The sequence below is a fragment of the Stieleria sp. JC731 genome, assembly GCF_020966635.1.
Lineage (GTDB): Bacteria > Planctomycetota > Planctomycetia > Pirellulales > Pirellulaceae > Stieleria.
The window spans coordinates 1-461,373 of record NZ_JAJKFQ010000029.1; the positions used below are offsets into that span (position 1 = coordinate 1).

At 53.9% G+C, this 461,373-nt stretch carries 324 protein-coding genes and 1 tRNA gene (1 of these 325 only partly in view); 189 read left to right on the forward strand and 136 right to left on the reverse strand.

The window, feature by feature from the left end:
* Window positions 1-637 precede the first annotated feature (637 nt).
* Window positions 638-2,506, forward strand: a complete 1,869-nt coding sequence (locus LOC67_RS24860) for an ATPase with chaperone activity (protein ID WP_230265552.1) — start codon at window positions 638-640, stop codon at window positions 2,504-2,506.
* A 182-nt stretch (window positions 2,507-2,688) separates the two neighbouring features.
* Here the strand turns inward: LOC67_RS24860 and LOC67_RS24865 are convergent, their stop codons facing one another.
* Together LOC67_RS24865 and LOC67_RS24870 are read right to left on the reverse strand one after the other, a co-directional pair.
* On the reverse strand, window positions 2,689-2,877 hold the full coding sequence (locus tag LOC67_RS24865) for a hypothetical protein (RefSeq protein ID WP_230265553.1): 189 nt from the start codon (window positions 2,875-2,877) through the stop codon (window positions 2,689-2,691).
* A 31-nt stretch (window positions 2,878-2,908) separates the two neighbouring features.
* A complete protein-coding gene (locus tag LOC67_RS24870; protein ID WP_230265554.1) occupies window positions 2,909-4,174 on the reverse strand; it encodes a DUF1559 domain-containing protein in 1,266 nt (421 codons plus the stop codon).
* A gap of 149 nt (window positions 4,175-4,323) precedes the next feature.
* Here LOC67_RS24870 and LOC67_RS24875 point away from each other — a divergent pair, with 149 nt between their 5' ends.
* Window positions 4,324-4,473 (forward strand): hypothetical protein, encoded by a 150-nt coding sequence (locus LOC67_RS24875; protein ID WP_230265555.1) that lies wholly within the window; start codon window positions 4,324-4,326, stop codon window positions 4,471-4,473.
* Window positions 4,474-4,780: 307 nt separating this feature from the next.
* Here LOC67_RS24875 and LOC67_RS24880 read toward each other — a convergent pair whose 3' ends face one another.
* Together LOC67_RS24880 and LOC67_RS24885 are read right to left on the reverse strand one after the other, a co-directional pair.
* A complete protein-coding gene (locus LOC67_RS24880; protein ID WP_230265556.1) occupies window positions 4,781-5,131 on the reverse strand; it encodes a PEGA domain-containing protein in 351 nt (116 codons plus the stop codon).
* A gap of 204 nt (window positions 5,132-5,335) precedes the next feature.
* On the reverse strand, window positions 5,336-6,322 hold the full coding sequence (locus tag LOC67_RS24885; RefSeq protein ID WP_230265557.1) for a hypothetical protein: 987 nt from the start codon (window positions 6,320-6,322) through the stop codon (window positions 5,336-5,338).
* A 553-nt stretch (window positions 6,323-6,875) separates the two neighbouring features.
* On the opposite strand from LOC67_RS24885, the gene LOC67_RS24890 reads away from it, so the two are divergent.
* Window positions 6,876-7,856, forward strand: coding sequence for a DUF6666 family protein (locus LOC67_RS24890; RefSeq protein WP_230265558.1), 981 nt, complete (start codon window positions 6,876-6,878; stop codon window positions 7,854-7,856).
* Between the two features lie 296 nt (window positions 7,857-8,152).
* Here LOC67_RS24890 and LOC67_RS24895 read toward each other — a convergent pair whose 3' ends face one another.
* From LOC67_RS24895 to LOC67_RS24920, 6 genes are read right to left on the reverse strand one after another with little or no spacing between them, the layout of a single operon-like run.
* Entirely contained in the window at window positions 8,153-9,223 is a 1,071-nt protein-coding gene (locus LOC67_RS24895; protein WP_261367107.1) for an AAA family ATPase, read from the reverse strand.
* 23 nt (window positions 9,224-9,246) lie between these two features.
* A complete protein-coding gene (locus LOC67_RS24900; protein ID WP_230265559.1) occupies window positions 9,247-10,785 on the reverse strand; it encodes a hypothetical protein in 1,539 nt (512 codons plus the stop codon).
* Window positions 10,782-11,624 (reverse strand): hypothetical protein, encoded by an 843-nt coding sequence (locus LOC67_RS24905; RefSeq protein ID WP_230265560.1) that lies wholly within the window; start codon window positions 11,622-11,624, stop codon window positions 10,782-10,784. The genes LOC67_RS24900 and LOC67_RS24905 overlap by 4 nt, the downstream gene beginning before the upstream one ends.
* The gene (locus LOC67_RS24910; protein WP_230265561.1) at window positions 11,621-12,607 is read right to left on the reverse strand and encodes a hypothetical protein; all 987 of its coding nucleotides are present in this window, start codon (window positions 12,605-12,607) and stop codon (window positions 11,621-11,623) included. Before LOC67_RS24910 ends, LOC67_RS24905 begins: the two co-directional genes overlap by 4 nt.
* The gene (locus tag LOC67_RS24915) at window positions 12,597-13,697 is read right to left on the reverse strand and encodes a stage II sporulation protein M (RefSeq protein WP_230265562.1); all 1,101 of its coding nucleotides are present in this window, start codon (window positions 13,695-13,697) and stop codon (window positions 12,597-12,599) included. Before LOC67_RS24915 ends, LOC67_RS24910 begins: the two co-directional genes overlap by 11 nt.
* Window positions 13,694-14,704: an RDD family protein gene (locus LOC67_RS24920; RefSeq protein ID WP_230265563.1), complete on the reverse strand. Its 1,011-nt coding sequence runs from the start codon at window positions 14,702-14,704 to the stop codon at window positions 13,694-13,696. The genes LOC67_RS24915 and LOC67_RS24920 overlap by 4 nt, the downstream gene beginning before the upstream one ends.
* A gap of 142 nt (window positions 14,705-14,846) precedes the next feature.
* On the opposite strand from LOC67_RS24920, the gene LOC67_RS24925 reads away from it, so the two are divergent.
* The 7 genes from LOC67_RS24925 (at window position 14,847) to LOC67_RS24955 (ending at window position 23,862) form a co-directional block, all read left to right on the forward strand.
* On the forward strand, window positions 14,847-16,379 hold the full coding sequence (locus LOC67_RS24925; protein WP_230265564.1) for an Nramp family divalent metal transporter: 1,533 nt from the start codon (window positions 14,847-14,849) through the stop codon (window positions 16,377-16,379).
* Window positions 16,380-16,632: 253 nt separating this feature from the next.
* On the forward strand, window positions 16,633-17,496 hold the full coding sequence (locus LOC67_RS24930; protein ID WP_230265565.1) for a hypothetical protein: 864 nt from the start codon (window positions 16,633-16,635) through the stop codon (window positions 17,494-17,496).
* A 202-nt stretch (window positions 17,497-17,698) separates the two neighbouring features.
* Window positions 17,699-18,394, forward strand: a complete 696-nt coding sequence (locus LOC67_RS24935) for a hypothetical protein (RefSeq protein WP_230265566.1) — start codon at window positions 17,699-17,701, stop codon at window positions 18,392-18,394.
* Window positions 18,395-18,669: 275 nt separating this feature from the next.
* Window positions 18,670-20,664 carry a serine/threonine-protein kinase gene (locus LOC67_RS24940; RefSeq protein ID WP_230265567.1) on the forward strand — a complete coding sequence of 665 codons (1,995 nt, stop codon included), beginning with the start codon at window positions 18,670-18,672 and terminating at the stop codon, window positions 20,662-20,664.
* Window positions 20,661-21,302 (forward strand): hypothetical protein, encoded by a 642-nt coding sequence (locus LOC67_RS24945; RefSeq protein ID WP_230265568.1) that lies wholly within the window; start codon window positions 20,661-20,663, stop codon window positions 21,300-21,302. The genes LOC67_RS24940 and LOC67_RS24945 overlap by 4 nt, the downstream gene beginning before the upstream one ends.
* A gap of 372 nt (window positions 21,303-21,674) precedes the next feature.
* Window positions 21,675-22,289, forward strand: a complete 615-nt coding sequence (locus tag LOC67_RS24950) for a response regulator transcription factor (RefSeq protein WP_230265569.1) — start codon at window positions 21,675-21,677, stop codon at window positions 22,287-22,289.
* A gap of 175 nt (window positions 22,290-22,464) precedes the next feature.
* The gene (locus LOC67_RS24955) at window positions 22,465-23,862 is read left to right on the forward strand and encodes a sulfatase (RefSeq protein WP_230265570.1); all 1,398 of its coding nucleotides are present in this window, start codon (window positions 22,465-22,467) and stop codon (window positions 23,860-23,862) included.
* A 13-nt stretch (window positions 23,863-23,875) separates the two neighbouring features.
* On the opposite strand, the gene LOC67_RS24960 is transcribed toward LOC67_RS24955, so the two are convergent.
* From LOC67_RS24960 to LOC67_RS24980, 5 genes are all read right to left on the reverse strand, one after another.
* Entirely contained in the window at window positions 23,876-25,087 is a 1,212-nt protein-coding gene (locus tag LOC67_RS24960) for a DUF1501 domain-containing protein (protein ID WP_230265571.1), read from the reverse strand.
* A gap of 23 nt (window positions 25,088-25,110) precedes the next feature.
* Window positions 25,111-26,484, reverse strand: a complete 1,374-nt coding sequence (locus LOC67_RS24965; protein WP_230265572.1) for a DUF1800 family protein — start codon at window positions 26,482-26,484, stop codon at window positions 25,111-25,113.
* 48 nt (window positions 26,485-26,532) lie between these two features.
* Window positions 26,533-28,332, reverse strand: a complete 1,800-nt coding sequence (locus LOC67_RS24970) for a DUF3352 domain-containing protein (protein ID WP_230265573.1) — start codon at window positions 28,330-28,332, stop codon at window positions 26,533-26,535.
* A gap of 108 nt (window positions 28,333-28,440) precedes the next feature.
* Window positions 28,441-30,216: a homoserine O-acetyltransferase gene (locus tag LOC67_RS27670; RefSeq protein ID WP_230265574.1), complete on the reverse strand. Its 1,776-nt coding sequence runs from the start codon at window positions 30,214-30,216 to the stop codon at window positions 28,441-28,443.
* Entirely contained in the window at window positions 30,213-31,523 is a 1,311-nt protein-coding gene (locus LOC67_RS24980; protein ID WP_230265575.1) for an O-acetylhomoserine aminocarboxypropyltransferase/cysteine synthase family protein, read from the reverse strand. The genes LOC67_RS27670 and LOC67_RS24980 overlap by 4 nt, the downstream gene beginning before the upstream one ends.
* 533 nt (window positions 31,524-32,056) lie before the next feature.
* Between LOC67_RS24980 and LOC67_RS24985 the strand changes: the two genes are divergently transcribed.
* The 6 genes from LOC67_RS24985 (at window position 32,057) to cheB (ending at window position 41,036) form a co-directional block, all read left to right on the forward strand.
* Window positions 32,057-33,097 carry a TIGR00266 family protein gene (locus LOC67_RS24985; RefSeq protein WP_230265576.1) on the forward strand — a complete coding sequence of 347 codons (1,041 nt, stop codon included), beginning with the start codon at window positions 32,057-32,059 and terminating at the stop codon, window positions 33,095-33,097.
* Between the two features lie 477 nt (window positions 33,098-33,574).
* On the forward strand, window positions 33,575-35,926 hold the full coding sequence (locus tag LOC67_RS24990) for a chemotaxis protein CheA (protein ID WP_230265577.1): 2,352 nt from the start codon (window positions 33,575-33,577) through the stop codon (window positions 35,924-35,926).
* Between the two features lie 52 nt (window positions 35,927-35,978).
* Window positions 35,979-37,331 carry a methyl-accepting chemotaxis protein gene (locus tag LOC67_RS27675; protein ID WP_315861088.1) on the forward strand — a complete coding sequence of 451 codons (1,353 nt, stop codon included), beginning with the start codon at window positions 35,979-35,981 and terminating at the stop codon, window positions 37,329-37,331.
* A gap of 96 nt (window positions 37,332-37,427) precedes the next feature.
* Window positions 37,428-38,732: a methyl-accepting chemotaxis protein gene (locus tag LOC67_RS25005; protein ID WP_230265578.1), complete on the forward strand. Its 1,305-nt coding sequence runs from the start codon at window positions 37,428-37,430 to the stop codon at window positions 38,730-38,732.
* Between the two features lie 280 nt (window positions 38,733-39,012).
* The gene (locus tag LOC67_RS25010; RefSeq protein WP_230265579.1) at window positions 39,013-39,939 is read left to right on the forward strand and encodes an HDOD domain-containing protein; all 927 of its coding nucleotides are present in this window, start codon (window positions 39,013-39,015) and stop codon (window positions 39,937-39,939) included.
* Window positions 39,936-41,036 carry a chemotaxis-specific protein-glutamate methyltransferase CheB gene (gene cheB / locus LOC67_RS25015; RefSeq protein WP_230265580.1) on the forward strand — a complete coding sequence of 367 codons (1,101 nt, stop codon included), beginning with the start codon at window positions 39,936-39,938 and terminating at the stop codon, window positions 41,034-41,036. Before LOC67_RS25010 ends, cheB begins: the two co-directional genes overlap by 4 nt.
* Window positions 41,037-41,464: 428 nt before the next feature.
* Here the strand turns inward: cheB and LOC67_RS25020 are convergent, their stop codons facing one another.
* The 5 genes from LOC67_RS25020 to LOC67_RS25040 form a co-directional block, all read right to left on the reverse strand.
* On the reverse strand, window positions 41,465-43,198 hold the full coding sequence (locus LOC67_RS25020) for an alpha-keto acid decarboxylase family protein (RefSeq protein ID WP_230265581.1): 1,734 nt from the start codon (window positions 43,196-43,198) through the stop codon (window positions 41,465-41,467).
* Window positions 43,199-43,365: 167 nt separating this feature from the next.
* Window positions 43,366-47,340, reverse strand: coding sequence for a protein kinase domain-containing protein (locus tag LOC67_RS25025; protein ID WP_230265582.1), 3,975 nt, complete (start codon window positions 47,338-47,340; stop codon window positions 43,366-43,368).
* A gap of 193 nt (window positions 47,341-47,533) precedes the next feature.
* Window positions 47,534-48,301 (reverse strand): methyl-accepting chemotaxis protein, encoded by a 768-nt coding sequence (locus LOC67_RS25030; RefSeq protein ID WP_230265583.1) that lies wholly within the window; start codon window positions 48,299-48,301, stop codon window positions 47,534-47,536.
* Between the two features lie 446 nt (window positions 48,302-48,747).
* On the reverse strand, window positions 48,748-50,190 hold the full coding sequence (locus tag LOC67_RS25035) for a hypothetical protein (RefSeq protein ID WP_230265584.1): 1,443 nt from the start codon (window positions 50,188-50,190) through the stop codon (window positions 48,748-48,750).
* A gap of 194 nt (window positions 50,191-50,384) precedes the next feature.
* Window positions 50,385-50,765 (reverse strand): DUF6384 family protein, encoded by a 381-nt coding sequence (locus tag LOC67_RS25040; RefSeq protein WP_230265585.1) that lies wholly within the window; start codon window positions 50,763-50,765, stop codon window positions 50,385-50,387.
* Between the two features lie 625 nt (window positions 50,766-51,390).
* On the opposite strand from LOC67_RS25040, the gene LOC67_RS25045 reads away from it, so the two are divergent.
* On the forward strand, window positions 51,391-52,608 hold the full coding sequence (locus tag LOC67_RS25045) for a cell surface protein (protein ID WP_230265586.1): 1,218 nt from the start codon (window positions 51,391-51,393) through the stop codon (window positions 52,606-52,608).
* Between the two features lie 526 nt (window positions 52,609-53,134).
* On the opposite strand, the gene LOC67_RS27680 is transcribed toward LOC67_RS25045, so the two are convergent.
* Window positions 53,135-53,494, reverse strand: a complete 360-nt coding sequence (locus LOC67_RS27680; protein WP_230265587.1) for a PEP-CTERM sorting domain-containing protein — start codon at window positions 53,492-53,494, stop codon at window positions 53,135-53,137.
* 1,663 nt (window positions 53,495-55,157) lie between these two features.
* On the opposite strand from LOC67_RS27680, the gene LOC67_RS25055 reads away from it, so the two are divergent.
* The 3 genes from LOC67_RS25055 to LOC67_RS25065 all read left to right on the forward strand — a co-directional run bounded on the left by LOC67_RS25055 (window position 55,158) and on the right by LOC67_RS25065 (window position 59,774).
* Window positions 55,158-55,421, forward strand: a complete 264-nt coding sequence (locus LOC67_RS25055; RefSeq protein WP_230265588.1) for a hypothetical protein — start codon at window positions 55,158-55,160, stop codon at window positions 55,419-55,421.
* A 124-nt stretch (window positions 55,422-55,545) separates the two neighbouring features.
* On the forward strand, window positions 55,546-59,451 hold the full coding sequence (locus tag LOC67_RS25060; protein ID WP_230265589.1) for an FtsK/SpoIIIE domain-containing protein: 3,906 nt from the start codon (window positions 55,546-55,548) through the stop codon (window positions 59,449-59,451).
* On the forward strand, window positions 59,448-59,774 hold the full coding sequence (locus LOC67_RS25065; protein ID WP_230265590.1) for a histidine triad nucleotide-binding protein: 327 nt from the start codon (window positions 59,448-59,450) through the stop codon (window positions 59,772-59,774). Before LOC67_RS25060 ends, LOC67_RS25065 begins: the two co-directional genes overlap by 4 nt.
* A gap of 94 nt (window positions 59,775-59,868) precedes the next feature.
* Here LOC67_RS25065 and LOC67_RS25070 read toward each other — a convergent pair whose 3' ends face one another.
* Both LOC67_RS25070 and radC read right to left on the reverse strand, forming a co-directional pair.
* The gene (locus LOC67_RS25070) at window positions 59,869-61,593 is read right to left on the reverse strand and encodes an alkaline phosphatase (protein ID WP_230265591.1); all 1,725 of its coding nucleotides are present in this window, start codon (window positions 61,591-61,593) and stop codon (window positions 59,869-59,871) included.
* Between the two features lie 190 nt (window positions 61,594-61,783).
* On the reverse strand, window positions 61,784-62,737 hold the full coding sequence (gene radC, locus LOC67_RS25075; protein WP_230265592.1) for a RadC family protein: 954 nt from the start codon (window positions 62,735-62,737) through the stop codon (window positions 61,784-61,786).
* A 424-nt stretch (window positions 62,738-63,161) separates the two neighbouring features.
* Here radC and LOC67_RS25080 point away from each other — a divergent pair, with 424 nt between their 5' ends.
* A complete protein-coding gene (locus LOC67_RS25080; protein ID WP_230265593.1) occupies window positions 63,162-63,527 on the forward strand; it encodes a hypothetical protein in 366 nt (121 codons plus the stop codon).
* Between the two features lie 271 nt (window positions 63,528-63,798).
* On the opposite strand, the gene LOC67_RS25085 is transcribed toward LOC67_RS25080, so the two are convergent.
* From LOC67_RS25085 to LOC67_RS25095, 3 genes are all read right to left on the reverse strand, one after another.
* A complete protein-coding gene (locus LOC67_RS25085; RefSeq protein WP_230265594.1) occupies window positions 63,799-64,743 on the reverse strand; it encodes a hypothetical protein in 945 nt (314 codons plus the stop codon).
* 180 nt (window positions 64,744-64,923) lie between these two features.
* On the reverse strand, window positions 64,924-66,825 hold the full coding sequence (locus LOC67_RS25090; protein WP_230265595.1) for a type IIA DNA topoisomerase subunit B: 1,902 nt from the start codon (window positions 66,823-66,825) through the stop codon (window positions 64,924-64,926).
* A 93-nt stretch (window positions 66,826-66,918) separates the two neighbouring features.
* Window positions 66,919-69,354, reverse strand: coding sequence for a DNA topoisomerase (ATP-hydrolyzing) subunit A (locus LOC67_RS25095; protein WP_230265596.1), 2,436 nt, complete (start codon window positions 69,352-69,354; stop codon window positions 66,919-66,921).
* Between the two features lie 559 nt (window positions 69,355-69,913).
* On the opposite strand from LOC67_RS25095, the gene LOC67_RS25100 reads away from it, so the two are divergent.
* From LOC67_RS25100 to LOC67_RS25115, 4 genes are all read left to right on the forward strand, one after another.
* On the forward strand, window positions 69,914-70,450 hold the full coding sequence (locus LOC67_RS25100; RefSeq protein WP_230265597.1) for a hypothetical protein: 537 nt from the start codon (window positions 69,914-69,916) through the stop codon (window positions 70,448-70,450).
* Window positions 70,451-70,500: 50 nt separating this feature from the next.
* Window positions 70,501-70,878, forward strand: coding sequence for a hypothetical protein (locus LOC67_RS25105; protein WP_230265598.1), 378 nt, complete (start codon window positions 70,501-70,503; stop codon window positions 70,876-70,878).
* 136 nt (window positions 70,879-71,014) lie between these two features.
* Window positions 71,015-71,917 carry a tetratricopeptide repeat protein gene (locus tag LOC67_RS25110; RefSeq protein WP_230265599.1) on the forward strand — a complete coding sequence of 301 codons (903 nt, stop codon included), beginning with the start codon at window positions 71,015-71,017 and terminating at the stop codon, window positions 71,915-71,917.
* Window positions 71,917-72,186 carry a WXG100 family type VII secretion target gene (locus LOC67_RS25115; RefSeq protein ID WP_230265600.1) on the forward strand — a complete coding sequence of 90 codons (270 nt, stop codon included), beginning with the start codon at window positions 71,917-71,919 and terminating at the stop codon, window positions 72,184-72,186. The genes LOC67_RS25110 and LOC67_RS25115 overlap by 1 nt, the downstream gene beginning before the upstream one ends.
* A 78-nt stretch (window positions 72,187-72,264) precedes the next feature.
* Here LOC67_RS25115 and LOC67_RS25120 read toward each other — a convergent pair whose 3' ends face one another.
* The gene (locus LOC67_RS25120) at window positions 72,265-73,737 is read right to left on the reverse strand and encodes a sulfatase family protein (RefSeq protein WP_230265601.1); all 1,473 of its coding nucleotides are present in this window, start codon (window positions 73,735-73,737) and stop codon (window positions 72,265-72,267) included.
* A 638-nt stretch (window positions 73,738-74,375) separates the two neighbouring features.
* On the opposite strand from LOC67_RS25120, the gene LOC67_RS25125 reads away from it, so the two are divergent.
* A complete protein-coding gene (locus LOC67_RS25125; RefSeq protein ID WP_230265602.1) occupies window positions 74,376-76,514 on the forward strand; it encodes a PSD1 and planctomycete cytochrome C domain-containing protein in 2,139 nt (712 codons plus the stop codon).
* A gap of 15 nt (window positions 76,515-76,529) precedes the next feature.
* Window positions 76,530-77,960 carry a DUF1501 domain-containing protein gene (locus LOC67_RS25130; protein WP_230265603.1) on the forward strand — a complete coding sequence of 477 codons (1,431 nt, stop codon included), beginning with the start codon at window positions 76,530-76,532 and terminating at the stop codon, window positions 77,958-77,960.
* Window positions 77,961-77,972: 12 nt separating this feature from the next.
* Here the strand turns inward: LOC67_RS25130 and LOC67_RS25135 are convergent, their stop codons facing one another.
* Complete coding sequence (locus LOC67_RS25135) at window positions 77,973-78,962, reverse strand: universal stress protein (protein WP_230265604.1); 990 nt, start codon at window positions 78,960-78,962, stop codon at window positions 77,973-77,975.
* Window positions 78,963-79,550: 588 nt separating this feature from the next.
* Here LOC67_RS25135 and LOC67_RS25140 point away from each other — a divergent pair.
* The 6 genes from LOC67_RS25140 (at window position 79,551) to LOC67_RS25165 (ending at window position 89,704) form a co-directional block, all read left to right on the forward strand.
* Complete coding sequence (locus LOC67_RS25140; RefSeq protein ID WP_230265605.1) at window positions 79,551-79,934, forward strand: group I truncated hemoglobin; 384 nt, start codon at window positions 79,551-79,553, stop codon at window positions 79,932-79,934.
* A 179-nt stretch (window positions 79,935-80,113) separates the two neighbouring features.
* Complete coding sequence (locus LOC67_RS25145) at window positions 80,114-82,255, forward strand: sodium:solute symporter (RefSeq protein ID WP_230265606.1); 2,142 nt, start codon at window positions 80,114-80,116, stop codon at window positions 82,253-82,255.
* Window positions 82,256-82,561: 306 nt separating this feature from the next.
* Complete coding sequence (locus tag LOC67_RS25150; RefSeq protein ID WP_230265607.1) at window positions 82,562-83,059, forward strand: cell division protein FtsH; 498 nt, start codon at window positions 82,562-82,564, stop codon at window positions 83,057-83,059.
* A 269-nt stretch (window positions 83,060-83,328) separates the two neighbouring features.
* Window positions 83,329-84,294: a DUF1559 domain-containing protein gene (locus LOC67_RS25155; RefSeq protein WP_230265608.1), complete on the forward strand. Its 966-nt coding sequence runs from the start codon at window positions 83,329-83,331 to the stop codon at window positions 84,292-84,294.
* Between the two features lie 317 nt (window positions 84,295-84,611).
* Complete coding sequence (locus LOC67_RS25160; protein ID WP_230265609.1) at window positions 84,612-88,166, forward strand: family 16 glycoside hydrolase; 3,555 nt, start codon at window positions 84,612-84,614, stop codon at window positions 88,164-88,166.
* Window positions 88,167-88,207: 41 nt separating this feature from the next.
* Entirely contained in the window at window positions 88,208-89,704 is a 1,497-nt protein-coding gene (locus LOC67_RS25165) for a hypothetical protein (RefSeq protein ID WP_410001177.1), read from the forward strand.
* Between the two features lie 271 nt (window positions 89,705-89,975).
* On the opposite strand, the gene LOC67_RS25170 is transcribed toward LOC67_RS25165, so the two are convergent.
* Together LOC67_RS25170 and LOC67_RS25175 are read right to left on the reverse strand one after the other, a co-directional pair.
* Window positions 89,976-91,361: a DUF1501 domain-containing protein gene (locus LOC67_RS25170; protein ID WP_230265611.1), complete on the reverse strand. Its 1,386-nt coding sequence runs from the start codon at window positions 91,359-91,361 to the stop codon at window positions 89,976-89,978.
* Window positions 91,362-91,483: 122 nt separating this feature from the next.
* On the reverse strand, window positions 91,484-94,531 hold the full coding sequence (locus LOC67_RS25175; RefSeq protein WP_230265612.1) for a PSD1 and planctomycete cytochrome C domain-containing protein: 3,048 nt from the start codon (window positions 94,529-94,531) through the stop codon (window positions 91,484-91,486).
* 673 nt (window positions 94,532-95,204) lie between these two features.
* Here LOC67_RS25175 and LOC67_RS25180 point away from each other — a divergent pair.
* The 4 genes from LOC67_RS25180 (at window position 95,205) to LOC67_RS25195 (ending at window position 102,174) form a co-directional block, all read left to right on the forward strand.
* Window positions 95,205-95,387, forward strand: coding sequence for a hypothetical protein (locus tag LOC67_RS25180; RefSeq protein ID WP_230265613.1), 183 nt, complete (start codon window positions 95,205-95,207; stop codon window positions 95,385-95,387).
* A 284-nt stretch (window positions 95,388-95,671) separates the two neighbouring features.
* A complete protein-coding gene (locus tag LOC67_RS25185) occupies window positions 95,672-96,913 on the forward strand; it encodes a DUF1559 domain-containing protein (RefSeq protein ID WP_230265614.1) in 1,242 nt (413 codons plus the stop codon).
* An 82-nt stretch (window positions 96,914-96,995) separates the two neighbouring features.
* Complete coding sequence (locus LOC67_RS25190; protein WP_230265615.1) at window positions 96,996-100,049, forward strand: FG-GAP-like repeat-containing protein; 3,054 nt, start codon at window positions 96,996-96,998, stop codon at window positions 100,047-100,049.
* Window positions 100,050-100,098: 49 nt separating this feature from the next.
* Window positions 100,099-102,174 carry a multiheme c-type cytochrome gene (locus LOC67_RS25195; RefSeq protein WP_230265616.1) on the forward strand — a complete coding sequence of 692 codons (2,076 nt, stop codon included), beginning with the start codon at window positions 100,099-100,101 and terminating at the stop codon, window positions 102,172-102,174.
* A 102-nt stretch (window positions 102,175-102,276) separates the two neighbouring features.
* Here LOC67_RS25195 and LOC67_RS25200 read toward each other — a convergent pair whose 3' ends face one another.
* Window positions 102,277-102,477 carry a hypothetical protein gene (locus LOC67_RS25200; RefSeq protein WP_230265617.1) on the reverse strand — a complete coding sequence of 67 codons (201 nt, stop codon included), beginning with the start codon at window positions 102,475-102,477 and terminating at the stop codon, window positions 102,277-102,279.
* A 390-nt stretch (window positions 102,478-102,867) separates the two neighbouring features.
* On the reverse strand, window positions 102,868-107,577 hold the full coding sequence (locus LOC67_RS25205) for a PVC-type heme-binding CxxCH protein (RefSeq protein WP_230265618.1): 4,710 nt from the start codon (window positions 107,575-107,577) through the stop codon (window positions 102,868-102,870).
* 485 nt (window positions 107,578-108,062) lie between these two features.
* On the opposite strand from LOC67_RS25205, the gene LOC67_RS25210 reads away from it, so the two are divergent.
* The 3 genes from LOC67_RS25210 (at window position 108,063) to LOC67_RS25220 (ending at window position 110,527) form a co-directional block, all read left to right on the forward strand.
* On the forward strand, window positions 108,063-108,458 hold the full coding sequence (locus LOC67_RS25210; RefSeq protein ID WP_230265619.1) for an SseB family protein: 396 nt from the start codon (window positions 108,063-108,065) through the stop codon (window positions 108,456-108,458).
* 36 nt (window positions 108,459-108,494) lie between these two features.
* The gene (locus tag LOC67_RS25215) at window positions 108,495-109,688 is read left to right on the forward strand and encodes a hypothetical protein (protein ID WP_230265620.1); all 1,194 of its coding nucleotides are present in this window, start codon (window positions 108,495-108,497) and stop codon (window positions 109,686-109,688) included.
* Window positions 109,689-109,993: 305 nt separating this feature from the next.
* Window positions 109,994-110,527 (forward strand): REP-associated tyrosine transposase, encoded by a 534-nt coding sequence (locus LOC67_RS25220; RefSeq protein WP_230265621.1) that lies wholly within the window; start codon window positions 109,994-109,996, stop codon window positions 110,525-110,527.
* A 720-nt stretch (window positions 110,528-111,247) separates the two neighbouring features.
* On the opposite strand, the gene treZ is transcribed toward LOC67_RS25220, so the two are convergent.
* The 4 genes from treZ to LOC67_RS25240 form a co-directional block, all read right to left on the reverse strand.
* Window positions 111,248-113,029 (reverse strand): malto-oligosyltrehalose trehalohydrolase, encoded by a 1,782-nt coding sequence (gene treZ / locus LOC67_RS25225; RefSeq protein ID WP_230265622.1) that lies wholly within the window; start codon window positions 113,027-113,029, stop codon window positions 111,248-111,250.
* Window positions 113,030-113,102: 73 nt separating this feature from the next.
* Window positions 113,103-114,170, reverse strand: a complete 1,068-nt coding sequence (locus tag LOC67_RS25230) for a hypothetical protein (protein WP_230265623.1) — start codon at window positions 114,168-114,170, stop codon at window positions 113,103-113,105.
* 134 nt (window positions 114,171-114,304) lie between these two features.
* Window positions 114,305-115,786 (reverse strand): BNR-4 repeat-containing protein, encoded by a 1,482-nt coding sequence (locus tag LOC67_RS25235; RefSeq protein ID WP_230265624.1) that lies wholly within the window; start codon window positions 115,784-115,786, stop codon window positions 114,305-114,307.
* A 255-nt stretch (window positions 115,787-116,041) separates the two neighbouring features.
* Window positions 116,042-116,854, reverse strand: coding sequence for an SDR family NAD(P)-dependent oxidoreductase (locus LOC67_RS25240; protein WP_230265625.1), 813 nt, complete (start codon window positions 116,852-116,854; stop codon window positions 116,042-116,044).
* Window positions 116,855-117,490: 636 nt separating this feature from the next.
* On the opposite strand from LOC67_RS25240, the gene LOC67_RS25245 reads away from it, so the two are divergent.
* The 24 genes from LOC67_RS25245 (at window position 117,491) to LOC67_RS25360 (ending at window position 137,820) form a co-directional block, all read left to right on the forward strand.
* Window positions 117,491-118,264, forward strand: coding sequence for a DeoR/GlpR family DNA-binding transcription regulator (locus tag LOC67_RS25245; RefSeq protein WP_230265626.1), 774 nt, complete (start codon window positions 117,491-117,493; stop codon window positions 118,262-118,264).
* Between the two features lie 26 nt (window positions 118,265-118,290).
* Window positions 118,291-118,998 (forward strand): phosphate propanoyltransferase, encoded by a 708-nt coding sequence (gene pduL, locus LOC67_RS25250; protein WP_230265627.1) that lies wholly within the window; start codon window positions 118,291-118,293, stop codon window positions 118,996-118,998.
* 153 nt (window positions 118,999-119,151) lie between these two features.
* On the forward strand, window positions 119,152-119,451 hold the full coding sequence (locus tag LOC67_RS25255; RefSeq protein ID WP_230265628.1) for a BMC domain-containing protein: 300 nt from the start codon (window positions 119,152-119,154) through the stop codon (window positions 119,449-119,451).
* 89 nt (window positions 119,452-119,540) lie between these two features.
* Window positions 119,541-119,810, forward strand: a complete 270-nt coding sequence (locus LOC67_RS25260) for a BMC domain-containing protein (protein ID WP_230265629.1) — start codon at window positions 119,541-119,543, stop codon at window positions 119,808-119,810.
* A 143-nt stretch (window positions 119,811-119,953) separates the two neighbouring features.
* Window positions 119,954-121,186, forward strand: coding sequence for an acetate/propionate family kinase (locus LOC67_RS25265; RefSeq protein ID WP_230265630.1), 1,233 nt, complete (start codon window positions 119,954-119,956; stop codon window positions 121,184-121,186).
* 51 nt (window positions 121,187-121,237) lie between these two features.
* Complete coding sequence (locus LOC67_RS25270; RefSeq protein WP_094412423.1) at window positions 121,238-121,546, forward strand: EutN/CcmL family microcompartment protein; 309 nt, start codon at window positions 121,238-121,240, stop codon at window positions 121,544-121,546.
* 32 nt (window positions 121,547-121,578) lie between these two features.
* Window positions 121,579-122,997: an aldehyde dehydrogenase family protein gene (locus LOC67_RS25275; RefSeq protein ID WP_230265631.1), complete on the forward strand. Its 1,419-nt coding sequence runs from the start codon at window positions 121,579-121,581 to the stop codon at window positions 122,995-122,997.
* A 31-nt stretch (window positions 122,998-123,028) separates the two neighbouring features.
* Window positions 123,029-123,283, forward strand: a complete 255-nt coding sequence (locus LOC67_RS25280) for a EutN/CcmL family microcompartment protein (RefSeq protein WP_230265632.1) — start codon at window positions 123,029-123,031, stop codon at window positions 123,281-123,283.
* Window positions 123,284-123,291: 8 nt separating this feature from the next.
* A complete protein-coding gene (locus LOC67_RS25285) occupies window positions 123,292-123,882 on the forward strand; it encodes a hypothetical protein (protein ID WP_230265633.1) in 591 nt (196 codons plus the stop codon).
* Window positions 123,879-124,160, forward strand: a complete 282-nt coding sequence (locus tag LOC67_RS25290) for a EutN/CcmL family microcompartment protein (protein WP_230265634.1) — start codon at window positions 123,879-123,881, stop codon at window positions 124,158-124,160. Before LOC67_RS25285 ends, LOC67_RS25290 begins: the two co-directional genes overlap by 4 nt.
* 60 nt (window positions 124,161-124,220) lie before the next feature.
* Window positions 124,221-125,114, forward strand: a complete 894-nt coding sequence (locus LOC67_RS25295) for a class II aldolase/adducin family protein (protein WP_230265635.1) — start codon at window positions 124,221-124,223, stop codon at window positions 125,112-125,114.
* A gap of 69 nt (window positions 125,115-125,183) precedes the next feature.
* Window positions 125,184-126,119: a lactate/malate dehydrogenase family protein gene (locus LOC67_RS25300; RefSeq protein WP_230265636.1), complete on the forward strand. Its 936-nt coding sequence runs from the start codon at window positions 125,184-125,186 to the stop codon at window positions 126,117-126,119.
* A gap of 612 nt (window positions 126,120-126,731) precedes the next feature.
* Window positions 126,732-127,724, forward strand: coding sequence for an adenosine kinase (locus LOC67_RS25305; RefSeq protein WP_230265637.1), 993 nt, complete (start codon window positions 126,732-126,734; stop codon window positions 127,722-127,724).
* A gap of 95 nt (window positions 127,725-127,819) precedes the next feature.
* Entirely contained in the window at window positions 127,820-129,331 is a 1,512-nt protein-coding gene (gene proS / locus LOC67_RS25310; protein ID WP_230265638.1) for a proline--tRNA ligase, read from the forward strand.
* 490 nt (window positions 129,332-129,821) lie between these two features.
* Window positions 129,822-130,364: a shikimate kinase gene (locus tag LOC67_RS25315; protein WP_230265639.1), complete on the forward strand. Its 543-nt coding sequence runs from the start codon at window positions 129,822-129,824 to the stop codon at window positions 130,362-130,364.
* Window positions 130,365-130,709: 345 nt separating this feature from the next.
* Entirely contained in the window at window positions 130,710-131,456 is a 747-nt protein-coding gene (locus LOC67_RS25320) for a sugar phosphate isomerase/epimerase family protein (protein WP_230265640.1), read from the forward strand.
* 20 nt (window positions 131,457-131,476) lie between these two features.
* Window positions 131,477-132,340 carry an NUDIX hydrolase gene (locus tag LOC67_RS25325; protein WP_230265641.1) on the forward strand — a complete coding sequence of 288 codons (864 nt, stop codon included), beginning with the start codon at window positions 131,477-131,479 and terminating at the stop codon, window positions 132,338-132,340.
* Between the two features lie 279 nt (window positions 132,341-132,619).
* Window positions 132,620-132,949 (forward strand): thioredoxin, encoded by a 330-nt coding sequence (gene trxA, locus LOC67_RS25330; protein ID WP_230265642.1) that lies wholly within the window; start codon window positions 132,620-132,622, stop codon window positions 132,947-132,949.
* 596 nt (window positions 132,950-133,545) lie between these two features.
* Window positions 133,546-134,340: a thymidylate synthase gene (locus LOC67_RS25335; protein WP_230265643.1), complete on the forward strand. Its 795-nt coding sequence runs from the start codon at window positions 133,546-133,548 to the stop codon at window positions 134,338-134,340.
* 101 nt (window positions 134,341-134,441) lie between these two features.
* A complete protein-coding gene (locus LOC67_RS25340; RefSeq protein ID WP_230265644.1) occupies window positions 134,442-134,933 on the forward strand; it encodes a dihydrofolate reductase in 492 nt (163 codons plus the stop codon).
* Window positions 134,934-135,214: 281 nt separating this feature from the next.
* Entirely contained in the window at window positions 135,215-135,598 is a 384-nt protein-coding gene (rpsM, locus tag LOC67_RS25345; protein ID WP_230265645.1) for a 30S ribosomal protein S13, read from the forward strand.
* A gap of 51 nt (window positions 135,599-135,649) precedes the next feature.
* Window positions 135,650-136,033 carry a 30S ribosomal protein S11 gene (gene rpsK / locus LOC67_RS25350; RefSeq protein ID WP_149498459.1) on the forward strand — a complete coding sequence of 128 codons (384 nt, stop codon included), beginning with the start codon at window positions 135,650-135,652 and terminating at the stop codon, window positions 136,031-136,033.
* Window positions 136,034-136,142: 109 nt separating this feature from the next.
* Window positions 136,143-137,132, forward strand: a complete 990-nt coding sequence (locus LOC67_RS25355) for a DNA-directed RNA polymerase subunit alpha (RefSeq protein WP_230265646.1) — start codon at window positions 136,143-136,145, stop codon at window positions 137,130-137,132.
* Window positions 137,133-137,211: 79 nt separating this feature from the next.
* Window positions 137,212-137,820: a bL17 family ribosomal protein gene (locus LOC67_RS25360; RefSeq protein ID WP_230265647.1), complete on the forward strand. Its 609-nt coding sequence runs from the start codon at window positions 137,212-137,214 to the stop codon at window positions 137,818-137,820.
* 94 nt (window positions 137,821-137,914) lie between these two features.
* Here LOC67_RS25360 and pgl read toward each other — a convergent pair whose 3' ends face one another.
* A complete protein-coding gene (gene pgl / locus LOC67_RS25365; protein ID WP_230265648.1) occupies window positions 137,915-138,664 on the reverse strand; it encodes a 6-phosphogluconolactonase in 750 nt (249 codons plus the stop codon).
* Between the two features lie 130 nt (window positions 138,665-138,794).
* Here pgl and LOC67_RS25370 point away from each other — a divergent pair, with 130 nt between their 5' ends.
* The 5 genes from LOC67_RS25370 to LOC67_RS25390 all read left to right on the forward strand — a co-directional run bounded on the left by LOC67_RS25370 (window position 138,795) and on the right by LOC67_RS25390 (window position 143,634).
* Entirely contained in the window at window positions 138,795-139,289 is a 495-nt protein-coding gene (locus LOC67_RS25370; RefSeq protein WP_230265649.1) for a GNAT family N-acetyltransferase, read from the forward strand.
* A 77-nt stretch (window positions 139,290-139,366) separates the two neighbouring features.
* The gene (locus tag LOC67_RS25375; RefSeq protein ID WP_230265650.1) at window positions 139,367-139,873 is read left to right on the forward strand and encodes an RNA polymerase sigma factor; all 507 of its coding nucleotides are present in this window, start codon (window positions 139,367-139,369) and stop codon (window positions 139,871-139,873) included.
* Window positions 139,863-140,468, forward strand: coding sequence for a hypothetical protein (locus LOC67_RS25380; protein WP_230265651.1), 606 nt, complete (start codon window positions 139,863-139,865; stop codon window positions 140,466-140,468). The genes LOC67_RS25375 and LOC67_RS25380 overlap by 11 nt, the downstream gene beginning before the upstream one ends.
* A 142-nt stretch (window positions 140,469-140,610) precedes the next feature.
* Complete coding sequence (locus tag LOC67_RS25385) at window positions 140,611-142,143, forward strand: arylsulfatase B (RefSeq protein ID WP_230265652.1); 1,533 nt, start codon at window positions 140,611-140,613, stop codon at window positions 142,141-142,143.
* An 84-nt stretch (window positions 142,144-142,227) separates the two neighbouring features.
* Window positions 142,228-143,634: a DUF4832 domain-containing protein gene (locus tag LOC67_RS25390; protein ID WP_230265653.1), complete on the forward strand. Its 1,407-nt coding sequence runs from the start codon at window positions 142,228-142,230 to the stop codon at window positions 143,632-143,634.
* Window positions 143,635-143,706: 72 nt separating this feature from the next.
* On the opposite strand, the gene LOC67_RS25395 is transcribed toward LOC67_RS25390, so the two are convergent.
* The 3 genes from LOC67_RS25395 to murQ all read right to left on the reverse strand — a co-directional run bounded on the left by LOC67_RS25395 (window position 143,707) and on the right by murQ (window position 148,553).
* Window positions 143,707-146,286, reverse strand: a complete 2,580-nt coding sequence (locus tag LOC67_RS25395; RefSeq protein ID WP_230265654.1) for a hypothetical protein — start codon at window positions 146,284-146,286, stop codon at window positions 143,707-143,709.
* A gap of 381 nt (window positions 146,287-146,667) precedes the next feature.
* Window positions 146,668-147,624 carry an N-acetylglucosamine kinase gene (locus LOC67_RS25400; protein WP_230265655.1) on the reverse strand — a complete coding sequence of 319 codons (957 nt, stop codon included), beginning with the start codon at window positions 147,622-147,624 and terminating at the stop codon, window positions 146,668-146,670.
* A complete protein-coding gene (gene murQ, locus LOC67_RS25405) occupies window positions 147,621-148,553 on the reverse strand; it encodes an N-acetylmuramic acid 6-phosphate etherase (protein WP_230265656.1) in 933 nt (310 codons plus the stop codon). The genes LOC67_RS25400 and murQ overlap by 4 nt, the downstream gene beginning before the upstream one ends.
* A gap of 327 nt (window positions 148,554-148,880) precedes the next feature.
* Here murQ and LOC67_RS25410 point away from each other — a divergent pair, with 327 nt between their 5' ends.
* From LOC67_RS25410 to LOC67_RS25420, 3 genes are all read left to right on the forward strand, one after another.
* Complete coding sequence (locus tag LOC67_RS25410) at window positions 148,881-150,122, forward strand: exo-beta-N-acetylmuramidase NamZ domain-containing protein (RefSeq protein WP_230265657.1); 1,242 nt, start codon at window positions 148,881-148,883, stop codon at window positions 150,120-150,122.
* Between the two features lie 207 nt (window positions 150,123-150,329).
* The gene (locus LOC67_RS25415; RefSeq protein WP_230265658.1) at window positions 150,330-151,715 is read left to right on the forward strand and encodes a TMEM43 family protein; all 1,386 of its coding nucleotides are present in this window, start codon (window positions 150,330-150,332) and stop codon (window positions 151,713-151,715) included.
* 247 nt (window positions 151,716-151,962) lie between these two features.
* Window positions 151,963-154,014 carry a M3 family metallopeptidase gene (locus tag LOC67_RS25420; RefSeq protein ID WP_230265659.1) on the forward strand — a complete coding sequence of 684 codons (2,052 nt, stop codon included), beginning with the start codon at window positions 151,963-151,965 and terminating at the stop codon, window positions 154,012-154,014.
* 128 nt (window positions 154,015-154,142) lie between these two features.
* Here the strand turns inward: LOC67_RS25420 and LOC67_RS25425 are convergent, their stop codons facing one another.
* Window positions 154,143-157,622 carry a HEAT repeat domain-containing protein gene (locus tag LOC67_RS25425; protein ID WP_230265660.1) on the reverse strand — a complete coding sequence of 1,160 codons (3,480 nt, stop codon included), beginning with the start codon at window positions 157,620-157,622 and terminating at the stop codon, window positions 154,143-154,145.
* Window positions 157,623-158,264: 642 nt separating this feature from the next.
* Between LOC67_RS25425 and LOC67_RS25430 the strand changes: the two genes are divergently transcribed.
* Window positions 158,265-162,314, forward strand: coding sequence for a serine/threonine-protein kinase (locus LOC67_RS25430; protein WP_230265661.1), 4,050 nt, complete (start codon window positions 158,265-158,267; stop codon window positions 162,312-162,314).
* Window positions 162,315-163,155: 841 nt separating this feature from the next.
* Window positions 163,156-166,281 (forward strand): error-prone DNA polymerase, encoded by a 3,126-nt coding sequence (locus LOC67_RS25435; protein ID WP_230265662.1) that lies wholly within the window; start codon window positions 163,156-163,158, stop codon window positions 166,279-166,281.
* A 645-nt stretch (window positions 166,282-166,926) separates the two neighbouring features.
* Here LOC67_RS25435 and LOC67_RS25440 read toward each other — a convergent pair.
* From LOC67_RS25440 to LOC67_RS25465, 6 genes are all read right to left on the reverse strand, one after another.
* Window positions 166,927-169,914, reverse strand: a complete 2,988-nt coding sequence (locus tag LOC67_RS25440) for an exo-alpha-sialidase (RefSeq protein WP_410001178.1) — start codon at window positions 169,912-169,914, stop codon at window positions 166,927-166,929.
* A gap of 77 nt (window positions 169,915-169,991) precedes the next feature.
* Window positions 169,992-171,467 (reverse strand): sulfatase, encoded by a 1,476-nt coding sequence (locus LOC67_RS25445; RefSeq protein WP_230265664.1) that lies wholly within the window; start codon window positions 171,465-171,467, stop codon window positions 169,992-169,994.
* Window positions 171,467-173,122, reverse strand: a complete 1,656-nt coding sequence (locus tag LOC67_RS25450; protein WP_230265665.1) for a sodium:solute symporter — start codon at window positions 173,120-173,122, stop codon at window positions 171,467-171,469. Before LOC67_RS25450 ends, LOC67_RS25445 begins: the two co-directional genes overlap by 1 nt.
* Complete coding sequence (locus tag LOC67_RS25455) at window positions 173,119-174,600, reverse strand: sulfatase (protein ID WP_230265666.1); 1,482 nt, start codon at window positions 174,598-174,600, stop codon at window positions 173,119-173,121. The genes LOC67_RS25450 and LOC67_RS25455 overlap by 4 nt, the downstream gene beginning before the upstream one ends.
* On the reverse strand, window positions 174,597-175,547 hold the full coding sequence (locus tag LOC67_RS25460; protein WP_230265667.1) for a dihydrodipicolinate synthase family protein: 951 nt from the start codon (window positions 175,545-175,547) through the stop codon (window positions 174,597-174,599). Before LOC67_RS25460 ends, LOC67_RS25455 begins: the two co-directional genes overlap by 4 nt.
* Window positions 175,544-176,245, reverse strand: coding sequence for a GntR family transcriptional regulator (locus tag LOC67_RS25465; protein WP_230265668.1), 702 nt, complete (start codon window positions 176,243-176,245; stop codon window positions 175,544-175,546). The genes LOC67_RS25460 and LOC67_RS25465 overlap by 4 nt, the downstream gene beginning before the upstream one ends.
* 569 nt (window positions 176,246-176,814) lie before the next feature.
* On the opposite strand from LOC67_RS25465, the gene LOC67_RS25470 reads away from it, so the two are divergent.
* The gene (locus LOC67_RS25470; RefSeq protein ID WP_230265669.1) at window positions 176,815-177,936 is read left to right on the forward strand and encodes a hypothetical protein; all 1,122 of its coding nucleotides are present in this window, start codon (window positions 176,815-176,817) and stop codon (window positions 177,934-177,936) included.
* A gap of 187 nt (window positions 177,937-178,123) precedes the next feature.
* Here LOC67_RS25470 and LOC67_RS25475 read toward each other — a convergent pair whose 3' ends face one another.
* The gene (locus LOC67_RS25475; RefSeq protein WP_230265670.1) at window positions 178,124-179,356 is read right to left on the reverse strand and encodes a DUF1559 domain-containing protein; all 1,233 of its coding nucleotides are present in this window, start codon (window positions 179,354-179,356) and stop codon (window positions 178,124-178,126) included.
* 295 nt (window positions 179,357-179,651) lie between these two features.
* Between LOC67_RS25475 and LOC67_RS25480 the strand changes: the two genes are divergently transcribed.
* A complete protein-coding gene (locus tag LOC67_RS25480; RefSeq protein WP_230265671.1) occupies window positions 179,652-180,689 on the forward strand; it encodes a helix-turn-helix transcriptional regulator in 1,038 nt (345 codons plus the stop codon).
* Between the two features lie 406 nt (window positions 180,690-181,095).
* Here LOC67_RS25480 and LOC67_RS25485 read toward each other — a convergent pair whose 3' ends face one another.
* Together LOC67_RS25485 and LOC67_RS25490 are read right to left on the reverse strand one after the other, a co-directional pair.
* Window positions 181,096-182,988 (reverse strand): di-heme oxidoredictase family protein, encoded by a 1,893-nt coding sequence (locus LOC67_RS25485; protein WP_230265672.1) that lies wholly within the window; start codon window positions 182,986-182,988, stop codon window positions 181,096-181,098.
* Between the two features lie 614 nt (window positions 182,989-183,602).
* A complete protein-coding gene (locus LOC67_RS25490) occupies window positions 183,603-185,486 on the reverse strand; it encodes a di-heme oxidoredictase family protein (protein ID WP_230265673.1) in 1,884 nt (627 codons plus the stop codon).
* 477 nt (window positions 185,487-185,963) lie between these two features.
* Between LOC67_RS25490 and LOC67_RS25495 the strand changes: the two genes are divergently transcribed.
* The gene (locus LOC67_RS25495) at window positions 185,964-186,380 is read left to right on the forward strand and encodes a CBS domain-containing protein (RefSeq protein WP_230265674.1); all 417 of its coding nucleotides are present in this window, start codon (window positions 185,964-185,966) and stop codon (window positions 186,378-186,380) included.
* 159 nt (window positions 186,381-186,539) lie between these two features.
* Here LOC67_RS25495 and LOC67_RS25500 read toward each other — a convergent pair whose 3' ends face one another.
* A complete protein-coding gene (locus LOC67_RS25500) occupies window positions 186,540-187,571 on the reverse strand; it encodes a type II secretion system F family protein (protein WP_230265675.1) in 1,032 nt (343 codons plus the stop codon).
* A 502-nt stretch (window positions 187,572-188,073) separates the two neighbouring features.
* Here LOC67_RS25500 and LOC67_RS25505 point away from each other — a divergent pair.
* The 3 genes from LOC67_RS25505 to LOC67_RS25515 all read left to right on the forward strand — a co-directional run bounded on the left by LOC67_RS25505 (window position 188,074) and on the right by LOC67_RS25515 (window position 191,093).
* Window positions 188,074-188,883 carry a sugar phosphate nucleotidyltransferase gene (locus LOC67_RS25505; RefSeq protein ID WP_261367108.1) on the forward strand — a complete coding sequence of 270 codons (810 nt, stop codon included), beginning with the start codon at window positions 188,074-188,076 and terminating at the stop codon, window positions 188,881-188,883.
* On the forward strand, window positions 188,876-189,826 hold the full coding sequence (locus tag LOC67_RS25510) for a ribose-phosphate diphosphokinase (protein ID WP_230265676.1): 951 nt from the start codon (window positions 188,876-188,878) through the stop codon (window positions 189,824-189,826). Before LOC67_RS25505 ends, LOC67_RS25510 begins: the two co-directional genes overlap by 8 nt.
* 163 nt (window positions 189,827-189,989) lie before the next feature.
* Window positions 189,990-191,093 (forward strand): acyltransferase family protein, encoded by a 1,104-nt coding sequence (locus tag LOC67_RS25515; RefSeq protein WP_230265677.1) that lies wholly within the window; start codon window positions 189,990-189,992, stop codon window positions 191,091-191,093.
* 56 nt (window positions 191,094-191,149) lie between these two features.
* Here LOC67_RS25515 and LOC67_RS25520 read toward each other — a convergent pair whose 3' ends face one another.
* Complete coding sequence (locus LOC67_RS25520) at window positions 191,150-193,222, reverse strand: hypothetical protein (protein ID WP_230265678.1); 2,073 nt, start codon at window positions 193,220-193,222, stop codon at window positions 191,150-191,152.
* A 388-nt stretch (window positions 193,223-193,610) separates the two neighbouring features.
* Between LOC67_RS25520 and LOC67_RS25525 the strand changes: the two genes are divergently transcribed.
* Window positions 193,611-194,594 (forward strand): ABC transporter substrate-binding protein, encoded by a 984-nt coding sequence (locus tag LOC67_RS25525; RefSeq protein WP_230265679.1) that lies wholly within the window; start codon window positions 193,611-193,613, stop codon window positions 194,592-194,594.
* Window positions 194,595-194,676: 82 nt separating this feature from the next.
* Here the strand turns inward: LOC67_RS25525 and LOC67_RS25530 are convergent, their stop codons facing one another.
* Window positions 194,677-197,181, reverse strand: coding sequence for a sulfatase-like hydrolase/transferase (locus LOC67_RS25530; RefSeq protein WP_230265680.1), 2,505 nt, complete (start codon window positions 197,179-197,181; stop codon window positions 194,677-194,679).
* A 282-nt stretch (window positions 197,182-197,463) separates the two neighbouring features.
* Entirely contained in the window at window positions 197,464-198,624 is a 1,161-nt protein-coding gene (locus LOC67_RS25535; RefSeq protein ID WP_230265681.1) for a hypothetical protein, read from the reverse strand.
* Window positions 198,625-198,815: 191 nt separating this feature from the next.
* Between LOC67_RS25535 and LOC67_RS25540 the strand changes: the two genes are divergently transcribed.
* Window positions 198,816-202,553: a family 16 glycoside hydrolase gene (locus LOC67_RS25540; RefSeq protein WP_230265682.1), complete on the forward strand. Its 3,738-nt coding sequence runs from the start codon at window positions 198,816-198,818 to the stop codon at window positions 202,551-202,553.
* 67 nt (window positions 202,554-202,620) lie between these two features.
* Here LOC67_RS25540 and LOC67_RS25545 read toward each other — a convergent pair whose 3' ends face one another.
* A complete protein-coding gene (locus tag LOC67_RS25545; protein ID WP_230265683.1) occupies window positions 202,621-203,676 on the reverse strand; it encodes a hypothetical protein in 1,056 nt (351 codons plus the stop codon).
* 362 nt (window positions 203,677-204,038) lie between these two features.
* Between LOC67_RS25545 and LOC67_RS25550 the strand changes: the two genes are divergently transcribed.
* From LOC67_RS25550 to LOC67_RS25560, 3 genes are all read left to right on the forward strand, one after another.
* Window positions 204,039-205,319: a hypothetical protein gene (locus LOC67_RS25550; protein ID WP_230265684.1), complete on the forward strand. Its 1,281-nt coding sequence runs from the start codon at window positions 204,039-204,041 to the stop codon at window positions 205,317-205,319.
* Window positions 205,320-205,450: 131 nt separating this feature from the next.
* Window positions 205,451-206,221, forward strand: coding sequence for a hypothetical protein (locus tag LOC67_RS25555; protein ID WP_230265685.1), 771 nt, complete (start codon window positions 205,451-205,453; stop codon window positions 206,219-206,221).
* 119 nt (window positions 206,222-206,340) lie between these two features.
* Complete coding sequence (locus tag LOC67_RS25560; protein ID WP_230265686.1) at window positions 206,341-207,612, forward strand: DUF11 domain-containing protein; 1,272 nt, start codon at window positions 206,341-206,343, stop codon at window positions 207,610-207,612.
* 140 nt (window positions 207,613-207,752) lie between these two features.
* Here LOC67_RS25560 and LOC67_RS25565 read toward each other — a convergent pair whose 3' ends face one another.
* Window positions 207,753-209,255, reverse strand: coding sequence for an RtcB family protein (locus LOC67_RS25565; protein WP_230265687.1), 1,503 nt, complete (start codon window positions 209,253-209,255; stop codon window positions 207,753-207,755).
* Window positions 209,256-209,491: 236 nt separating this feature from the next.
* Here LOC67_RS25565 and LOC67_RS25570 point away from each other — a divergent pair, with 236 nt between their 5' ends.
* Window positions 209,492-212,899, forward strand: a complete 3,408-nt coding sequence (locus tag LOC67_RS25570) for an LPS assembly protein LptD (protein WP_230265688.1) — start codon at window positions 209,492-209,494, stop codon at window positions 212,897-212,899.
* Between the two features lie 169 nt (window positions 212,900-213,068).
* Here LOC67_RS25570 and cutA read toward each other — a convergent pair whose 3' ends face one another.
* Window positions 213,069-213,395: a divalent-cation tolerance protein CutA gene (cutA, locus tag LOC67_RS25575; RefSeq protein WP_230265689.1), complete on the reverse strand. Its 327-nt coding sequence runs from the start codon at window positions 213,393-213,395 to the stop codon at window positions 213,069-213,071.
* A gap of 212 nt (window positions 213,396-213,607) precedes the next feature.
* Here cutA and LOC67_RS25580 point away from each other — a divergent pair, with 212 nt between their 5' ends.
* Together LOC67_RS25580 and LOC67_RS25585 are read left to right on the forward strand one after the other, a co-directional pair.
* Window positions 213,608-214,060, forward strand: coding sequence for a bacterioferritin (locus tag LOC67_RS25580; RefSeq protein WP_230265690.1), 453 nt, complete (start codon window positions 213,608-213,610; stop codon window positions 214,058-214,060).
* 678 nt (window positions 214,061-214,738) lie between these two features.
* Window positions 214,739-220,981, forward strand: coding sequence for a hypothetical protein (locus tag LOC67_RS25585; RefSeq protein ID WP_230265691.1), 6,243 nt, complete (start codon window positions 214,739-214,741; stop codon window positions 220,979-220,981).
* A 173-nt stretch (window positions 220,982-221,154) separates the two neighbouring features.
* Here the strand turns inward: LOC67_RS25585 and LOC67_RS27480 are convergent, their stop codons facing one another.
* Window positions 221,155-221,487 carry an RNA recognition motif domain-containing protein gene (locus tag LOC67_RS27480; RefSeq protein WP_261367109.1) on the reverse strand — a complete coding sequence of 111 codons (333 nt, stop codon included), beginning with the start codon at window positions 221,485-221,487 and terminating at the stop codon, window positions 221,155-221,157.
* A 573-nt stretch (window positions 221,488-222,060) separates the two neighbouring features.
* Here LOC67_RS27480 and LOC67_RS25595 point away from each other — a divergent pair.
* The 9 genes from LOC67_RS25595 to LOC67_RS25635 all read left to right on the forward strand — a co-directional run bounded on the left by LOC67_RS25595 (window position 222,061) and on the right by LOC67_RS25635 (window position 237,637).
* Window positions 222,061-223,086: a metal ABC transporter solute-binding protein, Zn/Mn family gene (locus LOC67_RS25595; protein ID WP_230265692.1), complete on the forward strand. Its 1,026-nt coding sequence runs from the start codon at window positions 222,061-222,063 to the stop codon at window positions 223,084-223,086.
* Window positions 223,087-223,115: 29 nt separating this feature from the next.
* The gene (locus tag LOC67_RS25600; protein ID WP_410001179.1) at window positions 223,116-223,979 is read left to right on the forward strand and encodes a metal ABC transporter ATP-binding protein; all 864 of its coding nucleotides are present in this window, start codon (window positions 223,116-223,118) and stop codon (window positions 223,977-223,979) included.
* On the forward strand, window positions 223,976-225,511 hold the full coding sequence (locus LOC67_RS25605) for a metal ABC transporter permease (protein ID WP_230265694.1): 1,536 nt from the start codon (window positions 223,976-223,978) through the stop codon (window positions 225,509-225,511). Before LOC67_RS25600 ends, LOC67_RS25605 begins: the two co-directional genes overlap by 4 nt.
* Window positions 225,508-226,845, forward strand: a complete 1,338-nt coding sequence (locus LOC67_RS25610; RefSeq protein WP_230265695.1) for a metal ABC transporter permease — start codon at window positions 225,508-225,510, stop codon at window positions 226,843-226,845. The genes LOC67_RS25605 and LOC67_RS25610 overlap by 4 nt, the downstream gene beginning before the upstream one ends.
* Before the next feature lie 385 nt (window positions 226,846-227,230).
* Window positions 227,231-227,740, forward strand: a complete 510-nt coding sequence (locus LOC67_RS25615) for a hypothetical protein (protein WP_230265696.1) — start codon at window positions 227,231-227,233, stop codon at window positions 227,738-227,740.
* Window positions 227,733-228,209 carry a TadE/TadG family type IV pilus assembly protein gene (locus LOC67_RS25620; RefSeq protein ID WP_230265697.1) on the forward strand — a complete coding sequence of 159 codons (477 nt, stop codon included), beginning with the start codon at window positions 227,733-227,735 and terminating at the stop codon, window positions 228,207-228,209. The genes LOC67_RS25615 and LOC67_RS25620 overlap by 8 nt, the downstream gene beginning before the upstream one ends.
* Before the next feature lies 1 nt (window position 228,210).
* Complete coding sequence (locus LOC67_RS25625; protein ID WP_230265698.1) at window positions 228,211-229,275, forward strand: vWA domain-containing protein; 1,065 nt, start codon at window positions 228,211-228,213, stop codon at window positions 229,273-229,275.
* 45 nt (window positions 229,276-229,320) lie between these two features.
* A complete protein-coding gene (locus LOC67_RS25630) occupies window positions 229,321-229,737 on the forward strand; it encodes a TadE/TadG family type IV pilus assembly protein (protein WP_230265699.1) in 417 nt (138 codons plus the stop codon).
* Between the two features lie 211 nt (window positions 229,738-229,948).
* Window positions 229,949-237,637: a tetratricopeptide repeat protein gene (locus LOC67_RS25635; protein WP_230265700.1), complete on the forward strand. Its 7,689-nt coding sequence runs from the start codon at window positions 229,949-229,951 to the stop codon at window positions 237,635-237,637.
* A 75-nt stretch (window positions 237,638-237,712) separates the two neighbouring features.
* On the opposite strand, the gene LOC67_RS25640 is transcribed toward LOC67_RS25635, so the two are convergent.
* The 9 genes from LOC67_RS25640 to msrA all read right to left on the reverse strand — a co-directional run bounded on the left by LOC67_RS25640 (window position 237,713) and on the right by msrA (window position 250,794).
* Entirely contained in the window at window positions 237,713-238,717 is a 1,005-nt protein-coding gene (locus tag LOC67_RS25640) for a PfkB family carbohydrate kinase (RefSeq protein ID WP_230265701.1), read from the reverse strand.
* 205 nt (window positions 238,718-238,922) lie between these two features.
* The gene (locus LOC67_RS25645) at window positions 238,923-240,914 is read right to left on the reverse strand and encodes an alpha-amylase family glycosyl hydrolase (protein ID WP_230265702.1); all 1,992 of its coding nucleotides are present in this window, start codon (window positions 240,912-240,914) and stop codon (window positions 238,923-238,925) included.
* A complete protein-coding gene (locus LOC67_RS25650; protein ID WP_230265703.1) occupies window positions 240,898-243,126 on the reverse strand; it encodes an HAD-IIB family hydrolase in 2,229 nt (742 codons plus the stop codon). Before LOC67_RS25650 ends, LOC67_RS25645 begins: the two co-directional genes overlap by 17 nt.
* Before the next feature lie 688 nt (window positions 243,127-243,814).
* The gene (locus LOC67_RS25655) at window positions 243,815-245,659 is read right to left on the reverse strand and encodes a cation:proton antiporter (protein ID WP_230265704.1); all 1,845 of its coding nucleotides are present in this window, start codon (window positions 245,657-245,659) and stop codon (window positions 243,815-243,817) included.
* Between the two features lie 189 nt (window positions 245,660-245,848).
* Window positions 245,849-247,282, reverse strand: a complete 1,434-nt coding sequence (locus LOC67_RS25660) for a phytoene desaturase family protein (protein ID WP_230265705.1) — start codon at window positions 247,280-247,282, stop codon at window positions 245,849-245,851.
* 139 nt (window positions 247,283-247,421) lie between these two features.
* Complete coding sequence (locus LOC67_RS25665) at window positions 247,422-248,150, reverse strand: hypothetical protein (RefSeq protein ID WP_230265706.1); 729 nt, start codon at window positions 248,148-248,150, stop codon at window positions 247,422-247,424.
* 8 nt (window positions 248,151-248,158) lie between these two features.
* Window positions 248,159-249,112, reverse strand: coding sequence for a sugar phosphate isomerase/epimerase family protein (locus tag LOC67_RS25670; RefSeq protein WP_230265707.1), 954 nt, complete (start codon window positions 249,110-249,112; stop codon window positions 248,159-248,161).
* Between the two features lie 262 nt (window positions 249,113-249,374).
* Window positions 249,375-249,950 (reverse strand): hypothetical protein, encoded by a 576-nt coding sequence (locus tag LOC67_RS25675; RefSeq protein ID WP_230265708.1) that lies wholly within the window; start codon window positions 249,948-249,950, stop codon window positions 249,375-249,377.
* A 127-nt stretch (window positions 249,951-250,077) separates the two neighbouring features.
* Window positions 250,078-250,794 (reverse strand): peptide-methionine (S)-S-oxide reductase MsrA, encoded by a 717-nt coding sequence (gene msrA / locus LOC67_RS25680; protein WP_230265709.1) that lies wholly within the window; start codon window positions 250,792-250,794, stop codon window positions 250,078-250,080.
* A gap of 200 nt (window positions 250,795-250,994) precedes the next feature.
* Between msrA and LOC67_RS25685 the strand changes: the two genes are divergently transcribed.
* Complete coding sequence (locus LOC67_RS25685) at window positions 250,995-251,462, forward strand: acyl-CoA thioesterase (RefSeq protein ID WP_410001176.1); 468 nt, start codon at window positions 250,995-250,997, stop codon at window positions 251,460-251,462.
* Window positions 251,463-251,546: 84 nt separating this feature from the next.
* Here the strand turns inward: LOC67_RS25685 and LOC67_RS25690 are convergent, their stop codons facing one another.
* The 5 genes from LOC67_RS25690 to LOC67_RS25710 all read right to left on the reverse strand — a co-directional run bounded on the left by LOC67_RS25690 (window position 251,547) and on the right by LOC67_RS25710 (window position 257,752).
* Window positions 251,547-252,806: a DUF1559 domain-containing protein gene (locus tag LOC67_RS25690; protein WP_230265711.1), complete on the reverse strand. Its 1,260-nt coding sequence runs from the start codon at window positions 252,804-252,806 to the stop codon at window positions 251,547-251,549.
* Between the two features lie 251 nt (window positions 252,807-253,057).
* Window positions 253,058-253,231, reverse strand: coding sequence for a hypothetical protein (locus LOC67_RS25695; protein WP_230265712.1), 174 nt, complete (start codon window positions 253,229-253,231; stop codon window positions 253,058-253,060).
* 486 nt (window positions 253,232-253,717) lie between these two features.
* Window positions 253,718-256,270 carry an excinuclease ABC subunit UvrA gene (gene uvrA / locus LOC67_RS25700; RefSeq protein ID WP_230265713.1) on the reverse strand — a complete coding sequence of 851 codons (2,553 nt, stop codon included), beginning with the start codon at window positions 256,268-256,270 and terminating at the stop codon, window positions 253,718-253,720.
* Window positions 256,271-256,493: 223 nt separating this feature from the next.
* Entirely contained in the window at window positions 256,494-257,450 is a 957-nt protein-coding gene (locus tag LOC67_RS25705; RefSeq protein ID WP_230265714.1) for a lysophospholipid acyltransferase family protein, read from the reverse strand.
* Window positions 257,451-257,509: 59 nt separating this feature from the next.
* Entirely contained in the window at window positions 257,510-257,752 is a 243-nt protein-coding gene (locus LOC67_RS25710; protein WP_230265715.1) for a hypothetical protein, read from the reverse strand.
* A 584-nt stretch (window positions 257,753-258,336) separates the two neighbouring features.
* Between LOC67_RS25710 and LOC67_RS25715 the strand changes: the two genes are divergently transcribed.
* Entirely contained in the window at window positions 258,337-259,149 is an 813-nt protein-coding gene (locus tag LOC67_RS25715; protein WP_230265716.1) for a sensor histidine kinase, read from the forward strand.
* Between the two features lie 52 nt (window positions 259,150-259,201).
* On the opposite strand, the gene rnpA is transcribed toward LOC67_RS25715, so the two are convergent.
* Both rnpA and LOC67_RS25725 read right to left on the reverse strand, forming a co-directional pair.
* Window positions 259,202-259,621 carry a ribonuclease P protein component gene (gene rnpA, locus LOC67_RS25720; RefSeq protein WP_230265717.1) on the reverse strand — a complete coding sequence of 140 codons (420 nt, stop codon included), beginning with the start codon at window positions 259,619-259,621 and terminating at the stop codon, window positions 259,202-259,204.
* A 443-nt stretch (window positions 259,622-260,064) separates the two neighbouring features.
* Window positions 260,065-261,048 (reverse strand): DnaJ C-terminal domain-containing protein, encoded by a 984-nt coding sequence (locus tag LOC67_RS25725; protein WP_230265718.1) that lies wholly within the window; start codon window positions 261,046-261,048, stop codon window positions 260,065-260,067.
* Between the two features lie 106 nt (window positions 261,049-261,154).
* Here LOC67_RS25725 and LOC67_RS25730 point away from each other — a divergent pair, with 106 nt between their 5' ends.
* The gene (locus LOC67_RS25730; RefSeq protein WP_230265719.1) at window positions 261,155-262,798 is read left to right on the forward strand and encodes a hypothetical protein; all 1,644 of its coding nucleotides are present in this window, start codon (window positions 261,155-261,157) and stop codon (window positions 262,796-262,798) included.
* A 183-nt stretch (window positions 262,799-262,981) separates the two neighbouring features.
* Here LOC67_RS25730 and LOC67_RS25735 read toward each other — a convergent pair whose 3' ends face one another.
* The gene (locus LOC67_RS25735; protein ID WP_230265720.1) at window positions 262,982-264,025 is read right to left on the reverse strand and encodes a Gfo/Idh/MocA family protein; all 1,044 of its coding nucleotides are present in this window, start codon (window positions 264,023-264,025) and stop codon (window positions 262,982-262,984) included.
* 374 nt (window positions 264,026-264,399) lie between these two features.
* Between LOC67_RS25735 and mfd the strand changes: the two genes are divergently transcribed.
* The gene (mfd, locus tag LOC67_RS25740; RefSeq protein WP_230265721.1) at window positions 264,400-267,729 is read left to right on the forward strand and encodes a transcription-repair coupling factor; all 3,330 of its coding nucleotides are present in this window, start codon (window positions 264,400-264,402) and stop codon (window positions 267,727-267,729) included.
* A 282-nt stretch (window positions 267,730-268,011) separates the two neighbouring features.
* On the opposite strand, the gene LOC67_RS25745 is transcribed toward mfd, so the two are convergent.
* Entirely contained in the window at window positions 268,012-268,491 is a 480-nt protein-coding gene (locus LOC67_RS25745; protein WP_230265722.1) for a hypothetical protein, read from the reverse strand.
* 306 nt (window positions 268,492-268,797) lie between these two features.
* Between LOC67_RS25745 and LOC67_RS25750 the strand changes: the two genes are divergently transcribed.
* Window positions 268,798-269,286, forward strand: coding sequence for a CBS domain-containing protein (locus LOC67_RS25750; RefSeq protein WP_230265723.1), 489 nt, complete (start codon window positions 268,798-268,800; stop codon window positions 269,284-269,286).
* A 56-nt stretch (window positions 269,287-269,342) separates the two neighbouring features.
* On the opposite strand, the gene LOC67_RS25755 is transcribed toward LOC67_RS25750, so the two are convergent.
* Entirely contained in the window at window positions 269,343-270,782 is a 1,440-nt protein-coding gene (locus LOC67_RS25755) for a hypothetical protein (protein WP_230265724.1), read from the reverse strand.
* A gap of 597 nt (window positions 270,783-271,379) precedes the next feature.
* Between LOC67_RS25755 and LOC67_RS25760 the strand changes: the two genes are divergently transcribed.
* On the forward strand, window positions 271,380-274,259 hold the full coding sequence (locus LOC67_RS25760; RefSeq protein ID WP_230265725.1) for a TolC family protein: 2,880 nt from the start codon (window positions 271,380-271,382) through the stop codon (window positions 274,257-274,259).
* 73 nt (window positions 274,260-274,332) lie between these two features.
* Here LOC67_RS25760 and LOC67_RS25765 read toward each other — a convergent pair whose 3' ends face one another.
* Window positions 274,333-275,454, reverse strand: a complete 1,122-nt coding sequence (locus LOC67_RS25765; RefSeq protein WP_230265726.1) for a cysteine desulfurase family protein — start codon at window positions 275,452-275,454, stop codon at window positions 274,333-274,335.
* Window positions 275,455-275,822: 368 nt separating this feature from the next.
* Here LOC67_RS25765 and LOC67_RS25770 point away from each other — a divergent pair, with 368 nt between their 5' ends.
* Complete coding sequence (locus tag LOC67_RS25770) at window positions 275,823-277,043, forward strand: DUF1559 domain-containing protein (protein WP_230265727.1); 1,221 nt, start codon at window positions 275,823-275,825, stop codon at window positions 277,041-277,043.
* Window positions 277,044-277,136: 93 nt separating this feature from the next.
* On the opposite strand, the gene LOC67_RS25775 is transcribed toward LOC67_RS25770, so the two are convergent.
* On the reverse strand, window positions 277,137-278,114 hold the full coding sequence (locus tag LOC67_RS25775) for a type I phosphomannose isomerase catalytic subunit (RefSeq protein ID WP_230265728.1): 978 nt from the start codon (window positions 278,112-278,114) through the stop codon (window positions 277,137-277,139).
* A 441-nt stretch (window positions 278,115-278,555) separates the two neighbouring features.
* Here LOC67_RS25775 and tatC point away from each other — a divergent pair, with 441 nt between their 5' ends.
* Window positions 278,556-279,680: a twin-arginine translocase subunit TatC gene (gene tatC, locus LOC67_RS25780; protein WP_230265729.1), complete on the forward strand. Its 1,125-nt coding sequence runs from the start codon at window positions 278,556-278,558 to the stop codon at window positions 279,678-279,680.
* Window positions 279,681-279,717: 37 nt separating this feature from the next.
* On the opposite strand, the gene LOC67_RS25785 is transcribed toward tatC, so the two are convergent.
* Window positions 279,718-281,457, reverse strand: coding sequence for a hypothetical protein (locus LOC67_RS25785; protein WP_230265730.1), 1,740 nt, complete (start codon window positions 281,455-281,457; stop codon window positions 279,718-279,720).
* Window positions 281,458-281,799: 342 nt separating this feature from the next.
* Here LOC67_RS25785 and LOC67_RS25790 point away from each other — a divergent pair, with 342 nt between their 5' ends.
* Complete coding sequence (locus tag LOC67_RS25790; protein WP_230265731.1) at window positions 281,800-282,504, forward strand: DNA alkylation repair protein; 705 nt, start codon at window positions 281,800-281,802, stop codon at window positions 282,502-282,504.
* Window positions 282,505-282,892: 388 nt separating this feature from the next.
* Here the strand turns inward: LOC67_RS25790 and LOC67_RS25795 are convergent, their stop codons facing one another.
* The gene (locus LOC67_RS25795) at window positions 282,893-283,846 is read right to left on the reverse strand and encodes an SDR family NAD(P)-dependent oxidoreductase (protein WP_230265732.1); all 954 of its coding nucleotides are present in this window, start codon (window positions 283,844-283,846) and stop codon (window positions 282,893-282,895) included.
* Between the two features lie 174 nt (window positions 283,847-284,020).
* Between LOC67_RS25795 and LOC67_RS25800 the strand changes: the two genes are divergently transcribed.
* The 3 genes from LOC67_RS25800 (at window position 284,021) to LOC67_RS25810 (ending at window position 285,872) form a co-directional block, all read left to right on the forward strand.
* Entirely contained in the window at window positions 284,021-284,485 is a 465-nt protein-coding gene (locus LOC67_RS25800) for a RidA family protein (protein WP_230265733.1), read from the forward strand.
* Between the two features lie 422 nt (window positions 284,486-284,907).
* Window positions 284,908-285,378, forward strand: a complete 471-nt coding sequence (locus LOC67_RS25805) for a CBS domain-containing protein (protein WP_230265734.1) — start codon at window positions 284,908-284,910, stop codon at window positions 285,376-285,378.
* Window positions 285,379-285,380: 2 nt separating this feature from the next.
* The gene (locus tag LOC67_RS25810) at window positions 285,381-285,872 is read left to right on the forward strand and encodes a CBS domain-containing protein (protein WP_230265735.1); all 492 of its coding nucleotides are present in this window, start codon (window positions 285,381-285,383) and stop codon (window positions 285,870-285,872) included.
* Window positions 285,873-285,936: 64 nt separating this feature from the next.
* Here LOC67_RS25810 and mntR read toward each other — a convergent pair whose 3' ends face one another.
* A complete protein-coding gene (mntR, locus tag LOC67_RS25815) occupies window positions 285,937-286,344 on the reverse strand; it encodes a manganese-binding transcriptional regulator MntR (protein ID WP_230265736.1) in 408 nt (135 codons plus the stop codon).
* A 282-nt stretch (window positions 286,345-286,626) separates the two neighbouring features.
* Between mntR and LOC67_RS25820 the strand changes: the two genes are divergently transcribed.
* A complete protein-coding gene (locus tag LOC67_RS25820; RefSeq protein ID WP_230265737.1) occupies window positions 286,627-287,715 on the forward strand; it encodes a DUF1559 domain-containing protein in 1,089 nt (362 codons plus the stop codon).
* A complete protein-coding gene (locus LOC67_RS25825) occupies window positions 287,715-288,044 on the forward strand; it encodes a hypothetical protein (protein WP_230265738.1) in 330 nt (109 codons plus the stop codon). Before LOC67_RS25820 ends, LOC67_RS25825 begins: the two co-directional genes overlap by 1 nt.
* 177 nt (window positions 288,045-288,221) lie before the next feature.
* On the opposite strand, the gene LOC67_RS25830 is transcribed toward LOC67_RS25825, so the two are convergent.
* The 3 genes from LOC67_RS25830 to LOC67_RS25840 form a co-directional block, all read right to left on the reverse strand.
* A complete protein-coding gene (locus tag LOC67_RS25830; protein WP_230265739.1) occupies window positions 288,222-289,352 on the reverse strand; it encodes a Gfo/Idh/MocA family protein in 1,131 nt (376 codons plus the stop codon).
* 166 nt (window positions 289,353-289,518) lie between these two features.
* On the reverse strand, window positions 289,519-290,526 hold the full coding sequence (locus tag LOC67_RS25835; RefSeq protein ID WP_230265740.1) for a sugar phosphate isomerase/epimerase family protein: 1,008 nt from the start codon (window positions 290,524-290,526) through the stop codon (window positions 289,519-289,521).
* A gap of 65 nt (window positions 290,527-290,591) precedes the next feature.
* Window positions 290,592-291,842, reverse strand: a complete 1,251-nt coding sequence (locus LOC67_RS25840) for a hypothetical protein (protein ID WP_230265741.1) — start codon at window positions 291,840-291,842, stop codon at window positions 290,592-290,594.
* A gap of 32 nt (window positions 291,843-291,874) precedes the next feature.
* On the opposite strand from LOC67_RS25840, the gene LOC67_RS25845 reads away from it, so the two are divergent.
* Both LOC67_RS25845 and LOC67_RS25850 read left to right on the forward strand, forming a co-directional pair.
* Window positions 291,875-292,069, forward strand: a complete 195-nt coding sequence (locus tag LOC67_RS25845) for a hypothetical protein (RefSeq protein WP_230265742.1) — start codon at window positions 291,875-291,877, stop codon at window positions 292,067-292,069.
* Window positions 292,070-292,400: 331 nt separating this feature from the next.
* Window positions 292,401-293,576 carry an aldose 1-epimerase family protein gene (locus LOC67_RS25850; RefSeq protein WP_230265743.1) on the forward strand — a complete coding sequence of 392 codons (1,176 nt, stop codon included), beginning with the start codon at window positions 292,401-292,403 and terminating at the stop codon, window positions 293,574-293,576.
* A gap of 35 nt (window positions 293,577-293,611) precedes the next feature.
* Here the strand turns inward: LOC67_RS25850 and LOC67_RS25855 are convergent, their stop codons facing one another.
* Entirely contained in the window at window positions 293,612-295,399 is a 1,788-nt protein-coding gene (locus LOC67_RS25855; RefSeq protein WP_230265744.1) for a TolC family protein, read from the reverse strand.
* Between the two features lie 272 nt (window positions 295,400-295,671).
* On the opposite strand from LOC67_RS25855, the gene LOC67_RS25860 reads away from it, so the two are divergent.
* From LOC67_RS25860 to LOC67_RS25910, 11 genes are all read left to right on the forward strand, one after another.
* Complete coding sequence (locus LOC67_RS25860) at window positions 295,672-296,991, forward strand: efflux RND transporter periplasmic adaptor subunit (RefSeq protein ID WP_230265745.1); 1,320 nt, start codon at window positions 295,672-295,674, stop codon at window positions 296,989-296,991.
* Between the two features lie 66 nt (window positions 296,992-297,057).
* Window positions 297,058-300,207: an efflux RND transporter permease subunit gene (locus LOC67_RS25865; RefSeq protein ID WP_230265746.1), complete on the forward strand. Its 3,150-nt coding sequence runs from the start codon at window positions 297,058-297,060 to the stop codon at window positions 300,205-300,207.
* A 151-nt stretch (window positions 300,208-300,358) separates the two neighbouring features.
* A complete protein-coding gene (locus LOC67_RS25870; RefSeq protein ID WP_230265747.1) occupies window positions 300,359-301,117 on the forward strand; it encodes a GDSL-type esterase/lipase family protein in 759 nt (252 codons plus the stop codon).
* A 265-nt stretch (window positions 301,118-301,382) separates the two neighbouring features.
* Complete coding sequence (locus tag LOC67_RS25875; protein ID WP_230265748.1) at window positions 301,383-302,786, forward strand: O-antigen ligase family protein; 1,404 nt, start codon at window positions 301,383-301,385, stop codon at window positions 302,784-302,786.
* Between the two features lie 140 nt (window positions 302,787-302,926).
* The gene (gene pyk, locus LOC67_RS25880; RefSeq protein WP_230265749.1) at window positions 302,927-304,480 is read left to right on the forward strand and encodes a pyruvate kinase; all 1,554 of its coding nucleotides are present in this window, start codon (window positions 302,927-302,929) and stop codon (window positions 304,478-304,480) included.
* A 326-nt stretch (window positions 304,481-304,806) separates the two neighbouring features.
* Window positions 304,807-305,013 carry a 50S ribosomal protein L35 gene (gene rpmI / locus LOC67_RS25885; RefSeq protein WP_230265750.1) on the forward strand — a complete coding sequence of 69 codons (207 nt, stop codon included), beginning with the start codon at window positions 304,807-304,809 and terminating at the stop codon, window positions 305,011-305,013.
* Window positions 305,014-305,149: 136 nt separating this feature from the next.
* Window positions 305,150-305,506, forward strand: a complete 357-nt coding sequence (gene rplT / locus LOC67_RS25890) for a 50S ribosomal protein L20 (RefSeq protein WP_230265751.1) — start codon at window positions 305,150-305,152, stop codon at window positions 305,504-305,506.
* Between the two features lie 169 nt (window positions 305,507-305,675).
* On the forward strand, window positions 305,676-306,707 hold the full coding sequence (pheS, locus tag LOC67_RS25895; RefSeq protein ID WP_230265752.1) for a phenylalanine--tRNA ligase subunit alpha: 1,032 nt from the start codon (window positions 305,676-305,678) through the stop codon (window positions 306,705-306,707).
* Between the two features lie 110 nt (window positions 306,708-306,817).
* Entirely contained in the window at window positions 306,818-308,851 is a 2,034-nt protein-coding gene (gene pheT / locus LOC67_RS25900; RefSeq protein ID WP_230265753.1) for a phenylalanine--tRNA ligase subunit beta, read from the forward strand.
* A 1-nt stretch (window position 308,852) separates the two neighbouring features.
* On the forward strand, window positions 308,853-309,881 hold the full coding sequence (locus tag LOC67_RS25905; RefSeq protein ID WP_230265754.1) for a DUF4272 domain-containing protein: 1,029 nt from the start codon (window positions 308,853-308,855) through the stop codon (window positions 309,879-309,881).
* A 243-nt stretch (window positions 309,882-310,124) separates the two neighbouring features.
* Window positions 310,125-311,054, forward strand: a complete 930-nt coding sequence (locus LOC67_RS25910; RefSeq protein ID WP_230265755.1) for a CDP-alcohol phosphatidyltransferase family protein — start codon at window positions 310,125-310,127, stop codon at window positions 311,052-311,054.
* A gap of 33 nt (window positions 311,055-311,087) precedes the next feature.
* On the opposite strand, the gene LOC67_RS25915 is transcribed toward LOC67_RS25910, so the two are convergent.
* The 4 genes from LOC67_RS25915 to LOC67_RS25930 form a co-directional block, all read right to left on the reverse strand.
* The gene (locus tag LOC67_RS25915; protein WP_230265756.1) at window positions 311,088-312,860 is read right to left on the reverse strand and encodes a GspE/PulE family protein; all 1,773 of its coding nucleotides are present in this window, start codon (window positions 312,858-312,860) and stop codon (window positions 311,088-311,090) included.
* The gene (locus tag LOC67_RS25920) at window positions 312,857-313,033 is read right to left on the reverse strand and encodes a hypothetical protein (protein ID WP_230265757.1); all 177 of its coding nucleotides are present in this window, start codon (window positions 313,031-313,033) and stop codon (window positions 312,857-312,859) included. Before LOC67_RS25920 ends, LOC67_RS25915 begins: the two co-directional genes overlap by 4 nt.
* A 218-nt stretch (window positions 313,034-313,251) precedes the next feature.
* The gene (locus LOC67_RS25925; RefSeq protein WP_230265758.1) at window positions 313,252-314,481 is read right to left on the reverse strand and encodes an Nramp family divalent metal transporter; all 1,230 of its coding nucleotides are present in this window, start codon (window positions 314,479-314,481) and stop codon (window positions 313,252-313,254) included.
* Window positions 314,481-315,833 (reverse strand): enolase C-terminal domain-like protein, encoded by a 1,353-nt coding sequence (locus tag LOC67_RS25930; RefSeq protein ID WP_230265759.1) that lies wholly within the window; start codon window positions 315,831-315,833, stop codon window positions 314,481-314,483. Before LOC67_RS25930 ends, LOC67_RS25925 begins: the two co-directional genes overlap by 1 nt.
* 278 nt (window positions 315,834-316,111) lie before the next feature.
* Between LOC67_RS25930 and LOC67_RS25935 the strand changes: the two genes are divergently transcribed.
* Window positions 316,112-316,783 carry an ABC transporter ATP-binding protein gene (locus LOC67_RS25935; protein WP_230265760.1) on the forward strand — a complete coding sequence of 224 codons (672 nt, stop codon included), beginning with the start codon at window positions 316,112-316,114 and terminating at the stop codon, window positions 316,781-316,783.
* A gap of 134 nt (window positions 316,784-316,917) precedes the next feature.
* Here LOC67_RS25935 and LOC67_RS25940 read toward each other — a convergent pair whose 3' ends face one another.
* The 5 genes from LOC67_RS25940 to LOC67_RS25960 form a co-directional block, all read right to left on the reverse strand.
* Window positions 316,918-317,784 (reverse strand): methyl-accepting chemotaxis protein, encoded by an 867-nt coding sequence (locus LOC67_RS25940; RefSeq protein WP_230265761.1) that lies wholly within the window; start codon window positions 317,782-317,784, stop codon window positions 316,918-316,920.
* 183 nt (window positions 317,785-317,967) lie between these two features.
* A complete protein-coding gene (locus tag LOC67_RS25945) occupies window positions 317,968-318,339 on the reverse strand; it encodes a response regulator (RefSeq protein WP_230265762.1) in 372 nt (123 codons plus the stop codon).
* A 69-nt stretch (window positions 318,340-318,408) separates the two neighbouring features.
* Window positions 318,409-318,957: a chemotaxis protein CheX gene (locus LOC67_RS25950; RefSeq protein ID WP_230265763.1), complete on the reverse strand. Its 549-nt coding sequence runs from the start codon at window positions 318,955-318,957 to the stop codon at window positions 318,409-318,411.
* Between the two features lie 42 nt (window positions 318,958-318,999).
* A complete protein-coding gene (locus tag LOC67_RS25955; protein WP_230265764.1) occupies window positions 319,000-321,018 on the reverse strand; it encodes an ATP-binding protein in 2,019 nt (672 codons plus the stop codon).
* 7 nt (window positions 321,019-321,025) lie between these two features.
* Window positions 321,026-321,667 (reverse strand): thioredoxin family protein, encoded by a 642-nt coding sequence (locus tag LOC67_RS25960; RefSeq protein WP_230265765.1) that lies wholly within the window; start codon window positions 321,665-321,667, stop codon window positions 321,026-321,028.
* Window positions 321,668-322,104: 437 nt separating this feature from the next.
* On the opposite strand from LOC67_RS25960, the gene LOC67_RS25965 reads away from it, so the two are divergent.
* On the forward strand, window positions 322,105-322,935 hold the full coding sequence (locus LOC67_RS25965; protein WP_230265766.1) for a phosphoenolpyruvate hydrolase family protein: 831 nt from the start codon (window positions 322,105-322,107) through the stop codon (window positions 322,933-322,935).
* A gap of 59 nt (window positions 322,936-322,994) precedes the next feature.
* Here the strand turns inward: LOC67_RS25965 and LOC67_RS25970 are convergent, their stop codons facing one another.
* Window positions 322,995-324,692 carry a cation:proton antiporter gene (locus tag LOC67_RS25970; RefSeq protein WP_230265767.1) on the reverse strand — a complete coding sequence of 566 codons (1,698 nt, stop codon included), beginning with the start codon at window positions 324,690-324,692 and terminating at the stop codon, window positions 322,995-322,997.
* 452 nt (window positions 324,693-325,144) lie between these two features.
* Between LOC67_RS25970 and LOC67_RS25975 the strand changes: the two genes are divergently transcribed.
* The 11 genes from LOC67_RS25975 to LOC67_RS26025 all read left to right on the forward strand — a co-directional run bounded on the left by LOC67_RS25975 (window position 325,145) and on the right by LOC67_RS26025 (window position 343,726).
* Window positions 325,145-326,773 (forward strand): DUF1549 domain-containing protein, encoded by a 1,629-nt coding sequence (locus tag LOC67_RS25975; protein ID WP_230265768.1) that lies wholly within the window; start codon window positions 325,145-325,147, stop codon window positions 326,771-326,773.
* Window positions 326,764-328,074: a DUF1501 domain-containing protein gene (locus tag LOC67_RS25980; RefSeq protein ID WP_230265769.1), complete on the forward strand. Its 1,311-nt coding sequence runs from the start codon at window positions 326,764-326,766 to the stop codon at window positions 328,072-328,074. Before LOC67_RS25975 ends, LOC67_RS25980 begins: the two co-directional genes overlap by 10 nt.
* A complete protein-coding gene (locus LOC67_RS25985) occupies window positions 328,071-329,876 on the forward strand; it encodes a hypothetical protein (protein WP_230265770.1) in 1,806 nt (601 codons plus the stop codon). Before LOC67_RS25980 ends, LOC67_RS25985 begins: the two co-directional genes overlap by 4 nt.
* The gene (locus tag LOC67_RS25990) at window positions 329,873-330,955 is read left to right on the forward strand and encodes an AAA family ATPase (protein ID WP_230265771.1); all 1,083 of its coding nucleotides are present in this window, start codon (window positions 329,873-329,875) and stop codon (window positions 330,953-330,955) included. Before LOC67_RS25985 ends, LOC67_RS25990 begins: the two co-directional genes overlap by 4 nt.
* A complete protein-coding gene (locus tag LOC67_RS25995; protein WP_230265772.1) occupies window positions 330,952-331,896 on the forward strand; it encodes a DUF58 domain-containing protein in 945 nt (314 codons plus the stop codon). Before LOC67_RS25990 ends, LOC67_RS25995 begins: the two co-directional genes overlap by 4 nt.
* The gene (locus LOC67_RS26000) at window positions 331,896-333,986 is read left to right on the forward strand and encodes a BatA domain-containing protein (RefSeq protein ID WP_230265773.1); all 2,091 of its coding nucleotides are present in this window, start codon (window positions 331,896-331,898) and stop codon (window positions 333,984-333,986) included. The genes LOC67_RS25995 and LOC67_RS26000 overlap by 1 nt, the downstream gene beginning before the upstream one ends.
* A complete protein-coding gene (locus LOC67_RS26005; protein WP_230265774.1) occupies window positions 333,983-337,633 on the forward strand; it encodes a DUF4175 family protein in 3,651 nt (1,216 codons plus the stop codon). Before LOC67_RS26000 ends, LOC67_RS26005 begins: the two co-directional genes overlap by 4 nt.
* On the forward strand, window positions 337,630-340,158 hold the full coding sequence (locus tag LOC67_RS26010; protein WP_230265775.1) for a glutamine amidotransferase: 2,529 nt from the start codon (window positions 337,630-337,632) through the stop codon (window positions 340,156-340,158). The genes LOC67_RS26005 and LOC67_RS26010 overlap by 4 nt, the downstream gene beginning before the upstream one ends.
* A 102-nt stretch (window positions 340,159-340,260) precedes the next feature.
* Window positions 340,261-340,644 (forward strand): BlaI/MecI/CopY family transcriptional regulator, encoded by a 384-nt coding sequence (locus tag LOC67_RS26015; protein WP_230265776.1) that lies wholly within the window; start codon window positions 340,261-340,263, stop codon window positions 340,642-340,644.
* Between the two features lie 5 nt (window positions 340,645-340,649).
* Window positions 340,650-342,608, forward strand: coding sequence for a M56 family metallopeptidase (locus tag LOC67_RS26020; protein WP_230265777.1), 1,959 nt, complete (start codon window positions 340,650-340,652; stop codon window positions 342,606-342,608).
* A 98-nt stretch (window positions 342,609-342,706) separates the two neighbouring features.
* Window positions 342,707-343,726: a hypothetical protein gene (locus LOC67_RS26025; protein WP_230265778.1), complete on the forward strand. Its 1,020-nt coding sequence runs from the start codon at window positions 342,707-342,709 to the stop codon at window positions 343,724-343,726.
* 478 nt (window positions 343,727-344,204) lie between these two features.
* Here the strand turns inward: LOC67_RS26025 and LOC67_RS26030 are convergent, their stop codons facing one another.
* The 3 genes from LOC67_RS26030 to LOC67_RS26040 form a co-directional block, all read right to left on the reverse strand.
* Entirely contained in the window at window positions 344,205-344,726 is a 522-nt protein-coding gene (locus LOC67_RS26030) for a DUF4919 domain-containing protein (RefSeq protein WP_230265779.1), read from the reverse strand.
* A 748-nt stretch (window positions 344,727-345,474) separates the two neighbouring features.
* Window positions 345,475-346,632 (reverse strand): DegT/DnrJ/EryC1/StrS family aminotransferase, encoded by a 1,158-nt coding sequence (locus tag LOC67_RS26035; protein ID WP_230265780.1) that lies wholly within the window; start codon window positions 346,630-346,632, stop codon window positions 345,475-345,477.
* 366 nt (window positions 346,633-346,998) lie between these two features.
* Window positions 346,999-348,354, reverse strand: a complete 1,356-nt coding sequence (locus LOC67_RS26040) for an anti-sigma factor family protein (RefSeq protein ID WP_230265781.1) — start codon at window positions 348,352-348,354, stop codon at window positions 346,999-347,001.
* 393 nt (window positions 348,355-348,747) lie between these two features.
* Between LOC67_RS26040 and LOC67_RS26045 the strand changes: the two genes are divergently transcribed.
* On the forward strand, window positions 348,748-349,746 hold the full coding sequence (locus tag LOC67_RS26045) for a class I SAM-dependent methyltransferase (RefSeq protein ID WP_230265782.1): 999 nt from the start codon (window positions 348,748-348,750) through the stop codon (window positions 349,744-349,746).
* 21 nt (window positions 349,747-349,767) lie between these two features.
* Here LOC67_RS26045 and LOC67_RS26050 read toward each other — a convergent pair whose 3' ends face one another.
* Complete coding sequence (locus LOC67_RS26050) at window positions 349,768-351,030, reverse strand: hypothetical protein (protein WP_230265783.1); 1,263 nt, start codon at window positions 351,028-351,030, stop codon at window positions 349,768-349,770.
* A 345-nt stretch (window positions 351,031-351,375) separates the two neighbouring features.
* Here LOC67_RS26050 and xylB point away from each other — a divergent pair, with 345 nt between their 5' ends.
* Together xylB and LOC67_RS26060 are read left to right on the forward strand one after the other, a co-directional pair.
* The gene (gene xylB, locus LOC67_RS26055; protein WP_230265784.1) at window positions 351,376-352,896 is read left to right on the forward strand and encodes a xylulokinase; all 1,521 of its coding nucleotides are present in this window, start codon (window positions 351,376-351,378) and stop codon (window positions 352,894-352,896) included.
* Window positions 352,897-352,996: 100 nt separating this feature from the next.
* Window positions 352,997-353,785 carry an enoyl-CoA hydratase/isomerase family protein gene (locus LOC67_RS26060; RefSeq protein ID WP_230265785.1) on the forward strand — a complete coding sequence of 263 codons (789 nt, stop codon included), beginning with the start codon at window positions 352,997-352,999 and terminating at the stop codon, window positions 353,783-353,785.
* 119 nt (window positions 353,786-353,904) lie between these two features.
* Here LOC67_RS26060 and LOC67_RS26065 read toward each other — a convergent pair whose 3' ends face one another.
* Window positions 353,905-354,915 (reverse strand): beta-ketoacyl-ACP synthase III, encoded by a 1,011-nt coding sequence (locus tag LOC67_RS26065; protein WP_410001180.1) that lies wholly within the window; start codon window positions 354,913-354,915, stop codon window positions 353,905-353,907.
* 483 nt (window positions 354,916-355,398) lie between these two features.
* Here LOC67_RS26065 and LOC67_RS26070 point away from each other — a divergent pair, with 483 nt between their 5' ends.
* Both LOC67_RS26070 and LOC67_RS26075 read left to right on the forward strand, forming a co-directional pair.
* A complete protein-coding gene (locus LOC67_RS26070) occupies window positions 355,399-356,388 on the forward strand; it encodes a S26 family signal peptidase (protein ID WP_230265787.1) in 990 nt (329 codons plus the stop codon).
* A gap of 483 nt (window positions 356,389-356,871) precedes the next feature.
* Complete coding sequence (locus LOC67_RS26075) at window positions 356,872-357,861, forward strand: tetratricopeptide repeat protein (RefSeq protein WP_230265788.1); 990 nt, start codon at window positions 356,872-356,874, stop codon at window positions 357,859-357,861.
* A gap of 119 nt (window positions 357,862-357,980) precedes the next feature.
* Here the strand turns inward: LOC67_RS26075 and LOC67_RS26080 are convergent, their stop codons facing one another.
* Window positions 357,981-359,822, reverse strand: coding sequence for a response regulator (locus LOC67_RS26080; protein WP_230265789.1), 1,842 nt, complete (start codon window positions 359,820-359,822; stop codon window positions 357,981-357,983).
* A gap of 1,234 nt (window positions 359,823-361,056) precedes the next feature.
* Window positions 361,057-361,350 (reverse strand): hypothetical protein, encoded by a 294-nt coding sequence (locus LOC67_RS26085; RefSeq protein WP_230265790.1) that lies wholly within the window; start codon window positions 361,348-361,350, stop codon window positions 361,057-361,059.
* A gap of 83 nt (window positions 361,351-361,433) precedes the next feature.
* Between LOC67_RS26085 and LOC67_RS26090 the strand changes: the two genes are divergently transcribed.
* From LOC67_RS26090 to LOC67_RS26105, 4 genes are all read left to right on the forward strand, one after another.
* Window positions 361,434-363,620, forward strand: coding sequence for a hypothetical protein (locus LOC67_RS26090; RefSeq protein WP_230265791.1), 2,187 nt, complete (start codon window positions 361,434-361,436; stop codon window positions 363,618-363,620).
* Window positions 363,621-364,131: 511 nt separating this feature from the next.
* Complete coding sequence (locus tag LOC67_RS26095) at window positions 364,132-365,781, forward strand: putative transporter (protein WP_230265792.1); 1,650 nt, start codon at window positions 364,132-364,134, stop codon at window positions 365,779-365,781.
* 164 nt (window positions 365,782-365,945) lie between these two features.
* On the forward strand, window positions 365,946-368,915 hold the full coding sequence (gene purL, locus LOC67_RS26100) for a phosphoribosylformylglycinamidine synthase subunit PurL (RefSeq protein WP_230265793.1): 2,970 nt from the start codon (window positions 365,946-365,948) through the stop codon (window positions 368,913-368,915).
* Window positions 368,912-369,913, forward strand: coding sequence for a ferredoxin family protein (locus tag LOC67_RS26105; protein ID WP_230265794.1), 1,002 nt, complete (start codon window positions 368,912-368,914; stop codon window positions 369,911-369,913). Before purL ends, LOC67_RS26105 begins: the two co-directional genes overlap by 4 nt.
* Window positions 369,914-370,033: 120 nt before the next feature.
* On the opposite strand, the gene LOC67_RS26110 is transcribed toward LOC67_RS26105, so the two are convergent.
* The 4 genes from LOC67_RS26110 to LOC67_RS26125 all read right to left on the reverse strand — a co-directional run bounded on the left by LOC67_RS26110 (window position 370,034) and on the right by LOC67_RS26125 (window position 373,362).
* On the reverse strand, window positions 370,034-370,708 hold the full coding sequence (locus LOC67_RS26110; protein ID WP_230265795.1) for a YceH family protein: 675 nt from the start codon (window positions 370,706-370,708) through the stop codon (window positions 370,034-370,036).
* Between the two features lie 377 nt (window positions 370,709-371,085).
* On the reverse strand, window positions 371,086-371,475 hold the full coding sequence (locus tag LOC67_RS26115) for a hypothetical protein (protein WP_230265796.1): 390 nt from the start codon (window positions 371,473-371,475) through the stop codon (window positions 371,086-371,088).
* The gene (locus tag LOC67_RS26120) at window positions 371,472-371,858 is read right to left on the reverse strand and encodes a hypothetical protein (protein WP_230265797.1); all 387 of its coding nucleotides are present in this window, start codon (window positions 371,856-371,858) and stop codon (window positions 371,472-371,474) included. The genes LOC67_RS26115 and LOC67_RS26120 overlap by 4 nt, the downstream gene beginning before the upstream one ends.
* A 79-nt stretch (window positions 371,859-371,937) precedes the next feature.
* Window positions 371,938-373,362: a RecQ family ATP-dependent DNA helicase gene (locus tag LOC67_RS26125; protein ID WP_230265798.1), complete on the reverse strand. Its 1,425-nt coding sequence runs from the start codon at window positions 373,360-373,362 to the stop codon at window positions 371,938-371,940.
* A 225-nt stretch (window positions 373,363-373,587) separates the two neighbouring features.
* On the opposite strand from LOC67_RS26125, the gene LOC67_RS26130 reads away from it, so the two are divergent.
* Window positions 373,588-374,880, forward strand: a complete 1,293-nt coding sequence (locus tag LOC67_RS26130; RefSeq protein ID WP_230265799.1) for a GspE/PulE family protein — start codon at window positions 373,588-373,590, stop codon at window positions 374,878-374,880.
* Between the two features lie 47 nt (window positions 374,881-374,927).
* Here LOC67_RS26130 and LOC67_RS26135 read toward each other — a convergent pair whose 3' ends face one another.
* Window positions 374,928-375,992 carry a ThiF family adenylyltransferase gene (locus tag LOC67_RS26135; RefSeq protein ID WP_230265800.1) on the reverse strand — a complete coding sequence of 355 codons (1,065 nt, stop codon included), beginning with the start codon at window positions 375,990-375,992 and terminating at the stop codon, window positions 374,928-374,930.
* A gap of 116 nt (window positions 375,993-376,108) precedes the next feature.
* On the opposite strand from LOC67_RS26135, the gene epmA reads away from it, so the two are divergent.
* The 3 genes from epmA to LOC67_RS26150 all read left to right on the forward strand — a co-directional run bounded on the left by epmA (window position 376,109) and on the right by LOC67_RS26150 (window position 380,616).
* Complete coding sequence (gene epmA / locus LOC67_RS26140; protein ID WP_230265801.1) at window positions 376,109-377,068, forward strand: EF-P lysine aminoacylase EpmA; 960 nt, start codon at window positions 376,109-376,111, stop codon at window positions 377,066-377,068.
* Between the two features lie 126 nt (window positions 377,069-377,194).
* Window positions 377,195-377,752: a hemerythrin domain-containing protein gene (locus LOC67_RS26145; protein ID WP_230265802.1), complete on the forward strand. Its 558-nt coding sequence runs from the start codon at window positions 377,195-377,197 to the stop codon at window positions 377,750-377,752.
* 395 nt (window positions 377,753-378,147) lie between these two features.
* On the forward strand, window positions 378,148-380,616 hold the full coding sequence (locus LOC67_RS26150) for a DNA gyrase subunit B (RefSeq protein WP_410001181.1): 2,469 nt from the start codon (window positions 378,148-378,150) through the stop codon (window positions 380,614-380,616).
* A 746-nt stretch (window positions 380,617-381,362) separates the two neighbouring features.
* Here the strand turns inward: LOC67_RS26150 and LOC67_RS26155 are convergent.
* Together LOC67_RS26155 and LOC67_RS26160 are read right to left on the reverse strand one after the other, a co-directional pair.
* Window positions 381,363-382,418, reverse strand: coding sequence for a PDZ domain-containing protein (locus LOC67_RS26155; protein WP_230265804.1), 1,056 nt, complete (start codon window positions 382,416-382,418; stop codon window positions 381,363-381,365).
* Window positions 382,419-382,595: 177 nt separating this feature from the next.
* Entirely contained in the window at window positions 382,596-383,738 is a 1,143-nt protein-coding gene (locus LOC67_RS26160) for a S1C family serine protease (protein ID WP_230265805.1), read from the reverse strand.
* Between the two features lie 440 nt (window positions 383,739-384,178).
* Here LOC67_RS26160 and LOC67_RS26165 point away from each other — a divergent pair, with 440 nt between their 5' ends.
* Entirely contained in the window at window positions 384,179-385,114 is a 936-nt protein-coding gene (locus LOC67_RS26165; protein ID WP_230265806.1) for an NAD-dependent epimerase/dehydratase family protein, read from the forward strand.
* 382 nt (window positions 385,115-385,496) lie between these two features.
* Complete coding sequence (locus tag LOC67_RS26170; RefSeq protein WP_230265807.1) at window positions 385,497-386,291, forward strand: MBL fold metallo-hydrolase; 795 nt, start codon at window positions 385,497-385,499, stop codon at window positions 386,289-386,291.
* Between the two features lie 65 nt (window positions 386,292-386,356).
* On the opposite strand, the gene LOC67_RS26175 is transcribed toward LOC67_RS26170, so the two are convergent.
* From LOC67_RS26175 to LOC67_RS26185, 3 genes are read right to left on the reverse strand one after another with little or no spacing between them, the layout of a single operon-like run.
* The gene (locus tag LOC67_RS26175) at window positions 386,357-387,127 is read right to left on the reverse strand and encodes a 2-phosphosulfolactate phosphatase (RefSeq protein ID WP_230265808.1); all 771 of its coding nucleotides are present in this window, start codon (window positions 387,125-387,127) and stop codon (window positions 386,357-386,359) included.
* Window positions 387,127-388,575 (reverse strand): MATE family efflux transporter, encoded by a 1,449-nt coding sequence (locus LOC67_RS26180; protein WP_230265809.1) that lies wholly within the window; start codon window positions 388,573-388,575, stop codon window positions 387,127-387,129. Before LOC67_RS26180 ends, LOC67_RS26175 begins: the two co-directional genes overlap by 1 nt.
* Entirely contained in the window at window positions 388,572-389,606 is a 1,035-nt protein-coding gene (locus tag LOC67_RS26185; RefSeq protein WP_230265810.1) for a rhomboid family intramembrane serine protease, read from the reverse strand. Before LOC67_RS26185 ends, LOC67_RS26180 begins: the two co-directional genes overlap by 4 nt.
* Before the next feature lie 306 nt (window positions 389,607-389,912).
* On the opposite strand from LOC67_RS26185, the gene LOC67_RS26190 reads away from it, so the two are divergent.
* From LOC67_RS26190 to LOC67_RS26205, 4 genes are all read left to right on the forward strand, one after another.
* Window positions 389,913-390,245, forward strand: a complete 333-nt coding sequence (locus tag LOC67_RS26190) for a HesB/IscA family protein (protein WP_230265811.1) — start codon at window positions 389,913-389,915, stop codon at window positions 390,243-390,245.
* 221 nt (window positions 390,246-390,466) lie between these two features.
* Window positions 390,467-390,712 carry a membrane protein insertion efficiency factor YidD gene (gene yidD / locus LOC67_RS26195; RefSeq protein WP_230265812.1) on the forward strand — a complete coding sequence of 82 codons (246 nt, stop codon included), beginning with the start codon at window positions 390,467-390,469 and terminating at the stop codon, window positions 390,710-390,712.
* Window positions 390,713-391,331: 619 nt separating this feature from the next.
* Window positions 391,332-396,242, forward strand: a complete 4,911-nt coding sequence (locus LOC67_RS26200; protein ID WP_230265813.1) for an Ig-like domain-containing protein — start codon at window positions 391,332-391,334, stop codon at window positions 396,240-396,242.
* A gap of 375 nt (window positions 396,243-396,617) precedes the next feature.
* Window positions 396,618-396,935: an HU family DNA-binding protein gene (locus LOC67_RS26205; RefSeq protein WP_230265814.1), complete on the forward strand. Its 318-nt coding sequence runs from the start codon at window positions 396,618-396,620 to the stop codon at window positions 396,933-396,935.
* Window positions 396,936-397,038: 103 nt separating this feature from the next.
* On the opposite strand, the gene LOC67_RS26210 is transcribed toward LOC67_RS26205, so the two are convergent.
* Together LOC67_RS26210 and LOC67_RS26215 are read right to left on the reverse strand one after the other, a co-directional pair.
* The gene (locus LOC67_RS26210) at window positions 397,039-399,552 is read right to left on the reverse strand and encodes a DUF3488 and DUF4129 domain-containing transglutaminase family protein (RefSeq protein ID WP_230265815.1); all 2,514 of its coding nucleotides are present in this window, start codon (window positions 399,550-399,552) and stop codon (window positions 397,039-397,041) included.
* Window positions 399,549-401,063 carry a DUF58 domain-containing protein gene (locus LOC67_RS26215; protein WP_230265816.1) on the reverse strand — a complete coding sequence of 505 codons (1,515 nt, stop codon included), beginning with the start codon at window positions 401,061-401,063 and terminating at the stop codon, window positions 399,549-399,551. Before LOC67_RS26215 ends, LOC67_RS26210 begins: the two co-directional genes overlap by 4 nt.
* 87 nt (window positions 401,064-401,150) lie before the next feature.
* Between LOC67_RS26215 and lhgO the strand changes: the two genes are divergently transcribed.
* The 5 genes from lhgO (at window position 401,151) to LOC67_RS26240 (ending at window position 406,254) form a co-directional block, all read left to right on the forward strand.
* Entirely contained in the window at window positions 401,151-402,359 is a 1,209-nt protein-coding gene (gene lhgO, locus LOC67_RS26220; RefSeq protein ID WP_230265817.1) for an L-2-hydroxyglutarate oxidase, read from the forward strand.
* Window positions 402,360-402,521: 162 nt separating this feature from the next.
* Window positions 402,522-403,301, forward strand: coding sequence for an ABC transporter ATP-binding protein (locus tag LOC67_RS26225; protein WP_230265818.1), 780 nt, complete (start codon window positions 402,522-402,524; stop codon window positions 403,299-403,301).
* A gap of 123 nt (window positions 403,302-403,424) precedes the next feature.
* Window positions 403,425-404,192, forward strand: a complete 768-nt coding sequence (locus LOC67_RS26230; RefSeq protein ID WP_230265819.1) for an ABC transporter permease — start codon at window positions 403,425-403,427, stop codon at window positions 404,190-404,192.
* A gap of 290 nt (window positions 404,193-404,482) precedes the next feature.
* A complete protein-coding gene (locus LOC67_RS26235) occupies window positions 404,483-405,376 on the forward strand; it encodes a serine/threonine-protein kinase (protein ID WP_410001182.1) in 894 nt (297 codons plus the stop codon).
* Between the two features lie 98 nt (window positions 405,377-405,474).
* Complete coding sequence (locus LOC67_RS26240; RefSeq protein ID WP_230265821.1) at window positions 405,475-406,254, forward strand: SDR family NAD(P)-dependent oxidoreductase; 780 nt, start codon at window positions 405,475-405,477, stop codon at window positions 406,252-406,254.
* Between the two features lie 23 nt (window positions 406,255-406,277).
* On the opposite strand, the gene LOC67_RS26245 is transcribed toward LOC67_RS26240, so the two are convergent.
* Window positions 406,278-407,300, reverse strand: a complete 1,023-nt coding sequence (locus tag LOC67_RS26245; protein WP_230265822.1) for a hypothetical protein — start codon at window positions 407,298-407,300, stop codon at window positions 406,278-406,280.
* 581 nt (window positions 407,301-407,881) lie between these two features.
* Here LOC67_RS26245 and LOC67_RS26250 point away from each other — a divergent pair.
* Window positions 407,882-409,288, forward strand: coding sequence for a sulfatase-like hydrolase/transferase (locus tag LOC67_RS26250; RefSeq protein WP_230265823.1), 1,407 nt, complete (start codon window positions 407,882-407,884; stop codon window positions 409,286-409,288).
* Window positions 409,289-409,558: 270 nt separating this feature from the next.
* Window positions 409,559-410,035: a 6-pyruvoyl trahydropterin synthase family protein gene (locus tag LOC67_RS26255; RefSeq protein ID WP_230265824.1), complete on the forward strand. Its 477-nt coding sequence runs from the start codon at window positions 409,559-409,561 to the stop codon at window positions 410,033-410,035.
* 71 nt (window positions 410,036-410,106) lie between these two features.
* Here the strand turns inward: LOC67_RS26255 and LOC67_RS26260 are convergent, their stop codons facing one another.
* Both LOC67_RS26260 and LOC67_RS26265 read right to left on the reverse strand, forming a co-directional pair.
* Window positions 410,107-411,105, reverse strand: a complete 999-nt coding sequence (locus LOC67_RS26260) for an ROK family protein (protein ID WP_230265825.1) — start codon at window positions 411,103-411,105, stop codon at window positions 410,107-410,109.
* Window positions 411,098-412,246 carry a Gfo/Idh/MocA family protein gene (locus LOC67_RS26265; RefSeq protein ID WP_230265826.1) on the reverse strand — a complete coding sequence of 383 codons (1,149 nt, stop codon included), beginning with the start codon at window positions 412,244-412,246 and terminating at the stop codon, window positions 411,098-411,100. Before LOC67_RS26265 ends, LOC67_RS26260 begins: the two co-directional genes overlap by 8 nt.
* A 432-nt stretch (window positions 412,247-412,678) precedes the next feature.
* On the opposite strand from LOC67_RS26265, the gene LOC67_RS26270 reads away from it, so the two are divergent.
* Both LOC67_RS26270 and LOC67_RS26275 read left to right on the forward strand, forming a co-directional pair.
* Complete coding sequence (locus LOC67_RS26270; protein ID WP_230265827.1) at window positions 412,679-413,500, forward strand: LuxR C-terminal-related transcriptional regulator; 822 nt, start codon at window positions 412,679-412,681, stop codon at window positions 413,498-413,500.
* A gap of 648 nt (window positions 413,501-414,148) precedes the next feature.
* Window positions 414,149-414,823, forward strand: a complete 675-nt coding sequence (locus LOC67_RS26275) for a DUF1080 domain-containing protein (RefSeq protein WP_230265828.1) — start codon at window positions 414,149-414,151, stop codon at window positions 414,821-414,823.
* Between the two features lie 149 nt (window positions 414,824-414,972).
* On the opposite strand, the gene LOC67_RS26280 is transcribed toward LOC67_RS26275, so the two are convergent.
* From LOC67_RS26280 to LOC67_RS26290, 3 genes are all read right to left on the reverse strand, one after another.
* A complete protein-coding gene (locus LOC67_RS26280; RefSeq protein WP_230265829.1) occupies window positions 414,973-416,058 on the reverse strand; it encodes a redoxin domain-containing protein in 1,086 nt (361 codons plus the stop codon).
* 234 nt (window positions 416,059-416,292) lie between these two features.
* Window positions 416,293-417,303: a PepSY domain-containing protein gene (locus tag LOC67_RS26285; protein WP_230265830.1), complete on the reverse strand. Its 1,011-nt coding sequence runs from the start codon at window positions 417,301-417,303 to the stop codon at window positions 416,293-416,295.
* A 93-nt stretch (window positions 417,304-417,396) separates the two neighbouring features.
* Window positions 417,397-418,041, reverse strand: a complete 645-nt coding sequence (locus LOC67_RS26290; protein ID WP_230265831.1) for a class I SAM-dependent methyltransferase — start codon at window positions 418,039-418,041, stop codon at window positions 417,397-417,399.
* Between the two features lie 371 nt (window positions 418,042-418,412).
* Here LOC67_RS26290 and LOC67_RS26295 point away from each other — a divergent pair, with 371 nt between their 5' ends.
* The 7 genes from LOC67_RS26295 to LOC67_RS26325 all read left to right on the forward strand — a co-directional run bounded on the left by LOC67_RS26295 (window position 418,413) and on the right by LOC67_RS26325 (window position 427,738).
* Complete coding sequence (locus LOC67_RS26295; protein ID WP_230265832.1) at window positions 418,413-420,092, forward strand: GumC family protein; 1,680 nt, start codon at window positions 418,413-418,415, stop codon at window positions 420,090-420,092.
* 152 nt (window positions 420,093-420,244) lie between these two features.
* The gene (locus LOC67_RS26300) at window positions 420,245-421,501 is read left to right on the forward strand and encodes a sugar transferase (RefSeq protein ID WP_230265833.1); all 1,257 of its coding nucleotides are present in this window, start codon (window positions 420,245-420,247) and stop codon (window positions 421,499-421,501) included.
* Window positions 421,501-422,832, forward strand: coding sequence for a glycosyltransferase family 4 protein (locus LOC67_RS26305; RefSeq protein WP_230265834.1), 1,332 nt, complete (start codon window positions 421,501-421,503; stop codon window positions 422,830-422,832). Before LOC67_RS26300 ends, LOC67_RS26305 begins: the two co-directional genes overlap by 1 nt.
* Before the next feature lie 3 nt (window positions 422,833-422,835).
* Window positions 422,836-423,870, forward strand: coding sequence for a polysaccharide deacetylase family protein (locus tag LOC67_RS26310; protein WP_230265835.1), 1,035 nt, complete (start codon window positions 422,836-422,838; stop codon window positions 423,868-423,870).
* Complete coding sequence (locus tag LOC67_RS26315) at window positions 423,858-424,664, forward strand: WecB/TagA/CpsF family glycosyltransferase (protein WP_230265836.1); 807 nt, start codon at window positions 423,858-423,860, stop codon at window positions 424,662-424,664. The genes LOC67_RS26310 and LOC67_RS26315 overlap by 13 nt, the downstream gene beginning before the upstream one ends.
* A 474-nt stretch (window positions 424,665-425,138) precedes the next feature.
* A complete protein-coding gene (locus LOC67_RS26320; RefSeq protein ID WP_230265837.1) occupies window positions 425,139-426,035 on the forward strand; it encodes an Rpn family recombination-promoting nuclease/putative transposase in 897 nt (298 codons plus the stop codon).
* A gap of 806 nt (window positions 426,036-426,841) precedes the next feature.
* Entirely contained in the window at window positions 426,842-427,738 is an 897-nt protein-coding gene (locus LOC67_RS26325) for a diguanylate cyclase (protein ID WP_230265838.1), read from the forward strand.
* 50 nt (window positions 427,739-427,788) lie between these two features.
* Here LOC67_RS26325 and LOC67_RS26330 read toward each other — a convergent pair whose 3' ends face one another.
* From LOC67_RS26330 to LOC67_RS26345, 4 genes are all read right to left on the reverse strand, one after another.
* Window positions 427,789-428,700 carry a lactate/malate dehydrogenase family protein gene (locus tag LOC67_RS26330; protein ID WP_230265839.1) on the reverse strand — a complete coding sequence of 304 codons (912 nt, stop codon included), beginning with the start codon at window positions 428,698-428,700 and terminating at the stop codon, window positions 427,789-427,791.
* Between the two features lie 59 nt (window positions 428,701-428,759).
* Window positions 428,760-430,088 carry an amidohydrolase family protein gene (locus LOC67_RS26335; RefSeq protein ID WP_230265840.1) on the reverse strand — a complete coding sequence of 443 codons (1,329 nt, stop codon included), beginning with the start codon at window positions 430,086-430,088 and terminating at the stop codon, window positions 428,760-428,762.
* Entirely contained in the window at window positions 430,085-433,312 is a 3,228-nt protein-coding gene (locus tag LOC67_RS26340) for an amidohydrolase family protein (RefSeq protein WP_230265841.1), read from the reverse strand. The genes LOC67_RS26335 and LOC67_RS26340 overlap by 4 nt, the downstream gene beginning before the upstream one ends.
* A gap of 221 nt (window positions 433,313-433,533) precedes the next feature.
* Entirely contained in the window at window positions 433,534-434,079 is a 546-nt protein-coding gene (locus LOC67_RS26345; RefSeq protein ID WP_230265842.1) for a rhodanese-like domain-containing protein, read from the reverse strand.
* Between the two features lie 391 nt (window positions 434,080-434,470).
* Between LOC67_RS26345 and LOC67_RS26350 the strand changes: the two genes are divergently transcribed.
* Both LOC67_RS26350 and LOC67_RS26355 read left to right on the forward strand, forming a co-directional pair.
* Complete coding sequence (locus LOC67_RS26350; protein ID WP_230265843.1) at window positions 434,471-434,830, forward strand: hypothetical protein; 360 nt, start codon at window positions 434,471-434,473, stop codon at window positions 434,828-434,830.
* 364 nt (window positions 434,831-435,194) lie between these two features.
* Window positions 435,195-436,565, forward strand: coding sequence for a dihydroorotase (locus LOC67_RS26355; protein ID WP_230265844.1), 1,371 nt, complete (start codon window positions 435,195-435,197; stop codon window positions 436,563-436,565).
* Between the two features lie 28 nt (window positions 436,566-436,593).
* Here LOC67_RS26355 and trxA (LOC67_RS26360) read toward each other — a convergent pair whose 3' ends face one another.
* The 3 genes from trxA (LOC67_RS26360) to rho form a co-directional block, all read right to left on the reverse strand.
* Window positions 436,594-437,010 carry a thioredoxin gene (gene trxA / locus LOC67_RS26360; protein WP_230265845.1) on the reverse strand — a complete coding sequence of 139 codons (417 nt, stop codon included), beginning with the start codon at window positions 437,008-437,010 and terminating at the stop codon, window positions 436,594-436,596.
* Window positions 437,011-437,042: 32 nt separating this feature from the next.
* Window positions 437,043-437,125: transfer RNA gene (locus tag LOC67_RS26365), tRNA-Ser, on the reverse strand.
* A gap of 199 nt (window positions 437,126-437,324) precedes the next feature.
* On the reverse strand, window positions 437,325-438,608 hold the full coding sequence (gene rho / locus LOC67_RS26370) for a transcription termination factor Rho (protein WP_230265846.1): 1,284 nt from the start codon (window positions 438,606-438,608) through the stop codon (window positions 437,325-437,327).
* Window positions 438,609-439,785: 1,177 nt separating this feature from the next.
* Here rho and LOC67_RS26375 point away from each other — a divergent pair.
* The gene (locus LOC67_RS26375) at window positions 439,786-441,108 is read left to right on the forward strand and encodes a thioredoxin family protein (RefSeq protein ID WP_230265847.1); all 1,323 of its coding nucleotides are present in this window, start codon (window positions 439,786-439,788) and stop codon (window positions 441,106-441,108) included.
* Window positions 441,109-441,517: 409 nt separating this feature from the next.
* On the opposite strand, the gene LOC67_RS26380 is transcribed toward LOC67_RS26375, so the two are convergent.
* Both LOC67_RS26380 and LOC67_RS26385 read right to left on the reverse strand, forming a co-directional pair.
* A complete protein-coding gene (locus LOC67_RS26380; RefSeq protein WP_230265848.1) occupies window positions 441,518-441,802 on the reverse strand; it encodes a hypothetical protein in 285 nt (94 codons plus the stop codon).
* A gap of 58 nt (window positions 441,803-441,860) precedes the next feature.
* Window positions 441,861-442,529, reverse strand: coding sequence for a HEAT repeat domain-containing protein (locus LOC67_RS26385; protein WP_230265849.1), 669 nt, complete (start codon window positions 442,527-442,529; stop codon window positions 441,861-441,863).
* Between the two features lie 499 nt (window positions 442,530-443,028).
* Between LOC67_RS26385 and LOC67_RS26390 the strand changes: the two genes are divergently transcribed.
* Both LOC67_RS26390 and LOC67_RS26395 read left to right on the forward strand, forming a co-directional pair.
* Window positions 443,029-444,210, forward strand: a complete 1,182-nt coding sequence (locus LOC67_RS26390; RefSeq protein ID WP_230265850.1) for a hypothetical protein — start codon at window positions 443,029-443,031, stop codon at window positions 444,208-444,210.
* 299 nt (window positions 444,211-444,509) lie between these two features.
* Window positions 444,510-445,349, forward strand: a complete 840-nt coding sequence (locus LOC67_RS26395) for an MBL fold metallo-hydrolase (protein ID WP_230265851.1) — start codon at window positions 444,510-444,512, stop codon at window positions 445,347-445,349.
* Here the strand turns inward: LOC67_RS26395 and LOC67_RS26400 are convergent.
* From LOC67_RS26400 to LOC67_RS26410, 3 genes are all read right to left on the reverse strand, one after another.
* Window positions 445,338-446,102, reverse strand: a complete 765-nt coding sequence (locus LOC67_RS26400) for a prolipoprotein diacylglyceryl transferase (protein WP_230265852.1) — start codon at window positions 446,100-446,102, stop codon at window positions 445,338-445,340. The two genes, LOC67_RS26395 and LOC67_RS26400, sit on opposite strands and share 12 nt — an antisense overlap.
* Entirely contained in the window at window positions 446,099-447,697 is a 1,599-nt protein-coding gene (locus LOC67_RS26405) for a radical SAM protein (RefSeq protein WP_230265853.1), read from the reverse strand. The genes LOC67_RS26400 and LOC67_RS26405 overlap by 4 nt, the downstream gene beginning before the upstream one ends.
* Before the next feature lie 86 nt (window positions 447,698-447,783).
* Window positions 447,784-448,368, reverse strand: a complete 585-nt coding sequence (locus LOC67_RS26410; RefSeq protein WP_230265854.1) for a hypothetical protein — start codon at window positions 448,366-448,368, stop codon at window positions 447,784-447,786.
* A gap of 267 nt (window positions 448,369-448,635) precedes the next feature.
* Here LOC67_RS26410 and LOC67_RS26415 point away from each other — a divergent pair, with 267 nt between their 5' ends.
* Window positions 448,636-449,496 (forward strand): hypothetical protein, encoded by an 861-nt coding sequence (locus LOC67_RS26415; RefSeq protein ID WP_230265953.1) that lies wholly within the window; start codon window positions 448,636-448,638, stop codon window positions 449,494-449,496.
* A gap of 37 nt (window positions 449,497-449,533) precedes the next feature.
* Here LOC67_RS26415 and LOC67_RS26420 read toward each other — a convergent pair whose 3' ends face one another.
* Window positions 449,534-450,376, reverse strand: a complete 843-nt coding sequence (locus tag LOC67_RS26420) for a hypothetical protein (RefSeq protein WP_230265855.1) — start codon at window positions 450,374-450,376, stop codon at window positions 449,534-449,536.
* A 190-nt stretch (window positions 450,377-450,566) separates the two neighbouring features.
* On the opposite strand from LOC67_RS26420, the gene LOC67_RS26425 reads away from it, so the two are divergent.
* The 4 genes from LOC67_RS26425 to rplL all read left to right on the forward strand — a co-directional run bounded on the left by LOC67_RS26425 (window position 450,567) and on the right by rplL (window position 453,049).
* Window positions 450,567-451,040, forward strand: a complete 474-nt coding sequence (locus tag LOC67_RS26425; RefSeq protein WP_230265856.1) for a CinA family protein — start codon at window positions 450,567-450,569, stop codon at window positions 451,038-451,040.
* Window positions 451,041-451,320: 280 nt separating this feature from the next.
* Entirely contained in the window at window positions 451,321-451,998 is a 678-nt protein-coding gene (gene rplA, locus LOC67_RS26430; RefSeq protein ID WP_230265857.1) for a 50S ribosomal protein L1, read from the forward strand.
* A gap of 41 nt (window positions 451,999-452,039) precedes the next feature.
* A complete protein-coding gene (gene rplJ / locus LOC67_RS26435) occupies window positions 452,040-452,570 on the forward strand; it encodes a 50S ribosomal protein L10 (RefSeq protein WP_230265858.1) in 531 nt (176 codons plus the stop codon).
* 65 nt (window positions 452,571-452,635) lie between these two features.
* Window positions 452,636-453,049 carry a 50S ribosomal protein L7/L12 gene (gene rplL / locus LOC67_RS26440; protein WP_230265859.1) on the forward strand — a complete coding sequence of 138 codons (414 nt, stop codon included), beginning with the start codon at window positions 452,636-452,638 and terminating at the stop codon, window positions 453,047-453,049.
* A 194-nt stretch (window positions 453,050-453,243) separates the two neighbouring features.
* On the opposite strand, the gene LOC67_RS26445 is transcribed toward rplL, so the two are convergent.
* Window positions 453,244-454,101, reverse strand: coding sequence for a metallophosphoesterase family protein (locus LOC67_RS26445; protein ID WP_230265860.1), 858 nt, complete (start codon window positions 454,099-454,101; stop codon window positions 453,244-453,246).
* 255 nt (window positions 454,102-454,356) lie between these two features.
* The gene (metK, locus tag LOC67_RS26450) at window positions 454,357-455,481 is read right to left on the reverse strand and encodes a methionine adenosyltransferase (RefSeq protein ID WP_410001183.1); all 1,125 of its coding nucleotides are present in this window, start codon (window positions 455,479-455,481) and stop codon (window positions 454,357-454,359) included.
* 551 nt (window positions 455,482-456,032) lie between these two features.
* Here metK and LOC67_RS26455 point away from each other — a divergent pair.
* The 7 genes from LOC67_RS26455 to LOC67_RS26485 form a co-directional block, all read left to right on the forward strand.
* Window positions 456,033-457,079, forward strand: a complete 1,047-nt coding sequence (locus LOC67_RS26455; protein ID WP_230265862.1) for a VWA domain-containing protein — start codon at window positions 456,033-456,035, stop codon at window positions 457,077-457,079.
* Between the two features lie 40 nt (window positions 457,080-457,119).
* Complete coding sequence (locus LOC67_RS26460; RefSeq protein WP_230265863.1) at window positions 457,120-458,043, forward strand: hypothetical protein; 924 nt, start codon at window positions 457,120-457,122, stop codon at window positions 458,041-458,043.
* 141 nt (window positions 458,044-458,184) lie between these two features.
* A complete protein-coding gene (locus LOC67_RS26465) occupies window positions 458,185-458,727 on the forward strand; it encodes a hypothetical protein (RefSeq protein ID WP_230265864.1) in 543 nt (180 codons plus the stop codon).
* Window positions 458,728-458,987: 260 nt separating this feature from the next.
* Window positions 458,988-459,590, forward strand: a complete 603-nt coding sequence (locus tag LOC67_RS26470; RefSeq protein ID WP_230265865.1) for a hypothetical protein — start codon at window positions 458,988-458,990, stop codon at window positions 459,588-459,590.
* 86 nt (window positions 459,591-459,676) lie between these two features.
* Window positions 459,677-460,291: a hypothetical protein gene (locus LOC67_RS26475; protein WP_230265866.1), complete on the forward strand. Its 615-nt coding sequence runs from the start codon at window positions 459,677-459,679 to the stop codon at window positions 460,289-460,291.
* A 45-nt stretch (window positions 460,292-460,336) separates the two neighbouring features.
* Window positions 460,337-461,200, forward strand: a complete 864-nt coding sequence (locus tag LOC67_RS26480) for a RimK family alpha-L-glutamate ligase (RefSeq protein WP_230265867.1) — start codon at window positions 460,337-460,339, stop codon at window positions 461,198-461,200.
* 134 nt (window positions 461,201-461,334) lie between these two features.
* A protein-coding gene (locus tag LOC67_RS26485) for a sigma-70 family RNA polymerase sigma factor (RefSeq protein ID WP_230265868.1) crosses the window boundary here: on the forward strand, window positions 461,335-461,373 show its start. It continues 531 nt past the right edge of the window; the window shows 39 of its 570 coding nt (coding positions 1-39); it begins with the start codon at window positions 461,335-461,337; the stop codon falls past the right edge of the window.

The window sequence follows — 461,373 nt, forward strand, 5'->3', positions numbered from 1 at the left end:
CGTGTTCAATGCAAGCAAAAAACACTTCTCGCACGACTTGCATGCCTAATCCACGCCGCCAACGTTCATTCTGAGCCAGGATCAAACCCTTCAATTTTGTATCGATTCACAACTAAAACCCGAAGGCTTCAGCTGGAGAAATCAAGTTTAAAACCGAGAGCTTTCGCTGGCGGGCCGGTCGGTTAGCCGGCCCACAATTCGCCATTGTTTTGATCAACCAGAGACGAGCTCTGATCGCTCAAAAGCGATCTCAATATCTGAACTCAACAGAAGTTTCACCACCAAATTGTCAATGATCGGTTAGAAAGCCTTTCGCGTTTGCGGCTGGCGTTTCCAAGGAGGCGGAAAGATAGGGGCGGACTCGCTGTCTCGCAAGAGGCATCGAAGAGTTTTTTGTAAATAAGTTTCTAACGCCACCTGAACGCTGTAATCACAAACCGCTCCCCAGATTTTCGAGGATCGAAAATCCCCGTGTTTGAGACACATCATGCTTCAAGATGGGCAAACAACGTGGTCGTTTCCGTTTCTGACTTTCCTTCAAATATGAGTCCTCGTCGGAGGCCGATATCGATTGAACGACCACTTGGTCGCCCGATTCCACTTTCGCATCGCAACCTTTCACAAGGATCCCGAACGGATGTCAACTTCCAGTGACAACCCTGATGCTCAACTCGATGCCCTGATCTCGCGGATCCACTCCCTCACCGGCGGTGCCAAGAAAAGCGAAACGCCTCATCCGACCGACAAGCAACAGCCGCGGCCGGTGATCCCACAAAACAACCCGGCATCCTCACAGCCTCAAGCGATGCCTCCCCAGGCAACGATGCCCAATCAGCCCGCTCCGGCGCAACCAATGCCGCCGCAAAGAGCACCGCAGGCAGCGCCACAGGCAGCGGGACCAACACCAGGACAACCGCTCACCAGTCCTCGGCCACGCCAGCCCATCGCGACCGGACCTCAACCGGCCCAGCCCGTCGTTCCCAACGGCCCGGGATTCACCGCCCCAGCAGAAGCCCACCCCAGTTCGGCCAACGGACCGCAGTCGCCCCGTCCAAGCGCACCAAGCCCTGGGGCGACCGGTCCGGCGAAGCCAGCGGCTAACGCTGCACCGACAAAATCTGCTGCAGAGCCTGAAACGCAGCAGAACGAAACGAGCTCTGACACGCCGGTCGGTGGCCCAAAACAGTCGTTGGGCGCATCGATCGAAATCCCACCTGGACCGCTGGGATTTAAAGGGTCTCGTGATGAAGCTTGGCGCCCCGTCGAACCAGAGTCTTTTCACAAAGGTGGCATCAACGAATCAATCCTGGAAGCGATCATCTATCGGTTCTTGCTTACCGCCGGTGAAAGCGAAGGACGACGCGTTGCAGACCAAGTCAAGCTTCCGTTTCGGTTGGTCGAGCCCATTCTGACTCGGCTAAAAATGGAGCAAAACATCGCGTACAAAAGTGCGACCGCGACCAATGACTACGTCTACATCCTGACAGAAACGGGGCGACAAATCGCGCGAAACCACAGCGTGGACTGCACCTACTTTGGCGCATGCCCGGTCCGCCTTTCTGACTACATCAACAGTGTCAAATACCAGACGATCGAAGGCCAATACCCCAAAAAGGCTGACCTCGTTCGCGCCTTTAGCGACCTGTTGATCAATCCAAAAATGCTCAACCGGCTCGGTCCAGCGGTCGCTAGCGGTCGAGGTATGTTCTTGTTCGGATTTCCCGGAAACGGCAAAACATCGATCGCAGAACGCGTGACCGGAGCGTTCGGGAAATACATCTGGATTCCACGAAGCGTCGATATTGACGGCGACATCATGCGAGTCTTTGACCCGATGAACCATGAACTCGCGATGCCCGAGGAGTCGACCGGACTGCTGGACATCGGCGGATTTGACAAGCGCTGGGTGCGCATCAAACGACCAACAATCGTGGCCGGTGGTGAGCTTACGATGGAAATGCTGGAAGTCTTGCACAACCCCGAAAGCAAGATCAGCGAATCTCCATTGCAGATGAAAAGCAATTGCGGAACGCTGGTGATCGATGACTTTGGACGCCAAAAAATGCGCGTCGACGAACTGCTAAACCGGTGGATTATCCCACTCGAAAAACGCTATGACTTCTTGAATATGGCGAGTGGTAAAAAGATCCAAGTCCCCTTCGATCAGCTTGTGATCTTTAGCACGAACCTTGAACCGAAAGACTTGGTTGACGACGCGTTCCTACGCCGGATTCCGTACAAAATCGAAGTCGAAAACCCACCCGAGCAAGACTTCCGCAAGCTGCTGGAAATCATGTGCCGGGTCGTCAAGGTGCCTTACAATCCCGACGCGATCGACTACCTGATCGAAACCCATTACAAGCCGGTCAACCGACCATTCCGTAACTGCCAGCCGCGCGACTTGTTGCTTCAAGTACGCAACTATTGCTTGTACAACGACCTGGAAATCGAGCTTAAGAACGAATACCTGGACTTCGCGTGTGACAACTACTTCTCGGTGATGTAGGCACATGCGAACTCGATTCGCATCACTACTTGCATCCGATTCGCATCGCGATCGCCATGCAAAATTCAAAAAGCCCAGCGACAGGAATGCCGCTGGGCTTTTAGTGTTTGGGCTGTGTAGTCCAGCCGCATTTCTTCGAAGACCGCTTCAACAGCGATCTCACGTTCAGGTCATTGAACGAACTACTTAGGACGGTTGGCGTCTGATTCGTCGGTCGCCTTCGCTTCGGCTTCAACCATCTGACGCATCATCTCAAGCTGATCTTCGTTCTCCGGTTCCACCACGGTCACTTCCGAGCTGCTGCAACCGACAAAACTGAAGGTGCCGCAGATGCACGCTACGGCCAAGGTTAATCGCGCGAATGATTTCATATCTGTTCCTATTCGATTCCTTTAGATTGGATCACTGAAAGCTTTCTTGGATAACTTCACGATTGGCACGTGTTCCCAATGCACCCCACAACCCGTAGGGGCTTGGACTACCAACAGGAGTGTAAGCGGCGCCAGCGCGAACCATTGGAGCGTGTGAATTACCTGCCTCGATCGAATCGGAAATAAAGACCACCGCACCGTCACCCATCAAAATATGCACACCACCTTGGTGACGGCTACTCGGTGGGAAGACGCCTGGAACGCTACCGGGCGCGTTGGCTCCACCCTGCTGACAAACTTCCTTGTTGGGAGGCAGGATCGTTGTCATACCGCTCCACAACGCACGACCGTCCGACCAACGGAAACCACGGAAACGGCTTCCGCCCGCTCCTTGTAAGGATGGCTGAGTGCAGTTGGCTGAGTTCTGACACCAAAATCCTGGGCGTTCCGGATCGATTTCGTTGTTGTCACGGCACAAGCTTGGGTTCGCGTGCAGCGCTGTGTTGGTATGCCCAACGGCCCCTTCGCCGATGATCGATCGGTCACCGATTCCGGTAACGATTTCGCCACCCATGATGGTGTTGGAAAGTCCGTCCAGAACGTCACGAAAGCGGGTCGCTTCGCGAATCACAAACATCCCACGCTGTTCGGTCTTGATGATGATCGCCCAGTTGGTTTCTTGGCTGCCAGTGAAAGCGAGGTCACCATCCCAGCGACCGACATCCTGGCGTCGGATCGAATCACCGATGCACGCGGCATAGTTGGTACGCCCCTGACCTGGCAACCCAATCCCAGGGTCACTCGGGCAACGCAGGGTTGGGATCTCAGACATCCAAGGCGGATAGAACAACTGCCATGGCACTGGCCCCATCGGGCTCCAGCTATTCGGAGGGGTCATGTCGGGAGAGGCAACAACCTTGATGCTTGGGTTGCTGATTTGATCCCAGATGCCTTGCTGTTCCATGAACGGCATCAGGCCGACGAGGTAGCTGATGAACGCGTGGTTGGTTCCGCCACCGGTGGTTGCCGAACCAACGCTATTCGCCGATGGGTTCCCTGCAGGTGGTCGTGTACCACCGCACTGAGTTGGCAACTGTTTATAGGCCGAATGATAGTTGTGTGCAGCCAAGCCAATTTGCTTGAAGTTGTTGCTGCACGACATGCGACGCGCGGCTTCGCGTGCTGCCTGAACGGCTGGCAATAACAAGCCAACCAAGATTCCAATAATTGCAATGACAACAAGAAGTTCGACGAGCGTGAATCCAGCTCGACGATGTCGGAGAACAATGCGATTCATTTGACACCGTTTAAATGAGAATGGAAGGGTGTCTTCAAGGACACCATACAAGACCAGAGGCAGAGTATATCCGCAGCAATGGGTCATTGAACAATCTCAATCGCGTTTAAAGCGGCCCATTCGGCATTTAGAGAACGAACCTCAGAGCGATGGAAAAGAACATCATCGAACTCAAAAGATTTGGACGTGAAAGCTTGCTCAATTCACCGATGCTTGAACGGTTTTCAACCGCCCCCGATGGACCAACACCACTAGTGCTTCGTTACAACTCGATTTTGGGATTAGCCGTATGGCGTTAGCCACGGTTTCAGTTCAATAACCGGGGCTAACGCCCGTCGGCTGATGCCCCGAACCCGTATTTCCATATGGAACGAAGCACTAGTTCTCTTTTGCCACTAGTGACAACGAGACACCGATTGCAAGTTGCCACGAACCACACAAGGCAGCGAAGCAGCGATGGTTTACGAAACGATGCCCCATCCGTTTTGAGCTTATGCGCCGATGAATCAGGTGCGCCTAAGAATCAGGCCGATAGAGATCGTATGCAAGCCTGAACGCTCAACCGCTTGCTGCGGTTCAACATGCCTTCATCCCCTACCAAAGAATCTACTGCAGGCGACCGCTGACGATCCCATTTCGAGATTGTTGTCGTAAGTTATCTGCACGAGAAATAACCTCTTGGTCCGGCGGTTGTACCTGTGGCGTTAGCGTCACGTCGATGATTCGCTCATCGCGAAGTTCACCTGGCCAAAGCGTTTCGGCAACGAAGTCAATCCCAGGCCATTGATACCAAGGCGGATTGAACCGACGACGGATCGTTTCGGTCCGGTAACCATCCGCCTCAATCCGAATGTCACGCGTCGCATAGTACGTAAAGGGTGTCGCAGCAGGCGAAGAACCAATCACTTGGTTATCCACCGAAACCATTGCCCCCGGTGGATTGGTACGCACTGTCATCCGCCGGCGAACACATCCGCTGCAGAGGATTAGCAACGTGAAACAGCAGAGGATGTGAAACTGAAATCGCAAAGCTCTGCCCGAATTGGAATTGAATTGAAAGCAACGGATTAACTCGCCCGCTTCCTTTCGATGCCATTAGCACCAAAGATCTCGGGCTGCGTTTGGTTACTAACAATTCAAAGCAGACTTTTTCCAGGGCAATTACAGAATTGGCTCAACCGACTTGTCTTTCCGGTCGAAGCGGTAGACCTGCTTGCTTCGCGGATCGGCGACATAAAGGTAGTTTTCGTCGACCGAAATCCCGACGGGACTTTGCAACGGCTCGCCCTCAAACCACTTTTCCGTTTTGCCGTCAGCAGTGAAGCGCCAAATCGCTTTTCCATAACCGTCGGTGACAAAGCCTTCTTCTCCGGCCCACACCAATCCGTTTGGAAACTGGTACGGCCGATCGCCGACGACCGTTTCGGCACTGTTTTTGGAAACGTCGATTTTCACAACGGCATCGGCATCGGGAGTGATCGCCCACAGGTTGCCTTCGGAATCGAACGACAAGCCACGCGCGTTGACACGAGCAACCAACTCCGGCTTGCCGCCGCCAATCGGCAAACGGAATACGGCGCGACGCTCGGCATCACCAACGTAAACCTGATTGCCTTCTGAATCGACAGCGAGGGCCATTGGAATTCCCAGATAGCCTCCGTTGAGTGCGATCAATTTGGTGCCGGATTCTTTCGCGTGATAGATCTCTCGCGTTGCGGAGTCACCAATGAGCAAACCTCCGGCCGGGTGGACCGCAACACACCAAGGACGATTCATCGCCTTTCGAAGCAGTTTGGTTCCTGGCGTGAAAACCTTTGAAGACTCATCGGTTTGAACCCAGATTCCCGGCAGATCCAGATCGACGATGTATTTCTTGTCGCCATCAACCGTTACCGCGCGTGGATAGGTAACGGCAGCATTTTCCAGATCAATAGGCGATGGGACTTCCGTTTCTTTTGCAGCAAATCTCGATTCTGCGGACGGACTTGAAGCGTCAGATTCCGCCGCTGAACTATCCGCAGCCGCCTCCTGTGCTGATGCGGAGTTGCTATGGATTGCGTCAAAACCAACCGTTCCAAAGACTGTCGCCAGCGCGATCGTAACGGTCGGAAAAGCGGTGACGGTTGCGCAAAGTTTTCTAATGATCACGATTCTGAATGCCGAAGGTAACACCGTAAGTGTAAATCAATTGCCGTCCCTCCCTGCGGAAAGATTTCAGAACATGATAACGTCCAAGACCACCATTTCGCCGGGACTGGTGAATCAAAATTTCGCTTCGGCACAGAAAATCACGGGTTCCAGGGCGGTTGTACTGCTGCTTAGCTTTGTAATTTGGCAAGCCTTTGGCCCCACAACCGAGGCTCAGCGCCCCGTCGCAGCAGCTGCGGAAGACGTGTTCGATCAAGATAGGATCGATGTTTCACACGCTTCTCCAGTGCGAACCCGACAACGCACCTCCACTCGATCAGCCACCCCGATCCCCTCTAGCAAGAGGGCGAGACTGCAACCTGTCGTTCGAGCGGTCGATCACCATGCCACAATCGTTGAGTCTGGCGAGTTCGCTCCCGGACAAATCATTTCATCGAGTCCCATCTTCGAATCGACCTGCGGTTGCGAATCGGTTTGTGACTGTGCCGTCGGAGATGTTCGCGGTCCATCATGCGGGCTTGAACCTGTTTGCGGGTTTGAAGCGAGCTGTGGCATGGAGGCATCTTGCGGATTGGAAACTTGGGCCGAGCCAGGGTGCGGCGCAGAAGGCTGCTTTGATATGGGTTGCGACGGATGCTGCGACAGCTACACCCCAGGCTGCGACTGTAGCGGCTGCGGCAACGGCGTTCGGGGATTCCTAGACGGAATGTTTCCTCGCCTGTCTGTTCCATGGAACCGAATGGAATTCTTCGCAGGTGCAGCCGGTTTTACCGGACCAATGAACTACGCCGATGTGACATCAGGTGATCAACGCGGCAGCGGAAGCTTTGGTTTCTACGAAGGCTTCAACAAAGGCGTCTCGCTCGGTTTCTTTGGAACCGACCTGTCATACCAATCAGGTGTTCGTTTCCTACAAGCCAACCTGTCGGGTGCTGACTTTACCGACGAATCGCGCAAGCAGATCTTTTTGACCAACGGACTGTTCCGACGTGTGGACTGGGGTCTGCAGTACGGCCTCGTTGTTGACTACCTGTATGAAGACTGGTACTTCCGCAGCAATTTGGTTCAGCTGCGTGGCGAACTGTCCTGGAAGACACAGCACTGTGATGTGTTGGGATTCAAATTTGCCACCGGAATCAAAGACGACGACGATCTGACCAGCGTTGTTGATGCGTCTGGCAATACGATCAGCAACAACATTGCGTTTGATTCGGTAAACCAATACCGATTCTTTTACCGACAAATGCTTTCCGAGTTCGGCAGTTTGGAAGCCGCACTGGGATGGACCGATGATTCGGACATGATTCTCAACTTGGATCTGGGCTTGCCAGTCCATCGCAATGTGACTTGGGATACTTCGGCAACGTATTACATTCCCGACGAACAGGCATCATCAGCCGATTTCATGCAAGAGGGCTGGAATCTGGCGTTTGGATTTACGTTCCGACCAGGGGCCTGCAAAGGCGGCCGTTGGTATTCCCGCCCGTTATTGGGCGTCGCGGACAACGGCACGATGATTGTCGATCGCCAATAGCGTTGGGCTGATGACGGGAAGGATCAAGCAACCGTCGCTAGCGAGTGCGAGGCTCCCGCCTCGCATGCAATGTCTTGCGGGCTCTGCCCGCCAAGGAAGCTAGAAGATCACGCAACCGCGGCTAGCGCCAATGCGGCTCAGTACAACACCACCTGAGCCGCAAAGGCGCTAGCCGCGGTTAAATGAACAACGCGACCGACCCAACCACAAAACCGTCGCTAGCGCGATCACGGTTCAGTTCAAGACACCACCTGAGCCGCAACGGCGTTAGCCGCGGTTAAAAAAATGTTCGGCGATCAATCCCGAGGGACTTCGATCCCGCGAATCATCGCTTGCAATTCTTCGTCGACGTCTCGGCCTTCGATTTCTGCTTCAGCTGTCAATTGCACTCGGTGCCGAAGCGCGGGGATCGCGACTTCGACGACATCATCTGGGATCGCATAATCGCGTCCACCAAAGCCCGCTAACGTGCGTGCACACTGCATCAGCGCCAGCCCAGCTCGTGGCGATGCCCCAAGGTGGAACGAAGGCCACGATCGCGTCGCTCGAACAATCTTGTTGATATAGTCGACCAATGCATCTTCGACGTTGACGGTGCCGCAAAGTTGAATGCAGTCCATCACGGTCTTCGGATCCGTAATCTTTTTGATTTCGTTTTCGAGACGTTCATTGAGGCTCAATTGCCTGCTGTGCAGCTTCAGAATCTCTGCTTCCTGGGATTCGTTGGGATAATCAACTTTCAGCTTGAACATGAATCGGTCCAGCTGCGCTTCGGGCAAGTTGTATGTCCCTTCGCTCTCCAACGGGTTTTGGGTCGCCATGACCAGGAACGGCTGTGGAACCACATGACTGGTCCCGTCAATTGTCACGCGATATTCCTGCATGATCTCCAGCAGCGCCGCATGAGTCTTCGCGGGAGAGCGGTTGATTTCGTCGGCCAACAGCAATTGGGTGAATACCGGTCCTGGGCGGAATCGAAATTCACTTTTCTGCATATCGAAAACGGGCGCCCCGGTAATGTCCGAAGGCATCAAATCCGCCGTGAATTGAATGCGTCCAAAATCACAGCCGAGGACACGCCCAAGCGTTCGGACAAAAAGCGTCTTTCCCAAACCCGGTACGGACTCAATCAGAACATGACCGCCAGAGAACAATGCGGTGAGAGTCCCCAAAACCAGTTCATCTTGACCGACATAGAGCTTGGCCACCTCTTTGGAAATCGCATCGAAGAGCTGCTCAACAGGCGCGAATCGATCACTCTTTTGACGAATACCGACTCCAGGATTCGACTGCGACGAAGGGACTTGTGGCGATGGAGTGGGATTACCGTTCCCAATTTCCTGATTGCCTTGCGATGCGTCTGTCAACTTTATTCCTCGACTGGATGGCTTTACTTCGTAGATTGATCAGATTCGTTCGGACGATCAGAACTGGCCTGGGGTGCCATTGTCGCTGCTGGCTGCGACGCGGCAACCGGTGCAGACTCCTGTGCTGGAAGCCCCTGAACTGGCAAATGCTGTGCTGGGGAATTCTGATGCTTTGGTTCTTCAATGACCCACGGACCGTGTGTTTCACCTCGCACTTGCTTCATGTACTCGCTGATTCGCTTTCGAGCGAACGGTTCGCCGCCACGCCGCCACAACAGAGTCGCGACCGCATCGAGGTGGTCGCCAAAGTGCGTTAGCGTTCCGCGTTCGACTTTGCGTGGTCGCCCAAAGATCGGGAACAGAATCAAGCAGATGACGAATCCGATGATTGCGGCATGGATGGTCACCATGCTGAGCGGAAACTCGGTCAACATCTCCGCTCCCGTCGCTCGCGGAATTTCTCCAACACGGGTACTGACCGGCAAACCTTCCGAGGCAACGACAAAACCAACCTGTGGCTGTTCACCATCGGCCGTCAACTCAAGTTCTTGGTCGACCAGGCTACCGCCGAACGAAGCGTGTTTGACTTCATCAATGACGGCAGAGGCAAGCCTTTGGTTTTCTGGTTGAGTCAATCCAAAGTTTGTCAGCCGAGATGACCCGACGAGCACGATCACCTGTGAATCCTTCCAGACCTTGGAAGTTAACTTGACGACCAACGAATCGCCGGTTTCCGTTTTCACCAAAGTCTTGAACTGCATCTCATCCGCGTTCATCGCACCGAAAGCATTGCTTCCATCAGCAACACCTACTGCGACATTCACGTTTGCGTCACTACCGTTTGGCAAGACTTGAACAATCGCGTTATTCCCTGCCGCAGTCGCCGGTACTGCACCACGCTGATCGATCGACTCAATGACCCATTCATATTCGCGATTGCGTTTTGACAGCCCAGATTCAACTTGCTTTTCAGTCTCGCCGTTGTCGGTGGATTCGACATAGCCTCCCCAATCGCTTGATCGCAAATCATCCGTGGCAAGCAATGTCTTTGCCGTTTGAACTTTGGGCGCGATGACGAACCAATTCCCAAATCGAACGGGGTTCCGCATCATTTGCATTTGATGCTCTTTGATCAGGCTTTCGCCGTACAGACGACGATATTCCATCCGCTGATCGGGAGCGGCTAAATGTGTCGCTTGACGGTAATAGTCCGTCGCCGATCCACTATCGGGGATGACGTAGACCAGTGTTCTACCGCCTTGTCGCAACCATCGATCGATCCATGACATCGTCTTGCTCTCTGGAGCCACCACATATGCCGGGGTCCAAACGAGCGATACGACTTTACGAGTCCGTTCGGTCAAACGCGTCATGTCGCGGGTGTAAAATCCCTCGCGATCAAACGCGTTTCGAAACGTCGTCAAACCGTTGATGCTGCGCTGCGAAAAATAGCCCGTGTTGCCGCCGTACTGAGTTTCCAACCCGCCGGTACATCCGGCGATCAAAACAAACGTCGCGGCCCAAAGGGTTACAGACCTAAAGCTTGCACCAACGCGAATCATGAATGATCTCCATGCGCGAGTGCGGCTTGTTCCAGTGAAGCGTTCTGATTCCAGAGCTGCACAAAGACATCATCCTGAATTTCGTGGCGTCCAAAGTAGGAATGCTCAAACGCGTCCGCGGTTTGACGCAACCACTGCGCACAATCCGCATGGTTCGAACGTGTCTCGCGGACATACTTTCCGTTGGTTTTTCCGCGAGCCAACCGCAACAAGCCGTACTTGTCAAGCAACAACAACTGGTGACCGAGCAACAGGATAATCGCCTGATCGTATTCGCCTTGATTCATCAACCGTTCGCATTCGCTGCGTAGATTGACATCGGTTCGGCGCAGTTCAGGTGGCAAATGCTTGATCCGTTCCAAAGTTTGCTGATCAGGCAGCTTGCCATCCAATTTGCCGTCTTCCTTTTCGTTTCCAGAGAGCTTCGTTTCGGCACGTCCGATGGCGTAGACCACAACGCCGACGATCATCAATACGATCGAGATCAACAAAACCCAACCGAACAGATTCCCCAGCGTGAACCCTGATCCGAACACACCGGTGTTATTCGGATTCAGTGGCGTGGTTTTTGTAGTCGAGTCTTTTTTGACTGAGACACTTTTGGGCTTTGGCAGCCATCGGCTAGCGCGATTGATCGAATCATCCGCACGTGGCGTTACCTGAACCGGAATCAGATGTTCTTGCTGGCCGTCGTACCATGGTGTCGTGGGTAACTTGCCTTTGAATTCAGTCGTCGTGGAAGCTGAGTCAGCCCCCTCCTGGGCCCATGCTTCTTGAGCAGACGATTGCCACAGTGATGCCGCAGCAACAATAAGTACCATGCATATGCGTTGTGTCATCGGGTCCCTCCGGCTGCCGGACGAATCCTAGACGACGATGAACGCGGTTGACTGCCAGCCTGCTCGATAACGGAGTCTCCTTCATCGCCGAATTGCCGGATCGCTTCGGCGCGAACAGCCAGTTCGACGTCCCAGCCTTCGAGGCGTATCCGAGTATCTAGATACGCGATCATTCGCACCACAACGCTCAATCCACCCACCATCCACAACGCAATTGGATACAACACCAGCAATGTGAACAGGCCAATGTTCCAATAGCCGGTCGCGATCCCTCGAACCCAAACCAAGCTATAGAACAAACCTGCGAAGATGATCGTTAGCATAAACGCAGACACGACCCAACGGCTTCCGACATCGCTTCCCGAAGGACGGTGCAGTGCGCGAGCCCGCTTAGACAGCGTGATTTCGTTGGGATTTTTACTTCGAACCGGACAACGTTCCAGCAGAATCATCTCCGGCAGGAACGGTCGGCTGGCACGGACGACCACCGCGACAAAGAAAAACATCAGTGGAAACGTGACGTCAAACAACGAATCCCAGGGGCGGAACATCCGCATCCCGACAATGATCATCGCGGGTAGGACCATTCGCCGAACCGCTAAAAAACGAAACCACCGTCCGAACAACTTTTTCGCCGTCGCGGTCGCACTTTTCCAACTGGGACTGGATTCAAAAACCGCTTGGCCAAGATAGATCGTTGTGATCACCCCAGCGGCCGGCGTTTGTAGGAACACCAACAATGCCATCCACGTGATGTATCGGCTGATTTGCCAACGTGCTTCTGGATCATCTAACCCATACTGCGCTTCGGTAATCGGAATCCAATACAACAACAATGCGTTGGCGACCATCCATGGGAATGCCCCCATGAAGAAGCCAACCAATAATAAGGTTGGGTATCGATGCAGTAACACCAGGGCGAGATCACCGATTTCTGACAGCGTTCTCACCCGGATCGCAACATGGGTTTGGTCAAGTTGCATGGCGAACGCCCCCTTGCTGCCCACTTGGTGGACTGGAGGTTTCGGCCGAACTGCGGTCGACAAGGTCTGCGTAGCGAGCAGTTCGAATGAGCGATCGTTCGGATGTTTTCTGGCGTGGAAAGCCCAGAATCACGAAATACAACGTGATCAATCCGCTCGAGAAAATCGACCATGCGACCTTCACCAGATAAGGTGCTCCGCTGGGCGAAAGAAAGCCTTCGGTAAATGCAGCCAAAATAAACATCGCTGCGCTAGCCGCCATGATGGGCACGGCGTCTCGACCGGCCAACCGTACCGAATCGACTCGTGACAATCCCTTTGTATAGAACAGCCCCAGCCCCAGCCGCATTCCACCGGCTGCTGACAAGGCGATCGCAGTCAACTCGAAGGGCCCGTGAGCGGTCACAAATTCAAAAAAGTGATCGGCCCCTTCGATGCCATCGCGTGACATATAGCCGAACGTCGCGCCCAGTACGATCGCGTTGTACGCAAGGGTATAGAGGCAGGGGATCAACAGGATGCCCCAAGCAAAACACTGCAGCCCGATGCCGGTGTTATGCCGGATATAGAACGCCGCTCGCGCAGAGTACTCTTCCGGCGCGACGTTTAGCGGTTCGCGAAATGAGTCCTCGGTGGCTTCGAGCATCTTGCTACCGCATACACGCTCGGAGAACTCTGGAAACTGGTTTTCGGCAGCTCCCATGATCATCGCCATCGCAAACAATCCGAAGAAAACGATCGTTGCAACCTTAACGCAGCCATCAGCAAAGATGCGCTGCGGTGCTTCTTCCAAAAGCACTCGAAACCATCCGCCTGGCGAAGCCGATTGGGTGCGATAGAGCTGGTTGTGCGCTCGAGCCACCAAGCGATGAAGATAGGTCACCGTGTTGGGCGGCAATTGATACGCATCGGCCAAAGCCAAGTCGGCGCAAGCCGCACGATAAAGCGATGCGAAACGTGTAATGCCGGCGGCGCCACGATGCTTGACTCCCGCTCCATCGGTTCGCCCACGAAGCTCCATCGCTTCGCAAAGCTGTTCCAGTTCAGACCAGTCGGTCCGGCGTTTCTCCAACAGTTTGGCAACATTCATTGTGTCGCCTCGATGTTGGTGTTGGCTTGTGCAAGGGTAACCGAATCGGATTGATTGGCGCTGACACCCGTCGTTGTATTGGGAACTCCGGCCGTGGTTCCGCCGGTCACAAGTCCTCCCGGCTTGGCAATATCTTTGGCAAGTGGACTGTACCCGGCGAGCGGTCCCAGATCGGGCGGTTCACTTGCCGCATCAGCCAAAAAGGTTTTGTAATAAAGTGCGTAAAGCAGCAGATCCGGGTCGATGTCTTTGCGAAATTCAAATCGCTCGATCAATGGGTCGGACAATTTCCTTGCCACTTCGCGACGACGCGGTGGTGTCATGAAATGTCGTCGTTCGGCGTAGGTCGCCAAGGTTCTCGCCATCTTTCGCGTGATCAAATAGTCGCCTGGAATATACGACGCGAGTGCCGGAACCCTTGCGTCGTCCACTTTTGCGACCGGCAGCTGCCATTTTCGCTCGTCGACAACCACCATCGTCCCGGCTGCCAAGTCACCCAATCGCTGCATTCGCTGGGTCATCATCATTGTGGTAAGGCCGACGATCCCGGTAGGTATCACGAACATCAGTGGCACATCGGGATCAAACGTATTGATCGCCGCGACGGGTGCCAAATCGGCAACTCGTAACAAATTGCGAAGCAGCGCACTACGCGGCGAAACCGGGCGACCGTCGATTTCGATCACGCGAATCCCGCACATCCATTTCCCGATCGTTCGCCCGTTGAAATAGGCTTCCAGCAGCGTGCCATAAAACCAATGGATGATAAAAATACCGATCACAAAGATGGCTTGGCTCAGCGGCCCCGAAAACGCAGAAAAGAACGACATCATGCCGCCTGCGATCACGAGCGCAAACCAAACAAGAACGACGACTAACCAGCGAACCGCAAAGTCAATCAGATAGGCTGGCAAACGGCGAAACGGCCCCGCCAATTGATATTCAAAGGCAATGTTCTCCGGCGTGACGACACCGATGGTTGTATCGAGCGGAGCTGCGGCGGCCATGCAATCCTAGTAAATGAGTCTCGAAGGTGCTCCCCGATTATCGCCCGATTCCCCCTGAAGACGCAAGCGTCGTCAAATCACCTGCTGCGAGGCATATGAAGACCACCATTGACGTGGTGTAAACCTGCTAAACTCTTCCGCCATGAACGAACCGATCGAACCACCACGTCAATTCACACGCATCTTATCCGCCGTCGGCCCCGGTCTGATTGTTGCCGGATCAATCGTCGGCAGCGGCGAATTGATCGCGACTACAAAAACAGGCGCCGAAGCCGGCTTCAGTTTGTTGTGGCTGATCATGCTGGGATGCGTGATCAAGGTCTTCGCCCAAATCGAATTTGGACGCTATGCCATTATTAGTGGCAAGACAACACTGATGGCCTTGGACGAAGTCCCCGGACCAAGAATTCAAGGACGCGGCAATTGGCTGGTGTGGTATTGGCTGGTGATGTGGCTGGCCAGCATTTCACAACTCGGCGGAATCGTCGGCGGTGTCGGGCAGGCGCTCGCGATTACGGCACCGTTAACCGAACAAGGCAAAGCATTCAATCAAGCCGCCGATGCAGAGCAACTGGCAAAGTTCGAAGAGTTTCGTGCCTTGCGACAAGCCACCGAAAACGGAGAGCTGCCTGAGGCCGGAACGGTAGCAGAGTATTGGAATGAATACGACGCCGAGTATCCCCCAGGCGAAGAAGGCAGATCTGAAACCAATGACGCGGCGATCTGGGCCGTGATCATCGCGGTCCTTACCAGCCTGATCCTCGTTGTCGGACGCTACGGACTGATTCAATCCTTCAGTACAGCGCTGGTTGCCTCGTTCACACTCTTGGTGGTCGTCAACGTCTACTTTTTGCAGAGCGAAGCCGAGTTTGCCTTTAGCGCCAAGGAATTTATCTCGGGGCTGACTTTTGACCTGCCCAGCAAGTCTGAGGGGATTAACCCCATTGCCACCGCCTTGGCGACTTTCGGAATCATTGGTGTCGGTGCAGCAGAACTGATCACCTACCCATATTGGTGCTTAGAAAAAGGCTATGGCCGGTTCACCGGTGACAACGACGGTTCTCCCGAATGGAAACGCCGCGCCGCCGGATGGATGCGAGTGATGAAGTTCGATGCCTGGGGCGCGATGATCATCTATACCTTTGCAACGATGGCTTTCTTCTTACTCGGTGCATCGGTCCTTCACCGTATCGGGCTGAATCCTGAAAAAGGTGCCATGGTCCGCACTCTCGCCGTGATGTTCCAACCGGTGTTTTCCGAGTGGGCTGCGGCGATCTTCTTGTTTGGTGCGATTGCCGTTTTGTATTCGACATTCTTCGTCGCCAACGCGTCTCACGCCCGCACCTTTGCCGACTGCTTGCGCGTGATTGGGATCGTCGATCACAGTGAAGCGACTTACCAACGCTGGGTCAAAATCCTAAGCGGCGTTTTCCCATTGCTTTGCGTGGTGATCTTCCTGAAGTTCCAGTCGCCGGCAAAGCTGGTGCTGATCAGCGGGATCACTCAGGGGGTCATGCTGCCGATGCTCGCCGGGGCGGCGCTATACTTCCGGTACAACCGCTGCATCGAAGAATTACGCCCCAGCAAGATTTGGGATATCTGCCTTTGGCTATCGGCGGTTGCGATGCTGGTCACGGGCACCTGGACGGTTGTCAGCGTTTTGGGTCTGAACTGATTTAGCAGCTCAAACGTCCCCTCGTCCAACCACCAACCGCCGCCCCCCTGATTGGCGACAACCTGGAGATTTGGGCAGGGCTAGACGCATGCCAGCATTCAATTGGTCCCAAAAATGGATCGGAATGCGTCTTTTGGGGACTCAGGCCCTGCTGTAGCCCCGGTCGCCGCCTGTCCAACTCCGATTCTGCCTGCCGCGAAGGAAAAAAATTCTGCACCGCCCCAAGAAAGACTAATTCGAGCCGAACAGGAGGATGAAACGAGCCATGACTCCCTCGGCTCCGGACCTACGACATTTTTGGGGAACAAATCTGATGTTGAAAAAAGCCATCGTCGCCGGCGGCGCACTCGCACTGTTGTCCAGTTTGGCTGTTGGTGTACCGCTGGCCAGCTACACCAAATGTGGTGTGAATTACTTGAAGGAATCTGCCAGCGATTCAGTGCCATTGGAATGGAAGATCAAACAGGCACGCCAAATGATTTCGGATCTGAAACCTGAAATCACGAAAAACGCGAAACGAATCGCGACGGAAAAAATCGAAGTTGTTCGATTGCAAAAAGAATTCGAATCCACACAAACCCAGCTCGCAAAGTCGCAGTCGGATATCGAGCGTTTGACGGATGACCTCAAAGGCGGCGACGAACATTTTGTCTATGCCGGACGGAACTACTCCTCACAACAGGTCAAAGAAGATCTTAAAAACCGCTTCAAACGTTTCAAGACGCGTCGAGCCACCGCTGACAAGCTTCAGCAGATGCTCACCGCTCGCGAATCCTCGCTGGCTTCTGCAGAAGCACGCATGGAAGAAATGCTGAACGCGAAGCGTCAATTGGAAGTCGAGATCGAAAACTTGCAAGCCCGTTTGGGTGCCCTAAGGGTTGCCGAAACCGCCAGCGATTTGAACTTGGATGACAGTCATCTATCTCAGACGCGACGCCTGCTAGACGAAATTGCGACCGACATTGACGTAAAAGAAGAAACCATGCGGGTCGATGTGGAGTACTTCAGTGGGATCGACCTTGATGAACCGAGTGACGAAAACCTGCTCGATGACATTGCCAACTACTTTGAAGGCGATGCACAAGGATCTGAATTGGTTTCGATCCAAGTTGACTAGTCCTCAACGGAACCCATCCGCCTAATCAGCAACCGGTGGCAATCTGATTTCAGATTCCACCGGTACAGCATGCTCGCTTCAGTGAATCGGTCAGCCAAGCGTTGTTGGCCAGCCATTGCTGAAGCGTTGTCATCGCTGGGAACGTGACCCAATTGCCTTTTCAACCATCGCATCTTTGAAACGTCATTTGACGATGAATTCAATGATCCGCCCAACTGAATCATCCCCCCAAACCGACGCTTGGCGATTGTGGATCGATCGCTGCGGTGGGTACGCGTTGTTCGCGGGAGACCAGTTGACCGTGGGTGGCGTGCGTCAGGACGATCGCCGAGCTGATATTGCGGTGCAATCGGATTGGCGACGAATCGAAGGCACCTTGCATCGACACGGCGGGGACTATTTCTGGACGACGGTCCCGGAGAAGGCTGCAAACTTCGGGCCTTCCACAGGCGTCAGTGTTGCCGCAGGACAGACGCGGCAGCCTGGACAATCATCCGCGATCGGCCGTGATGCCCCAAAACGACAGTTACTCGTTGACGGAAGTCGCTTCCCGATTGCGGGATCGGCCTCGATGCGAATCCGCAAACCGTCCGTCCTTTCCGCTTCTGCCGTTCTGGAACTTGACGCGCCGCATCGCTTCGATGCACACGTCGACAAAGTGCTGATCGCCGCACAGACGCTTCTGATTGGGCCGACAGTAGCAAACCATATCTGCTGCCCCGGGTTGGAGATTTCAGCCGTTCTGGTAATCCGAGACGGAAAGTGGAAAGCCAAACTCAATCGAACTAGCGAAGCATCGCGATTTCTCGCGTCGGATACGCCGCGTGAATTTGTGGACTTGATTCCCGGCCAGCGAACTTCGCTGGGGCCCTTGGACATGATGTTGGAAGAAGTATGAACTCGCTCGCACCAGAATCTCGTACCGATTCCTGCCAGCCGATGCCAAACGGGGCAAAAAAGCAGGGTAAATGTTGTTTTCGGAAAATGAACTTGGTGGAAGCGGTTTTTGGGACGTTAAAACCGCGCAAAGACCGCCTGGTTCAGATCGGATCGGGAAAGTCTTCGGCGAAGCGGCGTGACGAGAGCCCGATCAAGGATAAAATGGAACTCGCTGAAACTTCACTCGGCGTCGCACCATCGGTGCCCCCGAGTTCGTCAACGAACCCTCGTCCAATGTCGTTTACGTACCCCCCCGGATCAACACCGCTACCGCCGTACACGATTCGGCGCGGGGTCGGTGTCGGCGGATTCGGTGAGGTTTACTTTGCAGTCAGCGAAGCGGGAAAGGAAGTTGCCTTAAAACGCATTCAGCGCAATCTAGAAGTCGAACTGCGCGGCGTGTCGCAGTGCCTGAACCTCAAACACCCAAATCTTGTTTCGCTGTTTGACATCTGTCGGGATGCCGACGGCGGTTCCTGGGTGATCATGGAATATGTTTCCGGAGCCAACCTGCGTGATGTTCTCGATTTGAACCCGGCAGGGCTTCCTGATGTCGACGCACGCCGTTGGTTCGCAGGGATCGCCGCTGGTGTTTCGCACCTTCATGGCGCGGGCCTGGTGCATCGCGATCTGAAACCGGGCAACGTGTTTGACGATTTGGGGATCGTCAAAGTTGGTGACTACGGGCTTAGCAAATACATCAGCGCATCGCAGCGCGGTGGACACACCGAAAGCGTCGGCACGTTTCATTACATGGCCCCCGAAATCGGTCGCGGACAATATGGTCGCGAAATCGATATCTACGCATTGGGAATCATCCTGTACGAACTGCTGACCGGACGAGTTCCCTTTGACGGCGAAAGCTGTCACGAAATCATCGTCAAGCACATGACCGCGCTACCTGATCTTTCCGTGATCCCGTCACCGTATCGCGAAGTGATCGCAGCGGCACTCGACAAAGATCCGACCAAACGCCCTTCCACGGTTGCAGATTTAATCGCGCCGCTGAACTTGGCAACCTCCGAGGCCGTCGCGTTAACCGCATTGCATGGCAGCGGCCAGCCCCTGCCAGGCCAGCCACAACCAAATCAATCACAGCCTGCATCCCATAAGACCGCAAAACAATTTCGCGAGCCTGTCGCCCGAGCCCCGATCGCTCCGACACTGGCTGCCAATCCCTATGGCTCATCGACCGAAGAACCATTGCTTCGTGCGGTCCGCAAAACCACCACTGACTTGGGCCTTTGGTGGCAATCGCTTGAACAAAGCCCCCGAGCTCGTGTCGGGATCGGACTCCTGGTCGGATTCATTCTGTTTGTGAACACAGGTTGGCTCTTGCCTGCACTGTCCGTGTTGGCCGCGATCTATGTTCCGTATTACATCGTCCGGCAAATGGTGCTGCATACCAATGAACAGCCTAGCTATGCTCGCGCCAACCAATTGGCATCGCGTGTCGCGACGCCAAAGAAGATCAAAACGAAGAACGATTGGAAAGTCGAAGTGCGTAATACGTTGCGTGCAAAGCATAACTTCGTTCGACTGGCAGAACTCAACACGTCTTGGCTGGCAGCGTCATTGACGGTGCTAGCGATGGCCGTCATCGCGGGAGTCATCGGACTTCGCAGTGGTGACGTGACGGCTATCGAACTTGCTCCGTTTTTTTGGATGGCATTGGTTGTCCTGATCGGATCCCAAGGCATCTTGGGGCTCGGCAAGTTATGGGAACGCGACGAAGGCGAAGGACTTCCGCGCCGACTGGTTCTTGCCGGTGTCGGATCCCTCGTCGGCCTTTGGGCCTATTCATTGTCGCAGTTCTTTTTGCTTTCCAACGAACCGGCATCAAGCGAATGGCTTCAAGGCAACCTGCCGCAAGCACTTTACTTTGATGACGGTACCATCCGAGCTTCTGGCATGATGGCCCACTTCGCACTGCTGTTCGGTGGGATCCGCTGGTGGAAGCCAGTTGACCCGCTACGCAGGACTCGGCTTAGCCTTTGGAGCGTCGCGGTTGTCTGCGTCGCAGCTTGGGGTGCGCATCAATTGTTGCCGGTTCCGCAACCGATCGGATTCTTGGTCGCAGGTGGACTGGCAATCGCAACGCAAATGTCCGCCCCTTGGATCAATCCTCGATCCTATGAAGACGAAGTTGAACGGTTCGCTCAACAACGCATCCAGCGAAATCGGGACAACGCTAAACAAGACCCAATGGCGATGGAGGTCCACTCATGAAACACTTGATCCCTTCATTCACAGCATTTGCAGTCGTCGCGATGGTCGCGACTGTTGGCTATGCCGAATCGATCAGCGGCAAAGAGGCTGAGCTTCGCGTTCGTGAAATCAGTGTCAGTGAAACAGGCGGCAGTCTTTCGACAAAGAGCGGTTCGTCTTCGCTTTCGGTTGCCCCGATGAACCATGTTACCTATCCGGAAGACTGGCCGAAGTGGGCGAACGCTACTCCAGACCTTGAGGGCGAACTTCAAACGTGGCCCGTCACGACCGGCGGTTGCAAAACGATCGAAGCGTGCCAAGACAAACTCGCCGCGTTGCAGCGTGCGAACGTCGCGCTCTATCTAAAAGAACACTTCAATTGGATCTCCGACGGATCGTTCCTGACCGATCAATGGATTGATGACAATCTTGTCGAACATCGATATGTCGGCATGATTACCAAAGGAGACGAGGAGCTTCACGAAATCGCAGTCGAGCTGCGTTACGACGCTGAAGATCGCCAATTCATTCAACGATCAATCGACAATGCTCGGCTGGTCGATCGATTGCGAGCCAGTGGCGGTTTGTTCGCAATCGCGATCATCGGACTTTGCTGCAGCGGCGGTTTACTCGGTGTAATCAGTCGTCGTTTTGCCTAACACCGGTTTGCCTAGCCTTGCGCTCAGACATTTGTCTACCGCCACTTTTTACTGCATAGAAGCATCGTTCTTTCCAGCTTGTTGTGCGGAATAGAAGGCGGTTTCGCAATAGATCAAACCCGATAATCAACGGGTCGCTAGGATCTGTAGGCTTGTTCGATTGACATCAATCCTCTGTCGTGTCCGCTAGGAAAGGGTGCGGCATTTCGGCAAATCAAGGCCTCCTAGCCTTCGGTGGGATAGGCGTCGACCGTCTGTGACCTACAATGAAGGTGTGGAGCCCGCTAGCTGGTTCAGCCGAAGCAGTTGGCTCAGTGGTAGCTGATGCGGCCCCATAGGCGAACAACGCTTGGCTTTACCAAAAACAGAACCATGACAGACGATTCCGCGCCGGTTTACTCCGCTGCCGACCTTGGTGCCGACAGCATTCTTTTGGTTGACGATACCGTAATCTTGCGGGATCGCTTGGCGATGGCACTGCGGCAACGCGGTTTCTTGGTTCAAACCGCAGGCACTTATGACGAAGCCGTCGAAGTGTTTCATCACTCCCCCACCGACCTCGCCGTGCTCGATTTGCGGATGCCTGGTCGATCAGGATTGGACCTTTTGCGAAAGCTTTTGCAGATGAATCCCAACACGCGGATCATCATGCTTAGCGGTTTCGGCAGCATCCCCGCTTCGATCGATGCGGTTCGCGCCGGCGCGGTAAACTTCCTCAGCAAACCCGCCGATGCCGATGACATCTTGGCAGCATTCGCTCGCGGTGATGACCCATCTGTCCCAACCGGAGAAGTCAGCTTCCCCGCGCCATCGCTGGCACGCAACGAATGGGAACATATTCATCGCGTTCTATCGGACTGCGGCGGCAATATCAGTGAAGCGGCACGCCGTCTAGGAATCCACCGTCGCTCGCTTCAGCGTAAACTTCGCAAGCGGGCACCAGAGGATCCGGCGAGTCCAGAAGTGATTGAAAACGAGCAATCCTAACAACCTATTGGTTTTCAAGTTTGCTCTTTCGCAAAGTTGAATTGCGCTCGGCGAAACCAGCGGGAATCAACGCTGCCTTCACGGAGTGAAGGGCGACGATAGAAGATCAACGAGCTGCAAACGCTATGGTTATAATCGGTGCTGAATCCAATTCAGCCACCTAGAACCAATCGCCATGCGTTATTTTCTCTCCGCAGCGTTGCTGCTTCTGTCCGTCTGCACCGAATCCGTCTGTACTGCTGAGGCAAACCAACGGCCGGACATCATCGTCTATCTAGCCGATGACCTTTCGCAGCTCGACATTTCGGTCTACTCAGATCGTGGAGTGAAAACGCCTGCGTTGGAAGCACTCGCCGCCGAAGGCATGACTTTTGATCAAGCCTTTGTTGCCAGCCCTTCCTGTGCCCCCAGTCGCGCGGCGCTACTGACCGGATTGATGCCGGCACGCAACGGTGCTGAAGAAAATCACAGCTTTCCTGGCAAAGACATTTATCGTCTTCCCAATACGTTGAAAGACCTGGGATACCAGGTTGCCGCGTTCGGCAAAGTCGCCCATGCGACCAGCGCACCCAGATTCGGTTTTGAAGTTGTCGAAGGTGCCAAGGAAATGCCCCGCCTGCTTCAAAACGTGACGAAGTTCTTGGGCGAACGCACCGACTCGCGTCCTTTGGCACTGTTCGTCGGAATTGCCAATCCGCATGTTCCATGGCCTAGCCGTTCGAGCATCTCGCCAGAGAAAGTTCATCTGCCACCCACCTTTGTTGATACGCCGCGCACTCGCGTTCAACGTTCCCGCTATCTACAAGAAGTCAAAGATCTCGACAAACTTCTTGCCAGCCTTCGCACGCTGACCCGAAAGCATCTCGAGGGAGAACCGATCTATCTATTCTCCAGCGACCACGGTGCTCAGTTCCCTCTCGGCAAGTGGACGCTTTACGAGGAAGGCATTCGCGTACCGTTGATCGTGTCGTGGCCTGGTCACATCGAACCAAAGTCGCGGACCGATGCGATGGTCAGCTGGATCGACTTGCTTCCGACACTGATTGAATTGAGCGGAGGGCAACCACCATCTGACATCGACGGGAAGAGCTTTTCAGATGTCCTGCTTGGGAAGGCAAACTCGCATCGCGATCTGATATTCACCACGCATAGTGGGGATCGTCAGATGAATGTCTATCCGATCCGATCGGTTCGCAGCGAAGACTTCAAATACATCCGTAACCCACATCCTGAATTCGCATTCACCACGCACATCGATCTGCTACTCCGCGAGAATTCGGGTGACTACTTCATCGAATGGAAAGAGCTAGCCAAGTCAGACCCGAAAGCAGCCGCTGCCATCGCTCGGCATCATGGCCGCCCAGCGGAAGAGCTTTACGATCTTCGAAGCGACCCTTACGAGCAGAACAATTTGATTGGCAACCCAGAATACCAGTCTCAGCATCAAGACCTTTCAGCGACATTGGATCAATGGCTGAAAGATCAAGGTGACCAATTGACGGTCTTCCACGAACCGTTGCTGCTCAATGCGCCCGAAACTTGGGTTCCTCGCGGCATCAAACTGAAAAAATAGTGAATAGGCTTCGTCAGCCGATGAAATCGATTTGCGGGTATGCTTTGCCGAGGATTGGCTGGCTTGGACATTCAAGCCACCGTTCCAATACCGTCGCGTAGACGGATCGAAAATCGGTGTGATACTTCAAGTCACCTTCATCTAGGTCAGTAAGACTTGGTCGTTCCCCGACTTGACCTGGTTTCACCTTCCCACCGGCAAAGAAAACGGGAGCGGCCGTTCCATGGTCGGTTCCGTCACTGGCGTTTTCAGCGACACGTCGGCCAAATTCACTAAAACACATTACCAGCACTCGATCGGAATCGCCGCTTTGGTTCATTCGATCGACGAATGACGTAACCGCATCACCGACTTCTCGTAATAGCGCGGCGTGGGCGTCCGGCTGGTTCGCATGCGTATCGAATCCATCGAGGCGGACATAATAAACCCTCGTCTGTAGATCGGATGCGATCAGATCCGCAACCGTTTGCAGCTTTTTGCCCAGACCAGTTTTTGGGAAACTGGAATCGGATGACATTCCCGTTTTTGCCTCCTTCATCCGTTCGTTAGTCGCGATTGCTGCTGTCGTGCTGCTTTGAATAAAACTTAGCAGCTCGTTGCCCTGCATCAGTCCATCCGTTGATGAGGCGATCGAACCGATCGCTTGCGGTAAATCAACACTTCCGTTTTTTCGCAATCGAAACTGCTGAAGACTTTCAATCGATGGGACTCGAACGTCTCGAGACATCAGCGCAAAGGGCTGCTGTTCATGCCCGAGATGAATCGCTAGCGGATCGTGCCCGATCGAACTGTCCAAGGTTTGCAAATACCGACCGATCCAACCGTCAGGCCGGTTCTCCTCTTTGCGTCTGCATGAATGCCAAATGTCCATCGATTCAAAGTGCGAACGGTTCGGATTGGGATACCCGATCCCGTGGACAATCGAAAACTGACCTTGTTCCAGTAGCGATGCGAACCCTTTGAGCGACGGATGAAAACCAACGTCTTCGGTGATCGACAGACAGTCGTCTTTTCTGATCCGAAGATTCGGGCGTGCTTCGACATAGGCTTCATGCGAGTGCGGTACGACCGTATTCAAACCGTCGTTCCCGCCCGCCAACTCGACGACCACCAGAATGTTCTGGTCAGTCCTAGCTTGCTCTGCCGCCTGACAAAGTAACGCGGGACAGAATCCGTTTTGCTGGACCGCCAGGGCTGACGACGCAACCAAACCGCGTTTGATCATTTGCCGTCGATTTAGTTTCGAAATCATGACAACTGATACTCCGGTAGCGAGCATAGAAGATGGACAACATCTGCGAAGGCAGCGGAGTTCGATGATCCGTTTGAATTCCCAATCGAGTGAACACGCTGCCGTGCCGCAGTCGAAAGCGGAGTGGCGAACAACATCGGTTCCAATAGATCAATTAACCCATCGACATCCGAAACCGATTGATCGGCTAGATACTCGCTGAGGGATTTTTTTCCGAAGCGAGTCTTTTCGTGATCAAGGATTCTCCGAATCAAATTTGAACGTCCGACCAGTGTCGAAGAATTGATCCACGCCCGTCCCCCATCCCATCCCTTCACACTCGGTGGGTAATAGAGTCCCTGACCAAGATCTGAAATCGCGTCGGCAATCAGATATGTATCTGTCGTACATTCAAGCGATCTCAAAAAATCGAGTGCGAACTCGACTGGCGAACGAATCTTTCTCGCGATTGCATATTCCGAATAGAACACATTGCTCTGCAAAATCCGACGGACCGTCGGCCCTATTTGCATCTCTTCGGCACGAAGCTGATCGGCAAGCGGACGAAGCAAAACGCTATCGACTGGAAAGTCATCGGCGACAAAGTACCGAACAAGTTTTTCGCAAATAAACAGGGGGGCGTTTTCTTGATCGCAAACGATTTTCACACCTTCTTCACCACCGAATCGCCCGGTCTGCCCCAAGATTGATTTTTCCCCGTTGTCATGCTGGTAGCGATTGAAACGAAACTTTTCACGCTTGATCTCCCAGCCGGTAAAACAACGTGCCAATTCCCGGATGTCGTTCTCGCTGTAGTTGCCTTCTCCGAGACAGAAAAGCTCCATGATCTCGCGAGCGTAGTTCTCGTTGGGATGAGACTTTCGGTTGCTTGCCGAATCCAAGTAGATCAGCATTGCAGGATCGCGTGAAATCTCTTGCACCAGCTTTTGAAAATCCCCCAGTGCGTGTTCACGCAGCAGATCATTCTGTTGCTGCATCAATTTGACGTCGTCTACTTTTGCAGCACTGGTGGCAAAATGACCATGCCAGAACAACGTTGTCTTTTCTAACAACGGATCCGGAGTCATCAACATTCGATAAACCCAACCGGCTGCCAACTGCTTCATGCTTCCGCTTGCCACAGCAGCCCGAGCCAGCACGTTGATCTCGGATCGGAATCCGGCGTCGTTTCGATCGGTCTGAGTTAAACGCCGAATCGTTGAATCGCAACCATCATCAACTGCCCGTCGAAGCTCACTGGCTGTCGGCGCAAATCCACTGCGACGGAACAGGTGGGCCGCAAGCTTTTGGTTCCACGGCTGCGATTCCGCTGGCGAATAGGGCTCCCAAGCCCAATCAGGATCAGGCATCACGCTTGTCGCAGCATCCATGACATCTCCTTTGGTTCAGTGATTTAACTACAGAACAACAACAGGTTCTTACTTTGATTCGACGTTGATTTGAAGGGAAATTTTTAGCGACTCACTTTCGTTAGCTAGCGAAAGTTCGGCCCCCTGAAAAAAGCCAACTGCCTCAAGCACCAGATCGATCACAGCTTCGGCTTCTTCGTGTGAATGGCCTTCCTCCAGCATATTCTGTGCAACCAGCTGAGCACGATTATCAGCCAACGTCTGCCGAAGGACATTCGCATGGACCTGCAATTCGACATTGTCAGCTTGATCTTGGGCATCGTCTTCGCGAATTGGTGCAAGCGTCAACTCGCGGGCGAAACCCGTGGTACTTGCCAGAACGAGTCGATCCCCTGAAAAGCCAAGGGTCGGTGAGAAGTTAAACACGATTTCGGCTTCGGTAGATTCTGCGTCGTCGGGCTCGGGGACGTATCGACTGATAACGAGCTGCGCACCATCGTCGAATTTTTCCATGTCCAGTTCCAACTGATTCAATCCGTTCTGGGCACCGACCACATTGAAAAAGCCCACCAAAGTCTGGAACGTCCGTCGGAAGTCTCGCGAAACAACCTCGGGGTCTTTCATCTTCATCATCAATGCGAACGCCGGGATTTTGATTGTCGGCCGAGGTAACTGGTCCGAAAAATCCTGGCGTGCCGAAACGATCGCTACCTCTGGTTCGATCGCACCCAAGATGTCTTCGCCAAAGTCTCGACCGGCAAAGATCGTCGTCAACGTCGCGTCGGCCTTCGCAAACTCGTCATTGATGCGTTCATTGAACAAATCTCCCGAACGCATCCACAGCTGAGCAAAATCCCGATAGGTGCGAATGGTTAGCAGCTCGTTTTCCACAACCGGCAATTCCGGACCAATGCCTTTCGCATCAGGACCAAAATAGTATTGCCGGTGTTCGGGTATCCAATCGGTGTCGAATGGGATTGCGGCATTCAGCGCAATCTTTGATTGGTCAATTTCCAAGCTTGCGGTCCCGTACGGAGTCTTTGCCAAGCTGCTTTGGATACCGCCAAACAATATTTCAGCTGGAGGATTGTCTTCGAAGCTCGTCAAAAACTTCGAGACATCAATCTGTTTTCGCAATGCATCAAAGGATAAAAATCCCCAACCGTTTGCCTGCTCTGATTTATGCGACAGTGCCGCCTGGAACTCAGGTACATCCACAAGCGATTTTCCTGATCGATCGATCATGTTGTCCAAGATGACTTTTCCAAGATCGCCGTTATTGGTTACCAAGATGGAATCGTCGTGCCTCGCAACACGAAGGTCATTGCGTCGATAGGCTTTGACACCGCGGTATTCGACCTCCTGCATTTTTCCCCCCTGGCCGACCATCGCAAGCTGCATTGCCTTTTCGAAAATGGTCTCCGCTGATTCGCCGTCCCGCGACCGCACGATTAATGCGATTCCCATGGTGGCTTCGTCGAAAGCGATCGCAATCCCGTTGTGACTGGCTTGCTCGATCGTCGTTCGCCACGGCATCCCGAAGAGACCTTCTAGAAAGGCAACTCCCATCTGCATTTTTTGAATGTCGTCGGTTTGCAACAGTTGGTCGTAGACCGGCAGTTGCTCAAGCCTGGCTCGCAAAGGGTGGTCGAGAACTGTTGCCATGATCGCGGGCGGATCAGCGATTTCACCGTAGACCACAATCGTTGGCGGCAGAACATTTGCCGCAACGGTTTTCGACTTGAGCGTTTCGCTGGCGTCAGTGGACGTAACCCGTTCGCCGGCGTGCGAGAAAACTGGGACCGCCAAAACAGCAAGCGGAACGAAACAGATCGCCAACCGCCGACACAGGGTGATCGAAAAAGCCATACCTTGATCCCGTAGGAAACCCAATGGTTTAGAAAAGTCTTCCTACTGTTTTACCAAGGTCCCCACGGCGAAGTTTCAAATCTGCCGGGACAATCCTGGGAAATTCGATCAGCTGCTGGAAATCACCAGGACCGCGGTGTCTGCATTCAAGTTCGGATCGTCGTCGGCATCGATTTCTTTACCAGTCGCCGCCTCGTAGTAAAACTCGTTGATCAGACGCAGCTGTTTCTGCTTGCACAAATCATGGACATCCGCAATCGAAGGGAACCGGCGATTGGGAGTGTTGTACCATTCGTGATTGAATTCTCCGGGCGCCTTCGGTGACCTTCCGCGGACGACATAGTCTTCACGCAGTTTGCGATATGCAAAGTTTGGAAAACTGACGATGACTCGTTTTCCTACCCGAAGCATCTCCTCGAATAGTTTTTCGACATTGGCAACCGCCTGCAATGTAGCGCTAAGTACGACGACATCAAACTGGTCGTCGATGAATGCAGGCAAGCCTTCGTTTAAGTCGTAGTCAATGATGTTCAACCCGCGCCGCCCCGCATTCAAGATGCACTGCTGCGCAACCTCGACACCAACAAGCTTGTCGTGTCCACGCTGTTTCAGGGCTGCCAGAAGATGCCCATCACCACACCCCAAATCCAAAACGGAAGCCCCTGTGGGGATCTCATCGATGATCAACGATTCCACTTTCGAGATATTCGGTGGCACCCGATCAATGTCTCCTAAACGGGATTGAACCAGAGGGGCGTATTGGCGAATGTCTTCGTTGATCAGAAACGAATCGTGTCCCCGAGGTGACGTGATCTCTGCATAGGTGACGGGTTTATCGAGTGCAGTCAAAGCGTTGACGATGTCGCGTGATTGACGCGGAGTGAACAACCAATCGCTGCTAAAACTGACAACCAAAAATTCACAATCCGCATCGCCGAACGTTTCCATCAATTGCAGTCGACTTGCACCTAAGTCGAACAAATCCATGGCCATCGTGATCGTGACGTAGCTATTGGCATCAAACCGGGTCGTAAACTTCTGACCTTGATAGGCAAGGTACGATCCGATGCTGAATCGTTGTTCGAATGTTGTCGCGACTTCGCGTGGATCATGGCGATCCGATTCAAACTTTTTCTCCATCACCTCGGTCGAAAGATAGGTGATGTGTCCTAGCATCCGAGCGATCGCCAACCCGGTGTCGGGTCGATAAGGATGATCGTAATACTGGCCGCCAAAGAAATTGGGATCGGTCTGAATCGCATTGCGGCCGATCACATCAAACCCCAGTGCTTGACTGGTCAGACGAGCACTTGAGGCGATGATCACGCAAAGATCAGTGCAGTCAGGGAAACGAGACACCCAGCTCATCGCTTGGTGTCCTCCCAACGACCCTCCAACGATCGCTCGCAAACGTCGTATCCCAAGTGATTCGACCAAGCATTTCTGCACCGTGACCATGTCACCGATGGTGATCTGTGGAAAGTCAGCGCCAAATGGCTTTCCGGTTTCCGGATTGGTATCGCCTGGTCCGGTCGAACCGCGGCAACCGCCCAGGACGTTGGGACAGATCACAAAAAAACGATTGGTATCGATCGCCTTACCTGGACCGATCAGATCATCCCACCAGCCAGGATCGTCTTGTTCATCATGCTGGGCGGCGTGAGAATCTCCTGAAAGCGCATGACAGACCAGGACGGCATTTGACGCGTCCGCGTTCAATTCACCCCAGGTTTCATACGCGCAGCGAACGCCTGCGAGCTGTCCGCCCAATTCCAAGTCGATCTCGCCTTCGAGTTCGAGATGGCGAACATAGCGGAGCGGTCCGACGACTCGATTGTCGTCGGTGCTCTCAAACGGACCGCTATCGACAGCCTTTTCGGTCACGACGCTGTCGCAACAGCCAAGGCTTGCTTCAGGTCATCAATGATGTCATCCGCATCTTCGATTCCGACTGACATGCGAATGTACTCGGGCACGACACCGGCTTGTCGCTGCTCGTCTGCGGACAGCTGCTGGTGAGTCGTGCTTGCGGGGTGGATGACCAATGTCTTGGCGTCACCAATGTTGGCAAGGTGCGAACAAAGTTTACAAGCGTTGATGAACTTCTTGCCAGCTTCCATTCCGCCCTTGATACCGAAACCAAGGATTGCGCCCTGTCCATCAGGCAATGTCTTTTGGGCCCGATCGTAGTCTTTGTGTGACTTCAGACCTGGATAGTTAACCCATTCGACCGCATCGCTTGACTCCAAGAACTCAGCAACCTTCTTGGCATTCTCGCAGTGCCGTGGCATCCGCAGGTGCAACGTTTCCAATCCTTGCAAGAACAGAAACGCGGCGAACGGGCTCATCGCGGCACCGGTGTCACGCAACCAGTGAGTGCGCATGTGGATGAGGTAAGCAATGTTCCCCATCGGTCGCAGGTGTTCTTCAAAAACCGCACCGTGGTACGAAGGCGAAGGCCCGCAGAACTCCGGCCATTTTTCTGGGTTGTCTGCCCATTTAAAGTTTCCGCTGTCAACGATGGCGCCACCGATATGGACACCGTGACCGCCCAGGAATTTCGTCGTGCTGTAAATCACGATATCGATCCCATGTTCGATCGGCCGCAACAACATCGGAGTCATCACCGTATTGTCACAGAGGACCGGCAAAGGACCGTGTGGAGCCGAATGGGCCGCATCAGCGATCGCTTTGAAATCCGGAACGTCGTTTTTGGGGTTACCGATCGACTCCATGTAAACCAGTCGAGTGTTCTCGTCGACCAGTTCGTGAATTTTTTCTGGTTCGTTGGGATCAAAGAAGCGGACTTCGATTCCCAAGTTCTTCAACGTCTGCGTAAACAGGGTCCACGTTCCGCCATACAACGACGTGCTACTGACAATGTTCTGCCCGCTGTGCGCGATCGTCAAAATGGCGGCCGAAATTGCAGCTTGCCCCGATGCAAAGCACAGGCCTGTGACGCCACCATCAAGCGCCGCCAAACGTTTTTCCAGTACATCGACAGTCGGGTTCATCAGGCGGCTATAGATGTTGCCAAACTCCGCCAACCCAAACAACGCCGCCGCGTGATCGGTATCGTTGAACACATAGCTGGTCGTTGCGTAAATCGGGACCGCACGACTGTTGGTTGTCGGATCAGGTTCCTGTCCGGCATGCAGTGTTAACGTTCCGCGTCGATGGTTGGCGCTCATGTATTTACTTTCAGGAAGGAGAGGTGGCTTTTAAGTCTCTGGCCAGTCCTAGCGAAAACCGCGTCAACGGATCAGTTTTCCGAAGACGACGACCAAGTGGGAAACGTCGTGACATTTCGCACAGAACCGCCCTTGTGGGGCTTGAGTTTAAGACACCTCGTGATCGGCGACGAGTGGGGGCACGGATTCAGACTGCCGAGAAAGACTGATCCCCCAACGCCCGATGGCTCACCAGTATCTGGCACATTATTTCCAGGGATGAAGATTCCCCACTCACGGACGGTTCCCTGGATGTCAGTTCAGGAAAACTTCATCCATTGAGACCAGCGCGCGATCGTCGGCTCCTACTTTCTGCGTTCACCCGAATGGTCCAAAATGGATTCGGTCACATCGGAATCCCCATGATTCCGGCGCCTCATTCATCGCCAAAAGCTGCCCAACAGTTTTAGCGGCGTCGTACGAATTCGGCTGCAAATCATCACGCACACTGTCACTTGTCCAGAAGGTAATTGAACGTGGAATTTAACTGTCCCATGTGTGGAAAGCACTACAAGGCCAACGACGACATGGCTGGCAAAATGGTCAATTGCCGAACCTGCGGACACGCCTTTCCCGTTCCAAACGCGACTCCCGTTTCGGCAGCCGACCCGTTTGATGACGCGGGGTTTTCTTCTGGTAACAACTCAACAGCCGATCATGACGATCAATTCTCCGCTGGCGTTGTTCAAATCAGCTCAGCACCGGTGACAATGCGAGGTGGGCAGTCATCCGACGGTGTGTATCGCACCAGCGACGAAATCGACTACGAGATCTTTGGACACGAAACCCAGTACGTCGAGATCACATTGGATCCGGGTGAACAGACGATCGCCGAAGCAGGCGCGTTGATGTACATGACCGATGGGATCAAGATGGCTACCGTCTTTGGTGATCCCTCGCGGCAAGACACCAGCTTGTTCGGAAAAGTGCTCTCCGCTGGCAAACGTGTCCTCACCGGTGAAGCACTTTTCATGACCACGTTTACAAACGAGTCCTCAAGCCAAGCCCAAGTCGCCTTCGGTGCACCATACCCTGGCCGCTGTATCCCATTGCACCTGGATCAACTCGGCGGGGAAATCATCTGCCAAAAAGACGCATTCCTTTGTGGTGCTCGGGGCATCACTGTCGACATCGCTTTTCAAAAGAAGATCGGCGCCGGACTCTTTGGCGGTGAAGGCTTCATCATGCAGCGTTTGCGCGGCGACGGTATCGGCATCATCCATGCGGGCGGAACGATGATGTATCGCGAGCTGGAGGCCGGCGAAACCATTCGGCTCGATACCGGGTGCTTGGTCGCGATGGGGCCAACGGTCAACTACGACGTCGAGTTCGTCGGTGGATTGAAAAACGCATTCTTCGGAGGCGAAGGGTTATTCCTGGCAACCGTTCGTGGCCCAGGTCCCGTCTGGCTACAGTCCCTACCGTTCTCCAGATTCGCCGGAAGGATCGCTGCCGCCATCCCCAGTGGTGGCAACACCCGCAAAGGCGAAGGCTCTTTGCTGGGCGACTTTGGCGAGATGTTCATGGGCGATTGAATACAGTGCTGATTGAATACAGTGCCGTCAGATCACTCTGCTGACAGATTTCATTGGCCGCCAACTCGGCAATCGTTCATGCTTGGTCCCGCTACCGCATTCGGTAGCGGGTTTCGCTAAATCAGCTCAGAGATACTGTTGATCGCTTCACCGATCGACAGCCAACATCGTGACGGTTTTCCCTCGTCGCGACATCGTTTCGTTTTTTCCGAATCACTAGGTTAGGCATCAGTATTTCGCTTCCGCATGGCCACAAACCCTAATGATTTTAGGCTCCATGTGTCAGAAATGCTCTCTTTGTTCTAAGTGATCCGCCCGCTGCCTCTGACGAAGCCGTTAGGTGTGCGGAAGGGGACTTCCCCTAATCCAGCCACTTCCAAATTGCGAAACCAATCGCGCGTTTAGTGGCGTTCTATCGTTCTCTGTAATCGCAGACGGCGCACGCCCGAGTAGTCGAAAGTGTGCGCCCATAAAGTCATGAGTACGGGGAAACGAGTTGTGGAAGGACTTGACGAGATCATCAAAGAGTTTTTGGTCGAAAGCTATGAAAGCCTCGACCAACTAGATAGCGATCTACTGGCTCTGGAAGACGAACCAGACAATCGTGATCGCTTGGCGAGTATCTTTCGCACGATCCATACGATCAAAGGAACGTCAGGCTTCCTTGCCCTACCGAAATTGGAACGCGTCGCACACGTCGGTGAAAACCTTCTGGTACCGCTGCGCGATGGTGCGTTTCAGCTTAACAATCACATCGCTGATGGCTTGTTGGGAATGGTTGACGCGATTCGCGCGATCCTTGCCAACCTCGAAGACGCCGGAATCGAAGGCGATGCCGAGTACAGCGAACTGATCGAACAGCTGCAAACGCTTTTGCAAACCAAAGGCGATATTGCTGGCGATGCGGACTTGCCAGCTGACGTGGCTGCAGACGATGCTTCCGCCGATGCTTCAGATGCAACCGACGCCGAAGCCACCGCATCTGCTGAAGAATCTCAAGCTGACGAAACCCCAAAAGCAGAAGCTGCCACGCCTCCGCCAGCTGCTGAGCAACCAGCCCCTACGGCAAAACCGGCTGCAGCACCGGCAGCCAAATCTCAACCGGCCGAAAAGCCCGCCGCTAGCGCACAAACTAAGTCAGGTGACGGAGAGAAATCCAAGTCCGTTGCTGATTCCACGGTCCGCATCGATGTCGACTTGCTGGACAAGTTGATGAACTTGGTTGGCGAGCTTGTGCTGGCACGCAACCAAATCCTTCGAATCTGTGAAAAGTCGAAAGATGCGAACATCCTAGCCGCTTCACAGCGACTGAACCTCATCACGACAGAACTGCAAGAAGGCGTGATGAAAACGCGGATGCAGCCAATCCGCAATGCGTGGAGCAAACTGCCGCGCGTTGTGCGTGACTTGGCGACCGCGTGTAAGAAGAAAGTTGCCGTGGAGATGGAAGGTGCCGACACGGAACTTGACAAAACCATCCTCGAAGCGATCAAAGACCCGCTCACCCACATCGTCCGAAACTCCGTCGACCACGGTATCGAATCACCGGACGTTCGCGTCGAAAACGGCAAGCCCGCCGAAGGCATCCTGCTGTTGCGAGCGTTCCACGAAGGCGGCCAGGTCATCATCGAAATTTGTGACGACGGTGGCGGTATCCGCGCCGATCGCGTTCGTGACAAAGCGATCGAGAAAGGCTTGATCACTCCCGAACAAGCCGAAATGATGGGCGAACGAGAGCTGATCAACTTGATCTTGCTGCCCGGGTTCTCGACCGCCGCAACGGTGACCAACGTCTCCGGTCGCGGTGTCGGAATGGACGTGGTGAAAACGAATATCGAACGGATTGGCGGGACGCTGGAAATTAAGAGCACCGCCGGAAAAGGGACAACGCTGCGCATCAAAATTCCATTGACGCTTGCGATCGTTCCCGCATTGATCACCGAAACGGCAGGTGAAGCCTATGCGATCCCGCAGGTCAGCTTACTAGAACTGGTACGCTTGGACTGTGACCTCGATAAGTGTGAGATCGAGTTCATCCACGACGTGCCCGTTTACCGTCTACGCGGAAACCTGTTGCCGCTGGTCTTTCTAGACGAACTGCTAGGGCTTCGCCCACACCGGACTCGCAACGACTATACCGATAGTGTCAACATCATCGTGCTTCAAGCCGAAGATAGGCACTTCGGATTAGTCGTCGATGCGGTGATCGACAGTCAAGAAATCGTCGTTAAACCCTTAGGCGGTCACCTAGAAGATATCGCTTGCTATGCCGGTGCTACCATCATGGGGGACGGAATGGTAGCACTGATCCTTGATGTCCTGGGTGTTGCCCAGCGCAGCAAGGTTCTGTCCGAACATCGTGACCGAGTTCCCCGCAATACCGAACTTTCGCACTTGGACGGCAATTCGGAAACCGAATTGATGCTGCTGGTCGAATCGGAAAGCGGGAACCGTTCAGCGATTCGGCTTTCGACGGTCGCACGTCTGGAAAAATTCCAAGCGAGCAAGATTGAGCAATCAGGCAACGACCAGGTCATTCAGTATCGTGGTGAAATCATGCCGTTGGTCCAGATGGGCAATGGCTATGGCGGCGGCGTGATGGGCGATGAAAGCGGCTTGATCAATGCGGTCGTTTACTCGGCAGGTGAAAGCCATGTTGGCGTCGTCGTGCAAAACATCGTCGACATCGTCAACGTTCCGGTTTCGATGTTGAATGATCCCGCGAAAGGCCAGTGCATCATTCGAGATCGAGTCACCGAGATCGCCGACCTCGATCAGATGGTCGCCCATGTCGCCCCTCAAGGATTTAACAGCGCCGTATTCGCGTAGTTATCAAATGGATCGCAAGTTTGCTTTTTGATTTTCGTTCCGAGTTCAGTCGATGAACCTTTTTAGTCACCTTTCCCAACGAAACCGAGTGCTCCTCAACGGAGTTCTGCTACCCGCATTGCTTGCGATCGGTCTTGCTTGGTTGTACTACGTCGATTCCAAACAGAAGGCAATCGACAGCTGCGTTCAAACGGGACTTGCCTTGTGCGACTCGGCCGACGCGACTCGTGACCACCTGCGGCAACAGTGGAAAGATGAACTGTTCACCACCGAGATGCTGAAAGATCTTCACAGTCAAGGTGAACAGGAGAAGCTGCTATCAACGATTCCGATCATCGCAGCATTCAATTCGATGGAACATGTCGCCGAAACGCGTGACTTCGAATTCTACGTCCCCTCCTTTAATGCCCGAAATCCGGATCACGAGCCGAATGACTTTCAACAAGCGGCTCTTACAGAATTAAAAGAAACCGGGGCCTCACAAGTCGTCAAAATCAATCCGGCTGACAATACAGCACACCTCTTTCGTCCCGTTCACTTGGATCAAAGCTGTTTGATCTGCCATGGTGATCCCGCAAACTCCGAACAGCTTTGGGGAAATACGAACGGAAACGATATCCTGGGCTACCCGATGGAAAACATGTCCGCAGGCGACATGTACGGTGCTTTTGAAATCGTCCAGTCGATGCAGCCTGCCGAAAAAGCAGCCGCATCGGCTTTGGCCAAAGCATCGATCGCTGTCGTCTTGATGCTAGTGATCAGCTCTGCATTCTCACTGTTCACGCTAAAAACGATTCGTCAGGACCAAGCGAAGAAGGCAGCCGAAATCGGCGCCGTCGTCGGAGACGAAGTCGCTAACGATACCGCTCGAATCGCATCCTCCATCGACGAATTCTCAGCAAACGTGCGCAATATCGCCGAATATGCGACGCACGCATCAGCCAATGCCAAGCAAGTCGTCTCGCTTGTCGAATCGACCCACTCGCAAAGCCTCGCTTTAGACGCCAGCACACGCGAAATTGGCAGTGTTATCCAATTGATCGAATCGATCGCCGAACAAACCAACCTCCTTGCGTTGAATGCCACAATCGAAGCAGCTCGCGCGGGTGAAGTCGGTAAAGGTTTTGCAGTTGTCGCGGGTGAAGTCAAAGGCCTCGCGCAACAAACCGCCGATGCGACCGGTGCGATCACCGAACGGATCGATTCGGTCCAATGCACCGCAACCAAACTGGTCGAAGACATCAAGAATGTTTTGGAATCGATTAACAGCATCGACTCCAACCAAGACGCGATCACCGGTGCCGTCACACAACAGCAAGGTGCCACCGACGAGATTACTCAAAGCGTCTACAGCCTTCTCAACTCAAGCCGCACACTAGCAGACAAACTAAAAATGAACACATAAGGACAAGCTGTCTCTATCCTCGATTCTTTCATTGTTACGACAGCATTCCGATTGTGTTAATTGCGAGTCACTCCCCAATTTCGTTTATGAATAAACATGCCTAAATCTTCGAAGAAGCTTGGTCATATTCGCTGGTATATCGCTGCCATTCCGCTGGTTTGCCTCCTCGGAATGACGCTTCAGGTCTTCATGATTTCGTCGCAAAGTTCCGACCTCGCATCGAGCAATGCGGCGACGAACCTGAGCGGTCGACAGCGTATGTTGAATCAACGGCATACCCGTGAACTGCTGCAGATCGCGGACGGAGATGCGGCTACACCCGACAAAACCTATGACTTGCTGATCGAATCAATTTCGTTGCTACGTCATGGGGGCGAGCATGAGTTTGGTCAACTCGATCCCGCTGATGCAAAGACATCCGAAGCGCTAAACCTATCACTGGCAGCACTCGAGCATAAAAAGAAAATTGCTGACGAATACATCGCCAGCCTCCGATCCGGCGATGAAAGCCGCGTTGCAAACTTGCGTACGATGCTGATCGCACAGACCGATGATGCTCACAAAGCGGCGCATTCCGTTGTCACCACCATTGGCGATCAAACCGCCGAAGCATCCCAATCGAGTTTCTACAGTGTGGTCGGTGGCGCTATCGCGATCACATTGGTCTGCTTTGCCGTTTCGATGTTTTGCTCTCGCAAATCGGTCGGTGTCCTTGCGAAAGCATCCGATTCGATCGGATCGACAGGGGACGTGGCGCAAAACGTCAGCACCAGTGCGGAATCACTTCGTGGGGCTATCGAACAGTTCGAAGCCAGTATCCAGGAAATCGCTCGCAATGCTACCGGTGCGGCCAGCGTTGCCCGCAATGCCGTTGATGCGGCACGCTCGACCACCGAAACGATCTCTCGACTGGGAAAAAGCAGCACCGAAATTGGCGAAATGATTCGCGTGATCAACTCGATCGCCGAGCAAACGAACCTGCTTGCACTTAACGCGACGATCGAAGCGGCTCGCGCCGGTGAGGCCGGTAAAGGATTCGCGGTCGTCGCAAACGAAGTCAAAGAACTCGCTGCCCAGACCGGGACCGCGACAGAGGACATCGTTCGCCGGATTGAGGCAATTCAAGCAGACACGATGGAAGCGACCGACGCGATCGATTTAGTCAGCGACATCATTTCGCAGATCAATGAAAGCCAAAACGCGATCGCGGGCGCCGTCGAAGAACAAACAGCGATGACGGCAGAAATTTCCCACAACGTCGCCGACTTGGCTGACGGAAACAACGTCATTGCGAACACCGTGTTGTCATTGACACAGCTGCTTCGCGATGAGGTTGCCAGCGCTGCCGGAACCAGTCCAGGCGGATCGGGTTCATCCAGCAAAGCAAAATACCAATTGTAAAACGTATCAAGAAGACGATCGATCCTTGAATCGATTGTCTCAATCGTCAGTCCAGTACACCGCATCACTTAACAAACATTGTTGTCATCTCTTCGTTGGAAGATGCTTTAGATCAGAATTCATCAAGCCAGATTGCCAGAACGTTCGTTGTCTCGACTTCAACGCACCTTCTTTTGCAAAACAGAACGTCCACTGGTTGGTTGAGTTGAGTTCGCTTTAGCACTTACTGAGGGAAGCCTTCTGTCTTGCACTCGTCAATTTTCATGCACAGGTCGACACCATGGACTCCCACGTTATCTCAATCGAACCGCCGCCCAAGCGGCTTAAACTGCTGTTGGAAGGTCGACGTGGTGAAACACTAAAGCTTCCTGCGGCGGCACTGGAAGCGCTCGAAATTGCGCAAGACCCTGAATGCCGCGTCGATCATCTCGCTTGCGTAATTTCGCGAGACCCGATGTTGGCCGCAGATACGTTGGCCATCGCGAACTCCGCCGCGTTTTCCGGCGGAAAAACGCTCGTCTCACTTCGCCAGGCCATCGTCCGAGTCGGGATACGGCAATGCCGAAATCTGATCATCGCTTCCAGTACCGCCGGGATGATGAAACGATTGCCACTGGAACAAATTTGGGTCCGCGACTTGTTGCTGCGTCACAGTTACGCCACCGCGACGGCGGCATCCTACATCAATCAATACTTGGAACTTGGTTTTGAAGGCGAGGAGTTTACTGCGGGCTTGCTACACGATTTAGGCCGTCTGATGTTTGCGCTTGTTGACCCGGAAGGGTTTATTCAAGCTGATGTTTTGGAGTTTATTGATGACGAAGAAATCATACGACGTGAGCGTCAACAATTCCGAACCGATCACTGCCAATTCGGTGCTTGGTTTCTACATCAACAACATCTGCCTCACGCTTTAATCGAAGCTATCCTTTTCCATCACGACCCCTCCGTGGAGTGCAACCATCAAAGGCTGGTCACCGTCACCTCTGCAGCAGACCATCTTGCGAACCACATTCAGCGACACAACGAATCGGTGAGCTATGAACCAAGTGACAATGTTGCAATCGAAAAACTTGAACAACTTTTTGAACGCTCGCTGGTCGAATCGTTTGCCGACGTCTCGCACAAACTAATTGAAAGTACCCAGGCTGATTTGGAAGTGAGCTGTAAGAACCAATGCGAAACGGAGTCAAGGTGTAGCCAATGAACGAAGTCATACGAGTAATGGTCTGCGATGACTCGTCCATGATGAGGCGTCTGCTTGTATCGACACTCAATAGCGCCGGCGATATCACGGTGGTCTCCGAAGCCGTTCACGGCAAAGACGCTATCGAAAAACTGCCCAAAAGCCGTCCCGATATCGTGATTATGGATGTCGGAATGCCAGTCATGGACGGTATCGAAACGGTTCGCGAAATTCGCAAGGTCGACCGCAAACTGCCTGTGATCATGTTTAGCGCACTGACACAGGACGGTGCCGAGGCGACGATGGATGCGATCACCGCAGGCGCGGATGATTTCGCGACCAAGCCTGTCGATGCCGGACACATCACAAAAGCCGTCGCACAACTAAAAGAAGAGCTTCTTCCAAAGATCTATCGCCTAGTCCCGACAAAAGCGAAGGTCACGTGTGCCTCCACACCAATGGGAGGCGGCAACCCGATGCGACGCGGTCCGGCGGTCAAGCCGGCACCTGCGAAATCCAACCTCCCACGTGTGACCAATCCGGCTCGCGTCGACGCGATTGGCATCGGCGTTTCAACTGGCGGTCCCAAAGCGCTCGCCGCGGTGGTTAGCAAACTGCCATTGGATCTACGCGTTCCAATCTTCATCGTGCAGCACATGCCGGCTTCCTTTACCGCGTTGCTTGCCGAACGTCTTTCATCCGAACGCGGACATTCCGTCGTCGAAGGCTCCAACGATTTGGTTGTCAAACCAGGGCAAATTGTGATCGCCCCCGGTGGATATCACATGACCGTGACACGTCGCGGCAGTGACTCGATAACCAAACTCAACCAAGATCCTCCGATTCATTCCTGCCGACCGGCCGTCGACCCGCTGTTTCGATCTATGGCTGCGGCCTATGGAGACGGGTGCTTGGGAGTCATCCTAACCGGGATGGGAGTTGACGGAACCGAAGGGGTTCGAGCGTTGAAAGAAAAGGGCTGTATGGTGATCGCCCAAGACAAGGAAACCAGTGTCGTCTGGGGAATGCCAGGCAATGTGGTTCAACAAGGCCTCGCCGACGTCGTCCTTCCCATCAACAAAGTCGCAATGGAAATCGAACGGGTACTTTCAAAGTAATCCTTCGGTATCACCCCGGTGCACCAGAGTACCCGGCACGCTCCGACGTGCCGACAAGCCACCATCCCGCTGCACCAATCCAGCACGCTGCATCACGGGGACCGTGATGGGTACTATTTAGCTAACCAGAGTACCCGGCACGCTCCGATGTGCCGACAAGCCACCACCCCGCCACACCAATCCAGCACGCTGCATCACGGGGACCGTGATGGGTACTATTTAGCTAACCAAAGTACCCGGCACGCTCCGACGTGCCGACAAGTCACCATCCCGCTGCACCAATCCCGCACGCTGCATCACGGGGACCGTGATGGGTACTATCTAACAAACCAAAGTACCCGGCACGCTCCGACGTGTTGACAAGCCACCACCCCGCTGTACCAATCCAGCCCGCCGTATCACCGGGGGGAAAATGATGGGGACTGTTACTAACTGACATTCTTACTCATCCGTGATGCCAAGTTCTTCAGCGTGATACTGGCATCGTTCTCAGCGAGTTTCGCTTGGATCAAATGCATCTCACTTGGATCGTTCCAAGCTTCATCCAATGCCGCGACGAACTCGGTTTCGTCGGTGACTAGATGGCTCTTTCCGCGGCCATACACATCAACTAACTTGCAATAGTTCCACGGATGGATCTCATTGTAAACCCAGTCACCGGCATGCAAATAGCGTTCGGTTCCGTAGCCATGATTGTCAAGAATGATGACAATCGGGTTGTGCCCGTGACGAACCAGCGTGCTTAGCTCTTGCCCCGTCATTTGAAACGCACCGTCACCGACCAAGGCGACGATTCGATGATCCGGCCTTGCCGTTGCCGCTCCCAATGCGGCCGGAATGGCAAATCCCATCGAAGTGTAATATGCCGGACTGAGAAACTCACCGCGATCATGGATGGTCAACTCAGTCGCTGCGAACAACGAGTCGCCAACATCGGCAACTACGATGGTCGTTCCGTCGAGGCGTTGGTTGATCTGCTGAATCATCCAACTTGTTTTTAGACTCGGCGGTTCCGACGTCGGATCTTCTAAATCTTTCGGACTGGTGATACTGCCGGGTCGGACGTCTGGCTTTCGTAGCGAACGCTGTTGGTATTCGATCTTGCCAAGCCCAAGCAAAAATTCTTTTAATCCAACGTTGTGGTAGTGATGGTGAGAGACGCGTAACTCTTCGCTTGTCGCATAGACACAGGCGGCGGGATTCAGATTGGCCGAAAAAATGCCCAGGTTGATATCGCTCAGAAAAGCGCCCAACAGCAGTACGAGATCGCTTTCTTCGACGAACTTGGTCACCGCTTGATCTCCCAAAGCGCCTTCGTACAAACCGATAAAGCTCGGATGCTGTTCGCTGATCACGCTTTTTCCCAACATCGTCGTCGCGATCGGAATCTTTGCCGCGTCAGCGAGTTGCAGTAGCTCGTCATGCAATCCGAATCGGTGCAGCTCGACACCCGCAACGATCACGGGCTGTTTAGCCCGACCGATTAGCTCCGCCGTTTCTTTGATCGCTTCGGCTGTGGCGTGATCATCCAAGTGCTGGTAGGCACCACGATAGCTGTGCGTGATCGGTGGCACCACGTGAACCATGTCACGTGGGATTTCCAGGTAGACGGGGCGTTTGAATCGATCACACGCATCCAGAACGCGATCGATTTCAGAGAACGCAGTCAGCGGATCAGACAGCTCCGCACCTGCAATGGTGAACTTTTCGAAGACTTCGTATTGAGTTCGAAAATCACGGACCATGTGATGCAATAACGCCCCGCGTGATCGCTCCTTCAGTCCCGGTGAACCGGTCACGACAACGACAGGCGATTTCTCTGCATAGGCGCCTGCGATCGAGTTGCAAACGCTTAATCCTCCGACGCAATAAGTTACACACAATGCCCCCATCCCATTCAATCTTGCGTAGGCATCCGCCGCAAAACCGGCGCAGTCTTCACGAGTACAGCCAATCATCTGGATCGGACTTTTTTCCAGTTCGCTGTACAGCGACAAGACATAGTCACCGGGAATGCCGAACATCTGTCCGATGCCATAATCTTGCAACCGGGCGATCAGATACTGGGCAATCGACAGATTTGCCGTGGTGCGACGCGGCGGCCTAGCTGAAGTGGACGTAGACAACTTGGAAGCAGACGGGTTGGCTCCGGAAACATTCATCACGTTGCCTCATTCCATTCGGGAAAACGATTGTTCCAATCTAATATTGCCGACACTGCAATTGTGCTGGCTGTGCAACTGTATTGGGCATTGCAACTGTACTGCGCATTGCAACTGTACTGGGCATACCGACCAGTGCAGTGAACTCAATCGCTTGATGTCCCTGATCAGTCAGCTGCCAAAGTAGTCGACGTTGGTTGCCGATCGCAACGAATCCAGTCGATCTCGATTGATGGCGAAGTGCCAGTCGGGATCACCAAAGCCACATCGATCGTTTCAATTAAATCGGATTGCTCAGGGATGCGAAATGCCCCGCTGACGTTACTCCACTGCACCCCGATACCAGTAATCGATTGCCGCAACAATTCGGACTTTTGATGCCGCACTAGGAGCTGATAAGGCGGCTGATCAGGATCATTAAATCCGTCCGCATTTCGGATCCGAATACTCACCTGATATTCCAACCCCGCTGTCGCAGGAATTGATTGAAAGAGTTCCCACTGGCTCGACGGTTCGGCAATCGCTGAATTCGCAGATCCGGCGACTTCGTCCGATTCGGGCATCGGGTCGATACGAAGCAGTGTACCGGCTCGTGAGTGGTCGCCGATCTGTGTCTGACTTAAAACCGGACGCACGCTAACCTGTTCCTGTTCAGGACGGGTATTCATTCCGTTTCGCAAATTCCAGTACTGACCGATGGGTAAGTCAAAGGCTGCGTTCAACAACGGAAGCGAACGAGGCATCTGGCCGGTCGACGCATGGATGATTTCGTTGACAGATGCGTTGGGCAGTTCGGCAACTTGGTCGGCAATTTTCCTGAGCGACTGAATCTTCTCTACGTACGCGTCTTTCTGCTGAACGTCACTGCTCTGACGAGACTGCTTCAACCAGACAATCGCCTGCTGACGCGCGATATCAGCAAACCGAGAAACATCGCAGGCGGGATCCAGCTTTCTGGCTTGTTCGATCGCTTTCACCGCCTGATCGAAAGCTTCGTCTCGGACCGCTTGCTTCGCGATTCCGAACCACGCGTTGGATTGATGACGTGTGGTCACCGCGATTTCAGTCGCTTTGCGATATAGCGACAATGCTTCTTGGTTGAATTCGTCACTGCGACGATCCAGAACGAGTGCCAATCCCATCATCGAGACAACGCTTGACGGCGTCTGTGCAAGTGCCAAACGGAAGTGCTGTTCGGCCTCACCAGGCTGACCGGTCTGCAATGAACACCATCCGAGTATCTCGTTCGCACGCCACTGGTCGACATTTAGCTCAATCGACTTTTCTGCCCACTGAGCAGCGGACTCGATTTGATCCCGAGAGTATTCCAGCGACGCCAATAGGCTGGCAAGTTCGGCAGCTTCCAAATTTGTATCGCGATCTTGTTCGAAGACGGAGAAGCGTCGCTTGGCATATTCAATCGCACGGCGACGGCCGCGCAAATCTTTGAGCTTTAAAATCGCACCGTCTAAACTGTCCGCGACGTCAAAACCGAGATCTGTCGCGTAGAAGAACGAATCGATCGCCAATCGATGCTGCCCGACATGGGCGGCCGTCGCGCCGAGGTGCCAGTATGGCCAATCTTGGTCTGAGACGAGACGTGTTGCTTGGCTTGCATCACGTAAGCTGCGTTTTAGAAGTTGATCAATGCGTTCCTGCTTTCCTTGCCATTGATTCGGTTGATCTCGAATCTCCAACGCCAGTTCAAGCCCAATGGTGGCTCGATCCGCATAGGCAAACGCGGTTTCTGGTCGAATCGCGATACATCGGCCGTACTGCGTCTTCGCCTGATTGAAAGCTTCGATTGCCGCTTGGTGATCTTCAGACTGTTGCGCGGACTGGGCCGTCAAAAAATAGGCCTGCCCCATCGTCATACATATCCAATAGTCATCTGGCGCAAGGTCCAGCGACCTTCGCAGCGTTTCCAAAGCAACTTCGACAGGGTAGCTCTGCTCAGTCGACTGCTCCGAACGCGGAACAAAAGTGACTCCGTAATCCTTGAACCAAGTTCGATACGCCGGATCGATACTGGCAATCAAGCTGGCAATCGCAAGTTCCAAGCCGTCTGCCGCATTTTCTGGCGGGGCCAAGGTTTCCGGTTCGACACGAGTCCCCTGATGCAGGCGATATCGAGCAATGCTACCGAGCCATTTGGCCGATTGGCTGGGACGAAACGTTTCGATTCGCCGCGTTAGCTCGACGGTGGCTTCGGCTTCCGCGGTTCCAACCTTTGACGTCAAAAACGATCGCAATAGGCGCAGCAGGCTAGGCGTTTGTCCATCCTTGTCACCACCCATGACGATCACCATGCGTTTTAGGTAAATCGAATTGAGCGCCGTGAGAACCCGGTACACACGCCACCGCATGGCATCAGCCTGCTGAGGTGACAGATCATCGACGGGCAATTCATCCCACCACCGATCGCTGTCGAGAACATTCATGATGCCCAGTGACGACTGCAGCAAAATTGCCGCTTCAGTATCACGAGCCAAATAGTCGAGATCTTCACCCCTGCGTACCAAGGATTCGAATTCACCTAGCCGATGAAGTCGGTCGCGTTTTTCGATCCAAATCCGTCGAACCGAATCGAAGCTTCGCAATTCGCCCATCCGCTCGATCGCTAAATTTGCCAACATCGCGGCATCCGCATAGCGACCACTGGCAATTGCTGCTTCGCTGCGTTCCATCGCGGCATCGACCATCGCCCGGGCTTCATTCTGCCTAGTTTCTGTCTGGTACTCGATCTCTCTGTCGGCTAGCGACTGTCGTCGCGCGGATTCCAGTTTGCGACGTACCATCTCGTCTTGCACCGCCAAGCCAATGACGGCGCCGATAATCAACAAAAACGAAGCAACAAAGATGGCGGCCGAACGGGCAGGATTTTTGCGTGCCAAACGTATCAAGCGTTCTGTAGGCGGCGTCTTGTAAACGCTAACCGGTTGATCGGCTAGGTAATGTTCGATGTCGATCGCGATCTCTCCGGCACTCCCATAGCGTTTCGTCGGAGCCTTTTGCATGGCTTTCATCGCGATCGCTGATAGTGCTCGCGGGATATGGGGATTCATCGAGTTTGGCCATTCAATCCGTCCCTCAAAGATCTTCTTCAGTGTTGACTCTAAGTCGGCTTCGCCTTCATGCGGAGCTCGACCGGTCAAGATGTAATAGAGAGTCCCACCAAGACAATAAACGTCCGACAGTTCACCGATACGATCAACATCACCACGCGCCTGTTCCGGACTCATAAATCGTGGTGTGCCCATGGTCGTGCCGTGCTGTGTCTCGGCGACGGACGAACCCGGATTTCCGTGGCTTTGGAATTCTGGAATCCCCATGGTGCCCGTTTCAAAAATGTCAGGCGAACCGTTCGCTTTGCCCAATTCATCGGTTCGCTTGGCCAGCCCCCAGTCGACGACCAACGTCTGACCATAGGCACCCAACATGATGTTCGATGGCTTCAGGTCGCGATGGATGACATGTCGACTGTGGGCATAATCGATCGTCAGGCAAACGTCTCGAAAACGGTTTAGCAGATCACGCAGGACCTCCAAATCGTACCAACGATGCAATGAACGTTTTGATTCTGTCGTTGAAGCAGAATTCAATCCTAGATGACGCTGCACAACGTCTTTTAAGGTCTCCCCCTGAATCAGCTGCATCGCATAGAAAGGACGACCAGCGAAGTCATTGCCCATCGAATAGATCGGGACAATCCCCGGGTGCTCAAGGTATCCGGTGATTTCCGCCTCACGACGAAATCGGCCCGCCGCATCCGGGTTATCCGACCATTGGGGTTTGATTTGTTTGAGGGCGACCGAGCGGGCGAGTTGATTGTCCCAAGCGATGAAGACTTCGCCCAATCCACCTTCAGCATGACGGCATCGAATTTCAAATCGCTGTGACGGACCCGAGTCACTGGCTGTCGGATTGCCTACCGAAGCGCTCGCCGCGTTGCTGGGTTTCGAATCGGCGAACAAGCCTCCGCCGAGAAACTGATCGTCTTCGCATTGCTGCAACGCGTCGACAAGAGCCCGTACTTTCGCCAGTTTTACATCATCGCCTTCACAGGCTTGGCGTAAGAATGCCTCACGTTGTTCCGAAGAATCAATTTCGAGAGCAGCGGTAGCGAGATCGTCGACGTTCATGCCTTGCATGATAGCGTGCCGACGGGAACATTGTCGCCCCGCGACTTTCTGCCTGATTCAGACAGTCAGCGACATAGGTTCCGTGGAAAATGCGCCGCTAGAAATGACAAAAATTCGTCGATCACATCAGTGTGTCAGTCGATGACAGTTCCGTCATGGGTGATCTGCAAAATCACCTGACGATCCCAAACTGTTACTGAACGCCTGCGATACTTTGGAAGACCCGTTTGTTTGTCTGCATCTGACGTTGTGCGGCATCGGCAACAAGTGTCTGGCATTCGTTGATCTGGTTGATGATGTCCGTCACGTTGTGGATCATCTTGACCGCCGAATCGGTATCGCGATTGATTTGATCGACTTGTAACAACACTGCTTCGGTAGCGTCATTGGTTTCTTTGGCCAAGTTTTTGACTTCACCCGCGACGACTGCAAAACCTTTCCCTGACTCACCCGCACGGGCCGCTTCGATGGTCGCGTTCAAAGCCAACAAGTTTGTCTGTTCGGCGACTGCCGCGATCGCTTTGACAACGTCACCGATCTGATCGCTACTAGCGTTCAGTCGCTGAATCGACTCGTGAGCCTGAACAGTCGCATGCACAGCCTCTCGCGAAACCGCCAAAGCGCGGTCGGTGTTCTGTGAAATGTGGTGAATGCTCTCTTCAAACTGATGCACCGCTTCGGAGACATTCTTGGCGTTGGTTTTGACCGACTGTGCATCTTCACTGGCACTTTCGGCTCGGCGTGATTCCAATGCCGCCACGTCGGCAACGCCACGGCCAAAGACGACCGATGCGGTGAGAATAAGACCGCCTGCGGCCGTGATCGCGATCCCGATTTGGGACTGCAATCCGGTGACGTTCTCCGATTCGATTGCCTGACCGACAACCCAATAGAGATAGCCATACAGACCGGCCAGCAAAACGACAACGGTGACACAGAAAGAGATGATCTTTGCGTTCATCAAACAACGGCCCTTTGCAGTTCTCAAGCGATTTCAATCCGCTCGAGTCTTTCATTCGCACATAGAGAAACTAGATCCAACAACAATGGTTATGCTGAGGGTCGTGCGGCAATCTCTTAGACAGTCAGCCCACGGATTTGACCAGGACGATTGCTTGTAGGCCGGAACTTCCCCTCGCTGGGATTAAACGTAAGACGCAGTTACGTATGCCCAAAGAGTTTTCCAAATCGCGACGGGAAACAGTCAGCCACTAGACCGACCGTTGGGGCTTTTGTCGTACTCTTTCAAGCAATACGACACATGCATCGAATTAGCTACCCGGTGCTTCGTTCCGTATGAAAAGTACGGGGTCGGGTCATCAGCCGACGGGCGTTCGCCCCGGTTATTGCACTCAAACCGTAGTTAATACCATACGGCTAATCCTAAAATCGAGTTGGAACGAAACACTAATACCGCCGATTGTTACGGCCACGGCCGTAGTCTCGATTGCGTCGGCGTGCGGCGCGCATCGCTTGCTGATTGAGCGCCCCGGCGGCTTCGGCCATCGCACCAACCAATAGCGATGTCATGGGGTGCGTCGCGACGCTTTCGACTTGCTGCCCAAAGGTTGGCCCCCATTTTTGGCTTGCGCGCAAAGCTTTCCAAAGCTCATCGATGTCGGACTCGCAACTCGCACGATCGATCATTCCGAATACATCGACGTCGTCAGAAAAATGCGATCGAGCAGCATCGTATTTTGCAGCTCGAAATCGTTGCATCATGCGGCCATACGAATCCAAACAACGCTGAAGTTCGCGAACGTCCGTTTGCGACTGACGATGCTCATCACTCAGTTTTTCCAGATCCGTATCGATGCCTTGGATTCGTGCGACAATATGGTCATCTGTCAGCTCAACAGTTTGTTTGGCTCGTCGATCAAGGTCATCGGAGTCCAATGCCGCCAATGTGCTTCGGAAAACGTCGATGGCTTCTTGGTAATAGGGGCCGCGTGGGTCTTCCAATTCATTCAGCTGATCTAGCAACTGGGTTAAGTCAGCTGAGATTTGATCCAGGGTTGTCAGTTGTTTTTCGCGTTGGTCGTTCAATTGCTGCGTTCTATCGATCGCATCGGGAAGGCCGCTTCGACGAACGACCTCATCACGCTGACCTTCCAGCGCCTCCATCACCGTTTCCATCGCATCACGATCGTTGGCAATGATTTTGCGCATCTGTTCCGGTGTATTGACTAGAAAGTCATAGCCCTTCTTTGCTTTTGGGTAGTCAATATACTTGGCCAACCAACGGTCCATCCGCCGGGTAAATCCCCGACTACCGTATTGCTCGGTTCCAAAGCCTCGTTCATTCAGATAGTTGAATAAAGTGCTTTCCTGATAGGAAGGCAGCTTGCGCGCGGCATCTTGTTCGATTTCGTTCAAGTTGGCTTCGGCCCGTTCCAATGCGGCTTCCGCGGCAGCAGCCTGAGCCGATAGTTGCGCAAAAGTTGCATCCGACGCCAATTCATGCTGCACGTTTGCCGAAAGCCGATCTCGACGCTCGGTTTCCTGATCGAGTTCTTCATTGATCTTCAGCAAACGATCTTCTTCGATCGCCTGACGATCCTTCAAACCGTCGATGGCAGCTCGACAGCGTCGCAATTCATCTTCGCGTCGCATCAGAACTTGGTTGAGGCTTTCACGCACCTCCGACCAAGTCGCGTCGATTGCTCCGGCGTTCAACTCGGGCAAGTAGTGCTTCGCCAGATCCAGCAATGCATCCTGGCGACTTTCGCCCAAGTCACCCCGTTCATCGTCGAAATGATCAATACTGCGACGGACGTTTTCCATCCGCTGCTGAATCAACTTGAAACCTTCGATCAGTTGCCGGTGCATGCCCGGTCCAGTCACTGCCATCTTGTTTTTCCCAAATGAACGATCTGGTCAGCGCCAGGTGTAGAACGATGTCTCGACAAAGTTGATTGATTGAATGTTGGTTCAAAAAGTGGTCTCGTGACTCCCACTGATGCAATGCCCTTGGGCCATGCATGGTAAGGGTGAACGAATCCAGCCGTATGTATCGATCACAGCATCGCTTGCAGTATCAATTGCTATGCAAACAGGTACCAAATTCCTGCTGCCGATGCCAAACCGGCCATCGACCAAACAATCCGTTGCCGCCAAACCCAGCAATGGGCCAGAAACGAAGACAAACCGGCTTCCGGATCTTCATAGGTGTGGAGGGTTTCCAGATACTGATCGATCGCCGCGTCGATCTCCGCTTCGGTGACGTCATCCCCCGAGACATTCGCGGTCCGCAGTAACTTTTGCCGCAAAGCGTCTCGCATATCGTCACGACGAAACATCACCTCGGCTTGCTCGCGTTGGTCGCGCATTTCCCGAGCTACGTCCATCACACGAAGCGTTTCGGCAATGGTCAGTTCGTGCTCAGGCAGATCAAGTTTCGATTGTGTCGCTTGGGCTTGGCTCATCTCTTTTCAACTAGCGCATCGCAGCTGGGATCAATTTGGGAAATCGTCATTCGAGCGTCACCGCCAGAATCCTTTTGGCCCTACGGATTGATTGTCGCAGACGCATCACTTTTGCCCAACAGAGTCAACTGTATTTTCTGAGCAATAACCGCGTCAACTGCCTCGAGGAAGCCGACGAAGACCTTCGATATTGCCTAAACACACGGCTTCGCTAGCCGTCAGAACGACTAAGTTCCGTTTTCGCTTTTTGCCTTGTTCAGAAAAAATGAAATTGGTCCCAGTGGCCCTTTTTTGGCCAAATTGCGGAATCTTGCGCCGCACCGATGACCAATCCGTTGCCATATGTTTGCCGCCTGGAAACTTCAACTCCATTGCTTCGTATAGGAACGGGATACGATTCCTGCCCGAACAACCATGGATCACCCTGTCCGGTTGGGCAGCCAATTGCCCGGCCGATCGCCTGGCCAGAACGATCCAAAGCAGAGCCAAATGGACAACTGACCAAATTGATGGTCGATTGCATCCGCTCAGCGAAGGCGCTAATTTACTAGGGAACCGAAACACGCGTTTGAGGGCGCGCCGAGTCGGTGCCCATCAACTTTCCGATCTATCTGTTCAACCGACCATGTCAAATCAAGCGTCCGCATCAGCATCACAACAACAGCCGGCCCCACAACAGAGTGGAAGTCGGATGCGTGAGTACTTGGACAGCGCCGTCTCCGTATTGCGAGAGTTCGGCGTCGACAGCAAGAACTCGGCCCCACAAGAACTGATCACGCTGCTAGAGAGTGTGAAACATCTCGATGAAGCCAAGGTCTTGGCAATCGCGGATGTGATTCAGCACATGGGATCATTTAATGCGCTCGTGCGTGAAAACGTCGAAAGCATTCAGGTGGGAAATCGCTATCTGCAAATCACACAAGAATTCGATTCGATTCGTGAAGACAGCAAACGCCTGATCGCTCAGCTAGATGACGGAAAAATCAGCGGCACCGAAAAGCTGTCGAACTGGTGGATGAAAATCCGACGCGGCACTCCAAGCGACCGTTTCGAAAAGATCGTCGAGACTTACGCGGAAGTCGCCAAGGACACAAAGAACGCGTTGAAGAGCGAAGACCGCATCATGGATGCCTACATCGACTTTCGCTTTGCATTGAAAGAGGCCGAAGTACTCGCGCGAGAATTGTTTGACGATCACCTACCCGTGCTCGAAGCCGCCAAAGCGAAGCTGGCTGACGCTCAGGATGCTCTGGACCAATACTCCGGAACCGATCAGGCCGGCAGAAGCCAACTCGAATTGGCTCGTGATGAAGCACGCCAACAATACGAAGAAGAAGACGAAACCTATCAATTGCTGAAAGACATCGCCGAAAACTTGCAGATCGGATATGACGTCGGCGAAACGCTCGTTTCAAAGCTGAAACAAACCCATGACGTGAAGGAGCGTGTTTATCGTCGCGCGGTCACGTTCTTCACGACCAACGAACACGTCTTTACGATTCTGGGCACCGTCTACCAAAGCCAACACGGACTGCACGAGGTAACTCAAGCGACCGAAGCGATGAAGGAAGGCGTCAACAAAGGCTTGGAAGACATCGCGACGCTCGGCCGAGAACTGGAACGTGCGGCACTGAAAGCGGGATACGGAAGCACAATTGATCCCGAATCGGTTCAGAAGTTGGTCGATGCGATCAGTGATTTTCAAGTCGAATCGCTCGAAATGATCGCCGAGCTTCGCAAAGAGAGCGAGCAGAGCACCAAAGCGATCCGCAAAAGCGTCGAAGAAGGTAAAAAGAAATATCAGGAAACCCTCGCCAAGCATGCTCGTGCCGGATTGGCCTAGCGGTTGATGATTTCCAGGATTGGTACTTCACGTAGTCGCGTAGGACGATGCAGCACCGGCGGCGAAGAACGCTACCTTCACCGAGTGAAAGGCGACAGTAAAAGGTAGCTTGCTGCTAGGAGCGCGAACGCACCAAAGCATTCACTCCAAATTTAGTGAAAGAAAATTGGGCAGTTTCGATTTGGCGTTTGTTTTCCCGTACCTTAAAGCCTGCGATTCAGAGTTTCAGCCATTTAGCTACCTGAAGTTTGTCCTGCGGTTACTTCACGAGCAGAGCGTCCTGCTGCTCAGCCGATACAATACTGAGTACTGTGGAGCACAGAGCGGTTTAACAGATCTTTCGACATTCGATTCTGCAACAGCTTTGCAATTGCGGTAGCGAATTCTATGTCGGTCCCGGACTGCCACATCGCTTGAAACTTGCGTCTCTTTACAGATTGCTTGATTTCAAGTCTCTCGATACAAGAACGGGCGTCCCGAAGGACGCCCGCGGAGAGTGTTGATCGTTAGGTGATTGTTGAGAAGCCTACTGCCGCCGTCGTCGGCGGCGGCCCCCGGCCAGTCCAAGTGCACCGATACCGAAGATGGCGAAGGATGTCGGTTCAGGAACTGACTGCGTTGTCATCGTTCCGAAACTGAAGTTGTCCCAAACAACTCCATCTCCGGCAACAGAAAACGGCTGATAGAATTCAACGCGAAGAATGTTGGCAGATGACAATGAAAGCGTTGCATTCGTTCCGACCCCAAGGCTGGTGCCAATAAACGTGTCAGTTGCGATAATCGCGCCTCCAACCATAGAGTCATATGCGTCAATCCGAATTCCGTTAGCTCCGACATCCAAACCGAGGACGCTGACAAAAGAGGTGGGAGCGTCAAACGTTGCCACGATCGGTGTGGCGACCTTCGGTTGAACACTGCTCGTCGTCGCGATAATAGTCCTTGGCGATGAGGCTGCGGGATCTGATCCCAAGATATTCGTTATCGTAGTGTTTGAGAAAGTCACACCGAACGTGGAATACGCAGCGCTAGACAACACTCCAGTCGGTTGATCATCAAAGTCTATTGTGACAATTCCAGCACTAGCAGGGCAAGCAACGACTAGTGCAAGCAGAAATCCCATCGCATGCACGATTTGTATTTTGAAATATGAATTCACTGTTTTATCAATGTATTTTGAAAGTAATATGCTGAGTTAATTGTTCCATTGAAAGCGAGCCAAGTAATTTCAATCGGAACCTTCAATAGGCTGATCGGCCTTGAACTCGCGACCACTGTTTGGCAATGGCGAACGAACCATTTAGATGGTTGATCTGCGGGAAGGTCACTGCAACGCATGCAACCAAAGTCGTTTGAGCCAAGTCCAATGCTAGAGCTGGACTGACAGCTCATGCCGAAGGCCCTCAGTGACCCTTGAACGAGATCCCAATAGCTGGGGGTACTTGTTTTAAAATCGCCACTCGAATCTGAAATCTTGCTGACGATTGGCTCCATTGAAGCTGTCATTATCCCAGCTTCAGTCGCCGCAGGCGATGCGAGTATGCACAGCGATACCAGCGTTAAAAGCTGAAGCCTGCGAGTCGGCGATGACGTTCGAGAAGTCACCAAACTGCTAATCCCCCATCAAAAGGAGCCCCACACCCACCGCCCCACCCGGAGATACTATCACCCCCCTGCGCTAGCGGCAACCCTCGAGACGTTTTTTTTGGAAGATGGAAAGAAGATGGAAACCTGTAGACGGAGCAACATCCCACAAAATTTAGATGGATGATCTACGTTTTCCGTGCGTAGCTAGACTGACCATGTCTCGATCTACGCTTCGTTTTGCGACAGGAAGGCCATATGGCGAATGCGGAACGACACAAATTTTATTGAAAGAAGTATTCAATCGAATTTGGGAAGCTGTTTTTTGGCAGGCCTGATTAATCAGGCGAGAAGCATATCCTTGAATTCCTTTGTTCTCCGGGGAAACAAATTAACAATCGGATCGACCTTGAGGAGTTCGTCGACATGAAACTTCTGCCGAACAACGAGTAGGTGCCAGACCGTCGATCGCCGAGCTTCGCAAAGAGAGCGAGCAGAGCACCAAAGCGATCCGCAAAAGCGTCGAAGAAGGTAAAAAGAAGTATCAGGAAACCCTCGCCAAGCATGCTCGTGCCGGATTGGCCTAACGGTTGTTGCTTTTCAGGACTGGTACTTCACGTAGTCGCGTAGCACTGTGCAGCACCGGCGGCGAAGAACGCTACCTTCACTGAGTGAAGGGCGACAATAAGTTGTAATCAAGCAAGCTCGGGCGGAATGCATCCGTCCGAGTTTTTTTATTGGAACAACGCGAGGTCGTCGGCCTAGAACCATCAAGCGACAAGTTGTTTCTTTGTCGCCTGCCATTGAATTGGACACCGACCATCGAATATGCCCAATGTGAACCGAGATTTCGGGTCATACTTTAGTGACATGCGTTGCTGGAAAACGCCCTAGCACTACATGCGTCCGGGACAACTCCCGCCACCCCCCTCCCGATAAGCCATCCACTTACCGTCCACACACATGCCATGTTGGAACCGCTCAATATCGCGCCGTTGACCGATGCACAGACACGATTCCGACGCGACTTCAATGATTTCGCGCGACTCTGGCAAGAAACGAAGGAGGATTGGAAGGATGACCGAGCACGTCAATTTGAACAGGAAGAGCTAGGATCGATCGGTCCTAGCTTGAGTCGATTTACGGCAGGATTGAACGAATTCACAGAAATCCTCCGCAAGGCTCAGGTGGCGATCAATGACACCGAGACAGGGTCCCACGAGGTATACTGACTGTAGCGGCAATGGGCCCTCGAGGCCTTAAAAATGCGGACGTAGCGACACGTCCGAGCATCCGGTGTGATCGTCATCGGGTACCTTTTCTAGTCGCGTCTCTTCTCTTGATTCGGTTTGCATTATGAAAGATTCATCCGTTTCGCCGGCAGGATTGCTTTCCTCATCTCGCCAACGCGTTCTACTCGATGCACTGATTGCCCGGTTCCAGTCCTGCAATACGCAACGCCAAGAACTGGTCCATCAGCATGCACAACAGCGGGACGACGAAGAGCGACAATTGCTCGCCGAACGAAACGGCGTCACCGCGGATTGCCGCCGAGCACGCTACGCAACGTTCTCACAATGGGATGCGGCCGAAGAAAAAGTCTTTGCCGCCTATGAGAATGACACACTTCGATTGCGTCAGGACATCCACCGCCTAGCATCGCAGTTTCGCAAAAAGAAAAGCGAAGGGATCGAAACGATCGAGCACAAAGTTGAAGCTCGACGCGTTGCCGTCCACCATCAATATGAATCTCGCAAACATGAACCCGGTGAACAGAGCAAACGTGAAATCGAAAAGATCAACCAAGCATTGATCGCGATCGGCAAGGACATGGACTGGACTTGCGAACTGACCGTCCGCAGACTCGATGGCCTTCCCAACGTTCCGCCTGCCGAATCACCCGAGGAAGAGGTTCAGATTGATGAACCGGTTTCGATTCGACACACGGTCGAACTGATCGGCGAACTGACACGCCGCTGTCATGAATATGTCACCGATTTACAAACCGGTGCGTCGGTCAGAATTGTTGATTCGTTCTATCTGCCTGCCGGTGTGGCAACCGTTGTCGTGCTTTGGATCGCGGGGATTGTTTACCTTCGCCCTGAAAACTTTTGGACGGTAATGCTGTCCGGAGTGGCAGTCGCCGGAATTATCGGTATCAGCCTTTTCGCTGCGTTGTTGATCCCATTGAGACGCAAAACGAGACGAACCTATCCGATCATCTACCGCACAGTCAAAGCCGCCGAACAGGTTGCCGAACAAGGCCGCAAGATCTCAATCGATCAAGCAAAACAATCCAGCGAAGAACTGATTGCTCGACGCGACCAACATTTGCGTCAAGCGGAAGCGTGGCGTGAAGAACAGCTCAAACAGCTGCAGGAAACGCTTGCCGCGGAAGAAAAAACGGCGAGAGACGAATTGCAGTCTCGCCTCAACGGCTTATCAGCAGACTTCCAAAACGGATTTAGCACCCTGACGTCGGAGATGCATCAGAAGGCGGAATCCGTCGCCGCCTCGATTACCAACCGACTAGGTGATACCGATCAGCAATTGCACCAACGACGAGAATCAAATGCACAGCGTCGGCACACCGAGCTACAAAGGGTGACCGACCGGATGCGTGAAGGCGTTCGTGTCGGACTGAACCGTATTAGCGAACTACAGCAGGCGACGAGCGATCGATTTCCCAACTGGGATGATATTGCCAAGTCCAACCAAACGACCACGGCGAATATCAACTACGTTCCCGTGGGAGAACTGGCGATCGGTGACCTGCTATACCAAACCATTGCCAGTGAACAGCGTTCGGAATCGGCAAATGGCTCGCTGCAAGATTCGATGTTCCATCCAAACGAAATTCCTGATGCGATGTGCATCGGACTGCATCGTCGCCTGCACAGCGGACTTTTGATCCGAGCCGCCAGCGGACAAATGAATCAAGCAATCGAACTGATTCATGCGGTACTCTGGCGTATGCTGACCGGAACTGCCGGCGGGCGCACACGAATGACATTGGTCGATCCGGTCGGTCGCGGCCAGAGCTTTACTTCGTTTATGTCGCTAACGGATCACGACCCCGCCTTGGTAGGACACCGTGTCTGGACAACCGAAAATCAAATCGAAGCCCGCTTGGGTGAGGTCGCCCAGCACGCCGAAGACGTCCTTCAAAGCAGTCTGCGTGATCGATTCGAACGCGTAGAAGATTACAACGTCTTAGCAGGTTCGATGGCAGAGCCCTATCATACGGTCGCCGCCGTGGGGCTTCCCGAAGGCTTAACCCGTGGTGCCTATAAACATCTCAAAGCGTTGATCGAAAGCGGGTTACGCTGTGGCGTCTTTGTATTGATGGCTTGCGACGAATCGATGCCATGGCCCAGTGATCTGCCCCGTCCGTCGGACTCTCGCCTGATCGAACTTTCCATCGATCAAAATGGGAATTGGAGCTTAAACCGAGAGGGGCTTCAGGATCTGAAATTTACTCCGACGCCAAACCTGCCGACCGAGTACCGGCAACAGGTTGTCGAAACCGTCGGCACGGCTGCAACAATGGCTGCGAAGGTTGAAGTCCCGCTGGAAAGCATGTTGCCAACCACGGGTGGCAACTTGAATTCAGACCATGGGATCGACATCACGATCGGTAGCCAAGGTGGGCACCGCACGCTTGCTCTCGAATTGGGTGAAGGCGTCAAACAGCATGTTTTGATCGCTGGTAAAACCGGTTCCGGTAAAAGTACCCTGCTGCACGCATTGATCACCAGTGGTGCGTATCACTACGGCCCTGATCAACTGCAGTTCTATCTGTTGGACTTCAAGAAAGGTGTCGAGTTCAAACCCTATGCCGATAGCCAACTTCCGCATGCACGTGTGATTGGGATCGAAAGTGAGCGTGAATTTGGCCGCAGCGTTCTTCAGCGGCTGGACGAAGAACTGCAACAGCGAGGTGAATTGTTTCGCGCCGAGTCGGCCCAAGAGCTATCGGAGTACCGGCGTCTGAGTGGCCAATCGATGCCTCGAATCATGTTGGTCATCGACGAATTCCAAGAACTCTTCGTCCGCGATGACAAGGTCGCCGCGGAATGTTCGATGTTGCTCGATCGCCTAGTCAGACAAGGTCGGTCGTTCGGCATTCATATCGTGCTTAGCAGCCAGTCCCTGGCCGGTGCATACTCTCTGCCACGAGCGACACTGGGACAAATGGCAGTCCGAATCGCGATGCAGTGTAGTGAATCGGATGCGGCTTTGATCCTATCGGACGAAAACACAGCCGCTCGGTTGATCTCACGTCCCGGTGAAGCGATCTACAATGACGCTGGTGGTCTGATCGAAGGCAACCAGCCATTCCAAGTCGCGTGGTTGGGATCGGACAAACACCACGAGCTATTGAATACGATCACCGCCCGCGACGAATCGCTAACGAAGGATCTGCCACCGCCGGTCATCTTCGAAGGCAACCGGCCGGGACGCTGGAATCGATCGCTTGCCAATGCTGCGATCGCGTCCGAAGCAAAAACCCGCGAAGAACTGCACGGACTGTTGGGCGAAGCGGTCGAAATCGGCCCGCCGGTTTCGTTGCAACTGAGTCGAAATGCGGGTCGCAACGTCATGTTGATCCCTCCGGCAGACGCCAGAACGGGACTGCTGGCATCCATCGTCTCCGGCTTCGCAAAATCGAACCCCAATCTGGAAGTTTTATACTTCAACGGCAACCGGCCCAATGAATCCGACTCCATGCACGAATGGTTGCAAGAGGCCGGTTTAAAAGTCAAAGAGATCAAGCCGCGTGACGCGACCGAGGAGATGAACTTGCTGGTCAAGATCATCAAGGAACGCGGCGATGAAGCCGTCGGCGTACCACCCATCCTTGTCGTGATCGATCCGCTCGATCGGTTTCGAGATTTCAGGCACGAAGACACCTTCAGCTTTTCTTTGGATGCGGACTCTGGCCCGATGTCCGGAGGCCAAGCCTTTCGCGAAATGCTTAAAGACGGACCGCCAGCAAACGTGTTTGCGCTCTTGGTCTGTGGCAGCACCGAAATTGTCAGTCGTTGGTTGCCAAGACAATCGCAACATGATGTCGAATTGCGTGTGCTCGGTCGGTTGAACGCTTCGGACTCTTCGCTGTTGATCGATTCGCCGATCGCTAGTGAACTGTCAACAGCAACGATGCTGCTGTACGATGAACCGGCCGGAAAGATCAGTAAGTTCCGGCAATTGGATGTGCCTGGATTTACCGAAGTCAAAGACTGGATTGAAGAAGCATGACATCGATTTTCAAAAAGATTATCGACAAAGAAATCCCCGCCGACATCGTTTTTGAAGACGATCAGTGCCTCGCGTTTCGTGACATTAACCCCAAAGCACCGGTGCATGTGCTAGTGATTCCCAAGCGGGAAATCGTTTCGCTGGCTCACCTTAGCGCAGACGACGCACCGCTTGTCGGACACTGCATGGTGGTACTAAGTCAAATTGCAGCTGCTGAGGGATTGGCTGACGGTTACAAAGTCGCCATCAACTGCGGCGAAGCGGGCGGACAAGAAGTTCCGCACCTGCACTACCATTTACTGGGCACCCCGGCGACGAAATAGTCGACTTTCGATTGATCGCCGTTTTCGCGGCTTCGCAACCAGAAAGTCGCCAAGTGACATCTTGCGGTTTTAACTCAAAGGCAGACGGCTGGATTTACTTGCCCGCTTGAGCCTGCTTACCTGCTTCAGCGATTGATTCTGGTTTATCGATCACCAAATAATGCCCGTGATCGGCAGTCACGATGACAACCGTGTTTCCCCAAGCATCGTTCTCATCGACCCAGTTCATCACCTTTTCGAACGCGGCGTCACCACTGAGCACCGCACCGATACTGCTATCAAGGTTGTTGGCATGGTTGGCCCAATCTACATCCCCCGCTTCGATCAGCAACCAGAATCCGTTCACCGATTTTTCAAGCACCGTTAGGGCGGCTTCGGTCATATCGGCTAGGTTTGGGTTTTCTGTGATGTCGCCTTCGTCATAGCGTTCGGTTGCCTTCACATCCAGCGCCGGATCAAAACCACCATCTGCGGTCGCGAACGGTAAGTGCCCACCGCCGACACCATAAAAGCCAAGCAGGCGTTCGTCCGCATCGGCCGCTTTCGCAGCCGCGGCGAGCAACGCTTCGCGACCATTCTTGCCTTCTTCACGTTGGACGACACGATACTTTCCGCCGTTGTTCATATCGGACGAGCGGATGTCTTCTTGATGAAAGTACGGGTTTCCCTGAGCAAAGTTTTGCCCCTGCACCGCATCCTTACCTTTGCCTTCGCCCCAACCACCACCGATCAAAACGTCGACGCCGGGCAGCGGCTCGGCACGGTGGGAAGCAGAAGGCAACCCGACCATGTCGCGAGAGATGTCTTGGTAGTCCTTGCGTGAAACGTTATTCGCGTAAGCCGCAGCGGGTGTCGCGTGACTGACAGGCACACTGGTCACGACACCGATTTTGAATCCCAGTTCAGACTGCAGTTGACGTGCGATCGGTGTTACCTGAGAACCGTCAACACCGACATTGATCGAACCGTTGTAAGTTTTGATGCCGCTGAACAGGCTTGTCGCTGACGAAGCCGAATCGGTAACGACATGGGGCAAGGCCCGATCTTTGCCCAACAGGTATTCGCTGTTTTCACGTTCGTTCCATGGGGTGCGTCCGGCAAGTTGGACGTTGTAGCCACGCTGCGAGCCTTCATTCACCGATTGGACAACTTGTGCGTCCACGTCCGTTTTCGCCCCACCTGCCGCAGCACTGGTCACGACCAAACCGAAATCGGTTTTCGTTCGGCGGTCGTCTTGAAAGTGCAAACCGGTTCCGCGCCCAGACTCGTAGGCAACCGCTCCGGTCTTGTAGATCGATGCGGCACGTGTCGTTTGCCAATCCATCCCATCAAATACCATCATGATGATGTTGGTATAGCCGGCATCGACGGCGGCTTGCTGCAACCGATAGACATCGGTCTGGTCGTAGTAGAGCGCTTGCGGATTGACGACCCCATCACCCAATTCGCCGCCCATCGATTTCAGACGTTGTTCGTCGTGGTACGCGCTTCCTTCTTCACGAAGCTGGTTCAGCGTCATCCCAAAGGTATAGACAGGAATCAATCGGTTGCTGTGATTGGTCCAAGTCGAAAACTTGTCCGGATCGGCTCCCCAGTGGCCATAGACAGGCTTGCCAGTCTTAATCGAATCCGACTGCATCTCTCGCATCGGGTCTTCAACGGCAACGTTGGCTGACTCTACAGAGGACTCAGAAGACGGTTCATCAGCCACCGCTAGCGCACCGAAGCAGCTCAACATTCCGGCAGCCCCCGAGAAAAGCTTCAACGCGAGATTTCGACGTTTCCTTTTTACATTCGAAATCTGCTGACGTTCTATCATCGAAAAATCGCAAGTTGAATGATTCATGGAGGGGACGCAGGAAGGAATGGCTGGCGTGTTGGCTGGTGGCCGCACAAGGACGGCCCTAGTCGCGTTCGAGCTTGTTAAAGCACAATCTTTTCTGGGCTGCTTTGCTCGACCGCTGAAGGCAATAAACATAGTCACCTAAACCGATCCAGCCGAGTGGGTTTTACCCGGTTTCTCGGATACTGATCGAACCGCCCGCAGCCACCACAATATGATCTAGGACTGTAATTCCCAGCAATTTGCCAGCTTCGGTCAACCGATTGGTGACCTGGTGATCCTCTCGGCTTGGGGTTGCGTCACCCGAAGGATGGTTGTGAACAAGTATCACCGCTGAGGCTGAATCACGAATCGCGGGGCGGAAGACCTCGCGTGGATGAACCAGGCTGGCGTCCAGTGTGCCGCGGGTAATCAAATGGGTATTGATCGGCAGGTGCTTGGTGCTGAGCGTGACGATGTGGAACTCTTCTTGGACAGCACTTAACGCAAGATTGCTGAAAACATCGTCACAGAACTGCACCGCTGCTTTGGTGCTGGTAATCGGCGTGTGTTCGCGGCGACGGCGGGTTTCGTGATCGGACACACGCCGGCCCAATTCGATTCCCGCCATGATCGCGGCATAGCTGGTGACCGTCACCGCCGGACTGATTTGGCGTAGATCGTCCTTGCTGGTAACACGGAGTTCCGCCAGGTTTTCAGAAAACTGCCGTGATAACCGGCGTCCCGCCTCGATGGCAGATTCACCTTTGACACCGACACGAATCAGGATCGCAAGCAATTCTGCATCCGCCAGTTGTTCTGCACCGGCCGCCAACAACCGTTCTCGAGGCCGTTCATGTTCCGGCTGAGCGGTGACTTGGTTTCCGTTGACCTGACGCTCGATCCAATGCGAGGGATCAACGCGAACTTGAACGTTCCGCCATGCATAGGTCTCACGATCATCGCTCTTATAGCGATCCAAAATGCCCTCGCGGACGAGATCTTTCAGCGTCGAACTGACAAACCCAGCAGTCAGTTCGGGGCACGAGTCACGCGCTTGCTGCTTTGAAAATGCACTGATCGGAGAAAGCGTTTTGAACAGTTTTTGCAACTTCTGACGACGCTTTTCGGCTGCGCCCATGGATTCATTTCCAATGCGAATTCACTAACCACATCCATGCAATCAATCGCAGCCTCATCCCCCGGCGAGCCAAATCGTACTCGATCCACCCGAACCCATGGGCTATTGACACCCCCCAAGCAATCAAGCGGTTTGGCAGTGGGAGAAAAGCCGACGTCGATGTCACGCTTTTCTCCCAGAAAAGTCGCAAATTGATCACCAGCGACATCACTTCGACGACACATTAATTGATAGCGATTGAATCTAAAGAGGGGTTTTTCTCGTGTTTCACACGGGTTTCCGGAGATAGCCAAGCTTTGGCCCGCTGGATGCGTTCTTTCTTAACCGCGAGCGGTCGCACGGAGAGCTGATCTCTTTACTGACCGCATCTCCGACCCAGCATTGCTGAAAAAAAGTTCACACCCTCTTATTCATGGATCGAAAGATGTTCCGACGTTTGACCTTGCTAGTTGCCCCTGTCATTGCTGTGGGCGCCCTCATGTTTGCCGATACGCCGACCGCCAGTGCTCAAGGCTTTTCCATTCGCATCGGCAACTACGGCAGTTCATTTGGTGCTCACCGAAATAGCTTTTCGCCCTACAGCTACGGATATGGTACTCCCAGCTACAGAAGCTATCGCAGCTACCGAAGCTACTCACCGTCTTATGGACGAAGCAGTTACGGACATGGCAGCTACCACCCAAGTCGTCCACATTACGATTACTACCCACCGCAAGTCATTCGGCACGGAAATCACTATGACGTGATCCCAGGTCATTCGCACCTGCATCATGGTAACCATCATCATTAAGGCGTTGGTCGCCCAGACATCGGCGGCCCAGACTTCGGCCGCCCAGAATGTTGATCAGCGACATCGATTCGGCGAGGCATGGTATCTGGTCAGCATCGTCTGCAATGCTCGCAATCGTCCCAGTTGGACATGAATATTCTCTCCGGTGAGCCTACCACTCGGTGTCACCGGAGAGAGACCAATGGTCGACTACTAGGATGCTTGTTCCGTGTTCCGCACAGATAGATCTGATGCCACAGTTGTATATCGAATCGACTACTTTGCAGGAGCGTTACTGCGCGGGGGCGTCTTCCAATTCGTCACGATAGCCAGCGGGCATCTCAGGAATCTTCACTGGCGTACGCCGGTCGGTGTTGAGTAACCATTCGCTCGGCTCAACAGACTCCTCAACTAGCCAATAGGTCATTTCGGTCGGGCTGGCCGAGTTAACAATCAGCAAGTTGCTGTAGTCCGGGTCTGCGCTGGATGTTTCAACGATCAGTCGACCTTTCACTGACCAGATTCCTTCATCGTCAAACTTCGCATACGTCTTGTCTGTCGGACTGATTGAGCAACCGGCCATCTTCCAAGTCCCATCGGCCTTCCGCTCCATCCAACCGATGTATTTGCTTCCGTCTTCTTCAACGTCGTTTGCATACCAAGGATCGATTAGGAGTTCTTCCTTGAAAGGCTCCGCATTCATCGCATCCATCGCTTTCTTCTTTGCCGCCGGTTTTAGCCCAGCAAGCATGGTCGCCAGATTCTGTTCTGCTTTGGCATGCATCCGAAGTTGCTTCGACTCCTTGACCAAACGAGCCATGACGGCGTCTTTAATCGGTCCGGCATAGACAATCGCTTTCTGACCAGCCGTTGTTTTTATGAACGCTTCAAGCTGTTGCAGTTCTTCCGCGGTGAAACGCGTCTCTAGCTCGCTCGCAATGAGATCCTTGGAAAGCTTCAGCATGAGCTTTACCTCAGGTGTATGCATCACCTTGAGCTCCTCGGTTTCACCTGGCTGGTTTCCTTGCAGCCCAGCCTGGGAGCTTGAGATTCCGTTTTCCAACGTGTCGACGAATAGCTTTGCGACAACATCAGCAGCCGAGTCAGCTTGCGCAGCTTCGCCGGATTCAGCGTCGCCATCTGCAGCATCCTGGGCAGCGAGATCGGGTGAAAAGGCGAGCGAATGAACGCTCAACACAATGATCAGAAGGAGAGCATTTCGGATCGATCGAGACATTGTCGGATTCGGTGTTGCAAGTTCATGATTGGCCGCCTCAATTCACTGGTGATCATGATAACCTGCTAACACCGGAAGCGACCACACTACCTGCTGGAAAGAACGCTACCTTCACGGCGTGAAAAGCGGCAACTAAAACCAACAGGCTATTTTGGCTTGGCCGATATTTAGACGATCGCGCTAGACGTCAACTTCAGCATCGCCGGCGCGATCCATGATGAATCGGAAGCGGGCCGAGGCATCGCGTCCCATCAAGTCGCTGATCACCCGATCCGTTTCCAGCTGATCGTCAACTTCGACGCGCAGCAATTGACGGTTCGACGGATCCAGAGTCGTATCCCAAAGCACCTTGGGGTTCATCTCACCAAGACCTTTAAAACGCGTGATCTCTGGCTTCGCCCGCCCGTTTGCCGCGCCGAGGATCTTGTCGCGATGCGCATCGTCTTTGGCCCAGTGAGTTTCCTTGCCGATATCGATTCGATAAAGCGGCGGCACCGCGATGAACAGTCGACCGTCGGAAATCAGTTGTGGCATGTGCCGATAGAAGAACGTCAACAGCAGCGTCGTGATGTGGTGACCGTCGGAGTCCGCATCGGCGAGCAGAATGATTCGCCCGTAACGCAACTGTGATAGATCAAGCTTCGGACCGATACCGCAGCCAAGCGATGCGACGACGTCCTGAATTTCACGGTTCTCGACAACCTTTTTCAGCGTCGCGCTCTCGGTGTTCAGCACCTTACCACGGAGCGGCAGAATGGCTTGGTAATTTCGATCGCGGCATTGCTTCGCGGTACCACCCGCCGAGTCACCTTCCACGATGATCAATTCCGATTGCATCTTGCCCCCGGATACACAGTCGCTCAGTTTTCCTGGCAACATCGTGCGTTTCGATCCGCCTTTGCGTGAGACGGCTTCGGACGCGGCTCGTGATGCCGCACGTGCGCGTGCGGCGGCAATGATCCGCGCGATGATTGAATCGGCGATAGAACGGTTGCTGTTCATCCACTGTTCGATTTCGCTTCGAACACCGGATTCGACTTGGCTTTGAACTTCTGAGTTGTTCAAACGGTCCTTGGTCTGACCTTGGAACTGTGGATCACTGACGAAGACCGACACGATGGCGACCATACCTTCGCGGATGTCTTCGTGCGTAATCTTGACTCCGCGCGGTGTCAGATTGTGCGTATCGATGTAATTGCGAACCGCTTTGTTCAGACCGCCGCGATAGCCATTTTCATGCGTACCGCCACTGCCGGTCGGAATTCCGTTTACATAGCTACGAACGTGCTCGTCGGTCGATTCGGTCCACTGCATCGCGACTTCCATTCGGATGTCGTCGTCGACGGCATGGGTGAAGGGTGATTCGTGGATCGGGCGAGCTTTGCGTTCTTTCAAAACCGCAGCTAGGTAGTCAACGATCCCGTTTTCGTGAAGGAAGGTTTCCTTCTTTCCGTCAACTTCGTTGTGAAAGACAACTTTCAATCCGCGATGCAAGAAACTGGCGGTTTCCAAACGATGACGAATGGTCTCGGCATCGAAAGTCGTTTTGGGAAAGATCTTCGGATCGGGCGAGAAGGTAATCGACGTTCCGGTGCCGCGAACCGAGCCCTTCAGCTTTTGCAGTTTGCCGATGAGCACACCGCGTTCGAATTCCATTTTGTATTGTGCGCCATCACGTCGAACGATCGCCGTCAGAGATTTACTGAGCGCGTTGACGACCGATGCACCGACACCGTGTAGACCACCGGCGGTTTTATAGTTCTGGCCTTCGAATTTGCCGCCCGCGTGCAGCACCGTCAAAACCATTTCCAATGCTGGTTTCTTGGTTTTTGGATGTTTGTCGACGGGAATGCCGCGACCGTTGTCACTGACCGTGACCGATTGCCCATCTTTATGAAGCGTCACGACAATTTCACTGGCGTGACCGTTCATCGCCTCATCGACCGAGTTGTCGACGATTTCCCAAATCAAGTGGTGCAATCCAGCGCTGCTGACACCACCGATATACATACCAGGGCGTTTGCGAACAGGCTCCAGTCCTTCCAGAGCAACGATTGCGTCGGCGTTGTATTGCTTGGCCATTGATGAATTGGTTACGAAAACGGTCGATTGGATGATGGATGTTGCCTTTGGATTGACGAGGCAACTTTTTGGAAGGCGATGAACGAACTTCGTTTAGGAATCTTCGAACGGCTCGGGAGCGGCCGGCGGCGGTGCCAGGATCTTGGCGATCTTTCCGTTCTTTTGAATTTCTACACCGCGACCGCCGCGACTTGTTTTCCGGTACTTGGCGGTGCTGATGGTTTTCTTCGCACCACGGTTGGTTTCGACCGTCAACAGATCACGATCGCCTTGGCTGGCTTTGAAACCGAGCAACTGGTCGTCTTTTGCCAATCGCAGCAACATCACGCCTTTGCCGGGGCCAGACAAGTAGTTCACCTCTTCGCTGTCACAAACAATCGCTCGGCAGTTGGTCGAAACCGCCAAGACGACTTCGCTGCCCGCGATCGGGATCACATCGATCATGAATGCGTCACCGCTGACACGTGAATAACGACGGCCGCTTCGCGTGGACGGTTCCGCATAGGGTGCCAGCCCGAACCGCAGTGCATAACCGCTGCTGGATGCGGCCAAAGCGTGGACTTCGGGACAGTAGTCCGGGTGCTTCGGATCTTCGTGAATGCTGCCGCTTAAAACACGTGGATCGAACGACATGACGGAGATAATTCGCTCGCCGTCTTTCAGTTTGAAAAGCTTTTGAATCGGTTCACCGAAACCGGTAGAGGCCGGAATGTCGATGAATCGCGTGGTGTAGCAAACACCCAATGACGAAAAGAATCCGATCGTCGCTCGGGTATCACCGGCGACAACGGCGAGGACTTCGTCACCCTGACGCACACGACTCTTCGAAGGGTCGGCGATCTGTTTTTGACGCTTGACCCAGCCATCGCGAGTCACCATGACGTGACAGTTTTCAGCGACGATAAAGTCCTCTTCGCTGTATTCCAGTTCGCTTTCGGTCGAGTCGATAGCGGTCAGTCGTCGGCCCCATCGATCTGTGACGTAGGTGGTCACTAACGATTCAATTTCTTCGCGAACGATGGCCCATCGCCCCGATGCGTTTGTGTCCTTGGTGTCTTCACGTAGCAATTTTCGAATTTGGCGTGCACGTTTGTTTTTGTCTTTCAACTCGTCCATGATCAAGTTGATTTCCAAACGAGCCAAGCGATACAGCTTCAGCTCCAAAATCGCGTCGGTTTGATCTTCGTCCAAGCCACCATCTTCGGCCGGGAACCGCTTCATGATCTTTGCGGCGGCGTCCGCTTTGCCATCCGAGTTACGGATGATCTTGATGATTTCATCGAGGGCATCGAAGATCAACGCGAAACCTTCGAGGATATGCAGCCTTCGCTCAAGTGCCGCAAGCTCGTTTTCCAGACGCCGCGTTACGACCTCCAAACGGAACTTCAGGAAGTACCAAAGCATTTCCTTTAGCGACAAGCGTTCGGGCGTTCCCAATTCGGGATTTTCCGTCGGGATCAGACACGTCATGTTGACGTTGAAGTTCTTTTGCAGATCGGTGTGCTTGTATAGAAACGCAAGCACTTTGGATTCATCGGCGTCCTTTTTGAGGAATAGATCGATGCGAATTTCGTCCGTCGATAGGTCGCGCACCTCGGTAACCAGCGGCAACTTCCCGTCGAACACCAGCTCGCTCATCCGTTCGACAAGCAAGGCTTTGTTAACACCGTAGGGGATCGAGTCGATCTGCAAGATCTTCTGAGCCTTGGTGGATGCATCGCCTTCCTTTGCCGTTCCACGAAGCTTGATCGTTCCCTGACCGTTTTGGTAAATCTCACGAAGTTCTTCTTTCGTGTTGATGATCTGACCGCCGGTTGGGAAGTCCGGTGCCTGAATCGCATCATTGGCCACCAGCTGGTAATCCTTGATCTCGGGATCACGCAGCAGCTTTAAGAGCGCGGCGACGATTTCTTTCAGGTTGTGCGGTGGGATGTTCGTCGCCATCCCCACAGCAATGCCGGTCGTCCCGTTGAGCAACAGATTGGGCAGCCGACTGGGAAGCACCACGGGCTCTTCACGGGTGCCGTCATAGTTGGCTTTGAAGGGGACTGTCCGGGTTGCCAAGTCGGCCAGGACTTCGCTGGCGATCGGCATCATGCGACATTCGGTGTAACGCATCGCAGCGGCGTTGTCGCCGTCGACGCTACCAAAGTTGCCGCTACCATCGATCAAAGGCATGCGCATCGCGAACGGCTGCGCCATCCGAACCAGCGCTTCGTAAATCGAACTGTCGCCGTGTGGGTGATAGTTACCCATCACATCGCCGACGACCTTGGCACACTTGCGATGCTTCGCGGTGGACGACAAACCTTGTTGGTGCATCGTGTACAAGGTTCGGCGTTGAACTGGCTTTAGCCCGTCGCGGACATCCGGCAACGCGCGACTGGTGATCACCGACAGCGAGTAGTTCAGGTAACGCTCTTGGGCAGCCTGTCGCAACGGGATCGCTTGCAACATCGAATCATCGACGGCATCGAAAAGCGATTTATCGTTTTTGCCAGACTGCTTCCGGGGACGTTTTTTTGCCACGAGGTTGGGATCCTTATCACACTCGAAGAGTCATCCATCGGTCGGTCCGATGGTGGGGCCGGGTGGTCGGCGATTGCGGGTTGACGAAAAGTTGCATGCGGGGGGGCGGCCGCCCGTTGGTCGCGTTCATTGGTGGCGGAAATCACGGGAAAAACGCGATACCAAACTCCACCAGCCTCCCGTGATCGACCAAGTTACGGTAGCGGCATTAGTTTTTCTAGATAGGCGACGGTGGCAAAGTTTAACGATTGGGCGGATTTGGTCGAACGAAACACGTCTGGCGATCGCTAGGGTGGTACTCGATGAACCGGTCGAACCACTTCACGATCGACAACTGTGGACCACCCCGCAATTCGTCCGAAAATACCAACCGTGTGATGTGCCCAATGCCTTCGTCTGTGTTGCTTGCGGTCCCCCAACCGACGAGCGAGTCGCAAGCAACGCCACACACTTTTCGCTAGCGTCAACGAAGTGGCGCCGGAGTCAGGCTTGAGGTCCCATTCCTCATTGCCATCGAACGGAATCTTTGGCTGAAACAACGGTTCGGAGGAACCACCGGATGAAACTGCAAATCAGAAAATACATCGTCGCTTCGGTCGCGTTGGCCGCCGGAATGTTGGTGACGGCTACCGCAACGAAAGCAAACGCAGATGAAAGCTTTATCGTGAAAGCGGAAATCGTCAGCGACACCGTTGCTGCTCCAGTGGCACCAACTGGCTACGTCGGCGACATCGAATACGAAGGCGAAATCTCGTACGAAGGCGATATCATCGACGGCTCCAGCATCGCCGGTTGCCAACCTCGCAAATACGACCGCCCAGACCTGTTTTACAATTTTTACACGCAAGGTCAGTGCAACAACGCGAACGCACAAATGTATGTTTCGCCGTTGCCAACGCCACAATTCGTCGGGCACACGTACTTCACGTACCAACCGTTCTACCCGCACGAAATGCTGTACACACATAAGGACCGCTACCACAACCACTACGACAACGGCCGTGGCTTGAATCGTACGCGTGTGAAATACAGCACTCCCCCGGTCCGTACTGCTATCGAAAACGTTTACTGGAACAAGCTGCGTTTGCCACGCTGATCCAGATCGCAATTGATCGACAACAACTTTCAACCCAAAGAAACAGAAAGATGCGAAAACTATTGCTAATTCTGGCATGCGTGGCGACAGTTTCCGTCGCCACGAATGACAGTGCATCGGCTGCGGGCCCAGGCGGTTTGATCACCCAAGCTTGGGCACATAACTTTGCCATGGACCGTCCTTGGCACGGCGGATATTACAACCAAACCTATGGACAACCCGTCGCATTGGTTGTTCCGCCAACTGCGCACATGCGCACGAATTTTTCGTGGGGCGTCAGCCAAAACCACATGTATCCGATCCACCACCAGTTCGGACGCAGTGCACCAGGTCAAGGTGCGGCAGCGGCAGGAGCTTTCCGCCCTACGCCACATTGGCCAAGCCACACCGATCAATTTGGGTACTATTACGTGCGTGCCCCCTGGTGATTTGCCGACATTAATTTGCATCGCAGGGCAATAATGTTCAAACTAGGTTGTAGCGGTTTTTTCCGCTGCAACCTTTTCTTTTTTTACAGCGGCGGTCATGAACGAGTCCGAATCTCAAATCCGCTCAGTCGAACCTGTGGCAAGCCACACAGGTAGCGGTCCCGCGATGGGTAATAGTCCGGCGCCGACCTCATCCGATGCAGTGTCGACCGATGCAGGCAATCCACAATTGAGTCCTCTCGAAGGCGGACGTTGGCGACCGGTGTCACCGGACGAGCTGCTGCGACGCAATGTCGGCAACGATGACGACGACAGCGACCAAGAACCACAACAACAGAAGGTTCAACTTCAGCGTCGCCAAGAGCTTGAACACAAGCTGAAAGCCAACCCGACGGACCTGGAAGGCTTTTTGGAACTGGCGAGCATCTACCGCGAAGAACAGCGACCTCTAGAAGCGAAACGTTTGCTTCAACAGGCCAAGCAAATCTTCCCGGATGACGAGCAGGTCACGTGGCAACTGGAAGAGGCCGTCTTAGCACGTTCCCTGCAACAACTTCGCGAAGTCACCGACCTTGCCAAACGCGTCAATTCCGTCGACGCCGATCGCGAACTGGAACGTAGCCGAAGCGACTGGGCACACCGTCGAATGGATGTTTGCCGCGCTCGCTTGGAACGCGATCCCTCGCAAGTCAGCTATCGCTTGGTCCTGGCCGAGGCAATGTTTGACGGCGAACTGTTCGAAGAGGCTTTCGAGAACGCGGGGCGTTTGATCGAACTTGACGAATTCTCACCCGCAGCCCATTTCCTGCGTGCACGTTGCTTGTTGGCTCTTGGCAAAGAACTGCCAGCAATGAAAGAACTGCGTGCCGTGGCAATGCGTCGCGCGGTCGTTGCCCCGGCGGCTCTTCGGAGAACAAGCCTAAACCTTCTGATCGAATTGTCGGAAAAGCTGGCTCTACCGGATACCTGTCAACAATACCGCGATCAACTTCAAAGACTTGAGCAAACCATTGCCGCAGAAAGCAAGAAGGAAAACTGATGAGCCAAGCTGTCGCCGATCCTGAACAACTTCGCCAATTCGCATCTCATCTTCACCGATTCGTTGAGGAGTTAAAAGAGCGTTCGACCGCTCTTGGCACCCAGATGAACCAATTGGAGCAAACCTGGCGTGACGAACAACAACGCAAATTTGCTGGCGAATTCAGCGAACAAATGCGACAACTTTCACGGCTGGTCAAAACCACAGAAGAACACATCCCTTACCTGCTCCGCAAAGCGGAACAGATCGATGCATATCTGGGTCGATAATTGATGGGCGGTGCTTGGGCCGTCTGCTTGCGACCAAGTGATATCGCCCGCTTTCGCGGGCGATATCGATTCCGCAGGCTAATTCGTTAGCTTGCGTTTTCCGCTGCGGATGGGTTTCACCATCACGATCTCAACATCGTTGGCAAGCTTTTCTCCGGGCGTGGTTCTTCCCTGATCGATCGCTGCACGCATCATCGATTTCATCTTGGCAACTCGTTCGGGCTGCTCTTCGAACAGGTTGTTCGTCTCACCCGGGTCATTGGACAGGTCATAAAGCTGCATCGGTGGCAGTTCGCTCATATCGTCACGGCCAGGCTTTGGGCTGCTCCAGCCGCCAGACCCTGGGCATAGACATAGTTTCCAGTCCCCGTCGCGAATCGCGAAGTAACCGCCGATGGACTGTGAAACGATCGATTCGCGAGGTGGCTGCTGTGCTTGACCGAGTAGCGTCGGCAGAAACGAAACGCTGTCTTCGGCCGCGGTGCCTGGAATCTCGGCTCCCGTGATTTCGGCTGCGGTTGCGAAGAAATCCAATTGCCCGACCAAGTGCTCCGTCCTCGTACCCGGTTTAACTTTGCCAGGCCAACGAACGATGAACGGGACGCGATGTCCGCCGTCAAAGATGTCAGCCTTGTGACCGCGAAAGATAAAGTTCTGGTCGTGCCCTGCCGCTTCCAGTTCTGGGATATTGGCTGCCGGTGAGCATCCGTTGTCCGTTGTGAAAACGATCAATGTTTCATCTTTAATGCCGTTTCGATCCAGGGCTTCGAGTACGGTTCCGACTGTCGCATCAACCTGCATGGTGAAATCACCATAGTCATTGATCCCACTTTTCCCCAGCCATTCTTTCGAGGGCACGATCGGGGTATGGGGAGCATTTAGCGGCATGTACAAGAAGAACGGCTTCTCTTGTTTGGCGTTGGCGTCAATGAACTTCACCGCTTCCCGTGTGAAAGAAGGCAGCACGTCGACCGCTTCAAAGCTTGCACCGGCGGGGCCTTTGCGATGGAAAGCTTTCTCCACCGTCGCTTTCTCGGTGGGGATGCGATTGCGAACAAAGACATACGGGGGCATATCAAGTGAAGCACTGATGCCGAAGAATTCATCAAAGCCAACGTCAACGGGGCCATTTTTGATTTCGGCTTCGTAGTCAACTTCCCAGCCTTTGTCATAGGCTTTAGAAAAATCGCCATTGTCGTTTGCATCACCGCCATCACGTAGCGGCCAATTCCATCCGAGATGCCACTTGCCGACCGCGCTGGTCGTGTAACCCTGTTGTTTCAACATCCCCGCGATCGTCAAACGATCCTCTGCGATTAACGGTGGACTAAACCCACCCAAGACACCTTTTTGCAATCGCGTCCGCCAATGATATCGCCCGGTGAGGATGCTATACCGAGTTGGCGTACATACCGACGATGACGTATGAGCATCGCCAAAGATCATGCCTTCCGAAGCGATTCGATCGATGTTCGGAGTCGCAATCTTTGATTCTGGATTTAAGGCACCGACGTCCCCAAACCCTTGGTCATCAGCCAAGATGAAAATCATGTTCGGGCGATCGGGTGTCGCCGCAATGGCATTCGATCCGATATGCACCACGGAAATTAAAAGAGCAATGACCGGTGCAACGGAACAAAACCGGGCCTTCAAAAACTTGGACATAAGAACTGCTAAAACGGTGGGGTAGGGGAAAGGGCGGGACAATTCTTTATGCAGGCAGCCATCAAACACAGCACGCTTTCGGTTGCGACTTCAGAAAAGGGAATCACGAGAACCGGAAGGGAGATTGCTAAGTTGCCACGGCGTCTTTCTCCTGAAAGTCCATCGAAATCGATCGACCGTGTCTTTGCGATAGCAACCTGCGAAAGTCGTGCTCTGATTGTAGCGTCAAGAGATTCAATTTGCTCTCGACCGCGAAGAACATAAACCGAGTGAGCGAAGGCCGTTTTCTGTCGTTTCAAGGCTGCGCGCAAAATGTCTGACACTCGCTCGCGACAAACCGCTACACTGGACCCGATCCAGTAACGCGGCCATTGCCGTCGAAGACACGCCATTTTGATTCTGTTTCATCGACAGACAGATCCAGAATGATGCGGCGTAATTCAGTGTCTTTGTCCACCACGTTATTGGCTCCCCGCCTTTCCGATCGTTTGTCAAACCAATTTGCCAGCGATCCATCCCACCTCATGCTCCCACCTTCGCCGATGAACATGACCGGATGTTTAGCCGGACTGTGTTGGCTATTGGCTGCCTTCGTCGTCTGCAGCGCGGCGCATGCAGATTCACAAGATGCGGATTTCTTTGAAAGCCGCATTCGGCCGGTGCTGATCGAACATTGCTACGAATGTCACTCTGACCAGTCTGATATCGTTCAAGGCGGGCTGCGTTTGGATTTTTCCGATACGACTCGCCAAGGCGGTGACTCGGGAGTTGCCGTCGTCCCCGGCGATCCCGATGCGAGCTTGTTGCTTCGCGCGATGAAGTATGAAGAATCAGAAATGCCTCCCGCTGGAAAGCTGGATGATCGCATTCTGCATGATTTCGAGACTTGGATTCGCAATGGCGCAGCGGACCCCAGGAATGCTGCAACAACTGTTGATGCTCCAGAACACTCAGACAGCTCAGCAATCGATTGGAACGAAGAACGTGATTTCTGGTCTTTCAAGCCACCCGTCGGCACTCCGAAATCGATCGACGAACTGATCAAACAGAAACTTGAACCTGCAGGATTGCGACGAAATCCGAAAGCCTCGCGGCGTGCCCTGATCCGCCGACTTTCGTTTGACCTTCGCGGCTTGCCGCCTTCGGACTCGGAGGTTCAGCAATTCGTCAGTAACAAGCATCCCGCAGCGATCGAGCGGATGATCGATAAGTACCTGGCAGACCCTTCGTTCGGAGAACACTGGGCGCGACTTTGGTTGGATGTCGCTCGATACGCAGAAGATCAGGCGCATAAAGTTGGTGACAACGATTCACTGACATACCCCAATGCGTATCTGTATCGCAACTGGGTGATCGATGCGTTTGCCCAAGATATTCCTTACGACGAATTTATACGACTTCAACTGGCCGCCGATCACTACCAACCGGAGTCGAAAGAACAGCATCTGGCATTGGGATTCCTGGGACTTGGTCCGAAATACTATGCCCGCAACAGTCCTGAGGTGATGGCGGACGAATGGGAAGATCGTGTCGACACCGTCACACGCGGCTTGTTGGGATTGACGGTTGCTTGTGCCCGTTGCCATGACCACAAGTACGATCCGATTCCGACATCAGATTACTATGCGTTGGCAGGCGTGTTCGCGAGCACCGAAATGTTCAATCGGCCAATCGACGATCAGGTCAAGACAAAGAACGGCCAAAGCGAGAAACCGCAGGACGGAGTTCACATCGTTCGAGATGGCAAGCCACAGGATCTTCATGTGATGATTCGTGGAGATGCGAAGCGAAAGGGTGACCTCGCACCGCGTCATTTCTTGACCGTTCTTAGCCCCGCTCAGCCAGAACCACTCACCGATAACAGCGGTCGAGCCAATTTGGCTGAAGCGATCGTAGCCCCAGAAAACCCGCTAACGGCCAGAGTGATCGTCAACCGAATTTGGCGACAACTGATGGGACGGGGGCTCGTCGAAACGCCTAGCAATTTCGGAAAACTGGGACAACGGCCCAGCCACCCCGAATTGCTCGATACGCTTGCCCATCGGCTGGTTCAAAATCAATGGTCGCTGAAACGATTGATACGTGAAATCGTCGTGTCAGAAACGTATCAGCAAAGCAGCCAATCAAATGACGACGCGATGCGATTGGATGCAGACAATCGTTTGTATTGGCGAATGAGCCCAAAAAGGCTTCGCATTGAGGCCTATCGCGATGCCGTGCTCTACGTCAGTGGCACACTGGATCAGACCGTTGGCGGCCGATCGATTGATCCGGAATCCGCGGACGAAAGTCGCAAGACGGTGTATAGCGAAATCAGCCGAATGGATTTGAATTCATTGTTGGCTCGGTTTGGATTTCCCGACCCCAATGCACACTGTGCGAAGCGGGCGGAAGTCACAACGCCTCTGCAAAAACTCTTCTTGCTCAATAGTCCCTTCATCGTGAAGCAAGCTGAGAAGCTTGCCGAACATGCCGCCTCATCAGACCATTCCACTGAAGATCAGATTGTTGCGCTCTATCGGCAACTGTTGTCGCGGCCACCAACAAGCGAGGAAATCGAACTGTCATCGGAGTTCCTTTGTGGAGACGCGGCGTCTAAAGCGGCCTGGGTCCAATTTGCCCAAATGCTGTTGATCAGCAACGAAATGCAATTCATCGAATAGGGGATCAAGATCGCTATGAGTGACTTATCAATCGTTTCTCGCCGACAATGGCTGCGTCGATCAGGTGCCGGCTTTGGGACTGTCGGAATGCTTGGTGCGATGCAAGCGAGCGGCTTGCTTGGATCCACCAGTGCAGCGAACGAAACGATGCCCCAAGGCTTTGAAGGATTACATTTTCCGGCAAAAGCCAAACGCGTCATCTTTCTATTTATGAATGGCGCACCTTCACATGTCGACACATTCGATCCCAAACCCGAATTGAAACGACGCGAAGGCGAGGCTCCGCCGGACAGCATCTCCGGAAAAAAACGAGCGGGAGGCATGATGCCTTCGCCGTTCAAGTTTGCCAAATACGGCGAAAGTGGTGTCGAGATGAGCGAACTGTTTCCATGCTTGGCCAAGCATGCAGACGACCTATGCGTTATCAGGTCGATGCATACAGACGTTCCGAACCACGAACCGGGTTTGCTGTTGATGCAATCGGGGCATCAGCAACCCACGCGTCCCAGCCTGGGTTCTTGGCTTTCCTATGGCCTGGGCAATCAGAACGAAAACTTGCCAGCCTTTGTCGCGATCAGTCCGGGGCTGCCGGTCGTCGGACCTCAGTTGTGGTCCAACGCATTTTTGCCAGGTCAGCATCAAGGCATGGAAGTCGATACCAACAAGACATCAGTCGAAGAGCTGATCGCGAACATTCGCAATCCGAATTTGGACCGGCAATCACAGCGAAGATCGTTGGATTTCCTTGAAAAGCTCAATACCATTCATCGTGAAAAGCACGCTGGTAATCCGTCTTTGGAAACGCATGTCCGAGCAATGGAATTGGCCTTTCAAATGCAGTCGGTCGCTTCGGAAGCGTTCGATCTAAACCATGAAACGGAAGCGACTCGCAGTGCCTACGGTGATACTGCGTATGGACGCAGTTGCTTGCTGGGTCGACGTTTGCTTGAACGTGGCGTTCGTGTGGTCCAAGTGTTCTACGTTCACAAAGGAAATAAGCAGCCTTGGGACACCCACAGCAACAACAACACTGGTCATGAAAAGCTGTGTGCCGACAGCGACCGAGCGTCCGCCGCACTGCTTTCGGATTTAAAGCAACGGGGCATGCTGGAAGACACGCTGGTCATTTGGGGCGGTGAATTTGGGCGCACGCCGTATTCACAAGTCGACCAAGCCAAAGACATCAAGAAAGCTGGTCGCGACCACCACCACACAGGATTTTCGATGTGGTTGGCCGGAGGTGGCGTTCGTGGCGGGACCATGTACGGCGCGACAGACGACCTAGGAATGCACGCGATCGAAAACCGCGTGCACGTTCATGATCTGCATGCGACGGTGCTTCATCTGATGGGAATCGACCATACCCGACTTACGTATCGGTACTCCGGTCGAGATTACCGACTGACCGATATCCACGGCCGTATCGTCAACGACTTGATCGCCTAGCCGAAAAAACGACTAGACCATCGGCAACACGTCAGCCTCAGACTCGTCCTCACCCTCAAGCGTCACCGGAGTATGGAACCCGGCCGGTTTGATCGCCAAGATCGAACAAGTCACGTTCGACAGCAGGTTTTCCGCAGTGTTGCCAATCAAGAATCCCGCGACACCGGTTCGGCAAACCGTTCCCATGACAATCAAATCAGCTTCGACCTGCTCGGCTACGGCGAACATTTCGCTCGAAGCGTTTCCACGCCGTACATGGGTCTGAACGTCGATCCCCTCGGTATCCACATGTTCGATCAGCTGTTGCAGATTCTTTTGCACCAACTGTTCCTGCTTCTCGATCGCCTGATCGATCTCCGCATCCCCGGCACGCCGACGAAGCGATTGCTCCATCCACATCTGCCAAGCACTGGCGACGTGCAGGGTCGCGTTGTCCATTCTTGCGATCGTCGACGCAAGTTGCATGAGTTGTTGATTCAGGTCACGATGCGTCTCATCTGTCGCATCGATATCGACGGCAGTCAAAACTTGATCAAATTCACCGTGAACCTGAGGCTTCAACAGCCAAACCGGACAGGGACACAGTCGCAGCAGTGAACGAGAGATACTGCCGAAAAGCTTTCCGCTGACCGAGGTTCCGTCAGCGGTTTTGATCACCAAATCATGTTTTCCACGCAGGACCTGCCGTGTGATCTTTTGGGCGGGATCACCGAACTGAACCAAGACGCTGACTTGGCTTTGCGAGGCACTGTCGTCTGATGAGTTTGCGAATTGCGAAGCTAGATCACGCAGTTTCTGTTCATGGTCCTGGCGCAACAGACGCTCAACTTCTGCCGGATCAATGGCCGAAGACAACAGTCCCACGGCTGGCGGAACCGGCTTGAGAACTTCCATCAATGTGACATTTGCGCCGTTACTTTTTGCGATTTCGAATGCGCGAATCAATGCCGCCTGCGGATCAGTGGCGCCCACATAAACGAGAATATTGCTGAAGCAGTTCATGGATGATTGACGGGAACAAAGGGGAAAGGGAAGCCAAGTTCGTTTCGCTGTCAGGAACGGATTAACGCCCGAATTGTCGAGACGATCAAGCCAATGAAATACGCAGGCTCGCACCATACGGGCCACGCAAAACGACTCGTGCAGATCGAGTTTCCTCAATCAACGTCATTGTGTGCAATTTGAGCGCCAAATGGTTGATTGACATACCAAGGTCCGCTTCAAATTGTCGCGAAACGGTCCATTCATCAAACCCTGCTCGCCTGATAAAACTGGGTTCGGATCAGCAGGTCGAACACTTCTTGACCGGCTATTACAAACGTCTTGACCAAGTCCTGATCCGTTACCCGTGTGCGATATGGCTCGATTGAGGGAAATAGGTGGGCGGAACCGTTCCTGACAAATCAGCCGATACATATTAAAACACAGGCGATGGACCAGTGAAGCAATCGCTTGCTGACAAACAATGGACCGTGATTATTGCTGACAGCTGGGATTATTGTTGCCAGCTGGGTCAATCCGACCAACAATCGATCGCACCTAGTTCTGGTCCAAGCAATCCGTCTACTTGAATTGTAGTGAAGCATCACGATGAGCGATTCGACGCAAGCGTTATTTGACCGCCTCGGCGGGACATCCGCAGTCGCAGAAATAGTCCAGCAGATGTACGCCCGGGTCTTGGCCGACCCAGAACTTGCACCATTCTTTGCAGGTGTTTCGATGGATCGGCTTCGAACGATGCAATATCACTTTCTTGCCTCGGCGTTTGACGGGCCGGTTGAATATAGCGGCGCAGAATTGACTAAAATCCACGCCGGTCGCGGAATCAAGGCAAACCACTTTGCCAAATTTTGCGGCCACTTTGCGGATGTGCTCGAGGACCGAGGTGTTGCCTCCAAAGACATCAATGATGCCCTAGGGCGTTTGTCGATGTTTCGAGACAAGATTACCGGTGACGCCAATATTGATGGCTGATTTTCGCCAACGAATTCAGTTGCTCAGACGCTCCGTTCACGCGTTCGTACGAAACCCGCTTTCCAAATAGAGAGCGTTTCGCGAATACTGCGTCAACGTTCGTCTGAGGGTTTGAAAAGATCGAGTTGCTACCCGCCAAGCTTCCCCGTTTGGCCCTCCTCCCTTAGCAATCGATCAACATGACCCAGATTGACTATCTCGTTGTCTTCACCTATTTCGTCGTCATGATCGCCATCGGTATTTGGGCGATGCGACGGGTCAAAGACCAAGAAGACTACTTCATGGGAGGTCGGGGATTTGGCAAGCTGCTGCAGACCTTCGCCGCTTTCGGGGCTGGAACCGGCGCTCATGAACCGATCCAAGTCGGTCGCACCAGTTGGACAAGTGGTTTAAGCGGTGTTTGGTCAGCACTGATGTGGCTGTTCGTGACGCCTGTCTATTGGATCACCGCCGTTTGGTATCGGCGGATGCGTCACTTGACCCTCGGCGATTGGTTTGTCGAACGCTACCAATCGAAATCACTGGGGGCAGCGTATTCCGTCTTTGCGATCGTGTTTTACATGTTCTACCTATCGACGATGTTGTCGGCGATCGCGAAGTTTGCGGCGCCGTTGATGGGCGTCGAAACGGTTTTCGGGATGGATCTGAAATATGTATTGGTCCCTGGTTTAGCCGCAGTCGTCATCCTGTACGGAGTCTTAGGCGGACTGACAGCTGCCTATTGGACCGATCTGATCCAAGGCCTATTCATCATCTTGCTGAGCGTGATGCTGATCCCCTACGGACTTTGGGAATTGGTCAAGAAGTATGGCGATAGCGAAACACAAGGCATCATGGACGGGTTTGCCATTTTGCATCAACGTGTGTCTGCCGATTACTTCAACCTTTTCAATGGCCCCAGTGCAGGTGAGTTTCCGCTTCAATACATCCTGGCGTTGTCCGTGCTGGGCATGGTCGGCATCGTTGTGCAGCCTCACTTCATTGCCACCGGTGGTGGCTCGGCGAAAAGTGAAAATGAAGCTCGGATTGGCCTGGTTGTCGGAAACTTTTTAAAGCGGCTTTGCACGGTCGGATGGGCAATCACGGCGTTGATCGCTTTGGCATTGCTGGCCGGCAATCCAGAACTGGTTCGAGACCCCGACTACGTTTGGGGCATTGGTGCAAAAGAGATCCTAGGGCCACTAAACCTGGGATTGGTCGGCCTGATGTTGGCATGCTTGATGGCCGCCATGATGAGCTCTGCCGATACCTACATGATCGTCAGCTCGGCTCTGATCACCCGAAACATCTACGTCGCCTACATCAATCCGAACGGGACCGAACGCGAAAATGTTCGTGTCGCAAGGCTGACGGGCTTGGGAATCATCATTGGTGCGTCGTTTGTCGCCCTCACCATGGCGGACGTCTTTGCCCAATACTTGCTGGCACTTCAATTGCCGATCATTTTCGCCGCTCCCTTCTGGGTCGGAATGTACTGGCGCCGAGCCAACGCGACTGCGGTATGGATTACGGCTGCGTTCTCTTCGCTGTTTTTCTTTGTTCTCCCGATCGTGATTCCAATCGCGATGCCTTCGCTGAAGACGGATGCAAAGTGGACAATTACAACCGATCGAATCACCAAAACAATCACGCGAGTCGCAACCGCAGCCGATGTCGCCAGACACGAGGCGTGGCAACAAGCTGTCGAGCAGACAAACGGTGATGAAGACGAAATTAAGAAACTCGGCCCCGAACCTCCAAAGGGAAATCTAGGCGAAGAGATCGAAGTCGTTTTGAAGTCGGGAGACAAATCGATCTTCTGGAGCGGTGGCGTTGCGCCACTCGACGGCAGCCCGACGTACGAAGAAGTCTCGGACATGACTCAAGGCGATATGCGGATCGTTTCCGAACGCCGCATAGGAGCACAACAAGGTTCGGGACAGTTTAACTTGGACCTTGTAGTTTATCGCTTGGTCGGGTTCGACTTTTCCAACGTGACCCAGGCGACGCTGGAAACGTTGCGCTTACCCACGCGAGTATTGCTACCGTTCCTGGTTCTGATCATTGCCAGTTACTTAACGCCCAAAGGTGACCCTCGGTTGCTCGATCGATACTTTGCGAAGATGAAGACTCAGGTGCATCCTGATCCTGAAACCGATCAAGCGAATCTGGAAGCGGCTTACCAGGATCCGTCGAAACTGGAATCGCTGAAGCTGTTCCCCAACACGAATCTTGAAATCCAGAAACCACGTCCGTCTGACTTGATCGGATTCACCATTTCTGTGATCGTCTGTTTTGTGATTATTGGGCTGCTGGTTTGGCTGGCGCAGATCGGGGCCTAGCGGAACGGTGGAAGCCCACCGCACGTGTGTGGTTTTGATTGGGGGAATCAGCACGGCGGAGCGTGCTGGGTACTATGCAAAGTACCCGTCACAGTCCCTGTGACGCCGGGCGTTGGTTCTTTTCGGTTGCTGGTTGAGTGGTGATTCGGCACGGCGGAGCGTGCCGGGTACTTTGTTGTGCTTAAAAGTACCCGTCACAGTCTTTGTGACGACAGGCTTGGTTTCCTCTCCGGGTCGGCACGGCGGAGCTTGCCGGATACTTTGGTGTGCTTTGAAGTAATAGCGAACGAGAAAGATACGGTTTCGATGGTTGACGACGAAGAAACGATAACGGCCTATCACGAAGCGGGGCATGCGGTCATCGGATTTCTATTGGGTGGGCAGATCGAATCGGTCGGACTCTATGCCGAAGCGGATGAGTGGCTGCCAGAACGATTCGGAGACTGCCATGTGAATTGGGGACGAGTCGACGCGAATGCCAATGAACAGATCGAACGAGAAGTACTGACCGTCTTGGCAGGTCCCGTCGCAGAAATGATTTACACACAAGAAGAGATGCACCCCGCGGACAATCCGACTTGGGCCCACGATTGGAATCTGGCCGATCAACTGTGCCGCCGAATGCTTCCGGATCCCTACTCTAGACAGACTTTCTTGACCGCAGCCTTGATGGTTCTACGCGACCAAATCTGGCGTGATCAATGCTGGGCCGCAATCGCGGCAGTCGCGGATGAACTTCTTGCGCATGAATCGCTTGACGCGGATCAACTCTCCGAAACACTGCGTTTTTGGACCACCCGATAGAACCTTGCCCAATTTTCCTCGTCATCAGCTCTCTGCGATTGGTAGGGAGCCCGAGTGGTTAATTCACCACAAAAAACGCGACAGTGGGCGCTCGCAAAGCCAGTTTCGCGTATAACGAAGTCACTCCACGATAGACACCTTTGACCACAAGGCTATTCGGACACCCTGTTCGTTAGTCACGTCGATTCGCCTGACTAAAGTAAGCTGGCGATGATATCGACGAGTATTGCTTTTCAAGACGTCTCATCGAATGCTTCGGAGAACAGACCATGGTTTGTCCTCATAAACGCGGCGGCTTTACTCTCGTCGAGTTGTTGGTTGTCATCGCGATCATTGGGATCCTGATCGCATTGCTTTTGCCCGCTGTCCAGGCGGCACGAGAAGCCGCTCGCATCATGCAATGTCAGAATCGAGTTAAACAGATCGCGCTGGCCTGTCACAACTATGAATCGACCTTCAAAGAACTTCCTGGATACGGTGGGGAACGGGCCGGTTTCCTAATCACGCAACGTGACGGTCGCAGACGCAGCAATCTTGGAGGCGGAACTTGGATCACACAAAGCTTGCTCTATCTGGAACAAGACAGCCTGGGGAAATCGATCCAAAGCTTCGCGAGGTCACTACAAGTAACGCCGACCGATCGAGTGCGTGAACTGGTCCGGGCAACGGTCAAGACATTTCATTGCCCGACACGTCGAGACGCAACGCCGTATCCATTGCTAGAACCGTATAGCAATCGCTACGGAGAGTATGGGGCGCGGACCGACTACGCGATGAACGGTGGCCCGGCGATCATTGATACCGAAGCGGCCCCCAATTCGAACGAAGCCCCCGCGATTAAAATCACCAAAGACGGTGTCTGGGTACTGGGTAAACGCACTCGAATGAACCGAATCCTAGACGGACTGTCGAACACTTATCTGGTCGGCGAAAAGGCAATGGATTTGGGGAAACTTGTGACCGGTGACGGGTTCGGCGATCGATCACCGATCGCCGGATACCATGAAGTCCCCATTTCGTCTCACTCCTACGTTCGCTATGCCGCTCGATCGCCGAGAATGGATTCCTATGAGAACTGCCTGGAGTGTCATGACTTTGGTTCAACCCATGCGGCGGGTTGGAATGTCGCGTTTGCGGACGGGCATGTCGCATTGATGAACTACAGCTTGGACTTGGAAGTTCACCGCGCCCAAGCATCGGTCGACGGCAAAGAAATCATTCCGTACGAACACTAGTGCTTCGTTCCAACTCGATTTTAGGATGAGCCGTATGGCGTTAGCCATGGTTTCAGAGAAATAACCGGGGCTAACGCCCGTCGGCTGATGACCCGAACCCGTATTTTCATAGGGAACGAAGCACTAGCATCACCAGCGAATACAGAGCTGGACAGATGATTCATGTTCGATCCAGACCATTCGGCTACCGACTTTCCCCTCCGCAGTGAAGAGTTCCAGACGCGTTGAGATTCTTGTTCACCGTCATCAATCTGATGGTGTATGCTGTGCCGTTTTCAGCGGAATATGGCAACTCAATCGACTGGGTTTAGAACTTCATGCGTTCGTTTTATCGCCGAGAGCACGCAAGGTTGGCCGCGTGCTTGTCGTTCATTCTTTGTTTGACAAATTCATCGTTGGTGCAAAGCCAGACGATTGATGATCCAGACTTTCTGGTTCAAGGGGAGTACAGCGGCGAACGACGCAGCATGCAGGTCGTCGCAATCGGTGATGGCGAATTCGACATTACAGTTTTCGAGGCTCCCATCGCCGAGCGCTTTTCGGCACTCGAAGCACCGCGAAAACTTGATGGCGATGAAGACGTTGTCGCCGAGCTTGCCGAGTCACTTGAACTGAAGCGTGTCGAAAGAAAGCCGGCAACATTGGGAGCCCCACCACCACGCGGTGCGATCGTACTTTTTGACGGAACCAAAGAATCACTAAGTCGCTGGAAGAACGGCCAGTTGGACGACGACGGCCTTCTGAAACAGGGGACCGAGTCAATTGAAACCTTTGGCGACTATCGATTGCATCTTGAGTTCCGGACCCCATGGATGCCGGACAAATCCGGTCAGGCTCGGGGGAATAGTGGTGTTTATCACCAAGGCCGCTACGAGAACCAAATCCTCGACTCGTTTGGACTGGAAGGCGACAAAAACGAAACCGGTTCGATTTACGATATCAAGGCTCCGGATTTCAATGCCTGCCTTCCGCCAATGGCTTGGCAAACCTATGACGTCGATTTTACGGCCGCGCGATTCGATGGCGATAAAAAAGTCGCCGATGCTCGGATGACAGTGCGTCTGAATGGTGTGACCGTCCAGAATGATGTCGCGGTTGGGAAAGCTACCCGTGCCGCACCACTCGCCGAAGGTGCCGGTCCCGGGCCAATCTATTTGCAGGATCACGGCAACGAAGTTCGCTTCAAGAACATCTGGTTGGTACCACGCGATCCAGAGCGTGAAGCCAACCGCCCGATCGTTCCTGGATTCGAACGATTCTTCACCGGTGGATCGCCCGACCCAAACGCCCTTGGCGGAGAGATGCTGATCAGCTCGCTGGCTTGTGCCGCTTGCCACCAAAACGAATCACATTCATTGCCAACCAAACGTGGTCCGAACCTAACTGACGTCGCTAGCCGACTTCGTCCCGACGCGTTGGTCTCGATGACCGCCAACCCACATCAAAGCAAAACGGGCACCAGTATGCCCGACCCATGGCCAAACGCGGACGCGGGTCAGCGAAATGCGAATGCCGCAGCGATCGCGAGTTTCCTACTGATCGAAAGCAATGACGATACCTGGATAGACCGTCCGTCCCGGCGATCGCAAATTCGCATCGGCGAATCGTTGTATCACTCCGTTGGTTGCGTCGCCTGCCATCAAGCATTCGACGATCGCAAGACCGCAACGAACACAACTATCCCACTTGGAGATGTCGCTTCGAAATATACCGTCGATGCCTTGGCGAGTTTTTTAAACGATCCCCACAAGGTCCGAAGCGGTGGTCGAATGCCTTCTCTGGTAGGTTCCAAGGCCGACGCCTATTGCATCGCTTCGTATCTGACGCGTGAAGTTACCCAGCGTCGTCCTAAAGTCGAAATGCAACGCAGCTTTTATCGGGGGAAGTGGGAAAAACTGCCTGACTTCAAAACGCTGACACCCGAGTCCGTTGAAACCGTCACCCGCTGGGACGACAACAAATATTTCAGCCAAAACAACATCGGCTTGGTCTATGAAGCGAAGATTCAAATCCTTTCGGACAATACGTACGAGTTCTCCGTAACCAGCGATGATGGTGCTCGCCTGGTCATTGGTGAAAACGAAGTGGTCAATGATGGTGTCCATCCTGCGACGACCAAACGCGGCCGCTTCAACCTGAAAGCGGGAATTCACCCGGTTCGTGTCGAGTATTTCAATGCCGGAGGTGGTGGCGAGTTGGAAGTCCATGTCAGCGATCCGACGATTGGACGTGTTCGCTTGGAAGAAATGCTCGCCAGTAGCGATGAAGCTCCTCGCAGCTTGGTCAAAGATCGATTTACCGTCGATGAGTCTCTGGTCGAAACCGGCCGAACCTTGTTCCAGTCATCCGGCTGTGCGAACTGCCACCAGCTTAATTCGATTCCTTCGACGATGCTCGCGCCGACGTCGTTGGCCCAAGCAAATTTGGACGCCGGATGTTTGGCCGATGAGGTGCAATCTCCCGCTGTGAATTATTCGCTTAGCGATCGACAGCGTGCCGCAATTGTTGCGACGATCAAGCGGCAGCGTGACGATCAAGAATCCGAATCGAAGTTGGCGGATGCCGATCTGGTTCATCTCAATATGGCGACGATGAACTGCTACGCATGCCATGTACGCGATGGCAAGGGCGGGCCGGAACCCTCACGCGATACCGCATTCCAGACCACGACGGTGGAAATGGGATGGGAAAGCCGGATGCCTCCACCGCTCGACGGCGTCGGCGACAAGTTGCAATCCGAATACCTGCACAAGACGATCGCCAATGGAGCCAACGAGCGTCCCTACATGATGACACGAATGCCGGGGTTTGGAAAAGAAACGCTCAACCACTTGGCCGATGCCTTGGTCAAATTGGATGTCCAGCCCGAAGGCGAATTAACCGCGAGCGACATCGAAGAAACCATTCACGATGGTCGAAGCTTGGTCGGCGCCAGTGGCTTGGCCTGTATCAAATGCCATGCGTATGGTGGAGTCAAAGGCGGAGGGATCGGCGTCATCGACTTGGTTTCAATGCCGAAGCGATTGCGTTCGGAATGGTTTCACCGCTATTTGATGGATCCAATCAAGTACCGTCCTGGAACCCGGATGCCCAACAGCTTTCCTGAAGGCCGCAGTACTTACACGAAACTGTACCACGGCGATGCCGATCAACAGATCACCGCGATTTGGTCGTATTTGAAGGCAGGAAAATCGGCGCAGGAGCCACTGGGACTGCGGGCCGGATCGATCCTGCTAACCGCAGGTCAACGACCGCTGATCTATCGCAACTTTTTCGAAGGCGTCTCCGGACGGGGCATTGCGGTCGGATATCCAGAAGGAATCAATCTAATTTGGGATGCAGAGCGTTTCGGATTAAACACCGTTTGGCGAGGCGCGTATATCGACGCGGCACGACACTGGACCGGGCGTGGCCAAGGACGAACAAGTCCCGTCGGTTCGGGAATCACCTCCTTGGAAACCGATACCCCGATCGCGATCGGAGATGACATTTCGATGAGTTGGCCGTCAGAAGATCCCCGTCAGTCAGGCTATCGGTTCAAAGGCTATCGATTGGACCAGGATGGGCGTCCTGTATTCCGCTATCAGATCGGTGAAGCAACCCTCGAAGATCATTTGCAGCCGATGACAGAATCTTCGGCCGTCCGCACACTAACGATTCGCTGGAACGCTGACGCTACGCCGCAGCAACTCATTTGGCGACCGGCAACCTCCGGCGATATTTCCACCGAAGGCGAGCAATTCAAAGTCGGATCGTTGACGATCGGGTTTGATTCACCGGCGCAGGTCGTCAATGCCGAAGGACGCCGTCAATTGCGACTGCTGCTGCCGGCACAACCGACCGTCACGGTAACGGAGGTTATTTCCTGGTGAGACACTTCATTCAATTCCATTCATCAATGTCTACGCTATCCATGCCCGCTTCTGCATTGTTGTCTGCTTCTGCATTGTTTTGGTTCCGCGTCAGCTTGGTGTTGACCCTTATCGTCGCTGCCAATCTGGCGAATGCCCAATCGAAGGAATCGGAATACTACAAGATCACCACGTTCGAAACGCCGCTAGGTGAAGTCATCGAGGCAAGCGGATTCCAACTGATGCCAGATGGCAAAATGGCTGTCTGCAGCCGACGCGGTGATATTTTCTTGATCGACCGGCCGTTTGCCGATGAGGTAACGGCGGATCAGTTTTCGGTCTACACGCGTGGGCTTCACGAACCGCTCAGCCTTGGCCTTCGCGACGGTTGGCTCTATGCCACGCAGCGCTGCGAAGTCACTCGCATGAACGACCACGACGGCGACGGTTCCGCGGATGAGTTTGAAACCGTCGGCGATGGCTGGGGCGTCTCGGCGGACTACCACGAGTACGCGTTTGGATCAAAGCCAGATGCCGACGGAAACATCATCGTCACGCTTTGCCTGACCGGTTCATTCAATAGCGATGTGCTGTATCGCGGCTGGGCCGTGAAAGTCACCGCCGATGGCCAAACCATTCCGTTTGCCAGTGGTGTGCGATCTCCCGGCGGAATCGGAGCGGACTCGAAAGGGCGTCTTTACTACACCGACAACCAAGGCCCATGGAACGGCACCTGTGGGATGAAACCTTTGATTGAGAATACCTTTGTCGGTCACCCTGGCGGTTTTCGCTGGTACGAACAAGCCGAATCGGTGATGGGACCCAAACCTGTTGAACCTGAAAGCGGTTCACGAATTGTGACCGAGATGGAACGTGTCGAACAACTGGTCCCACCTACGGTGATGTTCCCTTACGGAAAGATGGGAAAGAGTGCTTCAGGAATCGCTTGTGATACCACCGACGGAAAGTTTGGACCGTTTACGAACCAGCTGTTCGTTGCCGATCAATCCGCGAGCACGATCATGCGTGTCTATCTCGATGAATTCGAAGGCCACGTCCAAGGTGTTTGCTTTCCGTTTCGATCGGGTTTCGCATCCGGAAATGTCGGCGTCGAAATGACTCCGCAAGGATCGCTCTTCGTCGGCGGAACCAATCGTGGCTGGGGAAGCGTCGGCAGCCGAGATTTTGCAGTCGAACGTTTGGATTGGACTGGCAAAACACCGTTCGAGATACTGGCGATGCGATTACAAAGCGATGGCTTCGAACTGGAGTTTACCGAGCCCATTGATGTCCAAACCGCCGAAGACATTGAAAGCTACGATCTTAAAACGTACACGTACGAATATCGTTCGCAATACGGCAGTCCCGAAGTCGACCACACCACCCCGACCATCAAATCGGCATCCGTCTCAGAAGATGGCATGCGAGTTCGCCTGGTTGTTGACGGGCTGCAGCGAGGGCATGTCCATGAGCTGATCAGCTCTGGCGTTCGCAATAAGTCAGGAAACGGATTGCTACACGAGCAAGCGTATTACACGCTGAACTACCTACGCGATTGAACAGATCAATCCTTGTGACAAGGCTCCCGCCTTGTCACACAGTGTCTCGCCGGCTCCGCCGGCCCTCTCCCCAAAAGACACCAGGAAGCGAACGCCGATCTGCGCATCAACAAAACCGAATCTCACAGAACTTGTGACAAGGCTCCCGCCTTGTCACACAGTGTCTCGCCGGCTCCGCCGGCCCTCTCCCACAACAAGACCAAGAATCGACACTAATCTGTGCAGCAACGATACTGGATGCCGCACAAAGTCTCACCCGCTCCTCCGACTCTCACGCCAGCACATCTCTAACAACGTGTGCTTCCTCAACTCCGGTAAGCCGAAAATCCAATCCCTGGAATTTGTAGGTCAACCGATTGTGGTCGATCCCCAGTAAATGCAGCATCGTCGCGTGAAAGTCTCGGACATGGACTTTATTCTCGACCGCGTTGTATCCAAACTCGTCGGTCGCTCCGTACGAAACGCCACCTCGAACTCCTCCGCCCAGCATCCACGTCGAGAACCCTTTGATGTGATGATCACGGCCGCTCCCCTGCGCCATTGGGGTTCTTCCGAATTCGCCGCCCCAAATGATCAACGTGTCTTCCAGCATGCCTCGTTGCTTTAGATCATTGACCAACGCCGCGGTGGCTTGATCGACCAGACCGGCAGTCGTCTGGACACCTTTCTTGACACCACCATGATGATCCCAGCCGCGATGGTAAAGCTGAATGAATCGGACACCTCGCTCGGCAAGACGTCTGGCAAGCAAACAGTTACTTGCGAAAGAACCGTCTCCTGGCGTGCAACCGTAGCGATCAATGGTCGCCTGGGTCTCGTCCGACATGTCCGTTAGCTCAGGGACAGACGCTTGCATACGGAACGCCATTTCATAGGCTGCCAACCGTGTCGCGATTTCGGGATCCTTGCGTTGTCGGTTGCGCTGCGAATTGATCATCGCGACCGCATCGATGATCTCTCGTTGCTGTAGCCGGTTGATTCCGCCTGGATTTTCGACGTAGTGCACCGGGCTGCCGCTGGCGTGCATCTGGACGCCTTGAAAACGACTGGGCAAAAAACCGGAATGCCATTGTCGCGAACTGATCGGCTGGCTCTGTCCACCGCCTTCACTGGTCAGCACAATGAACCCGGGCAGGTTTTCCGTCTCAGCTCCCAAACCGTACAGCACCCACGCCCCCATCGAAGGCCGACCGCTGATTGCGGTCCCCGTGTTGAAAAATGTATGCGCCGGATCGTGATTGATTTGTTCGGTGTGCATGGAATTGATCACGCACATTTGATCGGCGAGGCCACTGATGTGTGGAAACACGTCGGAGATCATCAACCCACTGTCACCGCGAGGCGAGAAGCGATGTTGCGGGCCCATGATTTTCAACTCGCGCCCCTGCAATTGTGCAATCGGCTGCCCTTCGGTAACCGACGACGGCATGGGTTTGCCGTCCAGTTTTTCAAGCATTGGCTTGTAGTCAAAGGTCTCTAAATGACTCGGACCACCTGCCATGCAAAGGTGGATCACGCGTTTAACCTTTGCGGGGTGGTGCTGCGTGATTGACGATGCCGAGGAACTGTTTTGCATCAAACTCGTCAGGGCAGCCGCCCCTAAACCGGTACGACGCAAAAAAGTCCGGCGTGCAATCTGCGTATGATTTGAAACCATGGTGAAATTCATTCGACGGTCGGAGACAAAGTTCAGATGGTTGAACGCGTTTGTTTATCGTTTGATATTGGGTCGGCACGGGCTTTGTATCCAGAAAGCCCATTGCTTGGTTCAGACGCGTGCTAGTAGCGTGTGATTGACTCTTGCAGGTTTAGCAGTACTCGCGCGACGCTGGTCCATGCAGCCAATTCGTTCGGTTGAAGCCCCTGGTCGACTTTCGCAATGCCCTGTGACAAAACTTGCGATGCGGCTTCAGGATCGTTCTGAAACTGTGAAAGGTGAGACTGGTACAGGTCGGAAAGCGCGCTTTGAATCGCCTTATCAGAAGACCTGGACACCGCCGTCTGATAGGCGAAATCGATTTTCGATTCGATTGTCGAACCACCTTCACGCATGATTCGCTCAGCAAAGACGCGAGCGGCTTCGACAAATGTCGGATCGTTGAGAAGCACCAAAGCTTGAAGCGGCGTGTTCGATCGCGCCCTTGCCGCGGTACATTCTTCGCGGCTGGGGGCATCGAAGGCCTTCATCATCGGATGCAAAAACGTTCGCTGCCAATGTGTATAAACGCCGCGACGGTATTGGTCTTCGTTCTCATCAGCGGCATACTCACGTCTGGGAAAATTCAATTGGGCATAGTAGCCGGCGGGTTGATAGGGATGCACGCTTTCGCCGCCAACCTTTTCGACTAGCAATCCGCTAACCGACAACGCCGCATCGCGAATCATCTCTGCATCCAAAGGGAATCTGCCTTGCCGAGCGAACCATTCGTTGTAGGGATCTCGTGTCAGCTGAGGTTCTCTCGGGGTTGACGATCTTTGATACGCATCGGATAGCACAATCGAACGAATCAACTGTTTCGTATCCCAGCCGGATCGGACAAAGCTAACCGACAACGCGTCCAAAAGATCTGGATACGATGGATAGGTTCCCTGGCCACCTAAATCGTCAACGCTTTGGCAGATCCCTCGACCAAACAACAACTTCCATATCCGGTTCGCCATTGTCCTGGCGGCGAGTGGGTTTTCTTCGTCGCAAATCCAATCGGCAAGGTCCAACCGGTTCGCTCGACGTCCTTCGATTTGCAAATCCCCCAGAAAGGCCGGAATCGCGGGGGTCACGACATCACCAGAATCGTCCATCCAATTGCCACGTGGCAACACGCGAATTTCCCGAGGCTCACCAGCCTTCGATATCACCGTCTGTGTTACCGAATCCAGCAAACGCTGGCGAGACTGCTTGGCACCTTCAATCGCTTTTTGGTGCTCGATCATCGGAACAGACTGCTTCAGATAAGCATCGAACAAAAGCTTCCTCTGAGCATCGTTGCGTGATGCGTCATCGATCACTAGAGCAGTTCTAAAGGCCTCGCTCTTGCGATCATCTTTCTCATAGCCCGCCTCGTCCCAGTAGACGGTGCCGCCATACTGAGTGAACGCGATCCCGTTGACTTTCGACCCGGGTTTCAATTCAACTTCTGCGGCATCGACTTTTAGCTTGACCCACTGCCCCGCTTCGGGAAGTCCACCAGCACGTCGATACGCCGCATCGCTTTCTGGCTTGCGTCCATATTCGATCGCATCGCTTCCCCAAACTTTACGTTGGCTCCAATCACCATCATTGATTTGAAGCATCAATGCGGAGGGAGGATTTTTGGGGTCAAGATAAACCCAGCAATAAAACGAGGTTTGGTCAGTTACTTCGACGGGCTGCTTCAATCCTTCAAAGTAGTGTTGCACGAGACCTGCGGAATGTTGGCGTCGCGCTTTGGAACCTGAGTGCACACCAAATTCAGGCTCGACAAAATCCCACGATCCACTTCGGTTCGCTTCACCTGGAAACTGATCGTCCACCAATAAAAACGTTTGGGTTTTCGCATCGTCAATCTGTTCACGCTCGGTCTGCTCCCAGCTTGGATAGGCATCACGCAATGTCCCTTTCAAAGTCTCGGTTTGGGACTCCAACTCGCTGATCTGCCGATCGATACCGTCTAATTCAGACTTTTGCTTCGCTGTCGGCACGGGAATCATCGGGGGACGGCTGCGTGCGGAGTAAACTCCTCGTTCTTCCAGATCAGCAAAAAACGCACCCAGCGAATAAAAATCTCGTGTCGTGTAGGGATCGTACTTGTGGTCGTGGCATTGGGCACAGCCCATCGTCGCGCCCATAAAAACCTGTGACACGTTGCGCACACGGTCAGCGAAATAGATCGCCAGATACTCCTTCGCTTGCGATCCACCTTCTTCCGTCGTCTGATTCAGTCGGTTGTATCCGGACGCGACGAGCTGTTCCAAACTAGTTTCAGGCAGCAAGTCACCGGCAAGCTGCTCGCGGACAAATTGGTCATAGGGTTTGTTCGCGTTGAACGCGCTGATGACGTAGTCACGATAAGGCGACTGTGAAACGTTTTGATCACCGTGATAGCCCACCGTATCGGCGTAGCGAACGAGATCCAACCAATAGATTGCCATCCGTTCGCCGAAACGAGGTGAATCCAAATAACGCTCGACTAGCTTTGCGTAGTTTTCCGCAGTCGGGTCCTCGACGAACCCTTGAACATCGGCCGATGATGGTGGCAGACCATTTAGGTCAAACGACAGCCGACGAATCAACGTTACCGGATCTGCCTGCTCGGCTGCTTGAAGTCCGATCTCATCAAGCTTCCGACTGATCGCGGTATCGATCACTTCGTTCAGCGAACTTGCTTCGGAAAGCAACTCTGTTCGCATCGGTTCGTAAGCCCAATGACGTTCGTACTTGGCTCCGTGGTTGATCCAGTCCCGAAGGGTTTGCTTTTCGCTTTCGGTCAGTGTTTTGTGCGATTTTTGCGGTGGCATCACCAAGTCATCATCGTCACTTAGCACCCGAGCAATGACCTCGCTCGCATCGGCGTCACCAGGAATAATGGCACCGCTTTCCTCGACGGCTTGTTCGCGTAGATCTAGACGCAAACCGCCTTCAACCGTTTTTGCATCGGGTCCGTGACAGGCAAAACATTTGTCCGTCAAAATCGGCCTTACGTCGCGGTTGAACCGCACTTCGGCTGCCTCGGATGCCCCGATGGTTAGAATGGACAGCAGCACCTGCAGTGAGAATACGGCACAAATCGAAGGCCGTTTATCACAACCGATGCGAATGAACAATCGAGAGATTTGATTGGTTGCAATCATCGCGTCCAGATCAAAAAGTGGTGGTGCAGGAAGGGGCAAACCGATGATCGCCGCGCTGATGACGAACCGCTATCGCATGAACGACGATTGCGACGTGCTGGGTTCATCTCGCGATGCGGTAGAGCGTGGACTCTTTCTTGCGTTATCGATTCGGCTTGTGAGGTTGGCTAGCAAGACAACGATGCTTTGGTGGCACTGAGCTTTCGCTGTATTGACCAGAGAGTTGCGATCTATGGTTCGGTCCATCGAATCGACGCTCCGTCACACAACGCAATGCGTCAAAAGCTTCGTAATCCTTCTAGATGGGAAGGCGGGAAACAAACTGGCTTGGAAAACACTTCGCTGTCGCGTCCCAAGCGATGCAGTATTGTACCTGGATTGACCATGTGCCGCACAAAGCCAAACGACGCGATATTGTTGAAAGCGATTGATCACAAAAGCCCGCATAAATCGCTCGCTTTAAGGTGTTCGCGACCTGGATTCGAATGGGTATTCAATCGAGTCGAAAGACGGCATGCGAGGTCGAACGCGCGCCTTATCTGGTTAGTAAAAGTGACTTGTGATTAGGACGTTTCATCAAGAAAGGCAAAACTGGATGCCTCATTGCATCGTCTGATTTGATGTGTTCTGCTTTGTTCTCCGTTTCCCATTTTTAGAATCCTTGGAGCCTTAGATGTCCAAACTGAAGCTTGTTTTCGCTATGTCGCTTGTCCTTTCACCGTTTGCGATCACCGGATGCGGTAACACCAGCGAAACCACAGTTGTGCCAGCCGATCCAAACATGGACGCGGCAGCTGAAGAAGCTTACGAGCAAGAAAGCTACGGCGAAGACGCTGACGACGCGTCACAAAACTAGTCGACGTCCAGATGTGACGCCGATAGCCATTGCTTGGCAGCATCCCGCACTGCCATGACAGAATGGCGCAACAATACGACTCAATAGCCCACCATCCGCACGGTTGGTGGGCTTTTTTATTGACACGCGTCCACCACCAAAAAGAGGTAGTTCTCAAGGAAATTGAGAATTTTCTCAATTAATGCAACGGATCCTCGTTAAAGTTTTGGTTTTCTTCGATACCATTAGACGAAGGGAAGGTTCTACGCCTTCGCACTTTTTCATCTCATTCTGGAGTTTCGTTTATGAAAGGAAAACCCGTCCGAACGGCCGGTTTCACGCTGGTGGAACTGCTGGTCGTAATCGCGATTATCGGGATCTTGGTGGGGTTGTTGCTCCCTGCCGTCCAGGCTGCTCGTGAAGCAGCGCGCCGTATGAGCTGCAGCAATAATTTCAAGCAGATTGGCTTGGCATTACACAACTATCATTCCGCGTTTAAGAACCTGCCCGCGCAAGCTGGTGGTACTTTCCACGCAACCAGCAACGGCAATCCCGGCGGTACCGATTTCACGGACAACAACCGTCGTCGTTTGAGCTGGCTCGTTCCATTGACTCCGTTCATGGAACAACAAGGTCTGTGGGACAAAGTCCGTTCGGCCTATGACGCCAATGGTGACGGTAGCTTGGACTTCCCACCAAACGGTCCTCGTCCTTGGGCAACCAACTACGAGCCTTGGATGACTCAGATTCCAACGCTTCGTTGTCCTTCGGACCCCAGCGTTCCTCCTCCGGGAATGGCTCGTACAAACTACGCAGCCAACATCGGTGATTCGACTGACTGGGTGAACCACGGTTTCTGGCGTTGGCAGAACAACACCTGGAACCAAGGCCACATCGCGAACGCGAACGCAAGCAACCGCGGCTTCTTCTACAACCGCAAGTACATGAAGTTCCGTGACGTTCTTGATGGTCTGTCCAACACCATTGCCGCTGGCGAAATCGCCAACAGCTTGGGTGACCGTGACATCCGAACCGATCCTTACTACGGCATCGGCTGGAATAACATCCACGGTCGTGGCGGTTCGAGCGGACCGAGCAGCTGTGTCGATGCGAACTTGATCGATCCAGAACGCCCCGGCTTCTGGGATCCATCGGTCGGTAACACCAACCCCGGTTTGCGTAACAACAACTGGAAACGTGGTTACCGCTGGTGCGACTCGGTTCCTGTTTACACCAGTATCACCACAATCTTGCCACCAAACCGCGAAGTCTGCATGGGCGGCGGCGGCGACTTCGACACCGGTGTTGAACCACCAAGTAGCCGTCACCAAGGTGGTGCACACGTCCTGATGGGCGACGGTGCGGTTGTCTTCATGACCGATTCGGTCGAAGCCGGTGATCCACGTCACCCAGTGGTCCAAAACCATGGTGCGACCAACTCAGCGTACCCAGGTTCATCACCCGGATCGAAAAGCCCATACGGCCTTTGGGGTGCTCTTGGTACTCGTGCCAGCAACGAAGTTGTTGAAGAAGCGTTGAACCAGTAAGTTCAATTTGTTTCTGATATCAATCATGCTACCCTGCGTGTCCATGCCGACACGCAGGGTTTTTTAGTCGACTGAGTCAACGATGCGATCTGCAACTTTTGCCAACCTAACGATCATTGCCCTGTTCATCCTGGGCTCGATCGCTTGTGATCGCAAACAGGTGAACCTTTTACAGAATCCTGACTCCGCAGCAAGTTCGACGCATCGGAGCAGCTCTGCGATACAAGGCAACGGGAAAACGGCAAAACACGGTTCGATCGATGACAGCCAACAATTGCTTTCCGAAGCGAAACAACTGATCAACCGGGGTGACTTTGCGGGCGCCGAAACCAAGCTACAGCAGCGATTGCTCGACAACGCTGACGCTGCTGATGCGAAACGGATGCTCGCTCAGGTCTTCGCCCGGAAAGGTCAATTCGAATCGGCTGCAGAACTACTGCTAGAGCTTTCCGAATCGGTGCCGTCGGAGTCTGTCGCACTGCAAATGCAGGCCGCCGAACTGCTTCTGTCCATTGATCCAATGCGTTCAATTCAAATCGCAAGTCAGTTGGTTCAACAGCATCCGGACCATGATGTCGCGAGGCGACTCTATGCAGGATTGCTGAACGAACAAGGCTTTCGCTTCGACGCCAATGAGCAGCTAAGACGACTCGCCGGACGAACCGCACTTTCGACTCGTGAGCTAATCGGTCTCGTCAATCCACTGTTAACCTGGGTTCAGTTTTCCACCAAACCGGACATCAGCGACGACGAACTTCTGAATCAAACCGGTGTCCTGAATGTTGTCGCGGCATTGCGGGCCAATGGTGATGTTCGAGAAGCACGTCAGGCTCTTCTTGAAAGTGAGCTGCTGGTCAAACAGAGACACCCTGCTGCACTTGCGATGGTGGGATGGTTGCATGCGTTAAATCAAGATTTCCAGGCACTGGATCGGTGGGCCGGACAGACGACCGATGAAATGAAGCGGTATCCAGCTTTTTGGATCGCAATGGGGTCACTGTTGCAGCATCAAAAGCAAACGGGTTCCGCGATGTGTTTCTACGAAGCGTTGCGACGTGAACCCGGTGCGATGGAAGCCGCTACCGCCCTCGCACAATCCTATGCATCTCAAGGCAAGGAAACGGCAGCACAGGAAGTTCGTGAATACCAGAAACTGGTCAACGAATCACAAGCACTTGCGTACAAGCTGGGTTCTGGTGGACCGCCAAACCCGGGGCTTGCCAAAGAAATGGGTCGAGTGATGAACAGTCTTGGTCGCCCCATTGAAGCACTCGCTTGGCAAGAAGCAGTCATCCAAGCCATCGCGCCAGGAGCCAAGCAGCTGGATGTCATTCGCGAGAACAAATCGCTGGTACTCGACCGTTTACAACAGCAAGCTAGCTTGCCTTTGCGGCTTGCCCTGACAAATGGCGAACTTCTCGATGCGGTCGAGCAGATGGAGAAAAGTCTTGCAGGATCGATCGATGATTCGAAAGCAGGTTCTTCGGGCGACACAGAAACCAAAACGACAACGTCCAGTACGTCACCGCCAAGTGCCCCACACTTCGTCAATGTTGCATCGTCACTGGGAATTTCGATCCGTCATTTCAATCGTCCGCAACCAATCGAAAAAGAGTTCCGCCTTTTTGAAGCCTTGGGTAGCGGCATCGCCGCTTTAGACTTCGATCTCGACGGAAACGTCGACCTGTACTGTGGCCAAGCCGGCAGCGATCCTCCACAGGGTAAAAGTCGCCTTACGAATGAACTGTATCGCAATCTCCAAACAACATTTGCCGAGATCACACGGAAGGCCGATTGCGAAGATTTTTCTTACACGCACGGAGTCACAGCAGGCGACTGGAATCAAGATGGTTTCCCAGACCTGTTCCTTGGCAACGTCGGACAGAACCGCCTATTCGTCAATCAAGGCGACGGCAGCTTTCGAGAGGTCAATCCGGCGAATCAAGCACCAAGCTGGGACAAAAACAGTGTAACAACGTCCGTCGCGATTGCAGATCTGGATGGCGATGCGATCGCAGATCTATGCGAAGTGAACTACGTCGATGATGAAAAGGTCTATCGCGAGATTGAATACGATTCGACAGGAGCACCCGTGTTGCTACCCGGCCCCAAGCAATTCGCGCCCGCGATGGCAAACGCTTGGCTGACGTCCCCAAAAGGCAAGCTGATTCATCAGCCATTTGGAAATAGCCCTGCTGATGCCAGTACCGGATTGGGCATTTTGGTCTCCGATATCGACTCTGATGGAACCAACGAAGTCTTTGTCGCCAATGATCAAAACCCCAATCATCTTTGGAAGCGAAACGTCGGCGAATCCACCTGGTCCGATGTCGCGATTGTTCGGGGAGTCGCTTTTGGTTCAGGTGGGAAACCAATGGCCTGCATGGGCATCGCGGTCGCAGACTTCGACAACAACCAAGAACTGGACCTCCATATCACCAACTTCAACGGCGAGTGCTCGAACCTCTACCTTCAAGACACATACAACGCTTTTGCCGATCAAGCCATCGCTGCTGAACTCGACCGCGTCACCGTCCCCATGGTTGGCTTTGGAACGCAAGCATTCGACTACGACCAAAACGGGAGTGTGGATCTTGTCATAGCGAACGGCCACATCGAAGATTTTCGCTACAAAGGCAAACCGTTTCGCATGCCGACCCAACTCTTGGCCGGCGTCGAAAACAAGTTCGTTGAACTCCCCTTTGAAGGCAACGATCCCTATTTTCGAGACGATCACCTAGGCCGCTGCGCTATCAAGCTCGATCACAATCGTGACGGCATGATGGACATTGCGATTTCAGATTTGCAGGAAGACCTTGTCCTTTTACAAAACAGGACGCAGGCTTCAGGAAAGTCGGTCATGTTTGAACTTGTCGGCATTCAGACTGAGCGTGATGCGATTGGCGCGCAGATCGAATGGGTTGCGAGTGGCCAAAAGCATCGCGTTTGGGTTCAGACCGGCGACGGCTACATGGGCAAAAACGAATCGGTGCTGCATGTCGGATTGGGCAACGCGGACTCGATCGACAAACTGACAGTTCGCTGGCCAAGCGGACAACAACAGCAACTATCAAATATCGTCGGTCAGCAACGTTTATTGATCATCGAAGGCGAACAAGAAGCTTGGTCACGCTAGTGGCGTCAATCTGAGTTTCATCAGATATCAACAGGTAAGTGAGTACGATATGGAATTATGGTTCATCGCTCTCAGCTGCTTGGCAATCATCATTTGCCTGTACATTGGCATTCGCTACCGCAGTGTTGTCGTGTTCCTATCCACAACAGTTCTTGCTTTGTTTGCATTGGCGCTGATCATGCCAAGCGAAAAACGAACAACTGTGTCGGTCACAACCGAATCGACGGAACGGCAAAAGCCGACGACCGAATCGAAATCAGCTGGTGATACGAAATCTGGAAAGCAATCGGATCAGCAAGTCGCGTCCTCAGAAAAGGATCGCAAGCAAACCGAAGTCACGCTGACCACGCTTGAATCTTTTCGCCCCATCGAAGTTCCCAATGACGGCTACGTTGGTTCGGATGCATGTAAAGAATGTCATGCGGAAAACCACGCCACCTGGGAAGCGTCCTACCATAGTACGATGACGCAGGTGGCCGATCCAGAAATTGTCCTTGGCGATTTTTCGGATGTCAGTGTCCAGTGCCAAGGACAAAACTACCGGATGACAATGCAGGACGGTGTCTGTTCGGTCATCACCGTCAACCCAGACGATCCGACCAAGCCTGTTTCCGCACCCGTCGTGATGACCACCGGTTCACACCACATGCAGGTCTATTGGTTTGCAACAGGGAACCGCCGTTTGCTTGGCATGTTCCCTTTGGTTCACTTGAATGAAACTGGCGAATGGATTCCAAGGCAATCTGCGTTCTTGGTCCCGCCGGGCTTATCGGCGTCGTTTGAGATGGGACGGTGGAATGAGACATGTAGCGGTTGCCACTCGACGCAGCCCAAAAGCCGACGACTTTCATCGGGTGATTGGGACACACACGTCGGGGAATTCGGGATCTCCTGTGAAGCATGCCACGGTCCCGGACAAGAACATCTCGACTTTCGCAGTCGATCGAAATCGCAAAACTCTGATTCTTTGCAAGCTCGCGACCCTGAAGAACAGGATCCGATCATCAACCCCGCAAACTTGTCAAAGGTTCGGTCCGCCCAAGTTTGTGGCCAATGCCATTCGGTCATCGATCCAAAATCCACGGATGCCGATTTCCAAGAAAAAGGGCACCAATACCGTCCCGGAAAGGATCTGCTTGAAACCCATAGCGTTTGGTTGCGTAGTTCGCCGGAATTCGAAAACACGCGAAAGACGCTCAATTACCCCGACCTCGAAACCCTACTGAACGAAACGTACTACCCCGACGGGATGATCCGAGTTAGCGGCCGTGAATACAACGGGCTCATTCGTTCACCGTGTTATATCAAGGGCGAAATGACCTGTTTGTCATGTCATGATCTACACCAGGACAATTCGGACGACCGGCCAATTAAGGAATGGGCCAACGATCAACTCAGTCAGCATGCGACCGAAGACCATGCGTGCACGCAGTGTCATTCTCCGGAGAAATATGGTTCGTCACACACCCATCATGCGGCAGAATCATCTGGGTCCAGTTGCTACAACTGCCATATGCCACACACGACCTACGGCCTCCTAAAAGCCATTCGCAGTCATCAGATCAGCAGTCCCAACGTCGGCGCCGACCGAGATGCGAAACGCACCAACGCTTGCAACCTTTGTCACCTGGATCAGACGCTGGCTTGGTCTGCCAAGCATCTCGAAGACTGGTACCAAACCGAGCCGCCAGTTCTTGATAAGACGGAACAAACGGTCGCCGCGTCGGTCATTTGGCTGACACGTTCCGATGCCGCGCAGCGCGCGATCACCGCGTGGCACATGGGCTGGGATGTGGCTCAATCCACCTCCGGAAACAACTGGCAACTTCCGTTGCTGACTGCATTACTGGACGATGACTACGAGGCGATCCGTTTAATCGCCCGACGATCAATCAGGTCCTTGCCTGGAGGCGAAAGCTTTGAGTTCGATCTGGTCACATCAAGCACATCTGAACAGCGTCAGAGGCAGGCGTTAAAGTTGCTAAGCGGATGGCTTGCGAAGGACGAATCCAAGCAGATCAATCGCCCCGAATTGCTGATACTCGGCAACGAAGGTATCGCAGTTGATCAACTGAGAAGCCTGATCGATCAACGTGACAACACGCCGATCACGCTCAGCGAATAGTGTCGCTGCAAATAGAGTTACTGCGACTTGAATACGAAACGAAAAAACCGCAACCAAAGTTAGCCTTCGATTGCGGTTTCACGTTTTTGGTTCTGGGTTGGCTTACTCGCCGTCATACCCAGTGTTGCTACGGATCAAATAAAACAAAGCTTGATCTGTAGCGTCTTGGCGAATTTCGGCCGCCAAGTTTTCGAGCATGACTGCTTCGTCAACTTGGCTTTCTTCCTTCACCGCTGGTAACTCCGCATCACCGATCCGTTGGGCCGGCGAAGGAGTCGATTGGACAGTTTTTTCTGCAATCACAGAATTGATCCCCTACAAAATGGAGGAAATGTCCCGTCGCGGTTTTGAAATGATTTCGAACGAAACGGCTCCTTCTCGATTACCGCGACGAATAAGTAAAAGAACACGCCGAAGGATGAATCCATCCTTCGGCCTTTCCATCTTAACACGCGTAGGCGAGCAGTCGAATCCACCGGAAAAGTTCGCATTGAAAGTTCTTCAATTCACCGCCCCCGATTAGCGCATCCCTAACAGGGGGACTGATTGCTGTTTGAACTTGCAAATCGCAGGACATGCGAACTGGGAGAATCACGCAATCGAGCTTTCTTCGCTGACATCTGTTTCGCCCGTCGGCTTCATCGCAGAAGCCGACGTCGCATTGGCAGCCCTTCGAAGGTAGTGGAGCGCTGATCAGTGTTTAGGCGAAATCATGATGTAGTCAATTCCACACATATACGCCTGAACGGCCTTTTGATTCGCTCCTGTGATCGCGATTTCCAAACGCAATGGCTTTTTTCCATCGAGTTTGACACCTTCGAGAACGATCGGATCAGACAAGCTGACCGATGTCGCGTAGAGGTCGATGTCCTGGTCAAAACGTTCACCGCTGGAATCGATCACCGAGACTTTGACCTGGGCGTAGTCTTTCGCTTTTGTCAGCCGCAACGAAACGTCATAGGTTCCTTCGTCTTGGAACGGCAACACGGTCGCCAATTTGGCACCAGTCTTCGCCCCCGTCCACCACAGTTGCTCATTGCCCGACCAATCTTTTCCGAACCCATGCATCCCTTGGGGCCGGGCGGAACCGGCGCTAACGTCAACATCGGCCAACATCTCGGCTTCGACAACGCTGCTACCGGCAGGGCCGATCACGCGAGAAGATGCATCCATCATTCCTGGCAAACCGACCTGGCTTGGTGACATCAGGTATTTGAACAAGTCGCGAACCTGACCGGGACTCATCGGCTGCAATTGGCCCGATGGCATCAACGACACGTTGGAAAGCTTGTCCTGTTCGATATCGTCTTGGGCGATCACGACAACCTCGGTGGCGGTTTGAACGGTCACCGCATCGTCGTTCTCGCTCTTCACGATACCGCTGACAACTCGTCCATCGGCAAGTAGGAAGTTCTGCACCTGATAGGCTTTTCCGATCAGCGAATTGGGTTCCAAGATATTTTCCAGCAGGTAGTCCAATTTGCTGCGGTTGGCTCCAGTGATGTCTGGACCGATGTCGCCACCGACTCCAAACAGCTTGTGACATTTTCCGCAGTTCGCTTCGTACAGAATACGCCCACGTGAAGCACTGGCGTTTGCCAACGCGTTGGGCTTCAAGATGTTGCGATACTTGACGTATTCTGCTTCCATCTCTTCGCTCGACTGGGCGATCTTTCCCCAAGCCTTCTCAAGGCGTGAGTTCAGCTTGTCGTTTCCGAGCGAGATTGCTTGACGGATGATGAACGCCGGAATGGTTGCCGGTTCGACCTTCCCGGATTCCATCGCGGACACAAATTGTTCAGCAGACTTGGGACGGGAGACCAAGGTGCTATACGCGGCCGTCTTGGCATTCTCAGACAGAGTTGGCAATGCCTCAAGCAACCGTGCAGGGATTTCGGCTGAATCGAAATCAGCCAATGCCGCGACCGCTTTATCACTGACAACGGAATCGTCCAGCAACGTTAGCAGGATCGATGGCAAATCCTTGTCACGTCCGGTTCGCAGCGCAGCCAAGGCTTCCAGACGTTTTGCCGGTTGGGAATTTCGATCGGCAAGGACGTTGCGAAACTGCGGGAACACACTGGAATCGCCAACCCGCATTGCGAATGACATCGCCAATTCACGCACTCGCGGCTGATCGACTTCGGCCAAACGTTTGTAGGCGTTTGGCCACTGCTGGGGCATTTTCAGCCCAGCACGACTTTCAGCAGCAGCGTTCAGTTCTTCGAGGATGGTCAGCTGATCGCGTTGATTTTTTCCTGTCGTCAGACGAGCGACCAAGGCAGCACGGCCTTCTGGTGTCGTAGCGGTTCTGCGAATTGCAAACCGCCCAACATTCGGCAGCGGGCTCGAATTGGCGATCGCCAAAGCTCGTTCTGGATTTTCATCCACCAAAGGCTCTAACCCGTACCAAACCATCAATGGCAAATTGTGGTCATGTGAATCGATCGCGGATTTCGCCAGATGTTCAACAATCTCCCAGCGACGATCGTTAGGCATGCGTTCCAAAACACTCGCCAAGTACCGACGAACAACCGCACTTGAATCATTCAGGATGTCGCCGGTTAGCGAAAGGCTTCCGTGACTGGCAACGCCTTTTGTTTGATAGGACTCACCGACAAAGTGAATCGCCCAGCCACGAACATATTCGTCTTCGTGTGCCATCATTTTTTGCAAGGCCGCTCCGCTGAGCGTCCCTGCGCCGTGCATCGCCCATAGGGCACGCAGTCGGTCTCGGCGGCTTGCCGATTTAGCGAAAGCTTCGGTTAGCAGGCTGCCAACATGATCGACGTTGCTTGACCCAGCGGCGGCTCGCTCTTGAATGATGCGAGCAGCCTGCCGAGCGATGAAACCATTGTCGTTTGATAGGTTTGCAACGAGTACTTCATCGGACTCATTCCACAAGTCGATTTTGACTGGATTCAATTGACCATATCGGATTCGGAACAACCGACCGTCGGTTCGATCCCAAACTTCATCCGTTCGATTGTGACAAGTTTGAACATCGTGCCAGTCCGATGTATAGATCGCTCCATCAGGACCGACCATGACTCCGACGCCGATCTCCAAGTGATCCCTTGCAAGCGCGAAGTCCGGTCGGTGTCGACCGATGTACCCCGACCCGTTTCGATCAACCGCCTCTTGAACGACACGGTGGCCGTGCAGGTTATGAAACAGCAGCTTGCCTTCGTATTGCGAGGGAAAGACACCTCCGTTGTAAATTGCCAGTCCACAATGGGCATGGCCACCGCCTAGCAATGACGTCCCAATCGGTGCGGAAGGTTTCGTCGTTTTGTTGTCGCCCCAGAACGCGTGGCTGGCAATATTGCCCGTGTAGTGGGCGTGATCGGCGATCGTTTTGATGTCGTCGTAGGTATAGGAATTGAAATGGTTCCCGGCCTGACGTTGATAACGTGCACCTTGGATGATGTGGTACAGGTGCGGAATCACACAGGCGGTAACAAACCAGTCACCTTCGTCGTTGAAATCAACACCCCAAGGGTTACTGGTCCCGTGAGCGAAAACTTCAAATTGATGTCGAGTCGGATGATATCGCCAAACGCCAGCGTTGATCGGGATCCGTTGATCATCGGGAGTTCCTGGCTTGCCGACCTTGCTGTGTGTGAAGACGCCGTGGCAACCGTACAACCATCCGTCGGGTCCCCAGGTAAAGCTATTCAGTGTTTCATGGGTATCGTGGTACCCAAAGCCATCCAGCAGCACCCTTGGCTCCGCATCAGGAACCGCGTCATGATCGGCGTCGGGAATGAAAAGCAATTCGGGAGCGGCACCGATCCAAACACCGTCAAAGCCAACTTCGATTCCGCTAGCTAAGTTGATGCCCTCGATAAACGTTTTCTTCGTCTCGAACGAACCATCGGCGTCCTCATCGGAAAACACGACGACGCGGTCTTTCCCCTGACCTTCGGGAGCCTTTGTCGGATAGGTGTGTCCTTCGACAACCCAGATGCGACCCTTGGCATCAAAACACATCGCAATCGGCTGAGTCAATTCAGGTTCACCGGCGATTAGATCGACGTCAAAGCCTTCAGGGACCATCATGTTTTCGGCGGCTTCCTTTGGTGTGTACCCGTCCGCGTACTTTGACTGATCGCGTCCTTCTTCGACCTTCCACTTGGCAGGCGTATAGGCAACCACCTCGCCAGTTTGAATATGAACGGACAGTCCTCGTTTACTGCACGAAACGATGTCCAGCTTCTTGTCACCATTGAGATCGCTAACCAAGACATCAGTCCCGACACCCGAATCGCCGTGGATCATTCGGGGGACAAAATCGATCCCATTGTCTGCAGATGTATTCTGAAACCAGAACAAAACCGGTTCTTGCAATCCGCCGGCGTCTTTGCCGGCGTGCGCCATAAAGCGTTTGCCAGTGACAATATCCTGTCGACCGTCGCCATCAATATCAGCGACCGCCACCGCATGAAGCTGGCTAAAGGCGATGCCATAATCGTTTTCCGTTGACGACTGTCCCATCAGATCGTGACGGACAAAGGTCCCCGCCGAAGTTTGCTCGAACCAAGCCAGCCCCCAAGCGTGCGCGTTCAACGAAGTCACAATGTCCGAATCACCGTCGGCATCAACATCAACAACGCAAATCTGTGCTCCGCCGCCACCGACGTTTTCTTGATTCCAGATCTGTTTCTCCCATAGCCCACGACCTGCATTGCCTTGGTCGCTAGTCAACGAGTCAGCGCGGACGCCAGGATTCTTCCACCAATAGGTCTTGTCCAAGAGATCCAGGTGACCATCGCCATCAACATCGCCGACGCCCAAACCGTGTGCGAACCGACCACCACAAGCCCCCGGGCGTGTCGCCGCATAAAACTGCCAAGGCTTGGTTGCATCTTCGCCGGCTGCGAAAAATCCATAGCTGCCCGCGTTGCCACAGATGATTTCCGGCAAACCGCCTGGCACGATGTCGGCGAATGCGGGTGATTCATTGTCAACGCCAGCGGTGATTTCCTTCATCTCCCAGTGCTCTGCTGACGCCGCGTTCCCTGGATTCAAATACAGACGTGCTGCCTGCCCAGGAAACCCAACCACCAGTACATCGTTCGCACCGTCGTTGTTCACGTCCGCGACGTGACTAAAAAACTGGTCGCTATAAGCAACGACTGGAAATTCACGAGGCGGCGCGATCTCAAAATGTTCGCTGAAATCTGGACCTCGAAACCAAAGAGGCCCGGCGACGATATCAGCGACACCATCCCCGTCGATATCGCCTTGTGATGCGCCTTCGGCATAAAAGCGATCGTGGATTCGCTGCGTCTTCCAACCGTCAGACGCCATCGTTGGTGCGGAGCCGAATGCGGCTCCCATCGAAAAGACGAGAGAGCAGATCGATAGCCTGCCCAATGGAATGCGGCCAATGAAGGTCATTCTAAACTGGAGCGGTTTTGAGGAAGGAAGGTCTAGGAAGGGACGGCACAGCGAGTTGCAGATGCCGCGTTTTATCGCGTCGGCGTTCTAATCACCGACGAATTCAAATCGATTCACTCAATGGAGTTCGATCGAGCTGGATTACTGCGAAAGCATTCACTTGCCAAAGACGACGGGAATAACGCCAAGCAAACTCGACCAATGCGTCGGCATCACAAGTGCCGTCATCGAACTTGAACGCTTCGCTTTCGACATCCGAGCGCCGCAAGGGCGGATCCAGTCACGGTGGACAACCCATAGGCTACACGATTTCCCCCAAGCGACAACAGTTTTGCGCGCTCTCAATCGATTTCGCAGGTTGCTGAAGATTCTGCCGGGGGGCCTTCACATCTGGACACTCAACTTGCGGTAAACTACCCATCGGTCAGCACTGCGATGCCAACCATGACTCATTCGATTTCTCTAATAACCGACCGAGGGCTCCCATGTCCGAATCTTTCGATACGCAATTCGCCGGAGCTGTTGAAGATCGCGACGCGATTTTGATGCGTCAGATGATGGGACAAGCCGAATTCGTTCTCTTGGCAGTGACCGACGACGATGACGACGATGATGATGGTGCGGCGAACGTCTTTAGCACCGAACTCAATGGCATGGACCTGCTGGTCGCCTTCACAAGCGACGATGCGGCGCGAAACTTTATCGAACTTCGCAAAGAGCAATACGAGGACGAAGACGAAATTGGCGGTTACATCCTGGGCGGTGAAACCCTGCTAGAATACATGCCGCCAGATCATGGGTTGTACCTGAACCCCGATACCGACTCGCCACTGGTCGTCGACCTCGATCTATTGGAGTTGGTTCAGAAAGCCCAGGTGTAACGCTTCACCTATCGACGCCGCATTTAAGTCACCCTAGTGAACGAGCCAGTTAATCCGTACGCGGCTCCCATCGCCGACGGCGACAGCGATTCACAACCATCACCGGGCGACTACATCGTCGAACGCCTCGAATTCGAAGGCGTTCTAACGCTACGAGATTACCAAGACGCGATCATCAGCAGCGGCCTTCGAAAAGACACACGCCGGTTGTTTCGCATCGTCGTTTTCATCGCAGCGATGAGCACGCTGGTGACGCTGCTGAGCCTGTTCCGCGCGAACAGCTTGAGCGATCCGGGTTTTCTGCGTTCTCTGCTGGCGCAGTTTGTCCTGTTGAGCGGATTTATCTTTCACCTCCTCTTTCACCACTGGCAACTGCGTGAAGTTCTTGCCAAATGCCAATCGGCCGTCGGACCGATCAAGGGTTACATCGATTCATCATCGTTCACGATCCAATCGGAACACTCGACCGAACGCCACCCTTTGGAACATCTGGTCGCATCGTCCTGCAAAAACGACCAGTGGTCATTCACGTTCACCAAGACCTACGCGTTCTTTTATGTTCTGCCGTTCGAGTTCTTTTCCAACGAACGGGATGCACGACACATTGCCGACCATTGGCAACAGTTACGTCCGCCGGGTATGAACTCTGTTGTCGACCTCGCGCAGCAAGAAATGCCTAATTTGGATTTCATCCGCCAACCCGCTGCCGACGCCGTCCATTACGAGGGCCCGGTTTATAAAGGCGACGAGTCTGGCACCGCATTCAGCGCTGCTGCCAAGTCTTTTTTCCGTCGAACAATGTTATCTGTTTCCGTCATGGGCCTCGGATTCTTAGGCTCACTTGCCATCCTGAACAGCGGCCTGGGAGGATATCTAGGCTGGGGCTTGCTGTACCTCGCGGTTGCCGTGCTATTCGGCTTCTTGCGAATCTGGAAAGAACGTCGTAAAGCGTCCAACAGCGAAGGTGAAGTCTACTGGCAATCCCGAGGCTACTTAGACAACGACGGTTTCGAAACCATGACAGCGACCGGCCAGCGATGCGGAACTTGGGACAGCTACCGTCGCTATGAGATCAACGATGCCGTGATCGTCCTCTACCCAACAGACATTGACATCTTTGGAGGCTTGATCGCTCGGACTCAATTTTCGGACGACGAAAGTTGGCACACAGCAATCCAATTGATCGCGACGAAACTTCCTTCCAATTCGCAGTATCGATCGAATCGATAACCGGATTGCGGCACGGTTGTGAGCAGGAAGCGGAAGGCTGAATGTTCCGTGCCGGTTCGCGATAGCGACGGTTCATGTACTCCAGACTGCAGGCTGAGCCTGCAAAACATCGTGCGACAAGGCGGAGCCTTGTCACAAGGTGGATGTGAAGGCAACTCGTCGCAAGGCTCCCGCCTTGCGACGCACTGCAACGCAGGCTCCGCCCGCCAACACCGAAAATATTCGACAAGACATCAAACCCTTACCGCCTGCTAAAATCGATTGCCGCAATCCTTGGACTTCACATTGCCCAACAGAGTTCAATCATGGGACGTGACCGCTACCGATTTGGTGAAGATGGATTTCCCCATTTTATGACAAGCACCAGTGTCGCCTGGCTCCCCGTGTTCTGTAATCCCTCGTTCGCAGAGGTCATCTTTGACAGCTGGAGATTTCTACAACGGATGCGTCAAATCAAGATTATCGCGTTCGTTTTGATGGAGAACCATCTCCATTGGATCGCGTCAGGCCCAAAACTAGCTCAACGAGTCAAAGAATTTAAATCGTACACGGCCCGAACAATCCTCAATCTGATGATGCAAAAAAAGTACTCGACACTCCTGAGTGAATTGAAGTACTTCAAGCAAGCAAAACGGAAGGATCAAGAATTTCAGTTTTGGCAGGAAGGCTGCCATCCTAAGCTGATCGAAGATGAAACCGTGATGCGGCAAAAGATCGAGTACATCCACAATAACCCGTTGCGACGTGGCTACGTTGAGGACCCAATTCATTGGCGATACTCCAGTGCGAGGTGCTACGCACGTAAAACAGGCCTGCTTGAAGTTTGTACCGATTGGTAGCGAAGATTCGTTTGGCAGAAAAGTTTGTAGTATTGCAGCGGATTGGCAGGCAGAGCCTGCAAGACATTGTGTGACAAGGCAGAGCCTTGTCACAAGGTGGATGCGAAGCTATCTCGTCGCAAGGCTCCCGCCTTGCGACGCACTGCAAATCAGGCTCCGCCTGCCGATAAACTCAACCGCGGCTAACGCCGTTGCGGCTCAATGAGCTCATGCTTCCTGAGCCGATTCACAATAGCGGCGGTTGACGCGTTCCAGACTGCAGGCAGAGCCTGCAAGACATTGTGTGACAAGGCGGAGCCTTGTCACAAGATGAATGCGAAGCTATCTCGTCGCAAAGGCTCCCGCCTTGCGACGCACTGCAAAGCAGGCTCCCGCCTGCCGATACACTCAACCGCGGCTAACGCCGTTGCGGCTCAATGAGATCATGCTTCCTGAGCCGATTCACAATAGCGACGGATGATGCGATCCAGACTGCAGGCTGAGCCTGCAAAACATCGTGCGACAAGGCGGAGCCTTGTCACAAGGTGAATGCGAAGCCAACTCGTCGCAAGGCTCCTGCCTTGCGACGCACTGCAAAGCAGGCTCCGCCTGCCGATACAGTCAACCGCGGCCAACGCCGTTGCGGCTCAATGAGATCGCGCTTCTTGAGCCGATTCGCGATAGCGACGGCTGATGCGATCCAGACTGCAGGCAGAGCCTTTTCACAAGGAGCTTTCAACGCTACACAAAAACGATCGCGTGGTTCGCTTGCAACTTGCCGTCATAGTCTCCGCCGAGACTGTTCGCAATAACGTCTCCGGCCACATCAAATCTGAACTCCGACGGCCCTTCAGCTTCACTCGATAGACGAACGGCCAAAGAAAGCTGCTGATCGTCTTGGACATAGCGAATGACGAAACACCGATTCGTTTCATCAATTTGGACCTCGATATTTTTATCTGCCAGCAATCCACTCGCACGATACTGCTTCCGCAGTTGGATCAACTTTCGATACCAAGTGAGCGTTTCGCTGTTCCCTTCGCTTGAGGCACCAATTTTCGCACTGAGAAACGCTTCTGGGTCGGTTGGCAAGACGCCCGCGTCCCAGTCGTGTTGCGGGTACTCACGACGCCTGCCTTCGACAACCGCTTGGCGTAGATGCTCGTCCCCAAAGTCGACGAAAAAGCAGAACGGTGCTTCACAAGCGAACTCCTCACCCATGAACAACATCGGAATCGCCGGTGACAAGATCATCAGTGCGGCAGCAGCACGATGCGCTTCGTGAGAAGCCAAACGATGTAGACGAACGCCGAGAGGATGGTTTCCGATGAAGTCATGGTTTTGGATGGAGTACACCAAACCATGAGTGTCCACGCGTGAATCCAGTTCCTTGCGTCCACGCTGCTTCCGCAACGTCCCTTCAAACACATAGCCATACTTCAGTGTTTGCGTCAGGTCGTCCATGGCCCGATACTCACGGTGAGTCAACTGCTCTCCGGGTCGCAACATTGCAAACGTGCTATGGAGAAAATCATCGCACCACATCGCGTCAAACCCAACACCACCGGAACTGCGTTTGACCAACATCTCAGGATCGTAAACGTTCGATTCAGCAATCAATAAAGCTGACCTTCCCGTTTCGTCAGACCACTGCTTAATCGCGTCAGACATTTCTGCCACGACGTGTGGATCACGATCATCCGCCATGCAGTGGATCGCATCGACTCGCAGACCATCGAGATGAAACTCTTCCAACCAATAGATCGCGTTGGCAATGAAATATCGGCGCACTTCATCACCCACCTTGGGATCATCAAAGTTGGGTGCTTCGCCCCAGACGGTTCGGTGCTTGGATGAAAAGTACGGGCCAAAGTCATTGAGATAGTTGCCTTCGGGTCCGACATGGTTGTAGACAACATCTAGCAAAACCGCCAAGCCTGCCGTGTGAGCCGCGTCCACGAAACGGCGAAAATCATCCGGTGTTCCGTAAGCATCCGCTGGGGCAAAAAAACTGACGCCGTCATAACCCCAATTCCAACGCCCCGCCGAAGCAGCGACCGGCATCCACTCGATCGCCGTCACGCCAAGGTCAACCAATTCGGGCAATCGATCGATTGCAGCTTGAAAGGTTCCTCCCGCAGTCAGCGCGCCGGTGTGGGCTTCATAGATGACCAAGTCATCGCGATCGACGTCGGCCCAATTCGCATCCGTCCAATCAAAAGATGAGTCGATGACTTCACTCGGGCCATGAACGCCTTCAGGTTGAAACCTTGATGCTGGATCTGGTCGCCGAGGCCCTCCGTCGATGCGGTAGCAATAGCGTGCCCCCGCAGCAACGCCCTTGATCGTGACAGAAAAGTATCCGTCCGCGTTTCCTTGCATCGGTTCACTGGGACCATCAATGATTTCGACGACGACCTCTTTAGCCTTTGGAGCCCAGACGCGAAAGGTTGTCGATTCACCATGGGGTCGTGCCCCCAAGAAGCGATGCAACTGGGTAATCGGTCGGTCCGTGACGTTCATGTTGCCTATCCGGTTAGAAATCGTTGATCAATGGAGCGATCTGCGAAGCGATGCGAATCGCGAATCGAAGGTATCAACGATTTTGTTGGCGCAAGATCATTTGTTCTAGGGGACTGACCGGACGCAGTGGAGTCGAATTCTGATCGTCAATCAGCGGCGTGACTGCCCCAGCATTGTCTGCTGCCATCGCGGCGCGAACGACGTCCAGCGTTCCAGCACTAAGTTGATCGCCTGGTGGCAATTGGAAACGTCCAAGTCCACGGCCTTGGAAGTTGGTCTCTTCGATCGGGTTGGGGCTCTTCCCCGTGCGATCGATCGCGACCGATTGCAAACGCCATTCATGGACGACAAGTTCGTAACGAGGTGAAGGCGGGATGGGGATCGATACCGTTCGATGGACGATCGAACCATCTGCCGCATACGATTCGATCTCCTGAACTCGGTCTGCTCCTGCGTCACGCTGGAACTCAACGGGAACCTGCTGCCCCGGTGCAATTCGGACTTGCTTCGCCGCACTCGAACTGCCGCGATCACTGATCGTCACACGCACCTCGCGTTGGGCGGTATTGACGAGATTCAATGTTACTGGCGGAAGTGGAGCACGCGGAACAACCGTCGAACGAACGACAGTTGACTGGTGGTGGTAACCAGGGAAGCCAAAGCCGGATCCCGGATACACGTTCAATGACAACCCGCTGTTGATGTATCCATAAGACGGATACCCCCACGGCCCAAAGTAGCCTGGTGCATAGAATGCATGATAGGGATCGTAGAGCGGACGCGCAGGGGCACCACCTCGGTGAGGTCTTAACTGCCGCCGAGAAAACACAAACTGCGGAAAGGCATCGTCAAGGTCAGCGACCTGCATAGGACCGTATCCCGATCGCGGGAAACGAACGATTCGGTTCATCGACGCGAGCCAATATCCGACGTAGCGACCGTTGATCGAATCGAGCGATCGATCTCGCCTGAAATAATATGAGCTCCCGTTTCGCTCGACCGCGACCAGTCGATTTCCACGGATATACACATCCGACGTGACCACACCGGATGGCTCAACCAGCGCGTAGTCCTGCGAGGAAACCAAAGTCGCTGGCAACAAGAAACCAGCGATCGCGATCAGAAAACTGAAATGACGCATTTTTGGCTGCTCAGATGAAAAGTGAATGCCGATCGAGAATCGCCCGCTACTAGATCATCGTAGCGGAGGCATCAACTGTTTCGCGAGAACTGCGGAGATTTCAGTGGCTTTCTGGCAGTGGCTTTCCGGAACAGCTACTCGCTTTTCGCGGTGGCGTTGAAACGCTTGGGCTTCGCCGATTCGGTGTCCATCTCGTAAGGAAGCTCCCAAATTTTTTCGCCGCTGGAATCTGCGAAATAGAGGTGACTTTCACTCAGCTTGGTTGGATCGCCATCGCCCCAAAATGCATAGAACGGATCCTTGGCATTGACCGGTCTGCGAACATAGTTGTGATTCCGCAAGCTACCTGCGGTGACCTGGCGAACTTGTGCCCATGATTGTCCTTGGTCATGACTTTGCCACATCACAACTTCGCCACCGCCATGATAAGGCTGCGGCCCGGTCGCGGCTGGCACCCACACTGTCCAAACCGAATCGCTGAGATACAGACTACCCATGTCGTAGTTGTGATCCGTTTTACAGATCACACGATCGTGCCACTGCTGACCGTCAAATCGAACCAGCCGAAACTGCCTTGGATCGTTAGGCGGTCCAGGCTCGTGACCGCCGCTGGTCACATACAACAAGACCGGATTTCCGTCTTTGTCAAAGCTCATGTCTTTCAGATAAACATTCTGCTTTCGCCACGCATAGTCGATTACCAAAGCGGGGTTTTCAACCTCGCGAAGCGGTGTTGTTAATACGGTCCCATCAGCTGCAGTCCAAGTCTTGCCCATGTCCTTGGTTTGCGCGTAGTACACGTCCGTCCGCTGATCGACCACTCCGTTGGGGTGCCGATTGAAAAATGTCCCAACCGTTTCACCATTGCGGGCGCTTGTTTGGTAGTGACCACCACGTGAATCACCGGGTTGGCGAATCCCTGCAAGCTGTTTGTCATCGGTCCATACCACACCGTCTTCGCTGGTCTCCCAGTAAAGCTCACGCACGCCCGTGTACTTTGTGAACAGGTGCAAAAATCCTTTGCCGGGCTGGAAGTGTGGCTGTGGATAAGTCAGTTCTTCTTTCGAGATAAGGTCGAAGCCATCAATACTGTAGGGCTTCTTGCTGCGATACTTAAATCCCGGACGCGCCCTCGCGCGACCACTAACAAAAACCCATACGTAACCCTCGTCATCGATCGCCAGGCTTGGGTTGTCGTGTGGATCATCGACGCCTTGTTTGTCGTGCACGACGACAGGCTTGGGGACTTCACCAGTTTGGTGATCAAAGTACGAAATCATGCACAGCAGATACCGATCTTTTGGACCGGTTGTGCCACCGTAAACGAAAAATGTCTTGTCGGCTTCTTTGCTATAGATCGCCAACGGGACATGCTTGGCCGTATAAGTCCCCAGGCCGCCGGAGTATTTGTCGCCATAGGGAAACGTCGGATTGCGGAGACGTTTTGAATAGGTTTCGCCATCGGTCCCCTTGCCATAGTACTGACCGAGCGTAAACCAGATGCCTTTGTAGCCATCAGCACGCCAAACAGCTTCTTGCGCATCCGAACGCGACTCGAGAAGCACCGAAAGCAACAGCACCAAGGAAAAACATAACCGCATCGTTGATCGCATCATCCAGCCTATTGATTCGCCCAGTTGTCGCGTTTGCGATCGTGATCTGTGACCAGCGCTTTTGATCGCCATCGACAGCCCCTCGCCTCATGGCAACCAAACACAATCGCTTGAACTCTAAGATCAATGCAGGATAGTAAACACCGCTAACGCAAGCTTGCCATTGAGCACGTCCGCTGATGGGATTCAACAAAAAATCCCGGTGGCTTCCGAAAAGCAACCGGGATCTTGATTGATTCGCTAAGGCTGAAACTCGTATCAGCCATCAATTGGCTGAGCCGTCTCAGCGGTTTCTTCGATACGGAACATGTCACGCCAAGGCAGCTGAATTCCGCCGTCGATCGTGAGCGTGCTGCCGGTGATGTATTCGCTGGCAGGTTGGCACAAGAAAACAACGCCGCGTCCGATTTCGGTGGGTTGGCCAAGTCGCTTCCAGGGCAACTTTTCGCCTTCACGCTGCAATGTTTCTTCAGAGAAAAATTTGCGTTCGCCGGGCGTATCAATCCAGCCGGGGTGAATGATGTTGCAGCGAATGCGGTGCTGAGCCAATTCGATTGCCGCGGTGCGTGCCATCTGATCGTTTGCCGCTTTGGCCATGTTGTAGGCCATCGCGCCAGGCATCGCCAAATGTGCATGAGGGCTGCTGATGACGACGATGTTGCCGCCGTTGCCGCCACGAACAAGATGCTTTGCGCCAGAGCGAACGACATAGAACGCGCCCCACATGCTGACATCAATCGTCTTGCGGAATTCGTCCATGTCAGACTCAAGCATCATGTGCCGGTCGCTGTATGCGGCATTGCTCACGACGATGTCGACTCCGCCAAGCTTCTCGACTGATTCATCGATCATCGCTTCGGCAGCAGCCTGTTCGGCCAAGTCGGCTTGGACCTTGAATGCCTCGACACCCATTGCCTTGCACTCGGCAACAACTTCATCGGCCTCTTCTGGATTGGACCGATAATTCACAGCAACGGAAGCCCCGGCTCGGGCTAATTCAAGTGCGATGCCACGTCCGATCCCTCGTGACGCGCCGCTGACGATCGCACGCTTTCCAGCTAGCTCACCCATGGTGTCTCTCTGTTTAAATCTTCTTCCAAGTAACGTCAGTCGAATAAATACGATAGGCCATGAAGAGTATCCGCAGGCAAGTCGCTAGGGAACCTCTTGGACCGTTGTTGGCAAAGAACGCAAATGGTTTGACGATCAGAATTAGCTTCCGACACAGGCCAAACCGTTTTGCAATGCATCACATGGCATGCATTGCAAACGCAGCTTCACCACTTTGATGCCAACGCATCCAAAGCCAGCCCGAAACGCGGATGAACGACTGCGCAAACGCTGAGAAATGCTTTTGTCTCGCGTTCGCGATCTGTGTCGTGCCTGCAAATCCAACCGGCCGTCCCGGGTCAACAGGTAGCTTTTTTAGGCTCGGTGACCGATTGATCGACCGACACCCTGGCGAATGGCTGACCCAATTCGGTGAGATTATGACCTAAAACGCGCATAGAACGCAAGAAACCTTTCAAATTCTTGCAATCTTCCACCAAACCTGCTTGAATTCTATCAACGGTGGAAGGAAACTGTCATCAAGTCGTTAACTACGTAACTTAGGAAAGATTTGTGGTTCGAACTGCGAACGGATCGACGCGAATAGCTCCAGAAACACGCACTTCCAGTGATGGTCGACGTGAACGGTTACGCTTGTTGATTCGGCAAACCGGGTTCTCCTCCTTGGGCGAACTTGCCGAATCGGTTTCAGTTAGCGAATCAACGGTGCGTCGCGATTTGGAATTACTGGAACAATCCGGCGATGTGCAACGCACACACGGCGGCGTGTTCTGGACGGGCGAGAGTTCAACGATCCGTGCTTTTGAAGGCCGGACCGATTCCACCTGGGCCGTCAAAGCCGCAATCGGATCGGTCGCCGCCGAGCTTGTCGAAGAGAACGACACGATTCTTCTTGACGGCGGAAGCACGACTTACGAACTGGCCAGGCGATTGGTCGGGCGCCAATTACAGGTTGTCACCAACAGCTTGCCAGTTGCCCACCTGCTTTCCAGCAGCGATTCGATCGACTTGGTCACGATCGGAGGCTGTGTCCGCGGCCGAATGGCGGTGGCAATCGGACCGATGGCTGACGCGATGCTTCGGCAAATCAATGTTCGCTTGGCGTTCTTGTCAGTTGCCGGAATCAATGAACGTGGCTTCTTCAACAACAACATGATGTTGGTTGAAAGCGAAAAAGCGATGCTGGCTGCGGCCGATCGCGTCTACGTCGTTGCCGACAGCACCAAGTTTGGCAAAGTCAGCTTGTCCCATTTGTGCGGTTTAGGAGACGTGCACGGGATCATCAGCGATACCGGTTTGTCATCGGCGTGGAAAAACCGGATCGAAGAAGCTGGCGTGGACCTAGTGTTGGCAGACCGCGACGCACACCAAGACGAATTCGAAGTCATCACAGACGACTGCCCCGAATAAAACCTCCTTCCCCATTTATTGGCTTAATGAACGCGATTGAATTCGATCGAGCTCACATCGAAGCTCTGGTCCGGCAAGCGATTCGCACCGGCGGACTCGGCGGCAATAATCCGCCCGGATGGGTCGATGGCAAACCGAACCTCCGCGTCAGCATCTCAGCACGCCACGTGCACCTGACCGACGAGCACGTCGAAATCCTGTTCGGCCAAGGTGCCAAACTGGAACCTGAAAAAGACCTGTACCAAGACGGCTTCTATGCCGCGAAGCAAACCGTGATGGTCGTCGGCCCCAGACGCCGAATGCTTCCCAACGTTCGTGTGCTCGGCCCGACTCGCGGTGCCAGCCAAGTTGAATTGGCATTCACCGATTCGATCTCGCTTGGCATCGACGCACCGGTTCGTCACAGCGGACATATCGACGGAACACCAGGCTGTGTCTTGGTCGGCCCGTCCGGCAGCGTCCAACTAACCCAAGGCGTGATCCGCGCCGCTCGACACGTCCACATGAACTTCTCTGACGCCGCACACTTTGGCGTCGAAAATGGTGACATGATGCGACTGAAAATCACCAGTCATGAATGCACCACGGTTTTCGAAGACGTCCTCGTTCGCGCCGACAAAGCGGCGAAACTGGAAGTCCACATCGATACCGACGAAGGCAACGCGTGCCACCTGGACGGCGCCTCGAAAGTCGAACTGACCAAGAGCGGCTGCAGCTGCGAAGACAAACACTAGTCGACTTCGCTGCATATCCAGCCACCGGTCACCTCTCGCCCCTGCCATCACTGCGTGTGATTTGCAAAGGCGAGTCTCCAATACATCTTTCGGCTCGGCCAACGAGCCAACGATCCCGTTAACTCTCTCCCCCTTTTATAGGCAGATTTACTCATGGCGAAATTGAACGAAGCACTCGGCATGATCGAAACCAAGGGATTCGTCTCCTTGGTCGAAGCCGCCGACGCGATGATGAAAGCGGCAAACGTCGAATACCTTGGCTGGGACAAGGTCGGCAGCGGTCTGGTCAGCGTCTTTGTCAGCGGTGACGTTGCGGCTGTCAAAGCGGCGACCGATGCCGGTGCGGCAGCAGCTGGACGCATCGGCGAAGTCGTCAGCGTTCAGGTCATCCCACGTCCACACGAAGACTTGGTGAAGGTTCTCAAGACTGCGATGCCGACTGCCAAGAAGTAGTCCGCAGACTCGCGACATCGATTCGTTGCCCCGCGCGGCGCGACGAACGTTTCCCAACCGAACATCAATAATCAACAACTACGAATAACATGAACGACGCAATCGGATTGATTGAAACCAAAGGCTTGTTGGCTCTGATCGAAGCGACCGACGCGATGGCTAAAGCCGCCAACGTACAAATCGTCAAACGGGTCGACATCGGCGGTGGCTTGGTCACCACCGTTGTCAGCGGTGACGTCGGAAGCGTTCGCGCGGCTGTCGAAGCCGGTGCCAATGCAGCCACCCAAGCCGGCGAACTGCTCAGCAGCCACGTGATCCCACGTCCTGCCGAAGGAATCGCAAAGGCTTTTTTGTCCTAGGAAGTGCTATCGAAGGCAGTGCTTGCAAAGGCAATGCATTCGAAAGCAGTGTCCTGAAAAGCAGTGACTGTGATGCATCGGCAAACACGGTGACTGCATCGACGACGTTCAACACAGATGACTCGACGCGGAGGATCCCGCAAATGCTCGTCCTGGTTGCAAATTTAGGCTCGACCAGCTTCAAGTATCGGCTTTTCGAAATGGCCGAAGATGGAGCTCTTGACGATATCGGCAGCGCTAATTGTCTCGCACGAGGCGCGGTCGAACGGATCGGTGATGCTCAAAGCAAATGCACCGTCCAGATCGGCGATTGGTCGGACGAACTGACAATGCCCGTCCCCGATCACGGTGTCGCGGTGGAGTCGTGCCTGAAACAACTGACACATCCCGAGCATGGTGCGATCAAGGACGCTTCCGAAGTCGCCGCGATCGGTTTTAAAGCCGTTCACGGTGGACGCATCTCCGGTGTGTTTGTCGTCGACGACGAAGTCCTGGATGCGATGGCCGAAATGAACGCCGCCGCTCCGGCACACAACCCGCCTTACATCGCGGCAATGAAGACGCTTCGCGAGCGATTCCCCGACCTGCCACTGGTCGCCGCTTTCGAAACCGATTTTCACCAAACGATCCCGGCGGCGCGAAAAGAGTACGCGATCCCACGCAAATGGGCTGACGAGTTCCACATTCGCAAGTGGGGCTTCCATGGCGCCAGCCATCGCTTCATCGCTTATCGCAGTGCCGAAATCCTAGGACGAAACGACGCCCGCGTGATCTCCTGCCACCTCGGCGGCAGCAGTTCGATTACGGCGATCAAAAATCGCCAAAGCGTGCAGACTACGATGGGAATGACACCACAAACGGGATTGCCACAAAACAATCGCGTCGGTGACTTCGACCCATTCGCACTGCCACTGATTATCGAACGCTCCGGGTTATCACTGGACGAGACGCTGAAAACGCTTGCCAGCCAAGGCGGACTGCTGGGCCTGAGCGATCGCAGCGGCGACATCCGTGACATCGAACAATCGGCAGCAAGCGGCGACGCGAAATCGCAACTCGCGCTCGACGTGTTCATCGAAGAACTACGACGTCACCTCGGTGGCATGTTGGTCGCACTCGGCGGCGCCGACGCGATCGTGTTCACCGGTGGCATCGGCGAGAACGCGACGAAAATTCGCGAAGGCGTTTGCCAAGGCCTCGAAGAACTGGGCATTCGCATCGACAGCGATGCCAACCAAAGCGTCAAAGGACGCGGCGGCGAAAGCGGTGAAGCTTCGTTCCATGCCGACGATTCGAAGACGCAACTGTGGGTCATCCCCACGAACGAAGAAGTCGTCGTCGCACGACAAACCATTCACGCGATCAAGTCGCGATAGTTGTTCCCCAACGATTCCCCTTTCCTCCTTTTTTGACGGACTCAATCGCGAATGTTTATCGCACGCGTTTCCGGATCAGTCGTCAGCACGCAAAAGGTCCAGTCGATGACTGGGCACAAGCTGTTGGTCGTCGAACCGTACCGTCTGGAAGGTGACAAGCGGCAGTCGTTGGTGACCACCGGACGGACTTTCATCGCCGTCGACACGCTGGGCTCGGGCGAAGGCGACTTCGTGCTGATCACCCAAGGTAGCAGCGCCCGTTTGACCCCCGAAACGAAATCGCTGCCCATCGACGCAGTCATCATCGGCATCGTCGACCAAGTCCACATCGACAAGTTGAGCGTTTACTCGCGCGACTGATCCACACCAAGACAACTGACTCCCAATCAATCATGAACTTCGACGAAAATCTCATTCGCAGCGTAGTCGCCCAGGTCTTGGCCGAAGTCGGCCCGATGCCTGCCGCGTCTAGCGCCAGCACCGGTGGTCAGAACGGAGTCTTCTACGACGCGGACTCGGCCGTCAAAGCCGCTCGCGAAGCGTTCGAGCAACTGCGTGAACGTCCCGTCGCCGATCGCAAACGGATCATCGACATCATCCGCCGCATCTCGATCGAGCAATGTGAAGAGCTCGGTCTGATGGAGATGGAAGAAACCGGAATCGGCCGCCCCGAGCATAAAATCGCCAAGCTGAAAACGCTCGGTGAGCAAACGCCGGGTGTCGAGTTCATCGAAACGAAAGCCTACAGCGGTGACCACGGACTGGCAATCATCGAACGCGCGCCCTTTGGTGTCATCGGTGCAATCACCCCCGTCACCCACAGCTTGCCGACGATCACCGGCAACGCGGTCAGCATGATCGCCGGTGGAAACACAGTTGTCGTCAACCCGCACCCATCGGGCAAACTGGTCGCGGCCGAAGGCGTTCGCCGATTCAACCAAGCGATCGCGGCCGAAGTCGGCATCGACAATTTGATCTGTGTGATCGCCGAGCCAACTTTGGAATCGGCCGAAGCTCTTTTCAAGCATCGCAGTGTCGCGTTGATCTGTGTAACCGGCGGCCCCGCCGTGGCACGTGCCGCTTTAAACAGCGGCAAACGAGCCATCGTGGCTGGCCCAGGCAATCCGCCGGTTGTGGTCGACGAGACAGCGGACTTGGATTTGGCAGCCCGGTCGATCATCGCCGGAGCTTCGTACGACAACAACCTGTTGTGCATCGCCGAAAAAGAAGTCTTCGTCGTCGAACGTGTCTTTGACCAGATGATGGAAGCGATGCGACGCGCCGGTGCGGTTCAGTTGAACGCGACACAAATCGACGCGTTGACCGCCAAAGCGATCGTGAAAGTCGGCGACGACCAGCACGACGCGGCCTGCAAAGACTTCATCGGAAAAGACGCCTCGGTGCTTGCCGCTGCGGCCAATGTCACCGTGCCGCTGGATACCGAATTGTTGTTTGGCGAAACCGACGAATCGCACCCCTTCGTCAGTGTCGAACAGATGATGCCGTTCGTCCCCTTCGTGCGTGCACGCGATGTCGATCATGCGATCGCGATGGCCAAGCACTACGAACACGGCTTCCGCCACACCGCGATCATTCACTCACGCAACGTCCACAACATGACCAAGATGGGCCGCGAGATGGACGTCACGCTATACGTCAAAAACGGCCCCTGCATGGCATCGCTGGGCTTGGGCGGCGAAGGCTACCTGTCGTTTTCGATCGCGGGACCGACCGGCGAAGGCGTCACGACACCGACAACGTTTACCCGCGAACGCCGCTGCAGCATGGTCGACGAACTGCGTGTCGTTTGATCGGAAAAGAGCCAACTGAAGTTTTAAACGTATGCAAACTGCCACCGTCCTCGGATCGACTCACGCGACGATCAAGCATGAAAGCTTTGTCGGATGTCGCATGGTCATCCTGCAACCGCTGACGGTTGACGAAAAGCCCGACGGCCCGCCGCTGATCGCGATCGATCAAATCGGATCACGTCGCGGTGACAAGGTGATGATTTCCAGCGACGGACGTTACGCCCGCGAAGTCACCAAGCACGACCGTACCCCGGCACGCTGGACCGTCGTCGGAATCATTGATTAAAGCCAACTATGAATCACGTCCCCAACACCACCGTACGCAGCAGCGATGCTTTGCCCGACGCGGCAAAGATCAGCGAGATTGCGCGCGAAGTGCTGCGGCGGATCAAAGCGGGACAAACGACAGCGACACCTAGCAGTGAACAGGCCATCGCCCATCGCTTGATCACGATCGAAACGCTGAATAAAGCGGTCGGCAATGAGGTCGTCGTTACACCAAGCGGCGTCGTCACACCGGCGGCAACCGAAGAAGCCAAACGGCTTGGCATCCGCATCGTTCGCCAAACCAAGTCAGCTTCATCAGCCAAACCAACGGTCAGCGAAAACGTCGGTAGAGAAGTCGACCCGTTCGCACAGCAGCTTGCTAAGCGTGGTTTAAAAATCCCTGCTGGGGTTTCGATCGTATGGACGGACAAACCGGCAGCGGAAGTGTTCAAGCAGATTCAATCCGGGCAACGTGCCGTGATGATTTCGCAGTGGGGCGACATCGATCGCTTCGCTGATGAACTGTCACCACAGGCTTGGGTGCTCGACCGCGAAAAGCTTTCCTTGCCAGCCGCCGTGAACTTTGCCGCACGCATCATCAAGCGAGGTGCCCAATGAAACTGGCTCGCACGATCGGCACGATGACGTTGTCGAAAGCCCATCCCGGCATGCACCAAGCCAAATTGCGTTTGGTCGAAGTCGTCGAATCGATTGACCAAATCGATGTCGAACCACTGGGCGGCGAAACGATCGTCGCCTGGGACCTTTGCGGCAGCGGCATCGGTGACCTGGTCGCCTTAGCCGAAGGCCCCGAAGCGGCACAGCCCTTTCCCGATGTTAAACCACTCGATGCGTCGATCGTCGCCTTGCTAGACGAAGTCGACCTTGGCCGGTAAGTCGCCGGCAGATACCCGAACAACCACCATTCACCTTCACATCCAACTGATAACTTTGCCATGCAAAACGTTCATAAGATTAAGCAGGACATGTGCGACATTGGACGTCGGATTTACAACCGCCAATTCGCCGCGGCAAACGACGGGAACATCACCGTCCGCGTCAGCGAAAATGAATTCCTCTGCACTCCGACGTTGCACTGCAAAGGCTTTCTGAAACCCGAAGACATCGCGACGATCGATATCACCGGCAAACAAATCGCTGGCCGCAAGAAACGTTCCAGCGAAGCACTGCTGCACTTGGAAATCTACAAGCAACGCGAAGACATCAAGAGCGTTGTGCACTGCCACCCGCCGCACGCGACCGCGTTCGCGATCGCCCGCGAGCCGATCCCGCAGTGTATCTTGCCCGAAGTCGAAGTCTTCTTGGGTGACGTGCCGATCACTAAGTACGAAACGCCCGGCGGACAAGCCTTCGCCGATACGATCATCCCGTTTGTCAACAAGACCAACGTTATGATCCTGGCCAACCACGGCACCGTCAGCTACGGAGAATCGGTTGAGCAGGCGTATTGGTGGACCGAGATTCTGGATTCCTATTGCCGCATGCTGATGTTGGCCAAACAACTGGGCAACGTCGCATTCCTGGATCAACAGAAATCGCAAGAGCTGTTGGACTTGAAAGACCAGTGGGGCTACAAGGATCCGCGGAACACCAAAGAGTTCGAAGATTGCGACATCTGTGCCAACGACATCTTCCGCAACTCGTGGAAAGATTCTGGTGTCGAGCGTCGTGCCTTTGACGCGCCGCCAGCGATGCCAGCCCAAGTCGCTGCGGCAGCAGCGGCCCCTGCACCGGCAGCCGCACCATCGGCAAGTCCTGCGGCCGGCATCAGCGAAGAACAACTGGTCAAGCTGATCACCGACGAAGTCCTTCGCCAGATGAAAGCGTAACGCGAGTCCACGCGAACGCATCCTCATCCCACCACCGAACACTACTCACCAAAACCCATCCACGGCATCATGAAAGTTTCGATCATCGGCGGCGGCGGACTCGTTGGCTCCTGTGCGGCGTTTGCCTTGCAGTGTGGCGGCTTGGCTCGCGAAATCGCTTTGCTTGACGTCAACCAAGAATTGGCAGCTGGCCAAGCCTTGGACATGCAGCACGGCACCCCCAGCGTTGCCGACCAGGTCATCGTCGGTGGTGGATACGAACACATCCCCAGCAGCGATGTGATTTGCATCACTGCAGGTTTGCGTCGCAAGCCAGACGAGTCGCGTTTGGATTTGATCAACCGCAACACGGACTTGTTCGTGCAAATTTTGCGTGACGTCAAAGCGGCTGGGCCCAAGCCATCGGCGATCGTGCTGGTCGTCAGCAACCCGGTCGACATCCTGACCTACGTTGCCGCCAAGATGCTGGGGCTGCCTTGCAACCAAGTCATCGGTCTGGGAACGCAGCTCGATACGATTCGTTTCTGCTCGCTGATCGCCGAGCAACTGAAATCGCCACCGACCCAAACCAAGGCGTTGATCCTGGGTGAGCACGGTGAGTCGATGGTTCCGATTTGGAGCAGTGCGACGATCGGCGGATTGCCCTTGGACAAGTATCCCGGTTGGTCGCCGACTTTGGCGACACAATTGTTTACACGCACACGTGGTAGTGGTGCGGAAGTCATCAAACGCAAAGGCGGCGCCGGATTCGCCGTCGGGATCGCGATCCGCGACGTGATCGATTCGATCATTTTGGACCAACGACGCGTGCTACCGGTCAGCAGCATCCAAAGTGGTTGTTACGGCATTCGCGATGTTGCCTTGTCGGTTCCAACCGTCGTCGGCCGGACCGGCGTGGTCGATCGAATGGAAATCGATTTGTGGCCCAAAGAGGTTCAAGGAATGCGAGCCAGCGGCGCCGCGTTGCGCAAGACCCTGGACGTCGTGTTGAAGCGAATCGGGTAAGAGCGATTAGACATCAGCCGCAACGCGCCAGCGTGCAGTTACATGTCTCGGTCCAGTAACATTGCCGCCCGCGACGAGAACCGCGGCTAACGCCGACCGGCTCAGGATGGTGCAGCGTCTCAGCGTACAGCTGCCTTATCTGATATCAGCCGCTACGCGCCAGCGTGCGGTTACGGGCTGGGGTCAGTCTCCGGCAGGAACCGCGGCTAATGCCGACCGGCTCAGGATGATGCAGCGTCTCAGCGTACAGCTGCCTTATCTGGTATCAGCCGCTACGCGCCAGCGTGCGGTTACGGACTTGGGGGGCAGTCTCCGGCAGGAACCGCGGCTAGCGCCGACCGGCTCAGGATCATGCAGCGTCTCAGCCTACAGCTGCCTTATCTGAAATCAGCCGCCACGCGCCAGCGTGCGGTTACGTGATTCGGTCCAATTATATTGCTGATAGCAACAGGAACCGCGGCTAACGCCGATCGGCTCAGAAAACCCTGACACTGCCGGAAATTGCCGACTGACTTGCGTCTGCCTTGCTGCCTAGGCGAATCCGAATCGCTTGACTAAGTTTACCGCTGTGCGAAAAAACTTGGTTTTCTGGATGAGGCCCCTTTGATGGCAATGTATGACGTTTTCGGTGTCGGCAACGCGTTGGTCGATATTCAAGCCCGTGTCGATGACGAAGTCCTGACCCGTTTATCACTCGACAAGGGCATCATGACCCTGGTCGATGACGAGCAGCAATCGAAAGTCCTTTCCCACCTCGACGGTAGCCCTCTGAATCGATGTGCGGGTGGTTCGGCCGCAAACACCATTGTCGCCATCGCTGACCTCGGCGGTTCGGCTGGCTATTTCGGCAAAGTCGGCGACGACGCACTCGGCGAGTTCTTTCTCAAGGACATGAAGGACTTGGGCGTCTCGATCACGGTTCCCCCGAACGACAAGCCTACCGGAACCTGTGCCGTCCTGATCACCGAAGACGCCCAGCGCACCATGCTGACGAATCTGGCGGCATCGGTCAGCCTCAGCCCCGACGATATCGACGAAGACAAGATTGCGAACAGCAAGTACGTCTACGTCGAAGGCTACTTATTAACCGGCGACAGCACGAAGAAAGCGGCTTATCGTGCGTTCGAACTGGCGAAAAAGCACAATGTGAAAGTCGCCTTCACCGCATCGGATCCGTTCCTGGTCAACATGATCCGCGACGAGATCTGGGATTTGATTACCGGCCCGGTCGACCTGTTCTTCTGCAACGAAGAAGAAGCTAAAAGCCTGACCGGCGAAAGCGATCCATTGAAGTGCGCCGTGAAGATTCACGAGCACTGCGAAAACGTCGCTTTGACGCTCGGCGGCAAAGGTTCCATCGTGATGCACGGCGGGGAAGAATTCCCGATCGAAGGGGTTCAAGTCGAGGCTGTCGACACCACCGGTGCTGGCGACATGTACGCCGGTGCGATGCTGTATGGCATCACCAACGGTATGGATTGGCGTACCGCCGGTCACTTGGCGTCCCACGCCGCCGGACGCGTCGTTTCACAGCTCGGTGCACGGCTGCAAAACCGTTTCACCGAAGAAGAGATCAAAAACTTCAGCCGGCTGACCGAAAACTAGGTATCTGTCCGCTGAACTTGTCAATGCGCTCGCGTGTGTCTGTTGGCTCGCGCGTTCCCGCATATCAATCGCCCAACTTTTCAGTATGAACTCTCATGGCCAAAGCACCTAAGAACGCCATCTCTCCGACTCGCGCGGAAGACTATCCCGAGTGGTACCAGCAAGTCATCAAGGCATCCGACTTGGCTGAAAACTCGCCCGTTCGTGGCTGCATGGTGATCAAACCTTGGGGGTACCAGCTTTGGGAGAACATGCAGCGGGCGCTCGACGACATGTTCAAAGCCACCGGGCACCAGAACGCGTACTTCCCGTTGTTCATCCCAATGAGCTTTTTGGAGAAGGAAGCAGAACACGTCGAGGGATTCGCAAAGGAATGCGCCGTCGTCACCCACCACCGCTTGGAACCCGATCCCGATGGCGGTCTGCGTCCGGCCGGGGAACTTGAAGAGCCACTGATCGTTCGCCCGACCAGCGAAACGATCATCGGTGCGACCTATGCCAAATGGGTTCAGAGCTACCGTGACCTGCCAATCCTGATCAACCAGTGGGCCAACGTTGTTCGCTGGGAAATGCGGACTCGAATGTTCCTACGCACGGCGGAGTTCCTGTGGCAAGAAGGCCATACCGTTCACGCGACCAGTGAAGAAGCGATTGAAGAAACCGAGCGGATGATCAACGTCTACGCCGACTTCGCCGAAAACTGGATGGCGATGCCGGTAACGATCGGCGCAAAGACCGCTGGCGAACGCTTCCCCGGAGCCGTCGAAACGCTGTCGATCGAAGCGATGATGCAGGACCGCAAAGCACTGCAAGCCGGTACCAGTCACTTCCTTGGGCAGAACTTTTCAAAAGCCCAGGAAATCGTTTTCCAAAGTGAATCAGGCACTCGTGAATTTGCCTGGACAACGTCTTGGGGCGTGTCGACTCGCTTGGTCGGTGCGTTGTTGATGACGCACAGCGACGATGACGGTTTGGTGCTGCCACCAAAGCTTGCGCCCACGCAAGTCGTGATCCTGCCGATCTACAAAGACGACCAACGCGCTGCGGTGATGGAATACATCGAAAAGCTTCGCGATGAGTTGCGTGGTCAGACTTACAACGGGGCGCCGATCCGAGTCGAAATTGACGACCGCGATATCCGAGGCGGTGAAAAGAAATGGCATCATGTCAAACGCGGCGTGCCCATTCGCTTGGAAGTTGGCCCCAAAGACATGGAAAAAGACTCGGTGTTCTTCGGACGCCGCGACCAACCCAAAAGCGTTGGCATGTCACGTTCCGAAGTGGTCGCGAAAATCAGTGACCTGCTTGGCGACATCCAACAAAGCTTGTTTGACAAAGCGGACCAGCTTCGCAAAGACAATACCGTCACGATTACCAATGAAGCCGACTTCCGAGCGTACTTCACGCCGGAGAATGCCGACTCGCCCGAGATCCACGGCGGCTTTGCGATGTGCCACTTTGCCGACGAAGACAGCTTGCAAGACCTGCTCAAAGAGCTGAAGGTAACGATCCGTTGCATCCCGAGTGCCAACAACGACACCCCTGGGACCTGCTTCTACACCGGCAAACCCGCCGCCAAGCAAGCGATCTTCGCCAAGGCTTATTAAGCCGCAGCAGGACAAATCATCGGTCGTTCTGGATTCTCTGGCTCCCCTCTCGCCCCAAACTTGTTTGGGGGAGAGGGGCCGGGGGTGAGGGGGACCGAGACGCTGAAAGCTGCATCAAATCACCACCACCGACAAGCTTGCCCAGGCTTAGCGATCCAGTCTTATGAATTGCGAATCCTCTGGCCTTCAGACTAGATAGAACCTGTGGCATCTTTCAGCGATTTTAAGCTCACAATCATTCAGGCCACTGCCCCCTCACCCCCAGCCCCTCTCCCCCAAAAACATGTCGACGGTTGAACTGATGGAGACATCAACTGTGTGATGTTTTTGGGGGAGAGGGGAGCCAGTGCATGGCTGGCCTTCGCGTAAATCAAGCTTCACTCTCCCCAAATCCAAACAGCCATTTCTCGTTGCAAGGCTCCCGCCTTGCGACGCAATGCAATGCAGGCTCCGCCTGCCGCCGTCTCCCGCCTGCAGCAACCGCACCGCAATGACCAGCACATCGCTTTCTAAACACCTTTTCCTGATCGGGTATCGCGGTACAGGGAAAACGACGGTGGCGTCGATCTTGGCGGCTCTTTTGCAGACCCGCTGGATCGACTTGGACGTGGTGATCGAAAACAAAGCTGGCAAAACAATCAGCGAGCTATTTGCTGAGGGCGGCGAGCCGTTGTTTCGCGACTGGGAAACACGCTGCTTGCAGGAATTGATCGATGCCGATGGGCCGCCACAAGTGATCTCCCTTGGCGGCGGCGCGATCCTGCGTCAAGAAAACCGTGACTTCATCGCCACCCACGGAGACTGCGTTTGGCTGACGGCAACACCGGATACGATCGCACAGCGAATCGGTGCGGACCAGACTACGGCAGCGAGGCGTCCGGCACTAACCGATCTGTCGCCGACCGAAGAAATAAAATCGGTACTGACCAGCCGCGAACCGATTTACCGTGAGACATCGCAATATTCGGTTTCGACGGATACCTTGACTCCGGTGGAAGTCGCCGATCGGATCGCGCAGTGGTTGGTCTCTTAAGGGGGTTGGCCTCATAACGTGTTGGCTTCGTAGGTAGCTCGATTCGTCGCAAAACGAGCAAAATTCTTTGACGCCAGTGTTGCTGATTCGGTTTCTGAGCTGCCGATTTCGAACCGGCGTTCACCCCTCTTCGGCGGAGAACCCTACATTCCAAGGCCGCTTCCAAAACCGGTCTTTTATTTCACTCGATAAACTCGGTAGGCTGGGAGAGAATACTGCCCGTTCCGCTTGCCTGACGTGATCGAACCGTTGGCGGGCCAGAACGAAAGGACTTGATAGGCGGCCAAGAGTACGACAAAACGTTCAACCATTGCCGCCAGACGTTGACATAAAAAGGATTGCCTCGTGTTCATCGCTGCTTCTACCGAATGCTTCCCTGAACTTGAACTACGCGCCGCGATCGAACTCGCATCAGATCTAGAGTTCACGGCGATTGAAATTGCCTTGCATGAATCTGGCGATGTGAAACCGTCGGACGTTCTGTCGGACATGGATCGATCGATTCAGCTATTGCGCTACACCCACCGCCTGGATATCTCCGGATACAGCGTCCAACTGGCCTCGACAGGTCAGCAGCACTACGAAGACTTCGCAAAACTGTGCTGGCTAGCCAAAACGACCAAGGTTGTCACCTTGACCGTTCCCTCAGCGGAGCAGGGCACCCCGTTCAACGAAGAAGTCGAGCACCTGCAGCGACTGGTCGAATGCGGTGACGCCGAAGGCGTTCGGGTGAGCGTGAAAAGCCAACTGGGTTGCCTTAGCGAAGATCCCGATACTTTGATGGTGCTGTGCAACAACGTCGAAGGCTTGGGCATTACGCTTGACCCCAGCGTTTACATCACCGGTTCGGCAAAAGGCAAGAACCTGGACAACATCCTGAAGTTCGTCTGCAACGTTCATTTGCGTGATACCCGTCCCGATGCGTTTCAAGTGAGCGTCGGCCAGGGCGAAGTTGACTACGGGAAACTGATCACGCAGCTGGAACGCGAAAAATACGATCGCGCCCTGACCGTGAATATGATGCCGATGGAAGACCTTGACCATCGCGTGGAACTTCGCAAGCTGCGTCGCTTGCTAGAAACCTTGGTCTAGGCAACTTGGATCCGGCTGACATGTTCTTTGCCGACCGACGCTGGGCAGACCAACAGTGGGCGAATCTCGTCAGGTCATCGCTCGATGATGCGTTTCGTCCTGACAATGGGATCATGCCGATCCCCGCAGCCGGCCAGACCGGTCTGGGAAACGTCCGCTCCGGCACAGACTGCGAGATCCAGCCAGGCAGCCAAGATTTGTGTTTCCTGGCTCCCAAACCCAATCGGGGCCGACGTCGATTGAGCCCTAGCTTGTCCTATGGTCGACACCGCGGACCAGCGAGACGTGATTGCCGACACGCAGCGGTAGTGATCACGGTTTATCCGCATGCGAAGTCAGGCGAGGCTTGCTTTGCGCTGACCCGGCGTCCGATGACGCTTTCCCACCATGCCGGACAGGTCTGCCTTCCCGGCGGGCGGGTCGAAGACGATGAAGACGCATTGCAAGCGGCCAAACGCGAGTACCAGGAAGAGCTTGGGGTTTGTCTCGATAAAGCGGTCTACCTGGGACGCCTTTCGAAGATCTATGTCTACGCAAGCGATAACCTGGTCGACACTTTTGTGCTCTTAGAAAAGGAACCGCTTCCCCGCTGGAACCCTGACCCGATCGAAGTTGACGAAATCATCGAGATTCCGTTGTCGGCTCTGGAGACGCTTGGCAGCTGCATTGCACGGCGTGAACAGTCCGCAACGATCTCGCAAGTGAATTCGACACGTCGCGGTAAGGTTGTCGATGGCGAAGGGGTATTCCAATACAGATTCACCTACCCGGCCCTGCAACTGGTTGACTGTGACGGTCACCAGCAACAGGTCTGGGGTGCCACCGCGATGATTCTGGCGGGGTGGAGCGAGATCCTTCACCGAGTTGGCAAATTGCTTGATTGAGCACTCTGAGCTGCTCGTCGGCTAACGTTCGCACTGAGGTATTGCCGACATTGCATGAGCAAAGCAAGTCAATGGCGGAATTCTGAAGCTTGGACGGCCAAAGATAGTGGGATAAACGGTCATCGAATTCACTTACCTTGGCCGACTTGCCAGCGCGTCCTACAATCGCAGTGAAAGAATGTGAATCGCTCTCGATCGAAAGCTCTTCGGAGCCTTGAGCGGGAAGCCAGATATCCAAAGACTTACTTACGAACCTATTTTCCCCAGAGGGTTAGTGACATGGCAGCCGAAGCCGTCGTCGAATTTACCGAAGAAAACTTTGAGGCCGAAGTGATGCAAGCGGATGGCCCCGTTCTCGTCGACTTCTGGGCACCTTGGTGCGGCCCTTGCCGTGCGATCGCGCCGATGATCGACCAACTTGCTACCGAAAATTCGGATAAGAAAATCGGCAAGCTGAACATCGATGAAGCTCCCGGTATCGCGCAAAAATTCGGTATCACCGGCATTCCAACCCTGTTGGTTTTCAAGAACGGCGACATCGAACACAGCTTCCGTGGCGGTAACACCACCAAGACCGCTCTACAAGAAGCTCTCGACGCCTCGGTTTAGGGCCACGCTTTTCAAGTCCGGCAACGCCTGGCTTGGAAACTGACTGATCCAAGCCAGCCGAAATAGCAATCCACGGCGACCTGCAATGCAGAGCCGTGTTCAGCGGAAAGGCGATTGAGTCGCCAGGCAGTCTTGATGTTCATTTTTCGGGCCCCCGATCACGATTTACGTCGTGAATCCGAGTATCAACGGGACGGACCACGAAAAACGCAACCACAGTCGCAATAACGCTTTACATCGCGTTTCACCTAGGGGATGACTTCCCGGGTGGCGAAAGGTTTGTAGCATTTCATTCGCTAGGCCTCATGCGTCACGATATCCTCTGTCGGTCCTAAGTGAGTCCCGCGACACTCGGTCGGATCGTCGAACCGCTCGTTAAAGGACGCTAACACAACTTTGCGACCACGGAAGTTCCGATACTGCGGTGCTATTGCCATGCGATCGCGAATCGGACGAGGCACCGCCTTTGGCAACGGCCTTCGGTCACATGCCGAACCAATGCAGCGATCCAGACGATGGCTTAGGAACACGGCTGTAGGAAACCGCCACGGCCTCGATTTAACAATCTTGTTTCTCTCTCCAAGCAGGCAACTGCGATGCTTCAGTACCTTCGTTTGCTCGAAGAAATCCTGGAATCTGGCTCTGACCGTGGTGATCGCACCGGTGTCGGTACTCGAAGCCTGTTTGGGCGTCAGCTTTCATTCAATCTGGATGACGGCTTTCCGCTTCTGACTACCAAAAAGCTTCACCTACGTTCGATCATCTACGAATTGCTATGGTTCCTTCGTGGGGACACCAACATCGCTTGGTTGAACGAAAACGGGGTTCGCATCTGGGATGAGTGGGCGGACGAGAATGGCGATTTGGGACCAGTTTATGGCCACCAGTGGCGGTCCTGGCCGACTCCCGATGGCGAGACCATCGATCAAATCGCGTGGGTCGAAAACGAGATCCGCAACAACCCGCTCAGCCGCCGGCTGATCGTATCGGCCTGGAACGTTAGCGAAGTCAATCGCATGGCTTTACCCCCATGCCACACGCTATTCCAGTTTTACGTCAGCGACGACAAGCTGTCCTGCCAGCTGTATCAACGCAGTGCGGACGTCTTTCTTGGGGTGCCATTCAATATCGCCAGCTACGCGCTGCTAACGATCATGATGGCGAAAGTCACCGGCCTACAGCCTGGAACTTTCGTGCATACGTTCGGCGATGTGCACCTTTACCAAAACCACTTTGACCAAGCTCGCGAACAGCTCACCCGAGAGCCAAAACCGCTGCCAAAGCTCGTCATTGACAACACTCCGGAATCGATCGACGGTTTCAACTTCGAAGACTTCGAGATCGTCGATTATCACCCTCACCCGCACATCAAAGCACCGGTCGCGGTCTGAGTTTCAGCATTCCGCCTGTCGCAAACACTGGCACCAACACACAGCGTTCTCGCGGCTTTTGATAATCCCGGCGAATCTCTACCAAACCAAACTCAACACCTATGAGCCACCCTCTCACCGCTGTGGTCGCGATGAGCCCGACCGGAGTCATTGGCCTTAACGGCGATATGCCCTGGCGGTTAAGCAGCGATCTAAAGCGTTTCAAGCAGCTCACGATGGGCGGCGTGTTGATCATGGGTCGCAAAACCTTCGATTCGATTGGCCGTCCGCTTCCCGGTCGCCGGACGATCGTGATTACGCGGCAATCGGATTGGTCCTGTGAAGGAGTCCAGGCTGCCGCATCGCCGGAGGAAGCGATCACGATGATCGGTGCTGATGCGGCGTTTGTCGTCGGTGGGGCGGAGATCTACCGCCAGCTGATTGATCGCTGTGACCGGATTTTTTTAACGCGCGTGCTTTGCGAGGTTGACGGGGATACGGAATTGGCGCTCGACTTGTCGGATTTTCGCGTGATTGAGCAATCAAGAATCCCGGCAGGCCCGAAAGATGAGTATCCGACCGAGTTTTTGCGGCTTCAGCGCAAGGAAACTTGATCATCACGGCGCTCCAGCCCCGCCAACTGGGATGCTTATTTCCGGCGTTTGGGTGGCCACTTGGGTCACTAGATGTGCGTTGAAATAAAAATCCATAAAAAGGCTGGAAAGTGGCCATTGAGCAAAAAGGGGGCCATTCGCTATAGTCCGGGATTCGCGGACAGCACTTTTTCGTTTTTTGCGTGTGGCGGGCCTTATTGAAAGGTTTCAGGCCGCCGAGGGACCATCCCCGCGGTGCTGCCACAGTCCAGTTTGCACGAGATATTTGCAGGAGCATTGCTATGCCCCGTTTGTTGGGCGTCGACATTCCGAACGACAAACAGATCCAGTATTCGCTGACTTACCTGTACGGCGTTGGCTTGTACACAGCTCGCGAAACATGCGAGAAGCTTGGGATCGACCCAAGTCGATCGGCAAGTGAGATCAACGAGGATGAGCTGGGTCAGATCGCTGCGCTGCTGGAACGCGACTACACGGTCGAAGGTCCTCTCCGCCGTCAAGTCACTCAGAACATCAGCCGACTTCGTGAGATCAAGTCCTATCGTGGCATGCGTCACCGTATGGGTCTTCCGGTCCGTGGTCAGCGTACAAAGACCAACTCGCGAACGCGCAAAGGTCCAAAGAAGACCGTCGCCGGAAAGAAAGGCGTCAAAGACCTTCGCTAGCGTTCTATTATTCCCGATTCAGTTACCGACTTTTGCGTTTAGGACTTTGCCGTGGCAAAGAGCAACAAGAAAAAACGAGTCCGTCGCAACGTGAGCAATGGCATTGCTCACATTCACGCGACGTTCAACAACACCACTGTCACGATCACCGACACCAAGGGCGACACCTTGTGCTGGGCGAGTGCGGGCACCAGCGGTTTCAAAGGAAGCCGTAAGAGCACCCCATTTGCTGGCCAATGTGCGGCTCAACAGGCTGCCGAAAAGGCGACCAAGTTTGGGATGCGTGACGTCGAAGTGCGAGTCAAAGGCCCTGGATCGGGTCGAGAAAGCGCAATCACCGCGCTGCAATCGGCGGGACTAAAGGTCAAGTTGATCGAAGACGTGACCCCGATCCCCCACAACGGATGCCGACCACGCAAAAAGCGTCGCGTCTAGTCCCTTCCTTCGACACTGATCTCCGATAGCCTGCTCCCAGAGCAGGTTAGGTATCGCGTCGATTTATCTCACTCGCATTCGTACTCCCCAGCGACAAGGTTACACCGCAATGCATATCCGTTGGCGTGGAATGGAGCTTCCCAGCACTCTGGAAGTTGACCGCGATTCGCTTTCGCAAACCTATGGCAAGTTCGTCGCCGAGCCTTTTGAGCGCGGTTTCGGAACTAGCGTCGGCAACTCGCTCCGCCGCGTGCTGCTGAGCAGCCTGATGGGTAGCGCTGTCACACAGATCAAAATCCGTGGTGCACAGCACGAATTCACCAACATCCCTGGCGTTCTAGAAGATGTCACCGACATCGTCCTGAACGTGAAAAGCTTGGTCGTTCGCAACCACAGCGAAGCCACTCGTGTGATCACCGTCGAAGCTGATAAGGCTGGCGAGATCCGTGGCAGCGACATCCAGACGGATCAAGATGTCGAAATCATCAACCAAGACATTGTCCTGGCGACCCTGACCGAAGACGTCCCATTCATGATGGAAATGGTCGTCGAAAATGGCCGTGGGTACGTCCCAGCAACCGAACACAGCAGCGCCGACCACGAAATCGGAATCATCCCGATCGACGCGGTCTACAGCCCTGTGACCCGTGTCCGCTACGACGTCGAAGAAACTCGCGTCGGCCAGAAAACCAACTACGACAAACTGGTACTGGAGATCTGGACCGACGGCAGCGTCAATCCCGAATTGGCTCTCGTTGAAGCGGCCAAGATCCTTCGCAAACACCTCAACCCGTTTGTGCAATATCGCGAACTCGGACCGAGCATTTTCTCGGCCGCCCGCGGTGGTGCCGGATCGCCCGAAGCTCAACTGGAAGCCAAGCTCAACATGACGCTTGCCGACCTGCGTCTTTCCGTGCGTGCGAACAACTGCCTGGAAAGCGAAAATATTCAAACTGTTCGTGACCTTGTCCAACGTAACGAAGATCAGTTGCTGGAAGTGCGAAACTTCGGCGACACCACGTTGAACGAAGTTCGCGAAAAGTTGGCCCAATACGGCTTGCACCTCGGCATGCGAGTGCCTGCCCAACCGCTGTTCTAAATCCCTCCCCGGGATCCGGCGGCGCCCAAGCCAACTGCTGTAACCACAAAGATAATCACCAACCCATACCTGAACTGTCATGCGACACCGACGACATGGCCGCACCCTGGGACGTAGCCCCAGCCACCGCAAGGCCCTGCTGAAAAACCTAGCTAGCGCCCTGTTCCTGACCGAACGCGACGCCGAGTTGGAAGAGAACGCGCCCAAGGTTGCCGGTCGTATCACGACCACGCTGCACAAGGCCAAAGAAGTTCGTCCTTTGGTCGAAAAGTGCATCACTATCGCCAAGAAGTCCATCCCTCACGCTAAAGCTGCACAGGAATTCGCCTGCGAAGCCGATCGTGGAAGCGATGAGTACAAGAAATGGCGTGAGAGCGAGCAGTGGAAGAAGTGGGCTGACGCTCGCGCACCTGTCGTTGCCGCACAACGTCGTATCGTTCAACTGATCGGCGACCGCGAAGCCGCTGCAATTCTGTTCGACACCATCGCAGAACGCTACGTCGATCGCCAAGGTGGCTACACTCGCATCGTGCGATTGGCCATGCCACGTCTGGGCGACAACGGTACACGTGCAATCCTGGAACTGGTTGGCAAGAATGATCGCGTAAATCGCACCGCAGAACGACCTGCGTTCGATAGCGATGAATCAGGTTCAGACGCCCCAGCCGAAGAAGCAGCTGCTGAATAAGCTTCGTCTTCTTCGCTGAATCAAATCAAATGACGGACAAGTCAACTTCGGTTGGCTTGTCCGTTTTTTTATGCGCGATGGTCTGGAACAAGATTTACGACGCGTCGACCGCTTCAGCGTCAACGAACCATCGCGTCGGCTTAATCCCCTGGGATGGGTATTTTGCAATATCCCGGTCACCGAACAGCACCTCTTTCAGCGCGGGCAACTTTGCCGCCCCGGTGATAATGAACCAGATGTTCTTGCCAGCGGAGATGGCCGGATAAGTCATCGTGTAGCGGTGTGCGTCAAACTTTGGAACAAAGTTCTCGACGAATGAGGCATCGAATTCATCGAGCGCTTTCGTTTCAGGAAACAGCGATGCGGTGTGCGCGTCGTCTCCCATCCCCAGCAGCACCAAATCGAAAGCGGGAATGTCCGATCCAAAGTGCGACTGCATCTCGGCTGCGTATGCTCGAGCCGCATCCGCTGGCGCATCGACGTTTACCTGAACGGGATGAACATTCGATGCTGGAACCGGAACGTGATCCAGCAGAGCCGTTTTAACCATCAAGAAGTTACTGTCCTGATGATCGTGCGGGACGTTTCGTTCGTCACCCCAAAAGAAATGAATTCGACCCCAAGGCAGGTCACGCTTTCCGAGAAGCTCGTAAACTCGCTTCGGTGTTGAGCCGCCAGACAAAGAGACAGAAAACGTTTCTTGAGATTTCAATGTCTCGACAACAAGGTCACAGAAAGCATCGGTGACAGAGGCTTGCAGTGTCGCAAGGTCGGTATACGGTTCAAAGGGATAGGTCGCCACAGCTAGAATCTCGCGTGGTTGGAATTCGGTCGTAGTCGTCACTCAAATCATTGTGGTGACGGATGCGATGCGATGATAGCCGATAAGGTCGTCTTCTAGCAAAGGTCGGCCGTCGCTTCTAACACGCCTCGCTGGACGCACCCGTCCGATACACAAACACGATCCGGTCTTCATGCCTCAGTTCATCATCCGCGCCGCCGAACGTCGCGATGTTCCTGAAATCCATTCGATGCTTGGCGAGCTCGCCGAATTTGAAAAGCTAAGCGATCAGTTCACCGGAACGACAGATCAGATGGAGCAAGAAATCTTCGACCGCCCCGGCGGTCCGGAAGCTCTCGTCGCTGCGGATGGATCCGGTGAACTCATCGCCTATGCGATCTACTTTGAAAATTTCTCCACGTTCCTTTGCAAACGTGGAATCTATCTCGAGGACATCTACGTCCGCCCGAACTTCCGAAAACAAGGCGTCGGCAAACGCATCCTTTGCGAACTGGCCAATGTCGCTCGGGAAAGAAACTGTGGCCGGATGGAGTGGTGCGTGTTGGATTGGAATCAAAACGCCATTGACGTTTACCAGGCGATCGGCGGGAACGTCCTCCCTGATTGGAGAATTGTGCGACTCGATGAAGCCGCGATCGAAAACTTGGCGGGACCCAACGTCAGATAGTTTTCAAGATTTTTGTAAGGTTCAACGCCTCGCTGCTCAATAGTCTCGTGAAGTCCAAGTTGAAGCGATGAACTGCGATGAATCGACGATCCCACAAAACAACATTCGACCGATGGCTAGACCATCATCTCGGCTTGTTGCTGAAAGTGGCCGCATCGTTCTCGAGCGACAAAATCGATCGTGACGACTTGCTTCAAGAAATGACCTTTCAGATGTGGCGATCGATTCCGAACTACGACGGTCGAGTTCGTGAATCGACTTGGATCTACCGTGTCGCGTTGTACACAGCGATTCGATGGTCCAAGGTGGAATCCAAGCGACGTCAAAGGACGACGCAACTGGAACAACCCTCGATCGTCATCGATCAAACGGATTCCGATCCGCGATTGCGTTGGCTCTACGAAAAAATTTCCGAGCTTGATCCGATCGATCGATCCCTAGCGTTGTTGATGCTTGATGGTTTCAGCTACCACGAGATGTCAGACATGCTGGGGCTTAGCGAAAGCAACGTGGGCGTCCGAATCAGCCGCTTGAAAAAACAGTTGATCCAAAAACTTGAACAGGAACAAAACGATGACTCTTGATGAAGCACAATCGCTTTGGGAAGAACAGTCAGCCACGGGTTCGCAGGTCGACAAAGAGGCTTTGTTTTCTTCAGTCGAAACCAAGTATGCGACTTTCGATCGGACAGCGAACATCACGGAGATCGTGATGATCTTAACGTTGCTGTTCGTTGCGGCGATGTTCATGCGAGATCCGATCATCCAGGGACACGACCGAATTCTGATCTTTGCCGGTATCGCGGCGATCGTCTCGGCGACCACCGTCTGGACCTGGCGTAGTGCGCGAAAAAAGCGAGAGCTACGATTTGAAGACAGCTTGTTGGGAATCATCAACAAATCAATTGATGGAATCGATGATTATGCCCACCGAATGACAAGCTTCGTCTTTTGGTTTGGCGGCCCACTTTGCATCGGATTGCTCTTGGCATTCTCGGTTGCCGATGAATCGAAACGCCCGTTGCTATACACCGTTTTCATTCCAGCCACGCTCGCATGTCTTGGCCTGAGCTATTGGCTTGTCAAACGCGAAATCCGGTTAAAATTGATGCCGGAAAGACGGCAACTTGTCGACCTACAAATTTCGCTGACGCAAGAACTTCCGATCGCTGCCCAATAGCGTCCGATCGCCAACAACACTGATCAGAATCAATCGACAATTCCGACTTGATCGGATCTTGCTCCGCCCGTTATCCACGGGCAGGGGCTATCATCAAGAACACTGTTTTGCCCACCCAGCTCTGTTCTTGTTGATGCCCGCCATGCTTGCTCTCGCAATTTTGCTTTCACTCGCCATTTCTCCACTGGCGTTCGCTCAACAATCACCGCCGCCGAATATCGTTTTGATTCTGTCGGATGATATGGGGTGGGCGGACCCTGGTTTTCAAGGCGGTGACAAAACGCTGACACCCAACATGGATGCGTTGGCTGAACAAAGCCTACGCATGACTCAGTTTTACGCTCATTCGGTTTGTGCACCAACACGAGCGGCACTGATGACGGGACGCTACGCCTTCCGAAATTGGATGGATTGGAGAAGCGAAGACTTCGGTAAACCAAGCTACCTCAAAAAACTCGGCTTGGAACTCGCACACAACGAAAAGGGTGAACCGACCCGAATGCTCCATGGGCTTCCTGGTCGCGAACACACGCTGGCAGAGGTGTTGCATGATGCAGGTTACTTCACTGCTTTGGTTGGGAAGTGGCACCTAGGTGAATGGCTCGACGAACAGCTACCTCGCGGCCAGGGCTTTGACCATCAGTACGGTCACTATGGCTGGGGCATTGACTACAACAACTACACAATACCTCACAACAGCCCGGCGACCTTCGCCGTCTATGATTGGCACCGCAATGGCCAGCCGGTTGACGAACAAGGCTACAGCACCGATCTGTTTGCCAATGAAGCCGTTCGACTTATTAGCGAACAGACCGCAGACAAACCGTTCTTTATCTACGTTCCATTCAATGCCATCCATGGTCCTCTAGAAGACATCCCGCGCTACACCGATCGGCTTGATAAACGATCGGCAGCACTAAAATGCCTCGATGATGCTGTTGGGCGTATCGTTTCATCCATTGACCAACATGGCTTTTCGGACAACACATTGGTCATCTTTGCCAATGACAATGGCGGCTTGACCGAGGAAGTCAATCGTCCGCTTCGTGGAACCAAGAACACGACTTTCGAAGGTGGTGTGCGTGTTGCGTGCCTCATGCGATGGCCTGACAAAATTAACGCGGGACAAACAAGCGATGAAATGATGCATGTCGTTGACCTCTTGCCAACACTGGCTTCGATCGCGGGCGCGACGACAGAACGATGCAGCAAGCTTGACGGTCTGGATCAATCCGCCACTTTGCTTCACGGGGGAACGGGGGTTCGGAAAGAGATTGTCTATGAGGTCACCGGCAGCGTTCGATTACCCACGATTCGAATGGGAGACTACAAACTAATGGGCGATATGCTTTTCAACCTCGCAGCAGACCCTGGTGAAAAGAATGACATCGCCAAGCAGAACCCCACCATCGTCGCAAAAATGAAAATGCGACTGGAGCAGTACAGCGAACAACGCCCACCGTTGTCAGACATCATCGGCGATCCACCTGTGTTGATGGACCCGCCACAGCCCTATGTCTACGGTCAACAGGAAAACAAGAACGTTCCGCAGTGGCTAAAATCACGCGTTGATGCGGTTCGTGCTAAACAGCCGCAATCTTGGGCACCGGGTGAAACACCTTGGCCACAAGCTCCCACCGGCGCGACTATCAAGTATTCTGGTGATGGGCGTTAGCGACTTGTTGACTTTCAGGTCTGGCCTCTCACGTAGCCGCCCTAGTTTCCAGATTGACCGTTCAGCTTGCATCATTCAAACCTCATGGTGAAACCGATCTTCACGTTTCGATTTCTGGCCGCAGCCCTGGTGTACTGTGTCTTTTATTCAACACCGTTGTTTGGTCAGTCTTACGAACTGAAACCCTCGGCCAGTCCAGCTGACAACCCATTGAAGGGTTTGGTTCCCTATGCTCGACCGATGCCCAATCGCTTTCCGCACAGTATGGAGTTTCAATACTTTGCGTTAAGCGATTTGATGTTGGACATCGACAAGTTTGACTGGATACCTCTTGAAGAGTTGCTTGACGATGTGGCATCTCGCGGAAACCAAGCCGTCGTCCGCGTCTACATGGAATACCCCGGTAAGGAAAAAGGCATTCCGAAATTCTTGGTTGACGGCGGCCTCAAAGTTCATCGCTACCTAAACACCAACACAGCACCTTTCCCACCGACCAAAGTGATCACGCCGGACTACGAGGATCCTCGGCTTCGAGAGGCGTTAAAGAACTTTATCGCCGCGTTTGGCAAACGCTATGACAACGATCCTCGACTGGCTTACATCACCGCGGGCCTACTTGGAACCTGGGGCGAATGGCACACCTATCCAAAAGACGAACTGTGGGCGAGCAATCGAACACAATCGATCGTCCTTGATGCCTACGAAGCGGCATTCAAATCCACACCAGTGCTACTGCGGTATCCCGCCGGCCCGAACCACTACGCGCAAGCCGAAAATGCAAGTCGAGCGATGGGATACCACGATGATTCCTTCGCATGGGCAACTCTTTCGACCGGACGCAAACAAGACGATTGGTTCTACATGCCCGCGTTGAAGACGGCTGGCAAACAGGCGACCGAAAAATGGACAACTCAACCGATCGGCGGTGAAATCCGACCAGAGGTCTGGGGAAAGATATTCGACGATCAATCAACCTGGCCAAAGCAGGCACAAAGCTTCCACGATTGTGTTAGCCAAACGCACGCGACTTGGCTGATGGATACCGGGATGTTTCGTGAGCAGGCAAAGCCAGATCGAATGGCAACCGCACTCGCCGAAGTCCAACGGATGGGCTACGACTTTTACGTCCAACATGTGGACATCACGACATCGAAGACCGGTTCTACTCAATTAAAGATTGACGTGATCAACCAAGGTGTCGCCCCGCTTTACGCCGACTGGGATACCGAAATCGCACTACTGAATTCGGAAAAGATAATCGCCTATCGTCAAACCGACGATCAGCTTTCGTTTCGTGGCTTATTGCCATCGGCCGAGAAGCATTCGCTGACAACGACTTTCGAAGCACCATCAGAGGGCAGCTTCACGGTTCTTTTGCGAGTCATCAATCCTCTTAAAGGCGGCAAGCCGCTTCGCTTTGCCAACGAGGATCAAGACAAGTCCATTTCAGGTTGGTTAACACTGGGGCAATTGATCGTACAACCCGAATAAGAGCCCTTCCGATTGGCGGCTGACCGCACGGAAAGGCTCTCAGTTTTGAAGCATTCGTCGTTCGTTCCGAAACTAGCGATGGTTGCGAGACGATTGAGTGCTCGCCGTTTGCTGTGGCACCCAAGGCGTTCCGGCACGGAAAACTCGCTGATGGTACATCGCCAGTGAGCGAAGCGCGTGTCCTTTCGGCCCGATGCTCCAGTCATGATCCAAGTCTTTCGCCATCGCACGTAGCAGATAGCTGACAGCGGCAACCAATCGTCGATCTTGCAATTGATCATCTGGTGTCACGGTCAACAACCATTCAACGATATGGCCGGTTGTCTGAATCTTGCGATCAACGTCGCCGTTATCGGCACGTCCCTCGAACCACGATGTGCTCATCGAACCGTCTCGGTTCTGCAGCGAGAACGCGTAGTCGATAAAATCGTTGGTATAGATTTCAGCCCGTTTCCAATGACCGTCGATTGGCTTACCTTCGGCGCGACGTTTGCGTAGAGCGTGGGCATATCCCATCAATCGGTGAGTCCCGCCACATGCGGAGCCGACGATTGGTTCTTCCAATTCTTCTGCGATCAAGCGCTCGAAATCCCATTGGGATCCATCCGCACCAACCCAAGTCGCATCGGTGTCCAGGTAGTGTGAGAAGCCGATCAGCGTGAACGTTAGTTCGTTGTCTTCTTTGCAGCCCCGCTGCTCGGATTGAATCAACGCATCGACGCTGTACTTCATTTGCCCCGCATACAATGGATACTCCACCGGGACATTGCACATTCCGAGGACCGCCAAGAACTGCGATTCATGGCCTTGAAGCCCAACACCACTTTTCGCTTTCAGTCCTTCGGCGTCGCTGGTTAGCAATCGTTGACCACGGCAAACGTTGTTGCCAGCGATCCAAGCGATCGCGCTGTATTGGCGATTGCCATTGCGGATCTGTGTGTCCGTTCCGAACACCATCAACTGGTGCATCATTCCCCAGTTGCTACGACCGTTGGCGACTTCGGGACGTTGATAGAAGTAACGCAGAACGCGCTCCATCGGTGCCCGCATGCTTGCGACGGTTCTATTGGGAGTGATCTCGGTCGCAGGACGCCCACTGTAGTCCAGCTGAGTTTCCTCATCGGCAACTGCTTTGGGGCTGACCTCTTGGACAACTTCATCTTCGACTGGAAGATCACCTACCTTGGCCGTCGCTCCGCCCAACGGTTCCATGTCATTCAGGTTGCCCTTGGGCAACGGCTTTAGATCCGCCGCATCGCCTGGCAGCTCTTGAAGCGTGTCGCGTCTTTCACGACGAGCAACCTTGGCTGATTCGCTTTCTGCTTGACTAGGCTTCGCAGAAATCCTCGCTTCGGGTTCGATCGAATCCAACAGTTTCTCTGCCATCGCCTCCTTTTTCTCGGCAATGGAGTCGCGTTTCGCAGCGGCCTCGTTCAATGACATTGATCGGCGTTGTGGTGCAAGACGCATTTCCGGTTCGGATTTTGGCAGCACGGCTTCGACCGATGGCTCCGGATCGGATAGCGGCTGTAGTGCAGCCTGGGGCTGCTCGAGCGACAGTTCGTCTTCGGCTGATGAACCCTCGGGCTCAGCTTCCATTGGAGCCGGCTGAACTGGATCAGGTCGGCTCGAATTGCGTGGAGCAAAGTCGTCTGCTTCGATTTCCGTCGGGGGAAGATCGGCGTGTGAAGGCAGATCTTCTAGTGCAGGCATCGTCGAAGCCGATGAACGATCAGCTGTCTCGAGTGTCAGCTTGGGTTCGACTGCTGGTGACTGAGCTGACTGTTTAGGTGCTGTTGCCGGTACGTCTTCGACCCGCTTAGGTTGCGATCGAACAGGCTGCGACTGTGCTTGCTGCGGGCTGACTGCTGGCTGGCTGGCCTTTGGTGCTGCGGCTGACGAGCGTGCTTTCGGTGCAGGATCACGCAGGGGCGCAACTCGATTGATCGCATCGCGGGCAACCCAATTGCTCTCGGTGATCAATGCGGGAACGTATTCCGATTTGGTATCCTGCGGAGCGACCGCGGGAACTTCCGAAGGTGGATCAACAGGGACATCGCCAACAGTTGCACCGCGTCCGCGCCAATTGCCAACCGAGGTCGACTGGCGAGCCTTTTGTAGCGCGCGAGCACCTGGAGTCTGAATCTCCTTCGCAGCTTCAGGTTCAGCTTTTGTCTCGCTGGAAGGCTTCGTTAGTGAAGGAAGCTTTGCATGTGAGCGCAACGCATCCAGCGGACTCGAAACAGGCTGAGCATTTACCTTACTGGGTTGCTGAACGGTCTTCAGCTGCTGCACCGTCTTGCTCTGAACAGGCTTCATCTGAACAGGCGGCTTGGCAGCTTCGTCGGTATTGGACTTTAGTGCGACCGCGGGACTTGAATCTGATTTCTCGCTTTGGCTTGGTTTTCCAAGTTCCGACTTTGCTTCCGGTTTTGCACCATTCCGACCAGTCCATCCTTGATCAGCCGGAGCCGATTTGGTGATCTGATTCGCGGGTGCCAACAACTGCAATCCGTCGTCTGCGACGGCGATGTTGGCCCCCATCGAAATGGCAACAGATGACGCAATTGCCGTCGTCGCATATCGCCACAGGTGGGCTCGGAGGCGAAGACGGCGGGTTGTTTTGATGCTTCGGGTCGGGCGGGTCAGCACGAATAGGCTCCATCGAACGAATGCGCAAAGGTAGTCTCTGCTATCGGATCGAAGGCCTCGTAAATCCACCTTTAAACGGCTTGTGCTGATGCAAAGAAAGGCCCCGCAACCTTGGTAAACTTTGCGGGCAAGCGAAGATTGAATGCCAATAAATCGCTGAAAATGGCTCAAGCAAATTTGGAGATCGCCATCGCCATTTTGCGGTGACAGCCCCCACTGCAGATGCATCTGTCGGACCGATTTCCCACATCTGAATCGATCGTGGGAACTTTCTTTCAAGTCTTGAACAGACGCCAATGACATCGCCCAAGAAGACGACTTCGCATCCGCGAACGGGATGCCACCAATGCTGATGAAACAGTGTCCACGTCTTCGCCGATGCTACTCGCTGCCCCGTGCGGCCAGACGCAACGAACCCGCGACAGGGTTCATCACCACGACCGGTTTCAGATCAAACAAATGCAAAGCGGCAAGCAGCTGTTCGCGCAGCCGACGTTGATGGACAAGTATTCCGCCCGTCATCGCCAAAGTTGATCCACGTTGTAATTTCAATCGGTTTGCCAATGAACTGACATGGACGACCAGTTCGGACACCGCATGATCGAGGATTTTCGTTGCCGATGAGTCCCCCAGTTCCGCCGCTCGAAACACAATTTTGCTAAGCCCGGCGATATCCCGACGAGTCATCGCGGGATCGTAGATTCGATCGATAATCTGCGATGGAATCGATAGATTCAGCTCGTGACAAAATGCGTCCAACATGGACGTCGGTGGGATTCGCCGATCGATGGCTCGTGCCACCGCGTCGAGCCCCGCCAGGGCGATGGCGTAACCGCTTCCTGGGTCCCCGATGATGGGTCCCCACCCGCCGACACGCCCGGATTCACCGTGACGATTCCGCCCCCACGCGAAGGAGCCAGTGCCAGCAATTAACGCAATCCCTGTGATCGACTCCGAAGCCGCAGCCAGCACAGGCAAAGCGTCGTCGACGACTCGAATTCGTGTGTTGGGAAATCGTTTTTGCAACATCCCTTTGAGGGTTTCTTGTTCCTCATGCCGACCAGCCCCTGCAGCAGCAACACAGATACGGGCAAGTCTTTGGTTCGTCCCTTCCGAATCGTTCGCAACGTCATTGAGTGCCTGGTGGATCACTTCTCCTATCGTATCGGCAGCTGGTTGGAAGCCGACGACGCGAGGGTTCGCGCTTCCACCAATGGCTTCTGAAATGGCGCGTATATCCAAGCCGTCGATAGTCTCGTGATCTCCGACCCAGGCGGCTGTTTTCGTACCGCCCGCGTCGACACCAACAAATAGTGGAGAATCATGCTCGCTAGTCATGACGGAGCTCTTTGTCCAAGTTCGATAGCAGTCCGCAAGTGCCCCTTCGCTTGTCTCAGTAGCCGCTGTGCCTGTTCCATAGATACACCGCATTGATGGCAGACGACAGCTGTTTTCAAATCGCCGTCGCACTGTTCAAGGATGTGTTGAGCTTGCCCGATTGAGATGCCAGTGATTCGCGACATCAAGCGTCTCGTCCGCGCGACAAGCTTTGTGTTGCTGGCGCGTAGATCAACCATCAAGTTGCCGTAGGTCTTGCCTAGCTGAACCATCACGCCGGTCGTTAGCATGTTCAAAATCATCTTTGTCGCCGTACCGGCCTTCATTCGTGTCGAACCGCTAATCAGTTCGGGACCGACGATTGGAGTGATCATCAATGCGGCGATATTCGACAGTGGCGATCCTTCATTGCATGCCAACCCGATTGAGAACGCGTCGATGGAATTGGCATAGGTCAACCCTCCGATCACATAGGGCGTTCGCCCGCTGGTTGCGATCCCGACAACGACATCGAGGCTACAAAGCTTGACGCCGCGCAAATCATCCTCACCTCGCTGCGGAATGTCTTCGACGCCTTCGGCGGGACATCGCAGTGCCGAATCCCCGCCCGCTATTAATCCAACAACCAACTCAGGCGGCGTATTGAAAGTCGGCGGGCACTCCGATGCGTCGAGCACACCCAACCGCCCAGAGGTTCCCGCACCGATGTAGACCAATCGCCCACCACGTCGTATTCGATCGGCGATAACATCGATGGCCTCGGAGATTGCCTGCTCTTGTTTGGCAACCGCTTCGGCAATCAATGCGTCTTCGCGATTGATCAATCGAACGATCTCCAGTGATGACAGCGTATCGATCTGATCAGAAAGCGGATTGACGCTTTCGGTCGTGAGTCGTTCCAGTTGTTGATCGATCGAAAGTCCACTCATGGAGATCATCGCGAATATGAAATCAAGATGCCGCTGCTGTTATGATAACGTGCCAACGTTCCACCGTTTCAGTCGGTGGAATCGGTCACCGCGTCGACTTTCATTTTATCACTTGGTCCTATTAGCGAGCGCCTCCTCGAAGCCTCGTTGCCCATTTTTCGCCATCAAGTTTGCCTCCAAACGACCTGTTGATTTTCAGATTTGATCGCTCACGAAATCGCCTCCTACTCCACAATACCAGCGGGAATGAACGCGACCTTCACGGAGTTTAGGGCGACGATCGAAAACCGATAGGCTGCTAAGCCCCACCATGGAAACAGCGTTCGCATGATTCAAGAAATCGGTTCGACAACCCGCAGGTCCATCGTGAAGTGGCTGTGCGTCTTGGCTTGCCTTACGGGACTCCCCGGATTCAGTGCCGCGCAGACGCCCGTAGCTCCGATCGTCCATTCCGGGATTGATGTTCTAAAACAAACTGACTTCAAACAACTCGACGGACAGCGAGTGGGTCTGATCTCGAATCATACGGGCGTCGACTGGCAAGGAAATGAAACGGCAGTCCTGCTCCACCAGGCTCCCAATGTTGACCTCGTGACTTTGTTCAGTCCCGAGCACGGCTACCACGGCCAATTGGATCAGTCGCAAATCGCGAACGACGAAGACAAAAGCACCGGGCTGAAAATCATCAGCCTCTATGGAGCGACCAGACGTCCGACTCCGGAAATGCTCGCTGAGATCGACACAATTGTCTTTGACATTCAAGACATCGGCACTCGCTTCTACACCTACATCTCGACAATGGGCGAAGCGATGCTGGCTGCTAACGAACTGGGAAAAAGGTTTGTCGTTCTTGACCGCCCCAACCCGATTGGCGGATTGAAAGTTGCCGGACCGATGCTTGATCCAGGCACCGAATCGTTCGTCGGTTTCCATCCGCTTCCGATCCGACATGGAATGACAATTGGCGAGCTTGCCAAAATGTTCCATACCGAACTCGGTTTGACAAACCAGCTCGAAGTCATTCCCTGTCGCGGTTGGGATCGATCGATGCCCTATGATGAAACCGGACAAGTTTGGATCAATCCGTCGCCGAACATGCGCTCGCTAACCCAAGCGTTTCTTTATCCGGGTGTTGGCATGCTGGAAACATCGAACCTGTCGGTAGGGCGTGGCACAGACACTCCGTTTGAAGTGATCGGTGCACCGTGGATCGATCCGGTTCACTGGGCCGCAGAACTAAGAAAAGAGCCTCCGCTTGGAGTCCGCTTTGTTCCCATTCGCTTTGTACCCAACAGCAGCAAGTACCAAGGAGAGACTTGCGGTGGTGTCAATATTGTCATCGTGGATCGCAGTGCGTTCGAACCGATCGAACTTGGTGTGGTATTGGCCGTGACTTTACAAAAGCTCTACTCCGATGAATGGAAAGCAAAATCTGCGAATCGATTGCTTGGTAGTAAAGAAACGATGCAAGCGATCCTCGATTTCCAACCCACCGAAATGGTCATGAAATCAACAACCAACGGATTGGAACTATTTCTCAAACGTCGTGCAAAATTTCTTCTCTATTGATCTGACTTCGAAATCTGTTCACACAGTTTGATCGCCCCTGGAACAGTTGAACGAGGCTTGCAAATCAGTTGCGTGACAGAAAGCCACGCATTTCCTGATAAAAACCATCCAACAGGCAGCCGCTATACGAACACTGTCCTGGTCACTATTCGTTTGTGCGTTCTATAATCGCCCCAGTCTTTCATTCGAATATTGCGGGAATTGCAAATGGGTACACACGTCACTGAAGAATCATGGTTTGGGCGGATCGGAGGTGCGATCAAAGGGATCTTCTTTGGAGGATTGCTGACGGTTGTTTCAGTACCACTGTTGTTCTGGAATGAAGGACGTGCGGTTCACACCGCAAAAGGTCTGAAAGAAGGGGCCAGCGTCGTCGTTGACATCCAACCAGAAAATGTCGATTCGGCAAACGAAGGAAAATTCGTTCATACCACAGGCGAGACCACGACCAGCGATGTTTTGAAGGACGACGAATTCAACGTGTCGTTCAACGGGATTCGCCTGACTCGGAACGTCGAGATGTACCAATGGAAGGAAAATCGCGAGACGAGCCGCGAGAAAAAGCTTGGGGGCGGCACTCGAAAGATCACCGAATACACCTACGAAAAAGGTTGGTATCCCGGACTGATCGATTCAAAAAACTTTGACGAGCCACAACACAAAAACCCAACCCAATCACCGTTTTCAACTCGTGAGCAACAAGCTGACAACGTGCAACTGGGGAAATTTCGTCTGCCAGATTCGCTGATCGACAAAATCAGCGACGAGGAGTACATCGAACTGAAGGAATCGAATATTCCAGTAGGTTATGAAGGCAGAGCCACCATCGTTCGCGAGGGAAACGATGAGGTCAGTCAAATGTATCTTTCTCAAACTGCGGTTACGTCAAAAGAGAAGTCACAACCAGCTAACGAAGCTTCGGACAGCAAAACCTCAGAGGAAGCGGTTTCAGCTGAGGATCAGGAAGTCCTCGATTTGATCGCTCCACACGTTGAAGAAAAAAGTGCGGCTGCCAGCGAAGGAAACTCTTCAAACCAAGCCGAAAACACTGCCGATTTGTCTGACCTAGAAAGTCCAGCGGCCGCCCCACAGATCGGCGACGTGCGAGTCTGGTTCACCGCGACCCCGGTATCGACGGTCAGCTTGCTAAGCCAACAAAAAGCAGACTCGTTCACACCGTTTCAGACTTCCTATGGGACCGAAATCCACACACTGCAAATGGGTGCCGCCAGCGCTGCGGAAATGATCGCTCACGAAGAATCTGTCAACCGAGCGTTGACTTGGGCACTTCGAATTGGCGGTACGTTTATCATGTTCCTGGGTCTCGTCATGATCCTTCGCCCACTTGTTGTCGTCGCTGACGTACTGCCATTCCTGGGCTCACTGGTCGGTTTTGGAACAGCCCTCGTTGCCGGATTGTTGACGATTGCCGGATCCATGACCGTGATCGGATTCGCATGGGTTTTCTACCGTCCGGTGCTCGGTGTTTCGCTTTTGATTGTCGCCGCTGTTGCAATCTACCTGGTTGTCAGTCGCGCCAAGAAAGGCCGAACCGGTGGACCTGAAACATTGACCGCGTCCGATTTGGCGTAAACTAAAGACGTCACTTCCGTGACAAACAACGTCGGCCCTTCGTACCCTCTGGAAAACGACTTTTCAAATCGTCGTGCCATCGGTGCGAAGGTTCGGTTCCGGCATGTCCCCCACGGTCGCAATCTGAAAAGTCCAGAGCATGCAATTACGAAAACGATCCCTACTAGCAGTGCTTGCATTCGCCTCACTCTCGGCAACTGCTCAAGCACAATCGGCTGATGCAAATTCAAGCAAGGAGCAAATCGCGATGACGGATTCAGTTCTTCTGCAGCCCTGGACGGGCCCGTATGGGGGTGTACCTCCGTGGGACCGCGTCCGTCCCGAAGAATTCACGGCGGCATTTGATGCGGCGATCAAAGCCGCTCAAAATGACATCGAAACGATTGCTAACCAAGCGGCGGCCCCAACGTTTGAAAATACCGTCGTGGCGATGGAAAACGCTGGCAAAGCTCTCGACCGACTGGACGCGATCTTTGGCGTCTACTCATCGAATCTGAACGTCGGCCCAATCCCGGACATCGAACGCGTCGTCGCTCCCAAGCTGGCCGCCCACTCGGACAGCATCTATCAAAACGAGAAACTCTTTAAACGCCTCGAAACGATCTACCAAAACGAGCTCGATTCACTCAACCATGCTCAGAAGCGGTTAATTGACGACCTTTACAAAACGTTTGTCCGGCGCGGCGCGAAGCTGGATTCGAGCGACAAAGCCAAGCTGTCGCAGATGAACGCCCAACTGGCGCGTCTCTTTACGGACTTCAGCCAGAATGTGCTGGATGACGAAAAGGAATACGTTACCTGGATCGAAGACGAATCGCGTCTTGACGGTCTGCCAAGCAGCAGCATCGCGGCAATGAAACGCGCTGCCGAAGAACGTGGTGAACCGACAAAGTGGGCGGTTACCAACACGCGTTCCTCAATGGACCCGTTCTTGACCTATGCCAAGGATCGGGCGCTGCGTGAAAAGGTTTGGCGAACCTATTACAACCGCTGCGATAACGGCGATGACAATGACAACAACGAACTGATCACCGAAATCCTTTCGCTTCGCTTGCAACGTGCCAACCTACTCGGTTACCCAACACACGCCCATTGGCGACTCGAAGGCACCATGGCCAAAACGCCAGAAGCGACCGAAGCTCTGATGGACCAAGTCTGGAAGAAAGCGGTTCAACGGGTGCATGAAGAAGTCGCCGATATGCAAAAGATCGCCGACAAAGAAACAGGTGACCGAGGCGCGAAGATCACGATCGAACCGTGGGACTATCGCTTCTATTCCGAAAAAGTCCGGAAAGCGAAATACGACCTGGACCTAAGCGAAGTCAAACCCTACCTGCAATTGGACAAGCTTCGTGAAGGAATGTTCTGGGTCGCTGGTGAGTTGTTTGGGTTTCAGTTCAAGCAAGTCAACGACGTCCCTGTTTTCCATCCTGACGTGAAGGTCTGGGAAGTCACCAATGAAGCCGGTAAGCACGTCGGCCTCTGGTACTTCGATCCTTTCGCACGCGAAGGCAAACGGAGTGGTGCATGGATGACCGCCTATCGAGTTCAGCAGAACATCGATAAGCCGATCACACCAATCGTCTCCAACAACAGTAACTTTATCAAAGGCGGTGAAGGCGAAGCGGTTTTGATTTCCTGGGACGACGCTGTCACGCTTTTCCATGAATTCGGACACGCGCTACACGGCCTCAGCTCGAACGTGCAGTACCCGTCGCAAGCGGGTACCTCAGTCGCTCGTGACTACGTGGAATTTCCATCGCAGATCCTTGAACATTGGTTGGAAACTCCAGAGATCCTGCAACGCTTCTGCCTGCACTACGAAACCGGCGAGCCTTTGCCGCAGTCGCTGATCGACAAAATCGACAAAGCGTCCACGTTCAATCAAGGCTTCGCGACTGTCGAATACTTGGCCAGCGCGATCGTGGATATGAAATTGCATACCACCGATCAGAAACAAATCGATCCGGACAAGTTCGAACAAGAAACGCTAGCCGCGATCGGCATGCCGAGTGAATTGCCAATGCGTCACCGCACACCGCACTTCATGCATATCTTTAGCAGCGACAGCTACTCAGCTGGCTACTACAGCTATCTGTGGGCAGACGCATTGACGGCAGATGCGGGAGAAATGTTCGAAGAGGCGGGCTCTTATTACGATCCGGAAGTCGCAACACGTCTGCGAGACTACGTGTTCTCAGTCGGTGATACGATCGATGCTGCCGAAGGATTTCGCAAATTCCGTGGCCGTGATGTTGACACATCAGCCTTAATGCGAAAACGCGGCTTCAGCAACTGATCGCTCTGCCGCTGTTCACTCTCCCGCATCCAGTTGATGATGCAGGGCCACGCCTGATTGCAGGCCCTGATTGGGTATCAGATTTGCCGTTGCAAGTTTCACCTTGCAACGGCGCACGACACCATTGATCAGCGCAGACTTCGCAAATATGCGACCAAGTCGCGAACTTCGTCGGCAGACAATACCGCTGTCATGTCCGGCATCAGCGACACCTTCTTTTCAGCAACTTGCTCGATCTCTTCCTGAGGCAGCTTTAGTTCTTTCCCGTTTGCGTCGAGCAGCACCAGGAAGTCGTCGTCTTCACTCTTCAGCACGCCTTGGACGACATTCCCATCAGCAAGTAGCACCGTTTGCACGTTGTACTTCGCCTCAATGTCGGCACTGGGATAAACCACCGCACGTAGCAGGTAGTCAGCATCACGCTTTTTGGCGATCTTGCTTAGCTCCGGACCGATATTGCTGCCACTCTTGCCGATGCGGTGGCAACGACTGCACTGAGCACGTAGATCCGTTCGAAAGATTCGCTCGCCGGTCGCAACATCACCACCATCGCGAGCAAGTGCAAATTGCCGGTGCTTGGTCGTTTGTAGTGAAGCAAGCGATTCAATCTTGTTGACTTGATCCAACAGACTGGCGAGATGCGCCGACATCGAACTGCGTCGCATCAATGCGTTGTAAACATCCAAGGACAACCCGGTTTCCAATTCACCATCACGCAAACGATTTCCTAGTTTGGATAAAACTTGGTCAGCGTCATCGGTCCCCAGCGACGCAATCTCCTCGATGGCAATCTGCTGAACCGACCGCTTGCCATCTTGCAGTCGTTCCTGCAGAAGGGGCAGAGCTTTTTGTGGGGCGGCCTTTGCATATAAACGTAGAGCCAATCCGGCGATCGACGCTTCCCGATCGACAGACAATGCGGCCAACAGACGCGTTTTCTCGTCCGAATCCAAACGCACAGAATCAGCGTTTCCGATCATCTGGACAGCTTCCAACCGAAGGCCGGTTGGACTGGCGGAATCGTTGGCCAACGCTTCCATTGCACCGGCGGATAGCGTGACGTTCATTTCGCCCGCTGCCTTTGCCGCTGCGACGCGAACCGTTGCTGGTGCATCTTGAATCAGTTTCACCAGCACGTCGCCAAGCTCGGTCCGCTCGATCGGTTCTCGTTCGGCAACCTGGCGATGCCGACCATCGACTCGATCCAAAACCGGAGGCGACATCCAGGCTGCGATGGCGTCGCAAGCTTCGGCACGCATGGATTCAGGCTGATCTTCGTTTGCAGCAAACTTTAGCAGTCGAGACGCATGGACCGTGGATCCCAATCGCAAATTCGCGTTGATCGCACGCCGGATCAATGCCTCGGAATGCATACTCGGGTGATCCAAAACCGCCGCCAGATCAACCAGCGCATCACCAATCGAAAAGTCATCGTGAATAGCTCGAGCAGCTTCTGTCGCCACCAATTCCCTCGGGTCATCTAGATAGGCTTTGACCAACGGCGATTGCTGCCGTCGAAGCGCAACGACCGCACATAACCTTGCTAACTCCGAGCGTCCTTTCGGCTTCGAGACTAGTTCATCGGAAGTTGCACAAGTGGTCAGCGCAGTCGCAATTGCATGCCGCAGATAGTGCTGATCCATCGTCGTTTGATCGGCCTGATCCAACAACGGCTCCAATGCATCTTTCGTCGGACAACGCCCCAAGGCCAGCGCCGCACTGATGCGGACATGCAAGTCAGGGTCGGATAATAGCGAAACAAAATCTTGCGGCGAACGATGGTTTGATTCCCCAAGGACTTTGGTTGCCACTAGGCGAATCTTGTCACTCGGATCCTTTAGCAATGATCGCAAGGCGTCGAAGGATAGGTTTGCGGACGCAGACTTGTGCGGTCGCAGCAGTTGCCCAACGCCCCAGATCGCATGAACGCGGGCGAGCAGGTTTGCAGATTGATGTTCGGCAATTTTTAGCAAAGGCTGCGCGTCACCTCGGTTGACGAGTGCGAATTGGGCTCGCAGTCGGACGCGTTGATCGACATGGGAAAGAAGCGACACAAGCTGATCGGATGAAACGGTTTCTAGGTCTTGATTCAACCATTTCATGACCGACGCACGATCTGACTTTTCCTGTTCGGTCAAGCTTTCAGGTGCGACATCGATACGTTGGACGCTGCCGGTTTGTGTCAGCGGATAACCGCCGCCCCAATCGGCACCGTATAGACCTCCGTCGGGCCCAAACGCGATTCCGACAATCGCAACGCCTTCACCGATTTTGTGATCGTCGACCATTCGGAACGAATCACCATCGGGTTCCGTGCGGAACGCATATTGGCCCCCGTTGGGTGCACCGGTCATAAAGAAATAGTCTTTATAGGCATGCGAAAGAGCAGCCCCCGGATTGAATTTGAAACCGGCGGGGCCATCAATGAAGTAGCTAATCGGAGGCACGATATAGGCTGGGTGTTCCGGCCCGGCAGTCTCCCACAGTTTTTCATCCGTCCATGGGTTGTACGCGCCCGATCGATACTGGTAGTTGCATCGCCAACCGGCATCCATCTGATCGACAATCCAGACAAAGCGTTCGCGTTCACCTGGCTGATCGGAATCATTGTCGACACCAAAGATGTTGCCAAACGAATCGAAAGCGAACTCTTGAACGTTTCGAAGTCCGTGGGCGAAAACTTCGAAGTCTGATCCGTCAAGGTTGCACCGCAGCACACCACCTTGGTTTGGGTAGAGGAACTTCTCTCCGTCTGCCGTCGTAACGGAGATGCCTTTGTCACCAATCGACCAATACAGTTTCCCATCCGGTCCGATCATCAAACCATGCATATCATGGCCAGCATATGCAATATGGAGCCCGAATCCTGTCGCGACGATGGAGCGTTGATCGGCAACATGATCCCCCGTTGTATCTTCTAAACGCCAAACGTCCGGTGCGATGGTTGCATAGACCTTGCCGTCATGGTGCAGCACGCCGGCCGCAATGCCAGTGACTTCGGTCTGAAAGCCTTCGGCGAAAACATTGGTTCGATCCGCTTTGCCATCACCATCGGTGTCCGCCAAACGATGGATTTTCTCGCTGATCACTGTCAGGTCGCGCCAGTCGTGTTGCCCATCTTGATTAACATCTTCCACATGACGAGCCGCTTCGGCTTGATCACCGCCAATCGCAAGCTGCGTGCGATAGAACGCCAACTTCTGTGCAACGGACGAGAAGCCAACATCGTAGGGGATCCAATCGCTATTGGCCCGAATGTCGAGATCCTGAATCTTCCGCCGCTGCGTTTGCGTGACGTAAACCGTACCGTCGTTGGCGACACTCAGAGCGACGGGATCGGGAACGTTGACCTTTCCACTCCACGTCTGATATTTCAACTCCGGGTGCGTCGGTTTGACAGTTTCCTGTCCCGCTGAATCAGCCGCCCCGATCCACAGAGCTGTGATCACACCGGCGCAGCCGACACCGAATCGCAATCCTCGAAAGCGGCGAGTGCCGAGCTTCCAAATCGATTGACAGAGCTGCCCTCGTCGCGATTCGGCCGTGGTGGTAGGAGATGACGACAGGTGGATTGATCGATCGGGCGACGAATCAGGCGGGATATGCATCAAACTAGTGAACAGGCAAATGGTTAAGTGGGCGTTCAAAGCGACACCGCATTGTAATCATCAGTGGGCTAGCAAGTGACGAACGGTGCGTAGCGGCGAGATGTCCGCAAATGTTATTTTTCCGAACCTCGGTCGCCTTGGCTCGAACTTATAACTTCAGAGACTTTCTTTTCGGATCGCAACATCCGATGACGAGCTTGATTCATCATTGATGCTGGTTATCGCGATAGCTGGTCGCTATTTGACCATTCCTTTCTTGGCTTAGTAACGCCAAATGGATTGTCTTCAAGGCTTCGCGATTGAAGAATACGACCAACGCGTATTCACTTCACTGACTGTGTTTTAAGTGTTGCAAGTTTGCTCAAAGTCACCTTGCAATCCGGTGATGCTTGGGCACCTCGCTACAGACAGAGGTCCACTGTCGAGTCATCCAATTGCATTTTTCAGGGTAGCGCATGGCCTACAAACTTACTCGGTAGGCTTTACACTTGGTGTGTACCCGAAAACGCGTCTGGCTTTTTGGAGGCAAGCCGAATCCGTTTCTGTGCCGGAGAAAATCAGGCACTTTTCTGTAGGCTCCAAGTTCGTTAGCTCGAACGCTCAGCTCCTATCCTCTGCGACGTCGACGTCCGACTGACCGCTATGCCACCAAGTGACTCACAGCAGCCATCCGAAACCCCAGACGATCGCATTCGTGAAAATGAATCGCGGACGACGATTTCACATCATTCGGAACGGACGGGGCCGGAGAATCGGGAACAGTCATTGTCTTTCCCGGCGGAAGATCCTGGCAGCACTAATGTACTGAATCTTTCATCAGTGCAGGATGATGCTCCGCTGTCAGTCGGCCAAGTGGTGCTAGACAGATACGTCATCAAGGAGCGACTGGGGCGTGGAGGATTTGGAACCGTCTTTTCGGCACATGATCGAAATTTGAATCGTATGGTTGCGATCAAGCAAGCTCGATCGCTGCGAAGCTTTGTCCGTGGCCAGGTCCGCGAAGAGGCCAGAAAAATTGCTTCGCTCAATCATCCCAACATCGTCCAAATTTACGATTTGGTTGAACAAGGTGACAACGCATGCTTGATCGTCATGGAATACCTGGAGGGAACGTCACTCTCACGGTACTTGAAAAACAATTCGATCACGATCGCACAAGCGGTTCACTTGGGGATTGGGATTTGTGATGCACTGATCCATGCCCATACCAAACAGTTGGTTCACAGTGATCTTAAACCCGCGAACCTTCACCTCTGTCCCGGCGACCAAATCAAACTGCTGGACTTCGGTTTGGCTGTCGCGCACTTTCCGAACCAGGGAACACGAATCGGTGGCACCCCGGGATACATGTCCCCTGAACAGATCCGCGGCGAATCCCACCTGATCGACGGCAGAACGGATATCTGGGCGTTTGGGGTCGTCCTCTATCAATTGTTAACTGGGGCACGACCGTTCTCTTCCAACGATGACGCGACGACCAATGCACGTACCCTGTTCAAGCTTGCACCACCGCCACAACAACTGAACCCGGATATCGATAATGAACTGCAACGGATCGTCCTGAAGTGTTTGGAGCCATTGATCACCTCCAGATACCTTTCCGCCGTTCAAGTTCGCGAAGACTTACTTCACTGGTCCGAGAAAGCTGATCCACAGTTTCCAGCTTCAACGGAAGCACCTGTGGAAATACCAATGCCCGTCGCTTCGGTCCCAAGTTCGGTGAGACTTAGCCGACGAGGCCTCCAACCTTTTTCGGAATCCGATGCACAAATCTATCTCAGCCTGATTCCCGGACCGCGTGATCGAAACAACGTTCCTGATTCCATTCGATTTTGGAACCGTTGGATCATGAGCAATGATCCACAGACGGATCATCCTGTCGGCGTGCTCTTCGGTCCCAGTGGCAGCGGAAAAACGTCCTATGTCCGTGCGGGACTTTTCAGTCAGCTTGGTCCTGACGTATGCCGTGTCTATTTGGAATGTCGGCCAGGTGACCTAGGCTCACGCTTGACAAAGGCGATCGAGTCTCAAATCGATGCACCCGCTGACGGATCCTCACTACGTGATCTTTTGCACCAACTTCGAAGTGGGTCAACTGGATCGCAAAAGTTTCGCAAGCTGCTCATCGTGCTCGATCAATTTGAATCCTGGGCACACGTCGCGACTCTCGATGAACGTCTTGATTTAGCCGAAGCATTGCGGCAATGCGACGGGATACAAATCCGCGCATTGATCATCACCCGCATCGACTACTGGATCGGAACGCAAGAACTGCTTCGTTGGCTGGAGGTGCCAATGCAGGAAGGGCGAAACGTCGCCTCAGTCGATCTTCTGAACACATCGGAAGCAGAACGTATCCTCGAAGTGATTGGCCGTGAACAGAGAACCCTGCCAGAGGACGGCCAACTGTCCAAAGAACAGAAACTATTTTTGACTCAGGCTGTGAACGAATTGGCCAATGACGGAAAAGTCATATGCGTTCACTTGGTCATGTTCGCGGAAATGGTGCGACGCACGAACTGGACGCCGCGTTCGTTGCGCGAGAGCGGAGGGGTCTCAGGTGCGTGCAGTCTCTTTTTCCAAGAATTATTTGAGAAGGACAGTGGACACTCACCGGAATACCGCCGCATCGCACCGGTGGTCCCTGCGATCCTAGCCAAACTCACGCCGGTCGAATCGGATAACGCTGTCAATGTCAGCGAAACAGCAACCTCGATTCGCCAAGCAGCCGAAGAATCCGGGTATCCACATTTGGTCAACGACGCTCTGCGTCTGCTCAGCGAAGATCTTCGCATTATCAGTGTTGTTGGTCCCGACGTGATTCGTTCCGACCAGGACAGACCGGAGGGCAACAGTCACGAGGTGCGATATCGGCTGGCTCACGATTTCCTCGTCGAACCGGTTATCACATTCCTAATCCGTGTTCGTAAAAATTCGTGGCGAAACCGAACGATGACGCGACTGGTCGAGATGAGCGAGACGTGGTCACGACGTCCTAAGCCAGTGCACCTGCCAAATTTCACCGACTACCTAATCCTCTCGTTTGGGACGGTCTTCCAAAGACGCTCTCCGACGGACGCACGATTCCTGCGTGCGGCAACGCGATTGCACGCAGGACGAATCTCCGTCGGCGCGATCAGTTTGTTGGGACTTATTTTTCTATCGGTGGTGACGTGGTACCAGTGGAATGCGGCCCGCCAGTATCGTCAGTCACAATTGAACGCAGAAGTCGCTCGATTATTGGAAAGCCGATCTGCGGACGACTTCAGCACACAGGCAGAGCGTTTATCTCAGTTCGGAATCGATGCTCTCAACCAAGTCGGCGCATGGCAAATCTCAACCGACGATCGTATCAAACTTCTGGCGTTGCTCTTTGAACAACACATCAAGCAAGAATCGTTTGTGGGTATTGCTCCATTAATTTTGGAAGCCCCATCAAGCCTGTTCGATTCCGTACTGTCGGTCGCGAAAAAGACCCCCGACGCGTCACAATGGTTGCGCAGCGTTGCGACTGCAGGAGAAGAGTCACAGGATGGAGCCGAGCTTGACAGCCAAGAAATTCCGCCGCAAGAATTGCGTGACCGAGCCGCGATTCTTCTTGCCTACCTGGGTGATCGCCAGCCCTTGCTAAAAAGGCTGAGCGCTTCAAAAGATCGAGTTCGTGACGAAGCGTTTATTAGCACTACGATGACATGGCGTGGTCATCCAGACCTTTGGGCAGATATTGTCAGCAACAACAATGACGCAATTATCCGCTACTACGCCGGGACAATCTTGGGCGGATACCCCAAAGACCAGCTATTGCTTGACGGAATTGATTTCGACTTCAATGCGCTGGTCAATTCAAAAGATGCGAGTGTCTCTAGCATCGCGCGTTTCCTGGCAAAGCATCTCGGCAAAGATCCGCTGGCATATCCGTTGGCACCTCCAAACGATGCCAACTGGATTGTCGGCCCTGGCAATATTCCGATGGCAATATTCGAACCGACTAAATTCGAAACGACCGTCATGTTAGCTGCCGAACGACGAGAACCAGCCAAAATCAACACCTATGAAGTAACAAAACCGTTTTTGGTCGCGACGATACCGGTCCCTCAATTCCTTTACGAAGATTTTGCGGATGACCTGTCCGCACAGGGATCCGATTTTGATACCGACCGCAAACTAGAACGTTGGGAACTGCCGACCTATTTGACCGACAATCCCAATCAGCCTGCCGTTGCGGCTACGCTCTCGCAAACGTTTCGGTTCTGCAATTGGCTTAGCGAGCGAGAAGGCCTAACGCCCTGTTTTACACCCAAAGAGGTGGAGCCGGTTGCCGACCCTAAAAAAGAAATCCCGCCGATACCTTGGACTTACGATTCGAATGCCAACGGTTACCGCGTTCTCACGGATGATGAGTTTTGGCTTGTCGCGACAAATGGTTATCTCACGACAAACTCTGCACTCGCTGTTGAGATCGCTGGTCTGAACACCAAACAAATTCGACAGCGGTACCCAAGAGAACTTTTCGCATTGATTCCAAATCGCGCGGGCTTATTTCTGTTTGATCGATATTGTGGTACCTGGATTACCGGACACCCACTGATCACAGGGTACAACATCGCGAGCTTCGGACCGGCACCCGGATTCTCGCAAAACTATGGGGTACCGGTAGGCGGCATTTACCTTTGTCGCACAGCAACGCAGTAGCATGAAGCCTTTGTTCTACATCAATCACAGTAGCCGTAGACACAGCACCGATAGCATTTGTATTGGCATGGCCAGTCGTCTTCTTCACACCCACAAAATTCGGTGTCATATTCACAGCCCGTCAGTGGATTACAAGCAGGAAAGTAGAACAATCCGCACTTGAAATTTCCTGTGCAATAGTTCCAGCGAAGTGCGGCTGCGTATCGACACCACTTTATCGATTCTGGATCTCCAGCATGCCTCGTAGCACAACAAGCGACATCAAGCCCGTACTGTGCTGCGCAAAAAGACCGAGGAGATCCGGGGGGCAGGCCTGGACCGTTGAAACATAATTCGGATGAGAGAACTGGGTCCGGCGCCATGCCACAACCACATCCGGCATCTACCGATGCACTTACCGCAGAACACGCCGCGGCAGCGTTGTTAGTGCAAGCGGGCGCACTGCAGACATCGGCACTACAAACATCGGTACAAGGAGTACAAACTTTTTGACAATGGCGTTTTCCGAACAGCCGTTTTAATAATCCGCCGGCTTCGACTTGCGAACTAGATGCAAGCGTCGCGATCACAATCAAGACAAGAGTACTTTTCCGCATCATCTTGGAGCATTCCTTTAGAATCGGGGGCAACTACCTTTGATTGTCCGCCAACGCAATTCGGCACAGCGAACTCACGCCTTTATCATTCGTTGCGACTAGGGCCATCGTCAATAGTCAGGTATACGACAGCCCCTCCACAGCCATCTTTTATTCGATTAGTCGACCAGTTCACTCGTTTTCCGGTGCCAAACAAGTCACCGCATGGCGTTGCCAAGCCAGATTCGGGAGCTTAACGTGATCCTATGCGATACGCGGAACTGCACTGTAAAAGCAACTTTTCATTCCTCTGTGGGGCGTCTCATCCGGACGAACTTGTCAACAGAGCGATCGAACTTGGATACGACGCGCTAGCGCTGACTGACAACGAAACGCTCGCTGGCGTCGTCCGCGGATTCGGCGCGGCTCGCGATGCGAATTTCCACTACATCGTTGGTTCTGAAATCCACCCAATCGATGCGCCATCCATGGTGCTTTGGCCAACCGATCGCCAGGCCTATGGAAGGCTTTGCCAGTTGATTTCCCGCGGTCGTCTGCGTAGTGAGAAAGGTGCTTGTGAAATTCGCTGGTCGGACGTTCTTGAATTTAATCAAGGGATGGTGGCTGGCGCAATCCATCACACCGATCCCAACCAAGCCTCTTCGAAGCCGGAGCTTTCAGCTGAGTTTTTACGCGGCCCCTTTCGAGAAGCATTCAAAGACTCTGCTTACCTGCTTTGTTCATTGCACTTAGGGCCCGACGACAGAGCTACCTCGCAACGCTTTCATCAACTATCGATTCAGTCCGGGGTGCCTTGTGTCGCGTCGGGAAACGTGCACTATCACCTAGCCGAACGGATGCTATTGCACGATTGCGTGACAGCGATCCGAAACGGAACCACGATCGACCAGGTCCACGCTGAACGTTTTGCAAATAGCCAGTATCACATGCGATCGATCGACGAGATTGCATTTCTCTTTCGCGACATGCCCGGGGCGATCGAACGCACGATCGAAATTGCACAACGCTGTCGATTTAGTCTTGGTGAACTCCGCTACGAATACCCTGAGGAAATCGCACCGCCAGGGATGTCGCTGATCGAACATCTGAAGCGACTGACTTGGGAAGGTGCACAGCAGCGATGGCCGGCTGGTGTGCCATCACATGTGATCGATCTACTGCGACACGAAATGGAACTGATCGAAGAGCTTCACTACGAAGCCTACTTTTTGACGGTCTGGGACATGGTTCGATTTGCCCGCAGCCGAGGAATCCTTTGCCAAGGACGCGGTAGCGCGGCTAATTCCACCGTTTGTTACTGCCTCGGAATCACCAGCGTCGATCCCTCGCAAAATGATTTGCTGTTCGAACGTTTTATCAGTCGAGAGCGAAATGAAGCTCCTGATATCGATGTCGATTTCGAACACCAACGTCGTGAAGAAGTTCTTCAGTACCTTTACGAAAAATATGGTCGTGACCGCGCAGGAATGACCGCAACGGTCACCAGTTACCGAGGCAAGAGTGCGATTCGAGAAGTCGGAAAAGCCCTTGGCCTGTCCGCTGACATGATTGATTCGCTTTCCAAAATGGCTGGCGACTATCGCGGCACGGAAGAAAAAATTCCTGCGGGCCTCGATGCCTGTGGGCTGGATGTTCATTCTGAAATCGGAACCAGATTTACATACCTGGTCAAAAACCTGATGGGGTTCCCTCGTCACCTTTCGCAGCATGTTGGCGGAATGGTGATGTCTGCCGGAAAACTTTGTGAACTCTGCCCGATCGAAAACGCGGCGATGGAAGGTCGCACGGTCATCCAGTGGGACAAAGATGATCTCGACGAACTCGGGATTTTGAAAGTCGACGTGCTGTCGCTGGGAATGCTCTCCGCGATCCGGCGATGCTTTGAACTGGTCGAACGACATCACAAAAAAAAATGGTCTTTGTCAACAATCCCGCATGGCGATCGGCAAACCTACGACATGATTTGCAAAGCCGACACGATGGGCGTCTTTCAAATTGAAAGCCGCGCCCAAATGAGCATGTTGCCGCGTCTAAGACCGCGTTGTTTCTACGACTTAGTTGTTGAAGTCGCGATCGTCCGCCCAGGACCGATCCAAGGGGACATGGTGCATCCGTTTTTGAAAGCACGTGAGAACCCATCTGCGGTTCAATATCCAAACGAAGCAATCAAAGCCGTCCTGCAAAAAACGCTGGGAGTACCGATCTTTCAAGAACAGGCGATGCGACTTGCCGTCGTCGCCGCAGGATTTACCCCCGGTGAAGCCGACCAACTTCGTCGCGCGATGGCAGCATGGCGACGCCCAGGTGTGATTGATAAGTTCCGTATCAAACTGCTCGACGGAATGAAACAGAACGGGCTGACCGGAAAATTTGCCGATCAAGTGTTCAACCAGATCCGTGGCTTCGGTGAATATGGATTTCCCGAATCACACGCGGCGAGCTTTGCGCTGCTGGTCTACGTGTCTTGTTTTCTAAAGCGACATTACCCAGCCGCATTCTGCTGCTCGTTGCTAAACAGTCAACCGATGGGTTTCTACGCGCCGGCTCAGTTGGTCGCTGACGCACAAAAACACGGCGTCGAAGTGCTTCCGGTTGATGTCAACGAAAGCGAGTTCGAATCGACTTTGCAATTCACATCGTCCATGTCTGGTCCTGCAATTCGTCTGGGCCTAAACACGATCCGCGGATTGCCGACCGAAGATGCGATCCGTCTTGCTCAAGAACGATTACGCGGCGGCCCCTTTCGCGACGTCACCGATGTCACTCGCAGAGCCAAAGTCGGACAAGCGGTTGTCTCGCAACTGGCTGACGCGGACGCGTTCAAAGGCTTAGTCGGAGACCGCCGCGCAGCGATCTGGCAATCACTTGGTCAATCCGAAGCACCGCAAGATGCGCCGCTGTTGGATTCACTCGACGACGACGAGGAACTGCCGGATCAACTGACCGCCATGTCGCCATTGGAAGAAGTCTACGCCGACTACAACACAACGGGGATGAGTCTAAAAGCCCATCCAATCTCGTTCGCACGTGATGAACTGCGGCAAAAACGTTGCGTGACGGCTAGCGATCTGCCACGTTTAAGGGATGGAAGACACGTTCGCATCGCAGGGTTGGTCACAATGCGGCAACGTCCCGGCACCGCGAAAGGCATCACGTTTGTCACCATCGAAGACGAAACCGGATCGATGAACTTAGTCATCTTTCCGAAGGTTTGGCAAGCGTTCTTTCAAGTTGCCAAAACTAGCAACGCCTGGCTTGTCGATGGCAAGTTAGAAAACAAGCAAGGCGTCATTCACATCATCGTCGGCCGCCTAACAGACCTCTCAAGTGAAGTTGAAGGATTGAGGTTGCGTTCAAGAGACTTTCATTGAGCAGTCCCAAACTCGTCTCAAGGCTCCTGCCTGTCGATGAGTGCCCTAAACAAACTGAGCCGGTTGGCGATCGCGACCGGCTATGTAGCTGCGACCGTCCTAAGCAGGCAGAGCCTGCAAGACATTCCTGTGACGAGGCAGAGCCCCGTCACAAGTGCGATCTCGTCGCAAGGCTCCTGCCTTGCGACGCACTGCAATGCAGCCTCCTGGCTGCCGACCGGTGCCCTAAACTAACTGAGCCGACTCGCGATAGCGACCAGTAGGCAGGCGGAGCCTGCAAGACATCGTGTGACTAGGCAGAGCCTTGTCACAAGTGCAATCTCGTCGCAAGGCTCCTGCCTTGCGACGCACTGCATCGCAGCCTCCTGGCTGCCGACCAATGCACTAAACAAACTGAGCCGACTCGCGATAGCGACGGTTATGTAGCTGCGACCGTCCTAAGCAGGCGGAGCCTGCAAGACATCGTGTGACAAGGCAGAGCCTTGTCACAAGTGCGATCTCGTCGCAAGGCTCCTGCCTTGCGACGCACTGCATCGCAGCCTCCTGGCTGCCGACACAACTTAACCGCGGCTATCGCCTTTGCGGCTCAGTGTAAAAATGCCTCCTGAGCTGCGTCGCGATGACGACGGTGAAGTGATCAACAACCTACTCACCCGACTTCGACAATCGACCCGGATCGATAACAACGTGCTTCACCTTTTGGCGTTTCCACGTGTAGACGGCATGAACCATGCCATCATCGGATTGAATGATTGCAGGATAGCTGAACTCAGCCTTCGGTTCCTTTTCCAGCGTTGCGACTTGATGCCAAGAACGTCCATCGTCAGAGATCGCAAGATTCAACAACCCTCGTTTTCCCCAGCCGGTGTCTCCGCTTTCAAGATGGTTGTAAATCAATAAGTGTCGACCATCTTTCAACGTGACAACATCGATTCCTGAATTCGGATTGGGCAATTCAGTCGCCTCAAGCTTCGACCAAGTCTGACCATCGTCTTTCGATTCGGTGCTAGCGATGACGCCTTCTTTGGTGCGACAGAGTGCGACCAAGGCTCCGTCGGCTCGACGCATGATCGTCGGCTGAATCGCGTTAAAATCTGTCGCATCATTGATCGGACCGATACGTTTCCACGTCCCCGATGGCAAACCATTTTTCAATGTAGTCTTCTCGAAATGAATTCGCCAACCATCGACTTCGGTTGATGATCCACAAAGCAGTTGTCCATCTTCAAGAAGGAATGGCTTGCAGCGAACGGGGCCGTCAATTCCTTCAGGCAACCGAGTCCGATCACGGAAGGATCGTCCGCGATCGTAGCTGACCATCAATTCACCCCACCAGCCTCTCGGATCTGGGCCAGCCTTAAAGAACAGCAACAGCGGCCCATCTCCTGGTGTCTGGTAGAGCACAGGGTTCCAACAAGGGTACCGCAGACCGTTGTGCTGGACTCCGGTGGCAACTTGCTGAGGACGAGACCAGTTCCCACCATCGTTATAGCTAGTCCAAATTCCGACGTCTTTATTCTTCTCGCGTGTCCCTGCGAACCATGCCGCTACCAAGCCTCGGCTGGTCATGCAAACCGTTGATGCGTGACACTGGGGAGTCGGCGGATCGTTAAATACAAATTCTTCGCTAACGATCGCGCTGTCTGACTTTGGTACTTCGTTGAAGGAAGCGTTCATTTGCTCCGGCGAAAACTGTTTGCAGTCATCGTGCTTTGCAAAGTACAGACGGCCGTTCTCCGCACCAACAAGCAAGTCAGGCTTGCCATCTTTGTCAAAGTCACAAGCCGCGGGACTGCTGGTATGACCGGCGACATTTCTGGACGCGAGGTTCCCCACCAGTTTCATCAGAACCTTGCCTTCGCGTTGGTCGCAATTTCGATAGAGCTTCGCATTCTCCGAGTTAACCAGAACGTCCAGATTTCCATCGCCATCCCAATCGACGACATCCAGTTTGACGCGTCCGGACCGACCGGCGGATTGCCGATTCAACTGCAGCGGCTTGCCATCTTGATCGACAAAGATTCGTTCAGCTGCCGAGACCAATCCTGTTGTCTTGTCCCCGCGACGAAGCGTGAGAAAACCTTGTTGATCCAACAGCACCATGTCCAACGTTCCGTCGTCATCAAAGTCGACCGCAACGGGTGTGGTTCGCCACTGAGTCAGCGCGGCAGGCGATTTTGTTCGCCACCAATACCATGCCGGCGGTTCTTCACTCGGTCCGTCTTCAAAAGCGAGTTGCTTGTAGGTGCCATTGTTGTTGATCAGCACTCCAAGTTTCGACAGAATCGAGTTGTAGATAATGTCACCGTCGCCATCACCATCCCAGTCAGCGACGGACAATGTGGTGTAGCCCCATTTCGCCTCGCACGGCCCTTGAATTGAACCGTTGGGCCCCGCCAAGATGCGAAACGGCTCGGTGCTTCCGTCGACCTTTTCGACCTGAACCAATTCTGGTGCCGACCATTTCGGTAGACCGTTTTCCCCAGGTCCACGATTGGTAAAAATCGCGATGTTGCCAGCAGTGTTTCCACAAACGATGTCTTCATCACCATCATTGTCGATGTCGTAGGCGTAGGGGGTTGCCAGCGCACCGAACTTCAGCGAATCCGCTTGCTGCTGAAAATACGTTGGCGCGTCAAAGACCGGCAACGCCCCATCGAGGGTTCCAGTGTTCTCGACTAGCGCCACGCGGCCATCTTCATCACCAACGATCAAATCAAGATCACCGTCTTTGTCCCAATCAAATGCCGTGGGCGTAATCATTTGCAAATGCATCACCAGAGGATTCCCGGCGCTGTCATTCAATCGCTGCCCCGCGGCGTATTGCGGTTCCGTTCGCGAACCGATGTTTTGAAAGTAGGTGAATCCATCAAGAAATTCTCCGCACAGCAAGTCGAGATCTCCATCGCCATCAAAGTCAGCAAAGTTCGGTGATGGCCATCCGAAAACATCGATCGCACCTCCGGCGGCTTCCAGCTTGATTGGCGATTCCGAATACTTTGGCGAGTCTCCGTTGCCTTCGTTTTTGATGATATAGATGTAGCCATGTAAGGGACCGTTCTTCCATCGCCCCATTGAATCAAATGCATGGTCCCAGACTAGGTCGCTCCAGTCGCCGACGCCAACAGCGATGTCTTGGTCACCATCGCCATCAAAATCAACGTAGCGCCACATGTTTGCACGCACACCGTTTTCATGCACATTCGATTTTGAATAGAGCTTTTCAGCTTTGTCAAAATTGAATTTCCCCGTCTCTGTATCGCGAACGTATTCGTTGCCAGGACGAAGAATACGAGGCTGCTGGCCGACATAGCTGACCTGCATGTTATTTGACGCCTTGCCGATTCGAACGCCAGGCCGAAAGACTGGCATTTTGGCACCCGGATCGTCACTGGCATTTTCAAAAAAGTAAACACCGTTGGAAGGCTTGTCCGGACATGCGACCAACAAATCATGGTCACCATCGCCGTCATAATCCATCGGCATCGGCCAAGCCCAAAGGCCAACACCGAGGTCGACGACAAGGTCCGGATCGTTGTATTCGATTAGCCGAAGCTTGTAGTCAGACTCATCAGCCGAGCAGACGCCAGTCAATGATGCGGCAGCGGCGAGCGACGCAAGTAGACGCTTCATCATTCGATATTCTCAAGGTGGGAAGGGCAGGGGAGTGGGGAAAAGAAAAGGTCCGGCGGACAATGAAACGGAAGTCTCTACTGCGTCTCTTTGGGATCGACGGGCAGTCGAGCGCCGACATCATCCAAGTAGCGAAACAATCGAGACTGCATTTGCTTGGCTAGTTCGGAATGACTGCTTGATAAATCATGTTGCTCGGCCAAATCGTTCGCCAAGTCATACAATTCGAACCGCTTATCCTCTGCGAACCAAATCAGCTTGTGGTTGCCATATCGCAGAGCGGACTGGGGTCTCGTCTGACTAACTTTCAAATCGTCGGTTCCAATGGTTTGCTTGGCTTTTGCGAACCCTCGTTCCGGATGGTAGTACGGAAAATGCCAAACCAGCTCTCGCGGATTTTTGGTGGGCTTGTTTCCCTCCAGAACAGACCGAATCGAAATCCCATCGATCTTAGAAGCATCGACTTTTCCATCATCCGGTCCACTTGCATAGTCAACAAAAGTGGGCAGCAAGTCATAGCCGATGACCGGCGCTGCAGTACTTGTTCCCGCAGCAGTTTTGCCGGGAAGTCTGGCGATCATCGGAACACGAATGCCACCTTCGTAGACATTCCATTTGGATCCGCGCAGCGGCCCATTGGTCGTAAACTCCGGGTGTCCGCCATTGTCAGACATAAAAAACACCAATGTATTGTCAGCCTTTCCGCTCGCCTCTAAAGCATCCAGTATGGCGCCGATATGGAAATCCAACGTTTGCAGGAATGCGGCATAGCGTAAACGTTCCGGACGCCTTTTGATGCTAGACGGTACCGTTCGGTCATATCGATCGACCAACCATTTGCATGGTGTCTTGACTGGCGTATGAACGTAGAAGGATGACGCCATCACAAAGAACGGCTCGCCTCGATCCTTTTTCAGATAGTCACAAACATTGTTGACCATCGTGTCATCCGCATAGACACCGTCTTGAACAATCGGCTCAGGTTCCGACTTGCCCCAAGAGTACGGATGGGCCCCAAAGTCTTCCACCGCAACTTGAAAGCCCTGGGCTTTCGGACCGTGAGTGGGACTCCAACCGAGATATCGCTGGTAGTGTTGGTTCAGGTGCCATTTACCAAAGAAGGCCGTCTCGTAACCCAACTGATTGAGACGCTCGGCGATCGTGATCTCGTCCGTCGGAAGATTCAACGTAAACGGAGGAGTGCGTAATCGAAACTGTTCATTAACAGGCTGACGTCCGGGATCAGGCTTGGTAACGAATTCGAATCCAAGCCGGGCAGTCGATTTGCCCGTCATGATACTGGCACGTGATGCGCTGCAGATCGGTGCTGGCGCATAGCCGTTTGTTAAGCACAAGCCATCACTTGCCAAACGATCAATATTCGGTGTTTGATGCCACGGATGACCAAAACACCCCAAATCCGCCCATGCCAAATCGTCGACCAAGATAAACAGGATGTTTGGCGTCGATGACTCAGCTGCTACCGCATCCGATCGATGCCCGCAGTAGCAAAGCGTCAAAACCAGAGCCAATGCTGCATACTTCTTGCCCATCACAAATTTCCCCCGGAGGCGGCCGAAACCTGAAGTCGGTTGATCACGCGTCCCATCACAATAATCGCGAGTGGACCTAGGACGATGATCAAGTACGGATGGAAGGGGCTGGAAACTTCAGAAAGGACTCCCGGCCAGTAGTCCGTCACCGAGAATGTCATCCATGCGATCAACATCATCCCGATCGACAATACTCCGATCGCTTGCAAGCTGGTGATTCGCCGTGAGGTAATCCCCAGCAAGAACAATCCGATGATGCCAGCTCCCAAGACTCCCGATAACGTCCACCAAATATCTAAGATGCTGTTTGTCAGACGCACCAGAACCAATGCCATCGCCGTCCCCATCGTTCCCCAAATCAGCGTTGCTTTTCGCAAAACTCGCATCCGATCTGCATCGTCCGCTGATGGCTTTTTCAGTCGCACATAAAAGTCGCTCATCACCAGCGTGGCGGACGAGTTCAAACCGGTAGACACGGTACTCATGGCCGCTGCAAATACAGCCGCGATCAAAAGGCCACGGATACCGATAGGTAGATGGGCAGCGATAAAGTGCGGGAACACTCGGTCACCCAGGTCACCGTCTTTGAGCGATGCCGCAATTTCGCTTCTCTTCTGTTCATAGTCTGCTGAGTCCGCATCAATGCCCGCCTGCATCAACTTTTGATCAACAACAATTTGACGAACCGCCTGCAGTTGCTCCGGCTGGATTTGATAGAACCCATACAGCGAGGTTCCGATAAACAAGAACAGGGCACTGACGGGCACATACAACAGCGCACCAAGCCAAATACTTTTCGCCGCTTCGCGATCACTACTGGATGCCACATAACGCTGAACGTAACTTTGATCGATACCAAAGTTCTTCAGGTTTTCGAACAAGCCATAGATCAGCACGATCCAAAAAGTCTTCTCGTTGACGACCCAAGGCGACCAACTTCCAAAAGAAAATTTTGAATCTTGGTCGGCGATCGCAAACACCTGCGACGGTCCGTCCGGCATTCCCCTCATGATCAAAAACAGGGCAAGCAGGGCCCCAGCCATCAGCACAAATGCTTGAACGGCATCCGCCCAGATCACCGCCGTGACGCCGCCGATGAATGAATAGGCCGTCACGATGACACCGGTCACAATAATCAGCAATCGAATGTCCCAGCCAAACAGGACCGCCATCGGCAGTGCCATCAGATACATCACCACGCCAATGCGAGCGACCTGAAACAAGAGGTAAAACCCACTGGCGAAGATCCTGGCCCAAAGCCCAAACCGATGTTCCAAAAGCGAGTAGGCGCTGACTTCACCCGACGCGCGATACATCGGCAAAAAATAGTGCACCGCAATCCACGCCGCCGGAGGCAACGCCAATGAAAACGCGAAGGCATTCCAATTGGCGATAAACGCGTTCCCTGGAAGCGCTAAATAACTAATGCTGCTCAGATAGGTCGCAAAGATCGACATACCGCACAGCCAACCCGGCAAGGAGCGTCCACCGGCAGTGAATTCATCGGACGACGAATTCCGTTTCCAAAAGTACACGCCGATCCCAAGGATACCAGCGAAATACAGAATCAAGACGGTCCAGTCGATCGCGCCAAAAAAGCCTTCTTGCTCGCTCGCTTGTGCCAAAATCGTGATGCCGTTGAGGCCGAACATCATTCACGCTCCGCTGTTGTGCCACGAAGCGTTGCCATCACGTCGACGAGATCCGAACGGAATTCCGCATAGTCTTTCTCGTCTGCCAAGTTTTTCGATTCAGCCGGATCGGTTTGATGATCGTACAGCTCCACACCCACCAACGCGTTGTCCTCGGGAGATCTCCATTCGGTGTAGCGAAACCGGTCTGTCCGGACGCTATGCCCCATCGCTTCGATCTTCTTGTAATACGCCGGTCGCGGATGCTGCGTCAGCGCGGCATCCTTGACCTTAACAGCCGTTCCATCAATTAACGCACGGAGGCTGACACCTTCGACATCCGTTGCGGGTGGCAATCCACAAAGGTCAACGAGAGTCGGATAAAGATCGAGCAGTTCAACGATCGCACTTGTTTGCTTGGCATCGTATGTCGCACCGGACTTTACCGGTGGGGCGACAATCATCGGAACACGAGCATCCAATTCGAAGTTGGACGTCTTGCACCACAGCGTGTGGTCACCGAGTTGGAATCCGTGGTCCGACCAAAAAACAATCAACGTTTTCTCGGATAATTCCAATCGTTCGAGCTCGTCCAGCAGACGGCCGACCTGAGCATCCATGTAGCTGATTCCAGCCAAATACCCATGTCGCAACTCTTGAGCATCTGCGTCTGATAACGGCTGCGGAGTTTTGCCAAACAGCTCTTGGCTATTGTGCCACGCGATTCGTGGGGTGTCGGTTGGCCATTGGGGACAGTCAGGCCGCAACATTGATTCGCGATCGTAGAGATCCCAATACTTTTTCGGTGCATTGAATGGAAGGTGAGGCTTCCAGAATCCGACCGCTAAGAAGAAAGGCTGATCACTCTTGGATCGTTCGCGAAGTGCTTGCAGCGAAAGGTCCGTGATACGTCCATCGAAATAGGCGTTGTCTGGGACATCACGACACTCACAACGAATGGCTTTGGCGTGATCAACGGGCAATTCGCCTTCAACCTTAGCTTCATCATTGCGGTGCGAATCAAAGTGCATCACCGCAGGAACACTCCAAGACCGCGGATCACCTTTTTCTTCGGTTCGCCAATTGTGATAGATCTTGCCAATGTTTTGCGTGAAGTAGCCGTGGTTGCGAAAGTGCTCGGGCAAGGTCACGACATCAGGCAGTTCGTCACGAAAATGCTTTGTCAGGTTGTAGAGCTTCAAAGTGTCGGGACGACGCCCCGTCATCAAGCTGCTGCGTGAAGGATTACAAACAGCCTGGGCACAGTAGGCTCGGTCAAATCGGATACCGCGATCGGCCAACTTATCAAGGTTCGGTGTTTGCACGACCGGATGCCCATAGCATCCTAGGTCACAGCGTAGATCGTCGGCAGCAATGAACAGGACGTTTAGCGGTTCGTCGGCGGCGCACGGCGTCGGAACGTCTGCCGCTAAGACGATGGTTGAGATCAACAGCACAATCGGTGCACAGGATCGCCGCCAAGCTGGTTGTGAATCTCTCATCCGCAGTTTGCCTCCTGGGTTGATAGACCAATCTGGTTCAATATTTCTGCAACACGTTGACGCTCCGGATCCAAGAACCGGTTGAACGGATCTGCGGGAAGGTCTTCACAAATCCCGATCAACGAAAGCGCTGACTTGGTTGCCTTGATATGCCGTGAGGCGTACTTTCCGATGTCATAGATACGCTGGAATTCGCGCACCTTTTCGAATTGCTGCTGTGCGATTTCCTGATCGCCACGTTCCTGATCACCACGGCCGATCGCATTGAACCATTGGACAAAAGTCCTGGGCATGACGTTGGCCCCACCATTAACACCGCCATCTCCACCCAGTTCGATCGCTTCTCTCAGCATGATCTCTGGCCCAATCAATACCGACCAGTCTGGACGCAGCGATTTCAACTTGCAAACTTCTGCGAAGTACTCCAAATCTCCGCTGCTGTCTTTCACTCCGATGATGGAATCGATTTCGGAGAGACAACGAATGGTGTCGATCTCAAACCAAACCTTGGTCAATCCCGGCATGTTGTAAAGCATCAAAGGCAACGGAATGAGCGGTGCGATATTCTGCACATAGCGAGTCAGCTCGGTTTGGCCTGCCGGAAAGTAATACGGCGTTGTCAGCACGGCCGCGTCTGCACCACATTCGGAAGCATACTCGGCCAACGCCACCGACTCCACAAAAGCGGTGTCCGTCACACCAACAAGAACCGGAACGCGTTTGGAAACGATCTCCACCGTTTGCTGAATCATTTCGCGGCGCAATCGATAGCTCAGGCTCGGAGCCTCGCCCGTCGTGCCCAAGATAAACACGCCCGCAACACCACCCTCGATGACATGATCAAGCAGGCGACGCAAGCCTTCATGATCAAGCACATCACGGTCTGAAAGTGGAGTCACCAAAGGAGGAACGATTCCAGTCAGTTTGTTTCCGGCCAGTTGATTCATTTGATTTCCCAACGCTCTGATTCCTGCGACCGAATCGCTTCCAAAGTAATTTCCAGGCCCGCCTTAATGTGCTGTTGCATCGAATCAGATGCCGCGGAGCTATCCCCAGCTTCGATCGCTTCAAGCACCCGTTGATGGTCATCGCAAGTCGATGCCATGATTTTGTCGTCATAGCCATGTCGCGGCATGGCGAACACACGCGTCAACGCGTTTGAGTTTTCACTGAGACGAACCATCATCTGGTTGCCTCCGCTATGGATCACAAGCATGTGAAAGGCGAGGTCCGCCTTTTCGAATTCCAAACACTCGTCGACGTTTGCGATCGGATTTTTCCGACGCTTTACTTTTGTCGCGATTTCTCGCATTCGTTTCAGTGTTCTCGCAATCGCTTGCTGCTGACTTTTCGATGAACGCTGAGCCGCTTTGCTTGCGGCATACGGCTCGATCGCCTCACGAACTTCGTAGAGCTCGACCAACTCGTCAGCTCCGATTGATCGAACGACGGCGCCAAGCTGTGGCACAAGTTCGACAAAACCTTCATTGGCAAGTAGGCCGATGGCTTCGCGAACCGGCGTGGCGCTAATCCCCAGTTCACGACCGATGGGACCGTATCGAATTCGACTGCCTGGCGTGAATTCACCAGCGATCAGTCGAGTGCGAAGATGCTGGTAGGCGAGCTGCGCGTGTGTGGTGTTCATATCGAGATCAACAGAAAGCTACAGAAGTCTATAGACTTTAAGCTGGCGCAATCTCACATGCAAGCATGTTTCTATGGTTCCGCGATGCCTGTCGTCCAACGAATCAAAGCAAACCCGCCTGCGAAGTGCATGACAATCGACGCATAGAGCCTGTGCCGACGCACGTCATCCCGCCTGACTTCAGGTGAACCACTCCAAGCAAACTGGACGCACGTATCGCAAACTGACAAGTCCCAAAGACGTCTGAAGAAATCGTGGAAATCTTTGAACATCCCAAAGCAAATCGATAAGATGAAATCCTCTTCCCGATAGATCTTTTCGAGCAGTTGAATCGTGCACGATCTTGCTCCCCTTTCCGCAGGAAAACTAAATCGATTGACAAGCAGTGAGCGACCTTCCGATCCCCAGGCTTGATCGTTGACAAAGACACCTTCTACTCCACCAAAACCAGCGGGAAAGATCGCTACGTTCACGGAGTGAGGGGCGACAATAGAAAACCAACAGGCCTGAACGTTAATACTGAGTCCACTCTTCTTTCCATGCCCAAGATTGCGAGCACACCGATGAACATGAATTTGCTAACGGAAAAGCGAAACCGGCTTGCATCCGAGGAATCCGAACGAAATCAAGTTCACGATCGCCCTCACAAAACAGAGCCAGTTCGACCGTCGCTTGTCGATCCATCGACCGCATCTTCATTCACCCTCGACCAAGAACTTGAACCCTTTGGTCGCTGGACAACAAAGCCAATCTGGGTCCCACCGAAAGACTCCAGTGACGAACTTGCCGATTCAATGTTCCGAAACACTGGTGTGTTCGCTTCCAAGTCCGACCGATGGAAAGCTGTCCTGGCAAATCACCGCGATAATTTCACCCAAGTTCGCCAAATCGAAATGACGAAGGCATCGATTCGTCTGCCAAAGGGCCGGATTTATGTGACGGTAACGGAGCAACAAAACTTCGACCAAATCACCGATGAAATCCCAGCCTGTGTCCAAACCCGTTTGGATGAGTTTATGGCTGGCCCGGGCAGCAAACGCGGTGTGAAAGTCTATTACCTAAAACCACTATGCGTCGAAATCGACGACGAACTGTATTTCACATCCGAACGTGACTTACGAAACGCGATCGAACAGGTCCGCGAAGAAACCGAACGTGTTTACCAAAAAGCATTTTTGATGCGACGTGGAAAACAGGTCCTCACTAGCGCCACCGACAAAGCCCTAGCCCTTCCCCGGCACATCATCCGGCAAGCGATTAACCGTCGCGAAAAAGCCATCAACGACTATCAAGCGAAACTGGAATTCCAGCGACGAAAAACGGCATTGCGTGCAGCTAAAACCCACAAGAAATTTCGGACCGATGGCTGCACGTACGATGAAATGCTCGCGTTGACAAATCCATTGCAGCGCACCGACGTTGCAAAGCAGTACGGGATCGAAATGAACCTCTCGGCCGCGAAACGAGAACAACTCATTCACATGGCTGCAGGCCAACTCCCTTGGTTCGCGGCGCTATCGATGGGGATCGGATACATCGGTTCCATCGCCACGATGGTCGCGATTGGCTACATCCCACCAGTCGCCGCTTGCGACCCTGCATTCGTCGCTGAATTCCCCAATTCCAACGGAACGGTGATGAAGATCGGACACTTTGATGAAATCGCTGGTGTCAAACACATCGAACTCTAGCCGCTCCAGACACCCGGAACGCAGCCGAACGCGAGTCTAGCCATTCAACGATGCCAAAACGAACAAGGCCTTCGCCAATGATGGCGAAGGCCTTGTGTTTCAATTGGATCGATTGAACTAAGCGACAATCATGCGACAGGAACGCGATCCCGACTCGCTTGCGATCACACCTAGTCAATCGGAAACGCTACTGATTGAGCGCTTCATCAATCACTTCGTTTGACGCACGTGTTCCCAAAGCACCCCACAATCCGTAAGGGCTTTTGGATCCGGCTGTCGAACCTGGGTGTGACGTGTTGATCGCGGTGTTGATCCGAACGGTTGGGTGCCGTGGATCTCCCGCTTCGATGGAATCGGTTAGGAACACAACAGCTCCGTCGCCCATCAAGACGTGAACACCACCTTGGTGACGACTACTTGGAGGCAGCACACCGGTATCAAAGTCGCCAGAACCACCGATACAAACTTCGCGGTTTGGAGGCAACATCGTGGTCATACTGGTGTAGGTCGGACACGAATCTGACCAACGGTATCCACGCTTCCAAGTGGTGCTACGCAAACCTGGATCAGCGGTATCGCCAACCGAAGGGGCCCAGTGGTTGGGACGCTCCGGATCCAGCAAGTTGGCATCCAGGCAAGCCGATGGGCTGTTGTGAATCGCAGTCCAACTGATGTTGAAATACGGATCGGTTCGCTTGTCGCGGTCACCCAAACCGGTTGCGATTTCACCTGCAGCGATCGTGTTCGACAGGCCGTCCAACATGTCACGGAACTTCATCGCCTTGCGGTTATAGAAGAAGCCACGGTTTGAAGCGTTCGCCTGAGCAATGTGACCTTGGTTCCAGCTGTTGTTCTCCCAACGCCAATAACCGTGGTTCACCCAGTCAGTACCGTCACCAATATTGGCGGCGTAGTTCGTTCGAGCCAATCCGGGAGGCGACACGCCTGGGTCCGAAGGGCAACGAAGGGTAGGAAGCTGCGTCAGCCAAGGCTCATAGGTTCCGTGCCATGGGTGAGGGCCCATTGCAGGAAAATCCAGTGTTCCGTCGCCATTGGCATCGTGGGCAGAAGAAATCTTGTCCCAAACGCCTTGCTGCTCCATGAACGGGGTCAACCCGATCAGCCAGCTAAGACGGCGACGGTTGTTCGCATTGATATCGCCAGGGCCTAACTGCCCATTGGTACCTTTGTGAAACGTTCCGCCCGCTTGCATCGGCAAGTTTTTATAGGCGGAGTGGTAATTGTGAAGCGCCAAACCGATCTGCTTGAAATTGTTACTGCAGCTCATACGACGGGCAGCTTCACGAGCTGCCTGAACAGCTGGTAACAGCAAGCCAACCAAAATTCCAATAATCGCAATTACGACGAGCAATTCAACAAGTGTGAAGCCGCGATGCGACTTCAACGGGGCCGTTCTCATTCAATGATTCCAGTTAAGGGAGGAGGGCAGGGAAAATATCTAAATCGCGGTGACAGATTTAACAGCAGGATCCTCAACTAGTTCTCCCCTAATTACTCCGAATGCCTTGCGAATTTCTCCGAACCTGTTCGCACACCCATGTGCAATCGCGTGTCACTGCAAGGAACCTTGATGCAGCGGGTACTTGCTGTACCCCCAGGTTTGCGAAAGTAACCGGCACGCTCCGTCGTGCCGAACCAGCACCCAACCAGCAACTGATCCACTTCGTCATCATCCCCACAATGGTGACCCCCGAATGGCCGACACCAGAAAAACAGATTTGCTTTCGGAACCGACGCCAGGATCTGGTGTTCAAATATTTCAAACTGCCCAATTTTCATATCGCGTCTTCATGGTCCCTGAGTCTGAAAGTAAATCGCCCAGGATGGTCGAAACACTGTTGGCATCTCTTTACTTGCCACGGTGGACCACGACGATGCGATTGATAGGTAAATCCGATTGCGTTCGCCTTCCAGATGGAACCGCCGGACTCGTCGTCGTCCAAGGCGGCGAAGTTTCGGTGACACTGGCCGGGTCGGATCAATCGATCCATCTATCGGCAGGTGACCATGCTGTTTCAACCGGTGCGCAAGAGACACAAATCCGATCAATTGCAGGTGCCGCCAAGATCCTTTTGGCGACCTTCGACGCGATCGGCCTGGAACACAACCGGATCAACAAGCTGCTCCCAGCTTTAACGCTTGTTCAGTCGAAAGAATACGAAAGCTTAAAACGTTCCAATGGCTTGCTTGAAAACGCGGCCCGGTTGGGACTGAACGAAGACAATTGGGGCGATCAACTGATCATCAGCAAACTCGCCGAAGCGATTTTGTTACAGGCTTTGGCTACAGAACTGGACCGATCGATTCCTGATCTCTTCGATATGCCGCAGGAACTGATGGAAGCATTGGGCGATCGAAATATCGGTCCGGTCATTCGCAAAATTTGGTCCGACCCCTCGCTACCATGGACGGTCCCAATGATGGCGAGACTCGCACGTTTGTCACGCTCGACGTTTGCCGAACGCTTTCGTAGTCTCGTCGGTGAACCCCCACTTCGGCACCTGACCGAAGTCCGAATGAAGTTGGCGTGTCGGTTGCTTTCTGAAGGTGGCTTGGGAGTCACCGCAATTGGAAGAATGGTTGGTTATGAGAACGGTTCGTCGTTCAGCAACTCGTTTAAGAAGTGGGCAAGCCTTTCTCCACTGGAATTTCGAAAGCAAGCCCACGGCAGTGCATCGAATGCGAATGAAAATCTAATCAGCCAACCGGTCAGTAAGCACCACGCTTATTAGGTTGTCGATAGGCCCGGCGTCAAAGGGACTGTGACGGGTACTATCAAGAACAACCAAAGTACCCGGCACGCTCCGCTGTGCCGATTCTAATATCAACCATCGCCTGAAAAGAACTAAGCCCGGCGTCACAGGGACTGTGACGGGTACCATCGCGAACAACCAAAGTACCCGGCATGCTCCGCTGTGCCGATTCTAATATCAACCATCGCCTGAAAAGAGCTAAGCCCGGCGTCACAGGGACTGTGACGGGTACTTTCAAGAACAACAAAAGTACCCGGCACGCTCCGTCGTGCCGATTCTGATCTTAACCATCGCCTGAAAAGAACAATGCCCGGCGTCACAGGGACTGTGACGGGTACTATTGCTGATCGCTATCACAACGATCGGCCTTTGCTTAAATCAAAACTCAGTTGGCAGTCACGGAAGTCAGTGGACTTTCCGATGGAGCGACCATAGTCTGCAAGAACGCGATGATCGCATCGCGTCCTGGCTTGGGAAGCGTTAGAAACCGATCACGCGTTCCAGAAGCTTCACCACCATGCATGGCGATCGCTTCGAGCAACGTCCCGGCACGCCCGTCATGCATATACGGCGCCGAATCCGCAACACCCCAAAGCGGAGGTGTTCGCCACTCTTCGTTGAACTTCGTTCGTTCGAAGCGAACTCTGATGTATTGATCCGCAACGACAAACTCATTCGTGGTGACATCGAAATTACCGTACATCTTTTCCCCAGAGACGAACGTCCCCAACATTCGACTGTCATTCTGCTTAACACCTCCCAAGTTGACCTCAGACTTTTGCTCACGACGACGCCCCAAGTCCATCACCAAGTCGGTTGGACGTGGAACCGTTAAAAGCGTTTGCGCCGGGTACTGAGGCGCAACAAACGAGTAGGGATCCCCTGCCATCTGCCGAGCTACGTGCTCCTCCTTGGCAGCCAAATCCCGCCGCACCTTTAAATTAAGAAAACTTGAGCGTACATCCCCACTCTTCCACGGATTCGCCTGGCTGAAGCTAACACTTGTAGGGCTCACACTTCTTCGAACATCGATTCGTGTTGCGGGCCCATAGTAGGCACCCATCGTTTCCGTCCCGACTGCGTTCACCTCTCCTTCGACAGATTCGCCCGTCCACAATCGCGGAACCTGCTCCAAGGACATCTTCTGGATGTAGGGTTCGGCATGATTCAGATCCATTGACTCAGGCCCCATTTCATGCAGCAATAGATCTGTGTACGCGCCATTTGCGGGCCCCAAATTCGGTACGTGACAGACCGCACAACCGACCGATGCGAACAACTGCTCTCCCTGCATCACTTCCTTTTGCAATGCTAAGTCTTGAGGAATCTTTCTCGTCGGTGCTGGCAATGCGGCAAGATAATCTCGCATCGCTCGCACCTCGGCATCAGAGATGTCGACCGCGGGATTTCGATAGTCTGGGTTTGTGGGATCACTTGGCTGCTGCCGCCGATCGGTTCGCAGCCCCACTTCGTTTGCACAAGCTTGGTCAGTGAAATCGATCAGTGAGGCCAAGTTGCCTCGCCAACCAAACTTCCCGAAGCGACCGTCACGCAACGTTGATGGCCGCCCACTGATTTCCGGGTGACGCTGCTGAAGCTTTGCCTGTCGTTCGATTGCCTTGTCTGGGACCTGGTCAATAAGCCCGGCACCGAAAAGAGCTGTCGTATTTCGCTGGTACAACCGGGCTTGTACCTGCATGTTGTACTGACCGACTTGGTTTTGGAAATGAATCGGGAAAGCGTTCGCCCGACGTACCTCAGAGGCGTTCGCCGAGCCACCTTCATCTGCGAATTCAACCGGAAGCAAATCGATCAATTTTGAACGACCTTCCTGATAAGCAGCCGTCCCGCCGAAGTGCGAAATCGAACAAGTATTTATCAGCGTCCCGTCGGATAGCTGAAACCCTGGATGCATCGAACGCACCATGGTTGCCAGCACGTCCGGTGTCACTTGACCGCCGTCGATTTGAAGCTTTTCGATTCCGATCGTCTTGGCATTAAACTTTGCCTCGCCACCGCCGCCAGCTCCGCCTTGGTTGTGGCAGCCGACACAAGAAGTAGCGTTAAACAATGGCCCTAGTCCATCGCTTCCCAAACGCGGATTCCGGCTTGTCCACTGGTGCTCAAAAAGCTGTTTTCCCTGGCTGATCGTCGCGGGATTCACCACCGCTTTTCCTACAGCAGCCGGTGAAACGCCCAAAGCCTTAGGAGCGACAAAACCTATCAGGGTACTACTGAGAAGAACGACCTTCGAAGCCGCCACCAATCTGGATTTCATCAAAACGCGCCTCTTTAGAGATAAGCAGTGACACAACAATGCAAATGGCAACAAAGATGACTTGCTGCTCATTTACGTCATGGCAATGGAGGCGTAATACCATGAGTCAAATTTGACTAACACGATCCAAGCGAAACATTTTCGTCACGCTGATTCCCCAGAACCAGTAGGACATCGCTTCGCTATGGCAGCTATGCATGCCGCGTTAGCGAATAGCACTGTAGGGGGTCAGCTATTGGGTGTCAATAAAAATTCAACCAACCAAAGTACCCGGCACGCTTCGTGGTGCCGATTCTGCACTCAACCATCGCCTGCAAAGTACTAGGCCCGGCGTCACAGGGACTGTGACGGGTACTATCGAGAACAACCACAGTACCCGGCACTCTCCGTCGTGCCGATTCTGATCTTAACCGCCGCCTGCAAAGAACTAGACCCGGCGTCACAGGGACTGTGACGGGTACTATCAAGATCAACCAAAGTACCCGGCACGCTGCGTCGTGCCGATTCTGCACTCAACCAGCGTCTGCAAAGTACTAGGCCCGGCGTCACAGGGACTGTGACGGGTACTATTGCTGATCGCTATCACAACGATCGGCCTTTGCTTAAATCAAAACTCAGTTGGCAGTCACGGAAGTCAGTGGACTTTCCGTGGGCGCGACCATGGTCTGCAAGAACGCGATGATCGCATCACGTCCTGGCTTGGGAAGTGCTAGAAACCGATCACGCGTTCCAGAAGCTTCACCACCATGCATGGCGATCGCTTCGAGCAACGTCCCGGCACGCCCGTCGTGCATGTAGGGCGCCGAATCCGCAACACCCCAAAGCGGAGGTGTTCGCCACTCTTCGTTGAACTTCGTTTGTTCGAAGCGGACTCTCAAGAATTTGTCCATGACCAATTGCCGCGTGGTCGTTTGCTCAAAACTTCCGACGTAGTCCTTTGTCACTCGGATGTTGTTCTCAAAACTCGCACCGCCAGAAAATGGCTTGCCGAAACGATCCGATTTTACAGTCGTCGTATCCTCCACAATTTTGTCCGTCGACCGCGGCACGAGCAAAAGAGTCTGAGATGGAAACTCAGGTGCAACAAAAGCGAACGATCGCCCCAATCTGGAGTTCAAGTTTCCTAGCACCGGACTGACAGCTCCACCGTATACAGAACGAGGCACACCGATTGATCCACTGGTAGCACGATTCCCATTCGGCACCGGAAGCGCAATATCAAAACTTTGGGGGCTGTCGTATTCATCAAGCTCAATCGAAGTCGCCGGTCCGTAGTACGCCCCCATCGAAGTTTCTTCACCTGTAATCGTACCGCTGAATCGTTTACTGGTCTGAAGACGGGGAACCTGCTCAATCGTCGCCTTCTGGATGTACGGCTCGGCATGGTTTAAGTCCATTGACTCCGGACCCATCTCGTGTAGCAGCAAGTCCGTGTAGGCACCGGTAGCTGGTCCAAGTGTCGGTACGTGACAGACCGCACAACCGACCGATGCGAACAACTGCTCTCCCTGCATCACTTCCTTTTGCAATACCGGATCTTGAGGCATCTTTATCGTCGGTGCTGGCAATGCGGCAAGATAATCTCGCATCGCTCGCACCTCGGCATCAGAGATATCGACCGCGGGATTTCGATACGCCGGATCCGTTGGGTCGCTGGGCTGTTGACGGCGTTTTGTTCGCAGCCCCACTTCGTTTGCACAAGCTTGGTCGGTGAAATCGATCAGTGAGGCCAAGTTGCCTCGCCAACCAAACTTCCCGAAGCGACCGTCACGCAACGTTGATGGCCGCCCACTGATTTCCGGGTGCCGCTGCTGAAGCTTTGCTTGTCGTTCGATTGCCTTGTCTGGGACCTGGTCAATGAGTCCCGCACCAAAAAGAGCTGTCGTATTTCTTTGGTACAACCGGGCTTGTACCTGCATGTTGTACTGACCGACTTGGTTTTGGAAATGAATCGGGAAAGCGTTCGCCCGACGTACCTCAGAGGCGTTCGCCGAGCCACCTTCATCTGCGAATTCAACCGGAAGCGAATCGATTAATTTTGAACGACCTTCCTGATAGGCAGCCGTCCCGCCGAAGTGAGAAATCGAACAGGTATTTATCAGCGTCCCATCGGCTAACTGAAACCCTGGATGCATCGAACGCACCATGGTTGCCAGCACGTCGGGTGTCACTTGACCGCCATCGATTTGTAGCTTTTCGATTCCGATCGTCTTGGCATTAAACTTTGCCTCGCCACCGCCGCCAGCTCCGCCTTGGTTGTGGCAACCGACACAAGAAGTAGCGTTAAACAATGGCCCTAGTCCATCGCTTCCCAAACGCGGATTTCGGCTTGTCCACTGGTGCTCAAAAAGCTGTTTACCCTGGCTGATCGTCGCGGGATTCACCACCGCTTTTCCTACAGCAGCCGGAGAAACGCCCAAAGCCTTAGGAGCGACAAAACCTATCAGGGTACTACTGAGAAGAACGACCTTCGAAGCCGCCACCAATCTGGATTTCATCAAAACGCGCCTCTTTAGAGATAAGCAGTGACACAACAATGCAAATGGCAACAAAGATGACTTGCTGCTCATTTACGTCATGGCAATGGAGGCGTAATACCATGAGTCAAATTTGACTAACACGATCCATGCGAAACATTTTCATCACGTTGATTCCCCAGAACCAGCAGGACCTCGCTTCGCTATGGCAGTTATGAATGCCGCGTTAGCCAATAGCACTGTAGAGGGTCAGCTATTGGGTGTCAATAAAAATTCAGTCAGCTACATGAACAGACTTTTCTAACGGTTCGATGGGACTATCAGAAAACTGAATACAAGCCTCAAACTCACTGATAATCTGTCGACTCAACTGCGACAATCGGTGGCATGCCCCGATGGATGCATTGCGACCGTAATTGAACTGTTCTATTACTTTCAAAGACACTTCTCAAAGACTTTGACCAGTGATGCACCAAGGCAACTACGGAGCTTAGAACAATGAAGAAGAACGAACCCGTTTCCAAGGTCATGTCATCGGCCCTTCAAACGGTTCATGATGGTGAACCCGTTTCGACCTTGCGAAAAATTTTCGAAGGTGCAGGCATCCACCACGTCCCGGTTCTCAGTGGCGAAACGCTGATCGGTATCGTTAGCTGGAATGATTTTATGCGAATTTCATTCGGAGCCTATGGAAGCCAGGACGCGCGGAACCTGGACGAGATTATGGATCACACCTACAAGTTGTCGGATGTGATGACGGTCGATCCCGTAACGATTCCGCTTTCAGGAACGATCCGCGACGCAGCTAGGATTCTGGGTGAAGGCAAATTCCATGCGTTGCCTGTAGTCGATGGCGAGAAACTTGTCGGCATCGTCACATCCAGCGATCTAATTCGCTTTCTATCAGAGCTTTAATCAGACGCATCGCGTGATGCTCTTTGAACCGAAATCCTGACAAGGATTGAAGACTGGCTTTGCCCACTGGCTCGCCAAACAATGAACCGGACAGCCTATACTGTCCGGCGAAAGCATTCGTGCTGCAATGCAAGGCGACCTTGTCACACAGGAACCGTCTTAGCGAAGGTCTTCGAGTGCAGAGTTGATGCCGCCGATATAGGTCATAGCGATTCGCAGAATCATAAAGACCAACAGCGAGACAACGGCAAGCCAAATCACACCGGTGGCGATCCCACTGATGGTTCGCATTGCAGACTTCGCCCGCTCTTCATACTCTTCAGCAATATGCTCGATCGATTCGCTTTCCGTTCCTGAAAGTTCAGAAACTTCGATCAAGTGAAGCAAGGTATCCGGAAAGAGCTCGGTTGCCCGCAATGCCCCGGCCAATGTTTCGCCTTGCTCTTCGATCGCAATTTTGACGGTGTCGTTGCCGCTGCGATAGTAATCACTGTCAGTACTTGCCAGAGCCAATTGAACGCTGCGGATCGGGTCCAAGCCTGCACTTAAACCGATCGATAGGATTCTAGTAAAGCGTGACAAAGTGATTGTCTGAATTGCCGGTCCAAACTTTGGGACCAAGTAGAACACGGGAATCATGTTCTGGATGCCGCCGAGGTTCTGCCGGAACCCGTAGATCGCAGCCCAGATCAGCGCGGCGACGCAGGCGACATACAACCAAAACTTTATCACCCCCGAACCGCCTCGCAATCCAAAACCGAGGATGTCATTCATCGCGCCTCCACCTGCCGGCTGCAGAATGCCCAGCAAGTAGATGACCAACGAGATGACACAGAGCGACATTCCCAGCTGAAGCATCGGCCAAGCGATCGACGAGAAGAATTGGCGGCGTATCTTCAACTGATGATCGTAGTGATTCGCCAAAGTCAAAAACGTTCTTTCCAACGTCCCGGTAGACTCACCGGCCCTCGTCATCGTGACCATCAACCTTGGAAAATACGGAGCTTGATTTTGGAAAGCTTCATGAAGTTCGAATCCAGCCTTCACGTCTTCCAAAACGGCTGTCAGTGCCGCCTTTTGCCTAGGGCTGCCGTACTTGGTTTCAGCATCCAATAGCCGCAGCAGGCTGACCCCCGCACGCACCCCAACACCCAATCGACGACAGAGGGGCCCAGCCGCAGTAGAAGACATCTGCTGAAAAAACATCGGAGGCTTATCGCGTTGGAGATGAATGACGATCACGGGTGACGAATCAAATGCACCCGACTAGGCACTGACAACAGTTTCTGGCGGGACGCTTGGACAAACAGGCAACACGCCTTGGGAAAAGCGAATCAAAAACCTTCGCCCAGGCATTGCGTTCCCGGACGATACCCAGCCGACCAAAACAGGTGTTGGCCCCTGGCAAACGACTAGGAAACACCCGATCCATTGTCAGCGTTTGGTGATTGTTCACAATGCCGCGACCGACTTGACGGGGGGGAAGCAAATTTCAGAGGGTGATCACCAGCCGCTTGGCGAAAGTTTAGAGCTCAACCGCACCGCCAATTTATTGATCAAAATCGCTTCCCGAAGCGGAATTTTCTGGTTTTGATATTCTACGGAACGATCCGGTGGTTGTTCGATTGCCTCGGAGCGGCCACCATGCCCGTTCAAGGAACGGTCACTCCATTCATTCTCCATTTGACTGATCATGACTCCCTCGTCTGAACCTGGGTCGACAAGCGACTCCGCCGGTCCTGCGAAGAACTTCGACGGCCCTTGCGCTGTGGTACTTGCGGCCGGAAAAGGCACTCGCATGAAGAGCGATTTGCCAAAGGTGCTCTGTCCCGTTGTCGACCGACCGATGATCCATTTTGTCATCGACGCCTTGGAAAAAGCGGGCATCCACCGACAAATCGTTGTCGTCGGATACGAAGCCGATGCGGTTCGAAATGAATTGCAATCACGGCCGAATTCCAATATCGAATTCGTGCTCCAGTCGGAACAACTCGGTACCGGTCATGCCGTTCAGTGCTGCCGAGAACAATTGGAAACCCAATCGGGCCCGACAATTGTCGTCGCAGGTGACTCGCCCCTGATTCAGCCAAGCAGCCTGGCAAGCCTGCTGAAATACTTCGGCGATAAAAATCCGGCTTTGCTGTTGGGAACGCTTGAGAAGTCGGATCCGACAGGACTGGGACGCATCGTCCGAAACGCCGATGGCCAATTCACCGGGATCGTCGAACACAAAGACGCCACGCCGGAGCAATTGGAAATCTGTGAAGTCAACATGAGCACCTACTTGTTCAATACCGCAGACCTGCTGGAATCACTCAGCCGCCTGAAGAACAACAACGCTCAGTCGGAGTACTACCTGACCGATTGTGCGCGATTGCTTTACGAAGCCAATCGCCCTGTCGAAGCACTCGCGGCACTGCAGCCTTGCGAGTCACTTTCAATTAACAACCCCGACGAACTACGGTTGGTCGACGAAACGATGCGGACGATGGGATATGCGTGAGCTAAAGATTTTTAGCGGTCGGGCCAACCCCGAATTGGCGATGAAGATTTGTCGCCACCTGCACCTTGAACCCGCCGCGATCTCGCTGGGCAAATTTCCCGATGGCGAGAATTTTTGCAAGCTGGACGAAGACGTACGCGGACGCGACGTGTTCCTCGTTCAACCAACTTGCCCGCCCGTGAACGACAACTTGTTTGAGTTGTTGGTGATGATCGATTGCTGCAAGCGAGCAAGCGCCGAACGCGTCACCGCGGTCATTCCGTACTACGGTTACGCCAGACAGGATCGCAAAGACGAGGGCCGCGTGCCGATCACGGCCAAAATGGTCGCAAACCTGATCACTCGTGCTGGCGCTGACCGAGTCCTGACGATGGACTTGCACGCCGCTCAAATCCAAGGTTTCTTCGACGTCCCTGTCGACCACCTTTACGCCGCGCCGGTGTTGAACGAACACTTCTCCGGTCGTGGATTGACCGACGACAAGATCGTTGTTGTCAGTCCCGATGAAGGCAGCATCAAACGTGCTGTCGGACACGGCAAACGTCTCGGCGGGCCATTGGCGATCGTCGACAAACGACGCACCAATGCGTTGGAAGTTCGCCAAAGTACCATCATCGGTGGACCGATCGAAGGCAAGATCGCGTTGATGTTTGACGACATGATCAGCACTGCCGGTTCGATTTGCGGCGCGGCAAAACTGGTTCATGAAGCTGGCGCTGCAGAGATCCACATCGCCTGCACACACGGCGTATTGTGTGGGCCAGCGATCGAACGACTTCGCGAAGCGCCGATCGACTCAATCACCGTCACCGACTCGATCCCGATCCCTTCAGACAAGATGCTGCCCAAGATGGTCCAACTGACCGTCGCGCCGTTGCTTGCCGAAGCGATCAAGCGAATTCACCACGATCAATCGATTAGCGAATTGTTTCGCGAACGATAGGGTAAACAGCGACGTTCCCCACAACCGTTCTAATCGGACTGACAGGTCCGATAAACTGGCTGACGGGAACCATTCATGTTGAATCAGCCCAAACGCTGCTTCATCACGGCCCAAATTACAGCGACTGTACCTACCCCATTCGCTTGTAATTCAAATACCCAAAATGGCCGACGCTGCGAAAACGAACGAACACGTCCTTCGCCCCCACCGCCGGATCGTTGAACTTGACTCGCTGCGGGCACTCGCGGCGATCAGCCTGATGCTCTTTCACCTGACGCACGTCTACAGCGTCAAGTTTGGCTACACGACTTCGCTAGGGTTCGAATGGCCCTACGGTGCGTACGGCACGGAGATGTTTTTCATCCTGTCCGGGTTCGTCAACAGCATGTCTTTGCTTCGCCGAGGACGCCCGGTGGACTTCGTCGCCGCTCGGTTGATTCGTATCGTCCCGATGTTCTTGCTGGTCATCATCGCGAACATCTGGATCATGCAACTGGCGCCACTCAATGAGCAGGGACTCACCACAACGCAACTGGCTGCCAACCTAACGTTGCTGCCAATGATCTTCGGGCAAGACTTTGTCGACCCCGTGATGTGGACGTTGCAGGTCGAGATGCTGTTCTACTTCACACTCGTCGCCCTCTATCGATGCGGCGGGCTGAAGCGATACTTCATCGGATGGGGCAGTCTTTTGTTGATGTCGCTCGTCGCATGTCCCTGGCTGGATTCGATGGCTGAATCGGCAGAAGGCGCAACCTGGTTCGCGACCGCGTCGGCGCTACGCCATCTGCTGCTACTCGACTACGTCCCGCTGTTCGCGATGGGCTTTCTGATCTACATGATCAAAACCCAGACCGGCAAGCTATGGCAAAACATTGCCGGAATCGCCGTCGCCGCTTTTGTCTTTCACAGCATCGACCATGGGAAACACAACCCAGTGGCTACGCTTCTAATCCTAGGGCTCGTCACCGCATGTGCCTATGGAAAGATGCCTGTGTTGCGGCTGAAACCATTGCTATTTATCAGCACCATTTCGTACGCACTGTACCTGTGCCACAACAACCTTGGCTGTGCTTTAATTCACCGGCTGGATCATAGTGGATACCCACCGGTCGTCTGCTTTGCACTGTCAATTGTCTTTGCGATCAGCCTGGCGACACTGGTGACCACACGGATCGAGGGACCGATGACGAACTGGCTTCGCACGCGCTGGGAACGCTATCGAAGTGGCCAGTTGAACGAGCAACCGAAAGTCGCTGTCCAGTAGTTACGAGTTACAGCAGTTCGCAGCCTGATTGCTGCCCCTTGATTGCTGACACTCGATCATTCGCCGGCAGCCATGCTACCGGACGACATGCGGCTCGACGCAATCAGATCTCGGTGGTTCTGCCACAGCCGATGCAGCCACGTTAGCAGGAAAGCATTCGAGACTAGCGAACACAACAAGAAAACGTTGACGTACGGGTTTGACTTTCTGGTAACGTCGTTGCCCGGTGACATCCCGGCCAAGTCCTGTTGGCTTTGGTTGCTTGGCGAAGTCGGCTCGTTGCTCAAGTTACTGTTCGGAGCAGTTGACGAATTGCCTGAGGACGTGGTGTTACTGCGTCCCTGTTGACCAACCGTATTCACGGCGGAGCGGCCGTCAGCCAGCCTTGCGTCGGCGATACGAGAATTCGGGTCGACTTGCGGATTCATTCGCTTCAGCAAGTCTTCTTGCGACTTTTTCCATTCATCCATCTGCTGCTGCATAAGCTTTCTGGCAACCATCGCAGCTGCAGTTGTCTCATCAACAGGATTCCCATACTGATCTAGGATGTTGCCGTTTCCGTCGACCGGAAATCCATTTTCATCGAACAGTTTCTTTGACGTTCCGGAGCGTTGACGACGGCTGTCGACGATCGAATCTTGATTGGTTGCCGACGGATCATTCACTCCGTAGCCAACGCCTCCGACACCATTGCTGGAACCGTTGTTGGTTGGATATGGAAATTGGCCATTGCCTTGCTGTCCCGCTCCCTGCTGGCCGACACCCTGTTGGCCAGGCCAGAATGCTTGTGGCTGTCCACTTGCCAAGGTTCCGCCAACAGCTGATCGCGGATAACCATACTTGTCCAACAGTGTCGACGCGGATGGATTTGAGGTGGTGTTCTGACCGGCGTATTGACGCTGCCAATCGAGCTGCTGCTGTTTTAAACGCTGCTCCTGACGGTATTGATCAAATTGTTCGTATAGCTTGTTTACATACTCGGGTCTGCGAAGAACCGGATCATCAGCGGCAATTCCGAACTTGGATGCCAATTCAGCAATCTGTTGACTCGTCCAAGTGGTTTCGTAGCTATTCGGTTTGGGAAAGACTTCCGAAGTTGGCAGCCCAAGGCCCGGCGTTGCTGCATTAATGCTGCCGGTTCCAGGCATCCCCATTGATGATCCACTGCTTGTCGCTTGATTGCTTCCCAGAGTGACATTGCTGCGTGAATTATTGAAGGCACCAAGTCCACCCTGACCAAGTCCACCCTGACCGCCAGCGGCTTGGCTGTTTTGCAGACTTGCGTTGGCTGCCTGGCCATTCACACCGACTTGTCCGATCGATGAAACCGCAGTCCCAGTCGGTGTAGCCGCTGTGGTGCGACGACCACTTGTCGGATCAGTCCCATACATGCTGAAGTCGAATGCTGACGATGGGCCTGCCGCGTTCGTGGCTGCGCTGCTCTGACCTTGCATGGCCTGACTCTGCAGTCGGTCATTGACGTTCCGAGGCGGCAGACTGATGTTGTCCGGCAGCATTCCGAAACTCGCTGTCGCGCCGCCGGCCAATTTGCTACTCGACTGATTATTCGTTTCAGGGCCACCCATCGGCGAAGATGAAAGTGAACTACTTGGTGGCAGACTGCTGCCACGACTTGTCGTTCCCAGCTGACTTTGCCCAAGTTGACTTTGCCCGGTGTTTTGATTCTGCAGATTGCGTAGCACACTGCTATTTGCTGAATCAGTGCTTGCAGGGCGAGCACTGGGGCTGGCGTTCGGATTTGCTCCCGACAAGAACGGCTCCGTCGATGGTCGCGAAGCGGCCGGAGTTTCCGGAATCCATTTCTGACGATTCGGCTGCACCGGATCTGTATTGGGACCATTGCTAAGCGTGGTCGCCCGCTCAACCGTCCCTGCCGTAAAGTCTGGCGGCGTGGTGGACCTCAGCGAATTGCTCGCCGCAGAATTGACGTTCCCGCCGCCCAGATCGGCTTTCAGTGAATCAGGGATCTGCATCCCATTGGCCTGCCCATAGCAGAGCGAGCCTGATGCGACGAATGTCAATGAGATGGCGGCGAGCACCAAGCGGTGAATGGTTTCGCCCATGACTTTCTTCCCTGAAAAATCGGTGAACAATAAAATCCGTTTCACGTCGCACGTCCACATCGGCGCATTACGAAACGTGTTTCATGCGTCAAGTTAACGGGGACCGTGCTTTCAGGTAAAGAGAGGTTGCCTGGAATAGGCCAAAAGCGACTTCAGTTGCAACTGAAAAAATGAAAGTTGCGTACACAGATAATGGATCTGCTAGCAAAAGAACGCGTCTAAAGCTTGCGCCGTACTCGCACGCTAGCATTTGCAGACAAGTTCGATGGACGTTGTCATGGGGTCAACCAGTGGACCTCAGCGCGATGCAACGGCGAAAGGTCTGACATGAGTTGCTTGCAACAACGAATTGGTTTGAAGTGCTGCCGCACCGAGCGGGTCGCTGATAAAATGCTATCAGTCTCGATTGCAACATCACCCAGAAAACATTGACATGCTCCGCACACGACTGCCGCATTGGTGCCTATGTTCCATCGCCGTGTTCTTTTTGGCGATGCCAGGATGCAGCCGAAAGGGTGCCACCCCCGGCAATTCGGTGAACGTTCAGCTGAATTGGTATCCAGAATCGGAGCACGGCGGACTTTACCAAGCTCTCACCGAAGGCTTTTATAAGGACGCTGGCCTGGAGGTCTCGATACAGCCCGGCGGTCGAGCGACTCCTGTCGGCCCAGAACTAGAACTAGGGCGAGCCCAGTTTGCGATTGCCAATGCAGACGATGTCGTGATCTTCCGTGCTCAAGGGCTTGATGTCGTTGCGGTCATGGCAGCCATGCAGAATCATCCACGCTGCATCATTGCTCGCCAAGACAGCGGTGTTGAAGGTTTTGACGACCTTGCGGGAAAAACGTTTCAGCGACAAGCCGGTCGAGCATTCGTTGAGTTTCTCCGAGCGAAGAAGTATCTGGAAAACGTTCAGGAGGTCCCCTACCACGGCAGCATCGCATCGATGGTTGCCGACCCGAACGTCGTCATCCAAGGCTACAGTTGTGCTGAGCCGCTATTGGCCAAGCAACAAGGAATCGAAGTCAATACCTTGATGGTCAGCGACTTGGGATTCAATCCATACAGCAGTGTTCTTGTCACGACGGGAAAGCTGATTCGCGAAAATCCAGCAATGGTCCAAACCTTTGTCGATGCGACTCGCGAAGGCTGGAAACGCTACCTAACAGACGGTGCGAAAGGCAACAAATTGATCTTGTCGATCAATGAACAAGGGATGACAGAAGAGGCCCTTCAGTTTGGGGCAGAATCGATGGTGGACCTTGCCATGCCAAACGACGCGTCAATCGACACCGTGGGCTCGATGACCAGCGAACGCTGGCAGACCCTGTATGAGCAACTGGTCGAACTGAAGGTTGTCGAGTCAGACAAAGTGAAAGCCGATGAGTGTTTCACTTTGCAGTTTTTAAAAGACTGATAAACCCGAGCCAACAGACCGCCGGCTGCTTGATCGATCGGTGGTCCGAAGAAGTGCGAAATCTCAATCAGTCACCGGAGCGTTAGTGGCTTGTTAGGCTTTGAAAAGCCGATGCGTATCGCCGACCAAATTCGAAAAGTGATTCGCGATCAAAGTGAACATTGTCGCTTTTGAGTTTCAAGCCAGCAGAGTCTACAAAGGCCGCATGCTGAAGTTCCTTTGCGACGCCTTGGTGAGCTCGATCGACCAGTTTTCGATGTTCGCTCCAGCTATCGATATCGTTTCGAGCTAAACCACCGATCAAGATCGGCGTTGCGTTTCCGACAACAGCACGGAATCGCGTGAACAGTTCAATCAATCGATCGTGATAGGCTTCGGCGGCTCCAGGCTTGCAGTCCGATTCACCCTGATGCCAGAGCACGCCTTTAACGACGCCGACTTGTTGAGCAATATCGATTCTTGAAATGCAATCGTCATAGGGATGTGACTTCGTCTGGCTGTGGTAGCCTTCAGGTACCCAACTAGAAATTGGCGAACCTCCAGCTGCACATGGAATCAATCCGACGGTGACTCCGGGATGTGCCTTGATGTATTGCCTCGCGAATTCTCGTCCCAACCCCACGCCCGCAACAGATTTATCAAAGTGTACCGGATCGATAGCGGGAACCCATCGCTGCTGTTGATCCAACATGATGATTTGATTGTCGGGATATCGATCAGCCGCAGTCACATTGCCGCGTCCTGCCATGTTTGACTGGCCGGCAAGAACAAACAGATGCAAGTTTTCTTTATCGGGAAGGTCACACTTCGTTAGCGTTAGACCTCCGAACTCGATCATTGCATCACCGGTCACGCGACGAGCCAATTCGATCGTTGTTTGGCCGGCAGGTAGTTCGCAGGCTCCAAACGTCTGAGTCGCGAAATCCAGCATTCGTCTCGGTATCGATTTTGAATCCAGGTCAGGACGAATGACGGATTTATTTGGGGCTCGCTTCAACTGTGTTGCGAGCGTTTGATCGGCGACGTGCAGTGTGACTCCGGTGTCTTTTCCGGAACACGCGTAGTGCATTTGGACGATGTAACGTCCCGGTTGTTCTACGTCGATTCGAAACCGGATTCGGTCGTCTTCGTCAGACCATTGATCGACCCAACTATGCGCCCACTCGATCCCGTCGGCAAAACCGGGTTTTCCCGACATTTCAGCGTCGACGGATGGAAGAAAGGTTGGACGATTTGGGCTGATCGGAATGGGCTTGGACTGATTTAGCGACGGACCGACTTCGGCAAAGTACTCCAAAGCAACTTTGCGAAGTCGTTGTACCGTTTCTGCGTTTTGATCAGCGATGTCGACTTTTTGACCGGGGTCATCCGACATGTCATAAAGTTGCACTTCGTTTGGTGTTTCTGAGACTAGGCGATACCGTTGTGAGCGAACCGCATATCGCCCGGGCCAAGCGTCGGACGTTTGGTGTTTTGTCCCAAATCGAAGCGTAATGATTTTTCGGTTGCTATCTGAGCGATCGGTTTTGTGCTCCACCAAAGACGCGAGGCTTTGCCCGTCGAGAGGCTTGTTTGCTTGGTGATTGAACGGCAATGAAATGGAACACCATTCGACCAATGTGGGTAGCAAGTCAATATGAGCAGAGATCTGGTGTACGACTTGAGGCTGTAGCTTGTCAGGCCAACGAATGAAGCATGGGACCTTGCAACCACCTTCGTGAACACTTCCTTTGGCACCTCTCATGCCGCCATTGAACCGTTTGCCATTGGGACCGTTGTCGGTTAGGAAAACGAGGATGGTGTTTTCTGCCAAGCCTTCTTGATCGAGTGTTTTAAGTACTCGATCAACGTTGTGATCGATGTTTTCGACCATGGCGTAGACTGCGGCGGTTTTCTCGTCGATCTGCCCGGTGTTGTACTTATCAAACAGCTTCTTGTTGACTTGGAATGGGCCATGGGGTGCGTTCAAAGGGACGTAGCAGAAAAACCGTTGCTGGCTGTTGTCTTGGATGAATTGGATCGCATGGTCGGTCAGGACATCTGTGATGTAGCCCTTTGTTTGAACGGGACGACCATTGTGCTCGAGGATTGCATCATCGTAGAGATTGAAGTGACCTCCGCAGAAACCAAAGAATTCGTCGAAGCCTTGTCCGTTCGGATGAAGCGGCAGTTGAGCGCCGTTGTGCCACTTGCCAAAGCATCCAGTTTTGTATCCTGCCGATTTGAGGACTTCCGCGATTGTGGTTTCTTCGGCGTGCATGACCTCGCGCCGACCTGTGACCCCTGTCACACCGGTGCGTTCAGGGTAGCGTCCGGTTAGCAGTGCCGCCCGAGTCGGGGCACAGACAGGAGAAACAAAGAAGTTTTCGAAACGCACACTTTGCGAAGCCAGCCGATCCAATGCCGGGGTATTCACGATGGAATTTCCATGAGCACCAAGATCACCCCATCCTTGATCATCGGTAAGGATTAGCACAACGTTTGGCGAACGAGCATCCTGTGCAGCCGCGATTCGATAGCAGCACACAGATGCGAAGATCACCACAAGGATCATCGCAAACCTTCGAAACATATTAAATTGAATCATGCGAGTCCCATTTCGTTTGGTGCCACCCACCAACTAGTCCCCGGTTGGTGCCATCCACCATCTAGGAATAGTTCGTATTGGACTTCATCTCAGACAGGGCACTTCAGCGTGCCCGAGCACTACTGACAGCAATTGTAGCGGGTTCGTCACGAGCGCAGTCGCGGTCCCAAGACGATTGTCGATGAGCCGCCCTAGATCTACAGAATGATCAGACTTCGAAATCAAAGAACTAAGTAGATTGAGCAAACAATTTCGGTGGACATTGCTTTGAAACAGCGTTGTTCATTTGAAACAGGTAGCTGCGATAGCCTGCCCGCGATGATGCCGCAATCCCGATTGTTCGGCATGCCTACGGATCGCATCTGGGCGACCAACGCATGTTGCCTTGCCAAAGTACTTTGGCCAATCCCAAACCAGATCGCTCCACATGGAAATATCAATTCCGACCTGGCGAAGCAATTTAGCGAGCGTCTCGGGGACTGCCGCACTTACGCCTTTGAGTCGTTGTTTTGTGGTCCAGCATAGCAATTGCCAGTAGGTGTCCCAATCTACACTTAAGAATCCACGATTGCTGCTGCGAATTCCGTCAGTATTGATTTCCGGGTCGTTGGACAGTTTGTCTTGCCGGATCCTTAAAGGGCTTAGCCAACCGTCTCGAGCCACATGTCTACCGGTTGGTGACTTGCGTTTGCGTTGCCGTTCTTTCCGCAATTGATTTACCGGTGTCGTTCGAATTTTCCTTGCAGAGTCTTCGGTACTAACTGGCACAAGGTCAAATGCTGCTGAATTAATCTTACTCCCCTGTCTTGACTTCAAACGATCGTATGCACTTGTATGCGGACATTGTGCAGGGCTCTCTACAATCGCGGCTCGAACTGGATTCAGGTCGACATACATGCTGCAAGCCAACAAGCCTGCTTCATCAACGATCCGCTGAGCTTTGAAGCGCCCTTCCCAAAACCGTCCGGTGCACTGATCTTGTTTGTTTGCGACACGTGCGATTGGTTCCGCTAGAGCTCGCATGAACCAGGAAATGTCGCAAAGCCTCGAACGAATCTCAGCAATTCGCTGCTTGTTTCGCACCAACATCTGAACGTCGTTGGTATTAGGCTCCGCCAAGTACTCATCGAGTCTCTTCCCTGGAAAGATTCTGAGCCAACGGATAGCGACCTCTTCGTCACTCCACTGCTCACACACATCGGGTCGATTTCGTAGCACTTGATGCATATGGTTGCTCATGATTGCGTATGCCAGCACATCAACCGCAAACACCGACGCAAGAGCTTCCATCCGCCGCCTTATCCATTCCTTTCTAAAGGAATAGTCGAGACCGCTGATCGGATCGATTCCGGCAAGCCAAGCCCGCCGTACGCATCGCTGCACCACATGCACAACACAAACTTCGCTCGTTTGAAACTGTTCACACCGCTGAGGTCTTGGCATCAAACTCTCCGTGCTGGGGGCATGGCTAATCTAGCGGTGTCGAAACAGAAGTCAATCAATTGGTGGGTGGCACCATCTGGATAGGGTAGACGACGGAGCGTATTGGCTTAGATTCGAGTAGACTTTGCCTGCTCAAATGATGAGCTTGCTTTACCTCGCCTGTCTGCCCACCTCTAAGACGAAGCCGCTTGATGATCCGAAGAATACTACTGCTTGCCATTCCTATCGCCGCGAGCCTTGTTGGCTGGGATAATGGATGGACCGCTGAACCTCGATACTCCGTCCTGTTCAATGGAAAAAATCTCGACGGCTGGAAAGGGGATCCAAAACTTTGGTCTGTTCAGAACGGGTCCATCGTCGGACAGACCACAGACCAAGCCCCAATCCCAGCAAACACATTTCTCATCAGGCAAGATGGCAATGTCGGCGACTTCGAACTGAAATGCCTCGTCCGCTTCGAAGGCAATAACTCGGGCGTCCAATACCGCAGTGAATTCGCTGATGAAACCTCGCTCGCACTAAAAGGCTACCAAGCTGACCTGCACCCACGCATCGACTATATGGGAATGATGTATGGGGAAAAAACCGGTCGCGGCATCATCGCCCAAGGCGGTCAACGCGTCGTCATCGATCCGGACGGCAAACCAAAAACGACCGAGCTTCGTGGCCTTTCCGATATCGACACATCCGATTGGAATGAGCTTCGTATCGTCGCCGTTGGCAATCGCATGATTCACCAAATCAACGGTACGACGACGATCGACCTTACCGATCGCCACCCAGAAGCGAAACTGTCGGGCCTGCTGGGACTTCAACTGCATCGCGGCCCGGCAATGAAAGTGGAGTTCCGCAGCGTGCTCTATCGAGCGCTGTCCAACCAAGATGGTGAGCAGCTCGTCGAACAACTAGCCAAAGCCACCAAGCTAAAATCCGATACAACGGATGATTCCGGCGATATCAGCGAAGCGCCGGCATCGTGGGTTCAACGAAACTCCAAACCAAAGTGGATCTGGGCAAAGGCTCCCAAAGATGGACAGAAGGTTGCATTCCGCAAAACGTTCAACTTGCAAGGCAACATCACCGCGGCGCAAATCTATACGACTTGCGATAATCGCATGCAACTTTGGATCAACGGCCAGTCCATCGCTACCAGCAACGCCTGGGAACGTCCCGTCATTCGTTCGATCGCAGACGCCTTGACCGAAGGTCCGAACACGATCGCGATCGAAGGCCAAAACGAAGGCGGTGTCGCGGCACTGGTTTCGCGAATCAAAATTCAGTCTGGAAACCAAACGAAGTTCATCGATACCGATTCGTCTTGGAAATTCACCGAAACTGCCAGTGCCGGTTGGCAACAAAATTCTTTCGACGATTCCAAGTGGGAATCAGCGAAAGCGATCGGCGAGTTAGGTGATACCCCTTGGGGAGTTCCCGGGATCGATGGCCGCCAATCGGGCTCTCGGCTAATCAATCCACACAGTATCTATGCACCACCCGGCTTTGTCGTCGATCGAATTTACGAAGTCCCCTCAGAACAAGGCAGCTGGGTCGCGTTAGCCACCGATCCCCAAGGCCGTATCTACGCATGCGATCAAGGCGGTGAAGGCTTGTTCCGGCTGACCATTCGCGATGGGCAGTCACCATTGGTCGAATCGGTTTCGCAAGGCGCACTATCAAATCTCTCAGGTGCGCAAGGACTGCACTGGGCATTCGACAGTCTCTGGTTTCACCGCAATGGCGGGCATCTGTATCGCTTAACCGACACGGACGGAGATGACCGGCTCGACATGGTCGAAGAATTCCCCGGTGGCACCGGTGGCGGCGAACATGGCAATCACGCAGTCCTAACCACACCCGATGGCAAAGGACTGTACATGGTCGGCGGCAACCATGCTCCCATTGCCAAAGACAGCAACAGCGAAGTCCCTACTTGGTACGAAGGCCTACTGCTGCCGCGCATGTGGGACTCCGGAGGCCACGCCCGTGGCTTGACCGCACCGGGCGGCTGGGTAACAAGACTAAACATCGAAGACAAAACCCAAACAATTCAAACGATCGGCTTTCGGAACGAATACGACATCGCACTAAATCGCCATGGCGATTTGTTTACCTACGATGCCGACATGGAATGGGACTTGGGACTTCCATGGTACCGACCGACCAGAATCTGCTTTGTTGCCAAAGGAGCAGACTTTGGATGGCGCAGCGGCTCTGGCAAATGGCCAGCCTACTACGAAGATTCACTTCCCTCGGTCGTTGATATCGGTCCCGGCTCGCCAACCGGAGTCATCTCAGGATTGTCCGCTGACTTTCCGACTCGATATCGAGATGCCATCTTCGCAGCCGATTGGACGTTCGGAACGATGTACGCCATCCATCTGAAACCTGATGGCGCAGGATACAAGGGCGAAGCAGAGCCGTTTGTTTATGGCAGCCCACTTCCTTTGACGGATGTCACCATTGGTGCTGACCGTTCGATGTACTTCGCGATCGGTGGTCGTGGAACCCGCTCCGGACTTTACCGCGTCCGATACGTTGGTGACCAAGCCACCTCGGAACCGAGCGGCATCGATGCGGCTTCAGCAAAGGCTCGCCAACAGCGCATTGTACTGGAAGCGTTTCACGGTGTTGAAAATCCAAAAGCGATCGACATCGCTTGGCCACACTTGGCAAGCAACGATCGCTACCTGCGCCACGCGGCTCGCATCGCGATCGAAAGTCAGCCGACCGCAGGATGGGCCGAGCGGATCGCCAACGAAGCCAACCCGCAGGCTCGAATCACTGCCACCGTCGCATTGGCCCGAGTTGGTAAAGAAACCGATCAAGAAGCTGCGTTGACGTACCTGCTGGACATCAAGCCAAGCAGCCTAAACGAAGGGCAGATGCTGGGTCTGCTTCGTGCGTATGCGTTGATTTTCGAGCGACTGGGAAAACCGACGGCAACTCAATCCGATGCTGTTATTTCACAGATCGGTCCAATGCTTCCATCGGAAAGCGACAACATCAACACCGAACTGATTCGCGTTTTGACCTACTTGCGGTGGGAAAAGGTTGTGCCCAAAGCAATGGACCTGATCGTCAATCGCAAACCGACACCGCCTCCGGCATGGACCGAACTGGCCAGTCGAAATGCAGGATACGGTGGCCCGATCAATCGAATGATCGAAAACATGCCACCGATGAGCGAAATCAACTACGCGTTTATCCTGCGAAATATGCGTCAGGGTTGGACCGTTGATTTGCGTCGGCAATATTTCACGTTTCTAAACGAAGCGGCAAAGTCATCGGGCGGCGCGAGCTATTCCGGATACCTCACCCGCATGCGTGACGAGGCACTCGGAACCTGCACCGACGAGGAAAGAAAAGCTCTCGAAGACATCACAGGCGAAAGCTTTGATCCGAAGCCAGATTTCCCGATCACCGAACCTGTAGGTCCCGGCCAGAAATGGACGGTCGATGCGGTGTTAGGTTCAATGCGTGGTTCAAAAAGCTTTGAACGGGGACGTTCATTGTTCTTCAGTGCCAAATGCGCATCATGCCACCGACTGCGTGGGCTGGGGGGAGCCATCGGGCCGGACCTCACCAGCATCCCCAACAAGTTTGATGAACGGTACCTTGCCGAAGCGATCGTTCATCCGAGCAACCACATTTCGGACCAGTACGGATCGTCTCGTGTGCTGACCGACGAAGGTCGTGTGATCACCGGCCTAGTCGTCAAGCAAGACAATGGCGACTTGTTGGTCTACCCCGTGGAAGCCGATGCAAAACCGATTGCCGTCGAAGCGGACACGATTGAGCAGATCGATCCGTCAAAGGTTTCGCAAATGCCCGAAGCACTGCTCGATCAATTGAATGCCGACGAAGTCCGCGACCTGATGACCTATCTGATGTCTGCGGGCGATAAAAACGATCGACGCTATCGACAGTAGCGAATCGATTTAGCTCATTTCGTTGCGGCCTCTTTCGAAGAGGCCAGAAACAAGTTTCAAGCCAACGCTAGCGATAGCGTTGGCGTTCTTTTGCGCTCACATGGATTCCGAACTTCTGTTCGTAGCGTGCGGTTTCGTTGACAAAGTCGATGTCGGTGTTTTGGTTATCAAACCGGAACCCGTCGACCGGACGAGTGTTCGTCGGGCGGATCGAATAGAACTCGAGCAACGAAATCATGTGGGCTTTCGCTGTCCCTGGCTGTTCGTCACCGCTTGCGTCTTTTGATTCAGGCAGTTCGCCCAAGTGTTCGATCCGAATCGGTAACCCTTTGCCGAATTTGGTCTCGGGATCATCTTGTTGAGCGATGGCGATATTGATTCGCGTCGGATAGGTTTCCGGCCAAGGTTGCCCGCCCAGGATGGACAGCATCTCATCGCGTCGGCTTTGTTTAAGGGTTCCGATGACGACCACGAGAGGTCGCCCCTTCAGCTGGCTAGTCCCAAGGCTCAGGTCGTATTGATCGCGGATGGTATCTAACATCTCGCCCAAGGCGCCAACTTTCATGCTGGGCTTGATTCGCGAATTAAGCTGCAGGGCTCGCGCCCCTTCATCGAGCCAACCGACGTCGACACGACTGAGTGTCACTTCGTCGCCGATTTGAGTCCGTGTCCATGTCAGACGTCCATCGCTGATTTGATCCAGCGTGTGTTCGCCGTCACCGTCGTGGACCTCCATATTGAACCGAAACTGGCCCGTTCCCATTCCCATCTGGATGTAGCGTCCGACACCTGAGATCTCCCGATCGGCTGTGCGAGTCCGTTGACTGACCATGCAATCAAATGGTTTACCGTTGCCCAATCGATCGATGACCTGGTCGATCACCTCCAACGCTTGCTCATGTTTTTTCTGCAAACTGGAGCCGGATGCAGGCGTTGCCGCGACATCCGCCATCGCAAATTGGCTGTCAAGCGAGAAATGTTCTGCCAAAGTTGTCGAGGCGGTTCCGAAGCTTGCTGCGGCTAAAAGTAGCTTTGCCAAAGCTGTGAAACTGCGTTTAGACGAACCAGCTGAATTCCCTTTCGTGGTCTCGCGAAGCTTCATCGTGTCGGTAAAAAGCGTCATGGGAGGTTAAGGCGCCTTGTCGGAACGGCAGTCCCTATGAGAGGCGATAGGGCTGAGTTTCACGCGGTTGATTGATCACAACCCGAATCGACAACACACCCGAATGGAGGGCTTCGGTTCGTGTCGATCAATCTTCATGGGCCGGTTGTGGCGAATTTTCCAAAGAATCAGGTCACAACGTGCCGATTGACCAATCACGTGGCCAATTTCGGCGACGAGTCGGAGCGGATCGTAAAGATCTTGTCCCCGGCAAGTCCAGCCAGAATTGGGTCCGAATGAACAGCTTTGACATTTCAGCCCAGGCGGGAATAGACCCGCGAGCCGCAGACGAGCGCGGTACTACCCAAGGAATGGGGGAAAAGATGAAACGATTCGTCACTCACTTGTCGCTGGTCGCGGCTGGTGCGATGGTCGCGACCGGATGCGTACCGACTCGCCACAATTTGCCGCCGGCTCAGCAAATGATGGAACCTGGTCCTGGCGTTGGTGGCCCTGGCCCCGGTGTCCTCGCACCAACTCCTTACGCCATGGGTGCAGCAGCGGGTCCGGCCGCATGCTCGATGGCACAGGGTGGAATGCCAATGGGCGGACCAGCGCAAGCTGCCGGCCCAGATGGCAACATCGCCCAAGTCGCATTCAACAGCTCTTGCAACAGCTGCAACTCCGGCGGCATTCCCGCTGGCGGCGGCATTGTCACCGGGATGCCAATGATGGCTCCGATGATGCAGCCTGTTCAAGTCACCTTCGGTCGCCCCGAAGGCATGCAGATCCGCTACGACCAATCGGGTGGCGGCATGTTTGACAGCGAGCCGTTAATTGCACCGGCACGTCAGAACTTTCCACAAGGTGGATTGTTCCGCATCAAACTGACCAACATTCCAGGTCGTGAAGGCGTCGAGCTTTACCCAACGATTGAGTTGGCGTTCTCGAACCCTCGCACCGGTGCGTACCTTGCACACAATTCAATTCCGATTCAGTTTGACGAAGAAGACTTCGACCAAGTTGTCACCGGCAACTTTGTCACCAAAGTCTTGTACCTACCCGATCCCGATTTCCAAGGTCCAGCCTTGGCCGGAATCGATACGCTGGTCAGCACCCGCTTGGATCCAGGCGTCGACCCAATCGTCGAAGCCGACCGTCGCGGTTCGATCCTGGCGATCGTTCGATTGGGTGACAAAGACATCGAAATGGCTGGTGCCGGTGGCATCGGAATGGGCATGGCTCCGCCGATCGCGGGTCTGCCAGCTCCGTTCGCTCCTGCATCGACCGACGGATGTGGTCCAAACGGTGGCGTTTGCTCAAGCACTCCACCACAACTGCCCGGCATGATCTCCGGCGTCACGGCTCCACAATACGGAATGCCCATCAGCGGCACGCCGATCGGATTGCCCGGACCACCACACATCCCATTGGGAGTCCCAGCCGGCTTGCAAAAGCACGTGATGCGTAACCGCACCCCGATGCACCTGCCACAACCTGTGGACAAGGTCAAGATGACCGTGCGTCAGCAACCTGGATTCAGCTACCCGAACCCAGTCAGCCGCGTACGAGTTACCGAGCAGAACATCCACCCCGGTGTTCCAAATCAACTGGGCCTGCTGCAAGGTGCCAGCCAATCGGTTGGTGCTGACTGCCAACCGTAAGCTCACGCGGGCTGAATAGCTCAAAGCAACGTAAGCACGGACGACGTCGGCATCTGAGACATTCCAGGTGACCGGCGTCGTTTCATGTAAGAGCAAACCTGACGAGCAAGTCGATTATTCATCGCGAGACAATGAAACGTTCTTCAATCAACGCAGCGTGGAAACAGATTCAAACTGGTTTCCGAGTACTGGGATCTCGAGCGTCGGGACTCCGAGTACTGGCCATCATCGTTGCCATGGCAGCGTCAGGGACGAGCAATGTCTTCGCCGTTGATCCGCTGCAGATCAGCGGTCACCCACTCTACAATCGCATGCTGCCTCCCGGACAAATCTGGGCGAGTCCCCATGCGACTCAGATGCAGCAATCGACCTATCAACCGGTCGCGTTCTCCGGCCCTGCGGGCACGAAGTTCTCGTTGCCGCTTGGCGCAGGATACGGTGACGAAGAAAACAACTTGATGGCCGGATTGATGGTCGGCGCGGTCTACCGCTTCCGTGTCACCAACATTCCACACTCAGTCGGCGTCGAACTGTATCCAACTGTCGAACTGATCGGAAAACTCAACCCGCCTCCGGGAAAGGAAACGTTGTTCCCGATCCCCGTCAACATCAGCGAAACCGACCTGATGCACGCGATGGAAGGCAACTTGGTGACTCGAGTGATCTACTTGGAAGATCCTCAAACGGCTGACCCGATCGCTAAAGACAGAACCGACTCACGCCCCATCGATATCCCGCTGGACCAAGACGCCCTTGCCACCGCGGATTCACTCGGTCGCCCGATCGCGATCGTCCGTATCGGTTCTAAATCACCGCCAAACCTGCCGGAACTGCAACATGCGTTTTACTACGGCTATCCGGCTTGGGCACCGATCTACCAAGACGTTCAACAAGCACCTTGATTCAACAAGCACCGTAAACAGTGGGCTCACTGAGCGACTGCCCAGCTAAGCCCCATTGGCGACAAAAAACGATCGCGAAAAATCATCGAACGTCACGACATTCATCAGCGCAACAGACCATGAAACGCAACACTCCATTACATCGCTGCGTGACCAAGCTTGTCGCCCCCATGGCGATTGGCCTGGGAGCTTTATCGGTCGGTTGTCAATCCACACAAACAGGTCCACCTGCGGCTCAGCTATCGAACCCGATGGCACCGCAACAAAGCTTTTCGGCGTTCGGCGCTCCAGGCGGCCCTGCGGTCAACCCAGCAGCCAGCCCCGTCAACGCGTCGGCCGCTGCAACATCGACCGCCGCGAACCCTGCTGTCGCACAAGTCGGTTTCTTCAACCGCCTGCATGGCCAATCAAGTTGCAACGCGTGCACTACCGGGGCATGCCAAAGCTGCGCACCAGAGATGGTTATGGCTCCACGCTACGGCGTCGATCCACAAGAATGGTTGTGCAATGGTGGAGACCAAAACCCGACAGCAGTTTTGCTTAACGGTGATCGCGTCGCCGGTACCGAACCGCAAGACGCGGTGGTGCATTACACAACCGAGGCGGGTGACATCAAGTTTGCCGCCAGCAATCCCGTTTGTGTCTACTCACCACGCTTCGGATCGGTCCGCCAAGTCCATGGTGCGGTCGCAGGAGAAGCCGCGATCGGACTCGGGAACACCTATCGTCCGGTTGGCCCTGGCGGAATCGGCTTGTCGCAACCCAGCTTAGCGATCAACGAAGTCAACAAACTGGCGCATGCAAATGTCGCCAAACGAGTCGACTCGATGCGTGATCGCAATCGTGGTGTTCCGGTTGCCAACATCGTCGGACCAGTCTTCTTCGAAGACGTTTGGGCGATCCTCGCGACCCTCGATCGTCAATCGTTGGTCCAGTTGGATGAATCTCAAATCGCGATCCTACAACGTGGAGCGGTTGCCGCGCAGTCTTGGATGATTCGCGATGCGGTCGAAGTGATGATCGAATCGATGAAACCGCCGACATTGATCCGCGATGCGGCCGTCGAAGGCTTCGTCGAATACGACTTCCCAGATGCCGGACGTCTGCAAATCGTCAAGGTTGCAGACCGCGACGCGGCAGCCTTAGGCGATACCGTCACCTTCGCGATTCACCTTCGCAATGTCGGTGACAGCCCAGTCGATCACGTCGAAATTGTCGATAGCCTGGTAACACGCCTTGAGTTTGTCGCCGATTCGCAGAAATCGGATCATCCAGCGAAGTTCACGAAAGCAACCAACGAAGCCGGTTCAGAGATCCTCACCTGGACACTGAACGATCCGCTAAAGGTTGGCGAAACCGTGATGATCGAATTCTCTTGCAAAGTTCGGTAGTCATCACGACCGACCTTCAACGACGCGATTCGCAGACGCTGTCTGCGAATCCTTGTTGACAGTTCACAAACGAAAAACAGACGCTACTCTTGCTGATGCAGAAGTAGCGTCTTCTCATTTATGCCCAGCATCGAAACATTTCAGTCGTCTGCTTTGCTGGCGTCTTTGATAACGAAGCGAGCTTTCAATCGTGCAACTTCGCTTGCCAGTCCCGCCTTCTTCACGCTAGTGAGAACTTCATCGAAATCTTTGTAAGCCGCTGGTGCTTCGTCCTTGGGGTAGAAGCGACAGTTGCTAAGGATATCGTGCTGATCTAGCTCGCGATCGATCTTGGTTTGGTCAAGTTCACGGTTTGCCCGTTTACGTCCCAAGACTCGCCCCGCGCCATGGTTGACGCTAAAGCAAGACTTTTCAGCCCCCGCATCGGCAACCATCACGGCCGATCCGTCACGCGGATTCCCGGGAAGCAAAATCGGATGACCGGTCGATGCGAACGGAGTACCTGCTAGCGAATAGTGACCCGCTGGCATTGCGCGTGTCGCACCTTTGCGATGAACCCAACTCTTGACGTTGTTGACAATTTCCTGCCGAGCAATGTTGTGGCTGATGAAATAAACCAACTGCCCTTTCGTTCCGGGAATCACTTCTTGAAACGCTTCCAAGACAAGTGCATTGATCAACAGGTGATTGACCGTTGCAAAGTTTGCACCCAGCGCCATATCGTCCAAGTAGTCGTTCGCTTGCGGAGTCCCCAACGGAGCGTAAACAAGTTGGCGATCGTCCGCGGGCAAAGGGATGCCCCATTTCTGAAACATCGCTTGCAACGATTTGAACTGCCCACTGGCTAAGTTGTGACCGAATCCACGCGACCCACAATGCGATAGGAAGGCAACGTTCCCATCACGGAGCCCGAACGTTTCGGCAACTGCACGCGCTCGTTCGCTTTGACCAACTTCGACCACTTCACATTCGCCGAAGTGGTTCCCACCTCCGTACGAACCGAGTTGGGTCATTTTGTTAGCAAAGTTCGACATCGAAGGTTCTGCCATCAAACGGTCCAAGCGATTGCATAACGCATCCGTGGTCTCATCATGTCCGACGTGAAAGGAGTCTTCGCATCGAGTTGCCCACTCCGGCGGAATTCCGATTGAACGGCAAACCGACTCGCTCGCCCCTTGGGTCACCACGTCGACTCCCAAGTCTCGTTCGACATGTCGAGCCTTGGGAACACTTCGCTGCCCCTTTCCGGCTCCGGTCGGAGTTCGCTTGCAAATCGCATCGATCAATTCCCGGCGCGTTCGTCGATCTTCGACCGCATCGGCAGGCAAATCCAATTGAAGCAAACTCATTGAACATTTGATATCAACGCCAACCGGGCCGGGATAGATGTGCGTTGGCGAAACCATCACACAACCGACCGGGGCTCCATACCCACAATGAGCATCGGGGTTGAGGACCAATTCGGTCACACCAGGTGCGGTCCGCGAATTGATTGCTTGCTGAATGCACAGATCATCAAACGTCTCGCGAATCGCTTCCGTTCCAATGACGGTGATCGGTGCGGTGGTTCCGGTCGGCAGGATCGCAGTCGCTTCGCCGGTCGGAGTGAATGTGGCCATTTTCTTCTCTTGATTTGCAAGCATGCCGCTGCTCGTGTCTTTTGGGATGTTTTAGCACACAGAGCGGTGTTGCGCTGAACAGGTTCGGGGGTGCGATCTGGTCTGGACAGCTGGCGTGATCGCATCGACTCCAATTGATAGCAATCAATCCGATGATGCTCCCATTCTTTTCCGCTTGTGATCGCGCGTCCTGACTTCGTAGGATCGGGGCCGAGGTCGGCCTACGGACGCGCCGACGCTTGTTTTCATCGTTCCACAACTTGATTGAAACGCTTTTGGCCGGCACGGAAGCCATCGCCGATTCGCGTCAGCGGACAAACGACAGCACGGGCAATCGCTCGTGCCCGGAGTTCACATGCGCAAAGAAGATGCATGTGGAAGATGTCAGTTTGTTCGGAACAGATCCCTGGTCAGGCCAAGGTAAGCTTCTAAAGCTACTTATCGGCACGTTGACCGCGATGGCTTTAGTCACGTCGCTGGTTGGATCCCCCCAGTCGCTATCAGCCGGTGAGAATCGCTTTGCGGCAGAGGCGTCCGCACCCCGATCAGCTGAAAATGCGACCGCTTCGTATGTGGCCAATGCGCGGATCGTGCAAGGCGAAGTAAAACTGTCATCGCGCACCGTCTTTCGTTGGCATGAAGGCCAGACACAAATTTCCCTTGCCGAAGGCGACTGCCGGCTGGATTTTTCGGGCCGCAGTTTCGTAGCCACCAAGATCTTGATGATCACCGATGGTCCGCGGGGAAGAGTTCGCAATCGTTTGGTGATCGAATCACTTGCCGTTCAGGGCAGCGGTTCGAAAGGGCAGGACACGCCTGTCGTCTTCACGCTGCAGACCGACGACGAGCCAAACGTTCAAGCGGACCAGTACCGCGGCAAACCATCCCAGCGACCGTTCTTGATGGACTACCTCGAGCAGTCCGATTCGCTAAATCCGGTTCAGCAAGCTCAGGCAACAGCGACAAATTCGCTGGCCTCGGAGAATGAAGTCGCTCAAGCACAATTCTCTCAGTATGCACAAACGCAGACACCGCAACCGATTGCCGATCCGGATGTGAACTACCCGTTTTCGCCGCCGCCGACTCACAATGGCGAAATGGAACTTTACGGTCCCAGCGGCGATTACCCGGCCCAGCCTTACCTCGGATCGTCGACAACCAGCCTTGCACCAGCGCTGAGCGACAACGCAGTATCCGGTGGAACTAGTTTCGTTTTTGGTGGCGGAAGCAAGGGATTAGAAATTGGTGCGAGAAACCCATCATCGCCTCCCTTGGTGGACATGCAGCTTCGTCCAGAAACCAACGAAACAATTCTGTTCGGGCGTGGCGGTGTTGTCCTAACCATCCGTGATGTATCAGCAAGATTCGATGACGGAAGGGTAATGGATTTTGGTACCGTCACGATCTCGGCTGACCGAGTCGTTGGTTGGTTGCCGAGTATGACTGATGTGATCAATGGCGATGCAGACTTAAATGCTGCCGATGGCGAGCTGTACCTCGAAGGCGATATCGTTTTCCGGGCAGGTGAAAGCCTGATCTATGCCGAATCGATGTATTACAACGTCGTCCAAGAAACCGGCATGGTGCTTGATGCCGAAGCGATTACGACCGTCCCGGAATACCAGGGCGTCGTCCGGCTAAAAGCTGAAGTCATGCAGCAGATTTCGCACGGCAACTATCGCGCGTTTGATGCCGCCGTAACCAGCAGTCGCCTTGGCGTGCCACGCTACTGGCTGCAAAGCGAGCGGTTGGACTTCTACGAAAAGACTCGCAACGTCGTCGATCGCGACACCGGGCTGCTCGTTTCCGACAACGATCCGTTTGTTCGCAGTCGCAATAGCTATGTTTTCGTCGGTGGAATCCCAGTGTTCTACTGGCCCCGGTTTGCGACAAGCCTCGAACGGCCGGTGTTTTATATCAAAGGCATCAAGGTTCGAAACGACTATAACTTTGGGACACAAGTCCTACTGGACTGGGATATCTTTCAGCTGCTTGGCATCGAGAATATTCCTAAAGGTGTCGACTGGGAACTTTCCACGGACTACCTCAGCGAACGAGGCCCGGCACTCGGTACCAATCTGAAATATGATGTTCCGGCGTTCTTCGGGTTTGTTGGTCATGCCCGGGGATCGATTGACGCTTGGGCGATCAATGACGATGGCGTCGACCGGCTTGGCCGGGGCCGTCTGGAAGTCGAGCCCGAAGAAGATTTCCGTGGCCGCGCACGCGTCCGACATCGTCAAACCTTTCAGAACGGTTGGGAAGCCACTGCCCAACTTGGCTGGTTGAGTGATCGCAACTTTTTGGAAATGTATTTCGAGAATGAATGGGACCAGGATTCAGATCACGTTACCGAACTGCGTATTCAAAAGTACTATCACAATCAGCTGTTCGAGTTGTCGGCGACGCCACAACTGAACGACTTCTTCCAAAAGACCGAACGGCTACCGGAATTCAATCACTACCTGTTTGGCGGGTCTCTGCTGCATGATCGCCTGACTTGGCAGATGCACAACCATGCCTCGTACTCACGATTGAATGTCGCCGATGATCCACTGGATCCCATTCAGAAAGTCAACCATTTCCCGTTGCCAGGTGAACTGCAACGACAAGGCGTGATCGCATCGACTCGCCAAGAATTGGCGATGGACTTCAACTTCGGCCCCTTTAGCATCCGACCGATCGCATCGGTTGAAGCGTCACACTATGGCGAAGCAGCCAACGGTGATTCGCTGACACGATTGCTAGGGCAATCCGGAGTTCAACTGAACTTACCGATGGTGCGTGTCGACCCGACGATCCAAAGCACGTTGCTGAATATGCGTGGATTGGCACATAAAGTCGACTGGACCGCCGAGTACTGGTACGCGGACAGCAATACCGATCTAGACGAACTGCCGTACTACGATCCATTGGATGACGATGCCCAAGAGCAATTCCGACGTCGGTTCATCGGAACGACTTTTGGTGGATCTCTTCCCGATCAGTTTGACCCACGAAACTATGCCTATCGTCAAGGCGTTCAGCGTTGGCTTGCCAGTCCTAGCGAAGTGGTTGCCGATGACTTGCAACAAATTCGCCTGGGACTGAACCAACGTTTTCAAACCAAACGAGGTTTGCCCGGGCAAGATCGTATCGTCGATATCATGCAGATCGATTTCGAAACGATTCTGTTCCCCCGTGGCGACCGAGACAACTTTGGCGAAACACTTGGCCCGACGATGTATGACTTTCGCTACCACATCGGCGATCGTCTCTCTCTTGTCAGTGACGGCTACCTTGACTTCTTCACAGATGGGCTTCGCTCTTTAAGTGCCGGTGTTCGTAGCAGCCGCCCTGGGGTAAGCGACTGGTACGTTGGCATGATGTCGATGGAAGGCCCTATCAGTAGCACGGTGTTCCGATCAAATTTTGACTACCGTGTCAGTGAAAAATGGATCGTCTCCGGCGGCACCACTTATGACTTTGGCAATACGGGTTATGTCGGCCAGAACTTTGGCTTGACCCGAATTGGTGAATCGATGCTGCTACGCATGAACTTCAACGTCGACCGTGGACGAGACAACGTCAGCCTCGGCTTTGTCATCGAACCTCGGTTCTTTGCAAGAACCCTGGGTGCGATCGGTGGTGGCATGATCCCTCCACCCGGTATCGAAGGATTGGAATAGCACGCCCCATCCGGAATCAGCATGATTCCCTGCAGGCAACCGGGGCTAACGCCCTATCGGCTAATCCAACGAATCAAGCTGTAGCAAGATCAGCCGCACCGCGTTAGCGGCGGTTCTCACACGGGCAACCCGGGATAGCACCCAACCGGATAATCCAAAATTCAAAAACTCAACCAACACTCTCTGCAACCCAATTCGCGTAACCGGATTCCGCATCGATACAGCCAAGCATCAGGATTTGTGGCTGAGAATACGGATGGTGTTCCATCAACGTCGATTTCAGTTTTTCCGTCTGCTCGGCCGTGGTTTTAATAACCAGCCGTAATTCTTGCTCGACGCAATCTTTGTCATCCCAGCGATAGAAACTTTGGATCGGCGAATCGATCTGAACGCAGGCCGCGACCTTGTCCGCCAGCAACAATCTCGCCAGCGAGTGGGCCTGCCGCTCATCCGCAACCGTCGTCAGACAAACGATAATCTGGGGTGTTTCTGACATCGAAATCACAGTCCTTGTTGAGAAGCAATTGCAGTAACTTTGGGACTCCAGACTACTGTTGATTTGAACGGTTCTCAACAAGGTCACACGCTCAAGTTTTTTTGACAAAAGGCGATCGAATGTCGCTCAATACCGGTTGCTCAACGCATGGTGGGGGCGCTATGTTTCGAACAGTAAAAGCAACGGCGACCCAATTCTCCAGGAGAACATAAATGGACTACCAACCGATCATCGACCACCTGAATGAATGCCTGAAACATGAGTGGACTGGCGTAGCCCAGTACTCCCAAGCAAGCTTCTTGATCGAAGGCGTTTGGCGTGAAGTTTACGCCAAGACGTTTATCGAAAACGCTGAGGAATCATTTGGCCACGCCAAACTTGTTGGCGAAAAGATCTCGGCACTTGGCGGCGTCCCCGTCGTGACTCGCAATGAAATCAAGCAAACGCGTGACTTGCAAGAGATCCTGAAGAACAGCTTGGAATTCGAATCCAAAGCCGTTGAGATGTACACCAAGGCACTGGATATGGCCGAAGGCGACCGAGCCTTGGTGATCTTCCTGGAAAACATCCTTGAAGAAGAACAGGAAGGCGTCGACGAATTCACCAAGTTGCTCCGCGGCAGCGAAGCAATGGAATCGGCCAAGAGCAGCACCAAAACAGCCTAGGCAGATTGCCCTTCGACAAACTAGCAAAACGCCGCCGGCGGTCTTTCTTTCTGAAAGGTCGCCGGCTTGTCGTTTCTAAACGCAGATCGTTCTTAATCGCTGGCTGTCAAAAGCCGACGCGGCTGGTGGCAGACCACCAGCCAACTGCCTGTCGGGTTGTCCACACCGACTCTGAAATCGCTCCCGCGAACGCATCCGCTCGCCATTCGGCGGGGGAACCGCCATGCAACTGCGGCGGTATCTCTTTAATCCGACGCCCCAGAACGATCCCTCAACCACAGTTCGGAGGTGACCTCCAGGACGAGAGGTATTCCCTGGTTTCGTGGGAAATCGTCTGTACTTTGCGAGACACCAAAAAACTTCATCAGAAGTGTTGTTTGCGGAATCGCCTGCTTTTTTTCTAGCGATTCCCTAATAAAACCGAGCGCTGTGCGTCCTTTCAGGCGGCTACGTTTGACCAATAGGTGGTCGGCGTTGCCACTCATCTGTTCACGTGTACTGGTGTCAAAAGCCTAAGCCCAACGTGAAAGTCAGTTCGACACACACACTCCGCAACGGTGATCTGCCATGATCAAGCGCGATCGTAATAAACCAACCCCAGCCCGCACTCGGGCTAAGCGCCGTGCCCTCAAAGCGGTTGCGGCTCTCCTTTTCTTTGGATTGATCCCGAAAAACGTCATGGCTGAACCAATTGGACCGATGGAACGATTCGCGCTTGCTGCTGATCGTGAATCGTTTCTGTCAGAGATGATTCCCGGAAGTGACGATTACTACTTTTACTACTGCCTGCACTACCAAAATACCCGGCAACTGGATCGAGCTGAGGCGATCTTGAAAGACTGGGTCAATGCACGAAAGGGAAGGATGTCATCGCTGATGAATGCGATGACGGAGCGTCAACGGTTGCTGTCCTATGATCAGACGCCGGGCGAAACAGTCGACTACTTGATCAAGCAACTGAACATCAGGCTTTCCCACCCCGCACCGACTCGCAAAGGTGAACGCCAATACCAAAGCGAAATCACAGCGGACTTGCTGTCGGCAGAACAAATCGTCAAGCGATCGCTGCGTGACAGAAACATCCATCTGTCTCCGCTGGGAATGCAGATCGCGGAGGAATGGCTTCTGGGACCACAAGCGGACAACCTAGGCGCCGACCTAAAAGAATTCCTCAAACAAGTTGACGGCCCGTATCTTCGGTCACTTGATCAATTGGTGATCAAGGAATTGAACCAACGAAACGCGCGTGATCGACGATTCGGTGATCTCGAGGCGCATCAGTTCCTAACTCTCGAGGAACTTGATGAAGTCGCTCGGCGTGTTCCAGCGATCGCTGATGACAATGCCTTCGTCGATGCGAAACTTCACCGCTTGCGTCCAAATGCGGATGTGGACTTAAGCCAACAGCCGAAGGAACGACTTGAATACCTGCAGCAGGTCGAAGCATACACGCAAACATTGCCCGCAGCCTATAGCTCCCTAAAAGTCAGCGCGCTGTACCGCCTGCTCGAAGCCAACCTGAAAGCGGGAATCTGGGATAAAGATCTGTTCATGCGGTACTTGCAACTGCCGCGACAAAGTTCGATCGTCAGCCCGCTGTTGGCAAAGATGCCCGACCGCGCGAACTTGGGACAAGACTATTCTAAAGTCGCTTTCCTGCCGCCCGTTGGCAACGACGAGCCCTTGATCGAAACGTACCTGGAACACTTCCTGCTGGAAGCCGACGACTTTAATACGTACACGCCGTTTCTTGACCCTCAATACGTTCGGCGGATCTTTGCCCGTACGAAATTGATGTCGGGTGTATCCAATCAGCAGCCGTACTTCGAAATGTTGTCGGCTAGCGAGCGCAAAGAACTTCGCGACAAAGTCGAACTGACATTTGTCCCACAGAACCAAACTCGGTTTGACAGCGACGACCAAACGAACCTGATCGTTGATGTAAAAAACATCGACAAGCTCGTCGTGCGGATCTACGAAATCAATTCGCTTGCGTACTACCGCAACCACTCGAGCACCCTTGACACCGACATCGATCTCGATGGTTTGGTCCCCACTCATGAACGAACAATCGAATTCGACCGCCCTTCGATCGTTCGGCACCGCGAATCGATCTCAATTGACGAGGCGCAAGGTCGCGGGGTCTGGATTGTTGACCTGATGGGTGAAGGACGGCGTGCCAGGACCATCATCCGACATGGCGACCTTCACACGGTTCGTTCCCAATCGGCAAATGGTATCCGCCTCGCCATCCTCGATGAAAACCGTAACCTCGTTCGTGATGCGAAAGTCTTCGTCAGCAATCAAGAATTCACCGCAGACGACGAAGGACAAATCACCATTCCCATGGTCAGCCAAGCGGCCACGGGGACGGCGATCATCTATGACGGAAAAATCGCTCGCCAAACTCAACTGAAACATCTGGTCGAAAACTATCGGTTGCAAGCTGGGTTCCTGGTCGATCCGGTTCTGATCCAATCGGGAAGCCAATCGACGGTCATTGTCCGCCCACGGCTTTCGCTTGGGGAAGTTCCGATCGATCCGTCGACGCTAGAAAAGGTTGCGCTGCGAGTCACAGCAACTGATTTAGATGGAATTGAAACGACAAAGACATTCGACAAGATCGAATTGAATCAGGCTGGCGAGTACGCGATCGACTTTCGTGTTCCCTCCAGACTGGCCAGTTTGTCCTTCAACCTTTCAGGTCAAGTCACCGGGTTAAGTGATCGACGAAATCGTGAATTGTCCGTTGACCATACAGTCAAGATTGCGGGCATCCGAGAAACGAATCAAACGGTCGACACGTTTCTTACACGAGACGGTGATGACTATGTGATCGAAACACGAGGTCGCAATGGTGAACTGGTGCCAGGCACCATGGTCAACGTTTCATTTAGTACCGAACTGAGTGAATACCAACCTGAGATGACGCTGCAGTCCGATGATTCCGGACAAGTCCGTCTGGGACCAATGGAGTTAGTTTATCAACTTTCATATGGGATCCCGGACGCGTCAAGGCACACGTTTAATCCACGTGTCAACCGGCACATTCGACCAAACAAAATCCACCTTGCCGAAGGTGATCCGTTGCAACTGCCGTTGATAGACGGCAGCCTTCCTGAAAACTACCGCCTAGTCGAAGTCCGCGATGGCAAAGTCCATTCCGACCACTCATCCATGCTAGAGGCCAAAGCGGGACAGTTGATCGCGAGGGATCTTCCGGCAGGCGATTTTTCACTCTTCGATCGCACGACCGGGGAAGATACAGATATCGTAGTCGTCGCGGGCAACGTCATCGGCGATGTAATCGCAGGCAAAGTCCGACATCGTCGCCAAAGCCCCGGTGTTCCACTGTCGATCGCTTCGGTAGAGCGACAAGATGATGGAAGCCTGGCGATCCAGTTGAGCGGTGATCCAAGCCTTGCTCGCGTTCACTTGATCGCATCGAGATATTTCGGCCCCTCGTCTCCGTTGGATTCGCTCGATCTGGGTCAAATCAGCCTGGATGGTCGTCGTGTATCGTTGTCACGATCTGGATACATCAGCGACCTTCGATTGGGTGACGAGTACGAATACGTTCTTCGGCGACAATTTGCCACTAAGTATCCAGGTGTGATGCTGCCCCAGCCGAGTGTGCTGCTGAATCCTTGGGAAACCGAAACGACTGAAAACCAGTCGCAAACCGCGATGGATGGTGACCACCCAATGGCTGCCGCGGCACCGATGATGGCGTCAGATGAAATGAGAGAAAACTCTGGCGTCGCCATAACTCGGTCAGGTTGGAAAGAATCCGACTTTGATTTCCTGAGTGATGCCGGGGTCGTCGTCGCCAACTTGAAGCCAAACGACGATGGGACATTGGTCATTCCGGCGGACGTGATCGATGGAATGCCGATCATCCAATTGCTTGTCACCGACCCGTTGACGGTAATGCAACAGACGATCGCCTCGCCACTTTCGGAAATCAAAACCGAAGACATGCGTTTGGCTCAGTCACTGCCGGCTGATCAAGCCCTTTCGTTCGAACGAGTTGTCTCCGTTGTTGGCCCCGACCAACCGTTGGATCTTGAATCGCTTGGCTCTGCACAGCTGCAAATCTATGGTGATGTCGCATCGCTGCTGTCACTCTATAGGACATTAATCAGCGATGACCGCTTTGCTGACTTCGAGACCTTGGCTCGCTGGCACCAGATGTCCAAAGAGGAAAAGCTGTCCGAGTATACGAAGCTCGCTAGCCATGAACTTCATCTGTTTCTCTACATGCACGATGGCGAATTCTTCAATTCCGTCATTCACCCGTATCTATCAAACAAAAAAGAAAAGCAATTCATTGATCATTGGTTGCTCGGAAACGACGTTTCTTCATTCGGTGAATTCTGGCGTTACCAACAGTTATCGGCAGCAGAACGTGCAATGCTCGCGATGCGAGTGCCAGCGCTTCGATCGTCTATTATCCGCGATCTGACTGAAACGGTTGCGGCGATGGACATCGACCATGACCGACGACGTGTTCTGGTCGAAACAGCGCTGCGTTCACGCGGCCTTTCCTCTGAAACAAGATTTGACATCCTAGCCGAAAAGGAAGAAGTCGCTGATTCCGTTGATGGGCTTTCCGTTCAAAGCGGCTTCTTTGCTGGCGGAATGGGTGGAGGCAACTTTGGCGGCAGAGGTCGAGAATCGCTGCGTCGCATGCAAGACGCGGAACGATTCGGCAAGAAATCCGAATCAATGGCGAAAGCAAAAAGCTGGAACATGCTTTCGCGTCGTTCCCTTGGTGACGCGCGAGCGATGTACCAGGAACTCGATAGCACCAAGCAATGGGCAGAGAGTCATTTTGACCGTGTTCGTACCGTTGGCAGTCGTCCAATCGATTTGATTCCCATTGACGCTTTCTGGAGAGATCTGTCCAAGCAAGACATCAGTGAAGGAGCCGCACCGGCGATCTCGAAGCATTTACTGCGTCCGACAAGCAACCGTCACGCCGCCTTGATCGCGCTGGCGATGAGTGGACTGCCGCTGCAAGCGGGTGAGATCGCTCTTCCATCAAAACCAGAAACGATCTACCGCCCCAAGCACCCGGTCGCGTTGGTGGCAAAGCGATTGCGTGAGCTGCAAACGGCAGAAGAGAAAAGTCGTGTTTTAATTGGGCAACTGTTCCGACTGAGCAGCCCCAAGGCGAGCGAGGATGAATCCAATGCGGTCACATCGAAATTCCTCACCGGTCGTGCTTACAAAGGTCAAGTCGTCGTTTCTAACCCGACGGCAAATGAACAAACGGTGGAGGTCTTCTGGCAAATCCCTGCAGGGAGCCTTCCGCTGGCCAAGAGCCAGATGACGGACAGCAAAACGTTCGTGATCAGCCCTTTCGGCGTCGCGTCGGTCGAATACGAGTTCTACTTCCCAACTGAAGGCGAGTTCACTCACTACCCCGCCAACGTTTCATCCGGCGAAACACTGTTGGCAACCGCCGAAGAACGCACGTTCCAAGTCGCCGACGAATGGAACGATGAAGAAGTCAGCTGGCAACGAATCGCCGTCGATGGAACTCCCGAGCAGATCAAGGAGTACCTCGCAGGTGTAAACCTTCATCAACTGGACATGACTCTTGTCTGCCATCGTCTTCGTGACAAAGCAGTTTTCGAGGTCGTTACGGCTGCTCTTTCAGCAGCCCGATTGCCCAATGATGAAATCTGGGGCTACGGGTTCTATCACAAAGATCCAGAAGCGATGCGTCACTACCTTTCGCTTCGTGATGATCTGGTCAAGCGAGTCGGTCCCGAGCTGAATTCACCATTGCTGGTAGTCGATGCGATCGACCGTCAGACTTACGAGCATCTGGAATATGCACCGCTGATTCGATCACGTATCCATCGCCTTGGCGATCAGGACGAGATCCTAAATCCGACCTTCATGGCACAGTACCAGGAATTCGTCCGTCGACTTGGATTCCAACCGTCAGTCGAAATTGGTCAGAAGCTTTCGCTGTCGTACTACCTGTTGCTGCAAAACCGAATTGAAGAATCGATTGAGGAGTTCAACAAGGTCGATCCCGATACCGTAACAACGCATCTGCAGTACGATTACTTGGCCGGCTACCTGGCGTTGCATCAGGGCAACTATGAGCAAGCGTTGCAAATTGCCAATCGCTATGCGGACTACCCCATTGCACGATGGAAAACTCGTTTCGGTCAAATGGCACTGCAAGTGATGCAGCGCTCGGATCTGATGGAATCAGGTCAGTTGGTCTCGGCTGACAGTTCTAAGCCGGATGGTCCAGACGGTCTATCACCACAAGCAGGCGATCTCGCGATTGCTGACCGTGACCGAGCGAACAGCCAAGCCTCGGCAGATGCTCCGGAGGTGATCGTCAAAGTCGAGGGCGACCAGATCCGGCTCGACCATCGCAATACCGATCAGGTCGAACTGAACTTCTATGGTGTCGATCTCGAATTGCTGTTTAGCAAAGCCCCGTTCGCTCGCAACGATTTGCAAAAGATCGCGATGGTGAAACCGACGCGTTCGCAAACGGTGTCGCTAAGCAGCAAAACGGGAACGACTCGAATGGAGATTCCGCGAGAACTTCGCAGTCGTACTCTGCTGGTTGAAAGCAGCGTCGGAGCATCGCACAGTACAACGCTGTACTATGGCGGTGAATTGACAACCTACGTCAGCGATGCGTTCGGTCAATTGCAAACAACCGATGCGACGACACACCGTCCGCTATCTGGTGTCTACGTCAAAGTCTATGCCCGCTACCCTGGTGGTGATGTCCGGTTCTACAAAGACGGATACACCGACGGACGTGGACGGTTCGATTACACCAGCGTCAGTGCGGCCGATGCGAAAGGGGCAGAGCGGTTCGCGATCTTGGTGTTGAGCGATTCGAAAGGGGCGACATTGCATGATGTCGCTTCACCATAAGACGCGACCGTGACGCGGCAAGACCTTTCGGTGACTCCGAAAGGTTGATGAACATTGCCGGATGAAAAAACGGAGCAGAGTCTCCGTTGTCTGAATTAGAAATGCAGAGAGGGTGCGACCGGAATTCCGATCGCACCCTCTGCTATTGGTTTCAGTCACTTGAAACGCTGTGTCTACCAGTTGCGGCCTCCACCGCCGCCGCCACGATGGCCACCGCCACCGCCGCCACCGCGATAACCGCCACCACCACCGCCGCCTCCGCGTGGGGCACGTTCCTGTGCTTCGTTGACCCGCAATGGTCGACCTTCGTAGTCGTATCCATCTAGGGCTTCGATGGCTTCCTTGGCCGCCTCATCTGCCATCGTTACAAAGCCAAAGCCGCGACTTCGGCCCGTTTCACGGTCGGTCAAGACAATAGCGTCATCAACCTGACCGTACTGCCTAAAGAGTTCTTCTAGCTTTTCGGTTGTCACAGACCACGCTAGATTCCCCACATACATCTTCATCGCTTCAATCGCTCCCTAGTCCAGAAGGCCTATGCACTCGGAGCATTTGGCGACGCACACACAGCGGTCCATTATCATTCTGAGAGTTCGGTCTTCAATCACACGGGATGGCGCCAATCGCCATCCACTCAAGCGCCGAGTGTAACACTATTTGTAGGTGGGTTGGCAATCATTCTGCTGGGTATGGTCACTTCCTTACAAATATTTCATGCATTTAAGCTCTCCGGTGGTTGTCTGATAGCATTCGCTACCTCGATCGGTCCCGTCTCAACAAGCCTGCTGGCAGTCAACGCCAGCAGAGGTTGTCGGCCTACCCCATCGGCGATACATCGCCAAACAGTTTCTCGGTTGGTGCCACCCACCAACTATCTCCGGTTGGTGCCACCCACCAACTGAACTGGACAAGTATCCAGATTGGTCCCGGCTTGCTCTCGAATGCCGCTTACTTGATACCTACGTGGACTTCCCTTTTAAGTTAGCCCCGGCTAACATTATAAAGTTAACGCTGCACACCGCACGTTCGTTCAGCAGTCGCCACCCCACCGCTCTTTCACGCCACAGTTTTCGAGCTTCATGATGCGCACCCGCCACTATTCCGCTCTCGCTTGGGCTCTGGTTCTTTCGGCGATACTCCCGCTGACGACGATTGGGTGCAAATCAGAGTCGCGTACAAAATCATCCAAGATCAACGTTGTCACCACCGTCGGGATGGTCGCCGATCTGGTTCGCGAGGTCGGCGGTGACCAAGTTGAGGTGATTCAAATCTGCGGCGCAGGGGTCGATCCCCACCTCTACAAACCGACTCGCGACGATGTTCTGAAAATCCAAGCAGCTGACATCGTGTTCTACGCCGGCCAAAAGCTCGAAGGCAAAATGACCGACACGCTGGAGAAGGTTGGGCGTTCGAAACCAGTCATCGCGATCACCGACTCGGTCGATCCCAGCCAACTTCTCAGCGGTGGCGAGCCGGCTGATTCAGAAAACGCACCATCGGCTGAGGGACATGCTGACCCGCACCTCTGGAACGACGTCTCTCTATGGAGCCAATGCGTTCCTGTGATTGCGGAAGAGCTCAGTAAGCTAGTTCCCGATTCGTCAGAAACATTTCAGTCACGGACACAGAACTATCAGCAACAACTGGCCATGCTCCACGAATACGGGCAATCGATCATGCAAACGGTCCCCGAAAGCAGCCGGCTGTTGATCACTTCGCATGATGCATTCAGTTACTTTGGGCGTGCCTACGGGTTGGAGGTTCAAGGCATCCAAGGAATCTCGACTGAGTCAGAAGCAGGACTTCGCAGGATTAACGAACTGGTTGATCTGTTGATCGATCGAAACGTCAAATCGGTATTCATTGAAAGCAGTGTCCGTCCCAAAAACGTCGAAGCCTTGATCGAAGGTGCTGCCCAACGAGGTCACTTTGTGAATACCGGAGGCGTCCTATTTAGCGATGCCATGGGACCGGCGGGGACTTATGAAGGCACCTATGTCGGAATGTTGGACCATAACTTGACAACAACGGCAGCCGCTCTCGGGGGTCAGGTACCCGAGGATGGATTTCAGAGTAAACTCTCTGCAAAAACCGAATCAGAGTAATGCAGCAGCCGAACGATTCACCTAATACGATGGCGGGAACCGATTCCACTGGCGAATCGAAATCAGACGTCGCCCGATCGTTGCCGCAAACGCCTTCAACGGATGCCCCAACATCGAACGCGGCCAGTTCTGACGTACCTCTTTCTATCTACGACCTTACGGTTGCCTACCACCGTAAACCGGTAATCTGGGATGTTTCGTTTGACCTGCCCGCAGGCAGCTTGATTGGAATTGTCGGCCCCAACGGAGCAGGAAAGAGCACGCTCCTGAAAGCCTCGATGGACTTGATCCCTCGTGCATCTGGTCGTGTTCGTTTTTTTGGTCAGACCTACCGGCAATCGCACAACCGTGTTGGCTATGTGCCGCAGCGTGAAAGCGTCGACTGGGAATTTCCCGTGAGCGCATTGGACGTGGTCACGATGGGCCTTTATGACAAAATCGGTTGGTGCCGTCCGGTTCGCAAACACCACCGCAACCTCGCTCGCGAAGCACTTCGCCGCGTCGGTATCGGTGACCTGGCGGATCGGCAAATTAGCCAACTGTCAGGTGGCCAGCAGCAGCGGACCTTTTTAGCGCGCGCACTTGTTCAAGACGCTGACTTGTACTTGATGGATGAACCTTTCGCGGCCGTCGACGCATCGACCGAACATGCGATCGTCGAGATTTTGCGAGAGCTGAAGAGCCGTGGCAAAACGGCCGTGGTCATCCACCATGACTTGCAAACGGTCCCCGAATACTTCGACCATGTGGTACTGCTCAATATGCGAGTCGTCGCCCATGGCCCGGTGATGGAGACATTCACACCGGAGAACCTGCAAAAGACCTACGGCGGGCGACTAACGCTTCTCGATGAAGTCACCGAAGCGATGCGACGACGTGAATCCAGCTTATGAGTTTGCTGCTTGCGAAGACGATATTGGCAGCGAGCCTGATTGCGTTGCCCGGCAAAGTAACACTGGTGTTGATGACACTCGTTTCGCCATTGCTGCTCCTCGCCGATCACGTCGGAAGCCTGCCGATAGCGTTGCTCGCCGAGTTTCCTTGGGATGATTTGCTGCGAGTCATCACGATGCGAGACTACAACACACGCGTTGTGATCTTTGGCGTCGCAACGCTGGGTGGTGCCGCCGGTCTTGTCGGAAGTTTTACGCTGCTACGCAAACGCGCGCTGATGGGTGACGCGCTTGCACACGCCAGCACACCGGGTATCGCCATTGCGTTCATTGTCGCGACCAGCATGGGTGGCGATGGGAAATCGATTCCGGTTCTGCTTTCCGGGGCGACACTGACAGGGCTTATTGGCGTCGCAGGAATTCTGCTGATTCGAAATCAAACCAGATTAAAAGAAGATGCCGCACTCGGAATTGTCTTGAGTGTCTTCTTTGGCTTGGGGATGGCACTTTTTGGTGTGATTCAGCAAATGGAAACCGGGCACGCGGCGGGACTTGAAGGCTTTATCTTTGGCATGACCGCGTCGATGCAAGCGGCCGATGCGAGATTGATCGCGATGGTTTCGGTCATCGTCATCGCGGGTTGCATGCTGCTATTCAAAGAGCTTCAACTGCTGTGTTTTGACGAAGGCTTTGCCGGTGCACAAGGATACCCGGTCATCCTTTTGGACATCATCCTTATGGCGATGATCGTTTTGGTAACCATTGTCGGTCTGCAAGCGGTTGGCTTGATTCTGATCATCGCCCTATTGGTGATCCCAGCGGCAGCGGCGAGGTTTTGGACCGAAACGATGTCCCGAATGATCGCCTGTTCGGTTGGTCTGGGTGTGACCGGCAGCGTGATCGGTGGACTTGCAAGCGCGATGTTTCCGGGCCTGCCATCGGGAGCCATGATCGTGCTGGTTTGTTCCGCATTTTTCTTTATCAGCATGATGCTGGGCACACGCCGTGGTGTTCTGGTCCGCTTGATCCGTCGGCAGCATTTAAACCATCGCATCGACCGGCAGCACTTACTACGTGCGATGTACGAACGAATCGAACGCGATCACCTATCAACCGACCAAGTCCTGTCCCACCGCAAAACGCCTGTATCGGTTGCGAACCTTTTATCGATGCGAAGTTGGTCGATGAGGCGACTTGATCGCGCGATCGATCGTGCCGTGGACGATGATCTGGTTCGTCGTTCCAACGGATCGTGTCGTTTAACCGGTGCAGGATTGGCCGAAGCAGCCCGACTGACTCGCCAGCACCGGTTGTGGGAAATGTATTTGATTACCTATGCCGAAGTCGCTACCGCCAATGTGGATCGCGATGCGGACGCCATCGAACACGTCCTCGCACCAGAAGTTATCGATCAGCTCGAAGACTTGCTGGATGAACAAGGTGCGACCATCGCTGTTCCTGTCAGTCCACACGACATCGAACACGACGCTACCTCAAGCACCAACGGACAACAACAAGGAGAGTCCAAATGAGCTCTCCAGACACAATACTGTTGTCGTCGATTCAATGGTCTTGGTCACTTGACGGTTGGATCGTGCTGATCGGTGCCTTCGCTGCTGTCTCGGCAGCGCTGCTTGGGAACTTCTTGGTTCTCCGGCGAATGAGCATGCTTGGCGATGCGATCACTCATGCGGTCTTGCCAGGTATCGCCACTGCATTTTTCTTTACCCAGTCGCGTGACTCGCTGACCATGTTTGTCGGTGCGGTCATCGTCGGAATCTTGACGGCGTTCTTTACAGAATGGATTCGGCGTGCTGGAAAAGTCGATGAAGGTGCGTCGATGGGAGTGGTCTTCACTTCTTTGTTTGCATTTGGGCTGCTGCTGCTAGTCCAAACGGCGGACAACGTTGACCTGGATCCTTACTGTGTTCTCTACGGTGCGATTGAGCTTTCGCCACTGGATACCGTAAACCTGTTCGACCGACAAATCCCGCGAGCGGCAATCACGCTGGGGATCGTAACGATTATCAATATTGGCTTTGTTCTATTGTTCTTCAAAGAGCTTCGCCTAACTTCGTTTGACCCAGCATTGGCGACGACGATGGGTTTTTCGGCCAAATTGATGCACTACGCATTAATGGTGCTGGTCAGCGTCACAGCGGTTGCCGCTTTTGAAAGTGTCGGCAGCATCCTCGTCGTTGCGATGTTTGTCGTGCCTCCGGCAGCGGCATTCATGTTGACGGATCGGTTGGGCGTCATGATCTTCTTCAGTGCGATCATCGCGGCAAGTTCAGCATTCTTAGGGCACTTGATGGCGATCTCGGTCCCTACTTGGTTTGGTTTCGGAAGCACGACGACCGCAGGAATGATCGCGGTTGCGACGGGAATTTATTTCATCTTCGCGGCTTCATTCAGCCCGACGCATGGGATTATTGTCAAAGTTATCAGACGCCAAGTGCTGTCCATGACGATCCTTTGCGATGACATCGTCGCCTACTTGTTTCGCGCCGAAGAAATCGATCACCGCACCCCGACCGCAGAAGAAATTCGCGAGAACCTGTTGGCGACCAATCGAGCGTTAAAGATCGCACTCGCACTATTGAGACGATCTGGCGAATTGGAAAACGAACGCGATTCATTGCAACTGACCAAAGTCGGTCGACGCCGCGGACAGCGGCTCGTCAGATCGCACCGACTGTGGGAACAATACTTGGTCGATCAAGCCGGTCGCGACACCGATCGGATCCACGACCAGGCGGAACGTTTCGAACACTTCACCGATCGGGATTTGCGAGAACAATTGGCGGAACAGACCGACACGCCGACCCAAGACCCACACGGCCGCCCTATCCCCGAAGAGCACTGACAAGCGATTCAGTGGTTCGCGTTCCGCCTGACCAGAGCCGATCGGGACACCAACATGCTTTTTCACTTCGCGGCGAACACCTGTAACGTTTATCGCGATTTTTCGTCGTCAATTTGCAACACGATTGACTGACCTTCTTCAATTCGTGGCCTAGGTTTCTCTAGCTGGCGTGCCAGTGCGCAGAAACTACAGGCCTGGATTCTTATTGCAGAATTGCCTGGGCAAGCAACCCGCTTGCGTTTCCTCGCAGACGCGCCAAACAGGCTTCAAACCCAAGCTTTATTTGACTCGGTAGATGGCCCAGATATTGGCCCAGTTGCTGATTCGAAAAACACCCCCATGGCGATGAAGCCCAATCGCTCGAAACATTGAAAGGCCTAGCCCAATGCGTCTCGCTGACGCATCAGACGCCACTGTCCCAGAATCGGAAACGAAAGAAATGGCCACCGTTCATCCCAAACGATCACGCACTTATGTCGACGCAGAGGTTCAAGGCAGCCTGCTAAGACGTGTTGCCTTTCACTGGATCCTGTTCTTCATTTGCAACACATTCGCTCTGATGTGCTGGATTCGATTGTTCGAACAGCCCGATGCGGAATGGGGACAGACCTTTGGCGACACCGTTCGAAGGTTCCTTCCGTTCTTCATTATCACGATGGCAATGATCCCCGCATTCGTTTGGGACACGCTTAAGCTCAGCCATCGTTTTGCAGGCCCGATGGTTCGGCTTCGCAACACATTGAAAGACATAAAAGCCGGTCGATCCGTTCCGCCACTTAAGTTTCGTGACAACGATTTTTGGCACGAAATCGCAAGCAACTTCAATGACGTCATGGAAATGCGTCGCGGTAACGATAGTGAGCCCAAGGAAGGAGGCGATAAACAAGATGCCTAGCCTGATTGGCGGACCGCTCCATAGCGACATCCAGCCCCCAGCATACAGCCACGCCAAATCCGGATCTCGGTTCGTGAACCGCAACCGCCGTCGACGACGGTCCGGTGTCGCCGCGGTCGAATTTGCCGTTTGCCTTCCGGTTCTTGTGCTTTTGGTGTTTGGCGCCATCGAAGCGTCAAGCTTTATCTTCTTGAAACAGTCGATCAGTGTCGCTTGTTACGAAGGGATACGTGAAGCGGCAAAGAGCGAAGGTGACACGGCCGATGCGACCGCGCGTGCCCAGGCGATCTTGGACTCTCGCGGCGTCAATGACTACACCATTGATTTCCCCAATGGAGTCGAAGGATTGTCCCGAGGTGAGCAAGTGATCTGCCAAGTCACAGCACCGACCAATACCAACAGCCCATTGGCTGGCAACTGGATCAACAATCGCAACTTGACCGTACGCGTCGTGATGCTCCGAGAATAAGATGATGCACGTTCATAAATATTCATCACAAAAGCCAAAGCTGCCAACAAGAAAGAACCGTCACCGCCAACGTCGCGGTGCGATGATGATCCTAATTTTGGTGATGATGGTCGGATTCATCGCCGCGGTAGCCTTCTCGGTTGATATCGCGCATATGCATCTTGCACGCACCGAGTTGCGATCGGCAACCGATGCCGCTGCGCAAGCCGCATCGCAAGAACTTTCCGATACGCTTGATCGCAACTTGGCGATCGAACGCGGACAGGAAATTGCAGCTTTGAATATCGTCAACGGACAACCGTTGGTGCTTGCCGATTCAGATTTTCAATTCGGCCGAAGCGAAGAAGACAATCAAGGTCGTTTCGTTTTCAACAGCGGTGTGACGCCATTTAATACCGTTCGCGTCACCGGTCGACGGACGTCAGATTCGCCCTCCGGCGCGATCCCATTGTTCTTTGGCAATGTCCTGGGCTTCAACACTTTCGAGCCACGAGTCACCGCAGCTGCGACGTACATCGAACGCGATGTCGTACTTGTCGTTGACCGTAGCGGTTCGATGACAGGTACCAAATTCGCTGAACTTGAAGCCGCCATCGCGGTCTTCATCACGACGCTAGAAAATACGCCGGTTGATGAAGAAGTCGGGCTCGCCTCATACAACGATCGCGCTTCCGAAGACGTTCAGCTCACAAAAACCTTGTCCAATATTCAAAGCGGTTTGTCTGCACTGTCGACCGGCGGATACACCAGTATCAGCCGAGGCATGATGGCTGGTGAAAACATCATGAGCCACAGTCGATCTGGCGACTTTGTCGAACGAACCATGATCGTCATGACCGACGGGCTGCACAACCGAGGCACCGAACCTCGAAACGTCGCCCGGCGAATCGCTGGCGATCGAGTCAAAATCCATACGATTACATTTGGCTCTGGTGCCGATCAGGCACGTATGCGTGAAATTGCGTCCATTGGCGGTGGCAAGCATTTCCATGCACTCAGCGCGGCCGAACTGGCCGCCGCCTACCGAGAAATCGCTTTGACACTAGGAACGGTCGTCACCGAGTAGTGGCATCAACGAATGGTCGTATCTGAGAATCCTGGGCACAACCTCATGAACAATATCAAGCCAAGCAAACTGAACCGACGACGCCGTCGTGGCACGGCAATGGTCGAGTTCGCGATCGTTGCGCCGGTGCTGTTCTTTTTCTTTTTCGCCGCGTTCGAGTTCTGCCGGGTCGCCATGATTCGGCACACCGTCGACAACGCGGTTTACGAAGGTTGCCGAGACGCAATCATCCCAGGTGCCACCGCGAATTTGGCCAGAACCAAAGCCGAGTCCATCTTGGGAACACTCGGTTTAACCGCGTACGACATCACCGTCACTCCGGCAGTCATCGACAACGAAACGCCAGAAGTAACAGTCGCGATCGATGTGCGATTGGACGCAAATACATTTGTCCCGCCGCAATTCACTGGGGGACGATCAATCACCCGGACTTTGACCATGCAACGTGAAATCGTGAACTAGCGCTTCACATGCACTGGGCATCGATTCTAAATCGAGTCGATCGAGCTAAACGGTCGCATCAACGCCCATAAATCTTCCATCTGGCCTGAATCCTGCGTTGGGCCATCGAGGCTTTTGCGACCATCACATCGCAATTGATTGTGGCATCCAAAGCGGCCATACTGAGCCAAGCTTTTGGTCCAGCCACTATCCACCTGAACGCAGGGCACCGATGAGTGTACGGAAATCAGTATCGGCGTTGCTTTGTGACCGCTCTCAGCAGGTCGCCCTGGGCTTCAATTCTCGGCACTTCATCGCGTATGGCCTGATAGCGATGTACACCGTGATGGCAGGACAAACGCATCGTACTGTCTTTGCGACTCCGGTTCAGAATCAATCGCTTAACGATGATCCCTCTTCGTCCGAGAATGCCGATGAGGTAGTCAATCAACGCCTGCTCGCCGCATTGCTTCAGCGTCCTCGCAAAGGTGCCGCTTTTGATCGCGTCTATTCCTTTTACAAAAAGCGAGATTCACTTGAGCAGTTAGTCGAAAACCTTGAGCGTGATTTCATTGACTCTCATCCAGTCGCGGTTCCTGTCCTAAAGGGTCTCATCTACCAGAAAGAACTTCAGCTTCAAGATTCGTGCAACGCTTTTGAACTCGCTTGCGTCCAGAATCCCGACGACGCATTCATCTATCAATACTATGCCGACTCGCTCGAACAAATCGGCAAAAACCATGAATGCATCGTGCAACTGATCATCGCCACGGACAAACAGGCAACTCGGCTTGAGAAACTTGAAATCTATCTAGAGCTCGCCAAACGCCAGTTCGAGATGATGCAAGTTGAAGAAGCGCAGTCGACGATCGATGAAATGATCGAACGTTACTCAAACTCAGTTGATGTTCTTGAAAAGGTGGCCAACCTGTTGTCCGACGCGGGCGAAGCCAACAAAGCACTCGCAGTTTATCAAGACGCTATCAACCGGCTTCCCAGTGGTGAAAAGCAGATCGCGTTAAGGCTTCAAGCGGCCAAGATGTACGAGCAACTTGAACAATGGGACGCAGCAATCGAGGCTTACCAAGCCACCATCAAAAAGTTGCGCCCTGGTGCTTGGCTGTACAGAAACGCCATGAATCAGCTTGAACGCGTCTTCTTCCGAACCGGCCGAGTCAACGAATTAATCGAATATTACACAACACAGGTGTTCCGACGCCCTGATGACATCACGCTAGCGTGTCGCCTTGCCTTTCTACTTCGCAATTCTGAACAAACGGTTGAGGCGGAAGACGTTTTACGCCAAACGCTCAAACGCGCTCCGAACTCCGAACAGGTTCAAAACGAACTGATCGAATTACTTGTCCATCTCGGCCGCTATGGTGAAGCGATCGAGGCACTTGAACAATGCATTGAAGACGACGGATCGAGTGTCGACCAATTACTTCGCCTCGGTGAACTGCACCGTCTAGATCCAGAACCGAACGGAAATCTCAGCAGCAAAGCTGCGCATGAAAAAAGAATCGACAGGGCGGTCCAAGCCTGGAAACGAATCCCGGTAGCCCACCCTGACAGCCCCGTGCATTTGTCGATGGTCGCAGGCAAACTTCGATCCGTCGGACGCATTGACGGTGCGATTGAGTTCTATCGGAAGGCCATCGACGTGGCTCCACAATCGCCAGAATATCGCGAGTACTTGGGTCAGTACTTCCACTCGTTGGGTCGACGTGGTGATGCGATTCAGACATGGAAAGGTATCGCAACTGAAGATCGCCGGACCGGCAGTTCGCTCGTACGACTCGCCGAAGTCTTCGCGACTTTTGACTACAACACGGAAAGTTTGGCGGCATGGAAACAGGCAGCCGACTTTGATTTACTGCCAAGCCAACAACTGAAATACTGCAGTGCCTTGGTAGATGCCGGTGAGCTTGGCTCCATTTTTTCATTGCTGGACAAACTGGAATCAGAGGAGATCGAACAGACATTTAAAGACCAGGCCCTTAAACTGCGCATACGCGCTATTTCACAGTCCGGAAATCTGACCGAAGCAATCGCGGACTACCAAAAGAAAACAAAATCGGTGCGAGAATGGAGAATCCTCGCATTACTGCAATCCACAAACGAAGAACCACAGCTCGCAAAAGAATCGATAGCGAAAGCGGTTGAACTCGCTCCTAACGACATCTCTATTTTGCGAGATGCAGCAGACTTATTTTCAATTGCCGATGATGATAAATCGTCAATCCAAACGCTTGAAAAGCTGACGAAAATCGATCCGACGCGTTCAAGCGACTACCTCCGCCGCTTGGTTAGCATCCAACGAGGTAACAATCGACTAACCAAATCGTTAGAGACAGCGAAACGTCTTGTCCAATCCAATCCGGCAGCAATTGAAAACTACTTCCTGCTGTCCGATATCCAGATGCAGCTGAGTTTGGTTTCGGAAAGCGTGGAAACGCTTCGTAGCGTCCTCCTTGTCGCACCCAACTCCGTTAAAGCACATCTTCTTCTGGCAAGACAACTCAGTGCAATATTCGCGACTGATGAGGCGATTGAATTGCTCTGGAATGCGATCGAGATTGAAACAGCCAATGAAGAACGACAAGCCATCGCGAAGCAACTGGTTCCGCTCTACCAACGTCGTGGAGATTTCGATGACTTGATCGATCGCATTACGTTGATCAGGAACATCACGCCGACAGAACAATCGATTTTGCTCGCTTCGCTCTGGGAGCAAGCCTCCACTCCCGCCAATGCCTTCAAGGTTCTCAATGCAGCACTTCAGGCACATCCGAGAAGCCCAAAATTACTGCAAGCGATGGTTGATCTTCTCGTTGCCCGAAAAAGCTACAAAAGTGCGGTGACATATTTCAACCAACTTTTGCAAGTGGACAACTCGACGGAAAACCAAATCAAGCTACTGCATTTAAAACGACTGGCAGGACAAATCAGTGACCTTGATGCAGACCTCCAGGAACTTGAACTCACCCAATCAAAGGAACGAGTCAGCCAAATCGTGCTATCGGCTCTTCGAAAAAGCCCACCGCATGCGATCGAAGTCTGCAAGAAAGTATTGGAACGGGATACAACACAATGGGATATCAAAACTTGCTTGGCACAGCTCTATTTTTCGCAAAGTGTTCCGCCTGTGAACTCTGTCTTGAAAGATGTAGTGCCGTTAATCGACGACGTCGAAAGCTTGGGCTTGGATGACTTGACGAGCTCCACGCTTTTCTCTGCGGGTGGGCAATCGGTCGAAGACGAGCTTTATCGAAAGTCACAGTCCAAGTGGGTCGATGCGACCACGACTCATCTTCGAATGCTCGCGTTGCAGCGGAATGAATTTGCTTCGCGGATCAAACCTCCGACCCCGATTAAAGCCCGAGCAAATATCGTGGTCAGCGGCCGGATGGTGCCCACAAGTTCAAGCACGTTTCAGCACAACCATGCTCTCGCTCCGAAAGACTATTTCCAGGCAAAGTGGATCGCGCGGATATTGCGTTTAGCGATGGAAATGGAACAGAAGCCTAAAGATCAACCGGTAGACATCGCGGGCGTCGTAGCGAATCACTACCCGATCAAAAGCAATGTTGATGTCGCATCAATTCGCGAACTGGCTCAAATCCACATCACAGCGTGCGTACTGGCATTCGAGGAACCATCCGTTCCCGAGGACATCATTTGGGAAATAACGCGTCGCAATCCGACTGGTGATCAACAGCATCTCATCCGCCTATTGCAAGACCGTTCGCTCCAACGCAGCCAAGCTAAAACGGTGTCGGCATTGAATTCTGACAAGCTAGACCAATTGGTCAATCTCTGCGTGAAAAGGCACGAACTTAACCTGAAGCAGACCAAGTCAATGGACGAGGTGATGGCGGATACGGTGCTTCGCCAACTTGTCATTTCCGAATGTCGGATCGCAGGCCGCGACGAGCCATTCGTCCATCAGGCCATCGCAAATCATGAATCTGAAAGATTCACTCAAACACGTGAACGATTGACGTTGCTCGTTTCAGAACTTTCGATGGCGATTGATCAGGAGAACTCAGGCCCTGCGATCGAACTGCTACGACGGATCGTTGCGCTAGCCCGATCCGAGAGATCCACCCCCGAGTTGAAGTCCAATCCGTTTCTGAATTGGATCAAGACGATCCAACGTGAGTCTGAAATAGACTTCGTCAATGCACATCGGGAATTGGTTCTCGACGCTGTTTTGGCGATGGCTACCGATCTTCTTCAAGAACACAAAAACGAGCTTACCGCTTCCAAAACAATCGGTCCTGAAGAAACCCAGATCGTGGTTTCTTGGAATAGTACACCAGATTCCGATCGTCAGCGTTTCACGGTCGTTGAACTGACCACCCCACTGTCCTATCGGATGCTCGATCCACAATTGATCGGACTGATCATTCGGACGGCGGAACTAGACCCTACTGCCAAACTACAATCCTCGGCGAAGTTCCCGCAATCAACAATCGACCACCTATCTACGCCGATCGCCGACCTTTCTGACGATGAAAACTTGTTTCGAAGGTATGTATCTGGGTTCATGCTATGGTGGGGAGACCAGGAAACCGAAGCGCTGAAAACATTCGAGTCGCTTTCGGATGAATACCCGGGCAATGTTGAAGTCCAAATCGCGGCAGCACGTCTCGCCGTGATTTGTGGGCACACCGAAACTGGCTTTCGAAAGCTAGATCGAGTCATTCAGAACAACGAACTTGATCGAGCACTTTGTGAATACACGCAGGTCATCTTGGCGAAGTTGGCCGATGACACGACGGCTTTAGAACTGGCGGCGAAACAACTTTTGTCCAGCGAGTTCGACTCGATGACCAGTCGAATTTTGGCAAACCGGATTAAGTCACTTTCAAGTTCGAATCGCACCGTTGCTCAAGTTTCACGTTCACTGCTATCGTCCAGTCGAAAAGCCAGTTCGAAAATCCAGCCCCAGAGGAGTGAAGTTGCCAATCAAAAAGCTAGCCATATTCGCCAACTGTTGAATCTCGCTCGCGAAAAGCTTCGCCTAGGTGACGAGATGACAGCGGCAGAAATCGCCTTTCAAATTGTCCATCGGCATCCTGCTGATCAATTTCATATTGACGACACCGAGTACCAGGAAGCGGTTCAGCTGCTGATAGCAACCGGCCGAACTGACATGATCGTCCAGTCGCTTGAAGGGCTGTTCTCTAGTAAACGCGATCTTGCTTCACTACTAAAACTGACCACCCTGCTTCTGACGGCAGACCGGTTTGACGAAGCGTTCGACTGGTGGAAAGGATACGCACAAGATGAATCTTGGTCGCCGGAAGTTATTGAGCGATATGCGACCAAACACCTCGATGCGAAAAACTTTCGCCAAGCTGCGACGCTGTATGGAGTCGCGTTTTCCCTCGATTCAACCGGCTGGAATCGAAATTGGTATCGATATACCGAATCGATTCGGCAAGGGCAAATGGCCGACTCCCTCCACCGTTTGTTTAAAACGATCAATGTTGACCAGCTTGATCAAAATACGCTGTTGGGACTTCTCAGTTTCCATCCTGTCGGAAATGCGGAATCACGTCAGTTTGCCGACCGCGCGATCATTCGCCTAATCAACTTGAATACCGATTTTGCTGTACTTTACTCCGCGATTCCGAAAGCAGAAAGAGATTCAATCCCCGCGTTCGAGAAAGTGATCGCCGCGATAATCACCGATTCTGATACATTCACGCATGACTCACAACTTTGGAAGATGAGCGGATGGAACGACAAGGGCATCATGAATGGGGTTCTCGATGAGTTACTTGAAGAATGCGGACGTAATCGCGAATTAGCCGAAAAATTCCTAGATGCCGCAGCTGATGCTAAGAAAAACGGTTCTGAAAATGAAAAGCAACTGGCAACGCTTCTTGTCGCACTGAACACCTTTTATCAGCAGCCGAATGAGCAAAAATCCATCGATACTCTTTCCGAGCTGTTTCCGATTACCTTGCACGGCGATGAGTCTTCAAACGATAGTCTGATCGAGCAATACCGCGTTTACCCTGCGGGGGCGCTATGGCTTTCGAGTCAGGTTGTTGACCGCCTCGCTCCAGATACGGTCGATGCGAATCAATTGCGGGTACGAATGTTTGAGGCCGCGGTTGCGATCAGCCCAAAGATGCAATCGCAAAGTCAATCTGTTGCCTTGCCATTGGATCAGCTCTTCGCAGCGTATGAACGGGCCGGACAAACAAGACAAGCTGCCGAAGGCTGGTTGGGCCGTCTGAACGACACAATTGAAACTCCTGTCACTGGGGCCGCAGAGGATCGCCGCATCCGAATCGTGTTGCGTGTCGCGGAGAATCTGCGTCGGCTAGAACGGGTGGTTGAAGCTGCAACAATTTGTGCAAACACGTTAGCGAATTCGCTGGAGCTTGAACTTGCCAGACGGCATAGTCCCAGCACAAATCACGAGTTGCTACTAACGGTTCTATTGAACGACATTCGCAACTTACTGGATCAGACACAGGCCATTGGCTATTCCCGTCGCTTCAGTGAAGCCGTCCGTTCAGACAAACAACCGCACCTCTTTTATCGATCAGCATGTGTTTCAATCTCGCACCGAGACCGTGCGATCAGTCTGCTCGAGTACGTTTGTGACTTGGCAAATCAATCGCCTGCTGGGCAATCCGTGTTGAAGGAACTGTACTCCGGATTGGATCAACTTGCGACCAAATCGGACGAACACCAAGCTGCCATTTTAATCGTTGCATCATTCGTCAATGGCAACGTTGTCCCCGAAAGACTGGCTCAAGTCCTCGCCGATCTTCCTTCCGTCGAATACCTCAGCTCCAGCCGACGAGCCTTCGACGAATTTAGGCCCCTTTATTACATGGCTGGTGCGATTCGAAATTCAAATATTGCTGCCGCCAATAGCGATTTGGAAAAACTGTTGGACCACTTGGCAACAGTTGCCAAAGCGAGAAACAAGCCGGAATTGGAAAGAGAGGTTTTGTGGCAAAAAAGAACAAAACAATCGCTAAACCAGCTAATCGTCAACATTTCGAATTCGGCTGATGAACAAGATGAATCAGCTCAATTGTTTCAAATTCTTGACGTGGCGTTGCTTGCCGCTGAATCAAAACACTGGGATGTCGTCGCTACAGCAATCGAGCAAACCGTCGGCAGTGGTTTGCCCAGCTTTGCAAAACGCGTCTACAAACCGATGCGAGTTGCTGTCGCAGACGTTTATGGCGGGACTGCATCGGTTGCGATCCCACAGACAGTCGGCAATCAAGTTCAGAAGCAGTTGATCCAAATCCTAGCCCAGTGTCCCGATCAGTCCGGGCAACCTTTGACAAGTCCATTATGTGACGTCGCGACGGTTAACCTTAGCGAATCGCATGCAGAGGCTTTAGCCAACGCGGTTAAAAAAGCCGTCATGCCGAGCACATTGATATTGCAGTACTATCCCTACCGGTCGGTTGAACTGACAAGTTTGGTAGCTGCTAGCACTGATCCAAATGACATGCCCAGCCCGCGGTCCCTGTCTTTCGCTTTGTTCAATCTGGCAAAGATAACGGGCCGTCTCGATTCACTAGAAAGTCAAATTTCGAATACAGTAGAATCCCATCGTTCTGACGCAATCCTTGAGTTAGCAATCGATGCAGCTTTAATCAGCCATGATTCAAAAGCACTGGAACAGACTCTGAATGACTATGTTCAAAAGTTAGAATCAACCGGATACAAAGCCATCGAATTGGAATCATCCATTTGTGTTCTGCTCGCGGTTCGACAGGCCCCCAACGTTGCCCCACAGCTAAACGAGTTAGCCACGAACGCAATACATTCCGTCTTATCCGTTGCGAAGCAAACCAACCGTCTGCAGACCATTGACAGCGAGACACTCGACGCGATTTTAAAAACATGCGAACTTGGCACGTTGAACTAGCATCGCACTACACTCGCCGTGTCAAAACTATAGGTTGTCCGCAAAAGCGGCTAGAGTCGCTGGTAGCTCAATCAACTAAACCGAATAGAAACGATCGTCACTGGTCGTCGCACCAGGGATCTGGCAAACCTTCGCACTAAAGGCGACCGCTTTGGCGAGTGTCTCTGGCCGATATTCGTTGGTCGCCATCCCAGCCAACACGACCGCCATGAAGGCATCACCGGCGCCGACGGAATCGACAATCGAAGCCTTTTCAATCTTCTCAGCTTCTTGTTTGGCGTGCTCACCTGCTTTATTGATCCAGTAAGCACCAGATGCGCCGTCAGTCACCCACAATTCTTCAATGCTGGACTTTTCGAAGAGGTCCTTTGCTACCGAAAGCACTTGCTCGTGCGACTTGCACTCTAATCCAGTGATCAGACTCAATTCATCACAGTTGCACTTCAATACGGTCGCACCATCGATCAACTGTTCGACGACGTCGTTGGTATAGTGGCCATCTCGCAGATTGATATCGACAACGATGTGATCGCTGAATCGACGCCGCAGCTGCAGTACCGTGTCAAACGAAACCGGCGACCGACAACACAGCGACCCGTGGTACAAAATGGGACTTTCTGCATTTGGCAGATTTTCAACGAATGCTTCGGGGAATCGGATGTAGTCGTAGGCTTGTTCTCGTGGCAGGTCGTACTCCGGACCATTCCCATGATCGTGTACCAAAGCGACTCCGGTTGGACGATCCACATCCGTCTGCATCAGGTCCGTCGCCAATCCCCACTGCTCGGCCGACTCCAGCACACGTTTCCCATCGTCGTCGGCACCAATTGCAGTAATTAAATACGGATACTGCTGCAGGCCTCGAAGGTTCCATGCGACATTCATCGGAGCGCCACCGATGATTCCCTGGCCATCACCCAGTCGATCGATCAGAACTTCGCCGTAGACGATGACGGGCTTCGGAGGTGGGCTTTGATGCAGCGGAGACGATTCCATTGTTGTCTGATCTTGTGATGAGTAATGATTGACGTAGGTGACGATCCGATCGATCACTGGTCCAAAATCCCGAACGGCCGTCATTCGCGATTGTCGGTACTTCGCAGTTTATCAGCTGTTAGGACACGACAATTGATACTGTCGCAAATGCGAGGCCACACGACCCAGCTTCGCCGCAGTTTGCAGGATGTAAGTGCCCCTGAGAATGATATCCACTCTCTTTCGACCGCAACCACACCGTATGCAGTTCAGCCTTACAGAGTGGTCGCGACTTCAGGCGGTGGCTCCGTTAGACACTCTTGAGCCACAACAGCCCATAGGGATCCAATCGGATTGGCAAGCTGGTCGAGAACTCAGTGTCATCAAGCAAGTTGACAAAGAAACGGCCGAGTCCCGCTGTTCGAAGCACGTTGCCATCGATCTGCTGCTCCTCTTCGGAAAAGTTACCGATAACGATCAGACGCGATCCGTCACACTGCCGCATGTAAGCAAGCAGATGCGGATTGTCTGCGGCGATCAGCTTCATTTCCTGGCCGGCGAAAGCACGGTGCGATTTGCGAATCGCGATCATCTTTTGCAATGATCGATAGATTCGCCGACGCAGTGAGTCGCGAGCCTTGTCCTCGTCAAGCTCTTCGAGGTATTCCCATTTCATCTTCGGTCGGTGAATCCACCGAGAGTCACCCGCCTTGGCAGGGTCACGAACAAAGTCGTAGTCGTTCAACATGCCCCACTCTTCACCCATGTAGAGCAACGGAATACCGCCGATACTTAGGGTAACACCGTGAAGCAGCATCATTCGACGAACGGACAGCTCTTTACCCCATTCATCTTCTTCCTCGATCGCCTTTTCCAATCCCGCCAGCGATGCCATCGTTCCTGAGATTCGCATATCGCCGGTGATCTCGTTTTCTTGAAACGGGACACCACGAGCGAACGAACCGTTGAACTGTCCGGTGTAAAAGCGATTGAGGAACTGACGATGGTCGTATGCATTGATCCCAAGCGACCACGCATCACCGTCGTCAAACGTCCATCCGATGTCGTCATGGCAGCGTAGATAGTTAACCCAAGATGTGCCTTCGGGAAGCGAGAACCGACGGGCCAAAGTTCGGGTCAGCAAACTGGTGCGACGAGTCGCAAGCGATTCCCATAGCAGCGCCATCAACGTCGGGTTGTACGACATCTGACACTCATCGGTATCGATGTACTTTACAACTTCGTCCGGATGCACAATCGCTTCCGATTTGAACGCCAAACCAGGCGCAGCAATGCGTGTGGCGCAATTAAACGCCTGGATCAACTCATGAGCTTCGGGCAGATTCTCGCAATTGGTCCCAAGTCGCTTCCAAACGAACGCGACGGCATCCAATCGCAGAATGTCGACACCCAAGTTGGCGATGAACAGCAACTCGTCCAACATCGATCGGAACACGGCCGGATTGCTGTAGTTCAGATCCCACTGGAAGCTATTGAACGTGGTCCAAACCCATCGCCGAGTTCCCTCGTGCCAGGTGAAGTTACCTCGCCGAACGGTCGGAAAAATCTCCCGCAGGTTCTGCTCGTACTGCTCGGGCATCTCCCGGTCGGGAAACATGTAATAATAGTTCTGGTATTCACGCTGCCCGGCCTGGGCACGCATCGCCCATTCGTGGTCGTCGGCAGTGTGGTTAAATACAAAATCTAGAACTAGGTTGATTCCCACGGCGCGTAAGTCATCTGCCAACTCCCGCAGGTCTTCAACCGTTCCCAGACTGGGATCCACACTGCGATAGTTGCTGATCGCGTAGCCGCCATCATTGTTGCCGGGTCGTACGGCAAACAGGGGCATCAAGTGCAGATAGGTAAGACCGAGCTCTTTGAAGTATGGGACGTGTTCCCGAAGCTTGCAGAGGTTTTCGCTGAACAAGTCCACATACAACGCTCCACCGACGATCTGCTCAGACTGAAACCAATCGGGCTCGATCACACGTCGACGGTCGCTCTCACGGAGTTCGTCCGAGCGTTCGGCAAACGATCGCGCACAGGTCGAGAGGACCTGTTCGCAGTGATAAAAAAAGTCGTAGCGAGAACCGTAAAGCTTCAACAGGCGACGAAATAGCGGATGCCAGTATTCCTGAAGTCGCTCATCAAAGAGTTCTTGCAACTCGGAATCGGTTCCGATCGACGCCCAAACGTCGTCCAATCGGGGGCGCAAACGTTGAAGCGTTAGGTCAGCTTGAAACTCGATTTCGTCTCGGTAGTTCTGCTCGATCTTAATTGCTTCATTCAGTCCGATCATTGGGAATGGTGATTTTGTCTAAGAAGTTGTAATACTCGATGCCTTCCAAAATGCCGCCGGCGTGAGAACGCTCCGCGAAGTAGACACGAGGTCGGTTTTTCAAACGGTTAAGCTCGGGACTATGGTTTGCGACAACAACGCCCAAAGTTCCGCCAAGTAACATGCCGGCGTCGTTACCAGAGTCACCGGCCACGAGAACGTTGCTCGGTGAGAATCCCCATTTCCACAAGACGTGCCGCATCGACAGCCCGCTTCCGCCCCGCACGGGGATAATGTCCAGGAACATTCCAAGAGACAGGACAACTCTAGCTCGCAAGCCGGCGGCGCGCAAACGCTTTTTGACGGCCGCTACGGTGACCTTTTTTCGATCTATGTCATAGCTGATTTTGAATTCCGATTGTCGGCTTTCATCCTGCATGGTCAATCCGTCAAGACCGTCCAAACTTTGACGAATCTCATCCGCTTGCCAAGCAAATCCGATTGACTTTTGCCACGTGCGATCCGCGATCAAAGACTCACCATAGTGCAACTGAGTCCCTGCGTCGGTATCCATCAGATCCGGCTTTGGCAACCCCAAGCTTTCGATCATCTCTAAAGCGTTATCTAACCGACGACCGGTCGCGATACCGAATCCGATGTGCTCATTCTCTTTCAAGAACTCGATGAATTCACCGAGAGCTTGATCGTCACCTGTCAAAGTGTTGTCCAAATCGGTAATGATCAGGCGATCGAACTCCGGCAGTCGTCTGGCGGGACGATTGATCATCTTGTTCGATGTCGAACGGTCGACGACTTCACGCACGTCGCGAACATATCGTGCCGCGTGATTTTCCCAGGCATAGTGCTTTCGCGTGCCCTTGATTCCGTTTTCGGAATATCGATCCCAAACCTCCGGCTCCGTCAACACCCGTAGCAACGCACGTTCGATGTCGCCACCATTAAATGGATCAATCAACAATCCGTTTTCACAGTTTGCAATGATGTCCCGCGGCCCGCCATCATTGGTCGCAACGATCGGTAGTCCTGTTGCGCCAGCCTCAAGAAGCGTTAATCCGAATGGCTCGGTTAGGGCTGGGTTGATAAACACACCACGCGATTGTGCCGCAAGTCGATACAAGTCTGGTACATCGGATGGTCGGTGCGACTTGGGATAAGCAACTTTTCCGTACAAGTCATACTTGTCGATCAAGTGCAGAATATTGGTGATCACCGCTTGCTGGCCCTTTGGCAGCTCCGTCAAATCATCACGTGTCCCAAGAATCATCACCAAGTTTGCGGCGTCTTGTAGATAGTGGCTTTCGCCGTAAACCTTGACCAACATTTCAAGGTTCTTGCGTTCATCGGGACGCGCCATCGCCAGAATCATTGGCTTCGATGGATCCCGCAAGAATGCCTTCAACGATCCGGCAATTTCCGGTTCACCGTCACGAGGTGGTGTCGGCGTAAATGATGACAGATCAACGCCCGGCGGGATGACTTCCATCCGATCAGGGACGTAGTGATCATAAAGTTGATACTGTTGTTCAACTTCTTGGTGCGTGCTTGTCACCACGATCGACGCGGTTTCCAGAGCAGTTTCCTCGGCTTCGATTCGCTGCCGGAAACGGTATCGCTTTTCAAGCGTTTCTTGCGATGACTTGCCGTGCGCCAGTCGCTCTCGTTTTACCCGTCCGAGAGAGTGCCCGGTAAAGGCGTATGGGACGTGAAGCAAGCGAGCTAGGTGGGCGCCCGCAAGACCGGCGTCGGCGTAATGCCCATGGATCACATCCGGGATACCATTTCGCTTGAAATGGACCAGGGCCTGATCGATGAACATTTCGATGAACGGCCAGAGAGACTCTTTGCGTAGATAGCGCTTCGGACCGAACGGAATCCGAACAATCTTTGCGCCTTCACATAGCTCTTCTTCCAAGACGGAGTAGTCAGAGGAGACTCGTGGATCGACGACCTGTCGGGTCAAAACCTCGACCTCGGCCACGTCGTTCCGCTTTGCCAACTCTCGTGCAAGCTCGACAACATATTTGATCTGGCCACCGGTGTCGGCATCGCGACCAAGTTCAGGTTCCTCACCGCGGACTAAGCCGTGCAGGCTGATCAGGCAGATTTTCAAGGCTCGATTCTCTTGCTCCTCGGGAGACGTGTCGTGGGGTTGATTGTTGTGACTAGGCAGACTCTTTAGTGACTGGGATTCAGGCTCGATGACGAAGCTCATGAGTATGCGAATTGATCGGGAAGTGCAAAGCTGCTGACGGTCCACCCATCAACACAACTTTTCGACGCTTGATTGACACGTGGTCAAATGCAATCGATATGCCAAATTTCGGATCCCCGATGCTGCGTCAGCAAGCCTTCCCTTAGGAGGGTATACCGAGAATTGAGTAAGGAAGTTGCCGCCGTTGGTGCCATCACCATCGCTCACCGCGCCCCAGCCTCGGCGTACCAACCTCGCTACCAATGGCCAAGAAACACTGAACAAAACAATTGCGGTAGCGACACGCCTCCAGCTGAATGATCTCCAACCACCCTGGCAGAAAACCAACCACAATGGAAGCGCACCCCCTAGCTTGAGCGGATTAGCAAGGCACCGATTTTCAACCTCAACTTTGGCGAGAGCGGCCGAATCACATTTGTCACTGAAAATGACATCGATATTTCAGGCCAGTATCCGAGCAGTTCAGAGCCGGACCGATAATTCACAATTCTGCCGGAACGACGACCGACAGACTTTTGCAGAGCCAACCAAACTCAAATCTGCAGTCGGTTGCGTAGTGCTTCGTTTTACATGAAAATACGGGTTCGGGTCATCAGCCGACGGGCGTTTGCCCCGTTTACTGCACTGAAACCGTGGCTAACGCCACACGGCTAATCCTAAAATCGAGTTGGAACGAAGCACTAGCCGTTCACACACTGACCGGCGCTGTCTCTTTCGGCGATTCGCTGTTTTCCACCAGAGCGATGACAACCTGTTTCGAGTGTGGCGCTAGTGGCTCGGCAACGGTATCGACAACCAACCGCTTGTGCTCGTCAATGATGCAGAGCAACTCAACTTGTTGACGCTGAGCAACGAAGTCATCGTAGGTAAATTCGGAACTGAGCTTCGTCGTTTTTAATTGCCAACCGCTTTTGAAGCGACGTTCAATCTCTTGGAACTTCAGCCCCTTTGCGAACAGGTCACGGCCGGTCAATGACTTGTCAATTGTCCGGCCTGCCTTCTCATCGAACGTCAGCTGATACACGTTCGCTCGACCAAACAGGTTGCGGCACTCGCGTACCGCAAACGTGTTGACTTCATTGTTGGAGGTCATCGCGAGAATCTTTCCGATGCCGCCAAGTGGCAACGAGTCACGCGCGTGCTCGTTCGCGATGTTGACACAATGCGCATTCAAGCCAGCCATCTTGGCGACCGAAACTTTGGCGAAGTTGGTGTCTACAATGACGACCGGAACGTTCGCCTTCTTTAGCTCCAACGCGAACTCTCGAACCCAAGGATCCGCACCGACAATCAGCACACCGCTGGAATCTTGGTCAGCCAATCCCAACCATTTCGCAAGCGGGGTCGCCCCCAAGCCATAGATTGCTACGGTTCCGATGATGGTCATGAAAATGACATTGGATAACTGATCGGCATTGGCAGCGAGCTCTTCTGAACCCTGACGTTGCAACTGCAGTGCGAAGACAGTGCTGATCGCTGCGGCGACGATCCCGCGTGGGGCAAGACCGGCGATAAAACTTCGTTCGCTCCAATTGAGCTTGCTGCCCGCCAGAGCCACATACACGGACAAAGGACGAACCAACAGAATCAGAATCACCGCGAACAATGGGCCTCGATATCCGAGTTCCAGGATTCCGGCCATCTCCATCCGTGAACCCAGCACGATAAATAGACAGCCGATCAACAACGTCACAAGATGCTCTTGCAATTCGACGATGTGTTCGATGTCGACCGGATGGCGGTTGGTCATCCAAACGCCCATTACGGTAACCGTGATCAAGCCTGACTCATGGGCGACATAATCACTTAGTCCAAAAAGCAGCATCGCGACAGCGAGCGCGCCCACGCCATGCAAGTTGTCTGGTAACAGGAATCGACGAATCAATTCTGTCATCAGGAATCCACCGATGATCCCGGCGACAATCCCGACGATCGCGGTTTTGCCCAGCATGAAAGCGATATGCCCAGTCCCATGACCGGCATCGGCGAGCAGTGTTTCGAAAACCAAGACCGATGCGACCGCACCGATCGGGTCAATCACAATACCTTCCCACTTAAGTGTATTGGCAACGCGGTTGCTCGGACGTACTTGCTTGATCAATGGCCCGATCACAGTCGGACCGGTCACCATCAAAATGGCCCCGACAAGACAGCTCATGCGCCAGTGAAACCCAAGACAATAGTGGGCCACAATCGCCGCACCGATGAGGGTGATCAACGCGCCGACAGTACACAAGCGCAGCGCCGGCACCCCCGAGTCTTTCAATTCGGAAAACTTCAGTGACAGCCCGCCTTCGAACATGATGATCGCGACGGCTAAAGACACTAAGGGAAATAGCAGGTTAGGTCCTGCCATCGAGGGTTCGCCGCCGGTTACTTCGGCCAGGACTTCGTCTGGGCGGAACAGAAAGCCCAACGCCAAGCCAAACAGAAGCAACATCAAAATGCTGGGTAGCTGCAACTTCCAAGCGATCCACTGCGCCGTGACCGCAAGGATTGGAATGCAAACTAAATAGACCAGGAAATAGTCCATAAGCTAATTGTCGCCGAGCCAGAGCAAACGGGTATCAAATGTCGGTCCAGTGTAGGCCGCGGATACCCCCTAGGTCGAGCTAGCAACGGCGAACAAGGATTTCCTGCAACGGTATGTCCGCCCAAAGACCTCACAGTGGCGTCTTTGTCGGTGTTACCAATTCTATGAACCAGAAAATGGCGGGGTGTATCAGACAGGAGACGCCTGACTGGTCAGCATTTGATCGACTTCGTTGCTAACGATAACGCCGTAGTTGATCGCACCCAGCCAGCCGCTCATGATGATGCCAACGCTACCGGCGTGATACATTCCGCCGACTTGGTTGGGCAATTCGCGACTGACTTGCAATCCTTCGAATTTGGTTCCGAAGCTAGCGCCCATCTCATGCCGCGTGTAGTGCTGAAAAGTCCGTGGCGTGGCTGCTTCGGCATGGTCAATCTTGTCGCGGACTCCAGGCAGATAACGTTCGAGCGCGTCGATGGTGGTTTCTACCAGGTCGGCTTTGCTCTCCAGATACTCCTGCTCGTTCAGATCGTTCCAATCCGACCAATTCGCGTTGGTACTGCTAACGATCGCGTAACGCTCTTTCTTCTTCCATGGCCGGGTACGAGGGTAATAGAAGCTGAACGTTCGCGATGTGATGTCGCGGCTTAACAAAGACTGGGTATTGAACTGTTCGGCAGTACTGGTGAAGAATAAGTCGCCCGAAGACTCATCAATATGCTCACCTTCTTTGAGCGCCATGTAGACTTGAGTACTACTGTTATTCAACCGTACGGCCTGTGCCTGTTCGACATAGTCACGATCGAGTTTCTCTTCACCGAGCATCTTTAAGACGGTCGTTTTCAAGTTCGCATTACTGACGATCGCGCGACAGCGAATCTTCCGTCCGTTGACATTGACCGCACTGACGCGGCCTTTGTTGACATCGATTGAATCGACTCCACAGTTGATCCTGATATCGACCCCGTTGGACTCCAGCTCCTTCTTCATTCGGCCTACGAGATCATCAGTGCCACCTTCATAGATGTAGACACCTTTGCTCATGAAATTACTGAAGACGATTCCATACGTAATCGCAGGGTCTTCCAAAGTCGATCCGTTGGCGTACGTAATCGGTTCCATCAACAGTCGAACAATGTCATTGCGTCCTGGGAAGAATCGCTCGAACAGTTGCCCTGTTGTGGTCGACTGATCGTCGTAGAAGTTCATCCCACGCGCGGTGTCGAAGAACTCTTTGACCGTTGATGCTTCCTGACCGAATTGCTCCACCAATAGGCGAGAGAAATCCTCACGGTCAAACGTTGTCGTCAAAGAAAACTGCGGGTTATCAAACCGGATGTTCTTGAGCTGAACAATCCGATCGGAGATATCGCGATTCCAATAGCGGCGGCATGACTTGATCATGCCGTGCGGAAAGCCATGCAACGAAATGTCAAATGTGTGACTTCCCGGACGAAGAAACCATGTGGCCAAACCACCCAGCTTGTAGTGCTGTTCCAACAGTAGGACTCGGTGCCCGGCACGTCCCAAAATGTTCGCGCTCGTCATACCGGCGAGACCACTGCCGATGACGACGACATCGTATTCGTCTTGAACGCCTTTTAAGAAATCACGCGCCATGGTGAAGCGAACTCGTCCCGATTGAAATGGTGCAGTACGTAGGATGCCGACTGTAGTCGACGTGATGTGACCCGACGGTTTGCGAATCCGACAGGGCTGCGAAATTCAGGTTGTCGCCACGCATTTGCGAGACAACTACCTAGATTGGCCCTTTGTCGGGCTGCAACTCCGCGAAGATCCCGATCATATCGTCATTTGGAGGCCGATCACCGTACAACATCATCGCCCCTTCGCCAACCAACACACGCTCGTCGAGCAGCCGAATTGTTTGCCCCAAAGGTCGAATTGTCGTTGTTTGCGGGATTCCGGATGCCAGCCAGTCATGTGAACCGCGAAAAATCTCTACCTGATCGGGTGGCAGAACGGTCGCGATCCGGCGTGTCCCTGCCTCCCCCTGGTGCAGCGTGGCAATCTTCCAGCGATCGTCGCGACTGTCTTCCATCACCCGAACCAGCACGACGGACTCGCCCTCAGAAACCGGAACGGCTCCGTACCAGCTGGGACCGCTCGCGCCTGCCGGCCACACCGAACTGTAAACCACCCGATGCTTCGCTCCGCCGGGAACCCGAATCCGAATGCGGTAGGTCATCGGTTCTTCGCTTGTCAGTCGAACCGCCGCAATCTGATCTTCCCTCGTTGGTTCGATGTATCCGACCTCGCGATGCAAGCGCGCCAGCTCGGCCTCCGCCTCCCGAAGACGAATGACCGTCCGAACGTATCCAGCACCCAATGCGATTACGGCAAGCCAAACAAACAACTGCCGAAGAGAAAACTGTTTGCCAGAAACTTTAGGGCCACCTGCGATACGTTGCCCGAGTTCACATTCCTGTGCCTGGTCGTTTGTGTCTTCGGCTGACAGGTCATCCATCCCCATCGCTAGGCGATCGCTTGAGCGACCACAGCACGCGACTTTTGCAATCCTTCTTTAGCCACTTCTAACGCATCGCGGTTCCAATATTCTTGATTGAATAGTTCAAGCGAAAACGTTCCTTTGAAACCGTGATCGATCAGATTGCCAATGATTTCGGGTAGTGGGCAAATGCCATCCCCCGGGAACACCCGATGCTTATCCGCGATTTCGCCCCGTTCGGGACTCGCCGGGTAGTCGTTGATATGGAAGCAGTGCATCATCGATGCTTCGATCATCGACAAGCCTGTAAAGTCGCTGCCGCCTTTGTAGATGTGATAAAAGTCTGGCAACACACAGGCCATCGGATGAGCCGCTTCGGTCGCCACGTAAGCGAGTTCGCCAAGCTTGCTAAGCGTCGGAGAAAATCCCCAAAGTTCCAACTGTGGCGCAACGCCCATCTGCTGACCCAATTCACAAATCGCACGATAGCGTTCGGCGATAACCGGTAGCGGTGGCGACTGATCGTTGCGACCGTGTGCACCGATCGGTGGTGCCGCGATCAATTTGCCACCCAAGCCCGAGACAAGTTCCATGTCATGCTTGGCCGTTTCCAAACCTTTGTGGCGTGTCGAATCATCGTCCGAGATCCAGTTGGCAAACCCGATCGCACTGGCAACAAACAATCCCGAGTCTTCAATCTGTTTGCGTAGATCGCTTAGCTTGCCGCCGTTACTGACGAAGCTCTGAATGTCGCGAATCCAAGGCTCAATTCCGCCATAGCCTGCTTCCGCGGCCACTCGCACCTGTTCCTCAATCGGAAGCTTCTGTCCGCTGATGGTGCTGGTGTTTAGCGCAAACCGGACCGGCAATTCGCCACTGGATTGTTGAGCTGCTGCGAGGGGACGGTGAAGTATCGAGTCACAACACAAGGCACCGGCACTTGCGGCGGTCGTCAGCAGAAATTGGCGGCGGTTGGTCATTAGCGCGGAGGGGCCAGTAGGTATGGAACAGTCGTCTCAGCTCGATTCGACTTAGATTTGGTCCCGACATTCTAACTGCTCGGTGCACGATTGCAGGAGCCCAAGTGGCATGGCCAGAAATCGCTTTTTACGCAATGCCAGATCGCCGTTGCACGAAGTTGCAGCACCCTCGCAACGCTTCAATTTCGGCGGTGGCTCCGCTCCGAATTAATCATGCGAGGGACCATGGTTTGGAGCGTAACTGAGAAACGTCTACCACAAACTAGTATCCCCGCCGGAACACCTGCTGCTGTGCCGAAGGGATAACGCGGTCCATCTCCGATTTTGCCAAGTCTGCTAGTCGAGGAGTCAGTTTTCGGATGGCAAGCTGATACGCGTCGAAAGCTTTTCCAGTGTCGCCTTCGCGAAACTTTTGCCTCGCGTATCGCACAAGAGCTTTGCCTTCGGCATCGACGTCGATCTTTTCAAGCGCGTTGCTGGCGACAGCGGCGCCAGATGATTTTGGTGATGACACACCACGCGGCGGAAGCCCGCGTATTTGGCGATCGATTGCATCGTGATCGATGATCGTTACATGAACTGATGCCGAGCCAATGCTGTTCGTTGCACCACCGGCGTGAGAACCCAATGGCCCCAAACCGAACCCTCTTGAAGACCGCCCCGAGGCAGAACGCCGAACCGACCCCAAGGACACGCTTCCTCGATCAGGTACCAAGACACTTCCCGAATATGAAAATGTCTGGAAGGTCGGTAGCTGCACCGTCTGCGACCAAACCGGTGCGAAAGGGATGAACATCAACAGAGCCGCAAATCCAGCGATGTAGTTTCCTCGGCTCATCGATCGTCCCCGTTTCAGTTGGCGTCAATGTTTAAAGCGACTGAGCTCAATGCGATTGGGCTTAAAGCGACTGGCGGTCTGGATACCTGCCTGAAGCCTGAAACCTTCAGCACCGTTGGCAAAACGACTACTTCAAGTCTTCTTTGATCTTGTCGCCGAAGTTGCGATTGAACTTGCGAACTTTGTTGACCACAACTGCTTGGCAATAACCGTAGTTAGGGTTCTTTCGGAAGAAATCCTGGTGGTAATCTTCAGCCGGATAGAACGTAGTCGCTTTTTCAAGCAAGGTCACGATTTCTCGGTCGTATTCGCCAGACTTGTCTAGCTTCTTGATGTAAGCCTCGGCTTCCTTGCGTTGCTCTTCATCGTGATAGAACACACTGCTGCGGTACTGTGGACCTTTGTCGGCGCCCTGTTGATTCAGCGTCGTTGGATCGTGTGTTTTGAAAAACACTTCCAGCAATTCTTCGTAGGTCACCTTCGACGGGTCATATCGAATCTCGATCGCTTCGGCGTGCCCGGTCGTCTTCGAGCAAACTTGTTCGTAGGTGGGGTTAGGTACAGAGCCACCTATATAGCCACTGATGACATCGCCAACGCCTTCCATTCGCTCGAAGACCGCTTCGGTACACCAGAAACATCCACCGGCAAATGTGGCTACCAGCTCTTTTTCTGCGGCGGGCTTGGCTTCTTCTGATGTCAACGTTGTAGCTCCGGTGGCTGGCGGTTCGGCCGATAGTTTGCATCCGGTAAAGGCACCGACTGCTAGCAAGACGAATAAAACCCACATTTCCAGGTAGCGTTCCGTGGGCAGAATCGCAACGGCTTTGGCGACAGGCTTCATCTTGATCCTCTGATTGTTTTCCGCCTTACGAATGGACGGTCGGCACGCGGTTCGTGGACGTGTCTAGTATACGCCCTGGGACAGGAGACGTGAAATCGTAGAATGGCGATCCGAATCGAACTTCCGCCTATCCCCCTCCCTTTTAGGGGAAGTCATGCGGACGCCTTATTGCAGATTCCCGATTTCCCTTTGCCATTTTAGTGAATTCATCACCCCCAGCTCATCCGTATTTCGATCTTCACCACCGCGTGAACGACGATGAAATTGACGCCCAACAACACGTCCACAACCTGCGTTACCTGCAGTGGTCACTTTGGGCCGCAGGAAAACACACCGAAGCGATCGGGTGGGATGCCAAGCATGCACTGAACCAGGGCGTCGGCTGGGTTGTGCGTGAACACTCGATTCAATATCGCGTCGCTGCCGTCGCAGGCGACGAAGTTGTGATTCGCACCTGGGTGTCCGACCTGCAGCGATTCGCATCGCGACGCAAGTACATCATCTTTCGCCCATCCGATCGTGCAGTGCTCGCAAAGATTGAAACCCGTTGGGTGTTCGTCGACTTGACGCGGCACAAAGTGATGTCGATCCCGCAAGAGGCGCGTGAATCGCTGACGGTGCTGGACGCAGCCCCCGCGTTACCGTGGGAACATGCGTCTGACATTTAAGATGCACAGCCATTTAAGATGCACGGCGATCACATAGAAAGGTGACCGACGTGCGAGGTGGCGATGGTTTTACGACCGAGTTTGCTAGAAAGACTCGTCGATCACTTCGCGGCTGTTGCGTGTTCCCAACGAGCCGATCAAACCGAAGGGGCTTTTCTCCCCTTTGGTCACCATGTCTTGCTGACCTGCGGACTGATTCCCGGCATCGATCGAATCGGTGATAAAGACGACCGCACCGTCACCCATCAAGATGTGTGCACCACCGTTGTGCAAACTGCTGATGGACCAGTTACCTGGCCCCGACTCAGTCCAGTCGCTGATACACAGCTCGGTGTTTGGTGGACGATTGGTGGTGACTCCGGTGTAGATCGCCGAATAGCTAGCCCAGTTGAATCCGCGCCGAGTACCAGACTCGATACCAGCAGGATAAGGCGAGCCGTCGGTGTTTCGAACATTGTGAGCAGGGAAGATTGTCTTCACCCAGAAGGTTGGCTTCTCGGGATCGATCAGATTCGCGTTCGTTCGACAGGCCATGGTTCCGCCGCCGGAAGAAAGCTTGACGTCATAACCATCGATCGCGGTCACGTCGAATGCGGCCCGGGTCCGAATGTCATAGACACCACGGTCAGTCATGATTTCGCCGCAGCAAATCGTATTGGACAGTCCGTCTTTGACGTCATTCATGTCCATCTTTTTACGAGGCACAAACATGCCTCGCAGGTAACGATCGACAATCGCTTCGGTGGCGGGAAGCGGATCGGCATAATCACCAGCAGTTTCGCTGGTCAGACCCAAGGTAGCTCCGATCGAAGTGTCACCTAGACATGCGGCGTAGTTCGTTCGCGCGAGCGCTGGCAAACCACGACCTGGGTCGCTGGGGCAGCGCAACATTGGAATTTCGGTAACCCAGGGTGTGTAGAGATAGACGCCCGACTGTGGCTTCGGTCCCATCGGTGGGTAGTCAATATTCCCATCACCGTCGACATCCAACGGCGCGGAGATTTGATCCCATAAACCTTGCTGCTCGATAAACGGCAACAGCGGGACCAGGAAACTAAGACTCTTTTGATTCGTTCGATCGGAGTAGTGCCAGATCATCGGAGGACTGCCCGAGATCGGGTCCAGTCCTGTTCCGGTCCCTTGGGTCGGCAGGTGCTTGAAAGTCGTGTGGTAGTTTTGCACCGCCAAACCGATTTGGCGAAAGTTGTTGCTGCAGCTCATTCGGCGAGCCGCTTCACGTGCCGCTTGAACGGCGGGAAGCAACAGCCCAACAAGAATGCCGATGATCGCGATCACGACCAACAGTTCAACCAGGGTAAAGCCGGCGCGGTTTCGTCTAGACATAGACGTCTCCTCAGAACGAACGAATGTATGGTTTGATAAGAACAATCAACTGGTCATCAAATCCAGTTGAACAATGAATGTCGCCAGCGACTCTGCTTCTAGTGCTTCGTTCCAACTCCATTTCTGAATTAGCCGTATGGCGTTAGCCACGGTTTCAGTGCAATCACCGGGGCTAACGCCCGTCGGCTGATGACCCGAACCCGTATTTCGCTATGGAACAAAACACTAGTACCTCAGCTGCAGAACCCAGGCTACTTTTTTCCAGCAGCGCCTCCGGTGTTCAACTTCTTCAGGTCTGCATCGGATACTTGGAACTCATTGTCTTCCGGAGCGACATCCAGGACGCCGCCTTTATGCCCACCGCATCCTGGCAAACAGGTGAAAGTCAACAAGCCAATCGAACATCCCAGCAGAAACCGTTTCATCGAAATCGATCTTTAAAAATGAAGTCGGAGATTGTCGCACGCAGCCCTTCGCACGCACCGGCGGAATCGTGAATCGTTCGGATTACCGCGCAAATATGACGCCCTACCACTGTACTACAGCCGACTGTCCCCCACAACAATCATGCCATCCGGATTGGTTGACGCGTGTTCGAAGTCGCAAGCCCGCACCTGAATCGACAAAGATAGCTCATAAATGATTTCGGCCCGAGAAAATGAAGTTCCCAGGCCTCTTTTGAACCGCGCACATTTCACCGAGAGAGCATTCTGAATCGGCGGTTTGACGCTGCCTTCGTTTGCTAGAGGGCCCAATGGGATGCCGTTCTGTCTTGAACAGGCAATGACTTGCCATCGATCCCTAGTGCTTCGTTCCAACTCGATTTCAGGATCAGCCGTATGGCGTTAGCCACGGTTTCAGTGCAATAACCGGGACTTACGCCCGTCGGCTGATGCCCCGAACCCGTATTTTCATACGGAATGAAGCTCTAGCTTCTGCCGCAGAAACCTCGCACTTGGACCGGCGTCTTCAGTAGCGATCTGCTCTGGCGTGCCTTCACCGATCAACTGCCCTCCGCCGCGACCGCCTTCGGGCCCCAAATCGATCATCCAGTCACAGCAGGCCAACAGGTCAAAGTCATGCTCGATGACAACAACCGTATTTCCGCTTTCTACCAACTGTTGCAACACCAAGATCAGCCGCTTCACATCCACGAAATGCAAACCCGTGGTCGGTTCGTCCAAGATGTAAAGCGTTTTGCCTGTCGAGACTCGGGCCAACTCGGTCCCGAGTTTGATCCGCTGCGATTCGCCGCCACTTAACGTCGTGCTGCTTTGCCCCAGGTGCATGTACCCCAACCCGACTTGCTGAAGCGAAGAAAGCAGCCGCAGCAAACTGGGCACGTTTGCAAAGAACTCACACGCTTCATCCACCGTCATGGCCAAGACGTCAGCAACGGTCGCCCCCTTAAAACGAACTTGCAACGTTTGACGATTGAATCGCTTTCCGTTGCATCGCGGGCAGGTGACAAACAGGTCACTCAAAAAGTTCATTTCGATCCGTTCGACGCCATGACCTTTACAAAGCTCACACCGCCCCGCTGCTGAATTAAAGCTAAAGCGGCTTGCGGTAAAGCCACGCGTTTTTGCTTCACGCGTCGATGCGTACACTTTTCGGATCTCATCCATGACTCCGCTGTAGGTCGCGGGACAAGACCGAGGGCCCCGCCCGATCGGTGCTTGGTCAATCGGAATCAACTTGTCAACAAAGTCAGCGCCTTGAATGGACTTGAACTGCGTGAGCGAATCCTTTCGGACGGGAAGCTTCTTTCCCGTTTCCAAATGATGCTTTACCGCCGGCAACAAGGTATCTCTCACAAGCGAGCTTTTCCCACTGCCGGAAACGCCACTGACGCCGATCAAACAACCGATCGGGAAATGAACATCGACTTCTTTTAGGTTGTGTGTTGTCACACCAGTTAGCACGATAGATTGTTCGCTCGTGCGGCGCGTCCCGGGAATCGGCACATGATCGACACCTGACAGATAGCGTCCCGTTAGGCTCTTACGTTTGGACTGAATCTGTTTCGGCGTGCCTTGCGCAACGATGGTGCCTCCACCGGCGCCTGCACCAGGCCCAACGTCGATCAATTGGTCCGCCGCCCGCATCGTCGCTTCGTCATGCTCGACGACGACGATCGTATTGCCCTGTTGCTGTAGTTCACGCAAACAGCCGATCAAGCGATCATGATCGGCGGGGTGCAAACCGATCGAAGGTTCATCCAAGACATAGCAAACGCCAACCAATCCGCTACCGATGCTGGTTGCTAAACGCACCCGCTGCAATTCACCGCCCGACAACGTATCGGCAGCACGATCAAGCGTCAGGTAAGCAGCACCGACGCGCTGCAAAAATGTCAACCGCTTGCAGACCTCTTCGACGATCGGATGGGCAACGGCCTTGTGCAATGCTGAAAAACCGCTGCCGATCGATTGCAACCAGACAATCGATTCGTCTGCGTTCATTGCCGCAAGCTCTGCAATCGAACGTCCTTCAATGGTCACGCCAAGCGACTGCGGCTTCAATCTGGCCCCATCGCAATCGGGGCAAACACGGGGCGATGACTTTGCGTCGATAATGCCCAAACCGTCACAGGTTGGACAAGCACCATAGGGGCTGTTGAACGAAAACGAACGTGGCTCGATCTCTTCGATACTCGCACCACATTCGATACATGCCATCGCGGTGCTGTGGATCTGATCTTCCCACTGACCATTATCCGCTTGTACGGATGTTGACACCAAACCTTCGCCCAATCGGAGAGCCAGTGACAGCGAATCGGCCAACCGCGATTCGACACCTTCACGAATCACCAACCGATCCACAATCGCTTCGATCGTGTGATTCTTTCGAACGGCAAGCTCGGGAACATCTTCCAATAGATAAACGTCCCCGTCGACACGAGCGCGAACGAGCCCAGCGACCTGGATCTTTTCCAAGACATCGCGGTGTGCCCCCTTTCGTCCGCGAACCATCGGGGACAACAACATCATCTTGGTCCCATCTGGATAGTTTAGCAACGCATCCCGGATCGCATCCGGTGATTGACGATCGACGCTCGCACCGCAATTGGCACAATGCGGCGTCCCCACCCGTGCAAATAGCAATCGCAGGTAGTCATAGATTTCCGTGACCGTCGCCACGGTACTTCGTGCGCTCGTCGATCCACCTTTCTGATCGATCGCCATCGTCGGAGCAAGTCCGTCAATCCAGTCGACATCCGGCCGTGGCAACGAATCGAGAAACTGACGCGCATAGGCTGACAAACTGTCGATGTACTGCCGCTGGCCTTCGGCGAATAAAGTGTCGAATGCGAGCGAACTTTTACCACTCCCGGAAACCCCCGTGATGACGGTGATCGCATCACGCGGAATATCGACGTCGACAGACTTCAAATTGTGAACACGAGCACCGCGAATGCGAATACTGTTAGCGGCGGACGACGCGGAGTTTGACTTGGGCACCGGCAATAAAACGCGAACGAGGCGGGAAGACGAAGACGGCCAGACCGCAATAACCGGTCAAGCAAAAATCATACAACTCGGCCCGTCGATCACAACACGCTCCAATCAGTGCCATCGAGAACTAGATTTGTGTCATCAGCCGACGGGCGTTAGCCGAGGTTTTTGCACTGAAACCGTGGCTAACGCCAAGCGGCTAATTCTAAAATCGCATTGGTATGAACCACTAGGCTGCTTTTGCAGGTTGGGTTTTCGCAAGCCGCTTCGCAATCCTTGGAGGCGGCTGCCGCCAGCGGCGGTGCAGCCACCAGTACTGCTCGACCGCTTCACCGACACTTTTGGCGAGTTGGTGATTGTACCACCGCGTCAAAGTCTGCACTGACTGACAGTGGCCTTCGGGATCATTCGCGGGGTCAGCCACGCCAATACAAGCTGACTCGAACTGCATCGGTTTATGGTTCAGTCGACGAGTCGCACCGGCAATCATCGGCGCGCCGCTTCCGAGTGAAAACAAGGGCAATGCCTTGTGGCAGGACGCGTGAACCCCCAGGAACTTTTCCCAACAGCCTTTCGGGCCCGCATGCTGATCGGCCAAGATTGCCAACATCCCTCCGTCGGCCAAGTGCTGATCGACTTCCTGGGCACAGCCATCTTTGTCAAGCAATCGCTGGCCTTTCGCACTGCGAAAACGTTCGACCCAATGATGCAAGAACGGGTTGTCCAATCGCCTTGCAATTGTTGTCGCTTCACAGCCCATCAAGCCGGCGGTGTAACCACCGATTTCGAAGTTGCCAAAATGCCCCGACACCATCACCACGGGTCGGTGCGAAAGGCAATTGCGCAGGATCCCCTCCTGATTGCGAAACCGAACGTACTGCTTCCAATTGGTCAGGTGCAGTCGACGTCCCGCCCAAGCGATCTCACAAATCATCAACATCAGCGAATGCCACATCGCGAGTTCTAGTTCACGAAGCTGTTCGGCCGACGCATCGGGAAACACTTTGGAAAGATTCTCTTTCGTCGCGCGATGGCGAATTCGAAAAACCCTGGCGCCCAGCCAGGCAAGCCCTCGGCACATGGAATCCCCCATGTCCAACGGCATCACTTGAACGACGGCAACAAATAATCGCACCAACAAGTAAGAGGCGAAATTCGATGCGGTAAGGGCAAAAGACTTAACCATCAATCCGGCCGACCAATCAACTCAGGTTCTCAGTAATATTCCTGAAGGATGTGCAATCGCTACGCGGGCGCCACCGCAGTGTAAGAATCCAAAATCTGCGTGATTTGATCGAGTTGCTCAGTAGTCGTTGATGACAGGTCTAAGAATAAAATGCGTTTCGATCCGACTTGGCACCAACCTGGCTGTTGATCCTCAAGCACAATTCGTCGCACATCAAAACCAAGTTCTTTCGCTTGGCGGATCGCCAACTTCAGCCGCTCGGCAACGTTGGGCCTGCCTTTCGCCCTGCTGTAGCTCTCCATGGACTTCCTATTCCTTCGTTTGTCGATCCGATGACGGTTTCGAGGCAGGTTTTAACCGCTTCCGCAGAATTTCGCTAGCAATGGTCTTCTAGCAGTCGTCTGCTAGCAAACCTCTCAATGACTTTGCCGGTTGCAAAGGCCTGCAAAGCACGGGAAAGCTGCACCTGCGTCCAAGGGCAGGTATAGCAGCACCGCCTCACCAGACGATAGATCATGTGGTGCCGCATTCGTCGTTGTGCAGCGACTGAACGCGACTTGGTTTGAGAAACTGGCATCGTCCTGTCCTATCCCGCAAACCAGGACAGCGAACTTTGGGGCTGATCGAAAACCGGTGTAAATAGATAGCGACGGCGAGTCCATTTGGTGTCTCACATCGCAGATGAGCGGTTCGTGACTTTGCTGCCACGACTAACGCTTCAGGTTTTCACAACGAGTTCTCAAAGACGGGCGACGGATTCGACCCTTGGCAAGGGTCCAGTCCAAAGCAACCGACGACCAACATTTCAAACCAACGAGATGACTCGAGTCAAACCGCACCGATGCCGAGCCGAATTGAACCGTCTTCCGACGACCCTACGGAAATCATGAATCAGCCATCGCCCCAACCGGTCTCTCCAATCACATCCCATCGTCCTCACGCGGCGGCCATCGGAAATGGCGAAGTTGACCAAACCGAATTGATCGGTCAGCTGAAAGCTCAGTTGCGGCAAAACCAAGCGATGGCATCGTTGGGCGAACTGACAAGCACGGCGACGCACGAGTTCAACAACGTCTTGATGACGATCATCAACTACGCCCGGCTGGGAATTCGCAATCGCGACGATGCATCCCGCGACAAAGCACTCGGAAAAATCCTCGAAGCTTCCGAACGTGCCGCTCGCATCACGACCACGATTCTGGCACAAGCGCGAAACCGATCGGACGCCATGGAGCCAACCGATTTGGTGGCCCTAGTCAAAGACACGATGGTGTTGCTTGAACGAGAGATGAACAAGTACCGCGTCAGCGTGAATACCGAGTTTGCCGAAGACGCCGCCAAAGCGATGGCTGCCGGAAATCAGATCCAACGCGTCTTACTGAACTTGTTGATTAATGCACGGCAAGCGATCGGCGAGAGCGGCAATCTGTATCTTGCGGTACGCAATAGCGACGACGGCGAACACGTCGAAGTGATGGTGCGAGATAGCGGATGCGGTATCCCCTCAGACACACTGCCTAAAATCTTTGAACCGTTCTTTTCAACCAAGAGCGGTCCAGACGAATCAGGAAAAGGCGGAACCGGTTTGGGCCTTTCGGCTTGCAAAGAAATCATCGATGCACACAACGGAAAGATTCGTGTGGAAAGCAGCGTCGGCGTTGGCACCGCCTTCACGATCCGTTTGCGAAAGGCAAGCTAGCGATCGATCGGCAAATCATTTTTAGCTTTCAATGACCAACGAATCGTCGCGATCACCTTCGCGACGATTCCAATCGCCGCACCGCTTTCTGGGTCAGCTTGGGAATCGATTTTTGAATCGTTTTCCAGTCTGCCACGGCACCTTTCTTAGGACGCACCACAAAGTCAAACCCGGCGGGAACGCGTTCTTGTTGAGTGCGAAAGGATTCGCGGATGAGGCGTTTCCAATGATTTCGCACCACGGCGTTGCCGGTCTTCTTGGGGATTGTGATTCCCAGGCGTTTCTTAACCGATGCGATGCGACTCTTTCGCTTGCTCGGAGCTTGAGCTGATTGGCGGACCGCAAAAACAACGAGACAGTTGTCGGCCGCGCAAGCACCGCGTCGCAAAACCAGCGTGAACTCACGACCGCTGACAACGCGCATCGACTTTGGGAACAATCGTTTCGAAGTTGCCTTCGTCGATGGCTGCATTGTCGCTCTCGCCCTCTGAAAATGGTGAGATGTTTGTACTTGGAATTGAGCATCCTCATAGTACCCGGCACGCTCCCTCGTGCCGACTGCCACCAGCAGCCCAACACCATGGAACATACCCCGGCGTCACAGGGACTGTGACGGGTACTATTCCAGCACCCAAAGTACCCGGCACGCTCCGCCGTGCCGACTGCCACCAGCAGACCAACACCACGATACATACCCCGGCGTCACAGGGACTGTGACGGGTACTATTCCAGCACCCAAAGTACCCGGCACGCTCCGCCGTGCCGACTGCCACCAACAGCACAACACCACGAAACATACCCCGGCGTCACAGGGACTGTGACGGATACAAAATAAGTGGAGCGTCACAGAGACTGTGACGGATACTAAACAAGCAGTTCGTCACAGGGACTGTGAGGGGTACTCCAACCTTGACCCTAAAACGAGATCTCTTCGCGTACCGACTGAGGATTGAGCTCGGCGAATTTCTCGATCAACTCACGTGAGGGATCGTCAACCGTCTCGGGAACCTTGATCTGCAACTGCACGATCAAGTCTCCTGCGTTGCCCGTTTTGGGCTGAATGCCTTGGCCTTTGAGCCGAAGTTTCCGTCCACTGCTGCTTCCGGCGGGGATATTCATCGTCAGCGTTCCGGCTGGTGTGGGCACATCGACTTTGGCACCCAAAACCGCCTCACTGATTGTGACAGGCAATGTCAGTTCAAGGTTCTGACCGTGGCGTTTATAAAATTGATGCGGAGTCGACTTGATGATTAGTATCAAGTCACCACGTGGACCGCCGTTGGGTGATGGGCTGCCTTGTTCGCGCAGACGCATCTTCGCGCCTTCGGCGACTCCAGGAGGAATGTTCACGGCCAGCTTTTCGTTGTTCAGGTAGAACTCCGTCTCCCCACCTCGCACGATGACTTCCAAAGGCAATTCTAATTCGTGCCGGATGTTGCCACCTTTCTGTGGTGCACGTTGGTGCGTCGCTGCCCCACGCCCCGCACCGGCTCGCCCGCCGGCAGAACGTCCACCGCCCCCGCGGCCACCAAGAATTTGCTCGAAGAAATCGCCGAAGCCGCCTTCGAAATTAAAACCGCCGCCAGCATTGCCGCCGCGTCCACCGCCTTGACCAAAGATCTGGTCCAAGTCGAGTCCGTCGAAACCTGCACCGCCGCCTGGATGTGCACCCCCACGCATTCGTTCAAAATCAGAACCGTAACGATCGTATGCGGCGCGTTTGTCGTCGTCGCTTAAAACGTCATACGCTTCCTGAATTCGCTTAAATCTTTCCTGAGCATCCTTACCGGGATTTTTGTCAGGATGGTATTTCAGAGCCAGCTTTCGGTGCGCTTTTCTGATCTCATCCTTTGACGCGTTTCGGGATACCCCCAGGATTTGATAAAGGTCTTCTGACACGATGAATTTGCACTATGCGGTTAAATGGAAGTCGGCCTCGATTCGGCCCGCCTTTTATACTGCAACGGAGACGATCTTGGCAGGACAAACAAAACCCTTTGGAAGGATGCAATCTTTGCGCCATAACGCTACTTTTCACGTCGCCAGGTCCGAACCCTGTCCCATCAAAATCACTGGATGTGACCGTATTTTCCGTCAACTTTGCACATTCATCGTTTTCGGACTGGCTGGATCACTTGCCATTTTGCCAGCCCGACGCGTGGTTGCCGCCGGTGGCAGTTTGATCCTGAATTTAGAGGACGAAACGAGCCACGATCCGGTCATCTCGCGCGTCGAATTTTTTCGAGTGACACCAGGAAAGCGTGACAAAACGGTGCCGATTCGGCAGACCGTCTCGGCAGGTATCGGCGTCGTTGTCGACCGCAGTGTTGTCTTGGAACTTCCCGACAGTGCCTACCGATTCGAAATTGTTCGAGGGCCGGAATATCGGACAGTCGGAGGCAACTTCACGCTGGAGAAAACCAGCCTGGACGAAAAAACGGTTTCGCTGCCTCGCATGATCAACATGAAGGACGAAGGCTGGCTGTCGGGTGACTGCTGCGTGGTTCCCAGTTCAGAAAGCTTGCCGCTCCGGATGGCATCCGAAGACCTGCACGTCGCGGCCGTATTGGGCGACGAACCGGCAAAGCCCATTCCTCGTCGAGATCGAGATGAACCGATCGAGCATGACCCGGCTTGGATCCGTAGCGATGTGACGGCGCATCAGGGCCTGATCTTTTACAAAACCGATGACGAACTGACAGCCAAGATTGAAAACTGCGAATCATCCATCGAAGCCCTTGTTGCGGTTGCCAACGATGATGATGCCAATCCTGATGAAGTCAAAGTCGCGATCGAAAATCCCTTCGCCTGGGAGCTTCCGATCTGGCTAGCAAGCGGTCGCGTCCGAGGTGTCTTCGTGCTCGGTGATTGGCTGCGTCTTGACAAGACGATCTACCAGGTTCGCGAAGGTCGCAACGAGCAAGCGTTTTCACTGCGAGAGCCAACCCAGGTGGGTCGCTTTGCCGAGCGAATCTACCGACACATGTTGGATGCGGGGATCGAAGCCGTACCGCTTGCCGGTGGTGGAGATGAGTCTGCAAAACATCCGGTAGGCTACAACCGATTGTATGTCAGTGTCCCCAATGAATACGGACCAAAGATTCCCACAACACCGGAACAATGGTGGTCACAAGTTTGGAACGGATGCAGTGTTGCGACCAACGGCCCGTTGCTCCGTCCCCGCCTTGCGGGCGAGCTACCCGGACACGTGTTCGAAAGCCGTCGTGGTGAGGTACTACAGTTGTTCCCCGAACTGAACTTAACGGTTCGAGACCCGGTCGACTATTTGGAAGTAATCCACAACAACCGAGTTCACTACAGCGCAAGACTGGACGAATTCGCAAAAGCCGGTGGAAAGATTCCCCCGATCGAAGCACAGGAAAGCGGCTGGGTGATCATGCGAGTGCTAACGCTATATGAAGGCCACTATCGTGCCGCGGTAACAGCGCCATGGTGGATCGAATATGACGGACAAAGACGTGTCAGCGATGAGAGCGTTGATTTCTTTCGCGAGTGGCTATCCGCTTATGAGAAACGTCTGACGGCGACTCGTCCAAACGACATTGAAAAGGAAGCCCCCTTTGTTCGCGCGGCCCGCCGTTTCTGGGAACAGAAAGCAGGCAACGTCAACTCACAGTCATTACCCTAGCAACCTGTTGAATTGCAGGTTTGATTGCTCACGAAGTCACTTTGGACTCCGCAATAACATTGGGAGTGACGCTTCCTTCACGCAGTGCAGGACGACAATGGAAGACATACTGGCTGCTAGGCCAATGGCGAGTAAGCCGAAACGGCATACTCGCTGGCAGCTTTTAACTGAATGCGTCAGAGCTTATCCGAGCGTGACGATCTTGCCCGTCTTGGCGCTCTCGTAGATACCGCAAATGACTTCGACACTGCGTCGTCCTTCTTCGCCGTCTAGGATCGAAGGTCGATTTTCATTGATCGCGCTGATGGCTTCTTCGAACAACATCGTGTGTCCATGATGGCCGATCGCTGCCGGATCGGCGGCTCCGCCACCGGTTTCAGTCTTGCCCATCATTTCTTTTCGGATGCGTTCGTCTTCGTCCGTTTCGTTGGCAAACTGCCAGAACTTGATGTCTTCTTCTTCAAGGATCGCACTGCCTTCGCTGCCGCTGATTTCGATCCGTTTCAGGGCACCCGGGAACGATGTCGTGGTCGCTTCGATAACGCCAAGAGCGCCGTTTTTGAATTTCAATGTGGCAACAGCAACATCTTCGACTTCGATACGTTCGTGAGTCATGGTTGCGGCCATCGCACTGATTTGCTCGACCGGCCCCATCAGCCACAGCAACAGATCGACGCTGTGAATGGCTTGATTCATCAACGCACCGCCGCCATCGAGTTCCCAGGTCCCACGCCATGCGCCGCTGTCGTAGTATTCTTGGCTTCGGTACCACTTCACATAGGCGTCGCCCATCGTGATTTTGCCAAACCGCCCTTCTTCAACCGCCTTTTTCATTAGCCGACTGGACTCGTGAAAGCGGCTTTGAAATGTCACGGTTAGACGCACGCCATTTTCCTGGCAGGCTTTGATAATCGCATCGCACCGTTCCGTGGTGATCTCAAGAGGCTTTTCGACAATAACGTGCTTACCTGCCTTTGCCGCAGCGATTGCGGGATCCATGTGAAGACCACTGGGAGTACAGATCGAAACGGCGCCAATCGAGTCATCTGCGAGCATCTCTTCCAATGTCGCGTAGCCTTGGCATCCATGTTCGGCTTTGAATTTTTCGACTTGTTCGGCTCGACGCGCCGTCGCACCTACCAAATGAGCACCCTCGGCATCTTTGATAGCGCGGGCATGAAAGTTGGCAATCATGCCACATCCGACGATTCCGATTCCGATGCTCATTGGAAAAGACTCTCCCAGGTGGGTCGAAAGGTGTCGCGGACAGATGGAAAACTCCGCAACGGTAGGTCAAAGTTGATCGGCCATTGTCTCCGTTGGGGTGGGCCTTGGGAACCGCCCCCCTTTTACACTGCCAGCGGTTGCTGGTGGGTTGAAGCTACGAATTGCGGTTCTTTCAAAAGTTCAACACTTATCAGAATCGTCAAACCCAGATCGTCAGCACGATTGCGGCCTCAAGCTTTCGCCGAATCGATCCAACCACTGCGGCAATTCAGCCCCGGTTGGCATTCGGCTCTCTGGGCGACCACTGGCTGAACCGCTACGATCAAACACTCGCTTGATTCACCGCATCCTTCCCATTTCCTCTGGTTTTGCCCGTGTCTGTCGCTACTTCGCTTCATACCGAACGCCTTCAGGAAATCGTCGAAATCCTGGATCGGGATTGTGGAATTAGCGAAACGCTTGCCCAAACCAAACCGGGGGAACGCGTTGCCTTTAGTGGTGTCTGGGGATCGCTGCGCGCGGTGCTGGCAGCAGCGGCGGCAAAGTCCAGCCCGAACATTTTGATGTTGCTCCCACAGGCGGCTGACGCCGATGTGGTTTCCGGGGACTCGATCGCCTTTGGCGTGGACGATTCGTATCCGCTGCCGCTTAGCGTCGGTCGAGGAGGCCCCCACTCGCTGGCCGACCCTGAACTTGCAGAACGCTTGCAAGTCTTGCAAAAGCTGCGCAATCGCAGCGTCGACGCTGACTCGCCGATGGTGGTGACGGCCTACATCGGCGGTGCGTTGCAGCTGGTTCCCACACCCTCGCAATTGGATTCGTCTACACGAGAATTCAAAGTCGGCGTGGACCTTCCGATGGACGAAGTCGCCGAGTGGTTGCGGGAGAGTGGATTCGTATCGACGACGGCAGTGCAACTGCCCGGTGAGTTCGCGATGCGTGGAGGCTTGATCGACATTTACTCCGTCGATCATTCGAGCCCGATCCGCATCGAGTGGTTTGGCGACGAAATCGAGTCGATCCGCCACTTTGACTTGGGAAGTCAACGAAGTATCGGTGTCGTTCAATCGATCGAAATCTCCGCCGTCGGTGTTCACGACATCAGCGACGATGCCGACACGGCGTTCGATTCGAATATCGAACTGGGGCCAATCAGCCAGTACCTGACCGATGACACACTGGTGATCTTGGTTGACCCGCACGACTGCAAGCTATCAGCACAAACGTTGCTGAATCGTTTGGATGATCAAAGTGGGTTCACCGATTTTGAATCGTTATTGGCGTCGATGTCACATTTGCGAGTTGTGACTGCGACCACGTTGAACGAAGGTGGCGAAGCCAACATCGAATTGCACTCGACCAGCGCTGACGGGTTCGCCCTTTCGCTGGACGAAACCCATTCCAAGATTGATTCGATCGCCGATGACCACGAAATCTTGCTCGTCGGCGACACCCCTGCGGATGCCCAGCGGCTAGCCGAACTGCTTCAAGAGACAAAGGCTGCCCGAAAAGGTCACATCAAACCTGCTGTTGCCCAAATCAGTGGTGGCTTTCGACTCACGTCGACCAACGTCTTGGTCCTCACCGGCGCAGAACTTTTTCATCGCAGTCCGGTACGACGGGGAAAGTCGCGTTCTCAGGGAAAACCGATCACCAATTCGCTGCAGTTGGAACCCGGTGATCTGGTCGTGCACCTGTCCCACGGCATCGGACTGTACCTGGGACTCGATCATCTCGAAAAGAATGGCCAGCATGTCGAGCACCTGGTAATCGAATATGACGGTGGCTCAAAAATCTACGTGCCGGCTTCACGTATCGGCTTGATCCAGCGATATGTCGGCGGCACCAAAACCCAGCCGAAGCTGGCGAAGGTTGGCGGCCAAGCGTGGGCGCGGCAAAAGAAGGCAGCTGAAAGTGCCGTCACCGACATGGCTTCGGAGCTTTTGGAGCTCCAGGCCAAACGCTCCAGTCGACAAGGAATCGCGCACGATCCCGATCACGTCTGGCAGCAGCAATTCGATGCAAGCTTTCCATACCAGGAAACTCCCGACCAGATCACAGCCATCGACGCTGTCAAAGATGACATGGAGTCACCCAAGACGATGGACCGATTGATTTGCGGTGACGTCGGATTCGGAAAAACCGAAGTCGCCATGCGGGCGGCATTCAAAGCGGTCACCAGTGGCTATCAAGTCGCCGTGTTGGTTCCGACGACAGTGCTTGCCGAACAGCACTACCACAACTTCAAAAACCGAATGGCGGAGTTCCCGGTTCGGATCGAAAAGCTCAGTCGGTTCTGCACCGCTGCAGAACAACGCAAAACGGTCAAAGACATCAAGAGCGGCAAAGTTGACATCGTTGTCGGCACGCATCGCATCGCAGGGAAAGATGTCGACTTTAACCAACTCGGTTTGGTCATCATTGATGAAGAACAGCGATTCGGAGTGGCTGTTAAAGAGAAACTTAAAAACAAACACTCCAATGTCGATGTGCTGACACTCTCGGCGACACCAATCCCAAGAACCCTGCACATGGCCTTGGTTGGCGTTCGCGACATCAGCAATCTGGAAACGCCGCCTGCGGAAAGACGCAGCGTCGAAACCACCGTGTCCCGCTGGGACGACAAACTGATCCGTACCGCGATCGTTCGAGAACTGAACCGTGGCGGCCAAATCTATATGGTTCACAATCGCATCGGCGACATGGAAGCGATTGTCGAGCGTCTTCGCGGAATCGCTCCCGAGCTGCGGATCGTGATCGGCCATGGCCAAATGGCCGAGGGTGCACTTGAACAAGTGATGGTTGATTTTATCGACCACAAGTTCGACCTGCTGCTTGCAACGACGATCATTGAAAGCGGGCTCGATATCCCGAACGCCAACACGATTTTTGTTGACGAAGCCGATCACTACGGTCTGAGCGACCTACACCAACTTCGAGGTCGCGTCGGACGTTATAAGCACCAGGCGTTCTGCTACTTATTGGTTTCGCCGCACAAGCATCTGTCGCCGGAAGCAACAAAACGACTTCGGGCGATCGAAGAGTTCAGCCAAATGGGCGCCGGGTTTGCGATCTCGATGCGAGACTTGGAAATCCGCGGGGCAGGCAACCTGCTGGGCAGTCAACAAAGTGGTCATATCGCTGCAATCGGCTACGAAATGTATTGCCACCTGCTCGAAGATGCCGTTCGACAAGTCCAGAACTTGCCCCCAGAACTGTCAGCAGATGTTGATATCGACCTTCCGGTAGAAGCCTATCTGGACCCGGAATACGTTCCTGACTTGCGACACAAAATTGACCTGTATCGCCGTATCGCCAAGCTGACCGACGCGGAAGAGATCAACGCGATTCGCGAAGAAATGATCGATCGGTTCGGACTGCTTCCCGGAGCTGCCGAACGGATGCTAGAACTGGCCGAATTGCGACTGGATGCGGCCGCTTGGCAAATTAGTTCCATCACCAGTGACGCGAGATTCCTGGTGCTGCACTACACCGACAAGCGGCGAATGGAGTTGCTGGCGAAACGATCAGACCTTCCGGTACGGATTGTCGATGGCCGCCGAGCGTATGTCCCGCTGCGTCCGCAACGTAAACCGGGAACCACCGAACGGCCCCCGAAGGATTATCCGGGGATCGAGATGGATGATCCCACAGGCCGTGGCTATCTAAAACTGGCGCGTAAGACGTTTCGATCGGGAAACTGATTTCGATCGAACGTCCACGTTCAATCGCAAAGCGATGCCGTGATCGGTATCAGCTGACAATTCAGCTTGAAGATCGGTACTTGGAAGGAAAGCCGAATCGAGCGCTCACAAAATTCTCAACCGTTGCCGAAGCAAATGGCCACGAAGATCACAAAAGGACACAAAAACAAAGCCAGCGACCGAATCGACAGGCTTCGGACGTCAGCCGTTGGTCTGTAATTCCCAGGCGTCACCAACGCGTCAATCGCTGATCAGTCGAAGCAACGATCCGTTTTCGCGAAACTAAAGGTACATTCCAACAAAGCCTTCGCCGGCTTCGTTTTCCGCGTTCAACTTTTCGATCCGCTGCTGTGTTTTGGTTAGATCACCGGCCGCAATGTAGCGATCAAATTCGACCAAGACCGCATGCTGAACCGATTCGGCAAAGAAGTCGACGATCGGTTGAGAAAGCCAACCACAGGTTTCGCGCAGCAGTTCGACCGATAGATCGACGCTACGAGTCTTTTCATCCTTTGCGCCAGTCAGCGCGGTGCCTTCGAACGCAAATGCGATCTCACCACGATTCTCTGCGTTGGTCAAACGGAACACGCAAGTCCCGCGATGCAAGTAGTACGTATTGTGCGATCCATGCTTTTCCATCGCCGCTTTGACACGACGGACAAAGGCTTCGTACTTGGGAGACGCATCGAGCGGCGCATCAAAACGCGAGACGCTACGCAGCGGTAAACAATCAAATTCGATCTCGACCCACTGGCCTTTCATCAACACAAACTCCCTCGATTGTGAAAAGAATCACTAATCTTGTGAAAAGAATCACATGGCGGCTAGGGCACTGATCACAAGGACGCTTTGCAGAACCATCAAGCCTGCAAAATAACGAAAAACGCTGTCCTACAGCACAATTCCCAATTCTTCCAATGTATTCGATAGCCCGCTCGCCGTCTTCAACGGTCGGATGGACGCCAAGCGATCAATCACGAATTTGCTTGACTATGCCAACTCAATTGAAAAGAACGGAACCGTTCCATCTTCGGAACACCTTTCTACTCTGAATTGGGAGCGATTGCGATGATGCCTCATACATGCGCACGCGACATGATGGTCTCTAATCTGACGACCCTGTCACCGTCGATGGATGTTCTGGAAGCGTTGGACGTCCTGCTGCATCACCGGATCTCGGGTGCACCCGTCGTTGACGAAGACAAACGATTCCTGGGGATCTTCTCGGAAAAGTCGTGCATTCGTTTCGTTGTCGATGCAGCCTACGAACAGATGCCTGTTGTGGGACTGATGTCGTTCGTCGATGCGACCCCTCCGACAATCCGGCCGGAAACCGACCTGCTGACAATCGCACAGACGTTTCTTGACGCGGCCTGTAGGAGGCTGCCTGTTCTCGATGAAGACGGTCGACTGTTGGGACAGATTTCACGCCGCGACGTGATGAGAGAAGTTCGCGGCAACCTAAATCGCCAAACGCCGGTCGCAAGCGGAGCGGGACTTTATCTTAGTGCCGTTGTCGACGGAATCGATCGCCCGTTTCGAGCGAGCGGAAAATAGCCTCAAGACACGGATGCCATCGGTCGTTTGCCATCGCGTGTCCATGACCAGACCGCTCAGGTTTCCGTCAGTTTGGCTTCTGCAGCGGATGAAGCTTGCTTGATTTGAAGCATCAGTCGGTAGTTGTCTTTGAACAACGCCGACGAAGCTTCTTTGATCTCACGCAGTTCGTCGCGGATTTGTCCAAAGTATTCCTGCAACGCTTTGTTCTCGACTTGGTATTGAGCCAGGTCTTGTTCCAGCTTCAACTTTTCATCCTGACGGGTCGCAAGCATGTCGACCGTCGCTGCGATGGCTGCTTCAAGAATCTTCTTTTGGTATTCCATCTCGGTGATGCGGATATCCATTTCCCGAATCTGCAGACGGATCTTTCGCAAGATATAGCGATAGTCGTTCAGTGGCCGCAGGTAATAGGTGTCGACCAAAGACGCAACCTGCTCTTGGTTGATCAATTGGCGAGCGGCTTCCTCTTTGACGATGATCGTATCGCCGACAGCAAAACTGACCTTACCGTTATCGGAACGTTGCAATCGGCTATCGACCGCGCGACCAGAGTTGTCAAAGAAACCGCCTTCAAGGGCTCCGCGTTGTTCTTCGCTATCGACGTCGATTTCCCACTTCTTGTCAAACTTGATCTTCACCCAACGTGCGGCGGGGTCTTCAGGAGCCTCGCGAGTTCCATCGCGTAGGTAAGCCTGAATCGTTTCTGGCTTCGCATTTTTGAGCAGCGCGTTGACCAGTTGGTCGTCAACACGACCGAGAGCGTTATCGTCCGAAGGTCGACTTCCTTCGGCAATGAAGGGGACGTGCCCGTCCAGAGGCAGCATTTCGTAGAGCGACCAAAGACGAGCTTGGCCACTACCGATCAAATTGACCTGGTTAGGCTCAAGTGCGAATGTTGGCGTTACGGTGACAGTGCTGCCGGTGCTAGCAGTGACTTTGTATTCACCTAGGTAGGCTAGCGGTACGGTTTGTTCGACATTGGGGACCTGACCTTCGGCAAATCCATAGACAACCAAGCCGACGGGTACCAAGGGACCAGCGGGTTCTGGCGCGGCAGCGGGATCGGCACCAGGAATCGCGACGGAAGGATCTGCTTGGCCAGACGTACGAAGTGTGATTTGGCCATTGCCGTCGTTGTCCGTCATTTGCAAGCTGCGCCAGCGACGCCCAGCTTCGGTACCGAGCTTTGACAGTTCCAGCGAAACCGCCTTCACTCCGGGAGGGGCCGACGGGTCGGTCGGGTCACCGTATTGCAGCGACTGGTTCTGCGCTTTGACTTCCGCAAGTTGCTTTTCCAAGTCCTCTTTGATCTTGTGCCAAGCTTGGCGACTTTTCAGTGCCGCAGCCGTTGGAAACAAGAAAGTGATCGCCAACAGCATCGTGATCACGGCACTGGTGATGTGGTACCAACGCCAGTTTTTCGCAGCCTTGACGACCATCACGATGAACGCGATCAGGATCACCAATAGAACTGCTAGGAGTGCGAATTTCATTGTTAATTGTGACGCTGCCGGACGAGGCCGAAGGGGAGGGAACGCTGGCTGAGATCAACGATTGTGATTACAGACGGGCCTAGACGGCGAGTTTGGATCGGAAAAGTAGCAGGATTTAGACCGATGGATACTAAGTTGGGCAAGATAGACCGTCAAGCTTTTCTAGGTATTCGGCCCGGAACACCCGCTGGAAACAATGATGAATCCCGTCTGAGGGGTAATTCCGCAGGATTTTGGGCCGGTTTTGAGGCCGTTGGAGGATCCACGCCCCCTTGATGAGCCATCACGCTGGCTGAGGGAGCTCGGTCAAAATTTTGCATGATTTGTCTTCTCGAAAGCAAAAAGCACACCTGATCGGTCCGTCCGCGCTAATCCGAACAACCCGCACAGGCTGAACAACCCGTGCGTGTGGCTTACGAAGGGTTGCGGATGTGCCAGCTGTTCTGATGGCACCGCTGGATCTGATCCGATTCGATGGGTGAGTCATTCCGCCATTACGGGCTGAATGGCTCGATCCGTTGGCAGTGATTTTCGCAAGGATCGCGACCGGCTGCCCCGTGAGCACCGAATCTCTGGATTCCTAAAGGCGTGACACAGATGAGAACGAAGGGAAAAGGAAGTCTATCGAAAGCAAGCAAGCGTCACCGATTGCTGGGCTGCATTTTTGGGCTTTCAACCGCGACCGCATCGCTGTTTTCGGTGCCCGGTTGTCATCGTCAATACTACCGCAAACAAGCCGACCAAGAGGTCAGCTGTTTGCTGCAGGAAAAGTCTTCTCATTTGGCCCGACGACCGACGGCTGACTTTAACGTTTATGCCGATCGCCGCAGTCGAATGTTCAACCCGTTCGATCTGGATTTCCAACCGATGCCGTTGGACGACCCCGCATCGAATCGGTACATGCAGTGCGTCGACGGACGCCGCGGCTACCCCATGTGGGAAGCCGCCGGAATCACCAATGCAGCCGAAAGCCCCGACTGGTGGCAGTTCCTTCCGCTGGATGAAAACGGTGTCTTGGTTCTCAACAACGACACCGCCGTGCAGTTGGCCTTGCTGCACTCGCCGGACTATCAGCAACAGATCGAACAGCTTTATCTGTCGGCACTGGACGTCAGTAGCGAACGGTTCCGATTTGATACGCAGTTCTTTGCCAACTCGGGTGCCACCTTCAACGCATCTGGATCCGGATCGTCTTCGATCGGCCTCGATCGCGACTTAACGATGAACCGGGCTTTCGCGACCGGCAGCCAGTTGGTCGTCGGACTTGCCAACGAAATCGTTTGGACCCTCAACGGCCCGAACGCGCAGTCCGCCAATACACTGCTGGACTTCACGTTCCTGCAACCGTTCTTGCTGAACGCAGGTCGTGACGTTGTCATGGAACGATTGACATTGTCCGAACGGCGACTGCTGTCAAACGTCCGTGCCTTTGAACGCTATCGCCGCAGCTTTTACTTGAACATCACAATCGGTCGAAACACCGAAAGCACCGTTTCGCGTAGCGGTGGTGTCTTCGGCGTCGGCCTGCAAGGATTCAGCGGGGTTGGCAGCGGCTTCGGTGGCCTCGGTGGCGGCGGTGGTGTCAGCGGCGGTGGCTTCGCCGGAGCCCAAGCCGGAGGATTCCTGGGGCTGCTGCAAACGCAGGTACAGATCCGCAACCAACAAGAGAACATCGCCAGGCTTTCCGAAACGCTATTGGTTTTGGAAAACACCTTGGTCGAGTTACTCACCACGATTCCAGACGACCCGCAAGAAATTGTTAGCCAACGATTACAAGTCGCCCAGCAACGAAGTGAGCTGCTTCAACGTCAAACCGTTCTCGTTGGCGACCAACGAGACTTTCAAGCATCGTTGGATTCGTTCCTGACCGACCTGGGACTTCCACCATACATCTGTGTCCGCTTGGAAGATCCCTACCTGCAACGCTTTGAGCTAATCGATACCGACCTACGTTCTCGCCGAACCGAGTTGGTTGATATCCGCCGCAACATCGGCTTGCAGAACATCGCGATTCTTGAAGAGACCCGTCAGGAGATCGATCCGGAAACAGGCTTGCCAGTTTCGACGATGACTTGGTCGGACAACATCGCCGAATCGTTGCGTAAAATTCACAGTGAACTCGGCCCGCTGAAAGACTTCTTAAATCAGTTGCAAACCGAAGACGCCGATCGAGTCCGTGCGGACATCGAATTGCTCGCCGATGCGGTTCCCAAACGGTTGCAGCAAAACGAGCAGTTGTTGCATCTTTATGAAACCGAACGAGAAAAGATTTGCACGCTGCTAAATGTCGACAGCATCGATGAGTCGTTGTTCGATGTCGAACCGCTGAAATCCCTGCAAAGTGAGCTAAGCGAAGACCTTGGCAAGCTGCTTGACCGGTACGCGGAATATGTCCAGAAGGTCAACACCATCGAAGCTCGTTTGGACAACATGCTGGCAACGAACGCGAATCAAACCGAAGGCAAGGAACTGGCGGACAACTTGCGTGAAAACGTGATCTTGGAAATCCAAGACATGATGTTGCAGCTCGGCGATGACGTCTTGCAATTGCAACTGTTCCAAGCACGTGCACGCACCGAAAGTGCGTTGCTGCCGGTTGTCGATATCGAACCGACCGAAGCTTTCGAAATCGCTCGACGCAACCGCCGTGACTGGGCAAACAGCCGAGCCTCCTTGGTGGATCAATGGCGACTGATCGAGTTCAACGCGGATGCTCTTGAAAGCGGCTTGGACCTCACCGTTTCAGGATCTGTCGGCGGTGATGGGAACAGCCCATGGTCGTTCAACAAGGACAACTCCGCATTGCGGATGGGATTGCGTTGGGACGCACCAATCACCCGACTGCAAGAACGCAATACCTATCGCCAAGCCCTGATTTCATTCGAGCAAGCCAAACGCAGTTACTATCAGTACGAAGATGGCATCTGGCGATTGCTAAGGAACCAAATCCGTCAACTGCAAGCGAACCGCATCACGTTCGAATACGGTCGCCAAAGCGTGCGAATCGCGACGGACCAGATCGAACTGAACGAAGACATTCGCGAACTGCGAGACGCACGGGGCTTGAGCAGCGGTCCGACCGCGGCACGAGACACGATCACCGCGTTGACAGCACTGTTGAACGCACAGAACACGTTGCTGAACGTCTATGTGAACTATGAAGTGCTTCGCCGGAACCTGCAGTTTGACCTCGGCACGATGGAGATTACTCCGGAAGGCATGTGGATCGACCAGGAAGAGCTTGACCCGGACTACCTGCTAAGCCTGCCAGGAACCACTGTTGAAGCGTTGCCCAATGGAAACTGCACCAACTGCTGCATTCCACTTCGCCAACAGCCTCAACCGCCGAACTACAGCCCGATCATGATCAGCGAACCGGCGCTGCTGGAGTTTGATCATCAACATGAGCACCTCGATCATTCGGATCATGTGCACCATGTTGACCAAGTGAAGTTCGAGCAACCGGCGAAAGAGTAATCTGTCTCAGCGATGAGGCCCGTGCGGCTGTCTTGTTGCGGCGAAAGGAGTCGCCGCCAATGACAGTCGCAATCTAGCAGTCATACGCAGTGGCGATCAGATCTGCAGCTCGATCGATCTGTTCGCTACTAGTGGTCCAGCCGACAGAAACACGAATCGTTCGACCGATTTGTGATTCGGTTCGACCGATCGCGCGGAGCGTCCGGGTGAATTCATCCGGTGGCGTACCGGTTTGCGCCGATGCGATCGCCAGCTCTCGCGCCGACTCGACCAATCGGCGTGCTTCCCCCGGCAATTCCAGTGCGACAGTGTTGGGAAGCCTCGCAGTGTCTTCGCATAGAACGATCGGCGGATCACTCATCTGCTCGTACAAGCGTTGGACGAATTGATTTCTCAGTTCGGCCAATTGATCGTTCGCACTCGCGCTATAGCGTTCTGCCAAACTGGACGCTGCACCAAGCCCGATACAGGCTGGCACATTCTCCGCACCAGGCCGGAGCCCCATCTCCCGTGGCTCACCGAAAGTGATCGGATCAAGTTTCAAACCACGACGGACGTAAACCGCTCCAGAACCCTTGGGGCCGTAAAACTTGTGCCCGCTGATTGCGACGGTATCCGCACGAAGTGACTTCACGTCAACGGGAACCTTGCCAAACATTTGTGTCGCATCGCAGTGCAAACTGACGCCACGGTTATGACAACGGTCCGCGACTTCTCGCACCGGTTGGATTGTCCCCAGGATCGCATTGGCTCCCTGCAAGCACACCAATCGTGTGTCATCACGCAGCATTGCCTCGACGACCAACGGGTCGACGGTTCCATCAGTTTGACAAGGGATCGTCTGCACCTCCCAACGCTCGTCTCTGCCAGCCAAACCAAGCACTGGGCCAAGCACCGATTCGTGCTCTAGTTCACTAACCAAAATGTGGCCGGGCTTGGCGGCGTTCAGGGCACCAAGAATCGCGAGGTTATTTGCCTCGGTTCCGCCACTGGTGAAAACGATTTCGAAAGATTCACAGCCCGCCATCGCGGCGATGGATTCTCGCGCACTTTCCAGCGCTTCACTGACCGCATGTGCATGCGCGTGCTGCTGCCCGGGCAATAAATAATGAGTGGACCAGTAGGGTTGCATCGCCTCCAGCACTGAAGGGGCGAGGGGCGTGGTCCGGTTGTAGTCGAGATAGAGCAGTGACACTCGAATCGCGTGTCCTGAATGATGAGTAGCGAAGCGGGAGGGGAAAGCACAACCAGACAGAATAGTTGCTCAGTCGCAAATGTCTGTGGCTGCAGCCCCTCGTAGGAACAGTCCAATGACTTTTCGTCTTTCCCATAGCTTCGCATTTTCCGCCAAATCCCCAAAGAACCCCTAACTTGAGCGGTTCACTATTGGTGATCCATTTATTATTTGCAAGAATTCGAATTTGCGGTGATAATGCGATTCGCGGCGGCAAGCGGATGCCGACGTATGCTTCTGGGTACCAATGTGACGACGCGTTCGCGCATGCATCGACCTGACGATCAGGTTGCGGTCTCTTCTCTTCTTTTTGTCCGGAGTGCGAGCAAATGAAACGTCAAAGACTTGGTTTTACCTTGGTCGAGCTATTGGTGGTCATCGCCATCATCGGAATCCTGGTCGGCCTGTTGCTGCCGGCAGTCCAGGCTGCTCGCGAAGCAATGCGAAATGCCAATTGCCAAAGCAATATGCGGCAACTGGGAATCGCGACCCACAATTTTCACACCGATAAGAAACGCCTACCCCATTACATCACGGCATATGGCGTGTTCGATTTCGCAGGAGCGGGATTGCCCGACCCAGCCGATGATTCCGCATCTCCGGCAGCCATTCCACCACACGTCAAGGTCGGCGGTTACGCCGTTCCTTTGCTGTCTTACCTCGACAACCAGCCACTTGCCGACCGCTGGCAAATGGCCAAGTTTCCAGTCATTGACGCGACGGGAACCAGTTTCAACAAGAACTCTGCTCCAACGCTGAGCATCCTCCGCTGCCCAAGTAGCACTGTCGAAAAAGGCCCACGAGGCTGGAACACCTACGTCTTGAACACCGGTTCGGTTGATGCCGGATTCGCGAACGGGAAAAGCAGTTCCACGCCCGGACGATTTGTTGCCAATGCGATCGACAACTACACCAATCCAGATGCGTTGAAAGTGTTCGCCCGCGCCGAAGACAAGTTCAACGGCCTGTTCAATCTTGGCTATGTCGGCAGCCCTCCTTCGGGTTTTACCGTCGGCCAAGACATGACCCTTGACGATATCCGAGACGGCCGCCCCCAAACCGCAATGTTTGGCGAAAACGTTCAAGCCGAATCTTGGTTCGCGCCGGGATACCTGACCGCAACTGACCTGCAAGACTTCGACGCCTCCGGTAACCTGAATTGGACCAATGCCAGCAGCAGTGGTGCCCCGACCATGCTTCAAGCAATGCTCCGTGGAAAGTTCACCACCGGGATGGTCTGGCACTTGGAAGACGACAACGGAATCGGCACTTACCCCGCCGTTGCATCGGTTCACAAGATCAATGGCGGAGCTTCCAACCAAGCGGCCGACCGAATCGATGTCATGACGATGAACTATGGCAACTGTCGTGACCTCGCACGTCCATCATCGATGCACCCAGGTTTGGTCAATACCTGTATGGCAGACGGATCGGTTCGTTCACTGACTCAATCGATCGACTACCGTGTTTACCAAGCAATCCTGACCCCCAATGGCGTCAAGAGCGAAGTTCCATTCCAAGACTTCTTACTGACCGATCAGCTGGACTGATCACCAATCGCATTTCGAACTTCAAGAACGCTCTGGCTTTCGATCAAGCCAGGGCGTTTTTTCATTCAGTGAACTGTCAGCGTTATTAATTCATCAGTCCTGTGGCGACTCAGCATGCAGCAGCGTGGAATCAGCCTCAACCTGCACCGAACATTTATCGATCGCGGCTGGTAATAACACGGACTGCCCACATTCGATCGTGATCGACTCTGCCTCGGTCGTCAGTTTGGCCGAACCGCGTGGCACAGTCAGGATATGGAACCGACCATCACCACCGACGTCACCCTGCCCGGACTCCATCGCATCCAAACTGAATTTGTCGCACTGCACCAGACGCTGCCAGCCTTGCACGCCTTGTTGGCTTTTGCGTGCCGGAACTGGACCGCTTTCGTAGTCGGTGACATCCAACGATTGCTCGATATGCAACGGGCGTGGTTGCCCATCGGCACCGACGCGATTCCAGTCAAACAGGCGAAACGTTGTGTTGCTGGATTGTTGAATTTCGGCGATGACCAATCCGGCTCCCAAAGCATGGACGGTTCCCGCGGGGATAAACACACAATCGCCGGGGCTGGGACAAAACGAGTGCAAAACGCTCTCGGTCTGACCAGCTTGGACAGCATCAGCAAGTTCGGCTCGGCCCACGCCGGCTTTCAGCCCGGCATAAATCAGTGATCCGGGCTCGGCATCAACAACGTACCAAGCCTCCGTTTTCCCTAGGTCTGGAACCGGCATCGTGGCACCATAGGCATCATCGGGATGAACCTGAACCGACAACACGCGGTTGCAATCGAGGTACTTCAGCAACAGTGGAAAATTCCGCTCGGTTGTAGCCTTTCCGAACAACCATTTCGGGTCTTCGGCAATCAAATCGGCTAGTGTTTTTCCTGCCAAAGCTCCATTTGTCAGGACACTTTGGTCATCTCCATGGTCGACGATTTCCCAGCTTTCGGCGTAATCGCCCTCGTCGCCGATACTTTTTCCTAACATCGTGCCGAGTTTTGTGCCGCCCCAGATGGTCTGTTTAATCAGTGGACGGAAAATCAGCGGGTAACCAGGTCGGTTTGTCATGTCTGAAATTCTGAGAATGGCCGGGAAAAATCGTATTCACTGGTGACAAACCAGCGTTTGTTAGGTTTTAATGTTGGTGAAGCGATCCTCACGACCGGGTCTGATCGATCCATGACGCCAGTCGTGCTCTCGGAGCGTCTGCTCTTTTACAGACGTCTGCTTGAACAGCCAGCTACCGCCCCCCTCCGCCGCGGCATTCTATCTGGCAGTTCCAACCCCGTCACCCAGCCCCACCGAACGCCGCTAGCGATGTGCATCTGAGTTTCCGAGCTTCAGAACCAAATTCACACGCTGTTTGGGTAGCAAGGGCTGAATCACCGCAAACGTTCCAACCTCACCGTTTCGTTTTAAATCAAAGGTTTAATCGCCGTGAATGCCACACCCAAACATTCATCCAGCACAGCGAATCTAAACTCGACGAACAAAAACTCGACGAACAAGGTGAATCGTAAGCAGGACGACCTGTTCGAAAACTCGACGATGACCTTTGGCGAACACTTGGAAGAGTTGCGCCATTGTCTGATCAGGGCAATCCTCGCTTTGGCCATAGGTCTAGGCATCGGATTGACCGTTGCGAACAAGGTCGTTCGATACGTTTCCGAACCGCTTAAAGAAGCCATCCTGGATTTCAACGCTAAGAAGAACCTAGCGATGCTGGGTTATGAAGACCTCAATGATCCCAAAGTCAAAGCGTTGCTGCCCAAACTGGTTGAGCAATCGCTGAAATGGCAGGTGGTCTACGAAATCCCGTCCGAGTTTCAAACGCCGGCGACGGCAGAACTGGTCGCGAAGCCATCATCTCCCGAGACAGCTGACAAGAAGGACGCTGCAACTGACGACTTGGATAAAAAATCCGATGGCAAAGTCGTCCAAGTCGCTGATGGCCAAAAATTGGATCGAAGCGACTTAAAAGCACTTTTGCATGCCCTTCCTAGCCCCGATCAGTTGATCCCCAAAGTCCAACTGATCCGCGACACGACTGGACTGACAACACTGAAAGTCGAAGAATCGTTCATGATCTGGGTCAAAGCCGGCTTGATCGTCGGTGCTGTGGTCTCGTCCCCTGCGGTGTTCTATTTTCTTTGGCAGTTCATTGCCGCTGGACTACACCAACACGAGCGAAAGTACGTTTACATTTACTTGCCCGTCAGCGTGACCTTGTTCGTTAGCGGCGTCGTGCTGGCGTTCTTCCTGGTACTGCACTACGTGCTGAACTTCCTGTTGGCATTCAATGGCAGCATGGATGTTGAGATGGAACCGCGGCTGACGCACTACATCAACTTTGTTTTGTTGCTGCCGTTGGGATTCGGCTTGGCGTTCCAGCTTCCACTGGTGATGCTGTTCCTACAGCGAATCGGGCTGATCGAAACCGCCGCTTACGTGGGCAGTTGGCGAATCGCGATCTTGGTGATCTTTTTCCTTTCGATGATCCTGACTCCAGCCGATGTGACCAGCATGATTGCTTTGGCGATCCCGCTGATGTTCTTGTATTTCATGGGCATTTTGATGTGCCACTTTATCCCGCGTGGTCCCGGTTTGGGTAGCGGTGCGTACGACCCGGCGTAACCGGCTTCCCTGCCGTGCCGATCGTCATGCCAAGGCACTAGGCAAGACGGTCACCCAGCAATGCAGCCAAGGTTTCTTCGCTCAGCGGTGAATCTCCACCAAAGACGGTGTCATCGCCGCCTTCACCGAAGATCCAGTCGTTTCCGGCACCACCGAAGATGACATCGTCGTCACCTTCATCTTCGGCGGATGCGACAGGAGCGTCGTCCTCAACAGTTTCCATTGACTCGTCTGCAGCTTGATCATCGTCATCGAGTTCGTCACCACCGGCAACGGGCTGATCAATCACGTCGCTAGGAGCGCTGTCGCCACCGGTTGTATCCTCGGCAACTGGTTCATCGGCAAGCTCATCAACAGGCTCGTCGATTGCTTCGTCAACGGTATCTTCAACAACGGCTCCGTCGTCTGCCATGTCGGGACTGGTGGTGTCGTCAGTCGCAACCGGTTCATCGACAACCGTTTCGTCAATCGCTTCGGTAACGATGTCGACTTCCGGATCAGAGCTGTCCGTTTCGGATACTGGTTCGCTCGTTTCTTCGCCAACCATTTGCTCGTCGGTCGAAGATCCATCACCCGACAAGTCATCGGCAGTTTCTAGATCGCATTCTTCGGTCGCTGAATCGACTTCCTCGGTCATGAGTGTTTCCTCGGCAACCGTTTCGTCAGCGACGACTTCATCGGCGGTGTCTTCGCCGATGACTTCGCCTTCGGTGGAATCCTGCTGGACAGTTTCGTCGACAAATTCATCGATCACTTCTACCTCGGTCGCTTCATCACCAACCGCAGTTTCGTCAACCAATTCCTCATCAAGTAGTCCACCATTGTCGATCGCCTGTTCCTCAGTCGTCGACTCAGCAATGAACTCCTCGTCCATCAGGTCATCGCCTGCAAAGTCAACGTCCAGGTCCGCAACAACGTCGGTCTCATCAACTGCCTCTCCGGAGTCGGCGACTTCTTCAGCTGGCAATGTGTCTTCAGCTGGCAATGTGTCTTCAGCTGGCAATGTGTCTTCAGCTGGCAATGTGTCTTCAGCTGGCAATGTGTCTTCAGCTGGAAGGGTATCCTCAACCGGCATTGCGTCATCCGCCGGTTGTGTACCTGCACTGCCACAAGTTGAATCAACGGGACTGTCCGAATCATCCAAGATGTCGACTACGACGTCGTCCGTGTTGTTTTCGGGATCGATATCGCCATCGCCGGCAGGCTGGTCACCGGTGTCATCCACCGCAGTGTCGTCTTCGGCGACAGGAGCATCCGCTTCTGAATCGGTTTGGTCGACAGCATCCGCGTCACCAACAGTGTCGTCAGCTGCAGCATCATCACCGGAGTCTGCGGACCCAGGATCTGAATCGATCACGATGTTCTCGCCAGTGCCCCCTAGCAAAATGTCATCACCGCCACCGCCGAGGATGACATCGGAACCCGCACCGGCAACCAGGATGTCATTTCCCGATCCGCCCATCAGCACGTCGTTCCCGCCACCGGCCCGCATGATCGAATCGATCGACGTGTCATTGACCAGCAAGTCATCGCCAGAAAATGCTTCGAAGATAATTTTGTCGATCGCGGCGGCATCAAATGTTTGCTCTTCCGAATCGGTCACTTGGCCTTCGGAGTCAAGCGATTGCAGTTTGACAACAACCGAATTCTCGACAGTGTAAACTTCGGCGATGTCGTTGCCGGCCGTTCCTTCGATGTGCAGTGTTGTGTCGACCAGTCCGATGTCACCGGCCAAAAGTTTTCGACTTTCCAAAGCCTGAACACTTAAACGTTTCATTCCTATATCCTTAAACAAGGCGAGACAGTCGGGCACTGCCTTCATCATTTGAATCGCGAATTGGTGCCCGCGAAGGTCCACATCGAATCGCCACAAATCGTCCGATCGCGATACTGTGTGAACGGAACATCGCTAACGCACCGAGCGCGCCAATCATTCACTCGCACTGCGGAAACACTGACCAAACACCGTAAATCACGGGATATAATTCGATCGCTTTGTCATAGAACCGATGCGATGCCTAGCATGGCGCGATGGAATGAATTTCAATCTCGCGTGTAAAAACTTCTCTTTCTCTGTCCCACCTGATCGCCGACAGCCCGTTTTGATGATGCCAACCCAATGAAAAAGTCAGACGTCTTAAAGTTACTGAAAGAGAACACGAACGAACGCGGAATCGAGCACTGGAAGAAACGTGGGCAGAAAGATTCCGGCCTCAAAAGCTTTGGAATCGGGCTGACGGTCTTGCGAAAACTAGCAAAACAGATCGGTCGAGACCACGAACTCGCACTTCAGCTTTGGAAGTCGGATGTTTACGACGCAAAAATCGTCGGCCTGCTCATCGATGAACCCAAAAAGGTCTCTCGCCAGCAAGCTGAACAGCAGGTCGAAGATTTAAAAGGCGGCTACCTAACGCACGTTTTTGCATCCTGCGACGCGACACTCGCCAAGACGCCGATCGCTTTTGACTTGGCATGCGACTGGATGGAAAGCGAAGATCCGCTCCGACGCCAATGTGCGTACGGACTGATTTACGAACTGTCCAAGAAGAACCCCAAGGGGATGGATGACGAGTTTCTTATATCGCTAATCAAACGCATTCAAGATACGATTCATGACGAACCCATGTGGGTTCGAGAATCCATGAACGCAGCCTTAATGGGAATTGGCAAACGCAACAAGAAACTTAACCAAGCAGCTTTGCGAGCAGCCAAGGCAATTGGTCCCGTCGACATCGACTATGGCGACGACAACGCATGCCAGCCTCTGGACGTGGTGAAACATCTTACCGCCGATCACCTAAAGCAGAAGCTTGGTATTAAGTAGGGTGGCTGGTCGGCACGGCGCAGCGTGCCGGGTACTTTGGGAATGCTCGAATCGTACCCATCACGGTCCCCGTGATGCAGCCGGGTTGCTTTGGTAGACCGGGATACTAGCTAGCGGCACGGCGGAGCGTGCCGGGTACTTTGGGAGTGCTCAAATCGTACCCATCACGGTCCCCGTGATGCAGCTGGATTGCTTTGGTAGACCGGGATACTAGCTGGTCGGCACGGCGGAGCGTGCCGGGTACTTTGGGAACGCCTGAATCGTACCCATCACAGTCCCCGTGATGCAGCTGGGTTACTTTAGTAGACCGGGATGCTAGCTGGCGGCACGGCGGTGCGTGCCGGGTACTTTATGCCGAGTACTTTTGTGGGGAAGGGTGTAGGTGTTGCTAGAACTGGTCCGGGGCGTTCGGCTGCTGCCAGGCACTCATGCCACCGTCAACGTAAATCGTTTGGCCATGGACATGCTCGGCAGCATCGGATAGCAAAAACACGACCGTTCCTGCACAGGCATTCGCCGGTGGGACTTGTCCATTTGGCGTATGCAACTCCATCCAACGTCGCATGTTGCCTTGATCAATCGCAGGGCCGGTCAATGGCGTCCAAACCAATCCCGGTGCCATCGCGTTGACTCGAATGCCATGAGGCGCCAGAGATACACAAAAGCTACGGACCATCGCCGCGACCGCTCCCTTGCTGGTGTCGTAAGCAGTGTGGTCAAGCTCGGACAACAATCCGTTGATCGATCCTGTAAACACCACCCGACCTGTGATACCATCTGCCGCCCATCTCCGGGAAATTGCCTGAGTCAAAAAATACCCGGCGCTGACATTCAGATGCATCGTCTTCATGTAGCGATCGAAATCCATTTCGAAATAGGGAACGTCGCAATAGGTGCCCGCATTGTTGACAAGTAGGTCGACATCCGGCATCGCCAAGACAATGTCGTTGACCAAGGAATCCATGTATTCTCCGGGCGCGCGTGACAGATCACAGCACAATAAAGTTGCCGAAACGCCTTCCTCCCGACACCGCTGAAGTGTTCGCTGTGCTTGATCATCGTCATCCAACCCGACCAACAAAACATCCGCCCCGGCTTTGGAAACCGCGACTGCTATTTCGCCACCGATACCTTGCGTGCCTCCGGTGATCAGTGCTTTGCGACCTTGCAGTTGCTTCATGAAATTGACCGTGTGTGTTTCCACTAAGACTGTCACTTCGAGGTGAACCGATTTCATATGCGGCAGGTGATTGCCACGGACGCCAATATAGCGGCTCTCCACACCCCAATTGTCGATGTGATTCACATCCGATGCGTCCAGTGCGATTTGCAGGGCGGTCATCTTGTCGGCCCCATCAAAACTGTGCAGACTACCCTGCCGACACATGGCTCTGCAGGAACGGTCTAGCTAGCCAATTCAGATCAGCAGCAAGTCATTTGCTTGCCATAAAATGACGGCCCCAATTGCAAACGATGTGTCGTTTCAACTCCCTTCCCCGGACCAATCATCTCGCAAATGTCACACGAAGCTCGATTTGAATCACTCGGACTGGAACTACCACCAGCACCAAAGCCAGCAGGTGTCTACAAACCGATCGTCGTCGTCAACGGGATCGCCTATTTGTCGGGGCATGGTCCACTGCAATCCAACAAGACACTGATCACCGGACGTCTCGGCTTGGACATGGACGTCGAAGCTGGCTATGACGCTGCTCGACAAACCGGACTTTGTTTGCTCGCTACCCTAAAAGCCCACTTCGGAACGCTCGACAAAGTCAAACGCGTTGTCAAATTGCTGGGCTTGGTCCAGTGCGTTGACGGATTCCCGGATACACCTGCGGTCATCAACGGGTGCAGCGAACTGTTCCGTGACGTGTTTGGGGAAGAAAACGGTGTTGGTGCCCGCAGTGCGATCGGTACAAACAGCTTGCCAGTCAAAATGGCTGTCGAGATCGAAGCGATCTTCGAAGTGGAAGAATAGACCACGGAGTGTGCACAGTCGCGCGGTCAACGCTCAATTCAACTTTGCCGCGCGAATGCTCGCGATCGCGAATCAGGATCCTACAGATTTGATTTGCGATCGGAGCTGTTTTGCTCGATCGCAAGTCAAGTGACAACGCCTCATCACGGGGCACATCCCGAGGCATCACTGCACAATCTCCATGCAGAAAAGGAAGCGGCTAGCCTTCGCCAGATAGCTTCCTGACGGTGCGACAAGAAACCCAACTCGGCTCTAGCGGAACCCTGAACGCCGCAATCTGTCATCAATGCCGCTGGGTAATCCCGCACCTTTTGCTGGGATCCGAGCCTCTGCGTCGCAAGCCTGAAATGGCATTTTCTGGCCCATTAGATGCACTCTAGGTGAATCCAATAACGATTCAATCTGGCCCTGGAGAACACGCCATGGGATTCTTGGACGAATTAAATACGGAGCGAGTGAAGGATCTTCCGCTCAGAGACGCGATCGCGATAAACGAACACACCATCGCGCGAGCCGCAATCGCGCTGATGCGATCAAATGACATCGGGTGCGCTGTTGTTGTCAAACATCAGTGGGAACCCTGCGGCATGTTTACTGAACAGTCCGTCATTCGGTTGCTACACGATGGCGTTTCGCTGGACTCGACTGCGGTGTCGAAATACCTGGATCCGTCGTATCGCTGCGTTTCGCTGTCTTCACCAATCCGTCGTGTCTGGGACGCGATCGTCAATGATGGTGCGCGATTTTTGTGTGTCACCGACGACGACGGCCAACTCGTCGGACTCGCCGGTCAGCGGAGCCTGGCGGAGTACTTGGGCGATTGCTATGCCCGCCAAGTCGCCGTCCAACGGCTTGGCAGTAAACCTTGGATGCTCGAACGAGAAGGTGCTTAAAGATGAACCAATACCATCGCTTTGATGCCCCTGATCCACTGCCCGATCCACTGAGTGATTACGATCGTCCAGAGTATCGCGACAGCACTGCTGAGCACCTGGGGGAACACCAAGTCAATGAAATCAACCATCATCCCTACCTGACGATTGATGCCGAGGCGACAGTCGAACAGGCAATCGATCTGCTACACAAGGAAGGTGTCTCTAGCCTGCTGGTACTGCGGGACGACAAACTGGTCGGGATCTTTACCGAACGGGACGTGCTGGAAAAGATCGCGGAACGGTACAACCGAGTCCGCCTTGATCTGGTCGAAGACTACATGACCAATGACCCCACGATCGTCTACTCGGGCGTGCCTGCCGCGGCGGCCGTTGCGGCAATCGCGATTGCTGGCCATCGGCACGTTCCGGTGCTGAACATGGACGACGAAATCGTAGGAATCGTCAGCCCCAGACGAGTCTTCCAATTCGTCGAAACCTCTTGGCAATCGTAGCAGCCAATCTAGTGATCGTCCGGCGGGATATTCCGAGGACTAGACCGTCGCTCGAACGGAATGCTTAAGTCGGCCATCCATTGTCGATGACCGACTTCATTGCATCCAAAGTCTCTTTGCTGACGTGATGCTCAATCCCTTCACTGTCGATAGCCGCTGTTTGCTCGCTGACGCCAAGCCGCCGCAGGAACGCTTCGACGATCTCATGCCGCTGTTTTGATCGCGTCGCCAAACGCTTTCCATCGGGAGTCAACTCGATCGGCTGATAAGGTGCGGTGACAACCAAACCGTCGCGTTGCAACCGCTTGATCGTGTTGTTGACCGTTGCATGCGTGACCGCAAACTGCTCCACCAAGTCGACCGCGCGACAGACGCCATTGCTGGCGATCGACTCGGCGATCGCTTCGACATAGTCTTCAGCAACCTCGCTGGCATGGTCGCGACGGGTTCGTTCGTGTTTTTTCTTTCGCAATGAGGGCTGGCCGATTCAGAAATATGGTTTTGGAAACACATATTCTAGAACATCTTCCTGTCCGTCTGCGAGGTCGCTTGACACGTTGAAACGCCGATTGTTGGCCCCCACGAACCCACCCTACTTGCAAACGAATCGCTTGCGGGATAATCTTAGCCGACACTAACTTAGCCCAGACTAAGTCGGCGTTGGGCTTGCGTATCCTGTCACGAGCAGCGACAGAGAAACACCGCGTTTGAAACACACCCAGAAAGTTAGCCATTGCTAACTTATAGGATTTCCATGATCTCAAGAAACTTGGTTCGCCGTCCGCGTGGATTCACGCTCATTGAATTGCTGGTGACGATCGCGATCATCGGCATGCTCGTTGGGCTTCTGCTACCCGCAGTGCAAGCATCCCGAGAGGCGGCTCGGCGAATGTCCTGTAGCAATAACCTGCGGCAGATCGGATTGGCGACTCAAAACTATCATTCGGCCTTTCGCCAGTTTCCTCCGGGATACGTTTCCCATCCCACGCGTGATGGCAACGCTCCACCAAACGTGCGAATGGATCCGATCACCTGGGACGCGGGTCCTGGCTGGGGATGGCAATCGGCAATCCTGCCCCACGTCGAAGCTGGGTCGTTGTTCGGGTCATTGCGGATGGACCAACCCCTTTGGTCAGATCACAACCGCGAACTTGTAGCCCAAGATCTTCCTTGGACACTTTGTCCGTCAGCCACCGAAAGCGAAAATCCGCTTTGGGTTCAAAATGAATCTGGCGACACGATGACGATCGCCGGGGCCGAGCTTCGCTTGGGAAGAAGCCATTACGTCGCCAGCCACGGCCAAGAAAGCTGCTGGGGCGAATGTGGATCCGCTGCCACCGGCGAGGTCTTTAGCAATATCTATACCGCGGAAACGAAGATCGTCAAAATCGAAGGAGACGCCCAACAAGTTGCCGACGGACCGTTCTATCGAAATTCACGAACCAGATTTCGAGACGTCCTTGATGGGACCACAAACACGATCTTTTATGGCGAACACAGCTCTGCGCTCAGCGACAAAACTTGGGCCGGAGTCGTTCCTGGTGCCTTTACCCATCCAAAGTTTTCCAGCCCCGAAAATGGGCCCGACGCAGCGGCGACGCTAACCCTGGTCCACGGGGGGCCTTCAGGTGGCGAGCTTGACATCACCGGAAACCCCATCATTCACCCGGTCAATTTCCCAACCTATCACGTCGGGCAGATGTACTCCCAACACCAAGGCGGCGGCTATGTCTGCATGGGCGACGGTTCCATCCAGTTCATCACCGATTTTGTAGACCTACTCATTTGGGCGGAACTGTGTAGCATGCGAGAACATGAAGTCATCAACTGGGAGAAACTCTAGTGAGTACGCAATCACGCCAGAACTTTTTATTGGCCTTCGCCACCCTGGCGGTCGTCGGCTTTGCGCTTTACTTCTTTTTTCCCAAAAGCGAAATCGTCCTGAGTAAGCCGGGATACGACATCACCCTGGCTCTTTTTCGCACCTGCAACCAAAGCAGTGATATCGAGGTCGCTCGAATTGAGCAGCTCGTTCAGCGGATGCGAAACCAACTTCAAGCCGAAGAAGTCTCTGCGATCGAATCCATTCTGGCATTCGCAAAGGACGGACAGTGGAAAACAGCAGACTTGGCTTGTCGACAATTGCTTGAAGCACAAATCAGTCGCCAGTAACCTCAGTCGCAGTAACCACTGAACGAACGACTGATTGTCGACATTGAACCCGAGTGCCATAGCTGCCGTTAAAGTCAGCCATAGCGACTTCGCTGTTGAATTGCCATCGCCCCAGTGCTTTCACGGTCGAAAGCACCGGTTGCCCTTACTGCCTAAGACACGGCTGCGACCGAAACCTTAGACGTTCTTCCAGGCTCGTTCGCTGGCACTTGCCAAAACCGCATCACAAACCTTTTGGGTTTCCAGGGCTGTTCGGAAAGTTGGCTCGCACGGCTCACCGGTTTCCAACGACTTCAAGAAGTCAGCAACCTGGTGAATGAAGCTATGTTCGTAGCCGATGTTCAAACCTGGAACCCACCAATTTCCCATATAGGGTTGGTCACCATCGCTGATGTGGACGCTGCGCCAACCGCGGACGATTGAGTCATCATTGTGATCGAAGTACTCCAGGCGATGTAGATCGTGCAGATCCCATCGGATCGAAGCATTTTGGCCGTTGATCTCGAAGGTGTAGAGTGCTTTGTGGCCGCGTGCATAGCGGGTCGATTCGAATAGCCCCAACGATCCATTTGCGAAGTGGCAATGGAATGCACAGGCATCATCGATCTTGACTTGCTTTTTCTCACCGGTTTCCGCATGGACACGTTCTTTGATGAACGTTTCGGTCACAGCAGAAACGTCGCTGATACCACCGTTCAACCAGATCGCCGTGTCGATGCAGTGAGCCAGCAAGTCACCCGTGACACCGCTTCCCGCCGCTTCGGCATCCAATCGCCAAGTGGCCGCGCCACCCTGAGGAACGTCTTCGGAGATCGTCCAGTCCTGCAGAAAATTGGCGCGGTAGTGATAAATCTTTCCGAGCCGCCCTTCATCGATCAGTTGCTTTGCCAAAGTAACCGCTGGGATACGACGATAGTTGTACCAGACGGTATTTTTAACGCCGGCCTTCTCGACCGCTTCACACATCCGTTCGCCTTCGGCGGTGTTCATCGAGATCGGTTTTTCGCAAAGCACCATCTTGCCAGCTTCGGCAGCTGCGATGGCGATCTCCGCATGCAGATTGTTAGGCGTGCAGATATCAATCGCGTCGATATCATCACGTTTAAGCAACTCTTTCCAGTCGGTTTCGACTGACTCATATCCCCACTGATCGGCAAACGCCTGTGCCTTTTCTTTGTTCCGCGCACAGACGGCTTTCAGAACCGGTTTGTACTCAAGATCAAAAAAGTGATTCGCTTGGCAGTAACCATTGCTGTGAGTCCGGCCCATGAATCCATAGCCGACCATACCGATATTGAGAGGTTTCATGATGAAATTGTTGGAAGGTAGTCGTGGTGGGTAGTTGAATTGAGGAGGAGGAGGCGACCTGCTTGCGAAGCAATCGTTCAGACATGCAAGATGTCATGCAAGACATCGCCACTTGTCGATCTCGCTGGCGCCGACAGATGCACCAAGCGAATCACGGCGAAAGCTTTCAGATCGCTTCGTCGACTTTGATCATCGCGTCAAGAATTGTGTTCCAAGTGTCTGGCTTTTCCAAAGTCGCATTGGGGAACATACAGCCGTCCCAGCAGATGTGTTGGATGCCGCGTTGATCGGCATCTTTCAACCAGTACTGGGAACAGCGAACGATGTCCAACTTTCCGTTTGGATCATCAGCCGGGCAGTGCTTTCCGGTCTTGTCGTGCGTTCCTGCGCCGTGAACTTGTCCGTCGTTTTGTGCGACGTGAAAGTCGATCGTCCAAGGGCGAAGCTTGTCCGTCATTTGCTCGTACGCGGCGTAGAACTCTTCTTCGCTATACCCGTCTTTAAGCAGTGCATGTTCCGGTGCGTTGTATCCCATCAGATACAGATAGGTGTGCGCCAAGTCGGCTTGGAACCCAAGCGTTTCAGGCATGCCGACTTCTTCAAGCAAGTCCAGCATGTCTTTCCAACTGTGCATCCCGGCCCAACAGATCTCACCTTCGGCGGCCAAACGTTCGCCGTGATCAGCCGCAATCTTCGCCGCTTCACGGAACGTACCGGCGATCTTCTTCGTATTCGCCGGTGCGTCCTCACGCCATTTTTCGACACCGAATTCGGCGCTGTCGATACGGATGACTCCGTACTGACGAACGCCGTGCTCGTTGAAGATTCCTGCGATGCGGCATGCCATTTTCACAGCCGACAAAAACTTGTCGACCTGTTCTTTATCACCCATCGCGGAATCACCAACGGTTCCTGGCCAAACCGGAGCGACCAACGACCCAACGGCGAAACCTTTCGACGCGATCAGATCCGCGATCTTTCGCAGTTCATCGTCGCTGGCTTGCGGATCGGTGTGTGGCAAGAACAGGAAGTAATCGATCCCGTCGAACTTACGGCCATTAACTTCGGCTGCTGCGGTCAAGTCCAACATGTGTTCCAGGCTAATTGGCGGCTCCTCACCGGGACCGTCACCTTTACCAACCAAGCCTGGCCACATCGCGTTATGCAGTTTCATCGTTCTCTATCGCGTTAAAAATCGAAGGGAAAATTAATCGTGTTCGGCGGACGCAGGATTGCTGATCAGCTACCAGCTTTTGGCAAGTTGTCGTGTGTGTTTGGACCGAAGTATCGCAGACCGACGAGCGGTTCGCTGCCAAGGTTTTCGATCTCGACCCCACCGGTAGCCGCGACGTGAGAGATAAAGACTTCGTCCGTCGTGTTTTCTCCGAAACGAATCATCGCCGGCGTTTGCAAATCCAATGCGCCCATTCGGCCGCGTCCCTGGACCGTGATCCAGCTGCTCGCACCGGGATCTTTTAGCGTGCACTTCGCCCCAGGTTGAATCGTCATTTCCTTGGCGCTAAACAGCTGCTGTCCGTCAACGGTTCCGTAGACGATCCATTTGTCGACATAGCCGTCTCCACTGCGACTTTCGTCAACGATAGGCTCCAAGTAGTTGCTTTCTTTGAAGTGGGTGTCGACGTTCTTGTCCCAATCCAACTGCCCGACGATGAAGTCCAAGTCTTGATGCTTCTCTTCCGGCATGTCTTTAACGAGCAGTTCCCATGGCACGTAGCGTCCTTCGACGATGGACTGATACATGCCGAAGACGTCGCTGCCCCATTGTGGCTCGTAGGTGCAAAGTGAACCGGGAGCATGCAAAACGCCAGGAGGAATCAACCAGCCGGTACCACGCTTCAGGCGATAGGCACGACTGAGGTCCAGGATGCCATTGTCACCTTCGTTCCAGTTTTCCAAACAACGGCGAACGTCTTCGGGCTGCGTTCCGGGTTCCAGCCCCATGAAGGTGTACGCGAAGTTGTTGTCGACGTTATTCAGCTGTGGTGGGAAGTAGTAACTTTCTGGCTTGCCTTCTTGTCCAACCAATGCGGCGTCTTCGAAAGACTGGTGCATGTGGTGCGGGATAGGCCCCATGTTGTCAAAGAACTTGCTGTAGACAGGCCAGCGTTCATATTTGCCAAAGATCGCTTCACCGACGATGTCGTTGCCTCGTTCTGCGACAGCATCTTTGAGCATGAACTTTTGGCCTTCGAACAAACAGAAGCTCTGCCCTTCGTGCCACACGCGACCGTCATTTGCCGCGTCGGTCGTGCTACCGAACCAACGCTCATCGATTCCGCCTCGGTTGGCCCCGAAGCGATAGTAATCGCCGGGGTGCAATTTGATTCGGCGTCCGGGATGCAAGAAAGATCGGGGAACCCAAGTCGGAGTGAGTCGCAGCAAACCGCCACCGGCGTCCATCGCCGAATCCAAGATGGAAGAGACCGAATCGCCTTTGATGAGACCGTCATCGAGCTTTACTTGAGTCATAGAAGGTGACTAACTGAGGGTGGTGGAGGGAAATGCGAGCGCCAATTATCGCATGTTTGCGGCGGCAAGTCTGCCCGCATGTTGTATTGACTGCAGACACCGGCGACAAGATTGCTGGCATCTTCACACCACCAAGAATACCGGCGAATTTAGATTCGCTGCGGCGAAAGACCGCCCGAACCGCACAAGCGGCAGGGATCACCTCGTTGGGCAACACCCCGACGTAGCGATGACGACTTGTCGCAGGAGGCTCAAGCACCAATCCAGATCACCTCCACGCGAAAGAACACGATGTGATAAAACCGGAATCCGGTGCAGATCCAGAAGCGAGCCGAAGGAAAAACGGAGTGCGAAATCGACACAACGGATGGGCCCCTGGATTGATCGAACAAGATCGTCGACACTGACTGGCCCACTCAGCTTGCCGCGACGCAGCCTCATGATGCACACGCGTTTGTCGGCGAAGACATTTTTCAAAATGTCCGTGTCCAAGGTTTTCAGACGCGTGCTTGGTGCGGCCCAAATCGAGCTCAAAATTACTGACGAGACAACAACGCAATGGTGAAAACGCGCACGCTTCGATCCATCGACGACCGCACGCAAAGCATCCTTTGGTACGAGAAGTCTCCGTTGGCCCTGATGGTCGAGACCGCCGAAGGCACGATCACATGTAAGCACGGTCGATTCGTCGGCGGGCGATCCGATGGAGTCGAAATTGTGCGTATCGACACGGGTGCGATTGTCTTGGATGTGTTGCCAACGCGCGGAATGGCGATTTGGAAAATCGAATCGCGAGACACTCGTTTCGGTTGGGACTCGCCAATCGACGGACCGGTCCATCCGTCATTGGTGCCAACCTATGATCCTAGCGGTCTTGGCTGGCTGGAAGGCTTTGACGAACTACTCACCCGTTGTGGACTCAACAGCAACGGGGCGCCCGAACACGACAACAGCGGAAAACTTGTCCATCCTCTTCACGGGAGGATTGGCAATTTGCCGGCGGACGGTTTAGTCGTCGAATATGACGAAGTCGCGGGTCGTCTGGAACTGATCGGTGAGATCCGAGAGAGTCGGCTGTTCTTTCCCAACCTGCGATTGGTCAGCCGGATTCGCGTCCATGTTGGAAGCACGAAAGTCGACGTTCTGGATGACGTCACCAACGACGGTTCGCAAGAAGCAACGATGCAATTGCTGTATCACATCAACGTCGGCAGCCCCGTCTTAGAAGCCGGCTCAAAGGTTGTAATGCCGATCGAAGAGCTAGCCCCGAAAGATTCGCTTTCGGCGGGTGAGATCGAAACCTGGGATAAGTACGAAGGCCCGCAGTCGGGATACTCCGAACGTGTCTATTTCGCAAAATTGCGCAGTGACGATCACGACCAAACAACCGTGATGCTGCACAACGCTGGCGCCGATCGTGGCTTGGCGGTGACCAGTTCGACGCGAACACTGCCTCGATTCATCGTTTGGAAAAATACCGGCGACTTAGCAGATGGATACGTCACCGGTCTGGAACCGGCGACCAACTATCCCAACACTCGGTCATTTGAAGCCAAGCAAGATCGAGTCTTAAAGATCGCACCGGAGCAAACGATTTGCTTCCGAGTCTCCCTGGAACCGCTGACCGATAGCGAAGCGGTCAATGCGACCCGCGATCGAATCGACCTGATTGCCGGAAGCGATCCGACAAAAATCCACAGCACGCCACGTCCAGGCTGGACGCCAGGTGCATGACGCAATCGATGCGTGCACGCGCATTGATTGCTGAACTAGTTGGTTTCGGGATTTCCGATCACACCACTGCTGACAGGCCAGCCTTGCGCCCATTGCAATTGGACCTGTGCCCGGTTGTGATCGGCTACCGCCTGAAGGTATGCCTCGTTGGCTTTCTGAAACGCCTCGTTGGACTGTAGCACTTCGAGCGGAAGCCCCTCACCGTCACGAATCCGAGAAAGATTTCGTTCGTAGCTCTGAGACGCAGACTTGATTGCGATTTGAGTCGATTCGATACGAGCCTTCGTTTGGATGACTTGCCAATAGGCCTGCGAAACTTGCTCGGCCACTTGGTCCATCCGGCGCAAACGTTCGTATTTCGCTTGCTGAATCTCCGCGGACCGAACACGCCGTGCGGCTCGATCGCCAAACCCAAGGTTCCGAAGCTGCCAAGTCATCGCCGCATCGAAGTCATACCGACTGTCAAAGTTCTCTGGATCGGCTCCCAAGCCGCCACCAAACGAACCGGTCGAGAATCCAAGCAAAACACTGGGAACCAGCGGAGCATACTTTTCTCGGCGATAAGCTTCACAGGCCGCCGCCACCAAAGCGCTCGATTCCTTCAGCTCCGGCCGTCGACTTAGCCCGGTCGCGACCATCATGCCCTGCATTGATGATTTTTCCGCCGCCGACATTTTGGAGACGTCATCAAGTTGGTTCAGGTCCAACGGAATCATTCCGACATCGACCGCGTGAACCAGACGTGTGTCTTCCAAGCTGATCGCTCGTGTCAGTTCAGCGGATTTCATCGCGACGAATTGATCCGCCTCCGCCAAGCGACTGTTGACGAGTGCCAACTCGGTTTCCAATCGGTCGGCGTCGGCCCGCAAACCTTCACCAGCTTCGGCGTAGTCCGCGGTCAGTTTCGCAAGCTTTTGTGTTCGATCGACACAGGCATTCCAAATCGCGACGCGCTGCTGTGCTTCTAACAAATTGATGTACGCGACCGCGACATCCCGAAGTGTCTGATTTAAAGCTGCACCGGCAGCGTGTCCCTGGGCCCACGCGTTCTTTTCGGCAACGCGTGGCAAAAACACCGCGTCGGCAAGATGAAATTGTGCAACTACGCCGGGATTGGGAGTCGTCCCTGCCCCCGTCGCTCGATTCCCCAAACCGTACTGAAATGAGTTTCGGTTGACATCGACGATATTGCCATCACTCGCTTGATAGTTTCCGTCATGTCGATGAAACGAGAACCCGGCTTGGATCGATGGAAGCCACAAAACTTGGGTCTGTTCAAGTTGGGCATAGGCATGCTGCACTCGCCATCGGGCATGGCCGACAACTGGATGCCCTGCTGACACCATCGCAAGAGCGGATGGCAGGTTAAGTGACAACTTGCCATCGGAATCCCAATCGTTGTCTAAACCAGAGTTGCTTTCGCCCGCAACGTCATCGGTGATTTCATTGCCCAGATTGACGAGCTGCCTGACCGTCATGTCTTCATCGCCCGCCTCCGCTTCATCGATTAGCAACTCGGCAAGTCGTGATTGAGACTTCGGATGATCCGCAGAGAAAGCGAGCGCGTCGTCTACAGAATTTGGCTCGGCGACTTCCCAAGCGGTCACCGCAAGTGCCGGAGTGGCCTTTGACTCTGCAGCGGCTGCTTTAACTTTGTCGACTTGCAGGTCACTCGACTGGACCACCGGAGTCTCGGCAGGCGAAGCGGCCTCGATCGCTAAACCAGGCGCTTCGGCAGGCAAGGTCGATCGCGATGCCGTGCACCCAACGGAAAAGACACCGGCGAGCCCAAGGCAACCGATTTTGACGATGGATTTTCCCATGCTTTGACCCGCTCGAACGATTTCCGGAAACAACGGTCCTACGGATTTTGCTTCGGCAACCGACAGCAACGAAAATAGCGTGCGAATCGAATGGGAGAATCAAGATTGTCATTTTCGAGCGTTAAAATGACTGTTGTGATAACTATGATGCGGACACAGTTCGGGCAAACGTTGTCGTCCGTAACGATTATGCGGGTCGCGAGAAAACGACCTGGCGAGACAACGCCCACCTGCACCGCCCCCCGACAACGATCGCTTCAAAGCTTTCTTACATGACAAAGAAGAAAACTGTCTGGCTTGCCATTGCAATGGCTGTAACGATGACGACTGCCGGATGCCGACGGTCGACCGATGTCAAATTGATTGACGAAGACAAGTTCAAGACGCCGGTGCGAACGGTGGCGCTGAGCACCAACACGCTCGAACGCTCGACGGTTCAGCCCGCCAGCATCCACGCGTATTACGAAAGTCACGTTCGTCCACAAGCCACTGGCGTTGTGACGGAGATCGCGGTCGATATCGGTGACGTTGTCAAGAAAGGCGATGTGCTGTTGAAAATTGAAGTCCCCGAGCTGCTCATGCAGCGAGAGATTCTTCGAGCCAAGGTCAGCCGCTTGGAAGCCGCCGAACGGCGTGAATCTGCTGGTGTGGAATTGGCGGCCGCAGAAGTCACCTCGGCAGAAGCACAACTCAGTGAAGCGAAAAGCTTGCTAGGTCAAATCGACGCTTCGTTGGCGGCATCCGAATCTGAGTTCAACCGAACCGAAGACTTGGTCAATCGTGGTTCACTGCAACAACGTGTTCTCGATGAAGTCCGAAAGAAACGAGACAGTGAAGCCGCCGCCAAACAATCCGCTTCAGCGGCTATCGAATCGTCGCAAGCGATGGTTAAAGTTGCGATGGCCAAGCAGACTGCCGCTGCGGCAGATCTCGATGCGGCAAAGGCGGAAACAGAAATAGCCCGACGCCAATTGGATGAAATAGAAGTTCTGATCGACTTTGCTTCCGTCCGGGCCTCGATTGAGGGCGTGATCACCGCTCGAAATGTCGAGCCGGGTAACCTTGTCGGACCGGACGCCGAAGGCAGCAAACCACTGCTAGTGATCAGTCAAATTGACAAGGTCAGAGTCCGAATCCCTGTCCCCGAGATCGAAGCCGCTCACGTCTCTCGCGGCGACCAAGTATCGCTGTCGTTCCCTTCGTTTGCCGATGAACCGCCGATCAAAGGGACCATCGCTCGAACGACTTCGGCATTGACACCGCAATCACGGACGATGCTAGCCGAGGTCGACCTAGAAAACGGTGAAGGAAAGTTCTTGCCGGGCATGTTCGGTCAAGCATCGATCCAGATGGCGGCGCAGACGACAGCAAAAACTTTGCCATCTCGGGCGATCCACTTCGGTGAAAACGGCAAGGCCCATGTCTATGTGGTCGATGCGAATGACATCGTCACCGTGGCCCAAATTCAAACGGGACAGGATGACGGATTGATGATCGAAGTGCTTTCTGGCCTTGATCCGAATGCGCGTGTGATCGACGCCAATCTACATCGATTCACTGATGGCGAGAGCGTTCAAGTTTTGGACCGCTAGTTCAATCCGCTTCTTGCTTCATTGACTGCCTCGCATCACCAGCACGTGTCTTTCAGACTTTGATTTATGAGCCTTATTCAGTTCTCTTTGCGGAACCGATTCGCCGTATTGGCCGCGACAATTGCGTTTGGTGTCCTTGGCGTTGCGGTGATCCCCGGCATCACGATCGACATCCTTCCCGATTTTAAAAAACCGGTCGTCGTCAGTTTCTTTTCCTATCCGGGGCTGCCCACCATGGATATGGAAAAATCGGTGACCAGTCGGGTGGAACGTGCACTCACACTTGCCGGAAAGATCGAACATCAAGAATCACGGACTGTCCCTGGCGCCGCCGTGATCAAAGTTTTCTTTCAGCCAGGTGCCGATCCAAGCTCCGCGATGAACGACATCGTTAACTTGGAAGCCAGCGACATGTTTCACCTGCCGCCTGGGATCGAATGGCCGTTTACCTTGCGCAGCGAGCCCGCAAACCTACCCGTCGTACTCGCCGCGATTTCTGGTGAAGGGCTAAGCGAACAACAGCTTTACACCATCGGCTACTACGCCGTCCGGAACAAAATGGGCGGATTAAAAGGAGTCCAAATCCCGCACCCCTTCGGCGGCAAGTTTCGCCAGATGATGGTGTATGTCGATCCTGCGAAGCTGCAGGCCTATCACCTCAGTGCAACCGAAGTGGTCGACGCCCTACAGAAAAGTAATCTGGTACTGGCATCGGGAACGGCGCGAATGGGTGGACTGGACTATCAGATCCATCCGCGCAACACATTGCCAACGATTGAAGAAATCGAAGCGATCGCGATCACCGTCCGAGACAACCAGCCGATTTACATCCGCGATGTTGGCCGCGTCGTCGACGACGCGGCGTTGCAATACAACATCGTACGGGTCAATGGAAAGCGGAGCGTCTACTGTCCTTTACTGCGTGAACCTGGCGAAAACACCATCGCCGTAGTCGACCGCATCTACGAAGGCATCGGGTCAGAGATTCCTAAGATGAAGGAACGAGGTGACATCCCCGAAGCGACCGAAGTCACCTTGGTTTCAGACCAATCGAGTTACATCCGCAACGCAATCGCGAACCTCTACACTCAGATCGGCTTGGGTGCAGTCCTGGTCGCGGTGGTCGTCGTCATTTTTCTTCGACGATTCCTGCCGACAGTCGTCATCGTCTTGTCGGTGTTGTTTGCCGTGCTGATTGGCAGTTTGGGCTTTGCGTTTACCGGTCAAACCATCAACGTGATGACGCTGGGAGGCCTTGCCTTGGCGATCGGTACCGTTGTCGATGCTGCGATCGTCGTCGTGGAAAACGTGATCCGACATCAACGCATGGGCAAGTCTCCCATGGACGCCGCTCTCGACGGCACATCAGAAGTTTCCGCTGCGATTCTCGCCGGAACAATGACGACACTTGCCGTGTTCCTGCCAGCGGTATTTCTAACCGGGATGATTCAGTATCTATTCACACCGCTTTCACTGGCGGCAACATTGACAATTGCAGCCTCCTACGTGTTGGCTTTGACGGTCGTTCCGGCATTCTGTGGAACATTCATCCGGACGCGCGTGCAAGCGAAGCAAACAGATCAACAGTCGCGATCGACAACGACGCCTTCCGACGGTATCTACACTCGTCTGTTGTCAAAGCTATTTGCAGCTCCAGCGGTTGTCTGTCTTGTGATCATCGCTGCAACTGCAGCAAGTTTTGCTTTCGCACCTCAATTGGGAACAGAGTTGTTTCCCAGCGTCGATTCGGGTTCATTCGAATTGCGGATCAAAACGACGCCGGGTACGGAATTGGTCGAAACAGAAAAGCTTGTCGAACGGATCGAGAACACAATCAAAGGCGTCATTCCTGAAGAAGAAATCGAAACGCTGATTGCCAACATCGGCCTGCCCGTCGGAAAAGGCGCGGGCTTCTCGACCGTTCTTAGCAGCAACTCTGGCCCAGACACGGCCTACTTAATCGTCAATTTGAAGCAGACCAACCGGACCACCGGTACGCAGCAATACATTCGGACGCTGCGAGAAAAGCTAGCCGAAGAATACCCACTGGAAAAGTTTCTGTTCGTTTCAGGTGGCATCGTCAACATGGCGCTGAACGAAGGCGTCGCGACTCCGATCAATATCCAAGTCTCCGCCGGAACATTAGGACAGTGCCGTGATGCTGCAGAAAGGATCGTCCAATCGGTCCGCCGCATTCCTGGGACTGTCGACGTTCAAATTGCTCAATCATTGGATTACCCGCAATTTGATATTCAAGTCGACCGGACCCGAGCAAAATATTTGGGACTTGAACAAGAAGACGTCGCCCAAACGATCCTGACATCGCTGGGATCCAGTGTTGGGTACTCTCCAACGATTTGGATCGACCCGAATTCGGGCGTCGACTTTTTCATGGGCGTTCAATACGAATCGAATACGTTCGAGTCACTTGAAGACATCCGCAACATTCCGATTTCCTTGGAGACACCGGACGGGCCGATGACGATCCCTCTGTCCAATATCGCAACGATCAAGCGTGTCACCATTCCAGGTGAAATCGCCCACTACAACATCTCTCGTGTCAACGACATTCATGTCAACGTTGATGGCCGAGACATCGGATCGGTCGCCGCGGACATTGACTCAGTCTTAGACACCCTTGAATTTGAAAACGGAGTGAACGTGACGCTCGGTGGACCGGTCGAAAAGATGAGAACTGGGATGAGCACACTTGGCATCGGACTAGCCGTTGCCGTTTTGTTGGTTTATCTCGTACTGATGGCTCAATTCAAATCGTTTGTCGATCCATTAATCATCATGCTTTCGGTTCCACTAGGAATCGGTGGGATCATCGTGGTGCTAATCGGGACCGAGACGACGCTGAATATTCAATCGTTGATGGGCACACTCATGATGGTTGGGGTCGTCGTCAACAATGCGATTTTGCTGGTGGATTTTGCAAACCAAGGCAGGCAGTCAGGCCAATCGCCTAAGGAAGCGATGCTGTCGGCAGCGAGCGTCCGACTAAAACCGATCTTGATGACGTCACTCACGCTTGTCGCTTCGATGCTGCCACTCGCATTTGCGTTCGCACCGGGAAATGAAGCCATGCTTCCGTTGGCTCGGGCATTGCTGGGCGGCATGGTCGTTAGCACGATCTTGACGCTGGTGCTCGTCCCCTGTGTTTATATTTTGGTGCATCGCCCGACTTCGGCGACGGCCTCGACAGTGGGATAAATCGATTCGCCAAAGCTTTCTTAGGTGATGATGACGCCCTCGAAATGGCTACAATCATCGCCTCACTGGCTTGTTTGTTCCTCGGCGTGTTCAAATCGCGACACCGACCACCGAAGCCTCCCCACCGACTCTCTTCAAAAAAAGATTCGCCATGCGTTTACAAATCTGCAGCTGGCAACTGATCGTTGCAATCGCCTTCACCGCTTTCAACGCATCGACATCGATAGCCCAGGAAGGTGACGACGCTTCGGTTACGGCCCCCTATGAAGAAGCGGCTTTGCAGCGATGGGAAAAGGACATCGCAGAATTTGATGCACTCAATGAGGAACAAGAACCTTCATCGGAATCGATCTTGTTCATCGGCAGCAGCAGCATTCGATTGTGGAAATCGATGCAGCGCGATATGGCGCCCTACAAGACGATCCGCCGCGGCTACGGTGGTGCAAAATTCACCGACATGGCCGTCTTCGCCGAACGTCTGATCACGCCGCATCAGTACCGCGCGGCAGTCATGTTCGTTGGCAACGGCATCAGTGATAAACCGGACAGCCACACGCCTGACATGATCGAGCCGCTGGTTCGACATATCATCGAAACATCACAGCAGCACCAACCGGGCACTCTGTTTTTCTTGATCGAGATCACACCGACTCAAAGTCGATTCAAGATTTGGGACAAGATTCGCGCCGTCAACGAACGCCTCCGTGAGATCGCGCTCACCACGCCGAATACTTATTTCATTGCCACCGCAGGCGATTACCTGCACACCGATGGGCAACCACGAACCGAGCTGTTCATTTCGGATCAACTGCACATGAATGAACAGGGCTACCAGTTGTGGTCAAAGCTGATCCGCCGCCGCCTGGATGACGTGCTTCGTCTACAAGCGGTCGAGCAGGCTGGCGAGTAGGCATCCTTAGGCTTGAAGGTTTCGCCGGAAACTTTTCGTCGCCGCGACCACGTCGACTCTGGTCGGATGACGCATCCGAACGAAGAAACGGTACGGTGAAACGGATCGGAACGATTGTAGGGCTGAAAAACCGGCTCGACTGATCGGATCAATTTCTCTGCCCCGCTCTTTGGCACCTATGCTTTCGAGTGCTCACACATTGTCGATGACTGAAGTGCTTCAATAGAAACCATCGCTCGCGTAGACGCGGGCGAAAGATCAACACATGTCCTTCCTGACGATCCTGTTTTTTCTCGCCTTCGCCGTTTGGTGTATTCCGCTGGCGAGATATGTCCAGATGGTCCACATGCTGCTTGGACTGCTGTGGATCGGAACGATCTTCGGCCCGCCATTCTTCGCCTTTGATGGCCCGATTCAAATCAGCTTCGATCGCTTGCTGCTTGCGATCACGATCGGCGTGGCGGCGTTTCATTGGTGGACGGGCCAGATCAAGCTTCCGACTCTCAATCGCGTTGATGTCTGTGTTGCGGGACTGGTTGTCTACATCTACTGGAGCAGCCGTGGGTACAACATTACCGAAACGATTGTCGACCCGACCGCTAGGTGGCTGTTCTACATTCTTGTTCCGGCAGTCGTTTATGGGCTGGCGCGGATCACCCCCTTTTCGTCGGTCGATTTCAAGCTTTTGATGCGTGGGATAATCGTCCTAGGGCTGTACCTTTCGGTGACCGCGGTTTGCGAAATCAAAGGCTTCCATGCGTTGGTTTACCCCAAGCACATTTTGAATCCTGAAGTGTGGATGTTTCTTGGGCGTGGTCGCGGCCCGTTGCTAAACCCTGCGGGCAATGGGCTGATTATTTCGATCGCGATGGCAGCCGTGGCGGCAAGTTTTGTGAATGCGGATCGCCAGTCGAAAGCCTTGTATGCCGCCTTAGGAGTGATCCTTTTTGTTGGCTGCTATGCGACGCTGACACGCAGTTGCTGGTTGGGCATTGCCGGTGCGGTTGCGGCTGTCGGTTTTGTCTTTAGCCCTCGATGGGTTCGCGTGATGGGGCTGGCGTCCATGGTGCTGCTTGCGGTCGCGATGTCGATGGGCCTGAAAGAGCATCTGATGTCGTTCAAACGCGACAAAGCTCTATCGGCCGAAGATGCGGCCAAAAGCGTCGAACTGCGACCGCTGCTCGCCGCCGTCGCTTTTGAAATGTTCAAAGACAAGCCTCTGACAGGACACGGGTATGGCCAATATCTGCAGCGTCACACCAGCTATCACAGCATCCGTGAACTCGGCATGCCGTTGGAGATGGCACGGCCCTACAGCCATCACAACGCGTTTCTGGCCTTCCTGGTCGACTCGGGACTGATCGGACTTGGGCTGTACCTGGGTTTTATCTCTATGACGGCAATCTATGGCTGGCAACTGGCGCACAACGGAGGTTTGCCCTTAGAAGCCCGACAATTAGGGCTGTTCAGCCTCGCAACGCTGGCGGCCTATTTTCCCAATGCCATGTTTCACAACATGACCATCATTCCCATGGTGCAGATCTTTCTGATGACCTCTGGCGGACTAGTTGTCACCGTTTACCAGCGGGGACTTTCTGACGCCAAACAGGGCGAACGCAGAAGACTTGCAACCGACAGCCATCGGGCTCCTGCCCATCTGACCGGATAACCCTGCTACCACCTGTTTTTGTAGTGGCGGTGCACGACTAGAGACATGTCCGAATAGGGACATGGGGGGCGAAAGGCGGCAAGCTCCGGGGGTGAACGATCCGAATGAGAAAAAGGTGCGCCCCTTAAAGCGGTAGCGGAATGATCAACAACCTAACAAACAATCATCTTGCCATCGCCTCCGGAGACGCGAAATTGGTTGTTGGCCTAATTGGCCCCGCAGCCCGCTCCGCAGGAACTCCTATGCAAGACGCATTCCGCAGTTATCGCCATACAAAAATCATCGCAACGATCGGTCCAGCGACTGAGTCAGAAGAAAAACTGACAAAGCTAATCGAAGCTGGCGTGGATATCGTTCGATTGAACATGGCCCACGGCACCGGCGAATGGGTCACAGAAATCATCGGCCGAATCCGCCAGGTTTCAAAATCGATCGGCCGCCATGTTGCCGTGATGATGGATGTCAAAGGCCCCGAAGTCCGCACAGGACCAGTAGAAAAAACAATCAACCTTTGCACCGGCGACAAGCTGGAATTGCACACTTCCGATTTTGAACAGAAGGATGATGGCGTTCATCGCGTCAGCGTTAATTATCCGGACCTGCCCAAAGACGTCTGCGTCGGAACGACCGTTCTGATCGACAGCGGTTTGATCCGTACGGAAGTCCTCTCCAAAACCGAAACGACGATCCTGCTGGAAGTCAAAACGCCGGGCCCGATGGGCTCCCGACGCCATATCAACCTTCCTGGCACCCTGATCAACCTGCCTGCACTGACAAAGAAAGACGAGCGAGACCTTTTGGCGGGTGTGCAAGCCGGCCTGGACTTCGTCGCACTTTCATTCGTCCGCCAAGCTGCTGACATCCGCACTCTTCGTGACTACTTGAAATCGATCGATTGCAAAGCTCGCATCATCGCCAAGATCGAAGATCAGGCGGGTGTGAAGAACATGGACGAAATCATCAAGGAGACGGATGCCGTGATGGTTGCCCGCGGAGACTTGGGTATCGAAATCGAATACCACAAACTCCCGCTGGTCCAAGCAAAGCTGGTGCAGTCCTGTCAGGCTCACGGAAAGCCCGTCATCATCGCGACACACCTTCTGGAATCGATGGTGCAATCGCCGATGCCGACTCGGGCAGAGATCTCCGACGTTTCCAATGCGATCCGCGAGCAGGCCGATGCGATCATGCTTTCGGGTGAAACCACCACCGGGGCTTATCCGCTTGAATCGGTCGAGGTCCTTAAAAACATTTGCCACAGTATCGAGCCATCGGTTGATGGGCAGATCAACGACCGGATTGAGCTCCATACGCCGAAATCCAAAATGCTGCGATCCAGTGTCAAACTGGCAAAGGAACTCGGCAAATCAGGCGTTGTCGTTTTCACACGCAGCGGCTTCTTGGCTTATGTTCTCGGGGCGATGCGTGCCCAGAATGTGCCGATCTATGCGTTTACCGACGTTCCGGAAACCTTCCACCAACTCATGCTGCCTTGGGGTGTCGAACCCTTCTTGATGGACTTCGACGAAAACCCCGAGATCACGATCCAAAACGCGCTTGGGCAGCTCCTGGTTAAAGGCTGGTGTACCGAAGAGGATTGGCTAGTCGTGATCACCAACGCGCTAGCCGATAACCAAATCATCGATACGCTGCAGCTGCGACAGGTAAAAATCACCTGCGACGTCAAGTTCTGAGCACGGTAGCTCTGAAGGCAGTGACGATAGGGACGGCGACTCCGCCGCCCCCCCGCTTGGTCGTTAGCCGAAAGCTATCGATTCGAGGCTTCGGTCATTTCGGCTAATGAATTTCCGTCCAGTTCATCTGGAAAGTCTCCCGCCCCCCGGAAAACTCGCTCTGTGCGTAATTTATTGGGAATTGGACGGTGGAACCCTCTTCCGAATCGCCGAGACAGTTGATAACCTTCGCGGTCCCCCATAAGACAGCGAATGCTGCGGCGTTCTGAATTCATTTCGAGCGGCCTCGGTAACCTCTAGCACCTGTACACTCCAGCAACGGAACGATGGGAACAAAGATTAAGACCCATAAGGGCACCAAAAAACGATTTCGTCTGACCGCCAAAGGCAAAGCGATGCACCGTCAAAGCGGCACCAGCCACTTGGCATGCGGTCTGAGCAAAAAACGCCGTCGTAACCTGCGTGGAACTACCTCGGTCGATCCTTGCATGGAAAAGACCATCCACGCCGCTCTGAACGGCTACAGCTACTAAGCTGAAATTTATTCTTCATTTGATCTCTCCCCAATTGGATGGGCAATCAAACGTCGATCAACCAAGCGTGAAACGAAATCTACCACGTGGCGTGATCGGGGCCTGACTCCAATACAAATCTGAAAGGAATGCACCCATGCGTGCAACTGGCGGAGCCGCTCGTCGGCAATCCAAGAAACGTCTCTTTAAACGAGCCAAAGGTTATCGCGGTGGACGCGGTAAACTGACCCGTACCGTCAAGGAAACCTTGCTGCGTAGCGGCGCGTATGCGTTTCGCGATCGTCGCGTCCGTAAACGTGATTTCCGCCGTCTGTGGATCACTCGTTTGAACGCCGCCTGCCGTCAACATGACATGCGTTACAGCGAGTTCATCTTCGGACTGAAAAAGGCCGGTATCGAGCTCGACCGCAAAACGCTCTCCGAAATGGCTATCCACGACGCCGATGGCTTCAAAGCGGTCGTCGACAAGGTGAAAGAAGCGCTCGCCGCTTAGTTTTCGCGAACGTTCGGGTTCGGCCGGATGTCTTTCCGTGGCGTGTTCGATACGCCACATTTACGACGTTTCTAACGTTCGTATCCGGCCGCCTTGGATGATGCCGGCAGACGATTGGATCTGTCGGCAGTGATGCCCGTCGATTTCGCGCAAACACACTCATTGCCCTATGTCTCTGAAAGACTTTCTATCGGCCCTCGACTCGCTGCAGTCCGAGGCAATTGGCACCTTAGAAGGTGTCGCAGACGCGGATGCCTTCGAGGCTGCGCGTGTAAAGTACGTTGGCCAAAAGAAGGGCGCGCTCAAAGACATCCAAAAACAAATGGGTGCCGTTGCCGCCGAAGATCGCAAGTCAGCCGGGATGAAGCTGAACGAGGTCAAGCGAGCAATCGAATCGGCCGTCGATGACGCCCAGAAGCGTCTGCTTGGCGGTGACGAACAGTCTGGCGACCCGACCTTCGATCCGACGCTTCCTGGCATTCGCCCCAACGTTGGACACATCCACCCGATCACCCAGACCATCAATCACTTGATGGAAATCATGGGACGGATGGGCTTCGAAGCTGCCGAAGGGCCCGAAGTCGAAGACCCGCACCACAACTTCGTGGCGCTGAACATTCCCGAAGACCACCCGGCACGCGATCCGCTGGACAACTTCTATTTGGCAACAGCCGAATCGGGAACCCAACGTCAAAACATCGAAGGCTCGCGGCTGCTGCGTAGCCAAACCAGCACGGTGCAGATCCGTGTGATGGAAACTAAGCAGCCTCCAATCCGTGTCATCTCGCTGGGACGTGTCTATCGCCCCGACGCTCCCGATGCGACGCACTTTCCGATGTTCCACCAGATGGAAGGGCTGTACGTTGACACCAACGTCACGATGGCCAACCTGAAAACCGTTCTGCGAATTTTCGCAACGAACTACTTAGGTGGTGACGTCGAAATCCGATTCCGCCCCTCGTTCTTCCCCTTCACCGAACCCAGCGTCGAAGTCGACTTTTACTGGGACGGAAAGTGGATCGAATTTGGTGGAGCCGGCATGGTCGACCCCAATGTATTCCGCGCTGTCGGTTACGACCCCGATAAGGTGTCGGGATTCGCATTCGGACTTGGCGTCGAACGTCTCTGCATGAGACGACACGACATCAAAGATATCCGCGACCTTTACAGCGGCGACATGCGTTTCCTTTCGCAATTCTGATCTTGTTATCAGCAGACTTTTGTTCGCCCTGATAACCTCACTCCACTAGCGATCTCAGATCTCAAATGTTGGTTTCCTGGAACTGGCTAAGCCGCTACGTCGACTTGTCGATGGACCGATCCGAATTGGAGACCAAGCTTAGCCTTAGCGGACTCAATCACGAAGAAACGGATTCTTGGAAAGAGAACCCGGCGTTGGTTGAAGGCGACTATTGCATCGACTTGGAAGTAACCAGTAATCGCGGTGATTGCTTGGGGCACATCGGTGTCGCCCGCGAAATCGCGGTCTTGTTCGATCTGGATCTGAAGACGCCTGAACCCAAGCTACAAACCTCGTCGACCGATGTCGGAACGCTACTAAAGGTTGACAACCAATTTGTCGAAGCCTGCCCTCGCTATACCGCACGTGTAATTCAAGGCGTGAAGGTTGGTCCCAGCCCGGACTGGCTCGTCGAAGCATTGCGGTCAGTCTTCTGGCGACGCAACAAAGATCAGTCGGTCGAAATCCCACAAAGCGTCAACAACATCGTCGATGCGACCAACTATGTGATGATGGAATGTGGGCAGCCGCTTCACGCTTTTGACTACGCAAAACTGACCGGGCAACAGATTGTCATTCGGCCAGGCCAACCGAAAGAGATCATCACGGCGATCGACCATCGCCAGTACGAACTCGATTCGTCGACCTGCGTGATCGCGGACCAAGAACGCGCCTGTGCGGTCGCCGGTGTCATGGGTGGTGCCGATTCGGAAGTCACCGAATCAACAACCGACCTCGTTATCGAAGCCGCGATCTTCACCCCATTGTTCGTACGTCGATCGGCAAGGGCTTTAAAACTGCATAGCCCATCGTCCTACCGTTTCGAACGTCGTGTCGATCCGGTCGGAGTCGATTGGGCCAGCCGCCGTGTCTGTGAATTGATCGCCGAAGTCGCGGGCGGAACCGTCGCTGACGGGATCATTGATACCGCACCCGAGATCTCACCGAACCCGCCGATCGTCTTGCGACTTTCGGAAATCGAACGGATCCTCGGAATTAAGATTTCGGCCGACGATACCACTCGTATCCTCAACGCGCTCGGCTGCGAAACGAAGACAAAGATCACCAGCGACGAAGGCAGCTTTGTGCCGCCGTCTTGGCGTCATGACCTGACCCGCCAAGCCGATCTGATCGAAGAAGTCGCGCGTGTTCACGGCTACGAAAAAATTCCCGAAGACAGCCCGATCCCCGTCGCCCCCAGCAGTAAACGGGCGTTCGACGTCGCGGCCGAAAAGATCCGCCACACGTTGACCGCCGCTGGTTACAGCGAAGCGATGACACCCAGCGTTGTCCGGCAGGTTTTGGATCAATCGCTTTCACCTTGGACCGATCGCCCCGCTTTGGTCACCCAGACAGCGATGCTGAAAGGTGCCAAGACCATTCGCCGCTCTCTGCTGCCAAGCTTGTTGGAAGCGCGAGCAAACAACTGGGCATCGGCATCCATCGAAGCGAACTTGTTCGAGATGGCTCATGTGTACCTGCCTGACGAATCCCCCGAAGGCCTACCAGACGAACACTACAGCGTCGGCATGGTTTCCGGTGAAGACTTCTTCGTTGTCAAAGGTGCAGTCGAAACGCTTTGTGAATCGATGGGAATCGGTACCGCGTTCGGTATCAAACCTCGGCAACTAAGCGGGTTCGTCGAAGGCCAAGTTGTCGAACTATCACTGGGCGACGACTGCCTGGGCTACCTTGGCGTCGTTGCACCAAAAACGCTGAAACAGTGGAAGCTGCCTGGCAACGTTGTCACTTGTGAACTTTCGATGTCGACGCTGATGAAACATGCTCAGCTCGTTCCGCAGCAGCAATCGGTCAGCATGTACCCCAGCGTCGAACGCGATTTGAACTTCGTCATGAAGGAATCGATTCGCTGGAGCGAACTTGAAAACATTGTTCGCTCTGCCGTCGGGGAACAACTAAAAGCGGTGACCTACCGCGAAACTTATCGTGATGCCGAGCGTGACGGCAAAGACAAGAAACGCATTCTGATGACCGTACAGCTGCAAAAGGATGACGCCACACTTAGCGGTGATGAGGCTGACGCCTTGGTCCAAGCGGTGATCGGAAAGTGCAAGAGCGAACTCGGCGCCGAACTGCTGGGTTAAGATGCCCGTTCAAGTATTTGCTTACTGCACCAACCGTCATGCGTCTTGGCCTGACTTCCCGCATCAGCCCGCGATGCGTCGCGATCCGTCCACGCCCGGATTTGACCAGCATCTCATCGAGATGGTTTCACAGATTTTTGAGCAGTCGGGCGGTGAAATTAGCCAATCCGTCTACGGCGTCTGCCGGCACCTGCAACGCACGAACGTCATCCTGGCTTTTGAAGTCGATGCCGAACACTTGGAAGCGATCGCGCCTTGGGCTTGGGAATTCAACGCGGTCCTTTTCCTGCCGGATGGAAACATCCGCGACCCCAACGGAGCAGTATTGGTCGATCGCGAAACGATGCAGCCGGACCCCAAGGCGCAATTGCCTTTTCCAGTGGATGCGCGAAGCCGCAAGGCACAGTCTGAAATACAGCTACGCAACCGGCAAATCGATACGCCGGAAACGCTTCCGCCAGTTGTTGCTGAATCAGAAGTCCAGCTAAGACCGGCTGATGAAGTTGCGTGGCGTGCACTGGCTTTGTTTATCGTCGCGGTCCGCGCCGAATCGCTGGCGACAGAAGAACCGATTCCGGTCGAAACCTTGCGTGCTAAGCAGCCACTGGCGTTCCAAGCGTTGACGCCCTGGGAACAGGCTTTCATGGAGAACGAATCTCCCAGCAGCGAGGATGTCTCCGCTGCGGGCTGGCGTTATGAGTCACTGGCGGCACTGCAGTGGGCGATGGGCTTGGCCGCGGCGCTGCCATTTCCTGATACGATTTGCGATGTTCCCGCCGCCGCTAAACTGATGATGTCGGTCCAACCTAGGGAGTTGGTTTCCGCAGCGACCCTGCGACCGACCGATCAGATTCTGGACGCTCTCGATCTGAACTTTCGGCTGCTGTGGGCGGCCCGCCAAGCGTCCGTCGACAACGTCGATCCGCCTGCAGGGCTCGAAGGCGGCGTGGTAGCGGAACGGCAACACACGCTAAACTGGTTGACTTGCTTCGAAAATGCAGAGTGGGACGACGTCGACATTCCCAGCTGATTTCTCCCATCGCCGATTGTGGCGATGCAACGAAAATGCTTGACCCGCATTTTCAGGCCGGCTGAAGAAACTGGGATATCGCGCATGGACCCAGCCAGACATCATCCTCGCCAAAAGTGAGAAAGCGGTTGCCATCCGCAAAAAGACGGAAGAAGACTGGTCCCTTGAGCGTCTGATTAGTATCGAATGCCACCAACACCACCTGTCACCTGTTCCAATGAATGCCATTTTTAGGGTTTGGCGATGAGCGAACTGAAAGGCGAATTGCGTCCCAAACCAGAAGATCTCGGTGTCGAAGACCCAGACTTGGTCCCCATGTCCCGAAAGGACTTTCGGAGACAAAAACGTCGACAACGCCGAAAGCTCATGCTTGCGGTGCTTCCGACGATGTTGACGCTCGGCAATGGGATGTGCGGTTTAGGTGCCATTGCCGTCGCGGTTAGCGGACCAGAGCTGAACTGGCCCTTGGAACAAAAGCTATTTGCGTCGGGACTGCTGATCTTTGGCGGGATGTTGTTCGATGCACTCGATGGTTCGGCCGCGCGAATGACCGGTCAAGAAACCGAATTCGGAGGGCAACTCGATAGTCTTTGCGATGCGGTCACTTTCGGAACCGCACCGGCAGTCATCATTTGGCGCATCAGCGACGCCTTACCGCAACGCTTTTTGTGGGCTTGCGGTGTTCTATTCACGCTTTGCGTTTTAATTCGCCTGGCGCGATTCAATGTCGAAACAGGCGAAGACGACACTCACGAAACTTTTGAAGGACTGCCCAGTCCTGCCGCTGCGGGTACACTCGCCGCGTTCGCACTTGCGATGCCAGAACTTAAAAGCATCGCCGAAGAAGCATCGTATTCAGAGCACGTTCAGTTGGCCGCTGAAAAGGTTCTGATCGCCTCACACTACATCATCCCAAGTCTTGCGGGTGTTTTGGCGTACCTGATGGTTTCGCGATTCCAATACCCGCACTTGGTAGCCCAGTATGCGCAAGGCAAACGATCGCTACATCAGATCGGCCAAGCGCTCTTTGTGGTTGTCGTCGCGATCTTTATTCACTGGATGGTGCTACCGATCGCGTTCTGCTACTACTCGTTCGGAACGCCACTGAAATCGCTACTGATGAAATCAAAGGCCGATCCACCGTCTGAGATGGCACATCACCACGGCGACTAGAATTGCGATTTGGGCAGTTCCAAAGTTCGATTGTTAACGACGTTCGTTGTACAAACAAACGGCTTCGTCAAAACTGGTCAGGCCATCGACGACCTTATCCATCGCACTTTGAGCCAGTAGCTTCATCCCTTTCTTGACGGCAAACTCCTTCATCGCGCCGCTGCTTTCGCCAGCCAGGATCATCTGCCGAAGTTGATCGTTAATTCGAATCACTTCGAACACGGCGACGCGTCCTCGATAACCCGTTTTTCGACACTTGTCACACCCGACGGCTCGGAACACTTGCAGATCGCCTGGAATTCCATAACGCTGGCTGATTTCTTGATCCAAGTGGTAGGGAACTTTGCATTCATCGCAAAGCCGTCGAATGAGACGCTGGGCAACAATGACCCGCAAAGCGTCAGCCAATCGATAAGCTTCGATCCCCATGTCCTGTAGTCGTACGATCGCGCCGATCGCATCTTCGGTGTGCATGGTGGATAGAACCACCCGCCCGGCCATTGATGCTCGCATACAAACGTCCGCGGTCTGATGATCGGGTAACTCGCCGACCATCAAGACATCTGGGTCCTGCCGCAGCAAAGCTTTGGCTGCTTCGACGTAGCCGAACCCATCCTGCGAATGGGTCTGCATTTGATTGATTCCGTCGATGCGAAACTCAACAGGATCTTCGACAGTACAAAGATTCGTTTCGGCATCATTGAGCGATTCCAAACAGGAATACACCGTCGTGGTCTTGCCACAAGTCGTTGGTCCTGTGACAAGCATCAGCCCGCTCTGGCAACGAATTGACTCCATCAGGTCTTTGCGTTGTCGACGTGTCAAACCTAATTTCGATAGATCCAATGGAACTGCAGCTTTGTCTAAGACTTTCATGGCGACATTTTCGCCGTTGATCGTCGGACAGGTGCTCATCCTTAGATTGACTCGGTCATCACCAAACCGGACCGTGATCACACCGTCTTGCGGCAACTTCCGTTCTTCCACGTTCATCTGTGCAAGAATCTTCAGTCGGTTGGTGACGTTTTGAACTAAAGCGACGGGAGGAGGCGAGATCTCAGTCAAGACGCCATCGATCCGCAATCGAACACGACAGGACGTCTCGTAGCACTCCAGATGAATATCCGTCGCCGCAAGCGACAGGGCTTGTTCAAACAATCCGTTGACATAGCCGATGATTCGTCCGTCTCGGCCAGGCGGTGGTGATTGATCAAGATGCAGAACTTCGCTTTCGGCAACCGCGACGTCATCTTCCTCATCACACTCGTCGTCATCGATCTCTTCGAAATCCATATCGCTCATTGCCGGAATCGGATCGGTCCACTCCGCACCCTGATAAAGCACGTTGAGCAACCGTTCGACGACCGTCAGGGGAGCGAACATGGGGCGCATCTGGCGTCCGGTCAACAAGCGAACCTCATCCGCCAACAGCAATGAATCTGGAGCAAATACCGCGACCTCTAAAATGCTTCCATCATCGTTTAGTGGCGCAACGAGATGATCACGGCATAGGCGATAGGGCAATATTGATGCGATCGAAGGATCAATTGGCGGAGCGGCATTGATCGGAGGATCGAACAGCGGAACTAAATAGTGCTCCGAGTAGCAGCTCGCGATTTGAGTTTCCGAAGCTAAGCCACACCGGATGATCGATTCTTCGACAGTGCAATTATCTTTGCCTACCGACTGCCAAAGATCTTCCAAGCGTTCAGGATCCAAGCGATCAAGCCGATCGAGCAACTGAATAATCAGAGGGTGACGCTGGCTGCTCGCGGTTGCTGTGGAAGAAGAGTTAACAGCTTTCATGATTTGGAGTGCCCTTTTTCCAAATGTTCGCCTTGTCCGTTTTCTGACTGGACCGTCCACAGTCCCATGTCGTTCGATTCCGATGACCAACCTGCATCGGGCGCGTCCTTGGGATGCGAATCGAACACTTTAAAGCTAGCTCGATTGCCGTCTGCCTGACTTCGCCTTTTCATTTTTGGAACATCATTGATACTCTTCCGTGCCTGGCCGAGTGATATCCCTAAACTTGATGCCTGACGTTTCGATGTCCTCTTGCCGTCACACAGTTGTTTTTCAAGAGGTTGGCTTACAACGAAGAACAAGGCATCGAAAAGAACAGAGAATGCCTGAGGGTTTCCCCGCCTTGCGAAACAAGCCAGCACGGCTCGTCGAGTTCTTGTCTAGTTCTTATCTAGCCCGCGATCGCTGGCCAGACTTTTTGGGTCAGCGTGTAAAAAGAGATGCCGACAAGGACAATGAATCCCGGAACGGCCAGCGTGTTCAACATCCAGCCGTTGCGATACTCACCCATGACAGTTCTTAAATTGCATAGATACAACATGGTACCTGCAATTAGCGGCGATGCGATCACGGTCAGAGCTTGCGCCGCGACAATCGCTGTGAAAGGGCGCACGCCGGTCATCACGACATACATCGCGACCACCATTCCAATCAACAACACTGCCGCAGTCAGTGCTTTGGGAGCCTTTTGATCCGGACGGTCCCCCCAACGAAGTGCGTCGGACAGGATGAAGCCACCGATCATCGAATTAACAATGAACGATGAGAAAGCCGCTGCAAACAGTCCGACACAAAAGATCACTCGCCCCTTCTCTCCAAATAGCGGGACAAGGGCGTCAGCCACTTCACCAACACTTTCCAGCTCGCGATGACGCAACACAGCGGCAGCCGTTGCCATGATCATCGCAGAGATCAACCCCATGATGATCGCTGACAACCCCGCATCGGCGACTCCATCTCGCAAATTTGCTGGCGTCCAACCTTTGAATCGAGCCAAGTATGACTGGTAGTACGCCGCACTAATAACGAACGTCGTTCCGACCAATCCTAGCAGCGGCAATTCCAATTCGATGCCATCAAGTGGCACCAAGCCGCGTGCCACTTCGGTCACACTGGGACGGGCAAATGCAAGGTTGATCGTAAATGCCAACAGCATGATGCCGACGAAACAAGCCATCAAGCGTTCAAGAACTTTGTAAAGGTTCGCGAACCCGAACAGGATCATCAAGACGATGCCGTTTAGAACCAGTGGCCAATAATTCGAATCGAAATACGACGACAACGCCGCTTGCGTTCCCAGGTTATTCCCAAACTGAAATGCTGATGCGATAAAAAAGACCGTCACGCCGATGACGACAGCCACGGCCGGATGGAGATGGTCCCGCACCAATTGGGCGATTGATACGTTGGTAACGGCACCCAACCTCATTCCCATCGTGACATAAGTCATCATCATCCCCACGGCGACCACGATGACCCATAGATTGGAATATCCTGCTTGCGCCCCGACCTTCGAACTGGTCAGAATACTTCCCGGTCCGATGACAACACATGCCGTCACAAGACCCGGTCCGATTCGATTGACCCAAGTTGATTTCGAAGGCGAGGCAACTTCGTTCATCACACCGCTCCCAGACCTGGACCGTCCAAACAACTGGTATCCATCGAGCCATTTCGAACAGCAAAGATACCTGGGAACCTTGAGTCCCAACCTTCATTCGCGACCGGACAGTATTGGCGTGAGTTTGATTCAATCGCCGCGACGCCGGGAATATGAGCTGCCAATCCCGCGGAATGAATCAGTGAAGCCCCTGGACATGTCAGGTCTTGCACACACAAGAACATGCCAAGTTTCTTGATCGCGACGGCCATCAACAACGATTGCGATTGCCCCTTACATGCCTTCAGTGCCGCGCCGGTGTAGCCCATTTCCCGTGCCAGCAACAATGTTTCCAGATCGGTCAAAGATTCATCGATAACGACCGGTTTCAATTCCGCCGCTCGATGCATCTTGTTGTCCGGATAGGCTTTCAGGTCTCGCGCTGTTGGCTGTTCGACATATTGGATTCGATCAAAGCCCAACCGAGAGGACTCTTTGACACGACGCAGCACTTCAATCAAATAATCAACATTGGGACAACGCTCATTGAAATCGAGTGAGTAGTACCATTGACCAACACCTCGTTCGGCCTGAACTTCGGCAGCAATCCGATCAACTTTGACCACCCTTTCGACATCCCATTGAACATCGTCGCCATTGAGCTTGATCTTCATATGAGTCAGCCCGTTGTGGCGAATCCACTGCGGAAGCGTGTCCGGCAAACCGTCACCCGTTGGCGACTGAACTTCCTGATCATCGAGCGGATCCAATGCTCCGACCAAGTGGTACAAAGGCATCGATGGCTTGACAGTTTCGCTGACGTAACTGCTGATCCACTCGCCTTTGTAGCTGTCGCCCAGGTAGTGCCCAACATCATGGCTCATCCATTGTGTGCCATAAGTGCGGTAGCAATTCAAACCATGAACCTTTCCAAACCCATCGTGAATGGCTGCGTCAAAAGGACTTGCCGTCACCAATGCAGCTAACTTTGGAATGGGGTCTGCCAATTGAAGCTCTGTCGATAGCTGGTTGGTACAGTCAAGGAACTGATGTTCCAGAGCCACACCCAAATCGACGGGATGCCCGAACTCGCTATACGCTTTCGCAATCGCCTCAAAACGTTCAGCCAACTTCGTCATCGCACCGAGCGTTTCGTCGTAGGAAAGCTGTTTCGATGGATACGCCCAGATGTTCGACAAAGGCATCGATCCGAATCCTTGCCCCTGTTTGCCGTCTCGAGTCACGACGTCGATATGCACATTCAGCACGGTGGCTTTGTCAACGGCAACTCCCCCGAACTTCATCACCGTTCGATAGTCAAAATTTTCGTAGCTGATACGTACATCAGTGATCCGAATATCCGTCTGCTTCATCGTCTTGTATTGATCGAGCTGTTTTAATTTGATTGGAAGTGACGAGTTTACAGCTGCAGGCTTTCACAGGTGATCGATCCGGCCTATCCATGCGGCAATTATGCTGACTTTCACCCGATAGCGGGGAGAAACATTACATCCGATCCGTAGCAAGACCATTGACGGCTGGCTGCAGAAACAAGCGCCGAAGTCAAAACCCGAACCGGTCTTGGTGGTCGATGAAGGCTTTGCTTTCCGCTAAGATTCAGCAATACCATCCCTCGATCGAACAGAATCCTATGACGACTTTGCACGTCGAACATCTCCGTCGCACGTTTCAGTCAGCAGGTGAACCACTGCATGTCCTTCGCGACGTCAATATGGATGTCACCGGTGGCCAGTCGCTTGCCATCGTCGGCCCCAGCGGCAGCGGAAAGAGCACCCTACTGCAAATACTGGGAACGCTGGATCGCCCCGACGCTGGCACCGTTAAAGTCGATGGTGAAGATCCGTTCTTGCTCGACGACAAGCAAGTCGCACATTGGCGAAATCAAAAGATCGGATTCATCTTTCAAGACCATCATCTTTTGCCGCACCTTTCGGTGATCGAAAACGTTCTTGTTCCAACGCTTGCCGGCGGTCGTGCCACGGACCCATTGGTCGAACGTGCGCACGAGTTACTTCAATCAGTCGGTCTTGCGGAGCGGATTGAGCATTTGCCGAGCATGCTTTCCGGCGGCGAGCGGGAAAGGGTTGCGATTGCCAGGGCGTTATTGATGAGCCCCTCATTAATCCTGGCGGATGAACCGACTGGAAATCTGGATCGCAGGACGGCTGAATCCGTCACAGAAGTCTTGCAGAGTTTGCAAAAGCAGAATGGATCAATTTTGATTTGCGTCACACACAGCGAAACGCTTGCCAACGCGATGGATCGCCGTTTTGAATTGCTCGATGGCAAGTTGGTTGAATAAGATGCTGGCAAGTGGCTTCAATCGCTTTGCGAAATCAACCGCGAATGAATCCAGCTAGATCGGCAATGCGAAGTCTTCAAAACTACTTATGACACTTGCCTTCACGCCGTTGCATGAAACGACAACGGAATAAACTAGAACAGCAAGACCTCGCCGGCGTCAACGTGCTCTTCTTCTTGACCATCGTTTCCGACGTCTTGCACGATGTCTGCCAAGTTATCGTCGACAACCTTCCGGTTTTCGAACAAGGCTACAAGTTTTTGGATGTCATGCTCAGCCCGTTTTAAGCCTTGCGCAACTGGATCCTGGAACTGCAGATAAGAAAGTGTATCGCGAGACCGTTTAAGGATGTCGTTGTTGCGGCTTTCGGTCGATTCGAGAACCCGACTGAGCAGTGTGGATATCGACTGCGTTTCGCGTCGCACGTCGGTCATCTCTGCTCGGAATTCATCCGAAAACTCTGACAACGATTCCGCAATAGATACGGTCTCGGCTTCCAGCTTTGGCATCCCTTCGACGAACTCGGCGACAGAATCGGCGATCGTATGATTGGCTTCTTCAACACATTCGCTGAACGATTTCATTTCTTCGCCAAGCACGGCGAATGCGCGACCTTGTTCCCCCCCAAGGCGACTTGCTTCGATCTGAACGTTAAAAGCCAACACCTGGCTTTTCTTCATCAAGTGGGCTGTTTGTTTTGCCGCATCGTGGATCCGTCGCGACGTTTGGTTTGCCATACGAACGAGTTCAAGTTGCTTTGAAAAGCAGTCTTCGACGCGATTGACCAATGCTTCGATCATTTCCGACTGATGTTCAATGGCTTCGGAAATGGTGCGATCCTCGGCGTCAGCAGATTCACCATCCTTCGCCTCACCGCTTTCGGCGCGAACAAATCGAGCCAACGATTCGCGCAGCTCGTCGTTTCCGGACGTCGCAACGTCGACGATCGAGATCAATAGTTCGCCAATATTGAGCGCTGCGTCTTCTGTCGTCGAACGCATCTTCTCCATATCTTTCATGATACGAGAAGTCACTTTCCGACAGAAAGCGATTTGCCCGAATGAGGCTGTAAGTTTTGAAAAACCGAACATACTCTACCTTGTTCGTCTTTCGTATCTAATCAAACGACGGAAATCTCATGGGTTGATCGAACGAGACCCTGCGGTTGTAGACACGGGAACTGTTCAGTTGGTGTTGGTCAGCTTCTTCACCGCTGCGACAAGCATATCGGCTTTGAATGGTTTAACGATCCATCCACACGCGCCGGCTGCTTTCGCTTTGGCGATCAAGTCTTTGGCACCTTCGGTCGTCAGCATGATGATCGGCAGGCTCGCGAACTTGATATCTTTCTTGACCTCCGCGACCATCTCGATGCCATTCTTGTTCGGCATGTTGACATCGCAGACAACGCAATCAACGGACCCTGCTTTGATTTTTGCAACTCCGTCGACGCCATCAACAGCTTCGCTCACACTTAACCCCGCTTGGGAAAGTGCCGCGCACACCTGCTGGCGAACGGTCGCCGAATCATCAACAACTAGGACGTTAGTACTCATGGCGTCTAAATGGGGGTATGTAGGAAAATGGATTCGTAAAACTCTGGCTTACACAAAAGAGCACGCCGACTAGAAAAGATGCAGACTTCCCTCATCAGCACAGACAAGGTCAGGATGGTGCTCCCAACTTGAATCATCTGTGATGTTGACGTGCAGCAATACGATGACTGTTCCCAAGCTCATCTGCACGGCAAGGATGGTTTGCTCACTGCAACCGGTGGTGAAGCCAAGTTGCAAACCCTGAACAGAAACGGGCAATCCCATCTGGCAGTCCACGTGAAATGCAGCGAGATTATTTTTAAACCTTCCGGCCAACTGGTTGGTCAGTTCACCGACCCAATCAGTCGGACTGTCCGCTAACCCTTGGCACAAGGCGTTGATCGTGTCGACATTCGAAAGCAGACCGATCGAGCAGCGAACCTGATCTCCGCAAAGGCCGATCGATGAAGTCACCATTTCGTTGGACCGTGCGTAGTTGTCTGCCTCTTTGCGAAGAAGTTCCGCAGACGCCACACGATCAAGGAACTGCGGTTTAACTGCCGAATCCGAATAGAACTCGAACAGTTCGACCACAGCATTGGTGAATTCTTCGTCAATGATCTGAGAAGCTGAACGCATCTTTGGTCACCTCCAGTCGAATAATATTGGTACTCATGCAGTTCAAGCTGCCGAGATAAGCAGGTCTAAATCGATGCCGTGCGAAGCTAACAACTGGCACGTTTCGGGCGCCATCGCATCGGCGGGGAAAATGAATCGATAACAGGTTCCCTCACCCTTTCGGCTCTCAACTTCAATTGAACCGCCTAGCGACTCGGTCGCTTGCCTCAACGCGCCCATGCCGATCCCTCTGCCACTGATCGACGTCACTGTTTTTGAAGTGCTAAGCCCAGTCGCGAACAAAGCGTTTACGAGGTCGTCATCGGTTTGGAATGGTAGGGCACGATCCTGGGCAAGTTTCGCCACCCGATCCCAATCGATTCCCTTTCCATCGTCCGAGATCGAAACCACAAATCGCTCGTCTTTGATCGCGGTTTCCAAAATGATCGTTCCGAAATCGCTTTTCCCCATCAGTTGCCGATCTTCGACTTGCTCCAAACCGTGGTCGACAGCGTTGCGAATCGCATGAACGAGCGCGGACCAGAACGGCGACCAATGTTTCGGTTCGGTACGGAGGCTTCCTGATCGCACGAGAACATCGATGTTCCCTTTCTCCAGTTGCTTTGCCATTCGCTTTGCCTGTGTCGCAATACGCTTCAGGCGAACGTCTGTCGGTTCGAGCTTCCAAGCGGCGACCAATGGAGCCAAGTTCTCGGCGGGTTCACGATTGAGGATGCGTAAAAGCAGTTGGTTGTACTGATCATCCGTGAGACGATACTCGTCATCAGTGTCGCTGATCAGACGTCTTAAATTTGCTCGGACATGCGTCCAGCATTCGAATAGCTCTGACCAGATCGCGCCTTCAGACATTTCCCCCGACTCGGCAAGAGCAGACTCGATGTTGTGGCACGCGTCAGCTAAGCGTTCGATGCCAAAGATGGCCGCGTTTCCTTTGAGCGTGTGGATTTTGCGTTTGGTGACTGCTAGATCGACATGCTGGTTTTCTCGCAATCCGTCGATCAGTTCAGAAGACTCGTGAAAGAACTCCAAGAATCCGCTGCGGTCTTTTGTGATGCCGTCGAGCATCCGAATCAGCTCGCGACTTTCAGCTTCTAGTTTTTGGCGTTCAACTTCCGAAGTGATATCCGTCACAACGACAGTTAGGTGTTCTGGCTCTGTCGGTTCGATCGGGTAGTATTCGATCGAAAACGTGCTCGCCGCATTCTCAAACCGGGTCGGAAGCTGGTCCAACGTTACTTCGACAGGCATGATCCCTTCGAAGACTTCCTCGAGTCCGAATGCGAGCCACTCGGCTGCCTTTCGGTCGTGGCGTTCGATCACATCGATCAACGTCTCGCCTGGCTTGATTTCACCAAGCATGACCTCGACCGCTTTGGAACGCTCTTCTTGGATCGAGCCATGTTGATCAATCGTCAAGAATCCTTGATCCACCGAATTGAGGATCATTCGCATGTCGTCGTTGCGAGCCTCAAGCTCGGACGTTCGCATTGCGACAATCTTTTCCAAGCCGATAACGTTGTCGAAGAAACTACGTGCGATAAAGACCGCCGCGATCGATTCCAAAACGACGAATGCCGCATGGACGCCGACCACCCAAATCGGCGCGTCATAGTTGAACACACTTGACGGCAACCAATACCAAAGGAGCAGGTGATGCAGTGCCGCCGTTGTTGCCGCAGCCAAAATCACTGTGGGATTTGCAAACACGGCCAACAGTGCGATCAATACGAAGAAATAAAAGTGCATCTCGATCTGCACCGGCCCCTGTCCAAAATGCACAAGCAAACCGCCCATGAACATCGCCGAGATACCGATGACGACCGAAACCGCTCGCCGAGATTTGAATGTCCACAATGCGGTTAGCGGTCCTGCCAACACAGCAGTTGTGAGGACCACTGCATCAATCGCGTCGGTATCGTTGAAGTACGCGATCGCAGCAAAAATCGGCAGATGGCAGGCTAGAACGATCGTGAAAACACGATTGATGCGCGCCAAGTAGTCGTTTTCGAAATCCGAAACGGCCGCAGGCAATACAATGTATCGAGCCAGTGAGGAGAACATTCGTGGTCTATTCCTGTTCGTACTTCAATTGCAAAGGATCGACAACCTTGCGAAGGCTTCGCGAAACCGCACATCCATAGATGGGCAATGACTCAACAGATTGACCTTCAAGCAATGTCTTGATAATGGAAACGTCTTGAACATCGAGACCTTGCTTCCTCGATGTATAGCCGCCGCTGTAGCGAATTGTGCCGCTGTGGTCGACAACTAGCATCATCGGGCTTGACTCGATTCCGAAGCGCTCCTTCAACTCTGTATGTTTGACGCTTTCCGTTGCGAACCCTTTTTGCGTCGCTTGTCGGTCAAACTCGGGATCACTGCCGACAAACAAGATCTTTTCGTGAGTACCGTTAATCGGCGTTCGTTCTAGCAACGTTCTCAGCACTCGTTTTGAACACGGACACTGTAGATTCATCACATGAATCACTCGCAATCGTTGATCTCGGTCTGAAACATCCGAGATCAACCCGGCGTTGACGCGGCTTCCCATCTCCGGCATTGGCAGTGTGACCCAGTGAGCCACCATCAATGCCGAAATCACAACGCTCAGGCCTATGGCCCACACAACGATCGCGAACTTTCCACCGATCGCAGTGATACGGCGCAAAACGCTTGGCGTGTTTTCAGTTGATGCTGTGGTGCTCTCCATGCTCTCCATTTGACCCAAAGCAAATACAGTTCTTCTGCCACCTAAAAGGAGGCCCAGTATTACCTTGGACAAAAGTTGACTCTCGGCGCTTTCGGCGACGGTAAACCGACCAAAATGGTTGTACTTCGGTCGAGGGAATACCCTCGAATCCACCGTGCTCCGCAACCAACCGGACTCGAAGGCCGTGCTGACTCGAAGGCGATGCCGGATGATGCTCACAACGGTCACGCAGATGGAATGGCGATCGATGTCATCACGTTGATGAACAACTGACCTTTGCGAGGCAAATCGATAAGCAACAATCCCCACGGCGCAATTGGAAGATCTGTCGCCGCCATGGGTTGACCACTATCAGATGCGTTGGCGAGCAAAACAAAAGCGATAAACTGTCTGCCGAGAACTGACACAACACCCACCCTCCCCAACCGAATAACGCCATGGCAGAGAGCCGAACTGACATCCTTCAACGACTTCGCAACAAGATCGCAAATGGGCTTCCAATCATCGGTGGCGGTGCCGGGACCGGGATTAGTGCAAAATGTGAAGAGGCTGGCGGAATCGATTTGATTGTGATCTACAACTCTGGTCGCTACCGCATGGCCGGACGAGGATCTCTGTCAGGCCTGATGCCCTATGGAAATGCGAATCAGATTGTGAAGGAGATGGGATACGAAGTCCTGACCGCGGTCACGCAAACTCCGGTGCTTGCCGGGGTGTGCGGAACCGACCCATTTATGATTCGAAACCGTTTTTTGCGCGAGCTCAAAGATATCGGCTTTGCGGGCATACAAAACTTCCCGACAGTCGGCTTGATTGATGGAACCTTCCGCGCGAACCTCGAAGAGACCGGCATGGGGTTCGATCTCGAAGTCGAATGTATCGCCGCGGCGCACGATTTGGATTTGCTAACCACCCCTTACGCGTTCGATGCGAAACAGTCCGAACAACTGACTCAAGCGGGTGCGGATATCATCGTCGCCCACATGGGCCTGACGACCAGCGGAACGATCGGCGCAAAAACAGCGTTCACACTCGATGACAGTGTTGTCCGTGTCCGCGAGATCGCCGAAGCGGCCAAGTCGGTCCGCGAGGACACAATCGTCCTATGCCACGGCGGTCCGATCGCGATGCCAGAAGACGCCCAGTATGTTCTCGATCGCGTGTCGATTGTGGACGGATTTTACGGCGCAAGTTCGATGGAACGACTGCCAACCGAGATCGCGTTGACAGACCAAGTCCGACGTTTTACCGAGATCCGCCGCTCATAGATCCGTCGTGCATAGATCCGTCATACAAAGATTCGTCGGCGGATCTGTTGGACTTTGCCCTACCTAGAATCGGACTGCGACGATTTCTTTCGTCGCTGTGTAATCAACGCGTGCATCACATCACTTCGACGAACAACGCCTTGCAATTCGTGAGGCTTACCGCGACTGACAACAGGAATACAGTCGTCCGTTTCACCTTGAAACAATTCGAACGCTTTGGTCGCCGGGTCGTCCATGTGCAAGTACGACTGCAAATCACTGACCAAGTCTTCGGCGCGGACTAATTTTGCCGCGCTATGATCAAACAAAACATCGCTTAGCAACGGATAACGTATCACGCCGACGACGCTAAGTTTGTCATCGACAACCGGGTATGTGTTGTCATGACTGTGTTCGATATGGTCGACAACTTGATCAAAATCAGCCGACTGATGGATGCCTTTCGTCTTTCGCAACAAATCGCTGACCTTGACTTTGCTGATCGAAGCCGGGGTCGGTTCACTCCGCCGCAGCGCCGATCGAAAACGGTCGACCACATTGCGAAGCTGCTCCATCGGAGTCCGACTGGTGTGGTGAATCGCTTGGGCCAGAGGAACTTCGCCGGTCTGAAGCAACGATTTCCGGATCCAAAGCGGCCCGAGAATTTCGAATAGAACGACGGAACCCAAGATGATGTCCTGAATCGGTTTGCCCAGCGACTCATCACGGCCGACAGCAATCGTTGACAATGCAATTGCCGCGCCCGCCTGGGCGAAAAGACAGGCCCCACCCCAATCACGCAATTCGCGTGGTTGACGCGTCACCTTGGCAGCAAGGTAAACACCAAACCATTTGCCTAGGACACGAAAAACGATATAGACCGCCCCAAGCTTACCGGCGGTGATAAACGCCCCTAAATCAAGCTCGGTTCCGTGGGCGACAAAAAACAAGACCGCAAGCAGGCCCGATAAGTGGTCCAGCTCGTCAACGATCTTCTGCTTGTAGTCCGACGTATTGGCAACGGTCACTCCCATCATCAGGAACGACAGCATGTAGGGAACTTCGAATGTTTCATCGATTCCCAACAGGAAGGTGATCGCAGCAACCAAAAGCACCAACCAACGTTTCATGCTCAGAAAGCCACAGCCATAACTGACAACCAAGCCGGCTACGATTCCCAGGACGATTGAACCGAGAACGTTGCCGATCACGCTCATTAATTCCGTGGCAAAACCGGTATGCAGCTTCCCTTGAGAATACTCGATTGTCAGGAAAGCGAATTCGAACAGGACGATGCACGCGAAGTTGTTCATCGCGACCAGAAATCCGGTGCTTTCGGTCACGGGACCTTCGGACCTAAATTCTTTCAGCACCAGAATCGTTGTCGCAGGTGCCGTGGCCACCGCCAGGCAGCCGAGTAGCAGAGCCATGCTGCCGGTACAACCGAACAGAAATAACCCCACAGCGACGAACAACAGCGTTAAGAAAATTTCGCCTGCGGAAATCATCAAGCAGTGCGCAGCGACACGCCTGACTTTGGAAAACGTAAACTCGCAGCCGAGATTAAAAAGCACCAACGCCATCGCGAGCTTCAAAAGGGGCTCGACAATCGTCACATGGTCTTCGGGAACCCAATCCAAAGCACTGGGGCCGACCAGCAATCCGACCAAAAGGTAAGCGGTCACTTTTGGCAGATGGACGAGATCGGCGAACACGCCTGCGGCCAAGCAGGCGGCCAACAACAAGCCGATCGTACTGGTAATTTGCAAGTCTCCCATGGGTGCAAAGTTTAGTCGATTTCGCGAATTGCGGGGCTCTGCGAAGATCGCTTCTGGGGCTGGAGGTCTGGCGAAGTGCAATTGCTCCAATTGTGTGCGTCGTGCGGGCGACCGAACCTTTCGAAATCGCACCCCGGCGGAGACACGCAATCGTTACTCGGAACGCTGATTGCGACTTCGGGCTGGGCGGTCAGATCCAGCAGATGCGTGCACCGTATGAAAGTGAGACATCAGAGGGCGAATGCGGGGGCTGCCGCGCAGGACAGATCCACAGGCCAGCCGATTGCGAGATAGTGGTTCTCCTATTGCTGGCAGCCACGTTGTTTCGGTCCGCTCACGTGCGACCACACAAAAACGCTTGACACTTATAGACCGAATGTCTAAAGTATCTCCTGTCGCGACGGGGGTCGTCACTTCGTCGCTGCGAGTTCGATCGCGAGCGAGAGAAACCGATGGACAGAATCACGTTTCTTAGATTGGCGTGTTTGGCGGGACTATGCCTCCCGTTCTCGGTGTGCGGCACCTCGACCGCAATGGGACAAGCGGCGAGCGAAAGGAAACCGGTTCGTTCGACGACGACTCAGACACCGGCATCGCTATCTGCTGAGTCGATTGTCAAAGAAACTCGCATCTCTGATTCTTTGGGTGATTCGTTTGCAAAATGGATTGACGAACGCGGCGAACAGACTTGGGGCGAGCCGCCGGAGCCTTGTGATGACCTAACGTTTGCTCGGCGAGTTTACCTAGACTTGATGGGCCGCGTTCCCAGTGTTTCCGAGATTCGGGATTACCGTGAGCTTGGCGACCAACGGCGTGAACTGCTGGTCGAAGAGCTTGTCTTTGGCGAAGGCCCACGACGTGACACCTATATCCGACTGCTCGCGTCCAACCTTGCACGACAATGGCGTCAGGTGCTCGTCCCGCCGGGAACGGTTGCCGCGGCACAAACGATCGCTCTGGAAACTTGGCTTCGCGAAGCGTTTTCGGAAAACCGTGCCTTCGACGAAACGATGCGTGAATTGGCCCGGGTGCAAAGTCCTGCCGATGCCGGCGGATATTATCAACTCGTCGGTGCGACACCGGAGAGCTACGCCGGACACTTATCGCGTGTATTGCTAGGCGTTCGTATCGACTGCGCCCAATGTCACGACCATCCATTTACAGACTGGAAACAAGAAGACTTCTGGGGATTGGCGGCATTCTTTAGCGACCTTCAGAACATCAACCCTGATCCCAACGCTTCGCGCAGTTCCGGTTCTGGCAAGATCACTCACGAAGGCACGACCTATACCGCGAAGTTCCTGTGGGAATCCGAAGCGATCAACGAACCGTCACGGTCACCCAAAGTTCGCTTCGCTCAGTGGATCACATCGAAAGACAATCCAAACTTTTCGGCCACATCGGTTAATCGTTTTTGGCAGCTGCTTGTCGGACGTGGTTTGTATGCCGACGTGGAAAACCTGGATCTGGCTACCGAAGAAGAGCGTGCCTTCTTAGATGAATTTGGAAAGCAGTTCGCCAACGAAGGCTTTGACGTTCACAAATTGGTCGCCGGGATCTGCAAATCGAAGTGGTATGGATCAAAGGCGATGACTTCATCAGAAAGTCTTGATGCCTTCCAAAGGGACTTAAAAGTGATTAGCCCCGAACAGGTATTCGACTCACTGGAACAGTCACTGCATCTGCCGATCAGCCGAATCGATCCGAGCGCACCGCGTTGGACCGGGGCTCGCGACCAAATGGTCAATCGCCTCGGTGAAGCGATCGGTGAAACGCCGGAAGACTATGCTTCCGGAATTCCACAAGCGCTGATGATGATGAATGGGCAAATCACAAGTCAGGCGATCGACCTGGAACGAAGTCGTCTTCTGCGTGCGGTTGTCGAATCACCATTCTTTGACGAACCGACCAGAATCGAAACGCTCTACCTGGCCGTTCTGACTCGGCAACCGACGGACAGTGAAAAGAAGTCTTTGGCGGAATATTTAGACAAAAAGAACACTCCCGAGAGTCGTCGTAGGGCATTCGGGGAAATCCTTTGGGCCCTTCTGAACAGTCCGGAGTTCGTACTATGTCGATAACAAGCCGGTTCGATCAGTTTTCGCGACGCGACTTGATTCGCATCGCAGCGGCTTCGGTGGGCGGTTTTTCCTGTTCGCCTTGGCTACCGCGTTTGGCACAAGCCGCAAACGGCAAACGGCCCCCCAAAAGCTGCATTCTGCTGTGGATGTCGGGTGGACCGAGTCAAATAGAAACGTTGTCACCGAAACCGAACCATCGCAATGGAGGTCCTACCAAGGCGATTTCAACTGCTGTCACCGGTATCGAACTGAGCGACAACTTGCCTGGATTGGCAAAGCAAATGAAAGATGTTGCTTTGATCCGGTCCATGAAAACTCGCGAAGGCGATCACGGCCGAGCGACTCAACTGATGATGACGGGATATCGGCCCATGGGAAACATGACCGACAATCCGGTCTTCGGGTCGATGGTTTCACATCGGATGAAAATCGATGAACATCCCCTACCCGGGTTTGTATCGATCGCACCGTTCCAACGAACCGGCTTGGGGTCGGGCTACTTAGGACCAGACCATTCACCATTGTTGGTTTCCGGGGCAAGCAACGATCCGAATACACGTGCCAACCTGACAATCGAAAATTTGGATATCCCCGGAGGTGACAACAGCGTCCTCGCCGAACGACAAGCATTGCTTTCGATGATGCGTCGTGGTGCTCCGCCGACATCAACTTCGGCTGTGAAGCATGCATCAGTCTATGACCAAGCGATGCGAATGATCGAATCACGCGGCGAAGGCGCTTTCAATCTTGATGAAGAAAAAGCTGAGCTACGAGATGCCTATGGTCGCAACCGATTCGGGCAAGGCTGTCTTCTCGCACGCCGACTTGTCGAACGCGGTGTGCCTTTTGTCGAAGTCACCTTATCACAAGCTGCCGGTGGAACCTGGGATTCGCACCTCGACAACTTCAACACTGTCAGCTCGATGTGCGAAACACTGGATCCCGCCTGGTCGACACTGATTTCAGATTTGCGTGACCGTGGATTACTTGACTCCACCATGGTTGTCTGGATGGGTGAATTCGGCCGTACCCCACGAATCAACACCAATAGCGGACGCGATCACTTTCCGGATGCCTGGAGCGTTGCCCTTGCGGGAGCCAAAATCCAGGGCGGACAGGTGTACGGAAAGACCAGCAAAGACGGCATGGAGGTCACCGATAAACCGGTGCAAGCGAAAGACTTGTTTGCCACAATGTTGGAAGGCTTAGGAATCAATTCGGCTGACAGCAACATGAAAGGCGATCGGCCGATGCCTCTGATCGACGAAGGCGGCGAACCAATCGAGGAGTTGCTCGGATGAGTTTCGTACCAGGTGAATTGAAACAAACACTTTGCCACATCAGGCGATCGATGGACAACAGCCCGTCGACAGTCAACGCGTGTGACAATGTTTCCGCAAACCGTATTGGTTTGCGACCGTTCACCCATGGACAATGCCTGATCCGACGTTTCTTGCTGCCGTGCCTTTTGCTGCTCGGTTCTGTATCTCACCGAAACGCTATCGCCGCTGACACTGTCAACGGATCGAGTAAAACTTCAACAGGTACGGTTTCGTCGGATTCAGTCGAATCATCACAAGTCACTCAACCCGACCACGGGACGCATGACATGCTGATGCTGTTGCCCAACGGGCCAATGCATCTACGTGTCTTGATCAGCAATGGTGGAAAATCGCTTGCCGGAACTCGCGAAGCCTACTTGCAGCGTCTTAGCGAGACGTTGGATACCGATGGCGATGGCAAAGTCAGCCGCGACGAGGCCGCAGAGCACCCATTGTTCGTCACGAACACACGTTTCAGCGACAACAAATTCCTTAGTTCTCTCCGAAGCCGCCGACCGTTTTCCAAGCGTGAACTGGAACTTGCCGTTGATCGTGCTGCAGGGCAATTGGTGACTTATCGCCAAAACAATGCTCTGGCCGATCAAGACATGAATGTGTTCGAAGTCTTGGATCAAGATCAATCGGGCGCGATCGATCGAGCCGAAATGCGTCTTGCCGCGTCGCGAATCGCGTCTCGTGATTTGGACTTTGATCAATGCATTACATTTGACGAATTCTTGGACCAGCCCGAAGCAACGCCAATGGGTTTGGTGGTTTCGACAATCGCTGATGAACCTCCCGGATCGGTTCATGCCGACATGCTACGCGACGCTAGTGAGCCGGTTTTGCCAGCACGGTTGATACGAACCTACGATAAGAATCGCGATCGCAAGCTCTCATCCGAAGAACTGCACTGGACCGACGAACGGGTCGCAACATTCGACCAGGACCGAGACAACAAGCTTGACTTGCGTGAATTGGCAACGCTGATCGACGGTGAACCCGAAGTCACCTTGGCGGTCGAGTTGGAGCAGTCTTCATCGGGTTCACTAAAATTGGTCCGCCACTCCAACTTGGATGTTCAAGTCCAAGGCGAAACCATCAGGATACGACGCAACGGCATCTCCCTGACCATCAACTATCGGTTTCGAGATCCGGTTGCCGAAGCAGAGACCAATGCGTCAAACGCTTTCAACCAAATCGATGTCGATGCCAACGGATACCTTGATCGCGACGAGATTACAGAACACCAACGTTTCGAACGCTACCTCTTCGACGCGATGGATCGTGACGCAGACGACCGAGTTTTCGCAAACGAAATGCTTGACTATGTCCGCGAATACACCGAACCCGCATCAACCAGTTGCCAAGTTACGTTGCTTGATGCCGGAAGCGGGTTCTTTCAAGTTTTAGACGAAAACGCTGACGGTCGCATTTCGATTCGCGAATTGCGAACTTGTGAAAACAACCTAATCCAAAGTTCTGCCGGGAAGTCTGAACTGACACCGAACGAACTGATGGCTTCTTATCAGATCGAGATCAAACGTGGCGGGACAAGCCTGTTCGGTCGAGTTGATCGTCCAACGATCGAGACCCCCGAAGCTTTCCTAACGCCTCCCCAAGGGCCGATCTGGTTCCAACGGATGGATCGAAACAGCGACGGTGATCTTACGTGGGATGAATTCCTCGGAAGCCGAGAAACGTTCCACCAGCTTGATAAAGACCAAGACAACCTTATTGACCAAAACGAAGCTACGTTAGCGAGTAAGTTAGACGGATGAGCACCACTACTGACCAGAACGCCCTGAGCAATTCTTCTTCAACAAACAACGGACAGTTGCTTGACCAAGTTGACAAATTGCGTCAGTCGCGAGAACAGCTTCGTTCCGAAGTCGGCAAGGTGATCGTTGGCCAACAGGACGTTGTCGACCTTCTGTTGCTGGGACTGCTTTGCCGTGGTCACGTGTTGCTTCACGGCGTTCCCGGGTTAGGTAAAACCCTGATGGCGCGAACGTTGTCGTCGACACTGGATTTAAAATTCAAACGCGTTCAGTTCACGCCTGACTTAATGCCGTCGGACATCACCGGCACCGATGTGATCGAGGAACAAGAAGGCGGCGGGGGACACCGGCTTAAGTTTGTGCCGGGACCGATCTTTACCAATTTCCTGCTCGCCGACGAAGTCAACCGAACGCCACCTAAAACACAGGCCGCTCTACTGCAGGCGATGCAAGAGCATGAGGTTTCGGTCGGCAATACGACGTACCAGCTTGATCCCCCATTTTTCGTCGTCGCGACACAGAACCCGATCGAGATGGAAGGCACCTACCCGCTTCCCGAAGCTCAGGTCGACCGTTTCATGTTTAACATTCGCGTTCGCTACCCGACGATCGAAGAGGAAGCCGCCATCATCCGGGGCACAACGGGAACAGAGGTTGCCGAACCGACAGCCGTCTTGTCGTCAGATGATCTACTGCAGCTTCAATCGATCGTCCGTGGTGTTCCGATATCAGACGACGTCGTTATGTATGCGGCGCGCTTGGTCGCCGCGACACGACCAAGCGACGCAGATCGCGGCAGCAATTCTCGCGGCCACTCCGGCGGCCAAGAAATCGAAATGGTGCAAAAGTACGTGACCTATGGCGCCAGCCCACGTGCCGGTCAGGCACTGGTCTTAGCCGGAAAGGCGCGTGCGATTTTGGAAGGTCGCTACCACGTCGACTTCGCCGATATTGCCGCACTGGCTCATCCGGTTCTGCGTCACCGTTTGGTCTTAAACTTCCACGGCCGTGCCGACAACGTGGATTCAGATACGGTGATCGACGCACTACTCCGTGAAGTCAAGGAGGAAACCGCGTGATCGCCAAGTCGCCTACAAAGCAATCAACGCGCAAGGCGACCGGTCAAGCGGACAACAAACCGCAGTGGCTCAAGCCTGACGAACTTGCCCGCCTTAGCTCGATCGAGCTGCGCGCCCGCGGTGTTGTCGAAGGATTTCTGCAAGGACTACACCGCAGTCCGTTCATCGGTTACAGCGTGGAGTTTTCATCGCACCGTCGCTACGGTCCTGGCGATGACTTGCGCCATGTCAATTGGAAACTGTTTGCACGGCAACGAAAGCTGTACGTCAAAGAATTCGACGCCGAGACCAACCTGAACCTTTATCTGTTCGTCGATGCCAGTCGGTCGATGCAGTGCAAAGTCGAAGGTGCGATGACCAAGCATGATTACGCCGCGACACTTGCCGCTGCATTTGCATCGCTTGCGTTGAAACAACGCGACGCCGTGGGAGTCGGCCTTTTTGACGATGGCGTGCATCGTTATCTCGATCCGTCCGCCAAACCGGGACGTTGGGAAGACTGCCTGGCGCTGCTATCGGATCCCTTGCAGTCCAATGTCACGGGATTGTCAAAATCTCTCGAACAGGCCGCCGCGCTTGCAAGACATCGCGGCATCGTCGTGATCCTTAGCGATCTCGTCGACGACGATTTGGATGGCTTCAAAAAGGGCCTCCAACAACTAAGACATCGTGGTCACGAAGTGATTGTGTTTCACTTGCTTGACCCGTTCGAACGGCGATTGGCCGAAGGCGGTCGATACCGAGTGCTGGACATGGAAAGCTCCGCACAACTGACGACAAACATGGAAAGCGTTCGCACCGCCTATCTAAAAAGAATTGACCAGTGGTGCCAACAACTCGACGACGCATGCTTGCTTCAGGGCGTTGATCGGGTCGAACTGACAACAGACATTCCGCCGACCGCGGCATTAGTGGAATACTTGGTTCAAAGATCAAACTGATGAACTTCATCCAAACCGGATTCCTAATCGGCGGCGCCGCACTGGCGATCCCAGTGCTGGTGCACCTGTTGAGTCGGTGGCAAGTCCAGCGAGTCGAATTGGGAACGATGCGTTTCCTTCAGGAAGTCATGCAGGATGGTGCGCAGCGTCGCAAGATACGACGCTGGTTGCTGCTGCTCACACGCCTGGCCTGCGTTGCCGCATTGGTTTTGTTGTTCGCCAGACCTTACCTTCCTGAATTCATCCGCCGAGACGGAGATCGACTGCGCGTCATCTTGGTTGATCAGTCAGCCAGTATGGCCATGCCAGGCGAGAACGGGCGATTGATCGACGACGCGATTTCACAAGCAAGCGAACTTGCCGGACAACTGGGAACCGACGCAAAAATACGCTGGGCCTATTTCGATTCGCGCGTTCATCCGATCGAACCGGCCAGCAACCGAATTTCGGCACCACGATCTTTGGTTGGAAGCACGAATTACCTTTCCGCTCTTAGCTGGGCACGTGACCAAGTTGATGCACACCCGGATGCGATCGCGGACATTGTGCTGATTTCAGATTTTCAACAAACAGGAATCGCCTCTGATTCGGCTGAGACTGACATCTTGGCCATGCCAAAAGACCTGCCTGTTCGCCTCGTTGATGTCGGACGCGTCGCGGCAAGCAATATTGCGGTGACATCAGCAATGCCTCAAGCGATCCGCACCGCACCGTCACAACCTGCTGTGGTCAATGTCACACTGTTTAACTACGGGACATTACCGCTTGAAGAAATTCCGATGACGGGAACAGCGGAAAACGGTGGGCGCAGCGTCCGCTTGAAAAAGTCCATCAACATTCCGGGCGAACAAGCTCAAGAGCTAGCCTTCGATTTTGGACAACTTGATCCAGGTATTTGGCAAGTCACATTTCAGCTTGATGTCGAAGACGATCTCGCGATCGACAACCACCGCATCACCGCCATGGAAGTTGGCCAACCGGCCTCCGTCATGGTGATCGATGGTGGCTCGCGTGACGAAGCCGTGCTGGGAGAGAGCTTCTATTTAACGGCCGCACTACGACAGTCCAAGACTGCTTCGATCGCCACAGACGACTTAGTCCAATCGACTGAAAACACCACCAGTCGGTTTGATCCGAAGGTGGTCTACCTGTACGACGAATCGATTCCAGACTTGCAACCCGATAAGTTTCCTCTGGTGGTCGTCGCGGATAGCGCGTCAATTCCTCGCAATGCAGTCAGTCGAATTGAAAGCTATGTGCAAGCCGGTGGCCAACTACTTGTCTTTGCAGGTGACGGAATCGAACAACGCGATCAAACCGATAATATCTGGGAAGGTTCTGCGTTGACGCCCGGTCGGTTTGGACAGACTCGACAAAGCGGTGTGATGCCATTCCATCTGATCAACATCGATAAGACTTCCTCGATGCTGATGATGTTTGCTGACCCACAGCAGGGTGACTTAGGTCGTCTAGCATTCAATCGCATCTTACCGGTGGAACCGTCCGACTTCACCGCCGTGCTCGCATCATTTGACGGTGACATCCCTGCGCTAACTCGACATTCCGTTGGCCAAGGCGATGTCGTTTGGTTCTTATCGAGCGCCGATGCCAGTTGGGGCCAATGGACAACGAATCCCTTGTACTTGCCATTGGTCCATCAAATGGCCGGCGACCTTCTAAACCTCACCGGGGAAGGAAGGATTCGATTCCGATCCGTCGGGTCCGATCGCGAACTGGTATCCAATCGCCCCCCATCGATTATTCGAAACGTCAGTTTGCAGACCGATGGCACGACTTCGTCAGATCCTTCCGCTGTCAATTCATTGGCATTTGACCACCCAGGGTTTGAGTCCGAAGACAGAGGAGTGCTGTATGTCGTCAACTCAGCTTCTCGCGAATCCGATACGACACGGCTACCCGCCGAAGACTTCGCTTCTCATTTCCAAATCACGGTCGCGGATTCGGATTCAACCGAAGTCGCTCAGCCCGTCCAGAACGAAAGCAAACGGGAACTGTGGCCCCTATTTGCCGCCTTAACCGCATTGCTGTTAGCAACCGAATTCTTTCTCGCCAACCGGACCACCGCATGAACGCTCCAGATGTTGCCTATCAGGTCGCACGCCAGTTCGCTGCACTGCGTCGACGATACCTTGGCGTCCGTGTAGCCGCATTATTCGGATACACTTCCGCGGCTCTGCTGGCCTTCGTGATCGCACTTTCGCTGGTCGACTACCGCTGGGAGATCGACGCAGACAACCGAAGGACGGCCCTGCTATCGGGAACCCTATCCATATTCGCTGTGATGTTTTGGCGATTGTTCGCGATCGTCAAAGAATCACGACAACGTTCATTCGCCGGACGCTTGGAGCGATCGTTCGACGATTTCGGCCAACGGATCCGTACCGTTCTGGACACCGTCGATGGACGTGTATCCGGCCCAATGGAAATGCTGCGTGCCCTTGGAAATCAAACGCTCGGTCGCTGGGATCTGGCGATGCCCAATCGCATCATCCCGACGGGATTGATGTATGGAGGAATCCTGGTCCTGATGCTGACATCGGGAATCATGGCGGGAATGTTCAGCCTGGGCGGTGACATTCGATTGGCTCTGCTAAGAGTTCTCGGAAGCGAAACACCCTACACAATGCTTGAATCCGCCCCAGGTGACACCAAGCTTCTTGAGGGAACACCGGTTGAAGTTTCACTACAGCTAGTCGGCCGGACCGATCGCGATGTGCTGCTCCGCTATCGTGAACTTGCCCTTCCCGGTCAATCGGACGATACCAATGACATTGGCTCCGAACCGATTGAGTGGATCGAATCAAAGCTATTGCCGGATGAGCCACAGCCGGACGGCTTTGCTTCCGCCCGCAGAAAACAATTCAGCTTGGCTCTTGGCAATGCACGCGTGCCAATTGAGTATCAGTTCATTTCTGCCGGTCAACAGACAAAGATTCACCGGATCGATATCCAACCACTGATCGAAGTTCAGTCGCTAACGATCGAAGTCACGCCCCCGGAATACACCGAACTTCCCGCACGCGTGTTTGATCGACCTGATTTGACTGTCTTGGAACAATCCGAAGTGGTTGTCACCATACTGCTAAACCACCCGCTATCTTCACCCGAATTGCTAGTCGGTGTGAAAAAGCCACAGCTTCAAAAGGTCGAACTGGTTCCCGGTGAAGACCGTTCGGTGTGGTCGTTCACGTTGCCATCGACAGAAACGATCCGCTGGCAGTTTTCAGGGGCCGGTAGAGACGGAACACCGATGGATCCTGTCTTCGGCAAACTCAGCATTCGACGCGATGCGGCTCCCACCGTTCGCTGGAATGAACCTTCGGACGAACTTCAAGTTCACACATTGGCCGAAATCCCACTTTCGGTCCAAGTGTCTGACGACTACGGGATCGTCGAATCGGGAATCGCATTTCAAATCGGTGGTGACGAAGAATACGTTCTACTCGACTGGATTGCAGAGGAAGATGAAGAGGATGAATCCGTCAACGTCAGGACTCGGCTAAAGCTAAGCGAAATCCTACCGCTGGAAACATTCCAACTGACGCAGCGAGACTATGTCGCCTACTACGCCTACGCTATCGACAACCGTCCGTGGGGACCACATCGGACAGAATCGGATGTGAGATACATCGACATCCGTCCTTTGCGACAGTTTTACCAACAGCTCGAACCGATGCCCAACGATGGGCAAGGCAATGGCCTCATTGTCCAATTGAGCGAGATCATTCGACGACAACGGTTCATGATCAACCGAGTCCGAAAACTAGTCCGTGACGGTGCCAGCCTCGCCAGCCAACTGGGAACGATTGATCGCCTAGTCAAAAACCAAAGTGAACTCGCCGACCTAACTCGATTCCTTGCCGAGTTCTTCATTTCCAGAGGCAACGATGATGTCGAAGCTTTAAGCCAAGCAGAATCGTCAATGTTGCAAGCGGCTGACTCGTTAGCGGCTGGCACATTCGATCTCGCCTATGCCCAACAACAGGATGCCTTGCGATCTCTCGTCGAAGCACGTCAGGCGGTCGAGCAAATCCTGCGCAGCAACATGACGTCCCAGCAGCGACAGCAGCTTCGACGTCTGGCAAGCCAATTGCGTCAAAAGCTCCGACTCGATCGTCCCCAAACCGAACGACAACTTGTCGATTCGCTCCGACGTATCGCCTCTGACCAGCGGCAACTGGCAAGTATGGCGGCGAAGATGAATGGTGGACAGCAATTCAACCAATCCATGTCAGGCACGCAAGGCGGAGCAACACCGAAGGACGATTCCAAACCTAACGGTCAGGGTTCCATCGACAGCGAAGAGCCAGAACAGACGCCTGAATCAGACGAAACGGCCGAATCCCCTGAACCGACGGAAGATTCGCAAAACGAGCAAGAAACCCCAGGTGACAATTCGGAGGAATCAGCCGGCGAAAACGAGGTTCCGCCGAACGAAGCTCTCTACGAACAGCAAGTCGAATTGATGGAGCGGCTCGAAGCGATACGTGACGAATTGCAAGAACGTTTGGAATCATCGGAACTGATGTCAAGTCGAATGGATGCGGCAGCCTCACAAATGGATTCTCTTGCTGACCAAGCACAGCAAGATGAGCCTCAGAAATTTGCCCAAGGGGGACAGGAAACTGGCGACCTGCTGGAGGAAATGAGTGTTCAACTGGAAGCCTTGTCGGCATCCGAACCGGTCGCACGAATCTCTTCACTCCGTGACTTGACCGTCGGAATGGGCATTATGGAACAGTCGCTCGCTGACGAACTGTCACAAACACCGGGGCAATCACCTGCATCGAAAGAACCCCCGAAGGATATCGAACCGGCTAAACGCCGTATCCAGTCTCGAGTCGAAACATTGAAGGAAGTGATTTCAGGCCAAGCAGAAATTGGCGACATCGAGATGAGCGAGGTTAACGATCGCCTGCAAACCTTTGCCGACGAAAACGAGTTTCTGGACTTGCTTGCTTCATCGAAAGAAGCCGTCGAAAACATTGATAAAATCGAAGCGACCGAATCGATGTCGGCTCGGGACGGAGGACTGGAACGCTCTCGTGATTACATCGATGCCGCTCGACAGCTCGAACGCCTTTACCAACAGCTCGTCACACCTCGCCTCGCACGCTTGCGTCAAATGGAAGGCAAAGCGTCGTCGCTTTCGGAACAACTTTCTGGAAACGGAGGTGCGTCCGAACAGTCACCCGAAACCCAAGCCGAACTACAGGAGCTAGCCGAAGACCTACGTGGTGAAAGTCTTCGCGAGCTGGCCGAGTTGCTTGAAAATGAAGGGCAGGGAAGCGGAACAAGCGAGGAAGAAACCGAAGGGCAGGGCGGCGGTTCAAACGAAGACGACTACGACGAGCAACCAAAAGGCGGCGGTGGCGAACAGGAGAAGGCAGACGACGAAGAGGGCAATAACAACGGGAACACGAATCCCGACACGGGCATTCGGTATCTGCTGGACCGTCGTGGGGGCGGAGGAATCGCTTTGCAAAATGATGTCTCTAGCCGACTGCGGACGATTTCAAAAGAACTGCGTGATCGTATCCAACAAGTCATCTTGCTAGAGATCGCTGTCGATCGCGACACACCAATCCCTTCGGAGTATCGACGTGCGGTCGATGGGTACTTCCGAACCCTGTCGTCCGACAGTGCCGACAAAGACGGCATGCAATCCATGACGTCATCCGGCAAGCCGCTGCCGCAACAAGGAGGCACCGAATGATCTCGATACCGATTGCGGAAACGTTTGTTCGCTGGGATTCGCCGTTGCAACGCTGGGAATGGATCGCACTGTTCGCCAGCGCGCTATTAGTCTGGATGGTTCTACGCGTTATCTGGGGCGCGTCGTTGGTTCGTGAACGTCACGGACTGATGATCTTGCGTGCGATTGCGATCGCAATCGTCTTGGTCATCCTGATGGGCCCTTCGATCATTGATCAACAGCCAGGCGAAACAACTCGTTCACGCATGATCTACCTTTTCGATGGCTCGCAAAGCATGCAGCTCGGTGGGGAATCGGATCGATGGCAGCAAGCGATTTCCTTCACACGATCGGCACATGATCAGGCAGGACCGGAACAGGCAGCCGACGTGCAAGCGTTTCGATTCGGGCACCGCCTGGAACCTTTCGTCAAATCGAATCCGGATCAAGCGGCAAATCGCAAATTGCCCACGTGGCTGGCAACCGAATCTTCTGATTCGATTCGATTGGTCGGTACCAACAATGTTGATGCCGATTCGACCTTGATCGAAAAGCCGGATGCATCAGATTCTCGGCTTGCCGATGCATTGCGTCAGCTATTGCCACAAGTCCGAGGCAAATCGTCTGCGGGCGTCGTTTTGCTTTCCGACGGACGTGTCCGAGCATCAGAGTCGGTCGAAAAGCTTGGCGAAATCTTTGGGCAGACCGGTGTCCCGATCCATGTGGTCCCAATCGGTGAAGCTGGTGGTTCCGGTGATATCGCGATCGTTTCCCTTGTCGTCCCGGCACGAGTCCGCAAGTTCACAGAAAACGAACTTCAAGTCTTCCTTCGTAGCTTTGGATTTCCCGGCCAACAAACCACAGTTCGAGTTTTACGAAAGTCGACAAAGACCGGAGGCGAATACACCGAAGTCAATTCGCTTCCGATCACTTTAACCGGGGGCGCCCAATCAGCGTCGCTTACCTTTAGAGTCGATGATCGCCCTGAAGACTTAATCGTTTCGGTTGACCCTATCGAAGGCGAATTGAGCACCAAGAATAATCGTGTCGAAACACATGTCGAAATCGACAGAACCAAGGTGCGTGTGCTTAGCATCCAAGCAGACCGTCCGGCCCCTGTTTCTCAGTCCAGTTTTCTTGGCGGACTGTTTGGAAACCTAGGAAGCCCCAACAGCGATAGCACATCGATTCAATCGGCGCTGCAATCGGACGAAGACATCGAATGCACGGTCCTACTAAGCATCGGCGGACAAACACTGCGTCGTCTGGCGGCAAATGGATCACAGCAATCCGGGGCCGGCTTTCCAAAGACACGTGCCGAATTGTTCGCATACGACTGCGTGATCTTGAACGAAGTCGCTGCCAATGTGTTAGACGATGAACAACAACAGTGGTTAGCGCAGTGGATTGATGGTCGAGGCGGCGGACTGATCGTGACCGGGTCCGGAGCAATGAATCAGCGTGCTTGGAAGGACACCGTTTTGGAACCACTGCTTCCTGTAACGTTGGATTCGGCATCACCGAATTATCCACTTTCGGCGCCGGTGCAGATCACACAGCCACTGCACCCAATTTGGCGTTTGCGGATGGAGCAAATGCTGAATGAACAGATCCTTCAACGGCTTCCAAACCTTTCGGTTGCTGTCGGTGACCTAACCGCCAAGCCGACAGCAACGGTGTTGGCAAAAACCGCTGACGAGGGCAAACCGGTCATGGTTTCCCAGCGTGCCGGTCGAGGCCGGATCATGGTTTCGAGCGCTTCGCTCTCTGGATCACCGTTGGACGATTTGGCACAGAACTGGGGAGACCAACCCGAACGCGTGGCCGCAAAGTTCTGGCGTAACCTCGTCTACTGGGCGACCGAAGAATCGTCGACCGGGAGGCGGCGTTTAGTCGTCAGCAGTAACCAACGCTTCTATCGACCAGGTCAACGATTGCAGGTCCGCGCAACATCTTATGATGAGGCTGCGCGTCGAACGACGAACTATCGCGTTTGGGCAATGTTCGAACCCGAATCACTTGACGACATGTCGCTGTACTCTCCGGTGCTATGGCCTGACAATGTTGTCCGCGAAAGTGGCGAGGTGGGGCCCCGAATCGCTTGGGGTGAGGAATTACCCCTGAGGGTCAACGGCGAAGAAGATATCTACGAAATGGACCTGATGCTCAGCGAATCGGTTGCCGCTGCGGATAGCGGGATGAGAATTGAGTTGACAGCCTACGAAGGTGAAGACACCGGGATGGCATTCAGTCATGGAACCCAAGTCGACAGCACTTCGTTAGCAGTCCAAATCCTGAGCGATCCATTCGAGCAGCAGAATCCGTTGCCCAATCATGAGTTAATGTCTCGCTTGGCATCGGTCTCGGGCGGCAAGGTTCTGGAACGTCCGGAACAATTAACCCAGTTGCTTCGGGACCGCGAAGAATACCATGGCCCATCCAAGGTAGATTCATCACCGGCTTGGAACCGAACTTGGCTATGGTTCGGCTTAATTGGCATTTTGACGGTGGAATGGATCTGGCGACGAACGACAGGTTTGGCATGATGACCGAAGGCGGCACGTCAATGCGTCAGTTTTGAAAACACAACAGCAAAGACACTTACCTCACGCTCAATTGAGAAACCCAGCAGACCAGAACAAGAGACAATGGTGAAACCATCCAAAGATGTAACCGCGGCCGAGCTTGCCATCCTGGAAAAGCTTTGGGAACACGAACGGGCCACTTTGAAGCAGTTGTCAAAGTGGCTTTACGGTGCCGAAACCCCCTCCGACATCGCGACAGTCCAGAAGCTGATCTCGCGTCTTGAAGCGAAAGGGTTCGTCGGACGTGATCGTGATTGCTGGCCGCACCAATTCTGTGCGATCGTCGATCGCGATGAACTGATCAGCAATCGGCTTCAAGCGACCGCTGACGAATTGTGTGACGGTACCATGGGGACTCTGCTAACCCACCTGGTTAAGTCCGCAAAATTCAATTCCCGCCACCGCAAACGCCTTCGTAAACTTCTGGACGACCTGGACTCCGAATAATGTTCTTGCTGGAGTTAGTTTTCGGAAACTTACTTCTAGCATCGTTGATCGCCGCGATTGCAATTTGTGTCGGACGCGGTGGTAGACGTGCGGCGCTCGCACATGCGCTGTGGGTATTGGTGTTCGTCAAACTGATCACCCCACCCATCATTTCGTTGCCGGTCCCGATCCCATTTCCCAGCCAAACCGCCGGGATCGCGAACCCGTCGCAATCCGATATCAAAATCGCACGGTCGGATTCCGAACCAAACGCGACTCGTGTTCACGAATCGGAAATTGCGAATAAGGACAGCGCCGGAGATCATCTCAACAACGAAAGTGATATCCAACTTGCTGCCAACTTGCCGTTAGGAACGGATGTCATTTCCACGGCTCCCACCAGCATCGCCGAGTATCTCTGGGAGTTCGGAAGCCGCGCTAGCAACTGGATCATAGGCATTTGGGCGATCGGGTTTCTTGTTATCGCCTGCCGCAGTCTCCTTCGGCTGATCCGATTTCGCCGCCTGATCGCGCAATGTGGACGTGATGATGAAGACGCAGCGGACATCGTTCGGCAATTCTCGTGTGGTCGTTTGACATCACGCTGGGGCACATCGCCACGCGTCATCCGCATTGATGTCCATGTTTCGCCAATGCTGTTTGGCTTTGCGACACGTCCAATGATTGTGTGCCCAGAAGATCTGTGGCAAGCGATGTCCGACGACGATCGGCGTGCCTTTCTCGCTCACGAAACGGCCCACTATTGTCGACGCGACCACTGGGTCCGATGGCTCGAATGGATTGTCTCATCAGCCTACTGGTGGTTTCCAGGAATCTACTTTGCTCAGCGTCAATTGGAACGCCATGAAGAGGCCTGCTGCGATCGACGCGCCGTAGAGCTGTTGGAAACGAAGCCTCGCCGATATGCAGAAGCTTTACTGCGAGTCGTCGACTTCATCAGTGATCACCAGATCGGACTTCCCGGTTTTGCGTCTGGGATGCAACCGACAGCGACGCTAGAGGAGCGTCTGCGTTTGCTGATGCGACAAGAATCTAATATGCCTGCATCGCGAGGGCTACGCCTTGCCAGCGGCGTTGTCTGTTCGGCGATGATCGTTGTTCATCCGCAGCTTTACGCGATGCCTCTGAATGAACGTCAAAATGTTTCAAGGCGATGGACAATCGCTTCACCCTCGTTCGAAGACGCTATCGAAACAACGGCTGCATCGAATGCCGATCCGATAGTCGAGGAAGCCGATCTACCACCTGCACCCAGCGGGTTTTGGAACCTCAAACCTCAACGGCGTTGGGCGAGCTTTACCCTTCAGACATCCGGCTACCACTTGCGTGCGATTTCAGGACGCGGGATCTCGATCAATGGCAATCGAACGCGTCTTACATTTAGCGAAGACCAACTGACAGCGATCTCTGAAATCTCGTCCACCGGTCGTGTCATCATTGGTGACCGACAAGGCAAGATCCGAATGTGGGATCTCGAAGCCGCGATGGCAGTCTCCCTTCTGGGCAGCCACCAAAGTGAAGTCACCAGCGTTTGTGTCGGAACGGATGGAGGTGTCTTTTCATCCGATTCCGCTGGCTCTGTGATTCGCTGGGAAATGCAGTCTGGACAAATGATTGGGCGGTGGACTTCCGATGGTGTGCCCATCCAATCGATTCGCCTTTCAGATGATGGGATGTTTCTTGCCGTCGTTTGTGGCGATTGGAAAATGCGAGGCGAGATCCCAACGCTACATCTATTGAACACTCAAACGCTCTCGCACCAAGGCCAACAAACGTTACCACAAGACGCCGCCTTGGTTCAGCAAGACGAACAACATCGCTGGTGTATCGTTCACTGGGATGGATCCATCACAGATCTATTTAGCGGCTCTCCGTTGGGAGCCATCGACAAAGTTCGTGTCTCCGCATTGCTGTTGTCTCAACACGCAAAATTCGACGTCGCCGAACCTACCGCCGACAACTAAATACCGAATCGGCTGATCGCAGTTTGGTTGGCTAAGAAACCCATTCGGCCCTTCGGTCTGATTCTTTTCCGTTTGCATCCGATACCCCAGGAAATTTGATGCGCAGTTTTCACTTCGCCGTTGCGATCGCAAGCTTGCTTGCGTTCGCATGCTCGTTTGCGACGCCCGGCAGAGCACAGAACACTTCGCCGAGCGAACCGGATGTATCTACAGGAACAGCATCGGTCAGCGGTCAACGCCATCTGACGATAGTCGTAGGGCTTCCTGGCGACCAAGTGCACCGAGAATTGATGACGGATGCGGCGATCAAGTTGATCGGTAGAACAGAGGAACAGCTTTCGGTCGCGTCAGAAAACCTGACGGTTCTGGCAGGCGATGCCGAAATGCAGCAAACCTTGTCTGAATTGCACAGCAACGTCAGCATCAGTACGGCCGAATCCATCGAAGAAACCCTGCACCACGCATCAGAGCGTTTGACCAAAAACGATGCGTATTGGTTAATCATGATTGGCCATTCACATCCGCAAGGCGTCGAAGCTCAATTCAACGTCAAGGACAAAGATTTCCATCAAGTAGACTTCGCGAAGTGGGCTGATTCAATTGATTGCTCTGAACAAGTCTTCTGGCTGACGCAGCCGCTGAGCGGGCTTTGGATCAAGCCAACGGCGAAGTCCGGACGTGTGGTGCTGACCGCAACGGAAGCCGATTTGGAGTTTACTGCAACGGAAATGCCCTACGCGTTGGCGGATATCCTAGCCGGTGAAAATGAAAACCAACCTCTTGGCGATATCGACGGTGACCAGAAAACAACTCTGTTAGACCTTTACCTTGCCACATGCATCGAAGTCACGATGCGTTTTCGATCGATTGATCGTTTGCAAACCGAGCACGGACAACTGGACGACAACAGCGACGGACGCGGCAGCGAAGTTCAAACGCCTTACCTTCCGCCAGAACCCGTCGAAGACGAAACCGATGACGAAGAGACCGAGGAAGAAGAGCCAACCGAGGATACAGAAACGGAAACTTCAGTCGGCATGGCCGCAAAACCAGACATCATCGAAAGCCGAAACCTGGATGGATACCGCAGCCGATTCATTTTGCTGAAACGAGATTAACCTCGATTCCAGAAACCACCAATCTGCTTTAACGCAGGCTCGATTAAGGAGTGTTCCGCTTTGGTTCAGCAATTCGCAGCCTGTCGAAAAACACCGAGTTTTGCCGACTTGGCGATACCCGCAGAGATGTTTGTTCGACGTCTAATGCGGGCCAGGTCAATGATCCGCCAGCGTGCGGTCTTTGGTACCCAGTGTGACGATCACCTTGGCTAACTGGCAGGGCAACTTGAGAACACTAATAAGCCAAAGGCATACTTCACTCTCGATTAGTGCTCATTAGTGAAGATTAGTGGTTGAAACCTGGGAACACAAATCAGAGCCGCTACGCATCTTGTCTAGGGCGAACACGACCCAGTGACCACTTGCTTTCGGGAGGGACAGATCGAATCGGTCGTCGCTCGTCGAAATTCACCAAGCGATCTTGGAAGCCATCATGACCGAGACTTGCCAGTTTCGGTTGACATTGTGAGTCCACGCATCAGTTGTCGCTGGAGAACTTATTGGCTCGGGCATAGAGTTCGGTGATGTCAAACCAAAGTTCTGTGCCGTCCGTGCACGTGATCTTGTCATAAATGTGACGATCTTCATGAACCAACGACTGGCTCTGAAGCTCTTTTTCCAAGAAGGCAAGTACGTCGTACTCGTCCATCGTTCGGGAGATCAAGTAAGGTGACGCTTGCGACCCTTCTCCGGTCGCCAGGATACCTTCGCAAATGGCCGCCGCTGTCATCCCCTCAAATTGACGACGCTCATTGTCACCCTGTTCTTCACAAACCTTTGCCATCAGCAAATGAGCGCGAGGGCTGAGAAGCAAATTACAACTAGCCTCGGATATCATCTTCGCAGCACGATCCCACTGTTTATCTTCCATCACATCAACGATATCGTTGATTTCATCAGAGTAGGGATCGAACTGTTCAGACTGCAAAAGCACTGTCCTGGCGTTTAAATACGTTTGGCGACAGGGCGATCGAATCAGCGATAAGAATTCTTCTTTCATCGGACGGGGGCAACGAAGAAAGGTAGCGAACCGGAAACATCAAAAAGGTCGACAACAAACGGCAACATATTTCGCTTCATCAAGACGTTGTCGATTGACCGGTTTTTAAGAACAACAATTCACTTCAACCAGGCAACCAAGTGGCCCGGCAAAGTGGAGTTAAAACCTTAGGTCAAAGAACCGTGCCCCTTAGTCCTACGTTTGATGAAAAACAAAATAGTGCCCGGCAGAATCTCGACCGCCTGGATCGCTGGGCTGTTCGTTCCACAGATTTTAATACCGCTTCTGTCGATATTGTGAAGGCTTTTGCCAAACAGCCAACATTCCCCACAACGTAGCGGTTTGATAAGCCCATGGGAATGCATCGACATGGCGTCTTTGCGACGAAGATAAACCGCCGGTACTTCCCAAATAGAAACAGCCGCACTGAAACCCAATACGGCTGCAATTCAATACGGCTGCAATTCAATACGGCTGCAATTAGCTTGTCGACTCGATCTAAATCAAATCGCTGTCTTCCCCCAAAGGCCTATGTTGGCAAAACGCCAGCATTGGAAAAAAGTGCGTGCACTCAATTTGAGAACACTTTCACACCTAGCTTGCACGTAGGCGTGTGCAGTCAGACCGCCTTGGTGACCTGTTGATTTCAGCTTTGGACGCTCAACAAGTCACCTTTACTCACGAACACTGAGGGGAAAGTACGCTACCTTCACTAAGCGGAGGGCGACGTTTAAAAACCAGCAGGCGATTAAGCCGCGAGTTTAGCTCCGGCGCGATAGTAGCCGGCAATCCCTTCGACGACCTGTTCTTGCTCCTCAGCGGTTAAGCTTGGGAAGATCGGCAGGTTCAAGATTTCCGCACATGCCCGTTCGGTCTCAGGCAATGTCGACGATTTGACCTTCAGATCGGCGTAGCATTCTTGGCGGTGAACCGGAACGGGATAGTAGATCTCGCTACCGATGCCGCGTTCGCCAAGGTAACTTCGCATGGCATCGCGGCGTCCGCCACCAACTCGAATTCCGAATTGGTTCCAAACGTGAAACGCGTTGGAATCGACGGTCGGCAAAACGATTTGATCCGGTCCAACCAACCCCGCATCACGAAGCAGTTCCATGTATCGCGAAGCAATCTTTTGACGCGATTCAACGGCGTCATCGAGGTGTCGCATCTTGATCCGCAATACTGCCGCTTGGAATGTATCCAGACGGCTGTTGATACCAACGGCTTTGTGATAGTAGCGCGGACGCATCCCGTGGCCAGCCAACAATCGCAATCGATCAGCAAATGTGTCGTCGTTGCTTGTCAGCATGCCGCCGTCACCCATGCCGCCAAGGTTCTTTGTGGGGTAAAAGCTGAAGCACCCGGCAACGCCCCAGCTACCTGCTGGTCGCGAATGATACGCCGCACCGATCGCTTGGGCAGCGTCTTCGATGACAGGGATATCGTGCTGAGTCGCGATTTGGCAAATCCGATCGATCTGGCAACACTGACCAAATAGGTGCACCGGGATGATCGCACGAGTCTTGTTGGTGATCGCTTCGGCGACGCATTCAGGATCAATATTGAATGTGTCTGGACAGATATCGACGAAGACCGGGGTCGCGCCCAGTCGTGTGATGCAGCTGACGGAAGCAAAAAAAGTAAAGCTCGGAACGATGACTTCATCGCCAGGCCCGATGTCGAGCGCCATTAATGATAGCAATAGCGCATCGCTTCCCGATGCACATCCGACAGCGTGTTCCGCTTGGCTGTGAGCTGCAACTTCTTTTTCGAGCTCAACAACATCGGGACCAAACAAAAACCGTCCGCTATCTACCACAGCTGCGAGAGCTTCAACGAATTCATCGCGATAGGGTTCGTTGTCGCGGTTGATATCCAATAGCGGCACATGGGTCGAGCCAGTCATGGGAAAGCCTTCCTTGCTTATTAACTGTATAGCAGTTGGATTGGAGATCATCGAAGTGTTTGGCTTAATCCGGTCCCAACCCTTCGATGCTTTGATTCGTTTGCGGGGAATCACTGTCCTTGATACCGTGCAATGCGATTTCGAGTCAATAGAAATGACAACGAATCGCATTCGCAAAACAGCCCATTCTGCCTAAAATTACTCGCAAGAATGCGGCAAATTGCAGCAACAACGCGACCGACAAAATTGGCGACCGAATAGACAGTCTGCCTAGAAAACCAACCACCAAAGATCAGCGACAACAGTGCCAGAGCTGCCCTTGAAAGTCATCGCACCAGTGTTGCTATTGGCGGTGGCCGATTCGGACTAACGAATCAAGAACAGAACGTTCGCCATCTGGTCTGGCGTTTCGTTCAAGCTGGAACCGTTCGGCTTGGCATCAGAAGGCAACCGAACCGGCTGACTCATTCCCATCGCGGAAACCATGCCGGCAGTTGCGGGGGTGATCGGTGCAAAGTCACGATCCGCGATTCCGGCTTGAAACAGTCCGAACGCGTCACTCTCGGGGTCTGCACTGACGAGCGGTATGCCAAGGCCTTCGTGACGAATCTTGGTGGGATCGGGAAGGCGGACCGCGTTGACCGCTTTCAAAATTGGTGCGTCATGCTGTGCGTGCAGCAAGCTGAACGAAACCGATTCGATGCCTGCACGATTCATCGCGAGTGCATTGATCAACTGATCCAACTTTTTCGCGGGCGACTCCAGCAACAAAACTTTCTGTTCGCTCTCAAGGTTGCCACCTTCGACATCACGCTCAACCGCAGCGGCCAGTTGATCATCGATAGGCCGGCTCTCGGCTAGTTCGAACTTCAGGGACGATGTCACAACATCGAAAGCGTTGTTCGCCCGACCAGACTCGGTCTGCCGAACTTGAACAACCAACAGCATGCTCAGCGGCCTGACCACGGCAGGAGCTTCAACTTTGGTTTCCGTTGCTTCCGTTACATTTGCATCCGCAACTGCGACATCACCAACCGAGGGCTCGCCCGTCATACCCTCTTCGCGATTCATGTTTGAACCAGTCGTGCCGCCGTCAACACTTGGGGTTTCGACATCTGCAAGCATCGAGTCGCCCGGCTCTTGAAGCTCCTCGTCGACGTCGACTTTGTCCTCGGTGGATTTATCCGCCGCCAACATAGGCGACGTGATGCCTTCACCAATGGCACCTTGGTTCTGTTCATCCGGTACCACGGTCGGATCAACAACGGAGATATCAGCTTGGTTGTCAGCGATCAAATCTGTTGGATCGGTTCCGGGCTGACGCATCAGAAATGCAGCAACCAGCAATGAAGCGGCAAGAGCGGCTATCGCAACGCCTAGCGTGCGCGGCGAGAAGCCGTTTTGTTTTTTTAAGATTGCAACGGGAGTCCGGTCAGCAATCATCAATGGGTGGCTCGGATCACCACCCTCTGCCTTGACACGTTCAATTGCGGAGGCGACAACGAGGTCAGCAAAGTTATCCGGAAGCTGGTAGCTGGTCTGGCTGTTTTGAGATGCAAGTGCACGAAGCTGGGAACGCTGATCGACCATTGATTCGAAGCGTTCTGCAACAGCCGAATCACTCTCAATCAGTTGTTCGGCGCGTGCGCACTCGTCCGAACTCGCCGCACCATCCAGGTACGCCGACAGCAGTTCGTCGAGAAGGTCGTCTGGTAAAGCCATAACATCCAGCCCATCATCGAGTTGCTTGCGAATCAGTTCGAAAGCACCGATCAAGAGGATAACGAAGTTTCATACCCTCGAGTCAAACCCAACCTTGAATCGATCGGCCAGCCGATCTGCACAGAGGTTGCTTGTCCCCAGGGGTATTTGTTCTCGGAAGCGGCTTCTAGTGAGGCGTGCTACTTCCGGTGTAACATTCGGATGAAAACGAAAGGCGAAAGTTCCCTTTTTTCCTGTTCGGACGTGGGAATCGAGCTTTAAACCGTGTTTTGAAGCCATTTTCCGTGTCAACAACGCGTTTTTTTGAGTCCATTCGGAACTGAGGGACTCCCCGCCTGATCCCTCCTGACTAAACCTCGCCAATCTTTTTCCGACGTTTGTCGCGACCGTAAAGTGAATCTCAACTCGCCAGATGAACACCCCCAGCCTGTGTCACAAGCAGGGTCTCAACCAGACTCGCTGATCTCAGCTGAAGAAACTGGCCGCCCTATCGACCAATCGGGCCCGGACGATCAGACGGGCCAAGCTATCCATGGACTTGCCGGACTTTCCCCCGGTCACGGTCCACCGAGTGGGATCCAACATTCGTCCGCATTGGATACCAACCGGCGTGTTTACGACCGAATGGCCAAGGCCGGCGATCCACTATGTCGCCCCGCAACCGACGAAGAACTTGCCCAACCGCTTTCGGTCGTCGACCAAGCGGGATGGCTTGGCGGTGATATCCGTGGAAAAGAAGTGCTCTGCCTCGCAGCCGGGGGCGGTCGCCAAAGCTCACTTTACGCCGCAGCGGGAGCTTCTGTGACAGTTGTCGATTTAAGTGGGGCGATGCTGGAACTGGATCGACAAGTCGCCTCCCAACGCGGCTTTTCGCTGCGGATCTTGCAGACTTCGATGGAAGACCTTTCCGGGCTTGGGAACGCCATCTTCGACATCGTGATCCATCCGGTTAGCACATGCTACGTGCCCAATATCCAACCGGTCTTTCGTGAAGTCGCACGGGTGACGAAGCCAGGCGGGATCTACATCAGCCAGCACAAACAGCCCACCAGTTTGCAGACAGGCTATGAGCGTCAGGGTAGTGGCTACCCAATCATGCACACGTACTACCGCGACCAACCGGTGCCGCCCCCGCAGACGCCAAACTCCGCATCCAAACGTTTGCGTGAATCAGGCGCAACGGAATACGTCCATCGCTGGGAACAGATCGTCGGAGGGATGTGTCGCGCCGGTTTCCTTATCGAAGACCTTGTCGAACCCGTTCATGCCAAACCCAACGCACCGATCAATAGCTTTGCCGACCGAGCTGGCTTTGTAGCGCCCTACGTCAGAATCAAAGCGCGGCGACGTGGTGACACAGAAACGCCAGAACGCAAAATCGTCTTGCTATAGCTCCCTTGTAAGCTACCGAAGCTAAACGTCCAGCTTTCGCCAAGCTGCGATTTGTTGATCCCGTCCAAGTTCATCCGTGATCGAATCCCAAGCGGACGCAACGCGATCAAGCGTCTGGCGTGGATCTTTATTGTCGGTCAAGCAAGCACGGATCTCTTGATCAAGGACTTGGTAATAGCGAGCACCACCTGACATCCAAGGCCCAGTAACAATCAAGCTGTCGGTTAGCTGCTCTTTTGCCCAACGGCCATATCCAGTGGTTTCACCTCCGACGGCAATATCGATTGACTCCCTCGTCGGCGACAACGAATCGGTCTGACGGTGTAATCCGGACTCTCGGGTCGCTCCCGAAATCCAACCGAGAAATTGCCGCGAAGCTTCTGTTTGCCGGCACCCGGTACTGAGGCAAGCCAACATCGTTTCGGGACCAAGCCACAAGCGTTTTGTTTCGGTTTCGATAGGGCATGACGAAGTACTCACATCAAACACATCGGTCCCGCCTTCGTTTTCGAGGCCGATTTGCAGTGTCTCTGCACCGATGCCACCGAGCAACTTGCCCTCGCGGACGCCCGCATAGACCTGCGTGGGCGTCATGTCCAATGATTTGTAAACCGCAGCACACTGCTTTAATCCTTCCAGTGCATCGACATAGCCGTCTTGCTTGATAAGCGGCGCAAGCGAAAGCCGATCGAACAACCATCCACGTTCGACTTGTCGGGAACAACGGTTCAGAAAACTTGATGCGGCCCAATGCTCCGCCAAAGGCTCGGCACACGATTCTTTGCCATCGTTGACCCATGTGAAATAGTCGTCCCATGTCGCCAACGACAAATCTGGATCGGTTGATAGAACTGCCAAGGGCTTTGCACCGGCGGCGACTCCCCATCGCGAACCATCATATCGAGCGGATGAATTATCGATGGCGATGTACGACCTGCCATACTTCGAATCGTATTCTGTAAGGATGTCGTCGTTGATATCGACGATCGCTTCGTTCTTGATTAGCGCTCCCAGGGTCGCTTGGGAAACGATGGCAACATCGCTGTTTTTGACCTGATCGATGATCTCCCCGAGACGACCGGGATCTCGACTGTTGACGCATGAGATCGAAAGCACTTGCTCGGCAGCGCTGCCGTAGGATCGCTTGATCGCCTCGGCCTCCTGCTCGGGCCCATCAAAAACAACACGAAGCGGTACGTCACTGCGAGCACTTGTCGAAGCAGACTTGGTAGCCGAATCGGGTTCTGACGAATTGCATCCGAGGATCGCCAGCGATGAAAGCACTCCCAGTGCACTTCGACGATTGAGGGGACGGTGACTTCCGTGGCCGAAGCTTTGCATCTTGTCAGGTGGGGAAAAAGATTGATTCGAGAGTGGCGATTTATCGATCGCGGGAAAACTAAAACACAAGCCAGCTGAGAATGCCCGAAGACGTAAAAAATCTCCGGCGGATCGCGAATTTCGGAAAAACAATTCGGTTCCGTCTGATCGACAAATGACGACGCAGGCTGCGTCTCGGTACGATACGCAATCTTACTAATTCCGGTTCGTTTCCTCCGCCATACGCTGCTGGCGATCGGATAACGCCCGATAAGCAATCCTTCCCCCCCTCCTCCTTCGGTTTTCAATATGAGTCACTATCTAGGAATTGACGTCGGCACCAGCGGAACCAAAACACTGTTGATCGATGAAAAAGGTGCATTGCTGGCGGAAGCCGATGCGACCTACCCGATGGAACAACCGAAGCCCGGTTGGACTCAGCAAGATCCGGACGACTGGTGGGCCGCGACCATCAAGACGGTCCACGCTGTCATGAAGAAAGCCAAGCTGAAGCCGCAAGATGTCAAAGCCATCGGCTTAAGCGGGCAAATGCACGGCAGCGTGTTCTTAGATGCCAACAACAATGTCATCCGACCGGCGCTACTTTGGAACGATCAGCGAACGGCCGCCGAATGTGAAGAAATTACAAATGCCGCCGGCGGACGAAAGAAGTTGATCAAGATGGTCGCCAACCCGGCACTCACCGGTTTTCAGGCCCCAAAGATCCTTTGGCTCCGCAATCAAGAGCCGAAAAACTTTGACCGCTTAGCAAAAGTTCTGCTCCCAAAAGACGAAATCCGACGCCGCCTGACGGGTGAGTTCTTCAGCGAGGTCAGCGACGCCAGCGGAACGCTGCTGCTGGATGTGGTTAAACGTAAATGGTCCAAGCAGCTTCTTTCGAAACTGCAACTTGATGCCGACCTGTTGCCCGAAGTCGTCGAAAGCGAACAAGTCACGGGAACGCTCACTCAAGCAGCGGCCACCGCACTTGGCTTGACGACTGATTGCAAAGTCGTCGGCGGTGCGGGTGACTGCGCCGCGGGCGCAGTTGGCAACGGTGTTGTCAAAAAAGGCATCCTCAGCACTTCGATCGGCACCAGTGGTGTAATGTTTGTCCATAGTGATGAACCACAATACGATCAGGCCGGCCGCCTGCACACGTTTTGCCATGCGGTCAACGGCGCGTGGCACATGATGGGCGTCAACCTAACCAGCGGCGGATCGCTTCAGTGGTGGGTCGAATCGATTCTACAAGGCCTAACTGGAATCGGCGAAAAAGACGCCTACGCCGCAGCGACCGCAGAAGCACAGAAAATCGCTGCGGGCAGTGGCGGCGTTGTCTTCCTGCCTTACCTCAATGGTGAACGAACACCTCACGCGGACCCGAACGCTCGCGGTTCATTCGTGGGACTGAATCTGACCCACACTCGCGGTGCGATGACCCGCAGCGTCATGGAAGGCATCACTTTTGCACTTCGCGACAGTTTAGAAATCATCGAATCGTTGGGCGTTCCCGTTAAAGAAATTAGGGCTTCTGGAGGCGGAAGCAAAAACCCGTTCTGGCGACAAATGCAGGCCGACGTGTTTGGCAAAAAGATCACAACACTGAAAGTCGAGCAGGGCCCGGCGTACGGCGTCGCGCTGTTGGCCGCGGTTGGGGATGGGGCATACAAAGACATTCAATCGGCTTGCAAAGCCACAATCGAAAAAGCGGATTCGACCAGCGTTGATCGCAAAGCGGCTGCGGCATACGACAAACTGTTCCCGGTTTACCGCAAACTTTACAGCGACCTTGCTGATTCGATGCACTCGCTAGCCGAACTTCAATAAGGTTCAATGTAGAAAGTGGTCAGGCTTGGCAGATCCGCTCTACAAGCCTGCACTGGCCACCGAATCAATCTTCTCTATTCGATTTCCCCACTGGCCAAGCATGAACCAACAAGTCGATATCAAACTGAACGATTCGGTTGCGACCATCGTGATCGATCGCGCCGATGCGTGTAATGCGTTAAACGCTTCTCTGATCCATCAGTTGATCGAAGCCTTCGGTGATATCCATCAGGAGAAGAAAGTGACAGCGGTGGTCCTCATCGGCCGAGGCGATCACTTCTGCAGCGGCGTCGACCTAAAGGAATTCGCCAAGATCACTTCACTTGATCCGATGGACGCACATCCGGAATGGTTTGATGCTTGGCAGCAACTGACCGATCTTTGCGAGACACTGCTGCGGTTTCCTAAGCCCATCATCGCCGCGATCGACGGTGCGGCAATCGGTGCCGGACTCGCGATCGCACTTTCCTGCGATCTGATGGTGCTGTCGCAAAGGGCAAAGCTCGTCGCCAATGCCGCCCATCGAGGCCTCATCGGTGGACTGACCGCGCCATTGCTGGAATTCAGATTTGGTGCCGCAATCGCTGCTCGCTTGCTGCTCTCCGGAGACGCGATCGATTCCGAAGAAGCTTACCGGCTGGGCATGTGCTGCGAGACCGCTTCGGTCGATCAGATTTGGGTGCAAGCTAACGACCTTGCAAAACGATGCGGACAAGCACCGCGTGAATCGGTCCAAGCCACCAAACGAATCCTAAACGAAGCGATCGGTGAAACCTTGCTAACAAACTTAGCCGGTGGTGCGGCAACCGCCGCCACACTTTGCAACACCGAGTCGGCATCCGAAGGCATCAACTCGTTCGTCGATAAACGTGAACCGCAGTGGCCCTAAAGCGGCGATAGAAACGGCGCCTTGATGGTGACGGTGCCGCCGATGGCAACAGTGCCGCTAATGTCATCATGCCCACCTATTGCGGTGGGCAAGCAATTTACCGCGACCCGCTGCTCCGTTTAGTAGCGGAGCAATGCGGTTCCCCACGCAAGTCCGCTTCCGAATCCGCATAGCAAGACATAGTCGCCTCGCTTGATTTTCCCGGCCTTGAACGCCTCATCAAGAGCCAAAGGAATACTGGCTCCCGACGTATTGCCGTAACGATCCAGATTCACAAACACCTTGTCGGCAGACACGTTCAAGTCGGAAACCGCCGAGTCAATGATTCGCTGGTTGGCCTGGTGCAGAACAACCAACGCAAGTTCTGATGACGTGATACCGGCTTCACGCAGCACATCTTTTGCGCTCTCGTCAAAGACACGAACCGCCCATTTAAAGACGTTTCGGCCGTCCATCTGAAGATACTGCAACCCGTCTGCTTTTGCCTCTTCGGTCAACTGCATACGAGTCCCACCGGCTGGGATGCAGAGCATTTCGCCACCGCAACCTTCGCTGCCCAGTTGATATGCCAGAATGCCAGCGGGACCGGCGCCCTCGCCGACGGACGCTTCATCGTCATCAGGACCTACGATGACAGCTCCTGCTCCGTCGCCAAACAACGGGTACGTTTTTTTATCATTCGGGTCAATCAATCGGCTCATCAAATCCGCGCCGACAACCAAGACTCGTTTTGCATTTCCGTTGGCAACGAATTGCGCCGCCGTGGTGAACGCATACATAAATCCGGCGCACGCGGCACCGATGTCCATCGCGGGTGCAAACGCCCCCAAGCGTCTTTGAAGATGACACGCGGTCGATGGCGTGAAATGATCTGGAGTGATGGTCGCAACTAAGATCAAATCAATCTCTTCGATCGACACCGATGCGTCTTCCAGGCAACGAATCGCTGCTTCGTAGCAAAGGTCACTCGTCGCTTGATCGGGTGTCGCGTGCCGACGCTGCCGAATCCCTGTCCGGCGGACAATCCATTCACTGTCGCAACCTAGCTCGGCCAAGTCTTCATTCGTAATGAGGTTGTCTGGGACAAATGCTCCCGAGCCGATTATTCGGACTCCCGGTACCATCCCCATTCGGCCACGCGCTGCTTTGACATCCGTCGCTTGCTTCTCTTGCAAGCTGTCCTTGGTCTCGTTCTCTGAATTCATTTCCGCAGCAGGCGGGTTCTCGTGAAGGAGTGTTGATTGATCTCGCATCAGGCAAATACTATCCAAGGCAACAATCGAATGAGGGCTGACGAAGACCTGAATCGATGCGATCGCACCATGCAGTCGGAATAACCGTGCAGTCGAATATGACCGTGCAGCGGAATCAACGGTACGTCGGAATCATTCGAGTCGAATAGGGCGTCGGCGGACCGACAATTTACTTGGCCGGCCTGCGCTGAGGCACATTGACCGATGTCTACGTCGGTTCAGAGTATAACGAGAGCAACGTCGGAGCGTCAGCCGAAACGTGTTGCATCACCATCCGGCCGAAATTCCCGCCCCGCTAAGGCGGATTGTCTTCCCCTCTTGCCTGTTCGTGCGAAGTTGTCAAAACGAAACAAGTTCATCATGGGGACCGCCTTCACACTTGCCGTCGCCGCGGTTTGGATCGCTGGCTTCCGACTAGGCTCCACCCTGCCCCCCCCAGCGAGCGAACACAAGCTAGATCTGCCTGCTGACGAGCCAGACCGTCGCAAGGGTGAATTGGAACCGGCGAGCCCGCCAAAACGCTTTGCAGTCCAAGGCGATTCGATGTCGCCGACCCTGAAAGATGGCCAGCAGGTGACGCTCAGTTCAGACGCGCGTCGACTTTCCACGGGTGACCTAGTCGCGATCCATCACAACGGTGCTGACCATATCAAGCGCATTGCCGGACTTCCCGGCCAAACAATTGACCGAAAGAACGGCAGACTTCTAGTCGACGGCATCCGGCTAGAGGATCGATTGAATTCGCTTAAGCCTCTTATTTCGCATCCGCCGAAACTGCTGACCGTTACTCAAAAACCAGACGACTGGTTTGTATCGAGCGAGCAACGGTGGTTGGTTTTGCGTTCCAAAAATTCGCACCAAGCCGACTACCCTTCACCGATCCTGGACGACTACCCGGAAAACCAAAGCGTGCGTCGCACTCTAAACGCGGTCGACCGCGTCATCCTTCGGCTGGACTCCCAATTCGATGGACGCCATGTCTTGTTTCACTTCGAAGGCGTTGCCACATCGACTCAGTTAGTCGACGGCGGAGCCCAATCACGGTTTGCAACCGCACCACCAATCGAATTGCAGCCGCCTGCAGAACTCAGCGACAACTGCCCCATCGCCATTGAGTTAGGCTCGAAGGTCGAGGCCGACAAGGTTCGCAAACGGCTGACGATCGAGCGGGATATCGAATACCGCGACGATGTTTCACGGCGGAAAGTCAACTATCCAACGACACTGAAGGAATCGGAGTATTTCGTCGTCGGAGATAACGTTCCAATCTCGGTCGATAGCCGTGATTTTGGGCCTATTCATGCGGACGCGATCTTTGGCCAAGTGATCAAACTCCTCGACTCACGATAACGCATCGTCATTGGTATAGCAGACTTCTTCGACATCACTCATCGGCACGACGAAGCGTGCCGGGTACATTGCTCATAGTACCCGTCACAGTCCCTGTGACGTCCGGGCGTTGGTTTTGCTGGGTGGGGTTTGTGGGAAGTCGGCACGACGCAGCGTGCCGGGTACTTTGCTCATAGTACCCGTCACAGTCCCTGTGACGCCCGAGATACAACAGCAGGCGGCACGACCTAGCGTGCCGGGTACTTTAGGATGACTTTTCGACTGTTGCTCGAAGTACGCCATGGAAACTCCCCAACCCCGCTGAACTTCCGGGCGCTCTTGACCTGAGTGGTGCGAATTTCTTATCGCAACCGCATGATGGCCCCATCGAATCCCGCCGCTCGGTCTTGCCTCCGACCTCGCCCACCCTGTTTCGATAACAGGAGCGGTGCGCGTATCACAGCATGCATCCGCCCGATCGTCATTCTTGCCGCTGCCTTGTTGATGCTCATTTCTGGATGCCGAGTCACCGCACCTGTTCACCGATGGCAAGAACCGCAACTCGGCTCGACCGTTGCACAAACAGTGTTGTTGCCCGAAATCGTTGGCCCCTCTGAAACGGCGCGGTCACTTCAAAAACGATTGATCGACGCGACACCGCGCGATGACGGACGCGCGTTCAAACTCGTCAGCCTTGATACGTTAGAAAACGAAACGCTGGCAGAATCGGCTGCACAGTCAGAGACTCCATCTGGTGAAAACTCGATTGCGTTGGTTTCCCATCAGGAACAGATCAAGAGCGACGTTTCACTGCTGCCACTGGCGAAAAGCCATGATGTGCAATACTTGTTGCGTGGGGAAATTCTGACTCAGCGGAGAGCGATTCCTATAGACCAGGTCAACGAGCGTCTAACCGTGTCGTGGTGTTTGACACCGATCGCTGGTCACGAAAAAGAAAATCCCGGCTCCCCTGAAAAGCTCAATCAAAACGGGACACCGGTCGTTGTCACGTTCGATGCGGCCATTGAAAAGTACCCTGACCTTGCATGGCTGAATGATCGGCAAGCGGTGCTGGAGATCGCAATGGTCCGCGAAACCATGGCATTGATCGCTCCCTCGATCCAACGCGATCGGCTGCGCTTAGACACACCGTGGATCTCACCGGGAAGCCTGCACACCTTCCTTGGGAACCACTACGCATCGACAGGGCGCTGGCCCGAAGCGGAAACGCAATGGCAAAAAGCGTTGCGATGGAACCCGCTTTCAACTGCCGCGATGCACAACCTTGCGATTGCCAAAGCAGCCAAACAAGACTTCTCGGCCGCTCGCCAATTGGCAAAACGAGCGATTCTTTTTGCACCAACCAAACGCCACCAGAGAACCGCGGTCTGGGTTGAAACCGCACAACGCAGCTATCACGAAGCGTTTGCGTTGGGTACCCCCGCAGAAGGCTGGTCGGTGACACGTTCGCCAGCTGACAACGTGCAAAACTGAGTCTACAGAAACGCCGCTTTCGCCGATTGGTATCAGAAAGACGCGAGCGCCCATCAGCCAATGAAATCAGAGAGCGTCAAACTCTGTCGCTCTCGTCGAATGGCTAGACTTTGAAGCGACTACTTTGGTGAGAAGCTCTTTGCTTCATCCGCGTCAACTGGCGATTCCGAGTCATCTTCTTCAGCTTCGGCTTGGCCGTAGGCTTCAAGAACGGTTTTGACGACATCGATCAACTGATCCAAACGGAACGGTTTATACAAGCGAGCCTTGGGGTGCAAACCATTCTGCAACGCGTTAACGATCGAGTGACCGGGATCGTAGCCGAACCCTGTCATCAAGATCATCGGGACCGGGTCGATTAGCTCTTTGAGCCTCATCATCAACTGGAACCCGCTGTATTCGGGCAGTTTGATGTCGCTGATGATCACATCGTATTTGTTTTCTTCACCGGCATCACGCACCATCGGTACGGCCTGAACAGCTCCACGAGCCGTCTCGACAACACAACCATATCGTTCGAGCAAGCGGTGAGCGTCCTCGCGAACGGTCGCATCTTCGTCGACAACCAGAATACGCTTGTCGCGTAGCAAAGCGTGTTCGTTGGGCGAAATTCCAGGGGGGACCGCCTCCAGGGGCGTCATCCGTTGTCCGATCTGCTGAATCGTCTGCTTGATGTCGCGAGCATTTTTCAAGATCCGCCGAATGCGATCGACCATTTCGGGCGAGTGCCCAATGTAGTCTTCCATCACGTTGACGGCGTCATTAAGAATTTCGTCGACCGGCATCGCGACCGCACTATGAATCGCGTTGCAGCTCTGCTGTGCAGTATCAGCCTTTTGAGCGACCAGCAATTCCAGCGTGTTGAGTGCGTAGCTGATATCGCGGGCAAAGATTTCCAAGAACTGCAAATCACTTTCAGTGAATGCGGCGACTTGAGGACTTTCGACGTTGATCGTGCCCAAAACTTGATCATTCAAGATCAACGGTACAGTGAGCGAACTGCGTGAGTTCGCAACGCCAGGAATGAACAGCGGATCGTTGATCACGTCATAACAGAGGTAACTTGTACCGCTGGAAGCTGCGTAACCCGTGATTCCATTGCCGTGTGGGTGAGCGTAAAGCTGGCGATCGGCAGCCTCTTGATCGATTCCGACGCTCAACAGAGGCAATAGGTGCCCTGTCGCCTGCTCCAGCAAGCGAATCTCGATCACGTCGAAGTTCAAAAGGTCCTGCAGGTAATGGCGGATATTGTCTTTAAGAAGCTCGATCCGCTCATCGACGCCCATCTGAAAGATTTCGCTGGGGCGAAGGTCAGCCAACTCACGACCGGCACGGTGGATTGCGGCAAGCTTTTGCTGCTGCAGTATCTCTTCGGTAATGTCACCGACAGTAATCACGAGCTGCGTCGGTGGGGAATGATCGCCAACCGGAGCGGCACGGACTTGATAGTAGCGACCACTTTCGGTTTGAAATGTTCCGCTGCTTTCTTCGCCTGTCGTGAAAGCCGTGTGGAAGGGACAAAGATCCGAACCGAGGATCTCGGGATTGCCCATCATCCCGTAGATGGTGTCGCCAACCGGATCGATGTCAAGTTTGTCAAACCAGCGACGCAAGCGACGGTTCGCCCAAAGCACCCGGTTTTTCTGATCCAGTAGGGCTGCGCCTTCGGGAAAGTCACGCAGCATCAAACCGCTTTGACAAAGCCCACGAAGCTCGCCTAACTCAGGTAACAGATTTCGTGCGATCCACACGCCTTCGATACATTGATCGGAAAGCTGATCCAGCACCGTTGCCGAAGAATCCAGGACCAGAACGTCCTCGGAGCTATAGCCCTGAGGCAAACTGGACATCTCGCCCACGCAGATAAGCCGTTTGTTACCGGCTTCAGCCTCCGTCGGTGCAGACTGATCTCCTTGACTGAATTGATTATCAGCATCGAAGGAGGATGTCGATTGTGTCATTTAAGACGCCTCTGACCACGCGACACAACGTATGGAGCGGATGGGATCTCTCGAGCCCGCCTGCTCGGTTTGACCAATGATCGGACCATTCATCCACTGCTGTTCATCGGCAACCACTCACCTTGAATGATAAGAGAAAACGGCTGACGATACACCTTTACTCGGTAGCGAATTTGTTCCGGAACACTCATAGCGCTACAGTTTTCAATTAAGAGCGGTTTGCGTCCTTTCATCTGCCGCTAACTAAACGACAACAAGCTGCAAAAAAACTCTTAACCCAATTCGACCCGATTCGAGGCCCAGACAATTTCGGTTAATCCGTACGACGAGGCAAACTCAACTGCAACTTGAGGGCCGGATTTATTCGGCCTCGCGTCTAATTGAAGTGGTTTTAATCACTGGCGTTTCAATAACGAAACCGCTCCCCAATACAGCGGACCACGCACCGACATCGCAGATTTACCGCAGTTTTGAGCTCGTTGGTCCACCAAAGTCAGACCGCCTCTCGCTTCAATACGGTTCCAAATCTGAACGTCGTTCAGCTCCAATCAAGTCGAGTGCTAAGGGCTGCCGCTCATCCACTGAATGAAGCATCTTCGCCAATCTAGCAAATCGGTGCGGTCCGCGTCTGCTACGTGAAAAGCCTCACCGCAAAGTATTCGCGGGCACGTCCTCTCATCTCAGTTGCCGCCCTCGAAAAATTGGCAAACAGGTTTTCGAACCACGGTTGCCTCAACCCACGAGAGCACAGCCAGCTGATTTCCCACCCGTCCACGAAAACGCGAGAAAGTCCCCCACGCTCAGCGACCAGGCATGCTGGAAACACAGGGAACGCGGGAACCACGGGGCAACTGGGGCCGACCAAGAACTGGACTCAATCAACAACAGCGTCCTAGCCGCGGTTGAGTGAATTGCCTGAACCCAACACGCATAACCGACGCTAACGCGTTTCGGCTGATCAGAATCACGCAACACTGAGCCGTGTTGGCGCTAGCCACGGTTGAATGAGTTTGACGCCGATTAAACCTCCCCACCTAACCGCACGCTGGCGCGTTGCGGCTGATCGGAATCACGCACAATACTGAGCCGTGTTGGCGCTAGCCACGGTTGAATGAATTGCCAAAATCCAACGCGTCCAACAGGACAAACGCAATTCGATCACGCTGGTCTCCTTTCGACCAAGCATGAACGCTGACCTTTCAGCCCATCGACTCGCTCGATCGATGCGGCAATTTCAGAATCGGCCAATTCCCAAAAAAAACAACGCAGGCGTCATATCGCCATCGTGGTGTTTCACGCGAATGAATTGATGCTTCCTTGAATAAAACCGTGCCAATGGACGGGATTTCTGGAAAGTTTTCGCGTTGTGGTGCGACGAAGCTGGCCCGCCATTTGTTAACTGCGAGTGTGCAGGTTGGGCAAAACTGTCAAATTGCGAAAACTGCTTCTTCTGTAATGTTGACAGCGCATATGGCAGGTCTAAATTCAATGGTCTGGGCAACACCCCCAGACCTTGCAATCGTTGCATTTTGCTTATTGTTAAAGTTCTGAGTAAGGCCCGGATTAAGACTGGCCCAGAGCGCCGTGTAGAACACCTGGAGGAATCACTGGATGTTGAAGAGTTTTGTCCGTGGCTTTGCTGGAGTCAGCTCCGCATTGCTACTCGCTGCCAACCTATTCGCCGGATGCGGCGATTGCAGCGGATGTGCTGCGGGTGCAGCATGCGTCACGCCATGTGCTGAGTCGGCGCCATGCGCGACGCCTGCACCAAGCGCGCCGACGGTATCGTACGAAGAACGTACGGTCATGAAAAATCAGTGGGTGACTGAAACCAAATTGGTTCCAGTGACCTCGTACGAGTGCCAAACGAAAACTCGTATGCGCAACGTGACCCGCCAGGTTGCGAAAGTTGAAACTCGCGAGCAGACCTATCAGGTCAACGTTCCCGAGGTTCGCACCAAGAAGGAATCGTACAAAGTGATGGTTCCCGTCAGCTACACCGAAGAAGTCCCCTACACGGTGACGATCCCGGTAACCACCGAAGTGGAAGAAGAGTACCAAGTTTGCGTTGCCTATACCGACCAAGTTGAAAAGACTTACGAGGTTCAGGTCCCCAAAACGACCGAGGTCGAAAAGACTTTCACCGTCTGCGTTCCCTACAAGGAAAAGAAGCAGTACAAGGTGATGGTTCCTTTCACCGAACAGGTCGAGCAAGAGTACACCGTTCAAGTTCCTGTTCGCAAAACTCGCACCGAGACTTACAACGTCTGCGTTCCTTACATCGACCAAGTCGAGAAGGAATACCAAGTCCGCGTTCCGGTCCAAAAGACCCGCGTTCAAGAGTACCAAGTCTGTGTTCCATACACCGACCACGTGACGCAGACTTACTGCGTCAAGGTTCCTTACACCGAACAGAAGACCTACAGCGTTCAAGTTCCATACACGGAAACGATCGAGAAGGCCTACGCGGTTTGCGTCCCTTACACCGAACCTGTTGAACGCGAATACACCGTTCAAGTTCCTTACACCGAGGAAGTCGAACATGAATACACCGTTCAAGTTCCTGTAACGGAAACCAAATCGGCAACTCGCACGATCACCAAGTGCGTTCCTGTAACGACAACCAAGACCGTCACGCAAGATTGCGGAAGCTACCAATGCCAAGCGATCGAAACCCCAAGCTCGGCGTGCGGCGGATGCGGCACCAGCGCTTGCGGTAGCTGCGGCGGATGCAGCACCGGCTGTGGAAGCAGCCCCTGCGGTTGTGGCGGCGGAGTGGTTGGCTGCGGAAACGCCTGTGCCCCTTCGGTGACCTACAAAAAGGTCTGGGTTCCTAACATCGTGACCAAGGAAGTCCCAGTGACGACCTACGAGCGTCAAACGATGGAAGAGCCTTACACCTACACCACGACACGCTGCGAGACCGAAACCCGCGTCAAGAAAGTTCCTGTGACCAAGTATCGTCCAGAAACTCGCAAGTGCACCGTCAACGTTACCAAGTACCGCACCGAGCAACGCACCCGTCCCGTGACGGTTTGCAAAACTCGCACTGAAGAGCGTACTTGCAACGTGACCAAGTACCGCACGGAAACTCGCACTCGTGAAGTTCCTGTTCGTAAAACCCGTCTGGAAACTCGCACCCGCGAAGTTCCTTACTGCGACTACGAAATCGAGACTCGCACGAAAACGGTTCCTGTTCGCAAGACTCGCATGGAAGAACGCACCCGCGAAGTTGCTTACTGCGAAATGACTCCCGAAACCCGCACCCGCATGGTGTGCGTTCAGAAATCTCGCGAAGAAACTCGTGAATGCGAAGTCACCAAGTACCGCAACGAGACTCAGGTCAAAATGGTTCCTGTAACCAAGATGGTCACCGAGACTCGCACTTGCACTGTCCCTGTTCGCAAGACCCGTATGGAAACCCGTGTCCGCACGGTCCCCAAGACGACCTGCACCACAGAGACTCGTACTCGCGAAGTCACCAAGTGCCGCATGGAAGAAGAAACTCGTGAGCGAGAAGTTAAGTACACCGTGTGTGTACCAGAAACTCGCACTCGTACTTACAACGTCACCGTGTACGAAACTGTGACCGAAGAAGTACCAGAGACCTACCAGGTTCGAGTTCCTGTCGAAACCATGAAGGAAGTTCAAGTCCGCGTTTGCAAACAAGTTCCAACCACCGTGAAGGTTCCTGTTTACTGCTACGGCACCGCTGCCCCTTCGGCAGCCGGTTGCTCGTCTTGCGGCGAAGCTGCTCCAGTTGCCGAAGGTGCTGGTTGCACTGACTGCGGAAAGTAATTTACCGCGATAAAGATTGACCCAGAAACGGTCTCCAGGCGTTTTCGCTTGGAGACCGTTTTCTTTTTGCGCTATCGGCAAGAACCATCAACGCACGTTTCGGGAAAACTCTTGCATCCGGTCACAATCGGCATCGTGCAGTCTTTACCAGCAACAACATCGGCAGCGAGCCCACTGCCAGTTATCGTGAATCAGGATGCCACACAGGCAGCAACTGAGCGTATCCGTCACACTTTAATCCTGCATCGCAACCGCCCCCCTTTCTGTGACACATAACCCTCGGCCTACCACAAGGGGCCACTATCATTCCGCAGGCTACTCCTAGGGCGACACGATCGTTGCTTTCAAAGACATACATCCGCTGATGTTGTCGCGTCCCTCTGCATCTGTACATTTCCCGTGGACGGAACTTTGTGTCGACGAACATTTCAGTGGTAGCGAGCCGAAGCTTTTCAGGGCGACTACCAAGCGTCGCACGTCTGCATGAGAAGGTATTCGGAGCATCAACATCGTGTCCACGATCACAACCGCAATTCTGGTCATCTCCGCTGTTGCGGTCAGCGGATTGGTTTTTGGAAGTTTTAGAATTCGCGGCATCGGCCTAGGCCCCGCCGGTGTCCTTTTCGCTGGACTGGTGTTCGGGCACTTCGGCGCGAGGATCAATCCCGAGATCAATCACTTTGCCAAAGAGTTCGGCCTAATCCTATTTGTCTTTACCATCGGGATTCAGCTTGGTCCGGGGATCATCCAGCTTTGGAAACAGCAAGGCTTGTTACTGAACGGTCTGACGTTGCTGATCGTGTCACTGGGATTCGGACTCGTTGTTTTATTTGGATACCTTTTCGGGTTCCCTGGAACAGCAGTCGCGGGTCTTTTTAGCGGTTCGACAACGAACACACCCTCACTTGGTGCAGCCGAACAAGCAGCGTCGATGCTTGGCGACGGAGAAGAATCGCTTGAGATGTCATACCTGGCGTCGGCCTATGCGGTTGCCTACCCCGGCGGCATCCTAGGCATCATCGCGTCGATGCTGCTATTAAAAAAGATGTTCAAAGTCGACTTGGACAGCGAAGTTGAACAGTACCGAAAAACCAATAGCAACGATCGCGAATCGATTGAACGCCAAAGTGTGGTTGTAGAAAACGCACGACTGGATCTTGTACCGTTTGGCGAAATTCCAGGCATCGATGAAACAGGCGTTCGCATCTCACGCGTTCGACGCTGCGACGATTCAGAGATCGAACCGGCAACGGAACAGACCCTGCTAGGCGAAGGCGACGTCATTCAGGTCGTCGGCCCGAAGAGCGGCCTTGCTCGATTTGTTCCGCTGATCGGTCGACCGAGCGATGAAGACCTGATGACCAGCTCTGGCAAAGTGACCTATCGCCGGGTGTATGTGACGGAAACCCATGCACTGAACCGATCGCTTGCCGAACTGTCGCTGGATCGGTTTTACAACGTCACGATCACACGAATCATTCGCGGCGGTGTTGAGATGGCCCCGCGTGGTTCCAGCCGATTGTTCTATGGTGACATTGTCCAGATTGTTGGCGACAAGGACAGCTTGGAACGCGTCACAAGCTTTCTCGGCAACTCGACAAAATCGATGAAGGAAACTCAGTTTTCACCACTGTTCGTCGGGATCGCCGTCGGCGTTTTGGCGGGAATGATTCCACTTTCGATCCCGGGTGTCCCGTTTCCGGTACGACTAGGCCTTGCCGGCGGACCGTTGATTGCCGCGATCATCCTAAGCCTTGTCGGTAGCATCGGCAGCTTCGTCTGGTACATCCCCTCATCAGCGAACCTGGCGCTGCGTGAGTTGGGCATCATTTTGTTTCTCGCATGTGCAGGACTTGGAGCCGGAGAAACATTTTTTGAATCCGCAATGAGCCTCAACGGCGCTAAGTGGATCACTGCGGGACTGGTCATCACGATGGTCCCGTTGCTGGTCGCTGGCATCTTGGCCCGGGTGGTTTGGAAACAGAACTACCTAACGATCTGCGGCGTGATCGCTGGCAGCATGACCGACCCACCCGCACTGGCCTTCGCCGGGTCGATGCGTGACTGTGATGCCAGTGCGACGGCTTACGCTGCGGTGTACCCACTGACAATGATATTGCGAATCATCGTGGCCCAATCGCTGATTTTCATTTTCAGCTGACGCCATCGCTTCCCCCACTGCTGAATTCTCAGGCAGCCTGACTTCATTCTCGGGCGACCTGACCTCAGTTCTCTGGCAACCTGCCCATTACCCGAGACGCCCGATTTCGATAGACTTCCGGGCAGTCATGTCACTGGTAATTTCCCTCTGGTCAGGTCACAACGATGCCTCTTTGGCAAATCGACATTTATCCCGCAGAAAACGAGATCGATCGCGAAGGAGCTCGTACGAGCGAAGAGATTGGTGAACTGGGGCTGGGCGATCAAATCTCGGTCGTTTTTGCTCGAGGATTTCTCGTCCAAGGTGACCTGGACGCCGACCAAGCCCAGCAGCTGGCCGCCAACTTACTCAGTGACAGCGTTACCGAACGAAGCGTCGTCGCTCAGGTCGGTGAAGCCACCTTGGCCAATCCACCGGGCGGTGCCGAATCTTTCCGCTTGGTTAACGTGATGCCCAAAGCGGGCGTCATGGACCCCGTCGCCAGCAGCACGATTAACGCGGCCCGTGACATCGGCTTCGAAGTCGATTCGGTTCGCACGATGCGTAAGTACTGGATCGACGTTGCGGACGAATCCAACTTTGACGCGATTTGCCGAAGAGCCCTTTCGAACGATTCGATCGAACAGGTCGTCGTCGGTCCCCTGGACATGGATGAATTGGAAGTCGGCAGCCACTACGAATTCAATCTTGTCCGCATCCCAATCCGATCGCTTAACGACGAAGAACTAGAGCGATTGTCCAAAGAGGGCCAGCTTTACCTGACACTGGTCGAGATGCAAACCATTCGCGACCACTTCGTTTCGCTTGACCGTGATCCGACCGACGTCGAACTGGAAACGATCGCGCAGACATGGTCGGAACACTGCAGCCATAAAACGCTGGCCGGGCGAATTCATTATCGCGGTATCGGCGCTGACGGAACGCCCGGCGGCGATGAGCGTCAATACGACAACATGCTCAAAGAAACCGTCTTCGCGGCGACACAGCAAATTCGCAAACAACTCAGCGATGACGACTGGTGTGTCAGCGTCTTTAAAGACAACGCCGGTGTGGTCACCTTCAACGACAAGTATCACGCGTGCTTTAAAGTCGAAACGCACAATCACCCCTCGGCCCTGGAACCTTACGGCGGTGCGAACACCGGCATCGGCGGCGTCATCCGTGACCCCATGGGTACAGGCATGGGAGCCAAACCGGTTTGTAACACCGATGTGTTCTGCTTCGCGCCACCAGACACCGAACCGGATTCGCTGCCCCCAGGCGTCCTGCACCCACGACGTGTGATGAAAGGCGTCGTTTCGGGCGTGCGTGACTACGGCAACCGGATGGGCATCCCGACGGTCAATGGCGCGGTCTACTTTGATGAACGCTACCTAGGCAACCCGTTGGTCTACGCCGGAAACGTCGGAATGATTCCGGTCGGCATGGAAGACAAAAAAGTCCACGCCGGTGACTTGATCGTTTCGCTCGGCGGACGGACCGGACGCGACGGCATTCACGGCGCGACATTCAGCAGCGCCGAACTGACAAGCGAATCAGAATCGCTATCCGGCGGTGCGGTCCAAATCGGCAACGCGATCACCGAAAAGATGGTGCTCGATGTCCTGATGCAGGCTCGTGATCGTGGGCTTTATAACGCGGTCACCGACTGCGGCGCCGGTGGCTTCTCCAGCGCAGTCGGCGAAATGGGTGAAGACGTCGGTGCGGAAGTTTGGCTCGATAAAGCTCCGCTTAAATACGACGGACTGTCCTATACAGAAATCTGGATCTCCGAAGCCCAAGAGCGCATGGTCCTCGCCGTCCCTCGCGAAAAATGGGACGAACTGCGCGAGCTTTGTGAAAGCGAAGGTGTCGAATCGGCGGTCCTGGGTGAATTCAAACCCACCGGCGACCTTCACCTAACCTACCACGGCGAAACGGTCGGCAACCTCAGCATGCACTTCTTGCATGACGGACGCCCACCAGTCATCCGTGATGCCGTTTACCAACCACCGGAAACCAAAGAGCTGACCGTTCCCGAAGGGACATCATCAGAGCAGCACGGCACATCGTTGCTAAACATCCTTGGCAGCTTGAATGTGGCCAGTAAACACTGGGTGATCCGCCAATACGACCACGAAGTTCAAGGCGGTAGCGTGGTCAAGCCGCTTGTCGGTCCGATGTGCGACGGCCCCAGCGATGCGGCCGTGATCCGCCCGCTTTTGGACAGCCAGCGTGGGCTGGTGATCTCCTGCGGGATGAACCCACACTTTGGCGACTTCGACACCTATCACATGGCTGCATCGGCAATCGACGAAGCGATGCGAAACGCCGTTGCTGTCGGTGCCGACCCATCGCGAATCGCGATCCTCGACAACTTCTGCTGGGGATACACCGATCGCCCCGAAACACTAGGCTCACTCGTTCGAGCCGCGATCGCCTGTTACGACGTTGCGATCGGACTGGGCACCCCGTTCATCAGCGGAAAGGACAGCCTGAACAACGAATTCAGCTATGCCGATAAAAACGGCGACAAACAAACCATCTCGATCCCACCAAGCTTGCTGATCAGCGCGATGGGACAGATCGAGGATGTTTCCACCGCGATCACCATGGACGCCAAAGAGGCGGGTAATGTGGTGTTCTTGATCGGCGAAACCAAAGACGAAATGGGCGGTTCGCATTTCTGCTTGGTCAACGATCTTGATGGCGGAAAGGTCCCTTCGGTCGATGTCCCCGTCGCCAAAGCGACATTCGCGGCCGTGCACGAAGCGATCCGCGAACGCTTGGTTCGCAGCTGCCATGACTTGTCCGAAGGCGGCTTGGCTGTCGCCGCCTGCGAAATGGCGATGGCCGGCGGACTTGGAATGTCGATTGACCTAAAAGTTGCAAGCGACCAAATGGCAATCGAGCTTCCAGAAACGCAGTGGCTATTCAGCGAATCGAACTCACGGTTCTTGCTTGAAGCTCCCGCTACAGCCGCAGAACAGATCGTTCAGATCTTTCGCAAACACGGTGTCCCGGCTGCTCAGCTGGGTACAATAGAGGCCGAAGCGAAACTGTCGATCACTGGGCTGGATGGCTCATCAACCTGCCTTGAAGTCGACATGGATCGCGCCAAACAAGCCTGGAAAAAGCCACTGGATTTGCAATGATCTCTGCCAACGTGCAGCCCGAGACACGCACGAATTGGACCGTCGTTATTTCGAAGGGGCAGTCGCGAAACCCCGTCAAACGATCGCTTGAACAATCACTCGCCGACGCCGCCGCACAGCTTGACGGTGTCTCGGTGATTGTTGTGCCGCACCTCTATGACTTGCCCAAAGGCGGCGAGTCATTGGCGAAACTCGGTGAAGTCGAAAGCAATCTGATCGTGGCATCTTGGATCTTCCCACGGGCAGCTCACTGGGTCCTTGATCGCAATGGCGTCCGTGGCCAATTCGTGGCTGTCGAAGATGACCAAGACGAAGAAGACGAACCTGTCAGTGCAAGTTCACGTGATGTCGATCGTGTGGCCGATTTGTACCCACGCCCTGATCGCGAAATCCACTGTATCGATCTAAAGAACGGCGACGACCCAGCGCGGTTTATCGAACAACTGCATCAGATCGTGCTGACCGAACAGGCGACCGCCCCGGACGCAGATCGCTCGCTTCCGATTATCGGCGGAAAGCTGGTGGAGGTTGATGAAACGACCTCACGCCGCTGGTACCCGGTCATCGACTTTAGTCGCTGCACGAACTGCATGGAGTGTGTCGACTTTTGCCTCTTCGGCGTCTACGGTGTCGACCAAGCTGAAACGATCCTTGTAGAGCAGCCCGACAACTGCCGCAAAGGCTGCCCGGCATGCAGTCGCGTCTGCCCCGAAAATGCGATCATCTTTCCCCAGCATAAGGCACCCGCGATCGCCGGTGCCGATATCGGTGGTGATGAAGGTTTCAAAATAGACCTTTCGAAACTGTTCGGTGCACCGGACGGAGGAGAAGACGCGATCGCGACCGCCGCACGCGAACGAGATGAGCAGCTATTGCTGACCGGACGTGACGCCGTGGGCATCGACGACCAACTGAAGCGACGACAGCAAGACGCCGCAAAGAAACCCAAAGATGACCTCGATAAACTGATCGACTCCCTCGACGCACTCGACCTATAAGACTGCGTCACATCGATCAGCCCAACGACACCGTAGTGGATCTTGTCAAAGATCCTTCTCTTGCCCTACTTGTTGAGCCCGGATCTTTAACAAGATCCACTACGGGCTGCGAACGGACGTTTAAGACTCGATTCGCTTGATGCGTTCTTCGAGGTCATCAATTCGTGACGTGACCGCTTCGAGACGCGAGATCAGCATCTCGATCGCGTCTTTCTGCTCGTCACTTACCGCCGTTGATTTTGCGGCCTGCTTTTCCACACGAGCTTCAAGGTACTGGCGTTCTTCGGGTGGATAAAGCTTGTGCGCAAACGTCTGGCCGCGTCCCGGTGGCGTCAGGGCCTCCACCAAATCCTTTTCAATCAACGACTCAACAACTGACTTCGCGGCGTTAAGATCCGCCAGAGCGTACATCCGCGAAGCACGCGTTCTTAGCTCGCCCATCGTTTGTGGTCCACGCAACAGTAACTCGGTCATCACCGCCGCTTGTGGACTATCAAGATTCATCCATTCGTATGCGACGTGCCGAAACTTGTTGACTCGTCCACCTCCCTGAATCTCACGAGCAGCTCCGCAGGCGCGAAGTTCGTCGAGGGCGAGCAGCACGTCATTTTCATCCAATGACATCTGCGGAGAACGATTTGATTTTTGATTGCAGCCGCTAACGATCGCGGCGACTGTCATGGGGTAGTTATCTGGTGTCGTCTTCGCCTTTTCGACCAACACGCCGAGCACACGACGGGCATTGGCAGACAAAGGTACAACGGGCTGAGAATCATCGCCGGCACTATCAGACATAGCCATACAACACTTGGGAACCACGATCGGGATGGGAAATGTCTGGAAAGTATACCGCCGTCAATGCCGTCTCGTTAGCGGTTAGAAAGATCGGAACGAATTTGCTTAGCAACCAAAGTTCCCGTCACAGTCCCTGTGATGCCGGGCGTTGGATCTTCCCGGTCGCTGATTGAGTGCTGCAGTCGGCACGACGGAGCGTGCCGGGTACTTTAGTTGCTCTCGAAAGTACCCGTCACAGTCCCTGTGACGCCGGGCGTTGGATCTTCCCGGTCGCTGATTGATTGCTGAATCGGCACGACGGAGCGTGCCGGGTACTTTGGGTGCTCTTGAAAGTCCCCGTCACAGTCCCTGTGACGCCGGGACATGGAGGACCAACACTAACCGGTGTTTGAAACAATCCGCCACAGCGACTGGGCCGGAATGTCGAGTTGAAAATACCACGTGATCGCGGTGGCCGTGACCAACGTCGCGGTTGAGACCCCGACCCAGATCCTTTGAAAACTACGAAGACTCGTGGCCAACAAAAACAGCGAAGTGGCATAGACCATATAAACGCCGATCAGCAAAACCATGAACGCTTGGACGTGCGGCGATGCAGATACGAAATGCTCGATATCAAATCCGATTTGAGCACCCCAGGTGACGCCATCGAGCGAAATAGCCCACCCACCAACGAGGCAAACGATCGCTGTAAATTCGCGAACACGATCGACGATCGATAGTGCGTCGGACGTATCACTGGGCGGCTCGTAGGGTGAATCGATCATGGCTGCTTCGAGACAACACTCGCCTCAACGGGCCCTCGTAGCGACATCAGGTCATGGACTTTGCCCTGGGAATTTTTGACACGAAACTCCGTATCATCGTCTCGCAAACGGACCATCGCTTCCTGACGCTCCCCGGAATCCGACAGATCTAAGACCGGTCCAGTCCCCAGATTCAGAGCTTTTGTACCTTGCGGGAAAAACGAACCATACGGTTGCTCATACCTTCGCTCGATGCGCAATCGATAAAGCTCCTCGGCCAGGATCGATGCTTCACGATGGGCTTCGGACAACTGCTTCTGGTACGCTTTGCGGTCGACCCACCATGCGCAAACGATGGCAACCAAAACGACAATCATTAGAAGTGACGAAAGGCGAATCTTCATCTTCGAACGACACCACGCACGGGTTCAGCGTACTACCACCATCCATCGTAGCAACGATTGGCTCGAAGATGCGAATTTCCTACCCGAAATAGCGATTCAAAAACTCTTTCCGGTCGCCTTCTTCGGCTGCGAACTGCACCATCGCGTAGAGTCGCTGCTGGTCACGGCGTTTCTTTTCGGCAAGGATGTCTTCATCTTGCAGACGTGGTGGAATGTCTGCAACGACGTCATAGCAGGCCGGCGGATGGGGACCGGCAACGACCCCATGTCGATCGAGCATCGAGAGTGCGGTCGCCAATCGATGGTCATGCTTGCTGCGTCGCTGCAGCTGTTCGTTAATCCAATCGAATCCGAATGCGTGACATTGCTCGGAATGTTCAACAAGCAATTGATATAGCCGCGTGTAGAACGCAGCGTCCGGGTTCGACCACTCGATGAACTGCATCTGCGTCATCAAGTCTTCTTGGGCGTACATCCAAACGCAGCGACTCGGTTCACCGTCTCGCCCCGCGCGTCCAATTTCCTGATAGTACGATTCGATGGATCCGGGCGTTTCGGCATGAACGACGATTCGAATGTCTTGTTTGTCGATCCCCATTCCGAAGGCATTTGTCGCCAGGACCACATCACTTTCGCCTGACATAAAGTCATCCTGAACCCGTGAACGGCGATGCCTAGGCAGGTCTCCGTGGTAACACACATGGTCGATTCCTTTCTTGGTCAAGTCGTCGCTAAAGCGTTGCAAAGTCTTGATCAGTGAAAAGTACACGATCACGCTGCCGCCGCGATAATCAGGGTCGGCAAGGATTTCTGGCAACAGAGACAGCTTTTCTGATTCGTCGTAAACCGGAGCAACATCCAAATGCAAATTGGGTCGGTCGATGCCTTCATGAAACAGCCGGATGTCGTCTTCGGATATTCCTATTTGCCGATAGATATCTTGTCGACATTCCTGAGTCGCTGTTGCGGTTAATGCGATCGTCGTCGGATTCCCAACGAGTTCTCGAATTTCTGCGACCCGGGTATAGTCCGGCCGAAAATCGTGCCCCCACTGACTAACGCAGTGGGCTTCATCAATTGCCAGCAGATTGACCTTTCGATTGGCAATCGCGTCACGAAATTCATCCTTTCGAAATCGCTCTGGCGTGACATAAAGAATTTGATAGTCGCCCTCAGAAAGCTTTTCGTATCGCTGTGTACGCGATTGACGATCGAGCGACGAGTTGATGAATGTCGCATCGATCCCTCGTTGGATTAGCGACTGAGCTTGATCCTGCATCAACGCGATCAACGGTGACAAGACAAGAGTCAATGACCGCGGATCACGCTCGGCGTTATAGAGCGCGGGGATCTGATAGCAGACCGACTTGCCCATTCCTGTAGGCATCACAACCATCGCATGCTGTCCGTCGATCACATGATCGATAATCGCCTGCTGGCTGGGGCGAAACGATGTGTAGCCGAAGTACTTCTCAAGTAGTTGTTTTGGATTGTCATTGCTCATCGCGGTATTGTGACTTCATCACGCCAACGTGAAAGGGCAGATCGCATCCTTGCTGATCACACGCTCCTGATCGCCGCCCCGCCGTCAGGCCAGTCCTCAACCGCCAACACGCGATCAAATCATGGCAACTCGGGCGATGCCGGTGCGAGGATTTTTGCATCCTGGCTGATCTTCGTTCATATTGTGCGGTCCTACACGAAGCCACTTGCAACAGGACCATCGATCGTGAGCGAAGAATCCAACATCGACTTTCAAGAACTCGATAGTGGCGCCGGCGATATCGAGCTGACTCCGCCCGAACTGTTTGCCGCAAATCTAATTGAGTGGGCTTTGGAACGACACGTCAGCGATTTGTTTATCTCCGACGTCGACGGTGCCGTCGTTGTCAGCGTGCGAAGACTTGGAAAAGTCGAACATGTCCGCCGCTTCGCGACGACGTATGGGCATCGACTGCAAGGACACCTACGCGTGCTCGCCGGTGCGGATGCCGGTGAATCGGTGCGTCCTACCGAAGGCCGTGGCCGCATGACAACTCCGGATGGTTCGACTGCGCATCTTCGACTGAGCAGCGTTCCCACACTGTTCGGTCAGGATGTCGCGATACGCCTTTTCGACCCGGCTCGCGGTCGACGTTCAATCTACGAACTGGGAATGGATAGCGACGATGTTGAATCGATCGAAAACCTGTTGCAACGAAAGAGTGGCCTGATCCTTGTGACAGGCCCGGTTGCCAGCGGCAAAAGCAGCACGCTCTATGCGATGCTGGACTACCTCAACGACGGCACCAAGAAAATCCATACGATCGAAGATCCCGTGGAACATCCGATTTCCGGAATCATGCAATCTCAGGTCAACACTCGACTGAAGATGGACTTTGCCGACCTGTTGACCGTCGTCTTGCGCCACAGCCCCGACGTGATCATGATCGGTGAGGTGCGTGATAGTCATACCGCACGTGCGGCAGTGCGTGCCGGGGCAAGCGGACAACTCGTCTTGGCAACGGTGCACTCCAAGAGCGCCGCCGAAGCCATCGAAATGATGTTGCAATACGAAAGTGATCACAAGTTTCTTGCCAGCTCACTTTGTGGCGTGATCAATCAACGATTGGTTCGCCGACTTTGCAACGACTGTCGACAACGGATCGAAATCGACGAGATCATCGAAATCCCGGATCGCGTCGGAAGCCGACTAGCCCCCAATGGTCAAGACACATCCGATGCGGACACACATTCCCCGTCACTTTATGGCCCCGGAAAATGCAATTCCTGTCACGAGGGTGGCTATGACAACCTGATTTCCTTGCCGGAGATCATGGTTGTTGATGACCAAATCGTCGACGCGATTAAGAATCGAGCGACCGCCTTGGAAGTCGAATCCATTTCGGTCACCAATGGCATGCTAAAGCTTCCCGAGGTCGCGTACAGCTACGTCCTACGCGGAATGACATCGATCGACGAAGTCAACCAAGTTCTCAACGATCCCACATTGGCATCAATGGCGCGAAAATGGAGTCGATGACACGATGGTGCACCGTTGAATCAATAGGTGAGTGATCAGGTGAATGATCAGGTGCCGACGTATCGATCGACAAGCGACCTCGCTTTAGCCAAGTCGCTTGTTCCGTTGACAATCACCCTCCCATCTCTGAACAACGTCAACTGCGTTTGCTCATCGACTTGAAGGCGAACAAAGAATCGCGTCTCTTGTGTTTTCCCAATCTTGTTCCAGCGTGATGCGAACGTTGCCAGATCAACCGACCGTCCTTCGGCGGGTGAAATTTGAACCGCATCGCGACCGCATAACGCAAGTTCCGATTGCGTCTGCTGACCTCCGCAAAGAAACTCGAAGTTTCGTTTTGAACAAGCGACACAATCGGGTGACAAATCCGCTGTCAGCTTAATCCGCCGCGTGCGATTGTTCCAAAAGTCAATCGCGATCACGTCTTTGGACACCGCTTCTCGATTCCCCGAAAGCCACTTCAAAGCTTCGGTCACCTGCATGCTGGCGATCGCATGAGTTGCCGATCCCAGGACGCCCGCGGTGTCACACGTTTCGACAACTTCCGATGGTGGAGGTGTTGGCACTAGACAACGAAAGCAAGGCCGCGCGGCCCCATCGAACAGTCGCACCTGCCCGGTCGCCCCCACACACCCGCCATGAACCCAAGCGGTTTGCGTGGATAAAGCCCAATCGTTCAACAGAAAGCGAACTTGAAAATTATCGCTCGCATCGATGACCAAGTCGACACCACTGAGCAATGACCGGATGTTGTCGGATCGCACATCGACTGCCGCAGGTTCGATCTTGATTGTGTCGTTGATTTGCGACAACCGCTTCGCCGCCGCTTCGGCCTTGCTGGATCCTTGATCTGCATCGCGTGAATCAAACAACGATTGACGTTGAAGGTTACTCCACTCGACAACATCGCGATCAATGATTCGAATTCGACCGATGCCAGCACGACATAGCAATTCGGCGGCGACAGTTCCGAGCGCTCCGCATCCCAAGATCGCAACATCCGACTGGTTCAGCCGATCTTGTCCCTGATCACCGATCGGGCCAAAACGTCGCTGTCGTGAATAGCGGTCAGTTGTGTCGTCGTTTTTCATGTCGCTACTATCATGTCGCATCACTCGGAATCGACCTGCCTTAGACGACGCGTCCTGGTTCAAATCGCAACGGTGTTTTTAAGGACGGGCAACGTTCGTCCCACGGTTGTTTGTGTCATCCACCCACCGAAACTTCGATGATCAACGTCAATCACCTCGCCGCTCGATCTGACTTGCTGCGAAAAACGCGAACGTACTTTGACGGACAAGGATTCCTCGAGGTCCAACCGCCGTGCTTGTCACGTGATTGCGTGGTCGATGCCTACTTGGATCCTATTTCAATCCAGACGCAGCGACTAGGCGTCAGCGATACGAGATTGGGCGAACGTTACTACCTGCAAACGTCACCCGAATCTGCGATGAAGCGGATGCTTGCCGCCGGTGCCCCATCGATATACTCACTCGGACCGGTCTTTCGAGGGGGAGAACTTGGTCGCCATCACAATTTGGAATTCACCATGTTGGAATGGTACGAGGTGGGCGGAAGCTATGAATCCGCAATTCGCCTTACGAGCGACTACGTTTGCGAAATGCTCTCATACGACAGCGCCGACCGCATGACCTATCGCGAAGCTTTTATCGATGCTGCGAAGATCGATCCGTTGGAAGCATCCGACGAAGCAATCGTGCAACTGGCTCAATCATTGCTGCCAGATCTAGAACTCGGTGGGCAAAGCGACCGCGATGACTGCCTGGACCTAATCCTGTCTGAAAAAGTCGTCGCCTCACTTGGGCAAGAACGTCCCTTGATCCTAACGGACTACCCCGTCGCTCAAGCTGCACTCGCCAAACGATCACCAATCGATGATCGCTGTGCGGCTCGATTTGAGCTGTTCTGCCAAGGCATCGAACTTGCCAACGGCTACGACGAATTACTTGACGCCGAAGAACTCGAACGCCGCTATAGGACAAACAACCAAAAGCGGCTTAGCAGCGGTCGCAACGAACTGAATTGTCGCACAACCCTAATCGAAGCGATGCGCCAGGGAATGCCGGAATGCAGTGGTGTGGCGTTGGGGTTTGATCGATTGTTGCTGGCTAAAACCAAAGCATCCGACATTTCCGAAGTCATCCCGTTACCTTTTTGGGAAGCGTAATAACTGCGCTGTTCACCACAGTCCAGCCACGACGCATCGGCGACACCGAAAATGCGTTGATTGTCCACCGCCAAGTGATCCTAGCGGCTACAATAAACACGTCTCGAACGAAAAGGAGGAGGCCCAATGAGTGATGCGATCACGCGAGGTGGCACTGGTATACCAGCGACATCCACACAACGGGAGCAGTCCCAGGCTGCGACATCGCCGGCAAAGGTCCAGCGTCCGGGACGCCTTGGGATCAATGCCGCCTTCTTGCAAGAAATCAAGGAAGATAACCGGCACTTGAAAGAGCTATGGGATCGGCTGATTCCAATGTTCTCGCACCCAGAGACGGCGCTCAATCACTGGAACGAAATCATCGGCGTGATCGCGGAGCTGCGTGATCAGCTCGCCATCCACTTTTCACTCGAAGAAGCCTACGGGTACTTCGATGATGCGATCGACGTCGCTCCGCACTTGAGCATCGAAGCGGAGTCGCTGAAGGGGCAACACCCTTTGCTGTTTGCCCATGTTCGTGACCTTGCCGACCAGATCGCCGAAGTCGATGTCCAGCGAGAAAGCCAGATCGAAAAGATGATTCGAAAATTCGAGGGCTTTAAAACCGAATTCGAGTCACACGAGGAATCCGAGCTGAAACTGATCCTCGATTCCTTCGATGACGATCTCGGCGTTGGCGACTGATCTTTGCAGAACAACCCCACTTGCCTAGCTAACCAAGTGGGGTACGACCAGGCTACCTGGGCACGTCACATGGCGTCGCGATACCGGTCGGAGATGGGTACCGCAAGCCGGTGTCCAAGGGGCGGCGAACACGGCTCCGCCTTGATCCTTGAAAAAACATCAAAACCCCATGTTTTACGAGGTTTGCGCAACCACACACGCCTCGCGACCGAGCCCTAAAAATGCTAGAATCGGCGTTCTAAATGCAGCCCTCCGGGCGATGCCCGCCGAAGGGCAGCTTCCGGAGGTGCGACGAAGATTCTCCGCCTCCTTGATAGGGTTCTATGAGCGACGCCTCCTCCCCAGAACCGGCTGATTCCGAACCGATCGAATCGACTCCTTCGCCCGCGGCCCCGATGTCGACACCGGCTGCGAATGAGCAATACACCGACGAAGACCTCAAGCACTTGTCGGACTTGGATCACGTTCGAAAACGCCCCGGGATGTACATCGGCGATACGTCGGCTCGTGGGCTTCACCATTTGGTCTACGAAGTCGTTGACAATTCTATCGATGAAGCAATGGCTGGATTTGCCAGTAAAGTTTCAGTTGTCGTCCACACCGATGGCAGCGTCACCGTCGAAGACGATGGTCGCGGCATCCCCGTGACCCAGCACAAAGAACTATCCGTCGAAATGGGGCGTGAAGTCAGCACCCTGGAAGGCGTGATGACGGTTCTGAAGTTCGGCGGCAAGTTCGAAAAAGGTGCCTACCAAACCTCCGGTGGTCTGCACGGCGTCGGCGTCACCGTGGTGAACTTTCTTAGCCAGTGGGCCGAAACCGAAGTCAGCCGCGATGGCTTTACTTGGAGCCAAGAATACGAGCGTGGTGTCGCGACCGGCCCCGTCGTCAAAGGCCGCGAGACGAGCAAGACAGGCACCAAAACCACATTCAAAGCAGACTCGCAGATCTTTTCGGTGACGAAGTACAGCTTCGACACACTTAACAAGCGACTGCAAGAACTTGCCTTTCTCAATAGCGGCGTCCGCATCACATTCCTGGACGAACGCAACGGAGAAGGCGGTGACTTCCGCTACGACCGTGGTATCACGGAATTTGTCGAACACCTAAACCGCGCCAGCGATCCACTACACGCTGATGTGATCTCCATCGTCGGTGAAAAAGACGGCTGCCAGTTTGAAATCGCACTTCAATACAGCACCGAATACACCGAAAACGTTCAGTCGTATGTCAACAACATCCATACGATCGAAGGCGGAACGCACGTTAGCGGTTTCCGATCGGCGCTGACCAGGACGCTGAACAACTACGGCAAAAAAGAAAACCTGCTGAAGAACACCGCCCTTAACGGTGACGACATCCGTGAAGGCATCACTGCGGTGATCAGCGTTCGCGTCCCGCACCCGCAGTTCGAAGGCCAAACCAAAACCAAACTGGGAAACAACGAAGTCGAAGGCATCATCGCTGCTGGCGTCGGCGAGCAACTTGCCAAGTACCTCGAAGAAAACCCACGCACGGCGAAATCAATCGTTCGCAAGGGCTTGCTCGCCTCCGAAGCTCGCGAGGCGGCTCGCAAGGCGAAAGACTTGCTGCGCAAACGCAAAGATGCACTCGGCGGCGGCGGCCTGCCCGGCAAACTGCGTGACTGCATCAGCAAAGACATGAAACGCTGCGAACTGTACCTGGTGGAAGGTGACTCGGCGGGTGGATCCGCCGAAGGCGGTCGGATGCGCGACTACCAAGCGATCCTTCCGCTACGCGGTAAGATCATCAACGCCTACAAAAGTCGCGAAGACAAGGTACTGGCAAACGAAGAAGTCCGTTCGATGATCCAAGCCATCGGCACAGGGATCGGCAACGACCAAGACATCTCCAAACGCCGCTACAACAAAGTCGTCATCATGACTGACGCGGACGTTGACGGAAGCCACATTCGGACGTTGTTGCTTTGCTTCTTCTATCGGCAAATGTACCAACTCGTTGCCGATGGGCACGTCTATGTCGCCCAACCTCCACTGTTCCGCGTCACGCAAGGCAAGAACAAGTACTACGTCCAAACGGATGAGGAAATGAAAGGCCAGTTGCTTGACCGCGGTCTAAGCGACACCATGTTCGAAGCCGAAGACGGTCGCCAAGTCGAAGGCGAAGCGATGCGAAAACTTTGCTCCGCACTCGCTGCAATCGAAGATGCCATCCTGGCCTTGGAACGACGTGGCGTTTCGCTGCGAGTCCACGCCCAACGGCTTGACCCAGTTTCCAACAAGCTGCCCGCGTGGCTGCTGACTTACGGAAATGACGAGCACTGGTTCCAAAGCGTCGATGAGGTCCAAGAACATCTCACCGCCAACGAACTTGTCCTCGACGACGAAGCGAACCAAAACACCGAAGGCGACACCGAGAACGGTGAAGAAGCCCCCGTGGACACTCGCCAAATCGCTCACCTCGCCGAACTGCACGAAGTCCGTACGATCAACAGCGGTCTGAAAGACCTAGCAGTCCTAGGGTTTTCGATCGATGACCTGATCCCGGCTGACCGAACGGGGATGACCACACCGCGATTTGAACTCGTCCGTGGTGAAGACATCCGCCGTCCGCTCGAAGACCTTCGCGACTTGCTACCCGAAGTACGTGCGGCCGGTGAAAAGGGACTTCAAGTCACCCGCTTTAAAGGACTAGGCGAAATGAACGCGGAGGAGCTCCGCGAGACGACGCTTGATCCGACCAACCGTACGCTCGTCAAAGTGAACATGAAAGACGCCGGTGCGGCTGACGAAATGTTCCGGCTTTTGATGGGCGACAAGGTTGAACCTCGACGCGAATTCATCGAAAAGCACGCGTTAGATGTTCGCAACCTCGACGTTTAGTCATCAAGGAAGCCGGCAATGATTGCCAGCGTCCAAACCATCAAAGGCCTGGGATTCAGCAATGAACCCCAGGCCTTTTTTAGTTGCTGAGCACAAACTTCGATCATTCAAATCGATTCGCCATTACACTGAGCGGAAAGTATCCGGTTCAAATTACATGACTATCGTTCGGATCGGATGTCAGAACTGACCGGGCAGATGAAACGCAGAGAGAAGGAGAACGCAGAGTTTTCGGTTGGAAGCAGTCGGGCCGCCATCTGCAGATAGACTTTAAAACCATGCCGCACCTAACTAGTCATCAGTGACCAGCTCTGTGTCCTCCGTGACTCTGTGTTTTAAAATCTTCCTGCCCCCTGACTTCGGCACAAGGCATCCTGTTTGCATTAAGTGACGATCAGTTGGACCGGATACCAGAATTGACCGGGCAGATGAAACACAGAGCAACAGAGGACACAGAGTTTTTGGGTGGGAGCGTCGGGACGTCATGTGCAGCTACAGGTCAAAACCATCCCGTTTCCGATTGGCAATCGGAGACCCGCTCTGCGTCCTCGGCGTCTCTGTGTTTTAAAAAAGGGGCAGGAGTGAATGGCGTTTTATCGATAACTAGATCAAACGCATCAAAGTACCCGGCACGCTCCGCCGTGCCGACGTCCCCTAAATTCCCGGCGTCACAGGGACTGTGACGGGTACTATGAATTCAATTGGAACGTGCCTTTCTTGGTTGAAAGCGTTGTTGGTGCGATGGCTTACTGTCGACGAGCTTCATCCAGCATGCTGACCATTTCCGCATTCACCAATGCGGACGGCAATGCATAGCTGACCACACGACCGGCCCGTGCGATGTTCAGACCGATGATGTTGCCTTCGGTATCTAAGATAGGACCGCCACATTGATTGGGAGCCAATACAGTGTCGTGCTGGATAACCTGATCAAATCCGCTTAGCCGTGCGTTGCGCGGGCCATTCACTTTCGCGTCGTTCTTGGATTCCATCAGGATCGCCTGATCTCGCATCCGTGCGGTTAACTCGATCGTATCGTCGCCGCGTCGAATGCTAAGCTTGACCAGTTCGCCCGGATAGAAACGGCCCAAGGTGGTGATTGCCGATTTCGACCCCAGCATCTGCCGGCCGTTGATCTTCAAGATCGCATCACCATCCTGAAGACCGGCATCGAATGCGCCACTGCTTGGCACAACATTGTGGACGATCGGCGGTTCACTCGCCCCATCATAAAATGTGACGCCTAGTCGACCTTGGTGACCAACGTGGCGAGACCGAACACCCAGAGTGCCAAGTCCGATCGCATAGCCGTCGTTGTCAGCGGTAATAACGAAGCTTCCCGTTGGTGGTTCGACCGAAGCAAATGTTGCTGGCTGGATGCCCCAGGTATCGGGCTCACTTCCTTCTAATTTCAGCAACGCCAAATCGTTCGCTGGACGGACAGCAGAAACACGTGCAGGAACCTTCTTTCCTGACGGAACACGTACGGAAATTGGTGCCGCACTCAATTCGCTGTACTTAGTGATCGCATAGCCATCTTCGCTAACGATCGTTCCCAGGGAAACGATTCGGCCACCAGAAAAAACCTGGACAACAGAACTTTCAACCTGTTCGGACAATGGGCGTATCAACCGCATCATTGCGGCGCTATCACGAGACGCAATTTCCGGATGTCGCGAAACAAGACCGTCAAACCAGGAATCCTGCGCGAGCGCGATACTCGGCCCAGCGAACAGCACCAGCGCCATTGCGACCGGTCCCCAGATACGGCTGGTTAACAATTGTCGGAGGTTGTTTTCCATGATGAACAATTAACGAATCAACGAAACAAGTATTCGACTTTTACCGTGCTGCCAAACCGAGGTTTGCCACATCACCGCGAAACTGCTTTTCTAAACGCGGCTTAAGTGCTTTATGAACGGTTGGCAAAACGATGTTCCCTGCGTCTGGTGTTCTAACACTGACGAGACCAAACCTGGCTAATCACCACTGCGACCGATTTCGACCGTCACTCGAATGGTGGATGAACCTCGGCGGATGATTAAATGTACTCGTTCGCCCGGCATCGTGTCCGAGACGGCTTTTTTAAGTGATTCAAAATCAGTGATTGCTTTTTCGCCAAACTCGACGACGACATCGCCAACTTCAATCCCTGCTTTCTCGGCAGGAGACTTGGGACGGACATAGTTGATCGTAGCTTTGGAGTCAGACTTTTTGCCCGACACACCCAGCGTCGGTTTGAAATTGGGCAGGTAGCCCCAGCTTTCGCCTTTGGACATCCTTTCCCATGACTCATCGTAGCAATCGATCGGGACATGCAAGTTGTCAGAGACGTCGTTTCCGATTCGGCTGTGAACCGCAATTAGCTCTCCCGCCAAATTGAACAATGCGCCTCCGCTATCGCCCCCGATCAACGCACAATCGGTTCGAATCACGTCTTCGCTGACATCCAACAATCGGCCAACGCGAACGACGGCACCGCGGGATGCGTCGTATCCACCGGGATGCCCCATCGCGACACACCACATGCCGGGAACCAAATTACTACTTTTGCCGAGGCTTGCGTGGGGCCAAGGCTGACCACCTGATTGATCGGGATCGATTCGGATCAGCCCGGCATCGACTTCACGATTCATCCCTAAAGTTGTCGCGGTGACACGGCGACCGTTGTTCAATGTGACAACCGCTGAAAATCCGGGACGCATCGCAACGTGAGCCGCTGTCACGATATATCCCGTGTCGGTAATCAATACGCCACACCCCTGCGCAGGCCCAATTCGGACGCTGACGGTGCATTTCGCCGCCCGTTCGGCGACGAGGCGTTGTTGTTTTTCCATCAAACGCAAGATGTCCAACGAATCCGGCGTGCCGCCAATGCGGAACAACTTGTCCAGTTCGGGCGGGACTGGAACCTGAGTCCCTTCGGATGAAACCTTTCTTGCAACATAGGCTTCCGACGGCCTTTGCCTTGGAACCGTGCCGCCGCGAACATTATCGTTTCGTCCGATAGGCGGCTCGCCAAATCCCGGGCGAATGGGGCCGGGTGATTGTGCGTGGACAATCTGATGCGACAAATTGAATTCGGCATTGAATTCAGAGGCAAGCTCGGCAAAGCCAATCATTAGAGCGAAGCAACAAACGGGATTGCATGCCCACGTTCGCAGCCTCGATCGACCGTTCAGCCATCGATTCCGAAACCCAGCTTGTTCAATATTCGGTCGCTGAAAACTCAATTGGTCCCTCGTCAATCTTTCGTTGCGCGACCCACTAATTTGATCGCATTCGGGATTGTCGCTAGTGAAAATTCACATGTGTGATCGGAAAATTACCAAACCTAAATTGTCTGGTATTTCGACGTTCGACACGCCCGTTATGGTGCAGTGTTTGGTGTGTGGCGATGCCCAACGTTCAATTCCGGGCGATGTGGAATATCGGTTGAACAGTTATCCTTGGCCCCTATGATTGGCCCCCCAACAGCACGGATGGGCGGTTAGCGCGTTCACGTGTGACTTATTGTAGCCAACATGTGTTTAAAGGCGAAAATCAGCTGGAAAAAGCACGCATGAATGAACAACAAGATGTCCTGGTGGTCGGAACGGGGTATCTGGGCAAACGGGTGGCCCAGATCGCTCATCAATTAGGTTATCGCGTATTCACCACAACTCGACGTCCAGAACGATTGGACGAGCTAAAACGGGCCGGATTCCATCCGATTTTGCTTGATTGGAATGATTCGCGGACATTTAGTGAATCAACCTCCCATCGGCGTGAAGGTTTCGCGTCAATCGAGCAAGCGTTCAGCCCCCACCTGCGGGTACTCGTCGCGGTCAGCTACGACAGTCGCGGCCGACTGGGACGATACGAGTCTCAGGTGCTTGGCTTTCGCAGACTGTTGCATTGGCTACCTCCGGACTCACGCGTCGCTTATGTCAGCACCACTGGGGTCTATCACCAGACAGGCGGTGTCTGGGTCGACGAACGCTCCCCCACCCACCCGTCACGTGAAGCCGCCGCGGTTCATCTCCAGGCGGAACAGCAGCTTCATCGAACGCGTCCATCGGGAAAGTACCTAATTTTGCGGCTCGCAGGCATCTACGGACCGGAGCGTATTCCCCGAATCGCTGACGTGGCTGCGGGAACACCAGTGCAGACCAACCCGTCAACCTATTTGAACCTGATCCACGTTGATGATGCGGCTCAAGCCTGTGTCAATTCTTGGGACTACATGGATGCAGAACAGAACGAAGGGGCATCGATCCAACGTCGTCTTTTCCTGGTGGCCGACAACATGCCCGTGCAGCGAGGCGACTTCTACAACGAGATCGCTCGGCAAACGCATTCACCAAAGCCAAACTTTGTTCCGCCATCAGCGAATGCGAGTCCTCGACGTCGCGGCGAAACTGATAAACGAATCTGTAGTCGCAAAATGCGCCGGCTGATCCTGCCATCGCTGCGGTATCCAGACTTCCGCCAAGGCCTAGTATCTGCGTTGCAATAGTCGCTAAACTGGCCCTCGAAAATACTTTACCCGCTTTCGAGTGACATCGATCGCGACAACCATTGGCCACCGGATAACGCTGGTCAAGATCGTATGCTTTGTGATGAGTTTCGAATCGTCTGGAAATCTGTTTGCCACCAGCCGATCGGACTCGACCACTAGACCGAACCAGCTAATCCCGAAATCTATTCACGGCGACTCGATATTGGACCGCGGCCGTTTTGACAGACACTGTCCCAGTCACTCGTGTTCCGCCCAGGCCAGACGCGAAAACCTGGACGCCGAACATCGCGGATCAAATTTATCCAAGCCGTAATCGCACCGACGCTGTTCACCAAAGTCACGCCTTCGGTGAACCACTGAGACTATCCATACAAATCTGATGCTTGAACGAAATCCGATCTATCCCGGTATCATCGAACTGAACTTCCAAGCCCGTGAAGTCCTCGGATGCAATGTGTACTTGCTGTACGACGCAGACGAATGGGCGTTGGTCGACATCGGATACGAAGAAACCGTTGATGACTACGTCGACATTATTCGTGAACTCGATTTTCCTCTGTCGCAGTGCAAGACGCTTATCGCCACCCACGCTGATGTTGACCACATTCAGGGACTGGCGAAAATCAAAACCATTCTGAAAACAAGCGTCACTGCACACCCTAACGCCGTTCGCCCCTTGGCCGAAGGTGATCCACTTTGGACCCTTGCCGAGATCGAAGCTCAGAATCTGAAACTGGACATGCCGAAAGTCGACGTCGAACATCAGGTCAACGACGGTGACATCATCAAGATCGGCAACCTGGAAGTTGAGGTTTGGCACACGCCGGGGCATACCAATAGTCAGCTCGCATTTCGAGTCGGCGATGTCTTGCTAAGCGGCGACAACATCTATCGCGATGGTTGCATCGGGGCGATCGATGCACATCACGGCAGCGACATCAAAGCGTTTCTCAAGTCGCTTGAACGGATCCGCGATAGCGATGTCAAATGGCTGGCACCAAGCCACGGTCCGATCTTTCCGAACGACGTTGACTTTATGAATCGAACGATCGAACGCGTTCGAGGCTACCTGCACATGGCTGACTTCGGAACGCTCGCCGAATCATGGCCTCTGATGGACCAATGGGATGACGAAGTCGCCGAAGGCATCCTTCCTGAAGGACTGCAGAAGTAACGTTGCAGTAAAGCAAGGACGCTTGGCGAGAAGAAACGCCAAGCGATCCGGCTGTGTTTGCAACTTTAGCAAACGGTTTCGCCCCTCCAGCGGAACACCACGGTTCTTTCGTCAGGTTGTTGCTGATCACGCTCCACAACCCCGGCAGCCGAATCGATCACCGCACAACGACCGATGTCTTCTTCATAGCCGACCTTTATCAGGTTGCTGCCACCGAGTGAAAGACGAAGAGCGTCTCCAACGGTTCCTTCGTTTTGACTCGCTTGCCGCCAAGTCGACAAAGCGAGACGTGCCGAATCATCCAGCTGGCAACTCGGATTGTGGTGCATCAACCGGTCGACGATCGCCCCGGCCAATAAGACATCTTCGGCACTGATCTTGCCGTCGGTGCCGGCGCATACGATCAACAGCTCATCGTGCTCGGTAACGCTATCAACCGTAGCTGCCAGATTCAGAAACGATGCGATCAACAATCGCTCCGCGTCAGCGACCGCGGCGATAGCCTTTGTCCCGTTCGTTGTTGTCAGTAGCACATGATGACCGGCAACTCGCTCCGGCGGGTACTCCGCTGGTGAGTTTCCTAGATCAAACCCATCAATCGGCACACAGGAACGTTCGCCACACAACAGCGGACGATCGTTCGTATTTGCTTGGTCGGCTAGCTGCCTGGCGATCTCGATTTCGCCGCAGGTTCGGATCGTTTTCGCACCGTTTTTACCTGCGGTGGTCATCACGCTTGTCGCGCGAAGCACATCAATGACGATTGCACATTCGATTGACGTTGTCGAAGCTTCAATTAAACGGGGCAGCAATGCCACCGACATTTTCTTGACCATCAAACCATCCGCATCGTTTTCCAGCGTCCAAACAAAAACCGCATCACCATTGTTGCAGCGAGTGTCCAAATCCAGCCAGTGATCACCCACCACCACAAGTACAACGAATCGCTGTGATCGTCCACGACGACACCGATCGAGATCGCAATCGCGCTGACAACCGCACCAGCCAACAACACAAACCAAGTGTCACCAGCACCTTTCAGCGCGGCAGCCAAAATTAACTGAACCGCATCAAAGACGACATAGGCGGATACAAAACCTAGCAAAGTTCCGGCAATGGTGATCGCAGCTTCCGATTGCCCATCGGCTTGCCCCAAGCGATACAACGACAGCAACCAGTCACCCGCAGCAAGGTAGGCGACAACCCAAGTCATCGAATACGCGAACGCAATCAATAGCGCCGCCATCGTCGTCCTTACAGCAAAGTCCGCTCCATTTTGCAGCAAGTGTCGACCGGCCAACACCGATGTTGCGATCGCGACACCGACCAGCGGAATGAACGCGACCATGTTGAAATTGATCGCCATCGTTGTTGCTCGCAGCGGGATATCACCCAACTGTCCTATCTTCAGCACAATGATCGTGAATGATGCGGCTTCGGTTAGATACATCAGCCCACTAGGCAAGCTGAAATAGACAAAGTTCCAAAGCACTTTGAAATCCAAACAGAGCCCTTCACGCATTCCATAGCGTTCGCGGTATTCGGGTTTCAGCAGAATGACAGCGTAGCAAACGACCTTGAACCAAAACGCCAAAACACTGCCGATCGCCGCACCAGTGATTCCAAGCTCGGGAAATCCCAAGTATCCAAATATCAACAGCACGTCCAAAACGACGTTCAATAGGCCGCTCGCGACCGAAACCCACATGATGACCGAAGTCCTTTCGGTACCGCTGAAAAATCCGCTAAGTGCTGACTCAATAACTAGGCCCAAACCTCCCAACATCAGCCAACGCAAGTAAGTCGCTTCAGACGGAATCAGTGTTGGGTCTTGCTTCGCAAATTCGAAAAGCCCTTCGGCGTACATCCCGGCGAAAATAAACCAAGGTGATGTCACCAGAGCGATCCAGATCGATTGCCAAAGCAACCTGCCGATTTTGCGTTCTTCGTTGTTGCCGATCAATTGACCGATCACCGCTCCCGTCATTGAAGCGGCACCGACTGGCACACACACCAAAACCCAAAACAGATTCCCACCGGCCATCGACGCGCTCATCGATACGCCGTCATAGAACATCAACAGAGTTCGATCGGCAAACAGCACAATTGAAAACATGCCGGTGCTGATCATCAACGGAAGCGCGACCCGAAACACCTCTTGAGCCGCTCCGAACAAAGTGGTCGGCGCGGGAAGTTGCTCGCGATCGATATGTCGATTTGGAAGACTCGCCGCTACGTCCTGCTCGTCCTCCAGAGGAACCGCAGGCTCATAAGAATTGATCACGGAAAGCGGCCTGGATGTAACTTGGCAATCGCCACGGCAAACAACATCCCGGCAAACAGACCGCCGATGTGTGCACCGTTGGCGATATGATCAATGAAGAAGATGCTGATAACGATATAGCCCAGCAGGAACGCCACGTTGGCTGGCGAGATATCAATCGGATAGGTCCTAGACATCAAAGGCCGAATCCAGAGGTATCCGAATAGACCTATCACGCCACCGGATGCCCCGATGGACGAATGCGATCCGGCCAAGCCATGCAAAATTGGCGGCAAAGCCGATTCCGGCGGCAAAGCCACCTGAAATATCGTCCCCGTGATGGCGCTTGCGAAAAACAGCACAAGCAGGAATCCAGACCCTTCGATCCTTTCCAGTGCCGACCCAAGAAAGAACAGGGCCATCATGTTGAATGCCAAGTGCAGTGTATTGCCGTGCAAAAAGATGGGTGTTACCAGTCTCCAAACTTCGCCCTTTTTGATCGACGCGTAAGGATCACCGTCGATCAAAAAATCCTCGACATTGACGAAGGACAATACATTACGAATCTTTTCCTCATTGGAAGGTTCGCCAGGAACCATCGATCTTCTCGGCCGATCAAATCCCGTCGAGAAACTTGCCAGTACCGACAGGGCAATGATTGCAAAAACGACCGGTGTGGACTGCTGCTTTAAACCGACACGTCCCACTCCGGCAGTTGGCTGGCCATGTTTGACCTTTTTGACCATCTGCTGCTTGCGTTTGTCGTCCGACGCTTTTTGCTTGCGCAGCTTCTCAGCCTCACTGGCGACCCGATATTTCTCAGCCCCCGGTTCCGCTTGGAACGCCGCAAGCTCCTGACGAGCCTTTTCGACCTGTTCTTCGTCGCGGATCCAGAGATGACACCGTGTGGCAGAGCCGTTGTCAGAGGGGCTATCGGACTCGGAATCGGAAGGATTTTCGATGTCCAGATTGCAGTCAATTGACAGGGTGTACAAATAATCCTTGAAACGACGTGCCTGTGCTGGATCGGTTAGGGTGCCGATACGACGCATTTAAACTCGATGGTTAAGGGAGGAATAAGCAGCCAACGGAGGGGCGGCCGGCGGAAATCACGCTGAGTTTCTTGATCAAAGTCGCCGTTACCGGAATCAATTGCGGGCAAACAGTCGGAGTTTGTTGGTAATCGCCGCGAAGGAGGCCGACGATAAGACTTGCCGCAGCAAGGGCTGTGCTGAATACTATGACGGTTAGTTGGAAAGGTCGCTACGCGATCGCTAGGAAAGAAGCGGAATACCGCTTCGCCAACTACACTAACAACGAAATATTCGATTCGTCCACATAACCAAGGTGACGCCCCGATGGCAGTCAAATTGAGCGAACGCGCCGCTCAGGAAGTTGAGCGATTCCGTAAGGAACACGATTTTGGTGACGACATGGTCCTGCGCATCGAAGTCGCAGGTGGTGGATGCAGCGGATTCGAATACCGATTGAACTTTGACGACAAGTTTGACGGCACCGCTGATTCCAAATACGAAAGCCACGGCGTTGCCGTTGTTGTCGACAAAAAAAGCGCACTGTACCTCGATGGCACCACCGTCGATTGGTACGAAAGCTTGGAAAAGCAAGGCTTTACGTTCGACAACCCGAACGCTGTGAAAACTTGCGGCTGCGGAAGCTCCTTCCAAGCATAGGCTTTCCACCTGGTGGGCACCGTCGTTTGGTCGATTCGCAAAAATTGACCAAACCACCAAATGTGGCTCACCCGCCGAACGCAATCTGAACTCGAATTATCTGGTGGCAGGCATCAACACCGCCGTTAGACCGACTTCAGCAGCGATCAAATACAACGAGGCTCTTCCAAAGTTCGGAAGAGCCTTTTCTTTTTGAAGCCTCGCCCACTTGGCGTTTTCAGGTGTTTCGCAAAGCACTAATCGGTCTGATTCGCTTCTACCAACGCTACATCAGCCCTCTATCCCCCCCGCGTTGTCGTTTTACGCCAAGTTGCAGCCAATATGCGTTGGAGGCAATTCGGAATTGTGGTCCGATCAAGGGGACATGGTTTGCGGTGATCCGAATATTAAAGTGCCACCCCTTTCACCCTGGCGGACATGACCCTGCACCGGGTTGCGAGCGGCGTGACCAAACGCCGCCCAAATAGTCGACCTTCAGGATCGGCTTGAGTTCCGCGCCCCCGGGCCAAAGATGCGATTGGGTTTCTTAAGCGGCGGCCAGCCGCCAGCGGCTTTCAATCGGAAGCGGATGATCGTGTGCGGTCTCCAGTGATTGCCACCGCGTCTTATTATCCCGGTCGCCCCCATATTCAGATTGCTGCCGAAATCCATTTGTGACTTTAGCTATTTGTGATCGGCGAAAGTCGATTGGAATCTGACGCAAGCCTTCCAAGATATGCCGACTAAGATTGATCGGTTGGCGACGTTTGATTCGGACCGTTTCCCCTCGAATCGGAACAAATCAGCCGTCCGAAGCGTCCAATCAATGCTTGTCAAAAGATAACGGTTGTGCGGGATTTCCTCAGCCCGACCCTTGCTGCCTGCCGAATGCCCCAAGAGACGCCAGGTTGCAGTTGAAAAAACGCGTTTGGCGATTTTCCTGAATTTCCCCGAGCACCGACTCGTACGTGTGAATAGCTCGTACCGTTATTCGTTTAAGTATGAACCGCATCGGTTTTGGCGTAAACGAGGACGGCATCTCACTAGTACAGACGCAAAGTCGATCCACAGCTTTTCGCTGACGAAACTCACCGAATCTGGTTTTAAATGATGTCTAACGGTCGCAACCAAACTTTCCGACGCAACCAACTTTCTCGTCTGCTTGGCGAACTGATCAGCCCCACGAAAGCTGACCGACGACCACGGCCAAACCAACGACCGGTACTCGAAGGACTCGAAAACCGCCAGTTGCTCGCCGGTGATGTTCCCGATGTCGCTGATGCGATCTTTGGCCCGATCGACACCCGATCTTCTGCGGGCGAATCTTCGGTGATCGTCAGCTCGGCACTGACGACAACGACCGAAGCAGAGGGCGAAGCGGCTCCTGACTTGGTCCAGTTCGCAAAAGCGCTCGACGCAGCCGGGGTAACGTTTTTCGGAGCCGGTTGGTGCCCAGCCTGCTCTGAACAGAAAGCTTTGTTTGAAGACGGTTACAAGTACCTGCCGTTTGTCGAAGTGACCAATTCCGATCGGACGATCAACCAAGTCGGTATCGACAATAACATCACGGCGTATCCGACTTGGGTCTTTCCTGATACCAGTCGTGAAACCGGTGTGCTAACGCTGCAGCAGATCAGCGATCGCAGCGGAGTTGCCATTCCGACTAGCGAAGACCCAACCTTTGAAGAAATCGGTGACCAAACCGTTTTGATCGGATCGCCATTTCACATTCCTGTCGATGCGTACGACCCCAACGGTGGTCCGCTGACGGTGACCGTGTCAGTCGCAGATTCGAACTTGCTGGACGCGACCGTGCTTAGCGGCAACCGTTCGATCCGCATCGATATGGAAACCTATGGCGACATGGTTTTCCAGCTTTTCGAACAACGGGCCCCCGAAGCCACCGGCCGAATCATCGAATTGGCCGAAGCGGATTTCTATGACGACATCATCTTTCACCGTGTGGTCAATAACTTTGTGATCCAAGGTGGTGACCCGACCGCGACCGGTTCCGGCGGATCGACGCTCGGTGACTTTGACGACGATTTCCATCCCGAGCTGCAGCACAACCGTTCGGGCGTTTTGTCGTTCGCTAAATCATCGGATGACACGAACGATTCACAGTTTTTTGTGACCGAAGTTCCAACCCGCTTTCTGGACTTCAACCACAGTGTGTTCGGTCAATTGATCGAAGGTGAGGAAGTTCGTGAAGCGATCAGCAACCATGCGGTCAACGCTTCTGATCGCCCAACGACAGACATCGCGATCAACACGATCGATGTGTTCACCGACACAGAAAACTCGTTGATCATGCTGAAGCCGGTTGGCAACAGTGTCGGATCGACCAACGTAACGGTGACCGTTACCGACGGCGACGGAAACTCACATAGCGAGACATTCCAAGTTGACGTCAACACGGACACGGCCAATAGCCAGCCGTTCTTAAGCAACTCCGTAACGACAGAAACAGAATACCCCTCCGGTCAAGCAGCGACGTTGCAATTGGCAAGCATCGACGTCGAAGGTGACGCCGTCGCTTATTCAGCCCAAGTGGTGTCGACCGGTACCGGTGCGACAGCAACCGTGACTCAGAATGGCTTGCTCACCGTGACTCCCGCGCAAGGCTTTACCGGTGTGGTCGAAGTGAATGCTCGCGTCCAGCCTGGAGCAGGAGTCACCGGCAACAGTTCGGGCGACAATGACAACCAGATCTACAGTTTCAACTTTGTCGCCAGCACCGGCCCTTCGGCGCCAACATCCGTTGACCTTCAAGCTGCCAGCGATACCGGAAGCAGTGACTCGGACAACATCACCAATGCCGGCACGCTGTCCTTTACCGTCGATGGTGTGACGAGCGGTGCCGTCGTTGAATTGATCAACACGCAAACGAACTCGGTTCTCGGCTCGGCGACCGCCAGCGGGTCAAGTGTGACGATCACGACGAACAATTTTGCCGCCTTGGGAAATGGCGTCTATACCGTTGCGGCTCGCCAAACCGTTGGCAGTGACACCAGCAGCTTATCGTCGACGATTCAGATCACCTACGACGTCACTGGTCCCGCATCGGTCACCGGAACAGCGAATACACGCGGAAATGTCGGGCGAGAATACCTGACCGACTTGATTAGCGCCGAAGAAGGTTCGATCGTCTATGAATTAACTCAGTCGCCTACGACGGCTTCGATCGACAGTGGATCAGGCGTGATCACCTGGACGCCAACCAGTGGTGATATCGGAAGCAATGCGTTCACGATCAGAACGACGGACTTAGCTGGCAACACGACGACGGAAAGCTTCAACGTCACGGTCGCAGACGAACCGCTAGCCGAAGTCAAACTTGTTGCACGCGACACCGACGGCAACATCATCACATCGTTGGAAGTCGGTGAGGAATTCATTCTCGAATTGGTCGGCGTTGACGCGCGAAATAGCTTCGATCGTTCAGGTGTATTTGGCGCCTACGCAGACATCCTTTTTGACTCTTCGATCGTGCGTCCCAAAAGCGGAACGTCGGTCGAATATGTTGGAAACTTCCAACTCGGAAAAACGGGAACGTTCCTCACCGGATTGATTGACGAATTGGGTGCGTCCTCATCGGCCACCATCGCGTCGAACGAAGCAGAGTCGTTGATTGCTCGTGTCCAAATGGAAGCCGTCGGCAGCGGGTCGGTCAACATCCGCAGCGAAGAAGCTGATGGCACCGAAAAAGTCTTGCTCTACGGCATCGATAACAATATCCCAACCGCTGACGTCTTTTACGGAACGCTTGGCCTAACCGTTGGCCTGACATTTACGCTCAATGATGACACACTGACCGTTGCCGAGGATTCCGGAGCAACGACCATCAACGTGTTGTCCAATGACACCGCCGGAAGCGGCGATTCACTATCGGTGATCTCGGTCACTCAGCCTAGCGAAGGCGGCACCGTTACAAACAGTAACGGTGTGATCCAGTTCACTCCCGATGCGGACTTCAACGGGACAACCGAATTTACCTACCGGGCCGGTATTGGCTCGGGCGCTCAAGACACAGCGACGGTCACCGTCACCGTTACTGCGGTCAACGACCCACCGACTGGTGTCGCGGATTCGTTCAACGTCGATTCCAATTCGACAAACAACTCGTTGGACGTTCTTGCCAACGACTCCATCGATCCGGACGAAAATGAAACGCTGACAATTACCGCTGTCAACTCGGGCACCAGTGGCGCAAGCGTTTCGGTCGCATCTGGTGGCGGTTCGGTGAACTACACCCCGCCAACGAACTTCACCGGCACGGACACGTTCACCTACACCGTTAGCGACGGCACCACAACCACCGATGTGACTGTTACTGTTTTGGTGGCTTCATCGGACAACCCGCCAACGGCTGTCGATGACAGCTTCAGCATCAATGAAGATGCTGCCGAAGCGACCTACGATATTCTCGCCAACGATCAGCAAGATACTGACAGCCAGACCTTTGTGATCGATGCCGTAGGCACACCCAGCGAAGGCGGAACCGCTCGCATCAGTACCGACGGCACTACGTTCTTCTACGAACCTGCGGATAACTTCTTCGGCACCGAAACGGTGACTTACACGATTCGTGATACCGGAGGCGGCTTGGCCAACGCGACCGTTACCTTCACGGTTGCGGCGGTCAATGATCCACCACCTGTCTTGAACGACACGGTGCAAGTGAATCAAACCAGCAGTGCGGAAGTCGTGTTGCGTCTTAGCGATCTCCCGGACAACCCAGACGGCGACTCCGAAACGCTAACTTTCACGAACCTGGGGACGCCAACCAATGGCGGTACCGTCGCGATCAATTCGGCTGGTGAGATTACCTATCAAGCTCCCAGTGCAACGTTCTCCGGAACAGACGTCTTTACCTATTCAGTCAACGATGGGACGACAACGCGTAGCGGCACTTTGACTGTTCAGGTCGAAAACTTTGTTGAACGTTCGATTCGCGTACGCTTCAACGGCGGACAAGCACGATCGCTGTTCGGTAATGTTCGCTTGGTAGGAACCGATGCCTTAGGCAACTCAGTTGACGAGCCAGCGATCTTCGACAACGACAACTTCCTGTTGTTCGACGGAGTTTTACCGGGTAGCTATGCGATCGAAATCCCCGCAGTACCGTTCTACCAAGGTGGCGACCAGGCTCAGCGAATCGAGATCTCCAGCCAACCCGATGATGGCGATGCGGTTGTCGATGCTCAGATGGGTCGACTGAAAGCACGTTACTTGTCGGTCCGTGACTGGCTTCGATCCGCTCCCGAACAATCCGCGTTTATCGCCGTCGAACCCGGTCAAGCGGCCGTGACGACAGAGCTTTCGCCGGGAGCTTCGCAATCACTTAGCGAAGCGGAGGCTTCATTGAACTCTGCCGCGACACAGTTGACGATCACCGGTAAAGACACTTCGGACAACGACGTCACCGCAACCGTGCTCACCTCACGCCGTGATTTGGTACAGCCTCGAGGACAGGTTGGCAACTTGCGACTATACCGCGTCAACGTCGATGATGCCGTTCTCAATTACTCCGCCGCCTCTTCGGCAAGTGCGGCCTCGATCGCAGCGAACTCCAGCGCTGAAGGCGAAGCAGTCGCCATCCTTTCAGCCGCAGACGCGGTCAGCGATGAAGTCGTCTCCTCGGCTCCGGCAAAGGAGTCTCAATCCACTGAGTTGGAAAATCAAGATGGCGGACTGACCGCAGCAGGTCAGCCTGAAGCTGAAGGAATCGCATCGGCAACGTCGGTCAGCCAAGTGGCTGCTCCTTTGCTGGCAGCCAACCTGTTAACCGACAATTCGGCTGAGAACGAAAATCTTGAATCCGACAATCAACTGATTGGTGATCAGATTTCTGGACAACCGGCAAACGAGTCTTCGGAGTCGGCACCGGAACAATCAACGACCTCGAATCAAGCTGCTGAAACACTGCAATCGGCAAGCGATGAACCGACATCGAGTTCATCAACGGCAAGTCGATTGGCGAGTATTGCGAGCCGAATGATGCGACGACGACGTTAAGAAACGCGTTCTCTGCGAAATAATCGCAAGAATTTCTTTCACGTGCGCGGGCTTGATTCAGTCCGCGGACGAAGACTCAAAAACAGCAAAAAACCCGCTAAACAGGCGGTTTTTGGTGCTCTGAAGGCGAAAAACTGACCAATTCCGGGGTTTTTGGCCCGTTTTTGGGCTTGAATCAACCAGCTGACGAAGGGCTGAGGGTACAGTTCGCCTAGGCCACAGTCGCTGAAACCCCGTAATTCGCGGGTTTTTTCGCCGATGCCGGGTTGCGTCAAAACTCGGCGACGAATAACACTTGGCCCCGTCAGAAACGCACGGGATCATCATTCCCGCTCTAACCCTTCCTGCATAAGCAATCAGAAAAGGTTCTCGCAAATGGCTAAAGCTCCGCCGAAAGCACCCACCAAGACTCAGATCATCGCAAACATCGCTGAGTCGACCGAATTGTCAAAGAAAGATGTGGCTGCGGTCTTCGATGCATTGACTGACGAAATCGCACGCGAGATGGGCCGCAGCGGCTCGGGCCAGTTCACCATTCCCGGACTTTGCAAGATCCAACGTAAGGACGTTCCTGCAAAGCCGAAACGAAAGGGACGTAATCCAGCCGACGGTTCGGAAATTTGGTTGAAGCCAAAACCAGCCAGTAAGAAGGTCGTCATCCGACCTTTGAAAGGCTTGAAAGAAATGATCTAAGCAAGCTTTCAGGCTTGATGAAAATCATTGCGGCATGCCAGTCTCTGGCGTGCCGTTTTTTTATGCGCTAACGTCGAATCGAAAAGTAGCATTCGCGTTGGCACTAGCCGTGTTGTGCCCGTTGGCGAAGCTCGTTGAGCGCATTCTGTATCTCGGCCTCGTCATGCTCGGATCGCCCACCATAGCGATAGTCATTGAACGACTTTGTAATGACGCCCAGCGATGGGAAGCGGCCTTCCATTCGCTTTAGCAGTTCGTCCGGTGTCTCGTATTCTTGCCGCTCGACACCGGCACGCCGCAACAAAGCGATCGCGTCTGCGTAGAAGCGAATACTGATCGCGTAGCCAGGTTTCTTCCTGCGACCGGTAAACCAACGTGAGACATCGTCAAACCAACCAATGACGAACCCTTTTGGACGCAGTTTGGCAAGCATAAACAGTGACATGACGAAACAAGCACCAGCAAGCACGTACATCATCAACGATCCGCTGACACTGTATGATTCATTTGGTCGATCAAAATTGAAGCGATTCATGTTCTGCTTCATCTGACGCCAGAACGTATCGTAGGTCGATCTCATTTGCTCAAACTGAGCAGCTTCTTGGATGGAATCGTTTTGGCGATTCCGATTCATATCCACTACATAGTCTTCCCAAAAATTGTTGGCCAGGTTCATCAACCCCTGGGCACCCGAACGATCTTGATGCTGTTGAAAAAGACTCGCCGCCGGTGTCGCGTCTAATCGAAGCCAATACGATTCGGCCAGCTTGGATCCTGCGGGCAACATCGACTTTGGAAACTGGTCTGCCGCGACCAAGGCCTCGACCCATGCATGGGCATGCTGCTGCCTAGCAATGTAGTACCCACCGATTTTATTGAACTCGTCCGTTCGATACCCCACGACTACACGGCATGGAATTCCGACGCTACGCAACATCATTGCCAACGCAGACGAAAAATACTGACAGTGCCCTTTCCGATCGACCGCTAAGAATTGCTCGATCGGATCCATCGTCGGGATGGGTTCGGCTGACAGATCGAGTGTGTATTGAAATCGAGAGTCGGTCGCCAAGAAGTACGAGAACTCTTTTGCGATCCGTGACACCGTTCGCTCGGAATCAGGAATCGTCGACATGACTTCATCGGCCAAGATTCCTACCGTCGGCATTTGTCGGCGATCGAAAGCGGTCAGTTGGCGATGATAACGTCGAAGGGAATCTGTGAACGAAGCCGACCGCGGATTGGAGAATGGCGTTCGCAACGCAAATTTTGCGTCTGGAATGTTCCACCCGCGAGCTCTAGGAATCAACTCGGATTGCACACCGTCTTGGAATGTGTGCGTATTGAATTGGTAAGTCATCGCGGGAAACGGCGGACTGTCTGACTGACGGGTCAACGTCCATCGATCAACAACGTGCATCACGTCGGCATCAGTTTCGCGACTGGCAAAATAGGGAGCGATCGCGAACAGAGCTGGGCGAGACATCGATTCACAAGTGATTTCAACCGACACCCTATCAAACAGCTTTCGCCGAACCGGATCTTGTGGTTCATAGCCAGCCGGCAATCGAGGTTGCGTCGGAGTAGCGAGAGGAGACGAAACCCACTTCGCAATCGGTCGTCCCGTCGAATAATCGACTGAATACCTTTCGAGAACTTTCCCTCTAAGATACATGCCGTTTTTTAAAACGTACGGCAGGTCCGTCTTGGAATCCATCAATCGAACCTTGAGAGCACGCTTGGAATTTTGCATGACCTTCCCAAGTTGCTCCAGTCGAATTTCGTCGTCAAATCCGACCATCGCGGGAGATGAAAAGGCGTCCTTACTTGGATCGATCCTTCTGGGCAGTAGATAGAAGAACGTTGAAGCGATCAGAATGACTGCCGGTCCCGCAACGAACAACGGCAGCCGTGCCCATTTCCCAGCAGACGAATCGATAAACGACGCCGTTTCGGCGGACGTTATCGCGACCGGATAATCGACTTGTGGTTGTCGGCGGAAGACAGAACCAAAACGCTGCACCCATCGCCCCAGCCGTGTCCGAGGTGTCGGCGGTATTGCCGGCAGCAGATTTGATTCGACGTTTTCTGCGATCCCAATGACGCCAAGCAAGCAGAGGGCACTGGCACCGATCATCGTGATCGGAAACACCATCAACCCAAAACTGATCGCATCGTTGAAGATCGCCGCGACGACAAGTTCCAGAAGACAAAAAACAGCAAGCTGCTCCAAAATCCGACGAGATTTACGCTGCATCATCAAGATGCCTTGCACCAACACTAACAGCAGTGCGACGGACACCATCTGAGTTTGGCCACGCTGTTCTAACAGCCAAAAGTCTTGAATGCAGTAGGCCGCCGCGGCTCCCATCGCGATGTACCCGATCAGTTGCGGGAGTGCGATCAACCGCAGGTAGTCGACAAACAGAAATCCGAATAATGCGAAGAAGACAGAAAGAACCGCGATTTCACTTGCGTCTTGCCCCAGCCCCAGGACGACGCCACCGGCAGCCGATAGCACTGCGAAGTGAAAGTACATGCGAGTCCTCGCGGACGGAATCAACGCAAAGGGGTCTTTGGGATCTCGTCGCTGCGCTGGGATGACTTCGCTATTCACTGAACCGTCTCCTCGCTTCCGTTCACCAACGAAGCCTGTCGACCAGGCGTGGTCCTCGCCATCGAATTGCCCGATTGGTCGGCGAAATGAACATATTGACGAACTTCATCACTGCGAATGTCTAGCCAAGTGAGACGTCCACGCCGCATTAGAGATACCCAATCGGGCATGCTACGTTGTCTTGTTCGCAGTTCTGATGCCGGGTGCATCACGTCTCGGAACCGCCGTTGGCTGATCACGACTAGATCGTAGCGTCCTACAATCTTTGCCGATTCGGTGATCACCTTGATCAGAGGATCGCGTTCATCAATAGCGACGACGGCATCGGAAACCGCCAAGCGTTCTAACATCTGTCGGCAGTCTGTTCCGTGATTCCGTTCCAAGCCACCCGCCTGAATAGGGTCGGCTGAATTTGCTTCCCAAGACAACAGGTCGGCAACTAACAAAGTCAACGGGATTGCCGCCTTCGAAAGTTCGTCAATCATGGTTGCCGCTAAAGAAAGCACCTGTTCGAATCCTTCGACGCTGCCTCCTCCATCGATCACGCCATCAACGATCAAGCAAATCTGATGTCGGTGGTTTTGTTCAAACTGTCGAACTGCAGGCTCGCCAATCCGAGCCGTTGTCCTCCAATGAATGTGACGAACATGGTCGCCCGACTGCCAGGGACGCAAACCATAAAAACTTCCAAAGTAGTTCGTACCGGAGGTCGATCGATCGCCGTCTCCACCGGATCGCGGTGGCAATAGACGGTGCCACCCGTCTCGAAGAACAAGCAATCGCGGGTAGAGATAGACCACTTGTTGACTATCGGCCAACATCCGCTCACTCGACGTCAAAGCGAACGGAAATGTTGTTGATGCGACGACCGGGCCAAGCGTGAATACACCTCGGTTCGCAAATCGACATCTTGCAACAGTCTCGACGGTTGACTTTGCCGCGACGGTCCCGACCGCGCAGTAAACGGTCCAAGATTCATCATCTTCGCTGACTCCGTAGGGAACCAACCGATCTTCGATCTGGATAAACGAAGCGGGAAAGTAGCTGGATTGGTTTTGCACTTGGTAGCGAACTGCCAGCTCACTACCCACATGCCCCCCCGGAAAAGACTTTCGCGACACAACGACTCGGCGGATCGCGGCATGTGCCGAACGCCACTGGACAATGACAACACTGATCAACAGTCCCGCCAGCAACAGCAATAGATTGAATCCGCGTAACGAGCCGCCGATGATGGCGAACAGTGCGACAAACAAAAAATGCAGTCCCAATCGGGACAAACGGTCACGAAACCGAACACGGCGCACTACAGTAACGGTCCCACTTCGTCGGCCGCGTCCGTTGCCGATTGCGGCCTGGCGTCGATTAACCCTCGCGCGATCGGTCCGTTTCCCGTGAGAGGGGACTTTGGGTTTCGTTGTCACTGGCATCGAGGGTTCACAAGCATCTGGGGTTTCGCCGATATCGAGGCTTTCGCCCTGATCCAGGGTTTCTTTAGCCGTGTAGTTCATCCAAGATTGTGGGCGTCGCCCCAGTCAACATTCTAGCGGATAGTTCAAGTCATCCGCAGTCGTTCGATCACTTTAGGTGCCTGTTGCATGACGAATTCAAACACGACTGCCGATTTCGTCGTTGTCGGTGCGGGGATCGTTGGATTGGCAACCGCTCATGAATTATTAACACGCGTCGAAGGCTGCTCGGTCTTGGTATTAGAAGCCGAATCGGGTGTCGCACGCCATCAAAGTGGACACAATTCGGGTGTCCTTCATAGTGGGATCTACTACAAGCCCGGTTCGCAGCGTGCAATCACCTGTCGCCGGGGAAAGGCGATGATGGAATCGTTCTGTGACCGTTTTGGGATCCCTTGGGAACGTTGCGGAAAAGTCATTGTCGCAACGTGTGCGAGCGAAATCGAATCGCTGCAACGCATCGCCGAACGTGCCGAAGCCAACGAAGTTAACTTTTGTCGAATCAACAGCGATGAGCTGCGCGAACTCGAACCGAACGCCAATGGGATCACCGCCCTGCACGTCCCCGAAACTGGAATCGTTAGCTACGCAGAAGTCTGCAAAAAGCTAGCCGAACGGGTGAAGCTACTCGGTGGCGAAATCCGCTTCGATTCGAAGGTCGTCGCGGTTTCGCAAAGCGCTCGATCATTGAATATCGAAATACAATCAGGCCAGCGAGTCTGCACGAACCACCTTGTCAATTGTGGCGGGCTGCAATGTGATCGCATCGCAGCCATGGCGGGTATCGAAAGCCCCGCGAAAATCGTTCCGTTCCGTGGCGAATACTATCAGCTTGCCAAGGGACGTGAGCATCTTGTCCGCAATCTTATCTACCCAGTTCCCGACCCGTCGTTCCCATTTTTGGGAGTACATTTCACCAGGATGATCGACGGAACCGTTGAATGTGGCCCGAACGCCGTACTGGCATTTGCACGCGCTGGGTACGACTGGAAGAATATCAACGCAAGAGACTTTGTGGACACGGTCGCTTATGGTGGATTTCGCAAACTGATGTTCAAACACTGGAAAACAGGCATCGGTGAAATGAATCGATCACTGCGCAAATCGGCTTTCGTTTCGGCACTGCAAAAGCTGATGCCTTCGCTCAAACCAAGCGACTTGGTCCCAGGGAGGGCGGGGGTACGGGCACAGGCGGTTTCAGAAACGGGTGACTTGCTAGACGACTTTTTGATCAAACGATCTCCATCAGCGACTCACGTTTTGAACGCCCCCTCCCCCGCCGCAACCGCTTCACTGGCCATTGCAGAAACGATCGTCGATGCGATCGAGCAGAATTGAGTGTTGCAAACGCTGATACCACCGCTAGCGTCACCAACAGAGTCATATTATCCGCCACCAAGTCCATCGTTTATTTCGATCAGATCGGCACCAGATGAAGATTGCCATTGGCCACCAGAGCAGCATTGTTGGTATTGAAACAGCGCGTCGAGATTCATCCCAATGAACACCGCCCCACCCGCATCATCGATTCGCTGTGATCATGTCACGGTAGCCTTTGGCGATCACATTGCAGTTTCAAATGTCAACTTGAATATCGAACGTGGTGAATTGGTTTCGCTGATCGGGCCAAGCGGATGTGGAAAAACAACATTGCTACGTTCAATTGCCGGTTTGGAAAACATCACCCAAGGTGCTGTTACGATTGACCCACCGGCGATTGCGAATCGTGGGCAGATCGGATTTGTATTCCAAAGTCCCGCTTTGTTGCCTTGGGCAACGACGTTGCAAAACGTGTTGCTGCCGCTTGAACTGATCGGTGACGGAACATCGCAGTCACGCAGCGATAAGGCAATGGCCGCGCTCACGGCGGTCCAGTTGGATTCAGCCGCTGGGAAGTTACCCGATGAGCTATCAGGCGGGATGAAGATGCGTGCTTCGATCGCGCGAGCATTGGTCACCGAACCTGAAGTCTTGCTACTAGACGAACCTTTCGCAGCGCTCGACGACATGCTCAGAAACGACCTCGGGCAACTGCTTCTAAACCTTTGGCAAACCCATCAATTCACAGCCGTGATGGTCACGCATAACATCAGTGAATCGATCTTGCTGTCTAAACGTATTGCGGTAATGAGATCCGGACACTTGGAATCGGTCTTGAACAACCCCATCGATTGGCCTCGTAGCCCGGAACAGATCCGAACCCAAAAGTTTGCTGAATTCCATGGAGTGGTCAGCGACCATCTTCGTGGGCGAATCTCTGAAGCGAAGCAAAGCGAATGAAAACCATTCACCAGAATCGTCAAACCATTGACGCAGTTGGGTTTCCGAGTGATTGAACCAAAGTCAACAAATTCGATCGATCGATCTGAGTCAATTCGCTATTCAGTGATAGCGATGAAACTGATGCAAACTTGGTTGCCGGTGATCGCGGTTGCCATCTCGATGCTGATCTTATGGTCCATCGTCGTTCGTACGTTTGGACTCCCTCGAGCATTGTTGCCTCTTCCGAGTGAAGTTTGGCAGGCGGCGATCGACAACCGAAAGGAACTGCTGGAAGCCATTTTCTCGACGGGCTTGGCAAGCTTTGCCGGGTTGGTGTCGGCAATCTCGCTCGGTTGCCTAATCAGCGTCGCGTTTTCCCAATCTCGGCGGATTCGCTTGGCCTTTTTCCCGTATGTGGTCTTTCTACAAACGGTCCCGATCGTGGCGATCGCACCACTGCTGATCACTTGGAGCGGCTATGAATTTCGCACCGTTGTGATCGTGACCGTGATTGTCTGCCTATTTCCCGTGGTCAACAGCGTGACAGCGGGACTGACCGCAATCGACCGAGCTTGGGCGGATCTGTTTCGCCTGTACGGTGCCAGTCGACCTCAGACACTAGTCAAGCTTCAGATACCTGCGGCAATTCCTTATCTCGTAATCGGTGCAAAGACCAGCAGCGGCTTGGCTGTCATCGGCGCGATCGTCGCTGAATTCTTCGTCGGCAACGGTGCGGGCAATCAATATGACGGCCTGGGGACGCTGATGACCCACTGGCAGGGCTTTGTCAGAACCGATGCACTGATCGCCGCGGTATTCGCCAGCACGCTGTTAGGACTAATCCTGTTCGGTCTGGTGCAACTGGCTTCTGTCACGTTGCTTGCCCGTTGGACACGGTATCGTAAATAGCACAACGGATCCGCGGCGACGACTTTTTGTCGATCCTCACGAAGCGTTGTTAGTCATGAAAGCCGCCATTGACACGGGCGAAAACAAGGCGTTCGTTCTAAAAGTGACCAAAAGTCCGGAATTGACGACTTAAAAAACTATTCTGTCCGCAACTTCTGTGTCGATTAACGGAAGTGCGAGGCGTCCGCATCCACAATCCGTGACCGATTTGTTCATGGGCGATGCGAGCCTGCCGCCGGTTGTTTATCCAAGGTCCGACGCCGGTCCGTTCGCTGCGCAATTGCCCCGAAATGCCCGTGACGACGTTCAGAATTTTTGCCAATCAAAAGCCATCGACAGCGAATCTTCGTGTCGGTTCGCGACTTGGAAAATACCGACTAACCAAACGCTTGGGTGAAGGCGGCTTCGCGACCGTCTTTGCGGCCACGGATACCATTGAAGGCCGCCAAGTCGCGATGAAGATTCCCGACGGAAGGTATATCAGCAACACGCAGTCGCTGGACGATCTGCAACGTGAAGTTCGCATCATGGCCCGGCTTGAGCACCCAGGCATCCTTCAGCTCAAAAATGCGCAGTTCATCGACGACCATTTCGTCATGGTGTTTCCCATCGGTGAAGAATCGCTTGCCGATCGTCTTTGCCGACGAATGTCCCGCGCCGTCTGTGTTGACTATCTGATTCAAATGGTCGATGCGGTCGCGTTCGCTCACGAACACCGTGTTTTGCACCGTGACATCAAGCCCGAGAACTTCATCCTGTTCCCCAACAAAGTGATCCGCTTGACGGACTTTGGTTTGGCACGGCTTGAAAACGTTTGCCATGACGTTTCCGCATCGGGAACGCTCGGCTACATGGCTCCAGAGCAAGCGATGGGACATCCCAACTACCGCAGCGATGTGTTCTCGTTGGGACTGGTACTCTATCGATTGCTTTCGGGCGAATTACCCGAGTACCCATTCGAAGCTCCATTGCCAGGTTACAACCGACTTCGCAAGGGACTTGCTAGCGATCTGGTCGCATTGATCCGCAAGTCGATCGATCCTTCGCCACGCAAGCGTTTTCGCGATGCGGTCGCAATGCGAAATGCATTGGCAAAGATTCGCTACCCACTCTCTGATCGCAGCATCATCCAGCGAGCACCCGAAACCAGGGTTAGCCATCGCTCGACGCGGAACGTTGCCTAGCGACGTGCCACATCCTTGTGATGTCTTGGTGACATGTGCGACAATGCCTCGCTGCACAGCTCTAGAAACTTCTTCTCGATCAAGCGTAGGCGAACGTGATGACTCAGTTACCCGGAATCAAGCTTTTTGACCTGACAGACCGGGTTGCCATCGTCACTGGCGGTTCCAAAGGCCTCGGTGCCGCGATGGCAGCCGGACTGGCGTCCGCAGGCTCGAAGATCGCCTTGTGCGCTCGAAACCAAACCGAGGTTGAACAGGCAGCCCAACAGATTTCAGAGCAATACGGAGTCGACGCGATTGGAGTTGCCGCTGATGTAACCGATCAGCAGCAAGTCGAGCATCTCGTAGACACGGTCGTGGATCGTTTCGGTGGGATCGATATTTTGATCAACAACGCAGGAATCAATATCCGTGGCCCCATCGATGAATTGAGCTACGATGAATTTCGCAAAGTTCAACAAGTCAACGTTGATGGGGTGTGGCTGACGTGCAAAGCGGTCATCTCGCACATGCGGTCGCGGGGTGCTGGAAGAATCATCAATCTGGCGAGTACGCTGGGAATCGTCGGCTTGGCTAATCGCACCCCCTACACATCCAGCAAAGGTGCGATCGTGCAAATGACGCGGGCATTGGCACTGGAACTTGCCGACGACCAAATCACGGTCAATGCGATTTGCCCTGGCCCTTTCCTGACCCCGATGAACGAACCGATTGCCGATACCGAAGAGGCGAAAAAGTTTATCGTCGGTGCTGTGGCGCTGAACCGCTGGGGACGCATGCAAGAAATCCAGGGCGCCGCAATCTATCTCGCAAGTGACGCGTCAAGCTTCACCACCGGTAGCATGATGGTAGTCGATGGCGGCTGGACCGCTCGCTAACAAAACTTGACTGAGCCGCTTGATTATGGAAAGGCACGCGCGATCTGCCCAAGCTTGATCGCGACATCGAGATAGTCATGAGCAATTTCACGCTCGACGTCCGAAAGTCTGACCGGCTCCGGAGTTTTTGACTTGGCCTTTCCGATTTGCAAACGCTGCAGCAAAGTAGAAAAGGTACTCGGAGCAGGTCTGCGCACCGGAGTCGCGTGAGTTTCTTCGAGCTTCCGTCTGGCCCAACGGAACTGATAGTGCATCAGTTCCAGACTGTGGTCATAGATGGACTCCAAAACCGGCTGCAGGTTCACATCTTTAAACGCGGCCCCTTCATCGCCGAGCTGCAGTTTCCGCAGCTTCCGCACCAGCTTCAGCAAATCGGTTGCGTCCTGCTTTCCCAGCTGATCGTTTGCCGCTGACCAACGGCTTCGAAAGTGGTTTAGATCGAGATGATGATATTGCGACAACGCATAGTGATGGTCCCGCATCAATTCTTGCGTGGGGCTGATTCGGTCACTCGATTGCTCCAGTATTTCACTAAGCGTCACATGCGTGCGATTCGTTTGTGGATCGACGCGTTTGGCCGGATGCACCCCGCTGAGTACAAATGCCAGATCGCCATAGACATCTTCATTGATCGAAGAGCGAATCGAAGCGGCGATAAAAGGAAAGTACTTTCGCGTCGGAAGTTCACTCGCTAGCTGCGGTGATGTCTGTTCGGTGTCTTCTGATTCTCTGGTGACGACAGTGTCATGCTCATCACCGTCGGAACTGCCTTCATCGATCAGATTGGATTTGAATCCGGATTGCGATACCGACTCGTTTTCAAGCCACCCCATTTTGTTTGCCGCATCGTAAACATACGACGCGGCGGCAAGATTGATGTTTCGATCGGGCTGGCAACTGGCATTTTGTCGAAACCGTTTTGCGATCTGAACGGCCTCCGATCTGCTAAGTGTGATCGGATCGGAGTAGTGGCCTTCGTCCATCCGATAAACAATGACGCAGCGGCCATCACGCAGGACTTTTGATCGAGACTTGCTGACACGCATGATTTCGGTTCCATCGAATCCTCGTTCTCATACAGCCGTCTCGTTGTTCTTTTGATCGAACATACCGTGGGTCGATATTTCGAACCGGCGTAGATTCCAAGAGGCATTAGCCGTAAAGCAAAACGCGATTGATACCACTTTGATGCACCACCGTTACGTTGCTCGGCGGTGCTCTAGACGCTTTTCATCCAATCTAAACGAGAACGCAACGTGGCACACAAAGTCATGCCTTGGGGCGACACGCACACCTCGGCCAAACCGTTCTGTGAAAGCTCGCTTGCCAAGTGCATTTCGCACGATTGCTTGGCGAATTTGCGGCGGGCGAGTTCACTGAGCAGCACCACAGCGGTCTGATCGAGTGCGATACACTAGTGCTTCGTTCCAACTCGATTTTAGGATTAGCCGTATCGCGTTAGCCACGGTTTCAGTGCAATAACCGGGACCAACGCCCGTCGGCTGATGACCCGAACCCGTATTTTCATATCGAACGAAGCACTAGGTGCTCGAAACTAGATCGTCTGTGAAGAGAACGCCCCTATGTGGAGCCAGTAGTGATTGATCCATCCGAACGACTATTCAAGATGTCAGCTCATCGCCTAATCCATTTGATCGCCGTCGGGATAGCCATCTGCGTCGGCCGACCGTGCCTTTCAAATGAGCGTCCCAACGTGGTGATGCTTTTAGCTGACGATTTGGGATACCAAGATGTTGGCTGCTACGACGGCCCTGTGAAAACGCCGAACATTGACAAACTGGCGGCGACAGGTGTTCGCTTCGAAACGTTTTACTCCGGATGCGCCGTTTGCTCTCCATCGCGGGCAACGTTGCTAACAGGACGACATCATATTCGGGCGGGAGTCTACAGCTGGATCCACGACGAATCGCAGCGTTCTCATCTGCTGCTACGAGAACAAACGCTGGCTGAGATTCTTCACGATGCCGGATATGCGACTGCTCACATCGGGAAGTGGCACCTCGGATTGCCAAGCGAGCGTTTCGACAAACCCACTCCCGACAAGCATGGTTTCGACTATTGGTTCGCGACGTGGAACAATGCCAGCCCCAGCCATCGGAACCCGGACAATTTCATTCGCAACGGGACCGCGGTCGGAAAACTGGAAGGGTACTCTTGCCAGCTTGTTGTCGACGAAGCGATCAATTGGTTAAACAGTCGATCAGATAGCCCAGCCACAGATAGCTCAGCCGACCAACCATTCTTTTTGAATGTCTGGTTTCATGAACCGCACGCTCCGATCGCCGCACCGGATTCGATCACCAAGCAGTATGGCAAGGAACGTGACAAGGCGGCTATCTATTCGGCAACGATCGACAACACCGATCATGCGATCGGACGGTTGGTAGAACACCTCGATCAGATGGGAGCGTCTGAGAACACGCTGATCATTTACGCGTCTGACAACGGCAGCTATCGCGATGACCGAACAGGAGGCTTGCGTGGACGCAAGGGAGTCAATTGGGAAGGGGGAATTCGAGTTCCTGGAATCTTTAACTGGCCAGCAAAACTGCAATCCGGCGTCACTTCCGAAGTCCCCGCAGGTTTGGTCGATGTGTTACCTACCGTGTGTGGCTTGTTGGGTTTGGAGCGTGACGCATCAATCCACCTCGACGGCATCGACCTGTCTTCTGTTTTACGTGGAGAGACTGACCATCTCGGTCGCGACCAGCCTCTGTTCTGGCACCTACAGCGATCTCGCCCCATCATCGCAATCCGAGATGGCGACTATTCATTGGTTGCCGAACGAGACTACGAGATCCCGACAGACAACATGTTTCAGGAATCGTGGATTCCTCAGATCCGTCAGGGGGGCTACAAAAACTTTCAGTTGTTCGATTTGAAAAATGATCCTAAGCAAACGACAAATCTCGCCGCTAAACGGCCTGAAATTGTCAGCCAGCTGAAAACAAAAATGCTTGAAATCAACCGCAGCATCATGGCTGATGGGACGGATTGGTCGGCGGCACAATAAGCCTCAGTCGTCGATTGCGGACCAATCATCTCGCTGTATACAGGCGGCGACGCAAAGTCATCGACTGCCCGAATCGCAGTGCCAAACGCGGGGAGCAGGCGATTTCGGGTTTCCGGATGCTTGTCGCCAGTCAATAATGCGGTGCTGGCCTGAAGAGTTCTCCGCAATGTTTTTTGACAAGGCAATTCAAGACTGCCTGACCAAACCAACACTCGGAGCAGCCCTGGCCGGCAATTGATCCGCGAACCGATTGACCAACGAGCCTTTGCAATGGCATTGACCATCATGCGGCGCATCAAATTTTGCGCCGGACACCGATTACTCAACCACGGCGGGAAATGCGAAAACTTCCACGGCCACAATTACGTCGCGGACTTTTTCGTTCAAGGTGACGTCCAAGACGACGTCGGACGCGTCATCGATTTTTCGGACTTGAAGAAACGCGTCAAAGGCTGGATCGACGATCATTGGGACCACGGATTTCTAATCCACAAGGATGACGACAACGCGCGTCAGGCTTTGGAAATGGTCACGCCATCACGTATTTTCATCATGCCGTACAACCCAACGGCTGAGAACATGGCGAAGTACCTGCTTGAAGAGATGGCTCCGGTGGCTCTGGATGGTTCCGGCGCTCGCGCTGTCCGCGTTCGCATTTGGGAGACCGATGAATCGTTTGCCGAAGCAAGCCTCGATTCGGTCGACAGCCCAAACGAGCAATTCTCTGAAATGGCAGTCGGCAAGTAGCCGAAACCGCTTGCACCCTTGGCCACCAGCCTATCGCTCCTGTGGCTGATTAATCGTTTCCCGCTAGCTCTCTAGCGGTTTGCTTCACGAGATGCTTGGTCGGCGAGTGCGACTGCGCCTCGTAGTCCGGCATCAGCACCGAGCGATGAACAAACGACATCGACATTGTCTGTCGGAAACATCCCGACACGCTTGTCGATTTCACGCTTGACCACAGTCGTCAATCTTTCCCCCAGCATCGACACGCCTCCGCCGAGCACGATGACGTCGGGATGGACCGCCGTGATGACATTGGCGGCACCGATCCCCAGGTAGACCGCTGCATTTTCGATCGCTTCGGCAACCAATGCGTCTTCACTTGCCGCGACCGCCATTGTCTGCGGAGTCACCAAGTTCATGTCGCCACCGACAAGTTCACGCAGCTTCGGTGCCAAACCGGACTGCACCAATCGGACGCCTTCGGATGTGATCGCCGGCCCGCTTGCCAAGGTTTCCAGACATCCGCGATTGCCGCAGCCACATCGTGGTCCGTTCGGATCGATCGTTTGATGCCCCAATTCGCCAGCGGCACCCAGTGGCCCCAAACGCAGCTGGCCATCGATAACAAGTCCTCCGCCGACGCCGGTGCCGATCGAGAAAAACGCGAACGACAAAACGGGGTTTGACTTGCCGACTCCGAACTTCAGCTCGCCCAGTGTCGCGGTGCGAACGTCGTTGAGCAGTTTGACCGAGCACCCCAGTTCTGCAGTCATTCGTTTGGCAACTGGTATGTCACGCCATTGTGTGGGCAGGTTGGGAAGAAACTTGGTGACTCCATTTTTAACGTCGACCAATCCGGGTATCCCCATCCCCAATCCGATGACTCGATCGGTATCGATGGAAGCCTCATCGAGCAATCGTTTGATGGCTGCCACCATCGCGTCTATCACTGGATCTGGCCGTCCGTCATCTTGAGTCGAAACCGCCGACCGTCCGATGAAATCACCCGACGAGTTTGCCAATGCGATTTTCGCCGACGTCCCACCTAAGTCGACTGCGACGAACACTCCGTTTTTCTGTTGATCAAGCATCGGCTGCGACTTTCACCCATGACTGTTTTTGGTGACTTTCCAAGATCGCATCGCAGATCAAGATTTCGTAGTGGCCCTCGTCAAAAGTCGGGAACGGCCGCGGCGCGTTGTAGTCTCCCGATTCGATGTATCCATAGAATGTTCGGAACAATTGTTTGAAGGTATCCGGAAAGCCTTCGTTGTGCCCGCCGGGATAGGTCGTAATTCCGCGGGCTTGGTCGTGTAGCAGTGCGGGGTCTCGTACCAGGACTTCGCTAGGTTGATCACGATGACCAACCCAAAGCTCATTTGGTGATTGACTATCAAATGCCAGTGCGGAATCGCTTCCGCCGATTTCAAATCGCAAACAATTTTTGCGTCCGGCGGTGGTTTGCGAAACCCACAAGCAACCGTTCGCACCGTTGGCAAAACGTAGCATGACCGAACCACAATCTTCCGTTTCGATCGATACGTCTTTCGTTTGCAGCTTCTCCGACGATCCGCCGGAAAAGGTTTCGACACCGCCGATCGGCTGCTGACGGACGGGATGCACGATGCGTAAATCGGCGCAGACCTCGACGATTTTTTGACCGGTAACGAATTGGATCAAGTCCAACCAATGTGTTCCGATGTCGGCGATCGCGCGAAGCTTTCCACCATCGTCCGCCACGACACGCCAATTGAAATCGGTGGGCTTGAGCAACCAATCCTGGACGTAAGACCCGGTGACGTGCATCACATCGCCGATCATCCCACTGGCGATTCGTTGGGCCGATTCGTGGCACAAGGGATAGAACCGGATGTTGTAGGCGACGCCAGCCACTTTATCGCTTTGGGCAGCCAACTTCACCAGTTCACGAGACTGCTCAGAATTCATTGCCAGTGGCTTTTCACACAGCACATGCTTTCCGGCATTCAGCACCGCTTTGGCTTGTTCAAAGTGAAACCGATTGGGTGTCGTTAGGTGAATGCAATCGACGCTCGGATCATCGAGAGCTTGTTGAAAGGTTGTGATCTTCGATGGCAGTCCTAAACGGGTTGCGGCGGCCACGGACTTTTCGGGCGAAGAGCCGACGATGCCTGCGACTTCGACGCCGGCGCGTCGGAGTGCTTCGACATGAACCGGCCCGATAAATCCTGTCCCAACCACGATCGCTTTCATGTTGTCGTTGCTTAGTTGAAGTGCGTGAAGGTGATGTTTGGGTGCAAGTTTGTGCGAGGTGTCCGCAAAACGCAACCAGCGGGTTTACATCGCTGAACAAAGTGCATCGATGACGGCGAACCCTCAAGGTGTCTCGGCCATGCCGTGACCATTCTCCCTACCCTTCCTGTGTCCTCGAACCCGCGTCCGTTTGCCCTCTCTTAGGTGTCGCGCGCTGTTATTTGTCGGGTCTCCGCCCGAGTCAAACACACAGGTGTGTTTAACGCTGTGTTAAAGGCGCTTGCGTGGGACACACGCGCGTAAGACACGCTATCGCGGTGAGTGAGGGCGAACGCTCATACAAGCCGATGCAACTGCTGGACGGCGGAGCGCCACATTCGGGTGTGGACCTACCCCCGCCAACCCTTCCACTATTTTTGGGGTTTGAAACTGATGATGAACCATCACGAATCTTCTATGGGCTACCCACCGACGCCATTGGCGCAGGTACGGCCTGTTGTCTTCGCGGCAAGCAAAGACTCGGCGTGGCTATCACGAGTTGGACAGGCAGCAAGTGCTGAAGGCTTTCGCTTCCAGACTTCGCCGTCGATCACCTCGCTTGTGAACCAAGCCGCATCAACTGAGGAGATCGCTTGCATCTTCTTGGACTATGATCCCCGCATCCAACAATGGTCGAGCATCGAACAGCTACTGTTCGAAAAGAACGTGGCTGCTCCTGTCGCACTTGTGTTGGACGAGAACAGTGGCATGTCGGCTTCGGAAGCCGTCGCACGTATCGCCCATGTCGTTGCATTCAACAGCATGGAAACCCACGAAATCGTGGATTCGATTCGTGACGCGGTTGCCCTCAGCAGCCTTGTCTCTCATCAGTTTGATGTGCTTCGCTGCCACCGCCTGTATCAAACACTGCCTGAACGGCAGCGTAAGATCGTCGACTTCGTTGTCGAAGGCGCACCCAACAAGCAGATCGCAACCAAGCTTAAAGTTTCGGTTAAAACGATCGAGCGTGAAAGGCAAAAAGCCTATCGCCACCTGAATGTCCGAAGTACGGCTGAAATGACCCGCGTGGTTATCCTAGGCGGACTGCACGACGTTATCTTTCCTGTCGCTCGCGCCCGAAACGGATTTGTCGATCGTCGAATCGATCAACGATCTATCGAGCACACCAAGAGCTCGGGAATTTCACCAACCGCATCAATGGCACCTCCGATGAACAGTCCATCAATGCCAACGAATACCTACGGTAGCATTTGATCGAACTGACTGATTTGGAATCATTTTCCATTGTATCGATTGCATGGCAATCAAAGAAAATCTTGTGTCACGGCACAAAGAACTCACCCGCACGAAAGCAATCTGCGAGTTTGACGCCACCGCCAGTAACGTTTCGGTGTCGTGTGGATTCCTTCCACAAAGTCTTGTCGGGCCGGCCGTAAACCCCGAGGCGGTCGAAGCCCCGATCAACCAAGACACCCTTCTCGTCCGGTTCGCATAACCAGACGCTACTGAATGTCATAAGTGTTTCGGTTGCAAACGTTGCCCGCGTTTGAGCTGTCTTTCATCACTTGTGCCTATACAACGAATACCACAACGGTTTTCGATCAAGCGATTGTCGGTTTGCATCATCATGCAAAATCGATGGTCTGCCTGCCTGCAATCGGTCTAGTCACGTCTGAACATTTGACGCAGACCGGAAGCCGCCACTCGATCGGCCCCACTGCCTGCCGTTGCAAATCAATCTACATCACCAGTTCCGCCGCAAACACAATCTCGATCCTCGTCCGGAACTCCCCACGACGATCCCGAACTTGACCTTTGTAGGCCTGCATCGCCTTTCGCGTTCATCTATAATCCGTGGACGTTGACTCCTCCCGCCCCACCTTTCCCAACCCACATAAAACGATGAAGCGATTTTTCTTGGGCCTGATGGTTCTAGCCTCAACTGCACTTGCCGGAACTGCTTCCGCCGAAGACGGCTCGAAATCACTCTTTGATGGCAAGTCACTCGATGGCTGGTCCGTCAAAAGCGGCTATGCGACATACGAAGTTCAGGACGGCGTGATCGTCGGAAAGACTGCCAAAGGCACCGGCAACACGTTTCTGTGTACGGACGAAGAGTATGGCGATTTCGAGCTAACCTTCGAAGTCAAATGCGACCAGGGACTGAACTCGGGTGTCCAAATTCGATCGAAGCTGAAAGATCAAAAAGGCGCTGACAAATACGGGGGGCGAGTCTTCGGCCCTCAAGTCGAGATCGAAAACGGCCCAGGACAAGCCGGATGGATCTACGGTGAAGCGACCGGACGAGGTTGGCTATCGCCAGAACCACAATCCAAAGACAAAGCGGTCAACGAACATGACCACTTTAAAAACGGCGACTGGAACGAATACAAAGTCATCGCCAAAGGGGCGAACATCAAAACGTTCATCAACGGTCACCCAATCGCGGACTTAAGCGACGAACCGATTTACGAATCACACCCTAAAGGTCTGATCGGACTTCAAGTCCACGGAATCCCTGCCGACGCCGGTCCTTACGAAGTCCGTTGGCGCAACCTAAAGATTAAATCTCTGTAACCCCTGTTGGTTGCGAAGAACACTTTCGGTTTCAAACGCAGACCGATCTTCATTTTTGATCCGTGATAGCAGCGATCTAGATCATTGCTTTCACGGATTTTTTCGTTTCTAAGAGCCTCGTCAAAAGCTCCCGAAACAAAACACCACGTCTATTTATCGTTTTCAGCAAGAAGCATCTCGATCGTTTCACGCATTTGCTTCTCGCCAGGTGTGTCTTTCCAGTTCATCTCGCCTTGCCACCAGCGGCGTAGATAACCTTGCTTGTCGATCAAGTAAACTGTCGGCCACATGGTGTTTGACCATTGTTGCCAATTGGAGGATTTCGTATCCATCAGGACCGGATACTCGATCGATTCATCTTTGATCGCGGTTGCGACCGCATCTGGATCGCGCTCACGAGATGTCTCGGGTGTCTGAATCCCGATGATGACCAAACCGTCATCGGCATAGTCAGTCTGCCATGCGTTGTAGTGTGGCAGGTTGCGTCGGCAGTTGATGCATTGAAACGCATAGAAATGAACCGCCACCACTTTGCCACGCAACTCTTTCAAGGTTTGTGGACTACCTTGCAACCATTCGGCGCCATCGAGAGTAAGCTCTGGAGCTGATGGATAAGTGCGTTTGACTTTCGAAAAGTTGAAGCTGTCTCCGGTCAGGTCGGCTAGCTTGATTCGCTGGTCTGTCGTCAATCGATCTGTAAAGGATTTTCTTTCGGCGAACTGGGCCTTTTTGATTTTCTCTGCCGCCGCTTGTGCGTCCAACTCACCGGCACGTAGCTTTTCCTGAGCCTCATTGGAAACACGGTCGGTCTCGCGGAACAATTTGTAAAGCGACTCGCGATCTTCCTCGCTCAGTTTCAAAGCTGTCGCGACGCGATCGCGAACAACCATCCGCGTTCCCAACGCTTGGTTCTGCAGTTGCTCGAGCCGCTTGCGTTGGCTCGCATCAAGAATTCCACTCAGCGAGTTTTCGAGCTGCTGCTGCAGCTCTCCGATCTTTTCGATTCGTTCCTCCGCCGGGCGGATTCGTACACGAAACCAAGGGCCATCGACGTCCGCCAAAGTCGATTTGACCTGACGAATTTGATTTTCGGTAAGCTCCAATTCACGATGAACTGCGTCATCTCGAATCATTTGCAGCAGCACCGGCTGGGTCTCAGGCGCATCAGCACTCACCAAGGAAGCGACCAGGCTAGAACTCATCAAGACAAACATAGCCAAAAACGGGCGAGTCATTTTCGAATCCGTTGAGAGGTTCTTGGTGCCACCGACCATCGTCGGACGACTGACGAGTTGGAAAAGATTGAAACCGGCCCCCTATGAAATGGAACAAACGGCCGTGGGGGACTTCAGAATAGCAATGTCGTTTAGCAAGCCGGCCCCGCCACAACCTAAATCATTGCCGCGAATGCGTGGCATATGTTTCCGCGGCGATCTCCACACGCGAGACGAAGACACTGGGCCGTGCTGCTAAAGCATGGTCCTTGCGTAGAAGCCAAAAACGGCGAAATACACCGCCGCGGCTACCAACACGCTAGCGAGCATTACGATGCCACCGATCAATCGGGTTCGTTTGATCTGCCACCACATCAAAAGTCCGGTGGCACCCCAAGTCACCATCGCGATCGCCATCGCATCAACAAATAGCGACCAGATCATTCGCCCATTCCAATGCGGTGGCTGACCATGCGTGGTATGCAACCGCAAAAAGAAACCGCGTGCTGGCATGTCAGGCTGCCCATCGAACGTCATCACATCGACATGGCCATCTTTCAGCACATAGGTGATGCGAACCGGTTCATCGTTCAGCATGGCAAGAAAATTCAATTTGGTCCAACCGAACGGTCTCGGATCGGCATTTGATTTTAAACCCGCATGGTCGATCGCTTGTTTTGCCGCTGAACGAGCGATGTCCAATGGCTTTGATTCCAATCGGATGTTTTTAACGTCTGACAGCCGATGTTCCGGTTTGAAATCCTCGGGCGGATGGGTTGCCAGTTGGGCGGTCTTTGCGATCGGGTCGAGATGGACCACTCGCTTTTTCCCATCAACATTGATTTCGAACATCACATCGTTGGTGAATTCAGCCTGATGTGACTCGGCTAACGAAAGCGCGATGTCACCCTTGGCAGACTTAATCGATTCGACAACCTCCGCTGCCATTGATTCTGGCGTGGGGAAACGATCCATTTCAGATCGGATCACATCGGCGGGAACCGGGCGAAAATCAATGCGAGGAAACAAACCTTGGTGATTAAACATCGCCCCCGTAATTCCGTACAGGAACACCCAAGGCAACAAGAACAGGCCCGCGTATAAATGTGTCCGTCGGGCCAACATCATCAACCTTGATGACAACCGACGCGGCCGCCGCTTCGGTGATGCGGCGTTTGCCGAATCTTGTGAACGCTCACCTTCAGCCGATTTACTGCTGGCCGATTCACTTTCGACTTGCTCAGACGCTTTCGTTGTGGTTGCCATCGCTGGTTTCAATTCCGAGACGTTTGATCGCATCGACAACGTTGACACGCTGAATAACACGACACGGTTGAATCAAAACCGACAATGTATCAGCTATGCGACGTCATCGGTTGACGACCAATCCAAAGTCCAATGCCGATCACTGGTTGCACGGATCGACTCAGGATCGATGCCGCACTTCGCCGCGACTTGTCGAATTTCGGCCACTGTCAGCGCTGCGTGAAGTGACTGGCGAAGCAACTGCTTCGCGAAATCGGTTTCGCCACTTGCATGTTCTTCGACCAAGCGTTCGACCTCGTCTTCGGTCGTTGGCCGCATCAAATCTCGAATGAACAGCCGGCCTCCCGGAGCCAGCACGTGCATTGCGCAAGCCAACACACTGGCTGGATCAGCGACATGGTGGATGAGCGAATTAGAAAGGACCGTGTCAGTCGATCCCGATTCAAAATGGTCGAGAGCTTTGCAATCGGCATTCTCTAAAAACACGCGTCCTTGGACTCCCCCAAGTTCGACCTCCATTCTTGCCGCCTCAAGCATTTCGATGGACATGTCGACGCCCATCACCTGAACGTCATCGAGACGCTGACAAAGCATCACAGCGATCTCGCCCGTTCCACATCCCAGATCCATGACTTTCGGTCCGACCGGGCCACCAGCGATCAAGTCGTCGATGTAGAGCGAATTGATGCCTTCATGATCCATCTGCTTGTACTCTTGAACTTCAAGCTCGGTATCCATGGCTTCGGGCTCGAGGGTCCGGGGGAGCGGGGAACTCGACGACGGGGTGGGCTGGTTCATGAAATGACCGGGTCAGAATGATGAATTGGCAAGGAAAACGAATGGACTTAGGCTCGATTTTGCGGAGCCGACTGGCACATAGGCCGCAAAATCGCTGCAAACGTTACCACTTTTATGGAATCGTCAACTACAAATAGGGAACGACGCGCACTGACTGGAACAGCCTGAACGGATGACTAGCCTGTGCCAAGATTCCGATGAGGTCAATCAGATCACTTGTGAGTCCGCCGCGGATTGAACTTTGACGGTTCTAAACAGTTTCTGCCGGTGTTCAGCAAATCACGCCTTATACGTCCCGTCTCGTCAAAACCATGAAGTCAAATGTTGTCGATCCAGGTGGCAGCCGCAACGGCGATCGCGACTTTGGCCATCACAACTTTCGATCAGGCGAATCGCAGTCCGGAATGGCCCTGCAAGACGTCCGCTGGTCCGCCGTCACGCCTGCCGATCTAGCCAGATCAGTCATCGGCCATTGGCCTTCGATCATCTTTACGACCTTACTGGTCATGGTGCTGACCGTCGGTCTGCTTGCCGTTTGGCCGAATCGATATGGCAGCGACGGCATGCTGTACGTTCGGCTTGGCCGAGCTGCCCTGTCTGTCGACCCGACAGCACAGAATGCCGGAGCCGGCGTCTCTGTTCAAGAAACACGGTCAGCAGAAGTCCAAAGTGTTGCCGACATGATCGGCAGCCGTGAAATCGCTGAACGCGCAGTCAACGAAGTTGGCGTTGACCGAATCCTTCAGCCGCATTCCTGGGTTGATCAAACCGTCATCGAATTGGAACGGCTCACGGCCGGTAGTTCGGCTTATCAATCTCGAGAACACATCGACCAATTGCGTCGTGAAGAGGCGATCAAACGTGTTCGAAAATGGCTTTCGGTTGATGTTCCCAAGAATGGCTACACGATCGCAGTGACTTTGGTTGGCCCCGATCCTTTTTTGGTTCAGTCGATCACCGAATCGGTCCTATCGCAGTACAAAAACTACCACGTCGAAGCCCACCGCAACGATGGCTCGCTGGAGTTCTTTGAACAGCAGGTCAACAACAGCCGCGAAGTCGCGACAAGAACTCGTGAAACGCTCCAACAAGCTCGTAGCGAAGCCGGATGGACCAGCGTCCAGTCCGCCGAGACGACCTTGCGTGAACGCATCGTCGCACTCGAAGTCGGCCTGGATAGTTCATTGAGTGAACTCGCCGAAGCAACGCAGCGACGCGACAGCTTGGGACAACAACTGGCATCGACCCGAGAATGGATTCCCATGGAAGTCACGCGAGGCGTCGCAAATGCGGCAAGCGATTCCATGAAAACTCAATTGTTCGATCAACAGGTCGACGAAAGTGAGCAGCTCGCGACGCTGAAACCCGAACACCCAAGGTTTCGACTGCTACAAGAAAAAATGACTCGCAGCCAGGGCATTGTCGAAGACGAGGCGAACGAGCGAGAGTTGCGACGTGAGGCATTGAATCCGCTTTGGCAACAACTCGAAAGCGAGTACTCGTTGGCGAGCGCCAAGACGGACGGCCTTCGACATAAAACAGAATCGTTGAACGAACGTTTGCAATTGGCTCAAAAAGAACTGCTAAAGCTGAACAGCAATGCCGTGAAAATCGCGCGGCTGAAATGGGAAGCAGACATCGCAGAGGAGTCGCTGCTAGATCATGCACGCAGCCTCGAAGAAGCTCGCATTATTTCAGAGCTCGACCGTAACAAAATGTCCGACGTGACTATCATCCAGAACGCGTCGCTGAACCTTAAAAAGGTCAGCCCTTCACGGATCATGCTGGGGTTGGTGGGACTTCTCCTGGGAATGGCACTGGGCGTCTTCCAGGCAATCTTGCGACACCCTATTGAACAGGTTGCCTACCAATCGTCAGCGAACGATTCAACATTCGACCTAGCAGAAGAACAACACGAAACAGCGGACGACTTCGTCGACATCGACAGCGTCCAGAAGAACCAGATTCCTGCACCAGCGTTGCCTCGCTAGAACGCGTTTGCCGATCTGGTTCGAAGATCATTTCCCGATACAACTTGATGAACACCGGGTGACGTGGAATTCACTCACCCACTGAATTGGAAACCTTGATCAGTGGCAATGGCTGCCAACGATCAAGGACTGAATGAGCATTGGACTGCCCAGTGATTGGCAAAATCTTTAACCGTCTTACCTCGTCAGCGAAGCTGCGCGACGGACATTCATTCCTGCTTTCGCAGATTGAATTCCAACGTGAAGTGACTCGCGAGCGGATGCGTGCGGTCAGACGAGCGATCCCGTTTTGTATTTTGAATATTGAACTTGCCGGTCGCGACAAACTTCGTCAGCGACGCAATTCGCTGATCCAACTTCTGCACCGTAACGTCCGGCTGACCGACCACAAAGCCGAATTGGACTCACATCGATTTGCGGTTCTCTTCGTCGACACACCCGAAATGGGCGGTCGAGCGGCACTCGACCGAATCGAAACGCTCTGTCAATCGCGCGGCATCCATGCGAAGTTGACGTTAAAGGTCCATGATCCGGAAGGTTTCGCCCCCGATGATGTTCCACCCACAGACCATTCAGGTGGACGCCGTGTGGACGATTCCGATGACAGTATTACTGCCCCCGCATGGACACGCTTTGATTTCTCAGAGCAGGAAAGCGATGGTTCTTCCGGAGTCGCCTTAGCATCAAATTCGAACTCGACCTCTTGCTCACAGGTGCGTCGCACGCGAACAGCAACCAGCCCTCGCAGCGGACTGGAATACACTCCGGTCGATTGGTACGCGGCCGATTCAAGCCTTTCACACTCAATCACTCGTCGATTGATTAAACGCGTTATCGATCTAGTCGGGGCATCGATCGGGTTGGTGTTGGTAAGCCCAGTCCTCGTCGGCTGTGCAATCGCGATTAAATTGACCAGTCCCGGTCCGGTGTTCTATCGACAGATTCGCGAAGGCCGGGGAGGCAAGCCTTTCGTCATCATCAAGCTGCGTACGATGGCCGTCGATGCGGAAAACCATCAGCTATCGCTGAAAGATTCAAGCCACCGTGATGGTCCTGCGTTCAAGATTAAAGACGACCCACGCGTCACGCCGGTGGGCAACGTTCTACGTAAAACCTGTATCGACGAATTGCCTCAACTGATCAACGTTCTCAAAGGTGAAATGTCACTGGTTGGGCCACGTCCGCTTCCTTGGCAGGAAAGCCGCGCTTGCAGCTCTTGGCACCGTCGACGTCTGGATGTCAAACCCGGAATGACGTGCCACTGGCAAATCAATAAATCTGCCGCCCCAACCTTCGACGACTGGATGCGTCTCGATTTGCAATATGTAGATCGAAGTTCGACTCTCCAAGATTTACAGTTGATCGCGAGAACAACCGTGGTTCCGATGATGGGACGGGGGAGCGAATAGTGTCGGTCGATTCTGTCCTGTCGAATTCGGGTCTCAGCGATTGTGAACAGATGCGGGCAAACGATCCAGCTGCTGAGTTGGCTTCCTCACAATGGGCGACAGCACCATTGCCGGCCCGCGTCGTATTTTTGACGCACTACATCCCGCTGTATCAAGTACGTGTCCTCGAAGAAATTGCTCGCCAAGTTCGAGACTTTCACGTTCTGATCAGTACTCCGATCGAACCGAATCGGCAGTTCGAATTGGATTGGGGAAACCTAAATGTCACCGTTCAAAAAACTCTGACAGTCCGTCGGCGTTGGAAACATCGTTCCAACAAGACGTCAGTCTCTAAAGACGCTTTGCCTACAGAGAAAGTCGGTGGATTTTCAGACCCATTATATGTTCACGTTCCTTACGACACCGCGGCGCAGCTATCGCGGCTGAACCCTGATGTGGTGATGTCGCTTGAACTCGGTGCCCGTTCGCTTGGTGCCGTACGATACTGCAAACGACATCAACAGTGCAAAAGCATCCTTTGCACCTATATGAGCGAACACACCGAACAACATCGCGGAAACCTTCGCGCGATGTTGCGGCGATATCTTGTTCGCAACGCCGACGCAATCACTTTTAACGGACCATCTTGCAAAAGATACCTAACGTCAATCGGTGCTGATGAAAGAAGCTTGTACCAGTTGGCCTACGCTGCTGATGATCGCAGTTCGTACCGCGGATCGGTATGCAGAAAGGAGTCGGAGGTCAGATCGCGTTTGCTATTCGTCGGTCAACTAAGTGATCGCAAAGGTGTCGTCCCGATGCTTTCGCAGCTGGCTGGCTACTGCAGCAACCATCCATCGCGGTCGATTGAAATCAGGATTGCTGGTGATGGCCCCAACCGTTCTGCGATCGAATCGTTTCCCTGCCCCTCCAACCTGTCGATCACGATGCTGGGCAACCTAGCCGCCGACAAATTGGCGACGGAAATGTCACTCGCAGGAGCGACCATCGCTCCGACATTGGCCGATGAATGGCTACTGGTGGTCAACGAAGCACTTCAGGCCGGCTTGCCTGTCATCGGTAGCGTGTACGCTCAAGCGGTCACGACGCTTGTTCGTGACGGATTTAACGGATGGCAATACGATCCCTGCCAAGACGCCCCATCGGGTACGAATTCGCTTTCCTATAAGTTGGACCAGTACTTTGCCATTTCCGATCAATCGATGGCCGACATGCGTGCAAACTGTCGACAGTCGGTTGCCGAACGAAGTCCACGCTGGGCTGCAGCTGGAGCCGTAAAAGCGATCGCATCGTTGACAGGTGATCGCTCTGCAAGCGATCCGGTGAGATAGAAAATGTTGCCAAACGTTGCTGCAGATCCATCCGAAAATCGACAAACAGGTTCAAAAGCGAAACCGGTTGCCAGCCTTTCGATCGACTTCGACAACAAGTGGGCCTACCTGCGTGCGGCCGGACGCGACGACTGGGAATCATGCGGCAGTTACCTTGCGACCGCAGCTGACCGCGTCGTTGATATTTGTGGCGAACTCGGCCTACCACTGACGGCCTTCATTGTCGGCCGGGATCTACAAGATGAAGTCGACGTTCAGGCTGTGCGATCGCTCAATCGAATCGGCGACGTCGAATTCGCGAACCACTCGCTAAACCATCTTCCGTGGATGCACACGATGGAACCGAGCGAGATCGAAGCGGAAATCGTCACGACGCATCAATCGCTTGTCGACCATTTGGATGTTGCCCCGATCGGTTTTCGTGGGCCGGGATTTTCCTGCCCTGACGAAGTCCTATCAGTGCTCCTGCGACACGCCTACACCTATGACGCTTCGATCTTCCCAACTTCAATTGCTCCGATCGCACGCGCCGTCTTTCTGGCACGGACGAAATTAAAAGGCGAACAACGCGAGAAAGCGAAAAAACTGTACGGCGGTTTTGCTTCGTTACGTCAACCGAACAAACCGTTTCGACGATCCATCGGCGATCGCAATCTTTGGGAAGTCCCCGTGACGGTGATGCCGCTTACGCGAACCCCAATTCACTTCAGCTACTTTACATTCCTAGCTGGAATCTCGACCGTCGCGGCGAAGACCTATTTTCGCTCGGCTTTGCGACTTTGCAGACTCACCGACACGGCCCCATCTCTGCTGCTTCATCCGCCAGACTTCCTTGGGTATGAAGATGACCAGGACATGGCCTACTTTCCCGGCATGAAGCTTTGCAGGCGGGAGAAACTTGCCTTGGTGCGCTGGGCATTGTCGTTGTTGGCCAGTTCGTTTGATGTCTGCACGATTGCCGAACAGCTGCGACGTCTCGATCCATCACTTACCAACCAAAACATGGAAACTCCGCTGCATCAACCATGCTTGATCTAGGAAAACGAAACGTTCTCGGCATCGGAGTCAATGCGATCGACTATGACGCTGCTGTCGACAAAGTCCTGTCAGCAGCGTCTGATCGGCATCCGATGACAGTCACGGCCTTGGCTGTTCATGGGGTCATGACTGGAGTGACTGATCGTGAGCACCTCTACCGATTGAACCAATTTGATTTGGTTTGCCCAGATGGCCAACCGGTGCGTTGGGCGTTGAACTTGCTTCATCAATGTGATTTACCTGATCGTGTTTATGGCCCAAACCTGACGCTTGAGCTTTGTCGTGCGGCAGCGGAAAAGGGAGTCTCGATCTATCTCTTTGGTGCGACAGAAGCGATGCTCGAACGGTTTTCCAAAAAACTGTGTGAACGCTTTCCCAAACTGGAAATCGCCGGAATGCGAGCCAGCCGCTTTCGGCAACTGAGCCAACAAGAAAGCGACGAATTGGCCGAGGAAATCAACGCCAGCGGAGCAGGGATCTGCTTCGTCGGTCTGGGATGTCCTCGTCAAGAAATATTCGCGTTCGAAATGCGTGATCGGATTCGAATGCCATTGATCGCTGTTGGGGCGGCCTTTGCCTTTCATGCAGGGATGCTTTCCCAAGCCCCGCCATGGATGCAAAAACGTGGCCTCGAATGGCTCTATCGTCTGCTCTGCGAACCGCGACGACTATGGAAACGCTATCTGACAACCAACCCAGCGTTTCTCTGTAGGTTGACGCTTCAAAAACTGGGAATGTTGCATCGCCAAACCGGCTCAGGGACTCAGCCGACGACAACGATCCGATTCGGCTGATCGCCAATGGCGATGCGACGTTGCGTTCGCAACCAACAGTGCAGTGTGATTGGGCTGACTGACTCGTCAGGGACGATCGAGGAATATCAAGCTTACGGTGCGATAGGCAGGCTGTGCGGGTGGCTCTCGTCCACGCATATACCTAGATTCCATCCGCACCATTACACCTGTGGCGACCTAAATCGCTGTCAGAGTGGTTTGGGATATTACTGGCTGTTGCTGGCCCAGAGAGAGAACCGCAGGCTGGCGCCAAGCGGCTGATTGCTTGCCGGATGGTGCCACACACCAACACGACGGGGGCTGTTTCGCACCTGTTGTCGCTCTAGCTTGAAACTCGAAATAGCGGCTACGCCGTAAGCTACTTTGGGTGCGGGCAGTCATGATATCGACAACTTCGATGGATGCCGAAGTCCGAACTCTGGGCTACATTGTCTCCCTCCGCCTGTTTTCCCGCCTGCAATGGAGCGCACAAAAATGGTCATCGGAATCGCCCCCCGCGTTGACTTCGCGTGCAAGCTGCTTCTCGGTAGCCCGGACCACCCTGCGATCACGATCCACTTCCTCAACGCTGTGCTCGGCGGTGATCCTAAGATCACCCAGGTGCAAATCCGCAATCCGATCGCCGGCAAGCGATTTGACGAGGACAAGCTATCGATTCTGGACATCCTCGCGACCGACGATCATGACAGGCTGATTTACATCGAGATTCAGACGACCTTGCCGGCGGGCCTGGCCGAGCGACTCACCTACTACGCGGCGAGCCAGCTGATCGAACAACTCGGCGAAGGCGACAGCTACCGCGATCTGCGTCCTTCGATTGGGATTTGTATCCTCGACGCGATGCTGTTTAGAGACTCAGCGAGCTTGCATCTCGATTTTCAGCTGCGATCGAGGACGGGAGAGCGTCTCACCGATTGCCTGCAAATCCATCTTTTAGAGTTGCCCAAATACGTGCCGGAGACAGATAATGATGTGCCGTCGGACTCGATTAGGCAGTGGATGCATTTTTTCCGGTTCGCCGCGAAATCCACGCCGGAAGAGCTGCACCGCCAGCTTCACGATCCAGTCTTTACCGAAGCGATAGGAGTCCTGGAAATGATCGCCAAGAACCCCGAAGAACGACGATTCTACGAATCGCGTCTGAAAATGCAGCGTGACGAAGAGGCACGTCTTGAAGCTGCCAGAGAGCAAGGGATCGAACAAGGAGTCGAACAAGGAGTCGAACAAGGCGAGGTGATCGGGCGCGTCCGCGTTCTGCAGTCACTCGCCGGTGTCGAGGAATCGACTGTCGAGCAGTTGCGCAACAAGAGCCTTGAAGAGTTGTCCGAGATGGCGGCGAACCTCAAGCAACAACTTCGTGACCGTGGCTGAGCTTGAATTAGCGGGTTTCGAGAATCCTCGCCGTGTTACCATCGCAACCAACAGTACAGTGTGAATGGGCTGACGGATTCGTCAGAGATGATCGTCAAGCTTGCGTTGCGATAGGCAGGCTGTGCTGGTAGCTCTCATCCACGTACATACTTAGATACCATCCGCACCATTACACCTGTGGTCATCTCAATCGTTTGCAGAATGGTTTGCGTTGCTACTGACTGTTGCTGGCACAGAGAACCGCAGGCTGGCGCCAAGCGGCTGATGGGAGAGTCAGTTGTCTATCAGCCGTAACGCGCCAGCGTGCGGTTCACGGTGTTGATGCCCGACCGCACAGAAACCGCAGGCTGGCGCCGAGCGGCTGATGCGGCAACCAACGGGTCAGGCCCGATACAGTTCGGCACGGTTTTGAACTGTAACCGCAAATGGCGGCCTGACCGCTCCCACCAAATATTCTGTGTCCTCCGTTGCTCTGCGTTTCACCTTCCCGATCTTCCGACATCCGATCCAACCCCAAACCAGTTTGCCGCACCGGCATCGACGAGCCCGTCTTTCATGCCAGCAATGGCGGGCGGTATTACTATCGCGAGTTTTCTGTAGCAACTTTTCTTGAATAGCTCGTCGGCCGTTTCAGTGACCTTCCCCCACCATGGCATTGAAGTTCAATTGTCATCAGAATGATGGTCGATGGTATTCGAGACAGGTGTGAGAAGCACACTGTCTTGGCGCTACTCGCGAGTTGCTGCTCGGCCGGCTCAAACCTCACTGACGATCACATTCACTGGCAATCAAGGACTTCGGAATCGATGAATGATGCTGATTCGGAACCGCCCCGCATCCCGGAGCCCGATCCAGATCATTCTCACAACGATGCCTGCCTCGTTCAGATCTACCCGGCCAACGTTATTAACGGCATGGTACGAATTGAAGTCGAGGACTTCATCATCGGACGTCAACACGATTGTGAATTGACGCTTGAAGACCCATCCGTTGCCGATCATCACGCCAAGATTTCTCGTTCTCCTGAAGGATTTCGGATTAGCGATCTCGGTAGCGAAAGCGGGACGTTCGTTGGCGATCACCCGGCGGATTCGTCTGTCTTGCGATCCGGTGACACGGTGCGTGTCGGAACGTTTCTATTCAAATACCTTTCAGCGGGCAGTATTGAATCGCAGTATCACGCAACACTCTATTCCGCTTTGACGCGTGACGCTTTGACAGGAACCATGAATCAGCGTTACCTGCTGGAAACGCTGGAACGATCAATCGCCGCGGCGCTTCGCCAGAACAGCCCGCTATCGGTCGTTATGATTGACATTGATCACTTCAAGACGATCAACGATCAATTCGGACACTTGATCGGCGATGCCGTACTGAAGGAATTCGGCTCTCGGCTGATTCAAACATGTCGGCGTGACGATATGGTTGCTCGTTACGGCGGTGAAGAGTTCTGTTTGCTACTCTCCGCGACCGATGCCAAAGATGCAGTCGATAGTGCCCAAATGTGTCGACAAGCCATTCGCGAATCTGCTTTCTCGACCAGCCAAGGTGAGATCGCAGTCACGGCTAGCTTTGGTGTCGCATGCTTGGCCCCCGACCAACCCGAATCAGCACAGACACTGCTGCGACGCGCTGACGAGCAAATGTATTTGGCTAAAAGAGCCGGACGTGATCGCGTCTGCGGCCCGGCTGCAACAGCGTGATTGACTCGCGACACCGAATCTACGCCAAACCGCGATCGGACAACCTGATGCTAGGTGAGGCCAACTTCGTGGATGTTCTTTCGTACCGCTTCGGCTGAATGTTTGAATGCGGACTGCTCCTCCTCACTTAGCGGCGGATGAAGGATTCGAGTCACTCCTTGGCGACCGATCACTGTTGGCAACGACAAACAGACATCGTCGACACCACAAAATCCGTCTACAAGGACGCTTAACGGAATCGTATGGCGCAAGTCGTAAACGATCGAATCGAGGATTAACATGGTGGCCATCGCGACCCCATAGTTGGTAAAACCCTTTAGCTGAGCGACTTTGTACCCCATCCCCACGGTCTGCCGAAAAATCTCTTCGGTGACTTCGTCCGAAATGAATGTCTCACCGCCGGTCATCGCGACGGACTTGGCAGCGAACTGCGTATCACCATGCTCACCCAAAATGTAGGCGCGAATGTCGTCCGAGTGGATTTGCAGTTTCTCTGATAACATCGCACGATACCGAACACTATCAAGCAACGTTCCCGTCCCGATCACTCTGCTGGCAGGAAACCCAGACAGTTGGATCGCCGCATACGTCAGCATGTCGACCGGATTGGTCACCACAATCAGAATCGCGTCGGGACTACCAGCGGCAAGTTCTGGTACCCATTCCTTCAGAAGCTGATAGTTCTCTTCAGCCAACTCGGTTCGCTTTCGCAGCGCATCGCCATAGGGAATCGACGCGGTAAAGACGATAATGTCGGACCCCTTCGCGTCGGCGATTTCACCAGCACGAATTTTCATGTTCGTGTTCCGCAAGGCACTCGCATGACAGAGGTCCAAAGCGTCGCCTTCGGCTTTTTCAGGCGTGCGATTCACCAACAGCAGTTCGTCAGCGATCGGGTTCATGACGCAAGCGAATGCGATCGCTGACCCCACCCGTCCTGTGCCTACGATAGTAATCTTCATCCGTGTTTCTAATTCAATGCCCGGGGATAGAAATCAGTCAGCATGCACAAAACGTGCTACTACTTATTTGCCTTTTGTTGCTGATACTTGGTGCGATACTTTGCGGCAAGCGATTTATGCTTGCTTCCCAAGTCGACCTTTGCTCCGCGAATAAAGGCATGTGTCACATTCGATTCGGTCTCTAAGATGTTCCCATCACAGACAAACAAAGTGGCGTCTTTTCCGTTGGCGACCGATCCGACACGATCTGCGATTCCCATGATTCGACATGGGGCGAGCGTGATCGCCTCAATCGCCTTTTTCTCTGGCAATCCATAGGCAACTGCGACGGCCGCATGATATGGCAGATTGCGAGCCGCCGATGCTCCTCCGGGGTTTCCAGCCCCCGGACCGCCGATCGCAAATTCGACCCCGGCATCAAGCAATCGCTTTGGAAGCGTGTATGGATGATCGTATGGGTCGTCACGGCGTGCCGGTAATCGATACGTGGTTCGCACGATCACGGGCACCGAATACTTCTTCAGTAGCGTAGCGCACTGTGGTGCGTCGTACCCACCGTAAATGATCGGACGAATGCCCTCCGAAACGCAGAACGCAATCGCGGATTCGATCTCACGTCGATCATCCGCAGCGATAATCATCGGACTCTTTCCGTCCACCACCGCGACCAAAGCTTCTAGACGCAAGTCGCTTGGCGTAGCGTCCGGTGCATCCCTTCGCGCAGCTTGATAGCGTCGAGCTTCATCCAATCGATCTGCGAGTCGTTGCAAACGTTCGTCCCGTTGTTTCGCTCGCTGTTGATCATCGCTGGTGCGTGAATCGAAAGCTCGCCAAGAGACGACAAGTCCTGTGTCAGCTTTTAGCAACATGTCGTTGTTCGTCCAACCGTCCAACTGGATGACCGAACTTTGTCCGCGGATATCTCCACGACGCGGAGCGATCGAAGCCAGCAACACACCGTTTGCGCGAGCGACCGGTATCAATTCGCTATCCGGGTTCACGGCGACGTGAGGCTTTAAATTCCCGTTTTCGTTTCCAACTTCATCGGTATCGACCGTTGCCGGGGTGCTCCCGATCTCACTAAGTCCGAGGTTGGACATCGATTCCATCAAACCCGGATAGACATGCTGCCCGTCGACGTCGATCACTTCGCATCGCTTCGGCAGTTCAACTTGCTCGCCTACCGCAATAATCTTTCCGTCTTCGAACAGCACCGTGCCATTCTCAATCACATCGCCAACGACGGTATGCACCGTTCCACCGACCAAAGCGATCGGTTTACGTTGGGGAGCACCGGGAATCTGGTCGTGCCCATCCAGCGATGCACATTGCAACGAAAGAATCGGCAGCATCACCGCCATCAAGATTGTTGTCAGTGAACTTCTCATCGCTGCACCTCCTCATGTTCGTGTGCCGAATGGTCGTGATCGTCATGGTCATGCCCGTCGTGATCATGGGCATGACAGAACTCGTCGTATCGCAACCATCGGTCTTCTTCATCGACTTCATGGTCTGCTGAATCCTCTGTCTCAACGTCTCCTGCCAAGATGTAATTGATCAGCAGCGAACGCCAACGCTGATCACGGCGACGCAGCTCTTGATCCTGCTTCAAAGTGAACATCGGCCGGCCATCAACCCAAGTCTGCTCACATCGCGATAGTGTCGACAACGGTGGACCGCTCCAGACAACCAAGTCAGCATCTTTGCCAATCTCCAACGATCCCACATGGTCATCAATCCGAAGCTGCATCGCGGGATTAAGCGTCACGAACTTCAACGCCTCTTCGGCTGAAACGCCTCCGTATTTCATCGCTTTGGCGGCTTCGGTATTCATGTGCCGCGCCAGTTCACGATCGTCGCTATTGAATGAAACGTTGATTCCGACTTCATGCATGATCGCGCCGTTGTCCGGAATCGCATCATAAACTTCGAACTTGTATGCCCACCAATCGGAAAAGGATGAAGCCATCGCACCGTGTGCCAACATCCGGTCAGCAACTTTGTATCCTTCAAGGATGTGCTGAAGCGTTCCGATCGTGATCTCGAATTCGTCAAGTAGATCCAGTAGCGTGACGATTTCGTCTTGGCGATAGCTATGACAATGGATCCAGCGTTCGCCCTCTAATATTTCGGCGATCGCTTCAAGTTCCAGATCCACACGTGGTGGCAGGCTGTTGCGACGTCCGGCGGCATATCGTTGATGAGCAGCGTTGTACTCCGCGGCGGCTAAGAAGCGATCCCGCATGATTTCCGGAACCCCCATACGGCTTCCGGGATAGCGATTCGATGGGGTTCGCGAATTACTTCGTTTGACGTTTTCACCCAATGCAAACTTGACGCCTGCCGGAGCCTCCGCGAACTTCATGTCCTGCATCGAGTCACCCCAGCGAAGCTTGATCACTTGATTTTGCCCACCGATGGGATTCGCAGAACCGTGAAGGATGTTCGATGAAGTCAATCCGCCAGCGAGTTGCCGATAGATGTTGATGTCGGAATTGTCGATAAAGTCTCCGACGCGGACTTCCGCAGTTACCGCTTGCCCCGATTCATTGACTCCGCCATCGGTAGCCATGTGAGAGTGGCAATCGATCAGTCCAGGACTGAGGTGTTTGCCTTCTACGTTGATTATCTGACATCCCTTAGGCGGCTTAATCCCCGTGGCAACTTGTTTGACTTTGCCATCGACAACAAGCACATCTGCTGATTCCAGAACGCCCTGCGGACCGCACGTCCAAACGGTTGCGCCACGGAACAGAATCGCGGACTCAACAGCGATAGGATCAACAACGCCGTATCCGCCCAGTGGATAGTTGACTGTGATTTCACTTAGCGACCGAAACGTTTTCGGCTCCTTTTCGTCACCAGAGTTTTTCTTTTCTGGATCGCCATCCTTCTCCGGTTCATCAACTCGGTTCCAGGTAGGCTTGATCTGATCTCCCGAAGGAAGCCGCATCGAAACAAACAATTGAGGCAATTGCTGATCGGACGCTTTGGTGGAAACAACGGTGACACGTGTCGGCCCCTTCGGTAAACGTGAATCGACTTTGGACAAATCAGCCCATGCCGTGATCCGATCAATCGAATGGACAAAGTTCTTCATATCGACTTTCTGTGGCGAAGGCGACTTCTCAGGATCGTCGTTGCTTTCGTCACTTTCATCGTCCGATTGATCATCCTCGTTGGCCGGTTGCTCTTCCGGAGAAATGACTTGTAGAAACTGGCCAGACCATTTCTGCTTGTCTTGCTTCAACCGCATTTGCAACTGGACATCGCTACCATCCCAACGAAGCTTTGCCTGCCAAAGCCCTGAAACTGGGTCATCCGAAACGTCTGGCCGGTGTTGAAAACGCTTCCCGCCAACCCAGGTTTCCAGCAACTTGGTTTTTGGATCGAACAGTTCACCATCAGCAACGATCAAGTTTGCCAAAAAGCCGCTTTGAACTTCCCCGACGAGATGATCAACGCCGAACAATCGAGCAGGTGTGGTCGTCACTGCCGCAAGCGTTTTGTCCGGGGACAATCCGCGTTCAACAGCGGTCCGCAAATTTGCGAGAAACGACTTCGGATCATCTAAGCCGTCGCTCGTAAGACAGATGCTTGCGCCAGCGTCGGACAAACGCTTTGGGTTTTCTGGAGCAAAGTGCCAATGCATTAACTCGCGAAGTTCTACCTCGTCGGCGATCGCTTCACTAGTGACTTCAGGTGCCTTGGGAAAATCCACCGGTACGAGAATCGGGTGACCTGCAGAAACGATCGCGTCGAGGTCTCGATATTCGCGGCCGCTACCACGCAGAATCGCCTGCAAAGCAAATTCGCTTGCCATCTCCGTCGCCCGGATCGCCATCCGTTCGTTGGGCGCATCGAGAATGAATGTTCGCGTCTTTCGATCAGTTGCCAAAGTGGCGAGGTCGTCATTGCGAACCAAAGGCTGCAACCGAGGATTCGCTGCCCTGGCTTGCAAGGACGTTTCATACCAATCTGCATCCAACAGCGTTTGACGCAGTAACGCGACAGCCCCCATCGGCGAATTGGGATACTCATCGCGACGCCGATCACGGGGGACGGTTAGTTGTGCATGCTGAGCGACTTGATCGACGAGCACCCATCCACCGCTGCTTTGGTCGATCAACACCAGACAGCTTGTGCCTTTGATGATTCCACCCCGCGGTGCAACCAGTCGCACGCCGACACCTTGCTTTCGATAGGCATCGTTCTGTGACAACTTTTGCGATGCCACGACAGCATGCCGACGCGGCATGATATTTCCGTTCCAGTGCTTCGCCCCATCATTGGGAATCTCCGGAACATCTATTTCGCTATATCCATCCAGGAATGCTGCGTAGACGTACTTTCCCTGACAATCGATGACCTCCGCCCCCGGCGGAATGTCAATATCATTGGCGACATCGACAATCGTCTGTCCTTGGATCAAGACGGATGTGTTTTTAGATATCTCGCCGGGCCGAACGACCACTGTCGCGTTCGTCAAACAGGTCAGCGACAACGGGTGACTACGCAGCCCTTCAGTTGGACGGGCCTCAACCGGTGTGAAAGCCGAGGTCTTGACCGACTGTGCCAACAGGCTGGAAAGCGGCACGAAGGCAATGAGCATGCAACTCGCGAAGCATCTCAACAAACAGACAGGGTGTGGCATCGAATCCTCGCGGCGCTCGAGTCGACGGTTTCAGTCAAACAATCTGCCGCCAGGATAGTCGATGTTTCTCCAATGTGTTGCCTGCCGCAATCAACGGGCGACCAAGCGCCAGCTACAAAGGGATTGCGTGAGCAGCCGCTCCGAAAAAGTGTTTTTTGTCGATCAATCGCTGCGGATAACTACTCCGTCACCGCTTCGTATTTGGCTGGAATCTTGTATCGGTCACTGAATACATGAACTCGATTGGTGGATTCCCCCTCGGTGGTCACGACCGGTAGCTCAGCCCCACACCAGCCCAAGATGCTCGGTTTGAAGTTCTTCACATCAAAATCTTTGCCACGCAATTGAGAGGCATACCGGCCGCTGCGTCCACCACTTAAGCAATAAACGATGACGGTTTTGTCTTTGTACTTTTGCGACTCTTTCTCAAACTGCTCCTTCGTGATCGCACCCGGAATCAGAGACACAGCGATTTCTTTGTCTGAACGAACATCAACCAAGACGAACGAAGATTCAGCCTTTTCACCTTTCTGCTCCGCAGTCGCTTCGGCAGCTTTTTGCTTGTCCAGCATGCCTTTCAATTCCTTCACATTGATCGTCTCGACTGGGGCGAGCGATGGAAAAACGGCCCCCAACTGAGCCTGAACCGGGCGAGAATCGAGCACCTGGAATTGAAATCCAACCAACAAGAATACGCAAACAACAACCGACGGGGATCTATTCATTTCAGCACTGTAAAAATTGAGTCAACGATCGGCACTGGAATTGCACCTGCTTTAGCAACGTCAGCCTACCTGGCCGGAAATCGCTTGCCGAACAGACTGAAACGATGGGCGGATCTCGCCGCCGCTACAATCGTTGGTGTTCTAAAGCGAAACCGCTAGGGCGGCAAATAGATAAATAGGTGCTAGTTTTTCTAGCTGGTGTCAGTCTACCGTGCAGGTGATGGCGCCTGGGGCAAGGATCTGCTGGATTGGAAAGTCCGTCTTGAACGAACCTTCCGCCAACAGAAAACATTCTGTGACCATTCGCAGAAACCGATCGGCGGTGCGTTCGCCCCAATTGCAGCCGCTTGCCGTTGACACACAATCCCATGCCCACATAGGAGAATTTTCGATGAAACGCTTTTTGATTGCCTTGGCCTTGCTTGCGACTTTCGCGATCACTTCGGAAGTCAAAGCTCAGTACGTGACCCTACGAGCTCCCGTCGTTTCTGCACCGGTCGTCACACCGGTCCGCACCTACGCCGCTTATAGCTACCCAAGTTATGGCTATACCTACTCGGCTTACCCCAGCTATTCGGTTAGCCCAGTCGTTGTTGGTAGCGCTTACGCCACACCGGTCGTATCCGCCCCCGTGGTAACGACGCCCGTCGTGCGGCGCCCAGGCTACCAGTTCTACTCGCCGTACGGCGGGTATGAGTACCGCACCCCCGGCCGCCCCGTTGCCAACACGATTCGTGCACTCGTGCGGTAACCATAGGTACCGGTTCGGTGTTTTTTGGCACCTGTGCGGCGGCGTTCGATGATTGCAACGAATTGCACCGACCCAAAACCAGCGCTCGACACGCGCCAGCCAACGCGGCGATGATGTCGAACCGTAACGCAGCTCAATCGCCCAACAGCTGGCCTCGCAAACGAGGCCAGCTGTTTTCGTTTAATGCTCTCTCGTGAATGGCCCTCTACGTCTACTTCGCCTAAAGATGTATTCCCGCTAGGCTAACAGCCATCTTCGATAGAGCCGCGGGCACCGTCGATAGAGCCACAGGTGCGCCAGCACGGTTCGGTGTCTCGATTCTGTCGAAGCGACAAATCGGCATTTACACGAGCAGGCGGTCCGCATGTCACGCACACTATTTCGCAACGCATCTATCGTTTTCCCCGATTCAGTTCGCCAAGGAGCCTTGCTTATTCAAGACGGCAAGATTCTGGACATCGATGCAAGCGACAAAGCTTCCGCGGACCACGTTGTCGATTGCGATGGCCTACACCTGATGCCCGGCGTCATCGATGACCAAGTCCACTTCCGTGACCCTGGATTAACTCACAAAGAAGATTTATCGACAGCCAGCCATGCCTGCGCTGCTGGCGGCGTGACTTCGTTTCTAGAAATGCCCAACACCAAGCCACCAGCAGTGACTGCCGAAGGTGTTCGCGCGAAGGAACGCATCGCTGCAGAAAAATCGCTCGTCAACTATGGGTTCTATATCGGTGCCACTCCCGACAACGTCGACGAGCTTAATGCGGTAAAAGACGTCCCTGGAATCAAGATCTTCATTGGCAGCAGCACCGGCAACCTGCTCGTTGATGAACAAGCAGCACTGGAACGTATTTTCGCAGAAACAACTCTGCCAATCTGCGCTCACTGCGAAGACGAAACGACCGTCCGAGCGAACGCAGAACGACTCTCAGGCACCAGTGACATCGCTGACCATTCTCGAATCCGAGACGAGAACGCCGCGATCATCGCAACGAAGCGTGCCACGGAACTGGCTCGCCGCCACAAACATCGCTTTCACGTGCTGCATGTATCCACGGCAGCCGAGATCCCATTGGTCGCCGACGGTAGCCCCTACGTGACCAGTGAAATCTGCCTGCACCATATCTTCTTCAACGTTGATGACTATCCACGGCTTGGGTCTCGTATTCAGATGAACCCATCGATCAAAACCGTGAACGACAATGAAGGGCTGTACCAAGCACTGCTTGACGGAAAAATCCAAGTTATCGCGACCGACCACGCACCACATACGTTGGACGAAAAAGCTCAGCCGTACCCGAAAAGCCCGTCCGGATTACCAGCGGTTGAGAACTCACTGGCGCTGATGCTTAACGAAGCCAACAAGGGCCGGTGCACCATCAACCAAATCGCATCATGGATGTCTGACGCGCCAGCGCGCGTCTGGGGCATGATCGGCAAAGGCCGTATTGCCGAGGGCTATGACGCTGATATCGTTCTGGTCGACATGGACAGGTCGAGAACGATCAAGGATGCGGAGCAACACACAAAATCGAAGTGGAGCCCGTGGGACGGCGTTTCACTTCAGGGACTGCCTGTCGCAACATACGTCGGTGGTCACTGCGTTTACGACTGTCGACAAGGCGATGACGCCCAGCATTTCGACGAGGGGTTCCGCGGAAGCAAACTTCGCTTCGATCACTCACGCGGTGGTTACTGGGCGACCGAAAACGGCATCGGAATTGCGGACTGAATTTCGTAGGTCCAGCTTTCTTACCGAACTACTTTCGCGATGCCTTTTCCAAGGCATCGCGAAGCTCCGCCGCGTCGTGCAACCCGACAAGCTGATTGACCATCTTGCCGTTTTTGAACACGGCAAGTGTCGGCAGCGCTTCGATTCCGTACTCATAAGCGAGATTGGGATTCAAATCGATGTCGACTTTGGCAAACCCATAGCTACCGCTTAGTGATTCAGCCAATTCGTCAACGATCGGCCCTTGCTGCTGACATGGGCCGCACCACGTCGCCCAGAAATCGACAAGGACGACTTTATCGGAATCCAAAACGCTCGACTGAAAGTCTGCTTCGTCGATTGATTTTACGAGGCTGGGCCCTGCTGGACGCGAGCCACAACCGCCAAATGTGACAACCACACAGAGGGCGAGTAAGAGAAACTTCGCAAATGCTTGTCGTCTCATCGCAACCGGTTGCCTAAAGAGTTTTTCGAGAGCGGATGGCACGGGACTCGAACCCGCAGCCCCTTACGGGGTACTTCAGTTCCAGTGAAGCTGCTCACCAATTCGCTTACCATCCGGATCGTCCGCAGATTGTATCGTCATGCAGACATCAATGACTAGGCGTCGGTTCGTTTTGAAGGACGCCATTTCTGAACTTATCACATCAAGATCGTTTAATCGAAACCACCCATTCGAACTGACCAGCTGCCCGGTCAGTTGATTCAAACGAATTTCGATCCTGCGATCAACCTTGCATCGACAAAGCGAATCGATGTTTACAAGCTCGTCTTGGCACCACTGATCAGCTTGATGAATTCATCGTTGCTGGTGAAACGCGCCAATTGTTTAGTCAACTGCTCCATCGCGTCACAAGGGTGCATTGACGAAAGTGTCCGCCGAAGCATCGTCACTGCTTCATAGGTTTCTTCGTCATGCAACAATTCTTCGCGGCGGGTACCGGACTGGCTAATGTCGACTGCTGGCCAAACGCGACGGTCGGCGAGCCTTCGATCCAGCACCAATTCCATGTTGCCGGTTCCCTTGAACTCCTGGAAGATCGCTTCGTCCATGCGGCTGTTGGTATCAACCAGAGCGGTACCGACGATTGTCAGCGAGCCGCCTTCCTGGAAAGCACGTGCGGTCGCGAACAACTTTTTCGGAATGTCCATCGCCTTGATATCCAGACCACCAGTCATCGTGGCACCACCACGACCGCTGCGTCCAACCCATTTATTGAACGCTCGCGCCAAACGGGTGATCGAGTCGAGCATGAGGAAGACATCTTGCCCCATCTCGGCCAAACGCCGTGCTCGATCGACAACGAGCTGGCTGAGGCGAACATGGCTTTCGACGTCCATATCCAAGCTACTGGCAACGACCTCGCCACCGACAACGTTGCGGCGCATGTCGGTAACTTCTTCGGGTCGCTCGTCAATCAACAGAACGATAAGTTTCAAGTCCGGGTGATTGGTCGAGATCCCACTGGCGATGTCCTGCAACATCACAGTCTTGCCACTTCGTGGCGGGGCGACGATCAGTGCTCGCTGGCCTTTCCCAAGGGGCGCAAGCAAGTCGATCACACGGTTGGTGATCGGCCGCTGGCCGTGCTCGAGCGTCAACCATTCTTCGGGGTTGATCGGGGTCAGTGAGTCAAAGCTTTTAACATCCGGATACGACTCAGGCGGGATACCATCGACATCAAGGATTTCGCGGACGCGAGGCCCTTGTTGCCGCTTCGCCTGCTGCATCATCGCGTGGATGTAAACGCCTTGGCGAAGCCCGAAACGATCGATCATCGTACCGGGGACAAACGGATCGCTTCGTTCGCGCGAGTAGTTATTGTCCCGACTGCGCAAGAACCCATACCCGTTCGGATGAAGCTCCAGAATGCCTTCGCATTCTTCCATCGGCGCATCACTTGGGATATCCGCTGGCTCACGATCCGACTGGCCGTTTCCACCGCCTCGGCGTCGTCGACGCGAACGAGGTTTGTTATTCCCTCCGCCGGACTGGCCATTGGAGTTCGGGCCGCGACGTGTGGAGCGTTTCTTTTTCGCCATGTTTCGTCCAGAAAGCGTCAACGTGGGTTGGGCAAGGCCAAGTCGTCGCGACAAAGTTCGCAACGACAGGTCAACGCTGAAATAAAGAATCCGCAGATGGAAACGTGAAAAGACCCAATCGGGAAGCTGCGGACATCGTTCCGCGACGGGTCGGTACCAAAAAGTTTGTCTGAACCGGCAGCCAACGGGTGCCGGCGAACTTGGAAATTAATCCTGTTGTAACGTTGCCGAAACGCTGTCATCCGTTGCGGACTGAATCAACAACATTCTCGATCAAGACGGTGCATTTGCACACGCGATCGGCACTGCTGCATTGAGTCAGGCATCATCGTTGGCCGAAAGGCACTTGGGTACGACGATCGGAATGACCGAGTGAATCAAACGAGGTTCTCGCAAGACCGAACGAGTCATCGGCATGCGGAGCAAAACGCCAATTCAGGCTGTTTCACTGAACCCGCGAGCAAAGTTGCCAGTTCCTATGGCTAGGTGGTTTGTCTTCTACCTTGGATCTCAGTGGTTTTTAAAGACTTGGCCTTCTAAAACCCTGATCACCATCTCCTTCCTTTTTCCGTGCACCGCAACCGCTGTGACGCAAGGCTTGCGATCAAGTTGAGATTGAAATCAACTGAGCCCAAAAATTCCTTCGCGAACGATTTCTTCAAACAAACTTTTTGACGGCAGCTGAATCAGCCACTATCGAGAACTCGTCAAGCGAACAGTTTCGGAATTTGCTATCTGGACATCAGAACCTCACCGCAGATAAAAATCAATCCCAATGGGAAACCTGCGGGAGAGTCTTGCTGGGTGTCAACCCAGTCAACCTACAAATCCAATCTCAGAATACGTCGAGGAGCGACGGAGTGAATTGTGTTTGGTACCGGCTTACACACAGTCGACCGTACCAACAAAGCTACGCCGAAATATACCCGCCAGTAATGGGATGTCAAGACGTTCCAGGGAAGACCAACCCAACCGAGGGGCCTGAGGGAGGTTTCCAAACTAGCCTGAAAAGCAATGTTTGGCCCATATCCGCCTTCGCACTGGCGTCAAACTTCGCCCATTCTGTATTTTCCGATTAAGCGTCACCTTGCGACCAGCCGATCTCTTGGACAACGCGTCGCTAGGAATCGGCGGCTGGTCTCTATAATCTACCCAAGGACGGACACAGGAACGCAGGATGCGATACGCCGCGCTATCAATTGTTTTGCTCGCAACAACGTTCGTTTGCTCGAGCCCCTGCCACGCTCAAATCGCTTGGGAAGGCAAACTTCGCGACGCTCACGACAAAGCCCAGCAGCAGAACAAGCTGATGCTGCTGCACTTTTACACCGACAATTGCATCTTCTGCGATCGTCTGGAAGCTGGAGCGTTCCAAGACCCAACGGTCTCGTCCGCAATCAACAAGAACTTTGTGCCCGTCAAAGTCCACGGCGGCAAAAACCCCAAGCTCGCCAAACTGTTCCAAGTCACCAAGTACCCGACTGACGTCATCGTCACCACGGAAGGCAAAGCACTTTCGCACGCTGTTAGCCCACAACAGCCTGCCCGCTACGTCGCGATGCTGGCCTCGACCTACGCTGGCTTTAATCAAAGCGGAACCATGATCGCTGCCAATGCGGCAACGCAAGCACCGGCGCAACCTGCCGCCGCACAAGTCGCCGCCGTTCCACCAGCAGCAACCAAACCAGCCGTCGCAACGAATCCCCCTGCGGCACAAACGGTTGCTGCCAAGCAAGCTCCCACATCGGCGTCTCCGGCAGCGACCGCTCCCGCGACCGAAGCCCTCGTGACCAAAGAGCCTGCGATCGCAACAAACCAACCTGCAGCTGAAAACAGCCTTTCGCTTCCAACAGGCGATCTGCCCGTTCAAGTCCCGGCTTCTAAAAAGTCGGCCATGGATATCCCTGCCATTGCTGCCAACGCACCGGCCAAGCCCGCCGCGACGACGCAGAACAATCAGTTCATGCTGCCAAGCGGAGACCTGCCGCTACCAACCGAGAACAAGTTGGCTCATTCAGACGTTACCGCCACAACGAACGCTGTTGCTAAGTCCGGTACGCATGCGTCAATGGCCGCTGCCCGCCTGGACACCAAGCCGACCACCATCGAAACCGAAAAGCCAGAACTGGCTATCCAAGGGTACTGCCCCGTTTCGGTTGTCAAAGATGGGCAATGGCTCGAAGGCAAGCCGGAGTTCGGCGTGATCCACCTCGGCAAGCTTTACCTGTTTGCCAACAAGCCTGCGATGCAAGCCTTCATGGTTGACCCAATGCCTTACACACCGATGTTGAATGAGATCGATGTCGTGCGATTCTTCGAAGAAAAGAAGATCGTCAAAGGCAATCGCGAATGGGGCGTGATCGACCCGATCCACAATCGCATGTTCTTCTTCGCTGACGAAGCCGCCATGCTGCACTTTGAAGCTTCCTTTGAACGATACGTCGACGCGGCGATTGAAGTCATGGACCAAGCAATCAAAGAATCCAACCCTGGTGTCTAATTGCAAACCGAAAGTACCCAACACGCTCCGGCGTGCTGACAGACTGAGCCTCAGCAGCATGCCGACCGGCGCCACAGGGACTGTGACGGGTACTATCTCACACAGCGCTGCCATAGTACCCAGCACGCTCCGCCGTGCTGACGGCCTGAATCTCAGCAGTATGCCGACCGGCGTCACAGAGACTGTGACGGGTACTATCTCACACAGCGCTGCCATAGTACCCAGCACGCTCCGCCGTGCTGACGGCCTGAATCTCAGCAGTATGCCGACCGGCGTCACAGAGACTGTGACGGGTACTATCTCACACAGCGCTGCCCAAAGTACCCAGCACGCTCCGCCGTGCTGACAAGCCACCACTTCTTGATCGACACTTCGATATCACCATCGCGTCGCCAAGAGACCGATCAGATCACCTACTCGACCCAAGCGTCCCGGCTGACGAATCGCTTGGCTCTTGTGATGGCTGTGCATACGTGGGACGAATACCGCTAGCGATCGCAACACCTGCGATCAACGAGACGATCGCGATCGAGACCCAAACAACTCGCGCCGTCGTCATCCCGTACCGATCAACAATCCGAGCGATGGTTCGCAACCGATAGGGCTCCTGCCATGGCCCGACCGCGATCGCGAAAGCCGATGCAGACCCGAGCATCGCAAGGCAAGAGACAAAAAGATCGTTGTAGTTGATCATCACTACTGAGGATGCTTCTTCAAAGCATCAGCGAACCAGTCAACAAAATGGCAAGACTCTAGACGTCACTCCGTCGCATATGGCGACGCAATGACCGCAACTGAACTCGGGCACTTTCACAGTCAGGAGAGATGTCCAAGCAACGCTCTAAAGATCGCGCGGCGACATGATAATGCCCCGCAACCATCTGGCATCGGGCGAGAGCCTGCCAAGCGCCATAGTGATAACGGCTTCTCCACAAGCAAGAAATGTACGACTGAGCTGCCTTGGCGTGATCGTCCAAACCTTGCCAACAGCATGCCAACTGAAAGTGCGCCTCGGCATACATCGGTGCCTGACCGGCAAGAATCATTGCCGGCGCCAAGGCCGCGGCATATTCACCACCATCGGTCAAATGCATGACCTTCAAAAGCTGCTGATGATGCGTCGGTGAAGCGTCTCGCAACAGCAGTCCACGGAACGAATCATCCGCGACCAATCGCACACCACGGTCCTGGTCACACAAGGCGCGGCCGAGCGGTTCGATCGATCGTGTATTACCAAGCATGCCCAACGCCATCGCGGCGGCTCGCCGCAATTCGACATCACCCTGGGCGAGCAATCGCGCAAGCGTCGCGGGTGAATAATGTTCGTTGACTTCGGCGGCGTACTGTGGGGCGTCAGACGTGTTCAGGAGGCGCCGATAGGCGGTGGCCAAGCGGGGCGTTCGCACAAGAGGTGAAGTCACAATGGCTTCCGTCGAGTTAAGGAGCAATCCAGGTGCAAGTCGCGTGTTATACTAGGCGTGCGGGTGCGGCGGGCAACCGAACGCTCGAAGATTTTCTTCATCTTCGTTGGAGCTACTCTCCGGCAACGTTTTGCATCATGCAGTGCTTGCTAGGTCGTTTCGTGAGGTGGCGTTTTAAGCGGGACAGTCATTGAACCCGAGCTGAAAACGTAATCCAGTTGTCGCTCGCCACGATGATCGTCCGAAAGACTGCGGTCAGCGCCGCTCGCTCTACCGGAACGCACGTCGAAACCATTTCAAATCATCAGTCTTCAGACAAAACCTAGTTGATGGGTCCGAGTCTAGTTGCAACAACGCCCATCCACAACACACCCAAACGCATTGGATGCTGTTCTGTTTGTTGGTTGCCGGACATCGGGACAATTCCGAGTTTGCTGGTTCTTAGCCAACACCCCGGTGCTCCCCACCCATTAGAGATGCCTCGATTTCGCCGCTACAAATGAACCGATCCGCACTCATTTCGATACGCTGGCTGATCGCCGTCGCGATAGGCTTCGTTTCAGCCCAAGCCAGCCATGCGGATGATGCTGATCGACGAGCCCCGTTGGTGCAGCGGCTATTGGAGCCACATAGTGGGCAAATTGATGGACAATCTCTTCGCATCGCCGTTCAGTTGGTCGGCGACATCGGCGACCAACCGGCTCGCCATCTAAACATCTGGATCGACCGCAAAGTCAACCCAGACACCCTGGTTTCACCCGGCAATCTCGGACCAACCCGGTTCGCTTCGCTGGAAAAAATCGCCGAGGCGGTCAACTGCAAGGTTTACCCAATCGACAATTGCATCCTTTTCGGAAGACCTCAGTGGGTCGCGAAGCTGTCCCAAGAATTGTTGCAAACCGCTGCTTCGGCACCTGAACAAAACGATCCAATTAATTTTCGATCGGACACGATCAGTGTTTACTGGCCGGACTTAACCACCCCTCACGACGCCTTCGAAGCGATCCTTTCGCAAGCCTCTACAGGCTCAAACTTGACGCACGAAGTGGTGTCTCGGAGCTTCACACAACTTGGCCTGACGCCCGATTTGCCGCATGACCTCTGGCCAGCAACGTCACTCGTCGAGATCAACCCACTGGTTGCGGCTACCTTGGTCGCTGGACAGTTCCAAGATTTAGAAGCAAAACAAGCAGAAGCAATCAAATTCGAAAGGTGCTACCGATTCCCAAACGTCAAAACGCAACTCGAAAAGCTACGGCAACGTGACCCTGCGGCAAAGCTTCGACTCGAGCGAGATGGTGCGAACCTGCTCGCCGACTTCGACACGCACCGCGAACTCTTTTCGCAATTGCTGGCGTCTGAGACAAAGGACAAAGCGAACGACGCAGCTGCCGAGAAAACGAATGAAGGGAATCCTCTACAACGGCTTAAAAACGATTCGAGGACGTTCACCCTGACAGTCAGCAATAAACCGACCGGTGCGGTGCTGGCGCAGCTGTTTTCGACGGCCAAGGTGGACTACGAATTTGCCCCCACAGCGAACCCAGAGCTAACCAATCTGATCTCTTTCGAAGCCAAAGATCAAACGCTTTGGCAATTGGTCCACTTGATCGCAAAGAAGTCTTCGTTGAAGATCCAGGCGGCCGAGCAAACATTGCTAGTTTTGCCGCAACGGGACTAAACGGTTCTGGCATTTACAATCGCCACGACTGAAACCGCCAAGGGGCCCCGGACCGCTAGAGGTGGATCGCTAAAGACAACGCCTGACGTTGACGCGACCTTGCACCGAACCGCCTAGGGCTTGCAGCGACCACTTTCGAAGCGCAGCAGCCTCGCCCCCGTCGGCCCCTTTTGACGACGCCGGCGTCCTAACGCGACCGGCGCAGAAGACGGCAGTCTCCCATTCCCCTATCCATTACTCACGAGAAAACAATTGGCGATCCCGTCGGATACAACAGCGATCGCCAACGACGAATCAACATGGTCGAAAACATCCCCCTGATCACTCACCACCATGACGGTTTGACGATCGAGGGTTACTCGCGCGCCGCGGTACAAACCTGCTGGCGAATCAACGAACTGAAAATCCTGTTCGATGTCGGAGCCCAACCTTGGGACTTCATGGGAACGTCGACACTGTTTATCTCACACGCGCACCTGGATCATATCGCGGCACTTCCCTCGTATGTTTCGCGTCGCCGAATGATGAAGATGGATCCTCCGGTGATCTACCTTCCTGATTCCGCAGTCGACGAAGCGTGGGACATGCTACAGAACTTCCGCCGCCTCGACCGAGGCCCGATGCCATGTGAACTGGTCGGCCTGATGCCTGGTGACCAAATCGAATGCGGACGCGAATACCTAGTCGAAGCGGTACCGACGCGACACACAATCACTTCACTCGGCTTTGTCGTATACCAAAGGCGTCATAAGCTAAAACCGGAGTTCAGCAGCCTGTCCGGTCCCGAAATTCGTGACCTAAAACTTTCGGGCACCGAAATCAGTACCGAAATTCGCGTTCCCGTTGTTGCCTACACCGGCGATACCTCACCGCCCGGACTGGACAACAATCCGGAGTTTTACAAATCCAAGATTCTGATCAGCGAGATGACATTCGTTGCCCCGGAACATCGCAAGGAGAAAATCCACAAGCATGGACACATGCACGTGGACGATTACCGAAAGCGGAGCGATCGTTTCGAAAACGAACTGGTCATCGCGGGACACCTCAGCACTCGGTACCACGATCGACAAGTTAAAACGATGGTCGAACGTGCTTTACCGGGAATGCTGAATGGTCGAATGAAGCTATGGATCTAGTTGGTTGACGATTACTCCACCGTCTTCTGATTCAGCACCGGCCACCACCGGTGCTGTTCTTTTGCGCCACAACAAGATCGACGCGAAACACACCGCGAATACTGCCGCACTGACTTGATAAAAGGTCAGGCCCCAAATCCAGTCGGGTTCCATACGCCAGTACTCGCTGACAAAGCGAAACACGCAGTAGCTAATTAAATAGATCAACATCCACTGTTGACGACACCACCGTTTGCCTTGGCCATAAAACGCGATTGCGGCAAAAGCCAAGTGAAAGACCGATTCATAAAGTGGCGCGGGATGCCGCAAAACTTCCGGCGAACTGGCCATGCGTGATGTGATCCCCCAAGCCCCGCCCGTCGGAATCCCGTAGCAACAACCGTTGCAAAGACATCCCAATCTGCCGACACCGATGGCAACCGCCACAGGAATGACAAATCGGTCGCCGGTGCGTTCTTTGACGTACAGCGACCATTTGGCGACCTCGACGCCCACGTAGCCGCCTGCTAGTCCCCAAAGCACGGTCTTTCCGTCGCTCATCCAAACACCAAAGAAACCGAATTCAGGCGAAGCGCCGATGATGAACGGTACTTTGGCAGCGAATGTCGCGCCGACCAGCCCACCGATCGCGACACCCCAACGCTGAACAGAATTCATTTGACTGGGGCCACGATGACGTCGATAGATCACGCCGGCAATGCATGTGGCAATCACCATAAACGCAGCGTAGCCGACTCGCCCCCAATCGATCATTCGGCCTGCCCCTGATCGACCTGCCCCTGATCGACCTGCCCCTGATCGACCTGCCCCTGATCGACCTGCCCCTGATCGACCTGCCCCTGAGGCGACACTGAAAGCTCTGTTTTCAACGGCGGCAACGACAGATGCCCTGGTCGATACAACGTGTTGTAGGCACAGAAGGGAACCACGTGACCACTGGGCAACACGTGGTGGGTGCAGCATTTCATCAGCTGCCGAACATCAAAGTTATACGCATCTAAGAAACTGGTGATCGTGATGCGGAACATATCTCGCGCGCTCGCTTCACCGGACAAGACCTTTGCGAAGAACCGATCTAAGACGGGATCAAACCCAGAACCCGATTGGTCGCTAACATTTCCGGAGGGCCGATCGCCTAATGAAGTCAACGAAACGACATCCCCGCAATCACAATCGCTACCGCAGTGACTTGCCCGCGACAAGAAAACTTGGATCAACTGCTTTGCCCGGTCCGGCGTAAAGCTAATACCGCCAGCGATCAAATCCAGATTTTCAGCAACAGGTGCCGCCCCTGAGAGCGGGACAAGACGGTCAGCATCTCGGGCAGCAAGCAAGATCTGATGGCAGTTCGGGTGGGCGCAAGGCAGTGGCGCAAAGTCAGTCGACGTTATCATTCCTGATGACGCTTCGGCCAAACCATTGATCACATCAGGAAATGTGACTCGATCTTCCAATTCGTCGGCCTCTAAGTGTCTCCCGCTGTACGTTGCCGGCTGCAAACTCAGTCCAGTTACATTGGGCCGCGTTAGAGCCTCTTGCAACAAGGACTCATAAAACCGATCGGGTAGCGGCGCGACTAAAGTTGCCACCAACGTGACGTTCAACCCCGCCTCTTGAAGCCGATCGAGTGCACGCCGTTTTTGATCGATTAGATCTTCGCCACGCAGTCGCGATACCGTGTCACGATCGTCGCCATCGAATTGAAGGTAGATTTCCAGCCGGTCACGATGCTCAGCCAACCGCTGCACCAAAGAAGCGTCTTTGGCGAAGCGTATTCCGTTGGTGTTGATCATCACGTAGTCGATCGGCCGGGCAAGTGCTTCCTGAACGACGGCTTCGAATTCCGGATGCAACGTCGGTTCGCCCCCCGACAACTGACAAACTTCGGCATGGCCTTCGCATTCGACCAACCGATCCAGTGCGGCGATGATCTGCTCAAGTGAATGGTCTTTGCCGTGCGGCGTGCTACTGGCAAAACACATTGGGCATGTCAAATTACATCGGTCGGTTAGCTCGACCAGTCCGATACAGGTGTGCTGCTCATGCTCTTCGCAGAGTCCGCAATCGTGCGGACAGCCTTTGTTACTTTCCGTACTTCGAGAGATTGGCAGAACACTTGCGGTATGCCCTTCACCTCGATCCCACCAATCGATATCGCTACAGACGAAGTCTTCACGCACGCCATGCTGCGGGCATCGCTTGCGAAAGTAGACTCGTTTCCCGCGAACGATAATCTTTGCAGACACAACGTCCATACATTCAGGGCATAGCGAATCTGTCGTCCCAAGCATGACATGCTCAGCGCGAGGCCGTTGGTCAAACGCCGGTTTTCGGTCCAAGTGTTTCATTGCGTGTTCTGAAAATTAAATGGCGAACTTCAGCTCTATCGCGGCATGCGATACGGCACGAACTCATGGCATTGGACGAAGAACGGCTATGATGACTTTGGCGGAGCATTTGGGGAATCGCTTGAACCTTTCGGCGTCCCCGGCAAAGTCGGCCAAGCGTCTTCTTCGTACGCTTCCATCGCATAGGTCGGCTTGCCTGTATCCAGTCGTCTCGCGATGCCCCGGACGGTGACCGCGAAGATCAATAAAACGACAATGTGTGCGGTGATACAACCAAGCCCAAATGCGAACGACTCAGCCGATGTAGAGATCGCGGTGACGACGGTGACAAAGCCACAAACCGTCATGTAGAGAATGAAGAAGGGAAACGCTAAGGCGAATCCGAAAATCGCCCGAGTAATCTTGCGCACAGGCGTCCCCGGCAATAACGCCGACACCAAAGTGCAACTGCCACCCCAGACGATGATCAGCAAAAGGATCATCGATTCACCCATGTTGCTGGCACCACCTAAGACCCCGAGCATCAACAGGCCGCTAATCGCCGCGACGATACCGACAGTCTTCATCTTGCCCGGAAAATCCATCTGGCTTCGCTCGACCGGTGTCACAGCTGAATCGCCAACATCCAACGCGGATTGGTATGGATTGGACTCTTCATCTGAATTCGACATGGCGGATCTCGCGTAGTTCAAATCGACAGGGTACGACGCCCCAGCTCTAAAATGTGACGAATCTAAGATACCGTGTTTTGAATAACCTGTATCTTGCGAACCCGTTCGCGGACATCGGCACAACCGTCCGGCCGAGGGGACAGCTGGAGGTAGCATGGTGGCCAAAGCTTCGCCTGGGTTGTTAATCTATCTATCATGCGACGACCATCCAATCCAAGCCCCGTTCGACGCCCCGCCAACGCGCGTGCGGCCTTCACGCGAGCACCAGTGCTCGAGCGTGAGGAGTATGTCGAGCAATCTCATCTTTTCGGCCTACTTCACGAGCAGACGGGCACGCGTTCGCCCATTCAAGATCTGCTTGAACAACTTCGTCACGAGGTGCTAGCCACAACGCGACTTCCGATGGCGATGGAGTACTTGCTTACCGAAGTGAGACACTCAGGACTGCTTGGCCCAGCAATGCACCAACTGTCGCATTACTTCACGCCCTTCCAAACGTTCCTGATTGACCAAAGCGAACTGGATACGGGGCGATTCATGATGCATACCGCATTCAAAATCATGCAATCAGAGGCAGAGTACCGCGTCGCTGATGCATCACCGGCAGGAATGTTTTTCTATCAATTTGAAGTGCTTTGCCGAAACCGACTGAGCTACGACTTGGGACTGACCGCGATGAGCGGTGACCCGATTTTCGATGACACCTGGAGCAGCTGGATTCTCAAACTGCGTGCAGAAATCGGATTGGTTGACTTCGCCGACCTTGTATTTCTGGCAAGCGAAAACTATCGCGCCAAACTGAAAGCCGCAGGCAAACGAGGCGAAGACAGCCCATCAGCTGACAACAAAGTCACCTGCTTGTTCGGCGACAAAGAAGGACGAATCGCATTTGCCAATCGCCGCAAAGACCCGCTGTATCTATTTAGTGCGTTGCAACGACACCTTGGATACCCAACCGTCCCCAAACCTCAACCGATCGACGAAACCAACGAGCTTATTCCACAGATGGCGCGTCGCATTGAACGCTTGGAAGCACGCATTCAATTGATGGAAGAGGAACGTCGCCAATCGCTGGACATCACGAAGTTCTACGAACAGAACAAACACCGAGTGAACTTTCCCGATTGATCAGCAGAACACCGTGTTTCTAAAGTACACCGTGTTTCTAAAGAACTGCCGACGGTGCAGCATAGGGATTGATGCACTGCGAATCATGACGTTGCCCATCAACGGCAAGTTCACGATGCTGATAATCAGGGTCCCACATTTCACACTCGGCACCCTTAGCGATCTTCTCGATTTGCGCCGCAAGCTTCACAGCATCTTCGTGGCGTTTCTTCACTGACAACCGTCCCAAAGGGCAATCGCGTCGCGAAATGGGGAACTCGTCGGTCCCCTTTTCTGTTCGCACAAATACATGGACGTAGTGCAGCTTGTGAAAACAGCCAGACGGCCGGATCGTCTTCACGGAAACACCGAGGATTGAATCTGCTGGGAAATCGTATCGGGCCCGGTCTCCTTCCATGACCAAACCGTCCGCTGTAATGCGAACCAAAGCGATGTCCGAAGCAGATTCCAACTTGGGCAGCACCACCGCCTGCATCGAATCACGACGAACATACTCGCACATCGGTACTTCACCGACCCAGCTGACATCGAAACTCGAGCCTGTCTCCTTAAACCGATTCAGAACTCGCCGACGAAGACGAGAATCCAGCCAAAGATTCATCGGCCACTCTGGGAAACGCGTTGCCCAGATGACCAAAGCGACGACGGTTGTCAGGACCGATAGCGACAGGACTGCCGCGAATGTTTTGACATCCAGTGAACCAAATACATTCACCGCAAGCACCAGCGGCAGCAACGAGCCGACAAATCCGATCGCGATCGGGACAAGCATCAGAAAGACATTGCTCGCCAAAGTGAAACCCAACGACAATGCACGCCCACGGACTTGCTTGATCGGCGAGATCTTACCCAGGTGAGATGTGTCAGTTGCGTGTTCCATCTTTGTCGATGATGATTCGCGGCAAACGATTTCGATTCCGCCGACCACGATATCACAGCGACATTAGTGATCCGCCACTGAAATCGCCGAACTTTATGCAAGAAGCCCGTCGCCGGTTGGGATTGAAAGGGCAAACCCAAGCATTGCATGCCGGTCACCCCGAAAAGCCGCAGCCCTCTAGGACTCCTGCATGGACATCAACACATTAGCCGAACACGTCTACAAACGCCTTGCCGAACGAGAGGAAAAGCTTGCGCTAGCGGAAAGCTGCACTGGCGGCTTGATCGCGGCCACGCTCGCGACGATCCCCGGCGTTTCGGCCTACTTGGCCGGATCGATGGTCGTTTACCAAGAAGCTTCCAAGCGTAGCTGGCTCGGCGTTGCCGAAGACACGCTGGCCGAGCATACCGCGGTCAGCGCTCCGGTTGCACACCAAATGGTTACCGGCGTGATGCAGCGAACACCGCATGCCGATATTGCCGCATCCATCACCGGACACTTAGGCCCTAACGCCCCCGAAGGTTTCGACGGGCTTGCCTACATCGGACTTTGCCGCCGAGGCGACGCCCCAAAAATCGTCCAGATCGAACTGGCAAAACCCAAGCGTGTTGCGCGACAACGCGAGGCAGCAATGCGGGTCCTGGAATTGCTGCTGGAGTTGTAATTTTCGATCACCTCGCCAGCATATCTGAACCGATCATCAAAGTTCGACAGGCTGTTTCGGGGTCCAAGCCGTCCTGACGTCTCCAAAAGCCCTTACGCAAAATGCAAAAAAAGGCAAATTGGCGTTGACGGTAAGGGAGTGTGGACGCATATTCTTCGCTCCCCGGCAGGCCAGCTGTTTGTGTTTGCTTGGGAAGTGGGAGAATTTGCCGCCGAGGCGTTTCCTCGGGCCCGGTGATTTTGCTAAAACCACCCGACCTTTTAACAAGGCTCGTGACCATATGGGTAAGAAATCAAAGCGGTATCGCGCCGCGCTCGCTAAACAACCATCCGCACTGTTGCCTCTTGACGAAGCCGTCAAGACGCTGAAGACGTATGACTCGACTAAGTTTGACCAAACTGTCGAAGTCCACATGCGTCTGGGTGTCGATCCTAACCAGGCCGATCAGATCGTCCGTGGTTCGCTGGTACTTCCGCACGGGATCGGCAAGCAACAACGCGTCGTCGTCTTTGCCAAAGGCGATGCAGCTAAAGCTGCTGAAGAGGCAGGTGCTGACGAAGTCGGCCAAGAAGACCTCGCCAAGAAGATCAAAGACGGCTGGACAGATTTTGATGTCTGTATCGCTGCTCCCGACATGATGGGGCTGGTCGGTCCACTCGGACGTGTCCTTGGTCCTCGTGGCTTGATGCCCAGCCCACGTGCTGGAACCGTCACCCCGGACGTCGCCAAGGTCGTCTCGGAGTACAAAGCGGGTAAAGTCGAATTCCGTAATGACAAGGGCGGTAACGTCCACGCAATGGTCGGCAAGATGAGCTTCGAAGATTCGAAGTTGGTCGACAACATCAATGCGTTCATAAAGTTTGTCGACAGCCTGAAGCCTCAGACCGTTAAAGGCACCTACCTCAAAGGTGTTGCGATCTGTGGAACAATGAGTCCCAGTGTGCGTGTGACTTGTTAGTCGATCTGTCTCCGCTTTCCTTGTATCCGTGAATCGATTCGATGAGTAAGTACGTCAAAGACCTCGTGACCCGCGACATCAAGCGGCGATTGGATGGCGTGGAAGACGCCGTCCTGGTCAGCTGCGTGGGGATGGACGCGAACACGACGAACGAACTACGCGGTGAGTTGGCCGAAAAGAACATCACGATGTTTGTCGTGAAAAAGGCTCTCGCCCGCCGCGCCGCCGAGGGAACCAACTTGGCCCCCGCCTTTGAAGGCGCTAGCGGCTCTATTGCCGTTTGCTTTGGCGGCGAAGACTTTGTCTCGCTGGTCAAAGAAGTTGTCCGCTTGGACAAAGACGAAACAAAGTACGCCAAGTTCGTCGCCGAAGGCGGCGTGATGGATGGCGAACGTTTGGATGCCGACGGCGTGAAAGCCGTTAGCAAATGGCCTAGCCGTGAAGAACAAATTGCGACCCTCGTCGGCCAAATCCTTGGCCCAGGAGCGACGTTGTCCGCCGCCATGCTGGGTCCTGGAAAGATGCTCAACAGCCAGCTGAAGAAAATCAGCGAAGGCGAAGGCGACGAGTAGTTCGCCAATACCGAACCCTAACGTTTACCTACAACCGATTATTCGTTTAACAAGGGAAACCTGTCATGAGTGAAGAAGGTGCAGCTGTTGCTGAATACAGCGACGATACCAAATCGATGGGCGATAAGATCGCCGAACTGACCCTGAAACAAGCCAAAGAACTGAGCGACTACCTGAAAGACGTTCACGGCATCGAGCCAGCTGCTGGCGGAGCTGTGATGGTCGCAGGCGGACCGGCTGGCGACGCTGCTGAAGCAGAAGTCGAAAAGACCGAGTTCGATGTCGTCCTGACCGGCTTCGGCGACAAAAAGCTGAACGTCGTCAAGGTCGTCAAGAACCTGACCGGCGCTTCGCTGATGGAAGCCAAAAAGATGGTCGAAGGCGTTCCTGCGACCCTCAAAGAAGCTGCTCCAAAGGAAGAAGCCGAAAAAATCAAAGCCGAGATCGAAGAGGCAGGTGGTTCAGTCGAACTCAAGTAGTTCGAACTACCACCCCGCTCGATCGCTCGAATTCCCGATCGGTTGTACACTCAAGAACCCTGTTTGGCATCGTTGCCAGACAGGGTTTTTGTTTGCGCGCTGGGAATGACGGAGCCAGACCGATCCGAATCGGTCGGATCCGAATCGGTCGGATCCGTCAGATCGGTCCAATGCGTCGGAAACACCCAACCAAACTAGACCGAAATCACACGCTCGACCTTCGGTTCGCCGTAGTCTGCACCTGCGGTGTACACCACCAAATTCTCACGCACTTTTGCAACACCGCAGCTATGGGTGTGCCCGCAGTACACGCGCACTTGAGCGTCTGGCCGCTCTTCGGCGAAGCTCCGCAGCACTTCACCAATGTGACCACACACAAAAAACGGCGCCCAATCATCATCTGTCGTCTGACCGTTGTACCAACAAGCCTCACGAAACGGGGGAACGTGGGTTGCGACGTGAACCACCTCCGCAGACGGTGGTATTGAGCGGAGCTTCGATTCCAAACGCGATGCGGAATCCCCACCAAGCTCACTTAGCTTTGCGCGCCAGTTCACCGGGTCAATCTTGTAGAAGTCTTCGATCAGCGCGAAGTCATTCAGCCTGACCGGCGAATTGTCATAATCACCCACCGTCGCATCGCCCCAGCCATCATCGCCGACGAGATAGCAATTGCGAGTTATCTCCAGCGGTGCGCTATCAGTCAAATAGACCAAACTCGGCTGGTTCCGAGTCATTGACGTTACCATCCGGCGCGTCGCAGCAACCGATGAACCATAGTAGTCGTGGTTGCCCAGAACAAAGTAAATCGGAAGGTTAAACTCTTCAGCGATCCGGCTGAGCTGAAAATACACGTCTTCAGCTTCGGAAAGGTCTCCAGTGATCAACAACCCTGACAGTTCGCTGCGCTGGTGCATCGCCACCCATCGATCCCAGGCAGCGAAATTTGCATGGTTAAGATGAATATCGGATGACCACGCCAACTGCACCGACGCCGCCGGACCGACAGCACTTTGGCCTCGCCCGGTAAACACTGTAGGTGGATTGGTCATAAGCAGTACGACTTGCTGCGAAGCTAAATTGCTTTTCGCGGAGGTGCGGCAGAACCGGGTTCCGACCGCAAGACGGCAGGAGCCCCTTGGAAACCAAAGTTATAAGAAGAAGTGCTATCGAGCGGCAAGCGAGCCGAAACGGACAGCGGACGGTTTCCAATTGAACCGCAAGCACAGGCTTCGCGGTTGATATCTGGCGGAGCGAGAATCGCTCCGCCAGGAAAGTTGAAAATGCTTATCTAGCAGCAGCGGCGATTACTTGGCAGCAGCGGCGAGCGCGTCTGCCTTATCGGTTGCTTCCCAGGTGAAGGTATCGCCTTCGCGGCCAAAGTGACCACCCGAAGTCGTTGCCTTGAACACTGGTCGGCGAAGCTTCAGGTGCTCGATGATGCCAGCTGGCGAAAGCGGGAAGTGCTCACGCACCAATTCGCAGAGTTTTTCGTCCGCAACAGTCCCGGTGCCTTCGGTATCAACGTGAACACTGACGGGGTCGCTGACGCCAATTGCGTAGGCCAACTGAACTTCGCAGCGTTCGGCAAGTCCGGCTGCAACGATGTTCTTGGCAACGTATCGAGCCATGTAAGCAGCACTGCGGTCAACCTTTGTTGGATCCTTGCCGCTGAACGCACCACCGCCGTGGCGGCCCCAACCGCCGTAGGTGTCGACGATAATTTTTCGTCCGGTCAGGCCGCAGTCACCATGAGGCCCGCCGACCACAAACTTCCCGGTGGGGTTGATGTGGTACTTGATGTCGCCTTTGTCCAGCTCGGCAGGCAACGAAGGCTTGATGACTTCGTCGATGATGAATTTTTGGATGTCTTCGTTGCTAACATCGGGATCGTGCTGAGCACTGACCACAACGGTATCAATTCGGACAGGCTTGTTGCCGACGTATTCGACAGTGACCTGGCTTTTGTTATCCGGACGCAACCAAGAGACTTCTTTGTTGAAGCGAGCTTCGGTGATGCGGTTGATGATGCGGTGCGATAGCGCGATCGGCAACGGCATCAACTCAGGGGTGTCTTTACATGCGTAACCGAACATCAACCCTTGGTCGCCAGCGCCGATGTCTTTTCCGCTGCCGCTATCGGAGTCAACACCCTGGGCGATGTCAGGGCTTTGTGTGTCAAGGGTCACCATGACGGCACAGGTGTCGCCACAAATCCCCATCTGATCATCGGTGTAGCCGACTTCATTGATGGTTTGGCGGACGATATCGGCGTAATTGACCTTCGCTTCGGTCGAGATTTCACCAGCGATGATCGCGACGCCCGTGGTCACCATCGTTTCGCAAGCGACCCGGCTCATCGGATCCTGTTCGAACAAGGCGTCGAGAATGGCGTCAGAAATCCGGTCAGCGAGCTTATCAGGGTGCCCCATGCTGACAGATTCGCTGGTAAACAGAAAACGAGCTTCGCTCACAATGTGACTCCGGGATAGGGGCATAACGATCGGCTACAGACCCCCGAATGGAGTCTCATTAGCCAGAGGGACAATGTGACAGACAAAGAGTTTGGCAGGAAGTGCCACACGCTTGGCAATCACAATCACCGCGTATTTTCGCGGCCCAGTCTTGATTCGCGGCCCAATGGTTTTTTCGCAGCCCAATGGTTGACGTTACAATGGGACATTCAAACGACATAACCTAATTTCAAACGTCATTCCTGAGAACCACATCAGACTGATCTCCGGTTGGTTTTCCAGCCGAATATTTTCCGGGCAATACCTTCGTTGGAGCGGGAATCGCTGACGAAATGACTGCGGATGGAAAGACGAGTTTTCGGTACTGTTAAATCCACCTGTCGGTGTTCAAAAACGGTTGCTTTCCGACTGGGCCGATCGATAAACACTGGCCTCATCCATAGACAAACAGTCGCTAACTGCTTCATTATCGTCCGATAGAGAATTCACGCTCCGTGTCGCAGAAATCCGTGTCGCAGAAAAAAGTCATTCGAGCGCCAAATGAAGCGGCGATTAAAAACGCCGAAATACCCGAGGTTCGCACTCGCTCGACACCGCCGATGCTGCTTTCGCTGGGACTACATTTAGTAGCGCTCGTTGCCATCTTCATGACCATTCAATCGGTCCCCAAAGGTTCCGGCGATGCACCGGATCGCCCGATCGGAATCGCAATGGTGCATCGATTACCCGACCGCGATACTTATCAAGAAGTTCAACCGACCCCGGATTCGAAAACCGATCAGGATGCGTCAACCACTGCAGCAGCGGCCGCTGCTGCAGCACCACCGGCTGACCTCAGTCCGCCGATCGACTTGACCGGAATATTGTCGGCAATGGAATCCACTCCGGCCCCACTAAGTGGCTCTGGAATCGCCGGTGACACGCAACTCGATGGCGATTCGGTTGGTGAGGGATCTGGATCGAAACCCATCGGAAAGCTGGGAACCGAAACGACCGCAAAAGTCTTCGGTGTCTCCGGAACCGGCTCACGATTCGTCTATGTGTTTGACCGAAGCGACAGTATGAATGGCTATGGTGGTCGGCCACTTCAACGTGCCAAGACCGAACTGATCCGCAGTTTGAAATCGCTTTCAGAACACCAAAAATTTCAAATCATCTTTTACAACGAGAACGTCAAACCTTTCCAACCTTCGGGGATGGCGCTGACCATGGTCGAAGGCACCGAAAGCAACATCGAACGAGCAGAACGCTACGTCAACTCCATTCGTGCGTTCGGTGGAACGAAGCACAAAGGCGCCCTGTTGATGGCGCTGCGACTATCTCCGGATGTGATCTTTTTTCTTACCGATGCACACATCCCGAGGCTTTCCAAGTTAGAGATGTTGACGATTGCCGATCGAGCGCAGCGATCCGGAACAACGATCCACACCATCGAATTCGGCAACAAACCCGCTCCCGATCCTGGAACGTTTCTTCGTGAACTTGCGGAGATGAACGAAGGGCAATACCAATACGTTGATGTCAATCAATTTCAACAGTCATTGCCAAACCAGTAGTACCAGACAAGTCGTACCGCCTTGAATGATTCGCCAATCAATGTCTCTGCACACAATGGCCTCCCAAATGGGAATGCTGGTTGCCTTACTTGCGATACCAGTGAATGCCCAACACCGGATCCAGCTCGAACCGAGTAAACCGACGAGCGATTCCGCAGATCGAGCAACCTGGTTTCCAAAACCGCTTCAAACTTATAGCGGCACCATCGATCAGATTGACGAGCGACAGATCTCGATCCTCGTCAGCGGACAATCCGTTCCAGAACGATTCGCCATTGAACGCCTGATCCATGCTGAACTCACCAGCGTTCCTGAAAGTCAAAAAACGGCGATCGATGCGTTCAAGGAAAAGCGTTTTACCGAATCGCTGACGGGACTGATTGAATGTGTCAGCCAACCCGACCCCGACCAACGACCTCCGGTTTGGCGTCAGCAATGGCTTTCGATGTTGGCATCGCAAGCGGCCATGCGAAGCGGGCGAGGCGAGATCGCACTCGAACTCGTCAAACAACTTGATGCGCGCCCCATGCCTTCCTTTGTTATGGGGTTGCTGCCAGTTGATTGGAATGGGAGCACCGATCCAAACCTATTCGACTCGGCGACCAAGATGGCCGCATCGGAATCGCTCGCTGTGAAACTTGTCGCGGCAAGCTGGCTATTGCGATCTCCCAAATATCGACCGGCTGCCGAAGTCGCCCTGGCAAGACTGGCCAAGCAGAACGAACATCCCGCCGTGGCAATGATTGCGTCTCAGTTGCTTTGGCAATCCAAGTCTCCTACTGAAATTCGTGATGAGTGGAGCAATTGGAAATCGCAATGGGAAAAACTTCCGATGGCGTTACAGGCCGGACCGTTGATTTCGATGTTGGTAACGGCAAAGCGGCTCGGCATGTCCGATGAAGCCAAAGAGCTGGAACTGTGCCTCCGGCATTCGGCTCCGACTTGGCATCCGGACCTACCCTAGCGAGGTTTCGCGGCCACGTATTTTGGACCGCAACTTTTTCCGAGAATCATTTGAGGGATCCTGCAGCCTGTTCCGCAGGTCTGGGTGTCAGGCAAACAAGCCGCTGAAAACACCAACCGCACCCTCAGCCACTCGGAAGACATGATGATCCTCACCACCAAAACCAAAGTCGCTTTTCTCTTCACCCTCTTGGCAACCGGCTTTATCGCTTCGAATGCCTCCGCTCAATCCGCCGGTTCCTGGGTGGATGTCGGTCGCGGACGGGTCGGAGCGGGGTCAAACGCCAAAGGCTTACTGCAATTCGGAAAGAGCCGCAGCAGCAGTAAAAACGGTGTCGACTTCGGACACGGATTCGCTGTAGGGGCAGGCCCCAACGGAATCGCACTAAGCAACTCAGTTGGCGTCGGCGGAGGACCGCTTGGGGCAGCCCACAATGTCCAACTCAACATCGGTCGCGGTGGAGCCCACATCAGCCATGGCGGTGTCGTGACTCAGGGCGGAAACCGCCGTGTGATCAGTGGCGGACAGACCGGAACCACTTCGAACGGCAGGGTCTTCGGCGGCAGCAGCTCGACCGGATTTGGAAACCGCACCAACACGTATTCCAAGAGTCGGACGGTGAACTTTCAAAAGCCTTCAGGTCAAAACTTCTACAACCGTAACATTCGACGTTTCCGACGCTAAGCCTGACTCAATTCATTTGCGACGTCGGCTTCAACAACCGATCGACACGATGCCTCCGGTGCGAACACACCAGGAGGCATTTTTCGTTTTCGAGCGGTGCCTTGCTCGAGATTCCAACGGCACCACAGAAAAGAAAACTTTCAGAAAGCTTTAAGGGGTCTACCTGCCAACAACGCAAGTGTTTGTGAAAGCGGTTGGAACACACCGCAACACACTTGCCAGTAAACGACCTACTTTTTCAAATCGAAGGAACCTTGACGATGAAACGCTTCACAAAATTGTTCGCCGCAGCAGCTCTCTTGACCGCAATGACAACCGCCACCAACGTCGATGCTCAGGTGACTTCCTCAAGCTACTCGACCGGCGGAACCGCAATCTCGAGCGCTTACGGCCGCGGCAACACTCGACTGCATTCGGGTGCAATGGCAACCGGTGGCGGTTACGCCCGATCGACCATGACCGGTGACGGACGCAACGGCGGATTCGCCAGCGGACGCAGTGCCGCGATCTCACACGGTGGTGTCGCGATCAGTCGTGGCAACTCGTCGGCAAACGGCTGGGGAGCCCGATCACATTCCACTTCCGTAGCCCGAACCGTTGGTGGATTCAGCCGAAGCGACAGCAACGCAATCGCAAACGGCAACTGGGCGAACGCCCGATCGAACGCCCAAACCCGCACCTGGGGAACCTATGGACGTTCCTCATCCGAAGCAATCGATGACCGAGGCTATTCCAACGGCTACGTTCCAAACAACGGGTCAAGCTACAGCAGCGGCTACAGTGGAGGAACCATTTCATCGATGATCCAACGATCCACGCCGCGCTCGACCGTCATTCGCGGACGCATCATGCGACGCCGATAGTCACCCCTTCATCCATTCGCCGGACACGCTCGATATTTTCGGGCGTGTCTAACTTCAATCACCCACCGAACCTATTGAGCATCCCCATGAACGAACACGAACCTCAAACGATCGATTTGCTCGTTAGCGAACAACGCGCCGGTCGGATCGGTCGACGCAGCTTCTTACGTGCCGCCGTTGTCGCAGGACTAACCTCTGCGGCGGCCTATCAATTGCTTGGTGAAGCAAACGCACAACAGCCGCGAATGACGACGATGGCACTTGGTGAAGAAGGCAACCCGCCGTTGGATCCCAAGCCAGGTGACCCCAAATCGAAAGACGATTTGGGCACCCCCAAACGCTTGCCGACCACCGAACGCGGCGGTGAAGAGTCCAAACCGACAACACTGGCTGTCGGTGAAGAATCGCGTCCGTCGCCGCCTTATCCGACGACGATGGCAGTCGGTGAAGAATCGCCCAGCATCCAACCACCAAGTGTCACAACCCGTGCATGGGGCGAAGAACAGTCTTGCACAAAGCCTCCCCAATACAAAACACCCGGCAAAGCGACAACGCTTGCTTTCGGTGAAGAATCACAGGGGACTCCGCCTGCACAGGTGACAACGCGAGCCATCGGCGAGGAATCGACGCGGCGTTCTGTCCCTGATACGAGTCGCTGGCTTCAACGAAGCAGCCCTTGGAAAGGCTTTCGTCGCTGGTAATCGCCAATTCACTCTCGTTTATTCCTTTGCAAGAGGCTGCCAGACATGGATGCCGATCGATGCCCGTTGCTAATTGTCGGTGGCGAAAGCGATCCGAACACATGCCGTATCGTTGACCAAGCCCATCTCAGAAACATCGACTATCTGTTTTGGGATACCGACCTCGAACATGCTCGGCAAATCGCTTGGGATTTCGAACGCCCCATCATTGATCTAGGCGATCGATCGATTCAACCAGAGGCAGTCTACTTGCGATTCAACGTCTTTGCTGGGGAACCGACGGTCAACCATGCCGCTTTCGAACTATGCGAATCTTTCGTCCAAGCGTGGCCATCGATTCGGTGGCTGAACCGTTCGAGCGCAGGCGACTCGAACAATAAATCTCGCAACTTACGACTCGCTCAACAGATCGGCTTCGTGATTCCAAACACGACCGTGATCGGAGACACAACTCCGCTGGCTAGCCATCCGGATCCGGACGCAACGATCATCAAGCCACTTTCCGGTGGTGACCATGCCATGGCAGTCCGTTCGATCCAATATGCCCCCGAACGTTTGGCTCAATTGCCACCACAGTTCGTTCAAGAAAAACTCGATGGTGAAAACCTTCGTGTCTTTAGCATCGGCGGAATATTGACGGCGTTTCATCTAGAAACCAACGCCGTTGACTATCGTACTGACGAAGCTGTCACCGTTCACCAAGTGGATGTGCCGATCGAACTTCGTGATCCGATCACGCGTTTCATTGAACAGGTGGGCTTTGACTATTGTGCACTCGATTTCCGCTGCCGCCGCGGCTTCGATGAACCAGTATTCCTAGAAGTCAATTCTTTCCCGATGTTTGTCGCATTCGATGACGCCAGCGAGAACAAACTTGCCGACCAGATCCTCGGCTTCTTGGTCCGCTAACAAGATCGCTACTGGTCAGCGGTAACTTATCGCGTTGCCAGTCCCATCCGTTATCATTTGCTCGATCCCTTGTCACGAAACGCCCTTATTCGCGACGCATCAGACACAACGCTCCAAGAACCGGAATTGCAGAAATGAATCAGCCTTCACCTGATGTATCGATGCTACTGCGT

Coding starts and splice junctions, on each gene's coding strand:
- LOC67_RS25605 (WP_230265694.1), top strand. CDS start 223,976: ATGAGTTTGCTGCTTGCGAAGACGATATTGGCAGCGAGCCTGATTGCG.
- LOC67_RS25810 (WP_230265735.1), top strand. CDS start 285,381: ATGAACCAATACCATCGCTTTGATGCCCCTGATCCACTGCCCGATCCA.
- LOC67_RS24980 (WP_230265575.1), bottom strand. CDS start 31,523: ATGAGCGCCAACCATCGACGCGGAACGTTAACACTGCATGCCGGACAG.
- LOC67_RS25865 (WP_230265746.1), top strand. CDS start 297,058: ATGAGCCTTATTCAGTTCTCTTTGCGGAACCGATTCGCCGTATTGGCC.
- LOC67_RS25070 (WP_230265591.1), bottom strand. CDS start 61,593: ATGATAGAACGTCAGCAGATTTCGAATGTAAAAAGGAAACGTCGAAAT.
- LOC67_RS24935 (WP_230265566.1), top strand. CDS start 17,699: ATGATCCGCCCAACTGAATCATCCCCCCAAACCGACGCTTGGCGATTG.
- LOC67_RS25845 (WP_230265742.1), top strand. CDS start 291,875: ATGCGAGCGCCAATTATCGCATGTTTGCGGCGGCAAGTCTGCCCGCAT.
- trxA (WP_230265642.1), top strand. CDS start 132,620: ATGGCAGCCGAAGCCGTCGTCGAATTTACCGAAGAAAACTTTGAGGCC.
- LOC67_RS26310 (WP_230265835.1), top strand. CDS start 422,836: ATGTTGCCAAACGTTGCTGCAGATCCATCCGAAAATCGACAAACAGGT.
- LOC67_RS26285 (WP_230265830.1), bottom strand. CDS start 417,303: ATGGCAACCACAACGAAAGCGTCTGAGCAAGTCGAAAGTGAATCGGCC.
- epmA (WP_230265801.1), top strand. CDS start 376,109: ATGATCAACGTCAATCACCTCGCCGCTCGATCTGACTTGCTGCGAAAA.
- LOC67_RS25695 (WP_230265712.1), bottom strand. CDS start 253,231: ATGAAACGGTTTCTGCTGGGATGTTCGATTGGCTTGTTGACTTTCACC.
- LOC67_RS25270 (WP_094412423.1), top strand. CDS start 121,238: ATGTTTATCGCACGCGTTTCCGGATCAGTCGTCAGCACGCAAAAGGTC.
- LOC67_RS25335 (WP_230265643.1), top strand. CDS start 133,546: ATGCTTCAGTACCTTCGTTTGCTCGAAGAAATCCTGGAATCTGGCTCT.
- LOC67_RS25375 (WP_230265650.1), top strand. CDS start 139,367: ATGAATCGACGATCCCACAAAACAACATTCGACCGATGGCTAGACCAT.
- LOC67_RS26035 (WP_230265780.1), bottom strand. CDS start 346,632: ATGACTGGCTCGACCCATGTGCCGCTATTGGATATCAACCGCGACAAC.
- LOC67_RS26110 (WP_230265795.1), bottom strand. CDS start 370,708: ATGTCTGATAGTGCCGGCGATGATTCTCAGCCCGTTGTACCTTTGTCT.
- LOC67_RS25935 (WP_230265760.1), top strand. CDS start 316,112: ATGACGACTTTGCACGTCGAACATCTCCGTCGCACGTTTCAGTCAGCA.
- LOC67_RS25125 (WP_230265602.1), top strand. CDS start 74,376: ATGCTCCCACCTTCGCCGATGAACATGACCGGATGTTTAGCCGGACTG.
- LOC67_RS26475 (WP_230265866.1), top strand. CDS start 459,677: ATGAACGAACACGAACCTCAAACGATCGATTTGCTCGTTAGCGAACAA.
- pyk (WP_230265749.1), top strand. CDS start 302,927: ATGATCAACAACCTAACAAACAATCATCTTGCCATCGCCTCCGGAGAC.
- LOC67_RS25910 (WP_230265755.1), top strand. CDS start 310,125: ATGAGCGAACTGAAAGGCGAATTGCGTCCCAAACCAGAAGATCTCGGT.
- LOC67_RS25205 (WP_230265618.1), bottom strand. CDS start 107,577: ATGACCTTCATTGGCCGCATTCCATTGGGCAGGCTATCGATCTGCTCT.
- LOC67_RS25060 (WP_230265589.1), top strand. CDS start 55,546: ATGAAAGATTCATCCGTTTCGCCGGCAGGATTGCTTTCCTCATCTCGC.
- pduL (WP_230265627.1), top strand. CDS start 118,291: ATGAACGCGATTGAATTCGATCGAGCTCACATCGAAGCTCTGGTCCGG.
- LOC67_RS26030 (WP_230265779.1), bottom strand. CDS start 344,726: ATGAAAGAAGAATTCTTATCGCTGATTCGATCGCCCTGTCGCCAAACG.
- LOC67_RS25665 (WP_230265706.1), bottom strand. CDS start 248,150: ATGGATGACCTGTCAGCCGAAGACACAAACGACCAGGCACAGGAATGT.
- rnpA (WP_230265717.1), bottom strand. CDS start 259,621: ATGCAGCCATCGACGAAGGCAACTTCGAAACGATTGTTCCCAAAGTCG.
- LOC67_RS25960 (WP_230265765.1), bottom strand. CDS start 321,667: ATGGAGAGCACCACAGCATCAACTGAAAACACGCCAAGCGTTTTGCGC.
- LOC67_RS25185 (WP_230265614.1), top strand. CDS start 95,672: ATGAAAGGAAAACCCGTCCGAACGGCCGGTTTCACGCTGGTGGAACTG.
- LOC67_RS25040 (WP_230265585.1), bottom strand. CDS start 50,765: ATGAGCCAAGCCCAAGCGACACAATCGAAACTTGATCTGCCTGAGCAC.
- LOC67_RS24910 (WP_230265561.1), bottom strand. CDS start 12,607: ATGCAACTTGACCAAACCCATGTTGCGATCCGGGTGAGAACGCTGTCA.
- LOC67_RS25555 (WP_230265685.1), top strand. CDS start 205,451: ATGAAACGTTCTTCAATCAACGCAGCGTGGAAACAGATTCAAACTGGT.
- LOC67_RS25945 (WP_230265762.1), bottom strand. CDS start 318,339: ATGAGTACTAACGTCCTAGTTGTTGATGATTCGGCGACCGTTCGCCAG.
- LOC67_RS25140 (WP_230265605.1), top strand. CDS start 79,551: ATGAGCGATTCGACGCAAGCGTTATTTGACCGCCTCGGCGGGACATCC.
- LOC67_RS25775 (WP_230265728.1), bottom strand. CDS start 278,114: ATGACAAACCGACCTGGTTACCCGCTGATTTTCCGTCCACTGATTAAA.
- LOC67_RS24875 (WP_230265555.1), top strand. CDS start 4,324: ATGGAAAAGAACATCATCGAACTCAAAAGATTTGGACGTGAAAGCTTG.
- LOC67_RS25360 (WP_230265647.1), top strand. CDS start 137,212: ATGCGACACCGACGACATGGCCGCACCCTGGGACGTAGCCCCAGCCAC.
- LOC67_RS26335 (WP_230265840.1), bottom strand. CDS start 430,088: ATGAGAAGTTCACTGACAACAATCTTGATGGCGGTGATGCTGCCGATT.
- LOC67_RS25045 (WP_230265586.1), top strand. CDS start 51,391: ATGTCAAATCAAGCGTCCGCATCAGCATCACAACAACAGCCGGCCCCA.
- LOC67_RS25650 (WP_230265703.1), bottom strand. CDS start 243,126: ATGAGCTTCGTCATCGAGCCTGAATCCCAGTCACTAAAGAGTCTGCCT.
- LOC67_RS25195 (WP_230265616.1), top strand. CDS start 100,099: ATGGAATTATGGTTCATCGCTCTCAGCTGCTTGGCAATCATCATTTGC.
- LOC67_RS25955 (WP_230265764.1), bottom strand. CDS start 321,018: ATGTTCTCCTCACTGGCTCGATACATTGTATTGCCTGCGGCCGTTTCG.
- LOC67_RS26375 (WP_230265847.1), top strand. CDS start 439,786: ATGCGATACGCCGCGCTATCAATTGTTTTGCTCGCAACAACGTTCGTT.
- msrA (WP_230265709.1), bottom strand. CDS start 250,794: ATGAAGCCTGTCGCCAAAGCCGTTGCGATTCTGCCCACGGAACGCTAC.
- LOC67_RS25065 (WP_230265590.1), top strand. CDS start 59,448: ATGACATCGATTTTCAAAAAGATTATCGACAAAGAAATCCCCGCCGAC.
- LOC67_RS25420 (WP_230265659.1), top strand. CDS start 151,963: ATGACGGATTCAGTTCTTCTGCAGCCCTGGACGGGCCCGTATGGGGGT.
- LOC67_RS26425 (WP_230265856.1), top strand. CDS start 450,567: ATGGACATCAACACATTAGCCGAACACGTCTACAAACGCCTTGCCGAA.
- LOC67_RS24900 (WP_230265559.1), bottom strand. CDS start 10,785: ATGATTCGCGTTGGTGCAAGCTTTAGGTCTGTAACCCTTTGGGCCGCG.
- LOC67_RS25505 (WP_261367108.1), top strand. CDS start 188,074: ATGACTCCCTCGTCTGAACCTGGGTCGACAAGCGACTCCGCCGGTCCT.
- LOC67_RS25870 (WP_230265747.1), top strand. CDS start 300,359: ATGCGTTTACAAATCTGCAGCTGGCAACTGATCGTTGCAATCGCCTTC.
- LOC67_RS24940 (WP_230265567.1), top strand. CDS start 18,670: ATGTCGTTTACGTACCCCCCCGGATCAACACCGCTACCGCCGTACACG.
- LOC67_RS26120 (WP_230265797.1), bottom strand. CDS start 371,858: ATGAAGATTCGCCTTTCGTCACTTCTAATGATTGTCGTTTTGGTTGCC.
- LOC67_RS26240 (WP_230265821.1), top strand. CDS start 405,475: ATGACTCAGTTACCCGGAATCAAGCTTTTTGACCTGACAGACCGGGTT.
- LOC67_RS25600 (WP_410001179.1), top strand. CDS start 223,116: ATGGCGGGAACCGATTCCACTGGCGAATCGAAATCAGACGTCGCCCGA.
- LOC67_RS25975 (WP_230265768.1), top strand. CDS start 325,145: ATGGACAGAATCACGTTTCTTAGATTGGCGTGTTTGGCGGGACTATGC.
- LOC67_RS24960 (WP_230265571.1), bottom strand. CDS start 25,087: ATGATCAAACGCGGTTTGGTTGCGTCGTCAGCCCTGGCGGTCCAGCAA.
- LOC67_RS25380 (WP_230265651.1), top strand. CDS start 139,863: ATGACTCTTGATGAAGCACAATCGCTTTGGGAAGAACAGTCAGCCACG.
- LOC67_RS25325 (WP_230265641.1), top strand. CDS start 131,477: ATGTTCTTTGCCGACCGACGCTGGGCAGACCAACAGTGGGCGAATCTC.
- LOC67_RS25480 (WP_230265671.1), top strand. CDS start 179,652: ATGGCCGACACCAGAAAAACAGATTTGCTTTCGGAACCGACGCCAGGA.
- LOC67_RS25180 (WP_230265613.1), top strand. CDS start 95,205: ATGTCCAAACTGAAGCTTGTTTTCGCTATGTCGCTTGTCCTTTCACCG.
- LOC67_RS25905 (WP_230265754.1), top strand. CDS start 308,853: ATGCCCGTTCAAGTATTTGCTTACTGCACCAACCGTCATGCGTCTTGG.
- LOC67_RS25440 (WP_410001178.1), bottom strand. CDS start 169,914: ATGAAGCGTCTACTTGCGTCGCTCGCCGCTGCCGCATCATTGACTGGC.
- LOC67_RS25965 (WP_230265766.1), top strand. CDS start 322,105: ATGGCAGAGAGCCGAACTGACATCCTTCAACGACTTCGCAACAAGATC.
- LOC67_RS25175 (WP_230265612.1), bottom strand. CDS start 94,531: ATGATTGCAACCAATCAAATCTCTCGATTGTTCATTCGCATCGGTTGT.
- LOC67_RS25855 (WP_230265744.1), bottom strand. CDS start 295,399: ATGGGAAAATCCATCGTCAAAATCGGTTGCCTTGGGCTCGCCGGTGTC.
- LOC67_RS25145 (WP_230265606.1), top strand. CDS start 80,114: ATGACCCAGATTGACTATCTCGTTGTCTTCACCTATTTCGTCGTCATG.
- LOC67_RS25315 (WP_230265639.1), top strand. CDS start 129,822: ATGACCAGCACATCGCTTTCTAAACACCTTTTCCTGATCGGGTATCGC.
- LOC67_RS25475 (WP_230265670.1), bottom strand. CDS start 179,356: ATGAGAACGGCCCCGTTGAAGTCGCATCGCGGCTTCACACTTGTTGAA.
- LOC67_RS26410 (WP_230265854.1), bottom strand. CDS start 448,368: ATGTCGAATTCAGATGAAGAGTCCAATCCATACCAATCCGCGTTGGAT.
- LOC67_RS25055 (WP_230265588.1), top strand. CDS start 55,158: ATGTTGGAACCGCTCAATATCGCGCCGTTGACCGATGCACAGACACGA.
- LOC67_RS26170 (WP_230265807.1), top strand. CDS start 385,497: ATGCTTGAACGAAATCCGATCTATCCCGGTATCATCGAACTGAACTTC.
- LOC67_RS26275 (WP_230265828.1), top strand. CDS start 414,149: ATGAAGCGATTTTTCTTGGGCCTGATGGTTCTAGCCTCAACTGCACTT.
- LOC67_RS24860 (WP_230265552.1), top strand. CDS start 638: ATGTCAACTTCCAGTGACAACCCTGATGCTCAACTCGATGCCCTGATC.
- LOC67_RS24965 (WP_230265572.1), bottom strand. CDS start 26,484: ATGGATGCTGCGACAAGCGTGATGCCTGATCCTGATTGGGCTTGGGAG.
- LOC67_RS25295 (WP_230265635.1), top strand. CDS start 124,221: ATGCAAAACGTTCATAAGATTAAGCAGGACATGTGCGACATTGGACGT.
- LOC67_RS24955 (WP_230265570.1), top strand. CDS start 22,465: ATGCGTTATTTTCTCTCCGCAGCGTTGCTGCTTCTGTCCGTCTGCACC.
- LOC67_RS25565 (WP_230265687.1), bottom strand. CDS start 209,255: ATGCTTGCAAATCAAGAGAAGAAAATGGCCACATTCACTCCGACCGGC.
- rplA (WP_230265857.1), top strand. CDS start 451,321: ATGGGTAAGAAATCAAAGCGGTATCGCGCCGCGCTCGCTAAACAACCA.
- LOC67_RS24930 (WP_230265565.1), top strand. CDS start 16,633: ATGAAACGAGCCATGACTCCCTCGGCTCCGGACCTACGACATTTTTGG.
- LOC67_RS26390 (WP_230265850.1), top strand. CDS start 443,029: ATGAACCGATCCGCACTCATTTCGATACGCTGGCTGATCGCCGTCGCG.
- LOC67_RS25385 (WP_230265652.1), top strand. CDS start 140,611: ATGCTTGCTCTCGCAATTTTGCTTTCACTCGCCATTTCTCCACTGGCG.
- LOC67_RS26265 (WP_230265826.1), bottom strand. CDS start 412,246: ATGAAAGCGATCGTGGTTGGGACAGGATTTATCGGGCCGGTTCATGTC.
- LOC67_RS26080 (WP_230265789.1), bottom strand. CDS start 359,822: ATGACACAATCGACATCCTCCTTCGATGCTGATAATCAATTCAGTCAA.
- LOC67_RS26235 (WP_410001182.1), top strand. CDS start 404,483: ATGCCCGTGACGACGTTCAGAATTTTTGCCAATCAAAAGCCATCGACA.
- LOC67_RS25155 (WP_230265608.1), top strand. CDS start 83,329: ATGGTTTGTCCTCATAAACGCGGCGGCTTTACTCTCGTCGAGTTGTTG.
- LOC67_RS25160 (WP_230265609.1), top strand. CDS start 84,612: ATGCGTTCGTTTTATCGCCGAGAGCACGCAAGGTTGGCCGCGTGCTTG.
- rpsM (WP_230265645.1), top strand. CDS start 135,215: ATGCCCCGTTTGTTGGGCGTCGACATTCCGAACGACAAACAGATCCAG.
- LOC67_RS25490 (WP_230265673.1), bottom strand. CDS start 185,486: ATGAAATCCAGATTGGTGGCGGCTTCGAAGGTCGTTCTTCTCAGTAGT.
- LOC67_RS24865 (WP_230265553.1), bottom strand. CDS start 2,877: ATGAAATCATTCGCGCGATTAACCTTGGCCGTAGCGTGCATCTGCGGC.
- LOC67_RS25100 (WP_230265597.1), top strand. CDS start 69,914: ATGAAACTGCAAATCAGAAAATACATCGTCGCTTCGGTCGCGTTGGCC.
- LOC67_RS25735 (WP_230265720.1), bottom strand. CDS start 264,025: ATGAGCATCGGAATCGGAATCGTCGGATGTGGCATGATTGCCAACTTT.
- LOC67_RS24920 (WP_230265563.1), bottom strand. CDS start 14,704: ATGGCCGCCGCAGCTCCGCTCGATACAACCATCGGTGTCGTCACGCCG.
- LOC67_RS25840 (WP_230265741.1), bottom strand. CDS start 291,842: ATGACTCAAGTAAAGCTCGATGACGGTCTCATCAAAGGCGATTCGGTC.
- LOC67_RS25920 (WP_230265757.1), bottom strand. CDS start 313,033: ATGAAAAGGCGAAGTCAGGCAGACGGCAATCGAGCTAGCTTTAAAGTG.
- LOC67_RS25340 (WP_230265644.1), top strand. CDS start 134,442: ATGAGCCACCCTCTCACCGCTGTGGTCGCGATGAGCCCGACCGGAGTC.
- LOC67_RS25950 (WP_230265763.1), bottom strand. CDS start 318,957: ATGCGTTCAGCTTCTCAGATCATTGACGAAGAATTCACCAATGCTGTG.
- LOC67_RS25455 (WP_230265666.1), bottom strand. CDS start 174,600: ATGAGAGATTCACAACCAGCTTGGCGGCGATCCTGTGCACCGATTGTG.
- LOC67_RS25435 (WP_230265662.1), top strand. CDS start 163,156: ATGCGATACGCGGAACTGCACTGTAAAAGCAACTTTTCATTCCTCTGT.
- LOC67_RS25020 (WP_230265581.1), bottom strand. CDS start 43,198: ATGAATGTTTCCGGAGCCAACCCGTCTGCTTCCAAGTTGTCTACGTCC.
- LOC67_RS26395 (WP_230265851.1), top strand. CDS start 444,510: ATGGTCGAAAACATCCCCCTGATCACTCACCACCATGACGGTTTGACG.
- LOC67_RS26245 (WP_230265822.1), bottom strand. CDS start 407,300: ATGCGTGTCAGCAAGTCTCGATCAAAAGTCCTGCGTGATGGCCGCTGC.
- LOC67_RS26205 (WP_230265814.1), top strand. CDS start 396,618: ATGGCTAAAGCTCCGCCGAAAGCACCCACCAAGACTCAGATCATCGCA.
- LOC67_RS26315 (WP_230265836.1), top strand. CDS start 423,858: ATGCTTGATCTAGGAAAACGAAACGTTCTCGGCATCGGAGTCAATGCG.
- LOC67_RS25675 (WP_230265708.1), bottom strand. CDS start 249,950: ATGAGCCGAGGAAACTACATCGCTGGATTTGCGGCTCTGTTGATGTTC.
- cheB (WP_230265580.1), top strand. CDS start 39,936: ATGAACGAAGTCATACGAGTAATGGTCTGCGATGACTCGTCCATGATG.
- metK (WP_410001183.1), bottom strand. CDS start 455,481: ATGGGGCACCCTGATAAGCTCGCTGACCGGATTTCTGACGCCATTCTC.
- LOC67_RS25545 (WP_230265683.1), bottom strand. CDS start 203,676: ATGACGCTTTTTACCGACACGATGAAGCTTCGCGAGACCACGAAAGGG.
- LOC67_RS26185 (WP_230265810.1), bottom strand. CDS start 389,606: ATGCGTCGTATCGGCACCCTAACCGATCCAGCACAGGCACGTCGTTTC.
- xylB (WP_230265784.1), top strand. CDS start 351,376: ATGAGTCACTATCTAGGAATTGACGTCGGCACCAGCGGAACCAAAACA.
- LOC67_RS25800 (WP_230265733.1), top strand. CDS start 284,021: ATGTCACACGAAGCTCGATTTGAATCACTCGGACTGGAACTACCACCA.
- LOC67_RS25305 (WP_230265637.1), top strand. CDS start 126,732: ATGTATGACGTTTTCGGTGTCGGCAACGCGTTGGTCGATATTCAAGCC.
- LOC67_RS25300 (WP_230265636.1), top strand. CDS start 125,184: ATGAAAGTTTCGATCATCGGCGGCGGCGGACTCGTTGGCTCCTGTGCG.
- LOC67_RS25820 (WP_230265737.1), top strand. CDS start 286,627: ATGATCTCAAGAAACTTGGTTCGCCGTCCGCGTGGATTCACGCTCATT.
- LOC67_RS25285 (WP_230265633.1), top strand. CDS start 123,292: ATGAATCACGTCCCCAACACCACCGTACGCAGCAGCGATGCTTTGCCC.
- LOC67_RS26175 (WP_230265808.1), bottom strand. CDS start 387,127: ATGGTCAAGAAAATGTCGGTGGCATTGCTGCCCCGTTTAATTGAAGCT.
- LOC67_RS25540 (WP_230265682.1), top strand. CDS start 198,816: ATGATCCGAAGAATACTACTGCTTGCCATTCCTATCGCCGCGAGCCTT.
- LOC67_RS25460 (WP_230265667.1), bottom strand. CDS start 175,547: ATGAATCAACTGGCCGGAAACAAACTGACTGGAATCGTTCCTCCTTTG.
- LOC67_RS26115 (WP_230265796.1), bottom strand. CDS start 371,475: ATGATCGATTCACCCTACGAGCCGCCCAGTGATACGTCCGACGCACTA.
- LOC67_RS25760 (WP_230265725.1), top strand. CDS start 271,380: ATGAGAACGAAGGGAAAAGGAAGTCTATCGAAAGCAAGCAAGCGTCAC.
- LOC67_RS25715 (WP_230265716.1), top strand. CDS start 258,337: ATGAATCAGCCATCGCCCCAACCGGTCTCTCCAATCACATCCCATCGT.
- LOC67_RS25515 (WP_230265677.1), top strand. CDS start 189,990: ATGGCCGACGCTGCGAAAACGAACGAACACGTCCTTCGCCCCCACCGC.
- LOC67_RS25615 (WP_230265696.1), top strand. CDS start 227,231: ATGCGTCTCGCTGACGCATCAGACGCCACTGTCCCAGAATCGGAAACG.
- LOC67_RS26135 (WP_230265800.1), bottom strand. CDS start 375,992: ATGCGACATGATAGTAGCGACATGAAAAACGACGACACAACTGACCGC.
- LOC67_RS25980 (WP_230265769.1), top strand. CDS start 326,764: ATGTCGATAACAAGCCGGTTCGATCAGTTTTCGCGACGCGACTTGATT.
- LOC67_RS25495 (WP_230265674.1), top strand. CDS start 185,964: ATGAAGAAGAACGAACCCGTTTCCAAGGTCATGTCATCGGCCCTTCAA.
- LOC67_RS26255 (WP_230265824.1), top strand. CDS start 409,559: ATGGCATTGACCATCATGCGGCGCATCAAATTTTGCGCCGGACACCGA.
- LOC67_RS24870 (WP_230265554.1), bottom strand. CDS start 4,174: ATGAATCGCATTGTTCTCCGACATCGTCGAGCTGGATTCACGCTCGTC.
- LOC67_RS25705 (WP_230265714.1), bottom strand. CDS start 257,450: ATGGTTAAGTCTTTTGCCCTTACCGCATCGAATTTCGCCTCTTACTTG.
- radC (WP_230265592.1), bottom strand. CDS start 62,737: ATGGGCGCAGCCGAAAAGCGTCGTCAGAAGTTGCAAAAACTGTTCAAA.
- LOC67_RS25550 (WP_230265684.1), top strand. CDS start 204,039: ATGAAACGATTCGTCACTCACTTGTCGCTGGTCGCGGCTGGTGCGATG.
- LOC67_RS26405 (WP_230265853.1), bottom strand. CDS start 447,697: ATGAAACACTTGGACCGAAAACCGGCGTTTGACCAACGGCCTCGCGCT.
- LOC67_RS25585 (WP_230265691.1), top strand. CDS start 214,739: ATGGCTGAACCAATTGGACCGATGGAACGATTCGCGCTTGCTGCTGAT.
- treZ (WP_230265622.1), bottom strand. CDS start 113,029: ATGAACGTCACGGACCGACCGATTACCCAGTTGCATCGCTTCTTGGGG.
- LOC67_RS26230 (WP_230265819.1), top strand. CDS start 403,425: ATGCAAACTTGGTTGCCGGTGATCGCGGTTGCCATCTCGATGCTGATC.
- LOC67_RS24990 (WP_230265577.1), top strand. CDS start 33,575: ATGAGTACGGGGAAACGAGTTGTGGAAGGACTTGACGAGATCATCAAA.
- LOC67_RS26330 (WP_230265839.1), bottom strand. CDS start 428,700: ATGAAGATTACTATCGTAGGCACAGGACGGGTGGGGTCAGCGATCGCA.
- LOC67_RS26340 (WP_230265841.1), bottom strand. CDS start 433,312: ATGCTCATTGCCTTCGTGCCGCTTTCCAGCCTGTTGGCACAGTCGGTC.
- LOC67_RS26445 (WP_230265860.1), bottom strand. CDS start 454,101: ATGACCAATCCACCTACAGTGTTTACCGGGCGAGGCCAAAGTGCTGTC.
- LOC67_RS25940 (WP_230265761.1), bottom strand. CDS start 317,784: ATGCGTTCGACGACAGAAGACGCAGCGCTCAATATTGGCGAACTATTG.
- LOC67_RS24890 (WP_230265558.1), top strand. CDS start 6,876: ATGGAGGCATCTTGCGGATTGGAAACTTGGGCCGAGCCAGGGTGCGGC.
- LOC67_RS25655 (WP_230265704.1), bottom strand. CDS start 245,659: ATGGACTATTTCCTGGTCTATTTAGTTTGCATTCCAATCCTTGCGGTC.
- LOC67_RS26250 (WP_230265823.1), top strand. CDS start 407,882: ATGTCAGCTCATCGCCTAATCCATTTGATCGCCGTCGGGATAGCCATC.
- LOC67_RS26465 (WP_230265864.1), top strand. CDS start 458,185: ATGATGATCCTCACCACCAAAACCAAAGTCGCTTTTCTCTTCACCCTC.
- LOC67_RS25915 (WP_230265756.1), bottom strand. CDS start 312,860: ATGAAAGCTGTTAACTCTTCTTCCACAGCAACCGCGAGCAGCCAGCGT.
- LOC67_RS25240 (WP_230265625.1), bottom strand. CDS start 116,854: ATGGGTGAGCTAGCTGGAAAGCGTGCGATCGTCAGCGGCGCGTCACGA.
- purL (WP_230265793.1), top strand. CDS start 365,946: ATGCCTCTTTGGCAAATCGACATTTATCCCGCAGAAAACGAGATCGAT.
- pheS (WP_230265752.1), top strand. CDS start 305,676: ATGTCTCTGAAAGACTTTCTATCGGCCCTCGACTCGCTGCAGTCCGAG.
- LOC67_RS26380 (WP_230265848.1), bottom strand. CDS start 441,802: ATGATCAACTACAACGATCTTTTTGTCTCTTGCCTTGCGATGCTCGGG.
- LOC67_RS25150 (WP_230265607.1), top strand. CDS start 82,562: ATGGTTGACGACGAAGAAACGATAACGGCCTATCACGAAGCGGGGCAT.
- LOC67_RS26295 (WP_230265832.1), top strand. CDS start 418,413: ATGAAGTCAAATGTTGTCGATCCAGGTGGCAGCCGCAACGGCGATCGC.
- LOC67_RS27675 (WP_315861088.1), top strand. CDS start 35,979: ATGAACCTTTTTAGTCACCTTTCCCAACGAAACCGAGTGCTCCTCAAC.
- LOC67_RS26320 (WP_230265837.1), top strand. CDS start 425,139: ATGGTCATCGGAATCGCCCCCCGCGTTGACTTCGCGTGCAAGCTGCTT.
- LOC67_RS24880 (WP_230265556.1), bottom strand. CDS start 5,131: ATGACAGTGCGTACCAATCCACCGGGGGCAATGGTTTCGGTGGATAAC.
- LOC67_RS25930 (WP_230265759.1), bottom strand. CDS start 315,833: ATGAAGCAGACGGATATTCGGATCACTGATGTACGTATCAGCTACGAA.
- LOC67_RS26260 (WP_230265825.1), bottom strand. CDS start 411,105: ATGCTTGATCAACAGAAAAACGGAGTGTTCGTCGCAGTCGACTTAGGT.
- LOC67_RS25990 (WP_230265771.1), top strand. CDS start 329,873: ATGAGCACCACTACTGACCAGAACGCCCTGAGCAATTCTTCTTCAACA.
- LOC67_RS24950 (WP_230265569.1), top strand. CDS start 21,675: ATGACAGACGATTCCGCGCCGGTTTACTCCGCTGCCGACCTTGGTGCC.
- LOC67_RS25005 (WP_230265578.1), top strand. CDS start 37,428: ATGCCTAAATCTTCGAAGAAGCTTGGTCATATTCGCTGGTATATCGCT.
- LOC67_RS25265 (WP_230265630.1), top strand. CDS start 119,954: ATGCTCGTCCTGGTTGCAAATTTAGGCTCGACCAGCTTCAAGTATCGG.
- LOC67_RS25165 (WP_410001177.1), top strand. CDS start 88,208: ATGCCCGCTTCTGCATTGTTGTCTGCTTCTGCATTGTTTTGGTTCCGC.
- LOC67_RS26125 (WP_230265798.1), bottom strand. CDS start 373,362: ATGAGCAATGACAATCCAAAACAACTACTTGAGAAGTACTTCGGCTAC.
- LOC67_RS26270 (WP_230265827.1), top strand. CDS start 412,679: ATGATGAACCATCACGAATCTTCTATGGGCTACCCACCGACGCCATTG.
- LOC67_RS25025 (WP_230265582.1), bottom strand. CDS start 47,340: ATGAACGTCGACGATCTCGCTACCGCTGCTCTCGAAATTGATTCTTCG.
- LOC67_RS25850 (WP_230265743.1), top strand. CDS start 292,401: ATGGTGAAAACGCGCACGCTTCGATCCATCGACGACCGCACGCAAAGC.
- LOC67_RS26040 (WP_230265781.1), bottom strand. CDS start 348,354: ATGGCTTTACCAGACGACCTTCTCGACGAACTGCTGTCGGCGTACCTG.
- LOC67_RS26350 (WP_230265843.1), top strand. CDS start 434,471: ATGAAACGCTTTTTGATTGCCTTGGCCTTGCTTGCGACTTTCGCGATC.
- LOC67_RS25710 (WP_230265715.1), bottom strand. CDS start 257,752: ATGGAGAGCTACAGCAGGGCGAAAGGCAGGCCCAACGTTGCCGAGCGG.
- LOC67_RS26400 (WP_230265852.1), bottom strand. CDS start 446,102: ATGATCGATTGGGGGCGAGTCGGCTACGCTGCGTTTATGGTGATTGCC.
- LOC67_RS25275 (WP_230265631.1), top strand. CDS start 121,579: ATGAACTTCGACGAAAATCTCATTCGCAGCGTAGTCGCCCAGGTCTTG.
- LOC67_RS26025 (WP_230265778.1), top strand. CDS start 342,707: ATGCGCAGTTTTCACTTCGCCGTTGCGATCGCAAGCTTGCTTGCGTTC.
- LOC67_RS26010 (WP_230265775.1), top strand. CDS start 337,630: ATGATCTCGATACCGATTGCGGAAACGTTTGTTCGCTGGGATTCGCCG.
- LOC67_RS24945 (WP_230265568.1), top strand. CDS start 20,661: ATGAAACACTTGATCCCTTCATTCACAGCATTTGCAGTCGTCGCGATG.
- LOC67_RS25610 (WP_230265695.1), top strand. CDS start 225,508: ATGAGCTCTCCAGACACAATACTGTTGTCGTCGATTCAATGGTCTTGG.
- LOC67_RS26290 (WP_230265831.1), bottom strand. CDS start 418,041: ATGGATACCGAGCTTGAAGTTCAAGAGTACAAGCAGATGGATCATGAA.
- LOC67_RS25795 (WP_230265732.1), bottom strand. CDS start 283,846: ATGACCGCCCTGCAAATCGCACTGGACGCATCGGATGTGAATCACATC.
- trxA (WP_230265845.1), bottom strand. CDS start 437,010: ATGAGACGACAAGCATTTGCGAAGTTTCTCTTACTCGCCCTCTGTGTG.
- LOC67_RS25465 (WP_230265668.1), bottom strand. CDS start 176,245: ATGAACACCACACACGCGCAGCTCGCCTACCAGCATCTTCGCACTCGA.
- LOC67_RS25755 (WP_230265724.1), bottom strand. CDS start 270,782: ATGAAATTCGCACTCCTAGCAGTTCTATTGGTGATCCTGATCGCGTTC.
- LOC67_RS25105 (WP_230265598.1), top strand. CDS start 70,501: ATGCGAAAACTATTGCTAATTCTGGCATGCGTGGCGACAGTTTCCGTC.
- LOC67_RS25925 (WP_230265758.1), bottom strand. CDS start 314,481: ATGAACGAAGTTGCCTCGCCTTCGAAATCAACTTGGGTCAATCGAATC.
- LOC67_RS25635 (WP_230265700.1), top strand. CDS start 229,949: ATGAGTGTACGGAAATCAGTATCGGCGTTGCTTTGTGACCGCTCTCAG.
- LOC67_RS25130 (WP_230265603.1), top strand. CDS start 76,530: ATGAGTGACTTATCAATCGTTTCTCGCCGACAATGGCTGCGTCGATCA.
- LOC67_RS26480 (WP_230265867.1), top strand. CDS start 460,337: ATGGATGCCGATCGATGCCCGTTGCTAATTGTCGGTGGCGAAAGCGAT.
- LOC67_RS25260 (WP_230265629.1), top strand. CDS start 119,541: ATGAACGACGCAATCGGATTGATTGAAACCAAAGGCTTGTTGGCTCTG.
- LOC67_RS25500 (WP_230265675.1), bottom strand. CDS start 187,571: ATGTCTTCTACTGCGGCTGGGCCCCTCTGTCGTCGATTGGGTGTTGGG.
- LOC67_RS25210 (WP_230265619.1), top strand. CDS start 108,063: ATGTCCGAATCTTTCGATACGCAATTCGCCGGAGCTGTTGAAGATCGC.
- LOC67_RS25445 (WP_230265664.1), bottom strand. CDS start 171,467: ATGGGCAAGAAGTATGCAGCATTGGCTCTGGTTTTGACGCTTTGCTAC.
- LOC67_RS25745 (WP_230265722.1), bottom strand. CDS start 268,491: ATGAAAGGCCAGTGGGTCGAGATCGAATTTGATTGTTTACCGCTGCGT.
- LOC67_RS25730 (WP_230265719.1), top strand. CDS start 261,155: ATGCAATCTTTGCGCCATAACGCTACTTTTCACGTCGCCAGGTCCGAA.
- LOC67_RS25190 (WP_230265615.1), top strand. CDS start 96,996: ATGCGATCTGCAACTTTTGCCAACCTAACGATCATTGCCCTGTTCATC.
- LOC67_RS25290 (WP_230265634.1), top strand. CDS start 123,879: ATGAAACTGGCTCGCACGATCGGCACGATGACGTTGTCGAAAGCCCAT.
- LOC67_RS25370 (WP_230265649.1), top strand. CDS start 138,795: ATGCCTCAGTTCATCATCCGCGCCGCCGAACGTCGCGATGTTCCTGAA.
- LOC67_RS26085 (WP_230265790.1), bottom strand. CDS start 361,350: ATGCAACGATTGCAAGGTCTGGGGGTGTTGCCCAGACCATTGAATTTA.
- LOC67_RS26420 (WP_230265855.1), bottom strand. CDS start 450,376: ATGGAACACGCAACTGACACATCTCACCTGGGTAAGATCTCGCCGATC.
- murQ (WP_230265656.1), bottom strand. CDS start 148,553: ATGAGTGGACTTTCGATCGATCAACAACTGGAACGACTCACGACCGAA.
- LOC67_RS25670 (WP_230265707.1), bottom strand. CDS start 249,112: ATGACCAACCGCCGCCAATTTCTGCTGACGACCGCCGCAAGTGCCGGT.
- LOC67_RS25085 (WP_230265594.1), bottom strand. CDS start 64,743: ATGTCTCGATCGATCCGAAATGCTCTCCTTCTGATCATTGTGTTGAGC.
- LOC67_RS25280 (WP_230265632.1), top strand. CDS start 123,029: ATGCAAACTGCCACCGTCCTCGGATCGACTCACGCGACGATCAAGCAT.
- LOC67_RS25770 (WP_230265727.1), top strand. CDS start 275,823: ATGAAACGTCAAAGACTTGGTTTTACCTTGGTCGAGCTATTGGTGGTC.
- LOC67_RS26345 (WP_230265842.1), bottom strand. CDS start 434,079: ATGAATAGATCCCCGTCGGTTGTTGTTTGCGTATTCTTGTTGGTTGGA.
- LOC67_RS26005 (WP_230265774.1), top strand. CDS start 333,983: ATGAACGCTCCAGATGTTGCCTATCAGGTCGCACGCCAGTTCGCTGCA.
- LOC67_RS25830 (WP_230265739.1), bottom strand. CDS start 289,352: ATGAAACCTCTCAATATCGGTATGGTCGGCTATGGATTCATGGGCCGG.
- LOC67_RS25485 (WP_230265672.1), bottom strand. CDS start 182,988: ATGAAATCCAGATTGGTGGCGGCTTCGAAGGTCGTTCTTCTCAGTAGT.
- LOC67_RS25030 (WP_230265583.1), bottom strand. CDS start 48,301: ATGAACGCAAAGATCATCTCTTTCTGTGTCACCGTTGTCGTTTTGCTG.
- LOC67_RS25415 (WP_230265658.1), top strand. CDS start 150,330: ATGGGTACACACGTCACTGAAGAATCATGGTTTGGGCGGATCGGAGGT.
- LOC67_RS25355 (WP_230265646.1), top strand. CDS start 136,143: ATGCATATCCGTTGGCGTGGAATGGAGCTTCCCAGCACTCTGGAAGTT.
- LOC67_RS26015 (WP_230265776.1), top strand. CDS start 340,261: ATGGTGAAACCATCCAAAGATGTAACCGCGGCCGAGCTTGCCATCCTG.
- LOC67_RS25875 (WP_230265748.1), top strand. CDS start 301,383: ATGTCCTTCCTGACGATCCTGTTTTTTCTCGCCTTCGCCGTTTGGTGT.
- LOC67_RS26090 (WP_230265791.1), top strand. CDS start 361,434: ATGTTGAAGAGTTTTGTCCGTGGCTTTGCTGGAGTCAGCTCCGCATTG.
- pheT (WP_230265753.1), top strand. CDS start 306,818: ATGGACCGATCCGAATTGGAGACCAAGCTTAGCCTTAGCGGACTCAAT.
- cutA (WP_230265689.1), bottom strand. CDS start 213,395: ATGTCAGAAACACCCCAGATTATCGTTTGTCTGACGACGGTTGCGGAT.
- LOC67_RS26355 (WP_230265844.1), top strand. CDS start 435,195: ATGTCACGCACACTATTTCGCAACGCATCTATCGTTTTCCCCGATTCA.
- LOC67_RS26190 (WP_230265811.1), top strand. CDS start 389,913: ATGGCAGTCAAATTGAGCGAACGCGCCGCTCAGGAAGTTGAGCGATTC.
- LOC67_RS26200 (WP_230265813.1), top strand. CDS start 391,332: ATGATGTCTAACGGTCGCAACCAAACTTTCCGACGCAACCAACTTTCT.
- rpmI (WP_230265750.1), top strand. CDS start 304,807: ATGGGAACAAAGATTAAGACCCATAAGGGCACCAAAAAACGATTTCGT.
- proS (WP_230265638.1), top strand. CDS start 127,820: ATGGCCAAAGCACCTAAGAACGCCATCTCTCCGACTCGCGCGGAAGAC.
- rho (WP_230265846.1), bottom strand. CDS start 438,608: ATGGCGAAAAAGAAACGCTCCACACGTCGCGGCCCGAACTCCAATGGC.
- LOC67_RS26070 (WP_230265787.1), top strand. CDS start 355,399: ATGGGGACCGCCTTCACACTTGCCGTCGCCGCGGTTTGGATCGCTGGC.
- LOC67_RS25230 (WP_230265623.1), bottom strand. CDS start 114,170: ATGCGTCATTTCAGTTTTCTGATCGCGATCGCTGGTTTCTTGTTGCCA.
- LOC67_RS26460 (WP_230265863.1), top strand. CDS start 457,120: ATGTCTCTGCACACAATGGCCTCCCAAATGGGAATGCTGGTTGCCTTA.
- LOC67_RS26325 (WP_230265838.1), top strand. CDS start 426,842: ATGAATGATGCTGATTCGGAACCGCCCCGCATCCCGGAGCCCGATCCA.
- LOC67_RS25535 (WP_230265681.1), bottom strand. CDS start 198,624: ATGCCAAGACCTCAGCGGTGTGAACAGTTTCAAACGAGCGAAGTTTGT.
- LOC67_RS25785 (WP_230265730.1), bottom strand. CDS start 281,457: ATGAAACGTTTAAGTGTTCAGGCTTTGGAAAGTCGAAAACTTTTGGCC.
- LOC67_RS25220 (WP_230265621.1), top strand. CDS start 109,994: ATGGGACGTGACCGCTACCGATTTGGTGAAGATGGATTTCCCCATTTT.
- LOC67_RS25530 (WP_230265680.1), bottom strand. CDS start 197,181: ATGATTCAATTTAATATGTTTCGAAGGTTTGCGATGATCCTTGTGGTG.
- LOC67_RS26150 (WP_410001181.1), top strand. CDS start 378,148: ATGTCGACACCGGCTGCGAATGAGCAATACACCGACGAAGACCTCAAG.
- LOC67_RS25525 (WP_230265679.1), top strand. CDS start 193,611: ATGCTCCGCACACGACTGCCGCATTGGTGCCTATGTTCCATCGCCGTG.
- LOC67_RS26105 (WP_230265794.1), top strand. CDS start 368,912: ATGATCTCTGCCAACGTGCAGCCCGAGACACGCACGAATTGGACCGTC.
- LOC67_RS25115 (WP_230265600.1), top strand. CDS start 71,917: ATGAGCCAAGCTGTCGCCGATCCTGAACAACTTCGCCAATTCGCATCT.
- rplJ (WP_230265858.1), top strand. CDS start 452,040: ATGAGTAAGTACGTCAAAGACCTCGTGACCCGCGACATCAAGCGGCGA.
- LOC67_RS25135 (WP_230265604.1), bottom strand. CDS start 78,962: ATGAACTGCTTCAGCAATATTCTCGTTTATGTGGGCGCCACTGATCCG.
- LOC67_RS26280 (WP_230265829.1), bottom strand. CDS start 416,058: ATGACTCGCCCGTTTTTGGCTATGTTTGTCTTGATGAGTTCTAGCCTG.
- LOC67_RS25120 (WP_230265601.1), bottom strand. CDS start 73,737: ATGATTTTCATCTTGGCTGATGACCAAGGGTTTGGGGACGTCGGTGCC.
- LOC67_RS24905 (WP_230265560.1), bottom strand. CDS start 11,624: ATGACACAACGCATATGCATGGTACTTATTGTTGCTGCGGCATCACTG.
- LOC67_RS25410 (WP_230265657.1), top strand. CDS start 148,881: ATGATTCAAGAAATCGGTTCGACAACCCGCAGGTCCATCGTGAAGTGG.
- LOC67_RS25430 (WP_230265661.1), top strand. CDS start 158,265: ATGCCACCAAGTGACTCACAGCAGCCATCCGAAACCCCAGACGATCGC.
- LOC67_RS25645 (WP_230265702.1), bottom strand. CDS start 240,914: ATGATCGGACTGAATGAAGCAATTAAGATCGAGCAGAACTACCGAGAC.
- LOC67_RS25235 (WP_230265624.1), bottom strand. CDS start 115,786: ATGATGCGATCAACGATGCGGTTATGTTTTTCCTTGGTGCTGTTGCTT.
- LOC67_RS26225 (WP_230265818.1), top strand. CDS start 402,522: ATGAACACCGCCCCACCCGCATCATCGATTCGCTGTGATCATGTCACG.
- LOC67_RS25560 (WP_230265686.1), top strand. CDS start 206,341: ATGAAACGCAACACTCCATTACATCGCTGCGTGACCAAGCTTGTCGCC.
- LOC67_RS25425 (WP_230265660.1), bottom strand. CDS start 157,622: ATGCATATCCCGCCTGATTCGTCGCCCGATCGATCAATCCACCTGTCG.
- LOC67_RS25470 (WP_230265669.1), top strand. CDS start 176,815: ATGAATTTGCTAACGGAAAAGCGAAACCGGCTTGCATCCGAGGAATCC.
- LOC67_RS25835 (WP_230265740.1), bottom strand. CDS start 290,526: ATGAAACTGCATAACGCGATGTGGCCAGGCTTGGTTGGTAAAGGTGAC.
- LOC67_RS25450 (WP_230265665.1), bottom strand. CDS start 173,122: ATGATGTTCGGCCTCAACGGCATCACGATTTTGGCACAAGCGAGCGAG.
- LOC67_RS25625 (WP_230265698.1), top strand. CDS start 228,211: ATGATGCACGTTCATAAATATTCATCACAAAAGCCAAAGCTGCCAACA.
- LOC67_RS25750 (WP_230265723.1), top strand. CDS start 268,798: ATGATGCCTCATACATGCGCACGCGACATGATGGTCTCTAATCTGACG.
- LOC67_RS26215 (WP_230265816.1), bottom strand. CDS start 401,063: ATGAACTACACGGCTAAAGAAACCCTGGATCAGGGCGAAAGCCTCGAT.
- LOC67_RS26145 (WP_230265802.1), top strand. CDS start 377,195: ATGAGTGATGCGATCACGCGAGGTGGCACTGGTATACCAGCGACATCC.
- LOC67_RS25580 (WP_230265690.1), top strand. CDS start 213,608: ATGGACTACCAACCGATCATCGACCACCTGAATGAATGCCTGAAACAT.
- LOC67_RS24985 (WP_230265576.1), top strand. CDS start 32,057: ATGTGTGGAAAGCACTACAAGGCCAACGACGACATGGCTGGCAAAATG.
- LOC67_RS24925 (WP_230265564.1), top strand. CDS start 14,847: ATGAACGAACCGATCGAACCACCACGTCAATTCACACGCATCTTATCC.
- LOC67_RS25595 (WP_230265692.1), top strand. CDS start 222,061: ATGATGCGCACCCGCCACTATTCCGCTCTCGCTTGGGCTCTGGTTCTT.
- LOC67_RS26060 (WP_230265785.1), top strand. CDS start 352,997: ATGAACCAACAAGTCGATATCAAACTGAACGATTCGGTTGCGACCATC.
- rplT (WP_230265751.1), top strand. CDS start 305,150: ATGCGTGCAACTGGCGGAGCCGCTCGTCGGCAATCCAAGAAACGTCTC.
- LOC67_RS25400 (WP_230265655.1), bottom strand. CDS start 147,624: ATGACTAGCGAGCATGATTCTCCACTATTTGTTGGTGTCGACGCGGGC.
- lhgO (WP_230265817.1), top strand. CDS start 401,151: ATGACGAATTCAAACACGACTGCCGATTTCGTCGTTGTCGGTGCGGGG.
- LOC67_RS25620 (WP_230265697.1), top strand. CDS start 227,733: ATGCCTAGCCTGATTGGCGGACCGCTCCATAGCGACATCCAGCCCCCA.
- LOC67_RS27480 (WP_261367109.1), bottom strand. CDS start 221,487: ATGAAGATGTATGTGGGGAATCTAGCGTGGTCTGTGACAACCGAAAAG.
- LOC67_RS25255 (WP_230265628.1), top strand. CDS start 119,152: ATGGCGAAATTGAACGAAGCACTCGGCATGATCGAAACCAAGGGATTC.
- LOC67_RS24915 (WP_230265562.1), bottom strand. CDS start 13,697: ATGAATGTTGCCAAACTGTTGGAGAAACGCCGGACCGACTGGTCTGAA.
- LOC67_RS25805 (WP_230265734.1), top strand. CDS start 284,908: ATGGGATTCTTGGACGAATTAAATACGGAGCGAGTGAAGGATCTTCCG.
- LOC67_RS25090 (WP_230265595.1), bottom strand. CDS start 66,825: ATGGCCAAGCAATACAACGCCGACGCAATCGTTGCTCTGGAAGGACTG.
- LOC67_RS26155 (WP_230265804.1), bottom strand. CDS start 382,418: ATGGAAAACAACCTCCGACAATTGTTAACCAGCCGTATCTGGGGACCG.
- rplL (WP_230265859.1), top strand. CDS start 452,636: ATGAGTGAAGAAGGTGCAGCTGTTGCTGAATACAGCGACGATACCAAA.
- LOC67_RS25035 (WP_230265584.1), bottom strand. CDS start 50,190: ATGGCAGTGACTGGACCGGGCATGCACCGGCAACTGATCGAAGGTTTC.
- LOC67_RS25985 (WP_230265770.1), top strand. CDS start 328,071: ATGAGTTTCGTACCAGGTGAATTGAAACAAACACTTTGCCACATCAGG.
- LOC67_RS25010 (WP_230265579.1), top strand. CDS start 39,013: ATGGACTCCCACGTTATCTCAATCGAACCGCCGCCCAAGCGGCTTAAA.
- LOC67_RS25170 (WP_230265611.1), bottom strand. CDS start 91,361: ATGGTTTCAAATCATACGCAGATTGCACGCCGGACTTTTTTGCGTCGT.
- LOC67_RS25790 (WP_230265731.1), top strand. CDS start 281,800: ATGAAAAAGTCAGACGTCTTAAAGTTACTGAAAGAGAACACGAACGAA.
- LOC67_RS26160 (WP_230265805.1), bottom strand. CDS start 383,738: ATGATTGGCTTTGCCGAGCTTGCCTCTGAATTCAATGCCGAATTCAAT.
- LOC67_RS26470 (WP_230265865.1), top strand. CDS start 458,988: ATGAAACGCTTCACAAAATTGTTCGCCGCAGCAGCTCTCTTGACCGCA.
- LOC67_RS25690 (WP_230265711.1), bottom strand. CDS start 252,806: ATGTCTAGACGAAACCGCGCCGGCTTTACCCTGGTTGAACTGTTGGTC.
- LOC67_RS25080 (WP_230265593.1), top strand. CDS start 63,162: ATGTTCCGACGTTTGACCTTGCTAGTTGCCCCTGTCATTGCTGTGGGC.
- LOC67_RS25970 (WP_230265767.1), bottom strand. CDS start 324,692: ATGGGAGACTTGCAAATTACCAGTACGATCGGCTTGTTGTTGGCCGCC.
- LOC67_RS25660 (WP_230265705.1), bottom strand. CDS start 247,282: ATGGCGCGTGATTTCTTAAAAGGCGTTCAAGACGAATACGATGTCGTC.
- LOC67_RS26075 (WP_230265788.1), top strand. CDS start 356,872: ATGCTCATTTCTGGATGCCGAGTCACCGCACCTGTTCACCGATGGCAA.
- LOC67_RS26000 (WP_230265773.1), top strand. CDS start 331,896: ATGAACTTCATCCAAACCGGATTCCTAATCGGCGGCGCCGCACTGGCG.
- LOC67_RS25640 (WP_230265701.1), bottom strand. CDS start 238,717: ATGACGGCCGTTCGGGATTTTGGACCAGTGATCGATCGGATCGTCACC.
- LOC67_RS24970 (WP_230265573.1), bottom strand. CDS start 28,332: ATGGCTTTTTCGATCACCCTGTGTCGGCGGTTGGCGATCTGTTTCGTT.
- LOC67_RS25860 (WP_230265745.1), top strand. CDS start 295,672: ATGACAAAGAAGAAAACTGTCTGGCTTGCCATTGCAATGGCTGTAACG.
- LOC67_RS26165 (WP_230265806.1), top strand. CDS start 384,179: ATGAATGAACAACAAGATGTCCTGGTGGTCGGAACGGGGTATCTGGGC.
- LOC67_RS25510 (WP_230265676.1), top strand. CDS start 188,876: ATGCGTGAGCTAAAGATTTTTAGCGGTCGGGCCAACCCCGAATTGGCG.
- LOC67_RS25390 (WP_230265653.1), top strand. CDS start 142,228: ATGGTGAAACCGATCTTCACGTTTCGATTTCTGGCCGCAGCCCTGGTG.
- LOC67_RS25630 (WP_230265699.1), top strand. CDS start 229,321: ATGAACAATATCAAGCCAAGCAAACTGAACCGACGACGCCGTCGTGGC.
- LOC67_RS26065 (WP_410001180.1), bottom strand. CDS start 354,915: ATGGGGATGGTACCGGGAGTCCGAATAATCGGCTCGGGAGCATTTGTC.